This is a genomic window from Rhodococcus sp. USK13 (genome assembly GCF_018343855.1).
Lineage (GTDB): Bacteria > Actinomycetota > Actinomycetes > Mycobacteriales > Mycobacteriaceae > Rhodococcus_F > Rhodococcus_F oxybenzonivorans.
This window is the reverse complement of sequence record NZ_CP069242.1, coordinates 6,773,249-7,180,276: the sequence shown is the minus strand read 5'-3', so window position 1 is coordinate 7,180,276 and position 407,028 is coordinate 6,773,249. Positions and strand designations below refer to the sequence as shown.

Below are 407,028 nucleotides of genomic sequence, written 5' to 3'. Positions count from 1 at the left end.
TCCAGTATGTGAGCGCGCCGCATCCGGACGGATTTGATATATCGCGGGCGGTCAAGGGATGGTTTCCAATTCGAATCCCGGTTTCGCTTGATCAATGGAATCGATGTTGCTTATCGATGTTGCTTGTGGAATAACTGCACCGATTGAGACCACGCCTTGTGGGCATCTGGGGTTGTGCCAGACAGTGATTTGTCGGCGATAGTTTGTTACGTACGAGTGCGCCGGCTCTGTTCAATGCGGTCTTGGTCACGGTCGTATTCGATGCTGCCTTCGGGCGTAAATGCGCGGTCACCGGCATCATCAGTCGACGCGGCCGGCCGAAACCGTTGTCGGACTACGACAATGTCTACATTGCACCAGTACCGATCGCGCGCACGACACCGTGGTGCCGACCAGACCCATACACGACCTACAAAGAGTTCCGGGCCTCGGCCGCAGCCGGAATCCGCGGCGCAGGAAAGACCATGAGGTGAATCTCGTCCAGCGGCATACTCTTGAACCGCGGACGAAGAGAGATTTGTCCCAGTCATCTGTGACGCGATAGCTCCGCGCTCGGCTTCGCTACCGCCGAGGGTGCCAGCGGCATCTGAAACTGACTTCGTTCCGGCAACCGAAATTTGGCCCTCTGGGTTGGTTGGTTAGTCCTCGGTGGTTCGGCCGGTGGGTGCTCGGCGGGACGCGTCGGCTAGCGGGCTACGCGGTAGCGGAGGTAGACCACTTTCGAATTGAGGGTGCGGGACTCGATGAGATCGAGCTCCACCCGATTCTCGCGTTGGGGAAAGAAAGTGCGGCCGCCGCCCAGCAGCACCGGGTAGACCCTTGCCCGGTACTCGTCGATGAGCCCCAACGCGGCCGCCTCGGCGGCGAGAGTCGCTCCGCCGACCGCGATGTCGCCCTCCGCCGGTTCGGCTCGCAATTGCTCGATCTCATCCGCCAGACCGCTGGACGCCAGGCGGGCGTTTCCCTGCACCGCCGACAGTGTGGTGGAGAACACCAACTTCGGGAGCCCTCTCCAAAGCGCGGCGAATTCGAGCGTTGAGTAGTCGAGCGACGGGTTCTGGTCGGCGGTCTCCCAGTACAGCATGGTCTCGTACAGCCGTCGTCCGAGCAGATGGACGCCGACCCGGCGTACCTCGTCAGTGGCGAGGTTGAAAACCTCTTGGTCGGGTGAGCTCCAGTCGAAGGACCCGTCGGGCCCGACGACGTAGCCGTCCAGCGACACGGCCATCGAGTAGGTCACGCTGCGCATCAGGAGCTCCCCTCAGTAGCGGATTCGACTTCATAGTGAGTTGACCATCGCGCAACCAGTCGTGTCACGCGGCTTGCCGATGACCTCCTGATTCGTGGTCGTCGGGTTTCCGATGAGGATGCCCTTCTCGAACTTCGCGTCGGCGCGGACGAGGGCGACGAGGTGGGGTGCGTTCACGGCACGCCATCCGGATGGGTGGGCTCATGAGTGTGAACGCCTTCGCGATACCGGCGCGCGGGTGCCGGGTCCCTTGGTGACTCAGTGCCGGAGCCGCACGGTGGTGAAGGTCGACTCGAACGGGTGGTGTGCAGGGGGATCCAGTGCTCGGCCGGTAGTCATAGAAAGAAGGCGAGCAGCACATCGAGGTCGTCGGTGACCTTTGCGGTCGCCTTGGGACACTTGGAGGCGTAGTCGGCGGCGAACGTCTTCGCCGCGCCCCGGGCGTGCTCCTTTTCTTTGGTGTTCCAGATCTCGGCTAGTGCAGCCTTTGCGCCAGGCTGGGCGGACCTGGGCAGCGCGTTGAGCACGTTGGCAATCTTGTGGAACCAATAACCGCTGCTCGCCGGTGTCGGGGAGCACCTGCCGCAGGGCAACCCAGAACCCGAGACCGCCGACGCCGATGCGAGCACCGGGGCCTGCAACCTGCGACGCTTGCACGAGCGGAGCAGGTCGAGCCAGGACTCCGAAATTCGCGGTGTCCGTCGTCGAAGGCGACCAGTTCCTTGGTGCCGTCAGCACGCACGCGACGATGACCAGCAGGCACACCTGTCCTGCTCGAGTCGGACCTCGGGTGGATCCCGTCGACCCCCCACATGCAGACGAAGTCGGTGTCCGTCAGCGAGCGCATGTTGAACGCCTTAGCCTCCTCCTGCCAGTGCTTGGTCATCCGGGTGATGGTGGCCGTCGACAGGCCGCTGCTGCTGCCAAGGAACTGCCCCAACGCCGGGCCGAAGTCCGAGGACGACAGGCAATGCAGGTACAGCAGGGGCATCACCGCGGCGGCCTCGGCCTGCAGTGCCGCCGGAGCATCTATCTCGTTCGGGAGGTGCGCCCGCTTCAGGTCACCCGCCGAGGGTGATCCACAGGTTCTGACTATTGCTCGATGGTGATCGAGCGGTGCTCACCCTGGAAGGCGCGGATCGCGAGCCGATCGCCAGAAGAGTCTTGCTGGTGCCGGGCGGTCCGAAGACCACGTTGCCTTCCGCGGTCACGAAGCCGAGGGTTCCCGGGTCCGCGAAGGTGTCTCGCTCGAGGCCGCGGGCGTAATCGAAGTCGAAGTCGAAGGCCTTTAACGAGTTGCGGGCGGGGAATCGCGCCGCCCGCATCTGCGATCCACCGTCGTGGCTTCCATGGCCGGACCTCCCGCTGCAGGCAAGCGACCAGGAATACTTCCTGGGTCCAGTTCTCGGACGGGCGCGCTCGATCAATCGGCCGGCAACGCCACGCAGGGTCGGCTCTTTCAGAGCGCGGGTGAGGAGGCTCAACCCCGCTGTCGGGTCCCGATCCGGCGTTCTAATATTCGCGGTCATTAAGCCACCACTCCGTCGTAGTCGCGATCCATCTCGGTGGTCCGGTCCTGTCGGTAGACCAATGCACTGCGGTCCCGGCCCAGTGCCGCAGTGGCTTTCACATGATCGGGGGTTGCAGATGTTTGTTGTGTCGCCGTTGGAGTCGAGGCGGATGTAGTGATCGCGGGCCAACCTGTAGTGATCGCGGGCCAACCGGGTCAACTGCTTCCCGCGGTGACTGGGGGACCGGGGGCAGGGCGAGCATCGAAGCCCTGGCCGGCGTTCGATCCATTGCCGCGGAAACCCTGCCTGGGTCGGTTCGCGTTTTGCGTGTGCCGACACCACCGGCTCGCGCCTTCGCCATCCCGCACCCTGGGCACCGTAGCCCGCGAACGGGTTCTCGGCGCCGCGGGTATGCGCCAGCACCCGATAGCCACCGCGATAGCCGCAGGTCATCGTCCGGACCGGTAGTTTCGTCGGCGTCCGCGCCCTCCTTGGTTGCACGTGCTTCGGGAATCACGCTCTTCGTGTGTCGGGCCGGCGCTCTGGAGGCGACGGCGTTTCCCCGTGAGTAACCAATCAAACTATGAGGCAACGGTTCTCGACGCCTTCATGTCCTCAGATCGAAAAGTCTCTTTGTCTATGGTCGTTGAGGTGGCGCGGTTCAAGGCTCCTACCGACTCCTCGTCCCGTCATCACCCGGTTGGCCATGCGTGCCGAGAAGTCTCCTCGGAAGGTTGAAGACGCCCAGAGGTTTATGACGCGAAGAGGTGTGCGCTCATGACTGGTTTCTGCAGGCCGGCGCCGACCAACGGCACGGTCACCTGCACGGCCGGGGTGTCGGAATCGGCGTACTCATCAGCGGCTTGGGTCGATACCAGCGGCCGCAACGCTGGAATCCGCTGGCCCCTCCGGAAGGCGGGAACTGAGGTCTGCTGCGCCGCTTTGGAAGGTTCGAGTGCCTCCTCGGTCCTGGTCCTTTGCCGCGGTCACCGGGTGCGTTATCTCAGTCACCACGCTGAGAGCAGACGCCGACATACGCGGGCAGCGTGACTGCATCGAGGGTCTGCCCGCGCTGCTTCGCTAGGCATCCGACCCCGTCGCGCTCAATGAGCCGGCATTCTGTCGATTGGTGATTCCCGTACTCACCTCAGGAGTGCAGACTCCCATGGTTGTCGACACTTCACTGGGTGCAGTTGGATGTAACGACGGCCGCACGAAGGGCGCTCGGTCATCTTCGACGGCACCCTTTTGACTGCCGCCGAAGATGAAGACTGAGCCCCCGCGTTGCATTCACATCTACCCGATCGCGTGGGCTGGGCTGCCCCGAGGCCGAAGAGCTGTAGCGGTGTCGATCGCTCTCGGCTCGTTGTTGAGGGTGACCATGTCGTCCGATCAATCCCGCTCCACCGGCGGGCTGGATGGTTGCCTCGTTCGGCGCGACCAGCTTCGGCCAGAACATAAATGAAACTGGCGAGTTCGGGTTCCGCATCGGGGCCGAGAACTCTCAGAAGGTCATAATCCGCGTGCGACCTGGCGATTTGGAATGTACGCCCCTGTCGCGTAACTTATTCGAAGTCAGAGCGACACGGACACCGACTCCGCCCGCAGGGCTGGGACACGAGGTTGTACGGAGTGCCTGGCGAAAAATCTTGAAGTCGGCCATCGTGTATGGTTGTGCTTCTTCCCCGGAGAGTTTTCATGGAGTACTGGTTTGCGCTGGTGCGTCCGGGGAGATAAGGTGGAACGGTTGCCCCGGAGCGGCTAGCGAGTGTGCTGGTGGTGATGGTGTGTGCGTGTTCTTTGAGAACTCAACAGTGTGTCGATGAATGTCAGTGCCAAATGTTTTTGGTACTCCGCATCACGGATGATCGGCTGGGCCTTTGGGTTTGGTTGTGAGTGGTGTGGGTATTTGCTGGCTCTTTCTCCTTCTTCCGTCGGAGAGGGGGTCAGTGTGATTGAGCTAGTTTGAGTTTTTGATCGCTAGTGATTTGACTCGATGTCTATGACTGATTGGGGTTCGCCTCTTTCTAGAGTCTTCAACGGAGAGTTTGATCCTGGCTCAGGACGAACGCTGGCGGCGTGCTTAACACATGCAAGTCGAGCGGTAAGGCCCTTCGGGGTACACGAGCGGCGAACGGGTGAGTAACACGTGGGTGATCTGCCCTGCACTTCGGGATAAGCCCGGGAAACTGGGTCTAATACCGGATACGACCTTCGGCTGCATGGCTGGGGGTGGAAAGGTTTACTGGTGCAGGATGGGCCCGCGGCCTATCAGCTTGTTGGTGGGGTAATGGCCTACCAAGGCGACGACGGGTAGCCGACCTGAGAGGGTGACCGGCCACACTGGGACTGAGACACGGCCCAGACTCCTACGGGAGGCAGCAGTGGGGAATATTGCACAATGGGCGAAAGCCTGATGCAGCGACGCCGCGTGAGGGATGAAGGCCTTCGGGTTGTAAACCTCTTTCAGCAGGGACGAAGCGAAAGTGACGGTACCTGCAGAAGAAGCACCGGCTAACTACGTGCCAGCAGCCGCGGTAATACGTAGGGTGCAAGCGTTGTCCGGAATTACTGGGCGTAAAGAGTTCGTAGGCGGTTTGTCGCGTCGTTTGTGAAAACTCACAGCTCAACTGTGAGCTTGCAGGCGATACGGGCAGACTTGAGTACTGCAGGGGAGACTGGAATTCCTGGTGTAGCGGTGAAATGCGCAGATATCAGGAGGAACACCGGTGGCGAAGGCGGGTCTCTGGGCAGTAACTGACGCTGAGGAACGAAAGCGTGGGTAGCGAACAGGATTAGATACCCTGGTAGTCCACGCCGTAAACGGTGGGCGCTAGGTGTGGGTTCCTTCCACGGAATCTGTGCCGTAGCTAACGCATTAAGCGCCCCGCCTGGGGAGTACGGCCGCAAGGCTAAAACTCAAAGGAATTGACGGGGGCCCGCACAAGCGGCGGAGCATGTGGATTAATTCGATGCAACGCGAAGAACCTTACCTGGGTTTGACATATACCGGAAAGCCGTAGAGATACGGCCCCCTTGTGGTCGGTATACAGGTGGTGCATGGCTGTCGTCAGCTCGTGTCGTGAGATGTTGGGTTAAGTCCCGCAACGAGCGCAACCCTTGTCTTATGTTGCCAGCACGTAATGGTGGGGACTCGTAAGAGACTGCCGGGGTCAACTCGGAGGAAGGTGGGGACGACGTCAAGTCATCATGCCCCTTATGTCCAGGGCTTCACACATGCTACAATGGCCAGTACAGAGGGCTGCGAGACCGTGAGGTGGAGCGAATCCCTTAAAGCTGGTCTCAGTTCGGATCGGGGTCTGCAACTCGACCCCGTGAAGTCGGAGTCGCTAGTAATCGCAGATCAGCAACGCTGCGGTGAATACGTTCCCGGGCCTTGTACACACCGCCCGTCACGTCATGAAAGTCGGTAACACCCGAAGCCGGTGGCCTAACCCCTTGTGGGAGGGAGCCGTCGAAGGTGGGATCGGCGATTGGGACGAAGTCGTAACAAGGTAGCCGTACCGGAAGGTGCGGCTGGATCACCTCCTTTCTAAGGAGCATCTCCAGTCATGTACCGCTGAACAGTCAGTGGATGATGGTCTGGCAGAGGCCATTTCGGATGCGTATGTCATCCGGTGGTTGCTCATGGGTGGATCGCTGACAAGTATTGGTTCTCAACTGCCGGCCTGTGTGTTGGTGGGAGAGCGAATTATATCGACATACTGTTGGGTCCTGAGAGAACACGTGAGTGTTTTTTCTTTCAGGAATGTGACGATCCGGTTCGGATGTCAGGCAGACCGCATCACTTTTGGTGGTGGGCATGGTGCTGGCGGAGTTCGAGGCGGGTGTGTTGTTTGAGAACTGCACAGTGGACGCGAGCATCTTTGTTGTAAGTAATGAAGAGCGTACGGTGGATGCCTTGGCACCAGGAGCCGATGAAGGACGTAGGAGGCTGCGATAAGCCTCGGGGAGCTGTCAACCGAGCTGAGATCCGAGGATGTCCGAATGGGGAAACCCAGCACGAGTGATGTCGTGTTACCCGCATCTGAATATATAGGGTGTGTGGAGGGAACGTGGGGAAGTGAAACATCTCAGTACCCACAGGAAGAGAAAACAATAGTGATTCCGTGAGTAGTGGCGAGCGAAAGCGGAAGAGGCTAAACCATGGATGTGTGATAGCCGGCAGGCGTTGCATTCGTGGGGTTGTGGGGTTCATCTTGTCAATGCTGCCGTGTTGGCCGACAGTAAGAAATCATGGTGTTAGTGGAAGTGGTCTGGAACGGCCTGTCGTAGAGGGTGAGAATCCCGTACACGAAAACATTGTGACTGTCGTGATGGAAACCCAAGTAGCACCGGGCCCGTGAAATCTGGTGTGAATCTGTCGGGACCACCCGATAAGCCTGAATACTCCCTGGTGACCGATAGCGGACTAGTACCGTGAGGGAAAGGTGAAAAGTACCCCGGGAGGGGAGTGAAATAGTACCTGAAACCGTGCGCTTACAATCCGTCAAAGCCTTCGAACACTTCGGTGTTGGGGGTGATGGCGTGCCTTTTGAAGAATGAGCCTGCGAGTTAGTGGCATGTCGCGAGGTTAACCCGTGTGGGGTAGCCGTAGCGAAAGCGAGTCCGAATAGGGCGTTCATAGTGGCATGTTCTAGACCCGAAGCGGAGTGATCTACCCATGGCCAGGTTGAAGCGACGGTAAGACGTCGTGGAGGACCGAACCCACTTAGGTTGAAAACTGAGGGGATGAGTTGTGGGTAGGGGTGAAAGGCCAATCAAACTCCGTGATAGCTGGTTCTCCCCGAAATGCATTTAGGTGCAGCGTCGCGTGTTTCTCACCGGAGGTAGAGCTACTGGATGGTCTAGGGGGCCCACAAGCTTACCGAAATCAGCCAAACTCCGAATGCCGGTGAGTGAGAGCGCGGCAGTGAGACTGCGGGCGATAAGGTTCGTAGTCGAGAGGGAAACAGCCCAGATCGCCAGCTAAGGTCCCTAAGCGTGTACTAAGTGGAAAAGGATGTGGGGTCGCGAAGACAACCAGGAGGTTGGCTTAGAAGCAGCCACCCTTGAAAGAGTGCGTAATAGCTCACTGGTCAAGTGATCCTGCGCCGACAATGTAGCGGGGCTCAAGTACACCACCGAAGCTGCGGCATTCACACAATGCACCCCCATTTTCCTGCGGGAGGGTGGGCAGTGGTGTGGATGGGTAGGGGAGCGTCGTGTGGCCATGGAAGCGGCGGGGTGACCCAGCCGTGGAGGCCACACGAGTGAGAATGCAGGCATGAGTAGCGAAAGACGAGTGAGAAACTCGTCCGCCGAATGACCAAGGGTTCCTGGGCCAGGTTAATCCGCCCAGGGTGAGTCGGGACCTAAGACGAGGCCGACAGGCGTAGCCGATGGACAACGGGTTGATATTCCCGTACCCGTGTGAACGCGCCCCTGGTGAATCAGTGATACTAACCACCCTGAAACCGCGTGTGAACCTTCGGGTTCGCAGGTGGCGGATGCGTGGGACCTGATCTGGTAGTAGCCAAGCGATGGGGTGACGCAGGAAGGTAGCTGAGCCAGTCAGTGGTAATACTGGTGTAAGCCTGTAGGGAGTGACCTAGGCAAATCCGGGTCACACATATCCTGAGAGGTGACGCATAGCCGAATGAGGCGAATTCAGTGATCCTATGCTGCCGAGAAAAGCCTCTAGCGAGCTTTCACACGGCCCGTACCCCAAACCGACACAGGTGGTCAGGTAGAGAATACTAAGGCGATCGAGATAACTATGGTTAAGGAACTCGGCAAAATGCCCCCGTAACTTCGGGAGAAGGGGGGCCTCGTCTGGTGATCACTCTTGCAGTGTGAGCTGGGTGGGGCCGCAGAGACCAGTGAGAAGCGACTGTTTACTAAAAACACAGGTCCGTGCGAAGTCGTAAGACGATGTATACGGACTGACGCCTGCCCGGTGCTGGAAGGTTAAGAGGACCGGTTAGCCATTTCGGTGGCGAAGCTGAGAATTTAAGCCCCAGTAAACGGCGGTGGTAACTATAACCATCCTAAGGTAGCGAAATTCCTTGTCGGGTAAGTTCCGACCTGCACGAATGGCGTAACGACTTCTCAGCTGTCTCAACCATAGACTCGGCGAAATTGCATTACGAGTAAAGATGCTCGTTACGCGCGGCAGGACGAAAAGACCCCGGGACCTTCACTACAGCTTGGTATTGGTGTTCGGTTCGGTTTGTGTAGGATAGGTGGGAGACTGTGAAGCGCTCACGCCAGTGAGTGTGGAGTCGTTGTTGAAATACCACTCTGATCGTATTGGACCTCTAACCTCGGACCATGATCTGGTTCAGGGACAGTGCCTGGTGGGTAGTTTAACTGGGGCGGTTGCCTCCCAAAATGTAACGGAGGCGCCCAAAGGTTCCCTCAGCCTGGTTGGCAATCAGGTGTCGAGTGCAAGTGCACAAGGGAGCTTGACTGTGAGACTGACAAGTCGAGCAGGGACGAAAGTCGGGACTAGTGATCCGGCACCGGCAAGTGGAAGCGGTGTCGCTCAACGGATAAAAGGTACCCCGGGGATAACAGGCTGATCTTCCCCAAGAGTCCATATCGACGGGATGGTTTGGCACCTCGATGTCGGCTCGTCGCATCCTGGGGCTGGAGTAGGTCCCAAGGGTTGGGCTGTTCGCCCATTAAAGCGGCACGCGAGCTGGGTTTAGAACGTCGTGAGACAGTTCGGTCTCTATCCGCCGCGCGCGTTAGAAACTTGAGGAAGGCTGTCCCTAGTACGAGAGGACCGGGACGGACGAACCTCTGGTGTGCCAGTTGTTCCACCAGGAGCACCGCTGGTTAGCTACGTTCGGAAGGGATAACCGCTGAAAGCATCTAAGCGGGAAGCCTGTTCCAAGATGAGGTTTCTCACCCCCTCGAGGGGGTAAGGCCCCCGGCAGACCACCGGGTTGATAGGCCAGAACTGGAAGCCCAGTAATGGGTGTAGGTGACTGGTACTAATAGGCCGAGGACTTACCACAAAGAAGCTACGCGTCCACTGTGCAGTATCTGAAACAACACACAGATACCCGATTCCCTTCACGGAACTCCCGACAGTTCCGCACCCCACCGGGTGCGTGGCCCCAGGGGGAAACCGGAAAAGGGATGAAGGGTGTGTGACAGTTTCATAGAGTTACGGCGGCCATAGCGGAGGGGAAACGCCCGGCCCCATTCCGAACCCGGAAGCTAAGCCCTCCAGCGCCGATGGTACTGCACTCGACAGGGTGTGGGAGAGTAGGACACCGCCGAACATCCGTTACCGGAAGCCCCCCAACACCTGTTGGGGGGCTTCCGGCATTCCACAACAAAATCCTTTCGCCGACGTTCATCGCGCCGCGGCCAATTCCGTCGTTTAGCGCGCGGTGACTCGTTCGCCTGCGTAACGTGACCCGGGCAGATCCGGGTCGGATCGTGCCACGTGGTGCGCCCGGCCGGATCACCTCAGGCAACGAAGGGAATCCGTGGTGAGCAGCACCAACTCGAAACGACGTCCTACGGTCCGAGCCGCTGTTGCAATGGCGGGACTCGTCGTAGCAGCGGGCTCGGTCGCAGGGTGCACGAAGACCGACTCGAGCAGCGGCGATTCACTGCTGGAGCAGCTCCGTTCCGAGGGAACGGTAACCGTGGGATTCGCCGGCGAGGCCCCGTACAGCTTCGAGCAGGACGGGAAGCTGACAGGCGCCACCGTGGCCCTGCACCGGGAGATTTTCAAGAACCTCGGAATAGACAATGTCGAAGGCGTCAGCACGGACTTCGGAGCCCTCATTCCAGGACTGCAGGCGCGCCGATTCGACGTTGTCAGTGCCGGAATGTCCATCCTTCCGCAGCGCTGCGAACAAGCAGCGTTCAGCGAGCCCGAATTCAACTACACGACAGCGCTGATGGTGCCCAAGGGCAATCCGGCGAAGCTCACCGACATGCAGTCGGTCAAAGACAGCGGCGTCCGCATGGCCGCCATGACCGGCGCAATCGAGTCCGACTACGCACAGGACCTCGGCATCGAGGCCACACAGGTGGCGTCGCCGCAGGATGGCATGGATGCCATTGCGAACGGCCGCGCCGACGTCTTCGCACTGACGGGAATCTCGCTGAACTGGCTGGCGCAGAACAACCCGCAAGTGCCTGTGGAGGTGACTGATTCCTTCGTCGCAGAAATCAACGGGGTCCCCCAGGTAGGCGCCGGCGGCACCGTCTTCCGTAAGGAAGACACCGAGCTGAGGGACGCCTACAACGCCGAACTGGCAAAGATCACGGCGGACAAGGACAAGTACCTCTCGATCGTCGGTTCCTTCGGATTCACCGAGGCAGAGCTTCCCGATCCGCAACTGACCACGGCGAAGCTGTGCGAAGGGCAGGGCTGAGTCGGACGGGACTCTGTTGTGAAGGAGGATTTCGATGCCCTCTTCGATGCCTGGCCGGGCATCCAGGAGGGAATCATCATCACCCTCGAACTCACTGCGGGCGGTGCTCTCCTTGCTTTCGTGCTTGCAGTGGTGCTCGGGTTGGCGGCTCGTTCACACCAGGTAATCGTCAGAGGTTCGGCGCGCGTTTTCATCGAATTCTTCCGCGGCACGTCACTGCTAGTGCAGTTGTTCTGGCTTTTCTACGTGGTCCCGCTGTTCGGATATCTCATCGACCCCGTACTGTGCGGGATACTCGCCCTGGGCCTCAACTATGGCGCCTACGGAGCGGAAGTCGTGCGGGGAGCGATCAATTCGGTACCGCAGTCGCAATGGGAAGCTGCCACGGCGTTGGATTTCACGCACTGGCAGAGGCTTCGTCGGGTGGTGTTTCCACAGGCCTGGGCCGAGATGATCCCTCCCCTGACGAATCTTCTGATCCAACTGCTCAAGGGCACTGCCTTGGCCAGTTACATCCTGCTGCAGGACCTGACATTCGAGATAGATCAACTTCGGCGTACGACGGGCAACACGCTCTTTGCGTTCGGGGTCGGGCTCGTCATCTACTTCGTCATCGGCTACGTGCTGACGCTGTTGATGAATGCGCTCGAGGTTCGGGCGAAGAACAGACTGGGTACCGGTCCCTCCTTGCGGGAGATCTTCTCGCTGGCGCCCTCGGACCCGCGCGGACTGGAGGCTGCTGAAAAATGAGCGTCCAGTGGAGTTGGGATCGCGCGTTCGAGGCGCTACCCGTGTTGCTCGACGGATTCAAGATCACCCTCGTCGCAACCGTATTGGGCTTCCTCATATCCGTGGTGCTCGGCCTGGTCATCGCGCTGATCCGGCAGGCCGCTCCGCGCTGGATCGCAATGCCGGTGCGGGCGGTGAGCGAATTCATCCGTCTCACACCCCTCGTCGTGCAGCTGCTGTTCGTCTTTTACACGTTTACGACTCTGTCACCCTTGCAGATCGGGGTAGTGGTCCTCGGCATCCACTACTCGACCTACATGGCGGAGGTGTATCGGGCAGGGATCGAGGCGGTACCCGTCGGCCAGTGGGAGGCAGCGAGAGCGCTGTCCATCGCACCGGCCCGTACGTGGCGGGCGATCATCCTGCCGCAGGCAATCCGCCGGGTAGTTCCGGCTCTCGGGAACTATGCCGTGTCGATGTTCAAGGACACCCCGTTGCTGTTCGCGATCACGGTGATCGAAATGGTGACGGCGGCCCAGCAATTCGGGGCCCGGCATTTTCAGTACCTCGAGCCGTTGACCCTCGCCGGTGTGATCTTCCTGATCGCCAGTTACCCGACCTCCCTGCTCATACGGCGATTGGAGAAGCGTCTTGCCGCATAAAGCGAACTCAGGCACCCCGATGATCAGGTTCGACGACGTCGTGAAGCGGTTCGGCGACCACGTCGTGCTCGATCACCTCGACTTCCAGGTGGAGCGTGGCGACCGGGTCACGTTGATCGGCCCGAGTGGTTCGGGTAAGACGACGATTCTGCGATTGCTCATGACCCTCGAAAAGGTGAATGACGGGATCATCTGGGTCGACGGAGAGCGCCTCACCCACGAGGAGCGGGGAGGCAAACTCGTCCCGGCGTCGGAGAAGTACGTTCGTCGCATACGGCGTCGAATCGGAATGGTTTTTCAGCAATTCAACCTGTTCCCCAACATGAACGTGATCGAGAACATTACCGAGGCACCCATCCACGTCCTCGGGCTCGACAAGTCGGCGGCAGTGAAGCGCGCCCGTGAACTGCTCGACACAGTAGGGCTGTCGGACAAGGAGACAGCGCATCCGACGCAGCTGTCCGGTGGCCAACAGCAGCGGGTTGCGATCGCCCGAGCGCTGGCGATGGATCCCGACATCCTGCTGCTCGACGAGGTGACGTCGGCCCTTGATCCGGAGTTGGTGGCGGACGTGCTGGACGTATTGAGGAACGTGGCCCTCACCACGGACATCACGATGCTCATCGTCACACATGAGATGCAATTCGCACGCGACGTATCGAACAGGGTGATGATGTTCGACGCCGGCCGCATCGTGGAAGAGGGGGATCCGGTAACCATGTTCTCCGCACCGAAACACGACCGAACCAAGACGTTCCTCAAGGCTGTGTTGGCCGACTGAGCCGGGGTCCGATGCCTCGCTCTGGCAGCGAGAGCGTATAAATACATCTTGTGTCTATGTTGTATTCGGCAGCGGAGCAGGTTTACCGCGAGGTGAAGGAGCTCATCCTGTCGGGTGGGTTGCCCGGTGGTGAGTTGATCAGCGAAGGCGAGATCGCGGAGCGCGTGGGTCTCAGTCGCACACCCGTCCGCGAGGCCTTTCTTCGTCTCGAGGCCGAGGGATGGATGCGGTTGTATCCGAAGCGGGGCGCTCTCGTCGTCGCGGTGGCAGAGGGGGAAGCCGAGCACATCGTCGACGCGCGACAGCTCGTCGAGACACACGCCGTTCGGATCCTGGCGGAGCGGCCGCACGCACGTGAGGTGCTCGTCGCCCGGCTGCGCGCCAATCTCGAGGAACAGCGGCAGATCGCCGCAAGAGGCGATGTGGCTGCCTTCAGTGCGTCGGATGCCGACTTTCATCGCCTGATCGTCGATGCCGCGGAGAATCCACTGCTCGCGACGTTCTATTCGAGCCTTCGGGAGAGGCAGCGCCGGATGACCGCCCACTCGATCACCCGCGACCCAGGGCAACTGCCGAGGATTCTCGCGGAGCACGAGCAGCTGACCGACCTGGTGAACGACGGTGACGCGGACGGGTTCGAGGCAGCGGTGCTCGACCACATGCGCCGAGTTCACGCTCTGAATCCGAGGGGAGTGGCTCGATGACCTCCGTGCGCGAGTCGCAAGCCGCACTGCCCGACACCGTGGTGTCCACGCGGGCGTGGTTGCAGGTCGCCGCGACGATGTTCGCGGTCGCGTGGGGAGGCAACGAATTCACGCCGCTCCTGGGCATGTACCGCGCCGACCACGGTTTCTCGCCGGTGACCGTCGACCTCTTCTTGTTCGCCTACGTTCTCGGGATCGTTCCCGCCCTCCTCCTGGGCGGACCCCTGTCCGACCGGCTCGGCAGGCGTCCGATTCTGCTGCCCGCCCCGGTGCTGACGGTGGCAGGTTCGGTACTGCTCGCACTCGGCGCGGACTCCGCGGCCATGCTCATCGCAGGCCGAATCCTGTGCGGCGTCGCGCTCGGGCTCGGAATGGCAGTGGGGGGAAGCTGGGTGAAGGAGCTGTCGACCGCGCCGTGGGATCCCACCGCGACGGAAGGAGCCGGTGCCAGACGGGCCGCGATGAGCCTCACCGGTGGGTTCGGTCTGGGCGCCGGGGTCGCCGGCGTCCTTGCGCAATGGGCTCCACTGCCCAGTGTCCTGTCGTACCTCGTCCACAGCGGAATTGCGATCACCGCGGCCATCGCATTGTTGCGTGCGCCGGAAACCCGTGCAGCTCAACCGCTCTCCGACCGGGTGTCGCTCGCTCGGGATCTGGCGATTCCCTCGGCGGCACACCGGCGTTTCCTTCTCGTCATCGCACCCCTCGCGCCCTGGGTATTCGGGACTGCGGCCGCCGCGTATGCGGTACTTCCGGCGCTCATGTCCCAGCACGGCGGTGGGGTGCCCCTCGCGTTCTCGGCACTGATGTGCATGGTGGGCTTAGGATCCGGCTTCGCGATCCAGGCGCTGGGCCGCAAGATCGATACGCCTCGCAATACGCGAGCAGTCGTCGTTGCCCTCGTCTTCGTCATGGCTGGGATGGGGATGGCAGCGGCCGCGTCTTCCGCGTTGACCGTTCCGCTCGCACTCGTCGCTGCGGTGGTGCTGGGTTGCGGATACGGCATGGCCTTGGTGTCCGGGCTGCAGGAAATTCAGCGCATTGCCGGACCGGACGATCTGGCCGGCCTGACCGCGGTGTTCTACTCGCTCACCTATCTGGGCTTCGCGATGCCTGCGGCAATGGCATTTTTCTCCGAGAACTTCGCCGCGGTGACCTACCCGCGAATGTTTGCTTTCGGCGCCATCGCGGCCGCGGGATGTCTCCTCCTCGCCGTCGTCCACTGGCGCTCGCATCTGCCCTCTGCCCGCGAAAGCTCGTAACAGCGTGCGCCACCGAATCGGTCGGTCGGGCGCACGCGGAAGGGCACAGTTTGGTTTCGGTTCGACGCATCGGAGAACTCAACTCTTAACCTGAGCCTCAGCCGTATACATTTGCCACATTCCGCTCGGCTGGGGTCCACGGTAGGGAGCAACGTGCAGAAATCTGATGGCGTCGAGGCGGAGTCATGCGTGCGGCCCCCCATGGGACGGCGAAGACTGCCGCGACGGGGATGGATCGTGACGACTCTGTCTCTGCTCGCTTTGATGGTGCCCGCGTCCCCGGTGGCGGCGAACCCCGTCGTGGAGCCCGTTGCTGCAGACCCCAGCGTGGTCCGTGCGGCCGACGGTATGTACTACATGTACACCACCGCGGACGACTGGGGCGACGGCCAGGGCATGCACAACATGTCGATGTTCAAGTCCTTCGATCTCATGGACTGGATGTATGTGGGCGACGTGTTCCCGAACCTGCCCGAGTGGCATCCGGAGGGAAAACTTGCCTGGGCCCCGCACGTCCTGGAATCGGGCGGCGGGTATAGCCTCTACTACTCGCTCTACGACGAGTCGAATCCGTGTATCGGACTCGCGACGGCTCCGGGTCCGACCGGGCCGTGGACCGATCTTGGTCGCCCGGTGTTCTGTGCGCAGGACGTGGGCATCGAGGGCACGATCGACCCGTTCGTGTGGGACGACGGAACGTCGAAGACGATGGTCGTCGGCAACTTCCGCGGCATCTACGCAATCCCGCTGGACGGGGACGGTGCGGCGCCGGTGGGCGAGCCGGTGCAGATCGCGGACGACCGGTTCGAAGGCCCCTTCATCACTTTCCGCAACGGCTACTACCACCTGTTTCTGTCCGCCGGGAACTGCTGCAACGGCGGGGACACCGCGTACCGCGTGGTGGTCGGCAGGTCCAGATCGCTGACCGGGCCCTACCTCGACCGCAAGGGGCAGGACCTCAACGAGGGGGGCGGCGCGCTCATCCTCGCGGGCAGCGACCCGTGGGCCGGACCTGGACACAACACCGTGGTGACGGACGACGCCGGGAACGATTGGATCGTCTACCACGCCATTCCGCGCGACGACGTCACACTGCCCAGCGGAGCTCAGCGCCGCGAAGGAATGATCGACCGGATCGTCTGGGCAGACGACTGGCCCGACGTCGGCGACGGCTCGCCTTCCTCGACACGACCCCAGCTACCCGACACCGACCTTCCGGTGCGGGTGTCGCTGACCGCGGACGACTCGACGACCCTGCCCGAGAACGGGGGAACCATCGCGGCGACGATGGTGGTGGCGGCACCCGAGGATCAGCCCTATGCGGGGCAGGTATGGGCAAGCGTGACGTCGCCGGACGGCGGGATCAGTGATCCGATCTTCGGGCCGATCGACGTCGACCTGGCTCCCGGGGAGGTATACGAAGAGCCGATCAGTTACGCCGTGTCGGCAGACGCCCCGAACGGGACCTACGACGTCTACGCCTTTGCCGGCATCTTCGACACCGAAACGGTCGAATTCGGGGCGCTCAACGGGGTGAAGTCCGGCCCGCAGATGACGGACGTCGCCAAGCGCGTCTCCGCCGTCGTGTGGCGAGACGGTGCATGAGCGTCGGCGTCTCTCAGAGAGGAGGCAGCGCCTTTTCGCCCAGCCAGGTGTCCCAGAGGGTTCGTAGCGACTCATCGGTGTACCGCGCGGCGAGATCGGTGAACTGTTCCGCGCTGACGCTGGAGTGGCTGTGCGACCGGGTCCACTGCTGCAGCAATGCGAAGAACCGTTCGTCACCCAGCCGAAGTCGCAGTGCGTGGAGAGTGACTGCGCCGCGCTTGTAGATGCGGTCGTCGAACATCAACTGCGGCCCAGGATCCGCGACCACCAGATCCTGCGGTTTCCGGGACAGACCCTGATGGGCCTGTAACGCGAGTTGATGCGCTGCGGGTCCGCCGGAATTCTCCGACCAGAGCCATTCGGCGTAACAGGCGAATCCTTCGTGCAGCCAGATGTCCCGCCATTGACGCAACGTGAGGCTGTTACCGAACCACTGGTGGGCGAGCTCGTGGGCCACCAATCGTTCGAAGGCGCGGCTGCCCGTGCAGTGGTTGGCGCCGAAAATCGACAGTCCCTGCGCCTCGACCGGAATCTCCAGGTCGTCGTCGGTGACGACGACCGTGTAATCGGCAAACGGGTACGGGCCGAACAGTCTGCCGAAGACATCCATCATTTCGGGTTGGCGTCCGAAATCGACATCGAACGACGAGCGAAGTCGCGGCGGGTGCACGGCGAAGATCTTGACGCCCCCCGAATTCACTCGTCGTCGCTCGTACGGGCCGATCTGAACCGTGGCCAGATAGCTCGACATCGGCTCGGCCTGCTCGTACACCCACGTGGTCTGGCTGGCCCGGGTCTGCTTGCTCACCAACGCACCGTTGGCCACCGTGTAGTACGGCGAATCGGTGGTGATGGACATGCGGTAGCTGGCCTTCGAGCTCGGGTGATCGTCACACGGAAACCAGGATGCAGCGCCATTCGGCTGACTGGCGACGAGACTGCCCTCGGTCAGTTCCTCCCAGCCGACCTCGCCCCACATGCTGCGGATCGGCTTCGGGGAACCGCCGTATTGCACCGTGAACACCAGTGCACCGCCCGCCGGGATCTTCTGCGCGGGGGTGACGACGAGCTTGCCGTTCCGATGAACCCATTTGGTGTTCCGTGCGCCGTTGGCAGCGACCTTGGTGACATGGAGGTCGGACGCCAGGTCGAGCGCGAACCGGGACCGCGCCTCGGTGGTGACAGCGGTGATCGTGGCCTTCCCGGTAAGCCGGTTGCTGTGGACCTTGTAGGTGAGGTCGAGTTCGTACCGTGACACCCGATAGCCTCGGTTGCCATTCTGAGGGAGATACGGGTCGAGGGGTTCGTCGAGCCCTTTACCGGGCTTCACGTCGCCGCCCACGGTGCGATGGGGTTGCCCTGCCACCTGGTGGAGGGCGGTACGGTGTCGCCGCGCATGACCAGTGACGCAGGTCCGACCGTGGCGCCTGCACCGATTCCGGCGGCGGGCAGCGCGACACAGTGCGGGCCGAGGGTGGCGCCGGCTCCCAACGTGACGGTGTCCATGGACATGATCCGATCATGGAACAGGTGAGTCTGCACGACGCACCCCCGTTCCACGGTGGCGCCGTCGCCGAGGGTCACCAGATCGGCTTCCGGGAGCCAATAGGTTTCACACCACACCCCCTTGCCGATGGTCGCGCCGAGGCCGCGCAGCCACACGTTGAGTACGGCGGTGCCCGTGGCGGCGCGCGCGAACCACGGTGCGGCGACGGTCTCGACGAACGCGTCCGACACCTCGTTACGCCAGACGAATGAACTCCACAGGGGATGCTCGACCTTTCCGATGCGCCCCACCACCAGCCACTTGGCCGCTACGGATATCGATCCGGCCACGGCGCCGGCGCCGAGGAGGACCACGCCGCTGGCCAGGGCGGCCAGCCAGAAGCCGATCAGGTCGGCCATCACCTCGAGTGTGAACAGCACCCCGAGCCCAATTCCGAACGTCACCATCACCGGGATCAAACGGCACGTCTCCACGATCGCCCGGGCGACCTTCAGCCGGAACGGCGGATGGAAAGTGCGTGCGGCGTCGGTGTCACCCGGGGCCCTGCGCAGGCGGACGGGTGGGCTCCCCAGCCAAGAAGAACCGGACTTGGCCTTGGAGGGCGCCGCCGACAGCACCGCGACGAGCCCGTTCTTCGGCACCCGTCGTCCCGGGCCGGTCATTCCGGAGTTGCCGAGGAACGCCCGCTTGCCGATTTTTGCGTCCTCGATGTGCATCCAACCGCCGCCGAGCTCGTAACTCGCGACCATCGTGTCGTCGGCCAGGAACGCGCCGTCCGCGACCGTCGTGAACTTCGGCAGCAGCAGCACTGTCGAGGCTTCGACGTTCTTGCCGATCCGGGCGCCCAGCAATCGCAGCCAGCCGGGTGTCAACAGGCTCGCGTACAAGGGAAACAGGAACGTCCGGGCTGAGTCCATGAGCCGCTCGGTGGCCCACACCTGCCATCCGGTGCGACTGCGGACCGGGTGGTACCCCTCTCGCAACCGGATCGACAACAGCCGAACGGCGATCACGGTGAGAACGGCGAACACCGCAAGGCTGAGAACAGTGGCGATCGGGAGAACGATCAGCGACTGCAGTACGGCGGATCCGATCGTCCCGGCATCGCGGATCCGCCAGCCGATCAGGGCGATGCCGGACAGGAGGGCAAAGATCGGGAGGCCGGCGATCAGCATCGACGTGACCCCGAACACGGGCACCCAGTACGACGCGCGTCGCGGGGTTTCTTCGGGCCACGGGTGGGCGGCCTTGCCGACCTTGACGGCGGGTGAACCCGCCCAGTGCTGACCCGCCTTGACCCGTCCGAACACCGCCGAACCGGCCTCGACCTCCGCGCCTCGTCCGATGCGGGCGCCGGGCAGCAACGTGGACCGGGCACCGACGGTGGCCCCGGGACCGATCTTGATCTCGCCGATGTGCACGAGGTCACCGTCCACCCAGTGACCGGACAGATCCACTTCCGGCTCGACCGAACAGCCGTCACCGAGTTCGAGCATGCCGGTGACGGGCGGAAGTGTGTGCAGGTCGACGCCCTTCCCGACGGTGGCGCCCAAGGCCCGGGCGTAATAGAGCATCCACGGTGCGCCCGACAGGTTGGCCGCGCCGCTGGCCTCGGTGAGTCTCAGCGCCACCCACAGCCGGAGGTGTTCACTGCCCCCGCGGGGATAAGTCCCTGGCTCGAGCGTCCGGAGAAGGATCCGCGAGCCGATCACCGAGATCGCCATCCGGCCCACCGGGCTGATGAACACGACGAATGCGGCCAGGACCCACCACCACGACACGGTGGGTGCCCACGACGCGTCCGCGACGTACGCGAAGACGTTGTTGGCGATGGCAAGCCAGGTGACCCACTGCAGACCGGTGAGGGTAGTGAGCGGAACGGTGGCCGCGATCTGCAGCAGTTGGCTGCGACGCGGAGTGGGGGTGACGAGACGGGGTTCTGCGGCATCGATGGGTGCGAGTTCGTCGAGATACTCCGCCAGCGAGCCGAGCCGCGGATGGTCGTAGAGTTGCGCCACGGTGACCTCGGGGAACCGCTCGCGTAGCGCAGTGACCAGCTGGGCGGCCGCGAGGGAACCGCCGCCCAGCTCGAAGAAGTCGTCGGCAGGGCCGGTAATCTGCGCGCCGAGAATCGACGTCCACAGCTCCGCGACCCACGCCGATGTGCCGTCGAGTCCCAGGTCCTCCGCCACGTCGTCGATCCCGGGCGGCGGCCAGGGCAGTGCATTTCGGTCTACTTTGCCGGACGTGCGAGTGGGAAGCTCGCCGACCAGAACCAGCCGGGGCACCAGCGCGGCCGGTAACTGCTCCGAGAGCGTCGCGTGGGCTGCTTTCAGATCGAAGTCGGGATCCGTGCTGGCGAGATAGCCGACGAGAATCTGGTGACCGGCGCCGGTCCTGCGTACGGCCGCGGCCGCACCGCCGACTCCCGGCAGATTCTGCAGGGCATTGTCGACCTCGCCCAGTTCGATACGCCGGCCACCGAGTTTCACCTGATCGTCGGCGCGTCCCTGGAACAGCAGTCCGCGCCGATCCAGACGGACGAGATCACCGCTGCGATAGGCGCGATCCCATCCGAGGGTCGGCATGGGCGCGTACTTCTCCGCATCCTTCGCAGGGTCGAGATAGCGGGCCAGACCGACACCACCGATCACAAGTTCGCCCACCTCGCCCTCGGACACCGGCTCCCCGGAGCCGTCGACTACCGCGAGATCCCATCCGTCCAAGGGAAGGCCGATGCTGACAGGGCTCCGTCCGTCCATCAGCGCACCGCACGCGACGACCGTGGCCTCGGTGGGCCCGTATGTGTTCCAGACTTCTCGTCCGTCGACGGCCAGGCGCTCCGCAAGTTCGGGTGGGCATGCCTCGCCTCCGAAGATGAGGAGACGGACGGCCTCGAGCGCCTCCGCCGGCCACAGCGATGCAAGCGTCGGCACCGTCGACACGATGCTGACGTCTCGGGCAACCAGCCAAGGACCGAGGTCCATACCGCTGCGCACGAGCGATCGCGGTGCGGGAACCAGGCAGGCTCCGTGTCGCCACGCCAGCCACATCTCCTCACAGGACGCGTCGAAAGCCACCGACAGTCCGGCGAGTACTCGGTCGCCGGGCCCGATGGGCTCGTCCTGCAGGAACATTCGTGCCTCGGCATCCACGAATGCCGCGGCATTCCGATGGCTGACCGCGACGCCCTTCGGTGTGCCGGTGGATCCGGAGGTGAAGATGATCCACGCGTCGTCGTCGACCGTCGGTGGGCGGGTGGCCGGAAGCTCCGACCGCTCGGAGGCGGTTCCGGGCGTGATGCCGGAGCCCGTCACCACACAGCGCACCCGAGCCTCGCCGAACACGAGGGCGGCGCGTTCCTCGGGATCGTCCGCGTCGACGGGAACGTACGCGGCGCCTATCGCCAGCGTCGACAAAATGGTGACATACAGAGCGCACGACCCCGAAGGCATGCGGATGCCGACCCGGTCGCCTGCCCCGACTCCGGACTCGGCCAATTGCTCCGCGCCGCGGCCGATTTCCTCGAGCAGTTCCCGGTAGGTCAACGACGTCGTGCCGTCGTCGATCGCCGCGGCGTCGGGATACTCGTCTGCGGTGGCGTACAGAACGTCGATGAGGGTGCGCGGCGCCGGTGCGAACTCGCGGCGAAGAAATTCCTGGGGTATGCGGAGCGAACGATCCGAATCCGTCGGTGACTGGAGAGACAATCCAGGATTCCTTCTCTGAGCGGGCGGTTGATGCGTACTGCTCGTTATCTCACGATCAAGTAGCCAGTTGGTGAACAGTGGGTGCTTGCTGTCGGGCGCCCGTGGTCATTCTTCACCCCGGCGATTTCCGGCGAATGTCGGGCGGGCGGCGAATGAAGCAGTTCCTCGATTCCCTTCGTAGGAGATGAGGTGAGCCGCGAGCCGCGAGGAACCCCGTCAGGCCGGAAGCAGTGGACATCACTATTCCACCAGGTAGTGATTACGGTCACTGTGCGCAGCAGAATGTGCGCGCTGACCTGTGGGTTTCGCCACCGGTCGGCCATGCAGCGACGCGCGCTGCCCGCTCTGGCCGCTCAGGGCCCGACGCGGGGTTTGCACAGCCGAAGCCTTCCGGCTAGGTATGTATGTGACTTCTCGTCCCAGATAAAATACCTCCCGGAGTGCCCTGTGACTGCCATTATCGAGACAGCCCGCGCCGAGCATGTGCAGCACAAGAGCGCGAGCGTCGCCAAGCGATGACCTCAGCACTCGTCAAATGGCAGCTGGCCGGGCTGATTCTCATCGCTATGGCCGGTCTGGTTTACGTCGGCGCCCAGTATGTGCGTCTCGACAATCTACTCGGGTTCGGCGAATACACCGTCAGCGTCGAGCTCGCGAATTCCGGGGGGATTTTCAGCAATGCCGAAGTCACGTACCGGGGAGTTCCCGTCGGCCGCGTGGGTGGATTGTCGCTGACCTCGGACGGTGTCGATGTCGAGTTGAAGATCAACAAGAGCGCGCCTGCCATCCCTGCGTCCGCGAAGGCCGTGGTGGCCAACAGGTCGGCGATCGGCGAGCAATACGTCGACCTCCAGCCCGACACCGATCGTGGGCCGTTTCTCGAAGATGGATCTGTGATCACACTGGGCAGCACGGTAACTCCCGTCCCGGTCGAGGAATTGCTCGCCGGAACAAAAGAATTGGCCGACTCGGTCCCGGTCGATGCGCTGCGTACGGTCGTGACCGAACTGGGGATGGCGTTCAACGGTAAAGGCGAGGACATTCAAGTTCTCGCGGATGCGCTGGCGGGACTGTCGCAGTCGGGCTCCGAGTCGCTCGACGAGACATTGGCGCTGCTGCGCGACGGCCGACCTGTGCTGGCGACGCAGTCCGAACAGTCCTCGGCCATCGAGCAATTCAGCACCGACCTCGACGCTCTCGCAGCACAGCTGCGCGCATCCGACCCCGACGTGCGGGCCCTGATCGAGAACGGAACGGCGGCCAGTGATGAAGTGGGCGCGCTCGTCAGCGAATCCGGAGGGGCGGTGACCAGGAACCTCACCAACCTCGGCATGACCGTCGAGACGCTCTCGGTTCAGGCGGACGCCCTTCGCACCCTGTTCGTATACTTGCCGGGAATTGCCGCCGCCTCCTCCACCATCGCCCCCGGAGACGGCACCGTGCACCTGGGATTGGTCGGCGAGGTGAACAACCCGCCTCCGTGCACGGTCGGTTACGAGGGCACGCAGGCGATACTCGAGGAAATGAAGCGCCGGAATCCCGACTTCGACGACACCCAGCAGGACTTTCCTCAGAACACGGCGGCGAACTGCGAAACGCCGCAGGGGAGCGTGACCGGCGTGCGAAGCGCCAACCGGATCGTCCTCGGTGATCCCGCAACGGTCCAGCCGTGGGATTCCAAGCCGAAGAAGGACCCGAATCGATTGAACCTCAACCCGATTGCGACTCAGCTCGCACCACTTCTGGGGGTGAGCCCGAGGTAGTGGGTTGACAACTTCGCGTCGATCCTGCAATCTTCGAATCAGGTCACGAGTACCAGCGTCAAGCCCCGGCTAGCTGGTCGGCAACCCTCCACCGCGGTGGGGTGCTCCGGGTGACGACCAGGCTGAGGTTCATACCGGACCCGGCAAGCGCGGACTCCGAGGGCTATCCCTGTGACGAGTCCCTGAGTACGAGGGATGTCGTGATGACTGCTGTATTGACCGCTGATGTGTGCGTAGCCCCCCTTGCCCCGGTTTCGGGCTCCGACCTGCGGGTTCCGCTGGTGCAGGGAGGTGACTGCACCTACGTCAACTTCGACTACGCGGCAAGCGCGCCCGCACTGGCGCAGGTGACTGATCGAATCAGTGCATTGCTGCCGACGTACTCGAGCGTGCACCGCGGGGCCGGGTACGCATCCCGGGTGTCGACCGCCTGCTACGAGAAGGCGCGCGCCTCGGTTGCACAGTTCGTGGGAGCTTGCGACGACCAGGCGGTGGTATTCACCCGGAACACCACCGATTCCCTCAACCTGCTGGCGGGGTGCGTTCCTGGCAGCACGGTGGTGCTCGACATCGAGCACCACGCTAATCTGTTGTCCTGGAAGAACTCCCGTGTCGTCCGGGCAGCTGACACCCTCGCCGAAACCGTTCGGTTGCTCGTGGCGGAATTGTGCTCGAAGCCCACTGCCCTTCTCGCTGTCACCGGGGCGTCCAATGTCACCGGTGAGGTGCTGCCCATCGCGGTTCTGGCGGATGTCGCGCACCGTTGCGGTGCAAGGATTCTCGTCGATGGGGCGCAACTCGCGCCGCACAGGCGGATCGATCTGGAGGCATGGGGCGTCGACTACCTGGCGTTCTCCGGGCACAAGTTGTACGCACCCTTCGGGTCGGGCGTGCTGGTAGGAAAAAGTGACTGGCTCGATGCGGCGGAACCGTACCTCGCCGGCGGTGGGGCGGTGCGCAACGTGACCGTCGAATCCACCGAGTGGGCACCGGCTCCGGCCCGGCACGAGGCCGGCACTCCCAACGTCCTCGGCGCCGCAGCCCTCGCTGCGGCATGCGACGCGCTGGCCGAGTTGGACTTCGGCCGAGTAGCCGAGCACGAAGCGGCGTTGACGTCCCGACTTCTGTCCGGACTCGCGGACGTGGACGGTGTGGAATTTCTGCGGCTGTGGTCGGACGCGCCGGACACCGTGGGAATCGTGACGTTCACGATCGACGGGTACGAGCCCGGGGAGATCGCCGCCTACCTGTCTGCCGAGCATGGAATCGGAGTGCGTGACGGGAGGTTCTGCGCGCATCCGCTGCTGACGCGACTCGGTCGGCCGGACGGAGCAGTTCGTGTCAGCCTCGGTCTCGGCAGTTCCTCCGCCGATGTGGATCGGCTGGTGGACGCGGTCGCCGCATTGGTAGCCGGTCGTCGCAGCTGGGGCTATGCCAAGACCGACGGTCAGTGGAATCCGGTGCCGGAGACCCGTTTTTCGCACGACGCGCTACTATGAGCGCATGGCATCGCAGGCTGGGAGCGCAATGATTGCTCACTGGTGCCGTCGGCACGTCGATCTGTGCCGAACCGCCTCGGGTATGTGTTCGAGCTGACCGTTCTTTTCGGCTCCTGACATCGGCACACATTCTCCGAGGAAACCCCACATGTCTTCAGGCAACGTTTTGTCTTCCCGTACCCTCCGCGTCGCCGTCGAGCTGACCGCATCGGGTCACCATCCGGCAGCGATCGGGGCCGCAGGCACGCGGCCCATCAGCGGTGCGGACTACTGGGTGGAGCTCACCGCCGATTCGGCGGACCCGCTCGACCTGACCTCCTTCCCGCCCGATGTGGTCCGGATCCGCGCCACCGATCTGCGGGGAGCGCAGCAGGAGCGCTCCCGGGTGCGCGCCGAAACTCTCGCCGCGGGGCGCGATCCCGACAGCGTCACAGTGCTGGTCGATCTCGAGGTGCTCATCGCCGCGGAAGCTCGCACCGCGCGCAAGGAGCTGGCACTCCTCGACAGCGCACTGGACAGCCCACGAACCCCCGAGTCGCTGCAGTACGTCGGGACTCCGGTGGGACTCGCCGGGCTGATCGCCGACATCCAGGCTGCCGGGGTGGCCGACGGTGTGACCCTGCTTCCGCTGACTCTGCCCAGGGTGCTCGAGCAGCTGGTCGACGGCACATTGCCGTGGTTGGAGCAGCGCGGGCTCGTCACGTCCGCGGAAGCTGTCGACGAGGCCTTGCGGCGTTTCGACCTTCCACGCCGACAGCGTGAACTCGCTTCCTGAGGTTTCGACGCGCAGTCGCATACGACGCCGTGGGCCGGGAATCTCAGGATTCCCGGCCCACGGCGTCGTGCGATGTCAGTTGTCGAGCGGGGTCGGCCGGTAGTACCGCCCCTCGTGATACAGAAGGGGTGCGGCGGCGGACTCGTCGTCGTCCTCCGCGTGAACCCGCGTGACCAGCCCGATGACCAGCGTGTGATCACCGACCGGAATCAACTGGTCCACGGTGACCCGGAGCCAGCTCGGGGTCCCGTGCAGCACCGGCTCACCGGTGTCGAGCCGAGCCCAGAGCGACCGGTCCGCGAATCGTTGGTCGGCGCTGCGTGCGAATCGCTGCGCCAGATGCTGCTGATGTTCGCCGAGCAGGTGGATCACCAGGGAATCGGCGGAATGCAGCGCGCCGATGCTGGATGAGGAATGCGCGATGTTGAACGACACCAACGGAGGATTCAGGGAGACGGACGCAAAGGACGTGGCCGTGAACCCCACCGGCCCGGCCTCGGAATCGAGCGTCACGATGGTGACTCCCGCCGGATGACGCCGCAGCGCAGCGCGGTAGTCCTCGGCGCTGATCCCGGTAGCAAGTTCGGCCTCGGCCTCGCCGCCCGCGGCGCGGACGGAATCGGTGTTCTTCGCCATGATGGCGTCAACTATAGGCGGGTGGCCGATCGTGGGAATCAGTCGACGTCGATGGCGAGGCCCGCGGTGATGCGCACCAGCTCGGAGAAGGACGTGCGGAACACGGTGTCGGGGTGTCCGGCGGCGGCCCACAACTCCGAATGCTTGGCCAGTGCGTTGTCCACGTAGGTCGGCAGGTTCGTGGGGTGCCCGAGCGGGGCGATGCCGCCGATCGGCTGTCCGGTGGCGATCCGCACCATCTCGAGCGGTGCCCGCGTCAGGTTTCCCTGCAGTCGTTTGCCGGTGTTCGCGAGGTCGACCTCGTGTGCCCCCGACACCAGGAGGAGGATCGGGTCGTCGTCCAGAAGGAACACCAACGACTTGGTGATCGCCCCGATGTCCACACCCAAAGCCTTCGCTGCCTCGTCGGCGGTGTGAATGGATTCCGGCTGGGTGACGATGACCCCGTGGTGTCCTCGCGCGATCAGAGTTTCGGCGACATGCGCGGCGTGGGGGTGCAGGGGCGTCGGCATGAACCAAGAGTAGGGCCATAACTCCGGAACGACACGTGGACGCGTCGTCCGAGACGACATCGACACGGGGCGTGGTCTATTCCGGCCTGGAAACCCGGCGGGCGGTGAAGCCGAAGAGCAACGCAAGTCCGAGCAGGGCGTAGAGCGCCAGTGTCAGCGCAGGCGCCCCCGCACCCACATCGTCGAAGTAAACGATGCTGCGGACACCCTCCGTCCCCGCACCCGGGGTGATCCACCGCCCGATTGCCGCATAGAAGGTGGGGATGACGTTGGAACCGAACGCACCGCCCGCACTCGGGTTGCCGAGGATCACGAAGACGGCGATGGCGAGCGGCACGGCAAGGACTCCGATCGCCGCCCGCAGTCCCAACGTGAACACGGCTGTCCCGAAGACGACCCCGGTACCGAGGAGCCAGAGGGGAAACCAGTGCCCGGCGAAGGTGCCCAGCACGTGCGTGGTGATCAGTGCACCCAGAGCGCCGGAAATCACGGCGTATCCGAAGAGAACGCCGACGTGTGTCGCCGCCTGCCGCAGCGACGTAGGTGCTCCGATGAACAGCCCGATCGCTGCCGCAAGGAGATAGCCGCCGACCACCCAGCCGACCGACAGATAGAAGCCGGACAGTCCGCGATTGTCGTGGACACCCACCGGGATCTCGTCACGAACCGCGAACTGCCGTCCCTGCGCGTTGTCGACCTGTGTGAACACCGACTCGAGGGCGGAGGAGATAGAACTTCCACCGGCGCTCGCCGTGATCAGCGTGTCCGCACCGACTGGTTCGATCACGTAGGCGCCCTGAATCTCGCGGGCATGCAGGAGCCGCCGCGCCTGCGCCGTGTCGGACACGATGCGCGCGTCGAGCGGGCGTCCGTCGATCCCATTGAGCCGGTCGGCGACCTGCTGGTCGACTCCGGGCGGCAGTCCCGGGGCGGCCACGACCGCAATCTCGATACCGCGGGGAGTGGGCTGATGGAATGCGGCCACATAGCTGAGGATGAAACCGAGCTGCAGTACGAGAACACCGAGGACGAGTGCCACCATGACCTTCGGTGTGCCGTACCGGGACGCGGGGCCGTCCGGGTGTTGTGGCGAGAAAGGGGCGTGTTCGGTCTCGGTCGTGGTCATCAGTAATCCTCGTCCTTGTCGATACCTCGGGTATTCAATACCGTAGGTATCGTGCCCGAACATGGTCAACACGACAGTCGTCACACCGAATGGACGCCGGCGACGCGTCCCGGCCGTGATGTAGTGCGGCAACGACTGCTCGACGCGGCGGCGGACGAGTTCGCGGAACGAGGCTTCAACGCCGCGCGTCTCACCGAGGTTGCGCGGCGCGCGGGATTTACCAAGGGTGCCGTGTACTCGAACTTCGAGTCGAAACAGGACCTGTTCGCCGAACTCTTCGCCCAGCGTTCACTCGAACTCGCCGGCCGCGTCCTCGCCGAAATAGCGGGTCTGAATCCGTCGGCCGCAGTCGGGAAAGGCGGCGAGGCGATCGCTTCGTGGATGATGCGCGAGCCGGGGTGGTCGCTGCTGGTGCTCGAGTTCGGCGTACTCGCTGCCCGGGACCCACAGATCGCGCAGGCCTACCTTCGCGAACGACGACACCTACGGTCGCGGCTCGTCGAGCTGATCGGTGACCGTGCCCGCGAATGGGGAGTCGAAGACACCCTCGACGTGCGAACCACGGCCATTTCTCTGATGGCACTCATCTCGGGCCTGGTGCTCGAGCACTCGGTCGATCCCGAAGAGGTGGATCAGACGACGATGGGAGCGGCCGTCACAGCGCTGTTCGCTGGTGCTGTCGCAGGTGCCGGCCGGGCCTGACCCGTTATGCGATGCGGGCAACGGCGTCGTCGAGGAACGCGTCGATGTGCGCCCAGGTGGTCGTGCGTGCAGTCGGTCCGGCCACCAGGCCCAGGTGGCTGCCGGGAGCCGACTCGTACCGCGCCGACGGCGATCCCGTCAGCACGTCGGTAGCGGCCCGCACCGAGGCGACGGGGGCGATGACGTCCTCGGTGCCGCCGATCGCGAGCACGGGAACGCTGATGTCCGCCAGTGACACCGGCCCGTTCCGCGTCTCGAACTTCCCTGCGACGAGGGCGTTCCCGAGGATCAACTGCGTGCAGACCTGCTGGAAGAATCGTGCGGGGTAACCCGGCATATCTGCCATGAACCGGTCGATGGACTCCATGCGGGCGAGGGTCTCCGTGTCGTGCAGATTGCGCGCGATGAACCATGGCTTGGTGAGTTCCCGCTGCAGTGCGGTGAATCGATAACTCGCCTGGACGAGTGGCGCCGGAAGGCCGCCCATCATCCCGGTCACGGCGGTGAGCGGCCGGTCTCCGGTGAAACGGCCCACGGTCCGCAACGGCGCGATCATCGAGACGGCGCGGTAGTCGATCGGTGTTCCGATCGCGGTGACCGAACCGATGGGAAGGTCGCCGCGGCCAGCGGCTGTCAACAACGACAGGGTTCCGCCGAGGCTCCATCCGATCAGGTCGACGGGAGCTTCGTCGTGGAAATGGGACACCTGCGCGAGCGCGGTCGGGATGATGTCTTCGATCCAGTCCTCGAACCCGAGGCCGCGGTCGGCGTAGCCCATCGACCCGTAGTCCAGGAGGTACGTCGCCTTGCCGGAGTCGACGAGGTGCGCGGCCAGGCTCTGTCCCGGCCGGAGGTCGAAGCACTGCGCGGGTGCGGCCAACGGGGGGACGAGAAGCACCGGGCGGTCGTCGCTGATCGAGTTGCCGTCGAACCGGTAGAGGTCTCGATGGGGACCTTCCGAGATCAAGGTCGAGGGTGTGCGCTCCACCGGCGCGATACCACCACCGAAGGACAGTCGCCACGCGTTGCGGGTGAGCGTGTCGAGGGTGGGGGTCCAGGCGATGTCGAGCACGGGGGTCCTCTCGTGGTGATGCCGATCCGAGATCAGATAACTGTGACGACAACATACAGTTAGTTCGACTTCTCGCGGACACCGACCGTCGCGCCTCGGAGCGATGGTTACTCTTGAGTAATGACCGAATCGAAGACCTGGAATGCGTTCACCGTCGAGCGCAAGGACCGCGTCGCGCGGGTAACACTGATCGGACCCGGGAAGGGCAACGCGATGGGTCCCGATTTCTGGAGTGAACTCCCCGAAATCTTCGGTGAGCTTGACGTCGACCCGGAGGTGCGCGCCGTCGTCATCGCCGGTTCGGGCAATCACTTCTCCTTCGGCCTCGACCTACCGGCCATGAGCGGGAGCTTCGGAGCCGTCCTGGCGGACAAAGCCCAAGCCGGCCCGCGGACGGCCTTCCACGACATGATCAAGCGGATGCAGTCGGGCATCAACGCGGTGGCCGACTGCCGCAAGCCGGTTATCGCTGCAGTTCACGGCTGGTGCATCGGCGGCGGCGTCGATCTGATCTCGGCGGCCGACATCCGCTACGCCAGCGCCGACGCACGGTTCAGCATCCGCGAAGTGAAGGTCGCGATCGTCGCAGACATGGGTAGCTTCGCAAGGCTCCCCGCGATCATCGGCGACGGACACTTGCGCGAACTCGCACTCACCGGCAAGGACATCGATTCGGCGCGCGCCGAGAAGATCGGATTGATCAACGACGTGTACGAGGACGCTGACGCCGTGCTGGCGGCGGCGCACGCCACCGCCGCCGAAATCGCGGCGAACCCACCACTGGTGGTACACGGGATCAAGGACGTTCTCGACCACTCCCGCACGGCCGCGGTGAACGACAGCCTGCGTTACGTCGCCGCCTGGAACGCAGCCTTCCTCCCATCGCAGGACCTGACCGAGGCAATCACCGCCGTCTTCGAGAAGCGGGAGCCCGAATTCAGGGGCGAATAGCCCGTTCGCTGACACAGCCGCACCCTCCGGGGGTGCGGCTGTTGCGTTCACAGACACTTATCCGCAGGTAAAGCCCAGTTCATCAGTTGCCCGGAACCTCGCCGCGCTCGCATACTTGCGGACTACAAGTAAACGACAGCGCAGCGAGGAAACAGTGTCGAATTCGGTCGAAACGCCGGTGGCCTACACCCACCGGCAGATCTTGGCTGTACTCAGTGGGTTGATGCTCGGCATGTTCCTCGCCGCGCTCGACCAGACGATCGTGGCGACTGCGATCCGGACCATCGCCGACGACCTCGACGGGTATTCACTGCAGGCGTGGGCAACCACCGCGTACCTCGTCACCGCAACCCTGGCGACGCCGCTCTACGGCAAACTGTCCGACATCTACGGCCGCAAGCCGTTCTTCATGTTCGCGATCACGGTGTTCGTGATCGGCTCGGTCCTGTGCACATTCTCGACGTCGATGTACATGCTCGCCGCCTTCCGCGCGGTCCAGGGACTCGGCGCCGGCGGCCTGTTCTCGTTGGCGCTCACCATCATCGGCGACATCGTCTCCCCGCGTGAACGGGCCAAGTACCAGGGCTACTTCCTGGCCGTGTTCGGCACGTCCAGCGTCCTCGGACCGGTCCTCGGCGGGGTGTTCGCCGGTCAGGACGAGCTCCTCGGAATCGACGGTTGGCGTTGGGTTTTCCTCGTCAACGTGCCGGTGGGACTCGTCGCGCTCACCGTCGTCTCCCGGGTGCTGCACCTGCCGCGGCGACCGAGCGGAAGCCGGCGGATCGACTGGTGGGGTGCGATCGCTCTCGCGGTGGGTGTCGTGCCGTTGCTCGTGGTCGCCGAACAGGGGCGCAGTTGGGGATGGGACAGCTCGAAGTCGTTGGCGTGCTATGTCATCGGCGTCCTCGGCGTGCTGGCCTTCGTGCTCGTGGAGCTGGCGATGAAGGACGACGCACTTATCCCGATGCGCTTCTTCCGCAACAGCACGTTCGCGCTCGGCGTCGTGATCAGTTTAGTCGTGGGTGCCGTCATGTTCGGGGGCATCACCCTCCTACCTCAGTATCTGCAGGTGGTGAAAGGCTCGAGCCCCACCCTGGCCGGGTTCCAGATCCTGCCGATGGTCCTCGGACTCATGGCCGGATCGGTGGTCAGCGGTCAATTGATTTCGCGGACCGGCCGGTACCGGTACTTCCCGATTCTGGGTACCGCCCTGATCGTGGTCGGCGCGTTCCTACTGCACACGCTGGCCGCCGACACCCCGATGCCCGTGGTGATGGTGTTCATGCTGATTCTCGGACTCGGTCTCGGAAACCTGATGCAGCCGCTCACCCTCGCCATTCAGAACGCGCTGCCCCCACAGGACATGGGGGTGTCGACCGGAGCGGCCACGTTCTTCCGGCAGATCGGCGGCACCGCCGGCGTCGCGATCTTCCTGTCGATCCTCTTCTCCCGCCTCACCCCGGCCATCGGCGAGCGAGTGACCGCCGCAGCCGGCACACCCGACTTCCGTCGAGCCGTCGCGGCGGCCGCGCAGAGCAACGACCCTGCCGAGGCCGCCATGGGCCAGGGAATGCTCAGCCCCGACCACGCCGGCGTGAGCGGCGTCCTCACGGACAGTTCGGTGATCGGAAAACTCGACGACGTGCTGGCCCTGCCCTTCCGGGAGGGATTCGCCGACGCCATCGGATCCGTCTTCCTCAGCGTGTCGATGCTCGCCGTCGTCGCCTTCGTCCTCACCGTCCTGTGGAAGGAAGTACCGCTCCGCAGCGAGTCCGGACTTCAGGCAGCGGCGCGGGGAGAAGCGGAGGTGTGAGACGACAACGGCGCCCACCCCGCGGGGGATGGGCGCCGTGCGTTGGCCGGATCGGTCAGTGCCCGCCGTTGTCCTTCAGACGCTTGAACGACGCCTCGACCTCGGCCTTGGCCTCGGACAGCCCCACCCAGTCGGCGGCCTCGACGTGCTTGCCGGGCTCGAGGTCCTTGTAGTGGACGAAGAAGTGCTTGATGGCGTCCAGTTCGAACTGGGGAACGTCGCCGATGTCCTGAATGTGATCCCAGCGCGGGTCACCCGCGGGCACGCACAGCACCTTGTCGTCGCCGCCGGCCTCGTCGACCATCTTGAACATGCCGACCGGGCGCGCCTCGACGATCACGCCGGGGAACACCGACTCCGGAAGCAGCACAAGCGCGTCCAGCGGGTCGCCGTCCTCGCCGAGCGTGTTCTCGATGAAGCCGTAATCGGCCGGGTAGCCGAATGCCGTGTAGAGGTAACGGTCCAGCTTTACGCGACCGGTCTCGTGGTCGACCTCGTACTTGTTTCGCTGACCCTTGGGGATCTCGATGGTGACGTCGAACTCCACGCCGATTCCTCGCTGTCGTGTCGGTGATGATTCCGGGGAAGGATATCGGGTCGAGGATAAGGTTGGTGTGCTGACCACCCACGAGATGCAAGTGAAGAACACGGAGGCGCGTTGCCGGGCCAGGGAAAGAAGAAGATGGGCTCGTTAGCGGGACGTCACCGTCGGAACATGCGGATACTCCTCGCAGCGGTAGTCGTGGCAGTGCTCGCCGTGGCCGCCGTCCTCGTGATCGCCGTCAGCACGCAAGGCGCCTCGGCGAGCCGTGGTGAGCTGACGATCGCGCCGGTCCCTGCGCCGATCACCGCCGCGCCGCAGGTCAGGCCCGTTCCGGACGACGCGCCGTTGCCGACGCCGCAGGGAATCGCCGCGGCAGTCGGCCCGGCGTCCGCCGATCCGGCGCTCGGAAAGTTCAGCGGCACGGTGGCCGATGCCGTCACCGGTCAGGTGTTGTGGAGCGTCGCCCCGCAGACGCCGATGACGCCCGCCTCCACCACCAAGGTGCTCACGGCGGCGGCGGCGCTGCTGTCATTGCCGTCCGATCACCGGGTGACCACCAAAGTTGTTCAGGGCGCGAAGCCCGGAGAAATCGTGCTCGTCGCAGCGGGTGACCCCACGATCACCGCGAAACCGGTGGGCGAGAACGGCTACTACCCCGGCGCGGCGCATCTATCCCAGTTGGTGGATCAGATCCGGGCGGCGGGCGTCGCCGCCACCGACATCGTGGTCGACACCGGCATCTATACGGGCGGGACCATGGCGCAGGGCTGGTTCCCGGCTGATGTCGGCGCCGGCTTCATCACTCCCACCGAACCGATCATGATCGACGGCGGGCGGGCAGATCCTCTGGTGGACGAGTCGCCGCGAACCACCACGCCGGCGCTGGACGCCGGGCGAGTACTGGCAAGCGCGCTCGGGGTGAGCCCGTCCGCGGTCACGACCGGTGTCGCGGCACCGGGTGCGGCCACCATCGCTTCCGTGGACTCTGCGCCGCTCCGTGACCGGTTGCGGCAAATGATGGAACACTCGGACAATGTGCTTGCCGAAGCGATCGGGCGGGAGGTTGCCATGAATGCCGGCGCAGACGCTTCGTTCACGGGAGCCGTCGCCACGATCGGCCAGAAGCTCTTCGAGGCCGGGTTCGACATGTCGGGCCTCACTCTGCACGACGCCAGCGGGTTATCCGTCGACAACCGCATCGCACCCCAACTGCTCGACCAGGTTCTGACCGCCGCCGCGGGAGACGGCACGCCCGCACTGCGGCCCATGCTCGACTACTTGCCCGTGGCCGGAGCGACGGGAAGTCTCTCGGACCGCTACGCGTCGGGCAACCGCACCGGTGCCGGGTGGGTGCGCGCGAAAACCGGCACGCTGTCCACGGCGAGCGCACTCGCCGGGTACGTCGTGGACCAGAACGGCCGGGTGCTGACCTTCGCGCTCATGTCCAACGACCGGCCCCCGGAGGTCAGTCGTCCCGCTCTCGACGCACTGGCGGCCGCTCTCCGCACCTGCGGGTGCCAGTGATGGCCACCGACAAGAATGCGTTCAGTGGAGTCGTCGACTGGAAACTCGCTGCCCGGACGGGTGTGAAGCTGGCGCGGAGCGGTCCGGCCACCTCGCGGTACACGGCCGAGACCGTGGTCGCGGAGTTGGCCGACGCGTCCATGCGCGCGGAACTGCCGGTTCGGGAAGTGACCGGGCTGGCCGACGGACTGCCCGTACCGACGGCCCAGATCCTCGACCGGGCGGGGTGGATCCATGCCGCCGCCCACTCGATGTCGCAGCTCACCGGCGGCGACTCCGCACCCGGACTCCTCCTGGGAAAGCCGGCGGGTATCCAGGCCGGTGCCATGCTCGCCTACCTGTCCTCGGCGATCCTCGGCCAGTACGACCCATTCACCGGCGACAACGGAACCCTTCTGCTGGTGGCACCGAACGTGGTGACCGTCGAGCGGGCACTGCGCGTGAACCCGAGCGACTTCCGGTTGTGGGTGTGCTTGCACGAGGTGACCCATCGGGTCCAGTTCTCGTCCTCGCCCTGGCTGACGCAGTACATGCAGGATGCGGTCGACACGCTCGGAACCTCCGACGACGAGTCGGTGGCCGATGTCGTCGGACGGCTGTCGGCCGCGGTGCGTGACCGCGGGCGCCCGGACCCGGATGCGTCCGGCGCCCCCGGTGGAATCGTCGGACTACTGCGCGCCACCCAGGCCGAACCGCAACGCGAGGCCCTCGACCGTCTTCTGGTTCTCGGCACCCTCCTCGAGGGTCACGCCGATCACGTGATGGACGCGGTCGGGCCGGCCGTGGTCCCGTCGGTGACCACGATCCGCGCTGCCTTCGACAACCGGCGTCGCCGCAAGAGCAACCCGGTGCAACGACTGATCCGGGCGCTGCTCGGGATGGACGCCAAGATGGCGCAATACGTCCGGGGCAAGGCGTTCGTCGACGCCGTCGTCGGCGAAGTCGGCATGGGCCGATTCAACGTGATCTGGACCGGCCCCGACACCCTGCCCCGGCTGGCCGAGATCGATCGCCCGGCCGACTGGGTGTCGCGGGTGCTGGGCTGAGACTCGCAGTGCTGCTTCCCGAGGAGCCGGCGATTCTGGAGGTGCGCCACGCGGTGCGACGCTGGCTCGCGCAACACAGTCCAGGCGGTGTGGTCGCGGTGGCGCTGTCCGGTGGTGCCGACTCATTGGCGCTGACGGCCGCAGCTGCGGCGGAAGCGCGCACGGTCCGCGCCCTCGTGGTCGATCACCGGCTGCAGACCGGTTCCGCCGACGTGGCACAGGAAGCAGCCGCCCGCGCCCGCGCACTCGGGTGTGTGTCCGCCGAGGTGCTGGCCGTCGACGTGACGGGTTCCGGCGGACTCGAGGCGGCCGCCCGGGACGCCCGCTACCGTGCTCTCGACTCGGCCCGTCGGAGCGATCCGGTGTTGCTCGGCCACACCCTGGACGATCAGGCCGAGACCGTGCTGCTGGGCCTGGCCAGGGGATCGGGCGGCAGATCCATCTGGGGAATGAGCGCCTACGACAGCCCGTGGGGACGCCCACTGCTCGGCGTCCGACGAGCCGTCACCCACCAGGCGTGCACCGAACTCGGACTCCTCCCGCACGAGGACCCGCACAACGCATCCCCGGACTTCACCAGGGTCCGGTTGCGCACGGAGGTACTGCCGCTGCTCGAGGACGTCCTCGGCGGCGGTGTCGCGGGCGCGCTCGCCCGCACCGGCGAGCAGTTGCGCGAAGAGGGCGCCGTCCTCGACTCGGTCGCGAACACGGTCGGTGCGCGTGCCGTGGTCGACGGAGAGCTCGACGTCGCAGTCCTGGCGGATGCCGCACCGCCGATACGCCGGCGAGTGTTGCGGACGTGGCTTCTTGCAGCGGGCGCGCGGGGGCTCGGCGACAAACAGTTACGGGCCGTCGACGACCTCGTCGTGCAGTGGCGTGGGCAGGGTCCGGTCGCAGTCGGCGGCGGGACACCGGACGCCAGGTTGGTGGTCTGCCGACGACGTGGCAGGCTGAACGTCGGATTGGACGACCGACGAAGGGTTTGACCGCGTGTACGAAGGCGACATCGCATCGGTACTGATCTCCGAAGACGAGATTCGTCGACGCACCGTCGAGCTGGCCGAGGAAATCGCGAAGCGATACCCGGAGGGAACCCCTGAAGGGGATCTACTTCTGGTCGGTGTCCTGAAGGGCGCCATCTTCTTCATGACCGACTTTGCGCGGGCTCTGCCCATCCCCACGCAGATGGAATTCATGGCCGTCAGCTCCTACGGATCGTCGACATCATCCTCGGGGGTCGTCCGCATCCTCAAGGATCTCGACAAGGACATCGCCGGTCGGCACGTGCTCATCGTCGAGGACATCATCGACTCCGGACTGACGCTGTCCTGGCTGATGCGTAACCTGTCGAGCCGCAATCCGGCATCGCTCGAGGTGGTCACGTTGCTCCGCAAGCCTGATGCCATCAAGGTCGACGTCAACGTCGCAAATGTCGGCTTCGACATCCCCAACGAGTTCGTGGTCGGATACGGACTCGATTACGCCGAGCGGTACCGCGACCTGCCTTATATCGGGACTCTCGAGCCTTCCGTCTACGGCGGTTGAGCACCCGCTAGCGCACGGACTCGTGGGACACGACGGGTTCGAGCGCCCGCAGGTCCTCCTCCAGTTGGCGGAACAGCCAGTAGACACCGACGAACGCGACGATCCCGCCGAGGCACAGAATGCGGACCGCGATGATCACCAGAGTGATCTCGTCGGGCGACAGGAAGGTCACGCCGGCCACACCGGCGAGCGGAACAGACGCGGCCACCGCGAGATACAGGGTGCTGCGCCGATCCAAGCCCCGAAGTTTCTGCGCATCGGCACTGCTGGCGATGTCCTGCGGTAGCAGGCTGGGATAGATGCAGCGCACCGCGAAGAAGGCGACGACGAAGAACGGGTACGCCACCGACACCGCGCCGCACACGATCAGTGACGCGATGAAGTGCACGTATGCGCCCGGCGGAACGCCCCCCGCCGCCAGCTGCAGCGAAATTGGATAGGCGACCCCGGCGACGAACCACAACCCGAACACGACCAACACGACGCGGTCGCCGAGCAGCAGGGTGTCGGTGCGCGCGCGGGTGAGAGTCTGCCGGTCGTACGTGCGCCCCTTGCGCAGTCCACGCGGCACCAGTAGCGGATGGCGGCACCAGTACAGCAGCAGGATCGCGCCCAGCGGAAACGCAATCGAGTTGATCACCAGCTGTATCTGCTCGAAGGATTGTTGCGCCTCCGGAGTGAGCGCACTGATGATCAGCATCTTGTTGTGGTGATAGTTGTAGATTCCGGCCAGCGCGTTCGGCGCCGCGATACCGACGACGAGGATCGGCAGGGCCCAGCGGCGCAACCGCATGCGCCAACTGTGTGGCGGCGGGTCGACGAGGTCGCGGGCACGCGGATTGAGGCAGAGGTCGAACTGCTTGGCCAGCTCCGCTCCGCTCGACCAGCGTCCTTCGGGCTTCGGCGACAGGCAGGTCAGCAACACGCGCCGCAACGATGCGGGGCAGTCGTAGGGCAGATGGTCGAGGAACTCGGGATCGATGGCGCGACTGCGGTGATCCAGCATCGCCTCGAGCCCGACCAGCGACTCACTCGACACGTCCTCGTCGGGGAAGGGGCGTCGCCCGCACATCAACTCCCACAGCATTACGCCCAGCGCGAAAATGTCGCTGCGGGTGTCCAGATCGGCCGCGGTGCCCGGCATGCCGCGATGACACGCTTCGAGCTGTTCGGGCGACATGTAGGCGAGGGAGCCACCGAAGTACGCCAGCGGTGACGCTCCCGAGACGGAGTCGCTGAAACTGATGTTGAAGTCGGCAAGCTTGGGCACACCCTCGGCGGTGAGCAGTATGTTGGCCGGTTTGATGTCGCGGTGCAGAACCCCGCGTTTGCCGGCGTAGTCGAGGGCGTCCGCCAGCCGCCTGCCAAGCCACGCGATCGTTTCCGGCCAGGTCAACGACGCTATCTCCGCCCGGACACTCGAATCGGTGGGCCGGATCTCACCCTTCTCCCGCATTTCCTCGTCCACGACCTCGAGCAGGAGGCTGCCGTTCCGCTCGCGTTCGGGTGTGACGCGGACGCGCCGCAGCACCCGCAGCAGCGTCCCACCCGGGAGGTACTGCATATAGAGCAGGCGGAGCTTGCGGTCCTCGAGTAGTCGCTGATCGAACACCCGCACGATGTAGTCGTGGTCGAGTTGCGCGAGAGTTTGCGGTTCGTTGCCGTGGTCGTGCGAGATCTTCACCGCAACGAGGCGTTGCATCGAACGCTGCCGGGCCAGAAACACCCGGCCGAACGCGCCGCTGCCCAAACCCATCAGCAGATCGAAGTCGTCGACCTGCTGGCCGACCTCGACATCGTCGAGGGTCTCACGGGTCGGCGGTCTGGTGATCAGGGTGTCCACGGGAACGGCGGTGACAGTGCGGCTACCCTCGCTCGGCCGCTCGGCGCCCAGTGTCGGAGCAGCAGCCGTTCGCTCACCGTCAATCGTCGGAGCAGCCGCCGTTCGCTCACCGCTCAGCTGTGCAGAAACGGTTCGCTCACCGCCGAGCTGTGCAGACATGGTTCGCTCACCGCTCACTGGCGACGGGCCGGCCGCGACCGTCGCTTCACTGCTCTCGTGGTCGGAGTTCTGGACTCCGACGGTCTCTTCGGCAGAGGTTGATTCAGCGGCTGATCGGTCTCTGCCCGACCCGTTTCCTCTGGTCATAGCGCTTCGAGGTTCTACTGGGCGGGTGTAGCGAGCCCCGTCCGGGGACAAGCGAATGGTAACCCCGCGGACCTACCGTATCCAGCGCGAATAGTCGAAATGATCGAGTCGCCGAAACCTATACTCGAATGATGGGCGATCACCCGCTCTCCTCGGCCATCGGCATCGCCGACCGTGTTCGCTCAGGCATGACGAGTCCGGTCGAGGCCGTGGAGTCGACCTTGGCCGTCATTGCGGAACGAGACCCGAAGATCCGCGCTTTCGTCAGCGTCCTCGCCGAGCGGGCCCGCGCCGACGCTCTCGCCCTCACACATCGTGCCGATCTGTCCTCGCTGCCGCTCGCGGGCGTGCCTGTCGCGATCAAGGACGACATTCCGGTCGCCGGCCAGCCGATGAGAGAAGGATCGCGCGCGACGAACGGCGAGCCGAAGGCCTCCGACCATTCCGTCGTGGCCAGGCTGCGGGCAGCGGGAGCCGTGGTCGTCGGGCTGACCGCCCTTCCCGAACTTGCCGTGTGGGGCACGACCGACGCTCCCGGCGTCATCACCCGCAATCCATGGAACCTCTCGCGCACGTGCGGTGGCTCGTCCGGGGGGTCGGCTGCGGCGGTCGCTGCGGGAATGGTCCCGATCGCCCACGGGACGGACGGTCTGGGTTCCATTCGCATCCCCGCCGCGAATTGCGGCGTCTTCGGTATCAAACCGGGTCGGGGGGTCGTGCCCTCGGAACTCGGTGCGACTTCCTGGTTCGGCATGGCGGAGAACGGCCCGCTGGCGACGACGGTGGCTGATGCCGCCTTGATGCTGTCCGTACTGGCGGATCGACCGGAACTAGCGCAACTCGCAGAGCCCGCACCCCTGCGGATCGCAGTGGCGCCCGGATCGCCGACTCATCTGTCCGTCGTGGATCCGCATTGGCGGGCGGCAACCGAGCGGGCCGGCACGGAACTGGCCGGCTCCGGCCATCGCGTGGAGTCGGCGAAGCTGCCGTACCCGGTGAACCTTCTCCCCGTCCTCGCCCGGTGGACCGCCGGAACGGCAGCCGACGCGGAGGAACTCGACTTCCGGCAACTGCAGCGCCGCACCCGGCGACACGTGGCCGTCGGCCGAGCGCTCCGACGAGTGGTCCGTTCGCAACAGGTGGTCCGGCTCGAGCAGACGATGTTCGCCTTCTTCGCCGACTACGACGTCGTGATCACGCCCACACTCGCCCAGCCACCGCTGGCCGCCGCGGCCTGGAGCGAGCGATCCTGGACGTCGAATATCGTCGCCAACGTCCGGTACGCCCCGTTCACGGCGCTCTGGAACCTCGTCGGGTGGCCGGCGGCAAGCGTCCCGGTGGGCACGCATCCGCAGTCGGGCACCCCGCTCGCGGTGCAGATCGCCGCGCCACCGGGAGGCGAGGCACGCATTCTGGCACTCGCCGCCCACATCGAACGTGTCGCAGCCTGGCCGAGAGTGGCGCCTGCGCGGTGAGCGACGGCAGTGGTCCGCGCGCCGACGGGGCCGAGGGAACCTGGGGGCGGTCGCATGCGTTGACGTAGAGATACCGTCCCCACGGGCGGTTGGCTGCTACCTGGAGTCGCCGGCGTGCCGTCGCGGTAACCTGGATTGTCCGGTTGGCAGCCGGAAGGCGCACTCGGTAGACCCGCACTCTCGAAAGGACCGGCCACTTCGGCCGACCTGTATGAACCGTAAGACAGTGTTTCGTAACCTGGCGATAGTTGCCGGCATCCTGCTGGTGATCTATGCCTTCAGCTACTTCGGCAACGACACGCGCGGATTCAAGGGTGTCGATACGTCCGTGGCCATCGCGCAACTCGACGCGAACAACGTCGAGAAGGCGCAGATCGACGACCGCGAGCAACAGCTACGCCTGTGGCTCAAGGACGGCAACGACGCCACCGGCGGTGAGACCGAGATCCTCGCGAAGTATCCCGAGGCGGCGTCCGAGCAGATCTTCACCGAGATCTCCGACAAGGGCCTGGCGAGCTACAACACCACGGTCACGCAGGAGAGCTGGCTCACGTCGATCCTGCTGTTCGTGCTGCCGATGGTGATTCTGCTGGGCATCTTCTTCTTCGTGATGAGCCGAATGCAGGGCGGCGGCCGCGGCGGTGTGATGGGCTTCGGCAAGTCGAAGGCCAAGCAGCTGAACAAAGACATGCCGAAGACGACTTTCGCCGACGTCGCGGGTGCCGACGAAGCGGTCGAAGAGCTGTACGAGATCAAGGACTTCCTGCAGAACCCGATGCGCTACCAGTCGCTGGGCGCGAAGATCCCGCGCGGTGTGCTGCTGTACGGGCCTCCCGGAACCGGTAAAACCCTCCTCGCCCGCGCGGTCGCAGGGGAGGCCGGTGTCCCGTTCTTCACGATCTCCGGCTCGGATTTCGTCGAGATGTTCGTCGGTGTCGGCGCCTCCCGTGTCCGCGACATGTTCGAGCAGGCGAAGCAGAACAGCCCGTGCATCATCTTCGTCGACGAGATCGACGCCGTGGGCAGGCAGCGCGGTGCGGGTCTGGGCGGCGGCCACGACGAGCGCGAGCAGACCCTTAACCAGTTGCTGGTGGAGATGGACGGGTTCGGCGATCGGACCGGCGTCATTCTCATCGCCGCCACCAACCGCCCCGACATCCTCGACCCCGCGCTGTTGCGTCCGGGACGTTTCGACCGGCAGATTCCGGTCGGTGCTCCCGACCTCGCAGGTCGCCGCGCGATTCTCAAGGTCCATTCCCAGGGCAAGCCGATCGATCAGCACGCCGACCTCGAAGGTCTGGCCAAGCGCACCGTCGGAATGTCGGGTGCCGACCTCGCCAATGTCATCAACGAGGCCGCGTTGCTCACCGCCCGCGAGAACGGGACGGTCATCACCGAGGCCGCTCTCGAGGAGTCGGTCGATCGCGTGGTCGGCGGTCCCCGCCGCAAGAGCCGCATCATCAGCGAGCACGAGAAGAAGATCACCGCGTACCACGAGGGTGGGCACACGCTGGCCGCGTGGGCAATGCCCGACATCGAACCCGTCTACAAGGTCACCATCCTCGCTCGCGGCCGCACCGGTGGTCACGCGATGACGGTTCCCGAGGACGACAAGGGCCTGATGACGCGGTCCGAGATGATTGCCCGACTCGTGATGGCGATGGGTGGCCGTGCCGCCGAGGAATTGGTCTTCCACGAGCCGACCACCGGCGCGTCTTCCGACATCGATATGGCGACGAAGATCGCTCGCTCGATGGTCACCGAGTATGGGATGAGCGCCAAGCTGGGTGCGGTCCGTTACGGGCAGGAGGGCGGCGACCCGTTCCTCGGCCGGTCGATGGGTCAGCAGTCCGACTATTCGCACGAGGTCGCGCGGGAGATCGACGAAGAGGTCCGAAACCTCATCGAGGCGGCGCACACCGAGGCGTGGGCCATTCTCAACGAGTACCGGGACGTCCTCGACATCCTGGCCACCGAGCTTCTCGAGCGTGAGACTCTCACCCGTAAGGACCTCGAGAAGATCTTCCACAGCGTGGAGAAGCGTCCGCGCATCACGGCATTCAACGACTTCGGCCACCGGACGCCCTCCGACAAGCCGCCCGTCAAGACCCCGAGGGAACTTGCGGTCGAGCGCGGCGAGCCGTTGCCCCAGCACCAGCCCGAGCCGGTGTTCGCTCATCAGCAGTCGTCGCAGCAGGCCCAGCCGCAGCAGCAGTACCCGCAGCCGGTGGCCCCGGCAAACGGCTACCCGCAGCCGGACCCCTCGCGACCGCAGGGCGGGATCGCACAGCCGCGACCGGACTACGGCGCACCCGCGGGCTGGTCGGCTCCGGGATGGCCGCCGCGTGATTCGGGTGGGCAGGGCCAGGAAGGCCGGTACTCCGGCACCCCGAACCCGGGCAACGAGTGGAACCCACCGCACGAGCAGCGTCCCAGCGGGGACGAGGATCCGCAGACGCGGCCCTGGCGAGGACCGGACGGATCGAACTGATCTGCCCGAACTAGGCTGATGTTTCGGGACACACGTTCCCGATAGTGGAGGAGTTTCGGTTGTCGGTAGATCATCTCGATAGTGAACCCGTGGCACTCGAAACGGGACGGGTGTTCGATCAGCCCCGGGCTGAAGCTGCTGTGCGCGAGCTGCTGATCGCGATCGGCGAAGATCCCGACCGGCCCGGTCTCATGGACACTCCTGCCCGGGTTGCCCGGTCGTATCGCGAGGTCTTCGCAGGCCTCTACACCGACCCCGACAGTGTCTTGAACACCACATTCGACGAGGGCCACCAGGAACTGGTGCTGGTGCGGGACATTCCGCTGTACTCGACGTGTGAGCATCATCTCGTCTCCTTCCACGGGGTCGCCCATGTCGGTTATATCCCCGGGACGACCGGCAAGGTGACGGGTCTGTCGAAACTGGCTCGCGTGGTCGACCTGTATGCCAAGCGTCCGCAGGTCCAGGAGCGCCTGACCAGTCAGATCGCCGATGCAGTGATGCGCAAGCTCGATCCGCGCGGAGCGATCGTCGTCATCGAGGCCGAGCATCTGTGTATGGCGATGCGGGGCATCCGCAAGCCGGGAGCCAGCACCACCACCTCGGCGGTGCGGGGACTTCTCCAGTCCAGCGCGGCCTCACGTTCCGAGGCTCTGGACCTTATTCTGCGCAAGTGACCGCAATCGAGCTGCCCTCGCCCGGCCGGACCGTGGTGATGGGTGTCCTCAACGTCACCACCGATTCGTTTTCGGACGGGGGCCGCTTTCTGGATCGAGACGCGGCCCTGGCTCGCGGACTGGAATTGAAGCGTCTCGGGGTGGACATCGTCGATGTGGGCGGTGAATCGACTCGTCCGGGGTCGGCGCGGGTCGATCCCGAGATAGAGGCGGGGCGGGTGGCTCCAGTCATCGCGGATCTGGTGGCCGAAGGCATCTGCGTCAGTGTCGACACCATGCGGGCCTCCGTCGCCGAAGCGGCAATCGAGGCGGGCGCCTCCATCGTCAACGACGTCGCCGGAGGGCGGGCTGACGCGAAGATGGCATCCGTTGTGGCAGACGCCGGTGTTCCGTGGATTCTGATGCACTGGCGATCGGCCGGTGACTACGTTCACCGAGGCAACGCGGACCATTACGAAGACGTGGTGCGTGAGGTTCGAGACGAACTGATGACGCAGGTGGACCTGGCGGTCGAAGCCGGTGTCTCGGCGAGTTCGCTGGTGCTGGACCCGGGACTCGGCTTCGCGAAGAATGCCGCCCACAATTGGGCGCTTCTCAAGGCATTGCCGGAGTTCACCGACCTGGGATTCCCCATCCTCATCGGTGCCTCGCGCAAGAGATTCCTGGGTTCGCTGCTGGCGGAACCCGACGGCACGACTCGGCCACCGGCGGGGCGCGAGGTCGCGACCGCCGTCGTCTCGGCACTCGCCGCCACGTACGGAGCGTGGGGTGTGCGTGTGCACGACGCGCAGGGTTCGCTCGACGCCATCGCGGTGGCCGAGGCGTGGGCGCGAGGTGGCGTCGGTGAGTGACCGAATCGAATTGCGCGGGTTGAAGGTTCGCGGTAATCACGGAGTCTTCGAGCACGAGAAGCGGGACGGCCAGGACTTCTACGTCGACATCACCGTGTGGATCGATCTCGCGCCGGCGGCAGCGTCGGACGCTCTGGAGGACACTCTGGACTACGGCGGACTGGCGGAGCGGGCCGCAGCGATCGTCGCCGGGCCGTCCCGGGACCTGATCGAGACCGTGGCCGCAGAGATCGCCGACGGAGTCATGACGGATCCTCGCGTGCAACGCACCGAGGTGGTGCTGCACAAGCCGTCCGCGCCGATTCCGCTGACCTTCTCGGACGTGGCGGTCGTTGCGCACAGGTCACGGCCATGAGCCGCGCCGTGCTGTCCATCGGATCGAACGTCGGCGACAGCGTCGCCCACCTGCAATCCGTTCTGGACGCGCTGGGAAGCAGTGTGGTGGCGGTCTCGCCGGTGTATTCGACCGCGCCGTGGGGCGGGGTCGAGCAGCAGGACTTTCTCAATGCGGTGCTGGTGGTAGATGATCCAGCCCTCGACGCCGCCGAATGGTTGCGACGGGGACAGCAGATCGAGGCGGCCGCGGACCGCGTGCGGACGCAGCGATGGGGCCCGCGGACGCTGGATGTCGACGTCATCGTGTGCGACGACGTCCGTAGCGACGATCCCCAGCTGACCCTGCCGCATCCGAGGGCGCACGAACGCGCCTTCGTCCTCATCCCGTGGCTCGACGCGGATCCCGACGCAGTCCTGCCCGTCGGAGGGGAGCCGCACCGGGTCGACGAACTGCTGGCGTCCCTGGACGACGGTGAACGCGAGGGTGTGCGTCGCACGGAGTTCGCCCTGAACCGGCGGTCGCGATGAAACCGGAACCGACCGGCACGATGAAGCCCACCCGGATCTGGGACCTGCTGTTCCTGGCGGCCCTGGCCGTGGCGGCCACCTGGATTCTGGTCCGGGTCTTCTACGGCTCCTTTCCGCCCATTCCCGTGTACGCGGGGGCGTCGTTGTATCCGGTGGCGGTGATCGAGGTGATTCTCGCGTTCATGGTCCGGTCCAGGGTCAGCAACCATCAGGTCGGTGACGGTCCGCGTCAGTTGCACCCGATCACCGCGGCCCGGGTTGCCGCCTTGGCCAAGGCCTCCGCGCTGGTCGGTGCCGCGACCGCGGGAGTGTGGGGCGGCTTCCTGCTCTACCTCCTCCCGCAGCGTTCGGTGTTGCGGGCCGCAGTGTCGGACACGCCGGGAGCCTGGGTCGGGTTGGTAGCCGCGCTTGCGCTCGTCGGCGCTGCCCTGTGGTTGGAGCACTGTTGCCGCACCCCGGACGACCCGTCCGACGAGCCGGCGCACTAGCACGTGGGGGATCGCCGGACGTGTCCTGCGAATGCGCAGTGCACCGCTGACGGCCAAGTACCCTGGCAAGCATGACGAATCCTGGTCGCCTCAAGTCTGCGCGCCGCAACCAGCGCAGCGCGAGCCAGATGATCGTTGCGGCGTTGCTCGCGCTGGCCGTGGTCGCGTCCCTTTTCCTGATCTTCAGTGAGAGCGTGCCACTGCTGAGAGTTGGCGTGGTGGTGGCACTCTGGGCGGCCACTCTCGGCGCTATCGCGATGACGAAGTATCGGCGCGAGTCCGCTCTCGACAAGGCGAAGGTCAACGATCTGCAAACCGTGTACGAGCTCCAGCTCGAACGGGAGATCTCCGCAAGGCGTGAATACGAGCTGACCGTCGAGAAGCGGGTACGCAGCGAGGTGCGCGCCGACGCCGAGGAACTTGCGGCTCTACGGGCCGAGCTGTCTTCGCTGCGGAAGAGCCTCGAAGCATTGTTCGACGGCGCCATGCCGACCGAAAGGATCGCGCTGCGTGCCGACTCGACGCGGGTTCAGGAACTCGCGGGCGGGTCGTACAGCAGCTACCAGCCGGCGGCGTCCGGGCTCTATATCCCCGGGGCGGGACACTCCGGTCACCAGGGGCAGCAGAGCGGCGGGCCGCAACACAACTTCGCGAATCCCGACGACGAGCCGGTCACCGCCGAGACCTCCATCGTCGCCCCCGATGACCGGGGCTACGCAGAGGCGGAAATCGAGGTCGAGCCGGAGCCCGAGGCCCAGCCCGAGTCGGAAGCCCAGCTGGAGCAAGAGCCGGAGGCGGAAGCCCAGCCGGAGGTAGAAGCGCAGCCGCAGACCGAACCCGAGAAAGAGCCGGAGGCGGCACCTCAACCAGAGGTAGGAGCTCAGGCGGAGGACGAGCCGGTGCCGGGGTCGCGGCGCGCTCGTCGACAGGCGTCCGAGGACGACGAACCTTCCGGCGCACACGCGAGTGGTTTGTCCGTGGCCGAGATCATGGCCAACATGCATGCGACGGCGGGCACGACGCAGGGCACCGGGCGTCGACGGCGCCGCGAAGCCGAGTGATGAGGCGCAGATCACTTCGCCGGCGCATGGCGGGGTGAACTGGAAGCGGGCTATTCTCACTCGAGAACGTCTGGTACCCGCCGAGCGGGACTGGAACGAACGAGAGGACGAAGGTGACCTCTTTCGGGATCACTAATGGCCCTGCGCCTGCGCGACTGTCGGTAGGAATCGTCTCCGCCGGCCGGGTCGGTACAGCTATCGGAGCGGCGCTCGAGCGGGCAGGTCACGTCGTCGTTGCCTGTTCGGCGGTCTCCGACGTGTCCCGTCATCGAGCGCGCACCCGTCTGCCCGACACGGAAATTCTCCCGGTTGCCGATGTCGCTGCCCGCTCCGAGCTGCTGATTCTGGCCGTTCCCGACGCGGAGCTCGCCTCGCTGGTGGCGGGGCTGGCCTCCACCGATGCGGTGCCGAATCGCACGATCGTCGCCCACACCTCGGGGGCCAACGGCATCGGCATCCTCGATCCTCTTGCCCGGCAGGGCGTGGTTCCTCTCGCGATTCATCCAGCTATGACTTTCACCGGTCACGACGAGGACACAGTGCGCCTCGCGTCGGCATGTTTCGGGATCACCGCGGCCGACGACATCGGTTATGCCATCGCGCAGTCGCTGGTGCTCGAGATCGGCGGCGAGCCGGTGCGAGTGCGCGAGGACATGCGCCCGCTCTACCACGCGGCTCTGGCGCACGGCAGTAATCACCTGGTCACGCTGGTCGTCGACGCCGTCGCCGCCTTGCGTGTCGCGCTCGAAGGGCAGGAGCTTCTGGGGCAGGAGCTGATCGGCAACGAGCCGAACGGCGTTGCGGAACGAGTTCTACAACCCCTGCTGTCCGCTGCCCTCGACAACGCGCTCCGCCGCGGCCCGGCCGCCCTCACAGGGCCGGTGGCACGGGGCGACTCGGAAGCTGTGGCCACGCACCTGCGGGTGCTGGAAGAGGTCGATCCAAGGATCGCCGCGGGTTACCGGGCGTTGTCGCTTCGGTCGGCCCAGCGGGCAGGCGCTACATCTGAACTACTGGACATCCTGGAAGAGCGGAGGTGAGTTCCGTGAGCGAACTGCAAGGCGGATACAAGCGCGGGGAACTCACCGTGCACCACGACCCCAAGGTCCTGACCAGGGTCTCGAAGGCGCTTCGGGGCGTCGGCCGGCAGGTCGCACTGGTGCCGACAATGGGAGCCCTCCATGCCGGACACCTGGAGCTGGTGCGGCAGGCCAAGTTGACGGGCGCGGTGGTGATCGTGTCGATCTTCGTCAACCCGCTGCAGTTCGGCGCCGGGGAAGATCTCGATTCTTATCCGCGCACGCTCGATGCCGACCTCGAGTTGCTGCGGGAGGCCGGGGTCGAATTGGCTTTCGTGCCCACTGCGGCCGCGATGTACCCGGCCGGTCAGCGGACCATGATCCACCCGGGCCCGCTCGGTGCCGAACTCGAAGGAGCGGCCAGGCCGACGCATTTCGCGGGCATGCTGACCGTTGTGGCCAAGCTGCTCCAGATTGCCGCGCCGCATGTTGCGTACTTCGGTGAGAAGGACTACCAGCAGCTCACGCTGATCCGGCAGATGGTCACCGACCTCGACTTCGACGTCAGGATCCTGGGCGTGCCGACGGTCCGTGAGCACGACGGTTTGGCGTTGTCCTCACGTAACCGTTACCTCGACGAGGAACAGCGGGCTGCGGCGACAACGTTATCCGCGGCCCTCATCGCCGGCGCCCATGCCGCCGCCGGTGGAGCCGAAGCGATTGTCGCCACCGCCCGTGAGGTGCTGGCGTCGGCGCCGGAAGTAGATGTCGACTACCTCGAAGTGCGGGGCGTCGATCTCGGTCCCGCCCCCGAACGGGGGGACGGTCGCCTGCTCGTCGCAGCCCGGGTGGGGTCCACCCGGCTGATCGACAACGTCGGGGTCGCGGTCGGCACCGGTTTTCTCGAACGTGCAACGGAACCGCCGTCCGGCTCGGCTGTCTCCGAAGAGCTCACCTCCCGATAGAAAAGCGTCGAATCTTCCGTCTGTGGAAGAGTAAGGACCAGAACATGTTTCGCACCATGATGAAGTCGAAGATCCACCGCGCCACCGTGACGCACGCCGATCTCCATTACGTCGGTTCGGTCACGGTGGACCAGGATCTGATGGACGCCGCCGATCTTCTCGAAGGGGAGCAGGTGTGCATCGTCGACATCGACAACGGTGCGCGGCTCGAGACCTACGTCATTGCCGGCGCACGCGGTAGTGGTGTGATCGGAATCAATGGCGCTGCAGCACATCTGGTCAAGCCTGGCGACCTCGTCATCCTCATTGCGTACGGAGTCATGAACGAGGAGGAGGTGCGGGACTACCAGCCGCATGTCGTCTTCGTCGATGCAGTCAACAAGCCCATCGAGCTCGGCACCGACCCGGCGCACGCACCGGAAGGCTCCGGCCTCATCACTCCCCGCATGCTCGGGTCGCTCGACGCCGAGCGTGAATCCAGCTTGGTGTAATCGGTGCTTCTCACCGTCGACGTCCGGAACACGAACATCGTTCTCGGGCTGTTCACCGGATCCGGCGAACACTCGAAGCTGGTGCAGGACTGGCGGATGCGTACAGACCAGCGGATGACGGCAGACGAGTTGGCGCTGATCTTCCGCGGACTGCTCGGCGTGCACGTCGACCAGATCACCGGTGTGGCCGCGTTGTCGACGGTCCCGTCCGTGTTGCGCGAGATTCGGGTGATGTTGACGCGGTACTGGGGTCACGTTCCGCACGTGCTGGTGGAACCGGGAGTCCGAACCGGTGTCCCGCTGCTGGTGGACAACCCGAAGGAAGTCGGCGCCGACCGGATAGTCAACAGTCTTGCGGCGCACCATCTGTACGGTGCGCCGTGCATCGTCGTCGATTTCGGCACGTCCACCTGTGTCGACGTCGTGTCGGGCAAGGGGGAGTTCCTCGGTGGGGCTATCGCCCCCGGGCTTGAAATTTCGTCGGACGCTCTGGCGTCGCAGTCGGCGGCGTTGCGCAAGGTGGAGCTGCTCCGCCCCCGCTCGGTGGTCGGCAAGAACACCGTCGAATGCATGCAGTCGGGCGCGGTGTTCGGTTTCGCGGGTCTCGTCGACGGTTTGGTACGTCGAGTCCGCAAGGAGCTGCCGGCCTTCGCAGGCTCCGATGTGGTGGTGATCGCGACCGGTGATCGCGCGCCGCTGATCATGCCCGAGACGGAGACCATCGACGAGCACGAACCGGACCTCACTCTCGAAGGCCTGCGTCTGGTGTACGAGCGGAATCAGGCCCGTCGTGGGACGTCCCGTCGAAGTCCGCTCGACTGACGGGTTCCGTCCGCCCGGAAGATGTGCCACAATGGTCGGCGTGAATCGCTGCACGAGTGCTCAGGAGTGTTGTCGAGGCTGAACGCTGCCTTGACCAATTCACACTTCTGGAGTCTCTCTCGTGCTCGCAACCTATTCTTCTGCAGCTGTACCCACCCGTCTTCGTCCGGCCGATCTGCTGCGCATCACCGATCAAGGTGCTGCCGAGGTCCTCGACGGCCGGCACGACAACCTCCTCCCACATCGATGGCCGACCGATGAACGCTGGTCCTCGCGGCTGTACAGCGACGACGACGTCGATGTCTGGTTGATCAGCTGGGTTCCGGATCGAAACACCGAATTGCACGACCACGCAGGCTCTTTCGGGGCGCTCACCGTTCTCAGTGGGGCTCTCTCCGAGTTCCGCTGGGCGGGTGACCGCCTGCGTCACCGGACGTTGGAAGCAGGCGATCAGGCTTCCTTCCCGCTCGGATGGGTTCACGACGTCGTGCGAGCCCAGGACGTGCCCGGAGCGAGTGTTCCGACGCCGACTCTCAGCGTGCACGCCTACTCGCCCCCGCTCACGGCCATGTCCTACTACGAGGTCACCGAGCACGGCACCCTGCGCCGCACCCGAAGTGAACTCACCGATCTCCCCGAGGGCGGTTCGAAATGACCATCGATCAGATGCTCGAAGAGGCTCGCACGCAGATCGACCGGATGTACGCGTTCGAGCTGCCCGAGGCGGTGGCGCGCGGTGCGATAGTCGTGGACATCCGACCGCAGGCGCAGCGGGTCGTCGAAGGCACACTGCCCGGCGCTCTGGCCATCGAACGGAACGTGCTCGAGTGGCGCCTCGACCCCACCAGCTCGGCGCACCTGGCATTGGCGGTCAACCACGATGTGGAGTGGATCATCGTCTGCTCGGAGGGCTACACGTCGAGTCTCGCTGCCGCGTCATTGCAACAACTGGGCCTGCACAAGGCGACCGACCTCGTCGGCGGGTACAAGGCGATCAAGGCGGCGGGACTTCTGGGAGCGCTCATCGGCTCGCAGCACTGCACGCGCGAGCTGGCCACCGTTTCGGCCCATTGACCGGAAGCCGGCCGACGCCCGAAGACTCCTGAATAGGGGCGCCGCGGGCGGTCGATTAGGCTGGTGACCCGTGAGTGAAGCAGCAGACCAGCCAGTCGACGACACCCCCGAGCAGCTCCGGATCCGTCAGGAGAAGCGTGCGCGGATCCTCGCGGAGGGGCGCGAGGCGTACCCGGTGTCGGTTGCGCGCACCCACACGCTGTCGGAGATCCGCGCGAAGTACCCGGAGCTGGCGCCCGACACCACGACAGGTGACGTGGTCGGTGTCGCGGGTCGTGTCATCTTCGTCCGCAACACGGGCAAGTTGTGCTTCGCGACGCTGCAGGAAGGCGACGGCACCCAGCTGCAGGCGATGATCAGTCTCGCCTCTGTCGGGGAGGAGGCGCTCGCTTCCTGGAAGGCCGATGTCGATCTCGGTGATTTCGTGTTCGTCCACGGTGAGGTGATCAGCTCCCGTCGCGGCGAGCTGAGCGTGATGGCCGATTCGTGGCAGATCGCCGCGAAGTCACTTCGTCCCTTGCCGGTAGCGCACAAGGAGATGAGCGAGGAGTCGCGCGTCCGGCAGCGATACGCCGACCTGATCGTGCGAGCAGAGGCGCGCGAGAATGCGCGCAAGCGGGTGGCCGTAGTGCGAGAACTGCGCAATGGTCTCGAGCGCCGCGGATTCCTCGAGGTCGAGACACCGATGTTGCAGACGCTCCACGGTGGCGCCGCGGCCCGGCCGTTCGTCACTCATTCCAATGCCCTCGACATCGACCTCTATCTGCGTATTGCGCCGGAACTGTTCCTGAAGAGGTGCGTCGTCGGCGGTATCGAGAAGGTTTTCGAAATCAATCGCAATTTCCGGAACGAAGGCGTCGATTCCACCCATTCGCCGGAATTCGCGATGCTCGAGACCTACGAGGCCTACGGCACGTACGACGATTCCGCCGTTATGATCCGTGAACTGGTTCAGGAAGTCGCCGAGGCGGCTTTCGGATCGACCGTGGTGACACTTGCGGACGGCACGGAATACGACTTCGGTGGCGAATGGAAGACCCTCGAGATGTATCCGTCGCTGTCACAGGCGATCGGTGTCGAGGTCACCCCCGCGACCACTGTCGACGAATTGCTTGCGCTCGCTCAGAAGGTAGGCCTCGAGGTACCCAAGGACAAGGGGTACGGGCACGGAAAGCTTGTGGAAGAACTGTGGGAGCACCAGTGCGGCGACCAGTTGTACGAGCCCACGTTCGTTCGGAACTTCCCGGTCGAGACGTCTCCGCTCACACGGGACCACCGGACCGAACCGGGAATCACGGAGAAGTGGGACCTGTATGTGCGCGGCTTCGAGTTGGCCACCGGCTATTCGGAATTGGTCGATCCGGTGATTCAGCGTGAGCGTTTCGTCGATCAGGCCCGGCTGGCCTCGGCCGGTGACGACGAGGCGATGGTCCTCGACGAGGAATTCCTCGCGGCGATGGAGCAGGGAATGCCTCCGACTACCGGTACCGGAATGGGAATCGATCGACTGCTCATGGCATTGACGGGATTGGGAATCCGGGAAACAATCCTCTTTCCCATTGTGCGCCCCTCGTACCGCTGATTCACCTCGACGAAATCGTGCGAATAAGATAAGTCCATTCTCCGGATTCCAAGACGACGAATCAAGGGTATGGTTACCTCCGGGTAGTAGCTCGCGTTGACGATGACACGTTCGCTTCATTCGAGAGGAAATTCATCCCATGGCCAAGAAGGTTACCGTCACCCTGATCGACGACGTCGATCAAGAGGCATCTGCTGATGAGACCGTCGAGTTCGGACTCGACGGTGTCCAGTACGAGATCGACCTTTCCTCGGAGAATGCGGCTAAATTGCGCGAGCAGCTCGACGTGTGGGTTTCGCATGCCCGAAAGGTCAGTTCGCGCAAGCGTGGCAAGACCGTGGCGGCGGCCCCGGCCGCTACCAAGTCCCGCGTTTCCGTCGACCGGGAACAGAGCGCCGCGATCCGTGAATGGGCGCGTAAGAACAACAAAAAGGTTTCTGCACGCGGACGGATCTCTGCCGAAATTATCGACGCGTACAACAAAGCGAACTGAATGTCGGCTGGGAACAGAATTCGCTGAATCGCTCCCCGGGAGACTTCTCGGCTGTTACGGTCCACGACTGATCGGATAATCGGTTAATGCGGGACTGGCCACGCCTCGTTGCGTGCGGATTTCGGCAATTCTGTTCCTGGCGTTCGGGCTGTAGGCCGACAGGGGACCGGCCTCGGCGTAACAGCCCGTTCCGGAGCGGAATCATCCCTGTCCGGTGTGCTGCGCGAAGCGACAACACAGATGCTCTCGCCTACACCGACCTGAACCGTCGCGTGCTCGCCGACCTTCGGCCGTGTCTCGGACGCTACTTTCCGGCCCCGTCGCCGCCGCCGGTTTCCGGCCCCATCGCCGCCGCTGGTTTCCGGCGAGCTTGTGGCTGCGTCCTCGAGCGCCGACGTGTCTGCTGTGCCCGCAGTCGTGTCGGGGGACCGCGCCGGCAGGGAGTGGGTGGCGAACACACAGGTCATCGACATACCCTGTCGGGATAGGCCGGACTGGCGGGCTTTCTGTTCGTGCGGCAACGCTGCGACGGAAACGACTGCGCGCGGGTCGCGTACTTCGCCGGACTGTCGAAGCTTGGTAGCTGTCGTCGACCCATCCGGCCACGTCCTTGCGACGAACAACTGGACAGAAGTACCTGTTCGAGCCGAACCCCGGCGGCTAGAAACGGTGGCCTCAGCGGACTTGCGGTCCCTGTTCGCTCCCGGCGTACAGGGAAGCGAAACGAATGCCGGAGCTGGGGCGTTGAATACGATAAGCAGGCTCGCCCGCTCACCTAAAGGGGTGGAGGGGCAGCAGGTCGATCGGCAGCCAACTAGAGTATGAGATGGGGTCGTGGAACCTTCGTCGGTTCGAGGCTGAGGCGCCAGTTCAGGGCTGAGGCGTTCGAGCAGGCGGTGGCGATCTGCTTGTTGTGCCGGAGCGAAACGCGGCGAACAGGGACGAGACACCCGGTCTCGTGACTGCTCGTCGGAAAGTGTGAGGGAGAGCGATGTTCGAGAGGTTCACCGATCGCGCACGGCGCGTTGTTGTCCTGGCTCAAGAAGAAGCCAGGATGCTCAACCACAACTACATCGGTACGGAGCACATCCTGCTCGGCCTCATTCACGAGGGCGAAGGTGTCGCTGCCAAGTCGCTGGAGTCGTTGGGCATCTCCCTCGAAGGAGTGCGCAGCCAGGTCGAGGAGATCATCGGCCAGGGCCAGCAGGCCCCGTCCGGCCACATCCCCTTCACCCCGCGTGCCAAAAAGGTCCTGGAGCTCAGCCTGCGCGAGGCGCTGCAGCTCGGACACAACTACATCGGTACGGAGCACATCCTGCTCGGCCTCATCCGCGAGGGTGAAGGTGTCGCGGCGCAGGTGCTGGTCAAGCTCGGTGCCGATCTCAATCGCGTGCGCCAGCAGGTCATCCAGCTGCTGTCCGGTTACCAGGGCAAGGAGCCGGCCGAAGCGGGCGGCACTCGCGGCGAGGCGGGCACCCCGTCGACGTCGCTGGTGCTCGACCAGTTCGGTCGCAACCTCACCCAGGCAGCCCTCGAAGGCAAGCTCGACCCCGTCATCGGCCGCTCGAAGGAAATCGAGCGTGTCATGCAGGTGCTGTCGCGCCGTACCAAGAACAACCCCGTGCTGATCGGCGAGCCCGGTGTCGGTAAGACCGCCGTCGTGGAAGGTCTCGCCCAGGCCATCGTCAACGGCGAGGTCCCCGAGACGCTCAAGGACAAGCAGCTGTACACGCTCGACCTCGGGTCGCTCGTGGCCGGCAGCCGCTACCGCGGTGACTTCGAGGAACGCCTGAAGAAGGTCCTCAAGGAGATCAACACCCGCGGCGACATCATCCTGTTCATCGACGAGCTGCACACCCTCGTGGGTGCCGGCGCGGCCGAGGGCGCCATCGACGCGGCCTCGATCCTCAAGCCCAAGCTCGCTCGCGGTGAACTGCAGACCATCGGTGCCACCACCCTCGACGAGTACCGCAAGTACATCGAGAAGGACGCCGCACTCGAGCGCCGGTTCCAGCCGGTGCAGGTCGGTGAGCCGACGGTGGAACACACCATCGAGATCCTGAAGGGTCTTCGCGACCGCTACGAGGCGCATCACCGCGTGTCCATCACGGACGGTGCACTCGTTGCTGCCGCCACGCTGGCCGACCGCTACATCAACGACCGCTTCCTCCCCGACAAGGCGATCGACCTCATCGACGAGGCCGGAGCCCGGATGCGTATCCGCCGGATGACCGCACCGCCGGACCTGCGCGAATTCGACGACAAGATCGCCGATGCCCGCCGTGAGAAGGAATCTGCGATCGACGCGCAGGACTTCGAGAAGGCCGCGAACCTGCGGGACAAGGAGAAGACCCTCGTCGCGCAGCGTGCGGAGCGGGAGAAGCAGTGGCGTTCAGGTGACCTGGACGTCATCGCCGAGGTCGACGACGAGCAGATCGCCGAGGTTCTGGGCAACTGGACCGGCATCCCCGTGTTCAAGCTCACCGAGGAGGAGACCACGCGTCTGCTCCGCATGGAGGAGGAGCTGCACAAGCGGATTATCGGTCAGGAAGACGCGGTCAAGGCTGTCGCCAAGGCCATCCGTCGTACTCGTGCCGGCCTGAAGGATCCGAAGCGTCCGTCCGGTTCGTTCATCTTCGCCGGCCCGTCCGGTGTCGGTAAGACCGAGCTGGCCAAGTCTCTCGCCAACTTCCTGTTCGGCGAGGACGACGCTCTCATCCAGATCGACATGGGTGAGTTCCACGACCGCTTCACCGCGTCGCGGCTGTTCGGTGCCCCTCCCGGCTACGTCGGCTACGAAGAGGGCGGCCAGCTCACCGAGAAGGTGCGCCGCAAGCCGTTCAGCGTTGTGTTGTTCGACGAGATCGAGAAGGCACACCAGGAGATCTACAACACCCTCCTGCAGGTGCTCGAAGACGGCCGTCTCACCGACGGCCAGGGCCGGACCGTGGACTTCAAGAACACGGTGCTCATCTTCACCTCGAACCTCGGAACCTCGGACATCTCCAAGGCTGTGGGCCTCGGATTCACGTCGGGCAAGGGCGACGAGTCGAACTACGAGCGGATGAAGCTCAAGGTCAACGACGAGCTCAAGAAGCACTTCCGGCCCGAGTTCCTCAACCGCATCGACGACATCGTCGTCTTCCACCAGCTCACCACCGAGCAGATCGTCAAGATGGTGGACCTGATGGTGGCACGCGTCGAGGTGGCGCTGAAGAACAAGGATATGACCATGGCGGTCACCGACAAGGCCAAGTCGCTTCTGGCCAAGCGTGGCTTCGATCCGGTCCTGGGTGCACGGCCGCTGCGCCGCACCATCCAGCGCGAGATCGAGGACCAGCTGTCGGAGAAGATCCTCTTCGGCGAGGTCGGCCCCGGTCAGATCGTGTACGTCGACGTCGAGAACTGGGACGGCGAGGGTGCGGGCGAGGACGCGAAGTTCACGTTCCGCGGCGAGACCAAGCCGGTCACGGTGCCCGATGAGGTTCCGATCGACCTGGCCAAGTCGGGCGCGTCCGACTCGGAGTAAGCAACTAGACGAACGGGCCGCCAGTGGATTTCCACCGGCGGCCCGTTCGTCGTATGCGGGGTCAGACGCTCTTGCGTCCGGACCAGTTGGCCAGGCGCTCGGTCGGGCCCGCGGCAGGCTGGGGATCGACCACTTCGGCGAATGGAACATGTCCACCGCGGACTTCGGCCGGAATCGCCTGTCGGGCGACGGCGAGCGCGGCTTCGGCGAGCGCGGGCCGAGCTTCGGAGTGCTGACCGGTGGCGACAGCGATGTCCCAGCCGTGCACCAGTGTCTCGTTGATGTATCCCCACACGGCCGCACGGCCGGGCACCGTCCCCCACGGCGCTCGAACGTCGGCGTCCAACCGGTCGTCGCTCCAGGCCGGCCACATCCGTTCGATCGCGGACCGATAGGCGGCTGCGTAGTCACCGTCGGAGAAGTCGGTGACGACGAGGGGGATCGTGCTCGGATCCCCGCCTTCGCCGATGACCCGGGCGCGTTCCACGGTGGCCACCAGATGGCCGAGAAGGGTGCGGACGTCGAAGTCGGCGCACGGGGTCGACGCCGCCAGCTGGTCTTCGCGGACCGCGTCGATGAGGCCGGTAGTCCAGGCGAGTGCCTCGCGGTAGAGGGGACGGGGATCGGTGGTCTGTGTCGTCATGCGGCAACTATCGCCGCGAAACATGACATCTCCTGTCATGTATTTCTGCGAGACTTTTCCCATGCGTGCCGACCGTCTGCTGTCGCTGGTGCTGCTGCTCCGAAACCGTGGTCGGATGTCGGCGTCGGCGCTCGCCCGCGAGCTCGAGGTATCGCCGCGTACCGTGCTGCGTGACATCGACGCTCTGTCGACGGCGGGGATACCGGTGTATGCCGAGCGTGGCCGGGACGGCGGCTTCGAACTGCTCCCCGGATTCACGACGGACCTCACCGGGCTGACCGTCGACGAGGCTAAAGCTCTGCTGGCGGCCGGTTCCGCCGCCACCTCGCAGTCACTGGGCATGGCTCCGGCCTTTGCTTCGGCGATGCGCAAGGTGGTGGCGGCGATGCCCGACGCACACCGCGCAGCGGCCACCAAGGTCGCCGAACGGATTTTCGTCACTCAGGGAACCTGGCTGTCGGACCCGGACCAAGCCGAGGAACATCTCGGCCTGATCCAGCAGGCCGTGTTCGTCGGACGTCGCCTGAGCATTCTGTACGCGTCGAGGGGCGCGGCGGCGGTCCGGCGAATTGTCGACCCGCTGGGACTCATTTATGCGTCCGGACGGTGGTACCTCGTCGCCATGGATGCCGGCAGGGAGAGGATGTACCGACTCGAGCGCATCGAGGAGGCAGTCGAACTCGAGGAACCTGCGCACCGGCCGACCGACATCGACCTCGCCGCCATCTGGCAGCGTCGCCGCGCAGCGTTCCGGGCGAGAACGGAACCGGTTGTCGCGGACGTACTCGTGCGGGTGGCCCGTCGGGACGATCTCGTGGAACGGGTGTTCGGTGTGCGCTCCCAGTCCGTGTTCGACCGTAGTCGGGTTCGCCTCGAGGTGGTGTTCGGCGACCGCGCCCATGCGCACGGTGTGCTCTGGGCGATGGGCGACGATGTCGAGGTCCTGGAACCTCCGGATCTGCGGACAGAACTGCGGTCCAGAGCGATGCGCATGCTCGCACGGTACGAGTAGGTTCGAGGAGAACTGATGTCACACGAGAGGATCGGCATGCCGACACGTACTGCACGCACCGCCTGGAACGGAACGCTCGAACAGGGAGGGGGGCAAGTCGAACTCACCAGCTCGGGAGTTGCCACTTTCGACGTGTCGTTCCCCAAGCGAGCGGCCGACAACGCGGACGAAACCACCAGCCCCGAAGAGTTGATCGCCGCAGCACACTCGTCCTGCTTCGCGATGCAGTTGTCCGCGCTGATCGCGGAGGCAGGCGGGACTCCGCAGAGTCTCGAGGTGAAAGCCGATGTGTCCCTGGGCCCGGACACTCCGGGTTTCAAGCTGACCGGCATCCTTCTCACCGTGCGAGGTGAAGTGGAGGGCCTGGACGCCGACGGGTTCGCCAAAGCCGCACAGGCGGCCAAGGAGTCGTGTCCTGTCAGCAAGGCGTTGACCGGTGTCGAGATCACGCTCGACGCGGCCCTCGAGTCCTGAGCCGCGTCACTGCCGGTTGAATCGGGCGCGGATCTCTTCCATCTTGGCCTGTAGCTCCTCTTGACTGATCACGCCCCTGTCCATCAGCGCATGGGCAGTCGCGATGACGGAGCGGCTGCGGACCGGGAAGTCGCGGTAGACGGTCTCGCCCAGCTCGTCCTCGGTGTGGCGCCTCTCGAGATTGTCGAAGGCGCCACGCCAGGACAGGCATTCAGCCGTGGCCTGCATTCTCGATTCCCAGGGGTCGGGTTTACGGTCGAGGTCGGGAAGCGTGGCATCGTCACGGGTCGTGGAGGGTGTCAACGTGTTCAGGAGTACCTCGTAACCTTTGTCGGTCATCACTGTGGGCCTCCGACAGAGGGTGGCGTGGTCGCCGTCCAGTCCACCTGGGGTACTGCCACACCGATCATGGTGTCGCGGGTAACGATCGATGCGAGTTGCTCTTCACTCCAATCCTCGGTTCCGGACGGCCGCATCGGCATCACCATGAACCGGGATTTCTGATTCGAGTCGTGGACGCGCACTTCCACATCGGGCGGAAAGTGCAAGCCGAACTCTGCTATGACTTCCCGGGGCCAGCGGACCATCCGGCGCCGGTAGTTGGGCGTGCGGTACCAATCGGGTGACATCCCCAGAACGGGTCGCGGGTAGCAGGAACACAGCGTGCAAACGATGACGTTGTGCACCTTCGGCGTGTTTTCCAGCACGTAGAAGTAGGTGTAGTCGCTCGGTGTCCCGGACCCGGTAGGATCGCGCCAGTCGATTCCGACTTCCTTGCACGTCTCGGTTCCGTCGGCCAACAGCCGCTTCTTGAATTCGGGGTCGACCCATGCTTTGGCGACGAGCTTGGACCCTCCGGAGGGCCCGACGGATTCGGCCCACTCCGAGAATCTGCGATGGTCCTCGTGGGAGAACAGGCCGTGCTCGATGGACAGTTCGCGGATCGCCGTTTCGAGGATCTCGAATTCGCTGATCTCCTCCGACGCTTGGATCGGGGTGTGGTCGTCGTGCGAATGCGTCATGTCTCAGCCTCCCCTGCAAGCTCGAGCCAGCGCTCGGAGCATTCGGTTTCCAAAGTGTCGACGTCGAAGCCGGTGTAGCGAGGCCACAGGTCGGTCTGCTTGAACCGCACTACATAGAACGGTTCCGTTCGTCCGTCGTCCACCCTTCCCCACGCCTCGTCTTCGGGTATCACCCATTCCGGGCGATATTCGACGATCACGCCGGTGTGCCCGCGGATGAACGCTTGAGTTCTGGTGTGGAACATCGACGTCGCGTCCCGGACGGTGACCCGATCGCCGATCCGGAATTTACTCATGACGGACTCCCACCTGCTCGTTGGTCACTCGACCGCCGGCGCACCTCGTCGATCTTCGCGGAAAGTTCGTCAGGGGTGATGAGGCCTTTGTTGATCAGTGTCTTGGCCGCCACCGTGATCCACCGGGCGTAGTACGGCAGACCGAAATAGAGCGTTGCACCCAGGTCGTTCTCGGCACGACGGCGCTCTTCCGAATTCCACACACCCCGCCATCCGAGGCATTCACAAGTGACGTAGGTGCGCATCTCCCAGTCTTCTTCCACCTTCTCCTCGTACGGAACGGGAAGAGCGGGCTGGCCGCCGACATCGTGTAGGACATGCCGCAACGCGTCGAAAGCAGCGTTGGAAAGGTAATAGGGCGAATCCATTTCGGCGTGGTGGACTGGGGTGAATTCGGCGACGCGATCGGCCTGTGCTTCGAATTCCGCTCTAGGGTTCATCTCCGGCTCCGGTCCTGGATGGAACTAGTGGCAGGGAAGTCCCAGTAGGTGGCGTCCGTCGTGCATCAGTTCGTGCAGGTACATGCCACTTCGAGAGATCACGCCCTGGTCGAACCCGACCAGGTAGAGCATGAGGAGGGAAAGAAGGACGACGCCGACGGTTATCGACACGACTCCGAGAGTTTCGACAGTCCTGCCCGGCGAAGCGACGTACACCATGATTTCCCCTGAATGAGTGCGGGTTCGAGAACTACGTCCACTGCCGATCATCCGGGCATTGCGGCGAGCGCCCCTCGATCAGCGGCACGACCGTTTCGACGTTACTCCCGGTACCGAAGACCGACTACTGTCCCGGCGGGCCGAATCCCGGGTGCGCAAATGCGGCGCGGCGGACCAAGACAAACCCAACTTCTGCGGTCGACGTCACGGAACAGAAAGCGGCTTCGAACTGTTTCCTGAACTGTGACGACACAACTCGACGACTCCGCTCGTACCATCGAGATCGAAATCTGGTCGGACGTGGCCTGCCCGTGGTGTTACATCGGCAGGCACCGCTTCCTCGATGCCCTCTCGGACTTCGAGGGGCGTGAGCGAGTGCGGGTGGCGTGGCGGGCGTATCAACTGTCGCCGGAAACACCGGCAGGGGAGCGTCGCAGCGAGCTCGACGCCCTCGTGCAGAGCAAAGGTCTGCCTGCAGAACAGGTGCGTCAGATGTTCGAACACGTGTCGCGTACTGCCGCAGAGGAAGGGCTCAGGCTCGACTTCGACACCGTGATCGCCGCCAACACGTTCGACGCGCACCGTCTGATTCACCTCGCGGGCGACTCTCGCGACGCGGTGGTGGAGGCGCTGTTCCGCGCGCACTTCAGTGAGGGCGCGGTGATCGACGATCGGGCCGTTCTGGTCGACATTGCATCGTGTACCGGTCTCGACCCTGATGTCGTACGGAAGCAGCTGGACTCCGACGCCGGCGCGGATACCGTACGCGCTGACCTCGACACTGCACGACAGTTGCAGGTATCGGCGGTGCCGTTCTTCGTGGCAGACCGCCGAATTGCGGTGTCGGGTGCTCAACCGAAGGACGTGTTCCTTCAGCTGCTGACACAGGCGAGCGCAGCGCCGGTGGACTGACGAGGCCAGTGTCCGCGCCAGTGGACTCCACCCCTACCCGGGCGTCGGTGCGACGCGCTTGCCATCGCCTTGGCCGAAGAGCACATTGAAATGCACGTCATCGGCAGGGAGGCACTGTGCGCGAGCAGACACGATCCAGAGACACATGGCCTGCGTTGAAAGTGGACGACTGGACCTCGACACGGGACACCCTGCACATGTGGACGCAGATCGTCGGGAAGATCCGCTTGGCCCACGCACCGTTGATCAACCACTGGTGGCAGGTTCCGCTGTACGTGAGCCCCCGCGGTCTCACGACGTCGACAGTCCCGTACGGCACCGAATGTTTCGATATCGAATTCGACTTCGCCGACCATCGACTGGTGATCCGCACGAGCACGGGCGGCAGCGGGACGGTTGCCCTCGAACCGAAGTCGGTGGCCGATTTCTACACAGAGACGATGGACACGCTGGACGAACTGGGTGTGGCGACCACCATTCGGGCCCGGCCCAACGAGGTGAACCCAGCCGTTCCGTTCGCGGAGGACACCCAGCACTGCTCGTACGACGGTGAGTCGGTGTACCGGTTCTGGCGGCAGCTCGTGCAGGCGGACCGGGTGTTGCACGAGTTCCGTTCGCATTTCATCGGGAAGGTCAGTCCCGTGCACTTTTTTTGGGGTGCGCTCGACCTGGCCTGTACCCGGTTCTCCGGGAAACCGCGCCGACTCACCCTGGGGGAGCGCCGAACTGCGGAGACTGGGTGATGGTCGAGGGCTACTCGCACGAGCTGAGCAGCTGCGGTTTCTGGCCCGGTGGTGGCGCCGAAGGCGCATTCTATGCGTACGCCTACCCTGAGCCGGATGGCTTCGCCGACTACCCGGTCGGGCCCGACGGAGCCATCTACAGCGGAGAATTCCGGCAGTTCTTGCTGCCGTATGAGGCCGTCCGAACTGCAGACGATCCGGATCTGGCACTGCTGACGTTCCTGCACAGCACGTACGACGCGGCTGCCGAACTGGGTGGCTGGGACCGGGCCGCCCTGGAGGCGGACCCGGCCCGGTGGGACAAATTCCGTTGACGCCTTGGAAGGCGCGTCAGCCGGCGTTCGCCGACGCGGGCGCCTGCGCCCGGCTGGCACGCTCGGTGAGGAACGCGAACACGAGACCGAGAGCGAGCCACAGGGTTGCCTGGGTGGCGAGGGAAGCGAGGCGGAAATCCCACAACAGGCCGGCAGGGAAGTCGTCGCCCACCTCGTCGACGGTAGGCAGAATCAAATATCCGACCGTGACCACGACCAGGAAAGCGGCCACCGGGGCCGCGATGCGCGTCGACAGGAATTCCTGAGCAGCTACCGCTTTCGCGGCGAATACCGAGGCGACCACGGCGAGCAGACCCAGCACCACCACGGCGAGCCACAGCCAGGTGCGACTGGTGATCGTCTCGGGATCGCCGACGGCCGGCGGATTGGCCGGGTACTTGAAGAACGGAACGGCTTCGATCGCCAGCCACCCGAGTGACGCGAGCACCATACCGAGCACCGGACCCGAAAGCGTGGTCACCCTGCGCGCGTAGTGCGCGACGACGGCAAATATCGCCCCGAGCGCCAGTCCGGCGAGTGACGTCGCGAGGAACAGACCGAACCGCTGTCCGTTGCGACTGACCAGGGCTTCTTCCTCGTCGTGCGAATGGCCTGCCGGTGCAGTCGATTCCGCCCCGCCGTGCGAGTGGTCGGCGCTACCCGCTTCCTCGATCGCGATGGCGGCGTCGATGTGCGATTCGCCGAGGACGAATGCCACGCCGCCGGCGAGGATTCCGGCAATCAAGCCTGCAAGCAGACCGCGAATCAGTAATTTCCCGAAGGACTCGCTCGGTGTCATGTTCGCGGATGACTCGCTCAGTGGCACGGAAGGCCCAGCAGGTGGCGCCCGTCATGCATCAGTTCGTGCATGTACATGCCGCTGCGCGAAATCGCGCCCTGGTCGAATCCCACGAGGTAGAGAGCAAGCATCGCGAAAAGGACGATCGCGAACGAGATGACGGCGAGCCGGGTCGAATCGACCGATGCGCCGGGTGCGTAGACGAGTGCCATGGTTCCTCCTGGGATGTCGCGTCCCCTAGGTTCATGCGATGGCCGCAGTATCTGGCTGTCGAGGTGGTTCCCGCATCTTGCCGTGGCCTAGCTGAGGGACTACTCCGATTTACAGTGGCGCGACCGCTCCGGTTTTGCACCGGATTCCTGCCGAACCATCGCTTTGTCTTGCGAACTTTCGCACCCGGCGGGCCGCCGTGTCAATGTTCGCCTCGAGGTTTGTGTCGAGCAGGTCCTCAGCGGTCGGCCGCTGCCGAGACGTCGAGAACCACCTCGAACTCGAGCAGAGACGCGCCGGACGCCACCGGCTTCTGCCGCTCACCAGCGTGCGCTTCCCGTGCAGGGCCGTCGCGCCACGCCTCGAACGCCTCTTCGCTCTCCCACTGGGTGACGACGAAGTAGCGGTTCTCGCCCTTGACCGGGCGCAGAAGCTGGAACCCGAGAAAGCCTGGGGAATTCTCGACGGCATGCGCGCGTCCTGCGAAGCGCTTCTCCAGTTCGGGGCCCGCACCCTCGGGAACTTCGATTGCATTGATCTTCACCACTGCCATGCTTCGGGAGGGTACTCCGCTAGCGTCGCAGGCGTGGTGGGTGAGAGTGCGTTGCACGACGAGGGCGGCACCGGACGACCGATTCTGCTGCTGCACGGGTTGATGGGCAGTGCGCGGACGTGGCGCAGGCACGTTCCGTGGCTGCGCGAACACGGCCACGTCTACACGTTCGACGCTGCAGGCCACGGCCGCCCCGCCCCGCCCGTGCTGTCGACGGAAGCATTCGTCGAAGACCTGGCGGCGGCATTGAGTCCGGTCGCCGAGCCGCTGGTCGTCATCGGGCATTCGATGGGCGCCTTGCACGCGTGGTGCCTGGCCGCCGAGTTCCCGGAGAAGGTCGCCGCTCTCGTTCTGGAAGACATGGCGCCTGATTTTCGTGGCCGTACCGCCGACGACTGGGCGGCGATGATCTCGAACTGGCCGCAATCGTTCGAGACGCGAGAGGCGCTCGTCGAGTTCTTCGGACCTGTCGCGGGTCAGTACTTCCTCGACTCGTTCGAGCAGCGTGCCGACGGCTGGTACCTGCACGGTGAGGTCGAGACGTTTCGCGACATCTCCGCCGAGTGGGGCGACCGGCACTTCTGGGCTCAGTGGGCCTCGATCACGGTGCCGGCGCTGCTGATCGAGGGCGAGTACACCATCACCCCCGAGGGTCAGATGCGGACGATGGCGGAGCGGCATCCCCGCGCCGAATATGTCCGCATCGAGCAGGCCGGGCACCTCGTCCACGATGATCAGCCCGAGCAGTACAGGAAAGTGGTCGAGGAATTCCTGCACGGACTGACCTGAGCGCACGGTTGCGCAGTGGTTTGTCAGCTGCGGACGCAATTGTGGAGGTTTCCAGCAGTTTTCTCAGCGTCTGTGCCCGATCGTGTGGGCTTCTAGCTTCCCTCACCCGCGAGGGCGAAGAGGCCGTCGTCGGTCTGCTCCACCAGTCCGTCGAGCAGTAACGAGTGCAGAGCACGATCGCGCTGACCTGGGTCGTCGAGCCACACCTGGTCGAGGCGGACCCGCTCGACCGGACGCGAACTGTCGCGCAACACCGCCATGAGCTTGCCTCGAACCTGACGGTCCGTGCCTGCAAACTTCTGCACCTTCCTGCGTTCGCCGGTGTGCGCTGGACGCCCGGCGACCATCCAGGCGCAACTCGGCAGCGGACACCGCGAGCATTCGGGGGAGCGTGCGGTGCAGATCGTCGCACCGAGTTCCATGAGTGCCGCCGAGAACGTGGCGGCGCGGGCGCGGGTACGGGGCAGCAGCGCGGACACGTCCGCCAGGTCGCGCACCGTCGACGGGTTGCCGGGCTCCGCGTTTCCGTGCACGGCGCGTGCCACCACCCGTCGAACATTGGTGTCGACGACGGGGACACGCTGCCCGTAGGCGAAGCACGCCACCGCCCGAGCGGTGTACGCGCCGATCCCGGGAAGCCCGAGGAGCGTGTCGACGTCGCTCGGGACCACGTCACCGTGCTGGGTGGCCAGCACTTCGGAACACTGGTGCAGTCGCAGCGCTCGCCGCGGATAACCGAGCTTTCCCCACGCGCGCAGGACGTCGGCCTGGCTCGACGCGGCCATCCGGGACGGGACGGGCCAGCGCTGCACCCATTGCTCCCAGATGGGAGCAACGCGGACGACGGGTGTCTGCTGCAGCATGATCTCGCTCATCAGAATGTGCCAGGCGGTCACACCCTCGCGACGCCACGGCAAATCCCTGGCCTCGGCGTCGTACCACCTGATCAGCGCAGACGAGTCCACGGTCACTTCTTCTCACAAGTCCCTTCGCCGCCGTGCCAACCGGATTTTCCGTCGACGTAATGCTCCCGCAGAGCCGGTGCAACAGGAGGGGTGCACAATATGTTCATGCCTAACTCCAACCCGGTTTCTGCATGGAAGTCCCTACGCCAGGGTAACGAGCGGTTCGTCAACGGCACCTCGCTCCATCCCAGTCAGGGTGTCGCCGATCGTGCGAAGCTCGTCGACGGCCAGCACCCCACGGCCGTCCTGTTCGGTTGCGGAGACTCCCGCGTCGCCGCCGAGATCATTTTCGACCAGGGGCTCGGCGACATGTTCGTCGTCCGCACCGCAGGTCACGTCCTCGACGACGCGGTTCTCGGGTCGATCGAGTACGCCGTCGGGGTGCTCAACGTGCCGCTCATCGTCGTGCTCGGTCACGACAGCTGTGGCGCCGTCAAGGCGACGCTCGACGCCCTCGACGACGGCAACATCCCCCCCGGATTCATCCGCAGCATCGTCGAACGTGTGGCGCCGTCGATCCTCAAGGGACGCCGCGAGGGCCTCAGTACAGTCGACGAACTCGAGGGTCGCCATGTGGTGGAGACCGGTGCGCTGCTCATGCAGCGGTCGCGCATCATCGCGGAGAAGGTGGAGAGCGGCGCGTGCGCCATCGCCGGTGTCACGTACAAGCTGTCCGACGGCCGCACCCACCTGCAGGGCGTCGTCGGAGACATCGGTGAGCTCACGGCCTGACCGCGACACGCCGCACCCGCTGAGCCGTACCCGCACGCTGCCGAACTACCGTTGACGTCGTGCTGGAACCGAATGGACCGTTGCCCCCCGAGATTTACTGGCGCCGCAGGGCGCTGGCGATCGGCGGCGCCATCGTCGTGCTGCTCTTGGTGGTCTGGTTGATCAGTTCCCTCCGCGGTGGGGACGATTCCGAGACCGACCCCGCGGCAGCCAGCTCGTCGATGACGACGCCGGTGTCGATTTCGCCGACTGCCTCGGGTTCGCCGTCGAGTGGTGGTTCCGGCGGCTCGGGTGGGGGCGGCGGAGCCGCCGCGGCCGGCGATGAAGGGTCCGGCACGGCAAGTGCCTCGGGCTCCTCGACCAGTGGAGCATCGAGCAGTGCGGGGTCGACGAGTGCAGCCGCCAGCGGTCAGGCTGTTGCGGCCGGCCAGTGTCCTGACCAGTCCCTGGCCATCAAGGTCGCTGCCGACAAACCGACCTACCTTCCGGGGGAAGAGCCGAGTTTCACCACGGTCGTCACCAACATCGGCACCACCCCGTGCCAGCGCGACCTCGGTAGCAGCCTGCAGCAGGTGCTCGTGTACACGATCGACGGCAGCGTCCGGCTGTGGTCCAACATCGACTGCTTCCCGCAGTCCGCGGCCGACCTGCGCACCCTCGCCGCTGGCGAGCAGGCTCAGTTCACGGTGAAGTGGTCTGCCAAGACGTCCGCACCGGATTGCCTCACCCAACCGGAACCGAAGCGCGATCCGGTGGGTCCCGGCGCGTACACCGTGGTGGGGCAGCTGGGTCAGCTGCGTAGTGCGCCGGAACCGTTCAACCTGAGCTGACCGGGCTACAGCTCGATCCGGGACCGGCGATCGAATTCCTTCTCCAGGCCGGTCTGGTCAGGGTCGGCGAGCAGTGCCGCAAGAAGAATGCGGGCCTGTCCGGCTCTGAGGTCGGTCGAGAAGAGGGCCCCGGCTGCGATGAGATCGGAGCCGCCTCCACCTCCGCCGTAAGTGGGGGAGATCGACCCGAACGGAACGCGGGTGGATACGGCGACCGGCACACCCGCCGCGACGGATTCGCGTACCGCCTCGACGATTACGGGGTTCGCGTTGCCGGATCCGAGCGCATCGAGAACCACGCCGTGCGCGCCGGCGCTCCGGCACGCGTCGAACTGCACACGATCCGTGCCAGGGTAGATCGCGACGACGTCGACACGGACGCCGGAGATCGGACGCCAGGGCAGTGGCTCGGGCCGGTGTCGGTGCATCGGGGTGCGGACGGACCGGAACGCATCGAGCGCGGTCGTGTCTGCCTTGCGGACCCCCGGAACCGGATGAAGCTTTCCGCCGAAGGAAATCAACACTCCCCGCCCACGCATGGCCGGATCGGTGGCGGCCGACAATGCGGCCGAGAGGTTGGCCTGCGCGTCCGACTCGGGATGATCGAAGGTGCGTTGTGCCCCGGTGAAGACGACCGTCCGGGGATCGGCGTGATGCAGATCCACCAGAAACGCGGTTTCCTCCATGGTGTCGGTTCCGTGGAGAACGACCACCCCGGCGACAGCGGGGTCGCGGAGTTCCGCCGCGATTGCCTCGCGTACCCGATCCATGTCGGCGAAGGTCATGCACGAGCTGTCCTTCGACAGGACATCGGTGACGCGGACCTCGGTGGCCGCCCGCTCGGCTCCGGTCGCGAGCAGATCCGGGCCCGTGACGACGGGACGGCTCACACCCTCCTCGTCGCGTCGGCTAGCGATGGTGCCCCCGGTGGTGACGACGGCGACTGTAGGCACTTACTGTCCTCCCTGCGAGGCGGTCGGGTAGTCATCGGTGGTCATGCTGCCATCTCGTGCGGCGGCCAGGTCGCGGATGCGGTTTCTGCAGGCGTACCAGCCGATCACCAGGAGTGGGGCGATGATGGCGATCGATCCGACGGTCCACGTTCCGACGGGGTGGTCGAAGGCCATCAGCACGACTACGCCGACGAGGAACGCCAACGTCAGAATGCCGGTGTAGGGGGCGCCGAACATCCGGAAGCTCGGCCGCACGAGGCGCCCCTCCTTCGCGAACTTCCAGAGTTTCAACTGACACAACACGATTACGGCCCAGGCGCTGATGATCCCGAGTGCGGCCAGGTTGAGGACGATCTCGAATGCCTGAGTGGGAACGATCGCATTGAGTCCGACACCGAGAAGAATGACGAATCCCGTGAGAGCGATGCCGCCATAGGGGACGCCCGCCTTGTTCATCCTCGCCGCGAACGCGGGCGCCGACCCCGCCATGGCCATCGAGTGCAGTATTCGTCCGGTCGAATACAATCCGGCATTGAGTGAGGACAGTGCGGCGGTGAGTACGACGAGATTCATGATTGCGTCTGCGCCTTCGACGTTGATCGTTCCGAAGAAGGTGACGAACGGGCTTTCGCCGGCGTGATATTCCATGTAGGGGAGAAGCAGCGCCAGTAACAGGACGGATCCGACATAGAAAACGAGAATCCGGAGGATCACCGTGTTGATCGCCTTGGGAATCACCTTTTCCGGATTCTTGGTTTCCCCGGCCGTGGTACCCACCAATTCGATGGATGCGTAGGCGAATACGACGCCCTGAATCACCACGATCGCGGGCAGGATGCCGTTGGGGAACCACCCGCCGTTGTCGGAGATCATGCTGAAGCCGGAGGTGTGGCCCTCGATGGGGGTACCGAACAAGACGAAATAGACGCCGAAGCAGAGGAAGGCGGCCAGCGCCACGACTTTGATGAGCGCGAACCAGAATTCCAATTCACCGAACACGCGTACCGACACCATGTTCAGTGTCAGAACGAGCGCTACTGCCGCCAAGGCGAATACCCATTGGTCGACGTCCCCGAGCGGTGCCCAGTATTTCTTGAAGAAGTTCATGTAGAGCGCTACTGCGGTGACGTCGACGACCGCGGTCATCGCCCAGTTCAGCCAGTAGAGCCAGCCGGCGGCGAACGCCATTTTCTCGCCGAAGAATTCGCGGGAGTACGAGACGAACGATCCCGACGTGGGACGGTGCATCACCAGCTCGCCCAGTGCCCGCAGGATCAGGAAGGCGAAAAATCCACAGAGGGCGTAGACGAGAACAAGGGCGGGTCCTGCTTGATGAAGGCGTCCACCGGCGCCCATGAACAGACCGGTGCCGATCGCACCACCGATCGCGATCATCTGAATCTGTCGAGGACCGAGTGCTTTTCGGTACCCCAGATCTTCCTCGACGAAGATGTCGTGTGTCTGACTCGGGCCGTCTTTTTCGATCGTCATGACACCACTCCAGCGGTCGTCGGAACGGGAGCCTGAGTGGCCGTACCAGCCCTCAGATTGGCGAGATGCTCCGGACTGAGTAGTCGATCGAGTTCGTCTCGATCGAGTAGTCCCGCCTCGATCACGAGGTCGGCGACCCTACGACCGGACACCAGCGCTTCCTGCGCGATACGGGTCGACGCGGTATAGCCGATGTACGGATTGAGCGCGGTGACGAGTCCGATCGAGTCTTCGACCCGGGCACGCAGAAGTTCGGTATTGGCGGTGATCCCCAGAACGCACTTGTCGGCCAGGATGCGGCAGGCGGCGGCCAGATGCCGCATTCCGTCCGACAGCGAATGCACGATGATCGGTTCGAAGGCGTTGAGTTGCAGCTGGCCGGATTCGGCGGCCATTGTGATGGTGACGTCATGACCGATGACCTCGTAGGCCACCTGGTTGAGCACTTCCGGAATCACGGGATTGACCTTGCCGGGCATGATCGAAGATCCCGCCTGCACCGGCGGCAGATTGATTTCGTTGAGTCCCGCCCGCGGACCGGAGGACAGAAGACGGAGGTCGTTGCAGACCTTCGACAACTTCACCGCGATCCTCTTCAGGACGCCGGACAGGTGCACGAACTGACCCACATCCTGGGTAGCCTCCACCAGGTCGGTGGCGAGAACGAGGGGAAGTCCGGTGAGTTCGCGCAGCTTGTCGCATGCGGCCTCGGCGTACCCGGCGGGGGCGTTGAGTCCGGTTCCGATTGCGGTGGCTCCGAGGTTGATCTCGTGGACCAGCAGCGCTGCTTCCCCGAGTCGTGCGCGGTCCTCGTCGATCATCACCGAGTAGGTGGCGAATTCCTGTCCGAGTGTCATCGGGACCGCATCCTGAAGTTGGGTGCGGCCCATCTTCACCGTGCCGGCGAACTCGACGGCCTTCGAACCGAACGCCTCTTGCAGCACCCGCAGGGCGTCGAGCAGATCCTCGATCGTCAGAATCGTGGCGATGTTCACTGCCGTGGGATAGACGTCGTTGGTCGATTGGCTGAGGTTGACGTGCTCGTTGGGGTGCAGGTACTGGTAGTCGCCGCGATCGTGACCGAGAATTTCGAGCGCCCGGTTGGCAATGACTTCGTTGGCGTTCATGTTGGTCGACGTCCCGGCGCCACCCTGGATCACATCGACGACGAACTGCTCGTGCCAGCGGCCCTCGAGAATCTCGCGGCAGGCCTGGCCGATCGCCTCGGCGCGGCGGTGGTCGAGAATGCCCAGCTTCTCGTTGGCGCTCGATGCTGCCCATTTGACGAAGGCGAGTCCGCGAATCAACGAGGGGTTCGTCGAGATCGGCCGACCGGTGATCGGGAAGTTCTCCACCGCACGGAGCGTGTGAATTCCCCAGTACGCCTCTGCGGGCACCTGGCGGTCCCCGAGTAGGTCGTGTTCTGTTCTCGTTTCGAGCACTTGACTTCATTCCTCACGTGGATTCGCGCTAGCAGTGGCCCGCGGCGCTCGGAGAGGCAGTTGGTAGAGCTGCCAAACTGCCTACCTGCCCGGCTGTCAGACAGGTGTCATTGTTACGTGGCTCACTTGCGGTCGTCAACCCTCGGCTCGGGCAGGTTGACGCATTTGCCTGGTCGTGAGAAGAATAATGCCATGAACCTGTCAGACAGCTGGGCAGCCAGGCGTCCCGTGACCGCGCGGGTCAGCGCCGCCGAAGCTGTTCTCGCGGACCTGCGCGCCGCCATCACCTCGGGTGACCTGGCGGTCGGTGAACGGCTCCCTTCGGAAGCGTCGTTGGCGGCGCGGCACGGGGTCAGTCGTTCGGTCATCCGCGAGGCCCTACGGTCATGTCATGCGCTGGGTCTGACCGAGACCAAATCGGGTCTGGGCACGTTCGTCATCAGTGATTCGATCGCGCGCGACCTCGACTTCGGGAATTACGCCGCCAACGAGCTCGTCGAGGCGCGCCCTCATGTGGAGATCCCCGCTGCCGGATGGGCGGCGCAGCGGCACTCTGCCGAGGACCTTGCCGCATTGCGCGGCTTGGCCGGTCAGATGCGCGACGAGGACGACCCCTTGGTGTGGGTGTCCCTGGACGCCCAGTTTCACGCGCTGATCGCCCGGACCAGTCGCAATCGTGTGTTCGAGTCGGTCGTCGTCGATATTCGTGAAGCGCTGACCCGGCAGTCGGAAACGCTCAACCTGGTCGCCGGCCGGCAGCAGAGGTCGAACGACGAGCACGACCGGATAGTCGACGGGATCGAGTCCAGGAGCTATGACGTGGCCGCCAAGGCCATGGCGGAACACCTCGATGCCGTGCGTGTCGCACTGGAATCCGTTGTCGGCGAGGCTTATTCGGCGGATCGATCGTAGGAGGTGGTTCGGCTCGTACCTTGCGATCGGGCGAAAACTAGTCGTACGGACCGGAAATCGACGTTTCGGCGAGCCGGGACAGGCCCTCCCTGATGTGTCGAGCCCACAAGCCGCCGATTCCCTCCACCGACTGCAGGTCGGCGGCCGTTGCGGCAAGCAGCGACTGCAGAGTTCCGAACGAGCCGACGAGCCGGTGAATTTGGTTGAACTGCAAGCGGGGAACTCGGGTGAGAACGCGATAACCACGTGGACTCATGGGGGCCTCGAGCGCTTCGATCGTTCCCGGGTATCCGAACGCGCGAGCCAGAGTCGTCAGGTCGAGCAGGTCGGCGTCGGTGATCTTGTCGAGGGCAGTCAACGACTTCTCGACATCGGGTGCAGGGGCGGGTCCCGAACCGGCGAGATAGTCGCGGACGATCAGTTCCCGTGCCACATCGTTGTCGCCGACGAGCTCTTCGAGTTGGAGGGCGAGCTGTCGGCCGTCGGTGCCCAGTTCGAGTACGTCCTGCTCGATCTCCACAGACACGCGGCGCACCATCTCGAGCCGCTGCACCACGGTGAGCGCGTCGCGGAGGGTGACGAAATCCTCGATTTCGACGACCGACAACTGACGGGTGACCTCGTCGAGGCGCGCCTTGTACCGCTCGAGTGTGGCCACCGCCTGATTGGCCCGGGACAAGATGGTGGCAGACCCGTCGATGACGTGCCGTATTCCGCCGACGTACACGCTGACGATGCTCATCGATTGGCTCACCGACACCACGGGATATCCCGTCTGCATCGCCGTGCGTTCGGCGGCGCGGTGCCGGGTGCCGGACTCGACGGTGGGAATCTTGTGGTCGGGAACCAGTTGGACGTTGGCGCGGACGATGCGCGAACCGTCCGTGGACAGGACGACGGCACCGTCCATCTTCGACAGCTCACGCAGCCGGGTGGGAGCGAACTCGACGTCGAGCTCGAAGCCGCCGTCGCAGATTTCTTCCATCTGCTCGTCGTAACCGAGGACGATCAGTGCGCCCGTGCGGCCGCGGAGAATGCGTTCGAGGCCGTCCCGAAGCGCCGTTCCGGGAGCGAGCCGGGCAATGGTTTCGCGCAGCGCAGACGACGACTCTGCATCGTTCATCGCGAAACACTCCCCGCTGAGGTAGACGTCACTTTGTACAGGGCCGTCGGGGAATAGGGCCCGGACCCGCGTTTAGATTACCTATCCATGAGTAGTACCTGGACTTTGCCCGACGACCTGACCCTGCCGGAACCGGTTGGCACCTTCCCCGCTGCAGGTCAGCCCGTGCCGAAGCACTGGAGCCGGTGCTTCGGATGCGGCGACCAGTCGCCGGCCGGTATGTCCATGAGCTTCACCGCCGGGGAGGACCTCGACGTGTGGGGACGTCTCGAGGTGGCCCCTCGCTATCAGGGCGGTCCGGGAGTGATCCACGGCGGCATCCTGTCGACGGCGTTCGACGAGGCACTGGGCATGGCGTGTCGGGCGACCGTGGACGGTCCGGTGGTGACCGGTCATCTGGAGATCGACTTCGCGCGGCCCATTCCGCTGGGCTCGGTGCTCGAATTTCACGCGCGCATCGACGGAACGATCCGCCGCAAGGTCTACGCCAGTGCGGAGGCGCGCATCGTCGAGGGACCGAACACCGACCCCGACGTGGTAGTGGCCACGTCGCGGGGGTTGTTCCTCACAGTCACGGCCGAACACTTCGAGAAGACCAAGACCTTCGTAGACGGGGTTCCCGACATGCCGTTCGGCACGTCGTCGATCTAGTTGTCTATATACGCAGGGTGGCGATGGCCGCTCCGAGATTCCCGACCTCGGTGACCTTCATTCCGGGAGGGGCCGCACCGGAGTCGAGCGGAACGAGGGCCCGGTTGAATCCGAGTCGGGCCGCTTCGGCGAGCCGGCGCCCGACACCGGGAACCCGCCGGACCTCACCTGCCAGCCCGACTTCGCCGAGGATCACCAGCCCGTCGGGGACAGGCTTGTCCTTCACCGCGGAGGCGACGGCGAGTGCCAGTGCCAAGTCTGCGGACGGTTCGGTCATCCGCATGCCGCCGACCGTCGCCGCATAGACGTCGTTCTTGGCGATCGGCACCCCGCACCGGCGGTCCAGCACGGCCAGCACCATGGCCACACGTGCGCTGTCGAGCCCGCTCACCGCGCGCCGGGGTGCGGGCATGGATGTTGCGGCCACGAGCGCCTGGACTTCGCCGAGCAGGGGCCGCTTGCCGTCCATCATGACCGTGACGGCGGTTCCGGGAACAGCTTCGGCGCGGTGGTGCAAAAACAGTCCCGACGGGTCGCTGATGCCGGCGATGCCGTCTTCCCGGAGTTCGAAGCATCCCACCTCGTCGGCGGCACCGAAGCGGTTCTTGACCCCGCGCACCATGCGAAGTGTGGAGTGCTTGTCGCCCTCGAAGTGCAGGACCACGTCCACGAGGTGTTCGAGTGACCGCGGACCTGCGACGGCGCCGTCCTTCGTGACGTGGCCGATCAGCAGGACCGGGACACCGCTGGCTTTCGCGAGCGAGGTGAGCGCACTGGTGACGGCCTTGACCTGGGTGACGCCGCCGACGACACCGTCGACGTCCGCGGCAAGCATGGTCTGCACGCTGTCGACGATCAGCAGGGTGGGACGTACCTGTTCGACGTGACCGAGAATGGTCGCGAGGTCGGATTCGGCGGCGAGATAGACCCGCTCGTGCACCGCGCCCGTCCGGTCGGCGCGTAGCCGTACCTGACCGGCGGACTCTTCACCCGTGACGTAGAGCGATCGGTCGTCCGGGCCCCGCCGCGCCCACTGGTGTACGACCTCGAGAAGAAGCGTGGACTTGCCGACGCCCGGTTCGCCCGCGAGGAGAACGACCGACCCGGGGACCACGCCACCGCCGAGGACACGGTCGAGTTCACCGATGCCGGTGGGTTTGGCCTGGGTGGACGTGCTGTCGATCTTCGTGATGGGGGTCGCCGGCGTGGACGGGAGAACGGCCCCCGCCCCAGCCTTCGCGAGCGAGGCGCCCGGACGACTCGCAACCGGCGCGAGGATCGGAGCCTCATCCATCGATCCCCAGCTGCCGCACTCGGGACAGCGGCCGACCCATTTGGGCACGGTGCACTGACACGATGAACACCGGAAGCTGGACTTGAGTTTGGCCACCGACGCAGCCTAGAGAGCCGGTCCGACAGACCGGCCCCGGGCGGCTGTCAGTGCCCGCCGCCGCCTTCGGCCTGCGTGCCCGCGGACTTGTCTGACACGTGACGCTCGGTTTCGTGACCGGCGTCGACGGGAACGGACACCGTGACCTCACCGGCCTTCTCGAAGGTGAAGGTGACGGGGAAGGTGAGTCCGGGGCGCACACCCTCCTTCAGATCGTCCAGCGTGACCAGGACGACATCGCTCGGAACCTCGGCGGCCTGGTCACGTTCTTGCTCGGCATGACCACCCTCCACAGCGTCCTGTGCGACGTCTCCGGCCACGAGCGCCGTCTGCGGGGGAATCTCCTGGCCGCCGGCGGCATCACGAATGGTGACGGTCTTGGCGACGTCGGTGCTGATCTTGGTCAGCTTGTCGGCGGCATCTTCGTTGTTGTTGATCGCGGTGAACGCGAGGACCGCTTTTCCGCCGGCCTCGATGCTGTACTCGTCCGAGTTGGGGTACACCACGTGCACGTTGCGCAGAGCGATCGATCCGAGGTCGGCACCGTTGCCGTTGACCGCGGCGACCTGACTCGAGGTCTGGGTGATCTGTCCCGCACCGCAAGCGGACAGCGTGAGGGCCGCGCCGGCAGCGAGAGCAACGGCGGTCGCGACTCGGCGAGTCGGCTTGTCGAGAGCAGTCACGGGTTGTCCTCCAGTGTCAGGTTCGCACTCCAACTAGGCAGAGTAGTAGTTCCCTCGTACGGCCCGGTCGCTGGGTACTCACAATGGTTGTCTGCGTGCACCTTCGGCCTCGAAGAACGGCCAGTTCGGAGCCCCTGAGATGCACGTATCACAGGCGCTGTCAACCCCTACGATCAGGCCTCGGTGCCCCTGACCTGCACCGTTGATGCGACCTGGAACCGGTCACGTGTTAAACTCGAAAGATCGAAAGGGGCACGGGACAGATGATTTTTAAGGTCGGAGACACCGTCGTATACCCCCATCACGGTGCGGCGCTGATCGAAGCTATCGAAATCCGCACCATCAAGGGTGAGCAGAAGGAATATCTCGTTCTCAAGGTTGCTCAGGGCGATCTCACCGTACGGGTTCCCGCAGACAACGCAGAGTATGTAGGCGTACGTGACGTAGTTGGTCAGGAAGGTCTCGACAAGGTCTTCCAGGTCTTGCGGGCACCGCACACCGAAGAACCCACCAACTGGTCTCGCCGCTACAAGGCGAATCTCGAAAAGCTCGCGTCGGGTGACGTGAACAAGGTCGCCGAGGTCGTTCGTGACCTGTGGCGGCGCGAGCAGGACCGCGGCCTGTCCGCGGGTGAGAAGCGCATGCTCGCGAAGGCCCGGCAGATTCTTGTCGGAGAGCTGGCGTTGGCCGAAGGTACCGACAGCGACAAGGCCGAGACAATCCTCGACGAGGTCCTCGCGGCCGCGTCCTAGACAGCCGCGACGTCGCAGTGACCGAAGACCGAGGTCCTGTAGTCGCGCTGGTTCCCGCCGCTGGTCAGGGAGTGCGTCTGGGCGAGATGACGCCCAAGGCATTCGTTGATCTCGGTGGGAAGACCATGCTTGTACGCGCGGTCGACGGGCTCCTCCAGTCGGGGGCTGTCGACCGCGTCGTCGTGATCGTGCCGGAAGAGCTCGTCGATTCCACGCGCGGCACTCTGCCTGATGGAGTCGTCGTCGTGCCCGGCGGCAGCGAACGGACAGATTCGGTGCGCGCGGGCCTCGCTGTCGCGGACGACGCAGAATACGTGCTGGTCCACGATGCTGCGCGTGCGCTCACGCCCCCGTCGCTCATTGCCCGGGTCGTTGCGGAACTGCGCTGCGGGCGCAGCGCCGTCATCCCCGTCCTCCCGGTGACGGACACGATCAAGACCGTCGACGTTCTCGGGGCGGTGACCGGAACACCCGAACGCTCCGAACTGCGGGCGGTCCAGACGCCACAGGGCTTCGTCGCACCACTGCTCCGGCGTGCCTACGCCGCCGCGGACGGCATCGCGACCGACGATGCCGGCTTGGTGGAGCGCCTGGGTGAGCAGGTTCGCAGCATCGTCGGAGAACCCACAGCATTCAAAATCACCACACCGCTGGATCTCGTGCTGGCCCGCGCGCTGGTGGAAGAGGGAGCGAACTAGTGCGCGTCGGCATCGGTACGGACGTCCATCCGATCGAGCAGGGACGGCCGTGCTGGATGGCCGGTCTTCTGTTCGAGGGCGAGGACGGGTGCGCCGGTCACTCGGACGGCGATGTCGCGGTCCACGCACTGTGTGACGCATTGCTGTCGGCCGCGGGACTCGGGGACCTGGGTTCGGTTTTCGGCACAGGCAGGCCGGAATGGTCGGGAGTGAGCGGCGCCGCAATGCTCGCCGAGGTGCGACGACTCCTCGGCGAGGAAGAATTCGGTGTCGCCAATGCCGCCGTCCAGGTGATCGGGAATCGGCCGAAGATCGGCCCGCGCAGAGACGAAGCGCAAAAGGTGTTGAGTGACATTCTGGGCGCACCGGTTTCGGTGTCCGCGACCACCACGGACGGTCTCGGACTCACCGGGCGGGGCGAGGGGATCGCCGCGGTGGCCACCGCGTTGGTCATCCCCACTCAAAGCGCCAGGTAAGATCGCTGGTCGTGACCCTGCGCCTATTCGACACCGAGACGCGGGCCATGCGTGACTTCGTTCCGCTGGCCCCTGGACACGCATCGGTGTATCTGTGTGGAGCCACGGTGCAGGGCGACCCCCATATCGGGCATGTGCGCAGTGGCGTCGCCTTCGACGTACTGCGACGCTGGTTGCTCGCCCACGACCTCGACGTGGCGTTCGTGCGCAATGTCACCGATATCGACGACAAGATTCTGAACAAGGCCGCCGAAGCCGGGCGCCCCTGGTGGGAATGGGCCGCCACATTCGAGCGATCCTTCACCCGGGCGTATCAGCAGCTCGGTGTCCTTCCACCGTCGATCGAGCCACGGGCCACCGGGCACGTCACCCAAATGGTCGAGATGATGCAGCGACTGATCGACAACGGTCACGCGTACGCCTCGGGGGGTGACGTCTACTTCGACGTGCGCAGCTACGCGAGCTACGGCAGCCTGTCCGGGCACAAGCTCGACGACGTGCACCAAGGCGAGAGTGCCGGCGAATGCAAGCGGGATCCCCGTGACTTCACGCTGTGGAAAGCGGCCAAGCCCGGTGAGCCGTCGTGGCCGACGCCGTGGGGTCGTGGCCGCCCGGGATGGCACCTCGAGTGCTCGGCAATGGCCGAGTTCTATCTCGGTGCCGAGTTCGATATTCACTGCGGCGGACTCGACCTCGTCTTCCCGCACCACGAGAACGAGATCGCACAGGCCAAGTGCGCCGGCGACGGTTTCGCGCAGTACTGGTTGCACAACGGCTGGGTCACCATGGGTGGCGAGAAGATGTCGAAGTCGCTCGGCAATGTGCTCTCCGTGCCGAACGTGCTGAAAAAGGTTCGGCCGCAGGAACTTCGGTACTACCTCGGCAGCGCCCACTACCGGTCGATGCTCGAGTACTCCGACACCGCTCTCGACGAGGGGGCCGCGGCATTCCGCCGGGTCGAATCATTCGTGAACCGGACCTGTGAGCGTGCCGGTGAGGTCCCCGTCGGTCGTTGGACGGAGGCGTTCGGTCGTGCTCTCGACGACGATCTCGCTGTCCCGGCCGCGCTCGCCGACGTACACGGCCGTGTGCGTGAGGGCAACATCGCTCTCGAAGGTGGAGACCTCGAGGGTGCCCGCGAGATCGCGTCGCAGGTGCGGGCCATGATGGGAATTCTCGGTGTGGACCCCCTCGATCCGCACTGGACTCAGGACACCGTGGATGCGTCCGCGGCGACCGACGCCCTGGACGTACTGGTCCGGGCCGAACTCGAGCGCAGGCAGAGTGCCCGGGCCGAGAAGAACTGGGCTGTGGCCGACGAGGTGCGTGACCGCCTCATCCGGGCGGGCATCGAGGTCACCGATACCCCCAACGGGCCCGAGTGGTCTCTCAAGGCAGGACAGTAGTAATGGCTGGAAATTCGAGCAGGCGCGGAGCCGTCCGCAAATCGGGTACGAAGAAGGGGCAGGTCGCCGGTTCCGGTGGCCAGCGCCGCAGGGGACTCGAGGGGCGGGGCGCCACTCCGCCCGCCGAGGCCCGCACCAAACATCCCGCGGCCAAGCGGGCAGCCAGGGCCAGTCGTGAGGCCGAGAAGCAGCCGGGTCGCGGCAGGCAGACCGCCGGACGCAAGGTCCTCGACGGACCCGAAACCGTGCTGGGCCGTAATCCGGTCGTCGAGTGCCTGCGCGCCGGTGTCCCGGCGACCGCACTGTATGTCGCGGTCGGGACCGAGAGCGACGACCGTCTGAAGGAATCGGTGCAGCGGGCGGCCGACGCCGGCATTTCCATCCTCGAGGTGCCGCGAACCGATCTCGACCGGCTCAGCGCCAACGGCCTGCACCAGGGAATCGCGCTGCAGGTGCCGCCGTACCGTTATGCGCACCCCGACGATCTCCTCGCGGAGGCCCGTAAGCATCAAGAGGCGCCGTTGCTCGTGGCCCTCGACAACATCACCGATCCGCGCAACCTCGGTGCCGTCGTTCGATCGGTGGCTGCGTTCGGCGGACACGGTGTGGTCATCCCGGAGCGCCGTAGCGCAGCGGTGACCGCGGTGGCCTGGCGGACGAGTGCGGGAGCGGCGGCCCGGCTGCCGATCGCCCGTGCCACCAATCTGACTCGTACGCTGAAGGATTGGGCATCCAAGGGTGTTCAGGTCGTCGGTCTCGACGCGGGCGGTGACACCACTCTCGACGACTTCGACGGCAGCGGTCCCGTCGTGGTCGTGGTCGGCTCGGAGGGTAAGGGCCTGTCGCGTCTGGTTCGGGAGAACTGCGACGCAATCCTGAGCATTCCCATGGCCGGGCCCGTCGAGTCGCTCAACGCCTCCGTCGCCGCAGGCGTCGTACTCGCCGACATCGCGCGTCGCCGCCGGAGCTAGCCGGATCGCGAGCACCGAAGTGTCTTGGGCTCCGGCCGCCGTATCTTTGTGACCCTCGTGAGGGTCATCGCGGGATCGTCGGCGCGACCATCCGGTGGAATCGCATTCGGTGGCCGGGGCGCAATTGTGCGGCCATCGGCAGGTCGTCCTCGACCACGACCGCGATCACGGGATACCCACCCGTGACGGGATGATCGGCGAGGAACAGGATCGGCCGGCCGTCGGGCGGCACCTGCAAGGCTCCAGCCACCATCGCTTCACTGGGCAGTTCACGGGTAATCGCTCGATGCAGAGGTCCCGGCCCGGAGAGGCGTGCGCCCACGCGGTTGGTGTCGGAGCTCACCGTCCAGGTCTCCCGCAGGAGCGCGTCGACCGATGCCTTGGTGAACCAGTCGTCGCGGGGTCCCAGTCGAACCCGCATCATCAACGGATTCTCGGGAGCTGCGGGCGGGGGCGCGAATTCGTCGGCAGGCCAGTCGGTGCAATCCGCTCCGACGAGGATTCGATCACCCTCGGCCACCGGGTCCGGGCCGAGATCCGACAGCGTGTCTCTCGAGCGGCTGCCCATCACCGGCGGAACGTCGACACCCCCGCGCACCGCGAGGTAGCTACGTAAACCTTCCGACGCGTACGCCACCTCGAGCAGATCACCGGACTCGAGGTGCAGCATCGTGTAGTCGGGCTGCGGTCGCGAGTTGACGGTGACGGGCGCCCGCGCACCGGTGACCGCAACCGACACGGTGCCCGCGACGCGCACGGCGAGGCCGCCCAGTGTGATTTCCAGAGTGGCGGCCCCGGACCTGTTGCCTACGAGCCGGTTTGCGCAGTCGTGGGCGACGCGGTCGGCAGCGCCGGACTCACCGACTCCCACCGAGGCGTATCCGGGCCTGCCCCGATCCTGCACGGTGGTGAAGGGTCCGGTGCGCACAACCTCGAGCCAAGCCATGGGCCGATTGTCTCGCACCACCACCCCCCGTGAGTACTTATTAACATGGGGTGGTTTGTTGAGTCTGGGGACATGTGAGACAGATGATGTCCACCCAGATGTGAGACACGCTGCTGTCGATTGAGGTGTGAGGCACCTGACTGGTCGTGGACTTGGTTCATGACCGGAACGGAAGCCGTCATGGAACTGCTACACGCCCTGCTGGTGGTCTCCCAGACCACCGGCGCCGACATGTTCGACGGGAACTTCGCCCGCTGGTGCACCGACCACGGGATCTCCCGCGCCACCGCCTACCGGCACAAGAAACGGATCGAGGAGGACGGCCGGTGGACCGCCCGGTCCCGCCGGCCCTCTTCCTGCCCGCACGCCACCGCGTGGGAGGTGGAGGCCGAGATCGTGCGGCTTCGCCTGAACCTGCCCCATCACGAGCGCGGCGCCGACACCATCGCCTACCACCTGAACGCGGTCGCCGAGAAGCAACACTGGTCCGAGCAGGGCTGGACCATCCCGTCCCGGGCCACGATCAACAAGATCCTCTCCCGCTACCACCTGGTGATCCCCGAGCCGAAGAAACGCCCGAAATCGTCCTACCGCCGGTTCTGCTACCGCAAACCCCGCGACTGCTATCAGATCGACGCCACCGAACTCCGGTTGGCGACCGGGGCCAAGGCCACCGTCTTCGAGGTCCTCGACGACTGCACCCGCACCCTGGTCGCCACCCGGGTCGCGGACGCCGAGACCGCCGCCGGGGCGATCGCGGCGATCACCGCCGCGTTCACCGACTTCGGCGTCCCGGCACTGGTGCTCGCCGACAACGGCAGCGCGTTCACCTCCCGCCGCACCAGGGGCGGCACCTCGGGCTTCACCCGGGTCGTGGAGCGGGCCGGGGCCCGGCTGATCCACTCCACCCCGTACCACCCGCAGACCTGCGGGAAGGTCGAACGCCACCACCGCACCTTCAAGCAATGGTTGGCCACACACCCCACCCAACCGACCACTCTGATCGAACTGCAGCAGCTCTGCGACACCTACCAGCGGTTCTACAACACCGACCGCCCGCACAGTGCGGTCAAGATGCCGCCGCTGCAGGCCTGGCAGAACGCGCCGCTCCTCGGTGGGCCACAAGCACTTCCGATCCAACACGACGCCACCGTGCACGCCCTGATCGTCTCCTCCGCCGGCACCGTGTGCGTCGACTCCCACACCCGCCTGAGCGTCGGCCGGCGCAGAGCCGGGCAGACCATCACCCTGCTGCGCGACGACGACCACGTCACCGCCTACACCGCCGACGGCAACCTGATCGGACACCTACACCTCGACCACACCAAGCGCTACCAAGGACAACTTCAACCCGTCTAAAATCTGTCTCGCATCTACGTAGACACCCGTGTCTCACATCAACGTAGACAGCACAAACATGGGGTGGTTAAGAAGTACTCACGGGCGCGAAGCGCACAACGACGCCGGGCCTCAGGAGCGCTGGGGGAGTCCGCTGAGCATCCCAGATACGTTCGTCCGTGCTGCCGATGAGCTGCCACCCGCCGGGTGAGCTTCGCGGATAGATTCCCGTGAACTCACCGGCGAGGCCGACAGCACCGGCCGGAACGGATGTTCGCGGCGTGGATCGCCGCGGAACGTGTAATCCCGGCGCACCTCCGGTGAGGTAGCCGAATCCCGGCGCGAACCCCGAGAAGGCCACCGTCCAGGGTGTGCCGGTATGCGCCTCGATCACCCCGTCGACCCCGAGGCCGGTCAGCTCGGCCACCTCCTCGAGGTCGGGCCCGTCGTAGCGGACGCCGATCTGTATGTGCTCCGACGTGTCCTCGGGTGCGCCCGTTCGCGGTTCGGTGGTTCGCAACCATCGGACGACGCGGTCGCGGCTCGTTGCGGCACGATCGAATCTGACGAGGATGGTGCGGGCGGCCGGAACGATCTCGCCGACCCCCGGCGGCCTGGCCTCGTCGAGGGCACGGAAATGGGCGAGGACGGTGTCGAGGTCTTCGAACTCGGCGAGGACCGCAGCATCTCCGACGTCGAGTACCCGCATCAGACGAACGGTTCCACTGTGATGCCCTCGGCATCGAGCAACTGCCGGATGGACGCGGCCATCTCCACGGCCGCGGGGGTGTCGCCGTGTACGCAGACGGATTCGGGTGCGATCGCCAGCAGGGTGCCGTCGACGGCTTCGAGCGTGGAGTCGAGCGCCAACCGGCGTACCCGCTCGGCAACGACCGCCGGATCGTGAAGGACGGACCCAGCTGTCGTGCGCGGTACCAGCGTGCCCTCGGGTGTGTAGGCACGGTCGGCAAAGGCCTCGGCGACGGTCCGCAGGCCAGCGGTCTCCGCTTCCTCCAAGAACACCGAACCGGGCAGGCCGAGGACCGGGAGAGTGTCGTCGTAGGCACGTATTGCGGCGACCACCGCGCGCGCCTGCTCACGATGATGGACGATCGCGTTGTACAGCGCGCCGTGCGGCTTCACATACGCCACCGCCGAACCGCACACCTGCGCGAGCCCGTCGAGGGCGCCGATCTGATAGACGACGTCGGCGGTGAGGTCGCGTGGTGCGACGTCGATGAATCTTCGTCCGAAGCCGGCGAGATCGTGGTAACCGACCTGCGCGCCGATACGCACGGTCAGGTCGGCCGCCGATCTGCACGTGGACAGTAGCGTCGTGGGGTCACCGGCATGGAAACCGCACGCCACGTTCGCACTGGTTACGAGTTTCAACATCGCGAGGTCGTCGCCGAGAGTCCACGCCCCGAAACTCTCGCCGAGATCACTGTTCAGATCGATGGCCGGCACATATTCGATACTAGGGTTCTCGCCCCCGTCTTGTAGATTCTCTGGCGGGGGCGGGTGGAACCGATGTGGGTCCTGCTGCGTCGAAACAAATAAGTGTGTTCGACAGTGCGTTGATCGGGAGGGGACTCGTGGCTGATCCGGAGTACATCAAAGACCCGGAGAATTTTCACTCCGACGGATGGGATCACGCACGCATCGCGAACGCCGTCGCCGGCATGGACGGAAATCAGATCAGTGCCGTCGCCCGGGCATGGACCGAATTGGGTTCGGCAGCAGGCGAAACCATCGTCGCCTTCAGCGACGCCGTCAAGATGCAGATCCGCGAGAGTTGGCAGGGCGCCGCGGCATCTGCGGCGTACGCCGAGACGGAGCGTTACGCCGGCTCCGCACCTGAGGCGCGCGACCAACTACACGGTGTTGCGGGCGCGCTGACTCCGCTCATCGACACCGTCACGGCTCTTCGCGGCAGAGTGCCTCAGACGGTGGGAACCGGGCTCTGGGACAAGCTGACACCGTGGGATACCGATACGGAAGACGAGGTCTACCGCCGCGAAGGTGAAGCGCGGGACGCGATGGCCACCGTCTACAACCCGGGCCTCGCCACCTCGGACAGCTCCGTTCCCGAGTTCACGAAACCGGAGAGCAGGGTCGACGTCCCCTCGGGCCCGGCCGGTCCCGGTGTCGACCACGTGGGCAGTGCCCCGAATTCGAGCGATCGGATCGGTGGGCCGAGCGCAGTGCAGCCGCTTTCCGGCGAGGCTCCCGCCGGCGAATTCACCGCTGCGGACAGCGCACCCACCGCAGATGGCACTGAGCAGAACACGGCAACCGCGCCGAAAACGGCCACAGCACCGGCCACGACGGCCCCGGCCTCCGCGACGGGTGATCAGGCGCAGAGCCGGACGGGTATGCCGCACAGTGTCGATTCGTCCTCTGGCGGTGGCTCGCGAGCAGGTGGTGTGGGCGGCGGTGGCTCGGGTGGCGCTCTCGGGTTCGGGTCCGGCGGACTGGGCGGCAGTAGCGCGGGCGGTGGACGATCGGGTTCGGTCGCGGGAGCCGGTGGAAAACCAGGTGTCGCGGGGGTTACAGGCGGCGGGCGCGCCGGTTCCGGTATGCGTGGAACCGGGCCGATGGGCGCCGGAATGATGGGCGGGGGAGCTGGAGGAGCCAGGGGCACCGGCGAGGACAAGGAGCACAAGACCCCCGACTACCTGATCACACTCGACAACGGCAACGAGTTGATCGGCAAGCTGCCCCTCGTGTCACCGCCGGTGATCGGTGCATGAGCATGCGCAATTGGCAGCTGCGACCGGAGCTTTTCGACGCACTGTGGTCCGGTACCGGGCAGGACCGCATGCCCTACCCGTTTCGGATCGTCAGCTCGCACGCCGGGCTCAATGCATATGTCGCAGAGCAGAACCGGATACGAGAAGCATTCGGGGGAGCAGAGCACGACGATGTGCGGACGGCGTTGGAGATGCTTGCCGGACCCGACGTGTATGTCGAAATCTCCGGTTCCACCGCCGACGAGGCGCCGATCCGAATCATCGGCGCGCAGCACCGACAATGGTCGGTGATCGCGACACAACTCCCCGGCCGGGCACCGCAGGTCGGTGGCGACGTGGTGATCGGGACCGGTGTGGCGGGGCAACTGGGCGCCCAGCTGATCTGCCTCATCCCACCGAACGCCGCCGGCCGCCGCCGATTCCAGCGGCGCGACGACGACGGTACCCACCTCTCACAAGGAATCTTGCAAGACGTCAATCGGGTCGCCCCCGCCCGACTCGAAACCGCCCTGCAGAAGGGATACGCGGGCCGCGGCAAGATCCGCGTCTTCCGCGGTCCCCGGTACGGCGCCGGCAGGGACATCGGAGTTCTGCACTGGATCGACATCGCGGGCGACGGACGCTATGTCATCGGCCCACACGATCCCGGCGCAGCCAACCCGGCAGGACCTCGCGAACTCGTATCGGCGCTCGACACCTTGATCCGAGTCGGTACCACCCAGCGAGCAGGCTCGACGACCGCCCGCGGTTGGTAGATTTGCCACGACGTGCAGGGTGGGGACGACAACCAAGGGGGACACGAACATGGCTGGTCCGGACGCACCGGAAGCCGGATGGAAGGCTTTCACCGAGAACGTAGTCGGGGGCGGCAGGCTCGAACTCGACCCAGCCGGCATCGAGCAGTGCATCAAGCTGTGTCAGGCGCATGCTGAAGATATGCGGATCCTCGCGGATCGTGCACGTGATGAACTGCGCGCCACTGCGCTCGGAATTGGCGAAAATGACATCGACTCCGCGAAGGAACTCGCGCGCAAATTCGACGAGAAAGCAACAGGTGGGGGAGACGTCATTGCGTTCTCCAATACCGCAGTCGGTCTCTTTCTGGCGCATCAGGCTTACGCGAAAGATATGCGCTCAATGTTCGAAGCGGTGTTGGTCCGATACCGGGAGCAAGATGCCACGCTCGCGGCTGACCTCGGTTCTACAGGTGCGGGGCTGTGAAGCGGCGGCTGCGGCTTGCGCAGATTGTGCTAAGCGTCTTCTCGGCCTTTTTGGCTGCGGGCTGCTCACCGACAACCGACGGCGATCCGAGTCCTCTACCACCCACCGAGATCGGATTTCATCCGTGTGACGGATTCCCGGTCGAAGTGATTGGCAGTATGGGCCTCGACGTTCGGCCGCCAGACCGCCGTGACCATGACAATCCGACTTCGCTAGGTTGCGGTTATCTCTCGAACCTGCCGGAGTATGGGATCACTATCGCGGCACGTTCAGAAACGACCGCCGAGGTAGGGGCTGACGACCGCTTCACCGTCCTGAGTGAGACGACGATTGGCGGCCGCCCTGCGCTGGTGTCGGACTTTCGTGGTGGGAGTGCGTGCACGGTGTCGGTGGCGATCGAGCCGGGGATTCTCGAGTTCATGATCGGGTACAGCGAGTTGGAGGATTTCACGACCGTCGACGCTGCGTGTGATCAGGCGACGAAGGTGGCGACGACGCTGGCGCCGTATTTCCCCGACCACTTGTAGGCCGCATCCTGTACTGAGCCGCCACTTGTCGACCTGTGAGGGCTGATTCGGCCGTCGAGGTGCGGGGAGTGGGGGCTCAGTGCGTGTGCGCGGCGATGCGTCCCGTGTTCTTCCGACGCCTGGAGCCGCCGAGGCGGCAGATCAGGTAAATCACGAAGGAGATCGTCGTCACGAAACTCGAGACGGGGACTCCGGGGGCCAGGGACAGCAGGATGCCGCCCACGGCCGCGAGTTCCGCGAAGACGATCGACAGAATCGTCGCTTTCACCGGGCTCGCCGTGACGAAGGCTGCAGCCGCCGCGGGCGTGATGAGCAGAGCCATCACGAGCAGCGCCCCGACGATCTGCACGCCGAGGGCCGCGGTGATACCCACGAGCACGGCGAACACGATCGACAGTGCACGCACCGGCACCCCGCGCGCCTCGGCGACGTCGGGGTCCGTGCTGGCGAACAGTAGAGGCCGGTAGATGAGGGCGAGAACCCCGATGACCACGACAGCGCAGAGCAGCAGCAGCGCAAGCCCACTGTTTCCGGGCGCCACGATCTGACCGATCAGCAAAGAGAAGCTCGTGCCGGTGCGGCCTTCGTACGACCAAATGAACAGCACGGACAGTCCGAGACCGAAGGCCATGATCACGCCGATCACCGAGTCGCGGTCGCGTGCCTTCGCTCCGAGTAAGCCGAACAAGATCGCAGCCACGACGGAACCGACGATGGCGCCTGCACCCACACTGATACCGACGAGCAGTGCGGCCGACGCACCGGTCAGCGACAGCTCGCTGGTCCCGTGAACCGCGAACGACATCTGCCTGCTCACGATCAGAGGCCCGATGACGCCTGCCAGCAAACCGAGGATGGCGCCGGCGATCAATGCCTGCTGGACGAAGTCGTACTGCAAGAGGTCGATGGTGGCGGAGACATCGAACAGGTGCGACATCGCATCGGTGAACTTGTTGCTCATGCGTGTTCCTCGCACGTGTGATGCACACCTTCGCCGGGGCGAAGTCCGCCGGCGCTGCCGAGTGCGTCGATGGCGTCGCCGGTGCCGATCACGATGAGACGTCCCCGCACGTGCAGGACCTCGACTTCGGTGCGATACAGCTCGGACAGCACCTCGGAGGTCATCACCTGGTCGGGTGTGCCGATTCGGAATTGGCCGTCGACGAGGTACAGCACCCGGTCGACCAGCGGCAGAATGGGATTGATCTCGTGGGTGACGAACAACACCGCGGTGTCGTGCGTGCGTCGCCGCCGATCGATGAGGCTCGACACGAGACTCTGATTGGCCAGGTCCAAGCTGAGGAGAGGTTCGTCGCACAGCAGTATCTGCGGATCTCCGACGAGTGCCTGAGCGATCCGCAACCGCTGCTGCTCGCCGCCGGACAGCGAACCGACGGGTGCGTCGGCGTAACTTTCGGCACCGACCTCGGCGATCGCTGCGTCCACGATCTCCCGGCGATGCCCCCGGCGCAGCAGCCCGGTTCCCCACCGGTGGCCGTCGACACCGAGACCGACGAGGTCACGTCCCCGGAGGGGAAGCCCGTCGTCGAGCGACTTCTGCTGCGGGATGTACCCGACGTTCGAGTTTCCGGCTCGGGCCGGTGATCCCGCGATCCTCGCGGTCCCGGAATCGAGGCCCAGCTGCCCGAGCAGCACCTTGAGCAGTGACGTCTTGCCGGAGCCGTTGGGTCCGAGAACGGCGACGAACTCGCCGGGCTCGACGGTGAGATCGAGATGCTGCCACAAAGTGCGTTCGCCGAAAGACAGTCGCGCCCCCGTCAGTTCGACTGCGGGGATGCGACTGCTGTGTTCGGTGTTCGTCGAAGAGAGTTCCGTCACAAGCCGATCAGTTCTATTGCAGCGCCTTGGCGAGGGCCTGGGCGGTGTTGGTCTGCCACTGAATGTAGTCCAACCCCTCGGGCAGGGTTTCGGTTACCTCGACGACGGGGACGCCTGCGGCCTCCGCGGTGGCACGCACGTCCTCGGTGACCTTGTCCTGTGTCTGGGTGTTGTAGACGACCGCCTTCACCTGCTTGTCGGTGATCAACTGGCGCGTGGCTGCGATAGCGGCGGGTGCGGGATCGTTGCCGTTCTCGATGGCACTGGTGAAGTCGGCGGGGGTGACGTCGTTCAGTTCCGCCGACTCGACGAGGTAATGCGCGATGGGCTCGGTCTGGGCGATCGGCGCGTCCTTGTGCGCGGCCGCGATGCCGTCGGTGACGGCAGTGATCTCCGCGAGCCGGCCGTGGAAGGTTTCGGCGTTCGCCGTGTAGACGTCGGCGTTGTCGGGGTCGAGTTGGCCGAGCTTCTCCGCGATGGCATGTGCGGTCGCGTCGACGGTCGCGACGTCGTACCAGACGTGCTCGTTCACCTCGCCGTGTTCGTGGACGTCGCCTTCGTGCCCGGCCTCTTCGCCTTCGTGTCCGGCCTCTTCACCCTCGTGCGCGGGCTCGCCTGCGTGTGCACCGGCTCCGAAGAGTTCGAATGCGTTGACCGAGAGCTGGTCGCCGTTGCCGGTGTTGATGATGTCATCGACGAAGTGGTCGTATCCGCCGCCGTTGTAGACGATGAGGGACGCGTCGGTGAGCTTGGCGGCGTCGGTGGGGCTCGCCTCGAAAGAGTGCGGATCCGAGGACGGCTCGGTGATGATCGAGCTCACCTCGACCTTGTCGCCGGCAACCGCCTGCGCGACGCTGCCCCACACGTTCGTCGACGCGACGACCGTCAAGGCGCCGTTGCTCGACGTGTCGGAGCTGCACGCAGTGAGGGTGAGGGCAGCGGCGAAGGACAGCCCGACGGCGGCCGTTGCGACACGAAAGCCTGAGGAAGCGCGCACAGAAAAACTCCTGACAGAAGACGAGCTAAATGCTATTGGAAACCGTTACCGTTGCACTTTAGCGGATACGTCCCTGGTAGTGCACTTTCGGCCGAGCCCCGCCGAACCGTCGAACACTTCGGGTACTAACGTCCCCCTATGCCCAGGTCTCGACAGCCGCGCCGCCAAGCCACGCTGGCGTCGCTCGCGGCCGAGCTCAATATCTCCCGCACGACGGTGTCCAACGCCTACAACAGGCCCGACCAACTTTCCGCGGAACTCCGCGACCGGGTACTGCAAGCCGCGAAACGCCGTGGCTATCCGGGGCCGGATCCGGTGGCTCGTTCATTGCGAACACGTAAGGCGGGTGCTGTGGGGCTCCTGCTGACCGAGGCGCTCAGCTATTCCTTCCGTGACCCGGCGGCGATGAGCTTCCTGTCCGGGCTCGCCGAGTCGTGTGAGTCGGCGGGGCAGGGCCTGCTTCTCATCCCGGCCGGGCCGGGGCGTGACGACGCCGACGCCGCGGCCGTCGTGCAGCAGGCCGGTGTCGACGGGTTCGTCGTCTACTCGGTGGCGGACGACGATCCGTACCTCGCGGCGGTGTGCGAGAGGCACCTTCCCGTCGTCATCTGCGATCAGCCCCGGGAGATACCGGGAGCATCACTCGTGGGAATCGACGATCGGGCCGCGATGCGGGCGCTCACCGACTACCTCATCGGGCTCGGGCACCGCGACTTCGGGGTGCTCAGCATGCGGTTGGGCCGCGACCGCTCGGATGGGATCGCCGACGCGGAACGGTTGCGCTCGCCGAATTTCCATGTTCAGCGCGAGCGCATCGGTGGAGTTCGTGACGCGATGTCCGATGCGGGCCTGAACCCGGAGTCGCTCACCGTGGTCGAGCGTTTCGAGCACACCGGACGATCCGGTCACGCGGCCGCCGCCCAAGCGCTCGGCGCGAATCCGAACATCACCGCCCTCGTCTGTACCACCGACGTGCTGGCGCTCGGCGCCGTGGACTGGGCGCGCTGGCAAGGAATCGACGTTCCCGGCCAACTGTCGATCACCGGATTCGACGGCGTCGGCGAAGCGCTCCGCGAGGGAATTACCACCGTGCGGCAGCCTCAGGAGGACAAGGGTCGGCGTGCCGGCGCCCTGCTGATGTCTCCGTCGCACTCCGGCGTCGCAACGGTCGAAATGCTCGACACCGAACTGTCACGCGGATCCACCGCCGGCCCCGCACCTCGCTGAGGCGGCCCTACGGCCTGCTCACGCCAACAGCTGTGCGCAGCGGAGCAGACCGAGGTGGCTGTACGCCTGCGGGTGGTTGCCGAGCGAGCGTTCCGCGACGGGGTCGTACTCCTCGCTGAGAAGCCCGGTCGGTCCCGCCACGTCGACGAGCTGCGCGAACAAGGCCTCCGCCTGTGATCGCTGACCGATCAGCAGGTAGGCCTCCACCAGCCAGGCCGCGCAGAGATGGAACCCGCCCTCGGTGCCCGGCAAGCCGTCGTCGTGGTGGTACCGGTACACCGTCGAACCGCTGCGCAGTTCCGCTTCCGTGGCCGTGACGGTGGCGGCGAACCGCTCGTCGTGCGGGTCGATCAGCCCGGAGAGCCCGATGTGCAGTGTGGCGGCATCGAGGTCGGTGCCGTCGTAGGCGGCCGTGTACGAGCGGACCTCGTCCTTCCACCCCTTCTCGCGCACCTCGTCCGCGATCTTGTCCCGCAACGGCGTCCACCCCGGTTCGATGGGGCGGCCGAAGTGCTTCGCCAGCGCCACCGCCCGGTCGACGGTCACCCAGCCCATCACCTTCGAGTACACGTGATGGCGCGGGTTGTCGCGGATCTCCCAGATGCCGTGGTCCGGTTCGAACCATCGGCGCTCGACGGCCGCGACCATCGCACACACCAGCTCCCAGTCGCGATCGTTCAACGCCACCGCGACGCCCTGCTTCTCGCGGGCACGCGACAGATCGGCGATCAATTCGACGATAGGACCGAACACGTCGAGCTGGACCTGCTGATTGGCGGCGTTGCCGATGCGCACCGGACGCGACCCGGCATACCCTGGCAGTGAGTCGATCACGGCCTCGGGAGGAAGTCCGGTGCCGTGGAGGGTGTAGAGCGGATGCAGACGCTCGGGGCCGGGAATGGTCTCCAGCACGTCGTGCACCCAGTCCAGGAAACCCTCGGCTTCGCTCAGCGAGCCGAGGCTGACCAGTGCGGACGCGGTGAGCGCGGCGTCGCGGAGCCAGCAGTAGCGGTAGTCCCAGTTGCGGACGCCGCCGACTTCCTCGGGCAACGAGGTGGTGGCCGCGGCCATGATGGATCCCGAATCGACGTGGACCAGACCGCGCAGGGTCAGCGCCGAGCGCTTCATCAGGTCGGGCTTCAGTGTGGGCAGGGTCAGCCCCTTCGCCCAGTCCGACCAGTACGCCTCCGATGCGGCGCGGCGTTCTTCTTCCGGTGTGTGCGAGGGGCCGATGTCCTCGGTGCCACACCGCAGTTCCAGAACGACGTCACCTTCGGACGGGTCGACGACGGCGTGGGCCGTCTGCTGATTCCCGTCGGAGGTCACGTTCCACCGGACGCCCGGCGAGCGCAGGACGATCGGCTCGTTGGTGCCGTGCACGCGCAATCCTTCGGCGACCGCCTCGAGGATCACCTGACCCTGGCCGAACTCGGGCCGCGGTGCGAATGTGACGACCGCGGCGGCCTGCCCGCTGATCACCCGGGTCAGATCGGTGCGACCGGGACGCACGTCGTGCGGCAGGTAGTCGGTGACCGAGAGGCTGGCCCACCGTGTCTGCACGGTCATGGTGCTGTCGACGTAGCGCTGGCTCAGCGGCAGGGCGCTGCGGTGCGGGCCGACACTGAAGTGGCCGGCTTCCGGTCCGCCGAGCAAATGCGCGAAAACGGAGGCGGAGTCGGGTTCGGGGTGGCACAGCCAGGTGAGGGTCGCATCCGGAGTGACGAGGGCGACGGTCCGTGGGCTGGCGAGCATGGTGAGCCGCTCGATCGGTGGGGCATGCGCGCCCGACAGCCAGGTGCGACGCTCCTCGAGCAGGAACGCGAGGGCGGTCGCGACCTCTTCGGTGGTGTCTACCCGGAACTCGGCGAGGCTGTCGCCCGACCCGACCTTGACGCCGACGTCCGGGCCCTGCAGTCGCGAGAACGCTTTCTCGTCGGTGACGTCGTCGCCCACGAAGACGGCGGCGGTGGCACCTTCCTGATGGCGGATCAGGTCGAGGGCGTGACCCTTGTCGGTGGCGACCACGGCGAGTTCGATCACCGACTTGCCTTCGGTCACCTGCACGCCCACGCGCTGCGCGGCGTCGGCGCGGACGGCGGCCAGGGCCTTCTCGCCGTGCTCGGGGTCGGCATTGCGGACGTGCAGTGCCACGCTGGCGGGCTTGGTCTCCACCCCGGTGCCGGGATGCAGTTGGGAGATCTGGCGCAGATCCTCGGTGATCTCAGCGAGCAGTTGGCGCGCGTCGGCGTCGATGGCGTGGATGAATCCGATATCGAATTCCGATCCATGACTGCCGACGAGCTGAACCTCGGCGGGCAGGCGGGACAGCGCCGCGAGATCCTTCAGCGCCCGACCCGAGATGACGGCCGCCGTCGTTCCTGCCAGGCCGGCGAGACCGCGGAGGGCTCGCACCGATTCGGCGTGCGGAAATGCTCTTTCGGGGTCGGACACGATGGGGGCCATCGTGCCGTCGTAGTCGGAGGCCACGAGGAGACGAGGCGTCCTCGCGACCCGGGAGAGGGCACGGCGGAGTTCGATGGGCAGATCTTGAGCGCTCACGCGTTCAAATCTAGGTGATGCAGCGGCGGAGAGCGCATTGTCGCTTCCGGATGTGCGCGGTTCGTCCCTTATTCAGGTCTGCGGCTTCCGTCACCGAGGAGCAGTTCGACGGTGAGTTCCAGCCGATTCGCCACATCGGTGGCTGAGGAACGGCGTGTGAGCCAGGCCACCAGATTCGACAACCAGACGTCGGAAATCACGCGAGCGACGGCAAGCTGGTCCTCGGTGGGCTCGGTGTCGGTCATGGCCCGCGCGAACAGCCGGTCCATGAGCTTGCCCACCTGATCGACCTCGGCGGCGGCGGAGGCGTCGGCGAACATGAACGCCCGGGTCATCGCCTCGGTCAGCAGCGGGTCACGCTGCATGGCGCGAGTGATCTGGCTGAGGATGAGCTGCATGCGCTCGAGGGGATTGCTGCCCGGCGGATTCTTGCCCCGCGAATCGATTCGCTCGAACTCGCGCGCCAGCGCCGACACCAGCAGGTGCACCTTGGACGGGAAGTAGCGGTACAGGGTCCCGACCGCAACGTCCGCACGTTCCGCGACCGCGCGCATCTGCACGGCTTCGTATCCGCCCTTGGAGGCCAGGGCCAGGGTGGCGTCGAGGATCCGCTTGCGCCGTTCCTTCTGCGCGTTGGAACTGAGATCGTCCTCGCCCAGCGTCGCCGCAGCGACTGTCGTGGGTCGGGATCGAGAGCTGGTCGTCATACGTGTTTTCCTTCGCGCCTTGACTCATGGCCAGGTGACATATTAGAACACGTTCTAGACGAATGTGTCATTCAGGAGAGGCGGAAACCCGTTGTGACTATCGCCACCACCGAGGAACAGAGGGCTGCAGCGGGTTCGATCCAGGCGTGGGCGCGGTCCACGGACCCGCTCGTCACAGTACGCCAGGGACCAGCGGATTCGTGGCGCACGTCCTGGTCGTCCTTCGCGTCGCTCGGGATCTTCTCCGTTGCCGTACCCGAGGCGGTCGGTGGCTCGGGTGCGGAGATCGTCGACCTCGCCGCGATGATCGAGCAGGCTGCAACTGAACTCGTCCCGGGTCCTGTTCTGCCTACCGCGCTGGCGGCACTGGTCGTCGGGCGCAGCACCGGCGCTGCTGCGAAGACCTGGTCCGAAAATCTCGCCGACGGGAAGATTCCGTGCGCGGTCGCTCTCGGCAGTCCGCCGGTGAACGCCACCCTCGCCGACGACGGGGGGCTGGTGATCACCGGAGACGCCGGTTTCGCGATCGGTGCGGGCTCGGGAATGTCGGTGTTGCTGGCGGCCGACGCCGGTGACGGCGTCGTGTGGTGCCTGGTCGACGGCGAGTCCGCCGGACTCGAGGTGGCTCCCGCCGACACGATCGACAAGAGCCGGTCGCTCGCACGCATCCGGTGTGCAGACGTTGCCGTTGCACCGGACCGCGTGATCACCGGGCTGCGGGAGGGGCTGGTCCGGGATCTCGCGGCCACACTGGCTGCGGCGGAGGCATCGGGGGTCGCGCGCTGGTGCCTGCGCACCGCGGTGGACTACGCCAAGATTCGCGAGCAGTTCGGTAAGCCCATCGGCTCGTTCCAGGCGATCAAGCATCTGTGCGCCGAGATGCTGTGCCGCGTCGAAGCGTCGAGTGCCGCGGCCTGGGACGCCGCGGTGGCGGCCGAAGACGCGTGGGACGCAGACGGCGGTGAACTGCCCATCGCCGCCGCCGTCGCTGCGGCGGTCACACTCGACGCCGCGGTGGAGACCGCCAAGGACTGCATCCAGGTGCTCGGCGGGATCGGCTTCACCTGGGAACACGACGCCCACTTCTATCTGCGCCGGGCGACGTCGCTGCGACAGTTGCTGGGTGGCTCGACGAGGTGGCGCGCGAGGGTGGCCGAACTCACCCGCGGCGGCGCCCGCAGACACCTGTCCCTCGATCTCTCGGAACTCGCCGACGAGCGGGCCCGAATCCGAGCCGAGGTGAAAGAACTGGTCGCGCTGCCCGACTCCGAGCGTCGCGCCGCACTCGCAGAGTCGGGCTATCTCGCGCCGCACTGGCCCGAACCGTACGGGCGGGGCGCGCGGGCCGCCGAACAGATCCTCATCGAGCAGGAGCTGGCCGCAGTCGGTGTGGCACGGCCGGACCTGGTTATCGGGTGGTGGGCGGTGCCCACCATTCTCGAGCACGGAAGTCCGGAGCAGATCGAGCGTTTCGCGATGCCCACTCTGCGCGGCGACATCATCTGGTGCCAGCTGTTCAGTGAGCCGGGGGCCGGTTCCGACCTCGCGGCCCTGCGCACGTCCGCCGTGAAGGTCGACGGCGGATGGACACTGTCGGGTCAGAAGGTGTGGACCTCGCGGGCTCACGAGGCGGACTGGGCGATCTGCCTCGCCCGCACCGACCGGGATGCGCCGAAACACAAGGGCATCACCTACTTTCTCGTCGATATGACAAGCCCGGGAATCACGGTTTCACCGCTTCGCGAGATCACCGGCGACGCCCTGTTCAACGAGGTCTATCTGGAAGACGTGTTCGTGCCCGACGATCTCGTGGTCGGCAATCTCGGTGACGGCTGGAAGCTGGCCCGCACCACCCTGGCCAATGAGCGAGTCGCGATGGGCGGTGGGTCGTCGTTGGGCGCGGCAATGGAAGAGCTGCTGACACTCGCAGGTGAAGGCGATCCGGTGACGGACGATCGGCTCGGCCGATTGATCGCAGGCGCGCTCGTCGGGTCTGTGCTCGAACTGCGCACCACCCTTCGGCAGCTCGACGGCCAGGATCCTGGAGCGGAGTCGAGTGTGCGCAAGCTGGTGGGTGTGCGCCAGCGCCAGGAAGTGGCGGAATTCGCGATGGAACTCGGCGGCGTCGACGGGTGGGTGGAAGGTCCCCTCTCGCGTGAGTTCCTCAACACACGATGCTTGTCCATCGCCGGCGGCACGACGCAGATTCTTCTGACCGTCGCGGCGGAACGCATTCTCGGACTGCCCCGATCCTGAGCGCCTCCCGCGATGGCCTTTCGCGAGTTCCGCGATGGTGATACAACTAGAACACGTTCTAAATCGAAAGTGGGAATGCCAGGTGGACTTCACCCGAGACGAGACTCAGGAGGCGATCGCCCAGGTTGCGAGGGGACTTCTGGACCGCGACCTCGAGGGCGACGATCTGTGGCGCGCCTTTGCCGAGGCCGACCTACTCACACTCGCGTTACCCGAACGTCTCGGTGGGGAGGGCCTCTCGGTCACCGACGTCGGTGCGCTGCTCACCGAGGTCGGGCGCAGGGCGGCGGTCGTCCCCGCCCTCGCGACGCTGGGCTTCGGGGTGTTGCCCCTCGTTGCGCTCGGTGACGAGAGGCAACAGGACGAGTTGCTGAGCGGGCTCGCGGACGGACGAACCTTCACCGCGGCGCTCGCCGAGCCCGGGAGGCCGTTCCCGGCGCCGCCGTCGGTGACCGCGGTGGCGGAGGGGGGCGACTACCTCGTCACCGGACGCGTCGTGGCCGTCCCCTATGCGGACGGTGCTCACCGCATCCTCGTGCCGACCGACGCCGGCGTCGTGTTGGTGCAGCCGGGGTCGGACGGGGTGTCGCTGACTCCGGCACCCTCGTCGTCCGGCAGTCCCGAATTCGCTGTCACCTTCGACGGAGCGAGGGGTGAACTCCTCGCCGGTGGACCGGAAGCGGTCCAGCAGCTCTATCGGATCGCCCTCGCCTCCATCGGTGCCGTGGCCGACGGGTTGCTCTCGGGAGCAACATTTCTGGCGGGCGAGCATCTCGCCACCCGGCATCAGTTCGGCAAGCCGCTGGCGACGTTTCAGGCGGTCGCCCAGCAGATCGCCGACGTCTATGTCACCTCCCGCACCTTGCACGTGTCCGCACTGTCGGCATCGTGGCGGGTGTCGCAGGGGCTCGACGCTCAGGACGACCTCGATGTGATGGCGTACTGGATCGCCGCGGAGGTTCCCGCAGCCATGCAGGTGCTGCACCACCTCCACGGCGGAATCGGCGTCGACGTCACCTATCCGCTGCACCGCTATTACTCGACTGCCAAAGACCTGGCACGCCTCGTCGGCGGCGCCTCGTACCGACTCGACCTCGTGGGGGCCCGGTGTTCATCGATCTGACCGACGAGCAGCGCGAGTTGCAAGCGGAACTACGTCGTTACTTCTCGGGCCTCGTCACGCCTGCCGAGGCCGAGATCATGCGCACCGAACGGCACGGCCCCACCTACCGTGAGGTGATCCGGCGGATGGGCAAGGACGGCTGGCTCGGCGTGGGCTGGCCCGTGGAATTCGGCGGCCGCGGATTCGGCGAGATCGAACAGCAGATTTTCGTGAACGAGGCGACGCGCGCGGACATTCCACTTCCGGCGGTCACCTTGCAAACGGTGGGCCCGACCCTCCAGAAATACGGAACGGACGAGCAGAAACGCAAGTTCCTCCCGGCAATCCTTGCGGGCGAAGTGCATTTCGCGATCGGCTATACCGAACCTGAGGCCGGGACCGACCTCGCGGCACTGCGGACCACGGCCGTCCGGGTGGGCGACGAATACATCGTGAACGGCCAGAAGATCTTCACCACGGGCGGCCACGACGCCGACTACCTGTGGCTCGCCGTCCGGACGGGTTCGGCGGATTCGCGTCACCGTGGGATCTCGATCCTGATCATGGACACGAAAGATCCGGGCTACAGCTGGACACCGATCATCACCTGCGACGGAGCCCATCACGTCAACGCCACCTACTACTCCGATGTTCGAGTACCGGTGAATATGCTTGTGGGTGAGGAGAACCAGGGGTGGCGACTGATCACGACCCAGCTCAACCACGAGCGGGTGATGCTGGGGCCGGCGGGCCGCGTGGGTGGCCTCTACGACCGCATTCGCGACTGGGTGGTCGCCCACGGTCTGCTCGCCGAGCCCGACGTGCGGCGTGCGCTCGGAGAGATCCACGCAACGTATCGGCTGAACGAACTGCTCAACTGGCAGGTCGCCTCGAGTGACGCGGAGGCGATCGACATTGCCGACGCTTCGGCAACGAAAGTGTTTGCCACCGAGCGGATCCAGCGCATCGGAAGGCTCGTGGAGGAGATCATCGGACGCTACGGTGACCCGTCCGACCCGGATACGGCCCACCTGATGACCTGGCTCGACATGCAGACGAAGCGAAACCTGGTCATCACTTTCGGTGGGGGAGTCAACGAGGTGATGCGCGAACTGATCGCGACGGCAGGCCTGAAGCTTCCCCGAGTACCGCGATAGGAGCGCCGCGCATCATGAGTGCCGAACAGATCCTCGCTGCAGCAGAGAAGGTCCGATCCGCCGGTCCCAGCGCACCGCGGCCCGGGCGGGACCCGATCAACCTTCCGATGATTCGCAACTGGGTAGAGGCGATCGGCGACCGGAACCCCATCTACGTCGACGAGGACGCCGCGCGGGCAGCAGGCCACGACGGTATCGTCGCCCCACCGGCGATGGCGCAGGTATGGACCATGCAGGGGCTGCACGCCGAACGCCAGCCCGACGACCCGCTGGGCCGCATGACGACCATCCTCGACGAGGCCGGGTACACGTCCGTCGTCGCCACCAACTGTGATCAGACCTACCACCGCTACCTGCGGCTCGGCGAGAAGGTCACCATCTCCACGACCCTCGAAGACGTCGTGGGACCGAAGAAGACCGGCCTCGGCGAGGGGTGGTTCTTCACCACCCGTAGCCGGTGGACAGTCGCGGACGACGAGGGCGCCGACGAGCTGGTCGCCGAGATGCTTTTCCGCATCCTGAAGTTCGCCCCGGAACCCGCTGAACCGGTGGCACCTTCGGTGAACGGTCAGGGCGCGTCCTTCGACGACCTGGACCCGTCGAGGATGATGCGGCCCAGCGCATCTCGGGATACCCAATTCTTCTGGGACGGTGTCGCCGCGCACGAATTGCGTATCCAGAAGCGGGCGGACGGTTCCCTGCAGCATCCGCCGGTACCGGCGCTGTGGAAGGACAAGGCGGAGTCGACGGACTACCTCGTGGCCTCCGGCCGCGGCACCGTGTTCAGTTTCGTCGTTCATCACGCGCCGAAGGTGCCGGGGCGCTCACTGCCGTTCGTGGTGGCCCTCGTCGAACTCGAGGAGGGTGTCCGCATGCTGGGTGAACTGCGCGGCGTGGAGCCCTCCGTGGTGAGGGTGGGAATGCCCGTGGAGGCGATCTACCTCGACTTTCCCGGCGACGACGACACCGGCGGGGCGCCATGGACCCTGTACGCGTGGCAGCCTGCGACGAAGGAGCACTGATGACCTCTACTCTCGACGTCACGATCGGCACCACCCTGCCGGAGCTCGCGATTGCAGGCGATCCCACCTTCGTGGTGTCGTCCGCGCTCGCCACCCGCGATTTTCAGGACGTCCACCACGACCGCGATCTGGCGCAGAAGCGAGGGTCGAAGGACATCTTCGTGAACATCCTCACCGACACCGGTCTGGTGCAGCGATTCGTGACCGACTGGGCAGGTCCGACCGCCGTCATCAAGTCGATCGCGCTCCGGCTCGGAGTTCCGTGGTACGCCTACGACACCTTGACGCTCAGCGGGACGGTGGCCGCGATCGACAACGGTGTCGTCAGCCTCGATGTGGTCGGTAAGAACTCGCTCGGTAACCACATCACATCACAGGTGACGCTCGTGGTGAACGGAACCACGAACGGAGCCGGGGCATGAAGGGATTGTCGGGGAAGGCTGTCATCGCCGGCATCGGCGCCACCGATTTCTCGAAGGATTCCGGTCGCAGCGAATTGCGGTTGGCTGCCGAGGCGGTGCTCGCGGCACTGGACGATGCCGGCCTGACACCGGCCGACGTCGACGGGCTCACCTCGTTCACCATGGATACCAATACCGAGGCGGCCGTGGCACGTTCGGTCGGAATCCTGGACCTGAAATTCTTCAGCCGCATCCACTACGGCGGCGGAGCGGCGTGTGCGACCGTGCAGCAGGCCGCGATGGCCGTGGCCACCGGGGTCGCGGACGTGGTGGTGGCGTACCGGGCATTCAACGAGCGTTCCGGAATGCGGTTCGGCCAGGTGAACTCGGGTCTGGTGCAGCAGGTGAATTCCTCGGGGACCGACAACGCGTTCTCGTACCCGCACGGCCTGTCCACTCCGGCCGCATTCGTCGCGATGGTGGCCCAGCGCTACATGCACGAGTACGGCGCGACGAGTGCCGACTTCGGCCGGATCGCCGTCACCGACCGGAAGCACGCGGCCAACAACCCGCAGGCCTTCTTCTACGGCAAGCCGATCACCCTCGAGGATCACCAGAACTCCCGGTTCATCGCCGAACCCCTGCACCTCCTCGACTGCTGTCAGGAGTCCGACGGCGGCATCGCGATTGTGGTCACCTCGCCCGAGCGAGCCAGGAATTTGAAGCAGAAACCCGCTGTGATCTCGGCAGCAGCGCAGGGGAGCGGCAGCGACCAGTACATCATGACCAGCTATTACCGGCCCGAACTCGCGGGACTACCGGAAATGGCACTGGTGGGCAGGCAGCTGTGGGAACAGGCGGGGCTCGGGCCGCAGGACATCGATATGGCGGTGCTCTACGACCACTTCACTCCTTACGTATTGATGCAGCTCGAGGAACTCGGATTCTGCGGCCGCGGCGAGGCCAAAGATTTCATCGCCGACGGCGCCATCGACATCGGCGGCCGGCTACCCCTCAACACTCACGGCGGCCAGCTCGGCGAGGCCTACATCCACGGGATGAACGGCATCGCCGAGGGCGTCCGGCAGATCCGCGGCACGTCGGTGAACCAGGTGAAGGACGTGCAGCACGTGCTCGTCACCGCGGGGACGGGTGTCCCGACGTCAGGTCTGGTGCTGACCGCCTGACTATCGGCCTGTTATTCCGCCGGGCAATGTGTTTCGCGACGTACTCGGCGTCTCTGCCGACACCGCCGGTGAGCATCGAGGCGAACGCCCGGAGGAACGGGAGACCCACGAAGTACAGTCCGGGATGGTCCGGCGAGACACCACGGGATTGCTCGGGCCAACCGTCGGCGCCGGTCACCGGGATCCGGATCCACGAGGTGTCCTTGGTGAAACCCGTGCACCAGACAATGTTTCGGACGTCCAGTTCGGATCCGTCGTCGAGGACGGGCCTGCCGTCGCGCACGGCCGTGACCTTCGCGGGGAAGTGTTCCACCCCGGCATCGGCAAGGTCGGCTCGCTTGACCCGTAGGAGTGGGCCGCCGCCGGACCGGACGTGCGGGCGCATCTTCCGTCCCATCGGAGTGCGTTCCGTGAGAATGTGATTGGCCATGAACCACATGATCGGGATCGCAATGTGCGCGGCGCGTCCCTCGATGTCGAACGGCAACTCGCCGCGGACAGGGCCGCAGATCGTGGTCCGATGTGCAGCAGAAACCTCCAACGCGATGTCCGCGCCGGAGTGGCTGCACCCGACCACCAGCACGGGTCCGTCCTGCAACTGGGCGGGGTTGCGGTAGTCGCTGGAGTGCAGTTGCCTGATCCGGGGGTCGAGTTGCTCGGCGAGATCCGGGATCACAGGTGTCTGCCAGGTGCCGGACGCCACCACGACATTGGTGGCCTCGAAAGTCCCGGCCCCGGATGTGACGACGTACCCGTCGCCGCTCCGCGAAAGCCCGTCCACCGTGACACCGGTGCGAACAGGGAGGGAGAATCTGTCTGCATACGCCTCGAAGTAATCGGCCACCTCGTCTTTGCCGGGCCATGTCCACGAACGTGTGGGAATGCCCCAACCGGGCAAGCCGTCGTATTTGGCTGGGCTGTAGAGACGGAGCGAGTCGAACCGCTCCCGCCATACGTCACCCACCCGGTCGTGGGCGTCGAGAATGACGAACCGCTGCTCGAGCCTGGCGAGGTGGTATCCGGTCGCGAGACCGGCCTGCCCGGCGCCGATCACGATCGTGTCGAACTGTTCTGTAGTCATGGTCATTGCCTCTTCGTCGAGGGTGGAAATCGTCAGCTACGACGCTATGACCGCACCCGGCCGAGGGGCTTCGGGAGAATGATGCAGAATTCTCCACCCGGCATGGGTAGTTCTATGCAGACGGCTCCACGAGACGATGCTCGTAGGCATACGCGGTCGCAGCGGAGCGGGAAGAGATTCCCAGTTTGAGGAAGATGTTGCTCATATGCCGGGCCACCGTCTTCTCGCTGAGGAACAGGTCCTCGGCGACGGCGCGATTCGTCTTCCCCGCGGCCACGAGGCGGAGCACATTCAGCTCACGTGGAGTCAGGGGCGAAGCCGAGGATTCGGTTCCGACTTCCGTCCGTACCCGTTCCAGATCGGGAGCGGCCGCCAGGTCGCGGTAGATCGCGGCGGCGAGATCGAACTCCATCCGTGCGGTGTCCACGTCGCCGAGCTCGCGGCACGCCCGCCCGATCAGCTCCCGCACGCGTGCCGCCTCGTACGGCGCACCGATCAGGTTCCACCGTTCCCACGCCTCGCGGAGGACGGCCACTGCGTTCTGCGCCCGGGATTCTCCGAGCAGAACCGACCCCGAAGCCTGCGCCGCCACGGCGTGGAGGTAAGGGATGTCGAGGCGTGCGGCGAGCGTGTCGAGGGCTGCTGCGGCGGCGCGGGCCGACGGGACATCGTGTGCGGCGAGCATGATCTCGACGCATGCCGGGAGGAGTCGTGCCTGCTCGAGTGGGTCGAGCGTCTCGTCGACCTCACGCCGGATGCAGGCCACCGCGCTGCCTATCCGGCCCTGCATCATTCGCAGCAGGGCAAGCCCGGGCCGCGGCGGCCTACCCCACTTGTTCGCTTCCGTGTACAACTTTTCGGCCTGCGCGAACTCACCGCGCAGTCGATGAAGCTCAGCCATCAGATAGCTGGCGGACCCCACCGCGGCGTGCACCGTCGGCTGGGTGAGTCTTCGGTGTGCATGCCGGGCCGCCTCCATGGACTCCGCCCACGCGCCCTGCAGTAGCAGGATCTCGGCGCGGTGGACGAGGCATTGGCCGCGGTAGGGCACCAGGTCCGGCTGCGCCGAACACCACCGCGTCAGTGCGGCAGTCCATTCTTGCGAGCGGCGCAGGTCGAAAATGCGCTGACACTGTTCGATCACAGCGCAATACACGATCCCGGTGACGATGGGAGACACCTCCTCGGACGTCACCCGGATCATTGCCTCGTCGAAGGCCGCAACGCCGTCGAGGTGGCGCCCCAGCACGATGAGCGCATGACCTGTCCCGAGCGCGCCCAGCGAGATGAGGTCGGGGTCGGCGAACCGTTCACCGATGACTGCTGCAGTGGAGAACACCTCCCGCGCTGCGGCGCCGTCTCCCTCGGCCAGGCGCTGGAGTCCCAGGGGGACCAGGAGGTAGCCGCGTTCGGGGCAGTCGACACCCGTGGTGTCCAGTAGCTTCTGGGCCCTGCCCAGCCAGCCGCCACCGCGAACCTGCTCACCCCTGAGGGACAGGGCAAGTCCCAGCCAGAATGCGCAGCGTGCCGCACTTACAGGATCGCTGCTGCGTCCCCACTGGTTCACGGCCCGAGTCCAGAACTCGGTAGCGGCGTCGTCCTCACCGATCAGATAGGCGGCGACCGCGAGTCGCTCGAGATCCGAACCCCCGAGCGGTTCCTGCCGATCGGCGATCGACAGTTGGGTGTAGGCGACGCTCCAGTCCCGCCGGGTGTAGGCCTCGCGGCCGGCCCGGAGCGCCGACGTGTCGTCGGACATCACCTTCTCCTGCCGGTTTCGCAGTGTCGTGGAGGCGCTCGCATCCAGATTACCGCCGCGCTCGCTGCCCTCGCGTGGTCGCTGTGGAGTCGTCGCATCGCGCCTGAAGACGGGTTCTAGGTCCGCAGACCAGGAGGCGGGGGTCCTAATATTCCCTGCACCCTGTCGGCGCCTCGAGTCACACTGGGTTCACACGCCGAGGAACGGGGAGTTCTGATGGTCGACGCGATCGCAGCCGAGGGGCTGGTGAAACGGTACGGAAAGGTCACCGCGCTCGGCGGTGTAGATCTCGCGGTCCGCGCGGGCAGCGTCATGGCCCTGCTGGGGCCGAACGGTGCAGGCAAGACCACCGCGGTTCGCGTCTTCACCACCCTTCTCGTCCCGGACGAAGGATGGGCCCGGGTGGCGGGTCTCGACGTCATCCACGATGCCCGGGCTCTTCGGTCGCGGATCGGTGCGTCCGGCCAGTACGCCGCGGTCGACGAATACCTCACCGGTTTCGAGAACCTCGAGATGGTGGGCAGGCTCTATCACCTCGGTGCCAAGCGAAGCAAAGCCCGGGCCCGCGAGTTGCTCGAACAGTTCGATCTGGTGGAAGCCGGCGATCGGCCCGTGAAGGGTTACTCCGGCGGCATGAGACGCCGCCTCGACCTGGCGGGCGCGCTGGTGGCCGAACCGGAGGTTCTTTTTCTCGACGAACCCACCACCGGACTGGATCCCCGGGCCCGGCTCGGATTGTGGGACGTCATCGACAGCCTCGTGGCCAAGGGCACCACCCTGCTGCTCACCACTCAGTACATGGAGGAGGCGGAGCGGCTCGCCGATCAGATCGCCGTCATCGACCGCGGCAGCGTGATCGCGCGTGGGACCGCCGACGAGCTGAAGGATCGCGTCGGTGGTGAGCGCATCGAACTGACCGTCCGGGAAGGTGCCGATCTCGAGGTGGTCCGAAACGAACTCACACCGCTGGCCGCCGGGCCGATCACCATCGAAGACAACGTCCGCCGGGTCACCGTCCCCGTGTCCGGGGGTTCGGACGCACTGGTCGAGGCCCTGGGGCGGCTGTCCGATCGCGGGGTGAAGGTATTCGATGTGGGGTTGCGCCGGCCCACGCTCGACGACGTCTTCCTGACCCTCACCGGGCACGAGGCCGAGGAGGAACAAGTCCCATGACCGCACCACCGACCACCGCCCCGATGCACACCGCACTCGCCGACGGTCTCACCATCGCCAAGCGCAACATGATCAAGATCAAACGGGTGCCCGACCTCATCGTCTTCACCACGCTGTCGCCGATCATGTTCGTGCTGCTGTTCGCATACGTATTCGGAAGTGCCATCGAAGTTCCCGGGATGTCGTATCGCGAGTTCCTCATCGCCGGAATTTTCACCCAGACGGTCATCTTCGGGGCGACGTGGACCGGACTCGGCATGGTCGAGGATGTGCAGAAGGGGATCATCGACCGGTTTCGATCGCTCCCGATGGCGCCGTCAGCGGTTCTCCTGGGACGGACGTCCACCGACGTGCTGATCAACATCGTCAGTCTCGTGGTGATGTCGCTGACGGGTCTCGTCATCGGATGGCGTATCCACTCGAGTGTGGGTGAGGCCGTACTCGGCTACCTGCTTCTGCTGCTGTTCGCCTATGCGTTGTCGTGGGTGATGGCGGTGGTGGGGCTGTGGATCCGCACTCCCGAAGTGTTCAACAATGCCAGCTTCATCGTCATCTTCCCGTTGTCCTTCGTCGCGAACACGTTCGTCGAAACCACCAACCTGCCGGGACCGCTCAAAGTGATCGCGGAGTGGAACCCGGTGTCCGCACTCACCCAGGCCGTGCGCGAATTGTTCGGAAACACGAACCCCGCCATGGCAGTTCCCGACGCCTGGCCATTGCAGAATCCCGTGATCGCCTCGCTGGCATGGACGGCGGTACTGCTCGTCATCTTCGTTCCGTTCGCGATCCGGCGTTACAAGAAGGCAGTCAGCCGCTGACTCGTCGCCGGCTGCCGCTGCTCCCGGTGATTGCCGCTGCGCTGTTGCACCAACGGGGGAAGGGCCACGGGGCTGCAATTAATCGCGGGAATCGACGTCCCGGCCGGTTCCGAGGTCGGAGCAGTCCACCATCTCGGCTCCGTGAGCGGCGAGGTACTGCCTCGCGCCGGTGTCGCCGCTGAGGCTGTGGCGTAGAGCTTTCCAGTGGTCGCGGCCGATGAGGACGGGATGTCCGGGTGCGTCGGTGTAACGGGCTTGCCGCAAGGCGGATCGTGCGCTGCCGGGCGGAACGGAGGCGATACGGCGTACAGCGTCGGCGTCCAGGTCGGGCAGATCGACGAGGGTGATGACGACGGCGTCGACGTCGCCGAACGTTTCCGCAACCTCCAAACCTCGTCGCAGCGACGCCGACATGCCCCGCTGCCAGTCTTTCGCCACACCCACGACCACCGGTACGCCGTCGGGTAGCAGACTCTCGGCCTCGTCGGCGCGGGCGCCGAGGACTACGACGACGGGACGGCATCCGGCCTCCGCGAGGATGCGCACGCCACGCCCCAGCCACGGTTCTCCGTCGCCGCCGACGACGAGCGCCTTGGTCATACCCATCCGCGAGCCACCCCCCGCGGCGAGCAGCACGCCCCCGATCGTCACGGCTGAACGACCGCGGCCCGCTCGGCCGTCGACACCGCGATCGGCTCGCTGTCGGCGTCCTCGGAACTGGCAGCTGAGTACGGCACGCGTTCACGCTACTTCTCCTTCGAGAAGTTGGCTCCGGGGCCTGGGGGAACAGCGGTCGTAGACTGACCGGCACCGGCCTCCGGACAGCGAGAGGCGCGACGCCGAGACGACGCATCGAAGGGGATGGACGCATGCTTGATCCGAAACGAGGCGGCTCGCCGGCCGGTCAGACGTTCGCGCGGTCGTGGGGTGGCTCGGGCAGTGTCATCGACATCGACGGACCCGTCCACTGGGTCGAGTACGGCGATCCGCACGCAGGGTCGCTGCCGGTGGTGATGGTGCACGGCCTCGGTGGGTCCCACCTCAACTGGGTTCGGGTGGCCCCGGCGTTGGCGGAACGGACGCGGGTTCTGACGGTGGATCTCCCGGGTTTCGGGCTCAGCCCGGCGGGGAAACGTCAGACGGGGATTCCCGCCAACGTGGCGGTACTTCACCGCTTCCTCACCGAGGTGGTGGGTGGACCGGTGATCCTGATGGGCAATTCCATGGGCGGCATGATCTCGATGTTCGAGGCGTCCGCCCACCCCGACGCTGTTGCTGCACTCGTGCTCGTCGACCCGGCGCTTCCTGCGGCGCAACGGATGCCGCATCCGCGGATCGCTGCGCAGTTCGCGATGTACATGACGCCCTTCGTCGGGGAGCGTTACCTCCAGTATTCGAGCCGGCGGATGACCGACCGTCAGCTGGTCGAGCGGGTCATCGACCTGTGCTTCGCCGATCCCGCACGGGCCTCCGAGGACGTCCTCGAGGCAGCGACCGAGCTGGCGAAGTACCGGCGCGAGCAGCCCTCGCAAGATGCCGCGTTCCTGCAGGCGAGCCGTTCACTGATGCGGGTGATGGCGCGTCCGCAGCGTTACCTGCAGGCCATGCGCGCCCTCGAACAACCGGTTCTCCTGCTCCACGGTGACCGCGACCGCCTGGTTCCGGTCGCCGCGGCGCGCAAGGTCGCTGCCGACAACCCGCGGTGGGACACCGTCGTACTGCCCGGCGTCGGGCACACCCCACAACTCGAGATGCCGGACGCGGTACTCGAACACGTGCTGACCTGGATCGACCGGCACGGGCTCGTTTAGCGTCTTCGCTCCCTTCCCGGGTGTCGCCGGCAGCCGGCAGGTAACCTCACTCACATAATCGCATTCGAGATGCGAATTAATGTACGTTCGGATCATGCAGCTCACCCGGTTCACCGATCTCGGCTTGCGGGTCGTCATGCGCCTGGCCGTCGCGGCAGAGGGGGACCGTCCGGGGAGCCGTCAGGTCGCCGAGGAATTGGCGGTGTCCTACACGCACGCGACAAAAGTGATCACCCGGCTCGCTGAACTCGGCATCGTCGACGCGCGCCGTGGCCGCGGGGGCGGCCTCGCCATCACCGAACTCGGCCGCACCGCCTCTGTCGGGTGGCTCGCCCGCCGCCTCGAGGGAGACGGGGAGGTGGTCGAATGCGACGGCGCCCAGCCGTGTCCGCTGCGGTCGGGTTGCCGGCTGCGGTCGGCGCTGCGCCGTGCGCAGGAAGCGTTCTTCGCGTCGCTCGACACTGTCACCATCGACGACCTCACCCAATCACCGACCCGCGCCGTCCTGCTCGGACTGCCCCGGCCGGCCGACACAGATTTCCAGTTCTCTTCCGCGATCGGAGAATGACATGCTCTCGCCCACTTCCACGGAAATCATCCGCGCCACGCTGCCCGTGGTCGGTGCCGCCATCGGCGACATCACCAGCCTGTTCTACCGCAAGATGTTTGCCGCCCACCCCGACCTCGAACGCGACTTGTTCAACCGGGGCAACCAGAAGCAGGGTGGTCAGCAGAAAGCGTTGGCGGGTGCGATCGCCGCGTTCGCGGCTCTGCAGCTGGAACCCGATCAGGCGCGCGTCGATTTGATCCTCTCGCGGATCGCGAACAAACATGCCTCGCTGGGAATCGAGCCCGCCCAGTACGCGATCGTGCACACCCATCTGTTCGATGCCATCGTCGAGGTGCTCGGTGACGCTGTCACTCCGGAGGTGGCCGCCGCCTGGGACGAGGTGTACTGGACGATGGCCGAGACCCTGATCGCGATGGAAGCCGGTCTCTACCGCGCAGCGGGGGTCGCGCCCGGTGACGTCTGGCGGCAGGTGCGTGTCCGTGAGCGCCGTCACGAGTCCGCCGACACCGTCTCCTTCGTGCTCACCTCGGTGGACGGTGGGTCCCTGCCCGCCTTCGCCCCGGGGCAGTATCTGTCGGTGGGAGTTCACCTTTCCGATGGAGCCCGGCAGATCCGCCAGTACAGCCTCTCGTCCGCTCCGTCGCACCAGGACTGGCGGATCACCGTCAAGCGGGTGGACGGGCAGCTGCTGTCGGACGGATCGCACTCGCCCGCGGGCGAAGTGTCGAACTTCCTGTACCGCAATGTTTTCGAGAATGACCTACTGGACGTGACGACCCCGTTCGGTGACCTGGTTCTGCAGGACGACGACGCGCCGCTGCTGCTGATCTCGGCCGGCATCGGGTGTACGCCGATGATGGGCATGCTCAGCCACCTCGCCGACACCGAGGACACCCGCCCGATCTCGGTGCTGCACGCCGACCGCTCGCCCAGTAACCACGCCCACCGGGCGGAGTTGACCGAACTCGTCGAGCGGCTGCCGTTCGCGGTCATGCACCGCTGGTACGAGGACCTCGGCGCGCGTCGCCCCGAGGCAGACCTGCGGAAGGGGCGAGCCGACCTCGGGGAGATCACGGTCGCCCCCGGCACCCGGGCCTATCTCTGTGGGCCGCTGCCCTTCATGCTGGGCATGCGCGAAGCCTTGCTCGAGAAAGATGTTGCGGCCGAGAACATTCACTACGAGGTTTTCGGCCCGGACAGCTGGGCGGCCGCCCCGGCATGAACGGCACCTCACCCGCACACCTCGGTACACGAGCAGGGTGTGCAGCCGTCTCGGTGGCGGGTGAGTTCGACTGCACCGGAAAGGACATCAGATGACTACCGCGCACGCCGTAGCAGTCGCCGTGACCTTCGTGTGGCTCGGAATGGTGGTGGCGATCTCGTTTGTGGAGGCGCCGCTGAAGTTCCGGGCACCCGGGGTCACGGTTCGAGTGGGACTGGGTATCGGTCGACTCGTCTTCCGTGCCCTCAATTTCATCGAAATACTGTGGGCGGCAGCACTGGTTGCCGCGATCGTCGTCGACGCCCCACCCGTCCATGTCATAGTCGTGGCGATGGCGGCGGTCGCGGTGCTCGTCGTGCAGTTGGCCGTTGTGCGGCCCACGCTGACGCGTCGGTCCGACCGGATCCTTGCCGGTGAAGAAGCCCCGCGCTCTCGCGCACACTGGGTGTATGTCGGATTGGAGTCGGTGAAGGTGCTCGCCCTCCTGATCACCGGAATATTCCTTCTCGGCCAGTAGGTCGCGCGCCGATCCTGCCGGCCTAACTGTCGGCTGGGGATTCGGCGTCGGCAGCTCCCCGTGATCCTGCGATCGACTGTGCGAGGGCACGAAACAAGTGAGTGAGTTCGGGGCGGGTTGCCGTTCCGCTGCGGACTACCCCGCACACCGGGATGCGCAGGAGGTCGTGCGACTCGCGCATGAAACTGAGCCCGCGCCGGGGAGTCGCGTCGGCGGTGTCGGCGTACAACACGGTCCACGACAGGGGAGTGGTGAGGACGTCGAGGGTGGCCGTGTGGTCGCTGGGAATCGAGGGCCCGAGCTTCACGCGTTGCCCGACTTGCCGGAAGGCATCCTCGACCACGGTGTGGATCAGCACCTGACTACTGCGCGGCGGCAGCAGGAGCGGATAGGGTGCCAGTTCGCTGAGGTCGACGGTCGAAAACTTGGACAGCGGATGTTGAGCCGAGGTGACGATCACCAGATCCTCGAGGCCGAATTCGATTGTTTCGAGTCCTGGTCTGTCGACGCCGCCGCGGATCAGGGCCAGGTCTGCATCACCGGACGCCACCGCAGTCATGCGGTCGGTGAAATCCTTGATGACGAATTCGATGTCGAGCTGTGGGAACTCCTCGCGCACAAGGGATATCGCCTCCAAGCTTTGGGTGGCGAAGCTCATGCTGGCGCTGATTCGCAGCCGATTGCGGGGGTCGAGTCCCACCGAGAGTGCGCGCGCCTCGAGGCTCATCATTTCTGCCGCGATCGGCATGAGGCGTTCGCCGGCCGCGGTCAGGCGCGTCGCACGGGTGGACCGTTCGAGTAGGGCCGTGCCGAGTTCGTGCTCGAGCTTGGCTATCTGGTGGCTGATTGCCGACTGCGAGATGAAGCATCGCTCCGCCGCGCGGGAAAAACTGCCTTCTTCACCGACCGCGAGGAAGTAGCGCAACTGCCGGAACTCCATGACCCCAGGCTACAGCGTCGACGAGCATTTATGAGCGATCGAGATAACACAATTTCGATTTCCCCAGGTTATTGGCAATCAGGCTCATCGGATCCATAAGGTGGGCTCATACGCAACGCTAAGCACAGGAACGCTGGCAGAGGAGGTTTTCGGTGGATCGCACACAGGTCGTCATCGTGGGATCGGGTTTCGGCGCCCTCGCGGCAGCGAAGAAGCTCGGCAAGGCAGGCACGCCGTTCGTGCTGATTTCCGAGACCACCGAGCACCTCTTCCAGCCACTGCTCTACCAGGTGGCCACTGGTGTGCTCTCGCCCGGCGAGATCGCGCCGTCCATCCGCGCCATCCTCGCCAAGTATCCCAGTGGTGACGTCCGGCTCGGCCGTGTCGTCGACGTCGACCCGGACAAGCGCGAGGTGGTCTACGAGGCAGGCGGGATTCGCCACACCCTCGGCTACGACACTCTGATCGCCGCGACGGGTGCTCGTCAGGCGTACTTCGGCCGCGACGAGTTCGCCGAGGTCACGTACGCCCTCAAGACGGTCGCCGACGCCGACCGGTTGCGCCGCCAGATCGTCCGCTGCTTCGAAGAGGCGCACACTACGTCGGACCCGGAACGTCGCCGGGATCTGCTCCACTTCATCGTGATCGGCGCGGGGCCCACCGGGGTCGAACTGGCAGGTCAGATCAAGGAACTAGCGGGACGCTACTTCGAGAAGTCGCTGCGGGACGTTACCGCCGAGGACGTCACCGTGACCCTCGTCGAGGGTGCGGGGGAGACGCTGCCCGTGTTCGGCGGCAAGCTCAGCAAGTACACGCAGGACTCCCTCGAGCGTGCAGGGGTCGAGGTGGTCCTCGGCACCATGGTGACCGATATCGACGAGCACGGTGCCACTCTGTCGTCGCCCGGTAACGGGTTCGAGAAGCGACTGACGGCGGAGACGATCATCTGGTCGGCCGGCATTCAGGCCAACGACTTCGCGGCGGTGCTCGCGGAACGGACCGGGTGTGAGACCGGCCGCGGCGGTCGACTGCTGGTCGACGAGGACCTCACCGTGGGCCGCTACGACGACATCTATGCCATCGGCGACATGGCTTCGCTGAACAACCTGCCGGCTCAGTCGCCGTTCGCGATGCAGGGTGGCCGTCACGTCGCGGCGATCATCAACGGAAAGCGGGCCGGCGGAACACCCTTCACCTATCGGGACAAGGGCAGCATGGCGATCATCAACCGGTTCCGCGCGATCACCCGCGTCGGCAAGATCGAGTTGACCGGTGTACTCGCCTGGTTCCTGTGGCTTGCCGTCCACCTCGTCTACCTGGTCGGATTCCGGAACCGCTACGTGGCAGTGATGTCGTGGTGTGGCTCGTTCCTCGGTCATCGGCGCCCGCACTTCCACTACGCGCAGGAGATCGAACCTGCCGACTCCAACGAGCTGGACCGAGCGGCCTAGAACTCAGGACGCCCGGCCCGCCGGCCCGCGACATAGACCTCGGCGATGGAGGTATCGCGTATCCCCATCAAGAGCGCGAACAGGGTCTGATCGCGGGCCAGGGCGGGGTCGGCGGCGCGGATGCCGTGGCGCAGTAGCCCGTCGAGCGCCGGGGTGCCGGACGGATCGACGACGACGAAGTCGGCTTCCTTACCGACGTCGAAGTTACCGAATCGGTTCTCCATGTCCAAGGCTCTGGCACCGCCGAGGGTACCGATGAACAGCATTTCGGCCGGATGCATCGATACTCCGTCGTCCCCGGGTTCGTTGATGTGCACTTTGAACGCATCGCCGAGCACCCGCGGGATCAACCATTCGTCGCCGCCGCCGAAATCTGTGCCCGCGGAAATGTTGACACCCGAGGCGACCGTCCGCTTCCACGGCATCGTTCCGGATCCCAGGAACAGCTGCGAGACCGGACAGTGCGAGACGGACGTACCGGTCTCGGCCATCCGTTCGAGCTCGACATCCTGACAGTGCACGCAGTGCGCGAGGATGGTACGTCGGCCCAGCAGGCTCTTCCCGCCCACCTGGGAGCCGGGCAAAAACTTCCCGTCGTAGGTGTCCAGGTATGAATTCACCCCGTACACCTCTTTGGTCGAGTCCACCTCTCCGGTTCCCGGGCGATTGTTCTCGTTGAGATGCGAGTGCACATACACCCCACGGTCCCGTACTTCGTCGTACAGTTCCCCGAGGTTTTTCAGGGTCTCGGTCGTCACCGACAACGAGAACCGCGGGACGATAGCCACATGCAACAGTGCGGTGGCGACATCACCGGTGTCCGCGCCGTGCCACTTGTCGATCTCTTCGCGGGTCAACCGGATCGCATCGTCTTCGGATGTCATCAGTGGCTGGGCGGTGCCGATACCGACAGTCTGAATGCCGCGGCCGCTGACGATACGAAGACCGGCCTTCTTCGTCTCGGTGAATAGGGCGTCCTGTGCATGCGGAAACGCCGACCCGAATACCATCGCGGCCGTAGTGCCCGCCGAGATGCGACGTTGGGTGAATTCGACGGCCGCTTGCTGCGCGAACTCCGGATCGGCGAACTTCGTTTCCGACGGGAACATGCACAGGGTCAGCCATTCCAGCAGTTGTCCGCCGCCGTAGGAGTCGCCGGCGTAGGTCTGCGGGAAATGGATGTGGGTGTCGACGAACCCCGGCAACAAGAACCCCGGCCGGTGGTCGTGCACGGTGCCGGACTCATATTCCGACGGAATCTCGGTTCGGTCGCCGCAGAACGCGATTCGCCCGGAATCGTCCAGGACCAGTGCGCCGTCGGGAATCGGTACGAGAGCGGCCGCGGCTTCGGTCACTGTCGGTGCGCCGGCGATGTGGAAGATGTGCCCGAGGTGGATGTGCGTTGCCATGTGATGAACTCCCGTCCAGTAGCGGCCAGTACTCACAATGCCACCGATCCGACCCATATCGTGGCGAAACAGACCGAGCACCCGACAGTACAAACAGTTGCAAGTGCACAACCGGGACGGGCTACGGGGCCTCGATGTGACCGACATGGGCCGTGGTCATCTCTCGCCACACCCGTGCCGGAGTCATCGGCAACCGTCGCAAGCGAACGCCGGTGGCGTCGGCAATGGCGTTGGCCAAGGCCGGGGCCACCGGGTTGTACGGCGACTCGCTCATGGATTTGGCGCCCAGTGGACCTAATTGGTCGTAGGTGTCCGCGAAATACACCTCGGTCTCGGGAATGTCGGCCAGTTGAGGGATGTGATAGTTCCTCAGCTGAGGTCCCAGGACCGTTCCGGCGCCGTCGAGGCGGATCTCTTCATACAGCGCACTGCCGATCGCCTGAGCTACGCCTCCCTCGACCTGCCCACGGCACTGCTGCGGATTGAGGACGGTCCCTGCGTCGGCGGACTGGACCGACTGCAGAATTCGTACCTCACCGGTGACCATGTCGACGGCGACCCGGAATGCATGCACGTTGAAGACCACTGAGCGGGGAGTGCCGTCGTGCCGACCCTCGGCTCGAAGAACGCCCTCGGCTGCGAGCTTGTCCCATTCGATCACTTGGGTGCCGATCCGGACGCCCTCCGGTGTCAGCGAGCATTCCGCGTCCTCGGCGACTCCGGCGATGCGGCGCGCGGTTTCGGACAGAAGTGCGCGCAGACTGTTGCACGCCTGATCGACTGCCTTTCCGGCAACCACACTTCCGGCCGACCCGAACGCTCCCGTGTCGTGCCCCGTGAGGTCGGTGTCGGACTGGCGGATGATGATTCGATCGGTGGTGGTGCCGAGCGCGGTTGCCGCGAGCTGCGCGTGCACGGTCGTGGTTCCGTTGCCGAATTCGGCGGTGCCTACCCGCACTTCGTAGTGGCCGCCCGCGACGAGAGTGCAGGACGCTTCCGCGAAGTGCCCACGCGGCGGAATGGTTGCGATCATGGACGCCGCCATGCCCTCGCCGACTTTCCATCGCGCGCCCCTGGGTGGGGTAACTCCATTGCCCCGGCGCAGGGCTGCCTCGGCGAGGTCGAGACATTGGTCGAGCCCGTAACTCCCGTAGGTGAGGTCGTCGTGCGCCACCTCGGCTTCGACGAAGTCGTCCCCCGGAACGATCACGTTGCGGCGGCGGAAGTCGAAGGGGTCGATGCCCAGCTTTCGGGCAAGCTCGTCCAACGCCGACTCGATACCGAAAATGACCTGTCCGAGCCCGTATCCGCGGAAGGCGCCCGACGGCAGGTTGTTGGTGTAGACGGCTCGGGCATCGACCCGCTTGTTGGGGGAGCGGTACAGCGCGACGGACTCTCCGCAGCTGTGGAACATCACCCCCGCGGAATGATTCCCGTAGGCTCCGGCGTCCGACAGCACGTCCACGGCGAGCGCAGTCAGCCTTCCTTCTCCATCGGCCCCGGCCCGCACCGCGACCCGCATGGGATGGCGGCACGGCGCGGTGGTGAACTGGTCCGAGCGGGTGAATTCATACTGCACGGGCTTACCGGTGCGCAAAACCGCAAGTGCAACGAGGTCCTCGACGAGCATTTCTTGTTTGGCGCCGAATCCACCGCCGATTCGGGCGGTGAACACCCGGACCCCGGAACGGTCCAGCGCGAAGAGTCGTGCCAGTTCGTCGCGTACGAGGAAGGGAACCTGAGTGCTGCTCCGGAGGGTCAGGCGCCCCTCGTCGTCGAGCCAGCCGATCGCGGAATGCGTCTCCAGATGGACGTGTTGCACGCGCTGCGTCTGCCACGTCCCCTCGACCACCGCACCCGACGCCCTGGCCGCCGCGAGTCCCGCCTCGAGGTCGCCGACCTCACCGTGTAACTCTGCCACCAGGTTGCGGGTGGGATCCGCGATGCGCGACTCGGCGCCCTTGTCGGAGTGGAGTAGGGGCGCGCCTGCTCGGTGTGCCAGGTCCGGGTCGAATACAGGCTTCAGAATGTCGTAGTCGACGTCGATCAATTCCGCTGCGCGGCGGGCAATGTCGACCGAGTCGGCGACCACCGCCGCGACACGCTGTCCGACGAACCGCAGCACGGTGTCGAAGACGTAGGTGTCGTCCGGGTCGTCGGTGCGCAGTTCGTGACGTGCGGTGGAGAAGGCGATGTCCGGGCTGTCTCGGTGGGTGAGTACCGCGTGGACGCCGGGCACTCCCTCCGCCGCGGCGGTGTCGATGCGGGTGATCCGCGCATGGGCGTGCGGGCTGCCGAGGACGTGGACGTGGAGCAATCCCTGGACCCTGACATCGAGGGTGTACGGTTCGGCCCCGCATACCACCCGGGTGGCGGCGGGGGCAGGAATCGAACGGCCGGAGGAGTGACCGCTCGAGTCGTCCTCGGTGGTGCAGATTCCGCCGACTGCATCCCGGATCGCGCGGTAACCCGTGCAGCGGCAAAGGTTTCCCTTCAGGGCGCGGGGAAGGTCGGCCCGTTGATCGGCGGTGAGCGCAGAAGCAGTAACTACCATTCCTGGAGTGCAGAAACCGCACTGGAAGCCGGCCGCAGCGACGAACTGCTCCTGGACGGGATGGAGTCGCTCGGGGCTCCCCAGCCCCGCGGCCGTCGTCACCTCGAGGCCCTCGGCACGGTGCGCCGGAATGACGCACGAATGCACGGGGTGACCGTCGAGCAACACCGTGCAGGCGCCGCAATCACCGGCGTCGCACCCCTTCTTGACCGCGAAAATCTCGTGGTCCCGCAACAGCGTGCGCAGGCACTGACCGGGCCGCGGGTCGGCGTTCACCGGCTGCCCGTCGACGGTGAACTTCATGCCAGTTCCTCCCTGATCTCCTCCGCGAGGACGGCGGTGACGTGGCGCCGCCAGTCGGCGACACCGTGTGCGTCCGTGAAGTACGACTCGAGTGGAATATGTTCCGCCAGTGCAGTGTCGAGTGCGTGAAAGTCGGGAACGTCGGGGAAGCGCAGTACGAACGGGCGTAGGGTCGACGCGGTGACGGCGAGCGTGAATCCGTCCGGTCCGAGTCGTCCCGCCAGGAGTGCGCCGGACCGGCCGAGCGGTGAATAGGCGATCTTGCGGAGCGTCGTGCGGCTCCGGAGTGCCGATCCCGGGAAATGAATGCTGCGGATCAGTTCGCCTGGATTCAGCAAGGTGCACCCGGCGCCGGTAACGAAGTCGAGCACCGGGATTCGCCGTTCGCTCCCGTCGGGCGCCCAGAGCAGCACCTCGGCGTCGAGTGCGCAGCATGCGGTGATCATGGCGCCTGCCGGCAGTCCGAGCGCGAGATTTCCCCCGACGGTGGCGGTGTGCCAGATCTTCCACGACGCGACGAGTGCTTCGGCGCACGGACGGAACAGGCTGGTTCCGTTCCATTGATCGGGATATGCGGTGTGGCAGAGCGTTTCGATGGTGCACGTGGCGGCCACCTCGAGCTCGTCGGGCTGCACCGTGACTGCCTGCCAGCCCAGGGTAGTGAGATCTACCAGGTGGGTGAGGCCCGGTTGCGGTTCCGAGTACAACCAGGTTCCGCCGGCCAGGTACGCCGATCCCGGTTCCGGCACGGGAAGTTCCGCGCGCGTGCGCGGTGTGGCGATGTCGGTGACGAACGAGAGGTCCACGGTGTCACCCTCCCACGCTCGACCACCGTGCGCCCGTCGACGAGCAATTCCTCGGGGGGCCGGTCGGCGTCAACTCAGCCAACCTGCGTAGGCAGACCACGCCGGCCCGGGGTCCGGAGCGTCGGAACGCTGGACCGTCGCCTGGATCAGGCCGTAGGGGCGGTCGGCGGCGTGGAACACCTCGTTGTCGTTCTCCACACCGAAGCGCCCGAGGTCGTGCGCGAAGTGGTGCTTGTTGGGCGCAGACAGACGCACCTCCGCGAGCAAGGGACAGCGCTCGAGGACTGCCTTGCCGATTTCGTAGAGTGTCTGCTGCAGGGCCAACGAATGCACCGTCGCGAATGTGGACACAATCTGTTCCTTGATGTCGGTGTACACGCTGTTCCAGTCGACCTCGGTGGTGACAAACCGCCATTGCACGACGAGTGACGTGGCCATCACCCGGTCGTGGGTCTCTTCGAGGACGGTGTACTCGTCCTTCAGGAACCCGAAGAACTCGCTACCCGTGGATTTGAGAATCACCAGATCCTTCAGGCCCCCGACCACCCATGTTCCTTCGGCGTCGACCGTGACGGCCGCGGTACGCACCTCCTCGCCCTTCCGCACCCAGGTGTGATCGTGCTCGGCACCCTCGACCACGGCCCGCGCCCACGAGTACTCCTCGATCTCGATGCGCGCGCCCTCGACAGGTTGGACGTCGTTCACGAAATGCCGCGCCAACGCCAGTCCGTACTCCTCGATGGAATCGAGTCCCTTCTCCTTCGCGTAGGAGAAGGCGGTCTGCTTCTGACTATCCGTGGGCAGCACGGTGCTCTGATCACCCTCGAGGTGAGCGGCGGAGAAGTCACCTCGGAGACAGGTGGAGACGCTCACGTCCCGGATCTCGTGCCGAGGGGTGTCGCGGTAGATTCGGACGATCCGGTTCTCGGCCTTCCCATACTGGTTCTTACCCAGGACGATCTTGCCCCCGAGGTGGGGGCCGTTGTTCGGATTACTCACGTTCAGCTCCCGCGATAGGTGGAATAGCCGTAGGGGGACAACAACAACGGAACGTGGTAGCCACGCTGGGGATATCTCAACTCGAAGGTGACGGTCACCACCGGGTAGAAGGTGTCCTGGCCGCGCCGACCGAAATAGTCACCGGTGTCGAACACGAGGCAATACGTCTCCGCAATCAGGCCCTCGGGTGCGATCTCGGGGATGCGGCCGTCGACGCCGGTCATCGCGGAGGCGATCGGTTCACCCTCGAGGGATTCGAGTCGCACGTGCAGTCCGGCTGCCGGCTCACCGGTCGTTGCGTCCAGCACGTGCGTGCTGAGGATTCTGGTCATCAACGTCCTCCTTCGATGGAGTGGTTCAGCAACCGTACGAGACGCAGCCGGTTGATCGCGGCGAGTTCCGCCCGTAGAACCCTGCGCTCGGTGCTGCTGTCGTTGTCGAGGCGTCGGTGCAGCACGTCGAGCAGTTCCTGCGCGGAACGCTCGGACGCGCACACGAGGTAGACGTGCCCGAACTTTCTCTCGTACTCCTCGTTTCCCGCGCGAAGTTTCGCCCGCAACTCGCGGTCGGCGGAAGCGACTGCGGACTGCTCACGCGCCGACGACGCGTTGTCGGGGCGGTCGCCGATGCGCGGATGCCCGGCCAACGCCTCGTCGATCTCGGCTTCGGTGAGTTCGGCGAGAACCTCGTCGGCGCGGGCATAGAGCTCTTCGGCTGTCCGGAACGGCCGCGCGGCGGCCACCCGGCGCGCCCACACCGTCGACGAACAACACTCGGTCAGCAAGGCGACGGCCTGCTCGTCGCTCCACTCGTTCACTGTGCTCAGGCCGGGCGGTTCGGTCATCGGTGCTCCTCCCGTGCGCCTTTCTGGTACCTCTGGCTACCACAAAGGCGCACAGGTGGCGCGTCGACTTACCGATCCAGTTACACCCGAGCGATTTGACGACCTTATGTAGGTTATGCAACCCTACGTAAGTTGTCCCACGGGGTGTAACCACGCAGGGCACACGTAGTCGGTCACCGGAGCAAGAGTCGTCTCGCCGCTCCTAGTAGATAAGAGAACGATTCGTGGAACCGGCAGAGTTCGCGGCTGGTACGTCCGCCCGCGTTGACACCAGTGTCAACGAGAACGATTCGCACTATTTCGCCCTCACCGCCGCTCAGCGCGGTATCTGGTATGCGCAGCACCTCATGGGCGAAGTGCCGATCACGATTGCGCAGTACATCGACGTCGAGGGCGCTCTGGATGTCGATGCTTTTCGACGTGCAGGTCAGGTCGCTGCCCGCGAGATCGGTAGCGGGATGCTCCGCATCGTCGAGATCGACGGCGAACCGCTCCAGACGGTCGACCTCACTCTCGACGACGGGGTGGGACACCATGATTTCCGGGCGGAGCCGGACCCCCACGCTGCCGCAGTCGAGTGGATGCGCGCCGACTACACCGCACCGCTGGATCTGCTCTCGGACCGGCTGATCCGGGCGGCCACCCTGCAGATCGGCGACCACCACCATCTCTGGTACTGCCGCATCCACCACATCGCTCTCGACGGCTACGGCGCCATGAAGTTCATGAGCCGCGCCGCCGAGTTGTACACGGCCGAGATCAGGGGTGTGGAGCCGCCGCCGTCGGTGGCGGGTGACCTCCGAGAGGTTTCGGCCGCCGAGGACGCGTACATCGGTTCTTCCCGGTACCTCACCGACCGCGACTACTGGGCGACGCGATCCCGGAACCTCCCCGTCCCGGTCAGCCTCGCGGGCCGCACTGCCCCGGCGCAGGCTCGGTCCCGCTGGCACGGCGGGCAGGTGCCCGCCGACGTCGCCCGGTCGGTGGACGGGGCGACCTCGCGTCTCAACTCCGCCTTCGCGGCTGTCGCCGTGGCCGCGACCGCAGCTTTCGTCGCCCGGATGACGGATTCGGACGACGTCGTTCTCAGTCTGCCCGTGTCGGCCCGCACCAACGCCGTGCTGCGTCGATCGGGCGGCATGGTGTCCAATGTGGTGCCGCTGCGGGTGTCGATCACCCCGGACACGACGGTCGCCGCGCTGGTCTCCGCCGTCCAGCTCGAGCTCACCGGTGCGTTGCGCCACCAGCGCTACCGCAGCGAGGACATCCGCCGCGACGCCGGCGCTGCCCAGGATCAGCGGGGCTTCTTCGGTCCCGCGATCAACATCATGAACTTCCATTCCGAAATCACCCTCGCCGAGCTCACCGGTCGGTTTCACGTCCTGTCGACCGGACCCGTCGAGGACCTCTCCGTCAACCTGTACCCGAGCGTGGCGGGAAGTTCGTCTCGCATCGATTTCGAGGCGAACCCCGCCCTGTACGGGGCCGAGGAACTCGCCGGACACCACGCGCGGTTCCTCGACCTGCTGGCCCGGTTCGCCGACGCGGACCCGGACACCCCGGTTGCACACCTGGACGTGCTGACGGAGGACGAGCACGCACAACTCGTGCCTGCCGCCGGCCCGGCGGCACCCGACCCGTTGCTGCTGGTCGACCTGTTCGAAGCCGGGGTCCGGGCGAACCCCGACGGCACGGCACTGATTCTCGATGCAGCAACGACCGGCTACCGCGAACTCGACGAGCGCAGCACCGCGCTCGCACGTCTGCTGCTGACCCGCGGAGTGGGCCCCGGTGACTTCGTGGCGGTGTCGTTCACCCGGTCCGTCGACTCCGTCGTGGCGGTGTGGGCCGTGGCGAAGTCGGGGGCGGCGTTCGTCCCCGTCGACCCGGCCTACCCGGCCGAGCGCATCGCCCATATGTTGTCCGATTCGGGCGTGACCCTCGGTCTGACGGCCACCGCGCACCGCGACCTGCTCGAGGGAACCGGCGTCGAATGGCTCGCCCTCGACGACTCCGCGCTCACGTCTGCCTGCGCGAAGCTGTCAGTCGGACCGGTGACGGACGCCGATCGTCCGGTACCACTGACACCTCACCATCCGGCGTACATGATCTACACGTCGGGTTCTACGGGCACGCCGAAAGGTGTGGTGGTCACGCACACCGGCCTGGCCGCGTTCGCCGCGTGGGCCCTGCCCGAGCTCGGCGTGACGCGCGACTCGCGGGTGCTGCGCTTCTCCTCGTCGAGCTTCGACGCCTCCGTGTTCGAGATGGTGCAGGCGTTCAGCGCGGGCGCGACGATGGTGATTGCGCCTCCGGGCGTGTACGGCGGCGACGAACTCACGGCTCTCCTCCGTTCGCAGCGGGTCACCCACATCATCAGTGCACCCGCGGTATTGGGAACCGTGGACGCCGCCGACCTCGACTCGCTCGAGGCCGTGGTCGTCGGTGGCGACGTGTGCCCGCCGGATCTCGTCGAGCGGTTCGGCAGCCGCTGCCGCCTCTACAACAGCTACGGCCCCACCGAGTCGACGATCGTGATCACCATGACGGGTCCGCAGACCGACCCCGCCGCGATCACGATCGGCGGCCCAATCCAGGGCGCACGTGCACTCGTCTTGGACCGCTGGCTGCGGCCCGTGCCGCGCGGGGTGACCGGGGAGCTGTACCTCGGGGGCCCTGGGCTCGCCGAGGGCTATCACGGCCGTTCAGGTCTGACGGCATCGCGATTCGTCGCCGACCCGTTCCCCGGGGGCGGCGGTAACCGCCTGTACCGCACCGGCGACCTCGTGCGGTGGAGCCGCGGCGAGGAACCCGTCCTCGAGTATGTGGGGCGCAGCGACTTCCAGGTACAGCTGCACGGACTGCGCATCGAACTCGGTGAAATCGATGCGGTGCTGTCGGGGCACGAGTCGGTGGACTTCGCGGTGTCCGCCGTGCGGGAACGTGAGGGCGGGACCTCGGTGTTGGTGTCGTACGTGCGAATTCGGCCGAATTCGCGTTTCGATCACGCCGCGCTCGCCGCGCACGCCGCCCGCCTCCTGCCCAGCTACATGGTGCCGTCCACCGTGATGGAGCTCGACCAGGTTCCGCTTACCCCGGCGGGCAAGGTTGATCGCGAAGCCCTGCCCGAACCGGTCTTCGCGGTCCGCGAGTACGTGGCCCCGCGTACTGACACCGAACGGCTGGTCGCGGCCGCCTACGCCGGTGTGCTCGGTGCCGGCGTGGTCGGGGCCGAGGACGATTTCTTCGATCTGGGCGGCGACTCGCTGAGTGCCACCCGGGTGATCGGCCGGGTCAACGAGTCGGCAGGCACGTCGTTGGCAGTGCGGGTGATCTTCGAGGCACCGGGCGTCTCGGCTCTCGCCGCGGTCGTCGACGCCGCCGAGCGCGGGGACCGCCCGGCGCTCGTCGGCATCGAACGACCGGATCGTATTCCCCTGTCCGCGGCGCAGTCCCGGATGTGGATCCTCAACCGCTACGACCCCGAGTCGGTGGCCTACAACATTCCGCTCGTACTGCGGCTGTCCGGCGACCTCGACACCGTTGCCCTCGGGGCGGCGCTGCGGGACGTCCTGCAGCGCCACGAGGCGCTGCGGACCGTGTATCCCGACTCTGCCGACGGCCCGTATCAGCGGATCGTCCCCCTCGACGACCTCGCGCTGGACCTCGAACCGCGCCGCGTCGACGACGAAGAACAGCTGTTCGCAGTGCTGACCGCCGAGCTGTCCACCGGCTTCGACGTGACGGTATCGGTCCCGTTGCGCAGCAGCGTGTTCGAGCTTTCACCGGGCCAACACGTTCTCGTCGTGGTGGTGCATCACATCAGTGCGGACGGCGCGTCGATGGGGCCGCTCGCCCGCGACCTGATGCTGGCGTACACCGCCCGCGTCGGCCACCAAACCCCGGACTGGACACCGCTCGCCGTCCAGTACGCCGACTACAGCGTCTGGCAGCGGCAGCTTCTCGGTGCCGAGTCCGAAGAGGGAAGTGTCGCCGCACGCCAGGCTGCGTACTGGCGTCAGCAACTGCGCGGAGCCCCGGAACTGCTCGAGTTGCCCACCGACCGGCGACGGCCGGCCGTGGCGTCACTGCGCGGGGAGACCTCGACGTTCCGCCTCGACAGCGCACTCGTCGAACAAGCCACAGCGTTCGGACGCAGCCACGGCGCCACCCTCTTCATGGTGGTGCACGCAGCCCTGGCCACACTGCTCGCGCGCCTCGCCGCGACCACAGACGTGGTGGTGGGCACTCCGGTCGCGGGCCGCGGCGAGCAGGCCCTCGACGACCTGGTGGGGATGTTCGTCGGCACGCTCGCATTGCGGACCCACGTCGACCCGGCGTCCTCGTTCGCGGAGGTGCTCGGGCACGTCCGGGAGACCGATCTTGCGGCGTACGGCAACGCGGACCTGCCGTTCGAGCGGTTGATCGACCTACTGCAACCGGCACGCTCCCAGGCGTATTCGCCGATCTTCCAGGTGGCGCTGTCGCTCGAGGATCAGAGCGTCAACCAGCTCACGCTTCCCGGTCTGTCGGTGTCGGCAATGGATCTCGGTGTGGTGCCGGCGAAGTTCGATCTGCAGTTGACCCTCCGCTCCGACGGTGCGGCAATGGCGGCGTCCTGGATTTTCGCCACCGATCTGTTCGACCGCGAGACTATCGACTCCTTCTCAGTCCGCTTCGAGAGAATTCTGCGGCAGGGGATCACCGATCCGAAATGCGCGGTCGGCGATCTGGACCTGCTGACCGCAGACGAACACGCCGCACTGACCGCGCCACCCGAACCGCCTGCCGTGGTCGCACGCACGTTGCCGGACATCTTCACGAGCGGTGCCGGGCGCGGCGGGATCGCACTCGTGTCGGAGGAGGGGGAACTCTCCTACGCGGACCTCGACGCACAATCGAACCAGTTGGCACGCATACTCATCACGCACGGCGTGGGCCCGGAAACGGTGGTGGCGCTCGCACTTCCGCGGACCTCCCGGGCCGCCCTCGCCGTATGGGCGGTGACCAAAACGGGTGCTGCGTTCGTTCCCGTCGATCCGAGCTACCCGCGCGAACGCATCGAGCACATGCTCTCCGACTCGGGTGCGGCGCTCGGGTTGACCGACACCGCCACCGCGGCGGGGCTCCCCGGCGGCACCGAGTGGCTGCTGCTCGACGACGTCACCCACGTCACGTCGGCCGCACCGGTCACCGATCGCGACCGCACTATGCCGCTGCGCCTGCAGCATCCGGCGTATCTCATCTATACGTCCGGCTCCACCGGAATGCCCAAGGGCGTCACTGTCACTCATACGGGATTGAGCGCCTTCACGGCGGAGGCACGCCCGGAACTGGGCACTACGTCGCGGTCCCGCGTGCTCCGGTTGTCGTCCGCAAGCTTCGACGCCTCCGTCTTCGAGATGATTCAAGCGTTCAGCGCCGGGGCCACGCTGGTGATCGCACCGCCGTCGGTGGTCGGCGGCGAAGACCTCACCGCCCTGCTCCGCGACCAGCGGGTCACCCACGTGCTCACTGCCCCAGCCGCATTGAGCACCGTCGATGCGAGCGCACTCGGTGACCTGCGCACCGTCGTCGTCGGGGGTGAGGTGTGCCCACCGCAGCTGGTCGAACAGTTCTCCCCGGGCCGGCGTTTCTTCAACAGTTACGGTCCCACCGAGACGACCATCGTCGTCACCATCGGTGAACCGCTCACCCCGGGCGCCGACATCACCATCGGCAGCCCACTCGACGGCACGCAAGCGCTGGTCCTCGACTCCCGGCTGCGGCCCGTGCCGCGCGGTGTCACGGGTGAGTTGTACCTGTCCGGCCCCGGCCTCGCCCGCGGCTATCACGCGCGGCACGGACTGACGTCGGAACGGTTCGTCGCCAATCCCTCTGGACCCCAAGGTAGCCGGATGTACCGGACCGGTGACCTGGTGCGGCTGCGATTCGACGGGCAGCTCACCTATGTGGGCCGCGCCGACTCGCAGGTGAAACTGCGGGGTCTGCGCCTCGAACTCGGTGAGATCGAGGCCGCGCTGTCCCGACACGGCGACGTGGTGGCCGCGGCAGCGTCCGTCCATCACCACCCCCGGCTTGGCGATCAACTCGTTGGTTACGTCGTGCTCGCGCCTGGGACCAGCCCCGACGTCTCCGACATCCTGTCGGCCGCGGCAGAACTGCTGCCCCGCGCGCTCGTGCCGGCAACCGTCACAGTCCTCGACGCCATTCCGCTCACCCCGGCCGGGAAGATCGACCGCCCGGCGCTGCCCGCCCCGACATTTGCGGCGCGGACGGCGTTCCGGGCGCCGTCGACCCCCACCGAACTGCTTGTCGCGCGGGTGTTCACGGAGATCCTCGACGTCGACAGGGTGGGAGCCGACGACAGCTTCTTCGAGATCGGCGGCAACTCCCTGTCCGCCACCCAGGTGATCGCCCGCCTGCGCGCGGCCACCGGCACGTCCCTGTCCGTGCGGTCGCTGTTCGACGCACCCACCGTCGCGGCGCTGGCCGCCGCCGTGGACACCGCCGGACGGTCCGACCGCCCGGTCCTGGAGGCACGTCCGAGACCGGACCGGATTCCGCTGTCTCCGGCGCAGGCGCGGGTGTGGTTCCTCAACCGTTTCGACCCGGGTTCCACCGTCGACAACCTGCCGCTCGCCCTCCGCCTGACCGGGACGCTCGACGTCTCCGCTCTGCAGGCAGCGATCAGCGACGTCCTCGAACGGCACGAGGCACTGCGCACGATCTACCCCGACTCACCCACCGGCCCACACCAGGTCCTGGTCACCATCGAGTCGGCACTCCCGGACCTCACCGTGCTCGAGGTGACCGAGAGCGATGCGCTGCAGCGGGCCGTGGAGTTCGCGACCACGGGATTCGACCTCACCGTGGAATTACCCCTGCGCGCAGGCCTGTTCGCGGTCTCCGAGAACGAGCACCTTCTCGTCGTCGTGGTCCATCACATCGCCGCCGACGGTTTCTCGTTCGCGCCGCTGGCCCGCGACGTGATGCTCGCGTACACCGCACGTGCGCAGCAGGACGAGCCTGCGTGGTCGCCACTCCCGGTCCAGTACGCCGACTACAGCCTCTGGCACCGCGAACTGCTCGGCAACGAGGACGACCCCGCCTCGCTGGTGTCCCGCCAAACCGAGTACTGGGTGCGCACTCTCGCCGAGCTGCCGGACGAGCTCACCCTGCCCACCGATCGGCCGCGTCCACGCCGACAGTCACACCGCGGCAGCGAGCTGACGTTCGATGTCGACGCCCACACCCACGAATTGCTACGTGAATTCGCGGCGGCCCGCGACGCCAGCCTGTTCATGACCGTGCACGCCGCCTACGCGGTGTTTCTGAGCCGGCTGTCGAACTCGGCCGACATCGTGGTCGGAACTCCCGTTGCCGGCCGGGGCGAGCAGGCCCTCGACGACCTCGTGGGCATGTTCGTCAACACCCTCGTTCTGCGGACGCACGTCGCGCCGGAGGCCACGTTCGACGAGTTGGTCGAGCGCACCCGCGAAGCCGATTTGGGTGCGTTCTCGCATGCCGACGTGCCGTTCGAGCGGCTGGTAGAAGTTCTCGATCCGGTTCGCTCGCAGGGTCGGCACCCTCTGTTCCAGGTCGCCCTGTCCTTCCAGAACCTGGCCCCCACCACGTTCGACCTGCCGGGACTCGCAGTCTCGACCGTCCCGGCGGAGCTGCAGACCGCCGAGTTCGATCTGCATCTGACCCTCACCGAACAGGCTGACGGCGGAATCCACGCGTCCTTCACCTACGCCACCGACCTGTTCGACCCCTCGACCATCGCAACGTTCGCCGAACAGTTCACCCGCATCCTGCGGGCCCTGGCCGCCGACCCATCGACACCGGTCGGTGACGTGGCCGTGCTCGACGCGTCGGAATACACAGAGCTGGTCGACATTCGCAATCGGACGGCGCACCCGCTGCCCGAGGCACGGCTGCTCGACGCCTTCGCGGACCAGGTACGCCGGACCCCGGATGCGCCGGCGATCGTCTTCGAGGGTGATTCGTTGACCTACCGGGAGTTCGCGGGTCGGGTGAACCGGTTGGCGCGGGTCCTGATGTCCGAGGGTGTGGGTCCGGAATCTTTGGTGGCGTTAGCCATGCGCCGTTCCGTGGACCTGGTCGTCGGCATGTATGCGGTTCTGACCGCGGGCGGCGGTTATGTGCCTGTGGATCCGGACCATCCGGCCGACCGTATTGGGTACATCCTCGATGCGGCCGATCCGATTTGTGTGCTGTCGACGTCTCGGGACGCTTTTGCGAGTGAGCGGTCCGTCATCCTTGTCGACACCCTCGATGTCGACGCTGTTTCGTCGGCACCGCTGACCAATTCGACGGTGCACCCGGATGGTGTCGCCTATGTGATCTTCACGTCCGGCTCGACCGGAAAGCCCAAGGGTGTCGCGGTCACGCACCGGGCGATCGTGAACCAGATCGCCTGGATGCGTTCCGAGTACGCATTTGACGCGTCGGACGTGTATCTGCAGAAGACCGCGACGACATTCGACGTGTCCCTGTGGGGTTACTTCCTTCCGCTGGCTGCCGGCGCGACGCTGGTGGTCGCGGCACCGGATGGGCACCGTGATCCGCAGTATCTCGTCGGGTTGATCGACGAATATGGCGTCACAGCAACCGACTTCGTCCCGTCCATGCTCTCTGTGTTTGCGGGGTCGGTGGACCCACAGCAGATCGTGTCTTTGCGGCACGTGTTCGTGATCGGTGAGGCTTTGCCCGCGGCGACCGTTCGCGGCTTCACCGAGATTTCGGCGGCGCGGGTCCACAATCTGTATGGGCCGACCGAGGCCGCGGTGTCGATCACTTACGCCGATGTCACCGACATCCCTGAGGGTGGTGCGGTGTCGATCGGTACACCTGAGTGGAACAGCCGCGTCTACGTCCTCGACTCGAGGTTGCACCCGGTGCCCGTGGGCGTTCCGGGTGAGCTGTATCTCGCGGGTGTGCAGTTGGCGCGTGGTTATCACGGCCGTGTCGAGCTCACCGCCGACCGCTTCGTCGCCGACCCGTATTGCGGTGCGGGGGAGCGGATGTACCGCACCGGTGACCTCGTCCGTTGGACGACGACCGGCGAACTTGTTTATATCGGGCGCACCGACTTTCAGGTCAAGTTCCGTGGCCAGCGCATCGAGCTCGGTGAGATCGAGACCGCTCTGCTCGCCCATGCTCAGGTGTCGCAGGCGGCGGTGCTGGTCGTATCTACCGGCACGGGCGATCATCTCGTGGGTTATGTCGTCCCGACCGCGGGTTCGGACGTCGACGTCGACGAATTGCGCACCGCGATCGCACACAAGCTGCCCAGCTACATGCTGCCCGAGACCGTTTTGGTCCTCGACAGTTTCCCCCTCGGCACGTCCGGCAAACTCGACCGGAAGGCCCTGCCCGCACCCACGTTCGAGGCCCGCGTTTTCCGGGCGCCGGCCACTGCGACCGAAAGCGTCGTCGCCGAGGTCTTCGCCGACGTCCTGGGTGTCGAGCGGGTCGGCCTCGACGACGACTTCTTTGCCCTCGGCGGCAATTCTCTGATCGCTACCCAGGTCGCCGCCCGCCTCGGCCGTGCACTCGACAGCAGAGTGCCCGTGCGGGAGGTGTTCGACGCTCCCACCGTCGAGGCACTCGCGGCACGGCTGCAGTTGCAGATCGGCTCTGGTCATGCGGCTTTGGTGGCCGGTCCGAGACCGGAACGAGTTCCCCTGTCGCCGGCTCAAACTCGTTTGTGGTTCCTCAACCGGTTCGATCCCGATTCGAGTGTGGACAACATTCCGGTCGCGATGCGGTTGTCCGGTTCGCTGAATGTTGCGGCGTTGCAGGCAGCGGTGGGTGACGTGATCGCACGGCACGAGGCGCTTCGCACCGTCTATCCCGAGTTTGAGAGTGCCGGTCACCAGGTCGTGCTCGAACCAGAGCAGGTCCGCATCGATCTGCGTCCGCAGCCGGTGACCGAGGCCGAGCTGGCCGAACGGTTGCCTGCACTGATCGGCACCGGTTTCGATGTCACCGAACAGGTTCCGCTGAGAGCGGCGCTTTTCGAGCTCGCCGAGGCGGATTTCGTCCTCGTCCTGGTGGTGCATCACATCAGCGCGGACGGCTTCTCGATGGGTCCGCTCACGCGCGACATCATGCTCGCCTACAGCGCCCGATCCGGGGGCTTCGCCCCGTCCTGGGAACCGCTGCCGGTGCAGTATGCCGACTACACGCTGTGGCAGCGTCGGGTTCTCGGCTCCGAAAGCGATCCGTCGTCGATGATCGCGAAGCAACTCGACTACTGGCGGTCCGCCCTCGCGGGACTCCCCGACCAACTGGACCTCCCGTCCGACCGGTTGCGGCCCGCCATCGCCTCCTACCGCGGCGCCACCCGTGACATCGCGGTGGACCGTCACGTCCACAGCGGTGTGCACTCGCTTGCTGACGCGCACGGCGTAACACCGTTCATGGTTGTCCACGCGGCGCTGTCCGTACTGCTCGCCCGGCTCTCCGGGACCGACGACATCGCGGTCGGCACCCCGATCGCGGGACGCGGCGATCAGCACCTCGACGACCTGATCGGCATGTTCGTCGGGACCGTCGTGCTGCGCACCCATGTCGACACCGCTGCCGCTTTCAGCGACATTCTCGCAAAGGTCCGCGACACCGATCTCGACGCGTTCGGGCACGCCGACGTGCCCTTCGAACGGCTTGTGGAGGTGGTGAACCCGGCACGTTCCCAGGGCAGGCATCCGCTGTTCCAGGTGGCGCTCTTCTTCCAGAATCTGCAGCAGACTGCGCTCGAACTGGGTGACCTGTCCGTCCGCGGTGTGACGGCGGACCTGCAGGTGGCCAAGTTCGATTTGCAGGTCACGGTGGTCGAGTCGTTCGACGAATCAGGCGCTCCCACCGGTATGAACGTCCAGTGGACGTATGCGACCGACTTGTTCGATGCCGCCACGATCGACGGGTTCGCAGCCCGCTTCGGACGGATACTCGACACCGTCGTGACCTCGTCGGCCGTACCCGTCGGGGATATCGATTTGTTCGATCGCTCCGAGCAGTCCGTGCTGGTCCAGTCCGCGAATCCGACAGCGCATCCGGTGCGGCAGAAATTCCTGCTGGACGAGTTCGAGCTCCGGGTGGCCCGGACTCCGGATGCGCCGGCGATCGTCTTCGAGGGTGATTCGCTGAGTTACCGGGAGTTCGCGGGTCGGGTGAACCGGTTGGCGCGGGTTCTGATGTCCGAGGGTGTGGGTCCGGAATCTTTGGTGGCGTTGGCCATGCGCCGTTCCGTGGACCTGGTCGTCGGCATGTATGCGGTTCTGACCGCGGGCGGCGGTTATGTGCCCGTGGATCCGGACCATCCGGCCGACCGTATTGGGTACATCCTCGATGCGGCCGATCCGATTTGTGTGCTGTCGACGTCTCGGGACGCTTTTGCGAGTGATCGGTCCGTCGTCCTTGTCGACACCCTCGACGTCGACGCTGTTTCGTCGGCACCGCTGACCAATTCGACGGTGCACCCGGATGGTGTCGCCTATGTGATCTTCACGTCCGGCTCGACCGGAAAGCCCAAGGGTGTCGCGGTCACGCACCGGGCGATCGTGAACCAGATCGCCTGGATGCGTTCCGAGTACGCCTTTGACGCGTCGGACGTGTATCTGCAGAAGACCGCGACGACATTCGACGTGTCCCTGTGGGGTTACTTCCTTCCGCTGGCTGCCGGCGCGACGCTGGTGGTCGCGGCACCGGATGGGCACCGTGATCCGCAGTATCTCGTCGGGTTGATCGACGAATATGGCGTCACAGCAACCGACTTCGTCCCGTCCATGCTCTCTGTGTTTGCGGGGTCGGTGGACCCACAGCAGATCGTGTTTTTGCGGCACGTGTTCGTGATCGGTGAGGCTCTGCCCGCGGCGACCGTTCGCGGCTTCACCGAGATTTCGGCGGCGCGGGTCCACAATCTGTATGGGCCGACCGAGGCCGCGGTGTCGATCACCTACGCCGATGTCACCGACATCCCTGAGGGTGGTGCGGTGTCGATCGGTACACCTGAGTGGAACAGCCGCGTCTACGTCCTTGATTCCAGGCTGCACCCGGTGCCCGTGGGCGTTCCGGGCGAGCTGTATCTCGCGGGTGTGCAGTTGGCGCGTGGTTATCACGGCCGTGTCGAGCTCACCGCCGACCGCTTCGTCGCCGACCCGTATTGCGGTGCGGGGGAGCGGATGTACCGCACCGGTGACCTCGTCCGTTGGACGACGACCGGCGAACTCGTATACATCGGGCGCACCGACCTCCAGGTCAAGTTCCGTGGCCAGCGCATCGAGCTCGGTGAGATCGAGACCGCTCTGCTCGCCCATGCTCAGGTGTCGCAGGCAGCGGTGCTGGTCGTATCTACCGGCACGGGCGATCATCTCGTGGGCTATGTCGTCCCGACCGCGGGTTCGGACGTCGACGTCGACGAATTGCGCACCGCGATCGCACACAAGCTGCCCACCTACATGCTGCCCGAGACCGTTTTGGTCCTCGACAGTTTCCCCCTCGGCACGTCCGGCAAACTCGACCGGAAGGCCCTGCCCGCACCCACGTTCGAGGCCCGTGTCTTCCGGGCGCCGGCCACCGCGACCGAAAGCGTCGTCGCCCAGGTCTTCGCCGACGTCCTGGGTGTCGAGCGGGTCGGCCTCGACGACGACTTCTTTGCCCTCGGCGGCAATTCTCTGATCGCTACCCAGGTCGCCGCCCGCCTCGGCCGTGCACTCGACAGCAGAGTCCCCGTGCGGGAGCTGTTCGACGCTCCCACCGTCGAGGCACTCGCAGCGCGCGTTGCCGTCCTCGCCGGGACGGGCGGCGGAACGGCACTCGTGGCCGCTCCGCGTCCCGAGCGAATCCCGTTGTCGTCGGCGCAGAACCGGATGTGGTTCCTCAATCGCTTCGATCCGGAGTCGGCGGCGTACAACCTTCCGCTCGCGATCCGGCTGACGGGGACATTGAACGTCGCGGCCCTCCACACCGCCGTCCACGACGTGCTGGAACGGCACGAGTCGCTGCGCACGGTCTTTCCCGACAACGGTGACGGCCCCGCGCAGGTGATCCTGCCCGCCGACCGGGTCGACCTCGATCTCACCCCGGTCGACGTGACCCCCGACGAACTTGTGGGGGAGGTGACCAGCGTCCTGCACGGCGGCTTCGACGTGACCGCGGGAATTCCCCTTCGCGGGAGACTTCTGCGCACCGCCGTCGACGAGCATGTCCTCGTCATCGTCGTGCACCACATCAGCGGCGACGCCGTGTCCATGGGTCCGCTCGCTCGCGATGTCATGGTCGCCTATACCGCCCGAAGTGCGGGACACGCCCCGAACTGGTCACCGCTTCCGATGCAGTACGCCGATTTCGCGATCTGGCAGCACGCGGCACTGGGCTCCGAGTCCGATCCCGAATCACTGGCGGCACAGCAGATCCGGTACTGGACCGAGACACTGTCCGGGCTGCCGGACGTGCTGGAACTGCCCACCGATCGGCCCCGCCCGGCCGTGCCGTCGCAGCGCGGCGACACCGTGCGGTTCGACGTTCCGGTGGACACCGCCCTGGCGCTCGAGCAGACGGCCCGCGAACACGGGGCCTCCGTGTTCATGGTGCTGCACGCGGCGCTGGGGGTCGTGCTGTCGCGGTTGTCGTCGACGTCCGACATCGCAGTCGGCACCCCGGTCAGCGGTCGCGGCGAGCAGCACCTCGACGACCTGGTCGGAATGTTCGTCAACACCCTGGTCCTGCGTACGCACGTCGCTGCGCACGAAAGCTTCACCGAACTCCTGACACGGGTGCGCGACACCGACCTCGGCGCGTACGGGCATGCGGACATTCCGTTCGAGCGGCTCGTCGACGTCCTCGCTCCCGTCCGCACCCAGGCCCACACACCCCTGTTCCAGGTGGCGCTGTCGTTCGAGCACCGCGGTGTCACCCGCTTCGAATTGCCGGGCGTGACCGTGGAACCCGTTCCGTTCGAGGCGGACACCGCGCAGTTCGACCTGGCGTTGGTCCTGACCGAAGGCGATTCGGCGAGTGCATTGTCGGGCGCGTTGCGATTCGCTACCGACCTCTTCGACCGGGCGACCGCCGAGGACATCGCCCGGCGATTCGTCCGTGTCCTCGACGCAGTGGTGGCCGATTCGGGCGCGATCGTCGGCGACATCGACCTCCTCGATCCGAGCGAGTGGGCTGCGGTGTGTGTAGGGGGTGCGCCGACGGCGACTCCGACGACACTCGCCGGCCTGATCGACGTCGCTGTCCGGACCGACCCGAACGCGTCCGCGCTGAGCTGGAACGGTCGCGAGTACACGTACCGCGAGGCGGACGAGTGGTCCACGCGCCTGGCCCGGCTACTGCTCGAGCACGGGGTGGGACCGGAATCCTTCGTGGCCCTCGCTCTCCCGCGGTCGCTCGAATCGGTGCTGGCCGTGTGGGCGGTGGCCAAGACCGGTGCGGCGTACGTGCCCGTGGACCCGACATACCCGGCGGATCGCATCGCGCACATCCTCACCGATTCCGGTACCGCCCTCGGTGTCACGCTGTCCGGTGAACGGGCCGCGCTGCCGGACACCGTCGTCTGGCTGACCCTCGACACCGAGGATGTCACCGCCCGACACCAGTCGACGAGCGCCGAGCAGATCACCGACGCAGACCGGATCCGCCCGGTCCGCGTCGAGAACCCGGCATACATGATCTACACGTCGGGCTCGACGGGTCTGCCCAAGGGTGTCGTGGTCACGCACGGCGGCCTTGCGAACCTCGCCGCCGAACGTCGCGAGCATTACCGAATCGAGCAGTCGTCACGCTTCCTGCACAAGGCGTCGCCCAGCTTCGACATGGCCGTCGGCGAGATGGTGTCGGCGCTGAGCGCCGCCGCTACCTTGGTGATCACGCCGACCGAGATCGTGGGCGGCGACGAACTGTCCGAGCTTCTGGACCGTCAGCAGGTCACCCATGCGCTGATCACTCCGGCGGTGCTGGCCACGATGGACCCGGCCGGACACCCGCAGTTGCGGGTCCTCGGTGTCGGTGGTGAGGCGTGCACTCCCGAACTGGTGGCCCGCTGGCAGCCGGGCCGCATCATGCTCAACGGCTACGGACCGACCGAGGCGACCGACATCTCGACCGTCGGCGACCTCGTCGCCGGTGCACCGGTCACGATCGGGCATCCGGTGCGTGGATTCGAGGTCATGGTTCTCGACACCCGCTTGCGCCCTGTTCCCGCCGGTGTTTCGGGTGAGCTGTATGTCGCGGGACCGGCATTGGCCCGCGGCTACCATGCCCGGCACGGCCTCACCGCCGAACGGTTCGTCGCCAACCCCTACGGCGCACCCGGCGAGCGCATGTACCGCACCGGCGACATCGTCCGCTGGACCGGAACGCACGGACTCGAGTACTTCGGCCGCGGCGACAGTCAGGTGAAGATTCGGGGCAACCGGATCGAGCTGGGGGAGATCGAGTCCGCGGCGACCCGCCACGACACGGTGGGCCAGGCCGCCGTCGTCGTCCACGACACCCCGTCGGGGCAGCGTCTCGCGGCCTACCTCGTGCCTGCCCCCGGTCACACACTCGACACGGACGCGATCCGGCGCCACCTCGAGGACGTCCTGCCTGCGCCCATGATCCCGGACGCCTACGTCGTGATCGAGGCGCTGCCGGTGACGGTGAATGGGAAGCTCGACCGAGAAGCGCTGCCCGAACCGGTCTTCGTCTCCGCGACCGCACGTTTCCGGGCGCCGGTCACCGACAACGAGAAGGTCCTGGCGGGCGTGTTCGCCGAGCTGCTGGGCGTCCCGACGGTCGGTGCGGACGATTCGTTCTTCGGTCTGGGTGGCGACAGCATCGCGTCGATCCAGCTCGCGTCGAGGGCGAAGGCACACGGTCTGATCATCTCGCCCCGGGACGTGTTCGAACACAAGACCGTTGCGGCCCTCGCACAGGCCGCGGCCCACGCCACCGACACCGAACCCGTCGTGCTGGAGGAACTTCCGGGCGGCGGTGTCGGCCCGATGCCGCTCACTCCGGTGATGCGTCTGGTCACCGAACGCGGTGGCACTCTCGACCGTTACTCGCAGTCGGTCGCACTGGAGTTGCCGGTGGGCATCGACCGGGCAGGTCTGATCGCGACCCTGTCGGCCGTGATCGAGCACCACGACATCCTGCGTGCCCGCCTCGTCGGCGACGACACGCTCGAGGTGCCACCGGCAGGCGCCGTCGACGTCGCCTCTCTCGTGCACCGGATCGACTGGGATCCGCGGACGGATCCGACCGAACCGGCTCGGCGTGAACTGGATTCGGCGCTGGACCGCCTGAACCCGCGGGCCGGAATCATGCTGCAGTGCGTCTGGCTCGATCCGGTGGGCGCACCCGGACGGAGCGGCCGTCTGATCGTCTCCGCCCACCACCTCGTGGTCGACGGCGTGTCCTGGCGCATTCTGATTCCGGATCTGATCGCCGCGTGGGCGCAGATCTCGTCCGGTGAGGCTGCGACGCTCCCGCCGGTCGGCACGTCGATGCGCCGGTGGGCGCACGCCCTGATCGAGGACGCGCATACCCCGGAGCGAGTTGCGGAATTGCCGCTCTGGCAGAGAATCCTCGAGGGTCCGGACCCGACGCTCGGGTCCCGGCCGTTCGACCCCACCATCGACGTCCTGGCCACGGTCGACCACGTGCGCGTCGAACTCGACGCGGCGGTGACGCGATCACTGGTGACGTCCGTTCCCGCTGCCTTCCGGGGCGGCGTCGGCGACGGGCTGATCGCCGCGTTCACACTGGCCGTGAGCGCCTGGCGGCGTCGCCGGGGAATCGACGAGTCTTCACTTCTCCTGCAACTGGAGGGCCACGGACGCGAGGAGGAGGCGGCGCCCGGCGCCGACCTCTCCCGTACGGTCGGATGGTTCACCAGCGTGTATCCGGTTCGGATCGACCTCGGCGGAATCGACGTCGACGCCGCCCTGGCCGGGACAGCCGACACGTCCCGCGCCGTCAAGGCCGTCAAGGAAAACCTGCTCGCACTACCTGCCCGAGGGCTGGGCTTCGGGCTGCTGCGCCATCTCAACTCCGAGACCGCCGCGCCGCTGGCCAACCTCCCCACCCCTCAGGTCAGCTTCAACTACTTGGGCCGGGTATCGGACGCGGACATTCCGGAGGAGTTCGCACACCTGGGCTGGACGCCCACCACCGACATCGGCGATCTCGGGGGCGTCGGCAACGACGACATGCCCGCCGCCGCCGTTCTCGACATCAACGCGATCGTCACCGGTGTGGACGGCGAGTCCAGGTTGACGGCCACCTTGTCGTATCCCCGGGAACTGCTGTCGGCGGCCGACGTCCAGGAACTTGCGGACCTGTGGACCAGTGCGCTCATCACGGTCGCGGCGTATGTGGACAGCGGAAGGGCGGGCGGGCTCACGCCGTCGGACGTGCCGCTTGTCGCGGTGGGGCAGCGGGACCTCGAACTGTGGAAAGAGCAGTACCCGGCACTGTCCGATGTCTGGTCGCTGTCGCCGCTGCAGCACGGGCTCGCCTTCCATGCGCAGCTCGCGCAGGACACGGTGGACGTCTACACGACGCAGACGGTCCTCGAACTCGGTGGCGTCGTGGACGCCGACCGGATGCGTGCAGCGATCTCCGCCCTGCTCGACCGGCACGCGAATCTGCGCACAGCGTTCGTCGGCGCGAGCACCGGCGAACTCGTGCAGGTGCTCCTCGACAGCGTGGAGATCCCCTGGCGGACCATCGATCTCGGGGCCGTGGACGAGTCCGCTCGAGCCGCTGCGCGGAATGCGGCGCTCACCGCCGACCGCGAGCGCCGGTTCGACCTCGCTGAGCCGCCGCTCCTGCGGTTCACGCTGATCGACGGCGGCGACGGGCACCACGTCCTGGCCGTGACCCTGCACCACATCCTCGTCGACGGCTGGTCCATGCCGTTGCTGTTGAAGGAACTCCTCGTTCTGTACGCCACCCGAGGTGACGCGTCCGTGTTGCCGCGGGTGCCGTCGTACCGCACGTTCCTGTCGTGGCTGGCATCGCGCGACCGTGCCGCCTCCCGGGACGTGTGGGCCGAGGCGCTCGCCGGTATGGAGCAGCCGACTCTCGTCGCCTCCGACGGTTCCGGACAGCCGGGACCGACCGCAGTGACCGCCGTGGACGCAGACGCCGGACCTGAACTGTCGACCCGGCTTACCGCACTCGGGGCGGAACTCGGTGTCACGCTCAACACGCTCGTCCAGGCCGCATGGGGAATTCTGCTGTCCCGCATGCTCGGCCGCGACGACGTGGTGTTCGGGGCGACGGTATCGGGCCGCCCCGCCGAACTCGAAGGCGTCGAGTCGATGGTCGGCCTGTTCATCAACACCCTGCCCGTGCGGGTGCGCATCGACCCGGACGAATCGGCGGCCGGCCTCCTGATCCGAGTGCAGCGGGAACAGGCGACTCTACTCGATCACCACTACCTCGGCCTGAGCGATGTCCAGCGGACCGCGGGCAGCGGCGCCCTGTTCGACACGCTGACGGTGTTCGAGTCGTATCCCGTGGACACCGCAGCACTGGCCGAGGTGACCTCGATCGACGGACTGACCGTCCTCGGTGTGTCCGGCGAGGAAGCCACCCACTACCCGCTCACTCTCACGGTGTTCGCCGACGACGGGTTGCGGTTCACGCTCAGGTATCGCACCGATGTGTTCGACGAGACGTACGTGACCGCGCTCCGCACACGGCTGCTGAGGGTTCTCTCCGCACTGGTGGCCGACCCCGCCGCACCGATCGGCCGGATCGAAATCCTCGACCCCGACGAGCACGCGGCCCTCGCGCCTGTGCGCGGTCTACCGGCCGCGGCGCCGACCACCCTCGCCGGGATCATCGACGCCGCCGCACGTACCGCCGCGGAACGGGTCGCGCTCTCCTGGAAGGGTCGAGACTGGACGTACCGCGAGGCCGATGCCTGGTCGAACCGTCTGGCCCGGTTGCTGCTCGCGCAGGGTGTCGGACCCGAAACGTTCGTCGCTGTGGCGTTGTCGCGGTCGGTGGAATCGGTGCTGTCGGTATGGGCGGTGGCTAAAACGGGTGCCGCCTACCTCCCCGTCGATCCCACCTACCCCATGGAGCGCATCGACCACATGTTGTTCGACTCCGGCGCCCGCATCGGCATCACCGTCGCTGCGGATCGGGATGGATTGCCGGACAATACCTCCTGGCTCCTTCTCGACGAGATCACAGAAGCGCTCGACGCCACCCCGGCCACCCCGGTGACCGACGCGGAACGCGCGCGGCCTGTGCGTATCGAGAACCCGGCGTACATGATTTACACGTCCGGTTCGACAGGACGGCCGAAGGGTGTCGTCGTCACCCATGGCGGCCTTGCGAACCTCGCCGCCGAACGCAGTGAGCACTACCGCGTCGAGCAGTCGTCCCGGTTCCTGCACAACACCTCGCCCAGCTTCGACATGGCGGTGGGCGAAATGATGTCCGCCCTCTCCGCCGCAGCGACCCTGGTGATCACCCCACCGAGCGTGATCGGCGGGGACGAATTGGCCGCCTTCGTCCGGGACGAGCACGTGACGCATGCGCTCATCACCCCGGCGATGCTGTCCTCGATCGACCCTGAGGGGCTGGAGGAACTGCGCGTCCTCGGTGTCGGCGGTGAAGCGTGTACCCCCGAACTGGTGGCCCGTTGGCAGCCGGGACGCATCATGCTCAACGGTTACGGACCGACCGAGGCGACCGATATCTCGACCGTCGGCGACCTCGTGGCTGGTGCACCGGTCACGATCGGGCATCCGGTGCGTGGATTCGAGGTCATGGTTCTCGACACCCGTTTGCGCCCTGTTCCGGCCGGTGTTTCGGGTGAGCTGTATGTCGCGGGACCGGCACTGGCGCGCGGGTACCATGCCCGGCACGGTCTGACCGCCGAACGGTTCGTCGCCAACCCCTACGGCGCACCCGGCGAGCGCATGTACCGCACCGGCGACATCGTCCGCTGGACCGCAGCGGGCGAGCTCGAGTACAGCGGCCGCTCGGATCACCAGGTCAAGATCCGGGGTTACCGGATCGAACTCGGTGAAATCGACGCCGCCGTATTGGAACACCCAGACGTCGACTACGCGATCACGCTCGGCCGCCGCGGCCCGTCGGGGGACACCGTGCTGGTGTCCTACGTGGTCCCCGCCGCGGGCTCCGCGCCAGACCCCGCTCGGGTGCGCGCATTTGTGTCCGAGTTCCTGCCCACGCACATGGTGCCGTCGGCGGTGGTGTGCATCGATTCCGTCCCGCTCACCCCCACCAGGAAGCTCGACGTCGATGCGCTGCCGCGCCCCGATTTCGTTGCCGCCGAATACCGTCGGCCGAATGAGGGACACGAGAGCACGGTCGCGGCGGTGTTCGCCGAAGTCCTGGGAGTCGACCGGGTCGGCGCCGAGGACAACTTCTTCGACCTCGGTGGCACATCGCTGTCCGCGATGCGGGCGGTGAGCCGTCTACGGTCCGGCAGCGACGTGACCGTGTCGCTGCAATGGCTGATGACCGAGCCGACACCCGCCGCGATCGCAGCCCGCATGGACAAGGCCGACGCCGACACCGAGGACCCCGCGCTCGACGTGGTCTTCCCGATCCGGGATTATGGCCCGGGAAGACCGGTGTTCTGGATTCATCCGATCAGCGGACTGTCCTGGTGTTACACGGGATTCGCCGAACACATCGACGAAAACCGCCCCGTCTTCGGCATTCAGACCCCGGCCGTCGTGGGAGAGGTGCTGCCCGGCTCGATCGAGGAGCTTGCCGACCGGTATCTCGCCGAGGTGCAGCGGATCCAGCCCGAAGGCCCCTATGATCTGGCCGGCTGGTCGATCGGTGGCGTCATTGCCCATGCGATGGCGGTGCGACTGCAGGAGACCGGCCAGGTGGTGGGTTCACTCGTCATGCTCGACAGTTTCGCGGAAACGCAGCAGTCGCAGGACGGCGGTGAGGCGGCGGTTCGCGAGGAGGACACGGCGGACGTGCTGTCGGCCCTGAGCGCCGAGCACCTGCATCGCCTGACCGCGGCCGCGCACCACAACGCCACCCTCATGCGCGACTACCGGCCCGGGTTGTTCGACGGCGACGTGCTGTTCTTCACGGCGGCGCACGACGATCCGACGCCGCGGCGTGCGGTCGGCACCTGGCGTCCCTGGGTGAACGGGCGGATCACGAATCATTCTGTGGATGCGACTCATTGGCAGATGACCGAACCTTCCGCGGTCCGTGTGATCGGCCCACTGCTCGCCACACATTTGGCCGACGCCGTGCATCACGCTTCGAGAATGGAGATCGACCGATAAGACCCGCCGGGCGGGGATGCGACGGCTGGTGCTGACGTCACAAGCTCTTCATTTCTTCCGCTTTCGGATGATCTGAGTCGACTCGAGCGCCTTCTCTCGTTTCTCCGCCCGACGCTCTTTGAGGGCACGTGCGGACTGTTTCGAACTTCTGACGGTGGACTTGTCAGCCATTGTCGGTCCTTTCCGAATCGGCAACCGCGAACTGACCTCGACCATACCCAACGCAAGAATTAAGTCCAGTTCAGCTCGTCTCGAGGGCGGATCGTCGGAGACTCCGAGGTGCAAGGCGCGCAGTAAATTTCACGTGACTTGCTTATTCCTCACCCACGGCTATGGTGCATGGCAGCACTAGTCGCATCTACTTGGAGGACCGAAATGTGAACGCAGCTACCGATCGTCAGTGGGCGGTTCGTGACGCTGTTCTGCGTTGGCTTCTCGCGAAGACAACGGAGGGATATCGGAGTCCGATCCTGGACGCGGATGCCATTGGGGCGGAAGTCGGCTGGGTGGCCTCGAAGCTCACCAGCGACGAAGTGGCCGACGCCTCGATGTTCCTCTTCAAGGAGAATTATGTGACGGGCGTGCCGGTAATGGGTATCGGTATTCCACGACCGATGCTGACCGTCGCCGGACGGCGGGTGGCCAAGGCAGGCAAATCCCTCAGGTACAAGGACGACGCTCAGCAGGCGAAGTTGCGCCGGCGTCTGACCGTGCCGCTCGCAGAGACCTCCGCAACGACGGCAAGCTCGAGCGCATCAGGGACGGAGTTCGATCGGTAACGGATCTCGCGCGCGTCGCCGCCGCCGTGTGGACCCACACCGAATCACCGTCCGGGAGCCACCGGATGCGTGTCGCGCCAGTGACGGGCGATCTCGATCCGCCTGGCTACCCACACCAGGTCGTGGGACTGCACGTGGTCGAGGAATCGTTCCAGCGCGGCGGTGCGCGCGGGCCGGCCGACGATGCGGCAGTGCAGGCCCACGGACAGCATCTTCGGCGCCCCCTCGGCGCCCTCCGCGTAGAGCACGTCGAAGGCGTCCCGTAGATGAGCGAAGAACTGCTCCCCGCTGGGAAAACCTCCCGGCGAGGCGAACCGCATGTCGTTGGTGTCGAGGGTGTACGGCACCACCAGGTGGTCGACCAGCCCCTTGCCTGGCGAATCCACTTTCACCCAGTACGGCAGGTCGTCGGCGTACGAGTCCGAGTCGTAGAGGAAGCCGCCGTGTTCGACCACCAGTTCCCGGGTGCGAGGGGAGTCGCGGCCGGTGTACCAGCCCAGCGGCGCCTCACCGGTCAGATCGCGCAGGATGTCGACCGCCTCCGCCATGTCCTTGCGTTCGGCGTCCTCGTCGGAAAGCTGATACGACTTCCACCACAGACCGTGGCTGGCGATCTCGTGGCCGAGTTCACGAAAGGCGCTGACGGCTTCGGGGTTTCGCTGCATGGCCTTGGCCACCGCGAAAATCGTCAGCGGCAGTCCTCGCCGCTCGAACACCCGAAGCACACGCCACAGTCCGGCGCGGGAACCGTACTCGTAGATCGACTCCATGCTCATGTGCCTGTTCGGGAACGGCTGTGCCCCCACCATCTCGGACAGGAACGTTTCCGACGCCCCGTCTCCGTGGAGGACGTTACTCTCGGCGCCCTCCTCGTAGTTGAGGACGAACTGGACGGCGATCTTCGCGCCGCCCGGCCACTGCGGCTCGGGGGGCTTCGGCCCGTACCCGACCATGTCACGGGGATATTCGGAGTCGAATCCGTGGGTCATGACTGCAACCCTGCCCGACCGGCTTCGGTCAGGGAACCCCACAGCCGCAGCCGTGCCATGCCACCGTCCGGAAATATGTCGAGCCGGGCCTGCGTCACCGGCTGATCGCTGTCGACGACGAACCGATGCCTGGTATCCGGCTGCAGGCGTGTCCGGGGGAGGAGCTCGACCCAGTGCCCGTCGCCGTCGCGACCCTGAATACTCGCCTCACCGGGAGCGTTGCCGAGGAAGTACGAGGTGTCGAGTTCGGCCAGCGACACGATGCCCTGAGCGGCGAGAAGGATCTCCACCCAATCGTTGTTGTCGTCTCGTCGCCGAGAGGTTTCCCAGCCGTCGCCCATGACGCGGGCCGATCCGGGGAGCAGCATGTTCTGTGGTGATCCGTAGAACATGTTGGAGCAGGACGTCACTCGCGCCCCGTTCTCCAGGGCAGCGAGATCCACCGGCCCGGCGTCGAGGAAGCGAAGGTCGGGACGGCCTTCGCCGTGCACGCGCAACCGGGCCACGCCGCCGTCCGGGTACAGGGTCAGTTTGACGTGTGTCCATCGCCGCTCCGAGTCCACCGGAAAGGGATTCTCGGTGTCCCCTTGAACGGGACTGCGGCCGACGATGGTGGTCCACTGTGCGCCGACCAGTTCGTCGGCCGACGGGTACCCGTCGATCGCCGCGGCTTCGACGGAAATCTCCGGTGGATAGTTGCCCGTGAACCATGCGGTGTCGACCACCACGCCACGAATCACACCGGGAACCCCGAGGCGCACGATGGCCTCGTCGGTGCCCGCGATCCGGCGCCGGCGCGTCTCCCAGCCGTCGTAGATCTGGCCCTTGTGCCCGAAAGTGGCCGACTGGTACACGGCCGCTGTCGGGCGGATCAGATTCTCGCGCTCGGCGAACAATTCGTCGTTCGCCCACACGACCGCGCCGCCGAGCGTGCGGACGGCCAAGTCCGGGAGACTGCGAAAGCTGGGCGGGGCAGGAGTGTTCGGAGTCACGATGGAGTACCTCCTGATCGGGCGTGGAGCAAGTGTAGGGCGTCGGTGATGCCGCCGGAGCGTCGCCGACCGGGTCCGGCCGCTCAGGTACCCGGGACTACCGCGCGGGAGACGAGGTTGTGGAGGACGTCGACCGTGCATCCGGGGGCTTGCGCCAGTACCACGTCCTCGTCGAACGCGCCGCAGGCGAGCCCGCGGAGAACAACGGTGGCGAGGGCTTGTGCCGTGGCCGGTTCGTCCACCACGCCGCCGCCCTGCCGATCGAGGTAGGCCTGCAGGCGGGTGGCCGCGGCGGGCAAGGCACCCCGGTAGAAGTCGAAGGTGGCGAGCCAGCGGGTGATCAGATGCCCGGGATGCATGTCCCAGCCCTGGTAGTAACCGCGCTCGAGCGACCGGGTGACGAGCCGGTAGTGCCGGGACAGTGCGGCGCGGACGTCGTCGTCGCTCCCCTGCGGGACGACCTGGGTGGAGCCGTCGCAGACCCACACTCCGGTCTGGGCCGCTGCTACCAGCATCACGGACTTCGCGTGGTCGGCGACCGGATGCTCGAGCGATTGGAAGCGGGAGGCGATCCCACAGGCCGCGCTGTAGTCGTAAGTGCCGTAGTGCAATCCGGTGCACCGCCCGTCGGCGAGATGAATTGCCTTGGCGACGGTGACGGTGCCGTCCGGGCCGATGACGGCCTGGGGGCTCTCGATCTGCAATTCGAAGTGCAGTGACCCGTCCGGCAACCCGTAGGCGCGTTCGAGTTCCTCGCACAGTGCCACGACAGCGGTGACCTGCGCCGCGGCGCGCAGCTTCGGGACGGTAAACACGAAACCGTTCGGAACGCCGCCCGCACCTTCGAGGACGAGCTCGAGAGTGCGGATCCCGCGGCGGCGTTCGTGGGGCGCCAATCCTTTGGCGCGAATTCCGAGGGATCGCGGGCCGTCGGGGTCGGACGATAGCAGGCGCAGTGTGCGCCCCGCGTCGAGCGCGGCGGCGTCCTCGATGTCATCGCCCCGCCATCCGTACCCGTCCTCGAAGTCGATGCGCAAGTCCATGACCGGACGGTTCTGCAACACCGTACGGACATCGGGCAGAGCGCCGGTGGTTCCGACGGACTCGAGCGCCTCGGCGTAGCGGTCCAGCAGCGCCACCGCCTGTTCCGACCACCGCCGTGGGGTGTCGGGGCGCGCATCCGCCGCACTCACATAGAGGGTGTGGATGGGCTGAGACTCCGGACGATCACCCGGAAAGTTCTGTGCGAGAGAGGTGTCGACGGGGTCGAGAAGGTCGTCGACGCGGTCGAAGCCGCTGTCCGGGAGCCGACTGAGGTACTGGGGATTCACAGCACGATCTTGGCAGAAATGCCGGCATCGCGAGGAGTGGCCGACACCCCCCACCACAATGACCGCGCAACATGCGGAAGCCGGGATCGAGCTGAGTACCGTATGACCTGAGCTTCGCCACTATCGAGCATCACGGTCGTCGCCTAATCGTTGCGGCATCAGATTCATTGAGTCAGGCCAGTGAGGCGATGTGCCGGATCCATACCGCGCTCGTAGTAGCGGTTCGAGGATGATCTCTTCACCCTCGATGGTGGTCCGACGGACGGGAGGCGCTCATGTTCGAATTATGCCGGACCCGTCGGCGCGGAGCGGACAGGCATGCGACTTGCCACCGGTGATCATGCGCAGTGAGGGTTTCCGCGCGGGGTAGGTGCGTCTTCGCGGTTGCGTCGACGCAACCGGCACCGCCATAATGTGGGTGCCCGAGGCAGTAGCCGAGGGAAGTGGTTCGTGTAGGAGGTCTCCGGGGCGTAAGTACCCCTGTAGGCAGCCCCGCTCAGCGGTTTCCAGCCTTGCGCGCCCATCCACATACGGCGAACGCCCCTCGCAATGCGAGGGGCGTTCTCGTGTTCTCTACACCCGCACGGCGGTGATGCGGTGGGCGATCTTTGCGCGCATGCTGCCGCCGCGGCCCTACGCCCAGGCATGCACATCCGGGATCCATAAGAGGGAGTTCGAGGGGGTCGATCGTGGGTGTACCGGAACGGGGCTGCGGCGCCGAGTTCGTCGCGCATGACGCGGTTGTCCTCGTGGTCCTGATCGCACGACTCGATGACCAGGTTCGTCACCGGCACTTGCGCTAGATCCCGCACCGCGGCAGCCAGGCCTGGAGCTCGTTGACCTTGCGTGAACTCATCACGTAGATCCGGCTGTTCGCCAGCCCACCCGGTAACAGCCTGGAGGGCCGCGGCGACGATGGTGACGAGGTCGTCGACCAGGAGCGGGGCACTCTGCAGGCGGGGCCGGTCGCCGTTGGCGGCATAGTCGCGGCGGATGTTCTCCGCGCGCGACCGCTGGATGGCGTCGGCGATCCGCGCGGCCACCTCCTCCAGCAGCACGGGCCCCGCGGATGCTGTTACCGGCCCGCGCAGGCCTCGTTCACCGGTTCGATCGTCACCGACGCAGGCTATTCGAGTACACCGACACTCTGCAGAGCAAAAACGCGGTGACGTGCGGATTCGGACCCGACGCTGCAATAACTGAAATTATCGCGGCCTAGTGCGTACAAACTGCCCTTCGCGCACACATCGCGCACTCGCGGCACGTCGGGAAATCTCGCCGGAGGACTTTGCACGCGTCGATGACGTCTACACCTCGGGCATTCGAGCCGGTTGCCGCTGAGGTAGCCGAGTGCCCGCTCGAGGGGCGTGCCCACACCGACCAGGACGCGCGTACCCCTCGCGAGGGTGTCCTGTCGTCACAGTCGGCGTTGCCGGTCATCGACCAGGTCGCGCTGCTGCGTTTCCTCGGAGCGCTGGCCGCCGACAGTCGCAGCCGTGGTCACACGATGGCGCGGTTGCGCGGCGCGCAGACAGGTCTGCGAATGCACGGCATCCGCCTCGACCTGCCCCCAAACCTGGCCCTCAGTGTCGCACCCGGACTGACCACGGTGCCGATTACCGAGCAGATCGCCGACCGCGGGTCGAGGCTCGTCCGACGGTGCGCGAAAGTGCGACCCGAGGCATCGTCGGCGTCTCCGAGGCAAGTGCAGCGAATCCGCTGCGAAGATGAGGCGGACCGTGGCATGACCGGGCACAGGACCATCACTCCACTCCATTGGCCAGGCGTCGTGGTGGGCGAGAAGGCAGGAGGCAGGCTCTGTCGCGGTCCGCGTGAGTCGGCGTTCGCGCACCTCAGCGTCGTCTACTGACATCCGGCGACGAGACCTACTGACATCGAGTGATGAAATTGAAGTCGCGCTGGTGACACTCAGTTGACGAATCGCACAACGGTGCAGGATTTCGCCGCTCCTGTCACTCATACGCCGTGCTGACCTGATAATTTGCAAAGCCTTGTCACCAAGGGATTCTCACTTAAGTGTCAGAATCATCTAATAGTCCGGAGACGTCGAGTGAGAGGCCACACAAGATTGTGGGCGGGTAAGCAGCGTGGAAATGTCACCAACGGCTCACCTATCCGTTCGACGTCTCCCCAGCTCAACGACCGAATCCTGCCCGGACACTGCTGACATTCTGTGTGGCCTGTCGCTGACATCGAGTGACGTTTCGCCAGGTCAACCTGCTGGCAATTTCGCGCGGCCCCACGAATCACATACAAAGTGAAGTGACACTTGAGATTCCCCCGCTTCTCCGGAGACCTTTCTATCTGGCTCCGGTGAACTCGGGTTCGATGATATCTGTTTCCCGTCCCTCTGCTCGGTTACGGTAGGCCTGTTCGTATTCGTCGGGTGACAATCCGCGCAGGCCGGCCTGGATCCTACGCGGGTTGTGCCATCCATCGATGTACCGGAACAATGCCGCCTCCGCCTCCGATATGGTAGCGAAAGTCGTTGCAGGCCAGTGGGAAGCGAGCAGCCGTATATTGGTCGAACTGCTTCATTTGCGAACGAACCCGACATAGCTGGTCATGCCGGCCGCGCGCACTGCTCTTCGCCTTCTCGTGCCGCGCGTGGATCTTCCAGTGCGCTGGCTCGGGTTTCTTGGCCCTTGCGGTACCTGCTGGGCCGGTGGTGCTGCTCGGAGTGCGGGTGCGGGTGATGAGGCGGTGGGGGGATCGAGTCACCAGCGCGGTACCGGCCGGGCACCTGCGACGTCGGCCTCGTCCGTACTCGCTCCGGCAGGGGCCCGCTCCTGTGACATCTGTTCCGGCCCTTCCCTCTCTGGGTGGGTAGCTCACGCGTCCGAGGGGGCGAGCACGATGTCGAAACGCACGCGGCTCCAGGCGCCGTCGATGATCCGCCCATCGGGAGTGGGTGTGCCGGCGGGCTGCTGCTCGAACCTCTTGATCAGCGACTGCTTGACACCGAAGACGGAGTCGTCCCACAGAATCGGATCGCCCGCGGGGAAGATGTGGGTCACAAGCGTGCGACGGCCCTCGCGTGTGACCATGAAGTGCAGGTGCGAGGCCCGCAGTGGAGAGCGGCCGACCGCGGTGAGCAGCTGCCCGACGGGACCGTCGTCAGGGATGGGGTAAGGGGTGGGGGTAAGAGCCCAAAAACAGTAGCTGCCATCCGTATCGGAGTGCAGGTGGCCGCGGGCCGATCGTTTACCGGCGTCGTACTGGACGTCGTAGAGACCGTCCTCGTCGGCTTCCCAGACCTCGATGCGGGCGCCGGCCAGCGGGTTTCCGTCGGTGCCCGTGACGTTTCCCTCAACCCAACAGGCCTCGCCCGGGGCGCCGAAGGCGATGTCTCCGCCGCGCTCGACGCGCGGGCTGTCCTCGACGAAGAACGGCCCGAACACGGTGGCCTCGGTCGCGTCCTGATATGCCGCGTTGTTGATGTTGATCGTCTGCATGGAGGCGCCGAGAGTGTCGCTGAGCAGCACGAACTCTTGACGCACGTCGTCGGTGATGTGGCCCGCCCGGGTGAGGAACTCGATCGCCGCACCCCATTCCGCCTCGGTGAGCCGCACTTCGCGGATGAACGAGTGCAGGTGCTGGACCAGCGAGACCATGACCTCTTTGAGGCGGGGATCCGGTGTGTGGTCGAAGGACTGCACCACTTTTTCCACGAGTTGGTCCTCGATGGTCCGCTGCGCGGGGGTGACGTCGCGGTAGATGTGGCCGCGGGCAGCGTCGTTGACGAAGCTGGGCATCTCGCACTTCCTTCTCTCGGGTCTCGGGCGGCTGCTCAGGCCGGCTGGTCGCCGGCCCAGGCTGCATGGATCAAGGCGGTGACGCCGACTTCGGTGACGGGGGCCGGGTTGCCCGCCGGGATCGCCTCGAGAATCTTGGCCGCAGCCTCTGCGATTCCGTCCTGCGGCATGCCGTAGTCGCGCAGCGCTCGTGGCGCGTGCAACGAAGCGTAGAGGTCGGCCAAGCCCGTCACGGCTGTCTTGCTGTCCAATGCAGCGGCGATCCGCTCTTCGGCCTCCGGTGCCTCGGACGCGTTGAAGGCCAACACGTGCGGGAGCACGACAGCGTGGGTTTGCGCGTGGGGCAGATTGAACATTCCGCCCAGCACGTGGCAGATCTTGTGGTGCATTCCCGACCCTGCTGAGGCAAAGGCCACTGCGGCGAGGTAGGCGCCGTACAGAGTGTGCTCGATTCCCTCGATGCTGCCCGGGTCCGTAGCCACGATGGGAAGCCCGGCGGCGAGGCCGCGGATGCCCTCCTGCGCCAGGGCGCGGTCGATCGGATCTGCGTGTGGTCCCCACATCGAGTCGACGCCGTGGGCCATGGCGTTCAGTCCGCTGGACACCGCGATGGGCCCGGGCAGGGTGGCAAGCAAGGCGGCGTCGTACACGACAGTGCGGGGGAGCACGCGGGCGTCGACACCGGTCGTCTTGGTCGTTCCCCTCGTCATCCCCCAGACGTTGGTGGCCTCCGAGCCGGCATAGGTCGTGGGTACCGCGACGATCGGCAGCCCGGTTGACAGGGCCACCGCCTTGGCCAGCCCGGTGGCCGACCCGCCCCCCACTGACACCAGTGCGTCGGCACCAGCTGTCACGGCCGCTTCTCGGGCACGCTCGGCCACCTCGACAGGCACGTGCATCACCACCTCGTCGTGATGATGCACGACCGGTGCCCGCTGGGCGATCGTGGCCGCGAGCGAGCGCTCCCGGGCGGAGGCGATCAGCATGACTCTCGTGGCGCCGATCGCCTCGAGTTCGTCGGCGACCGCAGTGGAGGCTTGGTGAGCGGCGAAAATCACCCTCTGCACGAGGGACTCGTGGGTGAACTGCATCGGCTCGGTCCGTTCTGAATTCATGCTGGATAAGGGCGGTGAGAAAGTCGATTCCCAGGCGGTCCGTGCTGCTTCGGACAGCGAACTGCCGGAGGACTCGTAGCGGTGAGTGTCGATTGCATGACGGTTCTCACTGCCGGTCGATCACTGGTCGAGAGTGTCGATGGTGTGACTGAGCTTGCGGCGCATGATTTTCCCGCTCGACGTCTTGGGTAGATCGCCGACGAAGCGGACCATGCGCGGTCGCTTGTAGGCGGCGAGGTGTTGTGCCGAGAAATCGATGATCTCCCGCTCGGTCAGAGTCGAACCGTGTGCGCGGACGACGTACGCGCACGCGAGCTCGCCTTTGGTCTCGTCGGGGACTGCACCGACCGCGACCATGACTATGTCGGGATGTGCACTGAGCACCCGTTCGATCTCCGCGGGATAGATGTTGTATCCGCCGGTGATGATCATGTCCTTGAGCCGGTCGACGATGAAGAGGAAACCGTTCTCGTCACGTCGCGCGACGTCCCCTGTCCGTAGCCATCCGGACTTGTCGAGGACCTCGCTGGTAGCTGCCTCGTTCCCGAAGTAGCTCTTCATGACGACGGGGCCGCGAATCAGCAGCTGTCCGGCCTCACCGTCGGCGGCTTCCCGTGTGGGATCTCGTAGGTCGGCCAGCCGCACATCCATTCCGGGGAGGGGGATGCCGATCGAGCCTCGCGGCCCTTGAGCGTGAAGGGGATGTGTCGTGCCCAGCCCTGCCAGTTCGGTCATGCCCCACAGTTCGATCAAGGGAGCATCTGACCGTTGTTCCCAGCGCTCGATCGTGGTTTCCGGCATGGTCTGGCCCCCGACAGTTGATCGTGTGAGGGAGGACAGATCGGCGTTGTCCAGTGCGGGATGCGACAGCATGGCGGCATACATCGCGGGTACTCCTTCGAACATGGTCGCGCGGTGTTCACCGATCCACGCGAGGGTTGTTGCCGGGTCGAAGCGCTCCATCAGGACCACCGTGCCACCCACCAGCCAGGTCGAGTTGATGGCCACATTGCCGTAGACGTGGGGAGCAGGCAGTGCCGTGACGACGATGTCCGCGTCTGTGCGTCCGTGCATGGTGGCGGTGAGCCCGAAGTTCTGGATCACGGCGCGGTTGCTCTGCACGGCCCCCTTGGGGTGCCCGGTGGTGCCGGAGGTGTATCCAATCGTGCACGTGTCGTCGAGACGCGGCTGGTGCTCGACAGAGTCGGCTGGGGTGTCCAGAAGAGTCTGGAACGCCACGGTGCCGGGCACCTCCGGAGAACCGAACACGATCACATCGCATTGCTGGGGGAGACGTGCCGTCACCTCGACGAGTTTGCCGGCCTGATCCGCACCGACGAAGACCGCTGCAGAGCGGGCGTCGCGCAGGACGTATTCGACCTCGTCCGTTGTCAGCATGACGTTGATCGGATTGACCACGGCGCCGGCTTTCAGCGCGCCGTGATAGGCCACGAGCCATTCCCAACGGTTCTGGGAGTACAGCGACACGGTCTGACCGGGCTCGACACCGCGGGAGTGCAGAGCGCCGGCAGCACGACTACTGGCAGCATCGAGTTCGGCGAAGGTCATGGTCCGATCGCCGGTGACCAGTGCAGTCTTGTCGGCGAAGCGGGATGCGGCATACGGCAGGACCTGAGCGGGGCCGTTGAGCATGATGTTTGTTCCGTTCGTGGAGTTTTCGGGTAGGGCGAAAAACACCGACCGGCCCGAGCGGTCGACGTCGAGAGAAACGTGCGGATCAGCAAGTTGCAGATCGCTTCGACACGATCGAGACGTACTTGTCGCAGATACGCCATGGGCGTGTTGTCGAGATGCTTCTTGAAGCGCTCTTCCAACGACCGCACACTCGAGTGAACCCGCTCGGCCAGATGACCCACCGTGGTGAGGGCCACGGGATCGTCTTCGATCAACGTCTGTGCGTCCCGAAGCGGACCTACCGGACACGACCTGACCGGGCTGCGGATCAAGTCGGAGAAGTTGTCGGGTTGGACAACACCAGCGACGTGGTCACGACGTCCGTCAGTGACGCAGCACCACGCAGGTTTTTCTTCGAGGTCACACTCTTGCCGGGGTGGGGGAGCCGAGTCTGGCGGCAAGCCACGCTCCGGCGTCGGCGACGGACCGATCTGCTTCGGGGGCTCGACCGGCCATGAACTGGTAGACGTGCTGCTGCCCCTCTTCGACGACGAAGGTGACGTCGACGCCGGCCTGCCGGGCCCGCTCGGCGAATCTCTCCCCGTTGTCGAACAGGCATTCGATGTCGCTGGCGGTCATGTACACCGGGGGGAAGCCCGTCAGATCTGCACGAAGAGGGTTCGCGCGCGGGTCGGCTGCTGCACCGGTGTCCTGGATGTATGCGGCCGCCATGTCTTCGCACAGCGGCCGCTTGGCCAGCGCGTCGAACTGTTCGTTGCTGTCGAGTGTGCCGGGCAAGGACTCCAGGTCGAGCCACGGTGAGAAACCGAGCACACCAGCCGGGAGCTCGATTCCGTTGTCGCGCAATCGCACAACCGTCGACAAGGCCAGGCATGCTCCCGCGGAGTCGCCGGCGAAGGCGATGTGTGCCGACTCGAAGCCCTGGTCGAGCAGCCACGTGTAGGTGGCCTGGGCATCGTCGATGGGCGCCGGGTATGCGAACTCGGGTGCCTGACGGTAGTCGAGAAGCAGCACTCTACGGTTGGCGGCCTTGGCGAGATGGCCGGCCAGCTTGCGGTGGCTGTGAATGCTCTGGACCACGAACCCGCCGCCGTGGAAATAGACGATCACACCGTCCTGGTCGCCGTCCTCGGGTTCGCACCACATCCCGGGTCGTGCGCCGGCATCGACGTCGCGGTAGGTGACGCCCGTCGGCTCTCCGGTGACGAGATGGATCTGGTCAAGCAGCGCCCGCCGAAGCGCCAGGTCGATGTCTGGAGCGGCGCTGAGGACGGCGACGGTCGCTTCGTAGTGGGCTTTGAGCGCAGCAGACTGGGGGCTGGGCATCGATTCTCCTAGTTTTCGAGTGAGGTCGCGTGTCGAGGGAGGTCACGGACGGTGGCGGTATGGGCTCCGAGAGCACCGGGGTGTTCGTGGATTCGGTCGGGCACCGGCCACGGGGGAGACCCTGCGCCGAGGACGGGTGAGGTGCGGTTCTCGCCGTTCAGGGCATAGCGGAGGATCCCCCGCTGGTGCCAGACAGGGTCGTTCGCGACTTCGTCGATCTCTCGGACGGGCTGAGCAGCGATGTCCCGTTCGGCAAGCGCTGCAGACCAGTGCGCGCGGGTTCGTCGGCGAAGGGCACTTTGGATCTGTTCGGCGAACTCCTCGTCGTCGCAATCGGAAAGTGCAGCGGGGGTGGCAGTCGAGAGCCCGAGTGCCGCGCGTAGATCGTTCGTCTGACGTGGTGCGGCGGCGAGGAACAACCATCCGTCCGATGCCTGGTACAGCCGCTGCAACGGCGTCCAGCCGCGGCTGTCGAGCCCGGACGGTTCCGGAAGTCTCGCGGCGTCGGGCCCGCCGTCGAAGAGGTAGATCGCCTGTTGGAGGGTGGCCACATTGGTCAGGGACGTGCTGATGTGCTGGCCACGGCCGGTGCGGCTGCGATGGAGCAATCCCAGGACCGCTCCGAGGGCACCCATGATGCCGGTGTTGACATCGCACACGAGGTAGGGCTGGTAGATCGGCCACCCGTCGGAACCGCCGTATCGGCTGGACAAGCCGGTAACGGCGACCGCTTGGTTCTCGTGACCGCGGCGGGCACGCCACGAACCGCTCCGCGCGTATGCGCCCATGGAGACGTACACCAGGTCGGGGTGTCTTTCTTGCAGACCGTCGTAACCGAGGCCGTATCGTTCGATCGCGCCGTAGGCGTAGTTCTGCAGGGTCACGTCGCTCTCGTCGACGGCTGCACGTATGGCAGCGTAGTCCTCGGGGTCCTGAACATCGAGAAACACCGTTCGCTTGCCGCGGTTCGTGTACGAGCCGTGGAATCCGTTGTTACCGTGCGGATCCGGGTTGGCGATCTTGACGACCTCGGCCCCGAGGTCCGCCAGCAGGCGTCCGGAGATCGGCCCTGCAACGACTTGTGAGAATTCGAGTACCTTCACACCTGCGAGGGGCGGTTCGTCAGCTGCCATCGTCGGTGCGTGCGCCCGTGCCGGCTCCGCGAGTAATTGACGGATTGTGTTCGCGTCGCCGCCGACGAGAGACCGGGGGTGAAGGACTGCCGGCGTCTCGCTGAACTCCAGGGCAACCCCTGCCATCGTCAACGATCCGAACTCCGGATCGTCGAGCTCGACGACCGTGCGTGATTGTCGGGCATGGTCGTTCTCGAGCCAGGCACGTGGTGTCCGGACCTCGGCGGCCGGACTGCCCAGTTCGAGGACAATACGCTCCCAATATTCGGCTGGCCGGGTAGCGATGAGCTCGACGAACCGGCACTCGGCGACTCGTTTGAGGACGGGATCGGTAAATACCTTCTTCATGTCGCCGAGTCCGTCGGCACACCAGGACTTCCACACCCCTGCATCGGTGAGCAGTCCTTCGACGAACCGCGGGTAGGACACTTGATCGAGGAATCCGCCGTCGCTGCATCGGTAGGAACCGAGGAACGCCTTGGGAAGATCCTCCCGGGGGCCGACGAAGTCCGGAAACTCGAGGTGAAAGCCGATGACTTCCAGCATCGCCTCCGAGAGCGGCACGTCCAGGCAGGTGCCCCGTCCGGTCTGCTCTCGTCGATACAGAGCAGTGACGATGCGAAGAGCACCGAGAATCCCCGCGGTGTTCGATGCCAGAGGAAGCGCCGTCAGCAGCGGGCGACCGGGGTCATCGACGGGGGAGTGCGCCCGCGCCTTCCAATCCCAGTGCTCAGACAGACGACGGTAGCCCGCCGTCGCCGCCAGCACGACTCCTTCCCACGCGGGAAGCGCCGAACGCGGGTCGCACGCAGCAAAACCCGGCAACGAGCAGTACACCAAGCCTGGATTGGTCCGCAGAAGCTCAGCGGAACCCAACCCGAGTTTGTGCATGACACCTGGACGGAAGTTCTCGACAACGACATCCGCCCGTCGGCACAATTCGCGCGCTGTATTCCGGTCCTCGTCGCGAGTGAGGTCGAGATTGATACGTCGTTTGCCGCGGTTGAGGTAGGCGTCCGGTAGCCCCGCCAGCCGGGGGCCTGTCGGCGGGTCGATGTGCACGACATCGGCACCGTTCTGCGCCAGAAGTTCGGCGGCGAGCGGGCCCGCGACGTACTGGCCGAAATCGATGACGCGAACGCCGTCCAGTGCACCAGGCATGCAGATACCTTCCTTCTTCGATGTGGGGCGACCAACGGGGCAAATCGCCGACGCCGCGATCAGTTGCTCGGCACCTCGAGCAGCGGTGCGCTCTCGGGCGATCCGCCGCATTCCGCGCGCAGAACCGGCATGATTTCCTCGGCGAAGAGGTGCATCTGCTCCTCAATTTCCTTGCCGGACAGGCCCGGAGTCTCGAAGATCGGCAGAACGAGGTAGTCCTCGAACCCGGCTTCATAATCTCGCATGAGGCCATCGATGACCTGTTGCTTGCTCCCGTGCAGCATCATTCCGTTGTTCTCGAAGAACTCACCGGTGAGCCGAACTCCGTGCGGCAGGTGGATACCGCTGATCAGTGAATCAGCCACGTAGTTCGGGAAGTGGAAGAGCCCGTTGCGCATTTCGGGTGTGACGTCGCCGATGTGGATGAACCGTAGAAACGAGACACCGCGTTTGCGCTGCGAATCCCACCCGAACTTGAAGGGATCTGCATTGCCGCGGTCCGGCCAGTCAGCCTTCTCCGCTTCCGAGTGATAGGCCTCGAGAACGTTGCGGACGTCGTCGCCGCCCGCGCCGAGGTGACATACGTTGAATCCACTGCGTGCTGCAGCACGCACCGAGTTGGTACTCAGCGCGGTCTGCCAGATCTGGGGATGTGGCTTTTGCAGGGGCTGTGGGTACACCGACAGCTCTTTGAGGTAGTCCTTGCCGTCCCGGGTCTCGATCACGTCGTCCAGCTGCCGTTCGATACCGGGCTGGGAAAAGTATGCGCGCGTCAGAGCGGAATCCCACGGCAACCACTTCGGTGGTATGGAGTAGAACGAACCATGGTAGGAGAATGAGGGTTCCGTCCATGCCTTCACGATGATCTCGAGCGCCTCGTCGAAGTAGGCCTGGTTGCGGAACTGATCGACATCAGAGGAGCCGTACGCTTGACCGAAAGGCTCGGTCTCCCGAGTACCGCCACCACGTCCGACTCCGAACTCCAACCGGCCGCCGGAGAGCACATCGAGCATGGCCGCTTGCTCGGCGAGCCGGATGGGGTGATGCCGCGGCAAGATGTTGGCCATCTGCCCGATGCGGATCTTGGATGTCCGCATGGCGATTGCGGTGCCGGTCTGCAACGGGTTCGGCGAGAATTCGGCACCTTCCGGCTGAAAGTGATGCTCGGTGAGAAAGAAGTAGTCGAATCCGAGCTGTTCAGCGAGTACAGCTTGTTCGATCTGCTGGACCGCAACCCGCTGATAGGACCGGTGTACTGCCGCCATGTCGGCCTCTGCGAAGGTCACATTCGGGTCGTCCGCGACTCGGCCGATCGGCAGGTCGGTTCCGCCGTTGTGAAGGACCGAAAACTCGATCATGTCATTCCTATCTGTTATTGGCTTTCGCCGTGGTTACACACTGACGAACACTCCAGTGGTCTATTCCTCACTGTCATACGTCGGCAATCGGCAAGGGAGGAAGAATGCCGAACGTCTCGCAGATCGCGCCTGCGAACGCGCAATTTGCGGTTACTCAGCAGACTTCGGCAAATACTCCACGTGCGCCCACACTCCACCCCCGTCAGGTGAGACCCACTGTTTCGTCTGCGCGTAGTCGATCATCTTCGACCATCCCTGGCTCCACTGCGGACTGGCGGATGCAGCCTCGGCCGCTGACCGTAGCGCTTCGATGTCCAGCAGAATCCGGCCGTCCGTCGAGGTCGTGCCGATTCCGGTTTTACGGAGAGCCGCGTTCACCTCTTCGGGGAGCAATACCGTTGCTACATGAAGCCGCGAAAAGTCTTCCGGTTCCACGATTGTCGCGGCACCTTGGGTTAGCGATACGATCATGGTGACCTCTTCGGGCGGGGTTGGACGAATTGTGAGTGGCAGGACCCTGGAACGGCAGTTCCGGGGGTGTACAACAGAGTTGCCGAGACAGCGGATACGCCGCGATCGGTGGATAGGGTTTGCGGAATCACGTTGATGTGCCCACCATCCGTTCAGCACGTTGCGGGCACGAATCCCATTCATTCGTCATGGACAAAGTCCGCACTCCGTGCGCGCGAGCAAACCACGCAATGTCCTGGCGTGTCGGTGAGTTCACCGGGTCGATGTCCAGTGCGAGCTCCGTGAACACGGCGGTCGGGTTCCCAGTCGCAGCATCGGCGAGGAAAGACGCGAAGGTCGGGAGTTCCGTCGCCGGTGGCATTTCCGGATCCACCGCCACCGGTATGAGGTGGCCGGGACGGGTGAGGTCGGACATTGTCGACGACGGATCCGCGAGTACCCGGGCAGTGCGTGTTCTGTCCGCGGCCGATATTCCCGTGCCGATTCCACTGGCTGCGTCCACGCCGACGCATTGGTGAGAGCCGACGGACCGCTGCCGTCGACCGTACATTTCCGCTGCCTGCGGGATGAGGAGACGGTCACATGTGGGGGCGGGAACTGCCACTTGCAGGAATCCCGACGAATGGCGGATCGCCCACGCGGTCTGCCTGGTCGATGCCGTGGCAGCTGCGAAGACGATCGCGGCTCCGAGCGGGTGCACGATAATGATCGAGCGTCCCGCGGCGAGTTGCCCAACCCCTTCGGATCCCTCACGCGTCAGATTCGGCCGTTCGATAGCCAGCTCGGCAACAGTCATGATCGCACCTTCTCGACCGGCGTCTTGACGAGATGCGCGAGATCGAGGAAATCTCTGCGAAAGTACACAAGTGGAAGGGCGGCTCGTTGTACGGCAGCGGCAGTCACCTCACCGACCACCTGAACGTGGTCACCGAGCTGCTGCGTCGAGTGCATCCGGCACTGCAACGAAACAGATGCGTCGGACAGGACCGGATCTCCGGTACTCGATGGAGCCCAGTCCACATCGGCAAAGCGGTCTCCCTGTCGAGAGAACGCACGGCACAGAGGGCCGTTGTCGTGACCGAGAATGTTGACGGCAAACGTCGGTGACTTCCTCATTTTCGGCCACGTGGTCGATGAGTTGTCCACGAAGAACGTGATCATGGCCGGTTGCATGGAGACCGCGGCAAACGAGCCGACGGTCAGCCCGACGGCCACACCTTCCCGGGTTGTCGTGACGATCGCGACCGGTGTGGGCACGAGCCGCATCGCCTGTCGGAAGTCGTTGGCCCGCAGCTCTTCTGATGAGGTCATCGGTTTATGGCCTTCCTGTGAGTTGTGAGAGTGCGATTCCACTCTTGGTTGGACGTTAGGAAAATGCGGACTTCCGCGCTGACCGCTGATCGCGCCCGTCTGTCCAGATAACGCGATTGCGCGGCCGTGCTGTGTTCGCGGGCGCTGAAGCGTTGACTATCGGCAGATTCCACCATGCGCTCGTCGCACCATCACAAACGGGAGGGACGGCGGCTAGGAGACCGCCGGCCGGTCGTTGGTCGGTCGCTCGGCGAACTGCCGTCTCAGGTATGCGGTTACCGCAGAACGGATGTCGGCGACGCGCGGTATGGCGCCGGAGATCCAGTACACGCCGTGGACGAGTCCGTCGAAGCGAATGATCTCGGTCGGAACGCCGGCATCGGCGAGTTGTTTGCCATACGCCTCGGCCTCGTCGCGGGGGACCTCGTATTCCATGGTCAGGATGAGAGCGGGCGGCAGGCCGGTGAGGGAGGTGGTCCTCGAGGGGGTGGCCAGGGGGTTGTCGGCGTCCTCGGCGGTTCGCAGGTAGTGGTTCCAGAACCAGTCGAGCCCGGCGGCGGTGATGATGTATCCCTCGCCGAACTTTGTACGTGAGGGTGTGTCCGCATAGGGGTCGACAACCGGATAGGTGAGCACCTGGCACGTCAGTGCCGGTCCGCCTTCGTCGCGGGCACGCAGTGCGGCGACCGCGGCCAGATTGGCGCCTGCGCTGTCGCCGTGTACGGCGACGCGGGTGGGATCGCCCCCGAATTGGGCGGCATTCTCGGCGAGCCAGCACAGCGCAGCGTAGGTGTCGTCGGTGGCGGCCGGGAACTTGTGCTCGGGTGCGAGCCGGTAGCTCACGGCGGCGACGATGGTGCCGGCGTCGTTGGCCAGAGCCCGGCACAGTTCCTCGGTCACGGTGAGATCGCCGGTGACGAAGCCGCCGCCGTGGAAGTACGCCACCACTGGCAGCGGTCCGGGTGCATCGGGAACGTACAACCGGATGTTCTGGGCCCCGGCCGGACCGGGATAGGTGGTGTCGATCACCTGAGCCACACACTCCTGCGGGGCCTGCAGGTCGACGAAGGACGCGACGGTCGCCCGCGCCTCGGCGACACTCAGGTGTTCGAAGGGCCGGACTCCCTGCTCATTGAGGCCATCGAGCAGATTCTGTACTGCGGCATCGATCGGCATCGGTTTCTCCTAACGTGTGCGGACGGCCCAGCCGGCGCATGAGTGGGTGCGCCCGAGGCGGCGCATTCGACAGTGGGTACGGAACGGACGGTCACCCGATCTGCGCGGCGGCCCGTTCGAGTGCGGGCGCACCTTCGGCCGAGAGGGTGAAACCCTCGTAGCCCTTCGCCACGACGTCGGCGCAGATCCCGCGGTAGACCGCCGCGCCGCCGAGGTAGACCATGCACACCCGCGGCTTGCCGGGAATGTTGGCACCCATCCACCAGGAGTCAGTCTCGGGAAGCAATGTTTGCTGTGCGAGCTCGGTCGCGTGCGTCACCCAACCGCTCTCGGCCTCGAGCGTCGCTTCGATCGTGTCGAGACCGTTCTGTTGCAGGTAGCCGATGGAGTCGGCGATGAAGTCGACGTGGTCCTCGATCGCCAGCGGCATGTTGTACAGCACCGAGGGGCTCTGCGGGCCGGTGATGAGGAACAGATTCGGGAAACCGTGGACCGACAGACCCAGGAAGGTGCGCGGACCGTCGACCCACTTGTCGGCCAACTTCTGCCCACCTCGTCCGACGATGCCCATCTCCAGCAGCGGCCCGGTCATGGCGTCGAAACCGGTGGCCAGCACGATGACGTCGGCGTCATATTCGGCCGCGGTGGTCCGCACCCCGGTTTCGGTGATCGAAACGATCGGTGCATCGACGACGTCGACGAGTGTGACGTTGGTCCGATTGAAGGTCTCGTAGTAGTTGGTTTCGCACGGTGGACGTTTGGTGCCGTACGGATAGTCGGTAGGTGTCAGCTTCTCGGCGACCGCAGGATCGCTGACCCGCTGACGAATCCGTTCGCGCACGTACTCCGCGATGGTGTCGTTGGCGGCCCTGTCGACCAAGATGTCCTGGAACGTGCCCACGGAGAACCGGAAGCCGCCCTCGGCCCAGCACTCGTCGAAGACGCGACGCCGCTCCTCGGCAGTCACCGCTAGCGCGGACGGCAGCGGAGCCAGTTCCGGTATGCCGCCACTGGTGTTGCGGGCAGCTTCACGTACCTGGGGGTAGTTCGCCTTGACCGCGGCAACACGCTCCGGCTCGGAGGGCTTGTTCCCGAGCGGAGTGGCGTAGTTCGGGGTCCGTTGGAAGACCGTGAGATGATCAGCCTCCTCGGCAATCTCGGGTATCGCCTGGATTCCACTCGACCCGGTGCCGATGATCGCCACGGTCTTGCCGGTGAAGTCCACACCGTCGTGAGGCCACTTTCCGGTGAGGTAAACCTCGCCGCGGAAAGTATCGATACCGTTGAACTCCGGTGTCTTCGGAACCGACAGGTTGCCGGCACCACAGATCAGATACCGCGCGGACACCGTCGCCCCGGTGTCGCTGCCGACGTGCCACACACCGTGTGTCTCGTCCCAGACCGCAGAGGTGACCCGGGTCTTGAAAGTGATGTCCGTACGCAAACGGAAGCGATCCGCCACGTGATTGAGATAGGCCAGGATCTCCGGTTGACTTGCATACTTCTCCGACCACTCCCATTCCTGCTGGAGGTCGGCGGAGAACGAGTAGGAGTAGTGCAGGCTCTCGATGTCACAACGAGCACCGGGATACCGGTTCCAGTACCAGGTACCCCCGACCCCGTCTCCGGCCTCGATCACTCGAACCCGCATTCCCAGCTGATCGCGGAGCTTGTGCAGGGCATACAGTCCGGCGAATCCGGCCCCCACGACAATCGCGTCGAAGTCCGTCGGCGAGGTGGGTCGCTCGTCAGCGTAGGCGTCAGTCATGATGCTCTTTCTCGAGGAGGGCCAATGCAGAAGGCGCGGGAGTGGCGATTTCCGCCGGGGCATTGCTGCTTGTGTGAGATCAGCATCGTCGTGCGCACACCCCGCCCGCATGAGCGAGATCACTCTATGACCTACCTGTGTTGACAGTCACAACCTCCGCGGTATGGGGTAGGCACGTGCCCGCTGCAGACCCACCCCCCGAGTCGATCGATTCCCCGAGACGTCCCCGCGCCGCCCTCACCAGCTTCGTCGGACGCCGGCGGGAACTGTCCGACGTCAAACGCCGGCTGACCGAGACACGCCTGGTCACCTTGACCGGGCCCGGCGGCGTGGGGAAAACCCGCATCGCGCTCGAGATCGCGGAACGCTCTCGCCGTGCCCTGCGCGACGGTGTGTGGATCGTGGAGCTGGCAAGTCTCAGGGACGCCCGGAGACTGTCCCAGGTGATCGTCTCCGCCCTGAATCTGCCGGACCAATCGAATCGCGATCCGCTGGACAAGCTCGTGCACTACCTGCGCAATCGGCAGATGATCATCGTGCTCGACAACTGCGAGCATCTCCTCGCGGACTGCGCGCGGACGGTCGAAACACTGTTGAGCGCCGCCCCCGGGCTCCGCGTCCTCGCCACCAGCCGCGAGCCCCTCGGCATCCACGGCGAGGGCATTTGCGTCATACCTCCCCTGACTACGCCATCCACCCGGCACTCGCACACCGCCGAGGCGGTCATTCACTACGAGGCGGTCAGCCTCCTGGTCGACCGCGCCCGACACGTCCTTCCCGACTTCGAGGTCACCGACGACAATGTCGAGGCGGTGGTCCAACTCTGTGGACGCCTCGACGGGATCCCTCTGGCCATCGAACTCGCGGCCACCCGATTGAGGTCGCTGTCGGTCACCCAGATCGTCGAGCGACTCGACAAGCGGTTCACCTTGCTGACCGGCGGCGACCGGGTCGCCATGCCGCGGCAGCAAACCCTGCGGGCCCTGATCGACTGGAGCTTCGACCTCTGCACCGAACATGAGCAACTGCTGTGGGCGAGGCTGTCGATTTTCCCCGACAGTTTCGACCTCGACGCTCTGGAAGAAACCTGCGGATTCGCCCCCCTGAGTGCCGAATCACTCATCGACCTTCTGGATCGATTGGTGGCGAAGTCGATCGTGCTCACCGAACGGACCGGCGAACGGGTCCGCTACCGGCAGTTGACGACCATTCGGGAGTATGGCGCGGAAGTGCTCGAGTCCTCCGGCGAGTCGTCGACTCTCAAACGGCGACACCGCGATCACTACCTTCGTAAGGCCGCGGTGATGGTCGAACATTGGTGTGGGCCCGGTCAGGCCGACGCACTGGCGGTGATGAACGAAGACCACCCGAACCTGCTGTCCGCCCTCGAATGGTCCGCCAAGACCGCCGACGAAATCGGAACGGCCGCTGAGCTCGCATCCCTGCTCCGATATCACTGGATCGCCGGCGGCTACCTCAGCGACGGTCGCCGCTGGCTGGATCAGCTCCTCGAGTCCGGCGCGATGTCCACCAGCCAACGCGGACAGGCGTTGTGGGTCAGTGCTTGGATCGCACTCCTGCAGGGCGATCGCGACGAGGCAGTCGAGAAGCTGATCGAGTGCGAAGAAATCGCCGATAAGCTCGGTGACCGCAGATTGGGGGCACATGCCACTCAATGGCGGGGGTTACACGACTTCGCCACCGGTGATGTCACCGGTTCGATCGCGCGTTACGAGAAAGCCATAAGTATCCACACCGACTTCGCCGATACCGCGTCGGTACTGACCGCCTTGTTCCAGCTCGCGAGTGCTCAGGCATACAACTCGCAGGACGAGGCAGCACTGCAGACCTGCCGACGAGCGATCGAGATGAGTGAGCAATACGGTGAACAGTGGAATCGCTCCTACGCCCTATGGATCACCGGCCTGTGCCGCTGGCGGCAAGGCGAATCAAAATCGGCGAGGACGGCAGCCCTCCAAGCGCTCCGACTCGCAAGGGATTTCAAAGACAGCATCTGCACCGCACTGACGATCGAACTCCTGTCTTGGATCGCTGCATCGGCGGCAGAATTCCGAACCGCGGCCGCACTCGCCGGTGCCGCGGCCGCGGTCTGGGCTGGGCTCGGGACCGACGTCAAGGCCTTCGGGCCGCACCTGCACCAAGCCTCGATCCACTCCGCCCAGAAGACCGCAGAAGAACTGGGAGAAACCGCCGTCACGGCGGTGGCGCGGCAGAACGCGACCATGACACTCGACTCCGCAGTCTCGCTGGCCCTGGGCGGGCCCGAGCAAACCCGCAGTGACAGCTCATCCGAGAAATCCCCGTTGACCGAACGCGAGAATGAGATCGCGAACTTGGTAGCGGAAGGCCTGAGCAACCGCGCCATCGCGCAATCCTTGGTGCTATCTACCCGTACCATCGACGGTCACGTCCGACGAATACTCACCAAACTCGACTTCACATCACGCACCCAAATCGCCTCGTGGATCGCATCCCAACAGGCCTGACTTCGTCGACGTCAGCACACCGAGCATCTCTCGTCCGCGGCACCGCATCCTCGACACTGCCCGGGACTGTCGGGATAACGGTTGAACTGGCTCTGGCCGACACGCCGAGTTAGCTTGGCGAGAAGGCAAGACAATGACCGAAACACTCGATCCTATGGATCAGACGAAGATCGACCACCAGAAGCTGGCCCAACAACTGCTGGCGCAGGCGAAAGCCGAAGGTGTCGAGCTGGTCGGCCCAAACGGACTGCTCAACCAGCTCACCGCGAACGTCCTGGAAACCGCACTCGAAGCCGAGATGGACGAGCACCTCGGCTATGAGAAGCACCACGTCACGGGGCGAAACGGCGAAAACTCCCGGAACGGGAGGAGGACGAAGACCGTGCTCACCGAAATCGGACCGGTACAAATCCAGGTACCACGGGACACCGATGCCTCGTTCGACCCGCAGATCGTCAAGAAACGGCAGCGACGCCTGACCGGGGTCGACGAGATCATTCTGTCCCTCTCGGCGAAAGGACTGACCACGGGGGAAATTGCGGCACACTTCGACGACGTCTACGGCGCATCGGTCTCCAAGGAGACCATCAGCAAGATCACCGACAAGGTCCTCACGGAGATGGCCGAATGGTCCGTCCGTCCCCTCGACCCGGTGTATCCAGTGATGTTCATCGATGCCATCCACGTCAAGATCCGCGACGGTCAGGTCGCCAACCGGCCCGTCTACGTCGCGGTCGGCGTCACCACCGCCGGGCAACGCGACATCCTCGGACTATGGGCAGGTGACGGCGGTGAGGGCGCCAAGTTTTGGCTCGCCGTCCTGACGGAAATTCGCAACCGCGGGGTCGCCGACGTGTGCATCGCGGTTTGCGACGGACTCAAGGGCTTACCCGACGCGATCACGACCGTGTGGCCACGAACCGTGGTCCAGACCTGTCTGATTCACCTGCTGCGCAACACCTTCCGTTACGCATCACGCCAGTACTGGGACGAGATGTCACGAGACCTGCGGCCGATATACACCGCAGTCAACGAGACCGCGGCCAAGGAGCAGTTCACCGAGTTCGCCGACAAATGGGGGCCGAAGTATCCGGCGATCGTCCACCTGTGGGAGAGCGCCTGGAGCGAGTTCGTGCCGTTTCTCGACTACGGAGCCCGTCGCAGAATGCGCGCTGGCATAACAGGTAGGGCAGTCGAGTCGATTTTCTCGTTTGCTGCCGATTCTGAGGTTGCCGACACGTTCCGGCCGGCGCGTTCAGCTGGTTGTTGCTCGGTGGATCTTCATCAGGTTGAAAGCGCTGGCCGCGAGGTTGAGCTCGCCGAGGGCGCTGTTTAGACCACGGCCGGAGAATCGGTCGAGGACCTTCTTCAGGTTGCCGATGCCGGGTTCGACGGTGGCCCCGCGGCGTTTGTAGAGACGGGATCCTTCTGGTGTGCGTAGCCGGTGCGACATCGCCTGTCTCGGGCTCGCGCCTTCCGGAGGTGGTCCTGTCCGCCAACTCGGACCGGGTTTGCAGAAATTCGTGCCAGTGCTCCGCCTCGGCGCTCTCGTAGAGCTGGGTGCGTCCCCGGCGGATGCGAAGCGGCGGCCGAAGTACCACCGTCTGCTGGCGACGAGGCGTTCGGCGACTGACCATGCAGTTCAAACCCGGCGACACCGCGCATGCGGTGGAGCACTCGACTGGATACGGGCGCAGTTCTTCGCCAACCGCCCAGACGACCGCCCGGCGGCGCGTAAACCTACGGGCCGTGCCTCCGCCGTCTCGATTCTGTGGCAGCCATGGGATGTGATGCGTCGAAGTGGGCCGACCGCATCAGATGCCTGTGCAACGAGGCCGGCCGTGCCTTTCTCAGCGGTCGTGCGGGCGAGGTAACAATGCGAACGCGCTCTCCGCAATCGAGGTCAGGCGGGCGGGGCTGTGGCCGGCCGCGCCTACGACATCGATCCCGCGGACGATGGTCAGCAGAAGGTAGGCAAGGTCGTCAGGATCCGCGTCGGGGTCGATGTCGCCGCTGCGCTGCGCCGCTCGCACACACTCGGCGACCGCCGTCGCGATTACGGAGAAGCAGGCTTTGGCCGTGCGTTCCACCTCGGGGTCGGAGGCGCCGAGCTCCAGGGCCATCTTGGCGGCGAAGCAGGCCGCCGCCGCCCGGTCAGGGGCGGGGGGTACGTCGTCGGCGAGTGGCACGCCGTTGACGGCGCGGAGCAAGAACCCGCGCAGTCGTTCCAGGGCGCCCTCGTCCGGTCCGGCGAGCGCCTTCGGCGCAGCCTGCCCCAGCCGGGCGAAGTACCCGGCCATCGCCTGCACCAACACGCCTTGCTTGCCGTTGAACGTGGCGTAGAGGCTGCCGCGGCCCAGGCCGGTGGCGGCGCTGATGTCGTCGACGCTCGTGCCGTTGTAGCCCGAGGTGCGGAACTGCCGCTCGGCGGCATGGAGGACGTGGTCGCGGTCGAAGCTTCGTGGTCTCGCCATACCCATAAGGTAGCGCCGACCCACCCTTCTTGACAACTCAGTACAGAACTCCCTAGATTCATGACTGTTCAGTACACAACCATCCTGAGCTTGCCGGACCGGCGTGGTCCGGGCTTGCAGGACCGGTGCGGACCATGTCGACCTGAGCACAGGCGCCCCCCGCGCAGCGCACGATAAAGCCATGCCCACAACCGAAGGAACCAACATGCAGACAGCTTCCCCAGTGGCCCTCGTGACGGGTGCCTCCTCCGGGATCGGGCGGGCGGCAGCGCTCGCTCTCGTGGGCGCCGGCTTCGCGGTGGTCGGCACGAGCCGCAACGCGGTGAACGCCGGGCCGCTCGCCGGGGTGACGTTCCTCGATCTCGACGTGGCCAGCGACGAATCGGTCCGCTCCCTGGTCGGGGAGGTGATCGAGCGGTTCGGCCGGATCGACGTCCTGGTCAACAACGCAGGAGTGGGCGCGGTCGGCGCCGGCGAGGAGAGCTCGATCCACCAGACCAAGGAGGTCTTCGACATCAACGTCTTCGGCCTGATGCGGATGACAAACGCAGTGCTGCCCCACATGCGCGCCCAGGGCAGTGGCCGCGTGGTCAACGTCTCCTCGGTACTCGGTCTGATTCCAGCCCCCTTCATGGCCGTCTACGCCGCCACCAAGCATGCGGTCGAGGGCTACTCCGAGTCCGTCGACCACGAGCTTCGGGAGCACGGCGTCCGGATGCTGCTGGTCGAGCCGGCCTACACAAGCACGAGTTTCGAGGCGAGCAGCCTGGCACCCGACTCGCCCCTGCCGATCTACGCCGCACAGCGGGAGGCCTCCCGAGACATGCTGGCCACGGCCGTGCGCAACGCCGACCACCCGGACGTTGTCGCGAAGGTGATCGTCGCTGCCGCCACCGATTCCAGGCCTAAGCTCCGCTACACCGCCGGCTCGATGGCCGGACGCGTCAGCATCCTGCGCCGGATCGTGCCTTCAGGCGCCTTCGATAGACAAATCCGCAAGCTCAACCGACTGGCCGGCTGACCCCGCAGTACACCCGGCGCCTGAGCAGACGCCCATGTCCAAAACCAGAGACACCGAAGCCCGCATCAGCATCTCTCGTCCGACCACTCTTGAAAAAGCTGACACACATGGAGTCGAACACGTCACTTTCGAGCTGCCGCACGGCACCTTTCACGCGCTGCAGGGTGGTGACCCCGATGGTCAACCGACGCTCGTCTTGCACGGCTTCCTGGGGGCTCGGGCCCCAGCTCGGGATCCAACTTCTTCGGCATGACATGCATCCCTTCCAACTCAGAAGGAATGCGGCATCAAACCGGCAAGGCCCCGCGAGGAGCATCGACTGCTCTGGATGCGGTCGAGCTGACCCGGCATCCGGAGCTGTTCAACCATGTCTCCATGTCTCGCCGAAAGCCTCGGGTCAGAACGTCGTTCTGCTGGCGAGGTAGGCGTGGACTGCGGAGATGACCACGGATCCCTCGCCGACGGCCGACGCCACCCGCTTGACGGAGTCTGCGCGCACGTCACCGACGGCGAACAGCCCGGGTATCGAGGTGGCGAAGCTGTCGTGGGTGAGCACGAAACCCTTGGCGTCGAGGTCGACACCGATGTCGTGCAGCCAGGTCGTGCGTGGGTCCGCGCCGATCATCAGGAACAGTGCGGCCGCGTCGAGTCGTACGTCCCGGTCGCGGGCGCGGTCGTGCCAGGTCAGCCCGCTGAGCCGGCTGCTGCCATGGACGGCGGACAGTTCGCAACGAGGGTGCACGGTGATCCGCTCGTGGTGGGTCAGGCGCTGCGCCAGGTAGTTCGACATGGTGTCGCACAGGCCATCGCGGCGGATCAGGACGTGGACGTGGCCTGCGTCCCGCGCGAGAAACAGGGCCGCCTGGCCGGCGGAGTTGGCGCCCCCGACCACGACGGCGTTCCGCCCGGAGACCAGGTTGGCCTCCAGTTTGCTTGCGGCGTAGTAGACTCCACGGCCCTCCAGGTCGGCCAGGCCAGGCAGGTCCAGGCGCCGGTAGCGCACGCCGCTGGCGATGATCACCGCTGAGGCGAGGACGTCGTGCTCGTCGTCGAGCCGCACCCGGAACCCGCCGGGCACCTCCGACAGCCCAGTGACTGAGCGGGGTGAGAGAAGCCTGGCCCCGAACTTGACCGCCTGCAGCATCGCCGCCCGTGCCAGTTCAACCCCGGACACGCCGCGGTAGAAGCCGAGGTAGTTCTCGATCCGTGACGAGCTGCCGGCCTGGCCCCCGATGGCGACGTCCTCGACGACGACCACGTCCAGTCCCTCCGACGCCCCGTACACAGCAGCAGCCAGCCCCGCCGGTCCGGCGCCCACCACCAGCAGGTCACACCGGGAATCGTCGGCGATGCCCCACAGGTCGATTCCCAGCGCGGTTGCCAGGTCACGCGTGGTAGGCACTGTCATTACGCGCCGCTGTGCCGTGACAACGGCCGTACCGGTCTCGGGCAAGGCACAGGTCTGCGCCAGCTCCGACCACGCCGACGGATTCGAGCGCAGCACCGTCCGGTAGGGAATCTGGTTGCGTTCAGCGAAGTCCTGGAGGCGGTGCAGGTCGCCGTCGTCGTCTCCGGCCAGTACCAGACCGCCCTCGCCCTTCCTGCTCAGGAAGCGCCGCCGGGCATCCAAAGCGGACAGCACGACATCGCTCAGCTCCCCCGAGATCTCCACCAGTCGGCGCAGTTCCTCCACCCGCACCCGCAGGATCGCGGTGTCTTTCATGGCCACGCCCTGGAAGACGGCGCGTTGCCCCATCAACATGCCCAGCTCGCCGACGAAGTCACCGGCCTCGATCACGAAGACAACCCGGTCGTCCCGGCGGTCCACGAGGAGTACGCCACCGGTCAGCACGAGGTGCAAGTCGGTGGGATCACCGGCGTCCCAGAGCAACTCGCCGGGCGCGGGGTGCAGCTCCTCACCGGATGACCGCAACAGGTCCAGGGCGTGCTGACTCAACACCGGCCAGGCCAGCTCATCGACCTCGCCCAACCGACGGGACGAGTAATGGGTCTGCTCGTCCGGCACGGGGATGATGCTCATGCTTCTCCCTCACCTGGCAGGCGAATCGCTCCGGTCACGATTCTCCTCCGCTCGTTTTCGCCGGCGTCGGCCCCGACTTCCGCTTCTTCAGGCTCAACTCTCGCCCCGGCCGTCGCGACCCCGCCCACCCACCACAGTGAGAGCCCTTCCTGGACCCTGCCAGCCTAGTTCTTGTTTTTTTGCGCTGGAAACTACTACGGGTTGCCCCATACGCAGAAGGTAGACCGACCCGCCGTACTTGACAACCCAGTACAGAACCGCCTAGATTTTTGACAGTTCAGTACACAACGGCCTTTAGCTTGCCGGACAGAATCCCCTCCAACCACCCGGAACTCGAAGGGTTGACCGAACCATGACTGATAAGAAAGGCAGGATGCCATGACTGAGACATCTTCTCCGTACGCGAGCGACGCACTGGCCGAAGGGACCGTCGACGCGGTGGTGATCGGCGGGGGCGCCGCGGGGCTGAACGGTGCACTGATCCTCGCCCGCTCCCGCCGCTCGGTCGTCGTGATCGACAGCGGCTCCCCGCGCAACGCGCCGGCGGAGGCCGTGCACAGCTTCATCGTCTTCGACGGCACCCCGCCGGCCGAGATCCTTCGACGGGGCCGGGAGCAGGTGCGCCAGTACGGCGGACGCGTCGTTCATGGCGAGGTGAACTCGGCCGAGCCTGCTGCCCCGTCAGCGGAGGGGGACCTGCGGTTCACCGTCACCCTGGCCGACGGCCGCAGCATCACCGCTCGCCGCATCCTGGTGGCCACCGGCCTCACGGATGTGCTGCCGGAGCTGCCCGGGCTCGCCGAGCACTGGGGGCACAGCGTGGTGCACTGCCCGTATTGCCATGGCTGGGAGGTGCGCGATGAGCCCATCGGCATCCTCGCCACCGGACCGGTCTCCATCGGCCACGCGTTCTTGTTCCGTCAGCTGACCGAGGACCTGACCTACTTCACCCATGGCACCGACCTGGACGAGGACAGCCGCGCCCGCTTCACCGCCCGCGGCATCCGCATCATCGACACCCCGGTCACCGAGGTTGTCAACGACGAGGACGGTGCCCTCGCCGGGGTGCGCCTGGCCGACGGCGAAGTCGTGGCCCGCCGCGTCGTTGCGGTCGCCGCGTCGTTGCAGGCCCGCACCCAGGGCCTGGAAGGTCTGGGCCTGCCGGTGCAGGACCTGCCGAACATCGGCCGCGGTTTCGCCTCCGGGATGGCCGGCGCCACCGAGGTGCCGGGTGTGTGGGTGGCCGGCAACGCCACCGATCTGGTCGCCCAGGTCGGGGCCTCCGCAGCGGCCGGCGCACTGGCCGGCGCCGACATCAACAGGATGCTGGCCACCGCGGACACCGACGCGGCTCTCCAGAGGATCGCCGAGGGAAGCCCACAAGGGGCCACAGGATGAGCGAGATCTCAGCCCGTCGCCCGCTCGCCTCACGGGCAATTAAGTGATTCCGCTCGTCCGCCTCGTCCCCTCAGGAGCTACTGATGCCCTTCCTTGCGAACACCCCCGTGGAGAAAATGACCGGGCCTTACGCGCGGCGCTGGTGGGCGCTGCTCGTGCTGTGCCTGAGCCTGCTGATCACGGTGATGGCGAACACGTCGCTGATCGTCGCCGCCCCCGACATGACCACCGACCTGGGCCTGAGCAGCAGTGATCTGCAGTGGGTCGTCGACGGCTACACCGTTCCCTACGCGGCGCTGATGCTGGTGCTGGGCTCGATCGGCGACAAGTACAGCAGGCGCGGCGCGCTGGTGCTGGGTCTGTTGATCTTCGCCGGCGGTTCGGTGATGGGGAGCATGGTCGACGAGACCTCGCTGGTCATCTCTGCCCGCGTGATCATGGGTGTCGGTGCCGCGGTCGTGATGCCGGCCACGCTGTCCCTGGTGGTCGCGACCTTCCCCCGGGGAGAGCGGGCCAAGGCCATCACCGCCTGGGCCGCGACCTCCGGGGTGGCAGTAGCCGTCGGCCCGCTCGTCTCCGGCTGGTTGCTCGAGGACCACGCCTGGGGCTCGACCTTCCTGATCAACGTGCCGTTCGCCGTCCTCGCCGTGTTCGGCGCGCTCGCCCTGGTACCGCCGTCCAAGGCGGAGGGCATGGGCCGGATCGACTACGTCGGTGGTCTGCTGTCGATGGTCTCCGTCGGCTCCCTGATCTACGTCGCCATCGAGGGCCCGCACTTCGGCTGGGGCGTCGGCCCCGTCACCGCCGCCGTGGTCGCCGGTGTCGGTCTGGTCGCCTTCGTCGCCTGGGAGCTGCGGTACCCGCACCCGATGCTGGACGTCCGAAAGTTCGCGCAGCGGCCCTTCAGCGGCTCGATGCTCGCGGTGATGGTCTTCTTCTTCGGTATGTTCGCCGTGCTCTACTACTCGACGCAGTTCCTGCAGTTCGTCCTCGGGTACGACGCCCTGGACACGGGCATCCGGCTGCTGCCGCTGGGCGGTGCGGTGTTCCTCGGGTCCGCGGTGACCGGGAAGCTCGCCCCGAAGCTCGGGGTGAGGGCGATGGTCGTGACCGGCTTGGTCATCGGCACGGCGGGCATGTTCCTGCTCACCCAGATCGACAAGGGGTCGACGTACGGGGACTTCCTGGCGCCGCTGATGATGCTGGGCCTCGCGCTCGGACTGGCCATCTCCCCGGCGACCGACACGATCATGGGCTCCTTCCCCGAGTCCGAGCTGGGCGTCGGCGGCGGTGCCAACGACACCGCGCTCGAGCTGGGCGGGGCGCTGGGCATCGCGGTGCTGGGCTCGCTGCTGGGCACGGCCTACCGGGACGAGCTGACCGACCTGGTGGGCAACCGGCTCCCGGCGGAGGCGATGGAGATCGCCAAGGACTCGGTCGGTGGTGGTCTGGCCATCGCGGAGCGGGTCGCGCAGGATCCCTCCGCCGGGCCCCAGCAGGCCCAGGCCGCCGTGGACGCCGTCCACCAGGCCTTCGCCTATGGCGTCGCCCAGACCAGCCTCATCGGCGGGATCGTCATGGCCGCCGGAACACTGATCGTCCTTGTGGTCCTGCCGGGACGGCGCGGGTTCGCGAGGAGCGCCGAGCCGGGGGCCGGGGCGACGGCGAGCGGGGCGGTGACTGTGCGGGAGCACACCGCGTCCGCCCGCTAGATCGCCGGCGGGCGTCCACTGGATCGCCGGGCGACGTCCGACGGGGCGCCGGGCAATGAGGCATTCGCATCCCAGCCGTCGCGGTGATCCCTGACGCCAAGCCTTGCGTGTCGCCAAGGACCTGGTGCGATGTGACCTCGAGTTCGGAATCGTCACCATGTGCATCGGCGGTGGCCAAGCTCACCGCGCTGTTCCGACGGGTCGCGTGATGGTGCCCGAATCGCGGCGAGTCCGGTTCGAGGCCGACGGGGCGGTGGGCCGCGTCGGCCTCGACCAGCCGGAGGCCGCCAACGCTTTCGACCTGCCTGCGGCCGTGCCCTCGGCCAGGCGGTCACGGCCGCTGAGAGTCCGACGTCCGGGCTGTGACGGTCACCGGCGAAGGTAAGCGGTTCGGCGCAGGGGGAGACGTGGCGTCGTTGGTGGCGGCGACCGAGCGAGGGTTGTACCTGTGGGGCATGGCGACCAAGCTTGAGGCGCAGCTGCGCCGTGCGCCCGTTGCGAGGACCTCGACCCACGTCACCGGGTTGCGGGGACACCGGCACCGGCACCTGCCCCGGCGAGAGCCTCGGTGGGAGCGCGAGATTCTTCGTCGCTCCGCGTCAGCGTTTGCAGCGGATTCGATGCGCCCACCGCCGCAGCGGCCCGTCGAGCGCAGTGTCGGCGCACGTCCGCACGCGGGATAGGACAGTGGTGGGTGCGTGCGGGTAGAGCGGGGCCGTCGGCGACAGGTCCGTCGTCACCGCCAGAGCACGGGGAATGCCGGACGCCCACGAGCGGCGGGGGTTCAGGCGGTGGGTTGGCGGCGAATGAAGTCGGCCATTCCCGGGACGGTGAACGCGATGCGACCGTGTTCGGGTGACCAGATCAGGCCCTTCTTGATGGCGGAATCGCGGACATCGCTGACCGCGGTCGTCGTCACCCCATCGCTGCGGCGACCTTCCCGGACCGGGGGGTGGTTTCCCCGGTGGCGGCGATGGCACGCAGGTATCGGCGTTCGCGGTCGGTGGCGCGGGTCCACCGGGACGGGAAGAACCCGTCGTCGAGGGCCCGGCGCCCCTCCTCGACTGCGGTGTGGGCGTCCTCGGTGTCGAAGGGGGAGGTGGGGGCGGTGTGCCAGATCGCTTTGCCGAACTCTTGCAGGAAGTACGGATACCCGCCGCTGGCCTCGACGACGATCTCGAGCGCCTCCGGGGTGAACGCACCGCCGTGGGCCTCGACCGGGACGCGGAGGGCGTCGGCGGCATCGGTGGGGGAGAGCGGGCCGATGGTGCGGTAGGAGAATTGCCGTTCGGCGTAGGAGCGGCTGTCGGCGAGCACCGCGGGGAGGCTGGGTAGGCCGGCGCCGATGACGAAGAATGGCCATTCGCGTTGGCTGGCGCGGTGCTGCACCGCGAGCAGGGCACCGAGCAGATCGGGGTCGAGGTCCTGCATTTCGTCGATGAACAGTCCGAACGCGGTGCCCTTCGTGCGCATGACGTCGCTGATCGCTTCGCGACCTCGCCAACCGGCCGGGGCACGCTCTACAGTCAGGAATCGAACCCTCACTCCCGGGTCTCGCAGTGCTCACCGGCCGGCGGCTCGATGATCAGCTTCCCCCTCGTGATCCGTTACCCGGCGAAGGCTCGCTGATCGACTCCCATTAGGGTCTCGAGATCCGTGGCCAGGAGTAGAAGTTACGGTCGGCGACCAGCAACTCGTCGCGTCGCAATCGCGGATACAGCCGCTGGGCCAGGTTTTCTCCCCCACCGCCCACGCGTCGACCTCGGCGGCCAGGAACACGTGCGTGCCGCACTCGGCCAGCGTGACCACCCGCGCCTTCGGGAACGCGGACCGGTTGGCTCCGGAACCGCCATACCCGAACTCGGTGGCGTTGGCATCGGTATCGGGCACGTCGACGTGTTCTTCTGTGACGCCCCGCGCCGTGGCGGCGCGGCAGCAATGAGAACCTCAAGGGCTACTGCGTCAGTACTTTCCCAAGAGCAGCGACCTCAGCATCCATACGCCAGAGCGTCTGGTCGAGGTTGCCTCCCAGTTGAATAGTCGACCCCGCAAGACCCTGGAGTGGGCAACTCCGGTTTCGCTCCTTCCTGAGATACCGTCATCCCACGACAAGCCCGACTGTTGCATCATTCGCTAGATTCACGACAGCCCCGCTGTCAGTCCACCAGCTGACGGACTGAGTAAGTGTTTCAAACAGGGCTTGTCCAGATAACGGTGTAATTGGTTGATTTGTGGCTACTTTCGTCCTGAGGATAGGCGTCCGTCGAAGGTGATCTCGAAGGCGTTCAGTGCTGCCTTCCAGCGGTTGGACCAGCGCTGTCGGGCGGTGCCTGTGGGGTCGAGGCTCATGATGGCCAGGTACACGCATGTCAGGGCCCGCCGCTTCGGTGGGGAAGTGGCCGCGAGCCTTCACGGCTCTGCGAATTCGGGCGTTGACGCTCTCAATGGCGTTTGTCGTGTAGATCACCTGCCTTATCGCGTGGTCGAAGAGCCCGTCGCAGAATGCGCGCTGGCATAACAGGTGGGGCAGTCGAGTCGGTTTTCTCGTTTGCTGCCGATTCTGAGGTTGCCGACACGTTCCGGCCGGCGCGTTCAGCTGGTTGTTGCTCGGTGGATCTTCATCAGGTTGAAAGCGCTGGCCGCGAGGTTGAGCTCGCCGAGGGCGCTGTTTAGACCACGGCCGGAGAATCGGTCGAGGACCTTCTTCAGGTTGCCGATGCCGGGTTCGACGGTGGCCCCGCGGCGTTTGTAGAGACGGGATCCTTCTGGTGTGCGTAGCCGGTGCGACATCGCCTGTCTCGGGCTCGCGCCTTCCGGAGGTGGTCCTGTCACGGGCTGTTCTATGACCGCTTTCACGTGGTCGCGTGTCTTGTTCAACGCGATTAACCGCTCTGGTCCGGGCGCAGAAAGATTGCTGTCACTGCAGTACCCGGCGTCAGCGAGGACGACACCGATGATGTGTTCGGATCTGCCGGTATCGGTGTGCAGCATCGCGGCGGCGCGCCCACTTGCCTCCATCATCGGTACAAGGGATGCAATGTCATTGGGACTCTGACCAATCTGTACGGCCGCGATGATCTGATCGCTGGTGACGGCGAGTTGAGCGTTGTAGCCCTGGAGGAATCCGCGCCTGGTCGGCATTAACCGTGATTGTGGATCGGTGGTGTTGGCAACCGTCTTCGGCAATACAGGTTTGGCCGGCTTCGTGGCGGAAGCTGTGTGTTCGGCCGTCAGTGCGGCTTCGACGACTCGTCGGGCGCGGATGATTCGTGAGTGCTGTTCCAATGGAACAGGTGGGGCACCCATCGGTTTCTTCCCCGCGGCGATCAGTGCGGCACGTCGTTCGAGTTTCGACTGGTGAGTAGCGATTTCACGTGCCAGGTGTGCGCGTGCTTCCGCGAGCCGGTGCGGTCCGTCAGGGATACGACCGACCACAGGTTCACCCGCTTGCGATTTCGCCAACCGTGCCCGTGCCGCTGCATCGCGCTCATCCTCGTTGTTGCGCTGGCGTTTCAATTGTGCGGCCACCTCGTCGGCCGCTTGACGGATTCGCTGTGCACGACTGCTCTGGTCCATCAGCCGCGCAGGAACCCGATCATCGTCATCATGTGCACGCTGCGCAGCGCGGATGTTCTCGGTGGCGTCGGTCTGTTCGGCTTCGGCAACCATGCGAGTGACCTGCTCGCTCAGCCACTCATGCCCGCGGTTGGCGTCGATCGATGCGTTCGCGGCGATCTTGGTACCATCGATTGCGACCGTTCCGAAATGCCCCAGACCGGCCTTGCCGGCGATCATCAGTACCTGCGTGAACAACCCGGTGAACGCGTCCTGACATTCGGCGCGGAACCGGGCGATCGTGCAATGGTCGGGGATGTCTTGCGCGCACAGCACCCGGAACGCGACATCGGTCGAGCACAACCGTTCAATCTGCCGCGAGGATCGAATCCCTCTGCAGTAGGCATAAATCAGAAGTCCCAGCAGCATCCGCGGGTCGTAACCGGCCGCGCCCACCCCACCACGGCGACGACGCCGGTCGAACTCATGGGAATCGAGCACCTCGATCGTCTCCAACAGAAACCAGACAAGATGATCCGCAGGAAGCCATTCCCGCATATCCGGAGGCAAAAGGAACACCTGATCACGCAACACCGGACGATATCCCTTGGCCATACCCAAATTTTCCCAGACGAGCGTCACGATCAGTCCCGACGACACGCATTCTGCAACATGCTCCGAACTGCAAGAACGGCACGAACTCGGCCCAGGCGTTGGTCCAGAGCCGGATGATCGCGGGATAGCGTTTCTCCCACTTGTCACTGAACTCGGCGAACCGGTCCAGCGCGGCCTGCTCCGACGGTGCGGTGTACACCGGTTTGAGGTCCTTGGCGATCTCGGCCCAGTCCTTGCGGGAGGCGTAGGCCTAGGTATTGCGGAGGAGGTGGACCACGCAGGTTTGCACGATAGTCTGCGGCCACACCTGTCCGATCGAGTCGGGCAGATGCTTCAAACCGTCGCACACGACGATCAGAACATCCTGCACACCGCGATTTTTCAGCTCCGACAACACCCGAAGCCAATACTTCGCCCCCTCCCCGTCGCCGTGCTCGCCGGCCCACAATCCTGGGGGTACCTCCCGCTCGCGGGGGCGGATGTCGCGGGTGCCGTCGACGGTCACTCCCATCACGACGTAGATCGGCCGGTTGGCCACGTTGCCGTCGCGGATCTTGACGTGGATGCAGTCGATGAACAGCACCGGATACACCGGATCGAGGGGCCGGTTCTGCCACTCGGCCATGCCGTCCATCACCCGTTCGGTGGGGGTACCTCCCTGCACGCAGTGCTTGGGGGAATCGTCGAGATCGTCTGCTTGGACACCTCGGCGCCATAGACCTCGGCCATGTGCGCGGAGATCTCACCGGTGGTCAACCCCTTGGCCGACAGTGAGATCACCATGTCTTCCACCCCGGTCAGCCGCCGCTGCCGCTTGGCCACGATCTTCGGCTCAAAGGAGGATTCCCGGTCACGGGGCACGTCGAGCTCGACCGGGCCGGCCTCGGTCAACACGGTCTTGGCGCGCCTGCCGTTGCGGGAGTTGCCGCTGCCCCTGCCAGCCGAGTCATTCCTGCCGTAGCCGAGGTGGTCGTCCATCTCGCCTTCGAGCGCGGACTCGACCACCAGCTTGGTCAACTTCGCCAGCAACCCACCGTCTCCGGTGAGCTGCAAACCCTCGGCCCGCGCCTGATCCACCAGCTCCTTCAGCCGCGCGTCGCTGACACCCACACGTGCCGAGTTCGTCTCTGTCTCACGATCAATCACATCAGTCATAATGGTGCATCTCCTTTCAGAGTTACACCGTTGTTCTTACGTCCCTCCAAACACTTACTCAGTTTCTCAATTTCGTGTCAGTTGCCTGTCTGACAGGGCATCGAAGACGAAGCTGACAGACTTCTCGCTGACCTGCTTCACGTTCTCGACGACATTGGCACCGAACCGTAAGTACGTGGTTCTTTCGCCAGGCTGATCCGTGACCCCTCTATCTTGCACAGCGGTCTGTGTTCCTTTCTTGGTGACGCCGGTTGCCCGGCGCCAGTACGAGCCCGGGTTCGCTACTGCGGGCCCTGGGAACTGTCGATGCCCTAGCCGGTATGGGCTTCGGTTTGGCGGCTGACGGTATCGTGGGGTGATAGGTGGGCGCGGTGGTACAAGGTGTTGCGACAGCTAGGTGAATCGATGTAGCTGATGGCCGATGTGGATCCCTTCGCGACGCAGCGGGACGCGTCCGGCTCGGTCACCGCGGAGTTGGCGGCGACCGGGTTCGAGGATGCTCGGGAGATCGGCCGGGGTGGTTTCGGTGTCGTCTACCGGTGCAAACAGGTTGCGTTGGATCGCACGGTGGCGGTCAAGGTACTCACGGCGGACCTCGATGAGCTGAACCGGGCGCGGTTCCTCCGCGAGCAGCGCGCGGCAGGCAAACTGACGGGGCACCCCAACGTCGTCAATGTCCTGCAGGTCGGCGTCACCGACAACGGTCGCCCCTTCATCGTGATGCCCTATCTGGCGCAGGACTCCCTCGATGCGCGGATCCGCCGCCACGGACCACTCCCGCTGGAGGAGGCACTGCGGCTCGGGGTGAAGATGGCCGGCGCGCTGGGAACCGCGCACCACCTCGGGATCCTTCATCGTGACGTCAAGCCCGGCAACATTCTGCTCACCGACTACGACGAGCCCGCGTTGACGGACTTCGGCATCGCCCACATCACCGGCGGGTTCGAGACCACCACCGCCGTGGTGACGGGGTCGCCGGCCTTCACCGCGCCCGAGGTCATCGCCGGTGAGCCCGCGAGTCCCGCCGCGGACATTTACGGCCTCGGTGCGACCTTGTTCGCGGCGCTCACCGGGCACGCCGCCTTCGAACGGCGCAGCGGTGAGCAGCTGGTGGCCCAATTTCTGCGGATCACTGCCGAGCCCCTACCGGACCCGCGTGAGCACGGCGTTCCCGAGGACGTCAGCGCCATCATCGAAGGTGCAATGTCCGGTGACCCGGCAAGTCGACCCTCAGCTGCGGAACTAGGCCGGAAACTCCGCAAAGCGCAATGGCACCATGGTTTCCCGGTCGACGAGATGGCCCTGCACCCCGACCCGGGCGCCGAACACGAAGTCACGCCCCCAGTCGACCGGTTCCCGGCGCAGCGTGCGCCTGGGAGCGCGCCCTCTCGGGCAGCTGTGACGTCCGGCCGAACGAGTGGCGTTCCGTTGGAACTGACCAGTTTCGTCGGCCGCCGCACTGAACTGGCCGAGGTGAAGAACGCGCTGACGACCTCGCGTTTGGTCACCTTGACCGGGATAGGCGGGGTCGGGAAAACCCGCTTGGCGGTGCGGGTCGCGTCCACGGTGCACCGCGATTTCCCCGACGGGGTGTCGCTGGTGGAGTTGGGTGAACTGCGCGACCAGTCGCTACTGGCGGGTGTGTTGGCGGCTATGCTGGGTCTGCATGATCGGTCGGGCAGACCCCTACCCGAGGTGCTGGTCGAGTTCCTCGCCCCGCGCACCCTGCTGCTGGTGCTCGACAACTGTGAGCAGATGGTCGACGGTGTGGCCAGGCTCGCCGAGTCTCTGCTTCGCGCGTGCCCTCGGCTGCGGATTCTCGCGACCAGCCGCGAGCAGCTAGGCATCGGCGGGGAAACGGTGGTGCCGATTCCGCCGCTACCCGTGCCCGATCCCGATCACCTACCGAAGGGACTGCCCCGCAACGACGCGGTCACCCTCTTCGCCGAGCGCGGCGCCGCGGCCGCACCGGGGTTCGAGCTCACCGAGAATAACAAGGTCGCCATGGCGCGCATCTGTCAGCGGCTCGATGGCCTGCCGCTCCCGATCGAGTTGGCGGCGGCCCGGCTGCGGGCAATGTCGCCCGAGCAGATCCTGGCGCGGTTGACCGACCGGTACGCGTTGCTCACTCGCGGCAGCCGGGACGCCCCCTCGCGGCAGCAGACGTTGCGGATGTGTGTCGACTGGAGCTACGACCTGTGCACACCGGCGGAGCAGCAGGTGTGGGCCCAGCTGTCGGTGTTCGCCGGCAGCTTCGACCTCGATGCCGCAGAACATGTGTGCGACGCCGATCTTGCCTCGGATGATCTGCTCGACACGGTGACCTTCCTGGTCGAGAAGTCGATCCTGGCGCGGGAAGCGTCCGGGGAGGTGGTGCGGTTCCGGATGCTCGAGACCCTACGGGACTACGGCCGGGAGAAGGCACAGGAGAATGGCGGGTATCCCGAGCTCCGCCGCCGCCACCGAGATTGGTACGAGCGGTTGGCACTCGCCGCGGAGGCCGACTGGATCAGCTCCCGGCAACTCGCGTGGATCACCCGGCTGGGCCGGGAGCAGCCGAATCTGCGAGAAGCAATGGATTTCTGTGTGTCCGACAACCCGGACGCCGGGCTCCGGATCGCCGGCGCGCTCTTCCCCCTCTGGCTTTCCCGAGGTTTGTTCAGTGAGGGTCGGCGCTGGCTCGACCGATTCCTGGCCCGCCTGACCGGCCCGCCGACCGCCGAACGGGCCAGGACGTTGTACGTCGGCAGTATCTTGGCCGGAGTGCAGGGCAACCCTCAGGGGCCGACCACCTTCGAGGAACAGGGGCGGCTGCTCGCCGAGCACACGACAGACCCGGTGCTGCGGGCACACATCGATCTCGCCGACGGCTTACGCGCCCTGTTCGCCGGGGAGCTCCCCGACGCCCTGCCACACCTTGAGAATGCCGTCCGGGTGTACCTCGCACGCGACGATGTCCTCTTCCAGGTCACCGCCCTCATGAGCCTCGGACTGACCTACGAAGTTTTGGATGACACGGAGCGGGCCATCGACTGCCATGAGCAGGTCCTGGCTATCACCGAGCCACGCGATGAAGTGGTGTATCGGTCATACACGCTCTGTGCACTCGCTGTCGCCGTGTGGCGGCACGGTGAGCGCTCGAGAGCGGCCCGGCTACTCGGGCAGGCTCTGCGGCTCAACCGCAGGATCAGCGATCGCCTGAACGCCAGCATGTGCCTGCAGTCACTGGCATGGATCGCCGCCGACGAGCACAACGCACGACGCGCGGCCGTGTTGCTGGGAGCCGCAGAGGAGCTCAGCCGGTCGGTGGGAAGCCCGGCGGTGGTATATCCCGGGCTGCTCGCGTATCGGGAGGAGTGCGAACGCCAGACGCAACTGGCACTAAGCGAACAGGCATACACCGCCGCCCGCCGCGAGGGCGCAGCGCTCGGTTTCGACTCAGCCATCGCCTACGCGCTGGGCGAGCAGCTCGCGCCCACGCCGACCTCCGCCACCGGCACATCCACCACACCGACCAAACGCGAATTCCAGGTCGCCGAACTAGTCGCCGAGGGGCTGACCAACAAGGAGATTGCCGCCCGCCTGACGATCTCGCCCCGCACTGCACAGGGTCACGTCGAGCATCTGCTGACCAAGCTGGGATTCACTTCACGCGCACAGATCGCGGCGTGGATCATGGAAACGCAGAACAACCGTTCCTGAAACTCGAGAAGATGATCGCGGACGGGCAACCGTTCAGCAGTCGCCACCGCATCCTCGGGGTAAGTCCGGGGGGTGGTGGGAATCGGCTGAGAACATTCGGCCAGGTCCACGGCGTGTCGTTCCCTCGAGGAGCGTGGGCTATCGCGTAGTGATCGACGAGTTACCGACCAAAGTGACTCACAGAAAGCATCCACGCGATGACCCGCGACCATTCTGCACTGCTCGCCCAACTCGACGCACTCACCGGCGCCGACAGCGCGAGCGTGTTCGCCAAACTGGTTCGCACCGGCCTGCAGGCCCTGATCGAAGCCGAGGCCACCGAGAAATGGATCACCCTGGATCGAGTGGAGACTCAAGTTCAAGCCACTTCGGGGGTTGAGGCAGCCGGGGGACGCTGTTCACGATAGCGGGTCTCGTACCAGGTCGGTGAAAGATAGTCGATCGACGAGTGCAACCGCTCCGCGTTGAACTTATGTGGGTGATCTTGTCAAGTGCCGGGTCATGAGGCGTCGGTGTCGAGCCTGTCGAGGATGCCGTCGAAGACCTTCTGGCGACCGATTTGCCCCTTGCTGGCGGCGTCCCCGACGCTGCCGATCGGCCCGGCGATACCCGAAGCGATCAACGCCTCGGTGAACGCCAGCGACGTATACTGACCGCATCGCCGTGATGCACCAAACCCGTTGACGTGAACCGGATGTCGGTTCTCCTGTGGGTGAACAACGCCTGCTCGAGCACTCCGGTGACCAACACGGTGGTCTTCGATGTCATCACCTGCCACCCGAGGATCCGGCGGGAGAACACATCGACACAGAACGCCGTGTCTATATCGCGTTCTGCGTCGCTGCTGGCCCTCGAAACAACGCCATGATCGCGTATACCAGCCACCGCCCTCTGCTGTGGTCCTCGCCGGCACCACCGACATCAGTCAGGGGCATGCCCCAACCGTGCGAGCTCAATCAGGGGGCGTTGCACGCGCAGCCCGGGCACAGGATCTGGTCGGTGAAGGCCCAGCCGTTGATCTGTGCAGCGCCGAGTGGCGGCGGCGGTCCGATCTCCGATACCGGTGCGGTACCTGTGATCACACCGATTGCAGTACGCTTCCCTGCACAGCCGCCGAGGCGGTCACCGGAACACCGCGAAAGGGCCCGGCGGCCAACCCACCCTCACCCTCGCCGACCGACGTTCGTGCTCACCCTCACCCACGACCGATTCTGCCTGCCGGTCAAGGACATCACGAAGCTCTTCGACATCGGCCGGACCACCGCCAACAAGGTCATCCGCAACACCCGCCAATTCCTGAACCAGATCGACCACCATCGACCCCGCCGATCCACTCACCACCCTCGCCGAGTTCATCGCCTACATCACCACCACAGGCATCACACCCAACCCACCCGAATGAAACATCGTAATAGTTAATCTGCATCCCTAACCGTGGCACCCACGTCGGTCGGCTGTTGTCCGTCGCTGAGCGTGCCGACGATGGCGTCACTGTCGATGCTGATGATGCCGATATGAGAAGGGTCCTTCCCGCGGTCAGGGAGGGCCCGTCGTCGGAATGGTGACGGCATCGTCGGCGTGGTGAGGTCGTATGATCAGCGACTCAGTCGCGGCCACTTTCGGTGACTCGACGGTGGAAAGTATCCCGATCAGCAGGTTCCCGACGCGGCCTCGAGGACCTCACCGATCGGAGATCCCGCCGCGATCTTGGCCCGCATCTTCATGACACCGCCCGCCATCCCACCGCCGACGACACCGGCCAGGATGCCGTCCCGCTCGTAGTAGGCGAGGAACTTGCGGCTGTCGTCCTTGATCACGTGCACCTCGTCGGTGGGCGCCACCGTGCCCAGGGCCTGGATCTTGACGTCGTACTGGTCGCTCCAGAAATACGGCACCTGCGCTGCGGCGTTCTCCTCGCCGGTGCCGGTCAACGCCCCGGCGAGGATCTTCGCCTGCTCCCCGGCGTTGCTCCAGTGCTCGACGCGCTTGCGCCCGCCCACCTGCAGCTGCCACGCGGCCACGTCGCCGACCGCCCACACGTGCGGGACCGCCGTGCGCCCGACGCCGTCACACACCACACCGTTGTCCAGTTCGACTCCCGACCCGTCGAGCCACGCAGTGACCGGAATCGAGCCGACCCCGATCGCCACGACGTCGACGTCCACCTCGCTCCCGTCACCGAGGACGGCCCCGGTGACCCGGTCGGTACCCACCAGTGACGTGAGCCCGACACCGGCGCGCAGGTCGACTCCCTCGTCGGTGTGCAGCCGGGCGACGAGCCCTCCGATCTTCTCGCCGAGCACGGACGCGAGCGGCGTCGGCTGTGGCTCGACCAGCACTACGTCGAGCCCACCGGCCCGCATACTCGCCGCCAGCTCGCAGCCGATGAATCCCGCCCCGACGATCAGCGCACGCCTGCCCTCGGCGAGGTCCGCGCGCAACGCCAGGCTCTCGTCGATGGAACGGAGAACGTGAACGCCCGCCAGGTCCGGCAGTCCCGGGATTCGCCGCGGCACCAGACCGGTGGCGATCACGAGTTCGTCGTAACCGAGTTCGCTGCCGTCGGCCAGTCTCACGGTGCGGGATACCGTGTCGACCGACTCCGCTTCGACCCCGAGACGCAGTTCGATGTTCTTCTCGTCGAAGAACTCCCGCGGCTTGAGGGTGGTGTCGCTCTTCTCCCCACGCATCACTTCCTTCGACAGCGGCGGGCGGTCGTAGGGAAGGTGCGGTTCACCTCCGAGAAGAATCAGGTCACGCTCGAATCCAGCCCGCCGTAGTTCCTCCGCGGTGCGCAGGCCCGACAGACCCGCCCCGACGATCACAATTCTCTGCACTGTCCCGTACCTGCCCAATCTGCCCTGCGACGGGCATGATCACATCGCGTATCGTGTACAAGTCATATCAAACGGGGTGCTTGGAGGTCGATGCGGTCACGGTGAATACGTCTCAGCGGTAATGAAATTCCAGAATTGCTTCCATGACGATGGATGCTCCTATTGCTGTCAAGCCGTGTCGGCCAGGATAGTGGCCGGACTGCTGCTCGCGGTCGGTGAGCCACCGCCAGTAGGTGGCGGCGAGATCAGGGTCGTGGCGTTGGCCGATCTCCAGACGTCGGTTGCCACCGCGATGACCGGGGTGGCCAACGTTCGGCGACGTTGGCGAAGTCGGCCTGTGCCACTGTCCACTGGCAGGGCATTCCGGATGATCTTGAAAACTTCGCGCGCGACGAAGCGTTTGAGGCACCGGATGATCTCGCGCCCGGACTTGCCCTCCGCTGTGCGTCGCGGAATGTAGCCGACGGTGCCTGTGTCACCGGCGGACATACGCACGACCATGATACGTCTCACGTTCGAACTGCTATTCCTTCTCGGCACCCGCATGCCCGGGCGTTCTCTGCCTGTGGTCAGTGCGCACACGCGGGTGTGACATTAATGGCGCAATCTTCAACAGCGATCACGAATCGCAACACGCCACCGTATCTTTCGTTGACATCTGACGCAGTCATGAATCCAGCCGAGTCGAGACCGGATGAGCTCGAGTTGCGACCACACCCTTGCCAAGTCGTTCTTCCACGGGCTCAGGAGGAATAACTATACGGCCGAAGTTGGATCGTCGAAGTCGCTGGCATGGCAGGAATTGTTCGAGTGGCTCTCGTCCTGCAACCGGCGTTACCGTCATCCCGCCTTCGACTACCTCGCCCCAGTCGAGTTCGAACAACTGCTAATCCCGTCGTCTACGTTGTCAGCTGCCGCATGTAATTCGATGTCCACCTTCATGGGACAACCATATTGCTGCTGTCTTCCCACAGCGCGGACCCGTCGTTCCTACGGTTTCGGCAGGGCGCAATCGCTACATCGGGCTGGCGTCACCCGCATGACACGACGCCAATGGATCGACACAAATCGCGTCTCGCGAGCTATCCGGCAAAGGGTGGGTTGGTGAAGCCAGCGGTGTAGGGCTATTCGGCGCCCCTGACAGCAGCCCGTCAATCCAGATCGATACAGGTCGAGACGTGGTTGACCCCGGTAGTCGCGCGAACGCTGGGCTGTTTTGGTTGCCACACGAGTGCGCCGACTGAGGGTAAGACGCTTGCGCTGCGGGCCGGTCCGGACCCCGATGGGCACTTGCAACTTAGGCACTCCTCCTTGACGCCGAGTTGGAGACAGTTTATCTTTCTATTTGCAATTAAATAATGAGATGTTTTTGGTGCTCAGCGTCGGGTACACGCTTCGTTTGCTCGAGGTAGCCCCTGAGGGATCTATTCATGAGGCGGACAGTAGTGTTCCGGACGGTCAACTGTGGGACATCCCGGCTCGTCGCTGCCCGACCGCTTTCGAACTAGCTGCCACAACCGCTCCATTAGCCGGGCAGAAGCAAGGAGACTCAATGCGCCTATTCCAGAATATTGACGAGGTCGAGGCCGCCGTCGGCGATCACCTCGGTCACAGCGACTGGCTCGAAATCACGCAGGACCGCGTGAATGCGTTCGCCGACGCAACCGATGATCACCAGTGGATCCATGTCAACCCCGAGCGGGCGGCACAGGGACCGTTTGGTGCCCCGATCGCGCACGGCTACCTCACGCTTTCGCTGTTGCCGAGGCTCAGCGCCGACCTGATGCGCATCGATGGCGTGGAACTCGTCATCAACTACGGGCTGAACAAGTTGCGCTTCCCACAGCCAGTGAGGGTGGGGGCATCGATCCGGGTAGGCGGCGAGATCGCGTCGTTCGAGCACACCAGGAAGGGCGCCCAGGTGGTCGTGAAGTACACCATCGAGATCAAGGGTGAGGACAAGCCTGCGTGTGTTGCGGAGTCTGTTCGCGTCCTAGTGCCTCGAAGGGCAGAGCATCCGCAAGGCAGCATTGGATAGCCAGGCACCCCGATCGGCCGCTTTTGCGGCACGCACGCTGCACTGGGCGAGAGTCGCGACCACGACGTCGCGTCACCTACCCGACCGCCGTGGTGCGGCACCTGTTCGCGTAGCGGCTTGGCTAGGCACCTCAAGCCCCACTCGAAGAGTTCGTTGGTTAACCCGATCGAGGCGAAGTTCACGGCGCTGCGGCACTTCAAAATGAACCGTCTGTAAGTGTTTGTAGTGGCTGGCCCGGGGCTGGCTGGCAGGATCGGTGCCGTCGTCGCGATTGAGTGTGACCCCTGAACCGCATGGCCCCTTCGGGGTGCACTGTCCAGGATCTGTCCACTCGGCCGAGACGGCGACGCCGACCCGGTCCCGCTTCGGTGGCTTGATCAGAAGCCTGCCCGACCCGTGTGCGCGGGTCGTGGCCCGTTACAGGCCTGCCTCGAAGTGTTCTTCCCGGGCCGACGCCGACACGACGTCACCTCTTGGGAAGGATTCCGCCGCCATGCCTATCGTTGCAGATCAGTACGAATTCGTCATCGGGGTTGATACCCACGCCGCTACCCACTCACTGTCGGTTGTCACCGCCGCGACCGGAGCAATTGTCGACCAATCAATGTTTCCGACGAGCCCATCCGGGCTCGAGCGAGCGGTGACATGGATCCGCCGGCGCGTGGGTGAGCACGCGACTCTGGTAGTTATCGAAGGCGTCGGCTCCTACGGAGCAGGTCTCGCCGAGCGTGTCCTCGGTTCCAGATTGGCGGTCGTCGAACCCGCCGCGATGTCGGCGGCGCGCCGCCGCGGTGTGGGCAAGACCGACTCGCTTGACGCCGTCCGGATCGCCCGGTCGGTGCTCGCGGTCGACATCTCACGGCTCCGCTGGCCGCGCGCCGAGGGGCCCCGCGCCGCCCTTCGGGTCCTGGTCGTGGCCAGGGAACAAATGGCTGGTGAGCGGACCCGAGCGGTCAATGCGCTCACCGCCCTGCTCCGGATCACCGACCTTGGTGTCGATGCGCGCAAAGCGCTGACGCGCAGACAAATTGATGCGATATCTACCTGGCGTTCCCGGTCGGAGGACATCACCATGCAAACGTGCCGGCAGGAGGCGGTACGACTGGCGAGACGAATCCGTGCCCTCGATACCGAGTTGATCGACAACAGGAAGGCACTCGACTCTGCGGTGAACGCCGTCGCACCGGAACTGCCGGAGTTACCCGGTGTCGGATCGGTGGTCGCCGCTTCGGTGCTCATCGCCTGGTCTCATCCGGGCCGAGTCCGTTCCGAAGCCGCGTTCGCAGCCCTCGCCGGAACCTGCCCGATACCGGCGTCGTCGGGGAACACGATGCGTCACAGGCTCAATCGTGGCGGGGATCGACGACTGAACCGGGCGCTGACCACTATCGTCCTCGTCCGGATGCGCACCCACCCCGACACCCGCGCGTATGTCGCCCGCCGCCGCAGCGAGGGTCGCACGACCAAGGAGATCATGCGATGCCTGAAGAGGTACATCACCCGGCAATTGTTCCGAACACTGACCGCCGCGTATCCGGCCCCAGCATGACTTGACGGATATAGAAGCATCCTGGACGAGGTGGAGACTCCTGATTCAACAAGGAGAATGCTGGTATGCCTGCACCGAAGAAGTACGACGCGGAGACCCAGGATCGCGCCGTCCGGATGTCTCGGGACCGGATCGACGAGCACGGAGGCTCGAAGGTCGCAGCCCGACGCCATGTCGGCGAGCTGCTCGACATCGCGCCGGCGACGCTGAGGAACTGGATCGAGCGGGAGGAGAGCCGCCAGGCCCCGGGCGCATCGTCTTCGGCGCCTGACGTGTCGGCCGAGGTTGCCAGCCTTCGTCGAGAAGTAGCCGAATTGCGCAGAGCCAACGAGATTTTGAAGACCGCGAGCGCGTTTTTCGCGGCGGCGGAGGTCGTCCCCCGCAAGCGGGAGGTACCCCCACGCCGACTGCGGTGATCGTCGACTACATCGACGCGTACCGTTCTCAATTCGGGGTCGACCCGATCTGTGCCGTGCTCACCGAGCACGGCATCAGCATCGCCCGTCCACCTAATGGGTGGGTCGGCTTGTCCCGACACGGAAGAGGCAACCGGCAGGAGATCACTGCCCATCCACGGATCCGGGTGCAGAATAGCCGGTGAGCTACCGGCAGGTGATCACTGCATGTGATGACACGGAACGCACCGGAGATCTCGTATGTAGACGGTGACCCTGCCGGTCCGCCACGAGGTGTATGTGTGAACGGCTGGTGAGATGCCGCGCCACAGAGCGCTGTCCATTAGGTTGCCGCACCCGCCTCGAGCTCAAAGGAAGGTCACCGGCACAAGGAGGATGTATGGGCATCGCCTGCGGGATCGACTGGGCCGAGGCGCATCACGATGTGGCTTTGGTCGACACGAATGGCGAGATCATTGCACATACCGAATTGACACCGGCGCAGCCGGATTCACTGATCTCCTGGCACTGATAGCGGAACACTGCGACAGCGTCGAGGACATCCCGATTGCCATCGAAACCGACAAGAATCTGCTGGTCGTCGCCTCGCCGACGCCGGGTTCACCGTATACCCGATAAACCCGCGCGCGGTGGCCCGCTACCGCGAGCGCCACGGGCAAGCCGGCGGGAAGTCCGACCCGGGCGACGCCGCGGTCCTCGCGCACGTACTGCGAACCGACCGGCACATGCACAGGCCTCTACCGACCATCAGCGAGCAGGGGCGCGCGGTGAAGACGCTCGCACGTGAACATCAGGAGGCGGTGTGGGCGCTGAATCAAACCATCAGCCGGCTGCGTTCGGTGTTGCTCGAATTCTATCCGCAAGCTCTGCAGGCATTTCCGAATCTCAAACACCGTGCCGCGTTGACCGTGCTCACAGCATTGCCCACGCCCGGCGCCGGCCAGAAACTCACTCGCAGTCGGCTAAAGAGCTTGCTGCATCGCAGCGGCCGCCGCAACGACCCGCGCCTCGTCGAGCAGATCCTCACCGATCTGAAGACCCCAGCCCTGCGTCAGCCGCCATAGGTCGAAGCGGCCCTGGGCGCGGCGGCAACCGGTCTGCTGGGCATTATCGCCTCGATGCACCAGGCCGTCGACGCGCTGGAGAAGGAGCTGGCACCAACATTCGACACGCACCCCGCGGCGCCGATCCTACGGTCTGTTCCGGGTCTCGGCCCGATCCTCGCCGCCTGCACACTCGCTGAAATAGGAGACGAGCCAAGATGATTCGCGACCGCGAACGGATTGCGAGCGTTCGCTGGCACCGCGCCGATCACCCGCGCCTCAGGACGATCGCACTACGTCAAGGCACGCAAGGTCCGCAACAAGCGACTCGGCGACGCCTGCCACTGGTGGGCGTTCGCGACCCTCACCAAATCAGCCGGAGCCCGCGCCCACTTGACAAACGACGAGCCGCCGGCGACCACCACAACGCGGCTCTGCGCAACCTCGCGAACAAGCTCGTCGGACGCCTGTGGTGGTGCCTTCAACACAACGAACCCTGGGACGACTGCGCGGCGTGGCCCGACTTCTATGCGGGACAGCAACCGGCGGCCGCTTGACGTCTGACCCGGGTGGGATGTCTACGTGTGGACACTCACCGGATTCGTGTACACGGCGTTCTGTGTCGACGTGTTCTCCCGCCGGATCCTCGGGTGGCAGGTGATGACATCGAAGACCACCGTGTTGGTCACCGGAGTGCTCGAGCAGGCGTTGTTTACCCACAGGAGAACCGACATCCGGTTCACGTCAACGGGTTTGGTGCATCACAGCGATGCGGTCAGTATACGTCGCTGGCGTTCACCGAGGCGTTGATCGCTTCGGGGATCGCCGGGTCGATCGGCAGCGTCGGTCACTGCCCTCGACAACGGTTGATGGAATCGACGATCGGACTCTACAAAACCAAGCTGATCGACCGTGACGCGTCGTGGAGCGGGCGGCCGAGGTGGAGCGGGAAACCGTCGAGTGGGTTCGCTGGTTCAGCGCGGAGCGGTTGCACTCGTCGATCGACTATCTCTCGCCGACCTGGCACGAGACCCGCTATCGTGAACAGCGTCCCCCGGCTGCCTCAACCCCCGAGGTGGCCTGAACTGGAGTCTCCACTCGATCCAGGGCGATTCAGAAAGACCTTCGACGGGGCCGACTACATCAGCCACAAGGTGGACAGCATGATTCGTCGCGGACATCATCTGGTGGACCAAGGATGCGGCAGAAGAAGAGAAGCTATGTGAGATCGCGACGAGGCAATCGTTGTCTGATGTGGCACTAGTCGCTCCCTTCTGTCCATTTCCTGCAGCTTTCCGAGGGCTAGATGTGCTGCGGCGAGAATGACCCTTCTGCCGTGTTCGCGCGGCTCAGCGGTCCCCGGACGCACCGCCGCATCCGCCTCGGATGGTGTGAGCGTTGACACATCGACGAATTTATTCTAGATTAGTTTTATTCGTTCGTGGCTTAGATGCGTCTCCGAATCGAGCAGGGTCGGCAACTATTTGCATGCGTAAGAGCACTCTGATCGTGAACTTTCGCCGACCGCCTACGCGCAAGTTGGCGCCGGGCGTTCGCGAAGAATGAAGGACGCAGGGGACTGGGTCCCGAAGGTCTGGGAATCTCCACACGCGTCGGCCTCGGGGTGCCGTTGCGACCGTAGTCAGAAGCCGAGAAAGGTAGTCCGATGAGCGTGGCCATCATTGCCCGATTCAGTAAGAAGCCCTGTAAGGAAGCGCAACAGTGCCGGTAGCGGTGCCCATCCGGTTGATGTGTCCGAGTTGGTGCTCGGTGATGTCTGAACAGGCGCGGAGGTAATTGTGGGAGTCGAGGTATCCGTCGAGGGACTGACCAAGTCCTTCGGCACGCAGAGGATCTGGCAGGACGTGTCGTTGACCCTTCCGGCCGGTGAGGTTAGTGCGTTGCTCGGGCCGTCGGGCACGGGTAAGTCGGTGTTTTTGAAGTCGCTGATCGGTCTGCTCCGTCCGGAGCGGGGGTCGATCGTGATCGACGGCACCAACATTCTGGAGTGCTCGTCGAAGGAGTTGTACGAGATCCGGAAGTTGTTCGGGGTGCTGTTCCAGGACGGTGCGTTGTTCGGATCGATGAACCTGTTCGACAATGTGGCGTTCCCGTTGCGGGAGCACACGAAGAAGTCCGAGTCCGAGATCCGCAAGATCGTGATGGAGAAGATGGAACTGGTCGGTCTGCTCGGGGCCGAGGACAAGCTGCCGGGTGAGATTTCCGGTGGTATGCGCAAACGTGCCGGGCTGGCGCGGGCGCTGGTGCTGGATCCGCAGATCATTCTGGTGGACGAGCCGGACTCGGGTCTGGATCCGGTCCGCACCACCTACATCTCGCAGACGTTGATCGACATCAATGCGGAAATCGATGCCACGATTCTGATCGTGTCGCACAACATCAATCTGGCGCGGACGGTGCCGGACAACATCGGCATGCTGTTCCGCCGGCAATTGGTGATGTTCGGCCCGCGGGAGGTGCTGCTCACCAGCGATCAGCCGGTCGTCAAGCAGTTCCTCAACGGCACCATGATCGGCCCGATCGGGATGTCGGAGGAGAAGGACGACGCGACCATGGCCGCGGAGCAGGCGATGGTCGACGCCGGTCATCATGCCGGTGGTGTCGAAGACGTCGAGGGCATCGTCCCGCAGATGAAGGCGACGCCGGGGATGCCGTACCGGCAGGCCGTCGCCCGTCGGCAGGAACGGGTCCGACACATCATGCACACCCTGCCGGAGCACGCGCAGACCGCGATCCAGGATAGTCTCGACCAGACTTCTGGCGGCTGGTTCTACGACGAAAACACCGTGCTGCTCGAAGGTGCGGTCGATGTCCGTTGATCCGTCGACGCTGATCGTCGCCGTAGTCGCGGCGACCGGTGCGTTCATCCAGGGCACCGATGCGCCGCCGGAGATCAAGGATCAGGCGACGCAGACCCTCGAGTCGTACTCGGCGCCGAGCACCGACCAGCAGGTGTCGGACCTGATTACGGCGCTGCCCGAGCCGGTGCGCGCACCTGCTCAGCAGGCGGTGGACGACGTCACGGCCGCCGCAGCTGCCGCACTCGAACCGCATCTTCCGTTCGGCGCCCTTACCCCGCCGCCGTCAACCGAGCCCGAGCCGACCCCGCAGCAGGTTGCACCATCGTCGGATCCGGAATCGGCATCACCGGCACCGGCGTTGCCGTCGAGCTCGCTCGCCTACGCCGACTATTCCGGTTCCGGAACCGACACTGTGCTGCAACCTGTTCCGGCCATCTTTCCGCGTGCCTCCCTCGCCCCGGTTGGCTCGATCGCCCTGTTCGCGCCGTGGCTGCGCAAGGCCGGTTCGATCTGCGACGGAATCAAGCCCGCGACCCTCGCAGCACTGTATGCGGCGGAGAACGGATTCCAGTACGGTGCCATCGCACCAGTGTCCCCGTCCGGCGCGCTCGGGCCTGGACAGTTCATGCCCGGCACCTGGGCGATCTACGGCAAGGACGCCGACGAGGACGGCAAGGCGGACGTGCTCGGCATCGCAGACCCCGTGATGGCCTCGGGAAACCTGCTGTGCGACACCTACGAACAGATCGACGCCTGGAAACGCCAGGGCCGGGTATCCGGGGACACCCTCGACCTCACCATCGCGGCGTACAACGCCGGATCGGGTGCCGTGTTGCGATCCGGCGGAATGCCGTCCGGCAGCCCGGACTACGAGACTCAGACCAAACCGTATGTTGCCAAGATCCGGGCGACCGAACCGTCCTTCGCGCAGCTGCTCGCGCCGCTCATCGGGCTTCCGCTGGGCGACGGCGTGGGTGGGCGGGTGGTCGAATCGGCCTTCCGTTATCTCGGTCTGCCTTACGTGTGGGGCGGCGGCAACGTCAACGGCCCGTCCGGGGGTGGATTCGACTGCTCGGGCCTGACGTCGTTCGCGGTCCATGCCGCAGCGGGCATCGCGCTGCCGCGCACGTCCGAGACCCAGTGGAACGTCGGGCAGGAGATTCCGATGGATCAGGCCCAGCCAGGTGATCTGCTGTTCGGCAACTGGCAGTCCGGCGGTCCCGGGCACGTCGCTATCTACATCGGTAACGGTCAGATGATCCACGCCCCCACCACGGGTGACGTCGTGCGTATCGCCGACGTCTTTCCCGAGATGAAGGCCCGGCGCGTGGTGTCGCCAGCGTCAACTCCCACAGAGCGTCAATAGAACTACACGCCGGGCTCGGTTCACCGCACTCGACCCCTATCGGTTATCGCCGAGGAGGAGAATTAGTGCGAGCGCGAGCGAACCCAAAACCGCGCCTTGTTTTCCGGGGTAGGGAAGGCCGCAAGGGTGGAAGCCCGGCGTTGATATTCTGGTCGACGTTCTCGGGCAACGCGAGATAGATCCGAGACGAACTGAATCGGAAGCCGCGACCCTGTGACAGATACCAAACTGGCGGTGAAGCCTGCCGCTTGTGCGGGCCAGATCTAGACGACCAAAACGCGATCACGATCTATCATCTCGAGCACCGGATGTGGACGCATCGGTTGCACGCGACACCTTTGCGCCGCAGATCGGCTGCCGCAGAAACTCGGCGCGTCTGCGCCCGAACGATTCGGGCTGATCAACGACACTCTCCCCGCAGCTCGGCTCGTCCCCTACCAGGGAAAACTTTGTCTGTTCGGGTCGGCTCGCCGCCCGGTTGTGGTGTAGCGGGCACAGCACCGGTCAATATGCGGTCGGGTGACAGAACGAGTACGAGTACATTCACTCGACGACAACAAGGGCTATCGGCTGGTGCGGGTGATCATCACGGCACCGAGCTCGGTGATGACCTGGCAGCACGCCCACATAATCCAACTGTCCATGCAGGGCATACCGGTTCCGAAGATCGCCGAGTCAGTTTCACCAGCGCGGAGTGGGCGATGTGATCTGTAACTTCAATGCCGACGGGTTCAACGCGTTGTACCCGAAATGCGCAGGAGGACCGCCGCGCCTCGGATGGTGTGAGCGTTGACACATCGACGAATTTATTCTAGATTAGTTTTATTCGTTCGTGGCTTAGATGCGTCTCCGAATCGAGCAGGGTCGGCAACTATTTGCATGCGTAAGAGCACTCTGATCGTGAACTTTCGCCGACCGCCTACGCGCAAGTTGGCGCCGGGCGTTCGCGAAGAATGAAGGACGCAGGGGACTGGGTCCCGAAGGTCTGGGAATCTCCACACGCGTCGGCCTCGGGGTGCCGTTGCGACCGTAGTCAGAAGCCGAGAAAGGTAGTCCGATGAGCGTGGCCATCATTGCCCGATTCAGTAAGAAGCCCTGTAAGGAAGCGCAACAGTGCCGGTAGCGGTGCCCATCCGGTTGATGTGTCCGAGTTGGTGCTCGGTGATGTCTGAACAGGCGCGGAGGTAATTGTGGGAGTCGAGGTATCCGTCGAGGGACTGACCAAGTCCTTCGGCACGCAGAGGATCTGGCAGGACGTGTCGTTGACCCTTCCGGCCGGTGAGGTTAGTGCGTTGCTCGGGCCGTCGGGCACGGGTAAGTCGGTGTTTTTGAAGTCGCTGATCGGTCTGCTCCGTCCGGAGCGGGGGTCGATCGTGATCGACGGCACCAACATTCTGGAGTGCTCGTCGAAGGAGTTGTACGAGATCCGGAAGTTGTTCGGGGTGCTGTTCCAGGACGGTGCGTTGTTCGGATCGATGAACCTGTTCGACAATGTGGCGTTCCCGTTGCGGGAGCACACGAAGAAGTCCGAGTCCGAGATCCGCAAGATCGTGATGGAGAAGATGGAACTGGTCGGTCTGCTCGGGGCCGAGGACAAGCTGCCGGGTGAGATTTCCGGTGGTATGCGCAAACGTGCCGGGCTGGCGCGGGCGCTGGTGCTGGATCCGCAGATCATTCTGGTGGACGAGCCGGACTCGGGTCTGGATCCGGTCCGCACCACCTACATCTCGCAGACGTTGATCGACATCAATGCGGAAATCGATGCCACGATTCTGATCGTGTCGCACAACATCAATCTGGCGCGGACGGTGCCGGACAACATCGGCATGCTGTTCCGCCGGCAATTGGTGATGTTCGGCCCGCGGGAGGTGCTGCTCACCAGCGATCAGCCGGTCGTCAAGCAGTTCCTCAACGGCACCATGATCGGCCCGATCGGGATGTCGGAGGAGAAGGACGACGCGACCATGGCCGCGGAGCAGGCGATGGTCGACGCCGGTCATCATGCCGGTGGTGTCGAAGACGTCGAGGGCATCGTCCCGCAGATGAAGGCGACGCCGGGGATGCCGTACCGGCAGGCCGTCGCCCGTCGGCAGGAACGGGTCCGACACATCATGCACACCCTGCCGGAGCACGCGCAGACCGCGATCCAGCAAAGCTTTGACGAAACACTGTTTCCTGCTGACGATTCCAATACTGAGGTCATTCCTCTTCTCTATGGGCGAGCTGAGGAGTCGCGACGGGTGCTGAAGCCGTGACCCGGCCGTCTAAAGCCTTTCGGCACGTGACTGCACGTAGGAGCGTGGGCGACGTTCGGTCACAGTTCGCAAATCTGCTGTCCCCTCACGATCTGCATCGTCCCCGGAGACTGAACGCACGATGCGATTCATTGTTCAGTTTCGCTTGCCCATAGTTGGCACGTCTGGGTAACATGATACGCAGAACGGTACGTGTATCACAGTAACGCCAAGAAGTGACGCTCGACACTCAAGCCTAACTCGGTGAACGAAGTCGTTGAGTCTGCCGGAGGCGGCACGAAGCCTCAGTCAACTCTTCCCGAGGTGCCGCTGATCGGACGAACTATCGGCGCGAAAACGAAAGCAAGTTGCGCCAACCGCGGCGAAATCGTCGTGCGCTAATATGCGAGGAGAGATCGATGGGGACGCTGGCATCCGCCGAGCTTCCACTGAAGCATCATCAGCGAGGTTCGACAACCGAAACAGCTAAAGGCGGACACGGAAACGCACGCCCTCCGCTGGTACAACGAGCGGCGAGATACTTCAAAACGGCGCCAGTCCGCAGCCTGGAGACGCTGGGCAGGCTGGTGCATCTGGTCACCGAAGTATTGCGCTACACCGTTGTTGACACGATCAAGCTGCGTCTGCCCGTGCACGAGATCGCGAATCAGATGTGGCTGCTGTTCAAGGTGACGGCGCTGCCAGCGTTGCTGATGGCTATCCCGATCGGCGCCGAGGTGTCGGTTCAGGTCGGTGGCATCATGAATCAGGTCGGTGCCAGTTCGCTCGCGGGCGCGGCAAGCGGACTCGGTGTCGTCGGCCAGGGTGCACCGATGGCGGCGGGTCTGCTCATGAGTGGCGCGGCTGCCTCGGCAATCTCCTCCGACCTGGGCGCACGGTCAATCCGTGAGGAAATCGACGCGATGCGTGTGATGGGCGTGGACCCGGTAGAACGTCTGGTGATGCCGCGATTTTTGGCGATGCTCCTGATCTCTCCGATCCTTTGCATCATCATCATTTCGACCGGTGTCGCCGCAGGCCTCATCATCTCCGTGAATGTCGCCGACGTCGTACCGGGCAGCTTCTGGCAGTCGTTCGGCGCATTTACCTCTCCCACGGACCTAGCGTTCTCGGTGTTGAAAGCGTTCCTGTTCGCCGCAATCGTCGTCTCAATAGCGAGTCTGCGAGGACTCGAGGCGAAAGGCGGGCCCAAGGGCGTTGCGAACGCCGTCAACGCATCAGTGGTGCTCAGTGTCTTCTGCATCTTCATCACAAATCTGTTGGTCAGCCAGCTGCAGCTTATGTTCTACCCGACCCGATTGGCCTGATGAAATGAACGCTCCTTCAAAACACCGTCCGGTTCCGTCGGTCATGTTTCGGCCCTTCAGAGCGGCCGGGCGCGGCATATCAGGAATAGTGCACGAGATCGGCCAGCTGGTGGTGTTCGTCTGGAAAGTCGTCACCTCCCTTCCCAAGACCATCAAGCATTACCGTCAGGCCACCTGGAAAACCATGAACGACATGGCCTGGGGCAGTGGCTCATTAGTCGTAGACGGCGGCGTAGTCAGCCTAATGTTCTTTCTCGGTGTCGCGGTCGGCGCCGTGGTCGCCATCGAGGCGTTCCTAGCGCTTGACCTGCTCGGTTTCGGTCCCCTCACAGGCATCATCGGATCATTCGGCAATATTCGCGTTATCGCGCCGATTATCACAGGAATTGGTTTTGCTGCACAGGCCGGATGCCGCATGACAGCAGAAATTGGCGCCATGAGAATCTCTGAAGAAATCGACGCCACGGAAGCTATGGGCCTGCAATCAATCCCATTCGTCGTAGGCACCCGACTCATTGGAGGTCTGTTGGTGGTCTTGCCTGGCTACCTAATGGCGCTGGTGGTGAGCTTCTTCGTCGGCGGTGTAATCGTCAAAACTTTCGAAGGGCAACCACACGGAACGTACGACCACTACTTCGCGCAATTCCTGAACTGGCCGGATCTGGGAGCATCGGTTCTCAAGACAATTACGTTCTGCATCGTTGTTACAATCATCCATTGCTACTACGGGTATTTCGCCAGCGGCGGTCCGGCCGGGGTCGGGTTGGCATCAGGCAGGGCGATTCGGGCGAGCCTTGTATTAATCGTGGTACTGAACTTCTGCATGACGGTGGCGCTCTGGGGTCTGAGCCCGGTGTTGACCTTCAAAGGATAAAACAATGAGCAAACCGAGGAATCAGGACTTCATTCGTGGGTCCGATGAGCACCAAACGCGAATAGTCAACCTTGCCGGCGGTAGCGCCATAGTGCTGGTGGTGATCGTGCTTGTAACGGCTATCTGGATTCGTCCGCTTCTGACCAAGCCCGACGGATTGCGCCTCACGGTCGAAACTCCTCATGTCGGGCCAGGCGTGGCCGAGGGCACCAGGGTGATCTTGCGAGGTGCCGAGGTCGGTGAGGTTACGTCCGTCGAGAAGACAGACCAAGACAAGGTACTTATCCACTTGTCTCTCAAACCCGGCGAGGTCAAGGGTTTGACAGACTCCATGGACTTGGATTTCCGCCCGCTGAACTATTTTGGGGTCTCCGCCGTCAATCTGGTGGCCAAGGAGGGGGGCAACACCCTGAGCTCCGGGGAGGAACTCCAGCGCACAGCGGTCGGTGACTACACAATGTCGAGACTGCTCGAAGAGGGGTCACACACTATCGATGGCACCCTGACCACGAGCATGATCGCTACCTTGAACAAGGTCATCCGGTACAGCGACGGAATGACGCCGCTGATCCAGACCGGAATTGTGCTGGCTGACGAAGTGGCGAGAACGCAACGGGAGATGCCGAGCGCGTTGCTGTCCCGGGTAAACGACATCCTGGACGTGATGCCAGCATTCAGCGATCAGGCAATCCAGGCATTTTACCTCCTCTTCGACACCAAGTTCAACAAGAAGCCGGATGGTTCGTTCGGTGTCAATGATTTGATGATGGACCGGGGTGCCGCAGGACTTGACCTGGCCTCGAAGAAGCTGTTCGGTTCGGCCGGCATTCTGTTGGCATCACACTCGACTGAGTTGACTCCGCTCACGGAGATCGCGCGGGCGTTCGCCACAGCGCTGCCGAACCTTCTGGACAACGGCACGGCCCTGGGCAAGCTCGCGAGCCTGGTCGATCAGTACAACAACGTGTTTTCCGCGAACGGCGACAAAAGGGTCCTCAACCTTCGCGTCGTGCTCGACGACCTTCCGTCCTTGGCCGCGCCACTGAGTGCGATGGCCGGCGCAACGGCACCGCAGCAGGAAGTGGCGCCGCGATGAATCCACGTATGAAGCTTGCGCTTACGGTGCTCAAGTTGGGTGTGGTGGCAGTTGTCGCTGCACTGTTGTTCATCATTGCGGTCAACGCGATGAAGAGCCCCGTCGACGGCGAAACGCGAGAATATACTGCACAATTCACCGATGTGTCGGGACTGCATGAGAATGGTGACGTCCGAACCAAAGGAGTGCAGATCGGCAAGGTGACTTCAGTCGAGCTCGAAAGCCAGGACGATCACACCGTCGCTCGGGTCACATTCACACTGAAGGAACCGTACGACCTCACGGACACAACGGAGCTCGCGGTCAAATACCAGAACCTGACCGGCGCTAGGTACATCGAGCTAACGGTACCTGACAATCCGGGAACACCGGTCACTCATCTCACCACTGCCAATACCAAGCCATCGTTCGACATCACGCAGCTGTTCAACGGCTTGCAGCCCGTCTTGACCACCATGAGCACCGACGAGATCAACGACTTCACGGAGAACGCGATCTCGCTATTGCAGGGTGACGGCGGAGGACTCGCGCCGATGCTACAAAGCGCGGACAAACTCGCCGCTATGGCACGCGACCGTCAACAGGTCCTCTCGACATTGACCGCGAACATGGCGCGGATCGCCGACACAATGGGCAGTCGCTCGCCCCAGGTAATGGACTTTCTGGACTCGCTCAACTACTCGATAGAAGAGGCGATGACAGTTCTCGACAAGTTCCAGAAGACATCCGTGTTCGGCCCTCAGTTCATGAGGCCGCTGTTTCGATTGACCGAGCAAATCGGACTAACACACGAGATGAATGTCGACCAGATGCTGGCAGACGCGTTCGAATCTCTACCGGCAGCGGCGAATGCACTGCGCTTGCTCCCCGCCTCGATCGCGGGTCTCCAGTTACCGCAGTTGTCGGCGGCCTCAGGCAACACATCTTGCACCAACGGGGTGGCCACATTGCCGACCACCGTCCAGGTGCTTCTCAATGGCAGTGAGGTAGTTGTATGCAACGCACGATAATGGCAGCACTCAGCCCTTTCAGGCGAATCGTCGGGGGGCCCCGCCAGGAGCTGACCCTCGGCATTGTGGTTGTGGTTGTGGTTGTGCTTGCGTTGACGGCGACAGCGATGGTGTACATTAATCCGCCAGGCCGTAAGACGATTTCGTTCGAGACGACCGACGCCGCTGCAATCGAAATCGGTGACGACGTCCGAGTTGCAGGGATCAGCGTCGGCCAGGTCACGGCCCTGTCTATCGAGCCATCGGTCGTGAGGGTTACCGCCGAGGTCAAGAGGGACGTCTCCATCGGTACCGACTCTCGAATTGACGTTCGAATGTTGACGCCGGTCGGCGGGTACGCAGTCTCGATCCTTCCGATGGGCGGCAAAGACCTTGGTTCGGGCATTATTCCAGTTGACCGCGTAAGTGTCCCGTACTCTATCGCCGATGTTCTTCAGGCCGCGCCGACCGTCACCGATAAAGTGAGCGGCGACACGATCGATGCAAATATCGATCAGACAGCAGATGCCCTGCAGCGAAATCCGGGCTCGCTTGCCACGATAATATCGGGAATGGACAGCATCGCGACTGTGATGGATCACCAGCGTGAACAGATCCGTGACATCGTGAATATGGCGGCACAGTATATGCAGACATTCAACCAACGGCGTGACTTCGTATTCGACTTGATCCGTCGAATCGAGGTGGTTTTGTCGACCTATCACAATACGCACGCCGGTTTCAACGAGGCCTATGCGCTCCTCGGCGAGTTCTTATACCGTCTCGTTCCGCTAGAACAGTTTTATCTTGCTCATGAACCTGAGATGCGTCCGAAGATAGAGCAATTGCGCGATTCGATCGGCGCCTTCCAGCAGGACTTCGGTCCCGCCATCGACCAGCTCCAGCAACTCCGCGACCGGCTGGCTGCATGGCTGACGCCCGAGGGAATCGCCCAGATCGGTGGCGGAACCATTCTGGCCTCGAGTATCTGTGTTCCTGTTCCCGGAGGGACCTGCTGAGATGCCACACACCAATCGGAAGCTCGCGGCTGCCGTGGCCGCCTTTGTCGCGAGTGCACTTGTCGTAGCGGGAAGCCTGTACCTGGTATCCAGCGACACAAATGACAGCACATCCGCGTTCTGCGCAGAAATGCCAGACGCGCTCGGCGTGTACCCCGGCAATCCAGTGACCCAGATGGGTTATCGCGTGGGAAGAGTCGACACCATCGAACCCGCAGGTGACCACGTGATCGTGAACTTCACACTGGACCCGGGACGTGAATATCGAGCGGACGTCCAGGTTGTGACTCGGTCGAAATCTCTACTCGCTGACCGCAGCCTCGAACTTGTCGGCAACTATGACTCCGGCCCGCACCTCGAGCCCGGGACCTGTATCCCGATGGACCGCAGCTTCACGCCGAAGAGCATCTCCGAAATTGCCGGTTCGGCAGCAGACTTCGTAGACGCAATGTCTCCCGCAGAGGGCGATAAGAGCCTGGCCCACGCGATCGGCAGTCTCGATATGGAGTTGCGCGGGCAGGGTGACAACGCACGTGCAATGTTGGAGCACGCATCGGCTGCCGCAGCAAGTCCAGATCAACTGGTCTCCGATATCGGTTCGAGCGTTCTCAATATGGCGCCCTTGACTGAGGACGCACTGCACAACTGGTCGACCGTGAGCTCGCTCCTGAACCAAATGCCGGATGTGGTTGCCGAGGGACTCGACCTGTGGCCAGGCGTCACAAAGCTCGTCGATGGCACCGGATATCTCATTGCGGTGTTGTACAGCATTCAGGACCACTACGGTGATTTGCTGTGGCCGACGGTGCATGGGCCTGTTACCGACGCGATCCACCTAGCCGCGACGCGGTCCAAGGATCTTGCGAGTCTCCTTGATTCCCTTCCGTCGGTGACGACCGTGCTACAGCAACAGTTCGGACGTCCGGGTGGACCGACGATGACCTATCAGCCGATGACGGTCGACAATGGGTCCGGTCAACAGGTTGCCATGACCGGAATTCTCGACAGACTCCTAGTAGAGGGCGTTCGATGAGCCACGCCAAACGATGGAAGCGCGGGTTCGGCGCGATCACGCTGGGTCTTGCAGTCGGTTTGACCACATCGTGTTCCCTGGGGCCGAAGGACCTGCCATCGGTGCAAGGCGGTGTCCGAGACGGCTACGCCATCACAATGCAGTTCGCAAGTGCTCTCAACCTTCCCGACGGCGCCCACGTAACGCTCAACGGGCTGAGAGTAGGACAGGTCGGGGCCGTGGATGTGCAGGGCCCGGTGGTTGTGGTGACCGTTAACGTGGCAGGTGACGCCCGCATCCCCACCGACGTACACGGAGTCATACGCCAAGACACGCTGCTCGGCGATACGTACATTGCACTCGAAACAAATCAGAACACGACCCAGTCGGAGTATTTGAAGCCAGGCATGCTAATTCCTGCGGCACAGACCACATCGCCGCCGCAACTGGAGGACACGATGGCGGTGCTCGCCTACTTCGTTAACGGCGGCAGCATTCAAAAGGTCCAAGACACAATGAAACGACTCAACAACGTAATGCCGCCGCAGCAGGATGTGAGAGCGATCGCGTCAACAGTCGCGGTCGATCTGCGCGACCTGTCGGACAACCTCAGCGAAATTGACCGGACGTTGGACGGCATGAATGCGACAGCAGTCGCAATGGATAACAAGTCGGATGCGCTCTCCGTCATGTTCGAAGGCGACGAGAACCATACAGGCACCTACTACTGGCGGAGCTTGAACCAGCGATTCATTGGTCATCTGAGCGTCGTGCTGCCTAACGTGGGCAGTGTCTTCGAGGGCGGACAGTGGCTGGTTCCGATGCTGAATTCTATTGCCGATGCGGGACAATCGATCCGCAATGTGTGGGACGAGGGTCCGACTTCGGCGGAGAAAGTGGACAATTTTATTCGCACAACACTTCTTCCGTTCGCAAAAGATCCTCAGGTCAATATTAAGTCGATCCAGGCAGCGAACGGAGATCAAGTTCTGGTTGATGTCGAGAACATTCTGCGTATGCTCGGGGCAGTGAAATGATTTTCACAAAGACGCGCCTATCCGTCGTGGGGATGCTTGCGATGGCCGCAGCATCGTTTGCCTACATGGGAGATCTCGGGCTGAACATCTCGCCGTTGCAGAAGGTCAACGAGGCCACCATGACGGTGGCCGACACGAATGGTTTGGTCGTCGGTTCGAGAGTGCTGCTACGCGGAGTGCAAATCGGACATGTGACCGCACTGAACGCGTCTGCAAACGGTGTTGAACTCGAGTGGAACTATGACCGGAACTACGAGATCCCGGTCGAGAGCACCTTCCGCGTTGACAACATGTCGGCGCTCGGCGAGGGGTACATCTCTATCCAGAGCGGCTCTTCGGAAGGTCCCTTCCTCGAGAATCGTTCGGTAGTGAACTCTTCGCGGGTAAGTCAGCCCACTTCGTTCCAGGACTTCTCAAAGCGACTCACTTTGATGTTGGAGCAGGTCGACCCCGACCGGGTGCGGGAGATCTTTGCCAGTGTTGATGTTGCGTTGCCCGAGGATGCCAGGGTACTCAACAACTTGAGCCGAGCCGGCGAACTCTTGGCGAACGAGATCATCACCCGCAGGGGCGATCTCAACAAACTGTTGCAGGTAATGCAACCGCTACTTCAACAAAGTGCGCCGGTGCCGTACGCGCTCAATGGAGTAACGCCCAACATCGTAGACTTCGGCCAAGGGTTCGCGAATGTCATCAACCGCTATTTCGACGCTGTCGACCTGGGATCCCTCCCGGATGGCATTACCTACGGAGTGGAGCCCTTTCTCAACGAATCGCAGGCGTTTCTCGACAAGAACGTGACGGATCTGCACGTGATCGGCAGCGACCTGCTTCCGAGCATGACTGCTGCAGCAGCATCGCTCCGGACAATCCCGATTTCAGATCTGCTTACGAATGCTCTCGCGGCGGCAGATGCGGGCGATGCGATCACGCTGCACCTCCATGGCTTGGAAGGAGGCTGAGTTTGCATCCACCGAGTTACCTGGAGCGCCATCAAGTTAGCCGATAGATACAGAGGCATTGGGAACATGATCATTAGAACTGAAGCTAGAACAACCGAACAGCAGGAAAGTGAAGAGTCGGCGGGCGTCCAGAGCCGCGAGGGTGTTGTTCGCCGGTACAAGCCGGGGGCCTTTGCAGGCCGCTTGCGAAATGGCGACCGAGTCATCCGGGTCCGGTCTTTCATCGTCACCCTCGTGATTCTTGCAATGATCGGGTCGATCGGAATCCTCGCGTGGCAGCTCCATGCGAAAACCCACGACCTGGACAGCCTGCGTGACAATGCGGACGCCCGGTCGCATGCAGAGCAGGTGGCTCTCGACTATTCGGCCGGTGCCGCACAGATGGATTTCCGGGATCTCGCGTCCTGGCGTTCGCGCTTAACCAGTGGCACCAGCGATGAATTGGCGGATCGGCTGACACACGCAGCATCGTCCATGGAGCAGATCATCACGCCGCTGCAATGGGTGTCTACAGCGAAACCGGTGGCAGCAAAGACAATTTCCGAGAACAACGGTTCGTATACCGTGTCTGCCTTCGTTAGCGTATTGACAACAAACAGTCAGGCGCCCGACGGAATCGATTCGACTGCCACTTATCAGTTGACGGTCGACAGCCGCGACAACTGGAAGATAACCGACATCGGGGGAGATGATGCGGCGCTCGGCGGTGCGGGTACTCCACCGGCCTCTTCCTCGCCAGGTGCCCCGCCGTCTGTGGAGACGCCGCCGGCGCCGACATTGCCTCCGCGGTAATCTGGTCACAGCACTGCGCAGTGGATCAGCTGCTTTAGTCATTGATCAGTTGTTCAGCTCGACGGTCAACCGGCAAGCAGGGGCACTTACGGTCGTCTCCACGTGCGGTCTGCTGTGTCGAGACTGGGATGAACGTCTTCGGCCCGGACTGATTCGATGCGCTATGCGGGGTCGGAAGCCCGAAATTGTTCAGCCTGTCCGACCGCCGCGAGATCAACGGAACGTCGCCCATCCCGACCGAACACGATCTGACATTCTCAGCCAAAATCCTGACCACACCTGCCGATTCTTTGGCTGGCGAGGGGGTGGCCGACATCAGTCATGCGGGACGTCGGATCTTGCCCGTGGGATTCACTTCGCCGAACTCGCGTTCGAGCGCCGACAGTTCACCGTATCGAGAATCCAGCGTGTGATCTGCCGCTACATCAGCTGGGAACAAGAAGCCGCAAACCAAGAATTGCGCGTCAGCAAGACGCTGATCGGTATGAAGGTTTCACCGAACCCGCTGGAAATGGTGAACCGGACGGACGCCATCGTCACGCGCCGAGCGGCACGGCCGACCGCACAACGGCACGTGATCACTGAGCCAACGCGATGCACAGGCGTGACCTCGAACAGCAGAAATTGTTACTATATTACAAAGCGTGTCAGGTGTATTATTTAGCGGGTTGCGGCTCAGATAGGGCAGATCCGCAATCAGCAACGGAGCGGGACTTTTGAGGAGACAATCATGAACCCAGTTGTACTGAGCGGCAAAGTCGCCGTCGTCACCGGCGGAGGCCGAGGAATTGGAAGGGCGACCTGCGAGGCACTCGCGCGCGAGGGCGTACGAGTCGTCGTCGCAGACCTCGACGGAGCGGCTGCCGCGGCCGTCGCCACCGGGATCGGCAAGAACGCCATTAGTCGGTCACTCGATGTTTCCAACCGTGAGCAATTCCGCTCTGTTCTCGATGCCGCCGAACAGCACTTTGGTCCGCTCGACATTCTCGTCAACAACGCCGGTATCATGCCGGTGGGTTACTTTGTCGACGAAACCGACGAAATGACAGACCGCTTGGTCGACGTCAACTACCGCGGAACCCTCATTGGTATGAAGGAAGCAATAAAGCGCATGAAACCGCGTGGCACCGGCCATATTGTCAACCTGGCGTCGACCGGTGGGTGGTTGCCCGCTCCGGGCGTCGCCACGTACGTCGGCACAAAGCACGCGATCGTTGGTCTCACCGACAGCGTGCGTCTCGAGCTCACGGGCAGCGGTATCAATCTGTCGTCGGTGGGCCCTGGGATTGTCAAGACGGAACTGGCCGCGGGACTGCAGGAGATGCGTGGGATGCGCGGCGTTACACCAGAAGAAGTCGCCGATGCCATCATCGACGGCTTGAAGCGAAAGCGTCACGCTATCTTCTCGCCTGGTGTGGTCGGAATAGCCGCCCACGTCTACGGAGCGTTGCCATACACACTCCGTTCTTTGCTGTTTCGCGTGACGAAGATCGACCGTCTAGGCCCCCAAATCGATCAAGGGACCCGGAAAGAGTACGAGGCGCGCGTCGTGGCCAGCATCGCCAGCTCCGCGACAGACGCTGAATCTTCACAACCGGGCGTCTGAAACCGTCATCACCGGCCACACCCGGTGGGGGAAATGCCATCGCCCCTCTAAGTTTGCGCGTTGCGGGAGTCGAACTCTCCATCGAAACGATTGCTTGAGCCCAGTGGCCATCTGTGATTGGCAAACGATTTTTATGCTGGGTTCACGATTGCAGTGACGTTGTCAATCAGTGACGAACATCGGGCGGAGCTCGGGCGGATGGCCGGGTCGACGCGCTGCCGCACCGGAAGGTAGTCCAGCCGCGGGCATGATGCGGTCGGGTGACGGGATAGCCAGTGCCGACGTTTCCCGAAACGGCAAAGCAGTTTTGGAGTCCCTGCGGCGCTGGCGGTCTCGCTCTTGATGTCGCGGTCCATTTGTGGGCGTGCGGTCGCGAAGTGCGCCGCCAACCGATTTTGCCGACCGGCGCCCCGGAGGTGCTGCATTTGACGCACCATATGCATCCGGCGGTGGTTCGACGCAGTGGAGCACCGGCCGATGCTGTGCCGCCCGCGTCGGGATCGGTTAGTACTCCGCGGAATTTGGAGACCACAAACTCAAGCCCTGGCGGGTCACGATCGTCTCGGCCACGAACCTCATTTCGAGGCTTCGCATATCGTCGATTCTGTTGGGCTGTAACCGATCCGCCCGCGCGGGCGGTGGTGCTCTCGTTCGACGAGATGCGCAATGACAGGCCTCCGACCGCACCCGGCCGTCGCTACCCTGAGGCTGTAGCTAGGCCGTACCAGGACAGTGATCATGACTACGAGCGAAACGCGCTGTTCCGGTCGAGACGCGTGCACTATCTGTATTCGATACTTTCGATTATTGGACGCAAGGTGCGTTCGCCGGCGAATTCGGAGTCTTTGGGTGCTGTTGAACGGCGCCTCCTCGCCTTCGAGGGCGCTGTTGAAGTCCTCGAGCGGCTTGACCGTAACGACAAACCGATTTGCAATCGGCGTGACCCCGACGAATTGGCGGAACCGACTGCGGCGCTCACCACCGTCGACGCGGTGGGCGTGCGGCGGAGATATCGTGACGGACGACTCATAGCGAGGCTGGACTCGACAGGGGACGGACGTATGAAGCGGCGGTGAGGGGTGTGTGGCCTTGCAAGTCCCCGCAACCAGATTTCCAGCTGACGGCGCTATGGCATTCTGGGGTGCGAACGCCGACGAAATCTCGTCTACGGCATCACAAGGCAATCCTGTTGGCCATGGCATGGTAAGCCAAAGTGCCAGCTCCCGAGGCCGATCTGTCTGCTATAGCTGGCGCTGTATTGCTGCGGTTTAGTGTACGAATATAGATTAACGCGATTTGAGCGATGGACTTTCGTGTGCACTTGCAGTCAGCGATCCGGGTAGTGGCATCAGTATGGGCCGGGGCGCACGGCAGGCCGTGGGTAGGAGTCCCCGGCGGAACCAGAGCCAGGATTTCGTCGTACGAATGGCGGCACTGCAGTGCTCGGGTGCCACCGTCTGTGTCCGTAAGCTCCGCGTGAAACTGTACGAGCGTGGGACAATCTCCCGCCTTGACCCCTGCTAGTTTTAATCTACTATAAAATATAGGCGAGCAGTTCAGCGAGAGACGATCACTCACGCCGAGCGCGGGGCGGCACGGGATGGGATGGCTGAACCTGCCGCTGTCAGTGGTCGCACAGACATGTTTGGTGAGGGAGCTATGGATATCAACGGTAAATCCACTCTGGTGACGGGCGGAGCGTCCGGACTCGGGCTCGCGACAGCTCGCCGGCTGATCGACCTGGGCGCCTCGGTCGTCATCGCTGATCTTCCGTCGTCTCAGGGAAAGGAAGTCGCGGCATCGCTCGGTGAACGCGCACGATTCGTTCCTGCCGACGTAACTGACATCGGCGAAGTCGAGAACGCCGTTGCGGAGGCATCGCTCGGATCGCCGCTCCGAGCGCTCGTGCACACAGCCGGCCGTGGAGGCTCGGTCCGGCTTGTGAACAAAGACGGCTCGCGGGGTGACGGTGACTTGTTTGCCACTATCGTGCGCACCAACCTCCTCGGAACTTTCAACGTGTCAAGTGTTGCCGCCGCAAGCATGGCCGGAAACGAGCTGATCGCCGGCGAGCGTGGCGTGATGGTGTGGACCGCGTCCATCGCTGCCTTCGAGGGGCAAATCGGACAAGCCGGATACGCCGCATCCAAGGCAGGCGTCGCAGGCCTGACGATCTGCGCAGCACGCGACCTTGCTACAAAGAACATCAGGGTGTGCACGATCGCGCCGGGCCTAATGGATACCCCGATGCTTGCAGGATTGCGTGACGACGTGCGCCAGTCCCTTACAAGTGGGGTTCCCCACCCGGCGCGACTCGGTGAACCGGACGAGTACGCCAAGCTGGCGTGCTCGATCATCGACAACGGCTACCTGAACGGTGAGACCCTCCGGCTCGACGGCGCCAACCGCATGGCACCGCGATAACTGAGGCCGACCACCACTACCCCTTCACTGATCAGGAAAGTCGAGATGAAACGCAAGGTTTTCACGGACGAACACGACGCATTCCGGCAGATGGTACGAGGGTTCCTCGAAAAGAATGTCGTACCCAACTTCGAGAAGTGGGAAGAGCGGGGCGCTCCGCCGCGCGAGTTCTACAACGAGGTTGGCGGGCTCGGCATTCTCGGAATCCAGATCCCGCAAGAATACGGAGGAAGCGGCGAGCAGACCTACAAGTACAGCGCCGTCCTCACCGAGGAGACCCTGCGCGCGAAGCTCGGCCTGGGGTCGCTGCGAGTTCACATGGACATCGTGCTGCCGTACCTGCTGAAGTACGCCACTGCGGAACAAAAGCAACGATGGCTTCCCGGTGCCGCCAGCGGCGACCTGATCACCGCAATCGCAATGACCGAACCTGGGACCGGATCGGACCTCGCAGGCATTGCGAGTACCGCTACCCGCGACGGTGACCTCTACGTGCTGAACGGGTCGAAAACCTTCATCACCGGTGGCGTCAACGCAGACTTGATGCTCGTCGTCGCACGGACGGCACCGGTCGATCTGGAGAACCGACGCGCGGGCCTGAGCATCCTCGTCGTAGAAACCTCGAGCCCCGGATTCGGTGTGGTCCGCACCCTGTCCAAGCTGGGGATGAAGGCGCAGGACACCGTCGAACTGTACTTCGACAACGTGCGGGTGCCGGCTGCGAACCTGTTGGGCGAAGAAGGTCGTGCGTTCGACTACCTCGGCCACAATCTCGCCCAAGAACGGCTGTCGATCGCAGTGGGATCACAGGCTGCCGCAGTCGCCGCCTTAAACGAAACCACCACCTACGTCAAGGACCGCAACGTCTTCGGCAGGCCGCTGTCGAGCATGCAGAACACGAAATTCATTCTCGCCGAATGCGCGACGGAGATAGAGGCGGGGCAGATGCTCGTCGACAGGGCGCTCGACGACCACGACCAAGGCGAACTGAGCGCCGTCGACGCGGCCAAGGTCAAACTCTTCTGCACAGAGTTACAGGGCAGAGTGGTCGACAAGTGCCTGCAACTGTTCGGCGGATACGGATACATGCTCGAATATCCCATCGCCCGTCTCTACGCCGACGCCCGGGTGACCCGAATCTACGGCGGAACCAGCGAAATCATGAAAACGATCATCAGCAAGTCGCTGGGCTTATGAATCTCCCTGCCACAGGAGGACCGCGATGACAGCAGTTGAGCCAAACACGCATGCCCCAGTCGTGCTCACCGAAGTCACAGACGGCGCACTGGTGATTACCATCAATCGGCCCAGCGCACGGAACGCGGTAGATCTGGAAGTCGCAGAGCGAATCGAGTCGGCGCTCGCGGAACTGGACCGGCGGGACGATCTGGTCGTCGGCATCATTACCGGAGCCGGCGGCACTTTCAGCGCCGGAATGGACCTCAAGGCGTTCGTACACGGAATCCGCCCGGCCACACCCCGGGGCGGCTTCGCCGGTTTCGTCGAGAACCCACCACAGAAGCCCCTGATCGCCGCAGTCGAGGGCTATGCCCTGGCAGGCGGCTTCGAAATCACACTGGCCTGCGATCTGGTCGTGGCCTCATCGGCCGCTGTCTTCGGCCTGCCAGAAACCAAACGGGGTTTGGTTGCCGCCGCCGGGGGACTGCTCCGGTTGCCCAGGCTGATCCCCGAACGAGTCGCACTCGAGTACGCCTTGACCGGTGAGCACCTCACCGCCGACCGCGCCCTCGAACTCGGACTGATCAATCGGCTAACCGAACCGGGCGAGGCGCTGGCCGGAGCGTTCGAGCTGGCCGGACGGATCGTGGCCAACGGTCCGCTCGCCGTGCGCGCCACCAAACAGGTGTTCGTACAGGCGCGTGACTGGTCCACCACCGAGCAGTTCGATCGCCAACGAGACATCACCGGTCCTGTCTTCGCGTCCTCCGACGCACGAGAAGGTGCCCGGGCGTTCGCGGAGAAGCGGACGCCGAAGTGGACCGGATCCTGAAGACCCACACATCGATCGACCCCCCACGACGGCCAGAGGGTGCCGTCGCGACCGTAGTCAGAAGCCGAGAAAGGTAGTCCAATGAGAGACGCCGTCATTGTCGATGCAGTACGAAGCCCCGTAGGGAAGCGCAACGGCGCCTTGGCCGGCGTCCACCCGGTTGACCTGTCCGCCATGGTGCTCGAGGCACTCGCGGCCCGCAACGACCTCGATCCCACCCTGGTCGAGGACGTGATCTGGGGCTGCGTGTCGCAGGTGGGTGAACAGAGTGGAAACCTGGGCCGCTTCGCCGTGCTCGGAGCCGGCTGGCCGGAGGACATCCCCGCGGTGACCATCGACCGTCAGTGTGGTTCGTCGCAGCAGGCAGTCCACTTCGCCGCCGCAGGTGTCATGTCGGGTCAGTACGACATCGCGGTCGCCGGAGGTGTCGAGCTGATGAGTCGCGTGCCGATGGGTTCACCGCGGCGGGCAGGGTTCGGGGAACCGTACGGACCCAAAGCTCTTGCTCGCTACGACGGAATCGAGTTCAACCAGGGAGTGAGCGCGGAGACCATCGCCCGCCGCTGGGGTTTCAGCCGCACCGATCTCGACCAGCATGCACTCGAGTCGCACGCCAAGACCGCCGAGGCGATCGATGCAGGCCGCTTCAAGAACGAAATCGCTCCCATCGAGGTGACGGGTGAGGACGGAACGTCATCGGTCGTCGACACCGATGAGGGTGTGCGGCGCGGCGGCTCGCTCGAGTCGTTGGCCAAGCTCAAGCCGGCATTCTCCGAGGACGGAGTCATCACGGCCGCGAACTCCTCGCAGATCTCCGACGGCGCTTCCGCACTGCTCATCACGACCAGCGAACGTGCACGTCAGCTGGGATGGAAGCCGCTCGCACGACTGCACAGCTTCGCGCTGGCCGGTGTCGACCCAGTGCTCATGCTGACCGGTCCGATTCCGGCGACGGAGAAGGCCCTCGGTAAGGCCGGGCTGGGCATCGCCGACATCGGTGCATTCGAGGTCAACGAGGCGTTCGCGAGCGTATCGATGGCCTGGCTGGCCGAGACCGGTGCCGACCCGACCCGTCTGAACCCGAATGGTGGCGCCATCGCCCTGGGCCATCCGCTCGGCGCCTCTGGTGGCCGCTTGATGACCACGCTCGTCCACCACATGAAGGCGAACGGAATCCGATACGGGCTCCAAACGATGTGCGAGGGCGGCGGCATGGCCAACGCCACGATCCTCGAACTCCTCAACCACTGAACAAGCCGGAAAAGGACCACAGACCGTGCCCGACATCCTCTACGAGGTCTCCGACAACGTCGCATTCGTGACACTCAATCGCCCCGAGAACCTCAACGCAGTGACCACCGCCATGTGCGACGCACTCATCGACGCCTTCGACGCTGCCGACGCCGACGACTCGGTGCGCGCCGTCGTGGTGAAAGGATCCGGGCGCGCGTTCTGTGCTGGGGCGGACCTCTCCTCCGGGGGGGACTCGTTCAACCGGACAAACGGCGAATCAGGTCCGCCCCGTGATACCGGTGGGCGAGTAACCCTGCGCATCTTCCGCTCCCTCAAGCCCGTCATCGCTGCGATCAACGGGCCGGCCGTGGGATTCGGTGCGTCACTGACTCTTCCAATGGACATCCGGGTCGCCGCGGACTCGGCGAAGATTGGGTTCCCGTTCACAGCTCGTGGCATCGTTCCTGACGGCGCGGCAAGCTGGTTCCTCCCGCGCGTCGTCGGACCGAACCGTGCCCTTGACTGGGCGATGACCGGGCGAGTGTTCCGGGCCCAGGAAGCTCTCGAAGCCGGGCTGGTGCGCAGCCTCCATCCCGCCGAAGAAGTCCTCGCCGTCGCCACCGAGATTGCGCAGGAAATCGCACGAAGCGCCGCCCCGGTATCCGTCGCGCTGACGCGCCAACTGCTGTGGCAGATGATGGGCGCCGACCACCCGATGGTCGCGCATGAGATCGAGTCCGCGGCGATCGCGTACACCGGATCGGGCCCGGACGCCGCAGAGGGAGTCAAGGCCTTCCTGGACAAGCGTCCCCCGGTGTGGACACTCAACCCGGGCTCCGACCTTCCGGAATGGTTCCCCTGGCGTCCCGAACCCGGCTACGAAGGCATTGAGTGTATACCGCCCAGCACGACTCGATACAGATCAGAACTCGAGTCATAGACCAAGACGGCTTCGTCCAGATAATCACGGCAGTAATCGTATTCATACGCAAGCAGAGGACTTCGCCGAGCAACAGATCGACGAGGCCGACGCTATCGCCGAGTACATCCATTGCGGTGCCTCTGTTCGGGCGTGCCCTTCCCGAGGAGTACGGCGGGCATGGGTTGAAAATACGAGAAGACGTACAGCTCGCAGTGGAATTCGGCCACTTAGTCCTCCGGTCTCTGTTCGGGACGAAACCACGGCATCGCGGACCGGGGTGTAAAGGCCCTCGGGTAGATGCGGAACGCCCCCCGACCGAGCGGATCCATCGCGATCCCCATATGTAACGGATCTACGAAGCAACCATGAAGTGCAGAAGCTGATCATCGGCCGAGCATGCTATGAGAAGAGGGTTTGACGAATGTCTGAAATTGCATTGGCTCCGGAATTGCTTGTCACAGAGCCGGGCTTGGTAGCAGGAAAGGTGGCCGTCGTCACCGGAGCCGCTCAGGGAATCGGTTACGAGATCGCCGCGGCGTTGTCCAAGCACGGCGCGAAGGTCATCATCGCCGATCTCGACCAGGCCAAGGCCGAGATCGCCGCGGAATCGCTTGGTGGCGGGGATGTGGTGGCTCTTGCATGCAATGTGACCGACGAAGACGCGGTTTCACGGGTAGCCGACAGCGCTGTGTCACAGTTCGGATCACTCGACATCTGGGTCAACAATGCCGGTATCACCCGCGACAACCGGATGGCGAAAATGTCGCTCAGCGACTTCGAACTGGTCGTCAACGTCCACATGACCGGCACCTGGCTCGGTGTGAAGACCGCCGGCGCGATCATGCGCGAGCAGGGGCGCGGCTCGATCATCAATATGTCTTCCCTGTCGGGAAAGGGCGGTAACTTCGGCCAGACCAACTACAGCGCGGCAAAGGCCGGCATCGTGGGCATGACGAAAGCATCCGCGAAGGAACTCGCGAGCAGGGCTGTTCGTGTCAATGCGATCGCGCCCGGACTCATCCGCACACCCATGACCGCAGCGATGCCTGCCGAAGCGTTCGCGAACCTGGAATCGACGATTCCGATGAAGCGCGCCGGGGAACCGCATGAGGTCGCGGGTACGGCACTGTTCCTCGCCTCGGATCTGTCGAGCTTCATGACGGGCGCAGTCCTCGAGGTCGGCGGCGGACGACTGATGTAGGACGGCGAGAGTCCACCACTCTGTCATCGAAGTGGTTGCATCTGAGCCAGTCTCGGGACCTGGATACGTCGTCTCTCTGCGTTGATCTGCGTAAGCCGTTGCAACGAGGGAGCGATGGCCAGGACAGTGTTGGGTTAATCCAGCCCCGCCCGTACGGCCAGCTCACCGACGGCCGCGATCTTTCCCGAGGAGCCCATCATCTCCTTATCGCCATTTGATGTGAATCATGGCCGCTTCAAAGCTCGTTCACACTCCGAACGCCTTTACCAAGAGGACTGATGCAGGAAACCGAACGGACTGCGAGCCCTCGACTGGACGGCAGTAGCCAAAGTCGCAGGGACGGGCGACGGCTAAGGCTCGTCACGTCGCCAGCCGATTTCGCGGCAGGGCTGCTGTGGTCGGATCCGACTCCAATTCCGGCACCCCGGCCAAGCTTGACCGGACGATTCTCGACGACGGAGGAAGGTTCATGTCGGTACATCCATCGACCGTGGAGTGGGAAAGTAGCGCCGAACAGTTGATCAGTGCGCTGTGGAACGGTGATGTCGACATCATGTACAAACGCCAGAGGAGCCACTCGCGGCACACAGTGGAATCGACCAGCTTCGATGACTTCATGTTTACGATGCGTAACGTTGTTGCCCTGAACTGGTCGACTATCAACACGTCATCCCGCATATCCGTGCGGAAGCGGGCGCTAGCGTGATCAATGTGGCCTCGATCGGAGGCCTCGATGCTGGTACGGGCATTGTGGGAAACGTCCCGGTCACGTACTCGCATGCTGTAGCGAAGGGCGCCCTACTTCGACTGGCCGCATGTATGGCCATCTCCCTCGCGCCCGACGGAGGAAGTATCACGAAAACCGGCACACCCGGTCGGACAAGTGTTGCACCGTCCCTTCACGACCTACCGGGTAGCTAGGGATCCCGGGAGAATGGACGACATGATGTCGGCAGGGATGGGCACGCCGCTCCGGCAGGCGCACTGGATTCGAGATGAGAGCATCGGTTTGCTCGACCACACCTCGGCCACTTTGCTAGAAGTGCAAGCGGATCAGGTCCCGGACCGCCTGGCCCTGATAGGTAACGATCATCGCGGGAAGAACCACCGCCTGACATACCACCAGGTCCTCGCGAAGACGCGGGCGATCGCCGCTGCTCTCCTCGAGCGCACCTGTTCCGGGGACCATGTCGCCTTGCTCTCGCCCAATGTCGTCGAATGGCCGCTCATCGAGTATGCGGCTGCAATGACCGGCCGGGTCCTAGTCGCACTCAACCCGCAGGCAGGAATCGACGAGCTGCGATACACACTTACAAAATCCGAGGCGACGATGCTCCTCTTCGGGAAGACATACCGTGACCGCGACCTAGCAGCCATCATCAAGACAATATTGCCCGATTGCCCATCTGTGCGAGCGTCTCACTCGCTCGATACCGTCGCACGCTGGGCAACGGAATCGTTTGATCCGGAGCTTGAGTGGCCATCCGTAGATCCCCACACTGCCGCCATGTTGCAGTACACCTCAGGCACCACCGGGAAGCAAAAAGGCGTTCTCCTCGCACACCGATCTATGGTCAACGTTGCGCGCATCACGATGCTGACCGCCGGCGTCGAGCCCGGATCAATCATCCTTTCGCCCTTCCCGCAGTTTCATACAGCCGGATGCGTTACCTCGAACCTCGGGACGCTCGCGTCCGGCGGCACCCTCATCCTCATGGACCGCTGGAATCCGACGGAGGTGCTCGCGACCGTCGAACGGGAAGGGGTCTCGGCGATCCTCTTGGTGCCCGCGATGTTGCACGGTCTCGTGCAGGCGGCGGAATCGGGTGATGTTGCATCCCGAACAATTCCAACCATTCTGGTGGGCGCCGCAAGCGTTCCGTCCTCGTTGATCGAGAAGGCGTGGAACTTGTTCGGGGGCACGGTGCTCAACGTATATGGCCAAACGGAGCTGTCGGCTCCACTAACCGCGACGCGCCGCGACGACAGCTCGGCGGACATCACCACAACAGTCGGCCGCCCCCTTCCTCAGGTCGAGTGCCGCATTGCAGACCCAGTCACGGGGACCACGCAAGAGGTAGACGTCCCCGGAGAGATTTGCGCGCGTGGTTACCAGCAGATGCTGGGGTATTTCCGAGATCCCGACGCCACAGCCCGCACCGTCGACCTCGACGGATGGCTCCACACCGGCGACCTCGGATCGATGGACGAGCGTGGGATGATCACAATCACCGGCCGGCTCAAAGAACTGATCATCCGGGGAGGAGAAAACATCTCTCCGAATGAAGTGTCCGACTGCTTGAGCAGTCACCCCGCTGTCGCTCAGGCGGCAGTCGTCGGAATACCTGATCAGCGGCTCGGCGAGATTGTCGCGGCGGTCGTGGTGTGTGAAGCGGACACCGACCGCCATGCACTTCGCGAGGATCTGGAACGGCACTGCGCGAGGTATCTGGCGAAGTACAAGCTGCCACAACGGTGGTACTTCACTGACACACTCCCCACTACTGCGTCGGGCAAGATCCGCGCGCTTGATGTTCGCCAGATGATACTCGACGGGAGCCCTGCGCTACGAGACGGCCCGCAGAGACCACTCTCTGGCTGATCATCACCCACCGCCCAATCTTCGATAAAGTCTTGAAAGGTAGCGACATGTTTCCCGGTGTGCATGCTGTGACATCGCCTGACCGGCCAGCCGTGGTCATGAGTGGGTCGGGACGCTCCCTCACCTACCGAGAACTCAACGAGAACTCGGCGAAGTTCGCGCGGGTGCTTCACGACCTGGGGCTCCGCAAGGGTGACGTGTTTGCTTTTGTTTCGGACAACGCTCCGGAGTGCTTCGAGTTATATTGGGCGGCACTGCGATCGGGCCTATACGTGACACCGGTCAATCGCAATCTCTCGCCCACCGACGCTGCCTTCATCATTCACGACAGCGATTCAAAGGTTCTTGTCGTTTCAGCGGGGGTTCGGGCACTTGCAGAGGCCTTGGTCCCGCTCACTCCGCAGATCACGAACCGCTTCTGCTTCGGCGGCCCGATCGCGGGATACCGGTCCTACGAGGCCATGCGTGCGAATGCAGGTGTTCCGCTTGTCCAGTGTCCCCGCGGCTCCGACCTGCTCTACGCCGCCAGCACGACGGGCCGCCTCACAGGGATGAAGCCGCCTTTGCTACCGATCGAGGTCGACCAGCCGGGTGATCCAAACACGATGGCCATCGGCATGGCGTATAGGTTCACCTTTTCGGATGTGTATCTCACACCTTCCCCGATCGATCACGATGCGTCTCTTCGATGGTGTGGTGCTGTTCACGCGTACGGCGGCACAGTGGTAATGATGGAGAAATTCGACGCGGAGCAGGTCTTGCAGGCCCTCGAGACGCATTTCGTCACCGTCGCCCAGATGGAGCCAGCCATGTTCGTGCGCATGCTGCAGCTGTCCGAAGCCGTTCGCGCGAAGTACGACCTCTCCAGTCTGCGCAGTATCGTGCATGCTGCAGCACCATGTCCTCCAGTCGTCAAGAAGTCGATGATCGACTGGGTAGGAATGATTCTGAACGAGTACTACTCGCCTATCGAGGGAAACGGGTTCACCACCATATCTTCGGGCGAATGGCTAGCGAGACCCCGCTCCGTGGGTCGCAGTGCGCTCGGAACACTGCATATCTGTGACGACGAGGGGACAGAGCTACCCGCGGGCGAGGTTGGCACCGTCTATTTCGAACGTGAAGTCGCGCCGTTCGAGTATCACAAGGACCTGGAGAAGACTGCTTCTACTCGACATCCCGATTATCCCACTTGGACAGCAGTGGGAGACCACGGATTCCTCGACGTGGACGGCTACTTGTTCCTGGCCGATCGCAGCAGCGCATCATGAGAACCTCCGGCGGAGTCGACATCTGTCCGAAGGAGGTCGAAGACGTCCTGATTATGTACCCGGCAATCTGCGACGTTGCCGTAATCAGTGTTTCGATCCAAAGCGGGGACACCAGGTCAAGGCTATCGTGCGGGTCACTCTAATCGAGAATGGATGGAAACCCGGTGCGCCTGGCTGGGTCGGTGGTACATGGAGTGATTGATGGGACGGGTGGGATGCCCACGATTCAACGCGCTATCCACAGCTGTGGATGCGGCGCTTCGGTTCTCACCATCCCTGCAGCATGACGTAACCTCAGGCCAAGGGGGCCGTCATATCTCGCTGGTCGAAGATCTCTTGCGCGATAGCCACGCCGCTGTCCGCTGCCGAACCCGACATCTCAGGTCCAGGGGTCGATCGCGCTCAACACAAACGCAATGACGGTTGTTCCCACGTAGACAGCCGCTGCTGCAACCGAAAAGGTGAGGACGGCGACCAGCCAGCTCTCCTCTGTCCTTTCGCTCTCGCGAAAAGTCGGGTCGCCGTGCACCGCGAGAATGTGTCGACTGTGCTGTTGTTTGGCGTACACCGAGTAAGTGAGAACCATGAGCGCCTGGATCAAGATCACCCATACCATGTTCGTGTAAGGGATTCCCCAGATCTTCCATTCGTCGCGATATCCGTATTGGTAGATGTCGAGCACGGATACGATGAATCCCTCGACGACGAGATCGAAGAGTGCCATCGCCACGGGGAATGCAACCACGATGTAGCGACCGAGGACCCGCCGAAATGTGTGCTCGTAGCGCAGAAATATCAACGCAGCGATACCGAAGAAAAATCCGTACGACATGGGGGACCACAGGGGTTCCGGACGACCGTCGAGCGTAAAAAGTAACAGCGATCGGCGGTCGTAGCTCAGATTTAGGAACCACTCGTCGGTGAAAATCCAGTCCCACATAAACCATGCCGTCGTGCCCGCGTAAATGCCAAGCAGAAACTTCGTCGCACCGAATCGATACACAAGGTATGCACCGAAAAGCCAGACGAGCACTGCTGCGACTTCAAATCCGCGCAGTACTCCGAGCGGGGTATGTTCGATGAGTTCGGGCTGCGCGATGATCATCGCCGCTATTCGGTTCGGCAACTTGATTCCTCCGCCGGGGGGCCACTGGAGCCCCTAGAAGTCTTTTGTGATCCTGTGGCGATACGCTGACACGAGTTTTGTCAGCCGTCAACCCCCCGGCCGCCAATGATGGGCGTGGCGTGGCAGGTGGCACGCCGACGTGAGGCCGTCCACCGGGTCGCATCCATTGACCAGAAGGCCATAGGCCACGAAGGACTCAGGCACGGCGTCACCATCGTGCGGAGGTCTTCACGTCTTCCGCGCGACGCACCGTCATTCTTTCGAGAAATATCGGGAGCTTTGGGGGCAAACGGCCGTGACGCGCCGTACCCTTTCATGTACTATACGGATTTGAATCAATGTTCAAAAATGTGCACCCGAGTCGAGGGCGCAGATGACGGGAGAATGCTGTGGATTTCACCCTCAGTACACAACAGCTTGAACTGCAGGAGCGTGCGACGGCGGCTGGTGCCGCCCTTCGTGGCAGGTCGGCGGAGTGGGATCGGTCGAACAAGGTTCCGTACCCCGAGGTCGTGGAGCATGTCAGGGCGCACGGTCTCCTTGGGCTGACGATGCCTACCGAGTACGGCGGCCAGGGACTGACCGCGATGGACTATCTGATCACCGTCGAGGCGATGTTCAGGAACTCGCAGTTCTGGGCGATCGGAGAGCCGCTGTTCGCTACGGCCGGACCGGGGCCGTGCATGGTGATGATGGCCGAAGCGCAGGCGACGCGGGACAAGTTTCTTCCGGACCTCGTCACCGGAGCACGACAGTGCGCCATCGCGCTCACAGAGCCGGACTATGGGTCGGACTTGACTTCGCTCGTCACAACTGCGAAGCGAAAGGGCGATGGTTGGGTCCTCAACGGTAAGAAGAACTTCGTGACCGGAGCTACGGTTAACCAGCTCTATGCCGTGTTCGTTCGGTTCGACGACATTCCTGGGCACCGAGGGATCGGCGCGGTCATCGTGGAAGAAGGCATGCCGGGTGTGACGATCGAGGCTGGCCCGGAATTCCTTGGGTGCCGCGGGATCCCTCACGGGGACCTGACGCTGGAAAACGTCGTGGTTCCGGTCGAGAATATCATTCGGGGGCCCGGCAGCTTTGGTGATCTGATGACTGCGTTCAACATGGAACGGTTGCACAACTGTGCCTTCAACCTCGGCATGGCTGGTGCGGCATACGACGAGGCGGAGAGATTTGTCCGTGAACGCGTCGCCTTTGGACGGCCATTGGCCGAGTTCCAGGCCGTCTACCACGCCCTGGTCGACATGTGGACGGACCTCGAGGCGTTGCGGCTGATGGCGCGAAATGCCGCGGCCTCGGCAATCGGCGGCAACTACCCGCGTGCCTTGGAGACGACCGCCGCCAAGCTCTACGGCGCCCGGGTGGCCTCGCAGATCACGCTGAAGGCATTGGAGCTCCATGGTGGCTACGGGGCGACCACGAATTACGCCATCGAGCGCATCCATCGCGACGTCGTGGCAACCATCGTGGCCGGCGGAAGCCCGCCAGTGTTGAGGAACGCGATCGCCGCGTCGATCCTTCCTGGTGTCAACGTGTCACAGCGTTCTGCGGGTGCCCCTCAGAAGGCGCCGGTCTCATGAGCAGCGCGATCTACGAGGAGGTGCACGAGCAGTACCGCGACACGGTAAGGACTTTCATCAGACGGGAGGTCACCCCCCACTACGCCCGCTGGGAGGAGGAGGGTGGAATCGACCTGTCAGCGTTCACCGCCGCGATCAGCGCCGGAATCTACGGGCTGGGGATCCCGGAGAAGTTCGGGGGACCGGGCGAGACCGATGTGCGCTTCCGGATGGTGGTCAACGAGGAGATGGCGCTGGCGAGAGCGACCACCTTCTCGATCGGCCTGGCGAACCAGGACGACATGGTTCTGGTCTACCTGCTGGACCTCGGTACGGACGAGCAGCTCGATCGCTGGATGCCTGGTCTCGCGGCGGGAGAGATGCTCGGCGCCGTCGCTATGACCGAACCGGACGCTGGCAGCGATCTCCGGGGGATGTCAACGATGGCGCGCCGAGACGGCGACGAGTGGGTGCTGTCAGGTCGCAAAACCTTCATTACGAACGGGACGATAGCCGGGATCGTCATCGTGGCGGCGCGTACGGTGAAAGACGATGGTTCCCTCGGTTTCAGTTTGTTCGTGGTCGAGGACGGCATGCCTGGGTTCGAGCGCGGGCGGCCCTTGCAGAAGGTAGGTCTGCACTCGCAGGACACCGGCGAGCTCTTTTTTCACGATGTGCGTCTACCACTTGAAAACCTGCTCGGCACATACGGGACCGGGTTGTCGCAGCTCAAGAAACACCTCCCACGCGAGAGGCTAAGCACGACACTTGGCGCAGTTGCGGATGCTCGCGCCATCTTCGACCTGACCGCGGCGTACTGTTTCGAGCGAAAGGCATTCGGTCAGCCGATCGGCGAGTTCCAGAACACACGGTTCGCGCTGGCCGAAATGGCGACCGAACTGGACATCGCGGAAGCCTACGTCGACAGCCTCGCCCTCCGCCAGAACGCTGGGACCCTGACCGCCACGGATGCGGCGAAGGGTAAGTGGTGGACCACTGAGCTCCAGAAACGGATCGTTGACCGCTGTGTCCAGCTGCACGGCGGCTATGGATACATGATCGAGTATCCCGTTGCCCGTGCCTTCATCGACTCGCGCGTGCAGACGATTTACGGCGGTACGACCGAGATCATGAAAGAGATTATCGGGCGTGACATCGCCTCGTCGTTCAATGCACACAACCCCTAGACCCCACGTCCTGAGAATCGAAGGTCCTCCATGACGTCGCTGACATCCGGCCCGCTGCTGGTTGACCAGACGGACGACATTTGTCGTATCACCTTCAACCGCCCGGATATCCTCAACGCGCAGAATCCCGAGATGCTTGAGGCGTTGGGCGCGACGCTCGACCAACTGGCGCGTGAAAGAGCCGCACGTGTCGTCATCCTGGGCGGGGCTGGTCAGAGTTTCTGCTCCGGTCACGACCTCCGACAGATGCACGACAACCACGACTACCGCAGAAACGCGGAGACGGTGGAGGGTCGCTACTGGCAGGAGCTACGCCTCTTTGTCGAGCCCGTTCGGAAGTTTCGCGAGCTGGCGATCCCCACCGTGTGCCGGGTCCAAGGTCATTGCTTGGCGGCGGGTCTGATGTTTGCTGCCGCGGCCGACTTCGTCGTGGCGGACTCGACAGTGTCGTTCGGTTCACCGATCTTGACGTCGATCGCGGTGAACGACGCCGAGGTAGCAAGCTTTGCTCTACGCGTGGGCGAGACCTGGGCGAAGCGTGTCTTCTGGCTGGATGAGCGCATGACAGGAAACGATGCCGTCGAAGCCGGACTCGTGACCTGGTTGGTCGATCCCGAACAGCTGGATGCAACCGTCGGCTCGGTTGCCATGAAGCTCGCGGCCGCGCCACCCGAGACGATTGCGCTCTCCAAGCAGAGTTTGCAGTTCATGGCTGACCAGCAGGGAGAAGCGGCCGTCAACCGGTTCCACTTCATGGCACACCAGCTGAGTCACTGGACGAGCGAGTCGCAGCGGGTTCTCGGGGAACGAATGACTCAACTCGCGGCGGGCGGATCAGCGGTTAAGGGGCGCTAGTCGATCCATCTGACCTCGAATCCAGGCGCCATCCCTTTCCCTAAAGCTTGAGTCGTCCGGATGCGCGGCCCGGACGGCACTGTCCCACGGGGCTTCGGACCGAAATACGTGCATGCGAGCGGGTACCCGAGCGCTTGGTCTGGACCGACGCGCCGTCCGACATTTGGACGACTCAACAGCACATGTGAGGTGCGGAAGCAGTCAGTTCGGGTCCGGCGTCTCGTCAGTAGTGAGAGGGATGCTGCATTCTCCCTGCTGATCCTGATGGTGCTGGTGTCGAAGTTCCGTATTCGATGGGCTTCGAAGAAGGATCTCGAAGCCTCTTCTCCCGCGGTGATCTCGCGGGTGGGCAAGCTAATGTCTCGGCGCTGGAACGAACGCCTACATGGCGCTCTTGTAGGCGCCTTGCGACCAGAGAGGGGCGGTTTGCGGCGACCATAGCCGACAGAGCCCGGTATCCAGATGGACCGTCTGAGCAGCATACAGAAGCTGAGTTCCCTGCTTTCGCCACCGACAGAGCCGTTCCGGGGAGCGCGATCAACGGTAGCGACGAACACTTGCCCAAATCGCTCCCTGGCCACATCGCTGATGGCGGCCGCCCTTGTGGAGCTACAAAGTGTGATCGGCATTGGGTTGACACGTAATCCTAGCCGAGAACATAATCAAAACAAGATTCAAAAACAAGATTCAAAAACAAGAAGCATAACAAGGTTCGAAAGGAGCGATGATCATGCAGCAAAGGGGAGTGTTCTGGCCCATGGCCTTCGAGGCCACGGTTCCGGAATGTCGCGTCATTGAGGGGCAGATCCCCAAGGATATCTACGGTGGGCTGTACCATAACGGCCCGACCGTTCGACGCCCTGCGCGTCAGGGGGTCGAGAGTGTCTTTACCACTGATGGCATGGTTCAGGGCTTGGTCCTCGAGAACGGAAAGGCTTCCTTCCGCAACCGGTGGGTAAGGACGCCCAAGTTCCTGGCCGAGGAGAAGGCGGGAGAAGCCCTCTTCGAGTGGGAGGACTGCGCGATCAGCCAAGACTGGCGTGCGATGGGTCTCGGTGACATCATCCGCAATGAGCAGACGCGTCTGCTTTCGCACAACACTGCGCTGGTGAACGCTTTCCCCTTCGCTGGCGACATCTTCGCGGTTGGTGAGCAGGCCGGGGCCCCGCTCCGCATCGATCCAATCACTCTCGAGACCAAGGGTTTCCCCTCCTGGGGCAAGGACCTCTCACGGGGTATCCGTGAGCCCATCGACGAGAATGACGGCAATATGGCGCCGCACCCGAAGTGGGATGCGGACACGGGGATGCTGTATGCGTGGGGTTACAGCGACGTGCGCCCGTTCGTCACCCTTCACTGGATCAAGCCCAACGGCGATGTCCAGTCGCGTCCTATCCTCGATGCCCCGTACAACACCGTCGCCCACGACGCGTGGTTGTCCGAGAACTACTTCATTCTGCCGTTCCAACCGTTCACGCTCTCGAGCGAAAAGGCGAATAAGGGCCTTGGTGGGTACGGATGGGAAGTCGCCCAGCCGATCATGCTGGCGCTGATCAACCGCTTCGACATCAACTCGGAGATCATCTGGATCACTGCCGACTTGCCGCCGCAGTACATGATGCACATGTTGTCGGCTAACGAGATCGGTGACACGATCCAGCTCGACGCACCGTTGTTCGGGCGTCCGCCGTTCCAAACCGACGAGATGTCAGCACCAGGTGACCCTTTTATTCCATTCTTCCAGGTTGCGCCGAGTGTGCTTGGCAGATGGACGATCAACCTCAAGACACGAACAGTGACGAGTGAGGTGCTCGACGATGTCATGTGCGAGCTCCCGAAGATCGATGAACGGCACTTCGGCCGACCCTACGACTGGGGTGTTCTCGTGGGAGGCTCGCCCAGCGATAGTAGGCCAGGCGCGATGCGGATGGACACGCTAATTCGACGCAACATGCGCAGTGGGTCGGACAAGCGAGTGAAGTTGACCGCAAATCGCCACGAGTCCCCGTTCGAGCCGGCGTTTGTCCCTCGGACTGTAGACGCCCCCGAAGGCGATGGTTACCTCATCGTTCCTGTGTCCAAGTTCAAGGAGCACCTCGGCGAGTTCCAGATCTTCGATACGGATGACATCAGCATTGGACCGATCTGTCGCATTGAGCTCCCGTTCCACATGGGATGGACTCCTCACGGGCACTGGATGGACTTTCGCAGCGTTCCGTCACCGCACATGCTCTCTGTCGAGCTGGAGAGCTGAACTCGTCGGAGGGCACCGCAGAGGAGTCGGGCGGCCACCGTCGAAGAGCGTGGGCGCCGACCGTTCGTGGCGAACCAGCGCTCCGCTAACCGAACGCATGACGGTCCGTAGAGGCGTGTAGCTGGAAACCCGGGAATCTCGTGGGCTGTCAATCAGTCCACGAGGTCCCCGGCTTCCCGGCTCATCATCGGGGGCTCAGTCGACCTCTTTATCGACCTCTGTGAGGAATCCTCCGTTGAGCATGCGCTTGGCGTTGAGGACCAAGGTGTCGACAGACTCTCCGCGTGGCTGCCACCATTCGGTGGACCAATTGAGCGAACCGAGGATGAGCATGCGTGCGAGCCGCTCATCGACACCTGGCCGAAGTTGCCCGGCCGTTCGCACGTCCCTGAACAGCTTCCTCCACAGAACCGCGTATTTCTGCTGCTCGGCGAGTTGCCGATCGCGCAGCTCGATGGGCATTTGGGCGGCATTGCGAATCGCGGCCATGGTGTAGTCGGACTCGGTCAGGATGAAGCGTAGGTGCTGCTCCAGTGCGATGTTCAGGCGTTCCGCGGGTGACACGCTGCTCGCAGCTTTGAGGGCCTTGCGCACATGGTCGTGCAGGTGTGCCATTCCCTGCCAGATGACCTCTTCGATCAGGTCCTCGCGCGATTCGAAGTAGTAGTAAATTGCCGGTGCTTGACACTCGGCGCGGTCGGCGATATCGCTCAGGCGAGTTCCGGAGAAACCTTTGCGGCACAAAATGTGGGCCGTGGCATCCAAGATCCGGGCTCGGGTCTTGGCGGACTTGGTAGTCGCTAAGGGAGCGCTGCTGGCATTGTTCGTCGCTGGGCGTGGCACAAACCCGATTCTAACTGCCCTTCTACGGTCGTGACTGCGACACCCTGGTTTTGTTGACGATCCCGGTCCATGCACCTATTATTTAGTCTGAATTAGATACTTTCGGGAATGTTAGTCCCCGTTCAGCTGACCTGTAGCGCGCCGTGAAGTCGTGATGACGCGCGGTCTGTTTCCTGTGCCGGACGATCCTTGAGTTTGGAGTGAGAAGAGAAGATGGTGGAATCGATGAGCTGGACGGTTGTCGGCGGGGCGTCGGGTGGTTTGGGTCGGGCCATCGCTCGTAGCCTGGCGGAGGATGGCCATGACGTCGTCGTGGCGTATCGAGGCAATCGTGCGGGCGCCGATGAAACGGCGGAGCTCGTCCGTTCGAGTGGTCGAAAGGCCACGATTGAGCAGGTTGATCTTGCGATTCCCGACGAGGCTCGGGCCTTTGCGAGCCGAGTCGCGGATGCCGGCGCCGTGCGAGGTGTCGTCTACGCGGCGGGCCCGGTGATTCCGATGTCGTTCATCGCCAAGACTGAGCTCGAGACCTTCTCACGCGTGATCGACAACGACCTCAAGAGCTGCTTCAACTTGGTGCAGCCTTTCCTGCCGATGCTCCGTGCTTCGTCGGGTGCAGTAACCGCCATCGTCACACCGGTGATCGAGCGGTACAGCAAGATGGACCTGATGTCGTCGGCCCCCAAGGCGGGGGTTCAGGCATTGATAAGGGGCATCGCCGGCGAAGAGGGGCGATTCGGCGTTCGCGCGAATGCTGTCGGCGCCGGCGTCATCGAGGGGGAGGGCATGTTCGACAAGTTGGTGAAATCGGGGGTCTTCACGGAACAAGGCCTGGCCTTGGCGAAGTCGGAGACGACCCTTGGTCGGTTCGGGGACGTGACTGACGTGGCCGAGGCAGTCCGATTCCTCATGTCAGATCGTGCCGGCTGGATTACCGGCCAGACTCTCAACGTCGATGGAGGGTACGGAGTCTGATCGCGATTCGCGTCGTGAGCATCCTCCGGTGCGCGATGCGTTCAGAGTCACCGGTAAATCCCCGGCCGCGTCACGCCGGACTGGGGTCGCTCGCGGGGATGCGAAGACATGGCCCTCTTTTTGGGCAACACCGCCGACCCAAAGTGAGCGGCCAAGGTCCTCCGACGGTGACCGTGCGGGCATTGCTGGTCCTGATCGGGCGCGTCGAAGACGTGGTTCAGATCATCGAGCACGCGGTATTGATCGCGTGGGGTTCGAACGAATGCTTCTGTTCGCCCAAAGTTTAATGTACAGTAAAATGTCTCGGGAGCTTCCCCGGTCCGCCGGAGCCCCCGCGCGAGGAAAGGCTGCCTATGTCGGAGGAACTGCACGTGTCGGTGGATGAGCACGTCGCCGTGCTTACGGTCGATCGTCCGCTCGCCAATAACTCACTCGGAGGGTCTCTGCTGAGGGAACTCTTGGACGTCTCCGCCGAGCTCGAACGTGACGACAGCGTTCGCGTCATCGTCACGACCGCGAACGTCTCGGACGGCGCGACGGCGTGGAGCCCCGGCGTCGACTTTGCCCAGCTGGACGGCAAGCTCGGTCCCGGCGCGGACGCGGATGTCATGTTTTACGGCGGAGTGATGCAGGGTGATCACGCCTCGCTCGGGGTCTCGGCTCAAGCTCGACGTTTCGACCCGTTGGGGCCGGGCCGATGGATCCTTCAGATGCTTAACAACTTTCAGAAGCCCACCATCGCGGCCATCAATGGAGCCGTGGCTGGCGGAGGCATCGGATGGGCTGGCCTGCACACTTACCGCATTGCGGGCGAGTCTGTGAAGTTCAAAGCTGCGTTCGGCACACTTGGATTCGGCCCCGACATGGGAGTTAGTTATTTCGTCACCAAGCTGATGGGACAATCGGCGGCGACGGACTTCTTGCTGCGGGACAAGCCGATGTCGGCGGAAGATGCGCACCGTGCAGGCTTCGTCAACCAAGTGGTCCCTGACGGCCAGGTGCTGGAGCACGCGCTGAAGGTTGCCAAGGATCTAGCGCAGCTGCCGCCACTCGGGTTGCGGGCGACGGTCCGTGCCTTGCGAGGTGCTGAGACGAATACCCTGGCCGAGCAGCTTGACCTGGAGTGGGACAACCAGCGCATTACCTTTGCCACCGAGGACGCTGCCGCGGCCTTCGAGGCATTCAAAACACGCACGAAGGGGACCTACGTCGGCCGTTGACCCGGAGGTGATCCGGTCTTCATCCACGATTCGAAGGAACACCATGCAGGGCATTGAAGACATGGCCGCCATCGTCGTACGATCGATCCGTGAGCGGCGCGCCGAGCCGTCCCGCGACGAAGTGCCGACGGCGCCGAGCATGTGCATCCCCAAATTCGGCGCTGCTGCAGGCGCCGGCATACGGGATGCGGGATGCGGAACTCTCCGGCATTTGTTTGACCCGTCGAGGCCTCAACCGGGTAGATTCCAGGAGTCCTCGCGTGAATGAGGGATTCGTAAAGTCGCCATCTGAAAGGGTCGGCCGAGGGGCAGGGGACGGCGAGGACCTGGAGGGAATCGGCCCGGTACCAACGATCGCCTGGGGACCCTTGCTCGGTCAAGCGACAACCGTGGCAGAGCAGGACGTCCCTGGCGACCTCGTCGATAGAAGACGCGCGGTCCGTGATCTCGGTCGGGCGCTCCGCGCCCTCGGGACCGCCTCGGTCATGTCGGAGGTGCCTACCAAGATCCTCTGCCAGGCGAGGCTTCTGGTCGCCGAGGCCACCTCGATCCTAGGCGCGACGAGCCGGCAGGCCGGTGTGCCCTCTTCGGTCGACGACCCGTACAACGGCGTACGAATGTTTTCACCAATGACCGGGGAGGGGAGTCCATTCGTTGCTCCATTATCCTTCGAGACTGTCGACGGTGTGGCCAGCGCCACCTGCACGTTCGGTGAGGCATTCGAAGGCCCGCCGCACCACGTACATGGCGGGATCTCGGCAATGCTGATGGATCACGCGCTGGGGCACGTCGTGGCAGAATCAGGCAAACCCGGCCTGACGCGCAAGCTCGTCGTCCAATACTTGCGCCCCGTCCCCTCCGGGATGGAGCTGCTCGTGCGCGGGCGAGTGGTCGCCAGCGGGGACGGCGATGTCTTCGCTCAGGCGTGGATAGCCGCCGCTGCTGTGCCGGGGACGCGACTGGTGACGGCGGACGGGCACTTCCGCCTGCTGCGCCCGGAGCAGGCGGCGAAGTTGATGAAGCACTTCGCCTGACTGGAATCGACTGGCTTCTGCTTCTTGCGAGCAGAATGACCGGGACCTCCGCAGGATGCCCGCACAACTGGCCTTCGGCGTCGGAGCATTACCGGACATCCGGTCGCACGCCTCGCCGTGTCACCGGTCCTCGGGACCACGAGACGATCTCGAAGACTGCAGACGTCGTCTCGCTCAGGGAAAGCCAGGCGCGGCCGTAGGACTGCTCGAAGAGTGTGCGCCGAACCGGCCAATCCGGTGGCGGTCGGCACGGGTTGCCTCGATCGCCTCCGTGAGGCCAGTGCGCCCCTCGCTGCGGGGATCCGCACGTCTACGGACGCCGGCGTCCTGCACGAAGGTCAACATAGCTACGAATGCACGGTGTGGCCGACATCGCGATCGGAAGCCGGCTCAGTCGCCTCGTGCTGCGGGATGTGACGCTTCCTTTGTCTGACCACCGACGGCGACCCGGGCGTACCTTCGCTGAGCAGATAGACGGTGTGATGTGCACGGCGCACCCCCAGATGCTGAAGGGAAGCCTCGAAAGAATTTGGCTGGCGGTTGCCGGCCGCTCCGGAACCCAGCGACAGAACTGTCGGGACACAGCACCCAGCTACGACTTGTCCGTGCGCTTCCAGACCCGGCATCGGGCGGTAAGGTCCTCGGAGTCGACGACTTCGCCCTTCGACGACGGCACCGGTCCGGATCGTCCTGATCGACATGGCCACCGCCCTCCCCGGCGACGTCCTCACCGACAGGAAGGTCGATTACCTTCGCCGACTGGCCGACCGCGTGCCCGGGCACGACCGTGGTGCCGTGTTGGCGCCGACGCTTGCGTCGAAGGGGCGCGCACACGGGGGCGCCCGACGCAAGCGTCGGCGTCGCCGAAAGCTGGCAGCTGTGGCATAACCTGGCCGAAGCCGCGCGGAAAGCATTGCTGCTCAACGCGTTTTGTCTCTGACTCAAGGCTGCAGACGATCCCGAACGGCACACCGAACTCACCGCCGCGGAGGACTTCCGGCGGACCGCCGAACAAGCGTGACCGCGCGCCGCGAGCAATCCGTCCTCGTCGCCTCCACCCAGCGCCGCTATGAAAGCGGTTTCCGCGCTCGAGGCCCAGGGCAAGTGGATCAAACCGATCCAAATGGGCTCGGGCGCGCTGCGGAGAACCGTGCGTCGGCCGTTGGTAGCAGTCGCCAACTGCTGGCCGCCCTGCAGGCAGGTCACTCGGGTTTGACGAGTCCACCGTACATCTGCACGGGAGAAAATCCCGAAGGTTCGGCGCGTCGCTCGCGGATCCTGCACCGACCCGAGGGTATCACCGACGACGAGCAGTAAGTCCTCGCCAGCTGCCAGCACCTTGAGACCACCGCAGCGTTCGTTACCTCGTTCGCCCGAGATGCTGACCAGCACACGGCGATCGTATCAATCTTGGAAGGCGGCCGTCTCCTCGAACGATCTGCCGAACCTGCATCGATTCGTCCGGGGGATCGGACGCGACCGAGCCGCGGTCCTCAACGGGCTGACCACCTGCCCGACAACTCCGGCGCTGTCGAGGGAAACGTATATCGAATCAAAACCCGCGAGCGGCAGAGGGATGGACGCGCCGGATTCGACCTCCCACACATGCGAATACACCTCATCCACTGGCATACTCAGGAACCCTCACGGATAATGAGCCAGAGCCATTCGAACCTGACACACGCACGTGGCCGCAGTCGCGCCTTGGAGTTTCCCGGGAGCGGTTGCAGCGACCAAGCCGTGGCCACATTGCTGTGATCGTCCATGACATCGAGGTGAAACGCCACCGTGACTGTCAGAGTCTGAGTTCATCGATGGCGCTCACGACCGCAGGCGTGGACGTTGCGCCATTGTCGGCTGCAGCGCCGGACTCGGTCCCTAATCCTAGCCTTCGGCAACCCGGCTTGTTGTGTCAAAAAATCAGAGCAGCAATGACTTACGCAAAATTCTCGACTGTCACGGCTGCCCCCCGATCGTGCGTGTACATCAAGGCCGCCGGCCGACCGTGTGTAACTCGGGGAGCTCTCACCACCCTCGCCCGACGCAGCTAGTTTCACGTACGGTCGGCGGCCGCGTTGACCTCCTACACCGGTCCCGGAGAGGGGCTTCACCGGCGTCGTCCGCTCCCGGCTCTCCCAGCCCGGTAAGCGGCAACTTGTACCGAGCCCTGCACACCACGGTCATCACCTCGTATGTCGGACACGGGCGGTCGTGGTTACACGTGCTACCGCGCTGGGGCACGAGTCGCCAGGACACGTTGCGCTGCTTGAAGACGGTTCCACCCTCTGCGGTGGCGGGCCGGGAGGACCCTCGGGGACGACTCCGAATCTAATATCCTGCCCGGCCCGCGGACACCCCGCGCGTCGGTACGTCGGACCAGTCACAGTCTTCCTCGTTTGAGGAAGACTGTGCGCATCACGCGTCCTCGAGCTCCACAGGCGAGGCAACGCGTTCGAGAACTTCGACGGTTCCAGAATTGCCGTTAACGCGAATACGGTCGCCCGTCTTGATGGTGCGGCTTCCGCTCCGGGTGTTCACGACGCACGGCACCCGAAGCTCGCGGGCCACGACCGCTGCATGGCTAAGTGCTCCGCCGATGTCCACGACAAGGGCGGACGAGATGAACATCACTGAGGACCAACTCGGGTCGGTCGTCGGAGTCACCAGAACCTCGCCAGGTTGAACCGCGGCGAAATCAGGCTCGTAAAGGACACGCGCGATTCCCTCAACGACTCCTGCGCTAACACCTATGCCTTCAAGAGTCATCTTTCCCTCGGCGGTCAGCTCATCGTCGGCGCCGACCGGCGTCGGCTCGGGCGTGCCCTTCCAATCGCTCGGGATGGACAGCGCTGCGTACGCATCCCGTCGCTCGCGCCGTTGCCGCACGAGCGACTTAACGTCACTAGGAATGTGTTCGACCTCTGCCGTAGTCAAGTAGAAGATGTCGTCGGCGTGCTCCACAGTGCCCGCTTCAACAAGGAGTGCGCCGAGCCGCCGCGCCGATGCTCGGGTTCCATCGAGCCCTTGCACCAGCGACCGCTTTGCCGCACCTCGCAGCGGGATCCGCGTTTCCGCGAGTTTTAGCAGGAACCGAACGGCTGGTCTTTGCCATCTCGGCGTCGCAGCAAGCAGCTGTCGCGCCGCCAGGCCAGCCGCAACGCGGTGATCCGCCTCGCGAAGGCGAGGATCCTCATCGTCGTCTTGGCGCGCATATGTGTCGATCAGTGTGCGCAACGGTTCAGGATTCTCCCGCCAAACCACACTCGATACTTCACCCTCGAGCGGACCGTGCATTCCATGCCGCGCGACCACCTCATCGAAGCTGAGCTCGTTGCGTGACGCCTTCCAGACGTCGGTGACCAGACCCGAGACCTCAGCCCCACCGGAGCCGCTCAATGCAGAGATATCCACCCCAGCACGCTTGGTCAGTCGTTCAAGGACGTCGTACACCGGAACGATGCCTGCAAGAGAGCCGACAACCTGGGTGGTCAGGGCACGGTCGAAGTATCCCATGGCCACTCGGAAGTTTTCGGTGGCCTCGGCTACCGTCAACGCTTCGGACACGCGCTGAAGATGCGGTGCATACCAGGCGTCGACCGCCTTGACGGTCTCCCGGATCTCCTTGATAACGATCATGAATGTCCAAGGGAATCTGCCGGCGATAACGGGCAATCGACGAAGCGTGGGATTGGCCTGCCACCCGTCGGGAACACGACCAAGGACGGACCTGACGGCGTCCTCGCTCGAAGTGCCGGGCATGCGATCGCCCATCGCGCCCATGAATTCGACCTGGATCGCCGGGCGTCCATAGAACGCACGGAAGTAGTGGCGGTCGACGTCGTCAGTGAATTCCGACTCTGCGCGCGACAGGACACCGATACGGAATGCGGCCTGCAATGCGGACTTCTCGAGCGGCCGGTGCCACAGCGTCCAGTTCAGAGGAGTAAGAACCCCGGGGATCGCCTCGCCCAGGTTCGACGTGCTCCAGTGAAGGTTCGGAGTGCTCGACGAGTGCAGCGGGTCGCACCGTTGGGGCGTGAGGAGATCCGAGTCGCAACCGGATTGGGAGCCATTGTCGGCGGGGACGGGTTGCGATGCCCAGACGGTTTCAGGCCGCGCCTGCAGGAGCTGAACAATTGAGGACGTTCCGGACCCGGCAATTGCCCACTCGACGTCCATCGGGGCGCCGAAGGCCGTCTCGATCTCTCGTCCGAGTTCGGCGATCCTGCGCACCTCCTCATTGCTGAGGGACCAGTCCGCACGCTCGCCAGCCGAAACTTCTACCTTGCGAACCTGCTGACTCGCCTCATCGAAGCGGTACGCAATCTGCTTATCCCCGACGACGCGCTTGCGTAAACCGAGCGTCTTCTTGTCGACCCAGAAGGAGTCCGGCGTGACTTCCCCGGCCACGACGGCTTCGCCGAGCCCGTAGTTCGATTCGATGTACAGCGCGTCGCGGTCACCGTTGGCCGGATCGAGGGTCATCATGACTCCTGCCGCACGAGCTTGTACCATCTCCTGAACGACCACCGCCATGGCTACATCCTCAGGCGGAACTCCCAAGCGGGCCCGATAGGCGATGACACGCGGGCTGAAGAGGCTTGCCCAACACCGTACGATATGGGTAATAACCTGGTCTGCCCCCTGCACCCAGAGATAGGTGTCCTGCTGTCCAGCGAAAGAGGCGTCTGCACGATCCTCGGCGATCGCGCTGGACCGCACGGCGACGGGAGTCGGGGACAAGCCCAGCCCGCAGTATGCATCTTCGATAGTCGTGCGAAGCTCATCACTGATGAGCGCTTCCGTGAAGAGCGCGGAAATCACCTCAGACACGGCTGTGAGATCGCCCTCGGGGTCGGCTCCGCGAAGAGCGCTCTCGATGTGCTCGTTGATGCCCGCAGCCTTCACCGCCGAACGGTACGCGTCGGTTGTAACGACGAAACCCGGAGGTACGGTCATGCCCGACCGCATAAGCGCACCGAGTCCCAGCGCCTTGCCCCCGACCTCCGATGCGACATCCTCTCCGCACTTCTCGAGCGGCATCACTGCGATGACGTCCATGAACCTCTGCCTTCTGTCTGAGTTAACGATTGAAAATGCCGTCGCGCGGTGACGTAATTTCACCTTCGCCGCAGTCGGCTGTCGGGCGCTACCGGAACGGCAGGTCACCGCGGTGTCTTGGTGCGCTAATCACCCTGGGGTCCGCCAACTCCTCGCGATGCCGCGGAAGGTCGGATCTGCTCATACTGCTCAGCGAAAGCATAGCCCGGAGGATGCGGCCAATCCAGGCTTTTTCTATCTAACTTTTAAATTATCGTGGATCGGCCTGACGAACGCTCGTACTGTAGGTGCGAACGATTTTCGCTCAAGAACGATCCCGCTGCGCTTCAATATATTTCGCCGTCTCAGGCTCGGTCATGCTTGTTGCAGTTGCGCTACCCGCGGGAGCCTCTATGAAGTTGGGTGCCGCGGACAATGAGGTGCCGATGCACCTCCGGGCCCAGGAACGCAGCCCCCCGGCCAGGCTGTCGGGCCGATCTGGGAGAAAATCGTCGACCGTCGAGTCTCGTGCCGGCTTAGGTATGTGTCAGTTGGAGTGCAAGCGCTCCAGAAGGCCGCCTCGGTGCGTCCGGAACCAGCGGCCGGGTCAGTTCGGCTGCGACTACGTGGACGTCCACCCTGGAGGGCCTTCTTGCCTCGTTCACCAGCACTGGTCCGGCCCTCGCCGTGCGGGAAAGCCTGGATATTGCCTGGTGGGGCTTGCGGAGGCCTCAGCATTGACACTCGAACGTGAGGTAGCTAACATAACGGTATTACAGACAACGTAGTTTGTCTCGTCGTTCCACCTGGAGCCGCTTACGCGCTGTCCCAGGAGGATGCAAGAAGGAGTAATGGTTTGGCGCACGTTGTCACCCAACCCTGCTGCAATGACGCAGCATGTGTGTCGGTCTGTCCCGTCAACTGCATCCATCCGGCGCCGCATGAGCCGGGTTATGGCACTGCGGAGATGCTGTATATCGATCCGGTCTCCTGTATCGATTGCGGCGCATGTGTCGAGGTATGCCCTGTGAGCGCGATCGTGGCCGATATCGATCTGACGGATGAGACGGCTCCGTACGAGGAGATCAACGCTGCGTTCTATTCGAACAGGGATTCCGAGGACGCGAATGTTGTTCGGGCGCAGAAAAAGAAAGTAGATTCGGACGAAAAGCTCCGCCCGCTGAAGGTGGCTATCGTAGGTTCCGGCCCGGCGGCATGCTATACCGCAGAAGAGCTTCTCTTGCGCCGCGATCTCGCGGTCGAGGTGAACATGTTTGAACAGTTGCCCACTCCGTGGGGCCTGGTCCGTTACGGCGTCGCTCCCGATCATCAAGGGACGAAGGCGGTCGCCGAGCTGTTTCAGCGCACCGCAGGTCGCAGAGGTATGGAGATGTTTCTCAATGTCACTGTTGGAAAGCATGTTACGCATGAGGAATTGCTGGAGTCGCACGATGCGGTGGTCTATGCGATCGGTGCTTCCGGGAGCCGACGGCTTGATATTCCCGGCGAGGACCTACCTGGTAGCCACAGTGCAACCGAGTTCGTCGCGTGGTACAACGGACATCCCGATTTCGCCGACAGTGTGTTTGACCTGTCCGCCGACCGCGCTGTTGTGATCGGGAACGGCAATGTCGCTCTGGACGTCGCCCGTCTCCTTGTCAGCGAACCCCAAGCTCTCGCTAAGACGGATATGGCTACCCATGCCGTACATAGGCTCGCAGGGAGCAATATCAAGGAAGTGGTCGTCATGGGACGGCGAGGGCCGGCCCAGGCGGCATACACGACTCCGGAACTTCTAGCATTGAGTCAATCGTCGAGCTTTGATGTCCACGTAGACATGGACGAGTCCGAGCTGGATGCATACTCGCGCGCCGCTACCGAGGGGAATGACCCAATCGCGACGGTCAAGTTGGGGATTCTGAGGAAGCTCGCGTCCTCCGCTCCCAGTCCCGGCAAGAAGCGAATCGTCCTACGCTATCTCGCGTCCCCCTTGGAGGTATTGGGAGATGACCACGTAGAGGGATTGAGAATCGTACACAACGAATTGCTGTCCACGCAGGATGGACGTTCGCAGGTGCGGCCTACGGGGGTCGAGGAGGACATCGAGTGCGGGCTCGTTCTGCGCTCGATTGGGTACCGAGGAGTTCCAACAGGACCGCTTCCCATTGAACCGGTCAGTGGCACGATTGCAAACCATGGCGGCCGTGTCACCTCGGAAAGCGGAGCCTGTCTGACAGGAGTCTACGTCGCGGGATGGATAAAGCGCGGCCCAACGGGCGTGATCGGCACCAACAAGAAGTGCGCAAAGGACACCGTCGAGAAGATCATCGAGGATCACCGCGCGGGGCACCTCACGGAACCTGTTCGTGCGCAGGAAAACTTGCGACAACTGATATCTGAGCGACAACCGGACTACCTGAACTTCGCCGGCGCGAAATCCATTGACGCGCACGAGCGAAGTCTGGGGAGGGAACGAGGAGCTCCGCGAATCAAGCTCATCGATTTGAATGAGATGCTGCGCGTTGCGGAAAGGCCAAATATGTGAATCAACGTGATGCACAGGAGCCCGGTGTTCGTGACGGACAGCAGACTCTGTCAGTGGTTCCAGAAAAACTATAAGGAGGGCGAAGTAGTGAAGAGTGTGAACGAAATCGTCGAATCGATCGACTTGTTCGATCCGGAACAGCGTCTGCATATGTTGGACGCGCTGCGTGCGGCGCGTGAAGGTGGGTGCCCCTTCCCGCGCGCCGCGGGCGACGGCGAATACTACGTCGCAACGCGATACGAAGACGTCAAGGCGATTGCAGAGCGACCCGACAAGTTCAGCAGTTGCGAACCTGCACTCAGGGGTCTCCCTGTCAGTTTGGCACCACTGGATCTGGACCCACCGATCCACCGCGACTTTCGGAAATTCCTCAACAAGTACTTCTCCCGCAACTACCTTCTGAAGTACGAGGACCAGATCCGTCAGGTCGGCCAAGACCTCGTCGCTAAAGTTGCGCGCAAGCTCGAGGAGCACGGCGAGTTCGAGTTCGTGCACGACTTCGCCATCCCGTTCACCGCCGGCGCACTTGGACGCGTGGTCTTTGCAACCGAGGACGCGGACCTCACCAAGCGCGCGGTCAGCGCCGTTGAGCGTGCCGCGACCGAAGGCACACCCGAAGCGTTCTTTGAAATCGCTCTGATCGCAGGTGAGCTTCTTGAAGAGGTCGAGAAGAATCCCGAATCGCGCGATGACGTACTCGGTGCGCTGGTCACTGCCACGGTGGAAGATGGTCGCTTGTTGACAGACGACGAACGCCTGGGCGTGGTAACAGCCCTGTTGGCCGGCGGACTCGACACCACTCGTAGTGCAATGTCGAATATCGCCTACCACCTCGCAACGAACCCTGAGGTCGAAGGCCGATTGCGTAACCCTGACTGGTGGAAGGTCGATCTCGATGAATTCCTGCGATTCGAACCCACGGTGTCCTTCATGGCTCGCACCGTCACCGAGGACACCACGATCGGGGATTGCGAGTTCAAAAAGGGCGACCGCATTGCGGTGAACTACATGTCAGCCAATCGCGACGTCGAACATTTCGACAATCCAGATGAATTGGACTTCGAGCGTATGGGCACTCCGCATGTGGCGTTCGGTGTGGGGGTTCATCGTTGCCTGGGCTCACATTTTGCGAGAATTCAGCTGGCGATCGCCTACGAGGAGCTGCTGAGCAAATTTGAAAACTTCCGGCTGACTATTCCGAAAGAAGAAACGCCACGTCAGGTTGGTATCAGTTACAACTCGGTCGAAAGTGTGCCGATTACCTGCTCGACGCGAAATGTTGTGAACGACGGTATTCAGGAGACAGTGTGACGATTCAGGCCAGTTCAACGGCTACCGCACCAGTGGAGTGCGGCGAGGAACTACCGTTTGACGTGGACCGAGGTTCTGTTGTCGGTCCTGTCGAGCAACTCCGTGGGTGGGCGGCCGCTGATCCATCGGCGCCCTTCGTCAAGTTCGGTGGCGAATGGATCACGGTCGGCGAACTCGACGGGAAGACCGACCGAGTTGCTGCAGGGTTGCTGAAACTCGGGCTTGTTAAAGGGGACCGGCTCGCCATCATGCTCCCCACAGCGGTGGAGTACGTCGAGCTCATTTTCGCGTGCGCCAAGCTCGGTATCGTCTTCGTGCCGATCAACGTCTTCCTGAAGGGCGAGTTCCTGAGGCACCAGTTGTCGACGAGCGGCGCGAGGGCGGTTGTCGGCGATGCAGCAGCAATGACACTCTTAGGTGGCATGGACCTTGCGACGACCTCCGTGCAATTCATCGTAGGAGTAGACGGGAATGCCCCGGACCTTTCTCCGCCCATGTATGTCTCATACGCGTCGCTCGCCGAGCACGGTTCCGAACTTCCGGAAGTCAGTGTTCGACCTGACGACTTGATGAGTCTGATGTTCACCTCCGGGACGACCGGACTGTCGAAAGCCTGCAAGCTCTCGCACGCCTACTACTTCCAGGTCGCACGCATGTACATTGCCGCGGAATGGGTGGCAGCGGGGGACAAGATCGTCACGGCCCTGCCGCTGTATCACGCCGGCGGTCAGATCGCGGTCCTGATGTCGGCGCTGTTTTCTCGGTCGTCGGTCAGCTTTCTCGCCGAATTCCACGCCAGCACCTTCATGCGTCAGGTCCACGAGGAAGGGGCGACCACATCGTGGGGTGTCGCGGCGATGGCGGCAGCCGTTCTGGCCCAACCCGAATCGGCGGACCCTCCCATGCGCGGCCAATTACGCCTGGCGGTATGGATCCCCCTGGACATCCCGCGCCAAGAAGAATTCGAGAGACGCTTCGGTACACGAGTCGTATGCGACGGCTACGGACAAACCGAGGCCACCGCGATCTGCCTGAACCCGGTGAGCCAGGCACGGCTCCCAGGATCCGTGGGACGTGCAGCCAGCCTTATCGAAGTTCGCATCGTCGACGATCTCGACAATGAGGTACCCGATGGCGAAACAGGGGAGTTCGCGATCCGGCCCCTGGCACCGGGTGCCATCTTCTCCGGATATTGGGAGAACGACACCGCAACTGTTTCGACGATCACCAACCTCTGGTACCACACCGGCGACTACGGTCGAAAGACTCCGGAGGGCGCATTCGCATTCGTAGATCGGAAGAAGGATGCGATGAGGCGACGCGGCGAGAATGTGTCGTCAATCGAGCTGGAAGTTGCCATCCGACAACACCCCCTGGTTGATGAAGTCGCTGTACACGCCGTGCCCTCGCCCATGACCGAAGACGACATCAAGGCGTGCATCGTCGCACGGGGCGAGCGCCCCGAGCCCGGCGAACTGTTGAAGTACTTCGAAACGCATCTACCGTACTTCTGCATCCCCAGGTTCATAGAGTTCTTTGATGAGCTTCCCGTGAACGGTGTTGGACGTGTTCTCAAACATCAACTTCGCGAGAGGGCATTGGGCACCGGCACGATCGACCTGACCGGTGACAAGTATTCCCTCTCCAGGGAGAAGCGTCGCTAGGTGGAAGTGCTGTAGATCGGCCCACCAGCAATCTTGGTTTTGTCTCTTTAGAATAACGACTCTGGGAGTTTTCATGGAAATGACAATCGGCGGTCAAGGTGTCTCAGGAGGTGACTATTTCGATGTAGTCAATCCCGCAACCGGCGACGTATACGCGCAGGCGCCAGTCTGTACCGCAGCTCAGTTGGACCGGGCGATGGACGCTGCGTCGAAGGCTCAACTCGAATGGCGCAAAGACGAGGACTTCCGCCGGGAAAGGCTGCAGGAGTTGTCTGCTGCGGTCATGGATGCCGCGCCGGAACTGGCCGAGATCCTCGCGAACGAAAATGGAAAGACGCTCGATCTGGGCGGAGTGGAAGCGATGTCGGGTGCTGCCTGGCTCGACTATTATGCCAATGTAGAGCGGCCACGAGAAGTGATCCGTGATGATGACGGTGCCCATACGGAGATTGTGCGGCGCCCCCTCGGGGTGGTCGCGGGAATCACTCCGTGGAACGTTCCCGTCGCGATGGCCTTCTTCAAGCTCGCGCCGGCGCTGCGGGCCGGTAACACGATGGTGCTGAAGCCATCACCCTTCACTCCCATCTCGACATTGCGCATCGGCGAGATCGCAAGTGAGATCTTGCCCCCCGGCGTCTTCAATGTCGTTACCGGAGGGGACGAACTCGGTGCTTGGATGACCGAGCATCCTGTACCGAGGAAGATCTCGTTTACAGGATCGGTGGCGACGGGTAAGCACGTTTATCGCTCCGCTGCAGCGGATCTCAAGCGGGTCACTCTAGAACTCGGCGGAAACGATGCAGCGCTCGTGTTGGACGACGCTGATCCGGCGGAGATCGCAGAAGCTCTCTTCTGGGGCGCGTTCTGGAACAACGGCCAGGGGTGCATCCTCATTAAGAGGCTGTACGTGCCACGGTCAATCTATGACGGTGTGGTCGAGGCGCTCTCCGAGATAGCCAAACAGATTGTCGTTGGTGATCCGCTCGATGAGGACACGCAGCTTGGGGCACTGGCGAATCGGCCTCAGTTCGAACGAGTCCGCGGGTTGGTGGAAGACGCTCTCAAGAGCGGTGCAAAGGCGACCGCAGGGGGAAGACCGGTTGGCGGACCGGGAGTCTTCTACGAACCGACCATTTTGGCCGGAGCGACCGACGGTATGCGAATCGTCGACGAAGAGCAATTTGGACCCGCCTTGCCCGTCATACCGTACGACGATGTGAACGATGTGATCGCAAGGGTGAACGCAGGGCAGTACGGGCTCGGCGGGTCCATCTGGTCTCCGGATATCGACCGTGCCACGGCCCTGGCAAGCCAACTCGACGTCGGAACTGCGTGGGTTAACTCGCATGCGGTACTTGCGACAAACGCGCCCTTCGGAGGCGTCAAGTGGAGCGGTATCGGCGTCGAACACGGGCCCTGGGGGCTCAACGACTTGTCGAGCATCCAGGTGCTCCATTGCAACAAAGGCAAGACCGCACCGGGTGCGCTCTGAATCACCTACCTGGTACGAACACGTTCAGCAACGACATCTATGTGAAAGGAAATGCAATGCCATTGTTCTCATCTACTGAGGAAGCCGCGGCTACTCTCGGTAAGTTCATCGAGAATGTCGCCGTCGACCCCGAACTGAAAGCCAAATGGGTTGCATCGAATGTAGCGTTCCGCATGAACTACACGGACCCCGAGTTGGTCATCGTCCTTGACGCATCCCAGGATCCGCCGGTCGTGCGGCAAGGCGACGCTGCAAAGGCATCTGACGTCGAGATCGAGCTGTTCATGGACACTGACACCGGCCATAAGTTCTGGCTTGGTGATCTGAATGTTCCGATGGCACTCGCACGGAGGAAGATCAAAGTGAAGGGACCGGTGGGCAAGCTCCTCCAGTTGCTGCCGGCCATGCAGCCTGCCTTCATCAAGTACAACGAGTACCTTGCTGCACAGGGATTCGACCGGAAGTAGTCGTCAGGCCGGCAGGACAGGTCTCACATTGCTGGTGGCGACGAACAGAACTATCGGCCACCAGCGCCGTGGAGCGAGTTCAGGCGCCGTTCGGCGCAGGTGGGTTCAGTGCCGCGACCTGAGCACCGCGGGACTGGAGGTCAGCGCCCCTTTGCGCATGGTGACCTATCGACACCACCCACTGTTAGACCCTTAGACGAAGGATGGGATCGGGCCGAAAAAGATCGTGTCTTGATGCCTGCTTGTGGACGTCGATGAGATCGCCAGCGTCGGTCCGGCTCTGGATGATCGAAGCAAGTATGAAGATGCGTTACAAATGTATGAGTGTCCGATGATTGCAAGGAGTATCCATGTCCTCTCAACTAAGTGCTGGCGCGGACACCGTGTGGGGTCCGCTGGCGCAGCCCATCACAGCTCCCGCTGACCTCCGCGAAGGATCTCCCCCGTGGCGCGACAATGCGTGGCTTCCTTTTTGGGACGACGAGAACGGGATATACGGCACCGTCCATGTCTCGACCTCGCCGAACGCAGGCGCGCGCCAGGCGCGGTTCAGTTTGCAAACACCGAACGGAACGATCGAGCTCATTGAACCTCTGGACCCGGGGAGCTTTGAGAGTAAATCCATCCGGCTGGATCTTGACACCGGTTTCACCATCTCTACCTCGGAAGTGACCGCCGAACTTCGGTTCATGCCTCAGTTCGCGCGGGCCGACTTCGTCGGCGACGCCTCGCCAAAGGCGTTCGGCGGCTACGCCGAGACGGGAGCTCTCAAGCACTACCAGCAGGCGGCCTCGGTCGTTGGCTCGGTCAACCTCCGAGGACAGGAATCCGCGGTTGACGGATCCGGATTCCGCGATCGAACCTGGGGATTTCGTGACGAGACGATCGGGATGTCCGAGTACTTCGGGTTCATGTGGAAATTCGAAACCTTTGCCTTGAGTGTGATGAGGTTGTACGGCAGTGACGGCTCTGATCATGCAACGGGATTCCTGCTCGGCGATACCGCGACGCCGGTGGCCGGCGTCAGTTCGTTCACACGCGACGGCAGCGGACTGTTCGTCGAGGCAGAGATCGAGCTGGACTCCGGCGATCGGCTCACCGTGGCCTCGGTAGGCCGGCCAGCCGGACAGTGGGTTCCGATGGGGCCTCCGCGGACGGGCGCAGTGATGAGCGCCTACGACGAATTCCACACGTTCAGGACCGCGTCGGGGGAGGCCGGTGGCGGAATCGTCGAGCAGGGGTATGTCCGGCGGGGCGTCTGATCGATCCGGACGAATTCGACTGCCGTCACCGCACATGGCACCGGCACTCGATTCGCCGAGCAGCGGCATATCAGCTTGCGGTACGGGTACGCCCGCGTCGCACTCAGCTCGCCGACGTGACGCCGAGGGGCTAGCGGGATGGACTCGACGACCGTCGCTCAGCATGGTGATGGCGACACAATCCCCGTCGATGCGACCGGCGTGTGGCAGGGTGAGGGCAAAGCGGTACGAGGCGGTTCTCGGCACGGGACTGCGCCGAGTCCGAGGCCAGGGCAGGTCCCGGCATCACTCGGTGATGGCACTTATCGACGAGGGCATCACGTCAGCCTCGTAGAGGTCCCTGGCCGAAACATCGTAAAAGTAGGGTGGCATTCAACTCGGCGAGCGTGGATGGCGGGGTTCGTCGCCGGGGTGTGAGAGTGGGGCGGCGTGGTGTCGTGCCTCTTCCCGGCGGCGAACACCGTGGCGATTCCCCGAGCGTGCTCGAAGATGAATCGACTAAAGCGTACTGTTCTCGTGAATCTTCCGTTGAGTGTGAATAGTCGATGAAGGCACGCGGTTCGTTCTTGTAGGTTTGCTCGCTCATGAAATCCACCGCATGAAGGATTGTCAACTGTCCGGAGTATGGATTTAGCCGATTTCAGTCCCGCAGTAGTTCGTGTAGGTGAAGTCCAACTGGGAACTGGCCCCCTATTGCGGTTGAGTATGACATGGCGGTGATGCGGTGAAAATATTGCAGCGTGTCGGACGGTGTTCACCAGACGGCCACTAGCCTCGGGATTTCGTCTTCCGCGGGGTGAGGGTGGCGTGTAACGCACGGAAGTGCCTGCCCGGTAGTGGATTCTTGGCTTGTCGAAGGTCAAGGTCCGCCACTCAGAGAGGCACTCCGCAGGTGAAGACTAACCTCTATCCGAGTCTGATTCTCGACCGCGGCCGCGAGTCGCTGATCTCGTCGTCGGGAGCGCTGCTGCTTCGTGGGTCCGCCCGGGTCGCGGGGTTGGACCGAGCCTTGTCCGCAGCGTTGGAACCGTGGCGGCCTCCGCGATCGATCCACGATCCGGGCAAAGTACTGATCGACCTGGCGACCGCAGTTGCACTCGGTGGTGACTGCGTCGCTGACCTGGCGGTGGTGCGGGCCCAGCCCGAACTGTTCGGGCCGGTCGCCTCCGACGCGACAGTGTCACGGCTGGTCACCGCCCTCGCCGGCGACGTCGACACCGTTCTGCCCACGATCCGGGCTGCCCGCGCCCGGGCACGGCAGCGGTGTGGGCACGCCGCCGGCCACTGGCCGGTATCGCCGGCAGTCGGGACGGTGGCCAGGTGATCGTCGACCTGGACTCGACATTGGTGACCGCGCACTCGGACAAGGAACTGGCGCAACCCACTCACAAGCGGACGTTCGGGTTCTCGCCGATGTGCGTGTTTGTCGACCACGGTGAGCGCGGCACCGGGGAACCGCTGATCCTTCACCTGCGGCCCTGGCAAAGCCTCACCGTGGAGCAAGGCCGATCACATCGCCGCACTCGACTGTGCGCTGGACCAACTGCCCGCGGCAGAGCGGGGTCAGGTGCTTGTGCGCACCGACTCCGGAGGATGTTCCAAGGCGTTCCTGCATCACATCACCGATGCCGGGCTTGAGTACTCGATCGGGTTCCCCGCCCACGAAACCGTGAAGGCGGCGATCGAGGCGATTCCCGTGCAGGCGTGGCGTTCGTCGGTGGACGGGGACGGCGAAGCCCGCGACGGCGCCCAGGTTGCCGAGCTGACCGGATGGATGCCGACTCCGACCAGGGCCACCCGTCCCGGCCCGAAGGACTGGCCCGCCGGGATGCGGGTCATCGTCCGTCGTGAACGGCCGCATCCCGGTGCGCAACTACGGTTGACCGATTCCGACGGCTGGCGGATAACGTGCTTCGCCACCAACACCCGCGGACCCGGGTGGACCCTGGCGACACTTGAGATCCGACACCGGCAACGCGCCCGGGCCGAAGACCGCATCCGTGGGCTCAAGGACACCGGCATGAGGAACCTGCCCTTCCACGGATTTGCGCAGAACCAGATCTGGTTCGAAATCGTCTCCCTTGCAGCCGAACTACTCGCTTGGACCTAACCCCTGTCCTGGGACGAACACGAACCAGTCCGCCGTTGGGAACCCAAACGCCTGCGCCTGCGGATCCTCGCCATCGCAGGACGAACCATCCACACCGGCCGGAAGCGACTACTCCGACTTCCCCGAGGCTGGCCCTACAACCACCTCATCGATACCGCCTGGACGCTCCGCATCGCCTGACCACCCCTCACCGACCCAACGACCATCCACGGAGAACCGGCGACCGCAGCGCCCGGCGACCTCGCACGCCCATGCCCGAAGAACCTCACTACCGGCCATCTATCCGCAGGCCAGTCCGCGAGACGAAAGATCGAGGCTAGAGGCAGTTGGGCTGCTTGGTCACCTCGCCGACCACATTCGTCCGATCCTCGATGCCTTCGATACTGTCCCGGCGACGGTTGATGAAGCTGGTTGTCAAATAGTGGATGTTTCGGTCGAAACCGAATTCGTCTGGCGGGAAGAAAGGTCCGGGTGGCACATCGGTGGCTCGACCCGCTATCCACACCCCGAATGCGGTCGTAAGCATTGGCTTCCAGCTTCGTTCATGCCGCTAATGAGCGTGCGTCCATCACCACGATTCATGAAGGTGGAACTTCCGGGCACCGCATGACGTGGGCACCGCTATGGCGTTGACACTCTGCAGTGAGGTAGCTAACCTTAACGACATTACACACAACGTACTTTGTCTCGACGTTTGAGTTTGGTTTTCCTATGTCGTGGCTCTGCAGAACGCAAGTAGTGCATGTCGGTTTGAGGCAGGTAGCAACCCGTCTCTGCCCGCGGATTTAGCTGCGCATTGCGAGAGCTGACATTCAACGCCACATGCGGAGTCCCGAAGCGCTGCCCAGCGAGGGCTGGTAGCTCTCAGAAGTGATTCATTCAGTCGTACAGAATGCTGCAACTTGAGTATCGGATGGAAAAGGAGTCAGGCTGATGGGAAGAGTTTCGGAAAAGGCAGCCTTTATCACGGGTGCAGCCCATGCTATGGCTCGCGAGCGATGAAGCTCGCTATGTCACTGGTGTTGCACTCGCGGTTGACGCTGGAAACACCGTAAAGCCTTGAGCTGTCACGCAGTGCACATAAGGCTGCAATTCAGGGGCGTCTTCCGTGTAAACGGAAGTCACCCTGATCCAATAGATTGGAAAGGAGTGAGAAATGCGAGTTGAGATTGACACGACCAAATGTCAGGGGCATGGCCGCTGTTATCTATTAGCTCCTGAAGTATTCGATATGGATGAAGAAGGCATGGGAATTGTGACCAACCTTCGGCCAGCGGTCGAGTACCTTGATAGCGCGCGGAGCGCGGTCGAAAATTGTCCCGAGACTGCAATTTCGATGAGGGAATGAACATCGACATCGCGGCATCACAATTACCTACACGGCCGGATGCCCCGTATCCGACCCCGAAACTATGAAAAGGTGACCCCTCTCGTAATCTGGCGGCCCGCACAGTGGACATCCTGCACGTTGTGGGCATGCTCGCAGAACTGCGGTGGCGGATCGCCCATTAGCAGGCGCACTGCGGCGAGCAACATTGACTCGTCGCGAAGTCGGACCCCGCAGGCCGACCCCCTGCGGGTCGGTCCGGTTGAGCTTTGATTGCCCCGCCGACGATGTGAGCCTCGACAAATTCCATGGGCAATCGAGATTCGCCGACACGAGTGACAATTCGGTGCTTGCGCGAGAAGGAAGAGTGATTGTGTTGCGCGTAGTCGCGATCCGCGCCAGGATTCTCGTAATCCATTGCTGAACAATGCGTCCGCTTATGGCAGGCGTTGAACTAAAACCGATAGTCGTGAGTGCACGACTATCGTTCCGATCGAGTAGCGCGACTGCGTTTCACGACGTGGGGAAGACGACCCTGATCGAGGATCCGCCGATCCTGTTGGAGGACGATCTCCGCGCGCAGAGGTAGCGCGCTAAGACCGCGGTGCTCCAGATCTATGAGCACACGGGCTGCATGTTCCTCAGGGTGATGCGACTAAGGCCAGCTCGGGTGACGATGAATTGGCATCGGATTGCCGTCGAAGGGCGGTGTTCACTATCACTACGTGAGCGTAGTGCCAGGCCCTGTGAGACGGGGCGGTGCGAGGGGTGTATCCCGCCCTCCGGGTGTCATGTCAACCAACGCCGAGGCGGTCCTTCGTGTTGTCGTTGAGACGACAAACGAATGTTGTATACTTGAAGCGTGGTGATCGTGCAATACGTGTACGTCCAGCTGTCGCGAACTGCTAGTGATTTATAGGCCACGCTGAATAGTTTGATAACCGAGTGGAAGCTCAAGGTGACATGGCGCGCAGGAAAGCAGGGAACGTCCTCAGTAAAGATGGCGAGGAAGCCCGCTCGCAGATTCTCCATGCTGCGCAGAAGGTGATCTTGCGCTTCGGTTTGGCGAAGACGACGATGGAGGATATAGCGACGGAGGCTGGAGTTTCACGTCCGACGGTATACCGGTACTTCCAGGATCGTACTGAATTGACCTCAGTGCTGATCGATTGGCGCGCTCGAGAAGTGCTGGAGGCTAGCAGGGAACTTCTTCAAAGGGAGGGATCCTTTGAGGATAATCTCATTGCGGGTCTGATTCATACCGTCGCCTTGGCGCGCGAAGATCCGATCGTGGCTATGGTTCTGGCCCCGGCAAATCAGCGAGGAGAGTCGTGGTCGGAAACTCTTGAGTTGGCTGCCGAGTTAACGGCCGACCTTTGGGAGCCTTTTCTGAAGGAGGCGAGGACCCGGGGTGAAATGAGAAGTGACCTCAACTCGTCGGAAGTCTACACTTGGCTCGCACTTGTGCAGTTTGCACTGTTCAACAGCATGGAATCCATGGAACCCAGCGATCCTGCCCATGCGCGGATGTTGAAAACGTTCGTCCTTCCAGCCCTCGTAGCGCCGACCGATGGCGTCACGGTTCGCAAGGGTCGCCCCGTGTCTAAAAACCTGAAGCGCCAGTAAAAAGCCTCCATGGCGCAGTGATTCGGAGGGCTCGGGTTGCTCAACACAGGGAAGGTGCGCGTCGGCGATTGGGCTCAGCAGTTTTCGCGGATCGGAGCGTGCTGGTGTGACCGAGGTGGTTGGGTTGGATAGAGTGACGCGTGGTGGATGGCCATATTGCGGGGCGCCTGCACACAATCACCTTCCTTGCATCTGAAGATCACCCGTGCCTCCCGTTTGCAGGACTGTGCCTTTGCAATCCGCCGCAGGCTTCGCGATGGGAAAGGGGACGGCCGCTACGTCTACCGCCGGTGGCCGCGTCAACAGGCAGTCCAATTCTTTCAGGAAGCAAAGGGAATCTCGTCGTTTCGGCTCACCCATCCCGGACACCACGTCGGTGGCTCCAGGCTTAGTAGCTGTCCCACCGAATGAGCCATCATCGGTGACTCGGCGCCATGTTGCTCGCCCTCGGCCTGATCGGGCTTTCCCGCGACATCGTTGGGGATGCATGATTGAGGGGTGAAAGAAGCCCGTGCCTTTGCAACGTATTGTGTCGGATGAATCGATGTAGCCGATGACCGGTGTCGATTCGTTCGCGACGCAACGCGACGTGTCCGGTTCGGTCACGGCGGAGTTGGCGGCGGCCGGATTCGAGGATGCCCAGGAGATCGGCCGCGGCGGTTCCGGGGTCGTGTACCGGTGCACGCAGGCTGCGCTCGATCGCACGGTGGCGGTTAAGGTCCTCACTGCCGACCTCGACGAGGAGAATCGGGCACGGTTCCTGCGTGAGCAGCGTGCGGCCGGCCGGCTGACCGGTCACCCCAGTATCGTCAATGTTCTCCACGCCGATGTCACCGGCAACGGCAGGCCCTTCATCGTGATGCCGTACCACGCCGGGGGGGTCGCTCGACGAGCGGATCGGGCGTCACGGACCGCTCCCGCTGGAGGAAGCTTTGCGACTCGGGGTGAAGATGGCCGGCGCGCTGGCGGCCGCGCACCGCCTCGGGATCCTGCACCGCGACGTCAAGCCCGGGAACATCCTGTTCACCGACTACGGCGAGCCCGCGCTGGCGGATTTCGGCAGCGCTCACATCGCCGGCGGGTTCGAAACCACGGCCGGCGTCGTGACGGGTTCGCCGGCGTTCACCGCCCCGAGGTTGTCGCGGGCGAGCCTCCGAGTCCCGCCGCCGATGTGTACGGCCTCGGTGCCACCCTGTTCGCGGCGATCACCGGTCATGCGGCGTTCGAACGCCGCAGCGGCGAGCAGGTGGTGGCACAGTTCCTGAGGATCACGTCCGAGCCGGTGCCGAACCCGCGCGAACACGGCGTCTCCGAAGGCGTCAGCGCGCTCATCGAACGTGCCATGTCGGCCGAAGTCGGCGCTCGTCCCTCTGCCGTGGAACTGGGTCGGCAACTCCGCGAGTCGCAGCGTCATCACGGCTTCCCGGTCGACGAGATGGCAATGCACACCGAACCGGCGGCAGTGCCGGGCGCATCGTCGGCCCGGCCGTCGTGGTCGCCGGCGGATTCGGGTCGAACGGGTGGACTTCCGCTGGAGCTGACCAGTTTCGTCGACCGCCGCACGGAACTGGCCGAGGCGACGAACCTGTTGTCGACGTCGCGGCTGGTGACGTTGACCGGAATCGGTGGTGTGGGGAAGACCCGGCTTGCTCTGCGTGCGGCCGCCAAGGTGCGACGGAACTTCTCGGACGGTGTGACGTTGGTGGAACTGGGTGAGCTGCGCGACGATACGCTGCTGGCGGGCCTGGTCGTGGCCGCGCTGGGGTTGCGTCACCAGTCGGCGCGACCCCCGCACGAGGTGCTCGTCGAGTTCTTTCTCCGCGTGAAGTGTTGTTGGTTCTGGACAACTGTGAGCAGGTTGTGGCCGCGGCAGCGAAGCTCGCCGAAATCCTGCTGCGCGCGTGCCCTCGGCTGCGAATTCTCGCGACGAGTCGCGAACCGCTCGGAATCGGTGGGGAAACAGCGGTTCTGATTCCCCCGTTGCCTGTCTCGGATCCGGATCACCTGCCGAAAGGATTGCCCCGCAACGATGCGGTCACCCTCTTCGCGGAACGCGGCGCTGCCGTAGTCCCGGGGTTCGAGCTGACCGAGGAGAACAAGGTCACCATTGCCCGAATCTGTCAGCGGCTGGACGGGCTGCCGCTACCGATCGAACTGGCTGCGGCCCGGCTTCGCGCGATGACGCCCGATCAGATCCTGCAGCGTCTCACTGATCGTTACCTGCTGCTCACTCGTGGCAGCAGGGACGCGCCGTCGCGGCAGCAGACGTTGCGGATGTGCATCGACTGGAGCTTTGACCTGTGCACTCCTGCGGAGCGACGGATGTGGGCGCAGCTCTCGGTGTTCGCGGGCAGTTTCGAGCTCGAGGCCGCGGAACAGGTCTGCGATGGTGACGACGTAGACGACCTCCTCGACACCGTGACGTTTCTCGTCGACAAGTCGATCCGCGGTGCGGTTCCGAATGCTCGAGACCGTACGCGCCTACGGGCGGGAAAAGTTGCAGGAGAGTGGCGACTACACCGCGCTTCGCCGTCGGCACCGCGACTGGTGTGAGTGGCTGGCGGTCGAGGCGGAATCCGAATGGATCAGTTCCCGGCAGCTCGCGTTGATCGCCAGACTGGGTCGGGAACAACCGAATATCCGTGAGGCGCTGGATTTCTGGGTGTCCGACAAACCCGCAACGGGACTGCGGATCGCTGCCGCACTATGCCCTTTCTGGCTTTCCCAGGGGTCGCTCAACGAGGGGCGTCGGTGGCTCGGTCGCCTTCTGTCCCGCAAGGTTGGTACCCTCACTGTCGAACGAGCCAAAGCGACATTTGCATATAGCCTGATGAGCGGACTGCAGGGTGACCTTCAGGGGTCGGCGGACCTGGTGGAAGCTTGTCGTACGCTCGTCGACCAGTCGAATAACGCCTTGATTCGCGCACACATCGACCACGCCGCTGGATATCGCACTGTTCGGAGGGAAACTGTCCGATGGACGCTCGCTTCTTGAAAGTGCGGTCAGCGTGTACATCGCACGGGACGACCTCTTGTTTCAGGTCCTCGCTCTCGACGGCCTCGGCATCACGTGCGAACTGCAGAACGACACCGAGCGGGCCATCGAATGCTACGAGCACGTGCGCACAATTACGGAGGCGCGGGGCGAAATCCGTGCATCGGGCACATACTTTGTGGACGCTAGCAATTGCGGTGTGGCGAAAAGGTGGTCGCACGTGAGCTACTCGCCTACTCGTGCAGGCACTGAAGACGGGCAGAAAAGTCAACGACCGAATGAACAACAGCATGTGCATTCAAGCACTGGCATGGATCGCAGCTGAGGAAGAGAATCCCAGGCGTGCGATCATGTTGGCTGGAAGTCGCAGAGCAGCTCAGTCGGTCAGTAGGGAGCTCGCCGGTGCTGTTGCCGGACATGCTCGTGTACCAGGACGAGTACGAGGGTAAGACTCGACAGGTGATGACTAAGCAGGCCTTCGCCGCGGGATACCGGGAGGGCAGTATGCCCGATTTCGAGGCCGCCGTCGCCTACGCACTGGGCGAGAGATTTTTGAATCCCCGCTGCAGCTGCTAGTTGTTGCGGGTCATGACGTTGTAGACGCCGGGCGGAGCATGGGCTGAGCGTAGGGGACGGGGCCTTCCGACGGCAGGATGAGAAGTACCACCAACGCATCCGCCGACAGAAAGAACCCGTCCGTGCTCCACCGTAACGCCCCGCTCTCCGTCGAGGGTCGCCGCCGACTCGTCGAGCGGTGTCAGACCCGTCCCATCGCCCACGTCGCCGCGGAAATGGGCATTTCCCGTGCCTGCGCGAGCAAGTGGGTGAACCGCTATCGCGAGTTCGGGGAACTCGGACTGCTCGACCGCCCAAGCACCCCGCACCACCAGCCCACCGCCACCCCGGCCGAGATGGTGACGCGGATCGAGACGCTGCGCCGCGACAAGAAGTGGTCGTCCCGACGGATCGCTCTGGAATTGTCCGTAGAGGGCACCAGGATTTCGGTGCGCACCGTGAGCCGCCACCTGGCCCACCTCGGGTTGAACCGCCGCCGGTTCCTCGACCCGACCGGCGAGTCCAACCGGGCGCCGCTCCGGATCGTCGCCCGCTGGCAGGGGCACATGGTGCACGTGGACGTGAAGAAGGTCGGCCGGATCCCCGACGGCGGTGGCTGGCGTGCCCACGGCAAGGGCTCTGATCAGGCGAAGGCCGTCGAACGCGCCAAGGCTGCCGGAGCCCGCGCCGGATACGTGTACCTGCACTCCGCAGTCGACGGGTTCTCCCGCCTTGCCTACACCGAGGCTTTGACCGATGAGAAAGCCTCCACGGCAATCGGATTCATGCATCGAGCCCGGGTGTTCTTCGCAGCACACGGCATCGGCCACATCAATCGGATCGTCACCGACAACGGCTCATGCTACCGCGCGAAAGACTTCGCCAAGGTTCTGCACGGCGCGCGCCACCAGCGGATCAACCCATACACCCCACGCCACAATGGCAAGGTCGAGCGCTACAACTTCGATCCTGTCCGAGGAGTTCCTCTACGCCCGAACCTGGACCAGCGAGCAGCAGCGCTCACAAGCTCTCGAAGTGTGGAACGTGCACTACAACTACCATCGACCTCACACTGCCGCTGGAAACCGGCCACCCGCGAGCAAGCTCCACGCCGGTGTCACCAACGTCATGGCCTCATACAGCTAGTCCATCGGTCACGCCGACCAAGCGTAAGCTTGAGATCGCCGAACTCATTGCTGAAGGACTGACCAACAGGAGATCGCAGCTCGCCTGGTGATCTCGCCTCGCACCGCGCAGGGGCACGTAGACTACCTTTTGGTCAAGCTGGGATTCACCTCGCGGGCACAAATTGCGGCATGGGTAGTGGAATCGGCGAGATCGAGCGATGCCGCACAGTAGCACCCCCACACGAACGAGGACACCGTGTTACGGGTTTGGAAGCATCCGTGGCCGGATCCGCAGCTCGATGTCCATTCCGGTGCGTGCCGGAGCCACGATAGTGTGCGGATCCGTCGAGACATCACCGACGGCCAAGTTTAGCCCGGCGACTGATGCCCGTCGCGGTCCATGATGAGTACGTCCGTCAGACCTGTGATGCGGGGACACCGTGCATGGTGCGACCTCCCGGCGGAAGTCACAACATGACGAGCGGCGCATTGATCTCGTCGACGAGTCGGGTGCCCATGCGGGGCGCGTGAACCCCAGCTTCCCGGCGGGGTTGTCGCTTGCCAGGGTGATGGGACCACCTCGTTGCCACGAGCATGGGACCACCCGAAGATGTCATCGAGCATCGACCTCGCCTTCTGAACTGTCAACCGCGCCATGCCCCAGACGGGTGCGTTGCCGATAGGACGGGCCCTCGATGACGAGGGTGTGCGCCGAGGAAGTGAGCCGGTCGATCGCCGACTGCGCGAGCAGGGCGTCGGTGATCATCGACAGCCATTCCGACGGTTCCCTATTCGAGCTGACGATCGTCGCCTTGCGGCGATGCCGCCCGACGACCAGTTCGTAGAAGTCATTGGTCTCGGTGGCGTCGAGCGGGCGAAGTGCGAAATCGTCGACTAAACCCGATGTCGGGATTAATCGATTTATTCCGACCCCGGAATTATCCCGATATGGGTATCGAAGCGGCGGCATTGATGCAGGTGAGGGGCATCTGCGGATAGATCCGGATGAATTCGGGTCGGGATAATCCCGCGTGTTCCAGGCTCCGTCGGTGGCGCAGGTTGCTCCACCGACGGAGGAGGTGTCCGATGGGCACGATTTCATGGATGCGTGGTGCGGGACCGCTGGTGCCGTTCGCGGTGGGCTTCGAGGAGGAGTTGCGCGGACTCGGGCATCGACCCGGCGCCGTCCGGCACCACATGGTGTTGATGGGGCAGCTCGATCGGTGGCTGACCGGCGAGGGTCTTACGGTCGAGGACCTGAGTATTGCTCTGGTGGAAGGATTCTTGGCATCCCGGCGGGCGAGTGGTCGTCGGCGGGTGCCGACGGTGGCGACCGTGGCGCGCCTGTTGGAGTATCTGCGGGACCGGCAGGTGGTACCGCTCGAGACGCTGGCGACGCCGACGAGTCGTGACGAGATGTTGGTCCGCTATCGCCACCATCTGATTGTTGCGCGGGGACTGGCCCCGACCACGATTCGACGCTACGAGCGGTTCGCGCGCCGATTCCTGGCGGGTCGGGGGCATCGCGCACCGGAGACCACCGAATCCACCGAAGTCATCGACGACGTCCGCGAGGTGTGCCTGCAACGACGCGAGAACGTCGTCATCGAAGGCACCCTGCAATGGGGTCCGCTCGGCGACATCCTCATGGCCCAGCTCAGTGAGCACGACTACACCGATGTACACATCGTCGACATCGAAGTACCCGCATCGATTGCCCAGGAGCAGGCGGTGCGACGGTGGTGGGAGGGCCGGCTCCGGGGGATCAGCGGGCACGACCGGATGGGCGGCCGGTTCACACCACCAGTGGCGATCGCCCGACTTTACGAGGAGGGTCCGGTGAGTCGCTGTGCTCCGCGGCACGCCTTCGTCGTGACGGTGCTACCGGCTGTCTGAGGGCGGCAGGGCGTGGACATCAGGCGGCGATTCATTCACACGGCGTATTGACATCTGACTGGGAATCACTCCTGTTTCGGTTGTCAAAGGTGCTCGTGCAAGCGATGTCTCGTGTAGTTGCTGTTGGGGCGGCGATCTGAGTCGATACGCGAACGGGCGGCACGACCCATGTGGGTCGTTGTCGAAGGTCGGCTCGCTGCGTACCTCACACGACATCATCTGGAGTCTGGGCAGCTACCTCACGACACCTGTGCTCGAAGACTGCATGGACGCTTCGATCACCTGCTGCTTCTACTGTGCGGGACCGTGGATGTGGTTGTCCGCGCGCTGCATGTGGCGCTGGGCCTGCCGACGAGGGGCGCTGCTCGGCCGAGCTGCACGAGGTGTGGAATACAGGTCATGTCGTGGCGCGCTACGGCGTCGATCCTGCAGTGAATGCCGCAACTGGAGGTGTGGGCCGGTGAGGTTCCGGACACGCTGCCATGGTTTTCTGGGACGGCTACGACGACTACCTTCCGATCCTTCTCGGCCTTTCTGTCGTTCACTCGGTGGTATGCCTCACCGACGGATTTCCGGCCGCGTGACCGACGGCGTTCACCGCGACCCTGGGGTCGGCTGTTCGGTTTCGCGGGAGCTGCGCAGGCCAACATTTTCGGGGAGTGCGCCATGGTTCTTAGGGTGCTCGCCGCAGGCGTATCGGTGCTTGGTGCAGAATCCTCTGGTGAAATCGAAGCCCCTTGAGGATGAACATTGGTGGTCATTGACGTGGAGGTCGGTGGCGTTCTTGGTCGCTGGTGGTGCGGCGTATCTCGCGTATCGCAAGCAGCGAACCGCAGATCTGTCGCATGCCCTTGCGACGCGGAGTCTCGATTCCGATGCGTTGAGCGAGTTACGGACTCGGTTCGCTACGGCTGTCGAGCAGCTCTCACACACGTCGGCGGCGGTGCGAATGGCCGGCGCGTATGCGCTCGCAACGATTGCTGATGAATGGCTCGAGCGGGACAACGTTCCGCAAGCGCAGATGTGCGTGGAGGTGCTTTGCGGCTATCTGAGGTTGCCGTACAAGCGTGATTCGGGGAAGAATTTCCAGACGAAGCGTGTGGTCAAGCGGAATCTCGACGATAAGGTCTCTGAGGAGGAGCACTTCGAGTTCCCGCAGAATGATCGTGCTGTGCGTGCGACGATAACGGGCATCGTCGCGCAACGACTCATGTCGAAAGGTGGCGATTGGGACCCGCGGCCGTGGGCGCGGTTGTCTCTCGATTTCACTGACGCCCATCTGGTCGATGCTTACTTCTTTAGCAGTGTGTTCCCAAGGATGATGATCTTCAGGCGAACTCGTTTTGAGGGCATGGCGGTTTTCGCGCTGGCTCGCTTCGAGCTGGCGATCTTCGAGCAGTGCACCTTTGAATCCGATGCGATCTTCTCTGGCGCGCACTTCGCTGAGCATTTGCAGATTGTGGGTGCACCGTTCGTGGCAGAGAGCGGCGAACCCAGCGATGAGTCGGCGGACGTGCTTACACGCGTAGGTGGGAGGGCTATGTTCGCCGACGCGGTCTTTGACGGTGGCGTAAAGGTCAGTGATACTGAGTTTCAGTCTGCTGTGACCTTCGCGGGAGCAACCTTCAATCAGGTGGTCGGCTTCGATGGTATCGATGGACAGGAGTTCGATTTCTCGGAGGCGAAGTTCAAGGACGGCGGCATGCTGCAGAACGTCGTCAGTGTCGGCGAGGTGACATTCAAGTGCCCAGTTTGAGAAGCCGTTGGTCAGTCGGATCGCGATCTGGCACACGCCTGTCGACGGTGATCCACGTGGCTGGTCCGAAGCGCCGGGCGCCAATATCCTCGAAGTTGGTGTCGGGGCCGGGTCGGGAAATTCGATGAGCGACGGTACTGCCGAAGTGGATACCGAGACCGTCGCAGAAGCGACGGCGGCTGAACATTGACCGCTGATATGACTGAGTCTACCCCGATGCCCATCGGCGATCACGGGATACGCCCGCCTCCTCGATCGGCTCGCCGACGGGCATGGCGGCATTAGCGCTGTGCTGCGTTGGTTAGCATCTCGGCAACTAGATCGAGATCATCTGGGGTGATGCCCTGGCCGCCAGCACTCGCGCAAAAGTCGGCAAGGCAGCTCTCTACAGTCGATGGTCGAGCAAGCAAGATCTACTTACCAAGGCGGTCCACTCGTTCAGCGACCGAGGCATGCCTGACACCGGGAACATCAGGCGGGATCTCGTTCAGATGGCAGAGCAGTTCATCGAGGACTTGCGGACTCCGTACGGTCTGGCCGAACTGCGGTTGCAGCTCGAAGCCAAGGTCTATCCGGAGATCCTCGGCCGTGCAATGGACCCCGTCCGCCAGCGGTGGATCGAGTCGGCGAGGGATTCGATCGCTGAAGCGGTGGCTCGTGGTGAGCTACTGGAAGATGTCTCCGCCACTGTGATTTTCGACCTTATCCGTGGCGCGGTGATCAATCGTTACCTGCTCGTGCCGATGGACCGACAAGATCGGTTCTTTGCTGCGAAAACCACGTTTGCCAACGACATCGTCGATGCGGCACTCCGTTCTGCTATACGGGATGATTCTGCTCTTTTGTGATTGCGGCGGCGCGGACCTGAAGGGGCAGTGCCGTCTCAATCTCGCAATCACGTAGCGATTCTCGTCGATAAGAGGGGCCTCAACGACTTCGCTGCGCGGTGCTACGCCAGCTGGGCAGCGAAGATGCAGTGCGGAAGACCGTCGGCGACCGGACGGAAGTTCGCCTCCAGTGCATCGGTCAGCCCATCGAGCTTCCACGTAGCGGTGTTCTCGACAGAGAGCGAATCTCCTCCGGACTGCTGTAGAGCCCGACCTGGTACCCCTGCGCCGAGAGAACTCGATCGGAGAGCCAGTCGGATCGTCCGCTCGCCATGAACAATGCAAGGGGAGCAATGTTGTCGGGAGAGTGCTCGGACTGGTCAAAGTCCCCGGCGTCGATCTTCTTGTCGTCGGGCACCGTTGCGGTCAGCCGAGTCTCCGCACCCGGAGCAATGGCGTTGGCTGTAACGCCGTAGCGAGCAAGCAAGCCCCTGCGCAAGCGAATACGTGAGGCCGACAGTGCCCATCTTCGCAGCACCGTAGTTCGGCGGCCGGGGGAGTCCTGCAAGCCGGACACCGACGTGAAGTTGATGATCCAATAGTGCCCGTCGAGGTTGCGCTGTTATCGGAAGTAGGCTGCCGCAGGGCGGACCGTGCTGTAGTGACCCTTGAAGAGAACGCAGATGACAGCATCCCAGTCGGCCTCCACGAGGTTGAAGATCATGCGGTCGCGGAGGATGCCGGCGACATTGACGAGAATATCGAGCCTCCCGTACGTTTCGATCGCGGTCCGGACAGCCGTGACCTGTCGCTACATCTGCGATGTCTCCACCGTCGGAAACCGCGCGACCACCTGCTGCAACGATCTCCGCGGCTACGTCGCGGGCCGCTCCCTGGTCACCACCGTTGTCGTCCGGACTGCTTCCCGGGTCGTCGATGACCAGGGGGCTCCCTGCCTGGCAAACAGCCTCGCGATGGATGCCCCGATGCCGCGACCCAGCCCCGGCAATGATAGCGACCTTGTTGTCAAGCTCTCCATGTGGAGTCTCCTTCGTGAGTGTCGTCCCCTGACGATCGCCGGTCGTCAAGGCCTCTCGCGCGTCGGTCGGCGCCTGTCTGATCATCGCCGTACCACCGGTCGACACGGCCACGAGCACTGCCTGCTCGCGTTCAACTCGGTCGGCCTCGTCCGACTTACCGTTGGCGCTCATCCAGCGAACAGATCCAGCAGACCGACGGCCACCAGGACGGCGACGACGATGTCGGCCGCACCGAGAGCAAAGACCCATTGATGTGAACATTCCCAGCATCCGCCGGGACCGTCACGAGGAGCCGAGGCCCCGCCCCTTCGTCGCATCAAACGCGGCCCCTTGAAATCCACTTAGCGATCGTTATACTTCGGCTATCGAGACGACCGGGAGGTCGTGACCCGCAGGAGTGCGCATGAAAGTAGTTCTACCCTTGTCTTCGCCGACGGGCGCGCTCGCCGACGTCCCGGACATGGCACGAGAGGCCGAGGCGAGCGGATTCGACGGCGTCTCGTTCAGTGAGGTCGTCTCGGATCCCATCCTGCACCTGACGATCGCGGCAGGGGTGACCACGCGCGTCGACCTACTGACCAACATCGTCGTGGCCTTCGCCCGGACGCCGATGACCCTGGCGGTGCAGGGTCGCGCCCTGCAGGACTACAGCGGCGGCCGTCTGTCGCTCGGTCTCGGCAGCCAGATCAAGCCGCACATCGAGAAACGGTTCTCGATGCCGTGGAGCGCCCCCGCCCCGCGGATGGCCGAGTTCGTCTCCGCGATGCGGGCTATCTGGGAGTCGTGGGCCACCGGTGAGAAGTTGGACTTCCGTGGCGACTTCTACACGCACACCCTGATGACTCCCATGTTCACGCCGCCGTCCGAACAGCCGGCACCGGAAGTTCTTCTCGCCGCGGTCGGGGAGAAGATGACCGAGACCGTGGGTCGCGTCGCCGACGGAATCCTGTTGCATCCCTTCACCACCGACCGCTATGTGCGGGAGGTGACGCTTCCCGCGCTGGAACGCGGGCGACGTGCACCGGGTGCGCCCGGGGGCGACCCGGAGATCATCGCGTCCGGATTCGTTGTCACCGGGCACACCGAGGAGGAACTGGCCGCATCGAAGACTGCGGTACGACGGCAGATCGCGTTCTACGGTTCGACCCCCGCCTACCGGCCGGTCCTCGACCTGCACGGCCTGGGCGACCTCGGCGACGAACTCAACCGGCTGTCGAAGGCGCCGGACGACAACAAGTGGGCCACGATGGGCGCTCTCATCGACGACGAGATTCTCGGACTCTTCGCGGTCGAGGGCGGCCCCGCTGAGGCGGCGAAGGCGCTCTATGAGCGCTCGGGTGACGTCGCGACCCGCTACACCATCAACAACGTTGGCGTCCGCACACCGGAACTGCAACGCGAGGTCGCGAAGTTCCTCCAGGCCAATCACCCCCACACCGACGGAAGATCCTCGTGAACGTGTACGACGCGGTGCGGTAAAAGCGTTCTTTCGCCAGTTCACCGACTGACCAGTCGACCGCGCCGTCCTCGACCGGGTCTTCGACGCCGCGACCCGATCACCTTCCGGCGGCAATCTGCAACCGTGGCACACCTACGTCGTGTCGGGCGCCTCGCGCGACCGGCTCGTCGAGGGGGTGGCTGGCGTCTCGCCGCCAGCGATGGGCGACGTTCCGCAGTACCCGATCTATCCCGAGGGTCTAAACCTGAATGCACGTGTGTCACGAACGTTGAAAGGAGCTTGATGTGGGAAGAGCTTCTTGAAACGATGCTGCGTAAGAGATGAGGGTGTATGGCTCCCTCGGAGCCGTCCTGTGGAGGAGGGCCACAAGCCGCCCACTGCTGCGTTGGCTGAAGACCGTCGTGGTGAGCGATATGGGAAAAGGCGCACAAGATGCGTCAGGCAGGATCGGGAAGACGAGCAGTCACAGCTGTTGAAATGTCGTAACAGGTTCGGATGGCATCAAAACCGGGGTATGTGTATGGCGCCGGGATGAGTCTGGCGGGAGTCCCGCCTACTGGCCGGGCGATGTGCGGAATAGAGGCGACATGAGCCCGATCTGCCGTTCTTGCGTGGAACGTGAGAAGACGCGGAACGGCACTCGACCCTCAAGGTCGAATTAATCTATTGGCCCGCGACCATATTCGCAACAAGAGCGGGCGGAGTGGGCGTTGTTTCGGTATATCGACACCTGGTACAACCCGCGCAGGATCCAAGCCGGCCTGGAGGGACCCTCACCGGACGAGTACGAACGCGCCTACCACGTCGCAATCACCCTGCTCACCGGCACCATGCAGATGTCGGAGCGGTTCGCGTGCAGGGTCGTTGGGCTCTCCCGATCCGCGTTTCGGCGGCTGCCATTGGCGCAGACGTCGGACGACCCGGATGCTCCGAATGTTGTGTGGGCAGTGGACTTCAGTTCGACTCGACCGTTGACGGCAAGACGGTGAAGATCGCGTCGATGGTCAACGAGCATACCCGGATGTCGTTGCTGAACATCGTGGACCGCTCGATCACCGCCGACCGGTTGATCGAGGGCTTGGAGAAGGCGTTCGCGATGTGGGGTGTCCGCCGCTGGTGTTGCGCATGGACAACGGGCCCGAGTTCATCTCCGAGGCACTGCGCACCTTCTGTGCTGGGTCGGTGGGGGTGTCCTACATTCCGCCGGGCACGCTGTGGAACAACGGGTTCATCGAGTCGTTCAACAACCGGCTGCGCGATGAGTGTCTCGATCGCAACTACTGGCCCACGCTGCTCGAGGCCCGGGTGGTGATCGAGGACTTCAAGGACGACCACAATCATCGGCACCGTCATTCGGCGCTGGGTACCAAACTCCTGCCGAGCACGCACGCACCGGCACCAGCCGGTGGCGTGCGAGATCGACTGATCGACTGCACGTAGGAATCGGCTCTAGAAGCGACCGGACCGACTATCGGGGACCTGCCACGACCATACGCGGCCAATCTGATCCGAACTAGCTGCGCGCCTGCTAGATTGCGTGTGTGCGGTCTCGCGGCGTTAATAGAATGGCCATGACAATCGCCTTTAAGTCGGTGGAGATGCCGGGCCGCTGACGCAGATTTCCAATGCGAACAACGTCATTGACAACCGATCGTGCTGCGTGTATCAGCACTCGTGCTGCGGGATTCGTCAAATCTGATCGAAGAGTCTGTAGGCTCCGCGTCCAGAACTCCAGTTCTGCGCGTAGCGCTTGTCTGATGTGGTGCGCATCGGCGCTGTCGAGACTCATGGATTCGACTACGTACAGCCCGAAGAGCTCTCGATTTGCAAGTGCCAGTCCGACAAAATCATGTACCAGTCGCTGTATGCGCTGCGCTGGGGACAAGGCTGAATCCGATAACTTGATTCTGTTAATGGCAAGTTCTTCCGATACCCGAAACAAGCCGCCGGCGAGAAGGTCTGATTTTGCCGGGAAGTAGTGATAGATGCTCGAGGCTGCAATTCCAGTTTCCTTGCCAATGGATTCCATTGTTACGGAATGGTATCCGTGTTCATGGAATTGACGTATGGCAGCGGTCAGCAAAAGGTCCCGTATGGAATCAGAGTGGCTCTGAGGAGAGAGTGCCCTGCGATTATCGAAGTGGTCCCGATCGTGAGAATATGATTCGGAGAACGTCGTAGTGGTGTGGCAAGGTCGACTTGCGGAATCTGCTGCCGCAGCCAACCATCGTCGATAGGTACTGTGTGCCATATCTACCGAAATCAGCGAGGGGCTGCCCAAGACAGCCAAGGTGGAGACAGCGGCAAGACGCAGCGTTCGCTCGGGTGTGTTGGGGTACACGCGTTTGAGCAGAGTGTGTATATGGTCTCCGATCGCACTGAAACGCATACCGGCATCCGCCAGCAAGGTGGAGTCGAGATGACGCGCATCACGCTGAAGTAGCACCCAGAAGTTGCGATGGTGTAGCGCCGCTTCAGCGAAGAGTGCAAGTGCATCCTCGAACGGCATGTTTCTCGTTTCGGCGACCAAGGCTTCTGCCCGTTCAAGGTCAACGTTCAGTGCTGCATGGAGTAGGGATTGCTTATTCTTGTAGTGACGATAGAGTGCGGGGGCTGTCAGGCCTACGTCCTCTGCCACTTGCCGTATGGAAACGTTCTGGTAGCCCTGTTTACGGAATCGGTCCGCTGCTGCCTTTGCGAGTTGCGCTCGTCGCTGACTGACGCGTGGCGTCGGCGAGGGATCTAGGGGAGTGGCGGCATTCATAACCCAGCGCCCTTCTAGGCTTCGGCAGATCGCGTGGTCGAAAAGGGATGGGCGAAACGCGCTTGTGGCGAAATTCGCGTCTCAGATGACAGGATCGAACTTGGAGATCAGCCAGCGATCGTCGCTGTCGTGCTGAAGTTCGACCCGAATCGCACTTTGCGTGGTGGCGGGATTCGGCGAGTCTTGCGATGTTGCAGTTTGATTGACATACACCAAAACGACTGCGGTAGATGACGAGATGGATTCGATGGCAGTTCCCGCGATCTGAGTTCTCATTGCGACATTCTTCTGCTTGGAGGTCGGGATAACCACCTGTTGGGCGAATGTGCTGTAATACTCGAGGAACTCACCTGTAAGTCGGTTTGTCGCAGTCGAGATATCATCTTCCACCGTCTGTGGTTCGTAAGACAGGACTGCCTGCGTGCCTTCTGCTGCGGCTTGCGTTGCTCCGTCTCGCGCACTTTCTACCTCGGTCGCGGGACGGTACTGCAGTAGGTAGGAGGCGCCAACGCAGATAGCGAGTGATAAGACGACAGCGCCCAGGATTCCACAGTTGATCACCCTTGCCGCACGACATGCGCGGCCGTCGGTATCAATGTCGGAGATGACTATGGTTCCGCTGATCGAGTCGGCGAATGTCTGCCTGCGAGCATTCCACAACGGCCGCAACCAGCCGACGAATGTCACCGTATCAAGGACGTGAGCTATAGCACGACCGACTGCACCTTTGTACCCCGGCGAGTGCGGTCCACCCGCCTGCACGGTGCGTATTCGCACGGCGCGCTTTCCGATCGTTCGACCGGTCGAGCCCTGAACGATGACGCTGTTCCACACCACGTATGCCGCGATAGCGATTACCGCAATGACCGACGTGGGAAATACCCGAGGGGAATGATCAGCGATTGTGTTGCCTGTAATCACTCCTGCGGCGATAACAGCAGGTACGAGCCAGTCAAATATGCCCGCTATATACCGATACCGGCTCGCTGCCGGAATCAGGGCTGTCTGCCTGCATGCTCGGGGGGATTCCCCTGCTTCCTTGGTCGACGAACCTTCAGGTATCGCATTACCGGAAGCTTCGCCGATCAAGGACCTACTATCGAGTGGCTCGCGGGTATCGGCTTGCTTCTCGGTGGATGTGGTATTCATTGTACAAACTCGACTTTCGAGAGTTTGAGCTGTCCGTCGACTTCGACAACCCGGACTCGGAACCGCAGCGAATTCCGATTCTGATCCGGTGCATTCGAAGCCTGCGATTCATTTGTATCTTGGCTTTGGGTTTCCGCTGACACGAGCACAGACGTGCTGCCGTCATCGAGGATCTCTTCGATCCCAGCCTCGGTGACTTGGCCGGCCGCCCCCGATTGAGATTGAGAAAGAACTGCGATGACGTCCTCCTTACGCTGATCGAATTCGTCGTGCCAGCCTGCTGTGGAGTCGTCCAGTACCTGCTGAACGTACCCGTCCACATCTTGGGTGTTGACCGAGATCAGGTGTGAAACTCCTGTCCTCGCGGTTCGAAGAGCAGCCGCTGTGTCAGCGGTCTGTTGTTCGACAGTGTGATGTCTGGCATCCATCAGCAGTGTTGCAATACAAGCTGAGATGATGACGAGCACAATCAGATAGACCGACCACCGCATCCAGCGATTCGGCAGTACTGCGGGATATGAATCAGGCGGAGGAGCTTCGGGGGATCCAGCTTCTCTTTCGGAGATCGGGTGATCCTCGGGCTCAGCCTTGGAGCTGAAAATGGTGGCGGAGGAGTCGGGTTCGGGGGATCTCGCCAAGAGGTCGGCGGCCTGCTGCGCTGCGAGTGCCTCTGATAGAGCAGCTACTGCTCGAGCCTCTGCCGCGTCTGCTGCAACTCTGGCATCCTCGGCCCGCAGGCGCGCTTGCGAAGGCGCAGTACTGGGTGACTTTCGGGCCATCGTGACTCCTCTGGTAAACAATCTGAACTGGTTCTTGGTCAGGGACCGGGATGGGCGGCTCTTCAATTGATCAGAGTGGGATGAGATCAGCGATCAGCCATTGACCGTCGATCTTTTTCATCTGCAATCGAACGCTGCTGGTCAAATCGGTCGGTTCAGGAGCATCGGCCCCTTGCGTGGTGCCCCGCAGGAAGGCCAATACGACAGCCGTGTCCGGAGTCGACGAGGCCAGAGCCGCGGCGTTCACAGTCCAATGCGTCGCGATTCCGCGGTTCCGAGCCCCGGGAACGAGCGTTGTGTCCGCATAGTCCGTGTAATAGGCCAGGAATCCCCCCGTGAGCTTGGACTTGGCATTCGCAACATCGGTGTCGACGGTGTCGGGGGTATACGACAGAGCGGTGGCGGCAGTGTCGGCTGCGATGACCGCGATCCCTGCCGCAGTGGAATCGCGATGTTGTTCGGGCCTGAACTGTTGGAAGTACGTGGTACCACACAACGTGGCCGTAGCGATCATCACCGTGAGGAGCAATGACCCTGCAGCTGTGCCTGCGTGGTGACGGTGCTGTTCGGAGGGTGAACCGGAGACAACGACGATGGTGGAGACTGCCTTGTCTGCGAACGTCTGTCGCTTGGCGTCCCATAACGGCCAGGCCCATCCGACCAGGAGGGGGATGGTGTCGAGTATATGAGCGAGTTGACGAAGAATCGCACGGGTCATCGTCGGGGGTCGGGAGGTATCGGCAAGGAGCACCTGACTCCCTGTGAACGACTTTCCCAGGGTGGCACCGAGCCGAGCTGTCCGCAGCGTGTTGTTCCAGAGAACGAAAGCGACGAGTGCGGCGCACCCCGCGACTGCGCCAACTCGAAGCCACGCAGCTGATGGCACCAAAAGGTGGAAACGGACGAGACTTGCGGCGAGTATTGCCGGCGCGACCAAGTCGATTGAGAATGCGACGACGCGCAGGCGCCAGGGAGTGAAGGTGACGGGTCTGCCGGCGGAACGGGCCGACACCTCCGCTGACTCGGTCGGGTTGTTGAGCCGCAGTGCAGCTGACTGTTGTGTGGTCACGGAACTACCTCTACTCGCGCCAGTTTGATTCGGTTGTCCACTTGAATCACGTCGACCCGCAAACGCCAGGTGCGCACTTGTTGATCGGCACCCGCCGCATTTGTGACTCTCGAGGTTCCTGCTACGAGGACGGATGTGCTGCCGTCGTCATTTCTCTTCTCGATCGCGGCGTCGGAGACCAGGCCCGAGGCTTGGGTTTGCGATTGCTGGACCACCGCGGCGAAGGCGTCCTTGCTCTTGGAGAACTCGTCGTACCATCCTCCGGTCGCATCGTCGAGTATGCGTTGAGCACTTTCAGTTGCGTCGTCGCTGGTGGGCGAAATCAGAGCCGTTACACTCGCGCGGGCCCCGTCCAATATTTCGGTGTCGTTTCTCAGGTCGCGTTGCACTGTCTGGTGATGCAGAGCCAATCCGACCAAGGCGCCGAGCAGTAGCACACACGATACAGTCAGTGCCGCAGTCGTTGCCGCGAATATATGACGCCTCAGCAATCGAGGTCGGCGAGAATCGGTCTTCGCGCCGGTGTTCGCGTCGTCGATTTGGCTGACGGCGTCGGCTGCCTCGGCAGCTAACCGCGCTGCCTCGGCTGCCTTCTGTGCGGCGATCGCTCTGGCCTCGGCGATGTCGCCCAGTCGCGAAGTGGTCACTACCGTGGGCCGGTGATCAATGTCTGCCATGTCGGAGCTTCCTGAGAGTGAGCGGACGGTGTCAGCGTGTAGGTTCGTCCGTCGCTGCCCTGATATTGCCCTGTACGTTCGTCGTACAGAGACGTACTTGTGTGTTTCTCTGCCGAGGCGGGTGCTGTACCTCCAGTCGGTGGACTTTGCTCGGGTACTGCGGCATTGCCCTGCTCTGCCAGAGGATTGTCGGTTGTGGGTGTCGGGTTACCGATCCAGGGGTTGGTTCCCTTGGGGACGTACTGCTGGTCGCTTTTGCAGATATCGACCGTAGGGGCACGTTTTCCCGGCACGTCCATGCAGGGGAGGTTGCGTGCACCACGGACATCGACCTGCGCGTCCTGCGGAACAGCGCAGTACAGGGAATCATCGGTCCTCGGGGGGGAGTCGACTGCAGATCCATCGCGTCGATCGGATGCGGGAAGGAACCCCGTAGTGCACGGTTCCGGTGCGTTGAGGTTGAGGTTGAACGAGAGGAAGCCCCGGTCGGTGTACCCCTTGTTGGCGATCCCAATCGTCTGCATGTTGCTCATTTGTTGGGGAAGGAGAACCAACACCTGCTCCAGCGAAGGGTTGTAGGTTACCGCCACCTGCCCCAGACTGGTCAGATTTCCCAGGATGATTGGTAGCGTCGGCTGCATATCTTGGAACAGCCTGGTCACCTCATCAGCCACGCCTGCACCCTTGTCCAGAATTCCTCGAACCTGTTGATCCGCGTCCTTAGCCTGGGCGGTCAGGGAATTGAGGTTCTTCGCCCAGTCTTTGATCGCGTCGCTGCTGACCAGTTGTGAATTGAGAAGCGGACCGAGGTCGTCGATGAGCCGGGTGGTCGGGTCAACGTTTCCTTGGGCATCTCGCAGCAGGTCATCTGAGCTGTCGAGGAGCTGACTGACCTGTGGACCAATGCCATTGAATGCTCGGTAGGTCTCATCGATCACAGTGGTGAGGTCATTTTGGGGAATAGCTGTCAGGCTTCTTTCGACTGTGTCGAGCATGGGAGCGATGTCCTGTGGGATCGAGGTTCGATCTAGGCCGATGGTGTCCCCATCCTCGAGGAACGGTCCGCGGTCGCTGGCTGGTAGGAAGTCGACATACTGTTCGCCGATTGCAGAACGCGAGTGCACTTCGGCCACGGCATCGGACGGAACTTTGATCGAGCTGTCGAGCGACAATGTCGCGCGAACATTCGATCCTTCGAGATAGATTCTGTCGACCTGGCCGATCGTTGTTCCCCGATACGTGACGTTCGAACTCTGGTACAGACCACCGGTAGCCGGAAGATTCAACGTGACAGTGTATCTGCCGATACCGGCGAGCGCAGGTATCTGCATGAACACGATTCCCATCACCGTGAGCGCGACGATCGTGAGAACGATGAACACCGTGAGTTGTCGTCGAACAACCTTCGTTAGCAGCATCAGTTACCTCTTTGGACTACCGTGCTCAACGGAGCGGTCAATGGATTAGTGGTCTGCGTTGCTGGCGTCCGGCCCTCCGTACGTCCCATCGCGGTTTCAATCGCAGTGAGGTGGCCATCGAAAGGGGTCCCCTGCAGCATGGAGTTGTCGATGCGCCCGAGTGTGAGGTCGATCGTGGCGGTGAGGTTGGCATAATCGCCTCTGATGACCTTCGTGACGTTGTCCGCAGCGAACGGTGGCGTGAGTACCGCCCCAAGAGAACGAGTCAGCGCTGGTCCTGCGTTCGCGAGTCCCGCGAGCGTCGGACGAATATCCCTGAGATTGGCGACCAGATCGTTGTAGCTGGCGTTGGTCACGTCCTCCGCGACCGCCGCGAACCTGCCGATAGCAGTGATGGCGTCCGACAACTGTGTCTTCTGCTCGTTCAGCACGCGCAGTGCCGGCGGGATCTCGTTGAGTGCTGTCGTGAGGGCCGCGTTCTGACGATCCACGGTCCCCGCCAGTCTGTCGAGGCCTTCCGCGGCGGAGATAATGTCATTCTTCTGACCTTCGAGTGCGGCTGAGAAGGTGTCGAGTTGACCCAGTAGGTCCCGGATCTGACTCTCGTGCCCGGATAGTGCCGCGTTGAGTTCGGTATTGATGTCCTGCAGTTGTGCAAGACCGCCCCCGTTGAGAACGGTCGAAAGCGATGCCAAGGTTTGTTCGGTCGTCGGGTACGCGCCGGCGTGATCAAGCGGAATCGTGTCGCCATCAGTGAGTTGCCCCGAGGACTGTTGGCCGAGGGGTGGGGCCAGCTCGATGTGCAGTGCGCCCAAAAGGCTGGTCTGGCCAACTTTAGCGGTGGCATTCTCGGGCAAGACGACGTCGCGAGAGATCCGTGCCGTGACGAGCGCGTGCCAATTCTGCAGTTGGATATCGGTGATGGTACCGACATCTACATCCGCGACTCGCACACGACTGTTCTGCTGAATAGAGGTTACGTTCGGCATTTCGATGAAGATCGTGTATGAGCCATCCCCTCCCCCCGAAGTCCCGGGGAGGGGAAGCGAGTTTGCACCCTTCCACGTGCCACAGCCAGGCAAGGCGAAAATGGCAACTACAGCTGCGCATAGACGTAACCGAGCTTTACGCTGGAGCGCATTCGTGCCGCAATGCGTCCCGAACATCATCTTCCTCCGCTTTGGGGTGCTGGCGTGCCAACGGCACCAAGGATAGGGATCTGGCCGAGGAGTCCTGCGAGACCACTACCCGCACCCACCGAAACCGCATTGCGAGACGCGCTGCTGGTGACGCCCAGAGTGTCTCGGAGCCAATCCTCGCTGTAGTCAACTTGGTCAGGCCGTGCCTGCACACCCGCGATGGGGTTGGCACCGAACGGAGGATAGTTGAACTGGAGCGTCTGCAGTACCGGTCCGAGATACTGCGCGCAAAGCTTGGCTGACTCTTCCGCGCCCAACTGGCTTGCGGATTGAATTGCACCGCAGACGAACTGGACGGGATTTTGAAACTGGGTGACTGCCAACGCGCCGGTCAGGGCGCCCTGTGCAGGTTGGTAGATGTTGTAGAAGTTGGCAAGTGCCGTGGGCGCAACGTGCAGAAGTTGCTCGATGTCGGGTCGCACGTCGTTAAGGGCTGTCGTTACCGACGCGAGACGATCGAGGGAGTGTTGCACGCCTCCTCGATTGTCAGCTATGAATCGTTGGAGATCGTCGGTGACACTGTCGATGTCCTGCAACGCGCCGGATAGTTCGCGGTCCGAGTTGGTCATCACGCTGGTGACTGAGGCTAGACGATTATTGATCTGCACGATTTGTTGCTCACTGCCGGCCAGCGCACTGACGAACACTTGAAGGTTTCTGACGACGGCAAACAGATCCTGGCGCCCGTCGGATACGGTTTTCATCGCCTCGGACAGGTTCGAGAGGGTCTCGTTGATCGAGTCACCTTTACCGGCGAGCGTGTCGGCGGTCGACGAAATGAATTCCCCCAACGGACCGGTTTGACTGGTCTCTGTGGGCCCTAGGGAGTCGGCGAGGCGTTCGAGCTGCTTGCGGAAATCGTCCCATTCAACGGGCACCGCCGTCCGCTCGACAGGTATCGACGCGCCATCGGCGAGGGCGGGTCCATCCGTGTGCGCCGGAGTGAGCTGGATAGCGCGCGCGGACACCAGGCTTTGTGAGAGGATGACAGCTTTGGCGTCGTTGGGGACCTTGTACTTGGAGTCGTAGTGAAAGTCGACTTTGACCTGGGGGCCCTCCGGTACGATCTGGTCGATCTTGCCCACGCTGACTCCGAGTATCTTCACATCGTCGCCGACGAAAATGCCGTTGGTACTGGTGAAGTACGCGGTGACCGATGTGGTGGTGAGCTCGGAATAGAGACGAACGCCTCCATACATCGCTCCTGCGACGACGGCAAGGCTCAGGACTACGGCCGCAACCTTCTTGGCGGAGCGCTGTGCCATGTATGAGCGCACCTTTGACGGACGATCTTTCATGGAACTCAGCCTCCTAGTCCGGGAATCCCCGGGATCGCCGGCAGCGCGGGAAGCCCAGGTAGCTGAAGGGCTGGCTGGGGTGGCGGTGTCGCTATCGGGCTCCCGGGCAGTTGCCCGGGTTGGACTGGACAGTTACTCGGGTTCGGCACTGCATCGGTGTGGCCCGACGGAACCGTTCCCGGCGGCGTGTTGTCTCCGCAGGTTGTGGGGAACGTTGAACGGCCAAGTACTCCGAGGTCCACGCCCTTGTCCTTGAATGCCGCATCGATGAACGGTTGAAGATATTGGCCTGGGAGAAGATTGACAACATATGCCTTGAAGAACGGCCCTCCTGAAACGGCTTCGCCTACGGACAATGCGTACTGGCCGAGCGGTTTGATGCTAGAGGATAGCTCTTGCTTGCGTTTGTCAAGAAGTTCCAGGACCTGGTTTAGCTTGTCCAGTGTCGGACGCAGTTGGGACTGGTTGTCCGCGATAAGTCCGCGAATTTCTTGAGTGACGGCCGAGATTCTTCCCAGGAGTGTGTCGATCTGCTGCCGGCGCTGATCGAGTGCGCCGAGCAGGGTGTTTCCGTCGACGAGAAGTTTGTTGATCTGATCGCTGCGTTTGGCGAGCACAGAGGTGACCTGTTCGGCGTTGCCGAACAAATCTTTGATCATCTCGTCGCGAGTGGCGATGGAACTCGAGAATCGCGAGACACCATCGAGTGCGGCGGCGACGTTCGGTTCAGTCTGGTCGAAGACACCACTGAGCGTATCCAACGCGGAGGTGAGGTCTTCGGTGTCGAGGCCACTGATCGTGGTGGTGAGATCGCCGAGTGAATCGGTGAGCATGTATGGCGTGGTGGTCTGCGATACCGGGATGATTTGTCCGCGACCCAAACGCCGACTTCCCTGGGGGGATAGTTGGAGAGATTTGTTCCCGAGAACGGTTTGTGTCTTGACTGCCAGAGTCGAGTCGGAGCCGAGGTCGATACCCTTGGCGTCGAACTCGACCAAGACCTTGTCTTCGTCCAACTCGATTCCGCGCACCTTTCCGACCTGCACGCCGGCGACCTCGACCTTGTCGCCCTCCTTGAGGCCGCCGGTGTCAGCGAAGTAGGCGCTGTAGACGTTTCCGGCGGTGAGTAACGGTATTCGGTCAAAGTTCTGGCTGACGAGTACGATGGCTGCAACAACAACGAGTCCGATGACTCCGATACGGACAGGGTTCATTTCGGCGAAAGGCTTCATCAGGGCTGGCACCTTCCCGCTCGCTGACCGACGAGTTTGATGTAGACGGGATTACCATCCGGACCGTTGACTTTCAGATTGGCGTCGCACAAATAGAATCCGAAGAAGTCACCGTACTGACCGAGTCGGGTCAGGTGGGCGTAGATATCGGGGAGACGTCCGAAGAGGTCGTCGAGATAGGCACTGTCAGAGTTGATCTGGTCGGAGACTCTTCCGAGCTCAGCGATATCGCCTTGGATATCCGGGCGCGTGTCCCCGAGCAGTGCGGCTACCGTACCGGATGCGTCATTGACGTGAACGAGGGCGTCCCCGATGGGATCGGCTGTTCTTGACAGACCACTGATCAGTTGTTGGAGTTGATCGATCCCCTGATCGAACCCGTGACTGTTCTCGTCAACGGTTCGAAGGACATTGTTCAAGTTGGTGATTACAGAGCCGATGAGCTCGTCACGATCAGCGAGCGTCGCGGTCAATTGCGCGGTTTGGGTCAGGACATTCGATATTGTGCCGCCTTGGCCTTGGAGCGCTGATACGAGTGAGCTCGAGAGCCGATTGACCTGGTCGGGGTCCAGCGCTTTGAACAACGGCCGGAATCCTCCGATGAGTGCGTCGAGATCAAGACCTGGTGAGGTGTTCGTGAGTGGTATTTGCCCGCCGGGTTGAAGGGGACTCGAGGGACCACTGCCATCAAGAAGCTCGAGATAGTGGTCGCCGATAAGGTTCTCCCATCGAACGGTGGCATGTGCTGAGGTTGTGAGACGGACGCCGTCGTTGATCGAAAATCGCACTGCAGCTCGACTGTTGTCGACCACCACCACATCATCGACCTTGCCAACCTCCACACCAGCTATTCGGACGAATTGTCCGGGCCGGAGGCCGGAGACGTTGGTGAACTGGGCGGTGTAGCCCGTACGACTGTCGAAACGCACTTGGCCGAAGACAACTACGAGCGCAAACGAGATCAGCAGCATGACGATTGCGAAGATGGAGAACTTCACTACGGTTCCGGTGATCTTCATGGCTGCGGTGCACCTCCTACCGTGTTTCCGAAGAGATACTCGATGAAGGAGGGGCTGCCTGCCTTGTACTGAGTGGCGCCGGCAACAGCGTCTCCTGCGCCGGTGTCTGCTACTAGTACCGGCGCGGGATACATGTCCTTCGTTATCTCGGGATAACAGCCGGGTGCTCCGCCTGGGCCACCCTGGGCGGCAACGACTGGCAGGTTCTTCGGGTATGTATACGGGTCGTCGCCGGGTAGGAGGGCAACGTCCAGATCGAGGGAGTATCCGGTGTTGTCGCCCATGTACTTCTTCATCTGCTCGAGTGCTGAAACCGAGTTGTTGAGCATGCAGGGATATTGAGGGCTGTACTTCGCAAGCAGGCGAGTGGTCGGAACGAGAACTCGTGCAGCGTCCTTCATTCCTTGCGCGTTGTCCCCGAACAGGGATGCGCCAGTATTCCCGAATCCTATTGCAGACATCAGAACATTGTTGAGCTCCCGCTCCTGGCTGGTGATTGTTCCGGACGTTGCCGAGGCGTTGTCGAGCACCGACATGATCTCCGGGGCTGCATCTGCCCAGTTATTGGCGACACGCGCACCGTCGGAGAAGTCCTGTTGGAGATTCTCCATGTGTGGATTGAGTTTGGTCAAATAGTCGTCAGCGTTGACGAGGGTCTCGCCGAGTTGGCTGCCCTTACCACGCAGCGCTTCAGAGACAGCGGACAGCGAGGCGTTGAGTTTCGCAGGATCAATATGCTGCATAACTGAATTGAGATTCTCGAACAGGGTGTTGACCTCGGAGGTGACGTTGGTCGAGTGGATCACGTCGCCCGACGCAATCTTGTGCGTCAACGGATCGTCAGGAAGGTCGAGTTGAACATATTTTGCGCCAAACACCGTTGTCGACTTGATCTGAGCTGTTACATTCGCGGGAATAGCGTCGGCGCTCGCGGGGAACAGCGCAAGCGACAAGCTTGCGCGACCGTCGTCATCCTGTACGTGTGTAACGGAGCCGACCACGACTCCGTGAACCTTAACTTTCGCACCCGGTTCCATGACCAGACCGGACCGGTCGGAAACCACGGTCACCGGGACGGTCGACGTAAACCCTCCCCGGAACTGAACCAAACTTAGTACGACTGCGCCGATCACCGAGGCGACCAGTACAGCGCCCGCAGTACGGTATGGCGGCTTGCGCCTGCGGCTTTGTGTCACCGTCATATTCACCAGTGATCCCCTAGCCCGCTAGATTGAAGTTGCCGGAGACGCCGTAGATAGCCAGCGATGCAAACAGAGTGATTGATACGACCGCGATGAGCGACGACCGCACGGCCTTGCCCACTGCATCCCCTACGCCCGCCGGGCCGCCCGAGGCGTTGAATCCGTAGTGGCAGTGAATCAGCATCACTGCCGTCGCCATGATTATCGCCTGTAGGAATGACCAGAACAGATCGGTCGGCCTCAAGAAGGTCGCAAAGTAGTGGTCATACACTCCCAAGGATTGTCCGTAGAAAAATGTTGTCGTCACCCTGGATGCCAGGAACGACATGAGTACCGCCATGGAATAAATGGGGACTACCGATACGACCCCGGCAACGAGCCGCGTCGAAACGAGATAGGAAACCGAGTGGATGGCCATGACTTCGAGTGCGTCGATCTCCTCAGAGATGCGCATCGCACCCAACTGCGCGGTCGCCCCGGCCCCGATCGTTGCTGAGAGTGCGATCCCAGCGACGACAGGCGCGGCGATCCTCACGTTGATGAACGCCGAGAAGAAGCCGGTAAGTGCTTCGACTCCGATGTTGCCGAGAGACGAAAATCCTTGAATTGCCAGAAGTGCGCCGGCGGACAGCGTCATGAAGCTGACGATGACCACCGTTCCTCCGATTACGGCGAGTGCACCCGTGCCCATGCCGATCTCGGCGATGAGCCTGATCATTTCCTTTCGGTAGTTCGAAAGAGCGTGTGGGGCGTATCGGATGATGCTCAGGTAGAACAGCGCTTGTTCACCGGCTCTCTCGAGGAATCGGCCGGGCGCTCCCAGCGCCGAGGACATGCGCCGAAAACGGCTGCGCAGCACAGATGTCGTCTCGACCATGTCAGCTCCCCGTTCCGAACTTCACGCCGATCGCCGTGACGACGACGTTGACAGCGAACAACGCCATGAAGGCGTAGACGACTGTTTCGTTCACTGCGTCGCCGACGCTCTTGGGACCGCCTTTGACGGTAAGCCCCCGGTAACACGCGACAAGTCCTGCGAGGATTCCGAACAGGCCGGCTTTCACCATCGAGATCACTACCTCGGGGAGTCCGGTGACAAAGGTGAGTGAGGATACGTATGCCCCCGGCGTCACGTTCTGAAAGTAGACCGAGAAGAAGAAGCCGCCAACAAGACCAATACTGATGACGAGACCGTTCAGAAGCAACGCGACGACCGTCGACGCAAGGACACGGGGAACGACCAGTCGGTGAATTGGGTCGATGCCTAGGACTTTCATGGCATCGATCTCTTCTCGGATTGTCCGAGCGCCAAGGTCCGCGCAGATTGCTGTTGCTCCCGCACCTGCAACGATGAGCACAGTAACAAGGGGTCCGATCTGGGTCACCGAACCAAGTCCGGCACCAGCTCCAGAGAGGTCCGCCGCGCCAAATTCCACCAGGAGAATGTTGAGTGTAAAGATCACAAGGACCGTGAAGGGTATCGCAACCAGGAGTGTGGGGATAAGCGCTACTCGAACGAGGAACCACGCCTGGAGGAAGAACTCGCCCCATTGTAAGGGTCTGCGCCCCATCGCTCGGAACGTATCGAGACACATTGCGAAGAATGAGCCGACAGCTCTGAGCGGCGCTTCTATGGTGCGACGTGAGGTGTCTATCAGACTGGTCACATCAGGCTCTTTCTGGTTTGTAGAACCACTTGGTACGCGAGGCTACGAGATGCTCGCAAACACCTTGGACGGAATCATTTTCCGGTGCAGGCAAGCGGGAATCGCTGTCCGAGGTCTTTCGGCGCGGCGAATAGTGCAGCCATGCAAACGGCGGCGCCCACACGCTTCCGTGCAGGTGTGCGCTCCATCACATCACGATCACTGTCACACGTAATGAGGTTTATGTCAACCGAATCCTCGTTCACTCCGCAGGGGTGAGGGTGTCTATCCACGTTTCCCTATGGCTTCCAAAGTTGGCTGCTGAGCTGCGGAGATCCACGAGGCCGCCCACTCGGACCGGCGTGAGAATCGTCCCAACGGCGATTCACGCCTGCCGTTGGATGAGTAGCAGGCTACGCGCGGCGTAGCGCCGAAATGTACCCCACGGCAGTGCTTCGCGCCTTTCGCAGTTTGCTCTCGCGGTTGACTGTCGCCTTCGACTCTTGCGTGCCGTCATGAACCTGCTCTGATCTGATCTTTTGGCCGAAGCCGACCGACGCGGTACCGGCGACGAGACATCACTGCAACGGCGGCTCGCGTTGATAGTTCGAAGTCTATGCCACCTGAGGGGCTTGAACATGAGGGCAGTTATGTTAAGGTGAACTTAGTGATGCAGCCCACAGTCGAAGGAATTCGGTAGGCAGCTCGACATCGACTCGATCCGAGGGCCACCGATCTCAAGACGACCAACGTAGTTGGTTCCGTGCGTCATGTTCACACCTGTGCCCTGGACCTGATGCAGCTGTGGGCATTTCAGCAATCGGCTTCTTGGTGTCTTCGAGACTTCAGGGATATGTCCGAGACGCCGCCACACCAACGATATCGCTAGAAGAACATAGAAGTCGGCGAGAAGCGGGTTGGAACCGCAATCCCACAAAGGAGAACGTGATGGGTGTCGAGGTATCCGTCGAGGGACTGACCAAGTCGTTCGGCTCGCAGAGGATCTGGCAGGACGTCACGTTGACCCTTCCGGCAGGTGAGGTCAGTGCGCTGCTGGGCCCGTCGGGTACGGGTAAGTCGGTGTTTCTCAAGTCGTTGATCGGTTTGCTCCGCCCGGAGCAGGGCTCGATCGTGATCGACGGCACCAACATTCTCGAGTGCTCGTCCAAGGAGCTCTACGAGATCCGGAAGCTGTTCGGTGTGCTGTTCCAGGACGGCGCCCTGTTCGGGTCGATGAACCTGTTCGACAACGTGGCGTTCCCGCTGCGGGAGCACACCAAGAAGTCCGAGTCCGAGATCCGCAAGATCGTGATGGAGAAGATGGAACTGGTCGGTCTGCTCGGGGCCGAGGACAAGCTGCCGGGTGAGATTTCCGGTGGTATGCGCAAGCGTGCCGGTTTGGCCCGCGCCCTGGTGCTCGATCCGCAGATCATCCTGGTCGACGAGCCGGACTCGGGTCTGGATCCGGTTCGCACTACCTACATTTCGCAGACGTTGATCGACATCAATGCGGAAATCGATGCCACGATTCTGATCGTGTCGCACAACATCAATCTGGCGCGGACGGTGCCGGACAACATCGGCATGCTGTTCCGCCGGCAATTGGTGATGTTCGGCCCGCGGGAGGTGCTGCTCACCAGCGATCAGCCGGTCGTCAAGCAGTTCCTCAACGGCACCATGATCGGCCCGATCGGGATGTCGGAGGAGAAGGACGACGCGACCATGGCCGCGGAGCAGGCGATGGTCGACGCCGGTCATCATGCCGGTGGTGTCGAAGACGTCGAGGGCATCGTCCCGCAGATGAAGGCGACGCCGGGGATGCCGTACCGGCAGGCCGTCGCCCGTCGGCAGGAACGGGTCCGACACATCATGCACACCCTGCCGCCGAGCGCGCAGGCCGCAATTCAGGAAAGCCTCGACGAAACATCCGGCGGCTGGTTCTACGACGACAGCACCGTATCGCTGGAAGGCGCGGTCGATGTCCGTTGACCCGTCGACCCTGATCGTCGCCGTCGTCGCTGCGGCGGGTGCGTTCATCCAGGGCACCGATGCGCCCCCGGAGATCAAGGATCAGGCAAAGCAGACCCTCGAGTCGTACTCGGCGCCGAGCGTCGACAAGCAGGTTTCCGACGTGATCGCCGCGTTACCCGAGCCGGTGCGCGAGCCCGCGCAGCAGGCGGTGGACGACGTCACCGCCGCGGCAGCGACCGCACTCGAACCGCACCTGCCGGCTGACGCCCTCACCCCTCCGCCGGCAACCGAACCCGAGCCGTCCGCGCAGCACGTCGCACCACCGTCGGAGCCAGAATCGGCATCACCAGTACCGCCGTTCCTGTCGAGCCCACCCACCTACGCCGACGATACTGATGCCGGATCCGGCGCTGTGCTGCAACCGGTTCCGGCAGCCTTTCCGCGCGCCTCGCTCGCCCCGGTCGGTGCGATCGCACTGTTCGCACCGTGGCTGCGCAAGGCCGGATCCATCTGCGAGGCGATCAAGCCCGCGACCCTCGCAGCGCTGTATGCCGCCGAGAACGGATTCCGATACGGGCCCACCGCACCGGTGTCCCCGGCCGGCGCACTCGGGCCGGGACAATTCATGCCCGGCACCTGGGCGATCTACGGCAAGGACGCCGACGACGACGGAAGAGCCGACGTGCTCGGCATCGCAGACCCCGTGATGGCATCCGGAAACCTGCTCTGCGACATGCACGAACAGATCGACGCCTGGAAACGCCAGGGCCGGGTATCCGGGGACACCCTCGACCTCACCATCGCGGCATACAACGCCGGATCCGGCGCCGTGCTGCGATCGGGTGGAATGCCCACGGGCAGCCCGGACTACGAGAACCAGACCAAACCGTATGTGGCGAAGATCCGGGCCAACGAACCGTCCTTCGCGCAGCTGCTCGCACCACTCATCGGACTGTCCCGGGCGGACGGTGCCGGCGGGCGGGTGGTCGAATCGGCCATCCGCTACCTCGGTCTGCCCTACGTGTGGGGCGGCGGCAACATCGACGGTCCCTCGGGTGGCGGCTTCGACTGCTCGGGACTGACGTCCTTCGCGGTCCACGCCGCCACGGGCATCACCCTGCCCCGCACGTCCGAGACCCAGTGGAATATCGGGCAGGAGATTCCGATGGACCAGGCCCGGCCCGGGGACCTGCTGTTCGGCAACTGGCAATCGGGCGGTCCCGGGCACGTCGCTATCTACATCGGCAACGGTCAGATGATCCACGCCCCCACCACGGGTGACGTCGTGCGCATCGCGGACGTCTTTCCCGAGATGAAGGCCCGGCGCGTGTTGTCGCCGGCGTCTACTCCAGCAGAGCGTCAATGAAATTGGCGTGTGAAGGGAATTCTGATGGTTTTCGATCTGGTTGATCCACTGCAGCAACTCGTTACGGCGATCGCTTGGTTGCTCATCCGCGGCTACCTCCCGCCCGCATGAGTAGTTGAAATATGGACCTGCATTTTAGTTGGCCCGGCGCTGGTGTGCATCCGGATCTGAACCACAGCGACGGTATAGAGCGCGCTGTTGAGCTGTCGGTCGCCGTGGCGTGAGAGTCGGTGCCGGTCGGTGTCGGCGCTGGTGATGATCTGGACCGGCGCCGAGCCGTTGTAGTTCGCAAAAGCTGCCGCGGGTCGGGGGGCGATCTGGCCGACCGGTGCGGCCGATCAGGCGGGCTGCGGTCACCGCGCCGATCCCGTCGACCCCGCGCAGGCGGGTGCCGTGCTCGTCGAGGGCATCGGCCATCTGCTTCTCGTTCGCCGCGAGCTGGACGTCGAGGCGTCGGATGTCGGCGATCAAATCTCGACACAGTTCGACGCGAGTTCGGTCGGCCTCGCTGCGGGCACGAAAGCCCCGCAGTGGGGTGGTGGCCGAGGCCGCGGTCAACGAGGTCGTTGCTCCGCCGGCGAACCGCTGTCGAAGCAACGCGTGCAGCAGATTGAAGAAACGAGTTCGACTGTTGGACAGATTTTTCGACGCTCGTAGAGCAGCGCCAGGATATCGGTCGGGCCCTCCGGGTCGACCGGGCGGGCGTCGCCCTGCACGTGGCGAGTGGTCGGGCCTGATCGGAGGTCTATCAGCGGTCCAACGATGCCACCAGGTTCGGCGACACCCCGGATCATTCGAGAGACAGCGGCAAGAAGTCATACCGAAGTTGGCGACCGCGGTCCCGCGAAACGGCACCACGAACAGGGTAACGGGGTAGTGCCTCCGGATGCCGTACTTCTCCGGGAGCGTGTGGGCACCGCCATCCACAGTTGCTGCATGGTCACCCGAGCGCGAAATCCGACGCGCTCTTGATTGTTGAATCGGGCACCTGCCCGCTGTTCGCGACACCTGCGCGACCTGACAAGGTCCACCAAGGATTGTTTTTGAGACGCGACCCCGAGCCAATAGTAGCAAAGGTTATGAATTCTAGCCGAAGTGCGGCCCTATGGATCGGGGCTGAGGTTCGCCTGACACGGATCTGCGGCAGATCGATCGCACAGGGTTCAAGCCGCCCGGCGCTCGACGCGTCGGACGTTACGAGCATCGAAAGGTGAGTCAGAACGGCGACTCTTACGCGCAGTATGTCGCCGCCCCGAGCCGCAGTCGCGATTGAGTGGGCGGGCGAAAGTACGAGTTGTTGATGCTGAAAAAGAGCGAAAAAACGCGAACAGTGGGTGACAAAGAACATAAAGCGTGTTATCTTTGAGACGTGGGTCACTGGACGAGCTGAGAGCACGCTACCCCTGTGGCCTCCAGAATTCCGCGGGGTATTCCGCGGTCAGGCGCCTGAGAGAGGAACATCATGGGATTCGCAAATGCCGATGAGGTGGAGAAGTACTTGGGTGGAATTTTTGAAGAGGCGTTCCGCGACCCCGAACTGGGGCCGAAGCTCAAGGCGACAGGAGCGCGCCTTCAAACCACCTATTCAGATCCCGATGTAAGTCTGATCGTCGATCTGGGTGCCGGGACGGTCGGCCGCGCCGATGCAGACGTTGAGGGTGGTGCAGTGTTGGCGATGAGTGCCGAGACGGGAAACGCATACTGGCAAGGGAAGGTCAACCTCCCGCTGGCAATGGCCAAGGGCAAAGTCAAGGTCAGTGGCGACATCGCATCACTTCTCAAGCTGGCTCCGCTGAGTAAGAGGTTGATTCCGGCGTATATCGATCGACTCAACGCCGATGGTCGGCCGGACCTGCTGGTCTGAACCTCCCGCGAGAGAAAGTATCGATCACATGTATCCAGGAACTGTGGCAAAACAGACACCGGACAAGCCCGCGGTCATCTCGTTTGAGACCGGCGAGGTCCTCACGTATCGACAACTCGACGACCATTCGGCGGCTATCGCGGCCGAGCTCCACTCGTTGGGTTTCCGCAAGGGTGACGTCATTGCGCTCCTGTCGGACAACGTAATCGAGTGCTATCCGATCTATTGGGCGGCTCTGCGGTCCGGTTTGTACATCACGCCGATCAATCGTCACCTCGCCGTGCCGGAGGTCGCCTTCATCGTCGACGATTGCGATGCGAAGGCCATCTTTGTGTCGGCCGCCCTCGCCGACCTCGCGACAGCGATCATCGAATTGACGCCTGGGGTTCGTCACCGTTTCATCTTCGGCGGTGCAGCGGCGAAGCATACTCCGTACTCCGAGCTGATCGCGTCGACGTTGCCTCGCCTCACCGACCAGCCACGCGGCTCCGATATGCTCTACTCTTCGGGAACAACGGGAGTTCCCAAGGGGATTCGGCCTACGCTCCCGACGATTCAGGTGGATGAACCCGGCGACCCGGTCACGGCGTTGATGGCCCAGATGTTCAAGGTTGGAGCCGATGACGTGTATCTTCAGCCGGCTCCCGTGTATCACGCGGCGCCGCTGAAGTGGGCATCGTCAGTGCAGGCACTCGGGGGAACCGTGGTGCAGATGGGGAAGTTCGACCCCGAGGGTGCGCTCAAGGCCGTCGAACAGTACAAGGTGACAATCGCCCAGTTCGTCCCGACAATGTTCGTTCGGATGCTCCAGCTCGATGACGATGTGCGTACCAAGTACGACATGTCATCGCTGCGGATGGCGGTTCATGCCGCAGCGCCGTGCCCGCCCGAAGTGAAGCAGGCCATGGTCGAGTGGTGGGGGCCGGTGCTTTTCGAGTACTACGGCGCCAGTGAGCAGCACGGAATGTCTTTCATCTCGACGCCGGAGTGGCTCAAGAAGCCGGGTTCGGTGGGCTGTCATGGCTTGGGGGTCGCGCACATCTGCGACGACGAAGGGAATGAACTCCCGGCCGGTGAGGTCGGGACCGTCTACTTCGAGCGTGAGATCCACCCCTTTGCGTACCACAAGGATCCAGAAAAGACGCTGAAGGCCACTCATCCCAACAAGCAGACATGGACCACGGTCGGCGACCTCGGTCACATCGACGAGGACGGCTATCTGTACCTTGCGGACAGGCAGGCCTTCGTGATCATCTCGGGTGGCGTCAACATTTACCCGCAGGAAGTCGAGAACGCTCTCACTCTGCACGACAAGATCTTTGACGTCGCCGTGATCGGTGTTCCTGATCCCGAGATGGGGCAGAGGGTCAAGGCGGTAGTGCAGCTCAAGAGCGGCGTGGAACCGAGCGACGCCGTCGCTGCCGAGATTCTCGCGTACGCGCGTGAACGCGTCGCAGGATTCAAGGTGCCGCGCTCGGTTGACTTCGTCGCAGAGATACCGCGTACCCCGACAGGCAAGTTGCTCAAACGCAAGTTGACTGCACAATACGAATCCGAAGGTGTCAGCGCATGACCAGCACCACGACCAAGCGGCCGTACGATCCTCTGAGCGTCTCGGAACTCGAATTCTGGACGCAGACTGCCGAAGAACGCGACAAGACATTCGAAATTTTACGGACAGAACGTCCGTTGTCTTGGCATCGGCCGATGCAGGGCGGTCTGCTGACGCCTGACATCGATGGCATTTGGGTAGCGACTTCCCATGAGTTGATCTCGCAGGTCAGCCAGAAGCCGGAATTATTCAGTTCCGCACACGGCGTAAACATGGAGGAGCTGTCTGAAGACGTCCTCGAGGCAGCGTCGTCGTTCCTCGGGATGGACGATCCCAAGCACGCGCGGCTTCGCAAGGTGATCAGCTCCGCGTTCACGCCGAAGCGTGTGACGCAGATCCACGATCAGATCCGCCAACAGGCGACGACCATCGTCGACGATCTACTCAAGGTCTCCGAGGGTGATTTCGTACAGCTTGTCTCCAAGCGTCTGCCCATGTGGACCATCTACGAGATGCTCGGTTTGGAACAGAAGTACCGCGAAGAAGCCGCGCATGCCGCTGAGGAGATGGTTGCGTGGAACGACGATGAGGTTGCGGCGGGTCGCCATCCTGTCGAGTTGCTCAACGGTGCCCTGGTCAAGTTGCTGATTATCGGGATCGAGTTCGCGGGACGTCGGCGTGCGGAGCCCAAGTCAGACCTGATGACCGCCTTGGTCCAGGCCGAGGTCGGCGGTGTTCGTCTCACCGACGACGAGATCGGGGCGTTCTTCGTCCTGCTGTCAGTGGCAGGCAACGACACCACCCGGAACACCACGACTCTGATCACCGAGGCATTCCAGGATTTTCCTGCCCAGCGTGAACTTCTGCTGTCGGACTATGACGTGCACATCGGAACGGCTGTGGAGGAGTTCGTCCGCTTTGTCTCGCCGGTGATGACTTTTCGGAGGACTGTCACGCAGGATGTGGAGTTCGCGGGACAATCACTCCGTGAGGGTGATTGGGTCGTCATGGTCTATCCCTCCGGCAACCGTGACGAGTCGGTCTTCGAGCGACCTCACGAGTTCGACATCACTCGGAATCCCAATCCGCATGTCGGATTCGGCGGCCGCGGCCCGCACTTCTGCATGGGCAATTTCGTCGCCAAGATCCAGCTCCGCGAGATCTTCGACCAGCTCCTCCATCGAGTACCGGCTCTCCGCGTAGGAGAGCCTGAGTTCCTCGCAGGATCCTTCATCAGATCGGTGAAGTCGATGCCCTGCACAATCCACTGATCGACTGAATAGTCAAGGAAGAAAACATGACTGACTGGACCGGGAAGAGGATCATCATCACGGGAGCTGCCTCGGGAATCGGGGCTTCCACCGCCCAGATCCTGACTGCCGCCGGCGCTCGGGTGTACAGCCTCGACAGGAACGAACCCACTGTCGAGGTCACTGGGCACATCGCAGTCGATCTCGCTGACGAGGCGAGCATCGATTCGGCTGTCGAGCAGCTCGACGGTGAGTTTGACGCTTTGCTGAATGTCGCCGGAGTGCCGGGCACGGCGCCGGCGGAGGTGGTCTTCTCTGTCAACTCTCTTGCGGTTCGGCACCTGACCGAGGCCCTGATGGGTCGCCTGGTATCCGGAGCGTCGATCGTCGTGGTGTCGTCGACGGCCGGGTTCGGATGGCCGAGTCGACTCGACGCCATCAAGGAAGTGCTCGCCACAGAAACCTTCGGCGAAGGCCTTCAATGGTTCAAGGAGAATCCGCAGGAGGGCAACGCCTACAACTTCTCCAAAGAAGTCTCCACGGTTTACACGATGATGATGGGTCTGGGACTCGCTGGTCAGGGACTGCGGATCAACGCGATCTTGCCCGGCCCGGTCGATACGCCCATCCTTTCGGATTTCGAGCAGACCATGGGTAAGGACACGCTCGACGGAGTACGCGACCTTGTTGGCCGCCACGCCGTCCCCATCGACATCGCCCGGGCAATCGTATTCCTCGCATCCGAGGAGGCAGGATGGATCAACGGGCATGCCCTCGCGGTCGATGGTGGCATCAGCGGAGCGCTAGCGACCGACCTCTTCCCCCAACCCGAGATCTGAGCCGTCCATGACAATCACCGCACGCCGACCTGAGTCCGGTCAGGACGCGGCAGCCGTAGTCCGTGACCTTCGCATGGTCCACAACTCAGGGCACACCAGGAACTTACAGTGGCGACTGGTGCAACTCGAGAACATCACCCGACTCGTCGACAACGAGGAAGCCGCAATCGCCGAGGCGTTGGAGGCAGATCTGGGGCGAAACGCGGTTGAGTGCTGGCTCGGCGAGATCGCCTCGACCAAGGGAGAAGCGGAGTATGCCCGGAAGAACCTGCGCCGCTGGATGCGACGCAAGCGCACTGGGCTGCCGCTGACCCTTCGTCCCGGCAATGCCTGGATCCAGTACGAGCCGTTGGGCGTCGTCTTGATCGTCGGACCGTGGAACTATCCCGTCTATCTGACGCTGGGCCCATTGGTGGCTGCTGTGGCGGCGGGCAATTGCGCGGTGATCAAGCCGTCCGAGCACGCGCCGAGGACATCCGCCCTCCTCGCGGAACTAATTCCCACATATCTGGATTCGTCCGCAGTGCGGGTCGTCGAAGGTGACGCCTCGGTGACCCAAGAACTTCTGGGTACCGGTGTCGATCACGTCCTGTTCACCGGCGGCACGGAGGTCGGCCGGCACATCATGGCGGGCGCCGCGCCGACCCTGACTCCCGTTACTCTCGAGTTGGGTGGCAAGAGCCCTGCTCTTGTGGCGTCGGATGCGGATCTCGGCGTCGTGGCACGCCGACTTCTCTGGGTCAAACTCATGAACTCGGGCCAGACCTGTATCGCTCCGGACTATGTGCTGGTCCAGCGCGAGGTTCGCGACGCGTTGGTCGAAAAGTTGAAGGCCGTCACCCAGGAGTTCCGGGTGGGCCAACGGCCGGCGATGCGGATTGTCAACGATCGTCAGTTCCGGAGGCTCGCCGGCTACCTCGAGGCAACCGAGGGTGAGATCGTCCTCGGCGGGGGGATTGACGAGTCTGCCCTGTCGATCGAGCCGACGATCGTCGTCGAGCCGTCTCTGGACGAACCGTTGATGCAGGAGGAGATCTTCGGTCCCATCCTGCCCATCATCGGTGTCGACTCACTCGAGGACGATGCAGTTCACCTGGTCAATTCCAGGTCGAAGCCGCTCGCGGTCTACGTGTTCACCAAGTCGAACAGACGAGCGCGCGCATTGATCGACCGCATGCCCGCCGGTGGTGCGGTCATCAATCACGTCGCGATGCATTGCATGGTCCCGAACCTCCCGTTCGGAGGTGTCGGCGCCAGTGGAATGGGTGCATACCACGGACGGTGGGGATTCGAGGCAATGAGCCACCGGAAGTCTGTCCTGTCGCAGTCGTTGTGGCCGGACCTGAAGTTCATGTATCCGCCCTACAGCGACAGGGCTCTCAAACTGTTCCGGCGGATGTTCTGAGTCGGACCGGGAGGCCACAGACAGAGATATGGAAGAGAGGAATCAACTGATGAGAATTAAAGTGGACTTTGGCAAGTGCACGGGTCTCGGGATCTGCGAGTCGATCGCTCCCGGGTACTTTGAGGTCAACGACGACGGCGATCTCGAAGTACTCAGGGATGAGGTCGACGACGATGATCTCGAGTTGCTCGAGCAGTCGGTAGCAGGTTGTCCGACGATCGCTCTCTCGATCGAGCGATGATCATCAACGGAAACGACCGGCTCGTGGTGGTCGGCGCTTCGCTCGCCGGACTACGGGCGGTCGAGGCGGCACGGAAGGCCGACTACCGAGGAACAATCACGCTCATCGGTGCCGAGGCAGAACTTCCTTACGACCGACCGCCCCTGTCGAAGGCGTTCCTCGAAGGCGACTCCGGGGAAGCGCCCGTCTTCTGTACCGAGGAGTACCTTCGGGATGAGCTGGGGGTGGATCTCCGACTGGGGGGTCCGGCCACGGCCCTCGACGTCGAGTCCAAATCGGTACACGTTGGTGATGATGAGGTGCCCTACGACTCCATCGTCATTGCGACAGGCTCGAGGCCCCGAACGCTCCCGGGGGCGTCGGATCTAGCAGGCGTACACGGCTTGCGGTCGCTGGCCGACGCACGAGCCATCCGTTCCGATCTACGTGAGGGCGCGCACGTGGTTATAGTCGGAGCTGGATTCATCGGCTCCGAAGTGGCGTCGTCGGCGAGGAAACGTGGGGCTCACGTGACGATAGTGGAGGCGCAGCCCGTCCCACTGTTCAGAGCCGTGGGACCGCTCGGCACGGCAGTCGCGCAACTGCATCGGCTCAACGGGACCACGTTGCTGTGCGGCGTCGGGGTCGAGGCGATCCGAGGCGAGGGTCGTGTCGCGGATGTGCTCCTCGACGACGGGCGGGTATTGCCGGCCGATCTGGTGGTGGTGGGCATCGGAGTCGAGCCGGCCACCGACTGGCTGGCCGGTTCCCAACTTCACCTCGAGAATGGGATCTCGTGCGACTCGACGCTCCACGCGGGGGCCGAGGGCGTCTACGCCGCCGGGGACGTTGTCCAATGGCTGAATGAGATGTACGGCAAGCGGCAGCGGATGGAAAACTGGACCGCCGCTGCCGAGCAGGGCGCCCATGCTGCTCGCAACGCTCTCAATCCGACGGACGCAAAGCCGTATTCGACGGTTCCGTACTTTTGGTCGGACTGGTACGGAAGTCGGATCCAGTACGTTGGTATCGCAGACGACGCCGATGACGTCGAGATTGTGGAGGGTATGCCGGAGGAGGGTGGGACCTGGATCGCCCTCTATCGGTCGGGTGAACGTCTTCGCGGTGCGCTGGCGATCAACGGTCAAGCCGACATCATGAAGTACCGCACAATGATCGCCAGGGGGAAATCTTGGTCTGATGCCAAGGATTTCGCGTCCACTCGTAGGGTGCGCAGACTGGAGCGCGTCGGCTAGTTCAGTGCGCGGTTCGGTGTGGACCGCGTCGCGTCACCACTGATCGACCGCGAATGCCTGGACGCGTACCAACGCAATGAATTGTGCGAGCGACCAATCCAGAGCCGAGGGATCGAGGTGCTGGTGACCTATCACAATACTCAGCGCCAATTCGGCAAGCCGAAGGGCAATGGGCTGAGAGAAGCCGAGATCCACCATGGTCTTCTCGATCAGTGCGAGGCGCAGCCGGTCCACTTCGGCTTGGACCGCTGCCACACGCGGGTCGGTGGAACTCCATGCCCGCATCGCCACTTCGGCGGTGTGGGGTACCCCGTGCGCGAACTCACGCATCCGCTCGAGCCGCGCCCTCGGATCGGCCAGTTTCTGCGCTTCTTCCATGATCGTTTCGGTCTGCTCGGAGAGCCAGTATGCAAGGAACTGGTCGACGAAGTCATTCCAGTCCTTGAACCAGTTGTAAAACGACCCTGAAGTGACACCGAGCGAGCGACACAGGTTGGTCAGACGAAGGCTACCGTGGCCCGACGCGGCGAGAATCGCTAGGGTTCCATCAAAGTAGTCCTGTCGGTTCACGATCGCCACCCGGGCACCTCCTCTTGGTAGGGACAACGAGTCCCTCGTCACGACAATCTTAACTTGGGTGAGCATGATCGGAAGCCACCTATCCGGATCATCCCGAATGAAAGTACGTGAAATGCCATGGCGTATCAATTGAATTGTCCGTGCGGGGAAATGATAATTGCCCGGGACGCAGCCTTCGTCGAATCCGTACGAGCTCACCTGACCAAGAATCATCCTGGACGTACCTACACCGAAAACGAAATAATGTTAATGGCAATGCCGGTTCCGGACCGAACTATTCGCACAGACGGCGACTAGACTAGTGGTATTTCTCGCAAATAATTCTGGTTTGATTCGCTAGAATCCGTACATGAGGAAGCCGGTCCTCGCTTTGAACCTTTCCGATGGGCAGCGCGTGTTGCTCGAATCGTTGGCGCGGTCACAGTCGGGTGCGCACCGGGAGATGGTGCGGGCCAAGGCGCTGTTGATGGCGTCTGAGGGCATGACCAACACGGCTATCGCTCAGACGTTATCGGTAGAGCCGGGTCGGTGGCGGGGTGCGGTTCGCCGAGCACGGCATGGCGCGGTTGGGTGGGTGCGCAAGGGTCGTGGTCGCAAGCCCTCGATCCCGCAGGAGAAGGTCGATGAGATCGTGGACCTGACGCAGAACTACCGTCCGAAAGGCGAGACTCATTTGGAGTTGCCGGACGATGGCCGAGGTGGTCGGTGTCTCCAAGGACACGGTCCAGCGCGTGTGGTTCGCCCGCGGACTCAAGCCGTATCGGGTCGAGACGTTCAAGCTGTTGAACGAGTGTGGCGTGTCGCTGCCGGTGAATAAGCGAGGTCTCCGGCATCTGGGTTCAGCGACCAAGCAAACACCCGAATATCTGAGATCTCGTGCCCTGCGCAGCGGTGCCGGGGCGGGCGGACTTGACCGACGCACGATGGGCGCGGTTGGCTCCGCTTCTGCCGCGAGACACGACGGCGGGTCGCCCCGTCGAAGTGGACGAAACGGCAGCTCATAGTCGGAATTCGGACAGGTAGCCCGTTCCGGGACGTCCCGTCCCGGAACGGGCTGTGGCAGAGGTCTACGGGTCGTTCTGGCGCTGGGAACGGGGGGTACGGCCGAAGATCCTGACAGCGTTGCAGGCTAGCCGATGCGGCGGGTGCGATCATACGGCTACCAAACGCTACGCCGATTCGCACGGCGCTGGAGGGACGCTGGCTGGGCTATCGAGGGAGCCACCGGCGCCTGGGCGCACCAATGACGAACCGAATGAGCGACGACGGCGTGGACGTGATCGACGTCCCCGCGAAGCTGGCCGCGCGGGTGCGATTGCTCTCCGCCGGTCACGGCCGTAAGAGCGATGACACCGACGCCGTGTCCGTGGGGTCGCCGCGTTAACCGGCCACGGGCTGACCACCGCCCGGATGGACGCCACTGTCACCGCGCTGCGCGCGAGCGTCGAGCACCGCGACGACCTGGTCAAGACACGCACCCAGACCGTCAACCGACTCCACGTCGTGCTCACCAACCTGATCCCCGCCGGCGCACCCCGGAGTCTGAGCGCCGACCGGGCCGCCGAGATGCTGCGGCGGGTCCGTCCCCGCGAGGTCGCCGGCAAGACCCTTTCGCGGTCTCGCTGTCGACCTCGTCGCCGAGGTGCGGCAACTGGATCACCGGATCGCTAAGGCCGCCAGCGACATCAAGGCGGCGGTCGTCGACTCCGGCAGCTCATTGACCGAGCTGTGCGGGATCGCAACGCTGACCGCGGGCAAGATCATCGCTCGCGTCGGCTCGGTCCATCGGTCCATCGGTTCCGGTCGCCGGCCGCATTGGCGAGCTACACCGGCACCGCGCCCATCGACGCGTCCTCCGGCGACGTCGTCCGGCATCGGCTCTCCCGCGCCGGAGATCGGCAACTGAACTGCTGCCTGCACACCATGGCGATCACCCAGATCGGTCGAGACACGCCCGGCCGCGCGTACTACCAACGGTAGCGAGCCGCCGGAAAAGAGTTACAAGGAAGCGTTGCGCTGCTTGAAGAGGCGGCTCTCGGACGTCGTCTATCGACAACTTTTTCGCGACTCCGGAGCGGAGCCCTGCGGCGGGCCGGGGAGGACACTCGGGGGGCGACTCTCATGTCCTGCGCGGCCGGGCTGACACTCCGCACCGGCGCTTCGGATAAGTCACTTCCCGAACCCACCGCAGGCGACTCTACAACCCGAACCGAGTCGGCGACTCGACATAGAGAGGCGCCACTGCGCTCGGGCCCGTGAGTTTGCGGACCCACTCGAGCACCTCGGGGTGGGAGGGCGTCAACAGCGTCCTGAACACCTCTCCCGTCTGCCCATCGATCGCCGCCGCGACGACCGAAGGGGCATGCACATCCAACCCAACACTCGTACGTTCACAAAACACCGTGGCCTCCTCACACATGTCGGAAAGGCCGAGCACGGAAAACGATGCTCGGTAACCGACGAGGTTCCGTGAGCGAGGTCCCGGCCAGCAACTACCCCTAGCCGCGAGTAGCCGCTATATACGGTCTAAACCGGCTGGACCGGATCCCCGGTTACACGTCACTCGGTCTACGGACCGTCAATCCGGAGGAGTCCGAAAAGTGCGCAAATGACAGTTGCCCGGAGTTGCGGTCGCGTTGTGTCGTGCGAGCCGGAGACGGCGCAGGCGCTCAGTCGGCGCGGAGTTCGCTGCGAATCTCGCGCTTTAGAACTTTCCCTGACTGGTTCCTGGGGATGGCCGCCAGCCTCAGCTCGCGGGGAAGCTTGTAGTCCGCGATCAGCCTCGAGCAGTGCTCACGCAGCTCCTCGATTGTCAGGCCTTCTCCGGGGTTGAGGGTGACCACGGCGACGACGGTCTCTCCGTACACCTCATGGGGTCGACCGACGACCGCGCAGTCCGCGACCGCCGGGTGACTCGCGACCGCCAACTCGACCTCGGCGGAGTAGACGTTGCGACCGCCGCTGATGATCAAGTCTTTCAGCCGGTCGACGATGGTGATTCCGCCGTCGGCGTCGAAACGTGCGAGATCTCCGGTGTGCAGCCAGCCGTCCCGCAATGTTTCAGCGGTCGCCGCGGGGTTGTTCCAGTAGCCCTTCATGACGGACTCGCCCCGCAGGAGCACCTCCCCGACTTCGCCGGCTGCAACGTCGATTCCGTCCTGGTCCACGATTTTGATCGCCATCATCGGGGCTGCCCGGTACGCGGTGACGTCGGGGCGAGCGACCACCTCTTCCGGGCGCGAGAAGAGTCCGTTCGGTCCTGCCTCGGTCTGGCCGTAGAACGAGTAGATGCGTGCGTGCGGGATCTCCTTTTGGATGCGAGCCGCAACATCGGCCGGCATCGGGGCTGCGCCGTAGAATCCGGTTGTCCAGGAGCTGAGGTCGAGTTGGAGTTTCTTCTGAGCATCGAGCATCAGCTGGTACATCGTGGGTACCCCGAAAAAGGCGGTGACACGCTCGCATGCGATCGTTTCGACAACGACCTCGGGATCGAACTGCTTCAAGATCACGTGCTTGGCGCCGAGCGTGACACCGGTGAGCAACATCAGGTTCAGCTGCCCGGAGTGGTACAGCGGGGCGACATGCAGGAGGCACGATCCGTCGTTGATACCCGCCGAGCCCATGCAGACACTGATACCCGCCCAGATTAGTCGGTGGTGGTCCATCAGCACGCCCTTTGCCAGACCTGTAGTTCCGGACGTGTACACGATCAATGCGTCGTCGTTCTCATCGACGACCACGTCGAGGGAATCGGACGACAATGCCGCACTCTCGGTCAGTGCGTCAATCCCGTGATCTGCCGGTCCCAACGTGAGGTGAGTCAGGGACGCGCGATCGGCCAAGCCCACCAGCGCCTCGTGGACCAGCGGGGAGTGCGCAGGTTCGCTCACGATGACCTTCGCTCCCGAGTCGGCCACGATGTGGATGATCTCCGGCGGAGCGGATCGAGGATTGACCGGGACGACTATCGCACCGAGACGGCTGGCGGCGTAGAGGGACAGAACGAACTCGATGCTGTTGCTGCTGACCAGGGCACAGCGGTCGCCCCTCCCCAGCCCACGCGCCGCGAACGCTCGGGCGAGGCGGTTGACCGCCGAATCCAGCTCCCGGTACGAGAGGCGCCGCTCCTCGAAGAGCAGTGCGGGTGCATCCGGAACACGCTGAGCTGTGAAGGCGAGTGAACTGCCGATGGTTGCCATGTGTTCTTCTCCGCTGTATGCCGTAGGTTCTTGTGAGATTCAGATCACCCTATCCATGATTAACCATATATGAAACAGCCTGTTCGATCAGGGGACTAATCCACCGCCAGTAGCTATTCATTTGAGAGATCCGCCCTGCTACTCTTCATAGTGAACCTAATGAGCGTTAACCTAGGAGTGAGAGTGTCCAAGTACACCGAAATCACCGCATCCATCGCGAACGGCGTCGGCACCATCGCCTTCAGTCGCTTCGACCGGCGCAATGCGTTGAGTCTCGAACTCTTCGCTGATCTGAGCGACTGCCTCGACGGATGGCGTGACAACGACGACGTCGCCTGTGTGGTCATCACCGGTGGTGAAGATGTCTTCTGCGCTGGATTGGATCTGAAACTCCAGTCGATGTTCACCAACAAGGAGCGCCGCGACGCCTACTCCAAGGCATGTCTGCGCGCCTATGGCACTCTGCTCGACTATGCCAAGCCGACCATCGCCGCCGTCGGTGGACCCGCACTCGGTGGTGGCTGCGACATCGCAGTCTTCTGCGACATCCGCATCGGTGCCGAGAATGTGGTGATGGGCTTCCCCCAGATCAAGATGGGACTGACCCCGTACTTCTCTCCACTCTGGAAGATCGTCGGACTGAGCCAGGCGAAGCTGCTCACCCTGTCCGGAGACAGGGTCGATGCGCACGAGGCCGCCCGCATCGGCCTACTCGACAGACTCGTGCCCACCGGAACTGTTGTTGCCGAGGCGACACGGCTTGCATCCTCGATCGCCGAGACAACGACCGAGTCGGCAGCCAACAACAAGGAGATGATGCTCCGATCGCCGGCCATGGATCCGATCAGCGCACTGACCTACGAAACCCTCGCCTACCGCGAGGTCATCTGGCACGACAGCGTCGTCGACCGTATCGGTAACGCGTACAAGAAGCTCGGCAAGTAGAAGGCGCACCCACGCGAATGTGTGGGGACACTGTTAGCTGAAGGGAAGATCATGAGTGAGACCGTAGAGTTTCTCCGGGACTTTGGTTCCCGGTGGGCCGATGCGTGGAACTCCCACGACACCGACCGGGTGTTGGAGTTGATTCATCCGGATATTCGTTGGGACGACACGGTCTTCTGGCCCAGGATCATCGAAGGGCGCGACGAACTTCGGGAGTACACGGACATGATCTGGAAGGTCATGCCCGACGTCGAGTTCGAGGAAGTGCAGTTCTTTACCGCGCCGGACGACGGCCGGGCTCTCTTCCTGTTTCTGCAGCGTGCCACCGCGCCGGCCAAGTTCGACAGCGACCGACGGTCGGAGACCTTCGGGTGCGACATCTTCCTCGGATTCAAGGACGGACTGCTGTCCAGCTACCTCGCCCAGTACGAGTTGTCCGAGATGATGCGACAATACGGGGCACTCCCGCCCCGTGGTGAGCGCATAGGAGGGCAGTACCTTCTCTCGCTCCTGGGGCAGGGCGACTGGCGAGCCGAAGGATAGTGCGAAGACGCCACAACCGAGGCGGCACTGTCGATCTGGTTCTCGAACCATTGACAGGGCCGCCTCGGCATCGTGGATACCGATCGTGTCAGATCCGCAGAATCCTGCGTTGTTCTACGACCCCACGGGCACGACCAGGTCCACCGCGATGTTCGCGAGGATTGTCACGAAATCGCTGTGCACGTGAGCCTTTGTGGATCCCGAAAGGTCGTTGATGACACTCAGCGCGCACGATGCCATGGCGTTCGCCTCGGAATCCTTGAGCGCGGTGACCTCGCCGACGAGACTCACCCACGAGTGGAAGTAGTCCTGATGCGACCGCTCCACCCATCGCCGTTCATTGTCGGGAAGATTCGGAATCTCATCCGTGTAGATCACGAACAGTGCCCGGTTACTCGTCGCCATCTGGGCATACCGATGAACCCACAGACTGAAGATCTCGCACGGATCTGACGATTCGGCGAACACGAGCGCACGATCGAACTCGATCCAGCCGACAGCACGCCGCATCAGTGTTTCGAGAATCTCTATCTTGGTTTCGAAGTGAGAGTAGACACTCGGCCCCGATATCCCCACTGCACCACCGATGTCGGTCACTCCCACTGCGTCGTAGCCACGCTGGGCGAAGAGGTCCGCGGCGGATGCGAGGATCTGCTCCCTGCGGGACACTCGTGGCTGGAACGGCTGAAGAATTGGCATACGTCCACGTGGCGGCCGATCGGTGCGGTATCCCACCGTGCTGACATTCGCCGCGGCGGCTGCGATATTTCGGACCAACGCGGTGCCCGTACTCTTCTGGGGATACTCGGCAGGCGCCGCCATGCATGCGATGACCGCGCGTGCTCGGACGTCCAGCTCGTCGCGGCTTGCTGCTGGTTGTTCAGTCGCCAGTATCTCCCGAATGGCGAGGCGAATCTCCCTCAGCTGTCGACGCACCTCGGCCTGAGCTGTCTCGTCGAGGTTTCGCAGATCGCGGTGGATGAGAATCCACAGATCCCTGTGCTCGATTGCTGCCTCGGTCAGATCGGCGAGCGACTCGTGGAATGATACCTGGGCAGCGTTTGCCTGTGCAATCGCCTCCAGGACCTCGCTCAGTCCCCACGAAAGGGCGGCGTGAAGAATCTCTGACTTGCCCGAAAAGTGCTTGTAGAGGGCCGGCGCCGTGATGCCGACCTCCGTTGCAAGCTCTTTGAGCGAGACCTGCTGGTAGCCACGCCTTCTGAACAGCGAGGCAGCCCCCCGAACGATCTGGCGTTGCCGACTCTGACTATTGATGTGCACCTCCCTGCCAACCCGATAAGTATAGAGTGCACCGCAGGACAGAGCATTCCTACTGGAGCCGCGCACCGATTTCGACAGCGATATCGTTTACCTCGCGTAGCCAGAAATTCTGGATCTTCCCTGACGCGATCGTGGGGATTCCGTCGACGACATGCCACTCTGCGGGGAACTTCGACTTCGCGAGCCTGAGGTCCGGTGAGATTCTCGAGATAACTTCTCAAGGCCCTCCCAGTTCGCTCCGACCACGAGGCTGAGCCACACGCCGACTCCCTCACCGAACCGCTCGTCCGGGACGGCGGTTACCGCGGCCGAGGTGTATCGGGATGGGCGAGCATGGCGGTCTCGATGTCCTGGGTCGAGAACTTCTCGCCACCACGGTGTATGATGTCGTTCGATCGATCGGTCACTCCTCACCCCCGTCGACCGCCCGCCCGATATATCCCGGATAGAACCAACCGGCCTCGTCGACCTGTGCAGTGGTGACAGCCTTGTCCGTGTAGCCGTCGAACAACTATGGTCCTCGAATGGGAGCTCGCCAACCTGGCTGGACGGCAGTGGGTTTCGGCTGGTATCGACCGCCTCGATCTCTATCTGCGGCGCCCGCGACGACGTGATCGATGCGTCCGAACTCTTCAGCGGCCGAATCGGACACCGCTCGGACTGCCTCCTCGCGGACGTCCGCCTCGACCGCGACTACGTGGGCACCGGTCTGTCGCAGCGACTATGTAGCACGGTCGAGTTTGGCGGGGGTGCGTCCGCAGATCACGAGATTAGAGCCGCCCGCGCCGAATGTCTGCGGCCGTTGCCGGGTTGATGCCGGATCCTTCACCGGTGATGACGGTGGTGGTTTGGTCATCACCGTCGGCGGCAAACATGTCGGTCAAGTCCACTGGACACCCTCCCGGTCTTGCTCATCGGCCGCGGACGTGGGCAAGGCACGTGGCGGTACCGTCGTGTGCGTCGGTGGTGCGGATGACACAGAGGGAGCCGGTGTCGGTGGCCGTCGTGGAGGTGACTGCAGCGTGCGCGGGGCCCACCCGGGTCGGGCGCAAGAACCTGATGGTCAGGGATTCCGGCTGCGTGATCCCGGCTCGGCCCGCGGCGTCGAGTGCGAGATGGCCGAGTACGGCACCGTGGAAGAGCCCCCACGGATTCGTGGTGGCTTCGGTAAGTGGAAGCCGAGCAGATGGCAGATCCTGGCCTGGAACCGGTTCGGTGCAGTACAGATCCCGGGCCGACTTATGGGTCCACTCAGGTCTGCTCGGCACCGTCACCTCGCCGGGAAGCATGTCCACGAACGGCATCCGGTCTCTGATCGGTACGAGAGCATGGTTGATCGACGCTATGGCAAGTGTGCGGTCGTTACCGTCGGTGACGGTCACCTCTGCCAATCCCAGGCGCCCCCCGATGTGGGTGGGCGTGCCCTCGGCACGAAGTTCCCGTGCGACGGGTCCGGGAAAGAGGGAGATGGACATGTCTACGGTGAGGGTCCATCTCGGCAGCGCCGGGTACCCGGCGGAAAGGCCGGCGGCCATGTCGATCGCCATCAGGAGTGCCACTGGGTGGACTCCCATATGGTCATCGTCGAGGCGTTTGTCCATCGGCACGCTGATGGTCACTGTCTCGTCGGTGCCTCGTTCGACATGCATCCCCAGGTAGCCCGATATCCAGTCGTTTTCCACTTCGGTTCCTGTCATGGTTGTCGTGTTGCCGGGTAACGAATCTCAGAGGCCCAACGACTTTCCGATGATCTCTTTCATGATCTCGGTCGTCCCTCCGTAGATGGTTTGGATGCGGGCGTCGACGAACGAACGGCTGATCGGGTACTCCTTCATGTATCCGTATCCACCGTGAAGCTGCAGGCATCGGTCGGCTACTCGCACCTGGAGCTCGGATGCCCACCATTTGGCCTTGGCGGCCTGGACGGCGGTGAGCTGCTTGCGCGAGTGTAGATCGACGCAGTGGTCGACGAATACCCGCGCGATCTCGACCTCGGTTGTCAGCTCTGCCAGGAGGAACCGGCTGTTCTGGAAGGATCCGATCGGCTTGCCGAAGGCCTTGCGTTCCTGGACGTAGTCGAGTGTTCGAGCGAGGATGCCCTCGGACGCGGCGACTGCAGTCACCGCCAGCGACAGTCGCTCCTGCGGCAGATTTCGCATGAGCAGGTAGAAGCCCTCGCCCTCCTCGCCGAGTCGATTGCTCACGGGCACAATGACGTCGGAGAAGCTGAGTTCACTCGTGTCCTGGCCGTGCAGTCCGAGCTTGTCGAGGTTTCGCCCCTTCTCGAAACCCGGGGTGCCGGCCTCGACGACCAGCAGGGTCAGGCCCTTGTGGGTGTCGTCGCTGGTGCGGGCGGCGACAACGACGAGGTCGCAGTTCTGTCCGTTGGAAATGAATGTCTTGGCGCCGTTGAGGACGTAGTGGTCGCCGTCGCGGACGGCTCGGGTGCGGATACCGGCCAGGTCGCTGCCGGTGCCGGGCTCGGTCATCGCGATCGCCCCGATGAGAGTTCCCGCGGTCAGGCCGGGGAGCCAACGAGACTTCTGCTCGTCGTTGGTCAGATCGAGCAGGTATGGGCCGACGACATCGTTCTGAAGGGCGATTCCCAGCCCGGCGGAGGCGAGACCTGCTCGGGCGAACTCCTCGTTGACGATGGCATTGAAACGGAAGTCGTCGATTCCGGCGCCGCCGTAGGACTCGGGCGTCGGAAACAGCAGCATGCCGGTCTCGCCCGCCGCGCTGAACATCTCCCGATCGACGACCTTGGCGGCTTCCCAGCGGTCGAAGTTCGGCTCGACGACGGTCTTGATGAACCCCGCGACGGTCTCGCGGAACTGCTCATGTTCGGGCTCGTAGACCGTCCGTGACGAGGGCGAGGTGGTAGTCACTGTTGTTCTCCTGATTCGGCTGAGGCACGTGTAAAGGCTGGGGGAGGGGTCGTTCAGGGGGCCGGGTGCGTGGGCAGCGACCGGATGCAGGCGGCCTGCCCGGCTGCTGCGATGTGGAGGCTGAGGGCCTCGTCATTCGTGTCGACCGCGGCTTTGACGTGTGCGACGGCGGTGCGGGAAAGGGCTGCCACCCTGAGAGCGTATTCTGCTACCGCAGAGCATAATTCGGGTTCGGATACCGACAGCAGCGCGATTCCGAGTTCGTGTGCACGGTCTCCCGAGAACTCGCGGGCTGTCAGGATCAGATCCAGCGCACGCTGGGATCCGACGAGCCGCCGCAAGCTATGGGTGGCCCCGAGGTCGGGGATCATTCCCTTCGTCGCTTCGAGGAGCCCGAGACGGCAGTCGTTGGCAGTGATTCGGATGTCGCATGCCAGCGCGAGTTGGAGGCCGGCGCCCAGCGCGACGCCGTGGAGCTGAGCGATCGTCAAGAACGGTGCGCGTCGTAGTTCGACGACGGCATGTTGTGCCACTGCGATCGCGGGCAGCATCGGGTCCGGGTCGCCGACTGGATGTTCGGCGAGAGTCCGAATGAACCCGCCCGGGCGTGTGAACTCGTCCAGGTCGATGCCCGAGCTGAACGAACGACCTCGACCACGGAGAATGACGACACTAACCTCGGGATCCGCGCTGAGCAGGGCCGCGGCCTGACTCAATTCTTTCCACATGGTCAGGTTCTGGGCGTTGTGCCGGTGCGGGCGGTTGAGGACGAGGTGACGAACCGGCCCTTCGCCGAGCATGTCCACTGTGGTGAACGGCTCGGCGGGGGTGGGTCGATTCTGGGAAGTCTGGGGCATGGGGCGGTCCATTCAGCAGCGCCTGTACACAAATTTCGTACACGGTGTTCGATAAGTAATCGTACATCGTGTTCGGGTTTTGTGGTAGTGGCTCAATTAGTGTCCGCTCTGTTCCCGCGGCGGCACCCGCAGGGCGGGCGCCGCCCTGCGGTTCGCCGGTGGTGCCGGTCAGCGATTTGGGGCGTAGAGCGTATTCCAGATGATGTCGGTCAGTGCCCGGGTGTGGCGGGTGATCGCCGATTTCGGTGCGACCCGAATCTGTTGGTAGAGCCCCCGTTCCAACATCCACACCAGCCATCCGGCGGTCGGCTCGGGATCGATTTCCTTCCTGACGAATCCCAGCTCCTGCCCTCTCGAGATGTGCGTGGCAAGCTCGACATGTCCGGCTTCGAGGAGTCGATGGAATTCGTCTCTGACGGCTGGATCGGAGGTCGAGGCCTCGGCCAGTGCGGCCAGGAGCTTCTCTCGGCGGAGGTACGTCTTCACCAGCGCCGACAGGATCTTGTAGAGCTCGTCCCTGGGTACCTCGTCGTTGAGATCCATCCACGCCCGGGCGGCGGTGATGATGTCGGTTACCACGCCCTCGCCGAGGGCGCGAAGCAGATGCCCCAGATCGTCGAAATGCGCGTAGAACGTCGACCGCGCGATACCTGCCCGGGAGATGACCTGCTCGACACTGATCGCAGCGAACGGAACACCCTCCGTCAGCAATGATTCTGCGGCCTCGATCACGCGACCGATGGTGGCCGCACGTTGCCGCTCACGTCCCGGGGTATTGGCTGAGGAGGTTTTCCGCGTTGGCATGCCGATCACTCTATCGGCGACGGTGGCGCCCGTTGCCGCACTGTGCGCGCTCACGCGAAGCGCGGACGCACCTGTCGCAGGAACGCCGACACCCCCTCACGGCCATCGGGCGAGGCGGCCAGGTGCGCGATCGACTCGGCCTCGCGTTCAAGCTGGTCCCGGAGCCCGGCGTTCTGTCCCCCGCGGGCGAGTTGCTTGGTCGCCGCTGCAGCGGGTGCCGACCCGGTGCTGAGCTTGCGCGCGATCGCCCATGCCGTATCGACCACCTGGTCGTCGTCCACGAGCCGGGACAGCAGGCCGATCTCGTATGCACGCGCACCATCGATCGGGGTATTGGTGAGCAGCAGGTCGAGTGCCCGCGGAAGTCCGACCAGGCGGGGAAGGGACCAGCTCATCCCCCCGTCGGGGGAGAATCCGATGCCCGCATATGCGGTGACGAACCGCGTGGACGGCCCTCCGATGATGATGTCTGATGCACAGGCAATGCTCATGCCGGCCCCTGCCGCCCATCCCTCGACGGCGGCGACTACCGGGACCGGGGCGGTGGTCAGCGCCGAGATGAAGTCGTGGAAGCAGTCCGCAAGGTCGCGGACGAACAGTCCTGGAGCGTCCGCATCGGCGAATGCCTTGACGTCGCCGCCATTGCAGAACGTGCCCTGAGCGCCGGTCACCACCACGGCTCTGATGGGGCCGTTCGCCCCCGTGTGATCCCGCAACTTCCGGGTCGCATCCTCGATGTGTTCACGGGACAGGCTGTGCGCTCGATCGGGGTCACTGATCACGCAGTGCAGAATCCCGTCGCTGACGGGACGTTGTGGATGCTCGTGCATGGGGGCTCCTTCGGGTGTGATGTCGGCAGCTCGGTGTTGACCGAACAGTGTGTTCGATTTTACTGTAGGCTGCGGAACACAACCTGATCATTCGACTAAGGCAGTGGCTGCGCGCCCTCGAGGCTCGACTTCACCTGCTGCACTGGTCATCTGCCCGAGGGTCTGGGCGTCGCATCGAACTGGAGGCACGATGGTGTCGCAAGAAGCATTCATCTACGAGGCGATCCGCACGCCTCGCGGCAGGGGCAGGAACGGGTCGCTGAACAGCGTCAAGCCTGTCGACCTGGTCGTCGGTCTGATCGAGGAGGTCAAGGACCGCTTTCCCGATCTGGATCCCGCCCGGATCGACGACATCGTCCTCGGTGTGGTCTCGCCGGTCGGGGATCAGGGCGGCGACATCGCCCGTGCGGCGGCGCTGGTGGCGGGTCTGCCGGTGACGGTTGCGGGTGTGCAGATCAACCGGTTCTGCGCGTCCGGGTTGGAGGCCACCAATCTGGCGGCACAAAAGGTGCGCTCCGGATTCGAGGAACTCGTCCTCGCCGGCGGGGTGGAATCGATGTCGCGTCTGCCGCTCGGTGCCGACGGGGGAGCGTTGTTCAACGACCCGACCACCAATTACGACCTCTACTTCGTCCCGCAGGGGGTCGGCGCCGATCTGATCGCAACGATCGAGGGCTTCAGCCGTGACGACGTGGATGCCTACGCGGCCAGGTCGCAGGATCGTGCCGAGAATGCATGGAAGAATGGCTATTTCGCGCGCTCCGTGGTTCCGGTCACGGACTTCAACGGTGTGACGGTGCTCGATCAGGACGAGCACCGCCGGCCGGGTACCACGGTCGAGACCCTCGCCAGTTTGAAGCCGAGCTTCGCCGCCCTCGGCGAGGCCGGTGGTTTCGACGCGGTCGCCATGCAGAAGTACACCCAGGTCGAGAAGATCAACCACGTTCACCACGGTGGCAACAGCTCCGGCATCGTCGACGGCGCCGCGCTCGTTCTGCTCGGCAGTGAGAGGGCGGGCCGACACTTCGGGCTCACCCCGCGCGGACGCGTCGTCGCGACCGCGGTGACCGGCGCCGACCCCACGATCATGCTCACCGGCCCGACACCCGCCGCGCGCAAGGCCCTCGACCTCGCCGGCCTGACCGTCGACGACATCGACCTCTACGAGCTGAACGAGGCATTCGCGTCGGTCGTGTTGAAGTTCCAGAAGGACCTCAACATCCCGGACGAGAAGCTCAATGTCAACGGCGGCGCCATCGCCATGGGGCACCCGCTCGGGGCGACCGGCGCGATGCTCGTGGGCACCGTCCTCGACGAGCTCGAACGGCGCAGCCAGCGTCGCGGCCTGATCACCCTGTGCGTCGGCGGCGGTATGGGCATCGCCACCATCATCGAGCGTCTCTGAGAAAGCGCGGACACACCATGAGCGACATCACCACCATCACCTGGGAACAGGACACCGACAACATCGTCGTACTCACCCTCGACGATCCGGATCAGTCGGCCAACACCATGAACGCCGCGTATGTCGAGTCGATGAACGGCACCGTCGACCGGCTCGAAGCCGAACGCGACACCATCACCGGCGTCGTGATCAGATCCGCCAAGAAGACCTTCTTCGCGGGCGGTGACCTCAACGACCTGATCACGGCGGACGCCTCCGATGCGGCCAGGCTCACCGAGTTCACCAACGGGCTGAAGAAGCAGCTCCGCCGTCTCGAAACCCTCGGCAAGCCGGTGGTCGCGGCGATCAACGGCGCAGCATTGGGCGGCGGCCTGGAGATCGCCCTGGCCTGCCACCACCGCATCGCCGTCGACGATCGCACCGTGGTGGTCGGACTGCCCGAGGTCACACTCGGTCTTCTGCCCGGCGCCGGCGGAATCGTGCGCACCGTGCGATTGCTCGGCATCCAGAAGGCGCTGACCGGTCTGCTGCTCAACGGTGCCCGGCACAACGCCCGTCAAGCCCTCGACCTCGGTGTCGTCGACGAGCTCGTCGACACGGCGGACGCGCTCCTTCCCGCGGCGAAGGCGTGGATTCTCGCGAACACCGAGAACGTTGGACAGCCGTGGGACGCAAAAGGCTACAAGGTTCCAGGTGGGACCGCAGCGGCACCGGCGTTCGCCGCGAACCTCCCGGCGATCCCGGCGAACCTGCGCCGCCAGCTCAAGGGCTCCCCGCTGCAGGCGCCGCGCGCCATCCTCGCCGCAGCCGTCGAGGGCGCCGACCTGAGCTTCGCATCCGCCTCGGAGATCGAGACCCGCTATTTCGTGCACCTGCTGACCGGGCAGGTGGCCAAGAACATGATCAAGGCCAACTTCTTCGACATGCAGACCATCAACTCCGGCACCAGCCGACCGGAGGGGATCGACCGGTACGTCACCCAGAAGGTCGGCGTGATCGGTGCGGGCATGATGGGGGCCGGGATCGCCTACGTGGCAGCGAAGGCCGGCATCGAGGTCGTCCTGAAGGACATGACCATCGACGCAGCAGAACGTGGCAAGGCGTACGCCGAGAAGATCGAAGCGAAGGCTCTGTCGAAGGGAAAGACGACCGCGGAGAAGTCGCAGGCGTTGCTCGACCGGATCACCCCGACCGCCGACGCCGCCGACTTCACCGGCGTAGACCTGGTGATCGAGGCGGTCTTCGAGAGCGTCCAGCTCAAGCAACAGGTGTTCCATGAAGTCGAGAACATCACCCTGCCGAACGCCGTCCTCGGGTCCAACACCTCCACCTTGCCGATCACCGCGCTCGCCCAGGGAGTGGAGCGGCAGGACAACTTCATCGGTATCCACTTCTTCTCCCCGGTCGACAAGATGCCGCTGGTGGAGATCATCACCGGAGCGAACACGTCCGACGAGACGCTGGCGAAGGTGTTCGACTTCACGCTGCAGATCCGCAAGACACCAATCGTCGTCAACGACAGCCGCGGATTCTTCACCAGCCGTGTGATCATGACGTTCACCGACGAGGCCGCCGCCGCAGTCGGAGAGGGCGTCGACCCGGCCACCGTGGAACAGGCCGCACTGCAAGCCGGCTACCCGGCCGGCCCCCTGCAACTGATGGACGAACTCACCCTCTCTCTGGTCCAGAAGCTGCGCCTCGAGACCCGCGCGGCGGTCGAAGCCGACGGTGACACCTGGATCGAGCACGGCAGCGAGAAGGTCATCGACATCATGGTCGACGACTTCGAGCGCAAGGGCCGCTCGACCGGCGCCGGCTTCTACGACTACGACGATGCCGGCAAACGCGTCGGAATCTCGCCCATGCTGCGCGAGCGATTTACCCAGGCCGACACCGACATCCCCTTCACGGACCTGCAGGAACGGATGCTCTTCGCCGAAGCGTTGGAAACCATCCGCTGCTTCGACGAAGGCGTACTCAACTCCGTCGCCGACGCCAACGTCGGATCGATTCTCGGTATCGGATTTCCGGTCTGGACCGGCGGTGTCATCCAGTACGTCAACCAGTATGCCGGCGGTTTGGCCGGATTCGTCGCGCGTGCACGGGAACTCGCCGAGAACTATGGGCCGCGGTTCGAGCCCCCGCAGTCGGTGGTCGACAAGGCCGCACGCGGCGAAATCTACGAATAGGAGCTTCTCGCAATGCTGAAAACCTCGTTCACCGACCTGCTCGGAATCGAGCACCCCATCGTTCAGGGCGGCATGCAATGGGTGGGCCGCGCCGAACTCGCCGCCGCGGTCTCCGACGCCGGCGGTCTGGGCATGATCACCGCCCTGACCCAGCCGACCCCGGCAGATCTGTACAGGGAGATCGAGCGGGCGAGAACTCTGACGGACAAGCCGTTCGGTGTCAATCTCACCATCCTTCCGTCGATTACCCCGCCCCCGTACGACGAGTACCGGCGGGTCATCTTCGACGCCGGGATCACCGTCGTCGAAACCGCCGGCTCCAATCCCGAACCCCATATGGAGGAATTCAAGAGCAACGGTGTCAAGGTCATCCACAAGTGCACCAGCGTCCGGCACGCCGTCAAGGCGGAGAAGGTCGGTGTGGATGCGGTCAGCATCGACGGTTTCGAATGCGCCGGCCACCCCGGTGAGGACGACATTCCGGGGCTGGTGCTGATCCCGGCGGCAACCCGCAAGCTCACCATTCCCGTCATCGCCTCGGGCGGGTTCGCCAACGGTCAAGGTCTGGCGGCCGCCCTCGTTCTGGGTGCCGATGGGATCAACATGGGAACCCGGTTCATGTGCACCGTCGAATCGCCGATCCACCCGAAGATCAAGGAAAACATCGTCGCGGCGGGGGAGCGGGACACCGAGCTGATCTTCCGGCCGCTGCGTAACACCGCCCGGGTCGCCAAGAACACCGTCAGCACCAAGGTCGTCGAGATCCTCGACAACGGCGGCGAGTTCCCCGACGTCAGGGACCTTGTCGCCGGGGCCCGCGGACGCACCGTCTACGAGCTCGGTGACCCTGATGCCGGGATCTGGACGGTGGGCATGGTGCAGGGCCTGATCGACGACATCCCCACCGCCGGTGACTTGGTGACCCGAATCGTCCGAGAGGCAGAGGACTCGCTGCGGGCCGCGTCAGCCCGCTTTGCGTGATGGGGGTTCACCGCTTCCCTCACAATTGGCTACGTATTGTTCGACGGAGCTGAATCCTGAGTGCATCGGATTCGCCTTTCGGTAATGCCCTAAAAGGCGAATCCGACCGGGGCTGAGATCCGTTCGAACACATTCAATCGTGCCCGGGCGCGGCTAGGTAGCTAAACCTGGCTAAGCCGCTCTTAGACCGTATGTAGTGACTACTCGCGGCTAGGGGTAGTTGCTGGCCGGGACCTCGCTCACGCAACCTCATGGGTTACCGAGCGTCGTTTTCCGTGCTCGGCCTTTACGACATGTGTGAGGAGGCCCCGGTGTGTTGTGAGCGTACGAGTGTTGGGTTGGATGTGTATGCCCGTTCGGTCGTCGCGGCGGCGATCGATGGGCAGACAGGTGAGGTGTTCAGTGCGCGGTTGACGCCCTCGCACCCCGAGGTGCTCGAGTGGGTCCGCAAACTGCCGGGCTCGAGCGCAGTGGTGTGTGAGGCCGGACCGACCGGGTTCTGCTTGGCTCGCGCGCTGAGGCGGCGGGGTGGCGCTGTGAGGTGGCGGCGTCGTCGAAGCTGCACCGCCCCGGCGATCGGATCAAGACCGACGCGCGAGATGCTCTGCACCTGGCTCGGTTGCTCCGGTTGGACGAGGTGGTGTCGGTCCGGGTCCCGACCCCCGCGGGGGGAATCCGCCCGCGATCTGGTCCGCGCCCGAGAGGCCGCGCGTCAGGATCTGATGCGGTCGCGCATCGGGTGCCGAAGCTGTGGCTGCGGAACGGGATCGTCTATTCCGGCGGCAAGGCGTGGACAGAGTTGCACGATCGGTGGCTGCGCCAGCTGCGGTTCGACCAGGCGCCGACCCAGCCGGCCTCCGACGACGCCTACAGACGGTGGCACTGGCCACCGCCCGCCGTGGCCGACTGGCCGTCTACGAAATGGGCTTCCGGATGAATGCGGTACTACCCGGTCCGGTCCAGACACCGATCCTCGCCGACTTCCGCGAGTCCATGGGCCGCAACACGATCGATGGCCTCGAGGAGATGCTCGGCCGGCACGCGATGCCGGAGGACGTCGCCGACGTAGTGCTATTTCTCGCATCCGACGCTGCCCGCTGGGTCAATGGCGAGACGATCACGGTCGATGGTGGGACCGGTGGCGCAGTCCTGTCCGGCAGCGTCCCGATGCCCGAGTTCTGAGCCGGTGGCCATGACAACGAACATCGACCAGGCGCCGCCGAACCTCACCGATCTCCTCACCGCAATGCGACGGGTACACGCGTCGGGGCGTACGAAGAGCATCGGGTGGCGCCTACGACAGCTCGATGGCATCGGACGACTAGTTGTACTGACCACGGACGTTGGTGACGGCGTGGCGAGGTGACACAGAGAAGACCTCCGAGTGAAGTGCGAGCTGTCTAGGAACGCATCGCTCACTCAGGAGGTCTTCGTGGTCCACCGTAATGCCCCGTTGTCCGAAACGGGTCGCCTGCGCCTTGCTCAATGTGTCGTTGATGATGGGTGGCCGCTGCGGCGGGCTGCCGAACGGTTCCAGGTCGCGGTCACCACCGCAGCACGCTGGAGCGCTCGTTACCGCGCCGAGGGGCCGGCCGGGATGGCCGATCGCAGCTCACGGCCACATCGCAGCCCGAACCAGACCCCGACGCGCACCGAGCGGCGCATCATCAAGGTCCGTGTCATCCGCCGCTGGGGTCCAGTCCGGGTCGCGTATCTGCTGGGTCTGAATGTTTCGACAGTGCACAAGGTCCTGAGCCGGTACGGGTTGGCTCGACTGCGGTGGCTCGACCGCCCGACTGGACGGGTGATCCGTCGCATGCACTCACCGCACTGCGGCGATCTCGTTCATGTCGATGCCAAGAAACTGGGCAAGATCCCCGCCGGCGGCGGATGGCGGAAGGTCGGTCGCTCGGCAGGCAGCCGCAATGCCCGGGCCGACAAAAGCGGCGGCGAGGTCGACAAGTACTACCGTCCGGTCCGCGGCTACCACTTCCTGCACACCGCGATCGACGCCCGCTCACGGTTGGCCTACTCCGAATTGTTGGGCGACGAACGCAAAGCCACCGCCGCCGCGTTCTGGCTACGCGCCAACGCGTGGTTCACCGAGCACGGCATCACGGTCGAAAAGGTGTTGACCGACAACGGTTCCTGCTACCGATCACACGCGTTCCGAGACGCACTCGGTGAGATCAAGCATCGCCGAACCCGCCCCTACCGACCCCAAACCAACGGCAAAGTCGAACGCTTCCATCGCACCCTGGCCGACGAATGGGCCTACGCCCGCCTCTACACCAGCGACCGCGAACGCTGCGACGAGTTCCCGCGATGGCTGCACACCTACAATTACCACCGAGGCCACACCGCACTCGGCGGCCAACCACCCGCCACCCGCGTACCCAACCTCTCAGGTCAGTACAGCATAGTCACCGAACGTGAAGACGAGATCGCAGCTGCCTTGGCGGAGGATCTCGGCCGAGGCGCAGTGGAGGCGTGGCTTGGAGACCTCACCTCCACCGAGGGGAGAGTTGAATTACGCGCGGAAGCATCTACGACGATGGATGAAACCCGAGAAGCGCCGGCTGCCGCTGAATCAATTGCCGGGCTCGGCGTGGGTTCAATACGAGCCGCTCGGTGTCGTGCTCGTGGTCGGTCCATGGAACTACCCACATCGGCCCTGCTGGCACGGCTGATTCCCACGTACCTCGACCCCGAAGCGGTCGTAGTTGCGGAGGGCGATGGACAGACCACACAGGATCTGCTGGCACTGGGTTTCGATCATGCGTTTTCCCGGGCGGCACCGAGATTGGCCGAAAGATCATGGCCACTGCAGCACCGACCCTTACCCCGGTCACTCTCGAACTGGGCGGCAAGAGCCCGGCCATCGCCGCCGACGCCGACCTCGACGTCGTGGCACGGCGTATCGCCTGGGTCAAGCTGCTCAACTCGGGACAAACCTGCATCTCACCCGACTACGTACTCGTCGACGCATCCGTGCGGGACGAGTTCGTCGACAAGTTGGCCTCGACGATCAAGGCATTCCAGGCGGGCCGTTCCGGCGGCATGAGAATCGTCAATGAACGACAATTCGATCGGCTCGAGGGCTACCTCACCGCGACGAAGGGAACTATCGTCACCGGTGGAGGCGCTGACCGGGAAAAGTTGACCATGGAACCCGACGGTCATCGCCGAGCCGGACCCCGAAGAACCCAGCATGGCGGATGAGATATTCGGGCCGATACTTCCGGTGATCTCGTTCCAAACAGCTCAAGCCGTGGGAACTCACCCTCGGCGGGATGAAGAAGCCCGTCGACCTTTCGGCTGGGGTCGCCTGCACGCCACCAAGTGCCCCACAATTGCTCCGTCCTCATCACGCGACTACTACTCCTAATCTTCACAGTTGCGTGTGGGTCCCTCATGTAGCGGGTCGAGGTGATCGGCCAGCAGCTGATCGGCCTGGTGTTCCACGCCGACGAGGACGTCGGTGATGTTGGCCGTCCAGGCGGGGCGTCGGCACGAGCACGAACTCCTGCCCTGAAGAAGTCCTGCCCTGGAGGGAAACCCTGCCCTGGAGGGAAACCCTGCCCCGAAAGAACCCCGGCCCAGGGGAAACGGGCCGGGGTTCGATGACGGTGAAGGATTTCGAGCGGAGGGTCAGTTGCTGCCCGGCCCGCTTCTCGTCGTCGCCACAGTGGTGGCAGGGCGGATTTTGCGGCTTTCGGGCCGCTCCACGCGCCGGCCGGTTGCGAAGAAATTGCGGGCGGGGCAGCAACGCCCTCGGGAAGTGAGTTCACGCTAGGGCATCACCGTCCTTTCGACTCCGTGTTCCCTTCTCGTCGAGCGGGTTATCATCCGCGCGGAGGGGAGCGTTGCGTCGCGTCGACTTCCGCTCCCGTAGTCTGCGCAGCCAGTTCCGTTCGCGTAGAGGGGACTCGGCCTGCAGAGGGAACGCGCTCGGCGCGGATCGCGACTCGTACCAGCGACACCACGGCGCGTGGCGTCAGCGCCTCGGCGAGAAGTCGATCGGAGTCGGCGATCGACAGGTCGTAGTCGATATCGCACCATCGGCGTTCGCTGCACAGCATTGCGTCGACCTCCGGAAACCCTCGTTGCTGACAGGTTACCTACAGCAGAAGCTGTAGATTCGTTATAGCAAACACGCCCAGTGTGCTGCAAGGGGCTGTGGCAGCGATTTTGTCGCAGATGAGAACATTGCCGGACATCTCACGCGGACCTGCTGCCGACTCCAGGGCGGGTGGGTTGTTGCAGCTCGTAGGTGATCAGGCGGGAGCTGTTGGCGACGACGGCGACGGAGGAGGCGTTGTGCAGAATGGCGGCGAGGACGGGAGACAAGGCGCCGCCGGCGCTGACCAGTAGGCCGATCGCATTGACCGCGATGGACATCGCGTAGTTCTGCTGGACCAGTGCGACCGCGTGGGCACCGAGGTCGCGGACATCGAGGAGGCGGCGCAGGTCGTCGCTTGCGAGCGCCACGTCGGCGGTTTCGACGGCGACGTCGGTACCGGCCAGGCCCATGGCGATCCCGATGTTCGCGGCGGCGAGCGCCGGCGCGTCGTTGGTGCCGTCACCGACCATCGCGACGGTGTACCCGTCGTCCTGCAAACGGCGGACCGCGTCGAGTTTGTCTTCCGGCATCACCTCGGCCTGCCACTCGTCGATGCCCAGTTCCGAAGCCACCGCCGCGGCCGTCATCGGATGGTCGCCGGTGAGCATCACGATTCTTCGGATACCGTCCGCCCGCAACCGCGACAACACCTCGAGCGCCTCGGGCCGCACCTCGTCACGGAGACTGATCAACCCCACCAGCTTGCCGTCGACCGCCAACAGCAGCGGCGTCTCGGCCCGTTGCTGGAGTTTGCGTACCCAGTCGGCGGCGCGCTTCGACACGCGCACGTTCTCGTCGCGCAGCAATCCTTCGCTGCCCAGGAGTAGCGTCCGCCCGTCCGCCCACGTGCGCATACCGAGGCCGACGAGGACCTCGCACTCTTCGTGCGGCGGGATCACGATGTGCCGTTCCTCGGTCGAGCGGATCACCGCCTCGGCGAGTGGATGCCGGGAATGAATTTCCGAGCTCGCCGCATAGGCAAGGACCCGTTCCGGCTCCCAATCCTTGGCGAAGGCAACCACATTCGTGACGATGGGGCGACCGATGGTCAGAGTGCCGGTCTTGTCGAAGACCATCGCGTCGACGCATCCGGCCTGCTCGAGGTGCGATCCGCCCTTGATCAGGATGCCGCGCCGGGCACCGTTGCCGATCGCGGCGCTGATCGCCGTCGGAGTCGACAACCCGACCGCGCAGGGGCACGCAATCAACAGCATCGTCATGGCGCGGCGGACATCGCGGGTCAGGACGAGGGTCAGCGCGGACAAAGCGAAAGATGCCGGCACGAAACGGCGGGAAAAATTTTCACCGACGGTCTGGATCGGGGCGCGGTGCTCCTGCGCCTGCTCGACCTGCGAGATGATGCGTCCGATCGTGGTCTCGTTGCCCACCGCGGTGGCCCGGATGACGAGTCGTCCGCGCAGCACCACCGAACCCGCGTGCACGACGTGTTCGGCCGAAGTGGCGATCGGCAGCGTTTCACCGGTGATCGCGGACTGGTCGACGATCGCCTCACCCTCCACCACGACACCATCCACGGGAATCGCGACGTGATCGTGGACCACGACTTCGTCCCCCACCTGCAGCGAATCGACGTCCACCGAAACCTCGGTGCGGTCGGCCAGACGAATCCACGCGGTGTCCTGAGTGCCCTTGAGGAGATCGGAGATGGCGCGCCGGGTACGGCGCAGGGTGAGTTCTTGGAGGTACTCCCCGATGTTGAGCAACCACAGCACCGTCAGGGCCACCACGTTCTCCCGGAGAACCAGGCTGGCCACCGTCGCGGCGGAGACCAGAGCGTCAGTGCCCGCCGTGCGGTTTCCGGTCAGAGTGCGGAGTGCTCCTTTGAGGAAGGGGTAACCGGTGAAGATGGTCGCCCCGGTGGCGAACACGCGGCTGGTCGGGCCGAGTAGCGGTGCGCGGCGCAGTCCGTATCGGCGGACTCCGAGCACGAGCAGGGCGGCGCCGCCGATGGCCATCCGCACGATGTCGGCATTACCGACGTCTGCCGAGCGAGGGGAGCGGTCCGGGATCAGCGCCCAGGGGGTCTCCTCGCCTGCGGCTACGGTGTCGAGCAACTCGGTGCGATCGAGCCGTTTCGGCGAATACCAGACCACCACCGACGCGGTCCGCGGATAGGCGTGCACGGCACGCACCCCGGCGAGCTTTTCTATCGAATCTTCCAGGGTGACGGCCCGTCCCACACTCGCGCGGAGCCACGGCAGATGCACGCGAATTCTGCCCGCCGCATCCGACAGGACTGCGACATCGTGCGAGATGTGCGAGGCCGGCTCGGCGGACATGTCAGTGTGTGTGGCCGTGACCGGTGTCGGGCTCGGCCGGCGGGGGAACTTCCTCGCCGATCCTGCCCTTGGCCTCGGCGATGACGTCGGCCACCTTCAGCCTTGCCGACTCCGCGCCCTCCTCCGCCTTCCGGGTCCCACGCAGTCCCCACGCGGTCACGGTGACCGCAGTCTCGTGGAAGGGCGCCTTCGCGACCGCTTTGCGGGCCGCGTTGTACGCGGCGACACCGACAGCGCCGGTGACCACGGTTGAGGCAGCTTTGGCGAGCAGAATGTGGAGGGCCATGACCCATCGTCGCACTCACAGCTCGAAATCGCACGAAGACTAGTGTTTCGGTTCCTTGACTCTGTTGCGCAAGAAGATGAGCGGGAGGACGAGGGTGGCGACAGCGGTGACGAGCCACACGATCAATGTGGCGAAAACCCACGACTGCCACCCGGTGATGGACATGGCACCGAACAGGTTGACCAACACCAGCGAGACGAAGGTGGATACCAAACCGATTCCCCCGAGGAACACAGGAGCGTTTCGTTCGGTCAATTTAGTGATGAATGGCGCGAGGATGCTTTGCGCCAGCGCAAAAAGCACCACAGTGCCGATGAAGCCTGCGGCGGTGATCGATACCTCGGGCAACAGCCACACCGCCGCGAGAAGGCCGATCGCTGCCGAGCCGAGGAAGACGACGGCCCGGAGGAGAAATCGAATCATGAGTCGATCCTTTGCGTCGCAGGGTCAACGGATCACGGTCAGGAATACGTCCTCGCGGTGAAGGATCAGCAGTTCGGCCGGGGGTCGAGGGCCGCCCGTTTCTGACATACGTCATTGTCTCTCCCACGTGAACGTCTCGCGGCAAGTTGACGATCTCTGCGAAACCGACCAGCGGCCGCGCGGCCCCCGCCGGAATCCGGGAGGAATGCCTGCCGTTCCGGCGCCTACGTGCGACGATGGGAGGTACTTCGGGAGTGATGGGGCATGTCGAACCGCCGTGTGACGGGTGCAGCGATCTACACGGCCGCGCTGCTGGCGGCCGTAGCGACGGTCACGCTTGCCGTCCGAGTGGTGCCCGACTCGGATGCCGGGAGAAGCGCTCCCGAGCCGGGACCGGGTGCCACTCGGGCACTGATCGTGATTGCTGTCGTCGCAGTCGTGATCGCGGCGATCGCGCTGGCGGCTGCTCTGCAAGGTGGGCGCCCACGGGTGGCTCCCGACGAGTCGGCGGCCGATGCGGTCGAGCGCGGACTCTCTGCGAAGTCGCGCAGACAGATCCTCACGTGGACGGCGGGTGCCTGTGTCCTCGTGATCGCCGCATATCTCCTCGGCTCCGCCGGTGGCGACGAGCCCCCGGCCCGGGAGGTTCCGGCCGCCACCGAGTCCGGGGGAAACTCCGAATCACCGTCCGACGCCACTCCGCCCGAGGAGTTGCGTCCCACGTCCGACAGTGCGCAAGCCCGCAGCGATCAAGCCGAACTATGGACTGCCGCAGCCATAGTCGGACCCGTGCTGGTCACCTTGCTCATACTCGGTGCGGCGGCCCGACGCCCTGTGGTCGTGGGCCACGAGGTACCGACGCCGGTCGATATCGACACCGCCTCGGTCGCGGCGCAGTCGCTGGTGCGTGCGGCGGAGGAGGGTCTCGCGGCGGTCGTCACGACGGAGATGCCGCCACGGGAGGCCATCATCGCCAGCTACGCCGCCATGGAAGACGCCCTTCGGCGGGCGCCGGGCGCCGAACCCCGAGATTCGGATACGCCGTCGGAAGTGCTTGCCCGGGCAGTGCAACTCGGTGTGCTGCGCTCGGAGGCGGCAGCGCCGCTGGTTCGTCTGTTCGCCGAGGCCCGGTTCAGCCGGCATCCGATGGGCGAACGTCACCGCGCCGAGGCGGTCGACCTGCTCGGGCGCGTGCTGGACGATGTCCGGGCGCAGCGCCGTGCGAATGACCTCGGGAGCAACACGTGCTCGCCATTGCCGTGATCGGTATCGCGGCAGTACTGGCCGTGGAGATTCCGCTCGTCGTATCCGGCCGGGACAACGTTGCGGTTGTGGTGGCGGGGGCGGTGACCGCCCTCGTGCTCTTCGAGGTTCGGCGGCGGATGTCGCAAGAGGACGACGACTATGTGGTGGCGGGTCCGGAAGCCGATCGGGCCGAGGCGATGAGCCGCTGGCTGACGCGCACGGAGTCGCTGATCAGCTGGGCGGACGGCACCCGCGGAGACTGGGACCACCATCTGCGTCCACTGCTTGCCCGCGAATTCCAACAGTCCACCGGGCAGCGAAAGGGCGTCGACCCGGCCGCGACTACCGCCGCCGGGCGAGTGTTCTTCGGTGACCTGTGGCAGTGGGTGGATCCCGACGACGTCCGCCGCTCCGACCGGACCGAACCCGGCCCCGGTCGCGACGTGCTCGACCGGATACTTCAACGGCTGGAGTTGCTATGACCCTCCCCGCCCAGATGACCACCGCCCGCGCTCAGGCCGTTCTGGCGGAAGTCGAACGGGCCGTGGTGGGGAAACACGACGAACTGACGTCGATTCTGCTCGCGGTCCTCGCGGGTGGTCACGTACTGATCGAGGATCTGCCGGGGTTGGGAAAAACTCTGGTTGCCCGGTCGTTCGCGGCCGCACTCGGGCTGGACTTCACCCGCGTGCAGTTCACCCCGGACCTGCTGCCTGCCGACCTGCTCGGCGCCACCATCTACGACATGCCGTCAGGGCGGTTCGAGTTCCGTCCCGGTCCCATCTTCACCAACCTTCTCCTGGCCGACGAGATCAACCGCACCCCGCCGAAAACCCAGGCTGCCCTGCTCGAGGCGATGGCAGAGGGGCAGGTGAGTGTCGACGGCACGACGCGGATCCTGCCGCGACCGTTCATCGTGCTGGCCACCGACAATCCCATCGAATACGAGGGCACGTATCCGTTGCCCGAGGCCCAGCTCGATCGCTTCGCCCTGCGGTTGCGGCTCGGGTACCTGACCGAGAAGGACGAGCAGGAGATGCTGCAACGCCGTCTCGACCGGGGATCGGCTCCGATGGTGGTCCAGCAGGTGGTCGACGCTGCGGATCTGCAGGCGATGCGCGAATCGCTCGAGGAGGTCAGCGTCCATCGTGACGTCCTCGGCTACGTCGTAGCTCTCGCGAACGCCACCCGGCAGCACCCGCAGGTAGAAGTGGGGGCCAGCCCACGTGCCGAATTGGACCTGGTGCAGTTGGCCCGGGCCCGGGCGCTCCTCGCGGGGCGCGATTTCGTGATTCCGGAAGACATAAAAGCGCTGGCAGTCCCCGCGGTCGCCCATCGGATCAGTCTGCGACCGGAAATGTGGGTGCGGCGTGTCCGCAGCGAGGATGTCCTGAGCGAATTGCTCCGACGGCTGCCCGTGCCGAGGGCACGATGACCGAGCACGTTCTCACCCGCCACGACCTGACGTGGCGGGCGTCGCCCGCAGCCCGCACCCTCGCGACCTGTGCGGCCGTCGCGCTCACGGTCGCCGTGGTGGGCCGCTGGTGGGAGCTGATCGCCTTCGCGGCACCGATGCTCGGCGCTCTCGGCGCGGTGGTGTGGTTGCCGCCGCGGGCCACCGGAATCCGCGTCCGATCGGACACTCCCGCGTTGCGGTGCTTCGAATCGGAATCGGTGCAGTGCGCAGCCGAGGTGACGACGGTCGGCGGCGGCGCGCGGCTCGACGTGTCGCCGGCGTGCTCCGACGGCTACACGGTCGACGACGTCGGCGACGGGTATCGGATCACCGCCCACCGGTGGGGTCGCTACGAACCTGCACTGCACATCACCGCGCAGGCGTGCGGAGGTCTGCTCAGCGCAGCACTCGAGGTACCCGTGACCGAACTCCGGGTATTTCCGCTGGCGCCGCCGCTGCCGACCCCGCTGCCCCATCGCGCGCTTCCCGACCGGATCGGAGCGCACCGCACCCGCCGGTACGGGTCCGGCGTCGAATTCGGTGACATCCGGCCGCATGCACCGGGAGATCCACTGCGAAGCATCAATTGGCGGGTCAGTGCCCGACGTGGGCGACTGCACGTGACGGAGCGCATCATGGACCGCGCAGCCGACGTCGTCGCAGTGCTCGACACCACGCCGCAGGCGCCCGGCCCAGCAGCGGACAGTCTGCAGCGCACCGTCCGTGGTGCCACCCAGGTGGTGCAATCGGCACTGCAACGGGGAGATCGGGCCGGGGTGGTGGTCAGTGGCTCGCGCCTGCGATGGCTCGGTGCCGACATCGGGCGTCGCCAGTTCTACCGCATCCTCGACACTGTTCTGGACGCCGGCGGCACGTCCGGTGGCACCCTTGTTCCGCGGGCAGCGCTACCACCCACTGCCGTGGTGATCGCCTTCTCCACCATGCTCGACACCAACTTCGCGCTGTCGCTGCTCGAGCTGCGCCGCCGGGGCCACGTCGTCGTCGCCGTCGACGTACTGCGAGGTCCGCCGTTCGAGGTCGAACTCGATCAGATGTCCGCCCGGATGTGGAAGCTCGAACGACGGAACATGTACCGGAACATGAGCGTTCTGGGTGTCCCCGTGGTCGCGTGGGAAGACGACTCGGCATTAGATCTCGCCCTTACTCTTGCGGATCGAGCCCAGCGCCCTCAGGGGGTGGCCAGGTGAAGTGGGCCGCAGTTCTGGCAGTGCAGGGAGCGATGGTCGCACTCGTCCTGGGCGATGCGTCCGTTCTGGCAGCCGCGACGGCGGGTATCGCGGCAACCGCGCTGCTTCTCGTCGCGTTCGCGGGACCGGCACCCGGATTCCGGACGCTGATGGCGTGTGCGGCAGTGGCGGGTGCTACTGCTTACCTCGTCACCACGGTCCCGGTGGGTCCGCGATGGTGGTCGTTGCTCGGACCGGTTGCCGTAGTGGTGTTGTTCTGCATCGCCGCGGCTCCCTACGTTCGGAAACGCAGCACCGCTCAGAATCGGCGGATGCTGTAGATGTGGAACTGTGACAGCGGGGCAAGGCCCACAGGCACTCCGCGTCCGTAGGCGTTGAAGACCTGGCCGAAGCCGGCATAGATACCGATGTGCGACGCATCCGGATTGAGAACCACGATGTCGCCGGGGGCCAGAGCCCACAACGGAATCCGGGCGCCGACCTCGGCCTGCTCCCATGTGGTGCGCGGAAGCCTGACTCCCGCTTGCCGGAATGCCCACTGCACGAGTCCCGAACAGTCCCAGGCATCCGGGCCCGTTCCGCCCCAGAGGTAGGGCTTACCGGTCTGGGTGACGGCTGCCGCCAGCGCGGCGAGACCGGTGGGCGTCGGAATCGGCGTGGGAAGAATCGCGGATCCGCTGGAACTGCCCGCTGTGCTTCCACTGTCGGCGCTGCCGGCGACCGGTGCCGCATGGGAGGGGAACGCCGTCAGGGCGGCCGCGCAGAAGGTCAGTGCTCCCGCTACCACTGCGCGTCGTACGGGAAGATGCCTGCGCTGAGACACGGAGTCCCCCTTCGTTTGCTCCTGCTCCGTGGAAGGCGTGTACCACCTGTTCCCCCGGCGGTACACGCCCATGTTGCGTCACGGGAAGCGTACAAAGTGTCGCGCGAGTGTGCTTGGCATTTGCTGATATCCGCGCCGAAGCGCTGGCACGGTCCCGGCCCGTCACCGCTCGGTGATGGTCAGCACCACGTCGGCCAGGGCATGGGCGTGATCACGCTCGGGAACGGTGGCCGAGATCAGCAGGAGCCCGGCCTCTTTCCAGATGCGGGCGTGCAACGTCTCGCCGGGAAACACCACACCTGCGAATCGTGCTCGGAAGCCCGCGACCAGCGACGCGTCGGAGTCCAGCATCGTGTCGACCACCGCCTTGCACACCATCCCGTAGGTGCACAGCCCATGAAGAATCGGCGCCGGAAAACCGGCGGCGGCCGCGAACTGCGGATCGGAATGCAAGGGATTGCGGTCACCACACATTCGATACATCAACGCCTGTTGCGGCAGCACAGGAATGTCGACGTCGGCGTCGGACGGGCGGTCCGGCAACCCGACGGACTGCGACGGCCCGCGCTCGCCGCCGAATCCACCCTCGCCGCGGGCGAAGATGGACGAGCGGCTGGTCCAGAGGGGCACACCGTCGACGTCGGTGGTGGCCGACTCCTGGACGATGACCGCGGCCTTTCCCTTGTCCCACACCTCCGCGATGCGGGTTGTCGTGCGAGCCTTACCCTCCGGTGGAAGCGGCCGGTGCACGGTCACCTCTTGGCTGCCGTGGACCACTTTCGCGAGATCGATGTCGACACCGGGGAAGGACACCTGCGGAGCGTCGACGGCATGAAAATTGGCCGCGACCGTCGCGAAAGTAGGTAGCACCTGAGGGGTGCGGTCCGTGAGGTAGCGCAACTCTTTCTCATCCAGCGGACGGGAACCCGCACCGAGGGCGAGATGGTAGTGCTGCACGTCGGACGCGGTCCAGGCGAACTCGAGCGTGGGCAGTTCGGCGCCGATGGCGATATTCGGGTCAATGGGCATGGGAGGCGTCCCTCTTCTGTGTGAGGGGGATGGCTGCGACCACCGTGTCGGATTCGTGCTTGCTCATGTAGAACACGTTATAGAATGATGGGGTTGTCGGTCCATTCTCACTGCCAGGAAGTGTCGGGGACGACAGCGCACCGAACGAGAACACGTGGCCTCGAGGTTCCGGGCGTGCGCACTCACGTCAGTTTTCAGGGAAGGCACACAGAACATGCTCTCGAACCAACTACGCACCGAGTTGGCCGATCAGCTCGACGCCGCAGAGCGCAGTCGCGTTCCCGTCGGGCCCCTGACTGCCGCCCATCCGGACATCGACGTCGTCGACGCTTACGAGATCGCGTTGATCAACATCCGCCGTCGGAAACAGCACGGCGCGAAGGTTGTCGGGCACAAGGTAGGTCTGTCGTCTCTCGCCATGCAGCAGATGATGGGTGTCGACGAACCCGACTACGGACATCTGCTCGCCGACATGGAGGTGTTCGAGGACCAACCCGTCGACACGGCTCGGTTCTGCTACCCGAGGGTCGAGGTGGAGGTGGCTTTCGTCCTAGGCGCCGATCTTCCGGGAGTGGACTGCACCGAGCAGGACGTAGTCGATGCCACAGTGGCGTACGCGCCGTCCATCGAGTTGATCGACAGCCGCATCAAGGACTGGAAGATCGGCCTGGCCGACACCATCGCCGACAACGCGTCTTCCGCAGGGTTCGTGCTCGGCACCGACCGGGTGCGCCCGTCCGACATCGACATCAAGGCCATCGACGCCGTCCTGACCCGCAACGGTGAGCTGATCGCCGAGGGCCGCAGCGACGCGGTGCTCGGCAACCCGGTGACGGCCGTCGCCTGGCTGGCGCGGAAGGTCGACAGTTTCGGCGTCCGGTTGAAAGCCGGCGACATCGTGCTTCCCGGTTCGTGCACCCGCGCCATCGACGCTCGTCCCGGCGATCACTTTCGAGCCGAGTTCAGTGGACTCGGAACCGTCTCTCTGCAGTTCAAGTAGGAGTTGTATTCATGACCAAGGCAAGTGTGGCGATCGTCGGGTCGGGCAACATCAGCACCGATCTGCTCTACAAATTGCAGCGATCCGAGTGGCTCGAGCCGCGATGGATGATCGGCATCGATCCCGACAGCGAGGGCCTCGCCCGCGCGCGCAAGCTGGGTCTGGAGACGTCCGCCGAGGGCGTCGACTGGTTGCTGAACCAGCCGGAGAAGCCCGACCTGGTGTTCGAGGCGACCTCCGCCTACGTGCACCGCGAGGCAGCGCCCCGATACGAGGCAGCAGGCATCCGGGCGATCGACCTGACACCGGCCGCGGTCGGGCCCGCCGTCGTTCCGCCGGCCAACCTGCGTGAACACCTCGGTGCCCCCAACGTCAACATGATCACCTGCGGGGGGCAGGCAACCATCCCGATCGTGTACGCGGTGTCCCGGGTGGTGTCCGTGCCCTACGCCGAGATCGTCGCCTCGGTCGCGTCGGTTTCCGCCGGCCCCGGCACCCGCGCCAACATCGACGAGTTCACCAAGACCACCAGCCGTGGCATCGAGACCATCGGCGGAGCGCAGCGCGGCAAGGCCATCATCATCCTGAACCCGGCCGACCCGCCGATGATCATGCGCGACACGATCTTCTGCGCGATCCCCGAGGATGCCGACCGGGCCGCCATCACCGATTCCATCCACCGCGTCGTCGCGGACATCCAGCAGTACGTCCCCGGTTACCGGCTGCTCAACGAACCGCAATTCGACGACCCCAGCGTCGTGTCCGGCGGACAGGCCACGGTCACCACGTTCGTCGAGGTCGAGGGCGCAGGCGACTTCCTGCCCCCGTACGCGGGCAACCTCGACATCATGACCGCAGCGGCAACCAAGGTGGGCGAAGAGATCGCCCAGAAGCTCCTGAGCGTGGAGGCGTGAGCACGATGGTCCATTTCGATCCCAGCTGGGACATTCGCGTCACCGACACGTCGTTGCGGGACGGCTCGCACCACAAGCGTCATCAGTTCACCGGTGACGAGGTGCGGGCGATCGTCGGTGCCCTCGACAATGCGGGAGTGCCCGTCATCGAGGTCACTCACGGTGACGGATTGGGCGGTTCGTCGTTCAACTACGGCTTCTCCAAGGTGCCCGAGCAGGAACTCATCTCCATCGCCGTCGACACGGCGAAGAACGCGAAAATCGCCTTTCTGATGCTGCCTGGTCTGGGGATCAAGGACGACATCATCGTCGCCCAGGACAACGGCGCGTCGATCTGCCGGATCGCGACCCATTGCACCGAGGCGGACGTCTCGATCCAGCACTTCGGACTGGCCCGCGAGCGCGGCCTCGAAACCGTCGGCTTCCTCATGATGGCCCACTCCATTGCGCCGGAGAAGCTCGCCAAGCAGGCGCGGATCATGGCGGACGCCGGATGTCAGTGCGTCTACGTCGTCGACTCGGCCGGTGCCCTCGTCCTCGAGCAGGTGTCCGACCGGGTCGAAGCGCTGGTGCAGGAACTGGGGTCGGACGCGCAGGTGGGGTTCCACGGCCACGAGAACCTCGGTCTCGGAGTGGCCAACTCGATCGCCGCGGTGCGCGCGGGAGCTAAGCAAATCGACGGCAGCACAAGACGGTTCGGCGCCGGTGCCGGCAACGCCCCCGTCGAGGCGTTCGTGGGAGTGTGCGACAAGATCGGCGTCAAGACCGGGATCGACTTCTTCGCGATCGCCGACGCCGCCGAGGACGTGGTCCGGCCGGCGATGCCTGCCGAGTGTCTCCTCGACCGCCAGGCGCTGATGATGGGGTACGCAGGCGTGTACTCGAGCTTCCTCAAGCATGCCGAACGGCAAGCCGAGCGGTACGGCGTCTCGTCCGCCGAACTCCTCGTCCGCGCAGGCAAGCGCAAGCTCGTCGGTGGGCAGGAAGATCAGCTCATCGACATCGCGCTGGAGCTGCAAAAAGAGCGCCTGTGAGTGCGGCTACGCCGCCTGTGAGTACTTATTAACCGCCGCAGGTTAATAAGTACTCACGGGTCAGTGGGCCGTTTCCCAGAGTCCGACGACGTTGCCCTCGGTATCGGTGAAGTAGGCGGCGAACCCCATCGTGCCGACGGGTGTCCTGCCGGTGACCGTCTTCCCGCCGAGGGATTCGACCTTCTCCAGTGCGGCGTCGATGCTCTCGACGTCGACGACGACGACGGGGGATTTCACCTCGTCGCGCTGCATCATGCCGCCGTTGATGAACCCGGGCTCGGTGGGCATTCCGCTCTCGCCCACCGGTCCCGTGGTGACCATGCTGTAGTCCATCTCCGGGATCTCGGCGATGGCCCAGTCGAACGCGTCACGGTAGAACGCGCGGGCGCGCTCACCGTCGTCGAATGGAAGTTCGAAATGCACGATTCGACCTGTCATGGGTTGCCTCCGGCTCGGCGGAAAACCGCCGTGTCCGACGGCACTTTTCAGCGTAAGTCGCCGGGTTCGCAGGCGAAAGGGGTCCACACAGCTTCGCCCGATGTGCCGTCGGGCGCAGTCGAACTGCACCCCTGTCACATCGGGCGAGAGCAGGGTGGGAAGCGGACGGCTACTCGAGGTGATCGCGCACGTCGATGAACCCCTCCATCACCGCGTGGTTGATGCTGTCCCACAGCCGCGGGCAGCCGTCCTGAAGGGCGGTGGGCTGCCCCTCCGCGGCCCGGTCGCGAAACGTCGGACACGTCTTCGCCGGGTCGCTCGTCCATTGGACGCTGGTGTGTTTGAGACTGTTCTTGCGCACCAGGACGCAGGTGCCGCAGGTGCGGCACTCGACCTCGTTCATTCCGTCGTCGAGGTAGTTGGCCTTGTCGGCCATCGTCTGCGCATGAATGGCCTCGAGCCGAGCGGGTTGCCCGGCGTAGTCGGGAGCTTTGGCCCATTCGGTCGAGGCACTCATGATCAGACCTGCGCTTCCTTGTTCTCGGACCCGGCGGTCACCGACTGTTCCGCGGCCTCTCGCTCGGCCTTCTGCCGGGCCAGGTTCTCCTCCACCTCGTGCTGCCAGGCTTCGTTGGCCTTGGTGGTGTCGACCTCGAACTCGAAACGCTGCGTCATCTTCTCGGTGACGTCGGCGACATCGACGTAGAACTGGTCGTACCACCGTCGCAGCTGGTAGACCGGGCCGTCCTCTTCGCACAGCAGGGGGTTGTCGATCTTGGTCTTGTTCTTCCAGATTTCGACGTCCTGCAGGAAGCCCTCGGCGATGCCCTCGGTGAACTTGGCCGCCAGCTTGTCGGCGGTGTCGTCGTCGATGCCGGTCGGCTTCTTGACGGTGACGCCGTACTGGAGCATGAACGAATTGTTCGTCACCGGATAGTGGCAGTTGATGAGGACGCTCTCGACCTCGTACCCGCCGTAGCTGTTCCACAGCGGATTGATCATGTAGGACGGCCCGTAGTACGCGGCCTCGGAGCGCAGCAGCGACTCCATGCCGTACTGCGTCGCCATCCCCACGTCGGGGCGACCCTTCGTGTTGAGGTACTGGGTCGCGATGTGGCCTTCGAAGACGTTCTTGAAGTACGTCGGAAATGCGTAGTGGATGTAGAAGAAGTGCGCCATGTCGACCACGTTGTCGATGATCTCGCGGCAGTTGGCGCCTTCGATCAGCATCGAGTTCCAGGTCCAGTCGGTCCATTCGTCGCTGTATGCGCCGTCGATCCGGGGGATGGTCACCTCGTCTGGCGGCGGATTGCCCTCGGGGTCGTTCCAGACGAAGAGCTGCCCGTTCCGCTCCAGCGTGGTCCACGACCGCGTGCGCGCTATCGGCGGCACCCGGCGTGCGTAGGGAATGCTCGTGCACTTGCCGTTGCCACCCCAGCGCCAGTCGTGGAACGGGCACGCGACGGAATCGCCCTTGACCGAGCCCTGGGAGAGGTCGCCGCCCATGTGGCGGCAGTAGGCGTCCAGAACTTTCAGTTCGCCTTTGCTGTCGGCGAAGACTACGAGCTTGGTGCCGAAAGCCAGGACCGAATGCGGATTGCCGTCCTTGAATGTCTTGGTCAAGCCGAGGCAGTGCCAACCACGCGCGAAGCGGGTCTGGACAGTGCCTACATCGATCTCGCGAATCTGCGCCATTGTGCCCTCACATCCCTTCATGCTGTCAGTAGAACACGTTATAGAAGTTCCCCACGATTTGCCAGATTTCGAGTGGCTTTCTTCGAGCGCTGGGCCGTCGAACTGCGTCTTTGCTCGAGTCTCGACAGAAATGGGAACGTGTTCTAGTCTCAGAGAGTGAGTGAACCATCGACGAGACAGGAGCGTCCTGTGGGTGACCATGACAGTCACGAGGTGATGCAGCGGCTCGAGGCGCTACTGCCGACACTGCGCGAGCGTGCGCAGGAAACCGAGGATCTACGTCGCATCCCCGACGAATCGATCAAGGCACTCCAGGAGTCCGGCTTCTTCAAACTGCTTCAGCCGGAGCAGTGGGGCGGCTTCCAGGCCGATCCGGTGCTGTTCTACTCCGCGGTGCGGAAGATCGCGAGTGCCTGCGGCTCCACCGGATGGGTCTCGTCGATCATCGGAGTTCACAACTGGCATCTCGGCCTCTTCACCCAGCAGGCGCAGGAAGACGTGTGGGGCAAGGACACCGATGTGCGCATCTCGTCCTCCTACGCCCCGATGGGCGCCGGCCAGGTGGTCGACGGTGGTTACACGGTGAACGGTGCCTGGGCATGGTCGTCCGGGTGTGATCACGCCAGCTGGGCAGTGCTCGGTGGTCCGGTCATCAAGGACGGGCGGCCGGTCGACTTCGGCAGCTTCCTCATTCCCCGCGAGGACTACCGCATCGACGACGTGTGGAATGTGGTGGGGCTGAGGGGAACCGGCAGCAACACGGTGGTGGTGAAGGACGTGTTCGTTCCCCGCCACCGCTTCTTGAGTTTCAAGGCGATGAGCAACCTGACAGCCCCTGGGCTCGAGCAGAACACCGCCCCGGTGTACAAAATGCCGTGGGGGACGATTCATCCGACCACGATTTCCGCTCCGATCGTCGGTATGGCCTACGGCGCGTACGACGCACACGTCGAGCATCAGGGCAAGCGTGTCCGCGCAGCATTCGCCGGTGAGAAGGCAAAGGACGATCCGTTCGCCAAGGTCCGGATCGCCGAGGCGTCCAGCGACATCGACGCCGCCTGGCGGCAGCTGTCGGGCAATGTGGCCGACGAGTACGCGTGTCTTCTCGCGGGGCGCGACGTGCCTTTCGAGCTCCGTCTCCGCGCGCGACGTGACCAGGTACGCGCCACGGGCCGGGCCATTTCGTCGATCGACAAGCTGTTCGAGAGTTCCGGTGCCACGGCGCTGGCCAACGGCACACCGTTGCAACGCTTCTGGCGGGATGCTCATGCCGGACGCGTGCACGCGGCGAATGATCCCGAGCGGGCCTACGTCATGTACGGCACCGGTGAATTCGGTTTGCCGATCACGGACACGATGGTTTAGGAGAACACGTGACGACGACCGAGGAAGCCCTCACGTTCGAATCCACGTCGAAGTTCGCGCAGGTACGGCCCGACCTGAGACTGCACTATCACGAGGCCGGCGTCGGGAACGGCCCCACGATCGTGCTGCTGCACGGCGGTGGACCCGGCGCGTCGTCGTGGTCGAACTTTGCGAGGAACATTCCGGTTCTTGCCGAGAAGTTCCACGTCTTGGCGGTCGATCAACCGGGTTACGGGTTGTCTGACAAGCCCACCGAGCACCCGCAGTACTTCGTGCACAGCGCCTCGGCGCTGAACGATCTGCTCGACACCCTCGACATCAGCGGACGCGTCCACCTGCTCGGCAATTCCCTCGGTGGCGGTGCCGCAGTGCGGTTCGCTCTCGACTATCCCGATCGCGCAGGACGTCTCGTCCTGATGGGCCCGGGCGGGTTGAGCGTCAACCTGTTCGCCCCCGACCCGACCGAGGGCGTCAAAAATCTCGGCAAGTTCAGCTACGAGCCCACCCGGGAAAACCTCGAGGCGTTTCTGCGCATCATGGTGTTCGACCAGAAATTGATCACCCCCGAATTGGTCGAGGAACGCTTCGCCGCAGCGAGTACCCCGGAGTCGCTCGCGGCGGCGAAGGCGATGGGCAAGTCGTTCTCCTCCGCGGACTTCGAGCAGGGCATGCTGTGGCGGGACGCGTACAAGCTCCGTCAGCGGGTCCTGTTGATCTGGGGACGAGAGGACCGGGTCAATCCGCTCGACGGGGCGCTGGTGGCACTCAAGCTGATCCCGCGCGCGCAACTGCACGTCTTCGGTGGGTGCGGGCACTGGGCGCAGCTCGAGAAGTTCGACGAATTCAACCGATTGGCAGCCGATTTCCTCCTGGACGGGGGCAAGTGATGGGTATTCGGTCACTGGCATACATGCGTATCGAAGCCACCGACATGGCCGCGTGGCGTGAGTACGGACTCAAAGTTCTGGGCATGGTCGAGGGGAAAGGCAGCAACCCCGATGCCCTGTATCTACGGATGGACGACTTTCCGGCTCGGCTCGTCATCTTCCCCGGCGACCACGACCGACTGTCGGTGTCGGGATGGGAAACCGCGAATGCCGCAGAGCTCGAACAGGTCCGGAACAACCTCTCGACGGCAGGCGTGCCCTTCAAGGAGGGAACGGCCGAGCAAATGCAGGACCGCAGGGTCGACGAGCTGATCACCTTCGAGGACCCGTCGGGCAACACACTGGAGGCGTTCCACGGTGCGGCCCTCGAACACCGCCGCGTGGTCAGCCCCTACGGGCACAAATTCGTCACCGGCGAACAGGGGCTCGGCCACGTCGTCCTTTCCACCACCGACGACGACGCTTCGCTGCGCTTCTATCGCGACGTCCTCGGGTTCCGTCTGCGCGACTCCATGCGATTGCCGCCGCAGATGGTCGGGCGGCCGGCCGACGGGAAACCGGCGTGGCTGCGGTTCTTCGGCTGCAATCCGCGCCACCACAGCCTCGCGTTTCTGCCGATGCCCACGCCCAGCGGGATCGTGCACCTCATGATCGAGGTGGAGAACTCCGACGATGTCGGGCTGTGCCTCGACCGCGCACTGCGGAAGAAGGTGAAGATGTCGGCGACCCTCGGCCGCCACGTCAACGACCTCATGCTCTCGTTCTACATGAAGACCCCAGGCGGCTTCGACATCGAGTTCGGCTGCGAGGGAAGACAGGTCGAAGACGAGAGCTGGGTGGCGAGAGAGAGCACGGCGGTCAGCCTGTGGGGTCACGACTTCGGTGTCGGGATGCAGTCGTGAGCGAGAGGGCGGACAGTGCGGACCTCGCGGAGCAGGCGATCGACCCGCGCCGGTTCCGCACGGTGCTGGGTCAGTTCTGTACGGGCGTCACCATCATCACCACGACCGATGACGGCACACCGGTAGGTTTCGCGTGCCAGTCCTTCGCCGCGCTGTCCCTCGAGCCTCCGCTCGTGTTGTTCTGTCCCACCAAGACGTCGAGGTCGTGGGCGGCCATCGAACGCAGTGGTGTCTTCTGCGTGAACGTGCTCGCCGAGGAGCAGCAGTCGACGTGTGCGCGATTCGGGTCCCGCGACCCGGACAAGTTCGCCGGGATCGACTGGACGGAGTCGCCGCTGGGCTCACCCATTCTCACCGGTTCCCTCGCCCACATCGACTGCACACTCGAGACCGTGCACGACGGCGGCGATCACTGGGTGGTGTTCGGCCGCGTGTCTTCACTCAGCGAGATCCGCGAGGAGCGACCCCTGCTGTTCTACCGCGGTCAGTACACGGGCATCGAACCCGACAAGACCGTGCCCGCGCCGTGGCGTGACGACCTCGAGGCATTTCTCACGACGTCGTCGGAAGACACCTGGCTGTAGGGCACCTGCCGGCCGGAGTCGCACTCACATCGCGACTCCGATGTACTTGGTTTCGAGGAACTCGTCGATGCCGGTCAGCCCACCCTCGCGGCCCAGCCCGGATTCCTTCACCCCGCCGAACGGTGCCGCCGGGTTGGACACGACTCCCTGGTTGAGGCCCACCATCCCCGTTTCGAGAGCTTCGCCTACTCGCAACCCGCGTTTCAGGTTCTCGGTGTAGACGTAGGCCACCAGCCCGTACGGGGTGTCGTTGGCCCGCGCGATCGCCTCCGCCTCGGTGTCGAAGGTGCTGATCGCCGCCACGGGCCCGAAGATTTCGTTGTGGCACATCTCGGCGTCGTCCGGCACGCCCGTCAACACGGTCGCCGGGTAGAAGTTGCCTGGGCGGTCGAGTGGTTCGCCACCGGTCAGAACGGAGGCGCCGCGCCCGACCGCGTCTGCGACGAGAGTGCTCACCTTCGCGACCGCCGCCTCGTCGATCAGCGGTCCAACCACGACGCCGTCCTCGGTGCCGCGCCCGACGGGCAGTGCCTCCATCCGCTGTGTGAGCTTGCGCGTGAACTCCTCGGCGACCGAACTGTGCACGAGAATTCGGTTCGCGGCCGTGCAGGCTTGGCCGATGTTGCGCATCTTCGCCGCCATGGCTCCGTCGATCGCGTCGTCGAGATTCGCGTCGTCGAAGACGAGGAACGGCGCGTTCCCGCCGAGTTCCATCGAAGTGCGCATCACCGTGCGCGCGCACAGTTCGAGGAGGTGCTTGCCCACCGCGGTCGATCCCGTGAACGACAGCTTGCGGGCGCGGCCGTCGAGGATGAGGGGACTGATCACCTCGTCCGGTCGAGAGGTGGTCACCACGTTGACCACACCGTCGGGCAGTCCGGCTTCGGTGAGGATGTCGGCGAGGGCGAGGATGGAGAGTGGAGTCTGCGCGGCGGGCTTGATCACCGACGTGCATCCGGCAGCAATGGCCGGCCCGATCTTGCGGGTCCCCATCGCGATGGGGAAGTTCCACGGAGTGATGAGCAGGCTCGGTCCGACGGGCTGCCGGGTCACCACGAATCGCGACCCACCTCCGGGTGCGGTCATGTAACCGCCGTCGATACGGACTGCTTCCTCGGCGAACCACCGGAAGAACTCGGCGGCGTAGGCGATTTCGCCGCGCGCCTCGGCCAGCGGCTTGCCCATCTCGAGGGTCATGACGAGGGCGAGCCGATCGGTGTTGTCGAGCAGCAGGCGGTGCGCGTTCATGAGGATGGTGCTGCGTTCGCGGGGAGTGGTTGCGGCCCACGACGGCTGCGCCGCCACCGCCGCGTCGAGCGCCTCGCGGGCCTCCGCGGCGTCGGCATCGGCGACCGTGCACAGGATCTGTCCGTTCGACGGGTCGTGGACCGGCATGGTGCGGGCGCTGTCACGCCATTTCCCGCCGATGAAGAGACCGGTCTGGACCGAACGAATTGCTGCTTCCTCGAGCATGTTTCTTCCCCATTCTCCGTTGCCGAAGTGATGCCGCCCATGATATACAGATTGTCAACAATCGGACAATGCAAATTGCTGCGGCACGACGGCGGCATCTACGCGTGGGAGGGTTCTCGTGACTCGGTTATCTCCGCTGCTCGCACAAGCCACACCCGTGACGGTCGATCACGGTGAAGGGTGCTACCTCTACGGCACGGACGGCCGCCGTTACCTCGACTTCACCGCGGGAATCGGGGTAACCAGCACCGGCCACTGCCACCCCCACGTCGTCGAGGCTGCCCGCCGGCAGGTCGGCTCGCTCATCCACGGCCAGTACACGACGGTCATGCACCAGCCGTTGCTCGAACTCACCGAGCGGCTCGGCGCGGTGCTGCCCGAAAACCTCGACTCGCTGTTCTTCGCGAACTCGGGAAGTGAGGCAGTGGAAGCGTCCCTGCGCCTCGCCCGTCAGTCGACCGGCCGGCCGAACGTGATCGTCTTTCACGGTGGCTTCCACGGCCGCACCGTGGCGACGGCGACGATGACCACCTCGGGTACCCGGTTCTCGGCCGGGTTCAGTCCGCTGATGGGCGGTGTCCACGTTGCCCCGTTCCCCAACGCCTACCGCTACGGCTGGTCGGAGGAAGAAGCCACGGCCTTCGCGCTGAAGGAACTGGACTACATCTTCGCCACGCTCACCGCGCCGAACGAGACGGCGGCATTCGTGGTCGAGCCGGTACTCGGCGAGGGCGGCTACGTGCCCGGCAACACGACGTTCTTCCACGGACTGCGCGAGCGCGCCGACCGGTACGGAATCCTCCTCGTCATCGACGAAATTCAGACCGGATTCGGCCGCACCGGCAAGTTCTTCGGGCATCAGCATTTCGACGTCCGGCCCGACATCATCACCATCGCCAAGGGCCTCGCCAGCGGGTTCCCGTTGTCGGGAATCGCGGCGTCGGCCGAACTCATGGCCAAGGGATGGCCGGGTTCGCAGGGCGGAACGTACGGCGGCAACGCCGTGTCCTGCGCTGCCGCGATCGCGACGCTCGAGGTGATCGAGAAGGAGGGGCTTGTCACCAACGCTGCGGAGCGAGGGGCGCAGCTCCTCGAGGGTGCTCGCCGCACCGCCGGTGCGGGCGTCGGGGACGTTCGGGGACTGGGACTGCTCGTCGGTAGTGAATTCACCGCGCCCGACGGAACACCGGACCGTGCGACGGCGACCGCAGCCCAGCAATTGGCCGCTCGGAAGGGCCTGCTCCTGCTGACCTGCGGCGCCCACATGAACGTGGTACGCATGGTCCCACCGCTCATCGTGTCCGAGCAGCAGGTCGAAGACGCGCTCGCGATCTGGTCCGAGGTGCTCGACGAGGTGTAACCCCCTGTGAGTACTTATCAACCGCCCGCTGTTAATAAGTACTCACAGGGGCTACGAAGGAGGAAACGTGGCTCGCTACATCACCATCACTCTGGACAAGCGCGGCGTGACGTGCCGCGCCCGACTTCTCGACGACGACGCCCCGCGCACCTGCGACGCGGTGTGGAACGCGCTTCCGCAGAGCGGGGACGCCTACCATGCCAAGTACGCCCGGAACGAGGTGTACACCCTGATCCCGCGCATCACGGCGGCGCCGCACCGCGAGAACCCCACCGTCACACCGATTCCCGGCGACGTGTGCCTTTTCGACTTCGAACCCTGGGAGATCGGGAACTCCGCCTACGGGTACGAACCCGGCTCGGAGGCACACGCCGAACAGGGTGCCACCGACCTGGCGATCTTCTACGGCCGCAACAACCTACTGCTCAACGGTGACGTCGGATGGGTGCCCGGCAATGTGTTCGCCGCCATCGAGGACGGCCTCCCCGAATTGGCGGCGGCGTGTAACGACCTGTGGATGCGCGGAGTCGAGGGCGAAACAATGAGCTTTGCCCGGGCCTGAGGTCGCGGGAACTCGATCCGCGGACCTTCCGTACGCATCGCGCCGGTTGAGGAAGGTGCGACGAGCTGCGAAGGTCCGCGGATCGAATTCAGCCCAGTACGTGCTCGGCGAACCGCGCGACTGCGAGTACCAGGTCGTCCGAATGCCGCGGTCCGACGATCTGCAGCCCGACAGGTAGTCCCGCGGCGGTCTTGCCCACGGGGATGCTGATCGCCGGCTGCTGCGTCAGGTTGAACGGGTAGGAGAACGGGGTCCATTGGGGCCAACTGGTGAGGTCGCTGCCCGGAGGAACGTCGTAACCGGCCTCGAATGCGGGAATGGGGACGGTGGGCGTGAGCAACACGTTGTGGTCGAAGTGGAACTTGCCCATCGTGATGCCGACGTCCGCGGCAACCGCCCGTGCGTCGAGATAGTCGACGGCGCTGAACGTCTCGCCGCGCTCCCACACCCGTGCCAGCCCGGGATCGACCTTGTCGCGCGCGCCTTCGGGGAAGTTTTTCAACATGGCGGCCGCGCCGGCCGCCCAGAGGAGTTCGAAAGCGTCGAGGGGGTCGGTGAATCCCGGATCGGCTGCTGTGACCGGAAGACCGGCCGAGTCGAGATACCGGACCGCCCGATCGACGATCGTCCGCACCTCCGGATCGACGGTGACGTAGCCGAGTGTCGGCGAGTAGGCGACACCGAGTCCGACGACGTCGCGGCCGATCTCACCGCGAAAAGTGGTGGGGAAGGGTGCGAGTGACGTGGGATCGCGGGGGTCGGGCAGCGACATGATGTCCATCAGGAGGGCGGCGTCCTCCACGGTGCGGGTGAGGGGACCGGCGTGTGCCAGCGGGCCGAACGGGCTCGCCGGGAACAGTGGAATCCGCCCGTGCGTGGGTTTGAAGCCGACGACCCCGCAGAACGACGCCGGAATGCGCACGCTCCCGCCGCCGTCGGTGCCCACCGAGCAGGGGCCGAGACCGGCTGCCACTGCTGCCGCGCTGCCCCCGGAGGAGCCACCGGCCGTCTTGGTCGGATCGGCGGGGTTGCGGGTGATACCGCACAGGGCGCTGTCGGTGACAGCTTTCCACGCGATCTCGGGAGTTGTGGTCTTGCCGAGAAAGACCATCCCGTCTTCGCGGAGCCGGGCCGCGACAGGACTGTCCACATTCCACGGCTGATCCTCGCCGATCGCCTGGGAACCGCGGAGCGTCGGCCATCCGTCGGTGAGGAAGATGTCCTTGATCGAGATCGGAACGCCGTCGAGCAGGCCCTTGGAGTAGCCGGTGTTCCAGCGCTCCTCCGACTTCTTCGCCTGGGCGAGAGCTCGTTCCGCGTCGACGAGGCAGTACGAATTGATGTCACGGTCACGCTCGGTGATGGCGTCGAGAATCGCCTGCGTTGCCTCTACGGGCGACAGCTCTCCGGACGAGTAGGCCGTGACCAGTTCGACGGCGGTCATGTCGGTGGGATTCATGGAGACTCCTTCATCCTGGACGGTCGGCCCCTGTTTCAGCGGCTCGGGACGTACCCGAGCTGCTTGTCTACGACGTTCTCGAGGGGGTGCCCCGCGACCCATCGTTCGAAGTTGTCGGTGAACACGGTAACCAGCGCATCGCGCCACCCGGCGAAATCACCCGAATTGTGTGGCGTGATCGAGACATTCGGCATGTCCCACAACGGGTGGTCCGCCGGCAACGGTTCGGAGTCGAACACGTCGAGTGCGGCGCCGCCAATCGTCCCCGACCGCAGCGCCTCGACCAGGTCATCGGTGCGGACGAGCTCGCCGCGGCCGACGTTGACGAACCGTGCCCCTGGCTTCATCGCCGCGAAAGTCTCGGAGCAGAACATGTGCCGTGTCTGTTCGGTGAGCGGCGCCACTGCGACGACGTAGTCGGCGTCGGCGAGCTGTGCGGGCAGGTCGTCCGCCGGCAGAACGACGCCGAAGTCGGGATCGGATTCGTGCCCCCGGCGCCCCGATCCGCGGACTGTCATTCCGGCAGCACGGAGCAGTCGGGCCACCGCACGTCCGATGGGACCGGTGCCGACGATCAACGCGGTGCGCCCCGCGATCCGTTCGGACTCCCGGTGTTTCCAGGTGTGGGACTGCTGCAACCGTAAGGATCCCGGAAGGTCCTTGGCGAACGAAAGGATCTGCGCCAGCACGTACTCGGCGATGGCGCCGTCGAACACGCCCCGTGAATTGGTGATGGTGACGTCGCTGTCGCGGGCCTCGGGAAACATCACCGGGTCTACCCCGGCGGCGGCGATGTGGAGCCACTGAAGCGAGTCGGCCGCGTGCCAGGCTGCCGGGACGGCGCCGCTCAGGAAGTCGTAGAGGAACAAGACATCGGCACCGTCGAGCGCACGAGCCAACCCGGCCTCGTCCGTGTAGCGGACCTCGGCGCGCGAGTCGACCGGCGCCATGAGGTCGTTCCGCGGCAGGACCTGCGCATGGAGCACCGCGACGATCGGTTTTCGACTCACGTTGACACCGTAAGAGTAGCTCGTATGATTGTCAACAATCCGAAAAGGCTCAGGCGTTGCCGAAGCGAAGGTGAGGCCCGGTATTGGAACTGAACATTCCCGAATTCGAAGGGCCAATTGCGCAGCGAGGAATCGGCATCATCGCCCCGTTCGACCTGGCGCTCGAACGCGAGCTGTGGCGATGGGCGCCGCTCGAGGTGAGCCTGCACCTCGCGCGCACCCCTTACGAACCGGTTCCGGTAAGCCTGGAGATGGCAGAACTGGTGTCCGAGCGCCGGCATCTCATGACGGCAACCCGTGACGTGATGCATGTGGAACCCGAAGTTGTCGCGTACCTCTGCACGTCCGGGAGTTTTATCAAGGGCATTGCACACGAACGGAAGCTGTGCGACGCCATCTGTGAGGCAGGCGCCCAGCACGCGATCACGACGTCGGGCGCCCTCCTCGAGGCGATCGAACATCTGGAGCTGAGCAAGGTCTCGGTGATCACCCCCTACGACGCGGCGCTGACCGAACGGCTGCACAGTTTTCTGCACGAAGCGGGAACCGACGTGGTGCGGTCCGATCACCTCGGACTCGGCGGCGGAATCTGGAAGGTCAACTACCGGACGATCGCCGAACGCATCATCGCCGCCGACGACCCCAAATCGGAAGCCATCTTCGTCAGCTGCACCAATCTCCCCACCTACGACGTGATCGCCCCGCTCGAGGCGGAGCTCGGTAAACCCGTCCTCACCGCCAATCAGCTCACGATCTGGGCATGCCTCGGCCGGATGAAGCTCCCGATGTCCGGACCCGGCAAATGGCTCCGCAACGTCTTCTGATCCGACCCCAGACCCCCACAGAGGAGAACGCATGACCCGCTCCCAGGCCCCCACCGTGGGTTTCATCTACCCCGACCACGCGGCCGAGGACGACTACCCGTTCGCCGCGGACATGCTCGGGGTTGACCTGCCGGTCGTGCACATCTACGGCACCGACCTGCACGCCGTGCCCGAACTGCTGGACCTCGGCAGTCCCGAGAAGCTCGCCGGCGGCGCCGCCCTCCTTGCGGAGCAGAAGCCGGACGCCGTCGTGTGGGCGTGCACCTCGGGCAGCTTCGTCTACGGACCCGACGGCGCGAAGCAGCAGGCCGATGCCCTCGCCGCAGCCACCGGTGTGCCCACGTCCAGCACCAGTTTCGCGTTCGTCCACGCGCTGGCTGCCCTCGGGATCACCCGCGTCGCGGTGGCCGCGAGCTACCCGGAGGACGTCGCGAAGTTGTTCGTCGACTTCCTCGCCGCTGCCGGCGTCGAGGTGCTGTCCATGTCGAGCGCCGGCATCGATACCGCCGCCGAAGTCGGATTGTTGAGCCCGGAGGAAGTGGTCGAGCTCGCGGTCGGAAACGATCACCCGGATTCGGAAGCACTCCTCATCCCCGATACGGCGATGAGGACGCTGGGCGCGCTGAGTACTCTCGAGCAGCGCCTCGGCAAGCCGGTCCTCACGGCAAACCAGGTGACCATCTGGGAAGGCCTGCGCCTCGCGGGCCACACGGCGGTGCATCCGTCGTTAGGAACCTTGTTCGAGAAAGGCCACAGTCATGGCTCTGACTGACTTGGAACCCGTCAGTCGTCAATCGACTGCCGAGTTCATCGCGGATCGACTGCGTGACGCCATCATGAAGGGCGCACTCGAGCCCGGCACGCAGCTGGGGGAGGCGGATCTGGCCGCGCATTTCCAGGTGTCGCGCGGGCCGCTTCGCGAGGCCATGCAGAGGCTGGTGTCCGAGGGAATCCTCCACAGCATCCGTCACCGGGGCATCTTCGTGACGGAGCTGACCCTCGACGACGTCGTCGACGTCTATCGGAGCCGATCGGTGATCGAGCGAGGTGCGCTCGAGATGATTTTCGACGACGGGCTGAGGGAGGACGTCTATCGCGCTCTCGAAGCACCTGTCATCGCGATGAAGGCCGCCGCCGAACGGGGTGACGCCGCCGCCGTATCGGACGCCGACCAGCTGTTTCATCAGGTTCTGGTGGAAAGTGCGTCGAGTCCCCGGCTGGTCCGTGCGGCCCGGACCTTGCTGATCGAGACGCGGATGTGTCTGGGCGCCCTGCAGACCACCTATGAGGACATTCGGGAGCAGGCCCAAGAACACGACGAGCTGCGAGAAGCGATCAGAACGGGTACACGTGAAGAGGTGCAGGAATTACTGGCCGAGCATCTCGACGATGCCGTTCAGCGCCTGCGCGCCGATCAGAGGACCTTGTCCTCGTAGAACACCGAAGTAGAGGAACGCGCCGAGGAGGGCATATGACTCAGGTAGCTGAGATCCAGGAACAGACGAACAGCCGCGACCACTACCCGACCCGGATCAGCACCGAGCCGTCCATGATCGCGCGCAGTGAACCTGCTGTATGGGGAACGCCCTCCGACGGCCCCTTCGACTCCGCCGCGCTCGAGCGTCACGAGGCCCGAGGTTTCACCATCGTCGAGAACCTGCTGGGTGCGGACGAGGTCGCCGTCTACCGTGAGGAGCTCGACCGGCTGTCCCATGACCCGCAGATGCGCGAGAGCGGGCGGGTCATCACCGAACGCGGCACGGATGAGGTCCGTTCCGTCTTCGACGTCCACCGGTGCAGTGCGATGGTCGCCGAACTCGTTCGCGACGGCAGAATCCTCGATCGCGCGCGGCAACTCCTCGGCTCCGACGTCTACATCCACCAGAGCCGGATCAACTCGATGCCCGGGTTCAAGGGCACGGGTTTCTACTGGCATTCCGACTTCGAGACCTGGCACGCCGAGGACGGCCTCCCGATTCCCCGGACGGTCAGCTGTTCGATCACGCTCACCGAAAACTTCCCGTTCAACGGCTCGTTGATGGTGATGCCCGGATCGCACAAGAGTTTCGTCCAGTGTGTAGGCGCCACACCCGAGAACAACTACGCGTCGTCGCTGGTCTCGCAGGAAGTCGGGGTTCCTCGGCGGGAGGATGTGACCGACATGGCCGCGGAGTACGGGATCGAGCAGTTCACCGGCGCTGCGGGCACCGCGCTGTGGTTCGACTCGAATGTGATGCACGGGTCGGGCAACAACATCACGCCGTTCCCGCGGTCGAACATCTTCCTCGTGTTCAACAGCGTCGAGAACACTCTCGTCGAGCCGTTCGCCGCTGCGCGTCCCCGGCCCGACTACATCGCGTCGCGCGACTTCACGCCGCTCGGCTGACCTCGGGTGGGCGGCGACGCGTGCCGGCGCGCGCGTCGCCGCTCACCCGGGCAGCTCGTGCAGGACACGGGCGAGGTGGGCGAGCTCGGGAACCTCGGCAGCCTGATCGAGCGCCGTTTCCAGCGTGGCATCGTGGGTGGGGCGCGCCGCGTCCAGGGCTGCTCGGCCCGCAGGTGTGAGTTCGGTATAGATGCCGCGACGGTCGTCGTCGCACAGAATGCGGGTGAGTAGGCCCCGGTTCTCCAATCGATTCACCAACCTGGTGGTGGCACTGCTGCTGAGCGCCGCGGCCCGCGCGAGCTGCGCCATCCGCATATGCCAGCCGTCCTGACGGTTCAGCGCGTCGAGCACCGTGTATTCGACCACGGAGAGGTCGTGGTCGCGCTGCAGTGCACGTTCGAGCTCCGACTCGAGCAGTCCGTGCAGGGCGGCGAGTGTGCGCCAGCCTTGCGACCGGATCTCGACGGCATCATCGGCGACTGCCACTGACCGACCTCCTGTTGTGCGGCTCCAGACCGAGATTACCAGCTTGCGCACATAGAGCGCGTATGCAACTATTTATCACGCGTCTGCAACTACTGCAGGCGCGTGATTAGAGCGCTCGCTCGTATTTTCCGAGTCTGTACGAAAGGGGTGGCTGCGATGCCACTGGGCCTACTCGCCCTCGCCATGGGCGGTTTCGGTATCGGACTCACCGAGTTCGTCATCATGGGACTGCTGCCGGAAGTGTCGGCTGACTTTCAGGTCAGCGAATCGGTGGCCGGTTACCTCATCTCCGGCTATGCCATGTCGGTGGCAGTCGGAGCCATCGTCATCACCGCGGCCGTCACACGCTTCGACCGCAAGCGTGTCCTCCAACTACTGATGGTGCTGTTCATCGGTGGAAATCTGCTGTCGGCGCTGGCCCCCACCTACGACGTCATGATGGCCGGGCGGGTTCTCGCCGCCCTGTGTCACGGCGCGTTCTTCGGCATCGGCTCCGTGCTCGCGGCAGATCTGGTACCCGCGAGCAAGAAGGCGGGCGCCATTGCGACGATGTTCGCCGGACTCACCATTGCCAACGTTCTCGGAGTTCCCTTCGGAACCTTTCTCGGTCAGCAGTTCGGATGGCGTTCGACCTTCTGGGCAATCACCGTCATCGGTGTGATCGCGCTGATCGGGATCGCGACCCTGGTGCCAGCGGTGGATCGTCCGAGCGACCCTGCCTCAACTGGACTTCGCGGCGAACTGCGCGCCTTCCGCTCACCCCAGGTGTGGTTTTCGATCGCAGTTACGATCCTCGGGTTCGGTGGCATGTTCGGTGCCTTCACCTACATCGCCTTCACTCTCACCGAGGTAGGTGGATTCGCCTCCACCAGTGTTCCGTGGCTACTCGTCCTCTTCGGTGGCGGCTTGTTCGTCGGCAACTTCCTCGGTGGGCGTGCCGCGGACAAGGCATTGACCCGCACGCTGATCACCATTCTTGCGGTGCTGACCGTGGTCCTCGTCGTTTTCGCTCTCACCGCCGACAACAAGCCCATGACCGTCGCCGCACTGTTTCTGATGGGTGCATTCGGATTTGCGACCGTGCCGGGACTGCAGATGCGCATCATGAACTATGCGAAGGAAGCTCCCACTATGGCGTCCGGCGCGAATATCGCGGCCTTCAACGTGGGGAACGCACTCGGCGCGTGGCTCGGTGGCATGACCATCGCAGCGGGACTCGGATTCACCTCGCCGATCTGGATGGGTGCCGCACTCACGGTGGGTGCCCTCGCTGTTCTCGGTCTTGCCACCGTGCTCGATCGGCGTCCGGTGCGGTCGGAAGATGAGACAGTGTCGACGGTGTCGGTATAACGACCCGCATCGGTCAGCCGAGCGGTGGAACAGAATTCGTCTGTCGCGCAAGCTCACTCATGCGCTGCGCACGGGCAACCTCGGCTGGCGTAAACGGCTCGTCGACAGCCCGTGTGAAGACGAGCATGTCACCGTCACGGGCCGGGATTTCGAGGAACGCCGTGTTGGCGGGGTGCTCGTTCGACCGGGTCCGGTCGCTGAACGTGTCGACATACTGCGCGCCGAGAAGTTCTGCGATAGACAGGGGGAGTTCGGACGGATCGGCCGCCACCCGCGCCGCCAACGTCAACGCCTTGGTCTGGCCGTCGATCAACGCGAGCGCCGAAGCGGGCCAGACGCCGACATCGAGGCCGCCCGCGGACTCGACGGCAGTCGACAGTGCGTCCGGTGACGTGTCCCGGCACGCGCCGACAATCAACTCGTCGAGCGACCCGCCTTCGAGGTGATGGACATGCACAGTGAGGATGTTCGCGTCGAGCTTCGCAAGGTTGTGGGCAAGCGATTCGAGCTGTCCGGGGCGGTCGCTCACCCGGACGCGGATGCGCCAGAGCGACTGTCCGGTCGCGAAATGGCTGTGCTTCCCCTCGGGCGGGCCGTGCAACCACCCGCTGAACAGTCTCATCGCGGACGGCTCGACGACCCAGATCACCAACACCGTCGTGCTGACGGTGAGCACTGCGACGGTGACGAGGTAGGACACGTGGACATGGATGACCAAGGCATGGAGCACTAGTTCGACGGGAAAGACGGCGCACAGCTTTGCAAGCGCCAGGCGGACGCGGCGGGGGTGCGGGAGCCGACCGCACGCCTCGCACGCGTTGACATGAACTCCGGGTTCTCTCGCGGCATCGTTCATACACACACTGTCGGCGCACCGTGTTGCGACGTCGTTTCACCGCACGTCGGTGATGTGACAGAGGGGCGTGAAATACGTTGGGTCACAGGGTCGACGTGGCTGTCGATACAGAACTCCGTTGTTGTGAGTTGGAGCACGGGGTTCCCGGTCAGACCGGTTGCGCGTCGCCGAAGGTCATTCGGAGGTTGGGGATGGACGACGTGACCAACGCCCGTTTCGGGAGGCCGAGCGACCGCAGTTCTTCGGCAATCGGGTGGCTGCCCAGTTTGAGCTCCGCGCCACCTGGCCGGGACCGGACACCACTCGGGTTCATGTCCCAAGTGGTGAACCGGGTGATCCCATCGAGGTGTGAGTACGCCGCAAGGGAGGCACCGGCACCGGAACCGGGAAGCGATATGCCTTTGGCAACGCTCAGCTGAGCGATCAGCCGGCCATCCTGGCTGACCGACGCCCGCTTGACGGAGCTGACGTGATCGACGTCGAAATCGGCCAGCACTTTGGGGAAACCCCAAATTCCCCTACCGGCGGCGAGGGTGAACTCGCCGTCGACGGGCAGCCGATGGATCAAGGCACCTGCCCGGCCCTTGGCCAGAGCCTTCACATCCTGTGCGACCGAGGTGCTGTCGGTTCGGTGGTCGCGGACCAGGAAGGTCACGCCGAATTCGTTGTAGGGGCCCAAATCTCCGTCCACATAGTCGACGAACACCAGCGCGCAGATGCCGCGTCCGGGCCGGAACTGCAGTATCTCGAGACCGGTGTAGTCGATCAGCGACTGCGCGGCCCCGGTCGGCACCGAGTACATCGCCGTGAATGCCGACGCCTGACGAATCTCCACCGGCATGTCGACTTGCTTGCCCAGCACCTGATGTGAGTTCACGGCGCGACCACTCCGCGCAGTGCGTCCGCACCGAACATGGGCTCGAACATCGAGCGGAAATCGGGTCCACGCCGCAACATCTGACCACCATCGACGTTGATGATCTGGCCGGTGATCCACGTTGATTCGGGCCCGAGCAGGAACTTGGCGAGGGCGGCGATGTCGGTCACTTCACCGACTCGGGCAATGGGCGTGTTGGCCATGTAGTCGTCGAGGACCGGGCCGCCGTCGGTGATGAGCGCGACGAGATCGGTGCGGGTCAGTCCGGGCCGGATGCAGTTGACGCGCACGTGGGACGCACCCAGTTCGTCCGCGGCGAGTCGGGTGAGGTGGTCGACGCCGGCCTTGGACGGGCCGTAGGCGCCGAACCATCGGTGCGTGTTGCTGCTGGCGATCGAGGAGATGGTCACGATGGATCCACCACCCGCGGTGACGAGGGCACGTGCGGAATGCTTGATCGTCAGCATCGTGCCGGTGACGTTCAGATCCACCGTCCGTCGCCACGCATCGACGTCGAGCTGCGTTACCGGTCCCACGGTTTCGTTTCCGCCGGCGCAGGCAACGACCCCGTCCAGCTGTCCGGTGCGCTCGCTCGCCTTCGCGACCGCGCGGACGACATCATCCTCGGCGGTGACGTCGGCGACGACCGTGTCGACGGTCCCGGGCGGGTTGTCGGCTTCGATCCCGGCCGCCGCGGAGGACAGCTTTTCCTCATTGCGCCCACAAATCGTGATGTGCGCTCCTGCCGCCGCCAACGCCGTGGCGATGCCCAACCCGATGCCGCTTCCGCCGCCGGTGACGAGCACCGACATCTTGGCGAGTCCGCTGTCGCCGTCGTTGTTACCCACGTGCTGACCTCCGGTTGTGTGAGAACTCGTGTCAATTCTGAGGCGCCGATCAGCGAGAACTTGCCGCTATACCCCTGTGTCGTATTGAGAACACGTTCTATTATCGGGGCACGGTTCGCAGGATTCAATGCTGAGGAGCACGTCGATGGGGAACAGGCCGGAATTCGATCTGATCGACGGGCGGTTCTACTCGGGCGAACTCGGAGATCCGCGGGAGGCTTACGCCTGGATGCGCGCCCACGAACCGGTGTACCGCGCGGACGGCATCCTCGGGGCGGCCAGCTACGAAGTGGTGCTCACCGCGGAGCGCGATCCGGAGTTGTTCTCCAACGCGGGCGGGATCAGGCCCGGAGTCGGTCCGCTGCCACAAATGATCGACATGGACGACCCACAGCATCTGCAACATCGTCGCCTGGTCAACGCGGGCTTCACCCGCAAGAAGGTAGAAGCCAAGATCGACCGGATTCGCGACATCTGCGACCAGTTGATCGATGCGGTGTGCGACAAGGGTGAGGCGGACTTCGTCCGTGATCTGGCGGCACCGCTACCCATGGCCGTGGTCGGTGACATGCTCGGTGTGCGCCCCGAAGAACGCGACACCTTCCTGCAATGGTCCGACGATCTCATGAATGCACTCGGCAGCAACGTCACCGAAGAAAGCCTGCAGGCCCAGCTGAACGCCTACCTGGCATTCACCGAATTCACGCACCGCACGATCGCCGACCGCCGGAAGAATCCGACGGACGATCTCACCAGCATCCTGGTGCACAGCGAAATCGACGGACACCGCCTCAGCGACGAGGACATCGTCGGAGAGACCCTGCTCATATTGATCGGCGGCGACGAAACCACGCGGCACGTCCTGAGCGGCGGGATGGAACAGTTGATGCGTCACCCCGATCAGCAGGCGAGTCTGGTGCGCGACCCGGACGGTATTCCGGCGGCCATCGAAGAAATGCTCCGCTGGTCCTCGCCCATCAAGAACATGTGCCGCACGGTGACCCGCGACGTCGACTTCTTCGGCACACAGTTGCGACGCGGCGAGAAGATGATGTTGCTGTTCGAATCGGCAAACTTCGACGACACCGTGTTCGACGACCCGAACCGCTTCGACATCGCACGGTCACCGAACCCGCACGTCGCCTTCGGTTTCGGCACCCACTTCTGCCTCGGCAACCAGTTGGCCCGCCTCGAGGCCAGGATCATGTTCGAACAGCTGCTGTCGAGGTTGCCGGACATGACGCTCGTCGACGACGGCCCGCTGCGCCGCCGCCCCGCCAACTTCGTGTCCGGGCTGGAGGAGATGCCGGTGAAGTGGTGAGGCGCTTCGCGCCCGTGAGTGGTTAGCGAGTCTCTGGACTCGTTAACCACTCACGGGCGGCGGAGCCGCCTACTCCGGGGCGCCGATGTTGAGCTCGTCCGGGTGGGCGCCGACGCGTGTGCCGTCGTCCATCGTCTCGATCTCGCTGAGGTCCTGATCGGTGAGCTCGAAGTCGAAGACGTCGATGTTCTCGGCGATGCGTGCGTCGTGCACCGACTTCGGGATGACTATCAGCCCGTTCTGCAGATGCCAACGGATCAGGACTTGCGCCGCAGTCTTGCTGTGCCGGTCGCCGATCCGGGTGATGATCGGGTCGGTGAGGAGCGTGTTGGGTTTCGAGTCGCTACCCCAACCGGAGTTGCTGGTGCCACCCAGCGGGCTCCACGACTCCACCGCGATGCCGTGCTCGGCGCCGTACTTGCGGATGTCCAGCTGCGCGAGATGGGGATGCAGCTCCACCTGATCGACGGCGGGTACGACACCACCCCGATCGACCAGCAGCTGCAGATGTCGTGGCTCGAAGTTGCACACCCCGATTGCCTTGGCCTTCCCCGATTCGGCGATCTTCTCCATCGCATCCCAGGTGCGCAGGATGCGGTCGTCGTCCTGGAGCGGCCAGTGGATGAGGTAGAGGTCGACGTAGTCGAGGCCGAGCCGGCCGAGGCTGGCGTCGAAAGCCTTCAGCGCCGGCTCGTAGCCCTGGTCGGAGTTCCACAGCTTGGTGGTGAGGAAAATATCTTCCCGGTCGACGCCCGAGCCGGAGATTCCGCGCCCGACCCCCTCCTCGTTGCCGTATGCGGCGGCAGTGTCGATGTGTCGGTAGCCCGCCTCGTCGATGGCGAACCGGACAGCGTGTTCGGTCTCGTCGTTGGTGGCCTGCCATACTCCCAGGCCGAGCTGCGGGATGGTGGTTCCGGAATTCAGCACGATGTGCGGTACTCGAGGACTCATGGTGTCCAGGCTATCGACTGTGACGGTGTCCGGCGCGCAACAAGCCCGGCCTGGCATCATGCGGGGGTGACGCAAATCCGGCTCCTCGCGACCGACCTCGACGGTACCCTGTTGCGCTCGGACCGCGTGATCTCGTCCCGCACCGCACACGCGATGGCGACGGCACAGCAGTCCGGAATCGAGATCGTCTGGGCAACCGCCCGGGCCCGCCACTCGGTGCACGAACTGGCGCAGTCGTGCGGATTTCGTGGCCGGGCTATCTGTGCCAACGGCGCCGTGGTCCTCGACCTCGCCGACGGCACCCCCGTGGTGACGGCCACGACGTCGATCGCGATGGCCTCAGCGTCGGCCGCAATGAGCAGGGTGCGGACGCTGCTGCCGGGGGTTGTGTTCGCGAACGTGGGACCCACCCGCTTCGTCGCCGAGCCGGCGTATGCCGCGCTGTGCGACTTCGCCGACCACCACCGGCACCCCCACGACATGTCGCTGTCCGAGCTGCTGCCCGACCTGGACGAGCCGATGGTCAAGATCGTCGCCCGACACCCGGAGGTGTCGAGTTCGGACCTGTATCGGACGGCGCTGTCCGCCGGCGTCGACGGTGTCGAGCTGACACATTCCGGCGCGCCGTACGTCGAAATGGCCGCATCGGGTGTGTCGAAGGCCAGTGCACTCGCCGAACTGTGCGCCGTCGACGGAATCGGAGCGTCCGAGGTGGCCGTCGTGGGTGATGCGATCAACGACCTGCCCATGCTGGCCTGGGCAGGGACGGCACTGTGCCCGTCTAACGCCATAGCCGAGGTCCAGGCGCTGGCCGACCGTGTGCTGCCGAGCAACGACCAGGACGCCGTCGCCACGTACCTGGAGGAGCTGGTAGGCGCTTCGCGCCCGTGAGTGGTTAACGAGTCCACCGTCTTCGATGGACGGACTGGCTGTTTGTTTCCTCGGGCTCTACGACGTCAACACCTTCTAGTTCGAAGCCGAGAAGAAGACGATCTGCGCAAGGTCGGCTACTCGAGTGAGCTCGAGTAGCCGACCCGTAGATCGTGGTTGGACTCCTGGTCGAAACCGCACCGGATTCCACTTGGTAAATCGGCTGTTTCGAAGAGAACCACAACGCGGTTCGCTGACGTCTGGCCTGGGCGCTCGGCACTTGACGCTTGGCATGACGGCATGCCGGCTCTGCAACAGGAGTGGTCCTGGTGCAGGGTCGGCAAAGTGTGTGTCGCGCCTGGGGGTCAGGCAGCTCGGGGTCGGGCCTGGTGGTGCGCGGGTATGGGTGTGCGTTTCCAGTCGACTTGCCGGGGTGGGATGAAGGCGGGGTGCCGGTCTGCTCCCATTTCGATTTCCCAGTCGCTGTGGTGGAGCAGTCGGTGATGGAACCCGCAGAGCAGCACCAGGTTGTCCATGTCGGAGGGCCCACCTGTGGACCAGTGGACGATGTGGTGGCCTTCGCACCATGAGGGTGGCGCACCGCATCCGGGAAATGCGCATCCTCGGTCTCTCGCGACCAGCGCTTTTCGTTGTCGTTTGGTCACTGTCCGGGTGGTGGTGCCGAGGTCGAGTGGCGCGCCGTGGTCGTCGAGGACGATCGGCGTGTAGATCGAGTCGCAGCTGAGGAGCCGAGCCGCTCGCAGGCTCAGCGGTCCCATCCACTCGGTCCACGCGACCCCGTCGACGGCGAACAGCGACGCGTCGGTCGCGCAGGCGCCGCGCTGATCTTCTGCGCCGGCGTGGTCGGCGTGGTCGGCGAGGTCTTTGACGTTGATGTGGAGGGAGACGTGGGGTCGTTCTCCGCCTTCTTCGCCGGCGATTCCGGCGTTGAGGTACCGGCGCAGCAGTTCGGTGAACCCGTCGGCCCTGCGCTGTCCGGGGGTGCGGTTGTCGGTGGTTCCGTCCTGCGCGGGTCGCGGCTTGGAGAGTCCGGAGAGCGCGGAGAGCAGCATTTCGCCGGTGACGGCGTCGAGGTCGCCTTTGACGGCGACGCGTCCGTTGAGTGTTCTGGAGGCGTGGAATTCGTTGAGTTCGGTGTCTTCGGCGGGCGGCGGGTCGTCGGATTCGAAGGCGCGTTCGAGTCGAGCGATGACGGCACGCACGGCGTCGGTGTTGGCGGTAGGACCGCTCGCCGCGAACAGCAACGCGTCTCGGCAGTCGCCCATCGCTTCGACTGGCATGCCTTGGGGCGGCCTCTCGCAGAATTTCATGATCAGTGCGGCGTGCTCCGCCGATATAGTGGTGTCGAAGTATGCGTCCGCGATTTCCGGTTGGGAACGTAAACCTCGTCCCAACATTACGATTCGTCCCGCCGCACCGACCTCGAGCAATGTCTTGGAGGCCAGCCACATCTTGGTGTTCGGAAATCCCAGCACATCGACCTTGCAGCGGTGGTCGACGGCACCGACCAGTCTGACCCGCAAAGCCTCGAGTCGCTGAATCTCCTCCGACACGGCAACCACCGATGCGAGCAACTCGGCCTCGGCCAGACGCCACGCATCACCGACCGCAGTCGCCAGAATCTCGTCCGACGCCAGTGTCTCGTCCGGCAACGCCCCCTGGATATCCTCCCCGATCCCCATGTCGAAATCCTACTTCGAACGCGTGTTCGAGTCAATGGCTTGCCGATACCGCCCAACCGCGTCGTCGTCAAGCGGACAATGGCGGCATGGCAACTACCGGGGTGGTCCGTAGCTGGGACATCGGGAGGATGCAGGGCATCATCGATTCCGACGAGACGCCGGGTGGATGCTGGACGTTGTTCCACAGCGTGGCGGTCGAGGGCTTCCCCGCACTTCGCGAGGGCCAGCAGGTGGAGTTCGAGTGGGACGTACTCGACAGCCCCATGCTGGGGTGCGATTTCTACACGATTCGCGCGTGGCCCGTGGGCAGCGAACCGTACGTCGCGCCGCGATCGGACAGCCCGTTCTCGACCAGGGCGTGGATCACCTTTCCCGATGGCACGGGGAGGGAGATGACCGAAGCGGACTTCCCTCCCGTGCCGCCACGCGTACATGCCGAGAGAACCACCGGTATTGTGCGCACCTGGAACGACGAAGAGGGCTGGGGTGTGATCGATTCCGACGCAACCCCCGGTGGCGCGTGGACGCATTTCAGCAACGTCGCCGGCGCAGGCTTCCGTTCGCTGACGCCAGGACAGCATGTCACCTTCGAGCCCGAGAGAGTGGTCAGCGGGACGCAGGACGGCTACCACCACCGCGCTCTGGACGTTCGGAAAGCAGAATAGATCTGCTCGCTACTTCCCTCGTCGTCAATCCTCAGAATTCAACTGCCGCAGATAGTCCCGAGGCTGCCCGAAGAGCTGGGCGCTGCCGTGGGCGCGTTTGAAGTAGAGCTGGGCGTCGTGCTCCCAGGTGATCGCGATGCCCCCGTGGAGTTGGATGGCCTCGGCTGCCACCGACTGCAGCGCCTCGGAGCAGTACACCTTGGCGATGACGGCGTCCTCGTGCGTGCCCGACAGCGCCGCGGCGTACGACATCGACCGGGCCGTCTCGACCAACGCGTACATGTCGGCCATGCGGTGCTTGAGCGCCTGGAACGACCCGATGGCCCGCCCGAACTGCTTGCGCGACTTCGTGTATTCGACCGTCTGTTCCAACACCGCGGACGCCGCGCCGACTTGTTCCGCCGACAGGGCGATCAACGCGACGGTACGGATGCTGTCGACGAGGTCGGGTGACGACACCAGCCGGCGTGCGGCCACGTCGTCGAAGGTCACCTCGGCCAGGGTCCGCGTCGGATCCATCGTGGGTACCCGTCGTCGGGTCACACCGTCCGCCGTCGCCGAAACTTCGAACAGGCCGTCGTCCGTGAGGACGAGCAGCACGTCGGCGACGTCGCCGCCGAGGACGTACTGCGCCGTACCCGAGAGGGTCTCGCCCGCCGCGGTGACCCCGAAACGGAACCAGCCTTCGGAACCTGCCCAGCACAATGCAGCCACCGAACCCGCGGCAACAGCCGGGAGTAGCCGGCCGCAGGCATCGTCGTCGCCCGACAGCAGTAGGGTCTGCGCGGCGAGGACGGCACTGCCCAGCATCGGTGACGGTGTGAGCGTCCGCCCCAGTTCTTCCTGCACCACATGCACTTCGAGCAGGGAGGCGCCGACGCCGTCGTACTTCTCCGGGATGGCCAGTGCCGCGACGCCGATCTGCTCGCACAGCCGTGCCCAGAGGGCCTCGTCGTAGCCGTGCTCGGTAGTGATAGCGCGGCGGACGGCGGCTGAGTCGGAATGCTTGGACAGCAGGTTGCGTACGGATGCCCGGAGGTCGGCCCGCTCGTCGTTGTCGAAGCTCATGACGCACCCACGAGGGAATCGACTACGCGACCGCGGTGGAACGATGGTGTGCCCCAAGCGGTGACGAGTGCCCGGACTTTGGTAAGCCACAGCGACAGATCGTGTTCCTGGGTATAGCCGATGGCGCCGTGCACCTGCAGCGCCACGCGCGCCGCCCGGTAGGCGGCGTCACCGCAGGCCACCTTGGCGGCGGAGACGTCGCGAGGGGCGTCGAGGGAGCCGTCCCGAACCGACAGCGCCGCGCCGTGCAGCAGCGGCCGGGACATCTCCAGCCCGACGGCCACTTCCGCGAGGTGATGTTTGATGGCCTGGAACTGCCCGATCACCTTGCCGAACTGCTTGCGCTGCTTGGCGTAATCGGTGGTCATCTCGAGCAGGGTGTGTCCGAGTCCCTGCAGCTGCGCCGCGGTTGCGAGCGCGCCCAGATCGAAGGCGGGCACAAACTCGACCGCGCCCAGGCGTTGTCCGGCGGTCACGGGAAAGAGGCGGCGGGACTGGTCGACAGAGTCCTGCACCACTCCCGGATCACCGAGGTGAAGTGACGCGTCCTCGACGAGGAGCACGAGATCCGCGGTGTCCGCATCGACGGCGAACGGCACGTGTGGGGGAGAGGCCACGGTAGCCAGAGAGCCTTCGGCGAGGGCGGACAGGCGCCCGGTTGCGGCCTGTGCGAGTAATTGCGGTGCCACAGCGATGGTCTCGGCCACCGGGCCGGGCACGGCGTGGCGCCCCAGCTGCTCCACGGCGACGACGAGATCGACGGCGTCTGCGCCCAGACCGTCGTGCTCCTCACCGATCAGCAACCCGTTGATCCCGATCTCGGCCAGACGCTGCCACACCTTCCGGCCGGGTTCCGTGTCACCGCGGTTCCAGGATCGGATCACCGCCGGCATATCTGACTTCGACAGCAGCGCATCGATACTGGATGCGAAGTCCTGCTGGGAGGAGTCGAGCGCGAATCTCATTTATCCGCCTTGGGTAGGCCGAGCAGCCGCTCGGCGATCACGTTCTTCTGAATTTCGTTGGTGCCGGCGTAGATCGGACCCGACAGGGAGAACAGGTAACCGTCCATCCAGTTGTCGGCGAGCTCGGCCGAGGCCCCCTGCAGTTCGAGGGCGGTCTCGTGGGTGGCGATGTCCCACTCCGACCAGAACACCTTGTTGATCGACGACTCGGCGCCCAGTTGCCCGCCTTCGGCGAGACGAGTCACCGTGCCGAAGGTGTTGAGCTGATAGGCGCGGGCCCCGATCCAGGCGTCCGCGACGCGGTTACGCAACGCTGTGTCGTCGGTGCGGCCGGTCGACTCGAACAGCTCGATCAGCCGGTCGACGGTGGCAAGGAACCGGCCGGGGCTGCGCAGGGACAGACCGCGCTCGTTGGACGCGGTGCTCATCGCGACGCGCCAGCCCTCGTTGACGCCGCCGATCACGCCCGACTCGCCCGGGTGGGCCGGGTCGTCGGGGACGAAGACGTCCTCGAGGAAGATCTCGGCGAAACCGGGTTCGCCGTCGAGCTGGTCGATCGGGCGCACGGTGACACCCGGGGAGCGGAGGTCGAACATGAAGTAGGTGATGCCCTTGTGCCGCTGCGCGTGGGGGTCGGACCGGAACAGACCGAACCCCCAGTCCGCGAAGGTGGCTCGGGAACTCCACGTCTTCTGTCCGTTCAGCACCCAGCCGCCGTCGACGCGGCGAGCGGTGGAACGCAGTGAGGCGAGGTCACTGCCCGACTCCGGTTCCGACCAGGCCTGGGCCCAGATGTCGTCGGCCCGGGCCATGCGCGGCATGATGCGTGCCAGCTGCTCCGCGTTGGCATGCTCGAACAGCGTGGGCGCCAACAGGAAGATGCCGTTCTGGCTGACCCGCCCGGGCGCGCCGGAGCGGTAGTACTCCTCCTCGAAGACCACCCACTCCAGCAGTGAGGCGTCGCGGCCGCCGAGCTCTTCCGGCCACGACACCACAGACAGGCGGGCGTCGGCGAGCGTGCGTTCCCACTGCCGATGAGCCTCGAATCCCTCGGCCGTGTCCATCGACGGCAGGGGGCGCGACGGCACGTTGTCCTTCAGGAACGCTCGTACCTCGTCGCGGAACGCGAGAGTGGTGTCGTCGTACTCCAGATCCACTTACTTGGCCCCGTTCTCCGAGTTACGTGCGCTTTCCGCCATCGACTTGGCGTTCATTCCGCCGAGCGGATCCGTGTCGATCTCGGCATTGTGCGCGTGCGCGAAATGGTGCAATCCGAAGACGGAGTCCATGCCGTTCCGCATGCCCATCTGGTCCTCGCACTGGTTGACGGCCTTCTTCGTGAGCGCGAGCCCGAATCGCGGCATGGCAGCGATCCGTCCGGCGATCGCGAGGGTTTCCTTCTCGAGGTCCTCTCGCGGAACCACGCGGTTGATCATGCCGACCTCGTAGGCGCGTTGTGCGGGGAATCGGTCACCGGTGTAGAGGATTTCCTTCGCGAACCGCGGATTCATCATCCACGGATGGGCGAAGTACTCGACACCGGGAATGCCCATACGTACGACCGGATCGGAGAAGAACGCGTCTTCGGACGCCACGATCAAGTCACACACCCACGCCAGCATCAGACCGCCCGCGATGCAGGCCCCCTGCACCATCGCGATGGTCGGTTTCGGGATCTCGCGCCAACGGCGGCACATCCCGAGATAGACCTCCATCTCCCGGGCGAACCGCTGGTCGCCACCCGGCCTGTCGACGTGGTCCCACCACATCACGGCCTTGTTGTCGTAGTGGACGTGATGGTCGCGACCCGGTGTGCCGATGTCGTGTCCGGCGCTGAAGTGTTTTCCGTTGCCGGCGAGGACGATCACCTTCACCTCGTCGTCCTCGACTGCCCGCTCGAACGCGGCATCGAGTGCGTACGTCATCACCGAGTTCTGGGCGTTCCGGTAATCGGGACGGTTGAGCGTCACGAATGCCACACCGTCGCGCACGTCGTAGGTGACGACGTCACCCTCGTCGGGGACCGTCATGATGATTTCTCCTCACGCAAGATGTTCTTCATTACTTTCCCGGACGGGTTCCGGGGCAGGGAGTCGACGAATCGCACGGTGCGGGGGACCTTGAATCCCGCGAGGTGCTTCTTGCCGAAGGCGATCACGTCGTCCTCGGTCAGGGAGGTGCCCGGTTTCGTCACGACGTACGCCCGGCCGACCTCGCCCATGCGCTCGTCCGGTACACCGATGACGGCGGATTCGGCCACGCCGTCCAGGCGCGCCAGAGCGTTCTCCACCTCGGCCGGGTACACGTTGAAGCCGCCCGAGATGTACATGTCCTTCAGGCGGTCGGTGATGTCCAGGTACCCGCGTTCGTCGAGAACCCCGACGTCACCGGTGTGCAACCAGCCGTCCGGCTCGATGGTGCGGGACGTTGCCTCGGGGTCGTCGAGATAGCCGAGCATGACGTTCTCCCCGCGCACCAGAATTTCGCCGCGCTCGCCGATCCGCACCTCCATACCGGGTATGGCCCGACCGGACGTGGTCGAGACGGTCACGGGATCGTCGTCGGTGCGGCACATGGTGATCACCACCGCCTCGGTCTGGCCGTACGCCGTAAGGACTGCTTCGAAGCTCAACTCGGACTGCATGCGTTCGACGAGCGCCACCGGGACCGCTGCCGCGCCCGTCACCGCGATGCGCAGGCTCGACAGGTCGTAGCGGGAGCGGTCGGGGTGGTCGAGGATCGACTGGAAGATCGTGGGGGCACCGGGCAACACGGTGATGTGTTCGTCGTGCACGGTTGCCATCACCTTGGGCACGTCGAACACGGCCATCGGCACGACGGTCGCCCCGGTGAGGAGGCAGACGAGCATGCCCGCCTTGTATCCGAACGTGTGGAAGAACGGGTTGATGACGAGGTAGTTGTCGTCGGCGGTCACCTCGGCACAGTCGGCCCAGGCCCGCGCGATCCCCACCACCTGCCGGTGTGCGCTCAGCACACCTTTGCTCCGTCCCGTGGTCCCGGACGTGAACATCACATCCGCGATGTCCTCGGCGTCGACGGCCCGGGCCCGCCTGTCTGCCGCCGCCCGGGTGTCGTCCGTGGCGAGGGCGAGGAAGTCGTCGAAGTCGAGGACTCCGGGTCTTTCGAGGTCGCCTCCGTCGACGGGCACGCGGACCACGGTCGGCAGGTCGAGGGTGCTCGACTCGTCTCGCAGGGTCGCGTACCGGTCGGTGCCGAGGAACATGCCTGCGACCACCAGCGCGGCGGACTTCGTGCGCTCCACGATGTCGAGGGCCTCGGTCGCGGTGTAGCGGGTGTTGATCGGGACCAGCGTCGCCCCCGCGTAGTGCACCCCCAGTGCCGCGATCACCCAGTGAAACGTATTGGGAGACCAGATCGCGACGTGCTCACCTGGCTGTACGCCGCGGGCGCAGAGCGCTGCGGCGAAATCGCGGACACGGTCGTGGAGCTGTGTGAAGGTCAGACGGACGTCGCCGTCCGCCACGGCTTCGCGTTCGCCGAAGTCGTGTGCGGCCGCGATCACGGCGGCCGGAGTGGTTGTCGGTTGTGCGGTCACTTCGCTCCCTACCTACCTAGCAAGTGCTTGGTAGGTTATCTTACAGACGTGGACCAGAGCGAGAGCCCGGACGGGCTGATCACCGACGACGACTTCGCCCAGACCGTGAGAACCTGGCTGGCGGAGAACCTGACCGGCGACTTCACACGCCTCGAGGGCAAGGGTGGGCCCGGCAGCGAGCACGAGTTCTTCGAAGAACGACTCGCCTGGGACCGCCACCTCGCGGCCGCTGGGTGGACCTGCCTCGGCTGGCCTGCGGAGTACGGGGGCCGCGGGGCCACCCTGGCCCAGCAGGTGACGTTCCACCAGGAGTACGCGAAGTCGGGGGCCCCGGCGAGGGTCAGTCATGTGGGCGAGGAACTGCTCGGGCCGACGCTGATCGCGTTCGGCACCGAGGAGCAGAAGCGTCGTTTCCTCCCCGGGATCAAGACGGTCACCGAACTGTGGGCGCAGGGATACTCCGAGCCGGGCGCCGGATCCGACCTCGCCAACGTCGCGACGACGGCCCGGCTCGAGGGCGGCAGGTGGGTGATCAACGGGCAGAAGGTGTGGACCTCGCTCGCTCACGTGGCGCAGTGGGCGTTCGTGCTGTGCCGCACCGAGCCGGGCTCGAAGCGCCACCACGGACTCAGCTTCCTCCTCGTCCCCCTCGATCAGCCAGGCGTCACCGTGCGCCCGATTCAGCAGCTCACCGGCACGTCCGAGTTCAACGAGGTGTTCTTCGACGACGCCGTGACCGACGCGGATCTCGTGGTGGGCGAACCGGGTGACGGCTGGCGGGTCGCGATGGGCCTGCTCACCTTCGAACGCGGGGTCTCCACCCTCGGCCAGCAGATCGGCTTCGCCCGCGAACTGCAGGGAATCGTCGACCTCGCGCGTGCCAACGGCGCAGCCTCCGATCCGAATATCCGGGAGAAGATTGCGCGGGCGTGGGTCGGGCTCCGGGTCATGCGGGCGCACGCGATGCGCACCCTCGACGCGGTGGACGCCGGCACGTCCGGTCCCGAAGCGTCGGTCGCAAAGTTGTTGTGGGCCAATTGGCATCGCGACCTCGGCCAGTTGGCGATGGACGTGCAGGGTGCGGCATCGCTGCTGGCGCCCGCGGGACCGTCGTCGGACATCACCGACCCCGAACATCTCGAACTGGACGAATGGCAGCGGGTGTTCCTGTTCACCCGCGCCGACACGATCTACGGCGGATCCAACGAGATCCAGCGCAACATCATCTCCGAGCGCGTGCTCGGACTTCCCCGAGAGGCACGACCGTGACTACTGCTCCACTCGCCACCGCGCCCGTCGAGACGCCGGGACACGACCTGCTGAAGGGCAAGAAGGTCGTCGTGACCGCCGCGGCCGGCACCGGCATCGGGTTCGCATCCGCCCGCCGCGCCCTCCTCGAGGGCGCCGACGTGCTGGTGTCCGACTGGCACGAACGCCGGCTGGGCGAGACACAGGAGAAGCTTGCCGCCGAATTTCCCGAACGCACGGTGAAGGCGCTGGCCTGTGACGTGTCGAGCACGGAACAGGTGGACGCGCTGATCTCCGGGGCCGCCGACGTTCTGGGCCGGATCGATGTCCTTGTCAACAACGCCGGGCTCGGCGGTGAGACGCCTCTCGTCGACATGACGGACGAGGAGTGGGACCGCGTCCTCGACATCACTCTGAACGGAACATTCCGGGCCACCCGCGCGGCGCTGCGCTATTTCAAGGGAGTCGAACACAACGGAGTGCTCGTCAACAACGCCTCCGTCCTCGGCTGGCGGGCGCAGCACTCGCAGGCGCACTATGCGGCCGCGAAGGCAGGGGTCATGGCCCTGACCCGGTGCAGCGCCATCGAGGCCGCCGAGTACGGGGTGCGGATCAACGCTGTCGCGCCGTCCATCGCCCGTCATGCCTTCCTCGCCAAGGTCACCAGCGAGGAACTGCTCGACAGGCTGGCGTCGGGGGAGGCGTTCGGACGCGCCGCCGAGGTGTGGGAGATCGCCGCGACCATCGCGATGCTCGCCAGCGACTACACCACATATCTCACCGGTGAGGTCGTGTCGGTGTCGTCGCAGAGGGCGTAGGCGGCTCCGCCGCCCGTGAGTGGTTGACGAGTGCCTGGACTCGTTAACCACTCACAGGGCCGAAGGCCCTAGCAAGCGCTTGGTTGATAGGATGGAATGATGACTGCACCCCGAATCGACGAGACGTCCAAGACCGGACGCCGGGCCGAGCTGCTCGAGATCGCGGCCCAGCTGTTCGCGGAGCGTGGTCTGCGGGCCACCACCGTCCGTGACATCGCCGACGCAGCCGGCATCTTGTCGGGCAGCCTCTACCACCACTTCGACTCCAAGGAGTCGATGGTCGACGAAATACTACGAGGCTTCCTCGACGACCTGTTCGGCAAGTACCGCGAGATCGTGGCGTCCGGGCGCAGTAGCCGCGCGACCCTCGAGGCATTGGTCACCACTTCGTACGAGGCGATCGACACGTCCCATTCCGCGGTGGCGATTTACCAGGACGAGGTCAAGCACCTCGTCTCCAACGAACGCTTTGCCTATCTGGCGGAACTGAACACCGAATTCCGCGAGCTGTGGGTCGGTGTGCTCGAGGCCGGTGTGCGGGACGGCAGCTTCCGCCCCGACATCGACGTCGAGCTCGCCTTCCGCTTCATGCGCGACACCGCCTGGGTCGCCGTGCGCTGGTACCGGCCCGGCGGCTCCCTGACCGTCGACACGGTCGCCAAGCAGTACCTCTCGATCGTCCTCGACGGACTCGCGAGCCCCAGAACCATCTGACTAGGAGTTCTCCATGACCGAGGCATACATCGTCGACGCCGTCCGGACCCCGATCGGCAAGAAGAACGGTGGCCTGTCAGGCGTGCACCCCGCAGACCTGGGTGCACACGTCATCAAGGCGATCGTCAACCGCACCGGCATCGACCCTGCCGGCGTCGACGACGTCGTCTTCGGGTGCGTTGACGCGATCGGCGGCCAGGCGGGCAACATCGCACGGACAGCGTGGCTGGCGGCCGGATATCCGGAGGAGGTTCCGGGTGTGACCGTCGACCGTCAGTGCGGGTCGAGTCAGCAGGCCGTGCACTTCGGCGCACAGGCGATCCTCAGCGGCACCGCCGACCTCATTCTCGCCGGCGGCGTGCAGAACATGAGCCAGATCCCGATCGCGTCGGCGATGATGGTGGGGCAGCAGTACGGATTCGACACCCCGTTCGGTGGGTCGACGGGGTGGGTGGAGCGCTACGGCGACCAGGAGGTGTCGCAGTTCCGCGGCGCGGAGTTGATTGCGGACAAGTGGGACATCAGCCGGGAGGAACTCGAGCGCTGGGCGTTGCAGAGCCACGAGCGCGCGCGGACGGCGATTGCGGAGGGCCGCTTCGACCGCGAGATCGTCCCGTTCGGGGAGGTGACGACGGACGAGGGTCCGCGTGAGACGAGCCTCGAGAAGATGGCGTCGTTGAAGACGCTCACCGAGGGTGGCCGGTTGACGGCCGCAGTCGCGAGTCAGATCTCCGACGGCGCGAGCGCGGTGCTCCTCGCGTCCGCTGAGGCCGTCGAGCGATACGGATTGACCCCACGTGCGCGCATCCATCACCTCAGTGCCCGCGGCGCGGACCCGATCTTCATGTTGAGTGCGCCGATTCCGGCTACGCGCTATGCGTTGGAAAAGACCGGCCTGAGTATTGGCGACATCGACCTCGTCGAAATCAACGAGGCCTTCGCCCCGGTGGTGCTCGCGTGGATCAAGGAAATTGGTGCCGACCCGGCGAAGGTCAACGTGAACGGCGGCGCGATCGCCCTGGGACATCCGCTGGGCGCGACCGGCACCAAACTGATGGCAACACTGCTCAACGAACTCGAGCGCACCGGCGGCCGGTACGGTCTGCAGACCATCTGCGAGGGCGGCGGCACCGCCAACGCCACCATCATCGAACGACTGTGAGTACTTATTAACCTCCCATGGTTAAGAAGTACTCACGGGCGCGAAGCGCTACGCTCGAGGGACAGGTGACGAGTCCGTAAGCGGGGTCGTGATGCACGAACTGGCAATCACCCAGAGCGTCGTCGATGCCGTCTGCGAGAAAGCCGCCGGACGGACCGTTCACAGTGTCCGGGTTCAGGTGGGCGCCCTGACCGCGGTGGTCGCCGATTCGATGCAGTTCTGTTTCGAGTTGGTCACGGAAGGGACTGTGGCGCATGGTGCCCGACTCGACATCGACCACTCCCCGGGCAGCGCGCAGTGCCGCGAGTGCGGCACCACGTTCTCGCTCACCGACCTGGTGTTGCTGTGTCCGTGTGGGAGTGCCGATGTCGAGGTCACCTCGGGCCGGGAATTACGAATTCTCTCGATGGAAGTGAGCTGAGGCGTATGTGTGCCACCTGCGGATGCGGCGACGACACCGGTACCAGGGTCAGCCGCCCCCACACCCATCAGCATCCGCACGACCACGACCACGAGCACCCGCACGACCACGACCACGAGCACCCGCACGACCACGAGCACGAGCACCCGCACGACCACGACCACGAGCACCCGCACGACCACGAGCACGAGCACCAGACGGTCACCCTCGAGCAGAAGGTGCTGGCCAAGAACGACCTGACGGCGGAGCGTAACCGGGCCTGGCTGGCGGAACGGGGCGTGCTCGCGCTGAACATGATGAGTTCCCCCGGGTCCGGGAAGACCACCTTGCTCGAGCGGACCATCGCCGACATCGGCGGACACCGTCCGGTCTCGGTGATCGAGGGAGATCAGGAGACGATGCTCGACGCCAACCGGATCGAGGCGACGGGCTGCGCTGTCGTGCAGGTGAACACGGGGGCGGGGTGTCACCTGGACGCGGAGATGATGCGCGATGCGCTGACGGCGCTCGATCCCGGCCCGAACTCGTTGTTGTTCATCGAGAACGTGGGAAACCTGGTGTGCCCGGCGCTGTTCGACCTCGGGGAGCGGTCCCGGGTGGTGGTGATCTCCGTGACCGAGGGCACCGACAAGCCGCTGAAATATCCGCACATGTTCGCTGCGGCGAATCTGGTGGTGGTCAACAAGTCGGACCTGTTGCCGTACGTCGACTTCGACGTGGATCTCTGCACGAAGTACGCCCGGTCCGTGAACCCCCATCTCGAGGCGATCACCTTGTCCGCGACCACGGGGCAGGGCATGCAGCAGTGGTACGACTGGATCGCGGCGCAGTAACGGTCATGGCTGAACTGGCCCGATGTGCCTGAGGGCCGTTGACACGCGAACGCCGTAAGGAGCTAAATAGGGAATAGCGTCACACAGGTGGGCCGACGGTCGACCCCGGTGGCGACAGGAGCCGTGTTCGGTTCCGGAAAGCGACCTGCTATGCCGACACAGGAAGCAATCAAAGCCGAGGAAACCCTGATCCACGTGCTGTGGATCAACGCGGGGCTCAGCTGCGACGGGGATTCGGTGGCCTTGACCGCTGCCACTCAGCCCAGTGTCGAGGAAATCGCTCTCGGCGCTCTGCCGGGCCTGCCGAAGGTGGCCGTGCACTGGCCGCTGATCGACTTCGAATGTGGGCCCGAGGGTGGCGCCGACGACTTCATCGAGTGGTTCTGGAAGGCCGACCGCGGCGAATTGGAACCTTTCGTACTGGTCGTCGAGGGTTCGATCCCCAATGAGCAACTTCACGACGAGGGGTACTGGTGCGGTTTCGGCAACAACCCGGAGACCGGTCAGCCCGTCACGACGAGTGAGTGGCTCGACAGGCTGGCTCCCAAAGCGACGGCAATCGTGGCTGCCGGTACGTGCGCGACGTACGGCGGTATCCACGCGATGGCCGGCAACCCGACGGGAGCGATGGGCGTCCCCGATTACCTCGGCTGGGATTGGAAATCGAAGGCGGGCATTCCGATCGTGTGTGTACCGGGTTGCCCGATCCAGCCGGACAATCTGTCCGAGACGTTGACCTATCTGCTGTACATGGCCACCGAACAGGCGCCGATGATTCCGCTCGACGACGCGCTGCGTCCGCAGTGGCTGTTCGGGAGCACGGTCCATGAGGGTTGTGACCGGGCCGGGTACTACGAGCAGGGTGACTTCGCCACCGAGTACGGCTCACCCAAGTGCATCGTCAAGCTCGGCTGCTGGGGTCCCGTCGTCAAATGCAACGTCCCCAAGCGCGGATGGATCAACGGTGTGGGCGGTTGCCCGAATGTGGGCGGAATCTGCATCGGTTGCACGATGCCGGGATTCCCGGACAAGTTCATGCCATTCATGGACGAGCCGCCCGGCGGAAGGCTGTCCACGACCGCATCCGGTCTGTACGGCTCCGCGATCCGCAGTCTGCGCAGAATCACCAAGAACACCTTGGACAAAGAGCCGCAGTGGCGTAGCCGCGGCACGAAACTGACCACAGGCGCCACTCGCACCTGGTAGCCCAGCTCGGGCCTCTGAGAGGTACGTCGATGACAACGATCATTCCGGATCCTTCGCACAAGACGGAAACCGATGGCTTGGTGGAGATGGCGTGGGATCCGATCACACGCATCGTCGGCAGCCTGGGTATCTACACGAAGATCGACTTCAAGCAGAAGGAAGTCGTGGAGTGCCACAGCACGTCCTCGATTTTCCGCGGTTACTCGATCTTCATGAAAGGAAAGGATCCGCGCGACGCCCACTTCATCACCAGCCGCATCTGCGGTATCTGCGGTGACAACCACGCCACGTGTTCGTGTTATTGCCAGAACATGGCGTACGGCGTGCAGCCGCCGCATATCGGCGAATGGATCGTCAACCTCGGTGAAGCCGCGGAATACATGTTCGACCACAACATCTTCCAGGAAAATCTGGTCGGTGTGGACTTCTGCGAGAAGATGGTCTCGGAGACGAACCCCGGGGTGCTCGCGCAGGCGGAGAACACTTCGGCGCCGCACGCCGGCGACCACGGTTACCGGACCATCGCCGACATCATGCGATCGCTCAACCCGTTCACCGGCGAGTTCTACCGCGAGGCGCTGCAGGTCAGCCGTTGGACGCGAGAAATGTTCTGCCTCATGGAAGGACGGCACGTCCACCCGTCGACGCTGTATCCGGGAGGTGTGGGCACGTCGGCGACCGTCCAGTTGATGACCGACTACATGTCCCGCCTGATGCGCTACGTCGAATTCATGAAGAAGGTCGTCCCCATGCACGACGATCTGTTCGACTTCTTCTACGAGGCCATCCCGGGATATGAGAACGTCGGACTCCGTCGCACTCTGCTCGGCTGCTGGGGCTCGTTCCAGGATCCGGCTGTGTGCAACTTCGAGTACAAGGACATGGAGAACTGGGGCCGGTCCATGTTCGTCACTCCGGGTGTCGTGGTGGACGGCAAACTGGTGACGACCTCCCTCGTGGACATCAACCTCGGTATCCGCATCCTTCTGGGCAGCTCGTACTACGACGACTGGACCGACCAGGAGATGTTCGTCGAGAAGGACCCGCTGGGTAACACGGTCGATCGCCGGCATCCCTGGAATCAGCACACCAACCCGCATCCGCAGAAGCGGGACATGGACGAGAAGTACAGCTGGGTGATGTCGCCGCGATGGTACGACGGCAAGGACTATCTCGCCCTCGACACCGGTGGTGGTCCGCTCGCCCGACTCTGGAGTACGGCTCTCGCGCAGTTGGTGGATATCGGTTACGTGCAGTCGACGGGCCACAGCGTGAAGATCAACCTGCCGAAGACGGCGCTGAAGGGTCCGGTCGAGCTGGAGTGGAACATTCCGCGGCACGGCAGTAACACCCTCGAACGCAATCGTGCGAGGACCTACTTCCAGGCGTACGCGGCGGCGTGTGCCCTGCATTTCGCCGAGAAGGCGCTGGCCGAGATCCGGGCCGGGCACACCAAGACGTGGGAGAAGTTCGACGTCCCCGACGAGGGAATCGGATGTGGCTTCACGGAGGCTGTGCGCGGAGTTCTGTCGCACCACATGGTAATTCGGGACGGTAAGATCGCGAACTACCATCCGTACCCCCCGACACCGTGGAACGCGAATCCTCGGGACAGTTACGGAACACCGGGCCCCTACGAGGATGCGGTGCAGAAGTCGCCCATCTTCGAGGAGAATGACCGGGACCACTTCAAAGGCATCGACATCATGCGGACCGTCCGCAGTTTCGATCCGTGCCTGCCCTGTGGTGTCCACATGTATCTGGGAGAGGGAAAGACACTGGAGAAGCTGCATTCGCCTACCCAGTCCGTGACCGGCGAGTGACGAGGCAGGCATGGAGGAGGCTGGAGTAGACGGCCCCGATCGCTGGCGGACCGCCGGCGAAAGGATCGACGCCCTCCTGGACGCCAGTTCGGCGGGCGGCGCGGTAGCCCGTGAGCGCGCCGAGCAACTTGTCCGGGAGGTCGTCGAACTGTACGGCGCGGGCCTGGAGCGGGTGCTCGAGATCGTTGGTGAGCAGGATGGCGCATTGGTCGACCGGTTCGCCGCCGACGAACTCGTCGCTAGTTTGCTGTTGGTCAACGGGCTGCATCCCCACGACGTCGAGACGAGGGTGGCCACCGCGCTGGACAGTGTGCGTCCGTATCTGGGTTCACACGGCGGTGACGTCGAATTGCTCGGTGTCACAGACGGAGTGGTGCAACTTCGTCTCACGGGCAGTTGTCAGAGCTGCCCGTCTTCGGCGGTGACCTTGGAACTCGCTGTCAAGGACGCCGTGTATTCCGCCGCACCCGAGACGGTCGACATCGAAGTGGTCGGCGCGAAACCGGAGGCCGGGTCCGGGTTGATCGCCACGGAGTCGTTGTTCTCGCACGTTCATGCTCACGAGTCGGGAACCGGAACGTGGGTATCGGCGCCCGACATCGCGGACCTCGCGTCGGGGGAGGTCGGCGGTTTCTCGCTCGCGGGGTTGCCGGTGCTGGTGTGCCGGATCGGGGAGCAGCTGTTCGCATTCCGTGACCGCTGCGCGGCGTGCACCAACTCGCTGGCCGGGGCTACCCTGCAGCGGCGAGCAGGCGGCAAGGTCGGCGACGCTGTGCTCCGGTGTCCCACGTGCCGCGCGCATTTCGATCCCCGGGGCGCAGGGAAACGGCTCGACGGTGATCCCGAGGCCGAACCGCTGGCTCCACTGCCGGTTCTGGTTCGTGACGGCGTGATCTCCGTGGCGGTACCGGCCGCGGAGGTGGCGTGATGGGTGCGTCCGGAAGAGGATTGAGGATTCTGCAGCGAATCGCCTCTCAACGTCCGCAGACCGTGGAAGGCGAACGGTGCGACATGTGTGCCGTCCCGATCGCCGACGCCCACCAGCACGTAGTGAACGTGTCCGAGAGACACCTGATGTGCGTGTGCCGCGGATGTTATCTGCTGTTCACCGACGATACGGCGGAGCTGCGTTTCCGCGCGGTACCCGACCGCTACCTGTCGTTCCCGAACTTCTCGCTGGCACCGGGGCGCTGGGACGAACTCGAGATTCCCGTAGGGCTCGCGTTCGTGTTCCGGAACTCCGCCCTGGACAGGACGATCGCGTTCTATCCCGGGCCGGCCGGCGCCACCGAGTCGGAACTTCCACTCGCCGCCTGGGACGACGTGCTCGCCGCCAACCCGGCGCTTACCCAGCTGTCGGCCGATACCGAAGCGTTGCTGTTGCGAGTCCCCGAGCACGGCGGCGAGGCCGAGTGTTTTCTCGTCCCGATCGACGCCTGCTACCAATTGGTGGGTGAGCTTCGCCGGCTGTGGCGAGGATTCGACGGTGGCCAGGATGCCCGCCGCGCCATCGACACTTTCTTCGACACGGTACGGTCCCGCAGCCGCGTCGCGAAGGAGCCGTCGTGACGGAGCTGTCGTTCGACGTCGAGGAGGTGTTTCCCGAACCGTATGCCGTCGTCCCCAATCTCACTGCCCGCCTTCGGGTGGCGGAGACGACGGGTGCCGTGGTGCATGCCATGGCCCTCCGGTGTCAAGTGCGGCTCGATCCGCAGCGCCGTCGATACACCGACCAGGAGGCCGAAGGGTTGCTCGACCTGTTCGGTCCGCGTGCGCGGTGGACCGCAACGTTGAAGCCTTTCCAGTGGATGGAGACCAGCACTGTCGCCCAGGGTTTCACCGGGTCGACCGTGGTGGACCTGCCGCTTCCGTGTACCTACGACTTCGAGGTGACGGCGTCGAAATATCTGCACGCACTCGAAGCCGCAGATTCACCGATCCCGTTGATGTTCCTGTTCAGTGGCACCGTCTTCACCCGGGGTGTTGCCGGGTTCGGTGTCGAACGAATTCCCTGGGACAGGGAGGCCACCTACGAACTGCCGGTGACCGTCTGGCGGGACCTGGTGTCGGCGCATTATCCGAACACGGGCTGGCTGCGCCTCGACCAGGACACGCTGGCGGCACTCGCGCGGTACAAATCGTCGCACGGCCTGATCGGATTGGATGTCGCCGTCTCGGATCTGCTGCAGGGAGCCGGGGAGGTGATCGCATGATCTCCCCGGCGTCCCTGCAGCGCGTGCGCGCCGTCGCCGACGCGGTGCTCTACGAGGGCTATTTGCTCTATCCGTATCGTGCGAGCTCGTCGAAGAACCAGTCACGATGGCAGTTCGGTGTCGTGGGGCCACCGGGTGCAGCGGATGCAGGTGTCGGCGAGGAATCGACGATGTCCTGCTCGACGTTGCTGCGGGCGGACGACGACGCAGCGGTCGGCATCACCCTCCGATTCCTGCAGCTGCAGGTGCGGTGCGTCGAACGGGCAATCGATGAGGTGGGCACCGAATTCGCCCGCGTCGACGAATTGGCCGTCGACGGGACCAGCTGGCTCAGCTGGGACGAGGCGGTGGAGCGTGAGTTCGACTTAGGTGCACCGAGTCTCGCCGAATGCGGTGGTGGTCGACGTCTCGACGTCCACATCGACGGGGGTTCCGAGGTGGAGGAGCTGCGGAGAGCAGATGGGTCTCTCGCCGGTCGAGTGGTGCGTACCCGGTGGCCTGCAGACGCCGTCGTGACGGTGGACTGCGAGAACAGTGACGGGTTCACCAGGCTTCGGCTCGAGGTGGAGAACGTCACTGCCGGCGACTCCGGTATGGACCGGGACCGGGCCATCCGGCAGTCGTTGATCGGTGCGCATCTGATCCTCGCGGCAGAGGGCACGGACTTCGTGTCGCTACTCGAGCCACCGGCCGAGGCCGAACACCTGGCGTCCGCGTGCACACAACACCGGTGCTATCCCGTCCTCGCCGGGCTGCCCGGGGAAACCGACCTCGTGCTGGCGTCGCCGATCATCTTGTACGACCACCCGGAGATTGCGGAGCAGAGCGACGGTGCCCTGTTCGATGCCACCGAGATCGACGAAATCCTCACTCTCCGCGTCATGACTCTCACCGAGGACGAGAAGCGTCAGGCTCGGGCCACCGACCCGCTCGCGGCGCGGATCATCGACCGCTGCGACGAGATGTCGCCGTCGACGCTCGCGCAGATGCACGGCATCCTGCGGGATCCACACCTTCCGGACATGGGACTCGTCCCGGAACTGACCGACGACGTCCCGTGGTGGGACCCGGAGGCAGACAACGCGGTCCGGCCCGACGTCGACGGTGTGCTCGTCGACGGCGTGCGGGTCGCCAACGGCAGCGTGGTGCGGCTCCACCCGTCGCGTCGCGCGGACGCCCAGGATTTGTTCTTCGCCGGGCAACTCGCCCGGGTCGTCACCGTCCACGCCGACGTGGACGGTGAGACGCACATCGGCGTCGTGCTGCAGGACGACCCGGCGTCGGACATGCATGAGTGGTACGGACGGTATCTGTACTTCGCCCCCGATGAGGTGGAGCCCATATCGACGGACACCGGAAAGGATGAACAGTCATGAAGGTTCTCGGAGAGGTCACCACGGCGGCGTTGGCGATCCTGGCGGTTGCCGGAGTGGTGGCAGCGGTCGTCTCGCTACCCGACATCAAGCGGTATATGCGTATCCGGCAGATGTGAGTGCTCCATGACGGTGGACAGGCGAGTTCTTGTTGCCGGGGTGGGCAATATCTTTTTCGGAGACGACGGGTTCGGCCCCGAAGTGCTGCGCGCAGTCGCTTCCAGGCGGCTGCCGGCGGGTGTCCGCGCTGTCGATTTCGGCATCCGGGGAACCCATTTGGCCTATGAACTGCTCGATGGGTGGGGTGCGCTACTCCTTGTCGACGCGGTTCCGAACCGAGGTGCCCCCGGCGCGCTGAGTGCCGTCGAAGTGCAGCCCGACTCGCTTCCGGACGCCCCCCTCGACGCGCACAGCATGGACCCCGGCGCTGTCTTCGCCAGCCTGCAGGCGTTGGGCGGCACCCTGCCGCGGACCGTGGTGCTCGGGTGTCAGGTGGAGAACACTGAGGAGGGCATCGGACTGTCGGTACCTGTGCAGGCCGCAGTGGAGCCGGCCGTCGAGGCGGTGCTGGACGTGGTGCAGCAGCTGCTCGACGCCGGTGCCGCTCTGCAAGCGGAGGGGAAGGAGAGCTGAATCATGTGTCTCGGTATTCCCGGCCGCGTGGTGCGCATGCTCGAGGGTTACGGCAACCAGTTGGCCCTCGTCGATGTGGTCGGCGAGGAGCGGCGTGTCAACATCGGCATGCTCGACGAGAACGTGCACCTGGAACCCGGCGACTGGATCGTGATCCACATGGGGTTCGCCATGGAGAAGGTAGACGAAGCCGGTGCCGAGAGGGCGATGGCCGGACTGGAGATGATGGGGCGATCGCGGACTGCGGACGACGACCAGGTGTGAACAGGTCCTCTGGTTCGGTCACATGATCAGTGTCTCGTCGCTGCGCGGGCCCTTCAGGATGACCGGGACTCCCTCGTACGCGTGCAGTGTCACCGGGAAGCTGTGGAGTTCGTCGACGGTCCCGACGAGTTCATCGGTGAAGAGGTTGTACGCGGACGCACCGGCGGGTAGATGCTGCGATTGGACCGTTGCGGTGATTTCCTCGGAGGTGAAATTCAAGACCGTCACCTGGGTGCTCATGTCAGCGAGTTGGTGCACCATGACCAGCAGTCCCTTGTGTGAGACCGTCGGTACATCGATCTGAACGGCTGTCGCAATTCCGAAGCGATTTCGAACCTCGATGATCCGGGACAGCTTGCAGGCGAACGACTCCGGGTTCCGTAACTGCTCGGGCAGGGTGCCGTAGAGGCTGGTGGCCCGCGGAATCCCGGACTCCGATCGAGTGGCCTCCGGGTTGACGCCCATGAGGTCGTGGGCGCCGCGGTTGATCCATCTCGTGTCGCCCTCGCGGACGAGGTCGGCTACGTCGTCGACGGGTACCGGAAGGAGCCCGCACAGATCCCAACCGGACAACGCGAACACCCCGGGCTGAAGGGCGTTGTACATCGCAAGGAGGAGATGCGCGCGTTCGACCATCGCGACGTCGTCGGCCGTCATCCGGTCGAGGTCCCGGATTCCGAGCGTCGCCGTGATGACACTGGCTGTGGTGCAAGCGATTCCGTTGGTGGTGAAGGTGCGGTTGTACGGCGCCCAACGCCCGGTGAGACGTTCGCACAAGTCTTTACGGATGCGGTCACCGAGGTGGGAACCCTTGATCGGCTCGCCGCCGTAGACGAATTCATCGTCCTTGTGGAGGGTGGCGAAGTGCACCAGCTCGAACGTCAATTCGTCGTGGTTCTGCAGAGCATGGACGAGGGATGCGGTATCGACGCCGTGATCGCGCGCCAGATTCATGGTCAAGCGAAGAAATTCGGTGTTGCCCATGACCAGGGCATGGTGATAAGCGGGCCGGTTGATGAAGTCGTACGACAGGTCCGCACCGCTGGTGCCCATCTCCTTGATGTCGTCGATGGTGAGGTTCAACTCCTGGAAGGTGAAGCCGCCCATCTTGCGGACGATGCTCGCGATCAGATGGTTGGCCGCTTCCGACAGTGGATGTCCTTCCGACCACCCCGGTCCTTCCGTTCGCCGTTCGACACCGAGAAAGCCGTTGGCGTCGAGTCGCAGGGCCCCTGCCCCGAGGTCGGCCAGTGAATGGCAGGCGTCTCCGATGACCAGGCGCATACCCGCGAAGGATGGATCGAGCCAGTTGATGGACGGCTGACCCGCCTTGAAATAGTGCAGGTAGACCCAGCGCCGGTCGACGCCGTCTACTCCCGTGACGACGGGGGTGACGCTCCAGTTGGTCTCCTTGACACCGAGTTCGTAGAAGATCACGCGCTGGAGTTGGCCGATGATGTAGCCGGCACGTGCCAACTGGGCCTCGGTCTCGGCGTCGATGTTGACCGAGTCCCTGCCCTCCGGCACGCGGGGGAGTAGGTGCCAGTCCGGGGGTTCGATCTCGATCATGTGGTAGATCCCCGGATAGTCCGCATACGCCATCTCCGCCAGACGGAAATCCGCACCCTTTCCGGTGTGGCCCGGGACGATGTCGTCGATGACGGTGCCGTCATATGCTGCGGCGACGACGCAGAGGCGACGGAACTCTTCCTCGGTGCCGAAGGCGGCGTCGATCTGCATACTGATTCTGTCGAAGTGACCGTCCACCGACGGGGTGGACTGCCAGCCGTTGATGCCGCCGGCCTGCTTGACTGGCCCGGTATGCACTGCGGTCACGCCGATCTGTGAAAAGGCCTGCCACAGGGCCTCGTCGCCGAGTGAGGCCAGGAAACTCGCGCCGGGAGCTGTAATGATCGATATGGGGTATGCGGTGAACCAGACGGGCGCACGCTCGACAGCCGCGCGCGGGTTCGGGTCCGCGTACGGGTTCTGCCACATGCTGCCCTTGCCGGACAGCTGCTCGGCGATCTGGGTTGCGTCATGGAGGATGGACTGCTTGATGAGCCAATCCACATAGGCGGGATTCGACGGGTGCGCGTCACCGGACTGGGTGTCCACCCGTGGGCTACGCCGGACGGACGGACGTAGAGGTCGTGGTCGTGCTGGATAGAACTGCTCGTCGTAACTGACTTCACTGGGCTCGTGATGGACCTCAGGGTTCATGTTCCTCCGTCTGCTTCTCGGTAACCGGGTACCCGTCGATAGTGACGCACAATCGACGTTCGCGGTCCGAGTCACGAATGAGGACGGAAGCCCTGACCCGGTATTGCCTCGATATCAGTGGGCGTGTCCGGAGGGGAAGTGCACCGATCCGTCACTACCTACGCAACCTCCCTGGACCGGGCCGCTGCCGAAGAAGACACTGTTGGACTGGCCGATGCTGTTCGGGGGAGCCGTTCCGACTCCACCGCCGGTGACCCCGATGGTCCCGCAGGAGTAACTGTGCTGATCGTTCGAGCGGACATTCAGTTGCGTGCCGGGAGTGGCGGGGTCTCCGTGAAGGGTAGGTCCCGCCGATGCGACGCCGGTGCCGAGCGCGACCGTGATCGCCGCCGCCGCAATGACCGTGCGCAGTACAAAACCGTTCATCTCTAGCCTCACCTCTGGTCCAATTGTGGCCGGCTTCCCCTGACCGGTCCGACGATGCCGGGCTCCCCCGCTCTGTGTTCCGGTTCCGATAGAACAATCATCATCCGAAACGCGCCCGGAATCATCCGCCCATCAGCACGAAAGCTGAGGCTGGATTCGAACTCGTCTGTGCAAGCGGCACGGCCGATCGGCACACCTCGGCGTAACGGGTCACGTCATCGAGTGGTGGCACGAGTCGGTTACTTGGTGCCGAAGATCCGGTCGCCGGCGTCGCCGATGCCGGGCAGGATGTAGCCGTGCTCGTCGAGCTGCCGGTCGACGGCGGCGGTGTAGATCGGGACGTCGGGATGGGCATTCTGCAGGACGGCGATGCCTTCGGGACAGGTGACCAGGCAGACGAACTTGATGCTCTTGGGGCTGCATTCCTTTAACCGCTCGACCGCCGCCACGGCGGAGTTGCCGGTGGCCAGCAACGGGTCGACGATCACCACGTCGCGCTCGTGCAGATCGCCGGGCATCTTGAAGTAGTACTCCACTGCCACGAGTGTCTTGGGATCGCGGTACAGACCGATATGGCCGACGCGCGCGCCCGGCACAATCGTCAGCATCCCGTCCAGAATTCCGGTGCCTGCGCGGAGGATGGAGACGAACACCAGCTTCTTGCCGTCGATGACCTTGCCGGTGGTGACTTCCATCGGCGTCTCGATGTCGATGTCCTGCATCGGAATGTCGCGCAGGACCTCGTAGGTCATCAACGCGGAGATCTCGTTGGCCAGTCGACGAAAGCTGTTGGTGGAGGCATCCTTACGGCGCATCATCGTGAGCTTGTGCTGTACCAGAGGGTGATCGATCACGTGCACTGTTCCCATGTATCCGTCCCCGTTTCGCTCTAGAAGACCGTGCCGTCGCTGACGATGGACAGCGGTGGCAGCCCACCTCTCGCCCGCTGAGACAGGGCGCGGCCTGCGGCCCAGGTGCCGCCCTCCAGGACGCAGGCCAGCGGAAGCTGTGTGGCGTCCACGCCGAGCCGTCCGCGCACCAGCGGCGCCAGTTCGTCGAGGAGCGCGACCGTCAGCGCACGCCACTCGACCACCACTTCGTCACCGGCCGTCCAGCGGCGTGCGGCCCAGGTCGGGTCGTGCAGGCGTAGTACCCCGGTGTCCAGCAGGAGACCGCCGTTGCGGTACTCGGGCAGGCCGGTCAGGGCGTCCAGCCCGACGACCCGCACGCCTGCCCACTCGAAGGGCTCCAGCAGCGAGTAGGTCAGCCACTGAGACAGCTTGTGGAAAGGAATCCAGCCTCGGGTCAGGCCCGGCCCGACCACCGCCTCGTGGCGCCAGCAGTCGCCCAGGGGCTGTGTGCCGATGGCGTTGTCTGCCGGCCAGATGCCCGACAGCGACGTCAGAACGTGGGAAAGGATGTCATGGGCGGCCACTGACGACGTGGCCGAGCCGTGCGGCTCTGTCAGCAGGTCGAACAGGCCACCCGGCCGCCCGTGCGGGCCGAACACCGCGGGTTGTGCGGCGAGTGCGTCGCCCAGCCGGCGCAGCAGAAGCACCCGGCCTTCGATTCCTACTAGGGGATTGGACGGGCCGACCTGAAAGAACTCGGCCAGCCGGTTGGTGTCCAGGCTCCGTAGCGCGGCCGCATCGACCTGCAGCGGGTGTTCCACGTCGCTCGAGAACAGGCCGCCGACGAACGCGTGCCAGCTGGCGACACCCAGTCCCTCGGATCGGGCGAACCGCTGCCCGCCGGCTTTCTCGTCGTAATGCCAGTCGGGACCCGCCCCGGCATCGAGCAGCACGCTGACCACGGCCAGATCGATCATCGCGCGGGCGCGGGCCTGCATGTCCAGCCCGGCCAGCCGGGCATCGAGGTCGGCCTTGCGGTCGACGCCGCCGGCCTCGAAATGCCGCCAGCGACTGTGGTAGGGAATCGCGAGGTCCGGATAGCGCGCACGGGTCACGTCGACCACCTCGGCTGCGGCAGTCTGCAAGGCGTCGTCGTGAACGCTGAACCAGCGCGAGCCGCCTTCGCGCGCGCGGCTCAGCAGTTGCCCTGAGCGTTCCCGCACAGCCGTCGTGGTGCGCAGCGCCGCGGCCGCGCCCTCGGCCCGCCCGGTGTCGACGTCGGGACCGACGCCGAGCATGCTCATTCGTCCAGCTCCCGGCCCTTGACCTTCGCCAGTTCGTCGGCGCTCGGCACCACGCCCGGCGTGAAGTAACCGGCCGCCATCTTGGCGTCGATTTCTACCCGCGCGTCGGCCGGGATCAGCTCGTCGGGCAGGTCCACCCGTTCCCCGACCTCGATGCCCGAGCCCGTGATGGCGTCGTACTTCATGTTGCTCATGGAAACCAGGCGGTGAATCTTGCGCACCCCCAGCCAGTGCAGCACGTCGGGCATCATCTCCTGGAAGCGCATGTCCTGCACGCCGGCGACACATTCGGTGCGGGCGAAGTACTGGTCCGCGGTGTCGCCGCCCACCTGACGCTTGCGGGCGTTGTAGACCAGGAACTTGGTCACCTCACCCAGCGCGCGGCCCTCCTTGCGGGAGTAGGACACCAAGCCGACCCCGCCGTGTTGCGCACCCTGGATGCACTCCTCGATCGCATGCGTCAGGTACGGGCGGCAGGTACAGATGTCGGAGCCGAAGACGTCGGAGCCGTTGCATTCGTCGTGCACGCGCGCCGTCAACTCCACGGCAGGATCGGCCAGATCGCGTGGGTCGCCGAAGATGTACACCGTCTGCCCACCGATCGGCGGCAGGAACACCTCGAGATCCGAGCGGGTCACGAGTTCGGGATACATGCCCCCGGTCTCCTCGAACAGCACGCGGCGCAGATCCGACTCGCTGCAGTGGAAGCGCTCCGCCACACCCGGCAAGTGCCAGACAGGTTCGATCGCCACCTTGCTGACCAGCGCAGCACCGTTGGACATTAGGAAACGGCCGTCCGGGCGCAGGCGGCCTTTCTGTATGGCATCCGTGATCTCCGGCAGCATGACGTGTGCCTTGGTCACGGCGATGCTGGGGCGGATGTCGTGGCCGGCGGCCAACTCGGCCGCGAATACCTCCGCCACCATGGCGCCCCACGGGTCGAGACTCACGATTTTGCCGGGCTCGCTCCACTGCGGGTACGGGCCGATGATGTTGGTAGGCGCGGTGTTCGTGAGGTCGGCCTTGTGGTGGCGCGACAGCGCGCCGGCTGCGACCGCCAGCGCCCGGTAGATGCTGTAGGAGCCGCTGTGCGTGCCGACCACGTTGCGGTGGGCGCGATTGGTGGTGGTGCCGACCACCGGTCCGCGCTCGGCAGCTGTGGGAGCGCCCCATCGAATCGGCAGGGACCCGACGCCGCCGCTGTGCGACGTCAATCGGATGTGCCCGCTGGCGGTTTCGGGCGTGGCAGGCGACGGTGTGGTGGGGACGACTTCAGCGGACATGGCGTTCCTCCGTAACGACGGCCCGGCGACGAGGCACGCCTCCGGAACGTATCTCCCGCGCCCGGACGCTGCCGGCCACCGGAGAGGCAAGCATAGCTATTTGCAGCGACTATCGCGTGGCGTGCACGTCCGCCGGGTCTGCCGTCCGGCTGGATTGGTGGGCACTGGGCAACTGCGGTGCGGCGTGGCACGATCGAGCAGGTGACCAGCAGACCCGCCTCAGTGCAGCACCTGCAGGACCTTGCACGTCTGCGCCGCGTTCGCGACCGAATCGACAGGGAGTACGCGCAGCCGCTGGACGTCGAGGCGCTCGCCCGCGGCGCGAACATGTCGGCGGGGCACCTCAGCCGCCAGTTCCGGCTGGCGTATGGCGAGTCGCCGTATTCCTATCTGATGACGCGGCGTATCGAACGCGCGATGGCGCTGCTGCGTCGTGGCGACCTCAGTGTCACCGAGGTGTGTTTCGCGGTCGGCTGTTCGTCGCTGGGTACCTTCAGCACCCGCTTCACCGAGCTGGTCGGTGTTCCGCCGAGCGTCTATCGCCGCGAGGCGGAGCACGCCACGGCGGGGATGCCGTCCTGCGTGGTGAAACAGGTGACCAGACCGATCAGGAATCGAGAAGCGTCGGCACCCGAGCCACAGCTAACGTGACTGCGGCATCGAGTAGATGCTCGCGCACGACGCTGGCGGAGACCGCGAGGGGCGGCCCGCGGAACCGAGGGGAGACACGATGAGCACGGCGACGAGGACGGACAGGGCGGGGCGAGTGCAGCGAGGGGACAACTCGGAGTCGTCGGCGCAGCATCGTGCCGACAGCCACGATTTGATCCGCGTGCAGGGTGCGCGGGTGAACAACCTTCAGAACATCAGCGTCGAAATCCCGAAACGCAGGCTGACGGTGTTCACCGGTGTGTCCGGCTCCGGCAAGAGTTCCCTGGTGTTCAGTACGATCGCCGCGGAGTCGCAGCGGATGATCAACGAGACCTACAGCGCCTTCGTTCAGGGCTTCATGCCGACCCTGGCCCGGCCCGATGTCGACGTACTCGACGGGCTGACGACCGCGATCATCGTCGACCAGCAGCGGATGGGCGTCGACCCCCGCTCTACCGTCGGCACCGCCACCGACGCCAATGCGATGCTCCGAATCCTGTTCAGCCGGCTCGGAAAGCCGCACATCGGCTCGCCCCAGGCGTACTCGTTCAACGTCGCCTCGATCTCGGGCGCGGGCGCGGTCACCATCGAGCGCGGCGGCCAGCAGACGAAGGAACGGCGCAGTTTCAGCATCACCGGCGGCATGTGTCCGCGCTGCGAGGGTAGGGGCTCGGTCACCGACTTCGACCTGTCCGCTCTCTACGACGACAGCAAGTCACTCAACGAGGGTGCGCTCACGATCCCCGGCTACAGCATGGAGGGCTGGTACGGCCGCATCTACCGCGGCTGCGGGTATTTCGACCCCGACAAGCCGATCCGCAAGTACACCAAGAAGGAACTGCACGACCTGCTCCACCGGGAGCCGACCAAAATCAAGGTCGAGGGCATCAACCTGACGTACACGGGGCTGATCCCGCAGATACAGAAGTCGTTCCTGTCCAAGGACGTCGACGCGATGCAGCCGCACATCCGCGCGTTCGTCGAGCGGGCGATCACGTTCACCACCTGCCCCGACTGCGACGGCACCCGCCTCAGTGCGGCCGCGCGATCGTCGAAGATCAAGGGCATCAACATCGCCGACGCGTGCGCGATGCAGATCAGTGACCTTGCGGTGTGGGTGCGCGGTTTGAAGGAACCGTCGATGGCGCCCCTGTTGGAGAAGTTGGGCGCAACCCTCGACTCGTTCGTCGAGATCGGGCTGGGCTACCTGAGCCTCGACCGGCCGTCCGGCACGTTGTCGGGCGGTGAAGCGCAGCGCACCAAGATGATTCGCCACCTCGGGTCCTCGCTGACCGACGTCACCTACGTCTTCGACGAGCCCACCACAGGCCTGCACCCGCACGACATCGCCCGAATGAACGACCTGCTGCTGCGTCTGCGGGACAAGGGCAACACGGTGCTCGTCGTGGAGCACAAGCCGGAGACGATCGTGATCGCCGATCACATCGTCGACCTCGGCCCTGGCGCCGGTACCGCCGGTGGGCACGTCTGCTTCGAGGGCACCGTCGAGGGCCTGCGAGCCAGCGACACCATCACCGGCCGTCATTTCGACGACCGGGCCGTGCTGAAGGAATCGGTGCGCACCTCCACCGACTCGCTCGAAATTCGTGGTGCGAACGCCCACAATCTGCAGAATGTCGACGTCGACGTACCGCTCGGCGTGCTGGTCGTGGTGACCGGTGTGGCCGGGTCGGGGAAGAGCTCACTGATCCACGGCTCGCTGGCCAAGCGGGACGGCGTGGTGTCGGTGGACCAGGGCGCCATCCGCGGCTCGAGGCGCAGCAACCCGGCGACGTACACCGGACTGCTCGATCCGATCCGCAAGGCCTTCGCGAAGGCCAACGGAGTCAAGCCTGCATTGTTCAGCGCCAACTCTGAGGGCGCCTGTCCCACCTGTAACGGCGCAGGTGTCATCTTCACCGACCTGGCGATGATGGCCGGTGTCGCCACCACCTGCGAGGAGTGCGAGGGGAAGCGGTTCCAGGCAGCGGTGCTCGACTACCACCTCGGTGGCCGCGACATCAGCGAAGTGCTCGCGATGTCCGTGGCCGAGGCCGAGGAATTCTTCGGCGACGGGGAGGCGAAGAACCCGGCCGCGCACAAAATCCTCGTCCGGCTCGCCGACGTCGGGCTCGGGTACCTGGCGCTCGGCCAGCCGCTCACGACGCTGTCGGGCGGCGAGCGGCAACGACTCAAGTTGGCTACCCACCTGGCCGAGAAGGGTGGTGTGTACGTCCTCGACGAGCCGACCGCCGGCCTCCACCTCGCGGACGTCGAGCAGTTGCTCGGACTGCTCGACCGGCTGGTCGACTCCGGCAAGTCGGTCATCGTCATCGAGCACCACCAAGCAGTGATGGCGCACGCCGACTGGATCATCGACCTCGGCCCCGGCGCCGGTCACGACGGCGGCACGATCGTTTTCGAAGGCACGCCGGCCGATCTGGTCTCCGCCCGCTCCACACTCACCGGCGAGCACCTCGCTGCCTACGTCGGCGCCTGACCGAGTTATGCGGAGCACCGACGGCGGGGATGTCTCATTTCCGCCTGTCGGAGGCGTATCGACGTCGATCGTGTGACCTAACTGTGAGGTCGGTCACCGCTTTCGCGTGACAGCTGGTGCCAGTTGTTGCCTGCGGGACCAGTGTTCCGACAAAAATCCACAAAACAGCGTTGGCCAGGACGTGCTTGTCAAATCGACGCGCCGAAATCTGTCGAACGCGTAGTAGCCTGTGACGAAACCGTGATCAATTCGTTACCGGTTACCCCGCTCGACAGAGGAATCTGGTTTGTCTCGACACCGGAAAATCGACCCAGCACCGCGCGCCCTACGGCGCCGCCACCTGAAGACCGTTCGCGGCCGACTGATAGCAGTCCCGCTTGCCGCCAGTGCACTGCTCGTGGCCGGGAGCACGATCGCGTCCGCGACCACCGGCGATGTGGCCGTCGGCATCGCGCCTACCGCGGCGGAGGCAGGCGTGTCGCTCTCGATGGCCCCCCAGGTCTTGCAGTTCCCGCGTACGGATCTCACCGACTTCACCGACGAGCTGCAGCAGGCAACCCAGCGTGAGGTCGAGCGGATCGAGCGGGCGAGGGCCGAGGCCGAGCGGCTTGCCCGCGAGGCTGCCGAACGAGCTGCCGCTGAGGAAGCCGCACGTCGACCGGGTGTCGTCTTCCCGACCGACGGTACTTTCACGTCGGGCTTCGGCCCGCGTTGGGGCACGAACCACAACGGCATCGACATCGCCAACTCCATCGGCACCCCGATCAAGGCCGTCACCAACGGCACGGTGATCGAGTCGGGTCCGGCGTCAGGGTTCGGGCAGTGGGTCCGTCTGCAGCAGGACGACGGCACCATCGGCGTGTACGGCCACATCGACAGGTCCCTCGTATCGGTCGGGCAGCAGGTCCGCGCGGGCGATCACATCGCCACCATGGGCAACCGTGGTCAGTCGACCGGACCTCACCTGCACTACGAGGTCTGGACGGCCAACGGCGCCAAGATCGATCCCGTCGGCTGGTTCAGCTCGCGCGGAGTGTCCGTTCCCGGACACGGCGGCTGAGACACGCATATACGGACCTTGTCGCGCACCCTACGATGCGTAGATGAGACTGCCGAAGAGCGCGCACACATCTCGGCCCTGGCGAATCCACGAATTCACCCGTGACTTCCGGCTCGAGGACGTGTGGGCTCTACCGACACCCGGTGGCCCGGATGACTTTCCCCGGCTGGTGCAGGTAATCACAGCGTTCGACCCGATGAGGCGCGGGCCGTGGCCGATGCGCCTGTTGTTCGCGATTCGGTTCGAGCTCGGCAAGGTGTTCGGGATTGACGATCAGGCCGCCGGTTCACGTGTGCCCGCTCCCACTCTCGTCGATCGGCTGCCGGACGACCTGCGTGCGAGCTCGGGTGGCCGCGGCTCGGACACGCTGCCGTTCACCTCGCTGTACCAACTCGACGACGAGTGGGCGCTCGAAGCTGTCAATCGGACCGTGCACGGAATTCTCCATGTCGGCTGGGTGTCCGATGAGGCGGGCGGTTACCGGGGCCAGATGGCCATTCTCGTGAAACGAAACGGGAAGCTCGGGGCAGCCTACATGTCAGCGATCAAGCCGTTCCGGCATCTGATCGTCTACCCCCTGATGATGCGGGAGTTCGGACGGGCCTGGCGGGCACGCACTGAGCGCCGAAACAACTAACCCAATCGCCGAGGAATTACATTTCGGACGAGCCGCACCGCGATTGCATCTCAACCGGCCCTCGCTCAGTGCGCATGCGCACGGCGGATGGTCAGCTTCTCGAGAGCCACACGGGGACACCCGCGATGAGACTGGATCCGACGAACAATAGCACTCCGGCGGCGCGCCGAGGCGCGCGTCGAAGCCGTGGAACCGGTAGTCCCACAACAGGTAGTAGATGTTGGTCGCCGCCTGCGACGGTTCACTCGGGAGGAGAGGCGCGTGCCTCCTTCACTGCCGGACAGAGCTTCTCCTGTTCGCCTGTGGTCGGCGCGGCGGTGCCCCCATGCGCGGAACGAGAAATGATGGACATAGCAGTCGGCGGTAAAGGGCGACGAGTCCACCAGCGCCGTGGGTTTCGCCGGGTTCAGGAACGAACTGACGTAACCGGTGTCTCCGAGCGGTCTTCTCAAATGCTGCCGGGGATGTCCATGACCTCTATCCCGGCCGTCTCGCGTAATGCATCCCAGAGGTCGGGGCGATCCGGCAACGCATCGGTTTTGAGCACTGCGAATTCGCTGGGAATCGCCACGGTGCTGGTCTGGTCCCCACTCTGCGCGAACACTGCGAAGCAGGCGTGAACGTGGGTCATTTCGTGTCGCGCCCACTAGCGGATGCCTGCCGTGCGAGCTTGACGACATCGGCTGTGTCGCCGTCGAGGAGTGCCCGTCTAGGAGTGCGGTCGTCGAGTTCTGGTTGTGGGCTCGACATCCACGAAGCGATGGTCCAGGCCTGGACATCGGCGGAGGCCCAAGCCTTCAGGACGTCTTTGATTCCTCGGATCGGGACGTGGGGTGCGGTGTCGGTCAATCCGCCTGACCAGTAGCCGATCGTCCCGTCGGCGGCGGTCAGACGTAGCACGCGCGATTCCTTGACTGCTTGGCTGAGGGCCTGCTTCGTCCAGCCGGTGGCGTCGACTGCCTGCTTGTGGGTCAAGATCGCGCCGATGTGGTTCTCCCATGCGCGACGTGCCTCGAGGTTCGAGAGCACGTTCTTCACGCCGGCGGCAACGTACCTGGCGTCGACGTCGTCGAGCTGCTCGGAGGCCATCCCGCTGGCGTTGAGCTGATCGTCGACGACCTTCTTGAGTGGTGTACTCATGCCACCATGGCCCTCGGTCAAGCAGGTCAAGTCAAGAGGTCAAGCAAAGCGCTGTCCCAGCAATCCTCAGCCTTGTGTTCGTTGAACGCGCGACCGGAATAGACGGCGAGCGACAGAACTCCTGAGTTCATGGGGAGAAACCGCGCTGCATGTCGCGGCGGTCATGTCCTCGAGGCCGAGCACATCGGCGGTGATTCATCGTATGGTCGAGAGTGCATCTGTGCCGGCGCAGCAGAAGTGATCGTGACCTTTGCAGCCGGTCGTGTGGGGCGATCGACATGATTGCGGGGGCAGCATGGAACGGAAGGAAAGTCATTGGTGAACCGGTCCTATTTGGTGGGGCCGATGTCTCGGGTTGGCGATGTTTCGTCTGGGCCGCAGAGGATTACATTACGAAGCTTGCTCGCCGCCCGCCATCTCCGCGGCATGGCGGACGGCACGCCCGCGGGACGGCGCGCCGAAACCCTGTACCCAGTTCAGGGGTCGTCCAGTGCACACCGCCGGGCATCTGCATCGATGTCCGGTCTGGATGATTCGCAGGCCGCGGCCACCGCTCGGGCTGAATCGCCCGCGGCGCCACAGTCGGCATATTCCCGGTGCATCGTCGAGAATGATGGCATCAGTTAAGGATTGGTCATGGGTAGTATATTTTCTCCACCCTGAGCTAGTCGGAGGCGTTCCCGAGCCTGCCGCACACGGAGGGTCCGGGGCGTCTCAATGTGAGGCGCCGAGGTTCCAGTGCGTTCACATCACGAGGCCGAGCGCGTGGATCTCGAGGAAAGTTCATCCGCATGGACACCCCAGTCCCGCTGCACCAGAGTAAGTCTCGGCGGAAAATGCGAAAGTGCGTCGAAATATCTCACCTCCGAGCCCCGAGTTTTGCGTTCCGCGATCTACGCGGGAGTGGGGCAGCTAATCCGCCGAGGGTAGCGATGGGGGATGACAACTGCTTGCTGTGAAACGAACGCTCAAGGGATGGGCCACCCCGATGACCGCCATTCTTCGCCGAAACGCAAACCCTCACAGGCCCGTCATGTCGAAGAGCTGAGTGTGGACGCCCGACACACCATCTCTATGTGACGCCCGTCTCACACTGAGACGCTCGTGAGCTGGATTACGCGGTTGAATCAATCGCACAACGTCCCCACCGCCGGCACTCGGCCGGCACCCGATACAGGAGGCGCACATTGAGTAGGCAAAGCCTGACAAAGGCCCACGCGAAGATCACCGAACTGTCATGGGATCCGACCTTCGCGACCCCGGCCACCCGGTTCGGCACCGACTACACCTTCGAGAAGGCTCCGAAGAAGGACCCTCTCAAGCAGATCATGCGGTCCTACTTCCCGATGGAGGAAGAGAAGGACAACCGCGTGTACGGCGCCATGGACGGTGCCATCCGCGGCAACATGTTCCGCCAGGTGCAGCAGCGGTGGCTCGAATGGCAGAAGCTGTTCCTGTCGATCATCCCGTTCCCGGAGATCTCAGCGGCCCGTGCGATGCCGATGGCTATTGACGCCGTGCCCAACCCGGAAATTCACAACGGCCTCGCGGTGCAGATGATCGACGAGGTTCGTCACTCGACGATCCAGATGAACCTCAAGAAGCTGTACATGAACAACTACATCGACCCGGCCGGGTTCGACATCACCGAGAAGGCGTTCTCGAACAACTACGCCGGCACCATCGGCCGACAGTTCGGTGAAGGCTTCATCACCGGTGACGCGATCACCGCCGCGAACATCTACCTGACCGTGGTCGCCGAGACCGCGTTCACGAACACCCTGTTCGTCGCGATGCCCGACGAGGCCGCCGCCAATGGTGACTACCTGCTGCCGACGGTGTTCCACTCGGTGCAGTCCGACGAGTCCCGGCACATCTCCAACGGCTATTCGATCCTGCTGATGGCCCTCGCCGACGAGCGTAACCGGCCGCTGCTCGAACGAGACCTGCGGTACGCGTGGTGGAACAACCACTGTGTCGTCGACGCCGCGATCGGCACCTTCATCGAGTACGGCACCAAGGACCGCCGCAAGGACCGGGAAAGTTACGCCGAGATGTGGCGGCGGTGGATCTACGACGACTACTACCGCAGCTACCTCATCCCCCTCGAGAAGTACGGGCTGACGATTCCGCACGACCTGGTCGAGGAGTCGTGGAAGCGCATCACCGAGAAGGGTTACGTCCACGAGGTAGCCCGGTTCTTCGCGACCGGGTGGCCGGTGAACTACTGGCGGATCGACACGATGACCGACAAGGACTTCGAGTGGTTCGAGCACAAGTACCCGGGCTGGTACTCGAAGTACGGCAAGTGGTGGGAGGAGTACAACCGTCTCGCCTACCCGGGCCGCAACAAGCCGATTGCGTTCGAGGAGGTCGGGTACCAGTACCCGCACCGGTGCTGGACGTGCATGGTTCCGGCCCTGATCCGCGAGGACATGGTGGTCGAGAAGGTGGACAACCAGTGGCGGACCTACTGCTCGGAGACCTGCTACTGGACCGACGCAGTCGCCTTCCGCGGTGAGTACGAGGGCCGGGAAACCCCGAACATGGGACGTCTCACCGGATTCCGCGAGTGGGAGACGTTGCATCACGGCAAGGATCTGGCCGACATCGTGCAGGACCTGGGTTATGTCCGCGACGACGGTAAGACCCTCATCGGTCAGCCGCACCTGCACCTCGACGATCCGAAGAAGATGTGGACCCTCGATGACGTGCGGGGCAACACCTTCCAGAGTCCGAACGTGCTGCTGAACCAGATGTCGGACGCCGAACGCAACGCCCACATTGCCGCGTACCGCGCCGGCGGCGCAGTTCCGGCCTGATCCAGGCCCGGTGGGTGGCGCCGCGGCCACTCCGGCGCCACCCACCGCTCCACTAATTCACTTTCACAAGCCCAGGAGAGACCCCGTGGCCGACAAGCACGTAATCAACTTCGAGCCCGTCAACATCGAGATGGAAGTCGGCGAGGACGAGTACATCCTCGATGCAGCATTCCGGCAGGGCATCCATCTGATGCACGGCTGCCGTGAGGGCCGGTGCTCGGCCTGCAAATCCTTCGTCCTCGACGGCGACATCCAGATGGAGAACTACTCGACGTTTGCGTGCAACGACGCCGAGGTCGACGAGGGCAACGTCCTGCTGTGCCGTTCCACGGCATACAGCGACTGCACCATCGAACTGCTCAATTTCGACGAGGACGAACTCCTCGGCGGTGTCCCCATCCAGGATGTGCGCACCCAGGTGACCGCAATCGAGTCGATGACCAAGGACATCGTGTCGCTGCGGCTGGCGCCGATCGAACCCGCCGCGTACGAATTCAAACCCGGTCAGTACTCGGATTTGCACATCCCGGGCACCGACGAGCATCGCTCCTTCTCCATGGCGACAACCCAATCGACGCCGGGGCAGGTCGAGTTCCTGATCAAAAAATATCCCGGCGGCAAGTTCGCCGGCCTGCTCGAGGACGGGATCTCGGTGGGTGACGAGATCGCGCTGACGGGCCCGTACGGGTCGTTCACCATCAAGGACGGCCATGTTCTGCCGATGGTCTTCATCGGCGGCGGCGCGGGGATGGCTCCGCTGCTGTCGCTGCTGCGGCACATGAACGAGACAAGCAACACCCGGCAGGTGCATTTCTACTACGGTGCCCGCACCCCGCAGGACCTGTTCTATCTCGACGAGATCCTCGAACTCGGTAAGAACCTGACGGATTTCACGTTCGTGGCCTGCCTGTCGGAATCGATGGACCCTGCACCGGTGGGTGCGATCACCGTCGAGGACGGCAATGTCACCGATGTCGTCAGCCGCTCCGAACCTGAACTCGGCCGGGCAGAGGTGTACCTGTGCGGGCCGCCGCCGATGGTCGATGCCGCTCTGGAACTGCTCGAGGTGAGTAACACCCCTCACGACCAAATCTTCTACGACAAGTTCACCAGCCCCGCGTTCGAGTAGCGACAGCAGGGAATTTCACCGCCCTCTTTCACAGACAGGAACTGAGAAACGAGATGACCGCAACCACCGAGAACACCGGGAGCAAGCAGCGCAGCTTTCCGAGGATCGAGTTCACCGACTCCGAGGCCGGTGCGCTGGAGTTCCCGAGCTCGAAGAGCAGAACCTACAGCTACTTCACGCCGGCCAAGAAGCGGGCGACGATGTACGAGGATGTCACGGTCGACGTCCAGCCCGACCCTGACCGTCACCTCTCCCAGGGCTGGATCTACGGATTCGGGAACGGCCCCGGCGGCTATCCGAAGGAGTGGACGGCGGCGAAGTCGTCGAACTGGCACGCCTTCCTCGACCCGAACGAGGAGTGGGACCAGACGATCTTCCGGAACAACTCCAAGGTCGTCCACCAGGTCGAATTGTGCCTGTCCAACGCCAAACGCGCCCGGGTCTACGACGGCTGGAACACACCGTGGCTGACGTTCATCTCCCGCAACCTGGGGGCGTGGATGCACGCCGAGAACGGGTTGGCGCTGCACGTGTTCACCTCCATCCAGCGGTCCTGCCCGACGAATATGATCAACACCGCCGTCGCGGTGAACGCCGCCCACAAGATGCGCTTCGCCCAGGACCTGGCCCTGTTCAACCTGGACCTGTCCGAGGCCACCGAGAACTTCGACGGCGCCGCCCACAAGGACGTGTGGCAGTCCGCCCCCGAGTGGCAGCCCACCCGGGAGGTCGTCGAGCGGCTCACCGCGGTTCCCGATTGGTGTGAGCTGCTGTTCGCCTCGAACATCGTCTTCGAGCAGCTGGTGGGATCGCTGTTCCGCAGCGAACTGGTCATGCAGATCGCCGCCGGGAATGGTGACTACATCACGCCCACCATCGTCGGCACCGGGGAACACGATTACGACCGCGACCTCAACTACACCCGCAACCTGTTCCGGTTGCTCACCCGCGATCTCGAGGTCGGGGAGGCGAACAAGGAGCTGTTCGGCACCTGGCTGGCCACCTGGGTGCCCCGGTGCCTGGACGCCGCCCGGGCGCTGCAGCCGATCTGGTCGCAGCCGGCCGACAAGGCGGTCACCTTCGCCACCAGCCTCGACGCCGCCACCGCGAAGTTCCGTTCCCTGCTCGAGGACCTCGGGCTCGACATCCCCAAGGAGTTGGACCAGTGACCATGCAATTCGGATCGACCACCGAGTTCTCCAACATGTGTGGCGTCACCTTGATGAACACCCCCATCGGGCGCGTCGTCGCGGACGTGATGGGCGCCAAGGACGGTGTGGAGCTGACCGAGTACCCGTCGATGATCCGCGTCGACGGCCAGAAGCTGCTGAATTTCGACTACGAGGAACTCACCGACGCTCTCGGTGAGGAGTTCGACGGCTCCATCTTCGAGGAGATCAGCTCCACCCATTACGGGCGCATGGTTCACCTCGACGACAAGACTCTGCTGTTCGCCAGCCCCGAAGACGCAGCCGAGTACATCGGATTCGACCTCACCGAGCACTGACCGCAGCTGTCCGGGGCCACGCAGGGTGGCCCCGGACACCCCCAGCCCACCCGAAAACCAGGACCAAGCGAGGACGCGATGTATCAGAAAGACGGTCAGAAGTACTTCATCGTCGATGGGCATGTGCACATTTGGGACGCCCGCGAGTCGAACCAGAAGAATGTGCACGGCGAGCAGTTCATCGAGTGCTTCTACGACTACCACAAGAACCTCAGCCCCGAGGAGGTCGTGTGGGACTACGAAACCTACAAGTACTACGGCAGCGAACGTTTCGAGCGCGACATCTTCGTGGACGGATACGTCGACCACGCGATCTTTCAGGCCACCTTGCTCAGCGACTTCTATCACACCGGGTTCGGGCAGACCGACGAAGCGCGCGCCCTGGTCGCCAAGCACCCCGGCAAGCTCACCTACAACCACGCCTACGACCCCCGCTACGAAGAGGCCGGCCTCGAGCAGCTCCGCAGGGACGCGGCCGAGATGAACCTGCAGGGCGTCAAGCTCTACACCGCCGAATGGCACGGCGACTCCCGCGGCTACAAGCTCGACGACAAGTGGTCGCGGCGCTACCTCGAAGAGTGCATCAAGCTGGGGATCAGGAATATTCACGTCCACAAGGGCCCGACGATCCGTCCCCTCGACCGCGACGCCTTCGATGTCTCCGACGTCGACAAGGTCGCCACCGACTACTTGGACCTGCGATTCGTCGTCGAGCATGTGGGTCTGCCGCGGCTCGAGGACTTCTGCTGGATCGCCACCCAGGAATCGAACGTCTACGGCGGATTGGCAGTGGCTCTGCCGTTCATCCACACCCGGCCCCGCTACTTCGCCCAGATCATCGGCGAATTGCTCTACTGGATCGGCGAGGACAAGATCCTGTTCGGCAGCGACTACGCACTGTGGACCCCGAAATGGCTGATCGAGAAGTTCGTCGACTTCCAGATCCCCGAGGACATGCAGGGCGAGTACGCCCCGATTACTGCCCTGCAGAAGCAGAAGATCCTCGGCCTCAACGCCGCAGCGCTGTACGACATCGACGTTCCCGCGGACCTGCAACTGGCCGAGCCGGCCGGGCAGGAAGGTGTGGAGGTCGCTGCCGGGGCGCGGGAAACCGTGCCGTCATGACCACCGCCGCCGTCGTCTGCACCGAAGAGGACGTTCTGATGGCCCTGTCGACGGTCACCGACCCGGAACTGGACGAGCCGATCACCGATCTCGGTTTCGTCCGGTCGGTCACCCTCGACGACGACGGGGCCACCGTTCACCTGCGGCTGCCCACCGCGTTCTGCTCGCCGAACTTCGCCTACCTCATGGCTTCCGACGCGCTCGACGCCCTGCGCCTGATCGGGGATATCGGCGAGGTGCGGGTAATGCTTGACGACCACCACGACAGCGACAAGATCAACACCGGCCTCGCGGCCGACGCCGGATACGTCGGAACGTTCGGCTCCGAGGCGGAAGAGAGTCTGCACGAACTGCGCCGAACGTTCCGGTCCAAGGCACATGCCGCGGCGATGGAGCGGTGCGTCGAGGCGCACCTGAAGACCACCGACATGGGTGTGAACGAGATTTACCGACTCGTTCTCAGCGACCTCGCCCCCGGAAAAGCGAAGGCCGCGTTGCTGCGACGCCGAATCGGCCTCGGGTTGAGCATCTGCCCGGCCAGCCCGGTGTTCGTCGACGACGCCGGCAAACGCATCCCCGCGGAGTCGGTACCGATGCGGCTGCGGTTCGCCAAGTCGGTGCGCATTTCGATGGAAGGCAACGCCCACTTCTGCCGCGGCCTGCTCGCCACCCGCTACGCCGACAGCGAATCCGTCGGCAGCACTCCGCGAATCACCGATCTCAGAACCAGGAGCCCGCGATGAAGGCCGTGCAAGTGGTGGGATACCACACCAAGCTGCAGCTCACCGACATTCCCGAACCCACGATCGAGGGTCCGCTCGATGTCATCGTGCGGATCGGCGGCGCGGGCGTGTGCCGTACCGACCTGCATGTTCTCGAGGGGCAGTGGGAGGAGAAGTCCGGTGTCGCACTGCCGTACACGATCGGTCACGAGAACGCCGGTTGGGTCCACGCGGTGGGTGACGCCGTCACCAACGTGGTGGTCGGCGACAAGGTGATCCTGCACCCGCTGATCACGTGCGGGTTGTGCCGGGCGTGCCGTTTCGGTGACGACGTCCACTGCCAGAACAGCAAGTTCCCCGGCATCGACACCAACGGCGGGTACGCCGAGTATTTGCGCACCACCGCCCGCAGCGTGGTCCGGATCGACGACTCGCTCGAACCCGCCGACGTCGCCGCCCTCGCCGACGCGGGCCTGACGGCGTACCACGCCGTCGCCAAGGTCGCCAGGACCACTCGCCCCGGAGACGTGTGCGTGGTGATCGGGGCCGGCGGACTCGGCCACATCGGCATCCAGGTCCTGAAGGCGATCTCCGGTGTCACCGTGGTCGTGCTCGACCGTAACCCCGCGGCCGTCGACCTCGCCGTGAAGATCGGCGCCGACCACGGCATCGTCGCCGACGGCACCCATATCCAGCAGGTGCTCGACCTGACCGGCGGGCACGGCGCCGAAGCCGTCGTCGACTTCGTCGGTGAAGGCGGCGCCACCGCCGAAGGGGTTGCGATGCTGCGCCGCGCCGGGAACTACTACGTAGTCGGATACGGCGAGAACCTCGACGTCCCGACCATCGACGTGATCTCCACCGAGATCAACTTCATCGGAAATCTCGTCGGCTCCTACAACGACCTGCAGGAGCTCATGATCCTCGCCGCCCAGGGCAAGGTCACTTTGCACACCACCCGGTACCGGCTCGAGGACTTCCAGCAAGCCCTCGACGATCTCGATGCCGGTCGGGTCCGCGGCCGGGCGATTCTCGTCCCCTGACGCGCTGCAAACTCCGCACAAGAAAAGTACGAAAGGACCATCAGTCATGGCAAAAGAGTTGCGGTACAACACGGACGCCCGAGCGCGGCTCGAGCAGGGCGTCAACGCCCTCGCCGACGCGGTCAAGGTGACCCTCGGCCCCAAGGGGCGCAACGCGGTACTCGAAAAGCTCACCGGGCCACCGACGATCACCAACGACGGCGTGACCATTGCCCGCGAGATCCAGCTCCGCGAACCCTTCGCCAACATGGGTGCCCAGTTGGTCAAGGAGGTGGCGATGAAGACCAACGGTGTGGTCGGCGACGGCACCACCACCGCCACCGTGCTCGCCCAGGCCATGGTCCGCGAAGGTCTGCGCTCGGTCGATGCCGGCGCCAACCCCATGCGGGTGCGGCGCGGCATCGAACGGGCAGTGTCCGCGGTCGTCGACTCCCTCCGTGAGCAGGCCTCCCAGATCGCGGGGCAGAGCGATCTGCACCGGATCGCGACCCTCGCCGCCAGCGACGACGAAGTGATCGGACACGCCATCTCGACGGCGGTCGATTACGTCGGCAAGTCCGGGGTCGTCACCACCGAGGAAAGCGACACCCTCGGGCTGTCGGTCAACATCGTCGACGGCATCGAGTTCGACCACGGCTACATCTCCGGCTACATGGTCACCGACCCGGAGCGGATGGAAGCGGTGCACACCAATCCGCTGATTTTGCTGACCAACAAGAAGATCAGCCAGGTCCAGGACATCATGCCGGCCATCGAGGTGGCCAAGCGAGCCGACCGGTCCCTGGTCGTACTGGCCGAGGACGTCGACGGTCCGGCCCTGCAACTACTCGTCGGCGGCAACATGCACAAGACGATGCAGTCGGTGGTCGTTCGGGCTCCAGGGTTCGGTCATCGCCGCGTCGCCGAGCTCGAAGATCTCGCGGTGGCATTGGGTGGGCACGTGATCGCCAAGGACACCGGCATCGAACTGTCCGAAATCAGTGTCGAGCATCTCGGTTCGTGTGACCGCATCACCGTGACCGAGAACGAGACCACGATCGTCGGCGGCCACGGGGACCAGCGTCTGCTCGACGCCCGCATCGCGCAGCTCGAGGCGCAGCTCGAGCGCGCCAAGATCGAGGCGGATCAGGAAAGCCTCGAGCTGCGCATCGCCCGGCTCACCGGGCGGGTTGCCGTCATCCGCGTCGGCGGCGCGACCAGTGTCGAGCTCAAGGAGCGGATGCTGCGCGTCGAGGACGCCCTGGCCGCCACCCGCGCCGCGCTCGAGGCCGGGATCGTCTCCGGCGGTGGCACCGCGCTGGCGCAGTCGCATCGGGCATTGGCCGATCTCGACCTGGCCGGCGACGAGGCGATCGGGGTTGACGTCGTGCGCCGCGCTCTTCCGGAACCGCTGCGCTGGATCGCGATCAACGCCGGTTTCGAAGGCGACGAGGTCGTCGAGGTGGTCGCCGGTCTACCGCTCGGCCACGGTTTCAATGCGCTCACCGGTGAATACGGGGACATGTTCGACGACGGGGTGATCGACCCGTTCAAGGTCACCCGCGCCGCGCTCGAGAGTGCCGCCTCGATCGCGGCACTGCTGATCACGACCGAGACCGCTGTCGTGGAGGAGGTGATCGGTAATCCCGGTGCCATCATGGCACCCGGTTTCGGCGATCTCGCCGAAGGCATGGTCCGCCCGTCGAATATCTATTGACAAAGACCAGTGGGTCACCGCCTCGTTGGTCCTGCGAGGCGGTGACCCACTGACCCGATCCGAACAGGAGAGGGTCATCACCGGCGGTCAGGTGGGTGCGCACCTGACCGCCGGTAACCCGCGCGCCCCGGCGCACCCCTCAGGATCCCTATGGCAGGTCATATCCGTCAGCCTTGCTCCGCCCGGTGAAAGGCTTTCCGACACAGATCAGTGGAGGCGTCGTGATTTTTATTGTCGTGAAGTTCAAGGTCCTCGACGAACACCAGAACGACTGGCTGCTCATCACCAAGGAGTTCACCGAGGCGACCCGATCGGAACCGGGCAATCTCTGGTTCGAATGGCACCGTAGCGCCGACAATCCCGCCGAGTTCGTGCTGATCGAGGCATTCGCCGACGGGCAGGCCGGTTCCGACCATGTCAATGCGGACCACTTCCGGAAGGGATTGGACGCGATGCGCCCGGCACTGAGCGAGACACCGCGCATCCTCCACACCGAACTTCCCGGCGACGACTGGTCCCGTATGGGCGAGCTCGAAATCGCTTCGTAATGCGCCACGCACCACACCGGCCAGGCAAACCCCGGCGTGGTGCACCCGTGGCGGACACACAACAGTGCGGAAGGACAAGGCATGACCGTGGTGACGACCGGCCCCGTAGCGGATCTGGTTGCGGGTCTCGGCGATGCTGTGGTGACCGACGTCGACACCATGATCGCCTACACCCGCGATCAGGCGCTGCTCTCGCCATCCGGTCAACCGATAGCAGTGGTTCGTGCCCGGACGGTCGACGACGTCGTCACGACGCTGCAGACTGCCTACCGGTACAAGATTCCGGTTGTCACGAGAGGTGCGGGGACCGGCCTGGCAGGCGGTGCCAATGCGCTCGAGGGGTGCATTGTCTTGAGTACCGAGAAGATGAACCGGATTCTCGAAATCGACGAGCAGTCCCGTACCGCGACGGTCGAACCCGGTGTCATCAACGGCGACCTCGCTACTGCAGCAGTAGAGCGAGGACTCTGGTACGTGCCCGACCCGGGCAGTCGTGCCATCTCCACGATTGGTGGGAACCTCGCGACAAACGCCGGTGGGCCCTGTTGCGCCAAGTACGGGGTGACCGGTGATCACGTCGCCCGGATAAAAGCGGTGCTCGCCGACGGCCGGATCATCCACACTGGTGCCGCCACCCGCAAGAACGTCGCCGGCCTGAACCTCACGCAACTGCTGGTCGGGTCCGAGGGCACTCTTGCCGTCATCGTCGAGGCGACCATGCGGTTGCGTAGAAAACCGGCGCACGCATCCACTGTGGTGGCGGCGTTCGCCGACCCCGTCCAGGCCGTCGACGCGGTGATGGCGATTCAGAACGTGGCCGACCCGAGCCTGGTCGAACTCATGGACCACAACACGATCACCGCGGTCAACGACATGACCCAGATGGGCCTCGACGAGAGCGCCGGTGCGCTGCTACTCATCCAGTGCGACGGCGAGGCGGCGGAGGCGGAAACCGATCGCATCGCCGAAGCATGCCGCAGTTGTGCGGCGACCGAACTCTTCGTGACCACCGACCCGGTCGAAAGCGACGGGCTCATGCAGGCTCGGCGTGTCGCGTTGACCGCCCTCGAACGCTGCGGCAGTACGCTGCTCGACGACCTGGCAGTGCCGGTGCCCCGGCTACCGCACATGCTCGACGCCATCAGCCGTATCGCGGACCGCCACCACCTTTTTGTCGGCACCTTCGGGCACGCCGCAGACGGAAACCTCCACCCCACGATCGTGTTCGACGCGGCTGACCCCGACGCATCCGACCGTGCCTACCGCGCCTTCGACGAGATGGTCACCCGGTGCTTGGCGCTGGGCGGATCGATCACGGGGGAGCACGGCGTCGGTGATCTCAAACGCAACTACCTCGAGACGATGGTGGGCACACGCGAGCGAGTGCTCATGGGTCAGATCAAGGCGGTGTTCGACCCTACCGGGATTCTCAATCCGGGACGCGCGATATGACCGCCATCCCCGCAGATATCGATCCCGAGTCCTGCCTCGAACGGTACCCATCCCCGACGACGAAAGGCCACGATGAAGCCAGTGAACCCCCTCCCGCGGCCACAACACCGTCCGGCCCACGAACCTGCGGGGACCCCGGGGTCGAGCACGCTCACCATGACCGACCTCCTGTGCACGCTGGAAGCGCTCACCGGGGTTCGCCCGCCGTACGTCACCCAGGACACCCAGCCGTCGGACAACCCGCCCCACCGGGCGGAAGCGTGCTGAATCTGCCAGTGCTCACCACCCCCGGGTGGCTCGGCGTGTGTCTCATACTGAGACTCGTATCACATTGAGACGCCGTACGCTCATGCATGTAACCGGCGGAAGAACGGGGCGTGTAGGAATCATGACCGCTAAGGATCTACGGGTAGCACGTGAGCGTTTTCTCTCCGAGCATCATCTCGACAGCTCCATTCGGCAGGACATCTACTCTTCCTGGCAGCGGTCGAAGTCACTGAAAGTGGTACCTGATCAGCTCGACCTCCCGTATGTCCGGGAGCCGGACCTGGACTCTCCCCTCGTCACGGCAGCCGGACCGGTCTTGAAACAGCTCGCGGACGGGCTGGTGGACGAGCCGGTCAGTGTGATTCTGACATCCGCCGACGGAGTGATCTTGACAAGGATCGCCGCCAGCCAGCGGCTCAATCGCACGCTCGACGCTGTCAGCCTGGCGCCAGGTTTCAGCTACTCGGAAGAATTCGCAGGTACCAACGGTATCGGCACTGCCCTCGAGACCCGGCAACCAACCCTGGTTACCGGCGCCGAACACTACGTCGAATGTCTCGGGCAACTTGCCTGTGCCGGTGTCCCGATCACCCACCCGATTTCCGGAGCTCTCGTCGGCGCGCTCGACCTGACCGGCTGGGTCGAGGACGGGGGACCACTGCTGGCCACCCTGGCCAAATCCGCAACCGCCCAGATCGAAGGGCGGCTCCTCGCACAGGCCAGTGCCGAGCAGACAGCGCTCCTGAACGCCTACCTGAAGGCCGGTCGGCGGGCACCGCAAGCAGGGGTTCTCGCTCTGGGTGACGATCTGGTGCTCCTCAACCGTCGCCTGCGCCTGGCACTGGATGCCCAAGACCAAGCTGCGCTGCTCGAGCACGCTGTCGACCTCACAGGAATGCCTGCCACACATCGGCATATCGTCGCCCTACCCAGCGGACTGTCGGCGCGTCTGTCGTCCACCGAGGATTTTGGATTCGGATCGCGACGGCAGATGGCTTTGTTCTACGTACACCTCGTCGACACCCCCAACTCCGCGGTCCCGGCATCAGAGAAACATGAATCCCTGCCCGGTATCACCGGCAGCAGCGCTTCCTGGCGCCGTAGCTGCCAGCAGATCGCCCGCTGCGCTCGCGAACAACAGTGGGTCACGGTTTCCGGAGAGCCTGGAAGCGGTCGCACTGCAGCGCTCAAAGCGGCTGCTATGGTCCATATTCCGGTTCGAACGCGAATCTTCGGTGGGGCGGATCTGTCGGGGGACAGTAGCGCCATGCAGGCGCTTCGGCAAGAACTCGAACAGGACCGCTTCAACATCATCCTCCGCGACATCGATCTGCTCGACGAGGAGCATCAGAGATCTGTCGCCGACCTCATCTCCGGACGCGAGCACGCCGGCTGGATCGGTGTAACCATCGGCGCTGCAGCGCACAACACCGATCTCGACACGCTGATCCTGCCCTATTTCAGCCACACCGTGCCCGTGCCCGCGTTGCGCCACCGCATCGAGGATCTCCACGACCTGGTACCGCTCCTACTCCGTCAGCTGGGCCACGGGGCAGAGCTATCGCTCGACCCTGCGGCAATGCGTCAACTGTGTAAATACAGCTGGCCCGGAAACGTGAGCGAGCTCCGGCAGGTCCTCCAGGAAGTGGTGCAGCGGCAACGCTCCGGCATCGCCGGAGTCGATCGGTTGCCACCGGTGTGCCGGGCGCTGAGCAGGCACACACTCACACAAATAGAGGCCCTGGAACGAGACGCCATCGTCCGCAGCCTCGAAGAAAACCACGGAAACAAGAAGGCGGCGGCAACTGCGCTCGGCATCTCACGCGCGACGATCTACCGGAAAATCAAGGAGTTCGGAATCGGCTTGTAAGTCGTCTCCCAAGCATGAATTGGCCGCCCCGCGGCCACGCGGAGCTACTCGGCTATCGCGGACACACCCGCGTCGTGGCTTCCCGCCGCGGGTCCGGATTGCTCAGTGCGCAAACCCGGTACGGACCGGGAAGCCGCGCGAATCGCGGCGAATCAGGTGCCGAACGTCCTCTGTGGTCGTCGCCAGTTCGGGGGAGCAATCTTCCTGTGTCCGGAAATGAGACGGCCGTCACACCAGTTCCGCCGGACCATGGGGAATACCGAGATAGTGCACTCGGTACGAAACCCGAAATCTAGCGCAGCAACCGAGAAGGCGATTCTGATGACGACAAACCCGCATACTCTGCACACAACGACTGGGCGAGAGCGCTCCGGTAGTGGCCGGGTCTGGCTGGTGGCTCCACTGTGCACGACGGCCGCCCCCACCGACCGTCCTCCCGTGCGTGATGACCTGATGCGGACCTGGTTGCCGGACGGCGACGCTACCTACCGCAGCCCCGACGGCCGCCGCAAGACCACCTGGGCACAACTGCATGCACAGTTCGATCTGGTGGAGGTGACGTCATGACGACCCTCACCGAAAATCGATCGGCATCTGGATTGCGTTACCCACGAAGTGTATTCGATGAGCGGCTCGCGAGCGAGGACGCTGCGGAGGATGACCTACGCTTGGCTCCCGACGACCGCGTCACGTGCCCGCTACACCATCGGTGGATCTACCGCTGCGTCGCGTCGCCGGCCCATATCAATGCAGTGACGCGACACCGATGGTGCCGTGGTTGCGCCGTCCCCCTGCCCGTGGTCATCGACGAGATCGCGGGAACCGTCACCATCGTCTGCATTCGGTGTGGTGACGGGGGCAGTCCGGCCACCACCCGCCTGATCGCCGCATGCCGCGCCAGTCTCGCCACCTCGAAACAGCGAGCACGTAAGCCGGCGTGAACCCGGCTGTGCATTGCGCTAGCTTCTTCCCGGGCCCTTGGAGCTACAAGCGTCTCAATATGACTCATTATCTTGATCAGTTACAGAAAGCCGGGGCATAGTCTGCCCGTGTCTTCGACAACGGATTTCGCACGACAGTTGCGGCTCGCCGATCTGCGTGTGACCCAGCCGCGGCTTGCGGTATTGGAGGCGGTGCAGGCGAATCCCCACGCCGACACGGAGACGATCCTCGCGGCGGTGCGCGGTGTTCTGCCCCGAGTATCTCAGCAAGCGGTGTACGACGTGCTTCACGCGATGACCGCGGCAGGGTTGGTGCGGCGGATCCGACCGTCAGGCTCTCTGGCGCGCTACGAGTCTCGGGTCGGTGACAATCACCACCACGTGGTCTGCCGATCATGTGGAGCCATCGCTGACGTCGACTGCGCCGTCGGTGACGCTCCGTGCCTGACCGCTTCGCACGACAACGGATTTCGTGTCGACGAGGCGGAGGTCATCTTCTGGGGCACGTGCCCCGACTGTTCCCCATCGCACCGCTGACAACCCGATCCACCCAACACAGCCCGGATTACTCCCTTTTTGGAAGGAAAGCAGTGACTGACATCCAGACCATCGCAGAAGAACACCCTCCGATCGCCGAGGCCCAAACGGAACCCGCGCAGAGCGGCGGCTGCCCCGTTGCCCACGGTCGGCTGAAGCACCCCACTGAAGGTGGGGGAAACCGTGACTGGTGGCCGAACCAGCTCAACCTGAAGATCCTGCAGAAGAACCCCGCCGTGCGCAATCCCATGGACGAGGACTTCGATTACGCCAAGGAATTTGCGGCCGTCGACCTCGACGCTCTGAAGCGTGACATCGAGGAGGTCATGACCACCTCACACGAGTTGTGGCCCGCCGACTTCGGGCACTACGGCCCCCTCTTCGTCCGCATGGCATGGCACGCGGCGGGCACCTACCGCATCACAGACGGTCGCGGCGGCGCCGGCGCCGGGATGCAGCGGTTCGCGCCCCTGAACAGCTGGCCCGACAACGCGAACCTCGACAAGGCGCGCCGACTCCTGTGGCCGGTGAAGAAGAAGTACGGCAAGACGGTGTCGTGGGCCGACCTCATGGTCTTCGCCGGCAACGTCGCACTCGAGTCGATGGGCTTCGCAACCTTCGGATTCGCCGGAGGCCGGGTGGACCGGTGGGAACCGGAAGAGGACGTGTATTGGGGCCCTGAGCTCACCTGGCTCGGCGACGATCGCTACACCGGTGACCGGGACCTCGAAAAGCCGCTCGGGGCAGTTCAGATGGGTTTGATCTACGTCAACCCCGAAGGCCCGAACGGCAACCCGGACCCGCTCGCCGCGGCAACGGACATCCGCGAGACGTTCGCGCGGATGGCGATGAACGATGTCGAAACCGCCGCACTGATCGTCGGTGGCCACACATTCGGCAAGGCCCACGGCGCCGGCCCCGCCGACCACGTCGGCCCGGAACCCGAGGCCGCACCGCTCGAGGAGCAGGGCCTGGGCTGGAAGAGCTCCTTCGGCACCGGTAAGGGCAAGGACACCATCACCAGTGGCCTCGAGGTGACGTGGACACCCACCCCGACCACCTGGGACAACAGCTTCCTGGAAACCCTGTACGGCTACGAATGGGAGCTGAGCACGAGCCCCGCCGGAGCCAACCAGTGGGTCGCAAAGGACGGCGCCGGTGCCGGCACCGTGCCCGACGCCTTCGACCCCTCGGTGCGGCACGCCCCCACTATGCTGACCACCGACCTCTCCCTGCGGATCGACCCGGCTTACGAGAAGATCACCCGTCGTTGGCTCGACCACCCCGAGGAGCTCGCGGACGAATTCGCCAGGGCCTGGTACAAGCTGACCCACCGCGACATGGGCCCGGTCGCCCGTTACCTCGGACCCCTGGTCCCGCAGGAGACGCTGCTGTGGCAGGACCCCATCCCCGCCGTGACCTACGACCTCATCGGCGCCGATGACATTGCCACCCTCGAGGGGCAGATCCTGTCGTCGGGACTGACTGTCCCACAGTTGATCTCGACCGCGTGGGCGGCGGCGTCGTCGTTCCGCGGAAGCGACATGCGCGGCGGCGCCAACGGCGGCCGTATCCGCCTCGAGCCGCAGGCGAGCTGGGAGGTCAACAACCCCGACGAGCTCGCGCACGTGGTACGCACTCTCGAGGGCATCATGGAGTCGTTCAACTCCGCCCAAAAGGGGAATACCCGGGTGTCGTTCGCCGATCTGGTCGTGCTGGGCGGAACTGTGGCTGTAGAGCAGGCCGCCAAGAACGCCGGACACGACATCGAGGTGCCCTTCATTCCGGGACGGGCCGATGCAACGCAGGATCAGACCGACGTGGAATCCTTCTCCGCTCTCGAGCCGAGCGCGGACGGGTTCCGCAATTACCTCGGGACGGCACACCGGATGCCCGCCGAGTATTTGCTGATCGACAAGGCGAATCTGTTGAACCTCAGCGCTCCCGAGTTGACGGTGCTGATCGGTGGCTTGCGGGTGCTGGGCGCGAACCACAACCAGTCGTCGCTGGGCGTGTTCACCGCACACCCCGGGTCGTTGACCAACGACTTCTTCGTGAACCTGCTCGATCTGGAAACGGTGTGGGCGCCCACGTCTGCGAACTCGGGTATTTACGAGGGTCGGGACCTCACCACCGGTGAGGTGAAGTGGACCGGCAGCCGTGTCGACCTGCTGTTCGGGTCGAACTCGGAACTTCGCGCACTGGCCGAGGTCTACGCCGCCGACGACGCGAAGACGAAGTTTGTGCACGACTTCGTCTCCGCATGGGACAAGGTGATGAACCTCGATCGGTTCGACCTCCGCTGACCCGTGACACCGGGTGTGCCACCCGCGAGCTCACCGCCCCGGGTGCCACACCCAGGCACGCGGTTGTGCCACCGTCGAAATTTGTCGACTGACGCTTCCCGGTCAGAGCACAGATTCGAGCCAGGCGGCTGTCTCGAAAAGTCGTTGTTCGGCACCGGGACGCCCGATCAACTGCAATCCGAGGGGAAGGGCCGCACTGTCACGACTGCCAGGGATCGTGACCACCGGCAGACCCATGGCCTGCCACGGTCGGCTCATGATGGGCGTCCCTGTCGCGTCGTGGCCGTGCGGCGCGGCGCCGAGAGCCGCGGGCCCGAGGATTGTTTCGTCCTCGTCCAACGCCGAGAGCAGCAGCTGTCGGGTCTCGCGGATTCCGGCGAGGGCGGCACGGTAGTCGGCTTCTGCGGTCGCCGCCCCCGCGGCGAACAGTTCGGCGAGGGGTGTGCTGATCTTGTCGGTCTGCGCGGCCTCGGCGGCGCGTTCGCGGGCTGCTTCGTACGCCATCACCGTGTGGTGGTGTTCCGTCAGTGCCACAACCGTTGCGGCGGAATCCAACTCACAGCATTGGATCCCCGCCGACGCGGCGGAATCAGCGGTCATCCTGAGCGCCGCTGTCATCTCTCGGGACACCTCGCCGAGCTCGAACCCGCTCCACAGCCGCAGCCGGTGCGGAGCGGAAGGTTCGAGAGCGGGCGCTCGCGTGCCGTCGCGCAGTGCTGTCCACGCGAAGTGGAGATCGGGCACGGTTCGTGCCAGCAGCCCCACCGTGTCGAGACTGGGACTCAGCCCGGTGATGCCCGCGGTCGGAAATTCCCCGTGAGCGGTGACGAAACCTGCGACTCCGCAGAACGACGCCGGCCTCGTCAGTGACCCCGCGGTCTGTGTACCGAATGCGAGCGGCACCATGCCCGCGGCCACCGCTGCCGCCGAGCCGCTCGACGACCCGCCGGGGGTGTGATCCAGGGCGCGGGGATTACGGGTCGGGCCGGGCTTGAAGTACCCGAACTCGGTGGTCACCGTCTTACCGAACGGGAGTGCGCCGAGGGCACGCGCACGCGCCACACAGTAGGCGTCCGTCGTCGCGGAATCCGCACCCCGCAGCTCACTGCCGCAGCGCGTCGGCATACCCGCGACGTCGATGAGATCCTTGACTCCGACGGGCAGGCCCCAGAGCGCGCCGTCCGGGCCACTGTCTTGGATTCGGGCGGCCGCGGACCGCACCGCATCGGCATCGAAGTGGGCCCAGGCGTGAGTTTCCGGCTCGAGGTCCGCGATTCGTGCGAGTGCCGCCTCTGCCACATCGATGGGCGTTGTCGCGCCCGTCGCCAGCTGCTCAGCCAGGTCCCGGAGTGGGCTCGGTGACCGTAGTTCCGCCTTCATCGCATCGCCACCATCGTGTCGTCGCTCGTCGTCTCGGTCTGCCCGGTGAGCGCTCGGGTGCGCATCACCGAGAAGAGGCGGTCGGCTCGTGCTTTCGTCTCCCCGGACGGCGCCGACACCAGCGCGACGATGATGGACACCGCCAGCGAGAGGGGTGCCACGGCGAGTGCCGGGTTCGAGAATCCGAGGATGGAGTCCGGTCCCTGCACGACCGGGCTGAGCAGGATGACGGTGACCGACAGGACGAGCCCGACGACGATGCCGGAGATGACGGCACGCGCCGTCATGCGCTTCCAGTACATGGTCAGCAGCAGTGCCGGCAGGTTCGCACATGCTGCGATCGACATCCCCAGTGAGGCGAGGAACGCGACGTTCTGCTTCTGCGCCGCGAAGGCGATGGCGACACCGATGACGCAGGTTGCCACCGTCGCGACCCGGGCCGCGCGGTGCTGGGCCTTCGCCGACACCGATCCGTTCCTGATCACCTGCCCGTACAGGTCGTGTGCGATCGCACCGGAGGTGGCGATCACCAGGCCGGACAGGGCGGCCAGGATGGTCACGAACGCCACGGCCGCGACGAACGCCAGCAGGACGCCGCCGCCGACCGTCTCGGCGAGCTGCGCGACCGCGAGGTTGCCGCCCCGATTCTCGGACTTGATCACCTCGACACCGACCAGCTTGGCGGCGCCGTAGCCGAGCACGGGGACCAGCAGGTAGAAGGCGAAGAAGATCCAGATCGCGGTGTAGGCGGACGTTCTCGCCTGCTTCGCGTCCGGAACGGTGAGGAAGCGGATCATGACGTGCGGCAGGCCGAGCACGCCGAGGACGAGCCCGACGGTCTGCGACAACTGGTCGAAGGAGGCGGCACCGGACGTACGCTGCGGCGCGACGAACGATTGCCCGAACTCGGCGAGCGCGGTGCTGAACGGGCCGAAGGGATTGAAATCGAACCGCACCAGCACGAGAACGAACAGCACGACGGCGCAGACCATGAGGAGACCGGTCTTGATGATCTGGATCCAGCTGGTGGCGAGCATGCCACCCACCAACGTGTACGCCGTGGTGAGTGTTCCGATGATCAACACGGCCACGGCGTAGTCGAGGTCGAACAGCAACGACACCAGAAGCGCGGCACCGACCAGCTGCGACACGAGATAGACCACGCTGATCACCACAGTGCTGATCGCCATCATCGACCGCACGTCCTTGCCGGGGAACCGGGTGGCGAGAACATCCGCCAACGTGAAGCGGCCGAGGTTGCGCAGGGGTTCCGCGATCAGCAGCATCGCGAGGACGAACGCGACGGGCACGAAGACCGCGAGGTAGAACCCGTTGAAACCGGTCAGCGCGATCGCGCCGGTGACTCCGAGAAACGAGGCGGCAGAGATGAAGTCGCCGGCGATGGCGACACCGTTCTGCCTGCCGGTCAGGCTGCCGCCCGCGACGTAGTGATCGGCGGCGGACTTGTTCCTCTTGGAAGCCCACGCGGTGATCATCAGGGTGACAACGACGAGGGCCGCGAAAAGTGCAGCGGAGACGAGGTTCATGGCGCATTATCCTTTCGCCGGCGAGACGGTCCGGGAGTCGAGTTCGGCTGCCCGCGCCATGTAGTACCGGGCCACGACGATGGCGACGACGAATTGCGCGACCGCGTAGAGCCACGCCACGGTGACGCCGCTGAAGACGACGCCGTCCAGCAGCGAGGTGAACCCGCCGAGGATCGGCAGGGGCAGAAACAGTGCGAGGACCAAGGCGCTGAGACGAAACGTCAGGGCGGCACGCGTGTCTGCGAGCGCCTGCAGGTCGGATCTTTGTGGGACGTGGGCGGGCGGTGACGAGGTGACCATGGCTATTTACCTCCGGCTGCGGCGGGAACGAGGGCGGGTGTCACGGTGATCGGATCGGACCATTCGTCGTAGAACAGCCAGTCGGGGGACTCGACCGGAACCGACAAACGGTGGAATTTGCGTTGGAAGTAGACGAGGCTGTCGCCGTGTTCGCGCGTCTGCACGCGGTCCAGTTCGATGAACATCACCGAATGCGATCCCACGGTCTTGCTGTCCGCGATCCGGCCGGCGAGCACCACGTGGGCGGCGCGCAGGATCGGCACACCGTCGTCGGTGTCGTCTTCCCAGATGTCCCACTGAAACCGGTCGGCCATCGCGACGTGTGTTGCGCCCGCGAAATGCATGGCCAGTTCTTCGTCGTCGCCGGAGAGCACGTTGATACCGACTCTGCCGTTGTTCTGGAATACGGTGTGCATGGCGCTGTTCTGATTAACGCATACGAGTGCGGTGGGCGGGGAGTCGGTTACCGAGCAGACGGCGGTCACCGTCATTCCGCAGCGCCCGGCAGGGCCGTCGGTCGTCACGATGTTGACCGCGGCCGGCAGATTCGCCATGGCGGTGCGAAAGATCGATTGCATGGTTGTGAGTTCGGGCATTTCGTCTCCATGAGTTGGAACAAGAAGTCGTGTCACCACGTTGCGCCGGCGTTCCTGAAAGAAGGATATGACGCGCGTCATGCACTGGAACATTGGCGGCGACGCTACTTTCTTGCAGTAAGTCGCCTACCCGGGTAGGGGATTCCTTCAGTTACCTACCGCTTCCGTTACGGTCGGTGTTCACTGGACGAGGAAGCAAGCCATCTGTGCGAGGCAGGATTCGATGGATCAGCAAGAAACACGGGTTTACATCGTCGACGACGATCAAGAGTTGTGCGCATCGCTTGCGTGGTTACTCGATTCGGTCAACATCACGTCGGAGTACTACTTCTCGGTGCAGTCGTTCCTGGACGAGTACCGCCGTGACATCCCGGCCTGCCTCGTCCTGGACGTCCGGATGCCGGAAGTCGGGGGATTCCAGCTCCAGGAGGCACTCCTCGCCGACGAATCGCCGATCCCGATCATTTTCGTGTCGGCACACGGTGACATCAAGATGTCGGTGCGGGCACTCCAGCGGGGTGCGCTGACGTTCATCGAGAAACCCTACGATCCGCAGCACATGCTCGACGTCATTCAGGACGCGCTCCGAGTCGCGCGTCAACGATTCGGCGAGCGACGCAACAGAACGGAACTGCAGGGCCGAATAGACACGCTGACGGTGCGAGAAAAAGAAATACTCGCCCTCGTCCTCGACGGATTGCCCAGCAAGAACATTGCGAAAGAATTGGGAATCAGCGTGAAGACGGTCGACGTGCATCGCACCCGTATCAAGGAAAAGACCGGAGCAGAAAGCATTGCCGTTCTCGTACGCGATATTCTGCAGGCCGGAATTGCCGTGACCTGAAATAATTCGGCACTTTTCAGGGGAGTTCGACGACGAGCCGCCCGGATTTTGCGCGCGACACACACGCGGCAATTCTGTCTCCCGCCTTTCTCTCACTCTTGGTGAGGCAATTGTCGCGGTGGTCGGGCTCGCCCTCCAGCACGTCCAGGACGCACGTGCCGCAGATGCCTTCCCTGCAGGACGTGTCGATCTCGATGTCGTTCTCTTCGAGTACGTCGGCGATGGACTTCCCGGCAGGCACTTCGAACACCTCGCCCGTGTCGAGTTCCAACTCGAACGCCGTGTCCGACCCGGTCGCTGTAGGCGTCGCCGCCTCGAAGTGTTCGAAGTGGACCGCGTCCTCACCGACCGCGGGTTCCGCCAGCCCGCGCACCCGATCCATGAAACCTTCGGGGCCACAGGTGTAGACGTGCGTTGTGGCGGACGCATCCGCCAGAATCTTCTCGAGGGCGGAGAGCTGGTCGTCCCTCGTCAGGCCGAAATGCAGGTGCACGTCCCGGCGGAAATCCGCACTCTCCAGCAGGTCGACGAACGCGGCCTGCGCCCTCGTCCGCGCGAAGTAGTGCAGGTCGAACTGTTGTCCCCGCCGGTGCAACGCGAACGCCAGACTCAGCATCGGGGTCAGCCCGATCCCCGCCGCGACGAGGATGTGCCGATCGGCGCCCTCGGCGAGCGTGAGCAGTGTGCGCGGCCGGCTGATCTGCAACTCGCTGCCGATCGTCACACGATCGTGCAGTGCGGCCGAGGCGCCGCGGGGACCGGTCTCGCGTTTGACGGCGACCACATACGATTCGGACTCGTGCGGCGGGCTGCATAGCGAGTACTGGGTGAGGACCTCGGTGGGGCCGAGGATGTCGATGTGGGCGCCGGCAGGGTACGGGTCGAACGGTGAACCGTCCGTCCGAACAAGCCGGAACGATTTGATGTCCGGCGTTTCGTCGACAATGTCCGCAACAGTGACAGTGAACATGCTCATGATGATTCTTCCTCCGGTGCTGCGACCCGTCGCCCGCGGGCGGGGTCAGCGCATGTACAGGCCGCCGTTGACGTCCCAGCAGGCTCCCGTCACCGACGCGGCCGTCGGCGATGCGAGCAGGGCGACGGTCTCGGCTATGAAGTCGGGCGAGCCCAGGGTGCCCACCGGAATCGTGGTGAGGATGGCGGCCAGCTTGTCCGCGGGCACCGTCTCACGCACCACCGGCAGATCCAGCGGCCCGGGGGAGACCGCGTTCACCGTGACACCCGATGGGGCGAGTTCGCGTGCGAAGACCTTGGTCAGTGTGCCGACGCCGCCCTTGGCCGCGGCGTAGTGCGCGCCGGTCGCCGTGCCACCGTTCTGCCCCGCCAGCGACGCGATGTTGATGATTCTGCCGTATCGCTTCTCGGCGAAGTAGCTTCCGAACACCTGGCAGCCGAGAAAGGCGCCGTTGAGGTTGATCTCGACGATGTCGGAAAATTCCTCCGGCGCAATGTCCATCAGCGAGCCGGTCTGCGACCGGCCGGCGTTGTTGACGAGGACGTCGATGCCGCCCCACTCCTGGATCACCCGGTCACGGACGGCTTCGAAACTCTCCCGTTTCCGGACGTCCAACTCCACGCCGATGGCCGTGTCACCGCCCGGATCCAGCTTCGCCGCGGTCTCTTTCGCGGCACCGCTGTCGATGTCCGCGACCGCGACGCGGTACCCGCGGCCGTGCAATTGGTGTGCGATCGCGGCACCGAGGCCGCGTCCGCCGCCGGTGACTACTGCGACAGAATCCACGTCGAGCTCCTGTTCGATCGATGAGGTTCGGAAAATGCTGGTCAGAGCAGGTAGCCGGAGGCGTTGACCGCTGCCTGCGAGTTCACCAGCCGGATGACCTTGAGATCCAACCGCCGTCCGCTGTCGGTGTACCGGATGCGGTGCGTGACGTCGGCGGCGAGGGTCTGCTGATCGTCGCGCTTGAAACCCACGAGGATCTGCGCGGACCTCACGGTGATCGAGTCCTCGCTCCGATCCTCGACCGTGAAGCGCGAGACGGTGCGGACCGTCCGGGCGGCGGCGAGTGCGGACATCGAGTAGCCGGAGGTCAGACGTTCGATACGCATGCGGCGCATGCGAGTGTCGTCGTTGACCATGTTCAGCGATCCGTCGAAGTCGTCGGTGTCCGGGTCGATGGGAATGACGTACCGGCCTTCGTCGGTCCAGAGGGCGTCCCACGCCTGGTAGTCCTTGGCGTCGAGGAGGGCCGCTTCGTGCCAGATGAGTTCGATCGCCTGTAGTACGCGGGTGTCGGCGAACTGGGCGGTCATCAGATCAGTGCTCATCGGTCATCATCCTCTTCCACATTGCGTAGGCCTCGCGCATTCCGGTTTCGTCGGTGACGTGCGAGGTGCGGTGTCCGTTGCTGTCGAGCGCTTCCCGATTGAGGCCGCGGTTCACCATGATCGGCATTCCGGGTGCGCCGCGGGATCCGCGTTGTACCCGATCCCAGGCCTCGGAATCGTCGGGGCTGCCGAACCCGAACGGACCCTGGAAATGTTCGTGGATGCGGAGGCGTTCGCGGTTGACGATCTCCGGGCCGCCGTCCATGCCGAGGGCGATGTGCCGGATCTCGGTCTCGTCGACCGAGATCGGGCGTAGGACCCGGAAGAACGACATCGACATCGCGACGTTAGGGAAGATGTTGAGGTTGAATCCGGCGCCGTGCATCGAGCGGACGATGCGGCGGACCTTGTCGGCGGGCATCGTCTTCGACAGTTCCTCGACGATGTGGTCGAAACGGGCCTGAATCTTCTCGGTGCCGTCGTCGTGGTCCAGGTCGACGTGCTCCGGGACCATGATCGCGACACTGTGGCCGTTTCCGAGAGCGTGCGTCACGGCGTTGTCGTCGGTCATGAAGGAGAGCATGTCGGCGGTCTCGGCGTCGACGGAGGACATCCAGGACCGGTGCACGATCGGGAAGTGGTATCCGTCGGTGGTGTTCTCCAACTGGATCTTCCAGTTTCCGCGGAAGCGGAAGCAATGTTCGCCCTGCGTCTTGATGGGGTATCCGGCGCCCTGCTTCATGAACAGGTCGATCCACACCTTGGCGTCACCGAGGAAGTCGTCGAGGGGTTCGACGTCGGGGTTGAAGCTGGCGAAGATCATCCCGGCGTAGGACTCCACCCGCAGGCTCTGGAGGGGGAGGTCCTTCTTGTCGAGGTTCTCGTCGTATCCGTCGGGGTACGGAATTCCGCGCAGACGACCGTCGAGGGCGTACGACCAGCTGTGATAGGGGCAGGTAAATCCGTTCGCTTTGCCCTTGGGGACCTCACAGACGCTGGCCCCGCGGTGGCGACACCGGTTCAGCAGGACATTGAAGTTCCCCTTGCGGTCGCGGTTGACGATCACCGGCTGCCGGCCGATGGTCGCCATCTTGTAGCTTCCGGCCTCGGGGATCTCGCTCTCGTGGGCAACCCATACCCAGGTGCGGTAGAAGATTCTTTCGAGTTCCGCCTCGAACATGTCGGGGTCGGTGTACAGCGATCCGTCCACGCGGTCGCCCGTGGCGAGGTCCGCGAAGTTGGTGTCGGTGGTGGTGGGATCCAGGGAAGTGGTCATCAGTTCCTTTTTCCATTCGATTCGAGCAGTCGTGTCGCCTCGTCGAGGCGAGTGACGAACAGCTTCTCGGTCGTGAAGTGCTTGATCCGGGCGACACCGCCCTGCACCTCACACTCGGCGGTGATGCGTGCGGCGAGCAGTTCGGCCGATTCGTCCTCGTATCGCGAGAGCTGCTGCATGATCCACCGCCCCCGCGCCGCAGGGCCGTCCACCTCGATCTGCTCACTCCCGAGCAGGTGTACATTTCCCCGGAAATGGGAGTTCGGTGGAAGATACGCGGTGAGCATTCCGACGATCTCCGGCCGGCCCCGACGTGTGCCGAACTTGTGCGCATACTCGGTGCCGATGCCTTCCCACACCGCGTCGGGCGTGAACAGCGAGGCGAGTTCTTCGACCGAAGACTCCACGGAGGGAACATCGCACAGTTCCATGTAGCGGCACATCACGCGGTGCACGGCCTCACGACTTTCGATGCGCTCGGCCGCGGTCGCAGAGTGCATTCCGCTCACACGCCGAGGTCGACGTCTTCGCGGACGGTGAGCGCACGGCCGATGCGGGCCTCGATCTTCGCGTATCGCCACAAGGTGTACTCGCCGACCGGTGTGGTGCGGAAGAGGTTGCAGACGGCCTTGACGGTCTCCTGGGTGTCGACGTCGGCGAGGATGTAGCAGGTCCAGGGCCAGCCGTCCGACGGTCCGACCAGGTGGCTGTCGTCGTCGATGTCGCCGATCACCCGGACTCCCGGTGTCTCGGCCACCGCGTCCATCATTCCGGAGAACGCCTTCCATACCAGTCCGCCCTGGCCGGTCGGGAGGTCGAAGAAGTTCTGATTGATGCCGATGCAGAACAGGACTCGCAGCGGTGCGGTCTTGGTGTCACTCACGATGATCTCCTCGATTCGAACGGGTGGTCAGATGAAGCCGGGGAACGGCGGGATGTCCATGAGCACCGCACCGGCGCTGTCGTAGATACCGTCGCCGAGGAAGGCGTGCTGCGGCGGGACCAGGGCCTCGCGCATGTATCGCTGCATCGCGTTGCCGTCGTAGATTGCCCCCGTGCCCGACAACTGGAAGGCGGTGTGCACGGCGGAAGAGCCCGCCTTGGCCACGTGTGTCGAGGACAGACGGAGAAGTGCCGCAAGCTTGTCCGGAACCGGATCGCCGGCGACCACCGTGGCGTACGCCTCGTCGGTGACCTCGTAGAAGAAGGCACGGGCGGACCTCAGCGTCGCCTCCGCCTTGGCCAGGTCGATGCGATAGTAGGCCCGATCGGCGAGCTTGGGCGCTCCGGTGATTCCCGTGCGTCCCGCACCGACTTTGATCGCGTAATCGAGCGCGGCGCGGCCCACTCCGAGATTGACGACGGCCAGGACCTGGGCGGCGTACGCGATGGAGGGGTAGCGGTAGAGGGGTTCGTCGACGGTGGGGGTTCCGCCCCGGATGAACGTCCAATCCTCGGGGACGACGACGCCGTCGACCTTCAGTTCGTGGCTTCCGGTACCCGACAGGCCGACCACGTCCCAGTTCTCGACGATCTCGACGTCCTTCGGCCACAGCAGTGCGGTGCGGGGTTTTCCGGCTGTGGAGTCGCCGCCGCGAATTCCGACACCGAGAATGTCGGCGCCCTTGCAACCGCTGGCGAACTTCCACTGCCCGGTGATCTTCAGACCACCCGGCACCTGCTGCGCGGGTTGGACCGGGAACAATCCGCCGGCGAAGACGAGGTCCGGGCTGTCCTTGTACAGCTCCGCCTGAGTCGCGAGCGGCAGTGCCGCCAGGTAGACGAGCGCGGAGCCGAAGCTCGCAACCCAGCCCGCCGACGCATCCACCGCGGAGATTCGTTCGATCATCCGCAGAAACTCGCTCGGGGGCAGTGCGTCACCGCCGAATCGGCGAGGGGTCGCCGCGCGGTAAATGCCGATCTGCTTGAACTCGTCGATCATGTCGCGAGGCACGAACTTCTGGCGAGCGAACTCTTCCCGCCGTAGTGCGACGTGCTCGAGGACGTCCTCGAACGACAGCGTTCCGTTCGCGGCGGCGTCCGTCGTGTCGAGGGTCGGTGCGTTGGTCATCAAATACTCCGATCGACGCGAAGTAGAAGGGGTGTGGCGTGTTTCGTGTCGAATTCACGCTATTGCGGTGGTGGGCATCACTCAATCGGTGCTTCCTTCCGCCGACGTGCAGAGATGTCGCCTCGGAGTAAAGGATTTCCCTATCGTGTCCGCTGTCTGTCCGCTCAGTAGACTCGACGTGAGCCGAAGGAGGCCGCATTGTCCGATCTCGCGCCGTCCGACTACGAACAACTCGTCGAGTCCCTCCGCTACTGCGTCCTGGTCCATGATGCGGCCACCAAGGACATCCTCTGGGCGAACAGGGCTGCGTCGGAACTGCTGGGGTTCACGGTCGAGGAACTCAAACCGCTCAAGGCGCCCGATATGAGTTCCCGGGCGAAGCGTTACCGCCGGTCGGTGGGACGGCGGTGGCTGCAGGACGCTGTCGACAACGGGGCGGCGGTCATCGAATGGGCGTATCGCGCGAAGAGCGGGAGGGAAGTCCTCACGGAGGCGATAGCGGTCCGGGTCGAGTTGAGCGCCCGGACCGTGGTGATGGTGCAGTTCCGCGACATCGAGCAGGAGACGTCGATGCGCCGTGACCTCACCCGCACCGAGGCCGACCTCACCCGCACCGAGGCCCGCCTGGCCGCCTTCCTACGGAACATGGCCGAGGGAATCCTCGTCCTGGACGACGACAGCCGTATCACGTACGCGAGTGAGGCGGCGTCGCAGCTCCTGAAGGTTCCGGTGGCATCGCTTGTCGGCGAACACTTCACGGAGTTCTGCCGGGCGGGGCAGTCACGGGAGAGCGTGCGGCGCGCCCTGGAACTGACAACCGCTGACGGAGGCTCCCAGAGCCTGCGCTACGAGGTGGAGCTGACAGCCGGAGAGCGCCGGTGGCATGCGGGGAGCTGCCAGAACATAGGTATCGAGAACGATCTGAGCGGCCACCTCCTGCTCTTCCACGACGTCACCGAACACGTCCGCACCGAGCAGGAGCACGAACGGGACTCGCAGTACCTCAATTACCTGGCCCGGTACAACGCGATGGGCGATATGGCCATGGCCATCGCTCACGAGCTGGCCCAGCCGCTGGCGGCGGCCACCAATTTCATCGCCGGAACGCAGAGCCGCCTCGACGACGGCCAGAGCAATCACGACGAGGTGAGCTGGGGCCTGGGGGAGGCGCGCAAACAGATCGACCGGGCCAATCAGATCGTCCGGAGTCTGCGTGAGTACGTGACGCAACTCGAGGAGTCACAGCAGATCGTCGATCTCAACGACATCGTCGACGAATGCGCGTATTTCATCAACATCCGGGCGCGGCAGAAGGAAGTTCGGGTCGAGTACGTCCGTGTGCACGACACCGTTGCCGTCGTGTGCGAACGTGTGCTCACCGGGCAGGTCATCCTGAATCTGTGTTTCAACGCCATCGACGAGATGGCAGAATGGCCGGCGGCCGATCGCATCGTGACGGTACGCACCGACGTCACCGAGACGGAGGGCGTCGTGAGCGTCGAGGACCACGGCAAGGGGCTCTCGCACATCCCGGACGGCCGAATCTTCGACGGCGTGTTCACCTCGAAGTCCACGGGTCACGGAATCGGGCTCGCACTGAGCCACCGCATCATCACCCGCCAGGGTGGGACACTCACCGCGCGCGAGAACGAGCCGCACGGGGCCGTCTTCACGTTCACATTGCCCGCCGATCCGAACCACTGAGCGGACGACCCCACGCGGGTAAAGGTTTCTTGGATTCCGTTGCGCCCGATCTGGTTCTAGCCTGGTGGGAAACACCACCGCGGCCCGGAGGTACCTCGTGG

The 407,028-nt window shown here is 64.3% G+C and carries 336 protein-coding genes, 3 rRNA genes, 22 pseudogenes and 2 riboswitches (1 of these 363 running past the window's edge); of the genes and pseudogenes, 219 read left to right on the top strand and 142 right to left on the bottom strand.

From position 1 onward, the window contains the following. Positions 1 to 685: 685 nt before the first annotated feature. From JQT59_RS35600 to JQT59_RS38595, 4 genes are all read right to left on the bottom strand, one after another. Positions 686 to 1,249: a dihydrofolate reductase family protein gene (locus JQT59_RS35600; RefSeq protein WP_213574387.1), complete on the bottom strand. Its 564-nt coding sequence runs from the start codon at positions 1,247 to 1,249 to the stop codon at positions 686 to 688. A gap of 30 nt (positions 1,250 to 1,279) precedes the next feature. Further along, positions 1,280 to 1,426: a hypothetical protein gene (locus JQT59_RS35595; protein WP_213574385.1), complete on the bottom strand. Its 147-nt coding sequence runs from the start codon at positions 1,424 to 1,426 to the stop codon at positions 1,280 to 1,282. Positions 1,427 to 1,584: 158 nt separating this feature from the next. Beyond that, on the bottom strand, positions 1,585 to 1,878 hold the full coding sequence (locus tag JQT59_RS35590; protein WP_249354078.1) for a transposase: 294 nt from the start codon (positions 1,876 to 1,878) through the stop codon (positions 1,585 to 1,587). Between the two features lie 432 nt (positions 1,879 to 2,310). After that, complete coding sequence (locus JQT59_RS38595; RefSeq protein WP_213574383.1) at positions 2,311 to 2,574, bottom strand: ATP-binding protein; 264 nt, start codon at positions 2,572 to 2,574, stop codon at positions 2,311 to 2,313. 2,222 nt (positions 2,575 to 4,796) lie between these two features. On the opposite strand from JQT59_RS38595, the gene JQT59_RS35580 reads away from it, so the two are divergent. The 10 genes from JQT59_RS35580 (at position 4,797) to JQT59_RS35535 (ending at position 16,908) form a co-directional block, all read left to right on the top strand. Continuing rightward, positions 4,797 to 6,313: ribosomal RNA gene (locus JQT59_RS35580) — 16S ribosomal RNA — on the top strand. Positions 6,314 to 6,650: 337 nt separating this feature from the next. Continuing rightward, a 23S ribosomal RNA gene (locus tag JQT59_RS35575) occupies positions 6,651 to 9,785 on the top strand. A 153-nt stretch (positions 9,786 to 9,938) separates the two neighbouring features. Further along, positions 9,939 to 10,055, top strand: a 5S ribosomal RNA gene (gene rrf, locus JQT59_RS35570). Together the 16S, 23S and 5S rRNA genes form the textbook arrangement of a ribosomal RNA operon. A gap of 264 nt (positions 10,056 to 10,319) precedes the next feature. Then, positions 10,320 to 11,165 (top strand): ectoine/hydroxyectoine ABC transporter substrate-binding protein EhuB, encoded by an 846-nt coding sequence (gene ehuB, locus JQT59_RS35565; protein WP_213578366.1) that lies wholly within the window; start codon positions 10,320 to 10,322, stop codon positions 11,163 to 11,165. An 18-nt stretch (positions 11,166 to 11,183) separates the two neighbouring features. Then, a complete protein-coding gene (ehuC, locus tag JQT59_RS35560) occupies positions 11,184 to 11,915 on the top strand; it encodes an ectoine/hydroxyectoine ABC transporter permease subunit EhuC (RefSeq protein ID WP_109326398.1) in 732 nt (243 codons plus the stop codon). Next, a complete protein-coding gene (gene ehuD, locus JQT59_RS35555) occupies positions 11,912 to 12,556 on the top strand; it encodes an ectoine/hydroxyectoine ABC transporter permease subunit EhuD (RefSeq protein ID WP_213574381.1) in 645 nt (214 codons plus the stop codon). Before ehuC ends, ehuD begins: the two co-directional genes overlap by 4 nt. 19 nt (positions 12,557 to 12,575) lie before the next feature. After that, on the top strand, positions 12,576 to 13,337 hold the full coding sequence (gene ehuA, locus JQT59_RS35550; RefSeq protein ID WP_213574379.1) for an ectoine/hydroxyectoine ABC transporter ATP-binding protein EhuA: 762 nt from the start codon (positions 12,576 to 12,578) through the stop codon (positions 13,335 to 13,337). A gap of 56 nt (positions 13,338 to 13,393) precedes the next feature. Beyond that, positions 13,394 to 14,041, top strand: a complete 648-nt coding sequence (locus JQT59_RS35545; RefSeq protein WP_213574377.1) for a GntR family transcriptional regulator — start codon at positions 13,394 to 13,396, stop codon at positions 14,039 to 14,041. After that, a complete protein-coding gene (locus JQT59_RS35540; RefSeq protein WP_213574375.1) occupies positions 14,038 to 15,303 on the top strand; it encodes an MFS transporter in 1,266 nt (421 codons plus the stop codon). Before JQT59_RS35545 ends, JQT59_RS35540 begins: the two co-directional genes overlap by 4 nt. A 201-nt stretch (positions 15,304 to 15,504) precedes the next feature. Next, positions 15,505 to 16,908 (top strand): family 43 glycosylhydrolase, encoded by a 1,404-nt coding sequence (locus JQT59_RS35535; protein ID WP_213578364.1) that lies wholly within the window; start codon positions 15,505 to 15,507, stop codon positions 16,906 to 16,908. Positions 16,909 to 16,921: 13 nt separating this feature from the next. Here JQT59_RS35535 and JQT59_RS35530 read toward each other — a convergent pair whose 3' ends face one another. Together JQT59_RS35530 and JQT59_RS35525 are read right to left on the bottom strand one after the other, a co-directional pair. Next, positions 16,922 to 18,238, bottom strand: coding sequence for a M1 family metallopeptidase (locus JQT59_RS35530; RefSeq protein WP_213574373.1), 1,317 nt, complete (start codon positions 18,236 to 18,238; stop codon positions 16,922 to 16,924). After that, complete coding sequence (locus JQT59_RS35525) at positions 18,235 to 22,125, bottom strand: Pls/PosA family non-ribosomal peptide synthetase (RefSeq protein WP_213574372.1); 3,891 nt, start codon at positions 22,123 to 22,125, stop codon at positions 18,235 to 18,237. Before JQT59_RS35525 ends, JQT59_RS35530 begins: the two co-directional genes overlap by 4 nt. Before the next feature lie 515 nt (positions 22,126 to 22,640). On the opposite strand from JQT59_RS35525, the gene JQT59_RS35520 reads away from it, so the two are divergent. The 3 genes from JQT59_RS35520 to JQT59_RS35510 all read left to right on the top strand — a co-directional run bounded on the left by JQT59_RS35520 (position 22,641) and on the right by JQT59_RS35510 (position 26,162). Continuing rightward, the gene (locus JQT59_RS35520) at positions 22,641 to 23,888 is read left to right on the top strand and encodes an MCE family protein (protein WP_213574370.1); all 1,248 of its coding nucleotides are present in this window, start codon (positions 22,641 to 22,643) and stop codon (positions 23,886 to 23,888) included. Positions 23,889 to 23,929: 41 nt separating this feature from the next. Further along, positions 23,930 to 24,044, top strand: a riboswitch (SAM riboswitch). A gap of 47 nt (positions 24,045 to 24,091) precedes the next feature. Then, positions 24,092 to 25,387, top strand: a complete 1,296-nt coding sequence (locus JQT59_RS35515; protein WP_213574368.1) for an aminotransferase class V-fold PLP-dependent enzyme — start codon at positions 24,092 to 24,094, stop codon at positions 25,385 to 25,387. Between the two features lie 148 nt (positions 25,388 to 25,535). Next, positions 25,536 to 26,162, top strand: a complete 627-nt coding sequence (locus tag JQT59_RS35510) for an LLM class oxidoreductase (RefSeq protein ID WP_213574366.1) — start codon at positions 25,536 to 25,538, stop codon at positions 26,160 to 26,162. 75 nt (positions 26,163 to 26,237) lie between these two features. On the opposite strand, the gene JQT59_RS35505 is transcribed toward JQT59_RS35510, so the two are convergent. From JQT59_RS35505 to JQT59_RS35495, 3 genes are all read right to left on the bottom strand, one after another. Further along, positions 26,238 to 26,798 (bottom strand): flavin reductase family protein, encoded by a 561-nt coding sequence (locus tag JQT59_RS35505; protein WP_109326417.1) that lies wholly within the window; start codon positions 26,796 to 26,798, stop codon positions 26,238 to 26,240. A 38-nt stretch (positions 26,799 to 26,836) separates the two neighbouring features. Next, on the bottom strand, positions 26,837 to 27,310 hold the full coding sequence (locus JQT59_RS35500) for a YbaK/EbsC family protein (protein WP_159919008.1): 474 nt from the start codon (positions 27,308 to 27,310) through the stop codon (positions 26,837 to 26,839). 76 nt (positions 27,311 to 27,386) lie between these two features. Next, complete coding sequence (locus tag JQT59_RS35495; RefSeq protein ID WP_213574364.1) at positions 27,387 to 28,436, bottom strand: hypothetical protein; 1,050 nt, start codon at positions 28,434 to 28,436, stop codon at positions 27,387 to 27,389. A 123-nt stretch (positions 28,437 to 28,559) separates the two neighbouring features. Here JQT59_RS35495 and JQT59_RS35490 point away from each other — a divergent pair, with 123 nt between their 5' ends. Further along, a complete protein-coding gene (locus JQT59_RS35490; protein ID WP_213578363.1) occupies positions 28,560 to 29,138 on the top strand; it encodes a TetR/AcrR family transcriptional regulator in 579 nt (192 codons plus the stop codon). A gap of 4 nt (positions 29,139 to 29,142) precedes the next feature. Here JQT59_RS35490 and JQT59_RS35485 read toward each other — a convergent pair whose 3' ends face one another. Next, positions 29,143 to 30,210 carry an alpha/beta fold hydrolase gene (locus tag JQT59_RS35485; protein WP_213574362.1) on the bottom strand — a complete coding sequence of 356 codons (1,068 nt, stop codon included), beginning with the start codon at positions 30,208 to 30,210 and terminating at the stop codon, positions 29,143 to 29,145. Between the two features lie 120 nt (positions 30,211 to 30,330). Here JQT59_RS35485 and JQT59_RS35480 point away from each other — a divergent pair, with 120 nt between their 5' ends. Both JQT59_RS35480 and JQT59_RS35475 read left to right on the top strand, forming a co-directional pair. Then, positions 30,331 to 31,161: a crotonase/enoyl-CoA hydratase family protein gene (locus tag JQT59_RS35480; RefSeq protein WP_213574360.1), complete on the top strand. Its 831-nt coding sequence runs from the start codon at positions 30,331 to 30,333 to the stop codon at positions 31,159 to 31,161. A gap of 115 nt (positions 31,162 to 31,276) precedes the next feature. Next, complete coding sequence (locus JQT59_RS35475; protein ID WP_213574358.1) at positions 31,277 to 32,974, top strand: MDR family MFS transporter; 1,698 nt, start codon at positions 31,277 to 31,279, stop codon at positions 32,972 to 32,974. A gap of 55 nt (positions 32,975 to 33,029) precedes the next feature. Here JQT59_RS35475 and JQT59_RS35470 read toward each other — a convergent pair whose 3' ends face one another. Continuing rightward, positions 33,030 to 33,521: an inorganic diphosphatase gene (locus JQT59_RS35470; protein WP_159919013.1), complete on the bottom strand. Its 492-nt coding sequence runs from the start codon at positions 33,519 to 33,521 to the stop codon at positions 33,030 to 33,032. Positions 33,522 to 33,656: 135 nt separating this feature from the next. Here JQT59_RS35470 and dacB point away from each other — a divergent pair, with 135 nt between their 5' ends. Genes dacB through hpt form a run of 4 tightly spaced genes read left to right on the top strand, consistent with a single transcriptional unit; the run spans position 33,657 to position 37,633 of the window. Beyond that, on the top strand, positions 33,657 to 35,042 hold the full coding sequence (gene dacB, locus JQT59_RS35465) for a D-alanyl-D-alanine carboxypeptidase/D-alanyl-D-alanine endopeptidase (protein WP_213574356.1): 1,386 nt from the start codon (positions 33,657 to 33,659) through the stop codon (positions 35,040 to 35,042). Further along, positions 35,042 to 36,088, top strand: coding sequence for an Rv3626c family coenzyme F420 biosynthesis-associated protein (locus tag JQT59_RS35460; RefSeq protein WP_213574354.1), 1,047 nt, complete (start codon positions 35,042 to 35,044; stop codon positions 36,086 to 36,088). Before dacB ends, JQT59_RS35460 begins: the two co-directional genes overlap by 1 nt. 8 nt (positions 36,089 to 36,096) lie before the next feature. Beyond that, the gene (gene tilS, locus JQT59_RS35455; RefSeq protein ID WP_213574352.1) at positions 36,097 to 37,074 is read left to right on the top strand and encodes a tRNA lysidine(34) synthetase TilS; all 978 of its coding nucleotides are present in this window, start codon (positions 36,097 to 36,099) and stop codon (positions 37,072 to 37,074) included. A gap of 4 nt (positions 37,075 to 37,078) precedes the next feature. Beyond that, positions 37,079 to 37,633: a hypoxanthine phosphoribosyltransferase gene (gene hpt / locus JQT59_RS35450; protein WP_109326452.1), complete on the top strand. Its 555-nt coding sequence runs from the start codon at positions 37,079 to 37,081 to the stop codon at positions 37,631 to 37,633. Positions 37,634 to 37,640: 7 nt separating this feature from the next. On the opposite strand, the gene JQT59_RS35445 is transcribed toward hpt, so the two are convergent. Next, positions 37,641 to 39,782, bottom strand: coding sequence for a serine/threonine-protein kinase (locus JQT59_RS35445; protein WP_213574350.1), 2,142 nt, complete (start codon positions 39,780 to 39,782; stop codon positions 37,641 to 37,643). A gap of 131 nt (positions 39,783 to 39,913) precedes the next feature. Between JQT59_RS35445 and JQT59_RS35440 the strand changes: the two genes are divergently transcribed. The 17 genes from JQT59_RS35440 to JQT59_RS35360 all read left to right on the top strand — a co-directional run bounded on the left by JQT59_RS35440 (position 39,914) and on the right by JQT59_RS35360 (position 57,664). Continuing rightward, positions 39,914 to 41,257 (top strand): amidase, encoded by a 1,344-nt coding sequence (locus JQT59_RS35440; protein WP_213578362.1) that lies wholly within the window; start codon positions 39,914 to 39,916, stop codon positions 41,255 to 41,257. Between the two features lie 211 nt (positions 41,258 to 41,468). Continuing rightward, the gene (gene ftsH / locus JQT59_RS35435) at positions 41,469 to 43,748 is read left to right on the top strand and encodes an ATP-dependent zinc metalloprotease FtsH (RefSeq protein WP_213574348.1); all 2,280 of its coding nucleotides are present in this window, start codon (positions 41,469 to 41,471) and stop codon (positions 43,746 to 43,748) included. Between the two features lie 44 nt (positions 43,749 to 43,792). Beyond that, on the top strand, positions 43,793 to 44,425 hold the full coding sequence (gene folE / locus JQT59_RS35430; protein WP_502939771.1) for a GTP cyclohydrolase I FolE: 633 nt from the start codon (positions 43,793 to 43,795) through the stop codon (positions 44,423 to 44,425). After that, positions 44,422 to 45,276 carry a dihydropteroate synthase gene (gene folP / locus JQT59_RS35425; protein WP_213574346.1) on the top strand — a complete coding sequence of 285 codons (855 nt, stop codon included), beginning with the start codon at positions 44,422 to 44,424 and terminating at the stop codon, positions 45,274 to 45,276. The genes folE and folP overlap by 4 nt, the downstream gene beginning before the upstream one ends. Continuing rightward, complete coding sequence (gene folB / locus JQT59_RS35420) at positions 45,269 to 45,631, top strand: dihydroneopterin aldolase (protein WP_213574344.1); 363 nt, start codon at positions 45,269 to 45,271, stop codon at positions 45,629 to 45,631. Before folP ends, folB begins: the two co-directional genes overlap by 8 nt. After that, complete coding sequence (gene folK / locus JQT59_RS35415; protein ID WP_213574342.1) at positions 45,628 to 46,140, top strand: 2-amino-4-hydroxy-6-hydroxymethyldihydropteridine diphosphokinase; 513 nt, start codon at positions 45,628 to 45,630, stop codon at positions 46,138 to 46,140. Before folB ends, folK begins: the two co-directional genes overlap by 4 nt. A 20-nt stretch (positions 46,141 to 46,160) precedes the next feature. After that, positions 46,161 to 46,628: a DUF3180 domain-containing protein gene (locus JQT59_RS35410; RefSeq protein ID WP_201453587.1), complete on the top strand. Its 468-nt coding sequence runs from the start codon at positions 46,161 to 46,163 to the stop codon at positions 46,626 to 46,628. A gap of 71 nt (positions 46,629 to 46,699) precedes the next feature. Continuing rightward, positions 46,700 to 47,689 carry a DUF6779 domain-containing protein gene (locus tag JQT59_RS35405; protein WP_213574341.1) on the top strand — a complete coding sequence of 330 codons (990 nt, stop codon included), beginning with the start codon at positions 46,700 to 46,702 and terminating at the stop codon, positions 47,687 to 47,689. 113 nt (positions 47,690 to 47,802) lie between these two features. After that, entirely contained in the window at positions 47,803 to 48,729 is a 927-nt protein-coding gene (locus tag JQT59_RS35400; RefSeq protein ID WP_213574340.1) for a Rossmann-like and DUF2520 domain-containing protein, read from the top strand. Positions 48,730 to 48,734: 5 nt separating this feature from the next. Further along, positions 48,735 to 49,673, top strand: a complete 939-nt coding sequence (panC, locus tag JQT59_RS35395) for a pantoate--beta-alanine ligase (RefSeq protein ID WP_213574339.1) — start codon at positions 48,735 to 48,737, stop codon at positions 49,671 to 49,673. A gap of 44 nt (positions 49,674 to 49,717) precedes the next feature. Then, the gene (panD, locus tag JQT59_RS35390) at positions 49,718 to 50,164 is read left to right on the top strand and encodes an aspartate 1-decarboxylase (protein WP_159919024.1); all 447 of its coding nucleotides are present in this window, start codon (positions 49,718 to 49,720) and stop codon (positions 50,162 to 50,164) included. A gap of 3 nt (positions 50,165 to 50,167) precedes the next feature. Further along, positions 50,168 to 50,986, top strand: a complete 819-nt coding sequence (locus JQT59_RS35385) for a type III pantothenate kinase (protein ID WP_159919025.1) — start codon at positions 50,168 to 50,170, stop codon at positions 50,984 to 50,986. Between the two features lie 121 nt (positions 50,987 to 51,107). Then, positions 51,108 to 51,641: a cysteine dioxygenase gene (locus tag JQT59_RS35380; RefSeq protein WP_213574338.1), complete on the top strand. Its 534-nt coding sequence runs from the start codon at positions 51,108 to 51,110 to the stop codon at positions 51,639 to 51,641. Next, positions 51,638 to 52,060, top strand: coding sequence for a rhodanese-like domain-containing protein (locus tag JQT59_RS35375; protein ID WP_213574337.1), 423 nt, complete (start codon positions 51,638 to 51,640; stop codon positions 52,058 to 52,060). The genes JQT59_RS35380 and JQT59_RS35375 overlap by 4 nt, the downstream gene beginning before the upstream one ends. 70 nt (positions 52,061 to 52,130) lie before the next feature. After that, positions 52,131 to 53,642, top strand: coding sequence for a lysine--tRNA ligase (gene lysS / locus JQT59_RS35370; protein ID WP_213574336.1), 1,512 nt, complete (start codon positions 52,131 to 52,133; stop codon positions 53,640 to 53,642). A gap of 139 nt (positions 53,643 to 53,781) precedes the next feature. Continuing rightward, a complete protein-coding gene (locus JQT59_RS35365; RefSeq protein WP_109326469.1) occupies positions 53,782 to 54,135 on the top strand; it encodes a histone-like nucleoid-structuring protein Lsr2 in 354 nt (117 codons plus the stop codon). A gap of 991 nt (positions 54,136 to 55,126) precedes the next feature. Beyond that, positions 55,127 to 57,664, top strand: coding sequence for an ATP-dependent Clp protease ATP-binding subunit (locus JQT59_RS35360; protein ID WP_109326470.1), 2,538 nt, complete (start codon positions 55,127 to 55,129; stop codon positions 57,662 to 57,664). A gap of 61 nt (positions 57,665 to 57,725) precedes the next feature. Here the strand turns inward: JQT59_RS35360 and JQT59_RS35355 are convergent, their stop codons facing one another. Further along, entirely contained in the window at positions 57,726 to 58,331 is a 606-nt protein-coding gene (locus tag JQT59_RS35355) for a TIGR03086 family metal-binding protein (protein ID WP_213574335.1), read from the bottom strand. A 37-nt stretch (positions 58,332 to 58,368) separates the two neighbouring features. Here JQT59_RS35355 and JQT59_RS35350 point away from each other — a divergent pair, with 37 nt between their 5' ends. Both JQT59_RS35350 and JQT59_RS35345 read left to right on the top strand, forming a co-directional pair. After that, complete coding sequence (locus JQT59_RS35350) at positions 58,369 to 59,319, top strand: helix-turn-helix transcriptional regulator (RefSeq protein ID WP_213574333.1); 951 nt, start codon at positions 58,369 to 58,371, stop codon at positions 59,317 to 59,319. 36 nt (positions 59,320 to 59,355) lie between these two features. Next, the gene (locus JQT59_RS35345) at positions 59,356 to 59,793 is read left to right on the top strand and encodes an OsmC family protein (protein ID WP_213578361.1); all 438 of its coding nucleotides are present in this window, start codon (positions 59,356 to 59,358) and stop codon (positions 59,791 to 59,793) included. 6 nt (positions 59,794 to 59,799) lie between these two features. Here JQT59_RS35345 and JQT59_RS35340 read toward each other — a convergent pair whose 3' ends face one another. The 5 genes from JQT59_RS35340 to JQT59_RS35320 are packed head-to-tail and all read right to left on the bottom strand — an operon-like array spanning position 59,800 to position 61,770. Next, entirely contained in the window at positions 59,800 to 60,135 is a 336-nt protein-coding gene (locus tag JQT59_RS35340) for an SH3-like domain-containing protein (RefSeq protein WP_213574331.1), read from the bottom strand. Further along, entirely contained in the window at positions 60,132 to 60,815 is a 684-nt protein-coding gene (gene scnC / locus JQT59_RS35335) for a thiocyanate hydrolase subunit gamma (RefSeq protein ID WP_109326480.1), read from the bottom strand. Before scnC ends, JQT59_RS35340 begins: the two co-directional genes overlap by 4 nt. After that, complete coding sequence (locus tag JQT59_RS37870; protein ID WP_109326481.1) at positions 60,812 to 61,111, bottom strand: SH3-like domain-containing protein; 300 nt, start codon at positions 61,109 to 61,111, stop codon at positions 60,812 to 60,814. The genes scnC and JQT59_RS37870 overlap by 4 nt, the downstream gene beginning before the upstream one ends. Then, complete coding sequence (locus tag JQT59_RS37865) at positions 61,108 to 61,551, bottom strand: SH3-like domain-containing protein (RefSeq protein WP_213574329.1); 444 nt, start codon at positions 61,549 to 61,551, stop codon at positions 61,108 to 61,110. Before JQT59_RS37865 ends, JQT59_RS37870 begins: the two co-directional genes overlap by 4 nt. 24 nt (positions 61,552 to 61,575) lie before the next feature. Beyond that, positions 61,576 to 61,770, bottom strand: coding sequence for a CbtB domain-containing protein (locus JQT59_RS35320; protein ID WP_159919034.1), 195 nt, complete (start codon positions 61,768 to 61,770; stop codon positions 61,576 to 61,578). A gap of 243 nt (positions 61,771 to 62,013) precedes the next feature. Between JQT59_RS35320 and JQT59_RS35315 the strand changes: the two genes are divergently transcribed. Together JQT59_RS35315 and JQT59_RS35310 are read left to right on the top strand one after the other, a co-directional pair. After that, positions 62,014 to 62,682 (top strand): DsbA family oxidoreductase, encoded by a 669-nt coding sequence (locus tag JQT59_RS35315; protein WP_213574327.1) that lies wholly within the window; start codon positions 62,014 to 62,016, stop codon positions 62,680 to 62,682. A gap of 116 nt (positions 62,683 to 62,798) precedes the next feature. Beyond that, positions 62,799 to 63,739: pseudogene (locus JQT59_RS35310) on the top strand (DUF5996 family protein). Positions 63,740 to 63,755: 16 nt separating this feature from the next. On the opposite strand, the gene JQT59_RS35305 reads toward JQT59_RS35310, so the two are convergent. From JQT59_RS35305 to mhuD, 3 genes are all read right to left on the bottom strand, one after another. Then, complete coding sequence (locus JQT59_RS35305; RefSeq protein ID WP_213574326.1) at positions 63,756 to 64,538, bottom strand: CbtA family protein; 783 nt, start codon at positions 64,536 to 64,538, stop codon at positions 63,756 to 63,758. A gap of 17 nt (positions 64,539 to 64,555) precedes the next feature. Further along, positions 64,556 to 64,750, bottom strand: coding sequence for a CbtB domain-containing protein (locus JQT59_RS35300; RefSeq protein WP_109326489.1), 195 nt, complete (start codon positions 64,748 to 64,750; stop codon positions 64,556 to 64,558). A gap of 23 nt (positions 64,751 to 64,773) precedes the next feature. After that, positions 64,774 to 64,925: riboswitch (cobalamin riboswitch) on the bottom strand. Positions 64,926 to 64,986: 61 nt separating this feature from the next. Continuing rightward, positions 64,987 to 65,301, bottom strand: a complete 315-nt coding sequence (gene mhuD, locus JQT59_RS35295; RefSeq protein WP_109326490.1) for a mycobilin-forming heme oxygenase MhuD — start codon at positions 65,299 to 65,301, stop codon at positions 64,987 to 64,989. A 33-nt stretch (positions 65,302 to 65,334) separates the two neighbouring features. Between mhuD and JQT59_RS35290 the strand changes: the two genes are divergently transcribed. After that, a complete protein-coding gene (locus JQT59_RS35290; protein ID WP_249354072.1) occupies positions 65,335 to 66,090 on the top strand; it encodes an alpha/beta fold hydrolase in 756 nt (251 codons plus the stop codon). 92 nt (positions 66,091 to 66,182) lie between these two features. Here JQT59_RS35290 and JQT59_RS35285 read toward each other — a convergent pair whose 3' ends face one another. Continuing rightward, positions 66,183 to 67,061, bottom strand: a complete 879-nt coding sequence (locus JQT59_RS35285) for an iron-sulfur binding domain-containing protein (protein ID WP_213574322.1) — start codon at positions 67,059 to 67,061, stop codon at positions 66,183 to 66,185. A gap of 99 nt (positions 67,062 to 67,160) precedes the next feature. Between JQT59_RS35285 and JQT59_RS35280 the strand changes: the two genes are divergently transcribed. Then, positions 67,161 to 67,787 (top strand): carbonic anhydrase, encoded by a 627-nt coding sequence (locus JQT59_RS35280; protein ID WP_213574320.1) that lies wholly within the window; start codon positions 67,161 to 67,163, stop codon positions 67,785 to 67,787. A gap of 59 nt (positions 67,788 to 67,846) precedes the next feature. Then, the gene (locus JQT59_RS35275; RefSeq protein WP_213574318.1) at positions 67,847 to 68,617 is read left to right on the top strand and encodes a hypothetical protein; all 771 of its coding nucleotides are present in this window, start codon (positions 67,847 to 67,849) and stop codon (positions 68,615 to 68,617) included. A gap of 5 nt (positions 68,618 to 68,622) precedes the next feature. Here JQT59_RS35275 and JQT59_RS35270 read toward each other — a convergent pair whose 3' ends face one another. The 3 genes from JQT59_RS35270 to JQT59_RS35260 are packed head-to-tail and all read right to left on the bottom strand — an operon-like array spanning position 68,623 to position 72,503. Continuing rightward, entirely contained in the window at positions 68,623 to 69,570 is a 948-nt protein-coding gene (locus JQT59_RS35270) for an asparaginase (RefSeq protein ID WP_213574315.1), read from the bottom strand. Continuing rightward, a complete protein-coding gene (locus JQT59_RS35265; RefSeq protein WP_213574313.1) occupies positions 69,571 to 71,061 on the bottom strand; it encodes an amino acid permease in 1,491 nt (496 codons plus the stop codon). Next, on the bottom strand, positions 71,058 to 72,503 hold the full coding sequence (locus JQT59_RS35260; RefSeq protein ID WP_213574311.1) for an aspartate ammonia-lyase: 1,446 nt from the start codon (positions 72,501 to 72,503) through the stop codon (positions 71,058 to 71,060). Before JQT59_RS35260 ends, JQT59_RS35265 begins: the two co-directional genes overlap by 4 nt. Before the next feature lie 192 nt (positions 72,504 to 72,695). Between JQT59_RS35260 and JQT59_RS35255 the strand changes: the two genes are divergently transcribed. Continuing rightward, positions 72,696 to 73,415 (top strand): FadR/GntR family transcriptional regulator, encoded by a 720-nt coding sequence (locus JQT59_RS35255; protein ID WP_213574309.1) that lies wholly within the window; start codon positions 72,696 to 72,698, stop codon positions 73,413 to 73,415. A 37-nt stretch (positions 73,416 to 73,452) separates the two neighbouring features. Here the strand turns inward: JQT59_RS35255 and disA are convergent, their stop codons facing one another. Next, positions 73,453 to 74,538, bottom strand: a complete 1,086-nt coding sequence (disA, locus tag JQT59_RS35250; protein WP_109326508.1) for a DNA integrity scanning diadenylate cyclase DisA — start codon at positions 74,536 to 74,538, stop codon at positions 73,453 to 73,455. An 87-nt stretch (positions 74,539 to 74,625) separates the two neighbouring features. Here disA and JQT59_RS35245 point away from each other — a divergent pair, with 87 nt between their 5' ends. Continuing rightward, entirely contained in the window at positions 74,626 to 75,189 is a 564-nt protein-coding gene (locus tag JQT59_RS35245) for a PaaI family thioesterase (protein ID WP_213574307.1), read from the top strand. A gap of 4 nt (positions 75,190 to 75,193) precedes the next feature. Here the strand turns inward: JQT59_RS35245 and radA are convergent, their stop codons facing one another. Both radA and JQT59_RS35235 read right to left on the bottom strand, forming a co-directional pair. Further along, the gene (radA, locus tag JQT59_RS35240; RefSeq protein ID WP_213574305.1) at positions 75,194 to 76,579 is read right to left on the bottom strand and encodes a DNA repair protein RadA; all 1,386 of its coding nucleotides are present in this window, start codon (positions 76,577 to 76,579) and stop codon (positions 75,194 to 75,196) included. A gap of 47 nt (positions 76,580 to 76,626) precedes the next feature. Beyond that, on the bottom strand, positions 76,627 to 77,262 hold the full coding sequence (locus JQT59_RS35235) for a copper chaperone PCu(A)C domain-containing protein (protein WP_213574303.1): 636 nt from the start codon (positions 77,260 to 77,262) through the stop codon (positions 76,627 to 76,629). Positions 77,263 to 77,525: 263 nt separating this feature from the next. Between JQT59_RS35235 and carD the strand changes: the two genes are divergently transcribed. The 5 genes from carD to rlmB are packed head-to-tail and all read left to right on the top strand — an operon-like array spanning position 77,526 to position 81,565. Next, a complete protein-coding gene (carD, locus tag JQT59_RS35230) occupies positions 77,526 to 78,014 on the top strand; it encodes an RNA polymerase-binding transcription factor CarD (RefSeq protein ID WP_109326516.1) in 489 nt (162 codons plus the stop codon). A 17-nt stretch (positions 78,015 to 78,031) separates the two neighbouring features. Then, positions 78,032 to 78,712, top strand: a complete 681-nt coding sequence (gene ispD / locus JQT59_RS35225; RefSeq protein ID WP_213574301.1) for a 2-C-methyl-D-erythritol 4-phosphate cytidylyltransferase — start codon at positions 78,032 to 78,034, stop codon at positions 78,710 to 78,712. Continuing rightward, a complete protein-coding gene (gene ispF, locus JQT59_RS35220) occupies positions 78,712 to 79,188 on the top strand; it encodes a 2-C-methyl-D-erythritol 2,4-cyclodiphosphate synthase (RefSeq protein ID WP_159919049.1) in 477 nt (158 codons plus the stop codon). Before ispD ends, ispF begins: the two co-directional genes overlap by 1 nt. Before the next feature lie 11 nt (positions 79,189 to 79,199). Further along, entirely contained in the window at positions 79,200 to 80,594 is a 1,395-nt protein-coding gene (gene cysS, locus JQT59_RS35215) for a cysteine--tRNA ligase (protein WP_213574299.1), read from the top strand. A gap of 2 nt (positions 80,595 to 80,596) precedes the next feature. Further along, a complete protein-coding gene (rlmB, locus tag JQT59_RS35210; protein ID WP_109326520.1) occupies positions 80,597 to 81,565 on the top strand; it encodes a 23S rRNA (guanosine(2251)-2'-O)-methyltransferase RlmB in 969 nt (322 codons plus the stop codon). A 64-nt stretch (positions 81,566 to 81,629) separates the two neighbouring features. Here the strand turns inward: rlmB and JQT59_RS35205 are convergent, their stop codons facing one another. Continuing rightward, positions 81,630 to 82,511: a 5-oxoprolinase subunit C family protein gene (locus tag JQT59_RS35205; RefSeq protein ID WP_159919050.1), complete on the bottom strand. Its 882-nt coding sequence runs from the start codon at positions 82,509 to 82,511 to the stop codon at positions 81,630 to 81,632. 159 nt (positions 82,512 to 82,670) lie between these two features. On the opposite strand from JQT59_RS35205, the gene JQT59_RS35200 reads away from it, so the two are divergent. Beyond that, entirely contained in the window at positions 82,671 to 83,870 is a 1,200-nt protein-coding gene (locus JQT59_RS35200; protein ID WP_249354070.1) for a DDE-type integrase/transposase/recombinase, read from the top strand. Positions 83,871 to 83,937: 67 nt separating this feature from the next. Here the strand turns inward: JQT59_RS35200 and pxpB are convergent, their stop codons facing one another. Then, entirely contained in the window at positions 83,938 to 84,558 is a 621-nt protein-coding gene (gene pxpB, locus JQT59_RS35195; protein WP_213574297.1) for a 5-oxoprolinase subunit PxpB, read from the bottom strand. Next, positions 84,558 to 85,316 (bottom strand): LamB/YcsF family protein, encoded by a 759-nt coding sequence (locus tag JQT59_RS35190; RefSeq protein ID WP_213574295.1) that lies wholly within the window; start codon positions 85,314 to 85,316, stop codon positions 84,558 to 84,560. Before JQT59_RS35190 ends, pxpB begins: the two co-directional genes overlap by 1 nt. 128 nt (positions 85,317 to 85,444) lie before the next feature. Between JQT59_RS35190 and JQT59_RS35185 the strand changes: the two genes are divergently transcribed. From JQT59_RS35185 to JQT59_RS35170, 4 genes are read left to right on the top strand one after another with little or no spacing between them, the layout of a single operon-like run. Then, positions 85,445 to 86,602, top strand: coding sequence for a hypothetical protein (locus JQT59_RS35185; protein ID WP_213574293.1), 1,158 nt, complete (start codon positions 85,445 to 85,447; stop codon positions 86,600 to 86,602). Beyond that, positions 86,599 to 87,357, top strand: a complete 759-nt coding sequence (locus tag JQT59_RS35180) for an ESX secretion-associated protein EspG (protein ID WP_213574291.1) — start codon at positions 86,599 to 86,601, stop codon at positions 87,355 to 87,357. The genes JQT59_RS35185 and JQT59_RS35180 overlap by 4 nt, the downstream gene beginning before the upstream one ends. A gap of 49 nt (positions 87,358 to 87,406) precedes the next feature. After that, positions 87,407 to 87,823 carry a hypothetical protein gene (locus JQT59_RS35175; protein WP_213574289.1) on the top strand — a complete coding sequence of 139 codons (417 nt, stop codon included), beginning with the start codon at positions 87,407 to 87,409 and terminating at the stop codon, positions 87,821 to 87,823. Beyond that, positions 87,820 to 88,350 carry a DUF3558 domain-containing protein gene (locus JQT59_RS35170; protein ID WP_213574287.1) on the top strand — a complete coding sequence of 177 codons (531 nt, stop codon included), beginning with the start codon at positions 87,820 to 87,822 and terminating at the stop codon, positions 88,348 to 88,350. Before JQT59_RS35175 ends, JQT59_RS35170 begins: the two co-directional genes overlap by 4 nt. 76 nt (positions 88,351 to 88,426) lie before the next feature. Here the strand turns inward: JQT59_RS35170 and JQT59_RS35165 are convergent, their stop codons facing one another. From JQT59_RS35165 to JQT59_RS35155, 3 genes are read right to left on the bottom strand one after another with little or no spacing between them, the layout of a single operon-like run. Further along, positions 88,427 to 89,311: a metal ABC transporter permease gene (locus tag JQT59_RS35165; RefSeq protein ID WP_213574285.1), complete on the bottom strand. Its 885-nt coding sequence runs from the start codon at positions 89,309 to 89,311 to the stop codon at positions 88,427 to 88,429. After that, positions 89,308 to 90,189 (bottom strand): metal ABC transporter ATP-binding protein, encoded by an 882-nt coding sequence (locus JQT59_RS35160; protein WP_249354068.1) that lies wholly within the window; start codon positions 90,187 to 90,189, stop codon positions 89,308 to 89,310. The genes JQT59_RS35165 and JQT59_RS35160 overlap by 4 nt, the downstream gene beginning before the upstream one ends. A gap of 13 nt (positions 90,190 to 90,202) precedes the next feature. After that, positions 90,203 to 91,186 carry a metal ABC transporter solute-binding protein, Zn/Mn family gene (locus tag JQT59_RS35155; RefSeq protein WP_213574283.1) on the bottom strand — a complete coding sequence of 328 codons (984 nt, stop codon included), beginning with the start codon at positions 91,184 to 91,186 and terminating at the stop codon, positions 90,203 to 90,205. A gap of 138 nt (positions 91,187 to 91,324) precedes the next feature. On the opposite strand from JQT59_RS35155, the gene JQT59_RS35150 reads away from it, so the two are divergent. Further along, positions 91,325 to 92,413 carry a LacI family DNA-binding transcriptional regulator gene (locus tag JQT59_RS35150; protein WP_213574281.1) on the top strand — a complete coding sequence of 363 codons (1,089 nt, stop codon included), beginning with the start codon at positions 91,325 to 91,327 and terminating at the stop codon, positions 92,411 to 92,413. 18 nt (positions 92,414 to 92,431) lie between these two features. Here the strand turns inward: JQT59_RS35150 and otsB are convergent, their stop codons facing one another. Both otsB and kstR read right to left on the bottom strand, forming a co-directional pair. Further along, positions 92,432 to 94,972: a trehalose-phosphatase gene (gene otsB / locus JQT59_RS35145; RefSeq protein ID WP_213574279.1), complete on the bottom strand. Its 2,541-nt coding sequence runs from the start codon at positions 94,970 to 94,972 to the stop codon at positions 92,432 to 92,434. A gap of 68 nt (positions 94,973 to 95,040) precedes the next feature. Further along, entirely contained in the window at positions 95,041 to 95,679 is a 639-nt protein-coding gene (gene kstR, locus JQT59_RS35140) for a cholesterol catabolism transcriptional regulator KstR (RefSeq protein WP_109326538.1), read from the bottom strand. Positions 95,680 to 95,772: 93 nt separating this feature from the next. Between kstR and JQT59_RS35135 the strand changes: the two genes are divergently transcribed. The 6 genes from JQT59_RS35135 to JQT59_RS35110 all read left to right on the top strand — a co-directional run bounded on the left by JQT59_RS35135 (position 95,773) and on the right by JQT59_RS35110 (position 102,804). Further along, entirely contained in the window at positions 95,773 to 97,935 is a 2,163-nt protein-coding gene (locus tag JQT59_RS35135; protein ID WP_213574277.1) for an acyl-CoA dehydrogenase family protein, read from the top strand. An 82-nt stretch (positions 97,936 to 98,017) separates the two neighbouring features. Then, entirely contained in the window at positions 98,018 to 99,058 is a 1,041-nt protein-coding gene (locus JQT59_RS35130) for an acyl-CoA dehydrogenase family protein (RefSeq protein WP_213574275.1), read from the top strand. Then, on the top strand, positions 99,043 to 100,194 hold the full coding sequence (locus tag JQT59_RS35125; protein ID WP_109326545.1) for an acyl-CoA dehydrogenase family protein: 1,152 nt from the start codon (positions 99,043 to 99,045) through the stop codon (positions 100,192 to 100,194). Before JQT59_RS35130 ends, JQT59_RS35125 begins: the two co-directional genes overlap by 16 nt. 14 nt (positions 100,195 to 100,208) lie before the next feature. Beyond that, entirely contained in the window at positions 100,209 to 101,216 is a 1,008-nt protein-coding gene (locus JQT59_RS35120) for a bifunctional MaoC family dehydratase N-terminal/OB-fold nucleic acid binding domain-containing protein (RefSeq protein ID WP_213574273.1), read from the top strand. Continuing rightward, positions 101,216 to 101,638 (top strand): MaoC family dehydratase, encoded by a 423-nt coding sequence (locus JQT59_RS35115; protein WP_213574271.1) that lies wholly within the window; start codon positions 101,216 to 101,218, stop codon positions 101,636 to 101,638. Before JQT59_RS35120 ends, JQT59_RS35115 begins: the two co-directional genes overlap by 1 nt. Continuing rightward, positions 101,635 to 102,804 (top strand): lipid-transfer protein, encoded by a 1,170-nt coding sequence (locus JQT59_RS35110; RefSeq protein WP_213574269.1) that lies wholly within the window; start codon positions 101,635 to 101,637, stop codon positions 102,802 to 102,804. The genes JQT59_RS35115 and JQT59_RS35110 overlap by 4 nt, the downstream gene beginning before the upstream one ends. On the opposite strand, the gene JQT59_RS35105 is transcribed toward JQT59_RS35110, so the two are convergent. Continuing rightward, on the bottom strand, positions 102,755 to 103,885 hold the full coding sequence (locus JQT59_RS35105; protein ID WP_213574267.1) for a flavin-containing monooxygenase: 1,131 nt from the start codon (positions 103,883 to 103,885) through the stop codon (positions 102,755 to 102,757). The two genes, JQT59_RS35110 and JQT59_RS35105, sit on opposite strands and share 50 nt — an antisense overlap. 112 nt (positions 103,886 to 103,997) lie before the next feature. Continuing rightward, on the bottom strand, positions 103,998 to 105,644 hold the full coding sequence (locus JQT59_RS35100) for a helix-turn-helix transcriptional regulator (RefSeq protein WP_213574266.1): 1,647 nt from the start codon (positions 105,642 to 105,644) through the stop codon (positions 103,998 to 104,000). A gap of 216 nt (positions 105,645 to 105,860) precedes the next feature. On the opposite strand from JQT59_RS35100, the gene JQT59_RS35095 reads away from it, so the two are divergent. Both JQT59_RS35095 and JQT59_RS35090 read left to right on the top strand, forming a co-directional pair. Beyond that, entirely contained in the window at positions 105,861 to 106,817 is a 957-nt protein-coding gene (locus tag JQT59_RS35095) for an ATP-binding cassette domain-containing protein (RefSeq protein ID WP_213574264.1), read from the top strand. Beyond that, positions 106,814 to 107,635 carry an ABC transporter permease gene (locus JQT59_RS35090; RefSeq protein ID WP_374436226.1) on the top strand — a complete coding sequence of 274 codons (822 nt, stop codon included), beginning with the start codon at positions 106,814 to 106,816 and terminating at the stop codon, positions 107,633 to 107,635. Before JQT59_RS35095 ends, JQT59_RS35090 begins: the two co-directional genes overlap by 4 nt. Before the next feature lie 78 nt (positions 107,636 to 107,713). On the opposite strand, the gene JQT59_RS35085 is transcribed toward JQT59_RS35090, so the two are convergent. Next, entirely contained in the window at positions 107,714 to 108,286 is a 573-nt protein-coding gene (locus JQT59_RS35085) for a nucleotidyltransferase family protein (protein WP_213574262.1), read from the bottom strand. A gap of 218 nt (positions 108,287 to 108,504) precedes the next feature. Between JQT59_RS35085 and JQT59_RS35080 the strand changes: the two genes are divergently transcribed. The 4 genes from JQT59_RS35080 (at position 108,505) to JQT59_RS35065 (ending at position 111,756) form a co-directional block, all read left to right on the top strand. After that, positions 108,505 to 109,446, top strand: a complete 942-nt coding sequence (locus tag JQT59_RS35080) for an alpha/beta fold hydrolase (protein WP_213574260.1) — start codon at positions 108,505 to 108,507, stop codon at positions 109,444 to 109,446. Between the two features lie 94 nt (positions 109,447 to 109,540). Further along, the gene (locus tag JQT59_RS35075; protein ID WP_159919072.1) at positions 109,541 to 110,014 is read left to right on the top strand and encodes an RrF2 family transcriptional regulator; all 474 of its coding nucleotides are present in this window, start codon (positions 109,541 to 109,543) and stop codon (positions 110,012 to 110,014) included. 1 nt (position 110,015) lies between these two features. Further along, the gene (locus JQT59_RS35070; RefSeq protein ID WP_213574258.1) at positions 110,016 to 111,239 is read left to right on the top strand and encodes a globin domain-containing protein; all 1,224 of its coding nucleotides are present in this window, start codon (positions 110,016 to 110,018) and stop codon (positions 111,237 to 111,239) included. 91 nt (positions 111,240 to 111,330) lie between these two features. Beyond that, positions 111,331 to 111,756, top strand: a complete 426-nt coding sequence (locus JQT59_RS35065) for a hypothetical protein (RefSeq protein ID WP_213574256.1) — start codon at positions 111,331 to 111,333, stop codon at positions 111,754 to 111,756. A 22-nt stretch (positions 111,757 to 111,778) separates the two neighbouring features. Here JQT59_RS35065 and JQT59_RS35060 read toward each other — a convergent pair whose 3' ends face one another. Then, on the bottom strand, positions 111,779 to 112,696 hold the full coding sequence (locus JQT59_RS35060) for a LysR family transcriptional regulator (RefSeq protein WP_213574254.1): 918 nt from the start codon (positions 112,694 to 112,696) through the stop codon (positions 111,779 to 111,781). A 152-nt stretch (positions 112,697 to 112,848) separates the two neighbouring features. Here JQT59_RS35060 and JQT59_RS35055 point away from each other — a divergent pair, with 152 nt between their 5' ends. Further along, on the top strand, positions 112,849 to 114,147 hold the full coding sequence (locus tag JQT59_RS35055; RefSeq protein ID WP_213574252.1) for an NAD(P)/FAD-dependent oxidoreductase: 1,299 nt from the start codon (positions 112,849 to 112,851) through the stop codon (positions 114,145 to 114,147). Here JQT59_RS35055 and JQT59_RS35050 read toward each other — a convergent pair. The 6 genes from JQT59_RS35050 to uraD all read right to left on the bottom strand — a co-directional run bounded on the left by JQT59_RS35050 (position 114,144) and on the right by uraD (position 121,062). Then, positions 114,144 to 115,556 (bottom strand): amidohydrolase family protein, encoded by a 1,413-nt coding sequence (locus JQT59_RS35050; protein ID WP_213574250.1) that lies wholly within the window; start codon positions 115,554 to 115,556, stop codon positions 114,144 to 114,146. The two genes, JQT59_RS35055 and JQT59_RS35050, sit on opposite strands and share 4 nt — an antisense overlap. A gap of 121 nt (positions 115,557 to 115,677) precedes the next feature. Beyond that, on the bottom strand, positions 115,678 to 118,413 hold the full coding sequence (locus tag JQT59_RS35045; protein ID WP_213574248.1) for a molybdopterin-dependent oxidoreductase: 2,736 nt from the start codon (positions 118,411 to 118,413) through the stop codon (positions 115,678 to 115,680). Beyond that, positions 118,410 to 119,219, bottom strand: coding sequence for an FAD binding domain-containing protein (locus tag JQT59_RS35040; protein WP_213574246.1), 810 nt, complete (start codon positions 119,217 to 119,219; stop codon positions 118,410 to 118,412). Before JQT59_RS35040 ends, JQT59_RS35045 begins: the two co-directional genes overlap by 4 nt. Positions 119,220 to 119,288: 69 nt before the next feature. Then, entirely contained in the window at positions 119,289 to 120,218 is a 930-nt protein-coding gene (pucL, locus tag JQT59_RS35035; RefSeq protein WP_213574244.1) for a factor-independent urate hydroxylase, read from the bottom strand. Positions 120,219 to 120,220: 2 nt separating this feature from the next. Further along, complete coding sequence (gene uraH, locus JQT59_RS35030; protein WP_159919078.1) at positions 120,221 to 120,550, bottom strand: hydroxyisourate hydrolase; 330 nt, start codon at positions 120,548 to 120,550, stop codon at positions 120,221 to 120,223. Beyond that, the gene (gene uraD / locus JQT59_RS35025; protein WP_213574242.1) at positions 120,550 to 121,062 is read right to left on the bottom strand and encodes a 2-oxo-4-hydroxy-4-carboxy-5-ureidoimidazoline decarboxylase; all 513 of its coding nucleotides are present in this window, start codon (positions 121,060 to 121,062) and stop codon (positions 120,550 to 120,552) included. The genes uraH and uraD overlap by 1 nt, the downstream gene beginning before the upstream one ends. A 224-nt stretch (positions 121,063 to 121,286) precedes the next feature. On the opposite strand from uraD, the gene JQT59_RS35020 reads away from it, so the two are divergent. Next, the gene (locus JQT59_RS35020; protein WP_213574240.1) at positions 121,287 to 142,388 is read left to right on the top strand and encodes a non-ribosomal peptide synthase/polyketide synthase; all 21,102 of its coding nucleotides are present in this window, start codon (positions 121,287 to 121,289) and stop codon (positions 142,386 to 142,388) included. A 377-nt stretch (positions 142,389 to 142,765) separates the two neighbouring features. Next, a complete protein-coding gene (locus JQT59_RS35015; RefSeq protein WP_213574238.1) occupies positions 142,766 to 143,167 on the top strand; it encodes a serine recombinase in 402 nt (133 codons plus the stop codon). Positions 143,168 to 143,211: 44 nt separating this feature from the next. Here the strand turns inward: JQT59_RS35015 and puuE are convergent, their stop codons facing one another. From puuE to JQT59_RS35000, 3 genes are all read right to left on the bottom strand, one after another. Beyond that, a complete protein-coding gene (puuE, locus tag JQT59_RS35010) occupies positions 143,212 to 144,156 on the bottom strand; it encodes an allantoinase PuuE (protein WP_213574236.1) in 945 nt (314 codons plus the stop codon). Further along, on the bottom strand, positions 144,153 to 145,148 hold the full coding sequence (gene alc / locus JQT59_RS35005) for an allantoicase (protein ID WP_213574234.1): 996 nt from the start codon (positions 145,146 to 145,148) through the stop codon (positions 144,153 to 144,155). The genes puuE and alc overlap by 4 nt, the downstream gene beginning before the upstream one ends. A gap of 83 nt (positions 145,149 to 145,231) precedes the next feature. After that, positions 145,232 to 146,479, bottom strand: a complete 1,248-nt coding sequence (locus JQT59_RS35000; protein ID WP_213574232.1) for a DUF6986 family protein — start codon at positions 146,477 to 146,479, stop codon at positions 145,232 to 145,234. Positions 146,480 to 147,779: 1,300 nt separating this feature from the next. Here JQT59_RS35000 and JQT59_RS34995 point away from each other — a divergent pair. Further along, complete coding sequence (locus JQT59_RS34995; RefSeq protein ID WP_213574230.1) at positions 147,780 to 148,349, top strand: hypothetical protein; 570 nt, start codon at positions 147,780 to 147,782, stop codon at positions 148,347 to 148,349. A 451-nt stretch (positions 148,350 to 148,800) separates the two neighbouring features. Here the strand turns inward: JQT59_RS34995 and JQT59_RS38590 are convergent, their stop codons facing one another. The 12 genes from JQT59_RS38590 to JQT59_RS34935 all read right to left on the bottom strand — a co-directional run bounded on the left by JQT59_RS38590 (position 148,801) and on the right by JQT59_RS34935 (position 162,730). Beyond that, positions 148,801 to 149,013, bottom strand: a complete 213-nt coding sequence (locus JQT59_RS38590; protein WP_502939894.1) for an IS3 family transposase — start codon at positions 149,011 to 149,013, stop codon at positions 148,801 to 148,803. A 318-nt stretch (positions 149,014 to 149,331) separates the two neighbouring features. Continuing rightward, the gene (locus tag JQT59_RS34985) at positions 149,332 to 150,255 is read right to left on the bottom strand and encodes a hydroxyquinol 1,2-dioxygenase (protein ID WP_213574226.1); all 924 of its coding nucleotides are present in this window, start codon (positions 150,253 to 150,255) and stop codon (positions 149,332 to 149,334) included. A 35-nt stretch (positions 150,256 to 150,290) separates the two neighbouring features. Next, positions 150,291 to 151,370 (bottom strand): maleylacetate reductase, encoded by a 1,080-nt coding sequence (locus JQT59_RS34980; RefSeq protein WP_249354066.1) that lies wholly within the window; start codon positions 151,368 to 151,370, stop codon positions 150,291 to 150,293. Between the two features lie 120 nt (positions 151,371 to 151,490). Beyond that, the gene (locus JQT59_RS34975; RefSeq protein ID WP_213574224.1) at positions 151,491 to 153,023 is read right to left on the bottom strand and encodes a class I adenylate-forming enzyme family protein; all 1,533 of its coding nucleotides are present in this window, start codon (positions 153,021 to 153,023) and stop codon (positions 151,491 to 151,493) included. Positions 153,024 to 153,425: 402 nt separating this feature from the next. After that, the gene (locus JQT59_RS34970; RefSeq protein WP_213574222.1) at positions 153,426 to 154,352 is read right to left on the bottom strand and encodes an alpha/beta hydrolase; all 927 of its coding nucleotides are present in this window, start codon (positions 154,350 to 154,352) and stop codon (positions 153,426 to 153,428) included. 8 nt (positions 154,353 to 154,360) lie between these two features. Then, complete coding sequence (locus JQT59_RS34965) at positions 154,361 to 156,646, bottom strand: CaiB/BaiF CoA-transferase family protein (RefSeq protein WP_213574221.1); 2,286 nt, start codon at positions 156,644 to 156,646, stop codon at positions 154,361 to 154,363. Between the two features lie 59 nt (positions 156,647 to 156,705). Further along, a complete protein-coding gene (locus JQT59_RS34960; protein WP_213574219.1) occupies positions 156,706 to 158,004 on the bottom strand; it encodes an LLM class flavin-dependent oxidoreductase in 1,299 nt (432 codons plus the stop codon). A gap of 150 nt (positions 158,005 to 158,154) precedes the next feature. Beyond that, entirely contained in the window at positions 158,155 to 158,475 is a 321-nt protein-coding gene (locus tag JQT59_RS34955) for a hypothetical protein (RefSeq protein WP_213574217.1), read from the bottom strand. 127 nt (positions 158,476 to 158,602) lie between these two features. Beyond that, complete coding sequence (locus JQT59_RS34950; protein ID WP_213574215.1) at positions 158,603 to 159,271, bottom strand: 3,4-dihydroxy-2-butanone-4-phosphate synthase; 669 nt, start codon at positions 159,269 to 159,271, stop codon at positions 158,603 to 158,605. Next, complete coding sequence (locus JQT59_RS34945; protein ID WP_213574213.1) at positions 159,268 to 159,786, bottom strand: flavin reductase family protein; 519 nt, start codon at positions 159,784 to 159,786, stop codon at positions 159,268 to 159,270. The genes JQT59_RS34950 and JQT59_RS34945 overlap by 4 nt, the downstream gene beginning before the upstream one ends. Positions 159,787 to 159,999: 213 nt before the next feature. Beyond that, positions 160,000 to 160,962 carry a LipP1 family hormone-sensitive lipase gene (lipP1, locus tag JQT59_RS34940; RefSeq protein WP_213574211.1) on the bottom strand — a complete coding sequence of 321 codons (963 nt, stop codon included), beginning with the start codon at positions 160,960 to 160,962 and terminating at the stop codon, positions 160,000 to 160,002. A 91-nt stretch (positions 160,963 to 161,053) separates the two neighbouring features. Next, the gene (locus tag JQT59_RS34935; RefSeq protein ID WP_213574209.1) at positions 161,054 to 162,730 is read right to left on the bottom strand and encodes a flavin-containing monooxygenase; all 1,677 of its coding nucleotides are present in this window, start codon (positions 162,728 to 162,730) and stop codon (positions 161,054 to 161,056) included. Between the two features lie 176 nt (positions 162,731 to 162,906). On the opposite strand from JQT59_RS34935, the gene JQT59_RS34930 reads away from it, so the two are divergent. Then, the gene (locus tag JQT59_RS34930) at positions 162,907 to 165,237 is read left to right on the top strand and encodes a LuxR C-terminal-related transcriptional regulator (RefSeq protein WP_249354064.1); all 2,331 of its coding nucleotides are present in this window, start codon (positions 162,907 to 162,909) and stop codon (positions 165,235 to 165,237) included. Between the two features lie 133 nt (positions 165,238 to 165,370). Then, positions 165,371 to 166,441: pseudogene (locus JQT59_RS34925) on the top strand (IS256 family transposase); the annotation flags it as partial. Positions 166,442 to 166,492: 51 nt separating this feature from the next. Here JQT59_RS34925 and JQT59_RS34920 read toward each other — a convergent pair. Then, positions 166,493 to 166,690, bottom strand: a complete 198-nt coding sequence (locus JQT59_RS34920; protein ID WP_249354062.1) for a transposase — start codon at positions 166,688 to 166,690, stop codon at positions 166,493 to 166,495. 397 nt (positions 166,691 to 167,087) lie between these two features. Further along, complete coding sequence (locus tag JQT59_RS34915) at positions 167,088 to 167,711, bottom strand: TetR/AcrR family transcriptional regulator (protein ID WP_213574207.1); 624 nt, start codon at positions 167,709 to 167,711, stop codon at positions 167,088 to 167,090. A gap of 205 nt (positions 167,712 to 167,916) precedes the next feature. Between JQT59_RS34915 and JQT59_RS34910 the strand changes: the two genes are divergently transcribed. Further along, complete coding sequence (locus tag JQT59_RS34910; protein WP_213578354.1) at positions 167,917 to 168,732, top strand: oxidoreductase; 816 nt, start codon at positions 167,917 to 167,919, stop codon at positions 168,730 to 168,732. Positions 168,733 to 169,129: 397 nt separating this feature from the next. On the opposite strand, the gene JQT59_RS34905 is transcribed toward JQT59_RS34910, so the two are convergent. Then, positions 169,130 to 170,773 carry an FAD-dependent oxidoreductase gene (locus tag JQT59_RS34905; protein WP_213574205.1) on the bottom strand — a complete coding sequence of 548 codons (1,644 nt, stop codon included), beginning with the start codon at positions 170,771 to 170,773 and terminating at the stop codon, positions 169,130 to 169,132. 378 nt (positions 170,774 to 171,151) lie between these two features. Here JQT59_RS34905 and JQT59_RS34900 point away from each other — a divergent pair, with 378 nt between their 5' ends. From JQT59_RS34900 to JQT59_RS34890, 3 genes are all read left to right on the top strand, one after another. Then, positions 171,152 to 172,171 carry an NAD(P)/FAD-dependent oxidoreductase gene (locus tag JQT59_RS34900; RefSeq protein ID WP_213574203.1) on the top strand — a complete coding sequence of 340 codons (1,020 nt, stop codon included), beginning with the start codon at positions 171,152 to 171,154 and terminating at the stop codon, positions 172,169 to 172,171. Between the two features lie 83 nt (positions 172,172 to 172,254). Then, complete coding sequence (locus tag JQT59_RS34895) at positions 172,255 to 173,883, top strand: MFS transporter (RefSeq protein WP_213574201.1); 1,629 nt, start codon at positions 172,255 to 172,257, stop codon at positions 173,881 to 173,883. A gap of 362 nt (positions 173,884 to 174,245) precedes the next feature. Next, positions 174,246 to 174,566 (top strand): hypothetical protein, encoded by a 321-nt coding sequence (locus JQT59_RS34890; protein ID WP_213574199.1) that lies wholly within the window; start codon positions 174,246 to 174,248, stop codon positions 174,564 to 174,566. Between the two features lie 101 nt (positions 174,567 to 174,667). On the opposite strand, the pseudogene JQT59_RS34885 reads toward JQT59_RS34890, so the two are convergent. Then, a pseudogene (locus JQT59_RS34885) lies at positions 174,668 to 175,314 on the bottom strand (DUF8462 domain-containing protein). A 459-nt stretch (positions 175,315 to 175,773) separates the two neighbouring features. On the opposite strand from JQT59_RS34885, the pseudogene JQT59_RS37495 reads away from it, so the two are divergent. Next, positions 175,774 to 176,020, top strand: a pseudogene (locus JQT59_RS37495) (transposase); the annotation flags it as partial. Positions 176,021 to 176,118: 98 nt separating this feature from the next. Here JQT59_RS37495 and JQT59_RS34880 read toward each other — a convergent pair. The 3 genes and pseudogenes from JQT59_RS34880 to JQT59_RS34870 all read right to left on the bottom strand — a co-directional run. Continuing rightward, positions 176,119 to 176,356: pseudogene (locus JQT59_RS34880) on the bottom strand (transposase); the annotation flags it as partial. A 119-nt stretch (positions 176,357 to 176,475) separates the two neighbouring features. Beyond that, complete coding sequence (locus JQT59_RS34875; protein ID WP_213571840.1) at positions 176,476 to 178,053, bottom strand: transposase; 1,578 nt, start codon at positions 178,051 to 178,053, stop codon at positions 176,476 to 176,478. A 28-nt stretch (positions 178,054 to 178,081) separates the two neighbouring features. Further along, a pseudogene (locus JQT59_RS34870) lies at positions 178,082 to 179,208 on the bottom strand (IS256 family transposase); the annotation flags it as partial. 414 nt (positions 179,209 to 179,622) lie between these two features. Here JQT59_RS34870 and JQT59_RS34865 point away from each other — a divergent pair. Further along, positions 179,623 to 182,910, top strand: coding sequence for a protein kinase domain-containing protein (locus JQT59_RS34865; protein WP_213574197.1), 3,288 nt, complete (start codon positions 179,623 to 179,625; stop codon positions 182,908 to 182,910). 197 nt (positions 182,911 to 183,107) lie between these two features. After that, positions 183,108 to 183,233 (top strand): annotated as a pseudogene (locus tag JQT59_RS34860) (IS256 family transposase); the annotation flags it as partial. Positions 183,234 to 183,268: 35 nt separating this feature from the next. On the opposite strand, the pseudogene JQT59_RS37490 reads toward JQT59_RS34860, so the two are convergent. From JQT59_RS37490 to JQT59_RS34850, 4 genes and pseudogenes are all read right to left on the bottom strand, one after another. After that, positions 183,269 to 183,729, bottom strand: a pseudogene (locus JQT59_RS37490) (transposase domain-containing protein); the annotation flags it as partial. 137 nt (positions 183,730 to 183,866) lie between these two features. Continuing rightward, positions 183,867 to 183,992: a hypothetical protein gene (locus tag JQT59_RS37855; protein ID WP_283254039.1), complete on the bottom strand. Its 126-nt coding sequence runs from the start codon at positions 183,990 to 183,992 to the stop codon at positions 183,867 to 183,869. A 567-nt stretch (positions 183,993 to 184,559) separates the two neighbouring features. Next, complete coding sequence (locus tag JQT59_RS34855) at positions 184,560 to 185,747, bottom strand: NAD(P)/FAD-dependent oxidoreductase (protein ID WP_249354057.1); 1,188 nt, start codon at positions 185,745 to 185,747, stop codon at positions 184,560 to 184,562. A gap of 168 nt (positions 185,748 to 185,915) precedes the next feature. Continuing rightward, positions 185,916 to 186,236, bottom strand: coding sequence for a hypothetical protein (locus JQT59_RS34850; protein ID WP_213574195.1), 321 nt, complete (start codon positions 186,234 to 186,236; stop codon positions 185,916 to 185,918). Positions 186,237 to 187,299: 1,063 nt separating this feature from the next. On the opposite strand from JQT59_RS34850, the gene JQT59_RS34845 reads away from it, so the two are divergent. From JQT59_RS34845 to JQT59_RS34720, 28 genes and pseudogenes are all read left to right on the top strand, one after another. Then, a complete protein-coding gene (locus JQT59_RS34845; RefSeq protein ID WP_213578350.1) occupies positions 187,300 to 187,785 on the top strand; it encodes a MaoC family dehydratase in 486 nt (161 codons plus the stop codon). Between the two features lie 493 nt (positions 187,786 to 188,278). Continuing rightward, entirely contained in the window at positions 188,279 to 189,334 is a 1,056-nt protein-coding gene (locus JQT59_RS34840) for an IS110 family RNA-guided transposase (protein WP_213574193.1), read from the top strand. A gap of 65 nt (positions 189,335 to 189,399) precedes the next feature. Continuing rightward, positions 189,400 to 189,836: pseudogene (locus JQT59_RS37485) on the top strand (transposase); the annotation flags it as partial. 293 nt (positions 189,837 to 190,129) lie between these two features. Further along, entirely contained in the window at positions 190,130 to 190,261 is a 132-nt protein-coding gene (locus tag JQT59_RS37480) for an IS110 family transposase (protein WP_249354056.1), read from the top strand. 118 nt (positions 190,262 to 190,379) lie between these two features. Next, complete coding sequence (locus JQT59_RS37475) at positions 190,380 to 190,814, top strand: IS110 family transposase (RefSeq protein ID WP_249354054.1); 435 nt, start codon at positions 190,380 to 190,382, stop codon at positions 190,812 to 190,814. A gap of 558 nt (positions 190,815 to 191,372) precedes the next feature. Continuing rightward, positions 191,373 to 191,877, top strand: a pseudogene (locus tag JQT59_RS34825) (DDE-type integrase/transposase/recombinase); the annotation flags it as partial. 712 nt (positions 191,878 to 192,589) lie between these two features. Next, a complete protein-coding gene (locus JQT59_RS34820) occupies positions 192,590 to 193,633 on the top strand; it encodes an ABC transporter ATP-binding protein (RefSeq protein ID WP_283254099.1) in 1,044 nt (347 codons plus the stop codon). Beyond that, a complete protein-coding gene (locus JQT59_RS34815) occupies positions 193,623 to 194,981 on the top strand; it encodes a C40 family peptidase (protein ID WP_213574189.1) in 1,359 nt (452 codons plus the stop codon). The genes JQT59_RS34820 and JQT59_RS34815 overlap by 11 nt, the downstream gene beginning before the upstream one ends. Positions 194,982 to 196,171: 1,190 nt before the next feature. Beyond that, positions 196,172 to 197,236, top strand: coding sequence for an ABC transporter ATP-binding protein (locus JQT59_RS34810; protein WP_213574187.1), 1,065 nt, complete (start codon positions 196,172 to 196,174; stop codon positions 197,234 to 197,236). A gap of 398 nt (positions 197,237 to 197,634) precedes the next feature. Continuing rightward, positions 197,635 to 198,543, top strand: a complete 909-nt coding sequence (locus JQT59_RS34805) for an ABC transporter permease (protein ID WP_213574185.1) — start codon at positions 197,635 to 197,637, stop codon at positions 198,541 to 198,543. Between the two features lie 43 nt (positions 198,544 to 198,586). After that, a complete protein-coding gene (locus tag JQT59_RS34800) occupies positions 198,587 to 199,417 on the top strand; it encodes an MlaE family ABC transporter permease (RefSeq protein ID WP_249354694.1) in 831 nt (276 codons plus the stop codon). A 4-nt stretch (positions 199,418 to 199,421) separates the two neighbouring features. Further along, entirely contained in the window at positions 199,422 to 200,513 is a 1,092-nt protein-coding gene (locus JQT59_RS34795; RefSeq protein WP_249354049.1) for an MlaD family protein, read from the top strand. Positions 200,514 to 200,521: 8 nt separating this feature from the next. Further along, on the top strand, positions 200,522 to 201,523 hold the full coding sequence (locus tag JQT59_RS34790) for an MlaD family protein (protein ID WP_249354047.1): 1,002 nt from the start codon (positions 200,522 to 200,524) through the stop codon (positions 201,521 to 201,523). Further along, the gene (locus JQT59_RS34785; RefSeq protein WP_249354045.1) at positions 201,508 to 202,521 is read left to right on the top strand and encodes an MlaD family protein; all 1,014 of its coding nucleotides are present in this window, start codon (positions 201,508 to 201,510) and stop codon (positions 202,519 to 202,521) included. Before JQT59_RS34790 ends, JQT59_RS34785 begins: the two co-directional genes overlap by 16 nt. Before the next feature lies 1 nt (position 202,522). Next, a pseudogene (locus JQT59_RS38585) lies at positions 202,523 to 202,840 on the top strand (MlaD family protein); the annotation flags it as partial. A gap of 60 nt (positions 202,841 to 202,900) precedes the next feature. Next, on the top strand, positions 202,901 to 203,554 hold the full coding sequence (locus tag JQT59_RS37470) for a hypothetical protein (protein WP_249354043.1): 654 nt from the start codon (positions 202,901 to 202,903) through the stop codon (positions 203,552 to 203,554). Next, positions 203,551 to 204,570 carry an MlaD family protein gene (locus tag JQT59_RS34775; protein ID WP_213574177.1) on the top strand — a complete coding sequence of 340 codons (1,020 nt, stop codon included), beginning with the start codon at positions 203,551 to 203,553 and terminating at the stop codon, positions 204,568 to 204,570. The genes JQT59_RS37470 and JQT59_RS34775 overlap by 4 nt, the downstream gene beginning before the upstream one ends. 41 nt (positions 204,571 to 204,611) lie before the next feature. Beyond that, positions 204,612 to 205,532: an MlaD family protein gene (locus tag JQT59_RS34770; RefSeq protein ID WP_213574175.1), complete on the top strand. Its 921-nt coding sequence runs from the start codon at positions 204,612 to 204,614 to the stop codon at positions 205,530 to 205,532. Between the two features lie 66 nt (positions 205,533 to 205,598). Continuing rightward, entirely contained in the window at positions 205,599 to 206,324 is a 726-nt protein-coding gene (locus JQT59_RS34765) for a hypothetical protein (RefSeq protein ID WP_213574173.1), read from the top strand. Between the two features lie 730 nt (positions 206,325 to 207,054). After that, a complete protein-coding gene (locus JQT59_RS34760; protein ID WP_213574171.1) occupies positions 207,055 to 207,930 on the top strand; it encodes an SDR family NAD(P)-dependent oxidoreductase in 876 nt (291 codons plus the stop codon). A gap of 1,659 nt (positions 207,931 to 209,589) precedes the next feature. Beyond that, a complete protein-coding gene (locus JQT59_RS34755; RefSeq protein WP_141471495.1) occupies positions 209,590 to 210,354 on the top strand; it encodes an SDR family NAD(P)-dependent oxidoreductase in 765 nt (254 codons plus the stop codon). A 45-nt stretch (positions 210,355 to 210,399) separates the two neighbouring features. Continuing rightward, positions 210,400 to 211,551, top strand: a complete 1,152-nt coding sequence (locus tag JQT59_RS34750; RefSeq protein ID WP_213574169.1) for an acyl-CoA dehydrogenase family protein — start codon at positions 210,400 to 210,402, stop codon at positions 211,549 to 211,551. A gap of 25 nt (positions 211,552 to 211,576) precedes the next feature. Continuing rightward, positions 211,577 to 212,365 (top strand): crotonase/enoyl-CoA hydratase family protein, encoded by a 789-nt coding sequence (locus JQT59_RS34745; RefSeq protein WP_213574167.1) that lies wholly within the window; start codon positions 211,577 to 211,579, stop codon positions 212,363 to 212,365. An 81-nt stretch (positions 212,366 to 212,446) separates the two neighbouring features. Then, positions 212,447 to 213,616 carry a thiolase family protein gene (locus JQT59_RS34740; RefSeq protein WP_213574165.1) on the top strand — a complete coding sequence of 390 codons (1,170 nt, stop codon included), beginning with the start codon at positions 212,447 to 212,449 and terminating at the stop codon, positions 213,614 to 213,616. A gap of 25 nt (positions 213,617 to 213,641) precedes the next feature. Next, positions 213,642 to 214,538 (top strand): enoyl-CoA hydratase-related protein, encoded by an 897-nt coding sequence (locus JQT59_RS34735; protein ID WP_213574163.1) that lies wholly within the window; start codon positions 213,642 to 213,644, stop codon positions 214,536 to 214,538. Between the two features lie 403 nt (positions 214,539 to 214,941). Next, positions 214,942 to 215,721: a 3-oxoacyl-ACP reductase FabG gene (fabG, locus tag JQT59_RS34730; protein WP_213574161.1), complete on the top strand. Its 780-nt coding sequence runs from the start codon at positions 214,942 to 214,944 to the stop codon at positions 215,719 to 215,721. Between the two features lie 958 nt (positions 215,722 to 216,679). Then, entirely contained in the window at positions 216,680 to 218,323 is a 1,644-nt protein-coding gene (locus JQT59_RS34725; RefSeq protein ID WP_249354041.1) for a class I adenylate-forming enzyme family protein, read from the top strand. A 47-nt stretch (positions 218,324 to 218,370) separates the two neighbouring features. Continuing rightward, on the top strand, positions 218,371 to 219,594 hold the full coding sequence (locus tag JQT59_RS34720) for an AMP-binding protein (RefSeq protein ID WP_283254038.1): 1,224 nt from the start codon (positions 218,371 to 218,373) through the stop codon (positions 219,592 to 219,594). Between the two features lie 379 nt (positions 219,595 to 219,973). Here the strand turns inward: JQT59_RS34720 and JQT59_RS34715 are convergent, their stop codons facing one another. After that, the gene (locus JQT59_RS34715) at positions 219,974 to 220,699 is read right to left on the bottom strand and encodes a hypothetical protein (protein ID WP_213574157.1); all 726 of its coding nucleotides are present in this window, start codon (positions 220,697 to 220,699) and stop codon (positions 219,974 to 219,976) included. A 410-nt stretch (positions 220,700 to 221,109) separates the two neighbouring features. Between JQT59_RS34715 and JQT59_RS34710 the strand changes: the two genes are divergently transcribed. The 4 genes from JQT59_RS34710 to JQT59_RS34695 all read left to right on the top strand — a co-directional run bounded on the left by JQT59_RS34710 (position 221,110) and on the right by JQT59_RS34695 (position 226,584). After that, positions 221,110 to 222,309 carry an acyl-CoA dehydrogenase family protein gene (locus JQT59_RS34710; protein ID WP_213574155.1) on the top strand — a complete coding sequence of 400 codons (1,200 nt, stop codon included), beginning with the start codon at positions 221,110 to 221,112 and terminating at the stop codon, positions 222,307 to 222,309. Beyond that, positions 222,306 to 223,475, top strand: coding sequence for an acyl-CoA dehydrogenase family protein (locus JQT59_RS34705; protein WP_213574153.1), 1,170 nt, complete (start codon positions 222,306 to 222,308; stop codon positions 223,473 to 223,475). The genes JQT59_RS34710 and JQT59_RS34705 overlap by 4 nt, the downstream gene beginning before the upstream one ends. Before the next feature lie 30 nt (positions 223,476 to 223,505). Further along, positions 223,506 to 224,330: an enoyl-CoA hydratase/isomerase family protein gene (locus tag JQT59_RS34700; RefSeq protein ID WP_213574151.1), complete on the top strand. Its 825-nt coding sequence runs from the start codon at positions 223,506 to 223,508 to the stop codon at positions 224,328 to 224,330. Between the two features lie 724 nt (positions 224,331 to 225,054). Continuing rightward, positions 225,055 to 226,584, top strand: coding sequence for a carotenoid oxygenase family protein (locus JQT59_RS34695; protein ID WP_213574149.1), 1,530 nt, complete (start codon positions 225,055 to 225,057; stop codon positions 226,582 to 226,584). 195 nt (positions 226,585 to 226,779) lie between these two features. On the opposite strand, the gene JQT59_RS34690 is transcribed toward JQT59_RS34695, so the two are convergent. Further along, a complete protein-coding gene (locus JQT59_RS34690; protein WP_213574147.1) occupies positions 226,780 to 227,427 on the bottom strand; it encodes a TetR/AcrR family transcriptional regulator in 648 nt (215 codons plus the stop codon). Between the two features lie 225 nt (positions 227,428 to 227,652). Here JQT59_RS34690 and JQT59_RS34685 point away from each other — a divergent pair, with 225 nt between their 5' ends. From JQT59_RS34685 to JQT59_RS34670, 4 genes are all read left to right on the top strand, one after another. Further along, positions 227,653 to 228,402: an SDR family NAD(P)-dependent oxidoreductase gene (locus JQT59_RS34685; protein ID WP_249354039.1), complete on the top strand. Its 750-nt coding sequence runs from the start codon at positions 227,653 to 227,655 to the stop codon at positions 228,400 to 228,402. A 353-nt stretch (positions 228,403 to 228,755) separates the two neighbouring features. Further along, complete coding sequence (locus tag JQT59_RS34680) at positions 228,756 to 229,622, top strand: enoyl-CoA hydratase/isomerase family protein (RefSeq protein WP_213574143.1); 867 nt, start codon at positions 228,756 to 228,758, stop codon at positions 229,620 to 229,622. Positions 229,623 to 230,011: 389 nt separating this feature from the next. Continuing rightward, complete coding sequence (locus JQT59_RS34675) at positions 230,012 to 230,656, top strand: PaaI family thioesterase (RefSeq protein WP_213574141.1); 645 nt, start codon at positions 230,012 to 230,014, stop codon at positions 230,654 to 230,656. Positions 230,657 to 231,355: 699 nt separating this feature from the next. Continuing rightward, positions 231,356 to 231,544 carry a hypothetical protein gene (locus JQT59_RS34670; protein ID WP_213574139.1) on the top strand — a complete coding sequence of 63 codons (189 nt, stop codon included), beginning with the start codon at positions 231,356 to 231,358 and terminating at the stop codon, positions 231,542 to 231,544. A 1,527-nt stretch (positions 231,545 to 233,071) separates the two neighbouring features. Here JQT59_RS34670 and JQT59_RS34665 read toward each other — a convergent pair. After that, positions 233,072 to 235,717: a PEP/pyruvate-binding domain-containing protein gene (locus tag JQT59_RS34665; protein WP_213574137.1), complete on the bottom strand. Its 2,646-nt coding sequence runs from the start codon at positions 235,715 to 235,717 to the stop codon at positions 233,072 to 233,074. A gap of 880 nt (positions 235,718 to 236,597) precedes the next feature. On the opposite strand from JQT59_RS34665, the gene JQT59_RS34660 reads away from it, so the two are divergent. The 12 genes and pseudogenes from JQT59_RS34660 to JQT59_RS38575 all read left to right on the top strand — a co-directional run. Further along, positions 236,598 to 238,241 carry an FAD-dependent oxidoreductase gene (locus tag JQT59_RS34660; RefSeq protein WP_349307041.1) on the top strand — a complete coding sequence of 548 codons (1,644 nt, stop codon included), beginning with the start codon at positions 236,598 to 236,600 and terminating at the stop codon, positions 238,239 to 238,241. A gap of 24 nt (positions 238,242 to 238,265) precedes the next feature. Further along, positions 238,266 to 239,552 (top strand): cytochrome P450, encoded by a 1,287-nt coding sequence (locus tag JQT59_RS34655; protein WP_249354037.1) that lies wholly within the window; start codon positions 238,266 to 238,268, stop codon positions 239,550 to 239,552. 62 nt (positions 239,553 to 239,614) lie between these two features. Continuing rightward, entirely contained in the window at positions 239,615 to 241,216 is a 1,602-nt protein-coding gene (locus tag JQT59_RS34650) for an AMP-binding protein (protein WP_213574133.1), read from the top strand. Positions 241,217 to 241,289: 73 nt separating this feature from the next. After that, positions 241,290 to 242,708, top strand: a complete 1,419-nt coding sequence (locus tag JQT59_RS34645) for an aldehyde dehydrogenase family protein (RefSeq protein WP_213574131.1) — start codon at positions 241,290 to 241,292, stop codon at positions 242,706 to 242,708. A 56-nt stretch (positions 242,709 to 242,764) separates the two neighbouring features. Next, positions 242,765 to 243,175, top strand: coding sequence for a hypothetical protein (locus JQT59_RS34640; protein ID WP_213574129.1), 411 nt, complete (start codon positions 242,765 to 242,767; stop codon positions 243,173 to 243,175). 350 nt (positions 243,176 to 243,525) lie between these two features. After that, complete coding sequence (locus JQT59_RS38580; RefSeq protein WP_502939768.1) at positions 243,526 to 244,437, top strand: DUF7064 domain-containing protein; 912 nt, start codon at positions 243,526 to 243,528, stop codon at positions 244,435 to 244,437. 892 nt (positions 244,438 to 245,329) lie between these two features. After that, positions 245,330 to 246,727 (top strand): annotated as a pseudogene (locus JQT59_RS34630) (IS1380 family transposase). A 976-nt stretch (positions 246,728 to 247,703) separates the two neighbouring features. Continuing rightward, on the top strand, positions 247,704 to 247,895 hold the full coding sequence (locus tag JQT59_RS34625; RefSeq protein WP_213574127.1) for a ferredoxin: 192 nt from the start codon (positions 247,704 to 247,706) through the stop codon (positions 247,893 to 247,895). Positions 247,896 to 248,837: 942 nt separating this feature from the next. Next, entirely contained in the window at positions 248,838 to 249,500 is a 663-nt protein-coding gene (locus JQT59_RS34620; protein WP_213574125.1) for a TetR/AcrR family transcriptional regulator, read from the top strand. 553 nt (positions 249,501 to 250,053) lie between these two features. Next, positions 250,054 to 253,044: pseudogene (locus tag JQT59_RS37850) on the top strand (protein kinase domain-containing protein); the annotation flags it as partial. A gap of 149 nt (positions 253,045 to 253,193) precedes the next feature. Next, a pseudogene (locus JQT59_RS34610) lies at positions 253,194 to 254,196 on the top strand (IS481 family transposase). Then, positions 254,165 to 254,409: pseudogene (locus JQT59_RS38575) on the top strand (response regulator transcription factor); the annotation flags it as partial. The pseudogenes JQT59_RS34610 and JQT59_RS38575, both read left to right, overlap by 32 nt. Positions 254,410 to 254,790: 381 nt before the next feature. Here JQT59_RS38575 and JQT59_RS34600 read toward each other — a convergent pair. Then, positions 254,791 to 255,075, bottom strand: a pseudogene (locus JQT59_RS34600) (ATP-binding protein); the annotation flags it as partial. Between the two features lie 188 nt (positions 255,076 to 255,263). Here JQT59_RS34600 and JQT59_RS34595 point away from each other — a divergent pair. The 3 genes from JQT59_RS34595 (at position 255,264) to JQT59_RS34585 (ending at position 258,677) form a co-directional block, all read left to right on the top strand. After that, entirely contained in the window at positions 255,264 to 256,073 is an 810-nt protein-coding gene (locus JQT59_RS34595) for a hypothetical protein (protein ID WP_213574121.1), read from the top strand. Between the two features lie 775 nt (positions 256,074 to 256,848). Next, on the top strand, positions 256,849 to 257,829 hold the full coding sequence (locus JQT59_RS34590; RefSeq protein WP_213574119.1) for a pentapeptide repeat-containing protein: 981 nt from the start codon (positions 256,849 to 256,851) through the stop codon (positions 257,827 to 257,829). A gap of 452 nt (positions 257,830 to 258,281) precedes the next feature. Further along, complete coding sequence (locus tag JQT59_RS34585; protein WP_213574117.1) at positions 258,282 to 258,677, top strand: TetR-like C-terminal domain-containing protein; 396 nt, start codon at positions 258,282 to 258,284, stop codon at positions 258,675 to 258,677. A gap of 178 nt (positions 258,678 to 258,855) precedes the next feature. Here JQT59_RS34585 and JQT59_RS34580 read toward each other — a convergent pair whose 3' ends face one another. Together JQT59_RS34580 and JQT59_RS38570 are read right to left on the bottom strand one after the other, a co-directional pair. Further along, a complete protein-coding gene (locus tag JQT59_RS34580; RefSeq protein WP_213574115.1) occupies positions 258,856 to 259,155 on the bottom strand; it encodes an SDR family oxidoreductase in 300 nt (99 codons plus the stop codon). A 123-nt stretch (positions 259,156 to 259,278) separates the two neighbouring features. Continuing rightward, a complete protein-coding gene (locus JQT59_RS38570) occupies positions 259,279 to 259,416 on the bottom strand; it encodes a hypothetical protein (protein ID WP_502939892.1) in 138 nt (45 codons plus the stop codon). A 683-nt stretch (positions 259,417 to 260,099) separates the two neighbouring features. Here JQT59_RS38570 and JQT59_RS34570 point away from each other — a divergent pair. The 3 genes and pseudogenes from JQT59_RS34570 (at position 260,100) to JQT59_RS34560 (ending at position 262,595) form a co-directional block, all read left to right on the top strand. Then, entirely contained in the window at positions 260,100 to 261,152 is a 1,053-nt protein-coding gene (locus JQT59_RS34570; RefSeq protein WP_213574113.1) for a TIGR03617 family F420-dependent LLM class oxidoreductase, read from the top strand. A gap of 112 nt (positions 261,153 to 261,264) precedes the next feature. After that, a pseudogene (locus JQT59_RS37450) lies at positions 261,265 to 261,438 on the top strand (hypothetical protein); the annotation flags it as partial. Between the two features lie 842 nt (positions 261,439 to 262,280). Continuing rightward, on the top strand, positions 262,281 to 262,595 hold the full coding sequence (locus tag JQT59_RS34560; protein WP_213574111.1) for an integrase core domain-containing protein: 315 nt from the start codon (positions 262,281 to 262,283) through the stop codon (positions 262,593 to 262,595). Between the two features lie 88 nt (positions 262,596 to 262,683). Here the strand turns inward: JQT59_RS34560 and JQT59_RS34555 are convergent, their stop codons facing one another. The 13 genes from JQT59_RS34555 to JQT59_RS34495 all read right to left on the bottom strand — a co-directional run bounded on the left by JQT59_RS34555 (position 262,684) and on the right by JQT59_RS34495 (position 276,628). Further along, complete coding sequence (locus JQT59_RS34555) at positions 262,684 to 263,919, bottom strand: TetR/AcrR family transcriptional regulator (protein WP_213574109.1); 1,236 nt, start codon at positions 263,917 to 263,919, stop codon at positions 262,684 to 262,686. Between the two features lie 81 nt (positions 263,920 to 264,000). Beyond that, positions 264,001 to 265,068, bottom strand: coding sequence for an RDD family protein (locus JQT59_RS34550; RefSeq protein WP_213574107.1), 1,068 nt, complete (start codon positions 265,066 to 265,068; stop codon positions 264,001 to 264,003). Then, the gene (locus JQT59_RS34545; RefSeq protein WP_213574105.1) at positions 265,065 to 265,847 is read right to left on the bottom strand and encodes an Rv1363c family protein; all 783 of its coding nucleotides are present in this window, start codon (positions 265,845 to 265,847) and stop codon (positions 265,065 to 265,067) included. The genes JQT59_RS34550 and JQT59_RS34545 overlap by 4 nt, the downstream gene beginning before the upstream one ends. Positions 265,848 to 265,917: 70 nt before the next feature. Then, positions 265,918 to 266,916 (bottom strand): RDD family protein, encoded by a 999-nt coding sequence (locus tag JQT59_RS34540; protein ID WP_213574103.1) that lies wholly within the window; start codon positions 266,914 to 266,916, stop codon positions 265,918 to 265,920. Beyond that, positions 266,913 to 267,593: an Rv1363c family protein gene (locus JQT59_RS34535; protein ID WP_213574101.1), complete on the bottom strand. Its 681-nt coding sequence runs from the start codon at positions 267,591 to 267,593 to the stop codon at positions 266,913 to 266,915. Before JQT59_RS34535 ends, JQT59_RS34540 begins: the two co-directional genes overlap by 4 nt. Further along, positions 267,563 to 269,011: an MCE family protein gene (locus tag JQT59_RS34530; RefSeq protein ID WP_213574099.1), complete on the bottom strand. Its 1,449-nt coding sequence runs from the start codon at positions 269,009 to 269,011 to the stop codon at positions 267,563 to 267,565. The genes JQT59_RS34535 and JQT59_RS34530 overlap by 31 nt, the downstream gene beginning before the upstream one ends. Continuing rightward, complete coding sequence (locus JQT59_RS34525) at positions 269,011 to 270,177, bottom strand: MCE family protein (protein ID WP_213578337.1); 1,167 nt, start codon at positions 270,175 to 270,177, stop codon at positions 269,011 to 269,013. The genes JQT59_RS34530 and JQT59_RS34525 overlap by 1 nt, the downstream gene beginning before the upstream one ends. Beyond that, a complete protein-coding gene (locus JQT59_RS34520) occupies positions 270,177 to 271,475 on the bottom strand; it encodes a virulence factor Mce family protein (RefSeq protein WP_213574097.1) in 1,299 nt (432 codons plus the stop codon). The genes JQT59_RS34525 and JQT59_RS34520 overlap by 1 nt, the downstream gene beginning before the upstream one ends. Before the next feature lie 38 nt (positions 271,476 to 271,513). Further along, positions 271,514 to 272,740 (bottom strand): MCE family protein, encoded by a 1,227-nt coding sequence (locus tag JQT59_RS34515; protein ID WP_213574095.1) that lies wholly within the window; start codon positions 272,738 to 272,740, stop codon positions 271,514 to 271,516. Then, positions 272,740 to 273,759: an MCE family protein gene (locus JQT59_RS34510; protein ID WP_213574094.1), complete on the bottom strand. Its 1,020-nt coding sequence runs from the start codon at positions 273,757 to 273,759 to the stop codon at positions 272,740 to 272,742. Before JQT59_RS34510 ends, JQT59_RS34515 begins: the two co-directional genes overlap by 1 nt. Beyond that, positions 273,756 to 274,961, bottom strand: coding sequence for an MCE family protein (locus tag JQT59_RS34505; RefSeq protein ID WP_213578335.1), 1,206 nt, complete (start codon positions 274,959 to 274,961; stop codon positions 273,756 to 273,758). Before JQT59_RS34505 ends, JQT59_RS34510 begins: the two co-directional genes overlap by 4 nt. Before the next feature lie 16 nt (positions 274,962 to 274,977). Beyond that, positions 274,978 to 275,796, bottom strand: a complete 819-nt coding sequence (locus tag JQT59_RS34500) for an MlaE family ABC transporter permease (protein WP_249354693.1) — start codon at positions 275,794 to 275,796, stop codon at positions 274,978 to 274,980. A gap of 43 nt (positions 275,797 to 275,839) precedes the next feature. Further along, on the bottom strand, positions 275,840 to 276,628 hold the full coding sequence (locus JQT59_RS34495) for an MlaE family ABC transporter permease (RefSeq protein ID WP_249354030.1): 789 nt from the start codon (positions 276,626 to 276,628) through the stop codon (positions 275,840 to 275,842). 927 nt (positions 276,629 to 277,555) lie between these two features. On the opposite strand from JQT59_RS34495, the gene JQT59_RS34490 reads away from it, so the two are divergent. Together JQT59_RS34490 and JQT59_RS34485 are read left to right on the top strand one after the other, a co-directional pair. Beyond that, positions 277,556 to 278,596 (top strand): ABC transporter ATP-binding protein, encoded by a 1,041-nt coding sequence (locus JQT59_RS34490; RefSeq protein ID WP_213574090.1) that lies wholly within the window; start codon positions 277,556 to 277,558, stop codon positions 278,594 to 278,596. After that, positions 278,586 to 279,944: a C40 family peptidase gene (locus JQT59_RS34485; RefSeq protein ID WP_213574088.1), complete on the top strand. Its 1,359-nt coding sequence runs from the start codon at positions 278,586 to 278,588 to the stop codon at positions 279,942 to 279,944. The genes JQT59_RS34490 and JQT59_RS34485 overlap by 11 nt, the downstream gene beginning before the upstream one ends. A gap of 143 nt (positions 279,945 to 280,087) precedes the next feature. Here the strand turns inward: JQT59_RS34485 and JQT59_RS38565 are convergent. After that, positions 280,088 to 280,660: pseudogene (locus tag JQT59_RS38565) on the bottom strand (transposase); the annotation flags it as partial. A 746-nt stretch (positions 280,661 to 281,406) separates the two neighbouring features. On the opposite strand from JQT59_RS38565, the gene JQT59_RS34475 reads away from it, so the two are divergent. The 7 genes from JQT59_RS34475 to JQT59_RS34445 are packed head-to-tail and all read left to right on the top strand — an operon-like array spanning position 281,407 to position 288,330. Then, entirely contained in the window at positions 281,407 to 281,808 is a 402-nt protein-coding gene (locus JQT59_RS34475; RefSeq protein WP_213574086.1) for an SCP2 sterol-binding domain-containing protein, read from the top strand. A gap of 28 nt (positions 281,809 to 281,836) precedes the next feature. Beyond that, positions 281,837 to 283,381 (top strand): acyl-CoA synthetase, encoded by a 1,545-nt coding sequence (locus JQT59_RS34470; protein ID WP_213574084.1) that lies wholly within the window; start codon positions 281,837 to 281,839, stop codon positions 283,379 to 283,381. Beyond that, complete coding sequence (locus JQT59_RS34465; RefSeq protein ID WP_213574082.1) at positions 283,378 to 284,631, top strand: cytochrome P450; 1,254 nt, start codon at positions 283,378 to 283,380, stop codon at positions 284,629 to 284,631. The genes JQT59_RS34470 and JQT59_RS34465 overlap by 4 nt, the downstream gene beginning before the upstream one ends. Before the next feature lie 26 nt (positions 284,632 to 284,657). After that, positions 284,658 to 285,449, top strand: coding sequence for a coniferyl-alcohol dehydrogenase (locus JQT59_RS34460; RefSeq protein WP_213574080.1), 792 nt, complete (start codon positions 284,658 to 284,660; stop codon positions 285,447 to 285,449). A gap of 7 nt (positions 285,450 to 285,456) precedes the next feature. Further along, a complete protein-coding gene (locus tag JQT59_RS34455; protein WP_213574078.1) occupies positions 285,457 to 286,854 on the top strand; it encodes an aldehyde dehydrogenase family protein in 1,398 nt (465 codons plus the stop codon). A gap of 49 nt (positions 286,855 to 286,903) precedes the next feature. After that, on the top strand, positions 286,904 to 287,095 hold the full coding sequence (locus JQT59_RS34450) for a ferredoxin (RefSeq protein ID WP_213574076.1): 192 nt from the start codon (positions 286,904 to 286,906) through the stop codon (positions 287,093 to 287,095). Beyond that, a complete protein-coding gene (locus JQT59_RS34445; protein WP_213574074.1) occupies positions 287,092 to 288,330 on the top strand; it encodes an NAD(P)/FAD-dependent oxidoreductase in 1,239 nt (412 codons plus the stop codon). Before JQT59_RS34450 ends, JQT59_RS34445 begins: the two co-directional genes overlap by 4 nt. Positions 288,331 to 288,363: 33 nt before the next feature. Here JQT59_RS34445 and JQT59_RS34440 read toward each other — a convergent pair whose 3' ends face one another. Further along, on the bottom strand, positions 288,364 to 289,122 hold the full coding sequence (locus JQT59_RS34440; protein ID WP_213574072.1) for a TetR/AcrR family transcriptional regulator: 759 nt from the start codon (positions 289,120 to 289,122) through the stop codon (positions 288,364 to 288,366). A gap of 136 nt (positions 289,123 to 289,258) precedes the next feature. Between JQT59_RS34440 and JQT59_RS34435 the strand changes: the two are divergent. The 5 genes and pseudogenes from JQT59_RS34435 to JQT59_RS38555 all read left to right on the top strand — a co-directional run. Further along, positions 289,259 to 289,700: pseudogene (locus tag JQT59_RS34435) on the top strand (helix-turn-helix domain-containing protein); the annotation flags it as partial. A gap of 464 nt (positions 289,701 to 290,164) precedes the next feature. After that, positions 290,165 to 290,293 (top strand): hypothetical protein, encoded by a 129-nt coding sequence (locus JQT59_RS37845; RefSeq protein ID WP_283254037.1) that lies wholly within the window; start codon positions 290,165 to 290,167, stop codon positions 290,291 to 290,293. Positions 290,294 to 290,319: 26 nt separating this feature from the next. Continuing rightward, the gene (locus tag JQT59_RS37440) at positions 290,320 to 290,580 is read left to right on the top strand and encodes an IS110 family transposase (protein ID WP_249354028.1); all 261 of its coding nucleotides are present in this window, start codon (positions 290,320 to 290,322) and stop codon (positions 290,578 to 290,580) included. Beyond that, positions 290,552 to 290,815 (top strand): hypothetical protein, encoded by a 264-nt coding sequence (locus JQT59_RS38560; protein ID WP_502939896.1) that lies wholly within the window; start codon positions 290,552 to 290,554, stop codon positions 290,813 to 290,815. The genes JQT59_RS37440 and JQT59_RS38560 overlap by 29 nt, the downstream gene beginning before the upstream one ends. Further along, positions 290,752 to 290,889: a transposase gene (locus JQT59_RS38555; protein WP_502939890.1), complete on the top strand. Its 138-nt coding sequence runs from the start codon at positions 290,752 to 290,754 to the stop codon at positions 290,887 to 290,889. Before JQT59_RS38560 ends, JQT59_RS38555 begins: the two co-directional genes overlap by 64 nt. A 220-nt stretch (positions 290,890 to 291,109) precedes the next feature. Here the strand turns inward: JQT59_RS38555 and JQT59_RS38550 are convergent. Both JQT59_RS38550 and JQT59_RS34425 read right to left on the bottom strand, forming a co-directional pair. Further along, positions 291,110 to 291,310, bottom strand: a pseudogene (locus JQT59_RS38550) (IS110 family RNA-guided transposase); the annotation flags it as partial. Positions 291,311 to 291,578: 268 nt separating this feature from the next. After that, entirely contained in the window at positions 291,579 to 293,108 is a 1,530-nt protein-coding gene (locus JQT59_RS34425; RefSeq protein ID WP_213574070.1) for a class I adenylate-forming enzyme family protein, read from the bottom strand. 183 nt (positions 293,109 to 293,291) lie between these two features. Here JQT59_RS34425 and JQT59_RS34420 point away from each other — a divergent pair, with 183 nt between their 5' ends. Then, positions 293,292 to 294,053, top strand: coding sequence for an enoyl-CoA hydratase/isomerase family protein (locus tag JQT59_RS34420; protein ID WP_213574068.1), 762 nt, complete (start codon positions 293,292 to 293,294; stop codon positions 294,051 to 294,053). Positions 294,054 to 294,104: 51 nt separating this feature from the next. Beyond that, positions 294,105 to 294,596: a nuclear transport factor 2 family protein gene (locus JQT59_RS34415; protein WP_213574066.1), complete on the top strand. Its 492-nt coding sequence runs from the start codon at positions 294,105 to 294,107 to the stop codon at positions 294,594 to 294,596. 114 nt (positions 294,597 to 294,710) lie between these two features. On the opposite strand, the gene JQT59_RS34410 is transcribed toward JQT59_RS34415, so the two are convergent. The 6 genes from JQT59_RS34410 to JQT59_RS34385 all read right to left on the bottom strand — a co-directional run bounded on the left by JQT59_RS34410 (position 294,711) and on the right by JQT59_RS34385 (position 301,256). Continuing rightward, positions 294,711 to 295,877, bottom strand: a complete 1,167-nt coding sequence (locus JQT59_RS34410; protein WP_213574064.1) for a TetR/AcrR family transcriptional regulator — start codon at positions 295,875 to 295,877, stop codon at positions 294,711 to 294,713. A 911-nt stretch (positions 295,878 to 296,788) separates the two neighbouring features. Then, entirely contained in the window at positions 296,789 to 297,574 is a 786-nt protein-coding gene (locus JQT59_RS34405; RefSeq protein ID WP_213574062.1) for a PaaI family thioesterase, read from the bottom strand. Between the two features lie 27 nt (positions 297,575 to 297,601). Then, positions 297,602 to 298,765: an acyl-CoA dehydrogenase family protein gene (locus JQT59_RS34400; protein WP_213574060.1), complete on the bottom strand. Its 1,164-nt coding sequence runs from the start codon at positions 298,763 to 298,765 to the stop codon at positions 297,602 to 297,604. Between the two features lie 53 nt (positions 298,766 to 298,818). Next, entirely contained in the window at positions 298,819 to 299,622 is an 804-nt protein-coding gene (locus JQT59_RS34395) for an enoyl-CoA hydratase/isomerase family protein (RefSeq protein ID WP_213574058.1), read from the bottom strand. A gap of 168 nt (positions 299,623 to 299,790) precedes the next feature. Beyond that, on the bottom strand, positions 299,791 to 300,426 hold the full coding sequence (locus JQT59_RS34390; RefSeq protein ID WP_213574056.1) for a TetR/AcrR family transcriptional regulator: 636 nt from the start codon (positions 300,424 to 300,426) through the stop codon (positions 299,791 to 299,793). 50 nt (positions 300,427 to 300,476) lie between these two features. Beyond that, complete coding sequence (locus JQT59_RS34385) at positions 300,477 to 301,256, bottom strand: enoyl-CoA hydratase/isomerase family protein (protein ID WP_213574054.1); 780 nt, start codon at positions 301,254 to 301,256, stop codon at positions 300,477 to 300,479. A gap of 193 nt (positions 301,257 to 301,449) precedes the next feature. On the opposite strand from JQT59_RS34385, the gene JQT59_RS34380 reads away from it, so the two are divergent. The 8 genes and pseudogenes from JQT59_RS34380 to JQT59_RS38530 all read left to right on the top strand — a co-directional run bounded on the left by JQT59_RS34380 (position 301,450) and on the right by JQT59_RS38530 (position 309,219). After that, on the top strand, positions 301,450 to 302,661 hold the full coding sequence (locus tag JQT59_RS34380) for an acetyl-CoA C-acetyltransferase (protein ID WP_213578331.1): 1,212 nt from the start codon (positions 301,450 to 301,452) through the stop codon (positions 302,659 to 302,661). A 17-nt stretch (positions 302,662 to 302,678) separates the two neighbouring features. Further along, positions 302,679 to 304,850 (top strand): 3-hydroxyacyl-CoA dehydrogenase NAD-binding domain-containing protein, encoded by a 2,172-nt coding sequence (locus tag JQT59_RS34375; RefSeq protein ID WP_213574052.1) that lies wholly within the window; start codon positions 302,679 to 302,681, stop codon positions 304,848 to 304,850. Positions 304,851 to 304,862: 12 nt separating this feature from the next. Continuing rightward, entirely contained in the window at positions 304,863 to 305,831 is a 969-nt protein-coding gene (locus tag JQT59_RS34370) for an NAD(P)H-dependent flavin oxidoreductase (RefSeq protein ID WP_213574050.1), read from the top strand. Between the two features lie 311 nt (positions 305,832 to 306,142). Then, positions 306,143 to 306,702, top strand: a pseudogene (locus JQT59_RS38545) (IS110 family transposase); the annotation flags it as partial. Positions 306,703 to 306,707: 5 nt separating this feature from the next. Then, positions 306,708 to 307,013: an SDR family oxidoreductase gene (locus tag JQT59_RS38540; RefSeq protein WP_502939766.1), complete on the top strand. Its 306-nt coding sequence runs from the start codon at positions 306,708 to 306,710 to the stop codon at positions 307,011 to 307,013. A 250-nt stretch (positions 307,014 to 307,263) separates the two neighbouring features. After that, positions 307,264 to 308,250, top strand: a pseudogene (locus tag JQT59_RS34360) (IS481 family transposase); the annotation flags it as partial. Between the two features lie 398 nt (positions 308,251 to 308,648). Then, positions 308,649 to 309,053, top strand: a complete 405-nt coding sequence (locus tag JQT59_RS38535; RefSeq protein WP_502939764.1) for an aldehyde dehydrogenase family protein — start codon at positions 308,649 to 308,651, stop codon at positions 309,051 to 309,053. Next, on the top strand, positions 309,043 to 309,219 hold the full coding sequence (locus tag JQT59_RS38530; protein WP_502939762.1) for a hypothetical protein: 177 nt from the start codon (positions 309,043 to 309,045) through the stop codon (positions 309,217 to 309,219). The genes JQT59_RS38535 and JQT59_RS38530 overlap by 11 nt, the downstream gene beginning before the upstream one ends. Before the next feature lie 457 nt (positions 309,220 to 309,676). Here JQT59_RS38530 and JQT59_RS34350 read toward each other — a convergent pair whose 3' ends face one another. The 4 genes from JQT59_RS34350 to JQT59_RS34335 form a co-directional block, all read right to left on the bottom strand. After that, the gene (locus tag JQT59_RS34350) at positions 309,677 to 309,913 is read right to left on the bottom strand and encodes a hypothetical protein (RefSeq protein ID WP_213574048.1); all 237 of its coding nucleotides are present in this window, start codon (positions 309,911 to 309,913) and stop codon (positions 309,677 to 309,679) included. Positions 309,914 to 310,052: 139 nt separating this feature from the next. Further along, positions 310,053 to 312,254: a heavy metal translocating P-type ATPase gene (locus tag JQT59_RS34345; RefSeq protein WP_213574046.1), complete on the bottom strand. Its 2,202-nt coding sequence runs from the start codon at positions 312,252 to 312,254 to the stop codon at positions 310,053 to 310,055. Between the two features lies 1 nt (position 312,255). Next, entirely contained in the window at positions 312,256 to 312,540 is a 285-nt protein-coding gene (locus JQT59_RS34340) for a DUF1490 family protein (protein ID WP_159919087.1), read from the bottom strand. 39 nt (positions 312,541 to 312,579) lie between these two features. Continuing rightward, positions 312,580 to 312,963 (bottom strand): phage holin family protein, encoded by a 384-nt coding sequence (locus tag JQT59_RS34335; protein ID WP_213574044.1) that lies wholly within the window; start codon positions 312,961 to 312,963, stop codon positions 312,580 to 312,582. Positions 312,964 to 313,227: 264 nt separating this feature from the next. Between JQT59_RS34335 and JQT59_RS34330 the strand changes: the two genes are divergently transcribed. The 5 genes from JQT59_RS34330 to JQT59_RS34310 are packed head-to-tail and all read left to right on the top strand — an operon-like array spanning position 313,228 to position 317,192. Continuing rightward, the gene (locus tag JQT59_RS34330) at positions 313,228 to 314,226 is read left to right on the top strand and encodes a DUF4129 domain-containing protein (RefSeq protein ID WP_213574042.1); all 999 of its coding nucleotides are present in this window, start codon (positions 313,228 to 313,230) and stop codon (positions 314,224 to 314,226) included. Further along, positions 314,208 to 314,690: a hypothetical protein gene (locus tag JQT59_RS34325; RefSeq protein WP_213574041.1), complete on the top strand. Its 483-nt coding sequence runs from the start codon at positions 314,208 to 314,210 to the stop codon at positions 314,688 to 314,690. Before JQT59_RS34330 ends, JQT59_RS34325 begins: the two co-directional genes overlap by 19 nt. After that, positions 314,687 to 315,643, top strand: coding sequence for an AAA family ATPase (locus tag JQT59_RS34320; RefSeq protein ID WP_213574039.1), 957 nt, complete (start codon positions 314,687 to 314,689; stop codon positions 315,641 to 315,643). Before JQT59_RS34325 ends, JQT59_RS34320 begins: the two co-directional genes overlap by 4 nt. Continuing rightward, complete coding sequence (locus JQT59_RS34315; protein ID WP_213574037.1) at positions 315,640 to 316,872, top strand: DUF58 domain-containing protein; 1,233 nt, start codon at positions 315,640 to 315,642, stop codon at positions 316,870 to 316,872. The genes JQT59_RS34320 and JQT59_RS34315 overlap by 4 nt, the downstream gene beginning before the upstream one ends. After that, complete coding sequence (locus tag JQT59_RS34310; protein ID WP_213574035.1) at positions 316,869 to 317,192, top strand: hypothetical protein; 324 nt, start codon at positions 316,869 to 316,871, stop codon at positions 317,190 to 317,192. The genes JQT59_RS34315 and JQT59_RS34310 overlap by 4 nt, the downstream gene beginning before the upstream one ends. On the opposite strand, the gene JQT59_RS34305 is transcribed toward JQT59_RS34310, so the two are convergent. Beyond that, complete coding sequence (locus JQT59_RS34305) at positions 317,171 to 317,695, bottom strand: C40 family peptidase (RefSeq protein ID WP_109326649.1); 525 nt, start codon at positions 317,693 to 317,695, stop codon at positions 317,171 to 317,173. The two genes, JQT59_RS34310 and JQT59_RS34305, sit on opposite strands and share 22 nt — an antisense overlap. A 162-nt stretch (positions 317,696 to 317,857) precedes the next feature. Next, positions 317,858 to 318,724, bottom strand: a complete 867-nt coding sequence (gene chsH3 / locus JQT59_RS34300; protein ID WP_213574033.1) for an enoyl-CoA hydratase ChsH3 — start codon at positions 318,722 to 318,724, stop codon at positions 317,858 to 317,860. 214 nt (positions 318,725 to 318,938) lie between these two features. Here chsH3 and JQT59_RS34295 point away from each other — a divergent pair, with 214 nt between their 5' ends. From JQT59_RS34295 to dmpG, 3 genes are read left to right on the top strand one after another with little or no spacing between them, the layout of a single operon-like run. After that, positions 318,939 to 319,724 carry a 2-keto-4-pentenoate hydratase gene (locus tag JQT59_RS34295; RefSeq protein WP_213574031.1) on the top strand — a complete coding sequence of 262 codons (786 nt, stop codon included), beginning with the start codon at positions 318,939 to 318,941 and terminating at the stop codon, positions 319,722 to 319,724. Positions 319,725 to 319,735: 11 nt separating this feature from the next. After that, positions 319,736 to 320,638: an acetaldehyde dehydrogenase (acetylating) gene (locus tag JQT59_RS34290; RefSeq protein WP_213574029.1), complete on the top strand. Its 903-nt coding sequence runs from the start codon at positions 319,736 to 319,738 to the stop codon at positions 320,636 to 320,638. 5 nt (positions 320,639 to 320,643) lie between these two features. Beyond that, positions 320,644 to 321,672: a 4-hydroxy-2-oxovalerate aldolase gene (gene dmpG, locus JQT59_RS34285; RefSeq protein ID WP_159926855.1), complete on the top strand. Its 1,029-nt coding sequence runs from the start codon at positions 320,644 to 320,646 to the stop codon at positions 321,670 to 321,672. A 60-nt stretch (positions 321,673 to 321,732) separates the two neighbouring features. On the opposite strand, the gene JQT59_RS34280 is transcribed toward dmpG, so the two are convergent. From JQT59_RS34280 to JQT59_RS34270, 3 genes are all read right to left on the bottom strand, one after another. Next, positions 321,733 to 322,110: a VOC family protein gene (locus JQT59_RS34280; protein WP_213574027.1), complete on the bottom strand. Its 378-nt coding sequence runs from the start codon at positions 322,108 to 322,110 to the stop codon at positions 321,733 to 321,735. A gap of 169 nt (positions 322,111 to 322,279) precedes the next feature. After that, positions 322,280 to 322,627 carry a hypothetical protein gene (locus JQT59_RS34275; RefSeq protein WP_159919100.1) on the bottom strand — a complete coding sequence of 116 codons (348 nt, stop codon included), beginning with the start codon at positions 322,625 to 322,627 and terminating at the stop codon, positions 322,280 to 322,282. Between the two features lie 2 nt (positions 322,628 to 322,629). After that, positions 322,630 to 323,805, bottom strand: coding sequence for a 3-ketosteroid-9-alpha-monooxygenase, oxygenase component (locus JQT59_RS34270; RefSeq protein WP_213574025.1), 1,176 nt, complete (start codon positions 323,803 to 323,805; stop codon positions 322,630 to 322,632). A 216-nt stretch (positions 323,806 to 324,021) separates the two neighbouring features. On the opposite strand from JQT59_RS34270, the gene hsaA reads away from it, so the two are divergent. Genes hsaA through hsaB form a run of 4 tightly spaced genes read left to right on the top strand, consistent with a single transcriptional unit; the run spans position 324,022 to position 327,543 of the window. Continuing rightward, entirely contained in the window at positions 324,022 to 325,170 is a 1,149-nt protein-coding gene (gene hsaA, locus JQT59_RS34265) for a 3-hydroxy-9,10-secoandrosta-1,3,5(10)-triene-9,17-dione monooxygenase oxygenase subunit (protein WP_201453588.1), read from the top strand. Between the two features lie 8 nt (positions 325,171 to 325,178). Next, positions 325,179 to 326,057 carry a 4,5:9,10-diseco-3-hydroxy-5,9,17-trioxoandrosta-1(10),2-diene-4-oate hydrolase gene (gene hsaD, locus JQT59_RS34260; protein ID WP_213574023.1) on the top strand — a complete coding sequence of 293 codons (879 nt, stop codon included), beginning with the start codon at positions 325,179 to 325,181 and terminating at the stop codon, positions 326,055 to 326,057. Beyond that, on the top strand, positions 326,057 to 326,959 hold the full coding sequence (gene hsaC / locus JQT59_RS34255; protein ID WP_213574021.1) for an iron-dependent extradiol dioxygenase HsaC: 903 nt from the start codon (positions 326,057 to 326,059) through the stop codon (positions 326,957 to 326,959). Before hsaD ends, hsaC begins: the two co-directional genes overlap by 1 nt. Then, a complete protein-coding gene (hsaB, locus tag JQT59_RS34250) occupies positions 326,956 to 327,543 on the top strand; it encodes a 3-hydroxy-9,10-secoandrosta-1,3,5(10)-triene-9,17-dione monooxygenase reductase subunit (protein WP_283254036.1) in 588 nt (195 codons plus the stop codon). Before hsaC ends, hsaB begins: the two co-directional genes overlap by 4 nt. A gap of 24 nt (positions 327,544 to 327,567) precedes the next feature. On the opposite strand, the gene JQT59_RS34245 is transcribed toward hsaB, so the two are convergent. Then, positions 327,568 to 329,016, bottom strand: coding sequence for an NAD-dependent succinate-semialdehyde dehydrogenase (locus tag JQT59_RS34245; RefSeq protein WP_213574019.1), 1,449 nt, complete (start codon positions 329,014 to 329,016; stop codon positions 327,568 to 327,570). 118 nt (positions 329,017 to 329,134) lie between these two features. On the opposite strand from JQT59_RS34245, the gene JQT59_RS34240 reads away from it, so the two are divergent. After that, positions 329,135 to 330,376: an aspartate aminotransferase family protein gene (locus JQT59_RS34240; protein ID WP_213574017.1), complete on the top strand. Its 1,242-nt coding sequence runs from the start codon at positions 329,135 to 329,137 to the stop codon at positions 330,374 to 330,376. Between the two features lie 67 nt (positions 330,377 to 330,443). After that, a complete protein-coding gene (locus JQT59_RS34235) occupies positions 330,444 to 330,938 on the top strand; it encodes a DUF3830 family protein (RefSeq protein WP_109326674.1) in 495 nt (164 codons plus the stop codon). An 88-nt stretch (positions 330,939 to 331,026) separates the two neighbouring features. Here JQT59_RS34235 and JQT59_RS34230 read toward each other — a convergent pair whose 3' ends face one another. Further along, a complete protein-coding gene (locus JQT59_RS34230; RefSeq protein ID WP_213574015.1) occupies positions 331,027 to 332,397 on the bottom strand; it encodes an amidase in 1,371 nt (456 codons plus the stop codon). 35 nt (positions 332,398 to 332,432) lie between these two features. Continuing rightward, a complete protein-coding gene (locus tag JQT59_RS34225; protein ID WP_213574014.1) occupies positions 332,433 to 333,407 on the bottom strand; it encodes a D-2-hydroxyacid dehydrogenase in 975 nt (324 codons plus the stop codon). 83 nt (positions 333,408 to 333,490) lie between these two features. Here JQT59_RS34225 and JQT59_RS34220 point away from each other — a divergent pair, with 83 nt between their 5' ends. From JQT59_RS34220 to thpD, 4 genes are read left to right on the top strand one after another with little or no spacing between them, the layout of a single operon-like run. Further along, a complete protein-coding gene (locus tag JQT59_RS34220) occupies positions 333,491 to 334,231 on the top strand; it encodes a maleate cis-trans isomerase family protein (protein ID WP_159919109.1) in 741 nt (246 codons plus the stop codon). 31 nt (positions 334,232 to 334,262) lie between these two features. Further along, positions 334,263 to 335,003 (top strand): maleate cis-trans isomerase family protein, encoded by a 741-nt coding sequence (locus JQT59_RS34215; protein WP_109326678.1) that lies wholly within the window; start codon positions 334,263 to 334,265, stop codon positions 335,001 to 335,003. Beyond that, entirely contained in the window at positions 334,990 to 335,667 is a 678-nt protein-coding gene (locus tag JQT59_RS34210; RefSeq protein ID WP_208962743.1) for a GntR family transcriptional regulator, read from the top strand. Before JQT59_RS34215 ends, JQT59_RS34210 begins: the two co-directional genes overlap by 14 nt. 35 nt (positions 335,668 to 335,702) lie before the next feature. Continuing rightward, positions 335,703 to 336,617 carry an ectoine hydroxylase gene (gene thpD, locus JQT59_RS34205; protein ID WP_213574012.1) on the top strand — a complete coding sequence of 305 codons (915 nt, stop codon included), beginning with the start codon at positions 335,703 to 335,705 and terminating at the stop codon, positions 336,615 to 336,617. A gap of 42 nt (positions 336,618 to 336,659) precedes the next feature. On the opposite strand, the gene JQT59_RS34200 is transcribed toward thpD, so the two are convergent. After that, the gene (locus JQT59_RS34200) at positions 336,660 to 337,103 is read right to left on the bottom strand and encodes a MarR family winged helix-turn-helix transcriptional regulator (protein ID WP_213574010.1); all 444 of its coding nucleotides are present in this window, start codon (positions 337,101 to 337,103) and stop codon (positions 336,660 to 336,662) included. 156 nt (positions 337,104 to 337,259) lie between these two features. Between JQT59_RS34200 and JQT59_RS34195 the strand changes: the two genes are divergently transcribed. Next, positions 337,260 to 338,453 carry an MFS transporter gene (locus tag JQT59_RS34195; RefSeq protein ID WP_213574008.1) on the top strand — a complete coding sequence of 398 codons (1,194 nt, stop codon included), beginning with the start codon at positions 337,260 to 337,262 and terminating at the stop codon, positions 338,451 to 338,453. 13 nt (positions 338,454 to 338,466) lie between these two features. Here JQT59_RS34195 and JQT59_RS34190 read toward each other — a convergent pair whose 3' ends face one another. The 3 genes from JQT59_RS34190 to JQT59_RS34180 all read right to left on the bottom strand — a co-directional run bounded on the left by JQT59_RS34190 (position 338,467) and on the right by JQT59_RS34180 (position 340,998). Continuing rightward, a complete protein-coding gene (locus JQT59_RS34190) occupies positions 338,467 to 339,309 on the bottom strand; it encodes an amino acid-binding protein (protein WP_213574006.1) in 843 nt (280 codons plus the stop codon). Positions 339,310 to 339,457: 148 nt separating this feature from the next. Further along, a complete protein-coding gene (locus tag JQT59_RS34185; RefSeq protein WP_213574004.1) occupies positions 339,458 to 340,186 on the bottom strand; it encodes an acetoacetate decarboxylase family protein in 729 nt (242 codons plus the stop codon). Continuing rightward, positions 340,183 to 340,998: an SDR family oxidoreductase gene (locus tag JQT59_RS34180; protein WP_249354691.1), complete on the bottom strand. Its 816-nt coding sequence runs from the start codon at positions 340,996 to 340,998 to the stop codon at positions 340,183 to 340,185. The genes JQT59_RS34185 and JQT59_RS34180 overlap by 4 nt, the downstream gene beginning before the upstream one ends. 181 nt (positions 340,999 to 341,179) lie before the next feature. Here JQT59_RS34180 and JQT59_RS34175 point away from each other — a divergent pair, with 181 nt between their 5' ends. Further along, positions 341,180 to 342,355, top strand: a complete 1,176-nt coding sequence (locus JQT59_RS34175) for a cytochrome P450 (protein WP_213574000.1) — start codon at positions 341,180 to 341,182, stop codon at positions 342,353 to 342,355. 69 nt (positions 342,356 to 342,424) lie between these two features. Here JQT59_RS34175 and JQT59_RS34170 read toward each other — a convergent pair whose 3' ends face one another. After that, a complete protein-coding gene (locus JQT59_RS34170) occupies positions 342,425 to 343,306 on the bottom strand; it encodes an aldo/keto reductase (protein WP_213573998.1) in 882 nt (293 codons plus the stop codon). A 66-nt stretch (positions 343,307 to 343,372) separates the two neighbouring features. On the opposite strand from JQT59_RS34170, the gene JQT59_RS34165 reads away from it, so the two are divergent. After that, positions 343,373 to 344,197, top strand: coding sequence for an HAD family hydrolase (locus JQT59_RS34165; protein WP_213573996.1), 825 nt, complete (start codon positions 343,373 to 343,375; stop codon positions 344,195 to 344,197). 344 nt (positions 344,198 to 344,541) lie between these two features. Here the strand turns inward: JQT59_RS34165 and JQT59_RS34160 are convergent, their stop codons facing one another. After that, positions 344,542 to 345,879 carry an HNH endonuclease signature motif containing protein gene (locus JQT59_RS34160; protein ID WP_213573994.1) on the bottom strand — a complete coding sequence of 446 codons (1,338 nt, stop codon included), beginning with the start codon at positions 345,877 to 345,879 and terminating at the stop codon, positions 344,542 to 344,544. 86 nt (positions 345,880 to 345,965) lie between these two features. Between JQT59_RS34160 and JQT59_RS37415 the strand changes: the two genes are divergently transcribed. Next, positions 345,966 to 346,544 carry a cold-shock protein gene (locus JQT59_RS37415; RefSeq protein WP_249354026.1) on the top strand — a complete coding sequence of 193 codons (579 nt, stop codon included), beginning with the start codon at positions 345,966 to 345,968 and terminating at the stop codon, positions 346,542 to 346,544. Between the two features lie 24 nt (positions 346,545 to 346,568). On the opposite strand, the gene JQT59_RS34150 is transcribed toward JQT59_RS37415, so the two are convergent. The 5 genes from JQT59_RS34150 to fadD3 are packed head-to-tail and all read right to left on the bottom strand — an operon-like array spanning position 346,569 to position 352,154. Next, a complete protein-coding gene (locus JQT59_RS34150) occupies positions 346,569 to 347,612 on the bottom strand; it encodes an acyl-CoA dehydrogenase family protein (protein WP_213573992.1) in 1,044 nt (347 codons plus the stop codon). Continuing rightward, positions 347,609 to 348,577 (bottom strand): acyl-CoA dehydrogenase family protein, encoded by a 969-nt coding sequence (locus tag JQT59_RS34145; protein ID WP_213573990.1) that lies wholly within the window; start codon positions 348,575 to 348,577, stop codon positions 347,609 to 347,611. Before JQT59_RS34145 ends, JQT59_RS34150 begins: the two co-directional genes overlap by 4 nt. Then, the gene (locus tag JQT59_RS34140; RefSeq protein ID WP_213573988.1) at positions 348,574 to 349,734 is read right to left on the bottom strand and encodes an acyl-CoA dehydrogenase family protein; all 1,161 of its coding nucleotides are present in this window, start codon (positions 349,732 to 349,734) and stop codon (positions 348,574 to 348,576) included. The genes JQT59_RS34145 and JQT59_RS34140 overlap by 4 nt, the downstream gene beginning before the upstream one ends. Next, a complete protein-coding gene (locus tag JQT59_RS34135) occupies positions 349,735 to 350,607 on the bottom strand; it encodes an enoyl-CoA hydratase (protein WP_213573986.1) in 873 nt (290 codons plus the stop codon). Next, entirely contained in the window at positions 350,604 to 352,154 is a 1,551-nt protein-coding gene (gene fadD3, locus JQT59_RS34130; protein ID WP_213573984.1) for a 3-[(3aS,4S,7aS)-7a-methyl-1,5-dioxo-octahydro-1H-inden-4-yl]propanoyl:CoA ligase, read from the bottom strand. The genes JQT59_RS34135 and fadD3 overlap by 4 nt, the downstream gene beginning before the upstream one ends. Positions 352,155 to 352,202: 48 nt before the next feature. On the opposite strand from fadD3, the gene JQT59_RS34125 reads away from it, so the two are divergent. From JQT59_RS34125 to JQT59_RS34060, 15 genes are all read left to right on the top strand, one after another. Beyond that, a complete protein-coding gene (locus JQT59_RS34125; protein ID WP_213573982.1) occupies positions 352,203 to 353,423 on the top strand; it encodes an acyl-CoA dehydrogenase family protein in 1,221 nt (406 codons plus the stop codon). Further along, entirely contained in the window at positions 353,420 to 354,220 is an 801-nt protein-coding gene (locus JQT59_RS34120; RefSeq protein ID WP_213573981.1) for an SDR family oxidoreductase, read from the top strand. The genes JQT59_RS34125 and JQT59_RS34120 overlap by 4 nt, the downstream gene beginning before the upstream one ends. A 99-nt stretch (positions 354,221 to 354,319) precedes the next feature. Further along, the gene (locus JQT59_RS34115) at positions 354,320 to 354,934 is read left to right on the top strand and encodes a TetR/AcrR family transcriptional regulator (protein ID WP_213578321.1); all 615 of its coding nucleotides are present in this window, start codon (positions 354,320 to 354,322) and stop codon (positions 354,932 to 354,934) included. A 13-nt stretch (positions 354,935 to 354,947) separates the two neighbouring features. Further along, a complete protein-coding gene (locus JQT59_RS34110; RefSeq protein ID WP_213573979.1) occupies positions 354,948 to 356,096 on the top strand; it encodes an acetyl-CoA C-acetyltransferase in 1,149 nt (382 codons plus the stop codon). A 91-nt stretch (positions 356,097 to 356,187) separates the two neighbouring features. Continuing rightward, a complete protein-coding gene (gene hypA, locus JQT59_RS34105) occupies positions 356,188 to 356,517 on the top strand; it encodes a hydrogenase maturation nickel metallochaperone HypA (protein WP_109326702.1) in 330 nt (109 codons plus the stop codon). 5 nt (positions 356,518 to 356,522) lie between these two features. Beyond that, positions 356,523 to 357,350 carry a hydrogenase nickel incorporation protein HypB gene (hypB, locus tag JQT59_RS34100; protein ID WP_213573977.1) on the top strand — a complete coding sequence of 276 codons (828 nt, stop codon included), beginning with the start codon at positions 356,523 to 356,525 and terminating at the stop codon, positions 357,348 to 357,350. A gap of 150 nt (positions 357,351 to 357,500) precedes the next feature. After that, entirely contained in the window at positions 357,501 to 358,556 is a 1,056-nt protein-coding gene (locus tag JQT59_RS34095) for an NADH-quinone oxidoreductase subunit B family protein (protein WP_213573975.1), read from the top strand. A 29-nt stretch (positions 358,557 to 358,585) separates the two neighbouring features. After that, the gene (locus JQT59_RS34090) at positions 358,586 to 360,379 is read left to right on the top strand and encodes a nickel-dependent hydrogenase large subunit (protein ID WP_213573973.1); all 1,794 of its coding nucleotides are present in this window, start codon (positions 358,586 to 358,588) and stop codon (positions 360,377 to 360,379) included. A 10-nt stretch (positions 360,380 to 360,389) separates the two neighbouring features. Beyond that, entirely contained in the window at positions 360,390 to 361,307 is a 918-nt protein-coding gene (locus JQT59_RS34085; protein WP_213573971.1) for a NifU-related iron-sulfur-binding protein, read from the top strand. Next, positions 361,307 to 361,948 carry a DUF5947 family protein gene (locus JQT59_RS34080; protein WP_213573969.1) on the top strand — a complete coding sequence of 214 codons (642 nt, stop codon included), beginning with the start codon at positions 361,307 to 361,309 and terminating at the stop codon, positions 361,946 to 361,948. Before JQT59_RS34085 ends, JQT59_RS34080 begins: the two co-directional genes overlap by 1 nt. Continuing rightward, entirely contained in the window at positions 361,945 to 362,592 is a 648-nt protein-coding gene (locus JQT59_RS34075) for a DUF6084 family protein (RefSeq protein WP_213573967.1), read from the top strand. Before JQT59_RS34080 ends, JQT59_RS34075 begins: the two co-directional genes overlap by 4 nt. Beyond that, positions 362,589 to 363,968: a hypothetical protein gene (locus tag JQT59_RS34070; protein WP_213573965.1), complete on the top strand. Its 1,380-nt coding sequence runs from the start codon at positions 362,589 to 362,591 to the stop codon at positions 363,966 to 363,968. The genes JQT59_RS34075 and JQT59_RS34070 overlap by 4 nt, the downstream gene beginning before the upstream one ends. Continuing rightward, entirely contained in the window at positions 363,965 to 364,084 is a 120-nt protein-coding gene (locus tag JQT59_RS38525; protein WP_397517656.1) for a DUF6893 family small protein, read from the top strand. Before JQT59_RS34070 ends, JQT59_RS38525 begins: the two co-directional genes overlap by 4 nt. 7 nt (positions 364,085 to 364,091) lie before the next feature. Next, complete coding sequence (locus JQT59_RS34065) at positions 364,092 to 364,598, top strand: hydrogenase maturation protease (RefSeq protein WP_213573963.1); 507 nt, start codon at positions 364,092 to 364,094, stop codon at positions 364,596 to 364,598. A gap of 3 nt (positions 364,599 to 364,601) precedes the next feature. After that, positions 364,602 to 364,862, top strand: a complete 261-nt coding sequence (locus JQT59_RS34060) for a HypC/HybG/HupF family hydrogenase formation chaperone (protein ID WP_213573961.1) — start codon at positions 364,602 to 364,604, stop codon at positions 364,860 to 364,862. A gap of 18 nt (positions 364,863 to 364,880) precedes the next feature. On the opposite strand, the gene treS is transcribed toward JQT59_RS34060, so the two are convergent. The 5 genes from treS to JQT59_RS34035 form a co-directional block, all read right to left on the bottom strand. Continuing rightward, positions 364,881 to 367,085, bottom strand: a complete 2,205-nt coding sequence (treS, locus tag JQT59_RS34055; protein WP_213573959.1) for a maltose alpha-D-glucosyltransferase — start codon at positions 367,083 to 367,085, stop codon at positions 364,881 to 364,883. 114 nt (positions 367,086 to 367,199) lie between these two features. Next, complete coding sequence (locus JQT59_RS34050; protein WP_208962724.1) at positions 367,200 to 367,511, bottom strand: hypothetical protein; 312 nt, start codon at positions 367,509 to 367,511, stop codon at positions 367,200 to 367,202. Between the two features lie 239 nt (positions 367,512 to 367,750). After that, on the bottom strand, positions 367,751 to 368,380 hold the full coding sequence (gene upp / locus JQT59_RS34045) for a uracil phosphoribosyltransferase (RefSeq protein WP_213573957.1): 630 nt from the start codon (positions 368,378 to 368,380) through the stop codon (positions 367,751 to 367,753). A gap of 20 nt (positions 368,381 to 368,400) precedes the next feature. Beyond that, positions 368,401 to 369,666 (bottom strand): URC4/urg3 family protein, encoded by a 1,266-nt coding sequence (locus JQT59_RS34040; protein ID WP_213573955.1) that lies wholly within the window; start codon positions 369,664 to 369,666, stop codon positions 368,401 to 368,403. Next, positions 369,663 to 370,949, bottom strand: coding sequence for a GTP cyclohydrolase II (locus tag JQT59_RS34035; protein WP_213573954.1), 1,287 nt, complete (start codon positions 370,947 to 370,949; stop codon positions 369,663 to 369,665). Before JQT59_RS34035 ends, JQT59_RS34040 begins: the two co-directional genes overlap by 4 nt. 201 nt (positions 370,950 to 371,150) lie before the next feature. Between JQT59_RS34035 and JQT59_RS34030 the strand changes: the two genes are divergently transcribed. The 4 genes from JQT59_RS34030 (at position 371,151) to JQT59_RS34015 (ending at position 375,797) form a co-directional block, all read left to right on the top strand. Next, a complete protein-coding gene (locus JQT59_RS34030; protein ID WP_213573952.1) occupies positions 371,151 to 371,600 on the top strand; it encodes a helix-turn-helix transcriptional regulator in 450 nt (149 codons plus the stop codon). Positions 371,601 to 371,679: 79 nt separating this feature from the next. Then, the gene (locus JQT59_RS34025; protein ID WP_213573950.1) at positions 371,680 to 374,100 is read left to right on the top strand and encodes an ATP-binding cassette domain-containing protein; all 2,421 of its coding nucleotides are present in this window, start codon (positions 371,680 to 371,682) and stop codon (positions 374,098 to 374,100) included. Positions 374,101 to 374,461: 361 nt separating this feature from the next. Then, positions 374,462 to 375,160, top strand: coding sequence for a M23 family metallopeptidase (locus JQT59_RS34020; protein WP_208963358.1), 699 nt, complete (start codon positions 374,462 to 374,464; stop codon positions 375,158 to 375,160). A 43-nt stretch (positions 375,161 to 375,203) separates the two neighbouring features. Continuing rightward, positions 375,204 to 375,797 carry a DUF2867 domain-containing protein gene (locus tag JQT59_RS34015; RefSeq protein WP_213573948.1) on the top strand — a complete coding sequence of 198 codons (594 nt, stop codon included), beginning with the start codon at positions 375,204 to 375,206 and terminating at the stop codon, positions 375,795 to 375,797. Between the two features lie 448 nt (positions 375,798 to 376,245). On the opposite strand, the gene JQT59_RS34010 is transcribed toward JQT59_RS34015, so the two are convergent. Both JQT59_RS34010 and JQT59_RS34005 read right to left on the bottom strand, forming a co-directional pair. Beyond that, positions 376,246 to 376,428: a hypothetical protein gene (locus JQT59_RS34010; RefSeq protein ID WP_213573946.1), complete on the bottom strand. Its 183-nt coding sequence runs from the start codon at positions 376,426 to 376,428 to the stop codon at positions 376,246 to 376,248. Further along, positions 376,425 to 376,937 carry a hypothetical protein gene (locus tag JQT59_RS34005; RefSeq protein ID WP_213573944.1) on the bottom strand — a complete coding sequence of 171 codons (513 nt, stop codon included), beginning with the start codon at positions 376,935 to 376,937 and terminating at the stop codon, positions 376,425 to 376,427. The genes JQT59_RS34010 and JQT59_RS34005 overlap by 4 nt, the downstream gene beginning before the upstream one ends. A 1,187-nt stretch (positions 376,938 to 378,124) precedes the next feature. On the opposite strand from JQT59_RS34005, the gene JQT59_RS34000 reads away from it, so the two are divergent. The 15 genes from JQT59_RS34000 (at position 378,125) to katG (ending at position 394,902) form a co-directional block, all read left to right on the top strand. After that, positions 378,125 to 379,759 carry a ferritin family protein gene (locus tag JQT59_RS34000; RefSeq protein WP_213573942.1) on the top strand — a complete coding sequence of 545 codons (1,635 nt, stop codon included), beginning with the start codon at positions 378,125 to 378,127 and terminating at the stop codon, positions 379,757 to 379,759. Positions 379,760 to 379,844: 85 nt separating this feature from the next. Beyond that, positions 379,845 to 380,888 carry a 2Fe-2S iron-sulfur cluster-binding protein gene (locus JQT59_RS33995; protein ID WP_213573940.1) on the top strand — a complete coding sequence of 348 codons (1,044 nt, stop codon included), beginning with the start codon at positions 379,845 to 379,847 and terminating at the stop codon, positions 380,886 to 380,888. 53 nt (positions 380,889 to 380,941) lie between these two features. Continuing rightward, positions 380,942 to 382,057 carry an aromatic/alkene monooxygenase hydroxylase subunit beta gene (locus JQT59_RS33990; RefSeq protein WP_213573938.1) on the top strand — a complete coding sequence of 372 codons (1,116 nt, stop codon included), beginning with the start codon at positions 380,942 to 380,944 and terminating at the stop codon, positions 382,055 to 382,057. Further along, positions 382,054 to 382,395 carry a propane 2-monooxygenase effector subunit MimD gene (gene mimD, locus JQT59_RS33985; RefSeq protein ID WP_213573936.1) on the top strand — a complete coding sequence of 114 codons (342 nt, stop codon included), beginning with the start codon at positions 382,054 to 382,056 and terminating at the stop codon, positions 382,393 to 382,395. The genes JQT59_RS33990 and mimD overlap by 4 nt, the downstream gene beginning before the upstream one ends. Before the next feature lie 78 nt (positions 382,396 to 382,473). Continuing rightward, on the top strand, positions 382,474 to 383,520 hold the full coding sequence (locus JQT59_RS33980; protein WP_213573934.1) for an amidohydrolase family protein: 1,047 nt from the start codon (positions 382,474 to 382,476) through the stop codon (positions 383,518 to 383,520). Then, positions 383,517 to 384,263, top strand: a complete 747-nt coding sequence (locus JQT59_RS33975) for an iron-sulfur cluster assembly protein (protein WP_213573932.1) — start codon at positions 383,517 to 383,519, stop codon at positions 384,261 to 384,263. The genes JQT59_RS33980 and JQT59_RS33975 overlap by 4 nt, the downstream gene beginning before the upstream one ends. Then, entirely contained in the window at positions 384,260 to 385,285 is a 1,026-nt protein-coding gene (locus JQT59_RS33970; protein ID WP_213573930.1) for an NAD(P)-dependent alcohol dehydrogenase, read from the top strand. Before JQT59_RS33975 ends, JQT59_RS33970 begins: the two co-directional genes overlap by 4 nt. A 46-nt stretch (positions 385,286 to 385,331) precedes the next feature. After that, positions 385,332 to 386,981 (top strand): chaperonin GroEL, encoded by a 1,650-nt coding sequence (gene groL, locus JQT59_RS33965; protein WP_213573928.1) that lies wholly within the window; start codon positions 385,332 to 385,334, stop codon positions 386,979 to 386,981. A gap of 221 nt (positions 386,982 to 387,202) precedes the next feature. After that, on the top strand, positions 387,203 to 387,529 hold the full coding sequence (locus JQT59_RS33960) for a putative quinol monooxygenase (RefSeq protein WP_213573926.1): 327 nt from the start codon (positions 387,203 to 387,205) through the stop codon (positions 387,527 to 387,529). Between the two features lie 81 nt (positions 387,530 to 387,610). After that, positions 387,611 to 388,981 (top strand): FAD-binding oxidoreductase, encoded by a 1,371-nt coding sequence (locus JQT59_RS33955; RefSeq protein WP_213573924.1) that lies wholly within the window; start codon positions 387,611 to 387,613, stop codon positions 388,979 to 388,981. A gap of 388 nt (positions 388,982 to 389,369) precedes the next feature. After that, the gene (locus JQT59_RS33950; protein WP_213573922.1) at positions 389,370 to 391,118 is read left to right on the top strand and encodes a sigma-54-dependent Fis family transcriptional regulator; all 1,749 of its coding nucleotides are present in this window, start codon (positions 389,370 to 389,372) and stop codon (positions 391,116 to 391,118) included. A 438-nt stretch (positions 391,119 to 391,556) separates the two neighbouring features. After that, positions 391,557 to 391,685, top strand: a complete 129-nt coding sequence (locus JQT59_RS37840; RefSeq protein ID WP_283254035.1) for a hypothetical protein — start codon at positions 391,557 to 391,559, stop codon at positions 391,683 to 391,685. Then, positions 391,682 to 392,059, top strand: a complete 378-nt coding sequence (locus tag JQT59_RS33940) for a hypothetical protein (RefSeq protein WP_213573918.1) — start codon at positions 391,682 to 391,684, stop codon at positions 392,057 to 392,059. Before JQT59_RS37840 ends, JQT59_RS33940 begins: the two co-directional genes overlap by 4 nt. Before the next feature lie 108 nt (positions 392,060 to 392,167). Beyond that, positions 392,168 to 392,596 carry a Fur family transcriptional regulator gene (locus JQT59_RS33935; protein WP_213573916.1) on the top strand — a complete coding sequence of 143 codons (429 nt, stop codon included), beginning with the start codon at positions 392,168 to 392,170 and terminating at the stop codon, positions 392,594 to 392,596. 71 nt (positions 392,597 to 392,667) lie between these two features. After that, positions 392,668 to 394,902 carry a catalase/peroxidase HPI gene (gene katG, locus JQT59_RS33930; RefSeq protein WP_213578319.1) on the top strand — a complete coding sequence of 745 codons (2,235 nt, stop codon included), beginning with the start codon at positions 392,668 to 392,670 and terminating at the stop codon, positions 394,900 to 394,902. 102 nt (positions 394,903 to 395,004) lie between these two features. On the opposite strand, the gene JQT59_RS33925 is transcribed toward katG, so the two are convergent. Genes JQT59_RS33925 through JQT59_RS33910 form a run of 4 tightly spaced genes read right to left on the bottom strand, consistent with a single transcriptional unit; the run spans position 395,005 to position 398,725 of the window. Next, positions 395,005 to 396,282, bottom strand: coding sequence for an amidase (locus JQT59_RS33925; RefSeq protein WP_213573914.1), 1,278 nt, complete (start codon positions 396,280 to 396,282; stop codon positions 395,005 to 395,007). Next, positions 396,279 to 397,829: a solute symporter family protein gene (locus JQT59_RS33920; protein WP_213573912.1), complete on the bottom strand. Its 1,551-nt coding sequence runs from the start codon at positions 397,827 to 397,829 to the stop codon at positions 396,279 to 396,281. Before JQT59_RS33920 ends, JQT59_RS33925 begins: the two co-directional genes overlap by 4 nt. 6 nt (positions 397,830 to 397,835) lie before the next feature. Then, positions 397,836 to 398,129, bottom strand: a complete 294-nt coding sequence (locus tag JQT59_RS33915; protein WP_213573910.1) for a DUF485 domain-containing protein — start codon at positions 398,127 to 398,129, stop codon at positions 397,836 to 397,838. A 2-nt stretch (positions 398,130 to 398,131) separates the two neighbouring features. Next, complete coding sequence (locus tag JQT59_RS33910) at positions 398,132 to 398,725, bottom strand: flavin reductase (protein ID WP_213573908.1); 594 nt, start codon at positions 398,723 to 398,725, stop codon at positions 398,132 to 398,134. 223 nt (positions 398,726 to 398,948) lie between these two features. Here JQT59_RS33910 and JQT59_RS33905 point away from each other — a divergent pair, with 223 nt between their 5' ends. Continuing rightward, complete coding sequence (locus tag JQT59_RS33905; RefSeq protein WP_007301658.1) at positions 398,949 to 399,569, top strand: response regulator transcription factor; 621 nt, start codon at positions 398,949 to 398,951, stop codon at positions 399,567 to 399,569. A 16-nt stretch (positions 399,570 to 399,585) separates the two neighbouring features. On the opposite strand, the gene JQT59_RS33900 is transcribed toward JQT59_RS33905, so the two are convergent. The 7 genes from JQT59_RS33900 to JQT59_RS33870 are packed head-to-tail and all read right to left on the bottom strand — an operon-like array spanning position 399,586 to position 405,223. Further along, positions 399,586 to 400,545: a PDR/VanB family oxidoreductase gene (locus JQT59_RS33900; RefSeq protein WP_213573907.1), complete on the bottom strand. Its 960-nt coding sequence runs from the start codon at positions 400,543 to 400,545 to the stop codon at positions 399,586 to 399,588. A gap of 45 nt (positions 400,546 to 400,590) precedes the next feature. Further along, the gene (locus JQT59_RS33895; RefSeq protein ID WP_213573905.1) at positions 400,591 to 401,331 is read right to left on the bottom strand and encodes an SDR family NAD(P)-dependent oxidoreductase; all 741 of its coding nucleotides are present in this window, start codon (positions 401,329 to 401,331) and stop codon (positions 400,591 to 400,593) included. A gap of 41 nt (positions 401,332 to 401,372) precedes the next feature. Then, positions 401,373 to 401,876, bottom strand: a complete 504-nt coding sequence (locus tag JQT59_RS33890) for an aromatic-ring-hydroxylating dioxygenase subunit beta (RefSeq protein ID WP_213573903.1) — start codon at positions 401,874 to 401,876, stop codon at positions 401,373 to 401,375. Next, complete coding sequence (locus tag JQT59_RS33885) at positions 401,866 to 403,152, bottom strand: aromatic ring-hydroxylating oxygenase subunit alpha (protein WP_109326770.1); 1,287 nt, start codon at positions 403,150 to 403,152, stop codon at positions 401,866 to 401,868. The genes JQT59_RS33890 and JQT59_RS33885 overlap by 11 nt, the downstream gene beginning before the upstream one ends. Then, complete coding sequence (locus JQT59_RS33880) at positions 403,152 to 403,652, bottom strand: nuclear transport factor 2 family protein (RefSeq protein WP_213573901.1); 501 nt, start codon at positions 403,650 to 403,652, stop codon at positions 403,152 to 403,154. The genes JQT59_RS33885 and JQT59_RS33880 overlap by 1 nt, the downstream gene beginning before the upstream one ends. Before the next feature lie 5 nt (positions 403,653 to 403,657). Next, entirely contained in the window at positions 403,658 to 404,035 is a 378-nt protein-coding gene (locus tag JQT59_RS33875) for a hypothetical protein (RefSeq protein WP_005255968.1), read from the bottom strand. A 27-nt stretch (positions 404,036 to 404,062) separates the two neighbouring features. Then, a complete protein-coding gene (locus tag JQT59_RS33870) occupies positions 404,063 to 405,223 on the bottom strand; it encodes an acyl-CoA dehydrogenase family protein (RefSeq protein WP_213573899.1) in 1,161 nt (386 codons plus the stop codon). 198 nt (positions 405,224 to 405,421) lie between these two features. Between JQT59_RS33870 and JQT59_RS33865 the strand changes: the two genes are divergently transcribed. Then, positions 405,422 to 406,927, top strand: coding sequence for a PAS domain-containing sensor histidine kinase (locus JQT59_RS33865; protein WP_213573896.1), 1,506 nt, complete (start codon positions 405,422 to 405,424; stop codon positions 406,925 to 406,927). Between the two features lie 97 nt (positions 406,928 to 407,024). Next, a protein-coding gene (locus JQT59_RS33860; RefSeq protein WP_213578316.1) for a hypothetical protein crosses the window boundary here: on the top strand, positions 407,025 to 407,028 show its beginning. Its footprint extends 266 nt past the window's final position; 4 of the gene's 270 nt are visible here — the first part of the coding sequence; the start codon lies at positions 407,025 to 407,027; its stop codon lies beyond the right edge, outside the window.

Excerpts from the sequence above, each read along its gene's own strand:
- JQT59_RS35600 (WP_213574387.1), bottom strand. The coding sequence starts at position 1,249 with ATGCGCAGCGTGACCTACTCGATGGCCGTGTCGCTGGACGGCTACGTC.
- JQT59_RS38595 (WP_213574383.1), bottom strand. The coding sequence starts at position 2,574 with ATGCGGGCGGCGCGATTCCCCGCCCGCAACTCGTTAAAGGCCTTCGAC.
- ehuB (WP_213578366.1), top strand. The coding sequence starts at position 10,320 with ATGGCGGGACTCGTCGTAGCAGCGGGCTCGGTCGCAGGGTGCACGAAG.
- ehuD (WP_213574381.1), top strand. The coding sequence starts at position 11,912 with ATGAGCGTCCAGTGGAGTTGGGATCGCGCGTTCGAGGCGCTACCCGTG.
- ehuA (WP_213574379.1), top strand. The coding sequence starts at position 12,576 with ATGATCAGGTTCGACGACGTCGTGAAGCGGTTCGGCGACCACGTCGTG.
- JQT59_RS35545 (WP_213574377.1), top strand. The coding sequence starts at position 13,394 with ATGTTGTATTCGGCAGCGGAGCAGGTTTACCGCGAGGTGAAGGAGCTC.
- JQT59_RS35540 (WP_213574375.1), top strand. The coding sequence starts at position 14,038 with ATGACCTCCGTGCGCGAGTCGCAAGCCGCACTGCCCGACACCGTGGTG.
- JQT59_RS35535 (WP_213578364.1), top strand. The coding sequence starts at position 15,505 with ATGGGACGGCGAAGACTGCCGCGACGGGGATGGATCGTGACGACTCTG.
- JQT59_RS35520 (WP_213574370.1), top strand. The coding sequence starts at position 22,641 with ATGACCTCAGCACTCGTCAAATGGCAGCTGGCCGGGCTGATTCTCATC.
- JQT59_RS35515 (WP_213574368.1), top strand. The coding sequence starts at position 24,092 with ATGACTGCTGTATTGACCGCTGATGTGTGCGTAGCCCCCCTTGCCCCG.
- JQT59_RS35510 (WP_213574366.1), top strand. The coding sequence starts at position 25,536 with ATGTCTTCAGGCAACGTTTTGTCTTCCCGTACCCTCCGCGTCGCCGTC.
- JQT59_RS35505 (WP_109326417.1), bottom strand. The coding sequence starts at position 26,798 with ATGGCGAAGAACACCGATTCCGTCCGCGCCGCGGGCGGCGAGGCCGAG.
- JQT59_RS35500 (WP_159919008.1), bottom strand. The coding sequence starts at position 27,310 with ATGCCGACGCCCCTGCACCCCCACGCCGCGCATGTCGCCGAAACTCTG.
- JQT59_RS35495 (WP_213574364.1), bottom strand. The coding sequence starts at position 28,436 with ATGACCACGACCGAGACCGAACACGCCCCTTTCTCGCCACAACACCCG.
- JQT59_RS35480 (WP_213574360.1), top strand. The coding sequence starts at position 30,331 with ATGACCGAATCGAAGACCTGGAATGCGTTCACCGTCGAGCGCAAGGAC.
- dacB (WP_213574356.1), top strand. The coding sequence starts at position 33,657 with ATGGGCTCGTTAGCGGGACGTCACCGTCGGAACATGCGGATACTCCTC.
- JQT59_RS35460 (WP_213574354.1), top strand. The coding sequence starts at position 35,042 with ATGGCCACCGACAAGAATGCGTTCAGTGGAGTCGTCGACTGGAAACTC.
- JQT59_RS35445 (WP_213574350.1), bottom strand. The coding sequence starts at position 39,782 with ATGACCAGAGGAAACGGGTCGGGCAGAGACCGATCAGCCGCTGAATCA.
- JQT59_RS35440 (WP_213578362.1), top strand. The coding sequence starts at position 39,914 with ATGGGCGATCACCCGCTCTCCTCGGCCATCGGCATCGCCGACCGTGTT.
- ftsH (WP_213574348.1), top strand. The coding sequence starts at position 41,469 with ATGAACCGTAAGACAGTGTTTCGTAACCTGGCGATAGTTGCCGGCATC.
- folK (WP_213574342.1), top strand. The coding sequence starts at position 45,628 with ATGAGCCGCGCCGTGCTGTCCATCGGATCGAACGTCGGCGACAGCGTC.
- JQT59_RS35410 (WP_201453587.1), top strand. The coding sequence starts at position 46,161 with ATGAAGCCCACCCGGATCTGGGACCTGCTGTTCCTGGCGGCCCTGGCC.
- JQT59_RS35405 (WP_213574341.1), top strand. The coding sequence starts at position 46,700 with ATGACGAATCCTGGTCGCCTCAAGTCTGCGCGCCGCAACCAGCGCAGC.
- panD (WP_159919024.1), top strand. The coding sequence starts at position 49,718 with ATGTTTCGCACCATGATGAAGTCGAAGATCCACCGCGCCACCGTGACG.
- JQT59_RS35375 (WP_213574337.1), top strand. The coding sequence starts at position 51,638 with ATGACCATCGATCAGATGCTCGAAGAGGCTCGCACGCAGATCGACCGG.
- JQT59_RS35365 (WP_109326469.1), top strand. The coding sequence starts at position 53,782 with ATGGCCAAGAAGGTTACCGTCACCCTGATCGACGACGTCGATCAAGAG.
- JQT59_RS35360 (WP_109326470.1), top strand. The coding sequence starts at position 55,127 with ATGTTCGAGAGGTTCACCGATCGCGCACGGCGCGTTGTTGTCCTGGCT.
- JQT59_RS35355 (WP_213574335.1), bottom strand. The coding sequence starts at position 58,331 with ATGTTTCGCGGCGATAGTTGCCGCATGACGACACAGACCACCGATCCC.
- JQT59_RS35350 (WP_213574333.1), top strand. The coding sequence starts at position 58,369 with ATGCGTGCCGACCGTCTGCTGTCGCTGGTGCTGCTGCTCCGAAACCGT.
- JQT59_RS35345 (WP_213578361.1), top strand. The coding sequence starts at position 59,356 with ATGCCGACACGTACTGCACGCACCGCCTGGAACGGAACGCTCGAACAG.
- scnC (WP_109326480.1), bottom strand. The coding sequence starts at position 60,815 with ATGACGCATTCGCACGACGACCACACCCCGATCCAAGCGTCGGAGGAG.
- JQT59_RS37870 (WP_109326481.1), bottom strand. The coding sequence starts at position 61,111 with ATGAGTAAATTCCGGATCGGCGATCGGGTCACCGTCCGGGACGCGACG.
- JQT59_RS37865 (WP_213574329.1), bottom strand. The coding sequence starts at position 61,551 with ATGAACCCTAGAGCGGAATTCGAAGCACAGGCCGATCGCGTCGCCGAA.
- JQT59_RS35320 (WP_159919034.1), bottom strand. The coding sequence starts at position 61,770 with ATGGTGTACGTCGCTTCGCCGGGCAGGACTGTCGAAACTCTCGGAGTC.
- JQT59_RS35305 (WP_213574326.1), bottom strand. The coding sequence starts at position 64,538 with ATGACACCGAGCGAGTCCTTCGGGAAATTACTGATTCGCGGTCTGCTT.
- JQT59_RS35300 (WP_109326489.1), bottom strand. The coding sequence starts at position 64,750 with ATGGCACTCGTCTACGCACCCGGCGCATCGGTCGATTCGACCCGGCTC.
- mhuD (WP_109326490.1), bottom strand. The coding sequence starts at position 65,301 with ATGGCAGTGGTGAAGATCAATGCAATCGAAGTTCCCGAGGGTGCGGGC.
- JQT59_RS35280 (WP_213574320.1), top strand. The coding sequence starts at position 67,161 with ATGCCTAACTCCAACCCGGTTTCTGCATGGAAGTCCCTACGCCAGGGT.
- JQT59_RS35265 (WP_213574313.1), bottom strand. The coding sequence starts at position 71,061 with ATGACGATCGAAAAAGACGGCCCGAGTCAGACACACGACATCTTCGTC.
- JQT59_RS35255 (WP_213574309.1), top strand. The coding sequence starts at position 72,696 with ATGAACCTGTCAGACAGCTGGGCAGCCAGGCGTCCCGTGACCGCGCGG.
- disA (WP_109326508.1), bottom strand. The coding sequence starts at position 74,538 with ATGAACGATGCAGAGTCGTCGTCTGCGCTGCGCGAAACCATTGCCCGG.
- JQT59_RS35245 (WP_213574307.1), top strand. The coding sequence starts at position 74,626 with ATGAGTAGTACCTGGACTTTGCCCGACGACCTGACCCTGCCGGAACCG.
- carD (WP_109326516.1), top strand. The coding sequence starts at position 77,526 with ATGATTTTTAAGGTCGGAGACACCGTCGTATACCCCCATCACGGTGCG.
- rlmB (WP_109326520.1), top strand. The coding sequence starts at position 80,597 with ATGGCTGGAAATTCGAGCAGGCGCGGAGCCGTCCGCAAATCGGGTACG.
- JQT59_RS35205 (WP_159919050.1), bottom strand. The coding sequence starts at position 82,511 with ATGGCTTGGCTCGAGGTTGTGCGCACCGGACCCTTCACCACCGTGCAG.
- JQT59_RS35200 (WP_249354070.1), top strand. The coding sequence starts at position 82,671 with ATGACCGGAACGGAAGCCGTCATGGAACTGCTACACGCCCTGCTGGTG.
- pxpB (WP_213574297.1), bottom strand. The coding sequence starts at position 84,558 with ATGCGGGTACTCGACGTCGGAGATGCTGCGGTCCTCGCCGAGTTCGAA.
- JQT59_RS35180 (WP_213574291.1), top strand. The coding sequence starts at position 86,599 with ATGAGCATGCGCAATTGGCAGCTGCGACCGGAGCTTTTCGACGCACTG.
- JQT59_RS35175 (WP_213574289.1), top strand. The coding sequence starts at position 87,407 with ATGGCTGGTCCGGACGCACCGGAAGCCGGATGGAAGGCTTTCACCGAG.
- JQT59_RS35165 (WP_213574285.1), bottom strand. The coding sequence starts at position 89,311 with ATGAGCAACAAGTTCACCGATGCGATGTCGCACCTGTTCGATGTCTCC.
- JQT59_RS35150 (WP_213574281.1), top strand. The coding sequence starts at position 91,325 with ATGCCCAGGTCTCGACAGCCGCGCCGCCAAGCCACGCTGGCGTCGCTC.
- kstR (WP_109326538.1), bottom strand. The coding sequence starts at position 95,679 with ATGACGACCAGCTCTCGATCCCGACCCACGACAGTCGCTGCGGCGACG.
- JQT59_RS35120 (WP_213574273.1), top strand. The coding sequence starts at position 100,209 with ATGAGTGCCGAACAGATCCTCGCTGCAGCAGAGAAGGTCCGATCCGCC.
- JQT59_RS35115 (WP_213574271.1), top strand. The coding sequence starts at position 101,216 with ATGACCTCTACTCTCGACGTCACGATCGGCACCACCCTGCCGGAGCTC.
- JQT59_RS35110 (WP_213574269.1), top strand. The coding sequence starts at position 101,635 with ATGAAGGGATTGTCGGGGAAGGCTGTCATCGCCGGCATCGGCGCCACC.
- JQT59_RS35105 (WP_213574267.1), bottom strand. The coding sequence starts at position 103,885 with ATGACTACAGAACAGTTCGACACGATCGTGATCGGCGCCGGGCAGGCC.
- JQT59_RS35100 (WP_213574266.1), bottom strand. The coding sequence starts at position 105,644 with ATGTCCGACGACACGTCGGCGCTCCGGGCCGGCCGCGAGGCCTACACC.
- JQT59_RS35095 (WP_213574264.1), top strand. The coding sequence starts at position 105,861 with ATGGTCGACGCGATCGCAGCCGAGGGGCTGGTGAAACGGTACGGAAAG.
- JQT59_RS35090 (WP_374436226.1), top strand. The coding sequence starts at position 106,814 with ATGACCGCACCACCGACCACCGCCCCGATGCACACCGCACTCGCCGAC.
- JQT59_RS35080 (WP_213574260.1), top strand. The coding sequence starts at position 108,505 with ATGCTTGATCCGAAACGAGGCGGCTCGCCGGCCGGTCAGACGTTCGCG.
- JQT59_RS35075 (WP_159919072.1), top strand. The coding sequence starts at position 109,541 with ATGCAGCTCACCCGGTTCACCGATCTCGGCTTGCGGGTCGTCATGCGC.
- JQT59_RS35070 (WP_213574258.1), top strand. The coding sequence starts at position 110,016 with ATGCTCTCGCCCACTTCCACGGAAATCATCCGCGCCACGCTGCCCGTG.
- JQT59_RS35065 (WP_213574256.1), top strand. The coding sequence starts at position 111,331 with ATGACTACCGCGCACGCCGTAGCAGTCGCCGTGACCTTCGTGTGGCTC.
- JQT59_RS35060 (WP_213574254.1), bottom strand. The coding sequence starts at position 112,696 with ATGGAGTTCCGGCAGTTGCGCTACTTCCTCGCGGTCGGTGAAGAAGGC.
- JQT59_RS35050 (WP_213574250.1), bottom strand. The coding sequence starts at position 115,556 with ATGGCAACGCACATCCACCTCGGGCACATCTTCCACATCGCCGGCGCA.
- JQT59_RS35045 (WP_213574248.1), bottom strand. The coding sequence starts at position 118,413 with ATGAAGTTCACCGTCGACGGGCAGCCGGTGAACGCCGACCCGCGGCCC.
- uraH (WP_159919078.1), bottom strand. The coding sequence starts at position 120,550 with ATGACCAGAATCCTCAGCACGCACGTGCTGGACGCAACGACCGGTGAG.
- uraD (WP_213574242.1), bottom strand. The coding sequence starts at position 121,062 with ATGACCGAACCGCCCGGCCTGAGCACAGTGAACGAGTGGAGCGACGAG.
- puuE (WP_213574236.1), bottom strand. The coding sequence starts at position 144,156 with ATGACCCACGGATTCGACTCCGAATATCCCCGTGACATGGTCGGGTAC.
- JQT59_RS34995 (WP_213574230.1), top strand. The coding sequence starts at position 147,780 with ATGACGTCTACACCTCGGGCATTCGAGCCGGTTGCCGCTGAGGTAGCC.
- JQT59_RS34985 (WP_213574226.1), bottom strand. The coding sequence starts at position 150,255 with ATGCCCAGCTTCGTCAACGACGCTGCCCGCGGCCACATCTACCGCGAC.
- JQT59_RS34980 (WP_249354066.1), bottom strand. The coding sequence starts at position 151,370 with ATGAATTCAGAACGGACCGAGCCGATGCAGTTCACCCACGAGTCCCTC.
- JQT59_RS34975 (WP_213574224.1), bottom strand. The coding sequence starts at position 153,023 with ATGCTCAACGGCCCCGCTCAGGTCCTGCCGTATGCCGCATCCCGCTTC.
- JQT59_RS34970 (WP_213574222.1), bottom strand. The coding sequence starts at position 154,352 with ATGCCCAGCCCCCAGTCTGCTGCGCTCAAAGCCCACTACGAAGCGACC.
- JQT59_RS34965 (WP_213574221.1), bottom strand. The coding sequence starts at position 156,646 with ATGCCTGGTGCACTGGACGGCGTTCGCGTCATCGATTTCGGCCAGTAC.
- JQT59_RS34960 (WP_213574219.1), bottom strand. The coding sequence starts at position 158,004 with ATGATCGAGTTTTCGGTCCTTCACAACGGCGGAACCGACCTGCCGATC.
- JQT59_RS34955 (WP_213574217.1), bottom strand. The coding sequence starts at position 158,475 with ATGATCGTATCGCTAACCCAAGGTGCCGCGACAATCGTGGAACCGGAA.
- JQT59_RS34950 (WP_213574215.1), bottom strand. The coding sequence starts at position 159,271 with ATGACTGTTGCCGAGCTGGCTATCGAACGGCCGAATCTGACGCGTGAG.
- JQT59_RS34945 (WP_213574213.1), bottom strand. The coding sequence starts at position 159,786 with ATGACCTCATCAGAAGAGCTGCGGGCCAACGACTTCCGACAGGCGATG.
- lipP1 (WP_213574211.1), bottom strand. The coding sequence starts at position 160,962 with ATGCCGATCGATGCCGCAGTACAGAATCTGCTCGATGGCCTCAATGAG.
- JQT59_RS34935 (WP_213574209.1), bottom strand. The coding sequence starts at position 162,730 with ATGACTGACGCCTACGCTGACGAGCGACCCACCTCGCCGACGGACTTC.
- JQT59_RS34920 (WP_249354062.1), bottom strand. The coding sequence starts at position 166,690 with ATGTCGCACCGGCTACGCACACCAGAAGGATCCCGTCTCTACAAACGC.
- JQT59_RS34915 (WP_213574207.1), bottom strand. The coding sequence starts at position 167,711 with ATGGCGAGACCACGAAGCTTCGACCGCGACCACGTCCTCCATGCCGCC.
- JQT59_RS34910 (WP_213578354.1), top strand. The coding sequence starts at position 167,917 with ATGCAGACAGCTTCCCCAGTGGCCCTCGTGACGGGTGCCTCCTCCGGG.
- JQT59_RS34905 (WP_213574205.1), bottom strand. The coding sequence starts at position 170,773 with ATGAGCATCATCCCCGTGCCGGACGAGCAGACCCATTACTCGTCCCGT.
- JQT59_RS34900 (WP_213574203.1), top strand. The coding sequence starts at position 171,152 with ATGACTGAGACATCTTCTCCGTACGCGAGCGACGCACTGGCCGAAGGG.
- JQT59_RS34895 (WP_213574201.1), top strand. The coding sequence starts at position 172,255 with ATGCCCTTCCTTGCGAACACCCCCGTGGAGAAAATGACCGGGCCTTAC.
- JQT59_RS34875 (WP_213571840.1), bottom strand. The coding sequence starts at position 178,053 with ATGGCCAAGGGATATCGTCCGGTGTTGCGTGATCAGGTGTTCCTTTTG.
- JQT59_RS34865 (WP_213574197.1), top strand. The coding sequence starts at position 179,623 with ATGGCCGATGTGGATCCCTTCGCGACGCAGCGGGACGCGTCCGGCTCG.
- JQT59_RS34850 (WP_213574195.1), bottom strand. The coding sequence starts at position 186,236 with ATGTCCGCCGGTGACACAGGCACCGTCGGCTACATTCCGCGACGCACA.
- JQT59_RS34845 (WP_213578350.1), top strand. The coding sequence starts at position 187,300 with ATGCGCCTATTCCAGAATATTGACGAGGTCGAGGCCGCCGTCGGCGAT.
- JQT59_RS34840 (WP_213574193.1), top strand. The coding sequence starts at position 188,279 with ATGCCTATCGTTGCAGATCAGTACGAATTCGTCATCGGGGTTGATACC.
- JQT59_RS37480 (WP_249354056.1), top strand. The coding sequence starts at position 190,130 with ATGGGCATCGCCTGCGGGATCGACTGGGCCGAGGCGCATCACGATGTG.
- JQT59_RS34815 (WP_213574189.1), top strand. The coding sequence starts at position 193,623 with ATGTCCGTTGATCCGTCGACGCTGATCGTCGCCGTAGTCGCGGCGACC.
- JQT59_RS34805 (WP_213574185.1), top strand. The coding sequence starts at position 197,635 with ATGGGGACGCTGGCATCCGCCGAGCTTCCACTGAAGCATCATCAGCGA.
- JQT59_RS34800 (WP_249354694.1), top strand. The coding sequence starts at position 198,587 with ATGTTTCGGCCCTTCAGAGCGGCCGGGCGCGGCATATCAGGAATAGTG.
- JQT59_RS34795 (WP_249354049.1), top strand. The coding sequence starts at position 199,422 with ATGAGCAAACCGAGGAATCAGGACTTCATTCGTGGGTCCGATGAGCAC.
- JQT59_RS34790 (WP_249354047.1), top strand. The coding sequence starts at position 200,522 with ATGAAGCTTGCGCTTACGGTGCTCAAGTTGGGTGTGGTGGCAGTTGTC.
- JQT59_RS34785 (WP_249354045.1), top strand. The coding sequence starts at position 201,508 with ATGCAACGCACGATAATGGCAGCACTCAGCCCTTTCAGGCGAATCGTC.
- JQT59_RS37470 (WP_249354043.1), top strand. The coding sequence starts at position 202,901 with ATGGACCGCAGCTTCACGCCGAAGAGCATCTCCGAAATTGCCGGTTCG.
- JQT59_RS34775 (WP_213574177.1), top strand. The coding sequence starts at position 203,551 with ATGAGCCACGCCAAACGATGGAAGCGCGGGTTCGGCGCGATCACGCTG.
- JQT59_RS34770 (WP_213574175.1), top strand. The coding sequence starts at position 204,612 with ATGGCCGCAGCATCGTTTGCCTACATGGGAGATCTCGGGCTGAACATC.
- JQT59_RS34765 (WP_213574173.1), top strand. The coding sequence starts at position 205,599 with ATGATCATTAGAACTGAAGCTAGAACAACCGAACAGCAGGAAAGTGAA.
- JQT59_RS34760 (WP_213574171.1), top strand. The coding sequence starts at position 207,055 with ATGAACCCAGTTGTACTGAGCGGCAAAGTCGCCGTCGTCACCGGCGGA.
- JQT59_RS34755 (WP_141471495.1), top strand. The coding sequence starts at position 209,590 with ATGGATATCAACGGTAAATCCACTCTGGTGACGGGCGGAGCGTCCGGA.
- JQT59_RS34750 (WP_213574169.1), top strand. The coding sequence starts at position 210,400 with ATGAAACGCAAGGTTTTCACGGACGAACACGACGCATTCCGGCAGATG.
- JQT59_RS34745 (WP_213574167.1), top strand. The coding sequence starts at position 211,577 with ATGACAGCAGTTGAGCCAAACACGCATGCCCCAGTCGTGCTCACCGAA.
- JQT59_RS34740 (WP_213574165.1), top strand. The coding sequence starts at position 212,447 with ATGAGAGACGCCGTCATTGTCGATGCAGTACGAAGCCCCGTAGGGAAG.
- fabG (WP_213574161.1), top strand. The coding sequence starts at position 214,942 with ATGTCTGAAATTGCATTGGCTCCGGAATTGCTTGTCACAGAGCCGGGC.
- JQT59_RS34725 (WP_249354041.1), top strand. The coding sequence starts at position 216,680 with ATGGGCACGCCGCTCCGGCAGGCGCACTGGATTCGAGATGAGAGCATC.
- JQT59_RS34720 (WP_283254038.1), top strand. The coding sequence starts at position 218,371 with ATGTTTCCCGGTGTGCATGCTGTGACATCGCCTGACCGGCCAGCCGTG.
- JQT59_RS34715 (WP_213574157.1), bottom strand. The coding sequence starts at position 220,699 with ATGATCATCGCGCAGCCCGAACTCATCGAACATACCCCGCTCGGAGTA.
- JQT59_RS34705 (WP_213574153.1), top strand. The coding sequence starts at position 222,306 with ATGAGCAGCGCGATCTACGAGGAGGTGCACGAGCAGTACCGCGACACG.
- JQT59_RS34700 (WP_213574151.1), top strand. The coding sequence starts at position 223,506 with ATGACGTCGCTGACATCCGGCCCGCTGCTGGTTGACCAGACGGACGAC.
- JQT59_RS34695 (WP_213574149.1), top strand. The coding sequence starts at position 225,055 with ATGATCATGCAGCAAAGGGGAGTGTTCTGGCCCATGGCCTTCGAGGCC.
- JQT59_RS34685 (WP_249354039.1), top strand. The coding sequence starts at position 227,653 with ATGAGCTGGACGGTTGTCGGCGGGGCGTCGGGTGGTTTGGGTCGGGCC.
- JQT59_RS34680 (WP_213574143.1), top strand. The coding sequence starts at position 228,756 with ATGTCGGAGGAACTGCACGTGTCGGTGGATGAGCACGTCGCCGTGCTT.
- JQT59_RS34670 (WP_213574139.1), top strand. The coding sequence starts at position 231,356 with ATGGCCACCGCCCTCCCCGGCGACGTCCTCACCGACAGGAAGGTCGAT.
- JQT59_RS34665 (WP_213574137.1), bottom strand. The coding sequence starts at position 235,717 with ATGGACGTCATCGCAGTGATGCCGCTCGAGAAGTGCGGAGAGGATGTC.
- JQT59_RS34645 (WP_213574131.1), top strand. The coding sequence starts at position 241,290 with ATGGAAATGACAATCGGCGGTCAAGGTGTCTCAGGAGGTGACTATTTC.
- JQT59_RS34640 (WP_213574129.1), top strand. The coding sequence starts at position 242,765 with ATGCCATTGTTCTCATCTACTGAGGAAGCCGCGGCTACTCTCGGTAAG.
- JQT59_RS38580 (WP_502939768.1), top strand. The coding sequence starts at position 243,526 with ATGTCCTCTCAACTAAGTGCTGGCGCGGACACCGTGTGGGGTCCGCTG.
- JQT59_RS34625 (WP_213574127.1), top strand. The coding sequence starts at position 247,704 with ATGCGAGTTGAGATTGACACGACCAAATGTCAGGGGCATGGCCGCTGT.
- JQT59_RS34620 (WP_213574125.1), top strand. The coding sequence starts at position 248,838 with ATGGCGCGCAGGAAAGCAGGGAACGTCCTCAGTAAAGATGGCGAGGAA.
- JQT59_RS34595 (WP_213574121.1), top strand. The coding sequence starts at position 255,264 with ATGGGCACGATTTCATGGATGCGTGGTGCGGGACCGCTGGTGCCGTTC.
- JQT59_RS34585 (WP_213574117.1), top strand. The coding sequence starts at position 258,282 with ATGCCTGACACCGGGAACATCAGGCGGGATCTCGTTCAGATGGCAGAG.
- JQT59_RS34570 (WP_213574113.1), top strand. The coding sequence starts at position 260,100 with ATGAAAGTAGTTCTACCCTTGTCTTCGCCGACGGGCGCGCTCGCCGAC.
- JQT59_RS34560 (WP_213574111.1), top strand. The coding sequence starts at position 262,281 with ATGGACAACGGGCCCGAGTTCATCTCCGAGGCACTGCGCACCTTCTGT.
- JQT59_RS34555 (WP_213574109.1), bottom strand. The coding sequence starts at position 263,919 with ATGAATGCCGCCACTCCCCTAGATCCCTCGCCGACGCCACGCGTCAGT.
- JQT59_RS34550 (WP_213574107.1), bottom strand. The coding sequence starts at position 265,068 with ATGAATACCACATCCACCGAGAAGCAAGCCGATACCCGCGAGCCACTC.
- JQT59_RS34545 (WP_213574105.1), bottom strand. The coding sequence starts at position 265,847 with ATGGCCCGAAAGTCACCCAGTACTGCGCCTTCGCAAGCGCGCCTGCGG.
- JQT59_RS34535 (WP_213574101.1), bottom strand. The coding sequence starts at position 267,593 with ATGGCAGACATTGATCACCGGCCCACGGTAGTGACCACTTCGCGACTG.
- JQT59_RS34530 (WP_213574099.1), bottom strand. The coding sequence starts at position 269,011 with ATGCTGCTAACGAAGGTTGTTCGACGACAACTCACGGTGTTCATCGTT.
- JQT59_RS34525 (WP_213578337.1), bottom strand. The coding sequence starts at position 270,177 with ATGTTCGGGACGCATTGCGGCACGAATGCGCTCCAGCGTAAAGCTCGG.
- JQT59_RS34520 (WP_213574097.1), bottom strand. The coding sequence starts at position 271,475 with ATGGCACAGCGCTCCGCCAAGAAGGTTGCGGCCGTAGTCCTGAGCCTT.
- JQT59_RS34515 (WP_213574095.1), bottom strand. The coding sequence starts at position 272,740 with ATGAAGCCTTTCGCCGAAATGAACCCTGTCCGTATCGGAGTCATCGGA.
- JQT59_RS34510 (WP_213574094.1), bottom strand. The coding sequence starts at position 273,759 with ATGAAGATCACCGGAACCGTAGTGAAGTTCTCCATCTTCGCAATCGTC.
- JQT59_RS34505 (WP_213578335.1), bottom strand. The coding sequence starts at position 274,961 with ATGACGGTGACACAAAGCCGCAGGCGCAAGCCGCCATACCGTACTGCG.
- JQT59_RS34500 (WP_249354693.1), bottom strand. The coding sequence starts at position 275,796 with ATGTCCTCGGCGCTGGGAGCGCCCGGCCGATTCCTCGAGAGAGCCGGT.
- JQT59_RS34490 (WP_213574090.1), top strand. The coding sequence starts at position 277,556 with ATGGGTGTCGAGGTATCCGTCGAGGGACTGACCAAGTCGTTCGGCTCG.
- JQT59_RS34485 (WP_213574088.1), top strand. The coding sequence starts at position 278,586 with ATGTCCGTTGACCCGTCGACCCTGATCGTCGCCGTCGTCGCTGCGGCG.
- JQT59_RS34475 (WP_213574086.1), top strand. The coding sequence starts at position 281,407 with ATGGGATTCGCAAATGCCGATGAGGTGGAGAAGTACTTGGGTGGAATT.
- JQT59_RS34470 (WP_213574084.1), top strand. The coding sequence starts at position 281,837 with ATGTATCCAGGAACTGTGGCAAAACAGACACCGGACAAGCCCGCGGTC.
- JQT59_RS34465 (WP_213574082.1), top strand. The coding sequence starts at position 283,378 with ATGACCAGCACCACGACCAAGCGGCCGTACGATCCTCTGAGCGTCTCG.
- JQT59_RS34460 (WP_213574080.1), top strand. The coding sequence starts at position 284,658 with ATGACTGACTGGACCGGGAAGAGGATCATCATCACGGGAGCTGCCTCG.
- JQT59_RS34455 (WP_213574078.1), top strand. The coding sequence starts at position 285,457 with ATGACAATCACCGCACGCCGACCTGAGTCCGGTCAGGACGCGGCAGCC.
- JQT59_RS34450 (WP_213574076.1), top strand. The coding sequence starts at position 286,904 with ATGAGAATTAAAGTGGACTTTGGCAAGTGCACGGGTCTCGGGATCTGC.
- JQT59_RS34445 (WP_213574074.1), top strand. The coding sequence starts at position 287,092 with ATGATCATCAACGGAAACGACCGGCTCGTGGTGGTCGGCGCTTCGCTC.
- JQT59_RS34440 (WP_213574072.1), bottom strand. The coding sequence starts at position 289,122 with ATGATTCTTGGTCAGGTGAGCTCGTACGGATTCGACGAAGGCTGCGTC.
- JQT59_RS37845 (WP_283254037.1), top strand. The coding sequence starts at position 290,165 with ATGAGCGACGACGGCGTGGACGTGATCGACGTCCCCGCGAAGCTGGCC.
- JQT59_RS37440 (WP_249354028.1), top strand. The coding sequence starts at position 290,320 with ATGGACGCCACTGTCACCGCGCTGCGCGCGAGCGTCGAGCACCGCGAC.
- JQT59_RS34425 (WP_213574070.1), bottom strand. The coding sequence starts at position 293,108 with ATGGCAACCATCGGCAGTTCACTCGCCTTCACAGCTCAGCGTGTTCCG.
- JQT59_RS34415 (WP_213574066.1), top strand. The coding sequence starts at position 294,105 with ATGAGTGAGACCGTAGAGTTTCTCCGGGACTTTGGTTCCCGGTGGGCC.
- JQT59_RS34405 (WP_213574062.1), bottom strand. The coding sequence starts at position 297,574 with ATGACAGGAACCGAAGTGGAAAACGACTGGATATCGGGCTACCTGGGG.
- JQT59_RS34395 (WP_213574058.1), bottom strand. The coding sequence starts at position 299,622 with ATGCCCCAGACTTCCCAGAATCGACCCACCCCCGCCGAGCCGTTCACC.
- JQT59_RS34390 (WP_213574056.1), bottom strand. The coding sequence starts at position 300,426 with ATGCCAACGCGGAAAACCTCCTCAGCCAATACCCCGGGACGTGAGCGG.
- JQT59_RS34385 (WP_213574054.1), bottom strand. The coding sequence starts at position 301,256 with ATGCACGAGCATCCACAACGTCCCGTCAGCGACGGGATTCTGCACTGC.
- JQT59_RS34375 (WP_213574052.1), top strand. The coding sequence starts at position 302,679 with ATGAGCGACATCACCACCATCACCTGGGAACAGGACACCGACAACATC.
- JQT59_RS34370 (WP_213574050.1), top strand. The coding sequence starts at position 304,863 with ATGCTGAAAACCTCGTTCACCGACCTGCTCGGAATCGAGCACCCCATC.
- JQT59_RS38535 (WP_502939764.1), top strand. The coding sequence starts at position 308,649 with ATGGCCACTGCAGCACCGACCCTTACCCCGGTCACTCTCGAACTGGGC.
- JQT59_RS38530 (WP_502939762.1), top strand. The coding sequence starts at position 309,043 with ATGGCGGATGAGATATTCGGGCCGATACTTCCGGTGATCTCGTTCCAA.
- JQT59_RS34350 (WP_213574048.1), bottom strand. The coding sequence starts at position 309,913 with ATGCTGTGCAGCGAACGCCGATGGTGCGATATCGACTACGACCTGTCG.
- JQT59_RS34345 (WP_213574046.1), bottom strand. The coding sequence starts at position 312,254 with ATGTCCGCCGAGCCGGCCTCGCACATCTCGCACGATGTCGCAGTCCTG.
- JQT59_RS34340 (WP_159919087.1), bottom strand. The coding sequence starts at position 312,540 with ATGGCCCTCCACATTCTGCTCGCCAAAGCTGCCTCAACCGTGGTCACC.
- JQT59_RS34335 (WP_213574044.1), bottom strand. The coding sequence starts at position 312,963 with ATGATTCGATTTCTCCTCCGGGCCGTCGTCTTCCTCGGCTCGGCAGCG.
- JQT59_RS34330 (WP_213574042.1), top strand. The coding sequence starts at position 313,228 with ATGTCGAACCGCCGTGTGACGGGTGCAGCGATCTACACGGCCGCGCTG.
- JQT59_RS34320 (WP_213574039.1), top strand. The coding sequence starts at position 314,687 with ATGACCCTCCCCGCCCAGATGACCACCGCCCGCGCTCAGGCCGTTCTG.
- JQT59_RS34315 (WP_213574037.1), top strand. The coding sequence starts at position 315,640 with ATGACCGAGCACGTTCTCACCCGCCACGACCTGACGTGGCGGGCGTCG.
- chsH3 (WP_213574033.1), bottom strand. The coding sequence starts at position 318,724 with ATGCCCATTGACCCGAATATCGCCATCGGCGCCGAACTGCCCACGCTC.
- JQT59_RS34295 (WP_213574031.1), top strand. The coding sequence starts at position 318,939 with ATGCTCTCGAACCAACTACGCACCGAGTTGGCCGATCAGCTCGACGCC.
- JQT59_RS34290 (WP_213574029.1), top strand. The coding sequence starts at position 319,736 with ATGACCAAGGCAAGTGTGGCGATCGTCGGGTCGGGCAACATCAGCACC.
- dmpG (WP_159926855.1), top strand. The coding sequence starts at position 320,644 with ATGGTCCATTTCGATCCCAGCTGGGACATTCGCGTCACCGACACGTCG.
- JQT59_RS34280 (WP_213574027.1), bottom strand. The coding sequence starts at position 322,110 with ATGACAGGTCGAATCGTGCATTTCGAACTTCCATTCGACGACGGTGAG.
- JQT59_RS34275 (WP_159919100.1), bottom strand. The coding sequence starts at position 322,627 with ATGAGTGCCTCGACCGAATGGGCCAAAGCTCCCGACTACGCCGGGCAA.
- JQT59_RS34270 (WP_213574025.1), bottom strand. The coding sequence starts at position 323,805 with ATGGCGCAGATTCGCGAGATCGATGTAGGCACTGTCCAGACCCGCTTC.
- hsaA (WP_201453588.1), top strand. The coding sequence starts at position 324,022 with ATGCAGCGGCTCGAGGCGCTACTGCCGACACTGCGCGAGCGTGCGCAG.
- hsaC (WP_213574021.1), top strand. The coding sequence starts at position 326,057 with ATGGGTATTCGGTCACTGGCATACATGCGTATCGAAGCCACCGACATG.
- JQT59_RS34245 (WP_213574019.1), bottom strand. The coding sequence starts at position 329,016 with ATGCTCGAGGAAGCAGCAATTCGTTCGGTCCAGACCGGTCTCTTCATC.
- JQT59_RS34230 (WP_213574015.1), bottom strand. The coding sequence starts at position 332,397 with ATGAATCCCACCGACATGACCGCCGTCGAACTGGTCACGGCCTACTCG.
- JQT59_RS34215 (WP_109326678.1), top strand. The coding sequence starts at position 334,263 with ATGACCCGCTCCCAGGCCCCCACCGTGGGTTTCATCTACCCCGACCAC.
- JQT59_RS34210 (WP_208962743.1), top strand. The coding sequence starts at position 334,990 with ATGGCTCTGACTGACTTGGAACCCGTCAGTCGTCAATCGACTGCCGAG.
- thpD (WP_213574012.1), top strand. The coding sequence starts at position 335,703 with ATGACTCAGGTAGCTGAGATCCAGGAACAGACGAACAGCCGCGACCAC.
- JQT59_RS34195 (WP_213574008.1), top strand. The coding sequence starts at position 337,260 with ATGCCACTGGGCCTACTCGCCCTCGCCATGGGCGGTTTCGGTATCGGA.
- JQT59_RS34190 (WP_213574006.1), bottom strand. The coding sequence starts at position 339,309 with ATGAACGATGCCGCGAGAGAACCCGGAGTTCATGTCAACGCGTGCGAG.
- JQT59_RS34180 (WP_249354691.1), bottom strand. The coding sequence starts at position 340,998 with ATGTCGGTGCTCGTCACCGGCGGCGGAAGCGGCATCGGGTTGGGCATC.
- JQT59_RS34175 (WP_213574000.1), top strand. The coding sequence starts at position 341,180 with ATGGGGAACAGGCCGGAATTCGATCTGATCGACGGGCGGTTCTACTCG.
- JQT59_RS34170 (WP_213573998.1), bottom strand. The coding sequence starts at position 343,306 with ATGAGTCCTCGAGTACCGCACATCGTGCTGAATTCCGGAACCACCATC.
- JQT59_RS34160 (WP_213573994.1), bottom strand. The coding sequence starts at position 345,879 with ATGGGGATCGGGGAGGATATCCAGGGGGCGTTGCCGGACGAGACACTG.
- JQT59_RS37415 (WP_249354026.1), top strand. The coding sequence starts at position 345,966 with ATGGCAACTACCGGGGTGGTCCGTAGCTGGGACATCGGGAGGATGCAG.
- JQT59_RS34150 (WP_213573992.1), bottom strand. The coding sequence starts at position 347,612 with ATGAGCTTCGACAACGACGAGCGGGCCGACCTCCGGGCATCCGTACGC.
- JQT59_RS34145 (WP_213573990.1), bottom strand. The coding sequence starts at position 348,577 with ATGAGATTCGCGCTCGACTCCTCCCAGCAGGACTTCGCATCCAGTATC.
- JQT59_RS34135 (WP_213573986.1), bottom strand. The coding sequence starts at position 350,607 with ATGACGGTCCCCGACGAGGGTGACGTCGTCACCTACGACGTGCGCGAC.
- JQT59_RS34115 (WP_213578321.1), top strand. The coding sequence starts at position 354,320 with ATGACTGCACCCCGAATCGACGAGACGTCCAAGACCGGACGCCGGGCC.
- JQT59_RS34110 (WP_213573979.1), top strand. The coding sequence starts at position 354,948 with ATGACCGAGGCATACATCGTCGACGCCGTCCGGACCCCGATCGGCAAG.
- hypA (WP_109326702.1), top strand. The coding sequence starts at position 356,188 with ATGCACGAACTGGCAATCACCCAGAGCGTCGTCGATGCCGTCTGCGAG.
- hypB (WP_213573977.1), top strand. The coding sequence starts at position 356,523 with ATGTGTGCCACCTGCGGATGCGGCGACGACACCGGTACCAGGGTCAGC.
- JQT59_RS34095 (WP_213573975.1), top strand. The coding sequence starts at position 357,501 with ATGCCGACACAGGAAGCAATCAAAGCCGAGGAAACCCTGATCCACGTG.
- JQT59_RS34090 (WP_213573973.1), top strand. The coding sequence starts at position 358,586 with ATGACAACGATCATTCCGGATCCTTCGCACAAGACGGAAACCGATGGC.
- JQT59_RS34085 (WP_213573971.1), top strand. The coding sequence starts at position 360,390 with ATGGAGGAGGCTGGAGTAGACGGCCCCGATCGCTGGCGGACCGCCGGC.
- JQT59_RS34080 (WP_213573969.1), top strand. The coding sequence starts at position 361,307 with ATGGGTGCGTCCGGAAGAGGATTGAGGATTCTGCAGCGAATCGCCTCT.
- JQT59_RS34070 (WP_213573965.1), top strand. The coding sequence starts at position 362,589 with ATGATCTCCCCGGCGTCCCTGCAGCGCGTGCGCGCCGTCGCCGACGCG.
- JQT59_RS38525 (WP_397517656.1), top strand. The coding sequence starts at position 363,965 with ATGAAGGTTCTCGGAGAGGTCACCACGGCGGCGTTGGCGATCCTGGCG.
- JQT59_RS34065 (WP_213573963.1), top strand. The coding sequence starts at position 364,092 with ATGACGGTGGACAGGCGAGTTCTTGTTGCCGGGGTGGGCAATATCTTT.
- JQT59_RS34060 (WP_213573961.1), top strand. The coding sequence starts at position 364,602 with ATGTGTCTCGGTATTCCCGGCCGCGTGGTGCGCATGCTCGAGGGTTAC.
- treS (WP_213573959.1), bottom strand. The coding sequence starts at position 367,085 with ATGAACCCTGAGGTCCATCACGAGCCCAGTGAAGTCAGTTACGACGAG.
- JQT59_RS34050 (WP_208962724.1), bottom strand. The coding sequence starts at position 367,511 with ATGAACGGTTTTGTACTGCGCACGGTCATTGCGGCGGCGGCGATCACG.
- upp (WP_213573957.1), bottom strand. The coding sequence starts at position 368,380 with ATGGGAACAGTGCACGTGATCGATCACCCTCTGGTACAGCACAAGCTC.
- JQT59_RS34040 (WP_213573955.1), bottom strand. The coding sequence starts at position 369,666 with ATGAGCATGCTCGGCGTCGGTCCCGACGTCGACACCGGGCGGGCCGAG.
- JQT59_RS34035 (WP_213573954.1), bottom strand. The coding sequence starts at position 370,949 with ATGTCCGCTGAAGTCGTCCCCACCACACCGTCGCCTGCCACGCCCGAA.
- JQT59_RS34025 (WP_213573950.1), top strand. The coding sequence starts at position 371,680 with ATGAGCACGGCGACGAGGACGGACAGGGCGGGGCGAGTGCAGCGAGGG.
- JQT59_RS34015 (WP_213573948.1), top strand. The coding sequence starts at position 375,204 with ATGAGACTGCCGAAGAGCGCGCACACATCTCGGCCCTGGCGAATCCAC.
- JQT59_RS34010 (WP_213573946.1), bottom strand. The coding sequence starts at position 376,428 with ATGACCCACGTTCACGCCTGCTTCGCAGTGTTCGCGCAGAGTGGGGAC.
- JQT59_RS34005 (WP_213573944.1), bottom strand. The coding sequence starts at position 376,937 with ATGAGTACACCACTCAAGAAGGTCGTCGACGATCAGCTCAACGCCAGC.
- JQT59_RS33990 (WP_213573938.1), top strand. The coding sequence starts at position 380,942 with ATGACCGCAACCACCGAGAACACCGGGAGCAAGCAGCGCAGCTTTCCG.
- JQT59_RS33980 (WP_213573934.1), top strand. The coding sequence starts at position 382,474 with ATGTATCAGAAAGACGGTCAGAAGTACTTCATCGTCGATGGGCATGTG.
- JQT59_RS33975 (WP_213573932.1), top strand. The coding sequence starts at position 383,517 with ATGACCACCGCCGCCGTCGTCTGCACCGAAGAGGACGTTCTGATGGCC.
- JQT59_RS33970 (WP_213573930.1), top strand. The coding sequence starts at position 384,260 with ATGAAGGCCGTGCAAGTGGTGGGATACCACACCAAGCTGCAGCTCACC.
- groL (WP_213573928.1), top strand. The coding sequence starts at position 385,332 with ATGGCAAAAGAGTTGCGGTACAACACGGACGCCCGAGCGCGGCTCGAG.
- JQT59_RS33955 (WP_213573924.1), top strand. The coding sequence starts at position 387,611 with ATGACCGTGGTGACGACCGGCCCCGTAGCGGATCTGGTTGCGGGTCTC.
- JQT59_RS33950 (WP_213573922.1), top strand. The coding sequence starts at position 389,370 with ATGACCGCTAAGGATCTACGGGTAGCACGTGAGCGTTTTCTCTCCGAG.
- JQT59_RS33940 (WP_213573918.1), top strand. The coding sequence starts at position 391,682 with ATGACGACCCTCACCGAAAATCGATCGGCATCTGGATTGCGTTACCCA.
- JQT59_RS33925 (WP_213573914.1), bottom strand. The coding sequence starts at position 396,282 with ATGAAGGCGGAACTACGGTCACCGAGCCCACTCCGGGACCTGGCTGAG.
- JQT59_RS33920 (WP_213573912.1), bottom strand. The coding sequence starts at position 397,829 with ATGAACCTCGTCTCCGCTGCACTTTTCGCGGCCCTCGTCGTTGTCACC.
- JQT59_RS33915 (WP_213573910.1), bottom strand. The coding sequence starts at position 398,129 with ATGGTCACCTCGTCACCGCCCGCCCACGTCCCACAAAGATCCGACCTG.
- JQT59_RS33910 (WP_213573908.1), bottom strand. The coding sequence starts at position 398,725 with ATGCCCGAACTCACAACCATGCAATCGATCTTTCGCACCGCCATGGCG.
- JQT59_RS33905 (WP_007301658.1), top strand. The coding sequence starts at position 398,949 with ATGGATCAGCAAGAAACACGGGTTTACATCGTCGACGACGATCAAGAG.
- JQT59_RS33900 (WP_213573907.1), bottom strand. The coding sequence starts at position 400,545 with ATGAGCATGTTCACTGTCACTGTTGCGGACATTGTCGACGAAACGCCG.
- JQT59_RS33890 (WP_213573903.1), bottom strand. The coding sequence starts at position 401,876 with ATGAGCACTGATCTGATGACCGCCCAGTTCGCCGACACCCGCGTACTA.
- JQT59_RS33885 (WP_109326770.1), bottom strand. The coding sequence starts at position 403,152 with ATGACCACTTCCCTGGATCCCACCACCACCGACACCAACTTCGCGGAC.
- JQT59_RS33880 (WP_213573901.1), bottom strand. The coding sequence starts at position 403,652 with ATGCACTCTGCGACCGCGGCCGAGCGCATCGAAAGTCGTGAGGCCGTG.
- JQT59_RS33870 (WP_213573899.1), bottom strand. The coding sequence starts at position 405,223 with ATGACCAACGCACCGACCCTCGACACGACGGACGCCGCCGCGAACGGA.